Source organism: Aeromonas sp. DSM 116730 (assembly GCF_046581335.1).
Classification (GTDB): domain Bacteria; phylum Pseudomonadota; class Gammaproteobacteria; order Enterobacterales; family Aeromonadaceae; genus Aeromonas; species Aeromonas rivipollensis.
In genome coordinates this window covers 3,009,520-3,458,926 of record NZ_CP144265.1, presented here as the reverse complement: position 1 = coordinate 3,458,926, position 449,407 = coordinate 3,009,520, and the positions used below count along the sequence as shown (strand labels likewise).

At 62.6% G+C, this 449,407-nt stretch carries 420 protein-coding genes, 13 tRNA genes, 1 other RNA gene, 4 pseudogenes and 1 riboswitch (2 of these 439 running past the window's edge); of the genes and pseudogenes, 223 read left to right on the top strand and 215 right to left on the bottom strand.

Annotated elements, in window-relative coordinates:
- Both Aeroheme_RS15800 and yhbY read right to left on the bottom strand, forming a co-directional pair.
- Positions 1-439, bottom strand: the 5' portion of a protein-coding gene (locus tag Aeroheme_RS15800) for a PilZ domain-containing protein (protein ID WP_111910385.1). The gene continues 155 nt to the left of window position 1, outside the view; the window shows 439 of its 594 coding nt (coding positions 1-439); the start codon lies at positions 437-439; the stop codon falls past the left edge of the window.
- Positions 440-544: 105 nt separating this feature from the next.
- The gene (yhbY, locus tag Aeroheme_RS15795) at positions 545-841 is read right to left on the bottom strand and encodes a ribosome assembly RNA-binding protein YhbY (RefSeq protein WP_025326057.1); all 297 of its coding nucleotides are present in this window, start codon (positions 839-841) and stop codon (positions 545-547) included.
- A 97-nt stretch (positions 842-938) separates the two neighbouring features.
- On the opposite strand from yhbY, the gene rlmE reads away from it, so the two are divergent.
- From rlmE to Aeroheme_RS15710, 17 genes are all read left to right on the top strand, one after another.
- Positions 939-1,568: a 23S rRNA (uridine(2552)-2'-O)-methyltransferase RlmE gene (rlmE, locus tag Aeroheme_RS15790; RefSeq protein ID WP_005326622.1), complete on the top strand. Its 630-nt coding sequence runs from the start codon at positions 939-941 to the stop codon at positions 1,566-1,568.
- A gap of 45 nt (positions 1,569-1,613) precedes the next feature.
- Entirely contained in the window at positions 1,614-3,566 is a 1,953-nt protein-coding gene (gene ftsH / locus Aeroheme_RS15785) for an ATP-dependent zinc metalloprotease FtsH (protein ID WP_111910384.1), read from the top strand.
- Positions 3,567-3,649: 83 nt separating this feature from the next.
- Entirely contained in the window at positions 3,650-4,495 is an 846-nt protein-coding gene (gene folP / locus Aeroheme_RS15780) for a dihydropteroate synthase (protein WP_411166171.1), read from the top strand.
- A 17-nt stretch (positions 4,496-4,512) separates the two neighbouring features.
- On the top strand, positions 4,513-5,847 hold the full coding sequence (gene glmM, locus Aeroheme_RS15775; protein ID WP_106887617.1) for a phosphoglucosamine mutase: 1,335 nt from the start codon (positions 4,513-4,515) through the stop codon (positions 5,845-5,847).
- A gap of 131 nt (positions 5,848-5,978) precedes the next feature.
- Positions 5,979-6,743, top strand: coding sequence for a triose-phosphate isomerase (gene tpiA / locus Aeroheme_RS15770; RefSeq protein ID WP_163154251.1), 765 nt, complete (start codon positions 5,979-5,981; stop codon positions 6,741-6,743).
- Positions 6,744-7,070 (top strand): preprotein translocase subunit SecG, encoded by a 327-nt coding sequence (gene secG / locus Aeroheme_RS15765; protein ID WP_025326063.1) that lies wholly within the window; start codon positions 6,744-6,746, stop codon positions 7,068-7,070.
- 9 nt (positions 7,071-7,079) lie between these two features.
- A tRNA-Leu gene (locus Aeroheme_RS15760) sits at positions 7,080-7,164 on the top strand.
- A gap of 92 nt (positions 7,165-7,256) precedes the next feature.
- Positions 7,257-7,333, top strand: a tRNA-Met gene (locus Aeroheme_RS15755).
- Between the two features lie 166 nt (positions 7,334-7,499).
- Positions 7,500-7,958, top strand: coding sequence for a ribosome maturation factor RimP (gene rimP, locus Aeroheme_RS15750; protein WP_106887615.1), 459 nt, complete (start codon positions 7,500-7,502; stop codon positions 7,956-7,958).
- A gap of 14 nt (positions 7,959-7,972) precedes the next feature.
- Positions 7,973-9,475, top strand: a complete 1,503-nt coding sequence (nusA, locus tag Aeroheme_RS15745) for a transcription termination factor NusA (protein WP_106887614.1) — start codon at positions 7,973-7,975, stop codon at positions 9,473-9,475.
- A 20-nt stretch (positions 9,476-9,495) separates the two neighbouring features.
- Complete coding sequence (infB, locus tag Aeroheme_RS15740; RefSeq protein WP_106887613.1) at positions 9,496-12,192, top strand: translation initiation factor IF-2; 2,697 nt, start codon at positions 9,496-9,498, stop codon at positions 12,190-12,192.
- Positions 12,193-12,247: 55 nt separating this feature from the next.
- Positions 12,248-12,682: a 30S ribosome-binding factor RbfA gene (rbfA, locus tag Aeroheme_RS15735; protein ID WP_005326642.1), complete on the top strand. Its 435-nt coding sequence runs from the start codon at positions 12,248-12,250 to the stop codon at positions 12,680-12,682.
- Between the two features lies 1 nt (position 12,683).
- Entirely contained in the window at positions 12,684-13,643 is a 960-nt protein-coding gene (truB, locus tag Aeroheme_RS15730) for a tRNA pseudouridine(55) synthase TruB (protein ID WP_163154249.1), read from the top strand.
- Positions 13,644-13,803: 160 nt separating this feature from the next.
- Positions 13,804-14,073 carry a 30S ribosomal protein S15 gene (gene rpsO / locus Aeroheme_RS15725; protein WP_005326646.1) on the top strand — a complete coding sequence of 90 codons (270 nt, stop codon included), beginning with the start codon at positions 13,804-13,806 and terminating at the stop codon, positions 14,071-14,073.
- Positions 14,074-14,183: 110 nt separating this feature from the next.
- Positions 14,184-15,403 (top strand): IS3 family transposase gene (locus tag Aeroheme_RS15720; RefSeq protein ID WP_411166122.1). Its coding sequence is split into 2 segments (ribosomal slippage): positions 14,184-14,532 and positions 14,532-15,403, totalling 1,221 coding nucleotides; the frame shifts between segments, so codons are not numbered across the junction.
- A 175-nt stretch (positions 15,404-15,578) separates the two neighbouring features.
- A complete protein-coding gene (gene pnp / locus Aeroheme_RS15715; protein WP_163154247.1) occupies positions 15,579-17,720 on the top strand; it encodes a polyribonucleotide nucleotidyltransferase in 2,142 nt (713 codons plus the stop codon).
- 151 nt (positions 17,721-17,871) lie between these two features.
- Positions 17,872-19,083 carry an MDR family MFS transporter gene (locus tag Aeroheme_RS15710; RefSeq protein WP_411166170.1) on the top strand — a complete coding sequence of 404 codons (1,212 nt, stop codon included), beginning with the start codon at positions 17,872-17,874 and terminating at the stop codon, positions 19,081-19,083.
- 3 nt (positions 19,084-19,086) lie between these two features.
- On the opposite strand, the gene Aeroheme_RS15705 is transcribed toward Aeroheme_RS15710, so the two are convergent.
- Positions 19,087-19,440 carry a DsrE/DsrF/TusD sulfur relay family protein gene (locus Aeroheme_RS15705; RefSeq protein WP_411166169.1) on the bottom strand — a complete coding sequence of 118 codons (354 nt, stop codon included), beginning with the start codon at positions 19,438-19,440 and terminating at the stop codon, positions 19,087-19,089.
- 159 nt (positions 19,441-19,599) lie between these two features.
- On the opposite strand from Aeroheme_RS15705, the gene Aeroheme_RS15700 reads away from it, so the two are divergent.
- On the top strand, positions 19,600-19,992 hold the full coding sequence (locus tag Aeroheme_RS15700; RefSeq protein WP_411166168.1) for a DUF1090 domain-containing protein: 393 nt from the start codon (positions 19,600-19,602) through the stop codon (positions 19,990-19,992).
- 74 nt (positions 19,993-20,066) lie between these two features.
- On the opposite strand, the gene Aeroheme_RS15695 is transcribed toward Aeroheme_RS15700, so the two are convergent.
- Together Aeroheme_RS15695 and yegQ are read right to left on the bottom strand one after the other, a co-directional pair.
- Positions 20,067-20,315 (bottom strand): YfhL family 4Fe-4S dicluster ferredoxin, encoded by a 249-nt coding sequence (locus Aeroheme_RS15695; RefSeq protein WP_025326072.1) that lies wholly within the window; start codon positions 20,313-20,315, stop codon positions 20,067-20,069.
- A 1-nt stretch (position 20,316) separates the two neighbouring features.
- Positions 20,317-21,678, bottom strand: coding sequence for a tRNA 5-hydroxyuridine modification protein YegQ (gene yegQ / locus Aeroheme_RS15690; RefSeq protein WP_033130937.1), 1,362 nt, complete (start codon positions 21,676-21,678; stop codon positions 20,317-20,319).
- A gap of 455 nt (positions 21,679-22,133) precedes the next feature.
- Between yegQ and Aeroheme_RS15685 the strand changes: the two genes are divergently transcribed.
- Positions 22,134-23,060: a L,D-transpeptidase family protein gene (locus Aeroheme_RS15685; RefSeq protein WP_005326662.1), complete on the top strand. Its 927-nt coding sequence runs from the start codon at positions 22,134-22,136 to the stop codon at positions 23,058-23,060.
- Positions 23,061-23,126: 66 nt separating this feature from the next.
- Here Aeroheme_RS15685 and Aeroheme_RS15680 read toward each other — a convergent pair whose 3' ends face one another.
- The 4 genes from Aeroheme_RS15680 to fldB all read right to left on the bottom strand — a co-directional run bounded on the left by Aeroheme_RS15680 (position 23,127) and on the right by fldB (position 27,262).
- Entirely contained in the window at positions 23,127-23,522 is a 396-nt protein-coding gene (locus Aeroheme_RS15680) for a VOC family protein (RefSeq protein ID WP_162519240.1), read from the bottom strand.
- Between the two features lie 206 nt (positions 23,523-23,728).
- Positions 23,729-25,069, bottom strand: coding sequence for a TldD/PmbA family protein (locus Aeroheme_RS15675; RefSeq protein WP_411166167.1), 1,341 nt, complete (start codon positions 25,067-25,069; stop codon positions 23,729-23,731).
- Positions 25,069-26,469 carry a TldD/PmbA family protein gene (locus Aeroheme_RS15670; protein WP_289984899.1) on the bottom strand — a complete coding sequence of 467 codons (1,401 nt, stop codon included), beginning with the start codon at positions 26,467-26,469 and terminating at the stop codon, positions 25,069-25,071. Before Aeroheme_RS15670 ends, Aeroheme_RS15675 begins: the two co-directional genes overlap by 1 nt.
- A gap of 274 nt (positions 26,470-26,743) precedes the next feature.
- Complete coding sequence (fldB, locus tag Aeroheme_RS15665; protein WP_025326077.1) at positions 26,744-27,262, bottom strand: flavodoxin FldB; 519 nt, start codon at positions 27,260-27,262, stop codon at positions 26,744-26,746.
- Between the two features lie 198 nt (positions 27,263-27,460).
- On the opposite strand from fldB, the gene xerD reads away from it, so the two are divergent.
- A complete protein-coding gene (gene xerD, locus Aeroheme_RS15660) occupies positions 27,461-28,372 on the top strand; it encodes a site-specific tyrosine recombinase XerD (RefSeq protein ID WP_168234533.1) in 912 nt (303 codons plus the stop codon).
- A 69-nt stretch (positions 28,373-28,441) separates the two neighbouring features.
- On the opposite strand, the gene mscL is transcribed toward xerD, so the two are convergent.
- On the bottom strand, positions 28,442-28,852 hold the full coding sequence (mscL, locus tag Aeroheme_RS15655; protein ID WP_025326079.1) for a large-conductance mechanosensitive channel protein MscL: 411 nt from the start codon (positions 28,850-28,852) through the stop codon (positions 28,442-28,444).
- A gap of 260 nt (positions 28,853-29,112) precedes the next feature.
- Between mscL and Aeroheme_RS15650 the strand changes: the two genes are divergently transcribed.
- The 4 genes from Aeroheme_RS15650 (at position 29,113) to nqrE (ending at position 33,006) form a co-directional block, all read left to right on the top strand.
- Entirely contained in the window at positions 29,113-29,829 is a 717-nt protein-coding gene (locus Aeroheme_RS15650) for a disulfide isomerase DsbC N-terminal domain-containing protein (protein WP_163147846.1), read from the top strand.
- Positions 29,795-31,525 carry a single-stranded-DNA-specific exonuclease RecJ gene (gene recJ, locus Aeroheme_RS15645; protein ID WP_303809927.1) on the top strand — a complete coding sequence of 577 codons (1,731 nt, stop codon included), beginning with the start codon at positions 29,795-29,797 and terminating at the stop codon, positions 31,523-31,525. The genes Aeroheme_RS15650 and recJ overlap by 35 nt, the downstream gene beginning before the upstream one ends.
- A gap of 310 nt (positions 31,526-31,835) precedes the next feature.
- Positions 31,836-32,228, top strand: coding sequence for a hypothetical protein (locus Aeroheme_RS15640; RefSeq protein WP_411166166.1), 393 nt, complete (start codon positions 31,836-31,838; stop codon positions 32,226-32,228).
- A gap of 178 nt (positions 32,229-32,406) precedes the next feature.
- Positions 32,407-33,006, top strand: coding sequence for an NADH:ubiquinone reductase (Na(+)-transporting) subunit E (gene nqrE / locus Aeroheme_RS15635; protein WP_111910371.1), 600 nt, complete (start codon positions 32,407-32,409; stop codon positions 33,004-33,006).
- Positions 33,007-33,054: 48 nt separating this feature from the next.
- On the opposite strand, the gene Aeroheme_RS15630 is transcribed toward nqrE, so the two are convergent.
- From Aeroheme_RS15630 to leuS, 16 genes are all read right to left on the bottom strand, one after another.
- The gene (locus Aeroheme_RS15630; RefSeq protein ID WP_162520057.1) at positions 33,055-33,561 is read right to left on the bottom strand and encodes a GNAT family N-acetyltransferase; all 507 of its coding nucleotides are present in this window, start codon (positions 33,559-33,561) and stop codon (positions 33,055-33,057) included.
- 165 nt (positions 33,562-33,726) lie between these two features.
- The gene (gene lipA / locus Aeroheme_RS15625; protein ID WP_025326085.1) at positions 33,727-34,692 is read right to left on the bottom strand and encodes a lipoyl synthase; all 966 of its coding nucleotides are present in this window, start codon (positions 34,690-34,692) and stop codon (positions 33,727-33,729) included.
- An 85-nt stretch (positions 34,693-34,777) separates the two neighbouring features.
- Positions 34,778-35,455, bottom strand: a complete 678-nt coding sequence (lipB, locus tag Aeroheme_RS15620) for a lipoyl(octanoyl) transferase LipB (RefSeq protein ID WP_171275625.1) — start codon at positions 35,453-35,455, stop codon at positions 34,778-34,780.
- Positions 35,456-35,537: 82 nt separating this feature from the next.
- A complete protein-coding gene (gene ybeD / locus Aeroheme_RS15615) occupies positions 35,538-35,801 on the bottom strand; it encodes a DUF493 family protein YbeD (RefSeq protein ID WP_025326087.1) in 264 nt (87 codons plus the stop codon).
- A gap of 288 nt (positions 35,802-36,089) precedes the next feature.
- On the bottom strand, positions 36,090-37,319 hold the full coding sequence (locus Aeroheme_RS15610) for a D-alanyl-D-alanine carboxypeptidase family protein (RefSeq protein WP_106887597.1): 1,230 nt from the start codon (positions 37,317-37,319) through the stop codon (positions 36,090-36,092).
- A 192-nt stretch (positions 37,320-37,511) separates the two neighbouring features.
- Positions 37,512-38,444, bottom strand: a complete 933-nt coding sequence (locus Aeroheme_RS15605) for a septal ring lytic transglycosylase RlpA family protein (RefSeq protein ID WP_411166165.1) — start codon at positions 38,442-38,444, stop codon at positions 37,512-37,514.
- Complete coding sequence (gene mltB, locus Aeroheme_RS15600) at positions 38,386-39,384, bottom strand: lytic murein transglycosylase B (protein WP_411166164.1); 999 nt, start codon at positions 39,382-39,384, stop codon at positions 38,386-38,388. The genes Aeroheme_RS15605 and mltB (Aeroheme_RS15600) overlap by 59 nt, the downstream gene beginning before the upstream one ends.
- Positions 39,384-39,518, bottom strand: a complete 135-nt coding sequence (locus Aeroheme_RS15595; protein ID WP_163136354.1) for an FtsW/RodA/SpoVE family cell cycle protein — start codon at positions 39,516-39,518, stop codon at positions 39,384-39,386. Before Aeroheme_RS15595 ends, mltB (Aeroheme_RS15600) begins: the two co-directional genes overlap by 1 nt.
- Positions 39,518-40,621, bottom strand: a complete 1,104-nt coding sequence (gene rodA, locus Aeroheme_RS15590; RefSeq protein WP_025326091.1) for a rod shape-determining protein RodA — start codon at positions 40,619-40,621, stop codon at positions 39,518-39,520. Before rodA ends, Aeroheme_RS15595 begins: the two co-directional genes overlap by 1 nt.
- Positions 40,622-40,689: 68 nt before the next feature.
- The gene (mrdA, locus tag Aeroheme_RS15585) at positions 40,690-42,618 is read right to left on the bottom strand and encodes a penicillin-binding protein 2 (protein WP_111910367.1); all 1,929 of its coding nucleotides are present in this window, start codon (positions 42,616-42,618) and stop codon (positions 40,690-40,692) included.
- Positions 42,619-42,719: 101 nt separating this feature from the next.
- A complete protein-coding gene (rlmH, locus tag Aeroheme_RS15580) occupies positions 42,720-43,187 on the bottom strand; it encodes a 23S rRNA (pseudouridine(1915)-N(3))-methyltransferase RlmH (RefSeq protein WP_234569837.1) in 468 nt (155 codons plus the stop codon).
- Between the two features lie 6 nt (positions 43,188-43,193).
- A complete protein-coding gene (rsfS, locus tag Aeroheme_RS15575) occupies positions 43,194-43,529 on the bottom strand; it encodes a ribosome silencing factor (protein ID WP_025326094.1) in 336 nt (111 codons plus the stop codon).
- A 213-nt stretch (positions 43,530-43,742) separates the two neighbouring features.
- A complete protein-coding gene (gene nadD, locus Aeroheme_RS15570; RefSeq protein ID WP_411166163.1) occupies positions 43,743-44,396 on the bottom strand; it encodes a nicotinate-nucleotide adenylyltransferase in 654 nt (217 codons plus the stop codon).
- Between the two features lie 64 nt (positions 44,397-44,460).
- Positions 44,461-45,495: a DNA polymerase III subunit delta gene (holA, locus tag Aeroheme_RS15565; protein ID WP_139744187.1), complete on the bottom strand. Its 1,035-nt coding sequence runs from the start codon at positions 45,493-45,495 to the stop codon at positions 44,461-44,463.
- Positions 45,496-45,630: 135 nt separating this feature from the next.
- The gene (gene lptE / locus Aeroheme_RS15560) at positions 45,631-46,113 is read right to left on the bottom strand and encodes an LPS assembly lipoprotein LptE (RefSeq protein WP_106887591.1); all 483 of its coding nucleotides are present in this window, start codon (positions 46,111-46,113) and stop codon (positions 45,631-45,633) included.
- A 120-nt stretch (positions 46,114-46,233) separates the two neighbouring features.
- Positions 46,234-48,810, bottom strand: coding sequence for a leucine--tRNA ligase (leuS, locus tag Aeroheme_RS15555; protein WP_411166162.1), 2,577 nt, complete (start codon positions 48,808-48,810; stop codon positions 46,234-46,236).
- A gap of 234 nt (positions 48,811-49,044) precedes the next feature.
- Between leuS and Aeroheme_RS15550 the strand changes: the two genes are divergently transcribed.
- On the top strand, positions 49,045-49,527 hold the full coding sequence (locus Aeroheme_RS15550; RefSeq protein WP_043129079.1) for a zinc ribbon-containing protein: 483 nt from the start codon (positions 49,045-49,047) through the stop codon (positions 49,525-49,527).
- A 214-nt stretch (positions 49,528-49,741) separates the two neighbouring features.
- Here Aeroheme_RS15550 and lnt read toward each other — a convergent pair whose 3' ends face one another.
- The 5 genes from lnt to miaB form a co-directional block, all read right to left on the bottom strand.
- Positions 49,742-51,271, bottom strand: a complete 1,530-nt coding sequence (gene lnt, locus Aeroheme_RS15545) for an apolipoprotein N-acyltransferase (protein ID WP_234675942.1) — start codon at positions 51,269-51,271, stop codon at positions 49,742-49,744.
- Positions 51,272-51,469: 198 nt separating this feature from the next.
- Positions 51,470-52,351: a CNNM family magnesium/cobalt transport protein CorC gene (corC, locus tag Aeroheme_RS15540; protein WP_005329827.1), complete on the bottom strand. Its 882-nt coding sequence runs from the start codon at positions 52,349-52,351 to the stop codon at positions 51,470-51,472.
- A 99-nt stretch (positions 52,352-52,450) separates the two neighbouring features.
- Positions 52,451-52,921 (bottom strand): rRNA maturation RNase YbeY, encoded by a 471-nt coding sequence (ybeY, locus tag Aeroheme_RS15535; RefSeq protein WP_234675943.1) that lies wholly within the window; start codon positions 52,919-52,921, stop codon positions 52,451-52,453.
- Positions 52,918-53,976, bottom strand: a complete 1,059-nt coding sequence (locus Aeroheme_RS15530; protein WP_408846206.1) for a PhoH family protein — start codon at positions 53,974-53,976, stop codon at positions 52,918-52,920. The genes ybeY and Aeroheme_RS15530 overlap by 4 nt, the downstream gene beginning before the upstream one ends.
- A 49-nt stretch (positions 53,977-54,025) precedes the next feature.
- Entirely contained in the window at positions 54,026-55,459 is a 1,434-nt protein-coding gene (gene miaB / locus Aeroheme_RS15525) for a tRNA (N6-isopentenyl adenosine(37)-C2)-methylthiotransferase MiaB (RefSeq protein WP_106887585.1), read from the bottom strand.
- A gap of 226 nt (positions 55,460-55,685) precedes the next feature.
- Between miaB and Aeroheme_RS15520 the strand changes: the two genes are divergently transcribed.
- The gene (locus Aeroheme_RS15520) at positions 55,686-56,849 is read left to right on the top strand and encodes an FAD-dependent monooxygenase (protein ID WP_411166161.1); all 1,164 of its coding nucleotides are present in this window, start codon (positions 55,686-55,688) and stop codon (positions 56,847-56,849) included.
- A gap of 33 nt (positions 56,850-56,882) precedes the next feature.
- Positions 56,883-57,461, top strand: coding sequence for a cysteine hydrolase family protein (locus Aeroheme_RS15515; protein WP_290030054.1), 579 nt, complete (start codon positions 56,883-56,885; stop codon positions 57,459-57,461).
- A gap of 98 nt (positions 57,462-57,559) precedes the next feature.
- On the opposite strand, the gene Aeroheme_RS15510 is transcribed toward Aeroheme_RS15515, so the two are convergent.
- The gene (locus tag Aeroheme_RS15510; protein WP_163136340.1) at positions 57,560-58,450 is read right to left on the bottom strand and encodes a LysR family transcriptional regulator; all 891 of its coding nucleotides are present in this window, start codon (positions 58,448-58,450) and stop codon (positions 57,560-57,562) included.
- 113 nt (positions 58,451-58,563) lie between these two features.
- Between Aeroheme_RS15510 and Aeroheme_RS15505 the strand changes: the two genes are divergently transcribed.
- Positions 58,564-58,788 carry a hypothetical protein gene (locus Aeroheme_RS15505; RefSeq protein ID WP_025326108.1) on the top strand — a complete coding sequence of 75 codons (225 nt, stop codon included), beginning with the start codon at positions 58,564-58,566 and terminating at the stop codon, positions 58,786-58,788.
- Entirely contained in the window at positions 58,785-59,504 is a 720-nt protein-coding gene (locus Aeroheme_RS15500) for an HAD-IA family hydrolase (RefSeq protein ID WP_411166160.1), read from the top strand. Before Aeroheme_RS15505 ends, Aeroheme_RS15500 begins: the two co-directional genes overlap by 4 nt.
- On the opposite strand, the gene Aeroheme_RS15495 is transcribed toward Aeroheme_RS15500, so the two are convergent.
- A complete protein-coding gene (locus Aeroheme_RS15495) occupies positions 59,497-60,099 on the bottom strand; it encodes a nitroreductase family protein (RefSeq protein ID WP_106887579.1) in 603 nt (200 codons plus the stop codon). The two genes, Aeroheme_RS15500 and Aeroheme_RS15495, sit on opposite strands and share 8 nt — an antisense overlap.
- A gap of 281 nt (positions 60,100-60,380) precedes the next feature.
- Here Aeroheme_RS15495 and Aeroheme_RS15490 point away from each other — a divergent pair, with 281 nt between their 5' ends.
- Both Aeroheme_RS15490 and Aeroheme_RS15485 read left to right on the top strand, forming a co-directional pair.
- On the top strand, positions 60,381-61,928 hold the full coding sequence (locus Aeroheme_RS15490) for a diguanylate cyclase domain-containing protein (RefSeq protein ID WP_404835338.1): 1,548 nt from the start codon (positions 60,381-60,383) through the stop codon (positions 61,926-61,928).
- Positions 61,929-62,172: 244 nt separating this feature from the next.
- The gene (locus Aeroheme_RS15485; protein WP_111910356.1) at positions 62,173-62,667 is read left to right on the top strand and encodes a glycine zipper domain-containing protein; all 495 of its coding nucleotides are present in this window, start codon (positions 62,173-62,175) and stop codon (positions 62,665-62,667) included.
- 56 nt (positions 62,668-62,723) lie between these two features.
- Here Aeroheme_RS15485 and Aeroheme_RS15480 read toward each other — a convergent pair whose 3' ends face one another.
- The 6 genes from Aeroheme_RS15480 to Aeroheme_RS15455 form a co-directional block, all read right to left on the bottom strand.
- On the bottom strand, positions 62,724-63,680 hold the full coding sequence (locus tag Aeroheme_RS15480) for a D-2-hydroxyacid dehydrogenase (protein WP_111910355.1): 957 nt from the start codon (positions 63,678-63,680) through the stop codon (positions 62,724-62,726).
- Between the two features lie 121 nt (positions 63,681-63,801).
- Entirely contained in the window at positions 63,802-64,554 is a 753-nt protein-coding gene (locus Aeroheme_RS15475; RefSeq protein ID WP_289975981.1) for a DUF3530 family protein, read from the bottom strand.
- Positions 64,555-64,661: 107 nt separating this feature from the next.
- Positions 64,662-65,273, bottom strand: coding sequence for a DUF2238 domain-containing protein (locus tag Aeroheme_RS15470; protein WP_411166159.1), 612 nt, complete (start codon positions 65,271-65,273; stop codon positions 64,662-64,664).
- Positions 65,274-65,471: 198 nt separating this feature from the next.
- Positions 65,472-66,038 (bottom strand): elongation factor P, encoded by a 567-nt coding sequence (gene efp / locus Aeroheme_RS15465; RefSeq protein ID WP_011707002.1) that lies wholly within the window; start codon positions 66,036-66,038, stop codon positions 65,472-65,474.
- 43 nt (positions 66,039-66,081) lie between these two features.
- Positions 66,082-67,257 carry an elongation factor P maturation arginine rhamnosyltransferase EarP gene (gene earP, locus Aeroheme_RS15460; RefSeq protein WP_411166158.1) on the bottom strand — a complete coding sequence of 392 codons (1,176 nt, stop codon included), beginning with the start codon at positions 67,255-67,257 and terminating at the stop codon, positions 66,082-66,084.
- Positions 67,258-67,354: 97 nt separating this feature from the next.
- A complete protein-coding gene (locus Aeroheme_RS15455) occupies positions 67,355-68,398 on the bottom strand; it encodes a GMP reductase (protein WP_234678259.1) in 1,044 nt (347 codons plus the stop codon).
- A 398-nt stretch (positions 68,399-68,796) separates the two neighbouring features.
- Between Aeroheme_RS15455 and Aeroheme_RS15450 the strand changes: the two genes are divergently transcribed.
- A complete protein-coding gene (locus Aeroheme_RS15450; protein WP_106887571.1) occupies positions 68,797-69,297 on the top strand; it encodes an ATP-dependent zinc protease in 501 nt (166 codons plus the stop codon).
- 75 nt (positions 69,298-69,372) lie between these two features.
- Here Aeroheme_RS15450 and Aeroheme_RS15445 read toward each other — a convergent pair whose 3' ends face one another.
- The 7 genes from Aeroheme_RS15445 to Aeroheme_RS15415 form a co-directional block, all read right to left on the bottom strand.
- Positions 69,373-70,815, bottom strand: a complete 1,443-nt coding sequence (locus Aeroheme_RS15445) for an ATP-binding protein (RefSeq protein ID WP_411166157.1) — start codon at positions 70,813-70,815, stop codon at positions 69,373-69,375.
- Positions 70,812-71,504: a response regulator gene (locus Aeroheme_RS15440; RefSeq protein ID WP_139744265.1), complete on the bottom strand. Its 693-nt coding sequence runs from the start codon at positions 71,502-71,504 to the stop codon at positions 70,812-70,814. The genes Aeroheme_RS15445 and Aeroheme_RS15440 overlap by 4 nt, the downstream gene beginning before the upstream one ends.
- Positions 71,505-71,585: 81 nt before the next feature.
- Positions 71,586-72,233, bottom strand: coding sequence for a tetratricopeptide repeat protein (locus tag Aeroheme_RS15435; RefSeq protein ID WP_411166156.1), 648 nt, complete (start codon positions 72,231-72,233; stop codon positions 71,586-71,588).
- Between the two features lies 1 nt (position 72,234).
- The gene (locus tag Aeroheme_RS15430; protein WP_106887567.1) at positions 72,235-73,083 is read right to left on the bottom strand and encodes an SDR family oxidoreductase; all 849 of its coding nucleotides are present in this window, start codon (positions 73,081-73,083) and stop codon (positions 72,235-72,237) included.
- Positions 73,080-73,736: a TenA family transcriptional regulator gene (locus tag Aeroheme_RS15425; protein ID WP_139744263.1), complete on the bottom strand. Its 657-nt coding sequence runs from the start codon at positions 73,734-73,736 to the stop codon at positions 73,080-73,082. The genes Aeroheme_RS15430 and Aeroheme_RS15425 overlap by 4 nt, the downstream gene beginning before the upstream one ends.
- A complete protein-coding gene (locus Aeroheme_RS15420) occupies positions 73,733-75,238 on the bottom strand; it encodes an AMP-dependent synthetase/ligase (protein ID WP_411166155.1) in 1,506 nt (501 codons plus the stop codon). Before Aeroheme_RS15420 ends, Aeroheme_RS15425 begins: the two co-directional genes overlap by 4 nt.
- Positions 75,235-75,900: a thermostable hemolysin gene (locus Aeroheme_RS15415; protein WP_408816648.1), complete on the bottom strand. Its 666-nt coding sequence runs from the start codon at positions 75,898-75,900 to the stop codon at positions 75,235-75,237. The genes Aeroheme_RS15420 and Aeroheme_RS15415 overlap by 4 nt, the downstream gene beginning before the upstream one ends.
- Before the next feature lie 130 nt (positions 75,901-76,030).
- Here Aeroheme_RS15415 and Aeroheme_RS15410 point away from each other — a divergent pair, with 130 nt between their 5' ends.
- Positions 76,031-76,672, top strand: coding sequence for a class I SAM-dependent methyltransferase (locus tag Aeroheme_RS15410; protein ID WP_411166154.1), 642 nt, complete (start codon positions 76,031-76,033; stop codon positions 76,670-76,672).
- A gap of 74 nt (positions 76,673-76,746) precedes the next feature.
- Positions 76,747-77,973, top strand: coding sequence for a winged helix-turn-helix domain-containing protein (locus tag Aeroheme_RS15405; protein ID WP_411166153.1), 1,227 nt, complete (start codon positions 76,747-76,749; stop codon positions 77,971-77,973).
- Between the two features lie 77 nt (positions 77,974-78,050).
- On the opposite strand, the gene frdD is transcribed toward Aeroheme_RS15405, so the two are convergent.
- From frdD to mscM, 7 genes are all read right to left on the bottom strand, one after another.
- Positions 78,051-78,407, bottom strand: coding sequence for a fumarate reductase subunit FrdD (gene frdD / locus Aeroheme_RS15400; RefSeq protein ID WP_033130989.1), 357 nt, complete (start codon positions 78,405-78,407; stop codon positions 78,051-78,053).
- A gap of 11 nt (positions 78,408-78,418) precedes the next feature.
- Positions 78,419-78,817, bottom strand: a complete 399-nt coding sequence (locus Aeroheme_RS15395) for a fumarate reductase subunit C (protein ID WP_106887562.1) — start codon at positions 78,815-78,817, stop codon at positions 78,419-78,421.
- Between the two features lie 16 nt (positions 78,818-78,833).
- Complete coding sequence (locus Aeroheme_RS15390) at positions 78,834-79,568, bottom strand: succinate dehydrogenase/fumarate reductase iron-sulfur subunit (protein ID WP_059168380.1); 735 nt, start codon at positions 79,566-79,568, stop codon at positions 78,834-78,836.
- Positions 79,561-81,345, bottom strand: coding sequence for a fumarate reductase (quinol) flavoprotein subunit (frdA, locus tag Aeroheme_RS15385; RefSeq protein ID WP_025326131.1), 1,785 nt, complete (start codon positions 81,343-81,345; stop codon positions 79,561-79,563). The genes Aeroheme_RS15390 and frdA overlap by 8 nt, the downstream gene beginning before the upstream one ends.
- Positions 81,346-81,861: 516 nt before the next feature.
- Positions 81,862-83,739, bottom strand: a complete 1,878-nt coding sequence (locus Aeroheme_RS15380; RefSeq protein ID WP_392417960.1) for a methyl-accepting chemotaxis protein — start codon at positions 83,737-83,739, stop codon at positions 81,862-81,864.
- A gap of 159 nt (positions 83,740-83,898) precedes the next feature.
- Positions 83,899-84,576, bottom strand: coding sequence for a glycerophosphodiester phosphodiesterase (locus Aeroheme_RS15375; protein ID WP_411166152.1), 678 nt, complete (start codon positions 84,574-84,576; stop codon positions 83,899-83,901).
- A 235-nt stretch (positions 84,577-84,811) separates the two neighbouring features.
- A complete protein-coding gene (gene mscM, locus Aeroheme_RS15370; protein WP_408863460.1) occupies positions 84,812-88,087 on the bottom strand; it encodes a miniconductance mechanosensitive channel MscM in 3,276 nt (1,091 codons plus the stop codon).
- Positions 88,088-88,240: 153 nt separating this feature from the next.
- Here mscM and Aeroheme_RS15365 point away from each other — a divergent pair, with 153 nt between their 5' ends.
- Complete coding sequence (locus Aeroheme_RS15365) at positions 88,241-89,578, top strand: MATE family efflux transporter (RefSeq protein ID WP_289976000.1); 1,338 nt, start codon at positions 88,241-88,243, stop codon at positions 89,576-89,578.
- A 67-nt stretch (positions 89,579-89,645) separates the two neighbouring features.
- Here the strand turns inward: Aeroheme_RS15365 and Aeroheme_RS15360 are convergent, their stop codons facing one another.
- Positions 89,646-90,473, bottom strand: coding sequence for a peptidoglycan DD-metalloendopeptidase family protein (locus Aeroheme_RS15360; RefSeq protein WP_411166151.1), 828 nt, complete (start codon positions 90,471-90,473; stop codon positions 89,646-89,648).
- A gap of 248 nt (positions 90,474-90,721) precedes the next feature.
- Here Aeroheme_RS15360 and Aeroheme_RS15355 point away from each other — a divergent pair, with 248 nt between their 5' ends.
- From Aeroheme_RS15355 to Aeroheme_RS15325, 7 genes are all read left to right on the top strand, one after another.
- Positions 90,722-91,261, top strand: a complete 540-nt coding sequence (locus Aeroheme_RS15355) for a fimbrial protein (protein WP_025326137.1) — start codon at positions 90,722-90,724, stop codon at positions 91,259-91,261.
- A gap of 58 nt (positions 91,262-91,319) precedes the next feature.
- Positions 91,320-92,030: a fimbria/pilus periplasmic chaperone gene (locus Aeroheme_RS15350; RefSeq protein WP_411166150.1), complete on the top strand. Its 711-nt coding sequence runs from the start codon at positions 91,320-91,322 to the stop codon at positions 92,028-92,030.
- A gap of 77 nt (positions 92,031-92,107) precedes the next feature.
- Entirely contained in the window at positions 92,108-94,555 is a 2,448-nt protein-coding gene (locus Aeroheme_RS15345; RefSeq protein WP_411166149.1) for a fimbria/pilus outer membrane usher protein, read from the top strand.
- Positions 94,461-94,661 carry a FimD/PapC C-terminal domain-containing protein gene (locus Aeroheme_RS15340; RefSeq protein WP_411166148.1) on the top strand — a complete coding sequence of 67 codons (201 nt, stop codon included), beginning with the start codon at positions 94,461-94,463 and terminating at the stop codon, positions 94,659-94,661. Before Aeroheme_RS15345 ends, Aeroheme_RS15340 begins: the two co-directional genes overlap by 95 nt.
- Positions 94,658-95,425, top strand: coding sequence for a molecular chaperone (locus Aeroheme_RS15335; protein ID WP_411166147.1), 768 nt, complete (start codon positions 94,658-94,660; stop codon positions 95,423-95,425). The genes Aeroheme_RS15340 and Aeroheme_RS15335 overlap by 4 nt, the downstream gene beginning before the upstream one ends.
- Positions 95,418-96,452: a fimbrial protein gene (locus Aeroheme_RS15330; protein ID WP_411166146.1), complete on the top strand. Its 1,035-nt coding sequence runs from the start codon at positions 95,418-95,420 to the stop codon at positions 96,450-96,452. Before Aeroheme_RS15335 ends, Aeroheme_RS15330 begins: the two co-directional genes overlap by 8 nt.
- A gap of 39 nt (positions 96,453-96,491) precedes the next feature.
- Positions 96,492-97,274: a BPSS1780 family membrane protein gene (locus Aeroheme_RS15325; RefSeq protein ID WP_106887556.1), complete on the top strand. Its 783-nt coding sequence runs from the start codon at positions 96,492-96,494 to the stop codon at positions 97,272-97,274.
- 48 nt (positions 97,275-97,322) lie between these two features.
- On the opposite strand, the gene Aeroheme_RS15320 is transcribed toward Aeroheme_RS15325, so the two are convergent.
- Positions 97,323-98,225, bottom strand: a complete 903-nt coding sequence (locus Aeroheme_RS15320; RefSeq protein ID WP_411166145.1) for a LysR family transcriptional regulator — start codon at positions 98,223-98,225, stop codon at positions 97,323-97,325.
- Positions 98,226-98,346: 121 nt separating this feature from the next.
- Here Aeroheme_RS15320 and Aeroheme_RS15315 point away from each other — a divergent pair, with 121 nt between their 5' ends.
- The 3 genes from Aeroheme_RS15315 to oxyR all read left to right on the top strand — a co-directional run bounded on the left by Aeroheme_RS15315 (position 98,347) and on the right by oxyR (position 100,982).
- Complete coding sequence (locus Aeroheme_RS15315; protein ID WP_411166144.1) at positions 98,347-99,204, top strand: Vmh family MBL fold metallo-hydrolase; 858 nt, start codon at positions 98,347-98,349, stop codon at positions 99,202-99,204.
- Between the two features lie 79 nt (positions 99,205-99,283).
- Positions 99,284-99,919, top strand: a complete 636-nt coding sequence (locus Aeroheme_RS15310; RefSeq protein ID WP_411166143.1) for a DsbA family protein — start codon at positions 99,284-99,286, stop codon at positions 99,917-99,919.
- 166 nt (positions 99,920-100,085) lie between these two features.
- Positions 100,086-100,982 carry a DNA-binding transcriptional regulator OxyR gene (gene oxyR, locus Aeroheme_RS15305; protein WP_262108763.1) on the top strand — a complete coding sequence of 299 codons (897 nt, stop codon included), beginning with the start codon at positions 100,086-100,088 and terminating at the stop codon, positions 100,980-100,982.
- 57 nt (positions 100,983-101,039) lie between these two features.
- Here the strand turns inward: oxyR and Aeroheme_RS15300 are convergent, their stop codons facing one another.
- Positions 101,040-103,529, bottom strand: coding sequence for a penicillin-binding protein 1A (locus tag Aeroheme_RS15300; RefSeq protein WP_393937069.1), 2,490 nt, complete (start codon positions 103,527-103,529; stop codon positions 101,040-101,042).
- Positions 103,530-103,826: 297 nt separating this feature from the next.
- Between Aeroheme_RS15300 and tapM the strand changes: the two genes are divergently transcribed.
- The 18 genes from tapM to Aeroheme_RS15210 all read left to right on the top strand — a co-directional run bounded on the left by tapM (position 103,827) and on the right by Aeroheme_RS15210 (position 122,098).
- Positions 103,827-104,888: a PilM family type IVa pilus assembly protein TapM gene (tapM, locus tag Aeroheme_RS15295; RefSeq protein ID WP_353851738.1), complete on the top strand. Its 1,062-nt coding sequence runs from the start codon at positions 103,827-103,829 to the stop codon at positions 104,886-104,888.
- Complete coding sequence (gene tapN / locus Aeroheme_RS15290; protein WP_106887549.1) at positions 104,876-105,445, top strand: PilN family type IV pilus biogenesis protein TapN; 570 nt, start codon at positions 104,876-104,878, stop codon at positions 105,443-105,445. The genes tapM and tapN overlap by 13 nt, the downstream gene beginning before the upstream one ends.
- Complete coding sequence (gene tapO, locus Aeroheme_RS15285; RefSeq protein WP_234677969.1) at positions 105,442-106,041, top strand: PilO family type IV pilus biogenesis protein TapO; 600 nt, start codon at positions 105,442-105,444, stop codon at positions 106,039-106,041. Before tapN ends, tapO begins: the two co-directional genes overlap by 4 nt.
- Positions 106,042-106,043: 2 nt before the next feature.
- Complete coding sequence (locus Aeroheme_RS15280; protein ID WP_025326151.1) at positions 106,044-106,571, top strand: pilus assembly protein PilP; 528 nt, start codon at positions 106,044-106,046, stop codon at positions 106,569-106,571.
- Between the two features lie 16 nt (positions 106,572-106,587).
- The gene (locus Aeroheme_RS15275; protein WP_411166142.1) at positions 106,588-108,825 is read left to right on the top strand and encodes a type IV pilus secretin PilQ; all 2,238 of its coding nucleotides are present in this window, start codon (positions 106,588-106,590) and stop codon (positions 108,823-108,825) included.
- A 191-nt stretch (positions 108,826-109,016) separates the two neighbouring features.
- Entirely contained in the window at positions 109,017-109,535 is a 519-nt protein-coding gene (gene aroK / locus Aeroheme_RS15270; RefSeq protein ID WP_005329951.1) for a shikimate kinase AroK, read from the top strand.
- Between the two features lie 16 nt (positions 109,536-109,551).
- Positions 109,552-110,634: a 3-dehydroquinate synthase gene (gene aroB / locus Aeroheme_RS15265; protein WP_106887546.1), complete on the top strand. Its 1,083-nt coding sequence runs from the start codon at positions 109,552-109,554 to the stop codon at positions 110,632-110,634.
- The gene (locus tag Aeroheme_RS15260) at positions 110,624-112,162 is read left to right on the top strand and encodes an SPOR domain-containing protein (RefSeq protein WP_411166141.1); all 1,539 of its coding nucleotides are present in this window, start codon (positions 110,624-110,626) and stop codon (positions 112,160-112,162) included. The genes aroB and Aeroheme_RS15260 overlap by 11 nt, the downstream gene beginning before the upstream one ends.
- Before the next feature lie 70 nt (positions 112,163-112,232).
- A complete protein-coding gene (locus Aeroheme_RS15255; protein ID WP_139745818.1) occupies positions 112,233-113,105 on the top strand; it encodes a Dam family site-specific DNA-(adenine-N6)-methyltransferase in 873 nt (290 codons plus the stop codon).
- A gap of 247 nt (positions 113,106-113,352) precedes the next feature.
- Complete coding sequence (gene rpe / locus Aeroheme_RS15250; RefSeq protein ID WP_041205203.1) at positions 113,353-114,024, top strand: ribulose-phosphate 3-epimerase; 672 nt, start codon at positions 113,353-113,355, stop codon at positions 114,022-114,024.
- Positions 114,014-114,679, top strand: a complete 666-nt coding sequence (locus Aeroheme_RS15245) for a phosphoglycolate phosphatase (protein WP_163136293.1) — start codon at positions 114,014-114,016, stop codon at positions 114,677-114,679. Before rpe ends, Aeroheme_RS15245 begins: the two co-directional genes overlap by 11 nt.
- 17 nt (positions 114,680-114,696) lie before the next feature.
- On the top strand, positions 114,697-115,701 hold the full coding sequence (gene trpS, locus Aeroheme_RS15240) for a tryptophan--tRNA ligase (protein WP_025326158.1): 1,005 nt from the start codon (positions 114,697-114,699) through the stop codon (positions 115,699-115,701).
- Between the two features lie 123 nt (positions 115,702-115,824).
- Positions 115,825-116,040, top strand: coding sequence for a hypothetical protein (locus Aeroheme_RS15235; protein ID WP_106887541.1), 216 nt, complete (start codon positions 115,825-115,827; stop codon positions 116,038-116,040).
- A 353-nt stretch (positions 116,041-116,393) separates the two neighbouring features.
- Entirely contained in the window at positions 116,394-116,975 is a 582-nt protein-coding gene (locus tag Aeroheme_RS15230) for an aminodeoxychorismate synthase component II (protein ID WP_393937056.1), read from the top strand.
- Between the two features lie 278 nt (positions 116,976-117,253).
- A complete protein-coding gene (locus Aeroheme_RS15225; RefSeq protein WP_163136287.1) occupies positions 117,254-118,471 on the top strand; it encodes an aspartate aminotransferase family protein in 1,218 nt (405 codons plus the stop codon).
- Between the two features lie 75 nt (positions 118,472-118,546).
- Complete coding sequence (gene astA, locus Aeroheme_RS15220) at positions 118,547-119,566, top strand: arginine N-succinyltransferase (protein ID WP_025326162.1); 1,020 nt, start codon at positions 118,547-118,549, stop codon at positions 119,564-119,566.
- Positions 119,567-119,631: 65 nt separating this feature from the next.
- A complete protein-coding gene (gene astD, locus Aeroheme_RS15215; RefSeq protein ID WP_411166140.1) occupies positions 119,632-121,101 on the top strand; it encodes a succinylglutamate-semialdehyde dehydrogenase in 1,470 nt (489 codons plus the stop codon).
- A gap of 199 nt (positions 121,102-121,300) precedes the next feature.
- Positions 121,301-122,098 (top strand): DUF1338 domain-containing protein, encoded by a 798-nt coding sequence (locus tag Aeroheme_RS15210; RefSeq protein WP_234677980.1) that lies wholly within the window; start codon positions 121,301-121,303, stop codon positions 122,096-122,098.
- 91 nt (positions 122,099-122,189) lie between these two features.
- Here the strand turns inward: Aeroheme_RS15210 and Aeroheme_RS15205 are convergent, their stop codons facing one another.
- Entirely contained in the window at positions 122,190-122,786 is a 597-nt protein-coding gene (locus Aeroheme_RS15205; RefSeq protein WP_168234573.1) for an HAD family hydrolase, read from the bottom strand.
- Between the two features lie 171 nt (positions 122,787-122,957).
- Here Aeroheme_RS15205 and Aeroheme_RS15200 point away from each other — a divergent pair, with 171 nt between their 5' ends.
- Positions 122,958-124,322, top strand: coding sequence for an MDR family MFS transporter (locus Aeroheme_RS15200; protein WP_411166139.1), 1,365 nt, complete (start codon positions 122,958-122,960; stop codon positions 124,320-124,322).
- A gap of 70 nt (positions 124,323-124,392) precedes the next feature.
- Here the strand turns inward: Aeroheme_RS15200 and Aeroheme_RS15195 are convergent, their stop codons facing one another.
- The 6 genes from Aeroheme_RS15195 to yqfB all read right to left on the bottom strand — a co-directional run bounded on the left by Aeroheme_RS15195 (position 124,393) and on the right by yqfB (position 131,103).
- Positions 124,393-125,532 carry an MFS transporter gene (locus Aeroheme_RS15195; RefSeq protein ID WP_411166138.1) on the bottom strand — a complete coding sequence of 380 codons (1,140 nt, stop codon included), beginning with the start codon at positions 125,530-125,532 and terminating at the stop codon, positions 124,393-124,395.
- 5 nt (positions 125,533-125,537) lie between these two features.
- Positions 125,538-127,097, bottom strand: a complete 1,560-nt coding sequence (locus tag Aeroheme_RS15190; protein WP_411166137.1) for an ABC-F family ATP-binding cassette domain-containing protein — start codon at positions 127,095-127,097, stop codon at positions 125,538-125,540.
- A 340-nt stretch (positions 127,098-127,437) separates the two neighbouring features.
- On the bottom strand, positions 127,438-129,129 hold the full coding sequence (locus Aeroheme_RS15185) for an alpha-glucosidase (protein WP_411166136.1): 1,692 nt from the start codon (positions 129,127-129,129) through the stop codon (positions 127,438-127,440).
- 191 nt (positions 129,130-129,320) lie between these two features.
- Positions 129,321-129,701: a DUF1622 domain-containing protein gene (locus tag Aeroheme_RS15180; RefSeq protein WP_106887531.1), complete on the bottom strand. Its 381-nt coding sequence runs from the start codon at positions 129,699-129,701 to the stop codon at positions 129,321-129,323.
- A 61-nt stretch (positions 129,702-129,762) separates the two neighbouring features.
- Positions 129,763-130,683: an alpha/beta hydrolase gene (locus Aeroheme_RS15175; RefSeq protein WP_411166135.1), complete on the bottom strand. Its 921-nt coding sequence runs from the start codon at positions 130,681-130,683 to the stop codon at positions 129,763-129,765.
- A gap of 87 nt (positions 130,684-130,770) precedes the next feature.
- A complete protein-coding gene (gene yqfB / locus Aeroheme_RS15170; protein WP_411166134.1) occupies positions 130,771-131,103 on the bottom strand; it encodes a N(4)-acetylcytidine aminohydrolase in 333 nt (110 codons plus the stop codon).
- A 281-nt stretch (positions 131,104-131,384) separates the two neighbouring features.
- On the opposite strand from yqfB, the gene Aeroheme_RS15165 reads away from it, so the two are divergent.
- Positions 131,385-133,217, top strand: coding sequence for an SLC13 family permease (locus Aeroheme_RS15165; RefSeq protein ID WP_408856880.1), 1,833 nt, complete (start codon positions 131,385-131,387; stop codon positions 133,215-133,217).
- Between the two features lie 197 nt (positions 133,218-133,414).
- Here Aeroheme_RS15165 and Aeroheme_RS15160 read toward each other — a convergent pair.
- The 15 genes from Aeroheme_RS15160 to lolB all read right to left on the bottom strand — a co-directional run bounded on the left by Aeroheme_RS15160 (position 133,415) and on the right by lolB (position 141,281).
- Positions 133,415-133,498, bottom strand: a tRNA-Leu gene (locus Aeroheme_RS15160).
- Between the two features lie 8 nt (positions 133,499-133,506).
- Positions 133,507-133,583, bottom strand: a tRNA-Met gene (locus Aeroheme_RS15155).
- A 38-nt stretch (positions 133,584-133,621) separates the two neighbouring features.
- Positions 133,622-133,696, bottom strand: a tRNA-Gln gene (locus tag Aeroheme_RS15150).
- A gap of 139 nt (positions 133,697-133,835) precedes the next feature.
- A tRNA-Gln gene (locus Aeroheme_RS15145) sits at positions 133,836-133,910 on the bottom strand.
- Between the two features lie 17 nt (positions 133,911-133,927).
- Positions 133,928-134,004 (bottom strand) — tRNA-Met (locus Aeroheme_RS15140).
- A gap of 35 nt (positions 134,005-134,039) precedes the next feature.
- A tRNA-Gln gene (locus tag Aeroheme_RS15135) sits at positions 134,040-134,114 on the bottom strand.
- Between the two features lie 40 nt (positions 134,115-134,154).
- Positions 134,155-134,229: transfer RNA gene (locus Aeroheme_RS15130), tRNA-Gln, on the bottom strand.
- A gap of 13 nt (positions 134,230-134,242) precedes the next feature.
- Positions 134,243-134,319: transfer RNA gene (locus Aeroheme_RS15125), tRNA-Met, on the bottom strand.
- Between the two features lie 235 nt (positions 134,320-134,554).
- Positions 134,555-135,646, bottom strand: coding sequence for a redox-regulated ATPase YchF (gene ychF, locus Aeroheme_RS15120; RefSeq protein ID WP_025326174.1), 1,092 nt, complete (start codon positions 135,644-135,646; stop codon positions 134,555-134,557).
- Between the two features lie 92 nt (positions 135,647-135,738).
- The gene (gene pth / locus Aeroheme_RS15115) at positions 135,739-136,335 is read right to left on the bottom strand and encodes an aminoacyl-tRNA hydrolase (RefSeq protein ID WP_411166133.1); all 597 of its coding nucleotides are present in this window, start codon (positions 136,333-136,335) and stop codon (positions 135,739-135,741) included.
- Positions 136,336-136,532: 197 nt separating this feature from the next.
- Entirely contained in the window at positions 136,533-138,536 is a 2,004-nt protein-coding gene (locus Aeroheme_RS15110; RefSeq protein WP_411166132.1) for a bifunctional metallophosphatase/5'-nucleotidase, read from the bottom strand.
- 95 nt (positions 138,537-138,631) lie between these two features.
- Positions 138,632-139,579, bottom strand: coding sequence for a ribose-phosphate pyrophosphokinase (locus tag Aeroheme_RS15105; RefSeq protein ID WP_005330162.1), 948 nt, complete (start codon positions 139,577-139,579; stop codon positions 138,632-138,634).
- Between the two features lie 173 nt (positions 139,580-139,752).
- Positions 139,753-139,827 (bottom strand) — tRNA-Gln (locus Aeroheme_RS15100).
- Complete coding sequence (ispE, locus tag Aeroheme_RS15095; RefSeq protein WP_411167253.1) at positions 139,807-140,703, bottom strand: 4-(cytidine 5'-diphospho)-2-C-methyl-D-erythritol kinase; 897 nt, start codon at positions 140,701-140,703, stop codon at positions 139,807-139,809. Before ispE ends, Aeroheme_RS15100 begins: the two co-directional genes overlap by 21 nt.
- Positions 140,703-141,281 (bottom strand): lipoprotein insertase outer membrane protein LolB, encoded by a 579-nt coding sequence (lolB, locus tag Aeroheme_RS15090; RefSeq protein ID WP_411166131.1) that lies wholly within the window; start codon positions 141,279-141,281, stop codon positions 140,703-140,705. Before lolB ends, ispE begins: the two co-directional genes overlap by 1 nt.
- A 125-nt stretch (positions 141,282-141,406) precedes the next feature.
- Here lolB and hemA point away from each other — a divergent pair, with 125 nt between their 5' ends.
- The 7 genes from hemA (at position 141,407) to Aeroheme_RS15055 (ending at position 148,358) form a co-directional block, all read left to right on the top strand.
- On the top strand, positions 141,407-142,666 hold the full coding sequence (gene hemA, locus Aeroheme_RS15085; RefSeq protein ID WP_411166130.1) for a glutamyl-tRNA reductase: 1,260 nt from the start codon (positions 141,407-141,409) through the stop codon (positions 142,664-142,666).
- A 51-nt stretch (positions 142,667-142,717) separates the two neighbouring features.
- Complete coding sequence (gene prfA / locus Aeroheme_RS15080) at positions 142,718-143,806, top strand: peptide chain release factor 1 (protein WP_041205238.1); 1,089 nt, start codon at positions 142,718-142,720, stop codon at positions 143,804-143,806.
- Positions 143,806-144,639 (top strand): peptide chain release factor N(5)-glutamine methyltransferase, encoded by an 834-nt coding sequence (prmC, locus tag Aeroheme_RS15075; RefSeq protein ID WP_411166129.1) that lies wholly within the window; start codon positions 143,806-143,808, stop codon positions 144,637-144,639. Before prfA ends, prmC begins: the two co-directional genes overlap by 1 nt.
- Before the next feature lie 42 nt (positions 144,640-144,681).
- On the top strand, positions 144,682-145,065 hold the full coding sequence (locus Aeroheme_RS15070; protein ID WP_171275672.1) for a SirB2 family protein: 384 nt from the start codon (positions 144,682-144,684) through the stop codon (positions 145,063-145,065).
- 11 nt (positions 145,066-145,076) lie between these two features.
- Positions 145,077-145,877, top strand: coding sequence for a SirB1 family protein (locus Aeroheme_RS15065; RefSeq protein ID WP_234678165.1), 801 nt, complete (start codon positions 145,077-145,079; stop codon positions 145,875-145,877).
- A gap of 38 nt (positions 145,878-145,915) precedes the next feature.
- The gene (kdsA, locus tag Aeroheme_RS15060) at positions 145,916-146,770 is read left to right on the top strand and encodes a 3-deoxy-8-phosphooctulonate synthase (protein ID WP_106887521.1); all 855 of its coding nucleotides are present in this window, start codon (positions 145,916-145,918) and stop codon (positions 146,768-146,770) included.
- A 304-nt stretch (positions 146,771-147,074) separates the two neighbouring features.
- Complete coding sequence (locus Aeroheme_RS15055) at positions 147,075-148,358, top strand: dicarboxylate/amino acid:cation symporter (protein ID WP_163155558.1); 1,284 nt, start codon at positions 147,075-147,077, stop codon at positions 148,356-148,358.
- 106 nt (positions 148,359-148,464) lie between these two features.
- Here Aeroheme_RS15055 and grcA read toward each other — a convergent pair whose 3' ends face one another.
- Positions 148,465-148,845, bottom strand: coding sequence for an autonomous glycyl radical cofactor GrcA (gene grcA, locus Aeroheme_RS15050; protein ID WP_025326187.1), 381 nt, complete (start codon positions 148,843-148,845; stop codon positions 148,465-148,467).
- 597 nt (positions 148,846-149,442) lie between these two features.
- Between grcA and ung the strand changes: the two genes are divergently transcribed.
- Together ung and Aeroheme_RS15040 are read left to right on the top strand one after the other, a co-directional pair.
- Positions 149,443-150,129: a uracil-DNA glycosylase gene (gene ung, locus Aeroheme_RS15045; protein WP_411166128.1), complete on the top strand. Its 687-nt coding sequence runs from the start codon at positions 149,443-149,445 to the stop codon at positions 150,127-150,129.
- Positions 150,130-150,293: 164 nt separating this feature from the next.
- Positions 150,294-150,842, top strand: coding sequence for a hemerythrin domain-containing protein (locus Aeroheme_RS15040; protein ID WP_106887518.1), 549 nt, complete (start codon positions 150,294-150,296; stop codon positions 150,840-150,842).
- A 98-nt stretch (positions 150,843-150,940) separates the two neighbouring features.
- Here the strand turns inward: Aeroheme_RS15040 and Aeroheme_RS15035 are convergent, their stop codons facing one another.
- Both Aeroheme_RS15035 and tal read right to left on the bottom strand, forming a co-directional pair.
- Positions 150,941-151,120 (bottom strand): DUF3545 family protein, encoded by a 180-nt coding sequence (locus Aeroheme_RS15035; RefSeq protein ID WP_025326190.1) that lies wholly within the window; start codon positions 151,118-151,120, stop codon positions 150,941-150,943.
- 193 nt (positions 151,121-151,313) lie between these two features.
- Entirely contained in the window at positions 151,314-152,264 is a 951-nt protein-coding gene (gene tal / locus Aeroheme_RS15030; RefSeq protein WP_139745836.1) for a transaldolase, read from the bottom strand.
- 724 nt (positions 152,265-152,988) lie between these two features.
- Here tal and Aeroheme_RS15025 point away from each other — a divergent pair.
- The 4 genes from Aeroheme_RS15025 to yidZ all read left to right on the top strand — a co-directional run bounded on the left by Aeroheme_RS15025 (position 152,989) and on the right by yidZ (position 158,312).
- Positions 152,989-154,428 (top strand): alanine/glycine:cation symporter family protein, encoded by a 1,440-nt coding sequence (locus tag Aeroheme_RS15025; protein ID WP_106887516.1) that lies wholly within the window; start codon positions 152,989-152,991, stop codon positions 154,426-154,428.
- Between the two features lie 247 nt (positions 154,429-154,675).
- Positions 154,676-155,833 carry an FOX/MOX family class C beta-lactamase gene (gene ampC / locus Aeroheme_RS15020; RefSeq protein WP_411167252.1) on the top strand — a complete coding sequence of 386 codons (1,158 nt, stop codon included), beginning with the start codon at positions 154,676-154,678 and terminating at the stop codon, positions 155,831-155,833.
- 275 nt (positions 155,834-156,108) lie between these two features.
- Entirely contained in the window at positions 156,109-157,278 is a 1,170-nt protein-coding gene (locus tag Aeroheme_RS15015) for an MdtL family multidrug efflux MFS transporter (protein ID WP_411166127.1), read from the top strand.
- Positions 157,279-157,292: 14 nt separating this feature from the next.
- The gene (gene yidZ, locus Aeroheme_RS15010) at positions 157,293-158,312 is read left to right on the top strand and encodes an HTH-type transcriptional regulator YidZ (RefSeq protein ID WP_411166126.1); all 1,020 of its coding nucleotides are present in this window, start codon (positions 157,293-157,295) and stop codon (positions 158,310-158,312) included.
- Between the two features lie 30 nt (positions 158,313-158,342).
- Here yidZ and ruvX read toward each other — a convergent pair whose 3' ends face one another.
- The 7 genes from ruvX to metK all read right to left on the bottom strand — a co-directional run bounded on the left by ruvX (position 158,343) and on the right by metK (position 164,175).
- Positions 158,343-158,765 carry a Holliday junction resolvase RuvX gene (ruvX, locus tag Aeroheme_RS15005; RefSeq protein WP_025326196.1) on the bottom strand — a complete coding sequence of 141 codons (423 nt, stop codon included), beginning with the start codon at positions 158,763-158,765 and terminating at the stop codon, positions 158,343-158,345.
- 244 nt (positions 158,766-159,009) lie between these two features.
- Complete coding sequence (locus Aeroheme_RS15000) at positions 159,010-159,564, bottom strand: YqgE/AlgH family protein (RefSeq protein ID WP_163147787.1); 555 nt, start codon at positions 159,562-159,564, stop codon at positions 159,010-159,012.
- A 195-nt stretch (positions 159,565-159,759) separates the two neighbouring features.
- Positions 159,760-160,710: a glutathione synthase gene (gshB, locus tag Aeroheme_RS14995; RefSeq protein ID WP_025326198.1), complete on the bottom strand. Its 951-nt coding sequence runs from the start codon at positions 160,708-160,710 to the stop codon at positions 159,760-159,762.
- Positions 160,711-160,848: 138 nt separating this feature from the next.
- Positions 160,849-161,580, bottom strand: a complete 732-nt coding sequence (gene rsmE / locus Aeroheme_RS14990; RefSeq protein ID WP_411166125.1) for a 16S rRNA (uracil(1498)-N(3))-methyltransferase — start codon at positions 161,578-161,580, stop codon at positions 160,849-160,851.
- 63 nt (positions 161,581-161,643) lie between these two features.
- Entirely contained in the window at positions 161,644-162,342 is a 699-nt protein-coding gene (locus Aeroheme_RS14985; protein ID WP_111910305.1) for an endonuclease, read from the bottom strand.
- 73 nt (positions 162,343-162,415) lie between these two features.
- The gene (locus Aeroheme_RS14980; protein WP_411166124.1) at positions 162,416-162,955 is read right to left on the bottom strand and encodes a SprT family zinc-dependent metalloprotease; all 540 of its coding nucleotides are present in this window, start codon (positions 162,953-162,955) and stop codon (positions 162,416-162,418) included.
- A gap of 68 nt (positions 162,956-163,023) precedes the next feature.
- Positions 163,024-164,175, bottom strand: coding sequence for a methionine adenosyltransferase (metK, locus tag Aeroheme_RS14975; protein WP_025326202.1), 1,152 nt, complete (start codon positions 164,173-164,175; stop codon positions 163,024-163,026).
- A gap of 341 nt (positions 164,176-164,516) precedes the next feature.
- Between metK and tkt the strand changes: the two genes are divergently transcribed.
- The 3 genes from tkt (at position 164,517) to Aeroheme_RS14960 (ending at position 168,653) form a co-directional block, all read left to right on the top strand.
- Complete coding sequence (gene tkt, locus Aeroheme_RS14970; protein ID WP_411166123.1) at positions 164,517-166,508, top strand: transketolase; 1,992 nt, start codon at positions 164,517-164,519, stop codon at positions 166,506-166,508.
- Positions 166,509-167,089: 581 nt separating this feature from the next.
- Entirely contained in the window at positions 167,090-167,293 is a 204-nt protein-coding gene (locus Aeroheme_RS14965; RefSeq protein ID WP_234677077.1) for a hypothetical protein, read from the top strand.
- Positions 167,294-167,433: 140 nt separating this feature from the next.
- Positions 167,434-168,653, top strand: a protein-coding gene (locus Aeroheme_RS14960) for an IS3 family transposase (RefSeq protein ID WP_411166122.1) whose coding sequence is annotated in 2 segments (ribosomal slippage) — positions 167,434-167,782 and positions 167,782-168,653 — 1,221 coding nt in all. Because the reading frame shifts where the segments join, the coding sequence is not laid out codon by codon here.
- A gap of 59 nt (positions 168,654-168,712) precedes the next feature.
- On the opposite strand, the gene Aeroheme_RS14955 is transcribed toward Aeroheme_RS14960, so the two are convergent.
- Positions 168,713-169,978, bottom strand: coding sequence for a RidA family protein (locus tag Aeroheme_RS14955; protein ID WP_411166121.1), 1,266 nt, complete (start codon positions 169,976-169,978; stop codon positions 168,713-168,715).
- A gap of 504 nt (positions 169,979-170,482) precedes the next feature.
- On the opposite strand from Aeroheme_RS14955, the gene Aeroheme_RS14950 reads away from it, so the two are divergent.
- From Aeroheme_RS14950 to Aeroheme_RS14935, 4 genes are all read left to right on the top strand, one after another.
- Positions 170,483-170,683, top strand: a complete 201-nt coding sequence (locus Aeroheme_RS14950) for a hypothetical protein (RefSeq protein ID WP_411166120.1) — start codon at positions 170,483-170,485, stop codon at positions 170,681-170,683.
- A gap of 85 nt (positions 170,684-170,768) precedes the next feature.
- Complete coding sequence (locus Aeroheme_RS14945) at positions 170,769-171,248, top strand: GNAT family N-acetyltransferase (RefSeq protein WP_411166119.1); 480 nt, start codon at positions 170,769-170,771, stop codon at positions 171,246-171,248.
- 54 nt (positions 171,249-171,302) lie between these two features.
- Positions 171,303-171,734, top strand: a complete 432-nt coding sequence (locus Aeroheme_RS14940; protein ID WP_411166118.1) for a nuclear transport factor 2 family protein — start codon at positions 171,303-171,305, stop codon at positions 171,732-171,734.
- Between the two features lie 537 nt (positions 171,735-172,271).
- The gene (locus Aeroheme_RS14935; protein ID WP_411166117.1) at positions 172,272-174,302 is read left to right on the top strand and encodes an alkyl/aryl-sulfatase; all 2,031 of its coding nucleotides are present in this window, start codon (positions 172,272-172,274) and stop codon (positions 174,300-174,302) included.
- Between the two features lie 389 nt (positions 174,303-174,691).
- On the opposite strand, the gene Aeroheme_RS14930 is transcribed toward Aeroheme_RS14935, so the two are convergent.
- Both Aeroheme_RS14930 and Aeroheme_RS14925 read right to left on the bottom strand, forming a co-directional pair.
- Positions 174,692-175,801 carry an anhydro-N-acetylmuramic acid kinase gene (locus Aeroheme_RS14930; protein WP_411166116.1) on the bottom strand — a complete coding sequence of 370 codons (1,110 nt, stop codon included), beginning with the start codon at positions 175,799-175,801 and terminating at the stop codon, positions 174,692-174,694.
- A gap of 45 nt (positions 175,802-175,846) precedes the next feature.
- Complete coding sequence (locus Aeroheme_RS14925) at positions 175,847-177,166, bottom strand: peptidoglycan DD-metalloendopeptidase family protein (protein ID WP_025326208.1); 1,320 nt, start codon at positions 177,164-177,166, stop codon at positions 175,847-175,849.
- A gap of 114 nt (positions 177,167-177,280) precedes the next feature.
- On the opposite strand from Aeroheme_RS14925, the gene tyrS reads away from it, so the two are divergent.
- Positions 177,281-178,480, top strand: a complete 1,200-nt coding sequence (gene tyrS, locus Aeroheme_RS14920) for a tyrosine--tRNA ligase (RefSeq protein WP_163136109.1) — start codon at positions 177,281-177,283, stop codon at positions 178,478-178,480.
- Positions 178,481-178,554: 74 nt separating this feature from the next.
- Here tyrS and ygjK read toward each other — a convergent pair whose 3' ends face one another.
- From ygjK to Aeroheme_RS14900, 4 genes and pseudogenes are all read right to left on the bottom strand, one after another.
- The gene (ygjK, locus tag Aeroheme_RS14915) at positions 178,555-181,035 is read right to left on the bottom strand and encodes an alpha-glucosidase (protein ID WP_411166115.1); all 2,481 of its coding nucleotides are present in this window, start codon (positions 181,033-181,035) and stop codon (positions 178,555-178,557) included.
- 184 nt (positions 181,036-181,219) lie between these two features.
- A complete protein-coding gene (locus Aeroheme_RS14910) occupies positions 181,220-182,023 on the bottom strand; it encodes a helix-turn-helix transcriptional regulator (RefSeq protein WP_411166114.1) in 804 nt (267 codons plus the stop codon).
- Positions 182,024-182,034: 11 nt separating this feature from the next.
- A pseudogene (locus Aeroheme_RS14905) lies at positions 182,035-182,571 on the bottom strand (YbhB/YbcL family Raf kinase inhibitor-like protein).
- A 270-nt stretch (positions 182,572-182,841) separates the two neighbouring features.
- Positions 182,842-184,098: an adenylosuccinate synthetase gene (locus Aeroheme_RS14900; RefSeq protein ID WP_025326213.1), complete on the bottom strand. Its 1,257-nt coding sequence runs from the start codon at positions 184,096-184,098 to the stop codon at positions 182,842-182,844.
- A gap of 170 nt (positions 184,099-184,268) precedes the next feature.
- On the opposite strand from Aeroheme_RS14900, the gene Aeroheme_RS14895 reads away from it, so the two are divergent.
- A complete protein-coding gene (locus Aeroheme_RS14895) occupies positions 184,269-185,177 on the top strand; it encodes a LysR family transcriptional regulator (protein ID WP_163147847.1) in 909 nt (302 codons plus the stop codon).
- A gap of 78 nt (positions 185,178-185,255) precedes the next feature.
- On the opposite strand, the gene Aeroheme_RS14890 is transcribed toward Aeroheme_RS14895, so the two are convergent.
- Both Aeroheme_RS14890 and Aeroheme_RS14885 read right to left on the bottom strand, forming a co-directional pair.
- Positions 185,256-186,593, bottom strand: coding sequence for a TAXI family TRAP transporter solute-binding subunit (locus tag Aeroheme_RS14890; protein ID WP_411166113.1), 1,338 nt, complete (start codon positions 186,591-186,593; stop codon positions 185,256-185,258).
- Positions 186,594-186,944: 351 nt separating this feature from the next.
- Complete coding sequence (locus Aeroheme_RS14885; protein WP_411166112.1) at positions 186,945-188,087, bottom strand: MalY/PatB family protein; 1,143 nt, start codon at positions 188,085-188,087, stop codon at positions 186,945-186,947.
- A gap of 162 nt (positions 188,088-188,249) precedes the next feature.
- Here Aeroheme_RS14885 and Aeroheme_RS14880 point away from each other — a divergent pair, with 162 nt between their 5' ends.
- Positions 188,250-189,422 carry an MFS transporter gene (locus tag Aeroheme_RS14880; protein WP_111910291.1) on the top strand — a complete coding sequence of 391 codons (1,173 nt, stop codon included), beginning with the start codon at positions 188,250-188,252 and terminating at the stop codon, positions 189,420-189,422.
- 74 nt (positions 189,423-189,496) lie between these two features.
- Here the strand turns inward: Aeroheme_RS14880 and Aeroheme_RS14875 are convergent, their stop codons facing one another.
- Together Aeroheme_RS14875 and Aeroheme_RS14870 are read right to left on the bottom strand one after the other, a co-directional pair.
- Positions 189,497-190,381, bottom strand: a complete 885-nt coding sequence (locus Aeroheme_RS14875; protein ID WP_106887496.1) for a LysR family transcriptional regulator — start codon at positions 190,379-190,381, stop codon at positions 189,497-189,499.
- A gap of 87 nt (positions 190,382-190,468) precedes the next feature.
- Positions 190,469-191,224, bottom strand: coding sequence for a YciK family oxidoreductase (locus Aeroheme_RS14870; RefSeq protein ID WP_025326219.1), 756 nt, complete (start codon positions 191,222-191,224; stop codon positions 190,469-190,471).
- Positions 191,225-191,448: 224 nt separating this feature from the next.
- Between Aeroheme_RS14870 and sohB the strand changes: the two genes are divergently transcribed.
- Entirely contained in the window at positions 191,449-192,456 is a 1,008-nt protein-coding gene (sohB, locus tag Aeroheme_RS14865) for a protease SohB (protein WP_411166111.1), read from the top strand.
- Between the two features lie 89 nt (positions 192,457-192,545).
- Here sohB and astB read toward each other — a convergent pair whose 3' ends face one another.
- Positions 192,546-193,883 carry an N-succinylarginine dihydrolase gene (astB, locus tag Aeroheme_RS14860; RefSeq protein ID WP_289981654.1) on the bottom strand — a complete coding sequence of 446 codons (1,338 nt, stop codon included), beginning with the start codon at positions 193,881-193,883 and terminating at the stop codon, positions 192,546-192,548.
- A 360-nt stretch (positions 193,884-194,243) separates the two neighbouring features.
- Here astB and topA point away from each other — a divergent pair, with 360 nt between their 5' ends.
- Together topA and Aeroheme_RS14850 are read left to right on the top strand one after the other, a co-directional pair.
- The gene (gene topA / locus Aeroheme_RS14855) at positions 194,244-196,865 is read left to right on the top strand and encodes a type I DNA topoisomerase (protein ID WP_392418058.1); all 2,622 of its coding nucleotides are present in this window, start codon (positions 194,244-194,246) and stop codon (positions 196,863-196,865) included.
- Positions 196,866-196,981: 116 nt separating this feature from the next.
- Positions 196,982-197,152 carry a hypothetical protein gene (locus tag Aeroheme_RS14850; RefSeq protein WP_162852227.1) on the top strand — a complete coding sequence of 57 codons (171 nt, stop codon included), beginning with the start codon at positions 196,982-196,984 and terminating at the stop codon, positions 197,150-197,152.
- A 21-nt stretch (positions 197,153-197,173) separates the two neighbouring features.
- Here Aeroheme_RS14850 and Aeroheme_RS14845 read toward each other — a convergent pair whose 3' ends face one another.
- The 11 genes and pseudogenes from Aeroheme_RS14845 to Aeroheme_RS14795 all read right to left on the bottom strand — a co-directional run.
- A complete protein-coding gene (locus Aeroheme_RS14845; RefSeq protein WP_106887491.1) occupies positions 197,174-197,530 on the bottom strand; it encodes an MGMT family protein in 357 nt (118 codons plus the stop codon).
- A 74-nt stretch (positions 197,531-197,604) separates the two neighbouring features.
- Positions 197,605-199,158: a methyl-accepting chemotaxis protein gene (locus Aeroheme_RS14840; protein ID WP_368170655.1), complete on the bottom strand. Its 1,554-nt coding sequence runs from the start codon at positions 199,156-199,158 to the stop codon at positions 197,605-197,607.
- 200 nt (positions 199,159-199,358) lie between these two features.
- Positions 199,359-201,224 carry a beta-N-acetylhexosaminidase gene (locus tag Aeroheme_RS14835; RefSeq protein WP_411166110.1) on the bottom strand — a complete coding sequence of 622 codons (1,866 nt, stop codon included), beginning with the start codon at positions 201,222-201,224 and terminating at the stop codon, positions 199,359-199,361.
- A 67-nt stretch (positions 201,225-201,291) separates the two neighbouring features.
- Entirely contained in the window at positions 201,292-202,164 is an 873-nt protein-coding gene (locus Aeroheme_RS14830; protein WP_408836974.1) for a BadF/BadG/BcrA/BcrD ATPase family protein, read from the bottom strand.
- Between the two features lie 236 nt (positions 202,165-202,400).
- Entirely contained in the window at positions 202,401-204,116 is a 1,716-nt protein-coding gene (locus tag Aeroheme_RS14825; protein WP_411166109.1) for a glycoside hydrolase family 9 protein, read from the bottom strand.
- A 102-nt stretch (positions 204,117-204,218) separates the two neighbouring features.
- Positions 204,219-205,211: an ABC transporter ATP-binding protein gene (locus tag Aeroheme_RS14820; RefSeq protein ID WP_106887486.1), complete on the bottom strand. Its 993-nt coding sequence runs from the start codon at positions 205,209-205,211 to the stop codon at positions 204,219-204,221.
- A gap of 11 nt (positions 205,212-205,222) precedes the next feature.
- Positions 205,223-206,245 (bottom strand): ABC transporter ATP-binding protein, encoded by a 1,023-nt coding sequence (locus Aeroheme_RS14815; protein ID WP_005331243.1) that lies wholly within the window; start codon positions 206,243-206,245, stop codon positions 205,223-205,225.
- Positions 206,242-207,156, bottom strand: coding sequence for an ABC transporter permease (locus Aeroheme_RS14810; RefSeq protein ID WP_163147766.1), 915 nt, complete (start codon positions 207,154-207,156; stop codon positions 206,242-206,244). Before Aeroheme_RS14810 ends, Aeroheme_RS14815 begins: the two co-directional genes overlap by 4 nt.
- Position 207,157: 1 nt before the next feature.
- Positions 207,158-208,141 carry an ABC transporter permease gene (locus Aeroheme_RS14805; RefSeq protein ID WP_042648440.1) on the bottom strand — a complete coding sequence of 328 codons (984 nt, stop codon included), beginning with the start codon at positions 208,139-208,141 and terminating at the stop codon, positions 207,158-207,160.
- Positions 208,142-208,258: 117 nt separating this feature from the next.
- A complete protein-coding gene (locus tag Aeroheme_RS14800) occupies positions 208,259-209,941 on the bottom strand; it encodes an ABC transporter substrate-binding protein (protein ID WP_408781539.1) in 1,683 nt (560 codons plus the stop codon).
- Positions 209,942-210,573: 632 nt separating this feature from the next.
- Positions 210,574-210,753, bottom strand: a pseudogene (locus Aeroheme_RS14795) (hypothetical protein); the annotation flags it as partial.
- Between the two features lie 11 nt (positions 210,754-210,764).
- Here Aeroheme_RS14795 and Aeroheme_RS14790 point away from each other — a divergent pair.
- Complete coding sequence (locus tag Aeroheme_RS14790) at positions 210,765-211,067, top strand: hypothetical protein (protein WP_111910279.1); 303 nt, start codon at positions 210,765-210,767, stop codon at positions 211,065-211,067.
- Positions 211,068-211,213: 146 nt separating this feature from the next.
- Positions 211,214-211,681 (top strand): GNAT family N-acetyltransferase, encoded by a 468-nt coding sequence (locus tag Aeroheme_RS14785; protein WP_111910278.1) that lies wholly within the window; start codon positions 211,214-211,216, stop codon positions 211,679-211,681.
- 150 nt (positions 211,682-211,831) lie between these two features.
- On the opposite strand, the gene rimO is transcribed toward Aeroheme_RS14785, so the two are convergent.
- Positions 211,832-213,160, bottom strand: a complete 1,329-nt coding sequence (gene rimO / locus Aeroheme_RS14780; protein WP_395948788.1) for a 30S ribosomal protein S12 methylthiotransferase RimO — start codon at positions 213,158-213,160, stop codon at positions 211,832-211,834.
- A 295-nt stretch (positions 213,161-213,455) separates the two neighbouring features.
- Here rimO and befA point away from each other — a divergent pair, with 295 nt between their 5' ends.
- From befA to Aeroheme_RS14575, 41 genes are all read left to right on the top strand, one after another.
- Positions 213,456-214,232, top strand: coding sequence for a beta cell expansion factor BefA (gene befA, locus Aeroheme_RS14775; RefSeq protein ID WP_106887482.1), 777 nt, complete (start codon positions 213,456-213,458; stop codon positions 214,230-214,232).
- A 149-nt stretch (positions 214,233-214,381) separates the two neighbouring features.
- Complete coding sequence (locus tag Aeroheme_RS14770; protein WP_111912525.1) at positions 214,382-214,732, top strand: hypothetical protein; 351 nt, start codon at positions 214,382-214,384, stop codon at positions 214,730-214,732.
- Between the two features lie 126 nt (positions 214,733-214,858).
- Positions 214,859-215,176, top strand: coding sequence for a flagellar hook-basal body complex protein FliE (fliE, locus tag Aeroheme_RS14765; protein WP_106887480.1), 318 nt, complete (start codon positions 214,859-214,861; stop codon positions 215,174-215,176).
- 131 nt (positions 215,177-215,307) lie between these two features.
- A complete protein-coding gene (fliF, locus tag Aeroheme_RS14760; protein ID WP_163136079.1) occupies positions 215,308-217,014 on the top strand; it encodes a flagellar basal-body MS-ring/collar protein FliF in 1,707 nt (568 codons plus the stop codon).
- Positions 217,007-218,068, top strand: a complete 1,062-nt coding sequence (fliG, locus tag Aeroheme_RS14755; RefSeq protein ID WP_025326240.1) for a flagellar motor switch protein FliG — start codon at positions 217,007-217,009, stop codon at positions 218,066-218,068. Before fliF ends, fliG begins: the two co-directional genes overlap by 8 nt.
- Before the next feature lie 68 nt (positions 218,069-218,136).
- Positions 218,137-218,940, top strand: coding sequence for a flagellar assembly protein FliH (fliH, locus tag Aeroheme_RS14750; RefSeq protein WP_111912523.1), 804 nt, complete (start codon positions 218,137-218,139; stop codon positions 218,938-218,940).
- A 177-nt stretch (positions 218,941-219,117) separates the two neighbouring features.
- On the top strand, positions 219,118-220,449 hold the full coding sequence (gene fliI / locus Aeroheme_RS14745; RefSeq protein ID WP_025326242.1) for a flagellar protein export ATPase FliI: 1,332 nt from the start codon (positions 219,118-219,120) through the stop codon (positions 220,447-220,449).
- 16 nt (positions 220,450-220,465) lie between these two features.
- Positions 220,466-220,906: a flagellar export protein FliJ gene (fliJ, locus tag Aeroheme_RS14740; protein ID WP_106887478.1), complete on the top strand. Its 441-nt coding sequence runs from the start codon at positions 220,466-220,468 to the stop codon at positions 220,904-220,906.
- Positions 220,907-220,994: 88 nt separating this feature from the next.
- Positions 220,995-222,791 carry a flagellar hook-length control protein FliK gene (locus Aeroheme_RS14735; protein WP_411166108.1) on the top strand — a complete coding sequence of 599 codons (1,797 nt, stop codon included), beginning with the start codon at positions 220,995-220,997 and terminating at the stop codon, positions 222,789-222,791.
- Between the two features lie 57 nt (positions 222,792-222,848).
- A complete protein-coding gene (fliL, locus tag Aeroheme_RS14730; protein ID WP_111912519.1) occupies positions 222,849-223,355 on the top strand; it encodes a flagellar basal body-associated protein FliL in 507 nt (168 codons plus the stop codon).
- Positions 223,356-223,365: 10 nt separating this feature from the next.
- A complete protein-coding gene (gene fliM, locus Aeroheme_RS14725; RefSeq protein WP_042650084.1) occupies positions 223,366-224,436 on the top strand; it encodes a flagellar motor switch protein FliM in 1,071 nt (356 codons plus the stop codon).
- A gap of 50 nt (positions 224,437-224,486) precedes the next feature.
- On the top strand, positions 224,487-224,882 hold the full coding sequence (gene fliN / locus Aeroheme_RS14720; protein ID WP_042650085.1) for a flagellar motor switch protein FliN: 396 nt from the start codon (positions 224,487-224,489) through the stop codon (positions 224,880-224,882).
- Positions 224,879-225,262: a flagellar biosynthetic protein FliO gene (fliO, locus tag Aeroheme_RS14715; protein WP_106887474.1), complete on the top strand. Its 384-nt coding sequence runs from the start codon at positions 224,879-224,881 to the stop codon at positions 225,260-225,262. Before fliN ends, fliO begins: the two co-directional genes overlap by 4 nt.
- The gene (gene fliP / locus Aeroheme_RS14710) at positions 225,249-226,004 is read left to right on the top strand and encodes a flagellar type III secretion system pore protein FliP (protein ID WP_408865995.1); all 756 of its coding nucleotides are present in this window, start codon (positions 225,249-225,251) and stop codon (positions 226,002-226,004) included. Before fliO ends, fliP begins: the two co-directional genes overlap by 14 nt.
- A gap of 27 nt (positions 226,005-226,031) precedes the next feature.
- A complete protein-coding gene (fliQ, locus tag Aeroheme_RS14705; protein WP_010673927.1) occupies positions 226,032-226,301 on the top strand; it encodes a flagellar biosynthesis protein FliQ in 270 nt (89 codons plus the stop codon).
- Between the two features lie 70 nt (positions 226,302-226,371).
- Entirely contained in the window at positions 226,372-227,169 is a 798-nt protein-coding gene (gene fliR / locus Aeroheme_RS14700) for a flagellar biosynthetic protein FliR (protein WP_106887472.1), read from the top strand.
- Between the two features lie 89 nt (positions 227,170-227,258).
- The gene (flhB, locus tag Aeroheme_RS14695; RefSeq protein ID WP_106887471.1) at positions 227,259-228,389 is read left to right on the top strand and encodes a flagellar biosynthesis protein FlhB; all 1,131 of its coding nucleotides are present in this window, start codon (positions 227,259-227,261) and stop codon (positions 228,387-228,389) included.
- Between the two features lie 307 nt (positions 228,390-228,696).
- The gene (gene flhA / locus Aeroheme_RS14690) at positions 228,697-230,799 is read left to right on the top strand and encodes a flagellar biosynthesis protein FlhA (protein WP_106887470.1); all 2,103 of its coding nucleotides are present in this window, start codon (positions 228,697-228,699) and stop codon (positions 230,797-230,799) included.
- 16 nt (positions 230,800-230,815) lie between these two features.
- Complete coding sequence (gene flhF, locus Aeroheme_RS14685) at positions 230,816-232,318, top strand: flagellar biosynthesis protein FlhF (protein ID WP_139744869.1); 1,503 nt, start codon at positions 230,816-230,818, stop codon at positions 232,316-232,318.
- Between the two features lies 1 nt (position 232,319).
- Entirely contained in the window at positions 232,320-233,195 is an 876-nt protein-coding gene (locus Aeroheme_RS14680) for a MinD/ParA family protein (RefSeq protein ID WP_025326254.1), read from the top strand.
- Complete coding sequence (locus Aeroheme_RS14675; RefSeq protein ID WP_025326255.1) at positions 233,188-233,907, top strand: RNA polymerase sigma factor FliA; 720 nt, start codon at positions 233,188-233,190, stop codon at positions 233,905-233,907. The genes Aeroheme_RS14680 and Aeroheme_RS14675 overlap by 8 nt, the downstream gene beginning before the upstream one ends.
- 111 nt (positions 233,908-234,018) lie before the next feature.
- A complete protein-coding gene (gene cheY / locus Aeroheme_RS14670; RefSeq protein ID WP_025326256.1) occupies positions 234,019-234,402 on the top strand; it encodes a chemotaxis response regulator CheY in 384 nt (127 codons plus the stop codon).
- Positions 234,403-234,414: 12 nt separating this feature from the next.
- Positions 234,415-235,155, top strand: a complete 741-nt coding sequence (locus tag Aeroheme_RS14665) for a protein phosphatase CheZ (RefSeq protein WP_025326257.1) — start codon at positions 234,415-234,417, stop codon at positions 235,153-235,155.
- 11 nt (positions 235,156-235,166) lie between these two features.
- Positions 235,167-237,308 carry a chemotaxis protein CheA gene (locus tag Aeroheme_RS14660; protein WP_213345000.1) on the top strand — a complete coding sequence of 714 codons (2,142 nt, stop codon included), beginning with the start codon at positions 235,167-235,169 and terminating at the stop codon, positions 237,306-237,308.
- A 31-nt stretch (positions 237,309-237,339) separates the two neighbouring features.
- Positions 237,340-238,452, top strand: coding sequence for a chemotaxis response regulator protein-glutamate methylesterase (locus Aeroheme_RS14655; RefSeq protein ID WP_111912509.1), 1,113 nt, complete (start codon positions 237,340-237,342; stop codon positions 238,450-238,452).
- 2 nt (positions 238,453-238,454) lie between these two features.
- Positions 238,455-239,192 carry a flagellar motor protein gene (locus Aeroheme_RS14650; protein WP_411166107.1) on the top strand — a complete coding sequence of 246 codons (738 nt, stop codon included), beginning with the start codon at positions 238,455-238,457 and terminating at the stop codon, positions 239,190-239,192.
- A 2-nt stretch (positions 239,193-239,194) separates the two neighbouring features.
- The gene (locus Aeroheme_RS14645; protein WP_290030759.1) at positions 239,195-240,103 is read left to right on the top strand and encodes a flagellar motor protein MotB; all 909 of its coding nucleotides are present in this window, start codon (positions 239,195-239,197) and stop codon (positions 240,101-240,103) included.
- A gap of 4 nt (positions 240,104-240,107) precedes the next feature.
- Entirely contained in the window at positions 240,108-240,902 is a 795-nt protein-coding gene (locus Aeroheme_RS14640; protein WP_111912507.1) for a ParA family protein, read from the top strand.
- Positions 240,899-241,765, top strand: a complete 867-nt coding sequence (locus tag Aeroheme_RS14635; RefSeq protein WP_395948781.1) for a chemotaxis protein CheW — start codon at positions 240,899-240,901, stop codon at positions 241,763-241,765. Before Aeroheme_RS14640 ends, Aeroheme_RS14635 begins: the two co-directional genes overlap by 4 nt.
- Positions 241,766-241,834: 69 nt before the next feature.
- Entirely contained in the window at positions 241,835-242,323 is a 489-nt protein-coding gene (locus tag Aeroheme_RS14630) for a chemotaxis protein CheW (protein WP_005333026.1), read from the top strand.
- Between the two features lie 94 nt (positions 242,324-242,417).
- Complete coding sequence (locus Aeroheme_RS14625) at positions 242,418-242,804, top strand: DUF2802 domain-containing protein (RefSeq protein WP_025326264.1); 387 nt, start codon at positions 242,418-242,420, stop codon at positions 242,802-242,804.
- Positions 242,805-243,070: 266 nt separating this feature from the next.
- Positions 243,071-243,706 carry a cytochrome c biogenesis heme-transporting ATPase CcmA gene (gene ccmA / locus Aeroheme_RS14620; RefSeq protein ID WP_025326265.1) on the top strand — a complete coding sequence of 212 codons (636 nt, stop codon included), beginning with the start codon at positions 243,071-243,073 and terminating at the stop codon, positions 243,704-243,706.
- A gap of 2 nt (positions 243,707-243,708) precedes the next feature.
- Positions 243,709-244,377, top strand: coding sequence for a heme exporter protein CcmB (ccmB, locus tag Aeroheme_RS14615; protein WP_025326266.1), 669 nt, complete (start codon positions 243,709-243,711; stop codon positions 244,375-244,377).
- Positions 244,378-244,541: 164 nt separating this feature from the next.
- Positions 244,542-245,282, top strand: coding sequence for a heme ABC transporter permease (locus Aeroheme_RS14610; protein WP_234569916.1), 741 nt, complete (start codon positions 244,542-244,544; stop codon positions 245,280-245,282).
- A gap of 2 nt (positions 245,283-245,284) precedes the next feature.
- Positions 245,285-245,491 carry a heme exporter protein CcmD gene (gene ccmD, locus Aeroheme_RS14605; RefSeq protein ID WP_106887463.1) on the top strand — a complete coding sequence of 69 codons (207 nt, stop codon included), beginning with the start codon at positions 245,285-245,287 and terminating at the stop codon, positions 245,489-245,491.
- Positions 245,488-245,979: a cytochrome c maturation protein CcmE gene (gene ccmE / locus Aeroheme_RS14600; RefSeq protein ID WP_163156157.1), complete on the top strand. Its 492-nt coding sequence runs from the start codon at positions 245,488-245,490 to the stop codon at positions 245,977-245,979. Before ccmD ends, ccmE begins: the two co-directional genes overlap by 4 nt.
- Positions 245,980-246,061: 82 nt before the next feature.
- Positions 246,062-248,017 (top strand): heme lyase CcmF/NrfE family subunit, encoded by a 1,956-nt coding sequence (locus Aeroheme_RS14595; protein WP_408816747.1) that lies wholly within the window; start codon positions 246,062-246,064, stop codon positions 248,015-248,017.
- Entirely contained in the window at positions 248,014-248,544 is a 531-nt protein-coding gene (locus Aeroheme_RS14590; protein ID WP_139744875.1) for a DsbE family thiol:disulfide interchange protein, read from the top strand. Before Aeroheme_RS14595 ends, Aeroheme_RS14590 begins: the two co-directional genes overlap by 4 nt.
- Before the next feature lie 11 nt (positions 248,545-248,555).
- Entirely contained in the window at positions 248,556-249,035 is a 480-nt protein-coding gene (locus Aeroheme_RS14585) for a cytochrome c-type biogenesis protein (RefSeq protein WP_411166106.1), read from the top strand.
- Positions 249,032-250,300: a c-type cytochrome biogenesis protein CcmI gene (ccmI, locus tag Aeroheme_RS14580; RefSeq protein ID WP_368170666.1), complete on the top strand. Its 1,269-nt coding sequence runs from the start codon at positions 249,032-249,034 to the stop codon at positions 250,298-250,300. Before Aeroheme_RS14585 ends, ccmI begins: the two co-directional genes overlap by 4 nt.
- Before the next feature lie 80 nt (positions 250,301-250,380).
- The gene (locus tag Aeroheme_RS14575) at positions 250,381-251,190 is read left to right on the top strand and encodes a VacJ family lipoprotein (RefSeq protein ID WP_139744878.1); all 810 of its coding nucleotides are present in this window, start codon (positions 250,381-250,383) and stop codon (positions 251,188-251,190) included.
- A gap of 103 nt (positions 251,191-251,293) precedes the next feature.
- Here the strand turns inward: Aeroheme_RS14575 and sodB are convergent, their stop codons facing one another.
- Entirely contained in the window at positions 251,294-251,878 is a 585-nt protein-coding gene (sodB, locus tag Aeroheme_RS14570) for a superoxide dismutase [Fe] (protein WP_100860353.1), read from the bottom strand.
- Positions 251,879-252,165: 287 nt separating this feature from the next.
- On the opposite strand from sodB, the gene Aeroheme_RS14565 reads away from it, so the two are divergent.
- A complete protein-coding gene (locus Aeroheme_RS14565) occupies positions 252,166-252,510 on the top strand; it encodes a Grx4 family monothiol glutaredoxin (RefSeq protein ID WP_025326276.1) in 345 nt (114 codons plus the stop codon).
- A 224-nt stretch (positions 252,511-252,734) separates the two neighbouring features.
- Here Aeroheme_RS14565 and Aeroheme_RS14560 read toward each other — a convergent pair whose 3' ends face one another.
- Positions 252,735-253,946, bottom strand: coding sequence for an RsmB/NOP family class I SAM-dependent RNA methyltransferase (locus Aeroheme_RS14560; RefSeq protein ID WP_111912495.1), 1,212 nt, complete (start codon positions 253,944-253,946; stop codon positions 252,735-252,737).
- 211 nt (positions 253,947-254,157) lie between these two features.
- Between Aeroheme_RS14560 and Aeroheme_RS14555 the strand changes: the two genes are divergently transcribed.
- The 5 genes from Aeroheme_RS14555 (at position 254,158) to Aeroheme_RS14535 (ending at position 258,224) form a co-directional block, all read left to right on the top strand.
- Positions 254,158-256,134 (top strand): reprolysin-like metallopeptidase, encoded by a 1,977-nt coding sequence (locus Aeroheme_RS14555; protein ID WP_411166105.1) that lies wholly within the window; start codon positions 254,158-254,160, stop codon positions 256,132-256,134.
- Positions 256,131-256,454, top strand: coding sequence for a hypothetical protein (locus Aeroheme_RS14550; RefSeq protein WP_393938316.1), 324 nt, complete (start codon positions 256,131-256,133; stop codon positions 256,452-256,454). Before Aeroheme_RS14555 ends, Aeroheme_RS14550 begins: the two co-directional genes overlap by 4 nt.
- Positions 256,455-256,618: 164 nt before the next feature.
- Complete coding sequence (gene pdxH / locus Aeroheme_RS14545; RefSeq protein WP_106887454.1) at positions 256,619-257,257, top strand: pyridoxamine 5'-phosphate oxidase; 639 nt, start codon at positions 256,619-256,621, stop codon at positions 257,255-257,257.
- On the top strand, positions 257,257-258,057 hold the full coding sequence (locus tag Aeroheme_RS14540; protein ID WP_411166104.1) for a LysR substrate-binding domain-containing protein: 801 nt from the start codon (positions 257,257-257,259) through the stop codon (positions 258,055-258,057). The genes pdxH and Aeroheme_RS14540 overlap by 1 nt, the downstream gene beginning before the upstream one ends.
- Positions 258,058-258,068: 11 nt before the next feature.
- Complete coding sequence (locus Aeroheme_RS14535; protein WP_411166103.1) at positions 258,069-258,224, top strand: hypothetical protein; 156 nt, start codon at positions 258,069-258,071, stop codon at positions 258,222-258,224.
- 84 nt (positions 258,225-258,308) lie between these two features.
- Here the strand turns inward: Aeroheme_RS14535 and Aeroheme_RS14530 are convergent, their stop codons facing one another.
- The 3 genes from Aeroheme_RS14530 to Aeroheme_RS14520 are packed head-to-tail and all read right to left on the bottom strand — an operon-like array spanning position 258,309 to position 260,754.
- Positions 258,309-259,490 carry a M20 metallopeptidase family protein gene (locus Aeroheme_RS14530; protein ID WP_411166102.1) on the bottom strand — a complete coding sequence of 394 codons (1,182 nt, stop codon included), beginning with the start codon at positions 259,488-259,490 and terminating at the stop codon, positions 258,309-258,311.
- The gene (locus Aeroheme_RS14525) at positions 259,490-259,939 is read right to left on the bottom strand and encodes a hypothetical protein (protein WP_033130418.1); all 450 of its coding nucleotides are present in this window, start codon (positions 259,937-259,939) and stop codon (positions 259,490-259,492) included. The genes Aeroheme_RS14530 and Aeroheme_RS14525 overlap by 1 nt, the downstream gene beginning before the upstream one ends.
- Complete coding sequence (locus tag Aeroheme_RS14520) at positions 259,936-260,754, bottom strand: DUF3100 domain-containing protein (RefSeq protein WP_411166101.1); 819 nt, start codon at positions 260,752-260,754, stop codon at positions 259,936-259,938. Before Aeroheme_RS14520 ends, Aeroheme_RS14525 begins: the two co-directional genes overlap by 4 nt.
- A 219-nt stretch (positions 260,755-260,973) precedes the next feature.
- On the opposite strand from Aeroheme_RS14520, the gene Aeroheme_RS14515 reads away from it, so the two are divergent.
- Together Aeroheme_RS14515 and Aeroheme_RS14510 are read left to right on the top strand one after the other, a co-directional pair.
- Positions 260,974-262,185, top strand: a complete 1,212-nt coding sequence (locus tag Aeroheme_RS14515; RefSeq protein WP_411166100.1) for a GNAT family N-acetyltransferase — start codon at positions 260,974-260,976, stop codon at positions 262,183-262,185.
- A 161-nt stretch (positions 262,186-262,346) separates the two neighbouring features.
- Complete coding sequence (locus Aeroheme_RS14510) at positions 262,347-262,853, top strand: GNAT family N-acetyltransferase (protein WP_234678219.1); 507 nt, start codon at positions 262,347-262,349, stop codon at positions 262,851-262,853.
- 60 nt (positions 262,854-262,913) lie between these two features.
- Here Aeroheme_RS14510 and Aeroheme_RS14505 read toward each other — a convergent pair whose 3' ends face one another.
- Entirely contained in the window at positions 262,914-263,414 is a 501-nt protein-coding gene (locus Aeroheme_RS14505; protein ID WP_106887447.1) for an SRPBCC family protein, read from the bottom strand.
- Positions 263,415-263,596: 182 nt separating this feature from the next.
- On the opposite strand from Aeroheme_RS14505, the gene Aeroheme_RS14500 reads away from it, so the two are divergent.
- On the top strand, positions 263,597-264,028 hold the full coding sequence (locus tag Aeroheme_RS14500; RefSeq protein WP_139746122.1) for a GNAT family N-acetyltransferase: 432 nt from the start codon (positions 263,597-263,599) through the stop codon (positions 264,026-264,028).
- Between the two features lie 154 nt (positions 264,029-264,182).
- On the opposite strand, the gene ssrA is transcribed toward Aeroheme_RS14500, so the two are convergent.
- Both ssrA and smpB read right to left on the bottom strand, forming a co-directional pair.
- Positions 264,183-264,542, bottom strand: a transfer-messenger RNA (tmRNA) gene (gene ssrA, locus Aeroheme_RS14495).
- A gap of 122 nt (positions 264,543-264,664) precedes the next feature.
- Positions 264,665-265,153, bottom strand: a complete 489-nt coding sequence (gene smpB / locus Aeroheme_RS14490) for an SsrA-binding protein SmpB (RefSeq protein WP_025326288.1) — start codon at positions 265,151-265,153, stop codon at positions 264,665-264,667.
- A 249-nt stretch (positions 265,154-265,402) separates the two neighbouring features.
- On the opposite strand from smpB, the gene Aeroheme_RS14485 reads away from it, so the two are divergent.
- Both Aeroheme_RS14485 and Aeroheme_RS14480 read left to right on the top strand, forming a co-directional pair.
- Positions 265,403-265,837, top strand: coding sequence for an SRPBCC family protein (locus Aeroheme_RS14485; RefSeq protein ID WP_043133123.1), 435 nt, complete (start codon positions 265,403-265,405; stop codon positions 265,835-265,837).
- Complete coding sequence (locus Aeroheme_RS14480; protein ID WP_411166099.1) at positions 265,830-266,189, top strand: RnfH family protein; 360 nt, start codon at positions 265,830-265,832, stop codon at positions 266,187-266,189. Before Aeroheme_RS14485 ends, Aeroheme_RS14480 begins: the two co-directional genes overlap by 8 nt.
- Before the next feature lie 88 nt (positions 266,190-266,277).
- On the opposite strand, the gene Aeroheme_RS14475 is transcribed toward Aeroheme_RS14480, so the two are convergent.
- From Aeroheme_RS14475 to yiaY, 3 genes are all read right to left on the bottom strand, one after another.
- On the bottom strand, positions 266,278-266,913 hold the full coding sequence (locus Aeroheme_RS14475) for an NAD(P)H-binding protein (RefSeq protein WP_411166098.1): 636 nt from the start codon (positions 266,911-266,913) through the stop codon (positions 266,278-266,280).
- Between the two features lie 127 nt (positions 266,914-267,040).
- Positions 267,041-267,379, bottom strand: coding sequence for an outer membrane protein assembly factor BamE (locus Aeroheme_RS14470; protein WP_005325779.1), 339 nt, complete (start codon positions 267,377-267,379; stop codon positions 267,041-267,043).
- 133 nt (positions 267,380-267,512) lie between these two features.
- Positions 267,513-268,664 carry an L-threonine dehydrogenase gene (gene yiaY, locus Aeroheme_RS14465; protein ID WP_411166097.1) on the bottom strand — a complete coding sequence of 384 codons (1,152 nt, stop codon included), beginning with the start codon at positions 268,662-268,664 and terminating at the stop codon, positions 267,513-267,515.
- Positions 268,665-269,056: 392 nt separating this feature from the next.
- Here yiaY and udp point away from each other — a divergent pair, with 392 nt between their 5' ends.
- Positions 269,057-269,812: a uridine phosphorylase gene (gene udp, locus Aeroheme_RS14460; RefSeq protein WP_411166096.1), complete on the top strand. Its 756-nt coding sequence runs from the start codon at positions 269,057-269,059 to the stop codon at positions 269,810-269,812.
- Positions 269,813-269,909: 97 nt separating this feature from the next.
- Here the strand turns inward: udp and Aeroheme_RS14455 are convergent, their stop codons facing one another.
- Entirely contained in the window at positions 269,910-270,641 is a 732-nt protein-coding gene (locus Aeroheme_RS14455; protein ID WP_411166095.1) for an RluA family pseudouridine synthase, read from the bottom strand.
- Positions 270,642-270,849: 208 nt separating this feature from the next.
- Between Aeroheme_RS14455 and rihA the strand changes: the two genes are divergently transcribed.
- Both rihA and Aeroheme_RS14445 read left to right on the top strand, forming a co-directional pair.
- Entirely contained in the window at positions 270,850-271,785 is a 936-nt protein-coding gene (gene rihA / locus Aeroheme_RS14450) for a pyrimidine-specific ribonucleoside hydrolase RihA (protein WP_411166094.1), read from the top strand.
- Positions 271,786-271,814: 29 nt separating this feature from the next.
- Positions 271,815-272,285: a hypothetical protein gene (locus Aeroheme_RS14445; protein ID WP_111911189.1), complete on the top strand. Its 471-nt coding sequence runs from the start codon at positions 271,815-271,817 to the stop codon at positions 272,283-272,285.
- 73 nt (positions 272,286-272,358) lie between these two features.
- Here the strand turns inward: Aeroheme_RS14445 and Aeroheme_RS14440 are convergent, their stop codons facing one another.
- From Aeroheme_RS14440 to Aeroheme_RS14430, 3 genes are all read right to left on the bottom strand, one after another.
- The gene (locus Aeroheme_RS14440) at positions 272,359-272,655 is read right to left on the bottom strand and encodes a helix-turn-helix domain-containing protein (protein WP_106887438.1); all 297 of its coding nucleotides are present in this window, start codon (positions 272,653-272,655) and stop codon (positions 272,359-272,361) included.
- Positions 272,656-272,686: 31 nt separating this feature from the next.
- Entirely contained in the window at positions 272,687-273,217 is a 531-nt protein-coding gene (locus tag Aeroheme_RS14435) for a DUF1523 family protein (protein WP_106887437.1), read from the bottom strand.
- A gap of 160 nt (positions 273,218-273,377) precedes the next feature.
- Complete coding sequence (locus tag Aeroheme_RS14430) at positions 273,378-275,000, bottom strand: methyl-accepting chemotaxis protein (protein WP_411166093.1); 1,623 nt, start codon at positions 274,998-275,000, stop codon at positions 273,378-273,380.
- Positions 275,001-275,163: 163 nt separating this feature from the next.
- Here Aeroheme_RS14430 and Aeroheme_RS14425 point away from each other — a divergent pair, with 163 nt between their 5' ends.
- A complete protein-coding gene (locus tag Aeroheme_RS14425; protein ID WP_404840243.1) occupies positions 275,164-275,796 on the top strand; it encodes a LysE family translocator in 633 nt (210 codons plus the stop codon).
- A 74-nt stretch (positions 275,797-275,870) separates the two neighbouring features.
- On the opposite strand, the gene Aeroheme_RS14420 is transcribed toward Aeroheme_RS14425, so the two are convergent.
- The 7 genes from Aeroheme_RS14420 to Aeroheme_RS14390 all read right to left on the bottom strand — a co-directional run bounded on the left by Aeroheme_RS14420 (position 275,871) and on the right by Aeroheme_RS14390 (position 281,893).
- Entirely contained in the window at positions 275,871-276,974 is a 1,104-nt protein-coding gene (locus Aeroheme_RS14420; RefSeq protein ID WP_106887434.1) for a beta-N-acetylglucosaminidase domain-containing protein, read from the bottom strand.
- 89 nt (positions 276,975-277,063) lie between these two features.
- Positions 277,064-278,791 (bottom strand): potassium/proton antiporter, encoded by a 1,728-nt coding sequence (locus tag Aeroheme_RS14415; RefSeq protein ID WP_106887433.1) that lies wholly within the window; start codon positions 278,789-278,791, stop codon positions 277,064-277,066.
- A 257-nt stretch (positions 278,792-279,048) separates the two neighbouring features.
- On the bottom strand, positions 279,049-279,195 hold the full coding sequence (locus tag Aeroheme_RS14410) for a hypothetical protein (RefSeq protein ID WP_080675092.1): 147 nt from the start codon (positions 279,193-279,195) through the stop codon (positions 279,049-279,051).
- Positions 279,192-279,881 carry a M15 family metallopeptidase gene (locus Aeroheme_RS14405; protein ID WP_411166092.1) on the bottom strand — a complete coding sequence of 230 codons (690 nt, stop codon included), beginning with the start codon at positions 279,879-279,881 and terminating at the stop codon, positions 279,192-279,194. Before Aeroheme_RS14405 ends, Aeroheme_RS14410 begins: the two co-directional genes overlap by 4 nt.
- A complete protein-coding gene (dapE, locus tag Aeroheme_RS14400; RefSeq protein ID WP_111911197.1) occupies positions 279,878-281,005 on the bottom strand; it encodes a succinyl-diaminopimelate desuccinylase in 1,128 nt (375 codons plus the stop codon). The genes Aeroheme_RS14405 and dapE overlap by 4 nt, the downstream gene beginning before the upstream one ends.
- A gap of 22 nt (positions 281,006-281,027) precedes the next feature.
- Positions 281,028-281,378 carry an ArsC family reductase gene (locus tag Aeroheme_RS14395; RefSeq protein WP_111911199.1) on the bottom strand — a complete coding sequence of 117 codons (351 nt, stop codon included), beginning with the start codon at positions 281,376-281,378 and terminating at the stop codon, positions 281,028-281,030.
- Between the two features lie 200 nt (positions 281,379-281,578).
- Positions 281,579-281,893, bottom strand: coding sequence for a hypothetical protein (locus Aeroheme_RS14390; RefSeq protein WP_163136004.1), 315 nt, complete (start codon positions 281,891-281,893; stop codon positions 281,579-281,581).
- Positions 281,894-282,177: 284 nt separating this feature from the next.
- Between Aeroheme_RS14390 and dcuC the strand changes: the two genes are divergently transcribed.
- A complete protein-coding gene (gene dcuC / locus Aeroheme_RS14385) occupies positions 282,178-283,554 on the top strand; it encodes a C4-dicarboxylate transporter DcuC (RefSeq protein WP_411166091.1) in 1,377 nt (458 codons plus the stop codon).
- Positions 283,555-283,636: 82 nt separating this feature from the next.
- Positions 283,637-284,776: a M20 family metallopeptidase gene (locus tag Aeroheme_RS14380; RefSeq protein WP_408863973.1), complete on the top strand. Its 1,140-nt coding sequence runs from the start codon at positions 283,637-283,639 to the stop codon at positions 284,774-284,776.
- A gap of 142 nt (positions 284,777-284,918) precedes the next feature.
- Here the strand turns inward: Aeroheme_RS14380 and Aeroheme_RS14375 are convergent, their stop codons facing one another.
- From Aeroheme_RS14375 to asnS, 3 genes are all read right to left on the bottom strand, one after another.
- Positions 284,919-285,575, bottom strand: a complete 657-nt coding sequence (locus Aeroheme_RS14375) for a hypothetical protein (RefSeq protein WP_411166090.1) — start codon at positions 285,573-285,575, stop codon at positions 284,919-284,921.
- A 179-nt stretch (positions 285,576-285,754) separates the two neighbouring features.
- A complete protein-coding gene (locus Aeroheme_RS14370; RefSeq protein ID WP_025326310.1) occupies positions 285,755-287,098 on the bottom strand; it encodes an anaerobic C4-dicarboxylate transporter in 1,344 nt (447 codons plus the stop codon).
- 340 nt (positions 287,099-287,438) lie between these two features.
- Positions 287,439-288,839 (bottom strand): asparagine--tRNA ligase, encoded by a 1,401-nt coding sequence (gene asnS, locus Aeroheme_RS14365; RefSeq protein ID WP_106887421.1) that lies wholly within the window; start codon positions 288,837-288,839, stop codon positions 287,439-287,441.
- Between the two features lie 199 nt (positions 288,840-289,038).
- Between asnS and Aeroheme_RS14360 the strand changes: the two genes are divergently transcribed.
- Together Aeroheme_RS14360 and Aeroheme_RS14355 are read left to right on the top strand one after the other, a co-directional pair.
- Positions 289,039-289,383 carry a hypothetical protein gene (locus Aeroheme_RS14360; protein ID WP_411166089.1) on the top strand — a complete coding sequence of 115 codons (345 nt, stop codon included), beginning with the start codon at positions 289,039-289,041 and terminating at the stop codon, positions 289,381-289,383.
- A gap of 9 nt (positions 289,384-289,392) precedes the next feature.
- Positions 289,393-289,527 carry a hypothetical protein gene (locus Aeroheme_RS14355; RefSeq protein WP_411166088.1) on the top strand — a complete coding sequence of 45 codons (135 nt, stop codon included), beginning with the start codon at positions 289,393-289,395 and terminating at the stop codon, positions 289,525-289,527.
- A 121-nt stretch (positions 289,528-289,648) separates the two neighbouring features.
- Here Aeroheme_RS14355 and Aeroheme_RS14350 read toward each other — a convergent pair whose 3' ends face one another.
- Complete coding sequence (locus Aeroheme_RS14350; protein ID WP_411166087.1) at positions 289,649-290,470, bottom strand: HAMP domain-containing protein; 822 nt, start codon at positions 290,468-290,470, stop codon at positions 289,649-289,651.
- Positions 290,471-290,605: 135 nt separating this feature from the next.
- A complete protein-coding gene (gene bioA, locus Aeroheme_RS14345) occupies positions 290,606-291,880 on the bottom strand; it encodes an adenosylmethionine--8-amino-7-oxononanoate transaminase (RefSeq protein ID WP_411166086.1) in 1,275 nt (424 codons plus the stop codon).
- 192 nt (positions 291,881-292,072) lie between these two features.
- Here bioA and bioB point away from each other — a divergent pair, with 192 nt between their 5' ends.
- From bioB to htpX, 5 genes are all read left to right on the top strand, one after another.
- A complete protein-coding gene (bioB, locus tag Aeroheme_RS14340; protein ID WP_139746279.1) occupies positions 292,073-293,161 on the top strand; it encodes a biotin synthase BioB in 1,089 nt (362 codons plus the stop codon).
- On the top strand, positions 293,158-294,354 hold the full coding sequence (bioF, locus tag Aeroheme_RS14335) for an 8-amino-7-oxononanoate synthase (protein ID WP_411166085.1): 1,197 nt from the start codon (positions 293,158-293,160) through the stop codon (positions 294,352-294,354). The genes bioB and bioF overlap by 4 nt, the downstream gene beginning before the upstream one ends.
- The gene (gene bioC / locus Aeroheme_RS14330; RefSeq protein ID WP_411166084.1) at positions 294,344-295,147 is read left to right on the top strand and encodes a malonyl-ACP O-methyltransferase BioC; all 804 of its coding nucleotides are present in this window, start codon (positions 294,344-294,346) and stop codon (positions 295,145-295,147) included. The genes bioF and bioC overlap by 11 nt, the downstream gene beginning before the upstream one ends.
- Positions 295,148-295,263: 116 nt before the next feature.
- Entirely contained in the window at positions 295,264-295,944 is a 681-nt protein-coding gene (bioD, locus tag Aeroheme_RS14325) for a dethiobiotin synthase (RefSeq protein WP_411166083.1), read from the top strand.
- Positions 295,945-296,077: 133 nt separating this feature from the next.
- A complete protein-coding gene (gene htpX, locus Aeroheme_RS14320; RefSeq protein WP_106887413.1) occupies positions 296,078-296,950 on the top strand; it encodes a protease HtpX in 873 nt (290 codons plus the stop codon).
- Positions 296,951-297,036: 86 nt separating this feature from the next.
- On the opposite strand, the gene Aeroheme_RS14315 is transcribed toward htpX, so the two are convergent.
- A complete protein-coding gene (locus Aeroheme_RS14315; protein WP_411166082.1) occupies positions 297,037-298,839 on the bottom strand; it encodes an MOSC N-terminal beta barrel domain-containing protein in 1,803 nt (600 codons plus the stop codon).
- 352 nt (positions 298,840-299,191) lie between these two features.
- Here Aeroheme_RS14315 and Aeroheme_RS14310 point away from each other — a divergent pair, with 352 nt between their 5' ends.
- The 4 genes and pseudogenes from Aeroheme_RS14310 to Aeroheme_RS14295 all read left to right on the top strand — a co-directional run.
- Complete coding sequence (locus tag Aeroheme_RS14310; RefSeq protein WP_411166081.1) at positions 299,192-300,838, top strand: NAD(P)-binding protein; 1,647 nt, start codon at positions 299,192-299,194, stop codon at positions 300,836-300,838.
- Entirely contained in the window at positions 300,835-304,410 is a 3,576-nt protein-coding gene (gene nifJ, locus Aeroheme_RS14305; protein ID WP_411166080.1) for a pyruvate:ferredoxin (flavodoxin) oxidoreductase, read from the top strand. The genes Aeroheme_RS14310 and nifJ overlap by 4 nt, the downstream gene beginning before the upstream one ends.
- Positions 304,411-304,748: 338 nt before the next feature.
- On the top strand, positions 304,749-305,555 hold the full coding sequence (locus Aeroheme_RS14300; RefSeq protein ID WP_395948751.1) for a hypothetical protein: 807 nt from the start codon (positions 304,749-304,751) through the stop codon (positions 305,553-305,555).
- 247 nt (positions 305,556-305,802) lie between these two features.
- Positions 305,803-305,928, top strand: a pseudogene (locus Aeroheme_RS14295) (SDR family NAD(P)-dependent oxidoreductase); the annotation flags it as partial.
- A gap of 100 nt (positions 305,929-306,028) precedes the next feature.
- On the opposite strand, the gene Aeroheme_RS14290 reads toward Aeroheme_RS14295, so the two are convergent.
- From Aeroheme_RS14290 to Aeroheme_RS14265, 6 genes are all read right to left on the bottom strand, one after another.
- Complete coding sequence (locus tag Aeroheme_RS14290) at positions 306,029-306,244, bottom strand: YdcH family protein (RefSeq protein ID WP_005313020.1); 216 nt, start codon at positions 306,242-306,244, stop codon at positions 306,029-306,031.
- Positions 306,245-306,530: 286 nt separating this feature from the next.
- The gene (locus Aeroheme_RS14285) at positions 306,531-307,121 is read right to left on the bottom strand and encodes a hypothetical protein (RefSeq protein WP_163135976.1); all 591 of its coding nucleotides are present in this window, start codon (positions 307,119-307,121) and stop codon (positions 306,531-306,533) included.
- Between the two features lie 11 nt (positions 307,122-307,132).
- Positions 307,133-308,479: an MATE family efflux transporter gene (locus Aeroheme_RS14280; RefSeq protein ID WP_111911229.1), complete on the bottom strand. Its 1,347-nt coding sequence runs from the start codon at positions 308,477-308,479 to the stop codon at positions 307,133-307,135.
- A gap of 142 nt (positions 308,480-308,621) precedes the next feature.
- Positions 308,622-310,445: a SulP family inorganic anion transporter gene (locus Aeroheme_RS14275; RefSeq protein WP_408782046.1), complete on the bottom strand. Its 1,824-nt coding sequence runs from the start codon at positions 310,443-310,445 to the stop codon at positions 308,622-308,624.
- A 70-nt stretch (positions 310,446-310,515) separates the two neighbouring features.
- Positions 310,516-311,100 (bottom strand): nucleotidyltransferase family protein, encoded by a 585-nt coding sequence (locus Aeroheme_RS14270; protein WP_411166079.1) that lies wholly within the window; start codon positions 311,098-311,100, stop codon positions 310,516-310,518.
- Positions 311,090-311,347, bottom strand: a complete 258-nt coding sequence (locus tag Aeroheme_RS14265; protein ID WP_163155997.1) for a GNAT family N-acetyltransferase — start codon at positions 311,345-311,347, stop codon at positions 311,090-311,092. The genes Aeroheme_RS14270 and Aeroheme_RS14265 overlap by 11 nt, the downstream gene beginning before the upstream one ends.
- 146 nt (positions 311,348-311,493) lie before the next feature.
- Here Aeroheme_RS14265 and cysM point away from each other — a divergent pair, with 146 nt between their 5' ends.
- Positions 311,494-312,396 carry a cysteine synthase CysM gene (gene cysM, locus Aeroheme_RS14260; RefSeq protein WP_163155995.1) on the top strand — a complete coding sequence of 301 codons (903 nt, stop codon included), beginning with the start codon at positions 311,494-311,496 and terminating at the stop codon, positions 312,394-312,396.
- A gap of 15 nt (positions 312,397-312,411) precedes the next feature.
- Here cysM and Aeroheme_RS14255 read toward each other — a convergent pair whose 3' ends face one another.
- The 4 genes from Aeroheme_RS14255 to Aeroheme_RS14240 are packed head-to-tail and all read right to left on the bottom strand — an operon-like array spanning position 312,412 to position 316,139.
- Positions 312,412-313,596 (bottom strand): iron-containing alcohol dehydrogenase, encoded by a 1,185-nt coding sequence (locus Aeroheme_RS14255; protein WP_411166078.1) that lies wholly within the window; start codon positions 313,594-313,596, stop codon positions 312,412-312,414.
- A gap of 17 nt (positions 313,597-313,613) precedes the next feature.
- Positions 313,614-314,123 carry an SCP2 sterol-binding domain-containing protein gene (locus Aeroheme_RS14250; RefSeq protein ID WP_234678013.1) on the bottom strand — a complete coding sequence of 170 codons (510 nt, stop codon included), beginning with the start codon at positions 314,121-314,123 and terminating at the stop codon, positions 313,614-313,616.
- A complete protein-coding gene (locus Aeroheme_RS14245; RefSeq protein ID WP_411166077.1) occupies positions 314,113-314,703 on the bottom strand; it encodes a TetR/AcrR family transcriptional regulator in 591 nt (196 codons plus the stop codon). The genes Aeroheme_RS14250 and Aeroheme_RS14245 overlap by 11 nt, the downstream gene beginning before the upstream one ends.
- A gap of 8 nt (positions 314,704-314,711) precedes the next feature.
- A complete protein-coding gene (locus tag Aeroheme_RS14240; RefSeq protein ID WP_411166076.1) occupies positions 314,712-316,139 on the bottom strand; it encodes a coniferyl aldehyde dehydrogenase in 1,428 nt (475 codons plus the stop codon).
- Between the two features lie 212 nt (positions 316,140-316,351).
- On the opposite strand from Aeroheme_RS14240, the gene Aeroheme_RS14235 reads away from it, so the two are divergent.
- The gene (locus Aeroheme_RS14235; protein WP_163148587.1) at positions 316,352-316,645 is read left to right on the top strand and encodes a hypothetical protein; all 294 of its coding nucleotides are present in this window, start codon (positions 316,352-316,354) and stop codon (positions 316,643-316,645) included.
- Between the two features lie 63 nt (positions 316,646-316,708).
- Here the strand turns inward: Aeroheme_RS14235 and Aeroheme_RS14230 are convergent, their stop codons facing one another.
- The 8 genes from Aeroheme_RS14230 to Aeroheme_RS14195 form a co-directional block, all read right to left on the bottom strand.
- Positions 316,709-317,158, bottom strand: coding sequence for a C40 family peptidase (locus Aeroheme_RS14230; protein WP_025326338.1), 450 nt, complete (start codon positions 317,156-317,158; stop codon positions 316,709-316,711).
- A 117-nt stretch (positions 317,159-317,275) separates the two neighbouring features.
- The gene (locus Aeroheme_RS14225; RefSeq protein WP_411166075.1) at positions 317,276-318,190 is read right to left on the bottom strand and encodes a hydrogen peroxide-inducible genes activator; all 915 of its coding nucleotides are present in this window, start codon (positions 318,188-318,190) and stop codon (positions 317,276-317,278) included.
- A gap of 314 nt (positions 318,191-318,504) precedes the next feature.
- Positions 318,505-319,470 (bottom strand): alpha-L-glutamate ligase-like protein, encoded by a 966-nt coding sequence (locus Aeroheme_RS14220; protein ID WP_106887395.1) that lies wholly within the window; start codon positions 319,468-319,470, stop codon positions 318,505-318,507.
- A gap of 3 nt (positions 319,471-319,473) precedes the next feature.
- Positions 319,474-321,012 carry an inactive transglutaminase family protein gene (locus tag Aeroheme_RS14215; protein WP_106887394.1) on the bottom strand — a complete coding sequence of 513 codons (1,539 nt, stop codon included), beginning with the start codon at positions 321,010-321,012 and terminating at the stop codon, positions 319,474-319,476.
- Positions 321,013-321,015: 3 nt separating this feature from the next.
- Positions 321,016-321,774, bottom strand: coding sequence for an ATP-dependent zinc protease (locus Aeroheme_RS14210; protein WP_025326342.1), 759 nt, complete (start codon positions 321,772-321,774; stop codon positions 321,016-321,018).
- Between the two features lie 82 nt (positions 321,775-321,856).
- The gene (gene cmoB / locus Aeroheme_RS14205) at positions 321,857-322,834 is read right to left on the bottom strand and encodes a tRNA 5-methoxyuridine(34)/uridine 5-oxyacetic acid(34) synthase CmoB (RefSeq protein WP_162627272.1); all 978 of its coding nucleotides are present in this window, start codon (positions 322,832-322,834) and stop codon (positions 321,857-321,859) included.
- Positions 322,831-323,571, bottom strand: coding sequence for a carboxy-S-adenosyl-L-methionine synthase CmoA (cmoA, locus tag Aeroheme_RS14200; RefSeq protein ID WP_163148584.1), 741 nt, complete (start codon positions 323,569-323,571; stop codon positions 322,831-322,833). The genes cmoB and cmoA overlap by 4 nt, the downstream gene beginning before the upstream one ends.
- Positions 323,572-323,954: 383 nt before the next feature.
- Positions 323,955-324,815 (bottom strand): DUF72 domain-containing protein, encoded by an 861-nt coding sequence (locus Aeroheme_RS14195; RefSeq protein ID WP_408863956.1) that lies wholly within the window; start codon positions 324,813-324,815, stop codon positions 323,955-323,957.
- A gap of 432 nt (positions 324,816-325,247) precedes the next feature.
- On the opposite strand from Aeroheme_RS14195, the gene aspS reads away from it, so the two are divergent.
- The 3 genes from aspS to Aeroheme_RS14180 all read left to right on the top strand — a co-directional run bounded on the left by aspS (position 325,248) and on the right by Aeroheme_RS14180 (position 329,734).
- A complete protein-coding gene (gene aspS / locus Aeroheme_RS14190) occupies positions 325,248-327,026 on the top strand; it encodes an aspartate--tRNA ligase (protein WP_411166074.1) in 1,779 nt (592 codons plus the stop codon).
- Between the two features lie 69 nt (positions 327,027-327,095).
- Positions 327,096-327,836 carry a YebC/PmpR family DNA-binding transcriptional regulator gene (locus Aeroheme_RS14185; protein WP_005325689.1) on the top strand — a complete coding sequence of 247 codons (741 nt, stop codon included), beginning with the start codon at positions 327,096-327,098 and terminating at the stop codon, positions 327,834-327,836.
- Between the two features lie 272 nt (positions 327,837-328,108).
- On the top strand, positions 328,109-329,734 hold the full coding sequence (locus Aeroheme_RS14180) for a phosphoethanolamine transferase (RefSeq protein ID WP_411166073.1): 1,626 nt from the start codon (positions 328,109-328,111) through the stop codon (positions 329,732-329,734).
- A gap of 302 nt (positions 329,735-330,036) precedes the next feature.
- Here Aeroheme_RS14180 and Aeroheme_RS14175 read toward each other — a convergent pair whose 3' ends face one another.
- From Aeroheme_RS14175 to nagB, 3 genes are read right to left on the bottom strand one after another with little or no spacing between them, the layout of a single operon-like run.
- Positions 330,037-331,251: an ROK family protein gene (locus Aeroheme_RS14175; RefSeq protein ID WP_162519201.1), complete on the bottom strand. Its 1,215-nt coding sequence runs from the start codon at positions 331,249-331,251 to the stop codon at positions 330,037-330,039.
- 4 nt (positions 331,252-331,255) lie between these two features.
- Positions 331,256-332,401, bottom strand: coding sequence for an N-acetylglucosamine-6-phosphate deacetylase (gene nagA, locus Aeroheme_RS14170; protein WP_106887387.1), 1,146 nt, complete (start codon positions 332,399-332,401; stop codon positions 331,256-331,258).
- 9 nt (positions 332,402-332,410) lie between these two features.
- Positions 332,411-333,211 (bottom strand): glucosamine-6-phosphate deaminase, encoded by an 801-nt coding sequence (gene nagB, locus Aeroheme_RS14165; RefSeq protein WP_411166072.1) that lies wholly within the window; start codon positions 333,209-333,211, stop codon positions 332,411-332,413.
- 271 nt (positions 333,212-333,482) lie between these two features.
- Here nagB and nagE point away from each other — a divergent pair, with 271 nt between their 5' ends.
- Positions 333,483-334,937 carry an N-acetylglucosamine-specific PTS transporter subunit IIBC gene (gene nagE / locus Aeroheme_RS14160; RefSeq protein WP_106887386.1) on the top strand — a complete coding sequence of 485 codons (1,455 nt, stop codon included), beginning with the start codon at positions 333,483-333,485 and terminating at the stop codon, positions 334,935-334,937.
- Positions 334,938-335,060: 123 nt separating this feature from the next.
- A complete protein-coding gene (locus Aeroheme_RS14155) occupies positions 335,061-337,724 on the top strand; it encodes a beta-N-acetylhexosaminidase (RefSeq protein ID WP_163155982.1) in 2,664 nt (887 codons plus the stop codon).
- Between the two features lie 242 nt (positions 337,725-337,966).
- Here the strand turns inward: Aeroheme_RS14155 and Aeroheme_RS14150 are convergent, their stop codons facing one another.
- From Aeroheme_RS14150 to Aeroheme_RS14130, 5 genes are read right to left on the bottom strand one after another with little or no spacing between them, the layout of a single operon-like run.
- On the bottom strand, positions 337,967-338,533 hold the full coding sequence (locus Aeroheme_RS14150; protein WP_289975609.1) for a nucleotidyltransferase family protein: 567 nt from the start codon (positions 338,531-338,533) through the stop codon (positions 337,967-337,969).
- Positions 338,523-339,512, bottom strand: coding sequence for an XdhC family protein (locus Aeroheme_RS14145; RefSeq protein ID WP_411166071.1), 990 nt, complete (start codon positions 339,510-339,512; stop codon positions 338,523-338,525). Before Aeroheme_RS14145 ends, Aeroheme_RS14150 begins: the two co-directional genes overlap by 11 nt.
- Positions 339,505-340,722 (bottom strand): c-type cytochrome, encoded by a 1,218-nt coding sequence (locus Aeroheme_RS14140; RefSeq protein ID WP_411166070.1) that lies wholly within the window; start codon positions 340,720-340,722, stop codon positions 339,505-339,507. The genes Aeroheme_RS14145 and Aeroheme_RS14140 overlap by 8 nt, the downstream gene beginning before the upstream one ends.
- Positions 340,719-341,249: a (2Fe-2S)-binding protein gene (locus tag Aeroheme_RS14135; RefSeq protein WP_111911271.1), complete on the bottom strand. Its 531-nt coding sequence runs from the start codon at positions 341,247-341,249 to the stop codon at positions 340,719-340,721. The genes Aeroheme_RS14140 and Aeroheme_RS14135 overlap by 4 nt, the downstream gene beginning before the upstream one ends.
- The gene (locus Aeroheme_RS14130; RefSeq protein WP_411166069.1) at positions 341,246-344,077 is read right to left on the bottom strand and encodes a xanthine dehydrogenase family protein molybdopterin-binding subunit; all 2,832 of its coding nucleotides are present in this window, start codon (positions 344,075-344,077) and stop codon (positions 341,246-341,248) included. The genes Aeroheme_RS14135 and Aeroheme_RS14130 overlap by 4 nt, the downstream gene beginning before the upstream one ends.
- 523 nt (positions 344,078-344,600) lie before the next feature.
- Between Aeroheme_RS14130 and glnS the strand changes: the two genes are divergently transcribed.
- Positions 344,601-346,262 carry a glutamine--tRNA ligase gene (gene glnS / locus Aeroheme_RS14125; protein WP_106887379.1) on the top strand — a complete coding sequence of 554 codons (1,662 nt, stop codon included), beginning with the start codon at positions 344,601-344,603 and terminating at the stop codon, positions 346,260-346,262.
- A 117-nt stretch (positions 346,263-346,379) separates the two neighbouring features.
- On the opposite strand, the gene fur is transcribed toward glnS, so the two are convergent.
- Positions 346,380-346,808 carry a ferric iron uptake transcriptional regulator gene (gene fur, locus Aeroheme_RS14120; RefSeq protein WP_111911275.1) on the bottom strand — a complete coding sequence of 143 codons (429 nt, stop codon included), beginning with the start codon at positions 346,806-346,808 and terminating at the stop codon, positions 346,380-346,382.
- A gap of 244 nt (positions 346,809-347,052) precedes the next feature.
- Between fur and Aeroheme_RS14115 the strand changes: the two genes are divergently transcribed.
- Positions 347,053-347,553: a DUF4442 domain-containing protein gene (locus Aeroheme_RS14115; protein WP_289984319.1), complete on the top strand. Its 501-nt coding sequence runs from the start codon at positions 347,053-347,055 to the stop codon at positions 347,551-347,553.
- Positions 347,554-347,599: 46 nt separating this feature from the next.
- On the opposite strand, the gene fldA is transcribed toward Aeroheme_RS14115, so the two are convergent.
- From fldA to Aeroheme_RS14095, 4 genes are read right to left on the bottom strand one after another with little or no spacing between them, the layout of a single operon-like run.
- Positions 347,600-348,124 carry a flavodoxin FldA gene (gene fldA, locus Aeroheme_RS14110; protein ID WP_005325673.1) on the bottom strand — a complete coding sequence of 175 codons (525 nt, stop codon included), beginning with the start codon at positions 348,122-348,124 and terminating at the stop codon, positions 347,600-347,602.
- 38 nt (positions 348,125-348,162) lie between these two features.
- On the bottom strand, positions 348,163-348,459 hold the full coding sequence (gene ybfE / locus Aeroheme_RS14105; RefSeq protein WP_005325670.1) for a LexA regulated protein: 297 nt from the start codon (positions 348,457-348,459) through the stop codon (positions 348,163-348,165).
- Positions 348,460-348,479: 20 nt separating this feature from the next.
- Positions 348,480-348,701, bottom strand: a complete 222-nt coding sequence (locus Aeroheme_RS14100; protein WP_106887376.1) for a DUF2788 domain-containing protein — start codon at positions 348,699-348,701, stop codon at positions 348,480-348,482.
- Between the two features lie 55 nt (positions 348,702-348,756).
- Positions 348,757-349,521, bottom strand: coding sequence for an alpha/beta fold hydrolase (locus tag Aeroheme_RS14095; RefSeq protein ID WP_163156200.1), 765 nt, complete (start codon positions 349,519-349,521; stop codon positions 348,757-348,759).
- Between the two features lie 288 nt (positions 349,522-349,809).
- Between Aeroheme_RS14095 and seqA the strand changes: the two genes are divergently transcribed.
- Positions 349,810-350,316: a replication initiation negative regulator SeqA gene (gene seqA, locus Aeroheme_RS14090; protein ID WP_411166068.1), complete on the top strand. Its 507-nt coding sequence runs from the start codon at positions 349,810-349,812 to the stop codon at positions 350,314-350,316.
- A 54-nt stretch (positions 350,317-350,370) separates the two neighbouring features.
- Positions 350,371-352,020 (top strand): phosphoglucomutase (alpha-D-glucose-1,6-bisphosphate-dependent), encoded by a 1,650-nt coding sequence (gene pgm / locus Aeroheme_RS14085; protein ID WP_411166067.1) that lies wholly within the window; start codon positions 350,371-350,373, stop codon positions 352,018-352,020.
- 84 nt (positions 352,021-352,104) lie between these two features.
- Here pgm and Aeroheme_RS14080 read toward each other — a convergent pair whose 3' ends face one another.
- Positions 352,105-352,986: a DMT family transporter gene (locus Aeroheme_RS14080; RefSeq protein WP_411166066.1), complete on the bottom strand. Its 882-nt coding sequence runs from the start codon at positions 352,984-352,986 to the stop codon at positions 352,105-352,107.
- 94 nt (positions 352,987-353,080) lie between these two features.
- Between Aeroheme_RS14080 and Aeroheme_RS14075 the strand changes: the two genes are divergently transcribed.
- The gene (locus Aeroheme_RS14075) at positions 353,081-353,563 is read left to right on the top strand and encodes a MarR family winged helix-turn-helix transcriptional regulator (RefSeq protein ID WP_205641381.1); all 483 of its coding nucleotides are present in this window, start codon (positions 353,081-353,083) and stop codon (positions 353,561-353,563) included.
- A gap of 45 nt (positions 353,564-353,608) precedes the next feature.
- Here the strand turns inward: Aeroheme_RS14075 and mltB (Aeroheme_RS14070) are convergent, their stop codons facing one another.
- From mltB (Aeroheme_RS14070) to Aeroheme_RS14025, 10 genes are all read right to left on the bottom strand, one after another.
- Positions 353,609-354,706: a lytic murein transglycosylase B gene (gene mltB / locus Aeroheme_RS14070; RefSeq protein WP_411166065.1), complete on the bottom strand. Its 1,098-nt coding sequence runs from the start codon at positions 354,704-354,706 to the stop codon at positions 353,609-353,611.
- 128 nt (positions 354,707-354,834) lie between these two features.
- Positions 354,835-355,437, bottom strand: a complete 603-nt coding sequence (locus Aeroheme_RS14065) for a CDP-alcohol phosphatidyltransferase family protein (protein WP_234568919.1) — start codon at positions 355,435-355,437, stop codon at positions 354,835-354,837.
- Positions 355,430-356,092, bottom strand: coding sequence for an ATP-binding cassette domain-containing protein (locus tag Aeroheme_RS14060; protein ID WP_168235465.1), 663 nt, complete (start codon positions 356,090-356,092; stop codon positions 355,430-355,432). Before Aeroheme_RS14060 ends, Aeroheme_RS14065 begins: the two co-directional genes overlap by 8 nt.
- A gap of 2 nt (positions 356,093-356,094) precedes the next feature.
- Complete coding sequence (locus Aeroheme_RS14055) at positions 356,095-357,750, bottom strand: ABC transporter permease (RefSeq protein WP_411166064.1); 1,656 nt, start codon at positions 357,748-357,750, stop codon at positions 356,095-356,097.
- A 3-nt stretch (positions 357,751-357,753) separates the two neighbouring features.
- Complete coding sequence (locus Aeroheme_RS14050) at positions 357,754-358,926, bottom strand: ABC transporter substrate-binding protein (protein ID WP_411166063.1); 1,173 nt, start codon at positions 358,924-358,926, stop codon at positions 357,754-357,756.
- An 18-nt stretch (positions 358,927-358,944) separates the two neighbouring features.
- Positions 358,945-361,098, bottom strand: coding sequence for an FAD-dependent oxidoreductase (locus Aeroheme_RS14045; RefSeq protein ID WP_411166062.1), 2,154 nt, complete (start codon positions 361,096-361,098; stop codon positions 358,945-358,947).
- On the bottom strand, positions 361,095-361,676 hold the full coding sequence (locus Aeroheme_RS14040) for a carboxymuconolactone decarboxylase family protein (RefSeq protein ID WP_111911301.1): 582 nt from the start codon (positions 361,674-361,676) through the stop codon (positions 361,095-361,097). The genes Aeroheme_RS14045 and Aeroheme_RS14040 overlap by 4 nt, the downstream gene beginning before the upstream one ends.
- Positions 361,666-362,376 carry a DUF1499 domain-containing protein gene (locus Aeroheme_RS14035; RefSeq protein WP_106887363.1) on the bottom strand — a complete coding sequence of 237 codons (711 nt, stop codon included), beginning with the start codon at positions 362,374-362,376 and terminating at the stop codon, positions 361,666-361,668. The genes Aeroheme_RS14040 and Aeroheme_RS14035 overlap by 11 nt, the downstream gene beginning before the upstream one ends.
- Before the next feature lie 203 nt (positions 362,377-362,579).
- Positions 362,580-362,858 carry a peptidylprolyl isomerase gene (locus Aeroheme_RS14030; RefSeq protein WP_005325619.1) on the bottom strand — a complete coding sequence of 93 codons (279 nt, stop codon included), beginning with the start codon at positions 362,856-362,858 and terminating at the stop codon, positions 362,580-362,582.
- A 79-nt stretch (positions 362,859-362,937) separates the two neighbouring features.
- Positions 362,938-363,312 carry a hypothetical protein gene (locus Aeroheme_RS14025; RefSeq protein ID WP_025326375.1) on the bottom strand — a complete coding sequence of 125 codons (375 nt, stop codon included), beginning with the start codon at positions 363,310-363,312 and terminating at the stop codon, positions 362,938-362,940.
- A gap of 529 nt (positions 363,313-363,841) precedes the next feature.
- On the opposite strand from Aeroheme_RS14025, the gene Aeroheme_RS14020 reads away from it, so the two are divergent.
- On the top strand, positions 363,842-365,617 hold the full coding sequence (locus Aeroheme_RS14020; RefSeq protein WP_408782065.1) for an autotransporter assembly complex protein TamA: 1,776 nt from the start codon (positions 363,842-363,844) through the stop codon (positions 365,615-365,617).
- A gap of 76 nt (positions 365,618-365,693) precedes the next feature.
- Complete coding sequence (locus tag Aeroheme_RS14015; RefSeq protein WP_411166061.1) at positions 365,694-369,470, top strand: translocation/assembly module TamB domain-containing protein; 3,777 nt, start codon at positions 365,694-365,696, stop codon at positions 369,468-369,470.
- Between the two features lie 122 nt (positions 369,471-369,592).
- Here the strand turns inward: Aeroheme_RS14015 and Aeroheme_RS14010 are convergent.
- Together Aeroheme_RS14010 and Aeroheme_RS14005 are read right to left on the bottom strand one after the other, a co-directional pair.
- A tRNA-Tyr gene (locus tag Aeroheme_RS14010) sits at positions 369,593-369,677 on the bottom strand.
- A 30-nt stretch (positions 369,678-369,707) separates the two neighbouring features.
- Positions 369,708-369,792, bottom strand: a tRNA-Tyr gene (locus Aeroheme_RS14005).
- 126 nt (positions 369,793-369,918) lie between these two features.
- Here Aeroheme_RS14005 and Aeroheme_RS14000 point away from each other — a divergent pair.
- The gene (locus Aeroheme_RS14000) at positions 369,919-370,428 is read left to right on the top strand and encodes a VC2046/SO_2500 family protein (protein ID WP_262109214.1); all 510 of its coding nucleotides are present in this window, start codon (positions 369,919-369,921) and stop codon (positions 370,426-370,428) included.
- 75 nt (positions 370,429-370,503) lie between these two features.
- Here the strand turns inward: Aeroheme_RS14000 and hpf are convergent, their stop codons facing one another.
- Complete coding sequence (hpf, locus tag Aeroheme_RS13995) at positions 370,504-370,842, bottom strand: ribosome hibernation-promoting factor, HPF/YfiA family (protein WP_168235458.1); 339 nt, start codon at positions 370,840-370,842, stop codon at positions 370,504-370,506.
- Positions 370,843-371,232: 390 nt separating this feature from the next.
- On the opposite strand from hpf, the gene Aeroheme_RS13990 reads away from it, so the two are divergent.
- The 5 genes from Aeroheme_RS13990 (at position 371,233) to yciA (ending at position 378,530) form a co-directional block, all read left to right on the top strand.
- Positions 371,233-373,749: a putative bifunctional diguanylate cyclase/phosphodiesterase gene (locus Aeroheme_RS13990; protein ID WP_025326381.1), complete on the top strand. Its 2,517-nt coding sequence runs from the start codon at positions 371,233-371,235 to the stop codon at positions 373,747-373,749.
- Between the two features lie 86 nt (positions 373,750-373,835).
- Positions 373,836-375,752, top strand: coding sequence for a transglycosylase SLT domain-containing protein (locus Aeroheme_RS13985; protein ID WP_111911335.1), 1,917 nt, complete (start codon positions 373,836-373,838; stop codon positions 375,750-375,752).
- A 177-nt stretch (positions 375,753-375,929) separates the two neighbouring features.
- Positions 375,930-376,928 carry a LacI family DNA-binding transcriptional regulator gene (locus Aeroheme_RS13980; RefSeq protein ID WP_106887359.1) on the top strand — a complete coding sequence of 333 codons (999 nt, stop codon included), beginning with the start codon at positions 375,930-375,932 and terminating at the stop codon, positions 376,926-376,928.
- A 245-nt stretch (positions 376,929-377,173) separates the two neighbouring features.
- Entirely contained in the window at positions 377,174-377,989 is an 816-nt protein-coding gene (locus Aeroheme_RS13975) for an NAD-dependent epimerase/dehydratase family protein (protein ID WP_411166060.1), read from the top strand.
- A gap of 142 nt (positions 377,990-378,131) precedes the next feature.
- The gene (gene yciA / locus Aeroheme_RS13970; protein ID WP_005325590.1) at positions 378,132-378,530 is read left to right on the top strand and encodes an acyl-CoA thioester hydrolase YciA; all 399 of its coding nucleotides are present in this window, start codon (positions 378,132-378,134) and stop codon (positions 378,528-378,530) included.
- A gap of 6 nt (positions 378,531-378,536) precedes the next feature.
- On the opposite strand, the gene Aeroheme_RS13965 is transcribed toward yciA, so the two are convergent.
- Positions 378,537-378,761 (bottom strand): hypothetical protein, encoded by a 225-nt coding sequence (locus tag Aeroheme_RS13965; protein WP_025326386.1) that lies wholly within the window; start codon positions 378,759-378,761, stop codon positions 378,537-378,539.
- Positions 378,762-378,872: 111 nt separating this feature from the next.
- Here Aeroheme_RS13965 and Aeroheme_RS13960 point away from each other — a divergent pair, with 111 nt between their 5' ends.
- Positions 378,873-379,718: an endonuclease/exonuclease/phosphatase family protein gene (locus Aeroheme_RS13960; RefSeq protein ID WP_106887356.1), complete on the top strand. Its 846-nt coding sequence runs from the start codon at positions 378,873-378,875 to the stop codon at positions 379,716-379,718.
- A 69-nt stretch (positions 379,719-379,787) separates the two neighbouring features.
- Here the strand turns inward: Aeroheme_RS13960 and Aeroheme_RS13955 are convergent, their stop codons facing one another.
- Both Aeroheme_RS13955 and gloB read right to left on the bottom strand, forming a co-directional pair.
- Positions 379,788-381,329: a LysM peptidoglycan-binding domain-containing protein gene (locus Aeroheme_RS13955; protein WP_411166059.1), complete on the bottom strand. Its 1,542-nt coding sequence runs from the start codon at positions 381,327-381,329 to the stop codon at positions 379,788-379,790.
- A gap of 69 nt (positions 381,330-381,398) precedes the next feature.
- Positions 381,399-382,163: a hydroxyacylglutathione hydrolase gene (gene gloB / locus Aeroheme_RS13950; RefSeq protein ID WP_234568889.1), complete on the bottom strand. Its 765-nt coding sequence runs from the start codon at positions 382,161-382,163 to the stop codon at positions 381,399-381,401.
- An 81-nt stretch (positions 382,164-382,244) separates the two neighbouring features.
- On the opposite strand from gloB, the gene Aeroheme_RS13945 reads away from it, so the two are divergent.
- Positions 382,245-382,967, top strand: coding sequence for a class I SAM-dependent methyltransferase (locus Aeroheme_RS13945; protein WP_411166058.1), 723 nt, complete (start codon positions 382,245-382,247; stop codon positions 382,965-382,967).
- A 63-nt stretch (positions 382,968-383,030) separates the two neighbouring features.
- Here Aeroheme_RS13945 and rnhA read toward each other — a convergent pair whose 3' ends face one another.
- Positions 383,031-383,495: a ribonuclease HI gene (gene rnhA, locus Aeroheme_RS13940; protein ID WP_111911319.1), complete on the bottom strand. Its 465-nt coding sequence runs from the start codon at positions 383,493-383,495 to the stop codon at positions 383,031-383,033.
- 52 nt (positions 383,496-383,547) lie between these two features.
- On the opposite strand from rnhA, the gene dnaQ reads away from it, so the two are divergent.
- Positions 383,548-384,282: a DNA polymerase III subunit epsilon gene (dnaQ, locus tag Aeroheme_RS13935; RefSeq protein ID WP_411166057.1), complete on the top strand. Its 735-nt coding sequence runs from the start codon at positions 383,548-383,550 to the stop codon at positions 384,280-384,282.
- Complete coding sequence (locus Aeroheme_RS13930; RefSeq protein WP_411166056.1) at positions 384,279-385,538, top strand: TIGR03503 family protein; 1,260 nt, start codon at positions 384,279-384,281, stop codon at positions 385,536-385,538. The genes dnaQ and Aeroheme_RS13930 overlap by 4 nt, the downstream gene beginning before the upstream one ends.
- Positions 385,539-385,618: 80 nt before the next feature.
- Here the strand turns inward: Aeroheme_RS13930 and Aeroheme_RS13925 are convergent, their stop codons facing one another.
- Together Aeroheme_RS13925 and fadE are read right to left on the bottom strand one after the other, a co-directional pair.
- On the bottom strand, positions 385,619-387,136 hold the full coding sequence (locus Aeroheme_RS13925) for an HD domain-containing phosphohydrolase (protein WP_262109241.1): 1,518 nt from the start codon (positions 387,134-387,136) through the stop codon (positions 385,619-385,621).
- Between the two features lie 173 nt (positions 387,137-387,309).
- Positions 387,310-389,766: an acyl-CoA dehydrogenase FadE gene (fadE, locus tag Aeroheme_RS13920; RefSeq protein WP_411166055.1), complete on the bottom strand. Its 2,457-nt coding sequence runs from the start codon at positions 389,764-389,766 to the stop codon at positions 387,310-387,312.
- A 257-nt stretch (positions 389,767-390,023) separates the two neighbouring features.
- Between fadE and lpcA the strand changes: the two genes are divergently transcribed.
- The 3 genes from lpcA (at position 390,024) to Aeroheme_RS13905 (ending at position 392,155) form a co-directional block, all read left to right on the top strand.
- A complete protein-coding gene (gene lpcA, locus Aeroheme_RS13915; RefSeq protein WP_106887349.1) occupies positions 390,024-390,602 on the top strand; it encodes a D-sedoheptulose 7-phosphate isomerase in 579 nt (192 codons plus the stop codon).
- Between the two features lie 122 nt (positions 390,603-390,724).
- Positions 390,725-391,522, top strand: a complete 798-nt coding sequence (locus Aeroheme_RS13910) for a class II glutamine amidotransferase (protein ID WP_202046300.1) — start codon at positions 390,725-390,727, stop codon at positions 391,520-391,522.
- A gap of 297 nt (positions 391,523-391,819) precedes the next feature.
- Positions 391,820-392,155 (top strand): Hpt domain-containing protein, encoded by a 336-nt coding sequence (locus Aeroheme_RS13905; protein WP_106887347.1) that lies wholly within the window; start codon positions 391,820-391,822, stop codon positions 392,153-392,155.
- Between the two features lie 14 nt (positions 392,156-392,169).
- On the opposite strand, the gene Aeroheme_RS13900 is transcribed toward Aeroheme_RS13905, so the two are convergent.
- Positions 392,170-393,093, bottom strand: coding sequence for a uridine diphosphate-N-acetylglucosamine-binding protein YvcK (locus Aeroheme_RS13900; protein WP_163155930.1), 924 nt, complete (start codon positions 393,091-393,093; stop codon positions 392,170-392,172).
- Positions 393,094-393,205: 112 nt separating this feature from the next.
- Between Aeroheme_RS13900 and Aeroheme_RS13895 the strand changes: the two genes are divergently transcribed.
- Positions 393,206-394,390, top strand: coding sequence for an FIST signal transduction protein (locus Aeroheme_RS13895; RefSeq protein WP_168235449.1), 1,185 nt, complete (start codon positions 393,206-393,208; stop codon positions 394,388-394,390).
- An 18-nt stretch (positions 394,391-394,408) separates the two neighbouring features.
- Positions 394,409-396,490, top strand: a complete 2,082-nt coding sequence (locus tag Aeroheme_RS13890; protein ID WP_411166054.1) for an ATP-binding protein — start codon at positions 394,409-394,411, stop codon at positions 396,488-396,490.
- Positions 396,491-396,745: 255 nt separating this feature from the next.
- Here the strand turns inward: Aeroheme_RS13890 and Aeroheme_RS13885 are convergent, their stop codons facing one another.
- The 5 genes from Aeroheme_RS13885 to narQ all read right to left on the bottom strand — a co-directional run bounded on the left by Aeroheme_RS13885 (position 396,746) and on the right by narQ (position 400,574).
- Positions 396,746-397,321 (bottom strand): LON peptidase substrate-binding domain-containing protein, encoded by a 576-nt coding sequence (locus Aeroheme_RS13885; RefSeq protein WP_234690715.1) that lies wholly within the window; start codon positions 397,319-397,321, stop codon positions 396,746-396,748.
- A gap of 313 nt (positions 397,322-397,634) precedes the next feature.
- Positions 397,635-397,883, bottom strand: a complete 249-nt coding sequence (locus Aeroheme_RS13880; RefSeq protein WP_411166053.1) for a globin domain-containing protein — start codon at positions 397,881-397,883, stop codon at positions 397,635-397,637.
- A gap of 15 nt (positions 397,884-397,898) precedes the next feature.
- A complete protein-coding gene (locus Aeroheme_RS13875; protein ID WP_411166052.1) occupies positions 397,899-398,060 on the bottom strand; it encodes a hypothetical protein in 162 nt (53 codons plus the stop codon).
- Positions 398,061-398,223: 163 nt separating this feature from the next.
- A complete protein-coding gene (gene narL, locus Aeroheme_RS13870) occupies positions 398,224-398,862 on the bottom strand; it encodes a two-component system response regulator NarL (protein WP_005325544.1) in 639 nt (212 codons plus the stop codon).
- Positions 398,862-400,574, bottom strand: a complete 1,713-nt coding sequence (narQ, locus tag Aeroheme_RS13865) for a nitrate/nitrite two-component system sensor histidine kinase NarQ (protein WP_106887342.1) — start codon at positions 400,572-400,574, stop codon at positions 398,862-398,864. Before narQ ends, narL begins: the two co-directional genes overlap by 1 nt.
- Before the next feature lie 79 nt (positions 400,575-400,653).
- A riboswitch (molybdenum cofactor riboswitch) is annotated at positions 400,654-400,793 on the top strand.
- Between narQ and moaA the strand changes: the two genes are divergently transcribed.
- The 16 genes from moaA (at position 400,781) to Aeroheme_RS13785 (ending at position 414,030) form a co-directional block, all read left to right on the top strand.
- Positions 400,781-401,776 carry a GTP 3',8-cyclase MoaA gene (gene moaA, locus Aeroheme_RS13860; RefSeq protein ID WP_408848099.1) on the top strand — a complete coding sequence of 332 codons (996 nt, stop codon included), beginning with the start codon at positions 400,781-400,783 and terminating at the stop codon, positions 401,774-401,776. It overlaps the preceding riboswitch by 13 nt.
- A 250-nt stretch (positions 401,777-402,026) precedes the next feature.
- The gene (napF, locus tag Aeroheme_RS13855) at positions 402,027-402,536 is read left to right on the top strand and encodes a ferredoxin-type protein NapF (RefSeq protein ID WP_411166051.1); all 510 of its coding nucleotides are present in this window, start codon (positions 402,027-402,029) and stop codon (positions 402,534-402,536) included.
- Positions 402,537-402,544: 8 nt separating this feature from the next.
- Positions 402,545-402,835, top strand: coding sequence for a chaperone NapD (locus Aeroheme_RS13850; RefSeq protein WP_226989672.1), 291 nt, complete (start codon positions 402,545-402,547; stop codon positions 402,833-402,835).
- Positions 402,836-402,960: 125 nt separating this feature from the next.
- Entirely contained in the window at positions 402,961-405,450 is a 2,490-nt protein-coding gene (gene napA / locus Aeroheme_RS13845; protein WP_411166050.1) for a nitrate reductase catalytic subunit NapA, read from the top strand.
- Positions 405,451-405,465: 15 nt separating this feature from the next.
- Positions 405,466-406,200 carry a ferredoxin-type protein NapG gene (napG, locus tag Aeroheme_RS13840; protein WP_205641413.1) on the top strand — a complete coding sequence of 245 codons (735 nt, stop codon included), beginning with the start codon at positions 405,466-405,468 and terminating at the stop codon, positions 406,198-406,200.
- On the top strand, positions 406,197-407,072 hold the full coding sequence (gene napH / locus Aeroheme_RS13835) for a quinol dehydrogenase ferredoxin subunit NapH (protein ID WP_411166049.1): 876 nt from the start codon (positions 406,197-406,199) through the stop codon (positions 407,070-407,072). Before napG ends, napH begins: the two co-directional genes overlap by 4 nt.
- Positions 407,072-407,527 (top strand): nitrate reductase cytochrome c-type subunit, encoded by a 456-nt coding sequence (locus tag Aeroheme_RS13830; RefSeq protein ID WP_106887336.1) that lies wholly within the window; start codon positions 407,072-407,074, stop codon positions 407,525-407,527. Before napH ends, Aeroheme_RS13830 begins: the two co-directional genes overlap by 1 nt.
- 12 nt (positions 407,528-407,539) lie before the next feature.
- Positions 407,540-408,130, top strand: coding sequence for a cytochrome c3 family protein (locus Aeroheme_RS13825; protein ID WP_025326410.1), 591 nt, complete (start codon positions 407,540-407,542; stop codon positions 408,128-408,130).
- Positions 408,131-408,354: 224 nt separating this feature from the next.
- Positions 408,355-408,861 carry a molybdenum cofactor biosynthesis protein B gene (gene moaB, locus Aeroheme_RS13820; RefSeq protein ID WP_106887335.1) on the top strand — a complete coding sequence of 169 codons (507 nt, stop codon included), beginning with the start codon at positions 408,355-408,357 and terminating at the stop codon, positions 408,859-408,861.
- Positions 408,862-408,911: 50 nt separating this feature from the next.
- The gene (gene moaC / locus Aeroheme_RS13815; protein WP_393936314.1) at positions 408,912-409,406 is read left to right on the top strand and encodes a cyclic pyranopterin monophosphate synthase MoaC; all 495 of its coding nucleotides are present in this window, start codon (positions 408,912-408,914) and stop codon (positions 409,404-409,406) included.
- A complete protein-coding gene (gene moaD / locus Aeroheme_RS13810) occupies positions 409,403-409,648 on the top strand; it encodes a molybdopterin synthase sulfur carrier subunit (RefSeq protein ID WP_411166048.1) in 246 nt (81 codons plus the stop codon). The genes moaC and moaD overlap by 4 nt, the downstream gene beginning before the upstream one ends.
- Positions 409,649-409,944: 296 nt before the next feature.
- Positions 409,945-410,424: a molybdopterin synthase catalytic subunit MoaE gene (gene moaE / locus Aeroheme_RS13805; protein WP_411166047.1), complete on the top strand. Its 480-nt coding sequence runs from the start codon at positions 409,945-409,947 to the stop codon at positions 410,422-410,424.
- 84 nt (positions 410,425-410,508) lie between these two features.
- A complete protein-coding gene (gene modA, locus Aeroheme_RS13800) occupies positions 410,509-411,237 on the top strand; it encodes a molybdate ABC transporter substrate-binding protein (protein ID WP_411166046.1) in 729 nt (242 codons plus the stop codon).
- A gap of 210 nt (positions 411,238-411,447) precedes the next feature.
- Positions 411,448-412,128 (top strand): molybdate ABC transporter permease subunit, encoded by a 681-nt coding sequence (modB, locus tag Aeroheme_RS13795; RefSeq protein WP_290070547.1) that lies wholly within the window; start codon positions 411,448-411,450, stop codon positions 412,126-412,128.
- Entirely contained in the window at positions 412,125-413,180 is a 1,056-nt protein-coding gene (modC, locus tag Aeroheme_RS13790) for a molybdenum ABC transporter ATP-binding protein (RefSeq protein WP_411166045.1), read from the top strand. Before modB ends, modC begins: the two co-directional genes overlap by 4 nt.
- 70 nt (positions 413,181-413,250) lie before the next feature.
- Positions 413,251-414,030 carry an alpha/beta fold hydrolase gene (locus tag Aeroheme_RS13785; RefSeq protein WP_167402274.1) on the top strand — a complete coding sequence of 260 codons (780 nt, stop codon included), beginning with the start codon at positions 413,251-413,253 and terminating at the stop codon, positions 414,028-414,030.
- Positions 414,031-414,094: 64 nt separating this feature from the next.
- On the opposite strand, the gene moeB is transcribed toward Aeroheme_RS13785, so the two are convergent.
- Both moeB and moeA read right to left on the bottom strand, forming a co-directional pair.
- Complete coding sequence (gene moeB / locus Aeroheme_RS13780) at positions 414,095-414,850, bottom strand: molybdopterin-synthase adenylyltransferase MoeB (RefSeq protein ID WP_411166044.1); 756 nt, start codon at positions 414,848-414,850, stop codon at positions 414,095-414,097.
- Positions 414,847-416,073, bottom strand: a complete 1,227-nt coding sequence (gene moeA / locus Aeroheme_RS13775; RefSeq protein ID WP_411167251.1) for a molybdopterin molybdotransferase MoeA — start codon at positions 416,071-416,073, stop codon at positions 414,847-414,849. Before moeA ends, moeB begins: the two co-directional genes overlap by 4 nt.
- A gap of 356 nt (positions 416,074-416,429) precedes the next feature.
- On the opposite strand from moeA, the gene folE reads away from it, so the two are divergent.
- Together folE and Aeroheme_RS13765 are read left to right on the top strand one after the other, a co-directional pair.
- Positions 416,430-417,086, top strand: a complete 657-nt coding sequence (gene folE, locus Aeroheme_RS13770) for a GTP cyclohydrolase I FolE (protein WP_106887327.1) — start codon at positions 416,430-416,432, stop codon at positions 417,084-417,086.
- Between the two features lie 278 nt (positions 417,087-417,364).
- The gene (locus tag Aeroheme_RS13765; protein ID WP_411166043.1) at positions 417,365-419,014 is read left to right on the top strand and encodes a methyl-accepting chemotaxis protein; all 1,650 of its coding nucleotides are present in this window, start codon (positions 417,365-417,367) and stop codon (positions 419,012-419,014) included.
- Positions 419,015-419,248: 234 nt separating this feature from the next.
- Here the strand turns inward: Aeroheme_RS13765 and Aeroheme_RS13760 are convergent, their stop codons facing one another.
- On the bottom strand, positions 419,249-420,988 hold the full coding sequence (locus Aeroheme_RS13760) for a formate--tetrahydrofolate ligase (protein WP_411166042.1): 1,740 nt from the start codon (positions 420,986-420,988) through the stop codon (positions 419,249-419,251).
- 66 nt (positions 420,989-421,054) lie between these two features.
- Between Aeroheme_RS13760 and Aeroheme_RS13755 the strand changes: the two genes are divergently transcribed.
- The gene (locus Aeroheme_RS13755) at positions 421,055-421,468 is read left to right on the top strand and encodes a hypothetical protein (RefSeq protein WP_411166041.1); all 414 of its coding nucleotides are present in this window, start codon (positions 421,055-421,057) and stop codon (positions 421,466-421,468) included.
- A 1-nt stretch (position 421,469) separates the two neighbouring features.
- Here Aeroheme_RS13755 and Aeroheme_RS13750 read toward each other — a convergent pair whose 3' ends face one another.
- On the bottom strand, positions 421,470-422,372 hold the full coding sequence (locus Aeroheme_RS13750; RefSeq protein ID WP_171275794.1) for a LysR family transcriptional regulator: 903 nt from the start codon (positions 422,370-422,372) through the stop codon (positions 421,470-421,472).
- Positions 422,373-422,482: 110 nt separating this feature from the next.
- On the opposite strand from Aeroheme_RS13750, the gene Aeroheme_RS13745 reads away from it, so the two are divergent.
- The 4 genes from Aeroheme_RS13745 (at position 422,483) to Aeroheme_RS13730 (ending at position 425,395) form a co-directional block, all read left to right on the top strand.
- Positions 422,483-423,043, top strand: a complete 561-nt coding sequence (locus Aeroheme_RS13745) for a YceI family protein (protein ID WP_025326429.1) — start codon at positions 422,483-422,485, stop codon at positions 423,041-423,043.
- Positions 423,043-423,780 carry a hypothetical protein gene (locus tag Aeroheme_RS13740; RefSeq protein ID WP_408836536.1) on the top strand — a complete coding sequence of 246 codons (738 nt, stop codon included), beginning with the start codon at positions 423,043-423,045 and terminating at the stop codon, positions 423,778-423,780. The genes Aeroheme_RS13745 and Aeroheme_RS13740 overlap by 1 nt, the downstream gene beginning before the upstream one ends.
- Before the next feature lie 185 nt (positions 423,781-423,965).
- A complete protein-coding gene (locus Aeroheme_RS13735; protein WP_163138133.1) occupies positions 423,966-425,087 on the top strand; it encodes an adenosylhomocysteinase in 1,122 nt (373 codons plus the stop codon).
- Positions 425,084-425,395: a SelT/SelW/SelH family protein gene (locus tag Aeroheme_RS13730; protein ID WP_168235429.1), complete on the top strand. Its 312-nt coding sequence runs from the start codon at positions 425,084-425,086 to the stop codon at positions 425,393-425,395. The genes Aeroheme_RS13735 and Aeroheme_RS13730 overlap by 4 nt, the downstream gene beginning before the upstream one ends.
- A gap of 63 nt (positions 425,396-425,458) precedes the next feature.
- On the opposite strand, the gene Aeroheme_RS13725 is transcribed toward Aeroheme_RS13730, so the two are convergent.
- Both Aeroheme_RS13725 and pepT read right to left on the bottom strand, forming a co-directional pair.
- Complete coding sequence (locus Aeroheme_RS13725) at positions 425,459-427,186, bottom strand: lysophospholipid acyltransferase family protein (RefSeq protein ID WP_411166040.1); 1,728 nt, start codon at positions 427,184-427,186, stop codon at positions 425,459-425,461.
- A gap of 178 nt (positions 427,187-427,364) precedes the next feature.
- Positions 427,365-428,591 (bottom strand): peptidase T, encoded by a 1,227-nt coding sequence (gene pepT / locus Aeroheme_RS13720; RefSeq protein ID WP_411166039.1) that lies wholly within the window; start codon positions 428,589-428,591, stop codon positions 427,365-427,367.
- Positions 428,592-429,651: 1,060 nt separating this feature from the next.
- Between pepT and speA the strand changes: the two genes are divergently transcribed.
- Entirely contained in the window at positions 429,652-431,553 is a 1,902-nt protein-coding gene (gene speA / locus Aeroheme_RS13715) for a biosynthetic arginine decarboxylase (protein WP_111912556.1), read from the top strand.
- A 263-nt stretch (positions 431,554-431,816) separates the two neighbouring features.
- Entirely contained in the window at positions 431,817-432,005 is a 189-nt protein-coding gene (locus Aeroheme_RS13710) for a hypothetical protein (protein ID WP_411166038.1), read from the top strand.
- Between the two features lie 60 nt (positions 432,006-432,065).
- Here Aeroheme_RS13710 and Aeroheme_RS13705 read toward each other — a convergent pair.
- From Aeroheme_RS13705 to Aeroheme_RS13695, 3 genes and pseudogenes are all read right to left on the bottom strand, one after another.
- Positions 432,066-432,354, bottom strand: a pseudogene (locus Aeroheme_RS13705) (hypothetical protein).
- A gap of 229 nt (positions 432,355-432,583) precedes the next feature.
- Positions 432,584-434,665 (bottom strand): putative bifunctional diguanylate cyclase/phosphodiesterase, encoded by a 2,082-nt coding sequence (locus Aeroheme_RS13700; RefSeq protein WP_411166037.1) that lies wholly within the window; start codon positions 434,663-434,665, stop codon positions 432,584-432,586.
- Between the two features lie 298 nt (positions 434,666-434,963).
- Positions 434,964-435,641, bottom strand: a complete 678-nt coding sequence (locus Aeroheme_RS13695) for an HNH endonuclease (RefSeq protein WP_411166036.1) — start codon at positions 435,639-435,641, stop codon at positions 434,964-434,966.
- Between the two features lie 264 nt (positions 435,642-435,905).
- On the opposite strand from Aeroheme_RS13695, the gene Aeroheme_RS13690 reads away from it, so the two are divergent.
- Complete coding sequence (locus tag Aeroheme_RS13690) at positions 435,906-436,373, top strand: hypothetical protein (protein WP_163148623.1); 468 nt, start codon at positions 435,906-435,908, stop codon at positions 436,371-436,373.
- A gap of 115 nt (positions 436,374-436,488) precedes the next feature.
- On the top strand, positions 436,489-436,857 hold the full coding sequence (locus Aeroheme_RS13685) for a VOC family protein (RefSeq protein ID WP_411166035.1): 369 nt from the start codon (positions 436,489-436,491) through the stop codon (positions 436,855-436,857).
- 13 nt (positions 436,858-436,870) lie between these two features.
- Here the strand turns inward: Aeroheme_RS13685 and Aeroheme_RS13680 are convergent, their stop codons facing one another.
- Positions 436,871-437,086 carry a DUF3955 domain-containing protein gene (locus tag Aeroheme_RS13680; RefSeq protein WP_411166034.1) on the bottom strand — a complete coding sequence of 72 codons (216 nt, stop codon included), beginning with the start codon at positions 437,084-437,086 and terminating at the stop codon, positions 436,871-436,873.
- 185 nt (positions 437,087-437,271) lie between these two features.
- Positions 437,272-438,630, bottom strand: a complete 1,359-nt coding sequence (gene gdhA / locus Aeroheme_RS13675) for an NADP-specific glutamate dehydrogenase (RefSeq protein WP_411166033.1) — start codon at positions 438,628-438,630, stop codon at positions 437,272-437,274.
- Between the two features lie 647 nt (positions 438,631-439,277).
- Between gdhA and rluF the strand changes: the two genes are divergently transcribed.
- Entirely contained in the window at positions 439,278-440,288 is a 1,011-nt protein-coding gene (gene rluF, locus Aeroheme_RS13670) for a 23S rRNA pseudouridine(2604) synthase RluF (RefSeq protein WP_395948701.1), read from the top strand.
- A gap of 43 nt (positions 440,289-440,331) precedes the next feature.
- Here rluF and Aeroheme_RS13665 read toward each other — a convergent pair whose 3' ends face one another.
- Positions 440,332-441,582, bottom strand: coding sequence for a cyanate transporter (locus Aeroheme_RS13665; RefSeq protein ID WP_411166032.1), 1,251 nt, complete (start codon positions 441,580-441,582; stop codon positions 440,332-440,334).
- A complete protein-coding gene (locus tag Aeroheme_RS13660) occupies positions 441,575-442,078 on the bottom strand; it encodes a nucleoside deaminase (protein ID WP_303805263.1) in 504 nt (167 codons plus the stop codon). Before Aeroheme_RS13660 ends, Aeroheme_RS13665 begins: the two co-directional genes overlap by 8 nt.
- 123 nt (positions 442,079-442,201) lie before the next feature.
- Here Aeroheme_RS13660 and Aeroheme_RS13655 point away from each other — a divergent pair, with 123 nt between their 5' ends.
- A complete protein-coding gene (locus Aeroheme_RS13655; RefSeq protein WP_289975750.1) occupies positions 442,202-443,044 on the top strand; it encodes a LysR family transcriptional regulator in 843 nt (280 codons plus the stop codon).
- 21 nt (positions 443,045-443,065) lie between these two features.
- On the opposite strand, the gene Aeroheme_RS13650 is transcribed toward Aeroheme_RS13655, so the two are convergent.
- The 4 genes from Aeroheme_RS13650 to Aeroheme_RS13635 form a co-directional block, all read right to left on the bottom strand.
- On the bottom strand, positions 443,066-443,533 hold the full coding sequence (locus Aeroheme_RS13650; RefSeq protein WP_394293392.1) for a GyrI-like domain-containing protein: 468 nt from the start codon (positions 443,531-443,533) through the stop codon (positions 443,066-443,068).
- Positions 443,534-443,582: 49 nt separating this feature from the next.
- Positions 443,583-443,738, bottom strand: a complete 156-nt coding sequence (gene rsmS, locus Aeroheme_RS13645) for a pleiotropic regulatory protein RsmS (protein WP_080675100.1) — start codon at positions 443,736-443,738, stop codon at positions 443,583-443,585.
- An 86-nt stretch (positions 443,739-443,824) separates the two neighbouring features.
- Complete coding sequence (locus Aeroheme_RS13640; RefSeq protein ID WP_234567726.1) at positions 443,825-444,295, bottom strand: acyl-CoA thioesterase; 471 nt, start codon at positions 444,293-444,295, stop codon at positions 443,825-443,827.
- A gap of 14 nt (positions 444,296-444,309) precedes the next feature.
- Positions 444,310-444,612, bottom strand: coding sequence for a hypothetical protein (locus tag Aeroheme_RS13635; RefSeq protein ID WP_240042021.1), 303 nt, complete (start codon positions 444,610-444,612; stop codon positions 444,310-444,312).
- A gap of 217 nt (positions 444,613-444,829) precedes the next feature.
- On the opposite strand from Aeroheme_RS13635, the gene Aeroheme_RS13630 reads away from it, so the two are divergent.
- Entirely contained in the window at positions 444,830-445,483 is a 654-nt protein-coding gene (locus tag Aeroheme_RS13630) for a tellurite resistance TerB family protein (protein WP_139745907.1), read from the top strand.
- Between the two features lie 59 nt (positions 445,484-445,542).
- Here Aeroheme_RS13630 and Aeroheme_RS13625 read toward each other — a convergent pair whose 3' ends face one another.
- Complete coding sequence (locus tag Aeroheme_RS13625) at positions 445,543-446,961, bottom strand: PLP-dependent aminotransferase family protein (protein WP_234678333.1); 1,419 nt, start codon at positions 446,959-446,961, stop codon at positions 445,543-445,545.
- Positions 446,962-447,081: 120 nt separating this feature from the next.
- On the opposite strand from Aeroheme_RS13625, the gene Aeroheme_RS13620 reads away from it, so the two are divergent.
- Entirely contained in the window at positions 447,082-448,653 is a 1,572-nt protein-coding gene (locus Aeroheme_RS13620; RefSeq protein ID WP_411166031.1) for a cytochrome ubiquinol oxidase subunit I, read from the top strand.
- Positions 448,653-449,407, top strand: partial view of a cytochrome d ubiquinol oxidase subunit II gene (gene cydB / locus Aeroheme_RS13615; protein WP_411166030.1) — the 5' portion only. The gene runs 373 nt beyond the window's last position; only the first 755 of its 1,128 coding nucleotides appear in the window; the start codon lies at positions 448,653-448,655; the stop codon falls past the right edge of the window. The genes Aeroheme_RS13620 and cydB overlap by 1 nt, the downstream gene beginning before the upstream one ends.

The following is a 449,407-nucleotide window of genomic DNA, read 5'->3' as shown; positions in this document are numbered from 1 at the left end:
GTGCCAGGGGAGGCAATCCCTCGATGCCGAGGGTGCCGTGCAGCCGATCGCCCTTGGTCAGAGTCGGTGGCAAACCGGCCACGATGAGACCGCCGAGGGAGAGGCTGTGCACCTCATACTCGGCATCGCTGGTGTGCAGGACGGCTTTCTCATCGAGTCGCCAGGCGCGCAGGTGAGGGGAGCCCAGCTCTGTGATGGTGGGGGCGGCGATACGCAGCTCGGTGTGGCCTTCCGCCGCCAGGGTACAATGCAGCGGAAAACGCAGTTGATGGCCGGCGATACGGGCCTCGATCGTCAAGGGGCTGGCCCGTTGCAACAGGCTCTGTAGGGGAAGACTCAGGTTGCCTCGCAGGAACTGGCCGGCGGCCATGTCCTCTGCGTTTCCCAAGTCCTGCAGCATAGCCAGCTCCTCGTCGGTGAGAATCTGATGCTTGTCCATAGTGGGTGTCCGCAAGTATTCATCGCAGGTTAAGGGCCTGACGACTATTTTGGCAAGCGACTTGGGAAGAAGAGAAATGAAGGAAAGAGCGAACGCTCTTTCCTGTTACTTGCGGGGCAACTGGATCTTGGGTTCTGTGGCCTGACGATAGATGGTCAGTACATGGCCCATGCTCTGTACCTTGATGGCGCCTGTCTCACGGACGATGGCTTCCATCACCAGCTGTTTCATCTCACGATCTTCAGACGACACCTTAACCTTGATCAGCTCGTGGTGGTTCAGCGCCAGATCGATCTCGGCCAGCACCCCTTCGGTCAGGCCGTGTTGTCCCAGCAGGACGACCGGCTTGAGGCTGTGGGCTAGGCCCTTGAGGTACTGTTTCTGTTTATTGTTGAGAATCATGGCAATTTCTTCATAAGTCAGGGTTGAAAGGGGCGTATTCTACCCCCACTTAGCCCTTAATACTAATAACCCTTGTGGTTTTTTAAAGTCGACAATCATGACCCAGAAAAAACATTCCCCCAGTTCAACCCGCTGGTTAAAAGAACATTTTGACGATCATTACGTCAAAAAAGCCCAGAAGTTGGGACTGCGTTCCCGTGCCGTGTTCAAGATCGATGAGATCCAGGGCAAGGACAAACTGCTCAAGCCGGGCATGACGGTGGTGGATCTGGGGGCGGCCCCCGGTGGCTGGTCCCAGTTTGCCATCGATCAGGTGGGTGACAAGGGGCGAGTGATTGCTTGCGATATTCTGCCGATGGATTCCATTGCCGGTGTCGATTTCCTGCAAGGGGACTTTCGGGAGGAAACTGTGCTTGCCGCCTTGCTGGCACGAGTGGGCCCGGACAAGGTTGATGTGGTCATGTCTGACATGGCGCCCAACATGAGCGGGACCCAGCAGGTGGATCAGGCTCGCTCCATGTATCTGATCGAGCTGGCGCTGGACATGTGCAATCAGGTCCTGCGCAGTAATGGCAGTTTCGTGGTCAAGGTATTCCAGGGGGAGGGGTTTGATGCCTATCTCAATGAAATTCGTAGACTTTTCTCTGTCGTCAAGATTCGTAAACCAGACTCCTCCCGTGCCCGTTCACGAGAAGTCTACATTGTGGCTACCGGTTTTAAACTGTAGTACCCTAACCCTCATCGTTAACTGTCAGTCTGCGAGGTCATTGATTTGAGTGACATGGCGAAAAACCTAATCCTGTGGCTGGTCATCGCCGTCGTGCTGATGTCGGTATTCAATAGCTTCAGCCCCAGCGATACCACCAGTCGCCAGCTGGACTATTCCAGCTTCGTGAAAGAAGTGACCCAAGAGCAGATCCGTGAAGTGCGGATGGATGGCAAGGTCATTAATGGCGTCAAGCGCACCGGTGAACGTTTCACTACCATCATCCCTGCGCCGGATCCCCAACTGCTCAACGACATGCTCAACCACAACGTGAAGGTGATGGGTGAGAAGCCGGAAGAGCCGTCTCTGATCACGTCCATCTTCATCTCCTGGTTCCCGATGCTGTTGCTGATCGGTGTCTGGGTCTTCTTCATGCGTCAGATGCAGGGCGGCGGTGGCAAGGGTGCCATGTCGTTCGGCAAGAGCAAGGCTCGCCTGATGAGTGAAGATCAGATCAAGACCACCTTCGTCGACGTGGCGGGTTGTGACGAGGCAAAGGAAGAGGTCAAAGAGCTGGTCGACTATCTGCGTGATCCGACCAAGTTCCAGAAACTGGGCGGCAAGATCCCCACCGGCGTGCTGCTGGTCGGCCCGCCCGGTACAGGTAAGACCCTGCTGGCTAAGGCCATCGCGGGTGAGGCCAAGGTGCCCTTCTTCACCATCTCGGGTTCCGACTTCGTCGAGATGTTCGTGGGTGTCGGTGCCTCCCGGGTGCGCGACATGTTCGAGCAGGCCAAGAAGTCTTCCCCCTGCATCATCTTCATCGATGAAATCGATGCGGTCGGTCGCCAGCGTGGCGCCGGTCTGGGTGGTGGCCACGATGAGCGTGAGCAGACCCTGAACCAGATGCTGGTCGAGATGGATGGTTTCGAAGGCAATGAAGGCGTCATCGTCATCGCCGCGACCAACCGTCCAGACGTGCTGGATCCAGCTCTGCTACGTCCGGGTCGTTTCGACCGTCAGGTCGTGGTCGGTCTGCCGGATGTCCGCGGTCGTGAGCAGATCCTGAAAGTACACATGCGCAAGGTTCCGTTGGCGGATGACGTCAATGCCGCTGTGATTGCTCGTGGTACCCCGGGCTTCTCCGGCGCCGATCTCGCCAACCTGGTCAACGAAGCCGCCCTGTTCTCCGCCCGTGAGAGCCGTCGTGTGGTCTCCATGCTGGAGTTCGAGAAGGCCAAGGACAAGATCATGATGGGTGCGGAGCGTCGCTCCATGGTGATGAGAGACTCCGAGAAGGAGATGACTGCTTATCATGAAGCCGGTCATGCCATCATCGGCCGTGTCGTGCCGGATCATGATCCCGTCTACAAGGTCTCCATCATTCCCCGTGGCCGTGCCCTTGGGGTGACCATGTACCTGCCGGAGCAGGATCGCTGGAGCCACTCCAAGCAGCATCTGGAGTCCATGATCTCCAGCCTGTACGGTGGTCGTCTGGCGGAAGAGCTGATCTACGGTGCCGAGAAGGTATCGACCGGTGCTTCCAACGACATCGAGCGTGCCACCGACATCGCCCGCAAGATGGTGACCCAGTGGGGTATGTCCGAGCGTCTGGGCCCCATGCTCTATGCCGAAGAAGACGGTGAAGTATTCCTTGGTCGCAGCATGGCCAAGGCCAAGCACATGTCCGACGACACCGCGCGCGTCATCGATGCCGAGGTCAAGCAGGTCATCGATCGCAACTATGCTCGTGCCAAGCAGATCCTGCAGGACAACATGGATGTGCTGCACACCATGAAGGATGCCTTGATGAAGTACGAGACCATAGATGCCAAGCAGATCGACGATCTGATGGCCCGTCGTGAGGTCCGTGCTCCCAGCAACTGGCACGATGAGCACGGTGACACCCCGCAAGGCGGCGCCAGCGTGAGCAGCGAGCCCGAGGTCAAGGCGCAGGCCGATGACAACAGCGCACCGCGCAATGACATCGACAAGGCGAACGATGTGCCGGCCAAATAAGCTTTCATGATCCAGACCCCGGGCTTGCCCGGGGTTTTTCTTTATGCGATACCCAGATTTTCTTGTGACAGGTAGATGTAAAGATGCAACTAATCAGCAAGGGGCGCAGCCTCTCCCTGGATCGTCCCCACGTCATGGGGATCCTCAACGTGACGCCGGACTCCTTCTCCGATGGCGGCCGCTTCAAGCCGCTTGAACTGGCCCTGTCCCATGCCCGCCAGATGATGGAGGAGGGGGCCACCCTCATCGACATCGGCGGCGAGTCGACCCGCCCCGGCGCCCCCGATGTGAGCGAGCAGGAGGAGCTGGACAGGGTCATCCCCGTGGTCGAGCGGATGGTGCAGGAGCTCGATGTAATGATCTCCCTCGATACCTCCAAGGCTGCCGTGATGAGGGCGGGCTGCTCGGCAGGCGCCCACCTCATCAATGACGTGAGGGCCCTGCTCGAGCCCGGTGCTCTGGCTGCCGCGGCAGAGGCTGACGTGCCCGTGTGCCTGATGCACATGCAGGGACAGCCAAGAACCATGCAGGCCGAACCCCATTACGACGACTTACTGGGGGAGGTGAGGGCCTTCTTCGACGAGCGGATAGCCGCTTGCCTGGATGCCGGGATCCCGCGCCAGCACCTGCTGCTGGATCCGGGTTATGGCTTTGGCAAGACGGTGGCACACAACTATCAGTTGCTGGCCGAGCAGCAGAAGTTGCTGGATTACGGTCTGCCGCTCTTGGTGGGGATGTCGCGAAAGTCTATGATAGGCAATCTGCTTGGCCGCCCCGTTGATGAGCGGCTGGCCGGCAGCCTGGCCTGCGCCCTGATCGGGTTGCAACATGGCGCCAGGATCATTCGGGTGCACGACGTGCGAGCCACCATGGACGCGCTGCGCGTAGGCTGGATGACCATGACGGGACAAGATTTCGTATCCAGATAAAATAACGAGAACAGACAATGACCAGAAAGTACTTCGGCACAGACGGTGTGCGCGGCAAGGTGGGTGAATACCCGATCACCCCGGATTTCGTGATGAAGCTGGGCTGGGCCGCCGGCAAGGTGCTCTCCAAGAAGGGCACCAAGAAGGTGCTGATCGGCAAGGACACCCGGATCTCCGGCTACATGCTGGAATCGGCGCTGGAAGCGGGCCTCTCCGCTGCGGGCCTCAAGGCCATCTTGATGGGCCCCATGCCGACGCCGGCGGTGGCCTACCTGACTCGCACCTTCCGTGCCGAGGCTGGCATCGTCATCAGCGCCTCCCACAACCCCTATTACGACAACGGCATCAAGTTCTTCTCCGCCGACGGCACCAAGCTGCCCGATGAGGTGGAGCTGGCCATCGAAGCCGAACTGGATCACGAGCTCAAGTGCGTGGAGTCCGCCGAACTTGGCAAGGCGCAGCGCATCGACGATGCCGCCGGCCGTTACATCGAGTTCTGCAAGAGCACCTTCCCCACCCATCTGAGCCTGGAAGGGGTGAAGATGGTGGTGGATTGCGGCCATGGCGCGACTTATCACATAGCACCCTCAGTGTTCCGCGAGCTGGGCGCCGAGGTGATTGCCATCGGTTGCAGCCCGGATGGCCTCAACATCAACGATGGGGTGGGCTCTACCGCACCTGAGGCGCTGGCCGCCAAGGTGCTGGAGTGCAAGGCCGATCTCGGTGTCGCCTTCGACGGTGACGGCGATCGCCTGGTGATGGTAGACAGCACTGGCTACATCATCGACGGGGACGAGATCCTCTACATCATCGCCCGCGATGCCCTGCGCAACGGTCGCCTCAAGGGCGGCGTAGTCGGTACCCTGATGGCCAACATGGGCCTGGAGCTGGCATTGCAGACGCTCGGTATTCCGTTTGCCCGTGCCAAGGTGGGTGACCGCTATGTGCTCGAGATGATGAACGAGAAGGGCTGGCGCATCGGTGGCGAGAACTCGGGTCACATCATCTGCCTGGATCAGACCACCACAGGGGATGGCATAGTCGCCGCCCTGCAGGTGCTGACGGCGGTGTGCTCTGCGGAGATGCCGCTGGCCAAGCTGCGCTCCGGTATGAGCAAGTTCCCCCAGGTACTGGTGAACGTACGTTTTGCCGAGGGCAAGGATCCGCTGGCGGCCGAAGCCGTACAGCAGGAAGTGGCCAAGGTGGAACAGGAACTGGGTGGCCGTGGCCGTGTCCTGCTGCGCAAATCCGGCACCGAGCCCCTGATCCGGGTGATGGTGGAAGGGGAGCATGAGCAACAGGTGCGTGACATGGCACAACGCATCGCCCAACAGGTCGAATCGGCGTTTTAATGAGCAACCATGGAGGTTTTTTAACCGCCATGGTTGTATCTTGTTCAAACGATTCGAAAATTTGAAAATAGCACTTGTCAGCTGATCATCCTCTGGATATTATCAGCCCCGCTTTCGCAAGGGAGTTGCCGATGGGACATCGCAAGCCGTTTGTAGCAGCCAACTGGAAGTTACACGGTAGTAGGTCGCAGTTAGAGCAGTTTACGAGTCAATGCCTGAAGGGTGTTGGTGATGATGTAGATGTTGTTCTCTGTCCTTCCCATGTGCATCTCGACTTTACCGCACGACTGCTCGATGAGCAGAAGGCGATAAGGTTGGGGGCTCAGAATGTGAGCCAGCACCGACAAGGCGCTTATACGGGTGAAGTCTCGTGTGAGATGCTGGTCGAGGCTGGGTGCCGATACGTACTGGTTGGGCACTCCGAGCGCAGGCGTCTCTTTGGTGAGACCAGCTTTATCGTCGCAGAGAAGTTTGCGGCAGTCAGAGCGGCAGGTTTGATTCCCATCCTTTGTCTGGGGGAGTCAGGTGCTGCGAGGCAGGCGAGAAGAACCTTCGAGGTGATCGCCGAAGAGCTGGATATTGTCATAGAGAAAAATGGCGCGATGGCTTTCGATAATGCTATCATCGCCTACGAGCCGATTTGGGCTGTAGGTACAGGTAAATGCGCCACACCCGAGCAGGCACAAGAGGTTCATTCCTTTATTCGTGGTCGCTTGGCGGAGGATACTCCGGTAATAGGTGAGAAAGTCAGAATCATCTATGGTGGGAGCGTGACGCCGACCAACGCGAGAGATTTGTTTGCCCAGCCCGACATTGATGGCGGACTGATAGGTGGAGCAAGCCTCGATAGCGATGCGTTTTTAGGAATTGTTGAAGCGGCAAAGGGTGCAAGTTAAATGTACGAGATTCTTTTAGTCGTTTATCTGCTGGTGTCACTGGCTCTGATCGGTCTGGTGATGATTCAGCAAGGTAAAGGGGCTGATATGGGCGCCTCCTTCGGCGCAGGGGCATCGAATACTGTATTCGGCTCCGGTGGTTCAGGCAGTTTCCTGACCCGCACAACTGCAATTTTGGCCACTCTGTTCTTTTTGATCAGCCTGGTGCTTGGATCCATGTCAAGCAACAAGGTAAAACAGGGTAGCGAATGGGAAAATCTGCAACAGACTCAGCAAGTTGAGCAGACCAAAGCGCCAGTGAAGAAAGACACTGACGTTCCCGAGTAAAGAGTTTTTGCCGTGGTGGTGGAATTGGTAGACACGCTATCTTGAGGGGGTAGTGCTCTAGGGTGTGCGGGTTCGAGTCCCGCCCACGGCACCAATTAAGCAGTGAGCCCGGGTAACCGGGTGTATTATAGTCAGTCGGTCTTGTATGAAGAGAGCGAACTGGCTATAATCTCGCACGATTTCGGACGCGGGGTGGAGCAGCATGGTAGCTCGTCGGGCTCATAACCCGAAGGTCGTCGGTTCAAATCCGGCCCCCGCAACCAAATTTCACGCATTTCCTACGCTCAGGAAGGCGGTCGCTGCGAGGCGACAATCAGGGTAAAGCGCCAAGCCCCGATTTGACATCGGGGCTTTTTGTTATGTGCGATTTACTCTGAATCGATCTCTATCTGGGCTATATGCCCTTTTTTTGTTTTTCGGAGGGTGACTTTGGCTACGTTGGAACAACGTTTGACCGATCTGCTCGAGGCTCCGGTCGTTGCCTTGGGTTTTGAACTTTGGGGTGTCGAGTTTATCCGTGCGGGTAAGCACTCGACCTTGCGCGTCTTCATCGACTCAGAGCAAGGCGTGACGGTGGAAGACTGTGCCGAGGTGAGCCGCCAGGTTGGCGCCATCATGGACGTTGAAGATCCCATCACCGAGGAGTATTACCTCGAGGTTTCCTCCCCGGGCCTGGATCGTCCGCTGTTCAAGGTTGCCCAGTTCGAAAAATACGTTGGCCAAGAGGCGGCGGTTTCGCTTCGGATGGCAACAAACAACCGCCGCAAGTTCAAAGGCGTAATCAAAGCTGTGCAGGGGGACATGGTCACCCTGACAGTAGATGGTAAGGACGAGGTGTTGGCTTTCACCAATATCCAAAAAGCGAACATAGTGCCGAACTTTGGTTAACGAGGCTATCGGATATGAATAAAGAGATTTTGCTGGTCGTTGACGCAGTGTCCAACGAGAAGGCTGTCCCCCGCGAGAAGATTTTCCAGGCTCTGGAGACTGCGCTGGCGACTGCGACCAAGAAAAAATACGAAGGCGAGATTGAAGTTCGGGTCGAGATCGATCGCAAGACCGGTGACTACGACACCTATCGCCGTTGGGTCGTGGTGGCCGATCAGGCTTCCATGGAGAACCCGTACGGGGAAATCACCCTCGAAGCCGCTCAGATCGAGCAGCCGGATATCCAGATCGGCGACTATGTTGAAGACCAGATTGACTCTGTGACCTTCGACCGCATCACCACCCAGACCGCCAAGCAGGTCATCGTGCAGAAAGTGCGCGAGGCCGAGCGTTCCCAAGTCGTTGACCAGTTCAAGGACAAGGAAGGCACCATCATCAGCGGCGTGGTCAAGAAGAGCAACCGCGACAACGTGATCCTGGATCTGGGCAGCAATGCCGAGGCCGTGATCTTCCGCGACGACATGCTGCCCCGTGAGACCTTCCGTCCCGGTGACCGCATCCGTGGCCTGCTCTATGCCGTCCGCCCGGAAGCCCGTGGTTCCCAGCTGTTCGTCAGCCGCTCCAGCCCGGACTTCCTGAAAGAGCTGTTCCGCATCGAAGTGCCGGAAATCGGCGAAGAGATGATCGAAATCATGGGCGCCGCCCGTGATCCGGGTTCCCGCGCCAAGATCGCGGTCAAGACCAACGATCGTCGTATCGACCCGATCGGTGCCTGTATCGGCATGCGCGGTGCCCGCGTTCAGGCCGTCTCCGCCGAGCTGAGTGGTGAGCGTGCCGACATCGTGCTGTACGATGACAACCCGGCCCAATACGTGATCAATGCCATGGCGCCTGCCGATGTGGCCTCCATCATCGTTGATGAAGACAACCACACCATGGACATCGCCGTGGAAGCCGCCAACCTGGCCCAGGCCATCGGTCGCAACGGTCAGAACGTGCGTCTGGCCTCCCAGCTGACCGGCTGGGAGCTGAACGTCATGACCGTCGAGGACATGCGTGCCAAGCACCAGGCCGAGAACGATCGCATCCTGACCCTGTTCACCAGCGCCCTGGACATCGACGACGATTTCGCCGGTCTGCTGATGGAAGAAGGTTTCTCCACCCTGGAAGAGATCGCCTTCGTACCCGTCAATGAGCTGCTGGCCATCGACGGTCTGGACGAAGACATGGTGGAAGAGCTGCGCAAGCGTGCCAAGGATGTCCTGACCACCAAGGCCCTGGCCAAAGAAGAATCCTTCGACGGCGTAGAGCCTTCCGAAGAACTGCTCAATCTCAACGGCCTTGGCCGTGAAATGGCGTATGCCCTGGCCGCTCGCGGCGTCGGCACCCTGGAAGATTTGGCAGAGCAAGGTATCGACGACCTTGCCGACATTGAAGAGCTGACCGCTGAGAAAGCCGGTGAGCTGATTATGGCTGCTCGCAATATCTGTTGGTTCGGAGAAGAGCAGTCTGAATAAGATCAAACGGAGGAAAATGAATGGCAGAAGTATCAGTCAAACAACTTGCCACTGACATCGACACGCCGGTTGATCGTCTTCTCCAGCAGTTTGTCGATGCCGGTATCAGCAAGAGCAAGGCCGACGACCTCGTCAGCGAGTCTGAGAAACAGACTCTGCTGGCTCACTTGAAAAAACAGCATGGAGGTGACGAGATCACCGCACCAGCCCGCATGACTTTGCAGCGCAAGACCAAGAGCACCTTGAGTGTTCAAGGGACTGGCGGCAAGAACAAGGAAGTGCAGGTTGAAGTGCGCAAGACTCGCACCTATGTAAAACGCTCGGCGCTGGAAGATGAACAGCGTCAGGCGGAAGCCGAGGAAAAAGCGCGTTTGGAAGCAGAAGAAAAAGCTCGTCACGAGGCCGAAAACAAGGCCCGTCTCGATGCTGAAGAGAAGGCTCGCCGTGAGGCTGAGCAGGCTCGTCGTGAAGCTGAGGAAAAGGCGCGGATCGAGGCACAATCAAAGGCTCGACAGGCTCCACAGCCCGCCAAAGTAGCCGCTAGCACAGCTCAGCAAGAGGCAGAAAAGATGGCCAAGCGCGAAGCAGAAGAACTGAAGCGCCAACAGGAACAAACCGCTTTGCAAAAAGCAGAAGAACTCGCCGCGAAGAAAGCCGAAGAGGCTCGCGTCATGGCGGAACAGAACGGCCCTCGCTGGGCTGAAGAAGAAGCTGCTCGCGCCAAAGAGAGCAGTGATTACCATCTGACCACCAACAAGCATGCGCAAGCCGCAGAAGACGAGTTGGACCGGAAGGAAGAGACCAGTCGTCGCACTGCAGCTGCAGCTGTCAAGGCCCCGAAAAAGGCCACTCGCCGCGAAGACGACCGTGACTCCCGCAACCCCCGTGCTCGCAAAGGCAAGCGCGGCAAGGTCGCCATGCCCAACGCCATGAAGCACGGCTTCAACAAGCCGGCCGCCGTGGTGAACCGTGACGTCGTCATCGGCGAGACCATCACAGTGGCCGAGCTGGCCAACAAGATGGCCGTCAAGGGTGTCGAAGTCATCAAGGCGATGATGAAGATGGGCGCCATGGCGACCATCAACCAGGTGATCGATCAGGAGACCGCTCAGCTGGTCGCCGAGGAGATGGGTCACAAGGTATTGCTGCGTCGTGAGAACGAGCTGGAAGAGGCGGTACTGTCCGATCGTGACGAGACCTCCGAAGCCAAGCCGCGCGCGCCTGTCGTGACCATCATGGGTCACGTCGACCACGGCAAGACCTCGCTGCTGGATTACATCCGTAAAGCCAAGGTTGCCGCTGGCGAAGCCGGTGGTATTACCCAGCACATCGGTGCCTACCACGTCGAGACCGACAGTGGCATGATCACCTTCCTGGATACCCCGGGTCACGCTGCGTTTACCTCCATGCGTGCTCGTGGTGCCAAGTCGACCGATATCGTCGTTCTGGTTGTTGCTGCCGATGACGGCGTCATGCCGCAGACCATCGAAGCCATCCAGCACGCCAAGGCGGCAGAAGTGCCCATCGTGGTTGCGGTCAACAAGATCGACAAGCCCGAAGCGGATCCGGATCGCGTCAAGACCGAGCTGGCCCGTTACAACGTCATGTCCGAAGACTGGGGTGGCGACAGCCAGTTCGTTCACGTCTCCGCCAAATCCGGCGAAGGCATCGACGACCTGCTGGAAGCCATCCTGATCCAGTCCGAAGTACTGGAATTGAAAGCGGTTGTCGATGGCATGGCCAGCGGCGTCGTGATCGAATCCTTCCTGGACAAGGGTCGTGGTCCTGTTGCCACCGTGCTGGTACAAGAAGGTACCCTGCGCCAGGGCGACATCGTGCTCTGCGGTCTGGAATACGGTCGTATCCGTGCCATGCGTGACGAACTGGGTCGCGAGATCAAGGAGGCGGGCCCGTCCCTGCCGGTGGAAATCCTGGGTCTGTCCGGGGTGCCGTCTGCCGGTGATGAAGCCACCGTCGTACGTGACGAGAAGAAGGCCCGTGAAGTGGCACTCTATCGTCAGGGCAAGTTCCGCGACGTCAAGCTGGCTCGCCAGCAGAAGGCCAAGCTGGAAAACATGTTCGCCAACATGACCGAGGGCGAAGTGTCCGAAGTGAACGTGGTGATCAAGGCCGACGTACAGGGTTCGGTGCAAGCTATCTGCGATGCGCTGGTTCAGCTCTCTACCGACGAAGTCAAGGTCAAGATCGTGGGTTCAGGGGTCGGTGGTATCACCGAAACCGACGCGACCCTGGCAGCGGCTTCCAGTGCCATCCTGGTGGGCTTCAACGTCCGTGCCGATGCTTCTGCGCGCAAGGTCATCGAGTCCGAGAGCCTGGATCTGCGTTACTACTCCGTCATCTATGATTTGATCGACGAAGTGAAGCAGGCCATGAGCGGCAAGCTGGCCCCTGAGTATCGTCAGGAGATCATCGGTCTGGCTGAAGTCCGTAGCGTCTTCAAGTCACCGAAGTTCGGCGCCGTTGCCGGCTGTATGGTCACCGAAGGTGTGGTCAAGCGTTCCAACCGTATTCGCGTTCTGCGTGACAACGTGGTTATCTATGAAGGCGAGCTGGAATCCCTGCGTCGCTTCAAGGATGACGTCAACGAGGTCCGCAACGGTTACGAGTGTGGTATCGCGGTCAAGAACTACAACGACGTGCGCGAAGGCGACCAGATCGAAGTTTACGAGACCATTGAAATTCAACGGACTCTGTAAGCCGACAGTTAGACAAAATAGGGGGCTGCGGCCCCCTTTTATCGCAGGATAGAATATGGCCAGAGAATTCAGCCGGACCCGTCGGGTCGGGCAGCAGATCCAGCGTGAAATCGCGCTGATCCTGCAGCGCGAGGTGAAAGACCCGCGCATCGGCATGGTGACCGTCTCCGACGTGGAAGTGTCCAAGGACCTCAACTATGCCAAGATTTACGTCACCTTCCTGCAGCTGGAGAATGACGCCGAGCGTATCGCGGAAGGGCTCAAGGGCCTGACCGAGGCGGCCGGTTACATTCGCAGCCTGCTTGGCAGCGCCATGCGTCTGCGGGTGGTGCCGGAGCTGCGTTTCTACTACGACCAGACCCTGGTCGAGGGGATGCGCCTCTCCAACCTGGTGACCAACACTGTGCGTGAAGACAAGCGTCGCATGACCGAAGCCGGTCGTGAAGAAGACGAAGCCGCACCGGATGATACAACTGAGGATAAAGCCTGAGATGTCTCGAAGACGTCGTTTCAAGGGCCGTGACGTACACGGTATCCTGCTGCTGGACAAGCCGACCGGTCTGACTTCCAACGATGTGTTGCAGAAGGTCAAGCGGATCTACAACGCGGCCAAGGCCGGCCACACTGGCGCCCTGGATCCCCTGGCGACCGGCATGTTGCCGATCTGCCTCGGTGAGGCCACCAAGTTCTCCCAGTATCTGCTGGAGGCGGACAAGCGCTATGAGGTGACCGCCAAGCTGGGCGAGCGCACCAACACCAGCGACTCCGACGGCGAGGTGGTCTCCACCCGTCCGGTGAACGTGGCCGTGGGTACTCTGATCGAGGCGCTGGACCAGTTCCGCGGCCCCATCATGCAGGTGCCGTCCATGTACTCCGCCCTCAAGCACAACGGTCGTCCGCTCTACGAGTACGCCCGTGAAGGCATAGAGATCGAGCGGGAAGCCCGCCCCATCACCGTATTCGAGCTCAAACTGCTGAGTTTCGAAGGGGATGAGGTGCGCCTCGAGGTGCATTGCAGCAAGGGCACCTACATCCGCTCCCTGGTGGACGATCTCGGCGAAGTGCTGGGCTGTGGCGCCCACGTCACCCAGCTGCGTCGCACCCAGGTGGCCAGCTATCCCTATGACAGGATGCTGACCCTGGATCAGCTCGAGTGCATCTTCGAGCAGGCCAAGGCCGAGAGCATTCCGCCGCGGGAGCAGCTGGATCCCCTGCTGCTGCCGATGGATACCGCAGTGGCGTCTCTGCCCGAGGTGAACATGCTGACGGCCGTGGCCGCCTATGTGAACCAGGGCCAGGCCGTGCAGGTGGCAGGTGCGCCGCAAAGCGGCCAGGTCCGCATGACGGTCGGTCCTGAGCGCGAGTTTATCGGCGTCGGCGAAATCGACGACGAAGGGCGGGTCGCCCCCAAGCGACTGGTGCGTTATCACGACGATAACAACGAGGAGTGATCCTCTGGCGGTATCGCTCTGGCTCACCAACCAGGGGGAGTGCAACTCGCCCCTCTTTATCGTTGCGAAAAGGGGCGGCTGCGATTATGATACCGCCCTCATTTCACGGCTGAATTAGAGATTGGCTGTGAACCTTTAAACACTCTACTGGAGTAATACCATGTCTCTAAATGCTGAGATCAAAGCTTCCATCGTTGCTGACAACGCTCGTTGCGCCAACGACACCGGTTCCCCCGAAGTGCAGGTTGCCCTGCTGACTGCCCAGATCAACCATCTGCAAGGTCACTTCAAGGAGCACTCCAAGGATCACCACGGTCGTCGCGGTCTGCTGCGCATGGTTTCCCAGCGTCGTAAGCTGCTGGACTACCTGAAGCGTAAAGACGTTCAGCGTTACGCCGCTCTGATCGCCAAGCTGGGTCTGCGTCGTTAATCGACCATCAGATTTCGCGAAAAAGGGGAACCGTGAGGTTCCCCTTTTTTATGGATCTGTCCCGTCCTGAATATGGTTTACACCTTTCCCCCACATAAATGGAGAGCCCGATGGGACAAGGTGTGAAACGGACACAGCGCGATTACTCGCTGACTTTTAAACTGGCACTGGTCGAGCAGATTGAAAAAGGCGAGCTCACCTGCCAGCAGGCACAAGCCCGATACGGCATTCAGGGCCGCTCCACCGTTCTGGTATGGTTGCGTAAACATGGTCGGCAAGATTGGAGCCAGGGGGCTTCTGTGCGCGCCGGCAGGAGCATCACCATGCCTGACCCCGACAACCAGACACCCGAACAGCGCATCAAGGAGCTCGAACAGCAGCTGGCGCTGATGAGCCAGAAGGCCCAGTTCTTTGAGGCCGTCGTCGATGTCCTGAAGAACGACTACGGCGTCTCCATCGTAAAAAAGCGACCCGGCAAGTCCTCTCGCAGCGGCAAGTCGAGAGGCTGACCATCGTCAGGGCTTGCCTGTTTCTGGGGATAAGCCGTCAGGCTTACTACAAGCGCAATCGGGTTGCAGACGTGCGCCATGCACAGGGGTTGCAGGTGGTGCGCTTCGTGCGTCAGGTACGGTTACGCCAGCCACGGGTCGGCACCCGCAAGCTGCATTATCTGCTTCAAGGTCAGGATGATGGCGGGCTCAAGGTCGGGCGGGACAGGCTGTTTCAGATATTGGCCGAGCACCGCCTGCTGGTGCAGCCCAGGCGGGCGTATCACAAGACCACCCACAGTTTTCACCGTTTCTACCGTCATCCCAACTTGCTCAAGGCGGGGCCAGAGCAGGTCACGCCGGTGGCTCCGGAGCAGGTCTGGGTCGCCGACATCACCTATCTGCCAGCCAGGAGCGGGCCGCTGTACCTGAGCCTGGTGACGGATGCGTACTCACGCAAGATAGTGGGTCATCACGTGCACGAAGGGATGCACGCCGAGGCGGTGGCGATGGCATTCAAGAAAGCACTGAAGCAACGGCGTGGCGGCGGGGAGCTTATCCATCACTCGGACCGCGGCGTGCAGTATTGCTCTGGGCTGTATCAGTCATTACATGAACGGTACGGGGTGAAATGCTCGATGACGGATGGCTATGACTGTTACCAGAATGCGTTGGCGGAGCGGGTGAACGGGATATTGAAAGGGGAGTTGTTGTTGCAAAGCCCGCAGGACCTGGCGCAAGCGCGGGAGATGGTGCGTGAGGCAGTGGATATTTACAACCTGGAGCGACCGCATCATGCCTTGAAATACAGAACCCCCGATGCGGTGCATCGGGGGTTCTGAGTCACGTGAAGCTAGACGAAAATGTGTAAACCTATTTCAGGACTAGACAATCATTTTTATCGCGCAGCAAACCGTTGCCTGCCTCACAGAATGCGCGCCACCGCTTACCTTTTGATGCGAATCAAGTATACTTGCACGCGAATTTAAAGCGCCAAATTGTAAAAAGGAAATTCACGTGAATCCTATTGTAAAGTCATTCCAGTACGGTCAACACACCGTCACCCTGGAAACCGGTGTGATGGCCCGTCAAGCCACTGCGGCCGTCATGGTCAGCATGGACGATACCTGCGTATTTGTGACCGTCGTCGGCAAGAAAGAGGCCGATCACGGCCGTGATTTCTTCCCGCTGACCGTCAACTACCAGGAGCGTACCTATGCTGCTGGTCGTATCCCGGGTGGTTTCTTCCGTCGTGAAGGCCGTCCGAGCGAAGGTGAGACCCTCATCTCCCGCCTGATCGACCGTCCTATTCGTCCGCTGTTCCCGGAAGGCTTCCTCAATGAGGTTCAGGTGGTTGCCACCGTCATGTCCGTGAACCCGGCCGTGTCCCCCGACATCGTTGCCATGATCGGTGCCTCTGCTGCCCTGGCCATCTCAGGTATCCCGTTCGGCGGCCCGATTGCTGCTGCCCGCGTGGGTTACATGAACGGTCAGTACGTGCTGAACCCGACTACCACCGAACTGCCCCAGAGCGATCTGGATCTGGTGGTTGCCGGTACCGCCAACGCCGTGCTGATGGTGGAATCTGAAGCGGCCATCCTGTCCGAAGAAGTGATGCTGGGCGCCGTGGTCTATGGCCACGAGCAGATGCAGGTGGTGATCAACGCCATCAACGAATTCGCCGCCGACGTGGGTACCCAGCCGTGGGACTGGACCCCGCCTGCCGTCAACGAAGCGCTGAAAGCCAAGGTTGCCGAGCTGGCCACTGCCGAACTGGGTGAAGCCTACCGCATCACCGAGAAGGCCGTGCGTTACGCCGCCATCGGTGCCATCAAGTCCCGTGTGGTTGAGCAAGTGATCGCCTCCGGCGTGGAAGAAGATGCCAAGAAGATCGGCGAAGAGTTCCACAGCCTGGAAAGCCGCATCGTCCGTGGCCGTGTGGTCCGTGGCGAGCCGCGCATCGATGGTCGCGATCCGGAAATGATCCGTGCCCTGTCCGTCGGCACCGGCATCCTGCCCCGTGCTCACGGCTCCGCTTTGTTCACCCGTGGTGAGACTCAGGCGATCGTGGTTGCCACCCTGGGTACCGAGCGTGACGCCCAGAACATCGACGAGCTGGCTGGCCACCGTGCCGACCGCTTCATGCTGCACTACAACTTCCCGCCGTACTGCGTCGGCGAGACCGGCATGATGGGCAGCCCCAAGCGTCGTGAGATCGGTCACGGTCGTCTGGCCAAGCGCGGCGTTGCTGCCGTGATGCCGAGCGCCGCCGAGTTCCCGTACGTGGTGCGCGTGGTGTCTGAAATCACCGAATCCAACGGCTCCTCCTCCATGGCTTCCGTCTGTGGTTCCTCCCTGGCGCTGATGGACGCGGGTGTGCCGATCAAGGCCTCCGTTGCCGGTATCGCCATGGGTCTGGTGAAGGAAGAAGAAGGTTTCGTCGTGCTGTCCGACATCTTGGGTGACGAAGATCACCTGGGCGACATGGACTTCAAGGTGGCCGGTACTACTCAAGGTATCACCGCGCTGCAGATGGACATCAAGATCGAAGGCATCACCAAAGAGATCATGGAGATTGCCCTCAAGCAAGCCCGTGGTGCTCGCCTGCACATCCTGAAAGTGATGGACGAAGCCATCCAGGCGCCGCGTGCCGAGATCTCCGATTTCGCCCCGCGCATCCACACCATCAAGATCAATCCTGAGAAGATCAAGGATGTCATCGGCAAGGGCGGTTCCGTGATCCGTGCCCTGACCGAAGAGACAGGCACCAACATCGAGCTGGATGATGACGGTACAGTCCGCATCTCCGCCGTTGCCAACGAAGCCGCCATGGAAGCCATCCGTCGCATCGAGGCCATCACCGCCGAGATCGAAGTGAACCGCATCTATGAAGGCAAGGTTGTGCGTCTGGCCGATTTCGGCGCCTTCGTCAATATCCTGCCGGGTAAAGACGGTCTGGTACACATCTCCCAGATCACCGATGCCCGCGTGCAGAACGTGGCCGACTTCCTGAAGATCGGTGACGTTGTGAAAGTGAAGGTACTGGAAGTGGACCGTCAAGGCCGCGTGCGTCTCTCCATCAAGGAAGCGAATGCACCGACCGAAGCCGCCGCCCCGGTTGCCGACGTGGCCGTTGCCGAAGAGCCGACTGCCGAATAAGGCATCCGCTCTGTGAAAAGCCGACCTCAGGGTCGGCTTTTTTGTGCCTGTTTGCCTGCCTGAGGGGGTCAGGGAGAAGAGGTCTTGTTCCTTTTGGCTCCAGTTGCTATAAGGGACGACTCGCCGTCACGTTGTCAAAAGGAAGTGCAGCATGTCATGGGCCTATCTCAGGCAGTTTCCCCCTCTGGTCTGGATCGTCATCCTGGGCACCTTCATGGTGCGCACCACCTTCTTCATGGTCTGGCCCTTTCTCTCCATCCTGCTCTACCGCGACTATGGCCTCTCGGCGACCCTGATCGGCCTCATCCTGGGGGCCACGGCGGCCCTCTCCACCCTGGTCAGCTTCTACGGCGGCTGGCTGTCGGACAAGTGGGGGAGGCGCAACATACTGCTGTTCGGCTGCCTGGTGTCGGCCCTGAGCGTCGCCCTGCTCGGCCTCTCCCATCAGGTGATCTGGCTGGCGATGGGGGTGATCGGCAGCGGGCTCTCCTACGGGCTCATCGACTCGCCGGGCAAGGCGCTGATGGCCGATAGCCTGGCCGAGCCCAAAGCCCGCGAGTTGGCGCTGCACCTGCGCTATTTTCTGCTCAACCTGGGGGCGGCCATAGGCCCCCTGCTCGGGGTCAGCTACGGCCTGAGCGCCCGCCAGGAGACCTTCCTGCTGCTCAGTGTCAGCTATCTGCTGCTCGGCTTCATCTTCTTCGTCGGTTTTCGACTGGCCGCCTGTCAGCCAAGCCATGCCGCCGGTCCGGGCATGCGCGCCGTGCTGCGGGTGCTCTGGCAGGACAGGGGCTTCCTGCTGCTGACGATGGCCAACATGTTGCTGATGCTGGTCTATGCCCAGTTCGAGTCACCGCTCATCCAGTACCTGACCCGAGCCGGTACCCCTGAGGTGGAGCGGCTCATCGGCTGGCTGGTGAGCACCAATGCGCTGACCATAGTGATACTGCAGTTCCCGCTGCTGCACCTGACCGCCAACTGGTCTATCAAGCGCCGACTGCAGCTCGGGGTCGCCTTCTTCCTCAGCGCCCAGCTGCAGTTCGCGCTCGGGGATACCGCTATCTGGTGGCACTGGATAGTGGCGGTGATCCTGCTGAGCGTCGGCGAGTGCATCCTGTTCCCGCTGCTCAATGTGCTGGTCGATCAGATGGCGCCGGAGCACCTCAAGGGCAGCTACTTCGGGGCGGCCTCCATGTCCGGGCTCGGGATCGCCATCGGTGCCCTGCTGGGGGGCTGGATCCTGGCCAACTGGGGAGGTGGCTGGCTCTATGGCTTCATGGCGCTGCTCTGCCTGGCGATCCTGATGCTCTATGGCCTGAGTACCCGGACCTCACGCACTGCGCTGGTCCGGGCCGAGCCCTGATCCCTAGAAGGTCAGCACCTTGTCGGCCGCCAGGGTCCACTGGGCCAGCAGGGGCAGGGTGCCTATCTCTATGCCCTCGATAAGTGGCAGGGAGCTGATGCCCCGTGCGTCCGTGCAGCTCTTGCACAGCCGGATAACGGTGCCCTGTGCCAGCAGGATCTCCAGCATCTGGCGCAGGTTGTAACCCTCGGCGGGGGATTGGCCCGCCAGGGCGGCGCCGACGGCATCGGACATCAGGAATATCTTCAGGATGACGCTTTCCTGCTCGTTGAGGGCTATCCCCAGACGCAGGGCATTGAACAGGGACTCGCTGCCATAGGGGGCGCCGTTGGCGATGATGACGATCTCTTGCTTCATGGGACTCTCCGGGTTGAAAGGGGCATTGTAGCGTCGCCAGCTTGGCGGCGGCATGACCCAGTGCAAACTCTGTCGTAGCCCTTTCCCTGTGCCTTGACCTCGGGAGATGAGTCAGGTTTCATAGGCGGCCATCCAGTATGACAGAGCAAAGAGGTCGTTATGTGGAAGATTGCCGGAATAGGATTATTGCTGTTGGCCGGACAGGCTTATGGCAGTGAAAACGTCGGCTGCAAGGCCAGGCATCAGGCAGTTACCGAGCAGTTGAGCTTCGCCCGGGCGCACGATAACGCGCAGCAGGTGGCGGGCCTGGAGCAGGCCCTGCGCAACATCGAGACCCATTGCACCGATGCCGGGCTCCTCGAGGAGCAGCAAGAGAAAGTCGCCAAGCAGAAGCAAGAGGTGGAGGAGCGCCTGGCGGATCTGCAGAGCGCCCGGGTCTCGGGCAAGCCGGACAAGATCGCCAAGAAGCAGGCCAAGCTGGAGGAGTCCCAGGCCGAGCTGCTGGAGGCCCAGCGCGAGCTTGAGGCGCTGCAGAAACTGATCAAGCCCTGACCGGGCTGCAGCGCAATAGAAAAAGCCGGGCATGCCCGGCTTTTTCTATTTCTGGATGACCCGCAGGTCCGGCATTACTGCCTGTGCATCAGCACAAACTTGTCCATCAGCTGCTCTTCGGTCTCCACATGGGCGGGATCCCAGATGATGCAATCGATGGGGCAGACGCTGATGCAGGTGGGCTTCTCATAGTGGCCGACGCATTCGGTGCAGCGATCCGGGTCTATCTCGTAGATCTTGTCCCCCAGGCTGATGGCCTGGTTCGGACACTCGGGATCGCACATGTCACAGTTGATGCACTTGTCGGTGATGAGCAGCGCCATCTCAGGCCGCCGAGTGGGGCTGGCGGGTATCCTGACGATCGCCCAGGTTGCGCAGCAGTATGCCGTAGTTGATGTCGATCTCTTTCGGGACCGGCACATAGACCACGTGACCGTTGCCCGGCGCGGTGTCGATAAGCTCCCCCTTGCGGTTCTGCATCTGCTCCAGGTTGAAGCTGACGTTGCCCTGGGGCGTCATCAGCTCCAGGCTGTTGCCCACCAGGAACTTGTTCTTCACTTCCACTTCCACCATGTCGCCCTGACGGCCGGTGATCTCGCCGACGAACTGCTGGGTGTCGGAGACGGAGTAGCCGTAGTCGTAGTTCTGGTACTCGCTGTGGTTGTGACGACGCAGGAAGCCCTCGGTGTAGCCACGGTGAGCCAGGTTCTCGAGGGTGCCCATCAGGGTCGGATCGAACGGGCGACCGGCGACCGCATCGTCGATGGCTTTGCGATAGACCTGGGCGGTGCGGGCGCAGTAGTAGAAGGACTTGGTGCGGCCTTCGATTTTCAGGGAATGCACGCCCATCTTGGTCAGGCGCTCCACGTGCTCGACGGCGCGCAGGTCCTTGGAGTTCATGATGTAGGTGCCGTGCTCGTCCTCGAACGCCGTCATGTATTCGCCGGGACGGTTGGACTCTTCCAGCAGCACCAGGGCATCGCTCGGCTTGCCGAGCCCAAGGGTGTTGTCCGGGCGCACGGCGATGGGCTCCTGACGGTGGACAATCTGGCCCACGTCATCTTCCTTGCCCTCGTGCACCTTGTACTCCCAGCGGCAGGAGTTGGTGCAGGTACCCTGATTGGGGTCACGCTTGTTGATGTAACCGGAGAGCAGGCAGCGGCCCGAGTAGGCCATGCACAGCGCCCCGTGGACGAAGACTTCCAGCTCCATCTCAGGCACCTGCATGCGGATCTCTTCGATCTCGTCCAGGGACAGCTCGCGGGACAGAATGGCGCGGGTCAGGCCCATCTGATGCCAGAATTTCACCGTGGCCCAGTTGACCGCGTTGGCCTGCACCGAGAGGTGAATGGGCATATCCGGGAAGGCTTCGCGCATCATCATGATGAGACCGGGGTCTGACATGATGAGCGCATCCGGCTTCATGTCCACCACGGGGCGCATGTCGCGGATGAAGGTCTTGAGCTTGGAGTTGTGGGGCTGGATGTTGGCCACCACATAGAACTGCTTGCCCAGTGCATGGGCCTCGTTGATGCCGAGCTGCAGATTCTCGTGATCGAATTCATTGTTGCGCACCCGCAGGCTGTAGCGCGGCTGGCCCGCATAGACGGCGTCGGCGCCATAGGCATAGGCGTAACGCATATTCTTGAGGGTCCCGGCGGGGGAGAGCAATTCTGGTCTGAACATGTTGGACTCTTTCTGTCTGATTGCAAATCAGGACGGCGCCACCTGATGGCGCCGTATAGGGTCATCGGCATGGTGCGACCGTACTCGACGCACGGCCACCCGATGAGGTACACCCAGAGCACGAGATGACTCGATACTCCTGATAAAAGGGGTGCGAGATTGTACTCGTGACGGCGCCATCATGCAATTTGGCGCTAGGGTGGCGGGCCGGATGCATGTTCATTTTGCGCTCAGATTGGCGATGTTAGGCTGACAGGCACCCGATACGGTCGATTGTTGGGGGGAGAATGGATCTTTTCCGCGAAAAAGCCCCCTCTTCAAGTTGAAATTTTGTCCGACTCGGGAAAGAATGCGCGCTCGGTATTGGCCTCGGGCGAGCGCTACTCGTGACAAGGGACAGACCGAGGATGAACCGGCTTCAGGCCAACAGGTACAGGAAACCATACAGGAATTTTATGAATCCCCTTCGCATTGCCGCTTCGGCCCTTTTTTGCACTCTGACCCTGGTCAGCCAGCAGGCCGCCGCCGTTGAATACGCGCTGCCAGCCGCCAACAGCCGTCTGATCGGTGAGAACCAGGAATACGTGGTGCCCGCAGACAACCGTCCGCTGGAGCAGATCGCCGCCGACTTCCAGCTGGGCCTGACCAACATCATGGAAGCGAACCCGGGCGTCGACCCCTATCTGCCAACGCCGGGCAGCAAGCTGACCATTCCGCATCAGCTGATCCTGCCGAATGCGCCGCGCGAGGGGATCGTCATCAACGTGGCGGAGATGCGTCTCTACTACTACCCGAAAGGCAAGAACGTGGTCCAGGTGCTGCCCATCGGCATCGGCCAGCTGGGGGTCAACACCCCGGAGAACTGGATCACCAAGGTGGAGCGCAAGCGCGCCAACCCGACCTGGACCCCGACCGAGAACATCCGTCGCCGCTACGCCGCCCAGGGCAAGACACTGCCCGCAGTCTGGCCGGCCGGTCCGGATAACCCCATGGGCCTGCACGCCCTCTATATCGGCAACCTCTATGCTATCCACGGCACCAACGCCACCTTCGGCATAGGTCTGCGGGTGAGCAGCGGTTGCGTGCGTCTGCGCGCCGATGACATCAAGTACCTGTTCGACAACGTGCCGGTCGGTACCCGCGTCCAGTTCGTCAACCAGCCGGTCAAGACCACGGTCGAGCCGGATGGCGGTCGTTACATGGAAGTGCACGAGCCGCTGTCGCGCACCGAGGAGGAGTTCAACTCCACCGCCTCTGTGCCGCTCCCGATGACCCCGGCCACCACCCGCTTCATCGCCCACATGGACAGCGACTCCAATGTGGTCAAGCAGGTGCTGGAACAGCGTACCGGCATGCCGACTCGCCTCAATCCTGAAGCCTGATCGCTTCTGATAGGTGTCAGGTAACAATAACGGCGACCCCAGGGTCGCCGTTATTGTTTATGCGGCTCAAGGGGCGGGCGGCGCATAGAGGGCCAGCCAGTTGCCTTCGGTATCCTCTATGATGACCCGGGAGCCGTGACCGCTGCCGATGGAATGCAGGGGTTCGAGCACCCGCCCGCCGAGCCGGGGAACCAGCTGCTCCGCCTCCTGCAACCTGTCACCCAGGGAGAGATAGATGAGGGGACCGGCGCCACCGGGCTGGTGGTATTTGTCCATGGGGCCGAGACAGGCCGCCGCGTTGCTGCCATCGTAGCGCAGCATGGCAAAACGCATCTCCTCCTCCTGTATGGGGGTGACCTGTACATCGAGCAGGGCCGAGTAGAAGTCCATGGCGCGATCCAGATCCCGTGTCGGAATGTCGGCCCAGACCAGGGTGTTGTCCATCTTCGTATTCTCCAGCAATATCCGGCCGATGCGGTCGGTGGCTCTTTGAGGGTAGGAGTGGCCGAACAGGGGCGCCATCAATGAAAAAACGGCGCCTGATGGCGCCGCTTTTGGATGGGGAAGATAACCGCTTTTCCCACTAGATACAGTCACTTGCCTGCGACATTCAAGCCGCCGAAACGGATGGATGGAGGAGCATGGCACTCCTTGTCATTCCTTGATTGTCACTTGCCAGCGATATTCAGGCCACCGAAACGGATAAGCGGCGCATAGAAGCCCTTGCCATCGTTGTGGTGCAGCACATTGCCGACCGCTTCCAGCTCCCCGAGCAGGCGGTAGAAGTTACCCGCCACCGTGATGCCGCGCACCGGCTGGAGCCGTACCCCATCGCGGCACAGGAACCCTGACGCGCCAAACGAGAAGTCACCGCTCACCGCATCGGCACCGGAGTGCAGACCGTCCAGCTTGACCAGCTCCAGATAGTCGCCGCTCTGCACCTCGCCCTCACTGTGAGGACCTGTGCCGAACACCAGGTGGCGGGCGGTCACATCCAGCGCGCTGCGGGCGCTGCGGGCCGCCGAGCCGTTGCTGGCCAGGCCGAAGTGGTGAGCGGTGGCGCTGTTGTGGAGCAGGGTCTTGAGCTCCCCCTCGCCAATGAGCAGGAGATCCGAGGTGGCGGCCCCTTCGCCATCGAACGCCTTGATGTGCATGCCCCCCGGCATATAGGCCCGGCTCTCCAGGGTGAGCCAGCGGGACGCCACGCTCTGACCCACCTTGTCTCGCCAGGGGTTGATCCCCTGCTGGGCCCACTTGCCCGAGAGCGCTGCCTGGAAGCAGCCAAACAGGCTGGCGAAGCAGTTGGTGCTGAAGAGGACGCTGTAGCGACCGCTCGGTACCGCTTCCCCCGGCAGCAGGTCATGGGCCACGGCGTGGATCTGTTCGATAAGGGTCTGGCTATCCAGCTCGTCGAAGCGGCGGCCATACTGCCCTTGCGAGTGCATCGACTGGCGGCCATCCCGCTCCACCAGCGCCGAGGTATAGCAGCCGACGCTGAATTCACTGTGCTGGCAGAGGCTGCCCAGGCTGTTGGCGAGCCAGAGGCGGCTCTCCCCCTCGAAGAAGCTGTTGTAGGGGGCGCCTGTCACATCAGGTTGCGCCAGCATATCCGCCTCGAGGCGCAGGGCCAGGGCTATCTTCTCCTCCACCGCCGTGGTATCGGGCTGGTTTATCTCGGCGCAGTCGGTGCTGATCCGGCTGCCCGCCACCGAGATGCGCTGATCCGCGTCCACTTTGGCGAAGCGGCTGGCATCGAGTGCATCCTGCAGCATGGCATCCAGCGCCAGCTCATCGAGGGACTCCGAGTAGGCGATGCCGACCCGGCCCGCCTTGATCAGGCGAATGCCGAGCTGTTGGCTGCTGGTGACCTTGTATTCGCCGAGCTCCCCCTTATCGGCCTTGAGGGAGAAGGCCTTGTCCTGATTGGCGATGATGTCCGCCTCGGCATCGAGGTCGGCGACCTTCTCCAGCAGGCGGCTGAGCAGTTGATTCATATCGAGTGCGCTCATCAGGCGTTCCCTCCTACCAGGATCTTGTCAACTTTCAAGGCGGGTTGGCCGACAGAGGTGGGCACCGAGCCGGAGACTGAGCCGCACATACCTGCGGCCAGGGCCAGATTGCGCCCCACCATGGAGATCTCTTTGAGCACTTGCGGGCCTGTGCCGATCAGGGTCGCCGACTTGAGGGGCCGGGTTATCTTGCCATGCTCGATGAGGTAGGCCTCCTGCACGTTGAAGTTGAACTCGCCTGTGCCCGGCTGCACCGAGCCGCCCCCCATCTTCTTGGCGTAGATGCCGTGCTCGACGGTGGCCAGCATCTCGTCCAGGCTGTGGCTGCCCGGTTCGATATAGGTGTTGCGCATGCGGGAGGTGGGGGCGAACTTGTAGGACTCGCGCCTTCCTGAGCCGGTGCGGGCATGGCCGGTCTTGATGGCGCCCATTCTGTCCACCAGGAAGCCGGTCAGCACGCCGTCCTTGATGAGCTGGGTGTGCTGGGTCGCCATCCCTTCGTCATCGACGTTGATGGAGCCCCAGGCGTTGCTCTGCAAGCCTTCATCCACGGCGCTGACTGCCGGATTGGCGATGAGCTGCCCCATCTTGTCGTGGAACACCGAGGCCTTCTTGGCCACCGAGGTGGTCTCCAGCAGGTGGCCGCAGGCCTCGTGGAAGATGACGCCGCCAAAGCCGCTCTCCATGATGACCGGCAGGGTGCCGCTCGGGCAGGGGGCTGCGCCCAGCTTCACCAGCGCCTGACGGGTGGCGGTGAGGGCCAGCTCCCGCGGGTCTATGCGCTCGGCATGTTCCCAGCCCATCAGGGCGCCGGGCGCCTCGTAGCCCACGCTCTGCTCGCTCCCTTCCACCGCTATGGTCTGGGCCATGATGCGGTTGTAGTGGCGGCGATCGCTCACCTGCAGCCCTTCGCTGTTGAAGATCTCCACCTCCTGCTCCCAGCCCAGCACGTTGCCGGAGAACTGGCTCACCTTGCCGCTCTCGGCGCGGGCCACCGCATCCATGGCATGCAGGTAGGCAATCTTCTGCTCCAGCTGCTTGTCGACCGAGAGCGGCAGGGCCACCGGATTGCGGTCTGTGATGGGGGTGAAATCGAAGGCAGTGGCGGTGACCACGGGGTCACGCCTGTCCTTGGCCGCCAGCAGGCTGACGATGCGCAGCAGCTCGTCGCGGCTGGCCAGGTTGGTGTAGCCGTAGAGCACCTTGTGGCCGTAGCACAGGCGCACGCCTATGCCAAAATCGAGGCCGCCGCTGATGTTCTCTATCTGGCTGGAGAGCAGGCTGAGCTGGCTGCGGCGCTTGCGCTCCACAAACAGCTCGGCGAAGTCGGCACCCAGCCGCAGGGCGTGATCGAGCACGTCGCGGGCTATGGTGGGGGCCAACAGGGAGAATGAGGTCATAGAATTTCCTTTTCTGGTCTGTTTCCTGTTTGCTTCCGACACCCGTTCTGATTGTGTTATGGGGTGTCGGTTGCATTGTTGCAGACCAGCAGCAAAAAGTCGCTATAGCGTCAGGCGATGATACCGAACGAGAAAATCGGTGCGATAACTGCGCCCGGCAGCCTGTGTGGCCGGCTGCCGGCAGGGGAGATCAACGCCGCTTTCGAGGGGCGATGAGGGAGCCGGTCCGTCGACGCTCTGTGGCGCCGCCAGGCGGCAACGCCTTCTGGCGGGATCAGAGCAGCTCGTGGATCTCATTCAGGATCTGGTCGACCCACTGCTCGATGCGGGATTCGGTCTGGTCGTACTGGTTGGCGTCATCGAGAGCCAGGCCGACGAAGTGGCGACCATCGTCGATCAGCGCCTTGGAGGCATCGAACTCGTACCCCTCGTTGGGCCAGTAACCCACCAGCCTGACCCCCTTGGGCACCAGCTGATCGTGTAACAGGCCAAGGGCATCCTGATACCACTCGCCGTACCCCAGCTGATCGCCCATGCCGAACAGGGCTATGATGCGTCCTTCCAGAGGCACATCCTTGATGTCTTCCCAGCGGGATTCCCAATCTTCCTGCAGCTCGCCGAAGTCCCAGGTGGAGATGCCGAGGATCAGGATGTCGTACTCCTGCATGCGGGCCAGAGGCACGTCCTTGATGTTGTGGAGATCAACCAGCTCGGGGCCAATGAGGGCGCGGATCTTCTCGGCGGCCATCTCGGTGTAGCAGGTGGTTGAGCCGTAAAACAAACCTATCTTCATCGCTCTTCTCTTGATCGCAGTAGGCAAGGGGGTGTCGGGCAACCATGGGGCCGGACCGCCCGAGTGAGTGCGCCAGTCTAGCAGATTGCCCCTCGCGCTTCACCGCCTGGTATGCCTGCCGGGGAAGCGCAAGCCCCTGATGTGCGCGCCGGCCTGGCAGGCTACAATGGGCCACCGTTTGCCCAAGACCGATACCCCATGACCAAGCCAGCCCCTGCCGTGCACAACCATCCCCTGATCGAGCCCTTCCTCGATGCCCTCTGGCTGGAGCGGGGGCTGTCCGACAATACGGTCAGCTCCTATCGCACGGATCTGGAAAAGTTTGCCCTCTGGCTCGACGGCCAGGGTGGCTCTCTGCTGCTGGCGGGGATGGACGACATCCAGCACTACCTCGCCTGGCGGGTGGACAAGCAGTTTGCGGCGAGCAGCACGGCCCGCTTCCTCTCGGCCCTGCGCCGCTTCTATCAGTATCTGAATCGGGAAAAATTGCGCGGCGACGATCCGACAGTGCTGCTGGAGGGCCCCAAGCTGCCCAAGAAGCTGCCCTCGGATCTCAGCGAGGCCGAGGTGGATGCGCTGCTGACGGCGCCCCAGGTGGACGACCCGCTGGAGCTGCGGGACAAGGCGATGCTCGAGCTGCTCTATGCCACCGGACTGCGGGTCTCCGAGCTGGTGGGGCTCACCGCCGAGCATGTCAGCCTGCGCCAGGGGCTGGTGCGGGTGGTGGGCAAGGGCAACAAGGAGCGGCTGGTGCCCATGGGGGAGGAGGCGGTCCACTGGCTGGAGCGTTACTACCGGGAGGCCCGCACCCTGCTGCTGGGAGGCACCAGCTCGGATGTGGTCTTCCCCTCCAAGCAGGCCAGGATGATGACCCGCCAGACCTTCTGGCATCGCATCAAGCTCTATGCCCAGCGGGCCGGGATCCGTGGAGAGCTCTCCCCCCACACCCTGCGCCACGCCTTCGCTACCCATCTGCTCAACCACGGCGCCGATCTGCGGGTGGTGCAGATGCTGCTGGGGCACGCGGATCTCTCCACCACCCAGATCTACACCCACGTGGCCAACGAGCGTCTCAAGGCACTCCATGGGGAGCACCATCCCCGGGCCTGACCCGTGCCGCCGCCAATAAAAAACCGCCAAATGGCGGTTTTTTCATCACTGCACGACAGGAGCTGGCGTCTATTTCCCCTGCTGGGATTTCAGCAAATCGCGGATCTCGGTCAGCAGCTCCTGATCCTTGGTGGGGCCGGCCGGGGCAGGGGCTTCCTCTGCCTGCTTCTTCTGCAGGGTGTTGACTGCCTTGAGCCCCATGAAGATGGCGAAGGCGATGATCAGGAAGTCGATGATGGTCTGGATGAACTTGCCGTAGGCGATGACCACGGCAGGGATGTCACCTTCGGCGGCCTTCAGGGTGACGGCCAGATCGCTGAAGTCCACCCCCCCCAGGATGAGGCCGATGGGCGGCATGATGACGTCGCCCACGAAGGAGGAGACTATCTTGCCGAAGGCGGCACCTATGATGATACCGACCGCCATGTCGATGACGTTGCCTCTGGCCGCAAAGGCCTTGAACTCTTTAATCAGACTCATTTTTCCCCCTAAAAAATGGACAGGATGCGGTGCGACCACATCGCTGTTTGGACGATAAAACATCAATAAAACAGAGGGATGACCATGGTGTCTCCCGTCGTCCTGATTAGCTTGCTGGGCCTTAGCCCAATTGGCAACCTGTCAGATCGGGATTTTTTTGCGATCCACGCTATTAATCAATCGCTAATTAAGAGGTTGGGGCAAGGATGTGCACTGAGTTACCTTATGAATCCATTCAATCATGCCAGGTGAGTCATCAAGTGCGACATTTACTGCTGGGAATGATGCTGCTGTGCACCTTTGCTGCCAGCGCGGGGATGGATCCCCAGCTGTTGAAACAGACCATAGGGCAGCGCCTCGGGGTGCAGGTCTTCCTGGTGGACGAGACCCCGGTGCCCGGGCTCTATCTGCTGGGCACAGCCCAGGGGCTGCTCTATAGCGATGCCAGGGGAAACTATGTGCTGCAGGGCTCCATGCTGGATCTGGCCCACGACATGCAAAACCTCACCCGCCTGAGCCAGCAGCAACAACGTCGGCTGGCGCTGGCGCAGGTAGGCGAGGCGCGACTCTGGCTCAAGGCGCCGAACGAGCGCTACCGGGTTACCCTGTTTACCGATCTCGGCTGTCGCCGCTGTCACGCCGTGCTGGACGATCTGCCCCAGTTGCAGGCCAGGGGGGTGAGCGTGCAGTTGCTGCCCCTGGTGGCCCCCTTCGCCGAGCTGGCCGAAACGCAGGCGCTCTGGTGCGATCCCGCCCTGCTGGGTGAACTCAGTCTCAGTGATCGTTTGCCTGCGGCCGGATGTAATGAGATCCTTGCCCATCATATCGGCCTGAGCCAGTGGCTCGGGATCAAGGCGTCACCGAGCTGGGTCCTGCCAAACGGGGATCTGGTGCGGGGATATCAGAGCCCTGAACAACTGCTCAAGATACTGGATCACATCAATGCCCCTGCAAATCCGTCGTCGTCCGCGAGTTGATGATTCCCATCTGCCCGCCACCCTGCATCCCCTGCTTCGTCAAATCTTCGCCAGCCGCGGCGTGGAGGATCCCGCCCTGCTGGAGCGCAGCGCCAGCCAGCTGCTGCCGCCCCAGCGGCTGTTCGGCATGGAGCAGGCGGTGCCCCTGCTGGCGGATGCCCTGACGGCGCAGCAGCGCATCCTCATCGTCGGCGACTTCGACTGCGACGGCGCCACCAGCTCGGCCCTGTGCGTGCTGGCCCTGCGGGCCATGGGGGGCCATCACGTCGATTTTCTGGTGCCCAACCGCTTCGAGTTCGGCTACGGCCTCACCCCCGAAATCGTCGAGTTGGCGGTGGCCCGGGGCGCCGAGTTTCTCATCACTGTGGATAACGGCATCTCCAGCATTGCCGGGGTGGCGGCGGCCAAGGCGGCCGGGATGCGGGTACTGGTTACCGATCACCACTTGCCGGGCCAGGAGTTGCCTGATGCCGATGCGATAGTGAACCCCAACCAGCGTGGCTGCGACTTCCCCTCCAAATCCCTGGCCGGGGTCGGGGTGGCCTTCTATCTGATGGCGGCCCTCAACACCCATCTGCGCCAGAGCGGCTGGTATGAACGCCAGGGCATTCGCGCCCCCAATGTGGCGGACTATCTCGATCTGGTGGCGCTCGGCACAGTCGCCGACGTGGTGGCGCTGGATGGCAACAACCGTATCCTGGTCCATCAGGGGCTGCAGCGGATCCGGGCCGGTCGCTGCCGCCCCGGCATCCAGGCGCTGGTGGACGTATCGGGCCGCGATGGCCGCCGCCTGTGCGCCGCCGATCTCGGCTTTGCCCTGGGGCCTCGCCTCAATGCGGTGGGCCGTCTCGATGACATGTCCCTCGGGGTCGCCTGTCTGCTGAGCGATGATCTCAACCTGGCGCGCCAGCTTGCGGCGGAGATGGACAGCCTTAACCAGGAGCGCAAGGAGATAGAGCAGGGGATGCAGCAGGAGGCCCTCGCCACCCTGGAGCAGATCCGGTTTCGCGACGGCGAGGTGCCAAGCGGCATAGTGCTGCACAGGGACGAGTGGCATCAGGGGGTGGTGGGCTTGGTGGCCTCCAAGATCAAGGAGAAGTACTACAGACCGGTGATTGCGTTTGCGCAGAGCAGCGACACCGAGCTCAAGGGCTCCGGTCGCTCCATTCCCGGCGTGCACCTGCGCGATGCTCTCGAATTGCTCGATACCCGCCATCCGGGCCTGATGGGCAAGTTTGGCGGCCACGCCATGGCGGCGGGGCTGACCCTGCCCAAGGCCAATATAGAGGCGTTCGGCCGGGCGTTTGAGGCGGTCATCGCCGAGCTGGTGACCCCGGAGCTGCTGACCGGGGTGCTGCTCACCGACGGCGAGCTGCTGCCGGACGAGCTGAGTCTGGAGCTGGCGGAGCTCATCCGCGCCTCCGGCCCCTGGGGCCAGGCCTTCCCCGAGCCGCTGTTCGACGGCGAATTCGTGCTGGTGCAACAGCGGCTGGTGGGGGAGAAACACCTCAAGATGATGCTGACCACGGACTCCGGCCACGCGGTGGATGCCATCGCCTTCGGGGTGGATCTCAAGCGCTGGCCGGATGCCTCGGTGAAACGGGTGCGGCTGGTCTACCGGCTCGACGTCAACGAGTGGCGCGGCAACCGCAGCGTGCAACTGCTGGTGGAGCATCTGGAGGCCGCCGGTCTCTGAGCCGGTAGCATCGCTGCTCTATCGCCGACAACGGCCACCCTGGGGTGGCCGTTTTTGTTGCAAGAGCGGCCATCCCTCACTGAATGGGGCTCAAGGGGCGAGGATGGGAGTCGTTCTCCGCTGTTTTCATTGAGGGTGTTAAATGTCCCCTTTGTGGGGAAAACAGGTTGTTTGTATCGAATTTTTCCGGTTACTGGATGCCAAAATTCAATATAAGGAGGGATTGTGATATATTCGGCCCCGTTCAACCCCTTGCCTTTTCAAGGAGCCTGTCCCCTTGCCACCCCTTGGCCGACCATTGTGCTGGCCGATGGCGCTCGCCGTCGCCTGCCTGCTGTGGTTTGCCGCCTCTGTCGCGGCAGGGCTCGGTGCGTCCGCGCTGTCGGCCCAGGGGACATCGACATCCTCGATGCAGTTGCACGAGCCCCCCGCGCCTGGGTTGGCCGACAACCTCAGTCTGCCCCCGGCCTCCCAGTGGCGGCTCAGCTTCGAGCAGGGGCGGCGGCTGGAAGGGGCCAGGGATCCGGATCTCTACCAGATGCTGCTGGCCTGGTTTCAGCACGAGATCCTCGGTCTGCTCTGCGGCCTGCTGTTCTTCCTGCCCCTCATCTACCTCAGGCAGTGGCCAAACTGTCTCGGTCATCTGCACCAGCGGCAACTGCTCTGTCATCACCTGCAATTTCGCTTCTGCCACGGCGACTAGTGTCGCTCCCCTCGCCGGGCACACGCCGACGCCGTCTCTGCCGCTGATCCCTGTCTGTTGATCCGCCGACCCCCGTCGTCTGCGTTCGCGCCCGTGCTGACTGTCATCCGGTTCCTGCCGCTGGCCCCTGGTCAGGGGCGGACCCTCTCTTTGCACAATCAAGTGGTGAGCAGCCTTCATGGACTATTACGTCAATTTGTTTATTCAGTCGATCTTTGTGGAAAACCTGGCCCTGGCCTTCTTTCTCGGCATGTGTACCTTCCTCGCGGTGTCGAAGAACATCAACACCGCCTTCGGCCTTGGCATGACGGTGCTGGTGGTCATGGTGATCGCCATTCCCCTCAACAACCTGATCTACCGCCATATACTGCGTCCGGACAGCACCTTCCTCGGGGAGTTTGATCTCAGCTTTCTCGATTTCATCATCTACATAGGCGTGCTGGCGGCCCTGGTGCAGGTGATGGAGATGGTGCTGGACAAGCATTTCCCGGCGCTCCACCAGGCCCTGGGGATCTACCTGCCGCTGTTGACTGTGCACTGCGCCATCTTCGGCGGCGTCATGTTCATGGCCCAGCGGGATTATGACTTCATCGAATCCGTGGTCTATGGGGCGGGCTCCGGGCTTGGCTGGCTGCTGGCCATCGTCGCCATCGCCGGCCTGCGCCAGAAGATGAAGTACTCGGATGTGCCACAGGGATTGAGGGGGATCGGCATCACCTTCATAGTGGCGGGGCTGATGTCGCTCGGCTTCATGTCGTTTTCCGGCATCTCGCTCTGAGCGTCGGCTCGCCATGGCATGACGGAAGAGGGTCGATGACGGGAGCCATCAAGCCAGCGTCTTGGCCATGTTGTAGCCCGTGATGTGAAAGCCGATCTCTTCGTAGAGCGCCCTGGCTCTGGGGTTGTCATAGGCGACTCTCAGCTTGATCTGGCTGACGCCAAGGCACTTCAAGTCGGCCTCCAGCACCGCCATGGCGGCCTTGCCATAGCCCAGTCCGCGATGGGTCGGGAGTGTGTAGAAGTCATAGATAAAGGTGGTGTGGGCGGCGCTGTCGATGCTGTGCCAGAGATAGCCAGCAATGCCCGCCGTCGGTGCGACTGCGCTCCCGACATTGTCACTCACAGGGATGATGCAGAGCAGGCTCTGGCCCGGCGTGGCGGCTCCTTGAGGCAGGTGTTGCAGCAAGGAAGCCTCGGCTTGTTGGCGGGCATAGGCCAGGGTCAGCCCGTGATTGCAGGCGAGATCCTGGGCGTAGTCGTCGATGAAGTAGTCGCGATAGGCGGGGAAAGCCGCCTCATCCATGGGGATCAGACGAACGATAGGGGTTGGCATCGGAGCTTCACTCAAGGAAAGGGAGTCACCACCTTAACCCCGGAACCGGGGATTAGCCAAGGGGTTGGCCGGGAGTGTCGAGTCCGACATGTTCAACAAGAAGAGCGCCCTTGGGCGCTCTTCTTTTAGCAGCAGAGGTTATCTGACCCCTCTTTCCGGGCGAGGTTATTTGACCTCTTCGCCCTTGGCCTGCAGATCCGCGTGGTAGGAGGAGCGCACGAAGGGACCGCAGGCGGCGTGGGAGAAGCCCAGCCCCATGGCGACGTCTTTGAGCTCGTCGAACTCTGCGGGCGGCACGTAGCGCTTCACCGGCAGGTGGTGGCGGCTCGGCTGCAGATACTGACCCAGGGTCAGCATGTTGACGCCGTGCTCGCGCAGATCCTTGAGCACCTGGACTATCTCTTCGTTGGTCTCGCCAAGGCCCATCATGACGCCGGACTTGGTCGGCACATGGGGGTGCATCTCCTTGATGCGGCGCAGCAGCTCCAGGGACCACTTGTAGTCGGCACCCGGGCGGGCGACCCGGTACATGCGCGGTGCGGTTTCCAGGTTGTGGTTGAACACGTCCGGCGGGGTCTCGCGGAACACCTCCAGCGCCTGCTCCATGCGGCCGCGGAAGTCCGGGGTCAGGATCTCGATGCGGGTCTGGGGGCTGTGCTCGCGGATCTGCTTGATGCAGTCGGCGAAGTGCTGGGCACCGCCGTCGCGCAGATCGTCGCGGTCCACCGAGGTGATGACCACGTATTTCAGCCCCATCTCCTTGATGGTGAGCGCCAGCTTCTTCGGCTCTTCGGGATCCAGTGCCAGCGGGCGGCCGTGGGCCACGTCGCAGAAGGGGCAACGGCGGGTGCAGATGGCGCCCATGATCATGAAGGTGGCCGTGCCGTGGTTGAAGCACTCCGCCAGGTTGGGGCAGGAGGCCTCTTCACAGACCGAGTGCAGCTTGTTCTTGCGCAGGGTGCTCTTGATGTGCTCGATCTTCTGGCTCGACGGCGGCAGCTTGATCCGCATCCAGTCCGGCTTGCGCAGCACTTCCTCGTTGGGATCCGGCATGAATTTCACCGGGATCAGGGCCATCTTGTCGCCATCGCGCAGCTTGACGCCCGGCTCCATACGAACGGGTTTGCTCATGATTCACTCTCGGTGTTTGTTATTGTCTGATTGATAGCCATCAGGGTCCTCTCGGGGCCCTTATGGCCACGCGGCATGGGCTTGCTCATGCTGCCTCTTCGGTATTCGTGATCGTTTCATAGCCAATCAGGCTGGCCAGCTCCATCACCAGGATGGATTGCGCCTCGGCCACGCTCTGCGGGCCGCCCAGGGCGCTGGTCTGGGTCATGGCCATGCCCGCATAACCACACGGATTGATGCGCAGGAAGGGGGTCATGTCCATGTTGATATTGAGGGCCAGTCCATGGAAGGAGCAGCCCTTTCGGATCCGCAGGCCCAGGGAGGCGAGCTTGGCCTCGATGCCGAGATCGTTCTTCACGTAGACGCCAGGGGCATCGGCCTTGGCATAGGCCTCAATACCGCTCTTCGCCAGGGTATTGATGATGGCGGTTTCCAGACAGGTCACCAGCTCGCGCACCGAGAGCTTGCTGCGGCGCACGTCCACCAGCACATAGAGCACCAGCTGGCCGGGGCCGTGATAGGTCACCTGGCCGCCGCGATCGCTTTGCACCACGGGGATGTCACCGGGGGCGAGCAGATGCTCGGCCTTGCCGGCCTGGCCCTGGGTGTAGACGGGATCGTGCTCAACCACCCAGAACTCGTCAGGCGTCTCGCTGGTGCGGCTGTCGGTGAAGGCCTTCATGGCGTCCCATACCGGCTGGTAGGGGCGGCGACCCAGGTGTCTGACGAGCAGCTGTGGCTGGGCGGGGATCTGGGGTGACATCTTTTCCTCACAGGCAGGCGCTTGCGTCGGCAAAACAGAATGGCAAATAATCGCTCGCCCCGATGGCGGGGCGAGAGAGAAATTACAGTACGTATTTCACCAGCTCGATCTTGCCAAGGGCGTGGTACATCGCTTCGATGTGCTCTTTGCTCTGGGCAGTCACGGTTACGCGGACCGAGTGGTAGTTGCCCTTGGAGCTGGGCTGAACGGTCGGGCTGTAAGTACCTGGGGCATGTTGCTGCAGCACTTCAACCACTTGATCCGGCAGGGCGGGATCGGCCACCCCAAGCACCTTGAACGGGAACTTGCAGGGGAACTCCAGCAGCTCATCAAACTTGGTATTCATCTCACTCACCTTTAGCGTCGTCACGAAACGACTTCATCTTGCATCTTGTCTGGCCGAAGGACTCGGGCCGCCAGTCGCGTCAACCATGGGCACGGCTCCATCTTATATGGGCATTGCCCGGCGCGGGATCAAGGCCCGCCAGGTCGACAGGACGTGGGAATGCTGCTTTTTACCACAAATGGAGCGTCGGCGGAACCTGCAGATTGCAGGGTTATTCACTGCCCCGGCGCGGCAAAGACAGCAGCGGCGCCTGTTGGCGCCGCTGCTTGCTCGGGATTGTGCGGTAGATTACTTGAACCAGCTGGCGACCAGCATCACCAGGTAATCCCACAGACGGCTCATCAGGCCACCTTCCTGCACCTCTTCCAGGGCGACCAGCGGAACCTGCTTGATCTCCTTGTCGCCCTGCTTGAGGAACACGGTGCCGACGCGCTGACCCTTGGCCAGCGGGGCCTTCAGCTCGCTCTCGAGCTGGAAGTCCGCCTTCAGGTTGTTGCCCTGGCCACGGGTGACCAGCACGGAGACATCCTGATCGACCCCGAGCTTCACTTCGGACTTGTCGCCCATCCAGATCTTCTGGGTCACCAGCTCGGTACCCGCCTTGTAGGGGGTCAGGCTCTGGAAGAAGCGGAAACCGTAGGTGAGCAGCTTCTTGCTCTCGGCGGCGCGAGAGCCTTCGCTGCTGGCGCCCAGCACAACGGCGATCAGGCGCATGCCCTCGTTGTTGGTGGCGGAGGAGACCAGGTTGTAGCCGACCTGGCTGACGTGGCCTGTCTTGATGCCATCCACCTGCAGGGATTGATCCCACAGCAGGCGGTTACGGTTGTGCTGGGTGATGCCGTTGAACACGAAGGATTTCTGGGAGTAGATCTTGTACTCCTCAGGCTGATCGTGGATCAGGGCCTGACCCAGGCGTGCCATGTCGCGGGCGGTACTGTAGTGACCTTCCGCATCCAGACCGTGGGGGTTCTTGAACTGGGAGTCTTTCATGCCGAGCTTGGCGGCCCAGGCGTTCATCAGGCTGGCGAAGGAGTCGGTGCTGCCCGCCAGGTGTTCGGCCATGGCGACGCAGGCGTCGTTGCCGGACTGGATGATGATGCCCTTGTTGAGGTCATCGACGGAGACCTGCTTGCCCACCTCGATGAACATCTTGGAGGAGTCGGAGTAGTTCTTGGACCAGGCGTTCTGGCTGATGGTCACCATGTCGGTGCCCTTGATGTTCCCCTTGAGCAGCTCGTTGCCGACTATGTAGGAGGTCATCATCTTGGTCAGGCTGGCGGGGGGCAGGCGCTCGTCAGCGTTCTGCTCGGCCAGCACCTGACCGGAGAAGTAGTCGATCAGAATATGGGCCTTGGCGGAGATCTCCGGCGCGGCAGGCACCACCATGGGGGCGCTGTTCAGGGTGGGGACCGGCTGGGCAGTCGGCAGAGCCGAATCCGGCGTCGGTACCGGCTGGTTGGCCTGGGCGGTCGCGCTTAGCAGGGAGGCCAGAATAACGGAACGGGCAAATTTGGACATCTTGAAATTCCTGGTGCCTGGATGGGGATTACCCAAGTTGAAAAAAAGCGGGCTCCACTATACCAGATGTGCCGGGCGGTCATAGTCCGGCATGCCATCTGGTCTGGTTTTTTATCCATCGGTTGTCGGCGTTACGCCGGGAAACGACGTGACGCCGGGGGAGAGTGACGATTCACTCTGTGAACCCTGCCATCATGGAACGATGAAGGCCTGCTCCAGCCCCCCCTGCCGGATCTGTTCCAGCAGGCTTGCCTGTTGATCGGCGGCGACCGGTCCCAGCAGCACCCGGAAGATGGCGTCGTGGGCCACCACCTGGTAGGGCACGCCGTAGCGCTGGGTCATCACCTTGCCCATGGCCTCGGCCCTGGGTTGGGAGCCGCTGGCCAGCACCTGGATCATCTTGCCCTGGCCGGTGGCGGCCTTGGGGGTGGAGAGGGTGCTGGTCGCCGTGGCCGCCGCCGCGGGAGCGGCCTTGGCCGGGGTGACGGTGGCCGCTGCCGCAGGCTGGGCCTCACCCAGGAAGGCGGCCTCCTGGGCAGCTGGCTGCATGGGCGCCATCGGCGTCATGGGCACCATCTCGACCATCTGATCCGGCTGATCGGTGATGAGCTCCAGCCGCACCCTGGCCTCGCCCCCGTCGACCATATCCAGCTGCTTGGCCGCGGCATGGGAGAGATCGATCAGGCGCTCGCTGCCGAAGGGGCCGCGATCGTTGATCCGCACTATGGTCTCCAGCCCGTTGTCCAGGTTGGTGACCCGCACATAGCTTGGCAGCGGCAGGTTGCGGTGGGCGGCGCTGAACAGGGTGCTGTCCTGCACGTCGCCGTTGGCGGTCTTGTTGCCATCGAGATCCTGGGACAGCCAGCTGGCGGTGCCCTCCTCGCTGTAGTGCTTGATGTCGCGCCACACCTCGTACTTCTGTTTGCCGATCCAGTAGTCCCGGTTGCCGCTCTCGCTCATGGGCTCGGGGCGCGGTATGGCGCCTGTGGCTTGCGGTATCTCGATCACCTGGGGTTTTTCCGGCTGCACCGGGACCGGCGGCGGGGGAGCCTGCTCAGGTTGGCTGCTACAGGCGGCCAGCAACAAGGTCAGCGTGAGGGGGAGAAGTTTGTGGCTGTAATGCATAAGCGTCCTGGATTGCTTGACTGAGTTGATGCACCGCCATCGCATAGAGAGGGCTGCGGTTGTAGCGGGTGATCACATAAAAATTGTGGCGCGCGACCCAGTATTCCGGTCCATCGGCCTGCTCCAATGCCAGCAGTTTCACCGGCGTGTCCGGTGCCAGCGGGGTGGCGAGTTCAATCCCGGCGGCGGCCAGCTCGGCCCAGCGCTGCTTGAGTTCGGGCTCGGGCCCCAGCAGGGTACCTACTGGCGCCAATCCGATCAAGGCGGGTTCCACCACAGACTCCCCCCAGCGCCAGCTGTGCTCGGCAAAGTAGTTGGCCACGCTGCCGATGGCGTCCGCCGGGTTGGCAAACAGATCCCGCTTGCCATCCCCGTCAAAATCGACGGCGTAGTGGCGATAGCTGGAGGGCATGAACTGGCCCATGCCCATGGCGCCGGCATAGGAGCCCTTGAGAGAGGTGAGTGGCCACTTCTCCTCCCGGGCAAGCAGCACCAGCTGGGCGAACTCCTTGGCGAAGAACTCCTCACGGGCGGGGTAGTGGAACCCCAGGGTGTAGAGGCTGTCGAGCACCGGATGGCGGCCCATCTGGCGGCCATAGAAGGTCTCTATGCCTATGATGGCGACGATGAGGGAGGCGGGCACCCGGTAGTGCTGCTCGGCTCTGGCCAGGGTGGCGGCGTGGCGTTGCCAGAAGCCGACCCCGTCCCGGATCCGCTCCGGGGTGACGAACAGCGGTCGGTAGCTGTGCCAGGGCTTGGCCTCCCAGGGGCGGCTGATAGTGTCGAGCACCTCCTGACGCAGTCGCGCCTGGGCGGCGGCGGCCTGCAACTCGGCCAGCGGCACGGATTGCTGCTCGGCGAGCTGGGCCAGCCGATCCGGTGCCACTGCGGCGGTGGCCACCGAGGCGACGAGAGAGAGCAGCAATCCAACCCGTCTCATCAGGCGAGCAATCTTCTATGGGTCTGAATGGACATCAGGATGCCAAAGCCTGCCATCAGGGTCACCATGGAGGTGCCGCCATAGCTCACCTGCGGCAGGGGTCCTCCACGACAGGCAGAATATATCCACCTCATCAGGCCAGTAGCCTTCTGTGGGTCTGGATGGACATCAGGATGCCAAAGCCCGCCATCAGGGTCACCATGGAGGTGCCGCCATAGCTCACCAGGGGCAGGGGCACCCCCACCACAGGCAGTATGCCGCTCACCATGCCCATGTTGACGAACACATAGACGAAGAAGGTGAGGGTCAGGGCGCCGCCGAGCAGGCGTTCGAAGCTGTTCTGGGCCTGCATGGAGATAAACAGGCAGCGGCTGATGATGTAGAGATAGATCACCAGCAGCAGGGCCACCCCCACCAGGCCGAACTCCTCGCTGAACACCGCGAAGATGAAGTCGGTGTGGCGCTCCGGCAAAAACTCCAGCTGGGACTGGGTGCCCTGCAGCCAGCCCTTGCCGAACACGCCGCCGGAGCCGATGGCTATCTTGGACTGGATGATGTGGTAGCCGCGGCCGAGGGGATCCTTCTCAGGGTCGAGCAGCATCAGCACCCGCTGGCGCTGGTAGTCGTGCATCAGGAAGAACCAGAGCACCGGCATGAAGGCGCAGATCAGCAAGACCGCCAGTCCGATCAGCCACCAGCTGATCCCCGCCAGGAAGATGACGAAGAAGCCGGAGGCCGCCACCAGGATGGAGGTGCCGAGATCGGGCTGGGCGGCGATCAGCAGGGTGGGCAAGAGCACCATCACCAGGGCGATCAGCACATGGCTGAACTTGGGGGGCAGGGAGTGCCGACTGAGCCAGGCGGCCACCATGATGGGCATGGAGAGCTTCATCACCTCCGAGGGCTGGAACTTCATAAAGCCGAGGTCCAGCCAGCGCTGGGCCCCCTTGCCGATATGGCCGAACACGTCCACCGCGATGAGCAGCAGCACCACCAGGGTGAACAGGGGCACGGACCAGCGCGCATAGAGGGAGGGGGGCAGCTGGGCCAGGCCTATCATCAGGCCGAAGGCGAGGCCGCCACGCACCAGCTGGCGCACTATGGAGTCAAAGTCCTGGCCCGAGGCGGAGTAGAGCACCACCATGGAGAGGGTCATCAGCGCCAGCAGGCCGAGCAGCAGCGGCAGGTCGATATGCAGCTTGTACCAGATACTCTGCTGACGGGCGGAGTTACTCATGAGAGAAGACCTCGTTCTGCATGGATGGCCTCGGGAGGAGAGGCAAGGTGCGCAGCAGGGGTGCGGCGTTATTCATTGGGCACGGCCTCGCTCTGATCCGGGCCAGGGGTGGACGGCTTGTCGGGCGCCGGGGGCAGCTGGGGCTCTGGCGGCAGCAGGTAGGCATCCAGCATGTGGCGGGCGACCGGCGCCCCCATGGCACTGCCGCCACCGGCGTTTTCCAGCACCAGGGCCACCACGGCCTTGGGGGCCTCGAACGGCGCGAAGGCGACGAAGAGGGCGTTGTCGCGGTGCTCCACCTTGGTGGTGGCCGCGTTGTAGACCTGGTTCTCCTTGAGGCCCACCACCTGGGCGGTACCTGACTTGCCTGCCGCCTTGTAGGGAGTGCCCGCAAAGGCGCGGCGCCCCGTCCCCTCATGGCCGTTGATGACGCGCCACATGCCGTCCTTGGCCACCTGCCAGTAGGTGTCGCTCTTGGCGGCGATGGCCACGTTCGGGTTGATGGGGGCGTTGACCACGCCGTCCACCGAGGCGGTGCTCTTGAGCAGGTGCGGCGTCACGTCGTGACCGTTCTGGGTCAGTATGCTGATCGCCTTGGCGAGCTGAATGGGGGTGGAGCTCCAGTAGCCCTGGCCTATGCCGATGGAGATGGTGTCCCCCTGATACCAGGGCTGACGCCAGCGCGCCATCTTCCAGTCGCGGGACGGCATGACGCCCTTGGTCTCTTCATAGAGGTCGACGCCACTGTATTGACCGAAGCCGAACTTGGTCATGTAGGCGTGGATCTTGTCGATGCCGACCCGGTAGGCGAGATCGTAGAAGTAGGTATCGGCCGACACCTCGATGGCGCGGTAGACGTCGAGCCAGCCGTGGCCCCAACGGCGCCAGTCACGGAACTTCTTGGTGGTGCCCGGGATGGAGAAGCTGGGGCCGCCGAAGTAACGATAGTTGGGGGTGATGGCCCCCTCGTTCAGCCCCATCACCGCCATCATGGGCTTGACGGTGGAGGCGGGGGCATAGATGCCCTGGGTGGTGCGGTTCACCAGCGGGCGCGCCGGATCGTTGAGCAGCGCCGAATAGTTGGTGTTGGAGATGCCGGTCACGAACAGGTTGGGGTCGTAGCTCGGGCTCGACTCCATGGCCAGGATGGCGCCGGTATTGGGATCCATCATGACGATGGCGCCCCGGCGGCCGGCCAGCAGCTCCTGCGCCTTCAACTGCAGGCGGATGTCGATGTTGAGATAGATGTCCTTGCCCGGCTCCGGCGGCTGGAACTTGAGGGTGCGCACCACCCGGCCGCGGTTGTTGACCTCGACCTCCTGGTAGCCCGCCACGCCGTGCAGCTGATCCTCGTAGAACTTCTCCACCCCCTGCTTGCCGATGTCCTTGGTGGCGGCATAGTTGGCGAGTTTGTCCTCCTTGTCGAGGCGCTCCACGTCACGGGTGTTGATCTTGGCCACATAGCCCAGCGCATGGGTCAGGGTGTCACCAAAGGGATAGTAGCGCTTGAGATAGGCCTCTATGCTGGCGCCCGGATAGTTGTGCTGGTTGACCGAGAAGAGGGCGACCTGGTACTCGGTCAGCTTCTCGAACAGGGGCACCGGCTTGAAGCGGCGCTGGCGTTTCACCTCGGCCAGGAACCGCTCCTTGGTCCCCTCCGGCAGGGCCAGCAGGGTGATCAGCTCGTCGGCCGTCTTCTCCAGATCCTCGGTCTCTTCCGGCACTATCTCCAGGCTGTAGACGGGGCGGTTCTCCGCCAGCAGCACGCCGTTGGCGTCATAGATGAGGCCCCGTGGTGGTGCCACGGGCACCACCCGGATCCGGTTGTCGTTGGAACGGGTCTGATAGGTTTCGTAAGACTCTACCTGCAGATAGTAGAGATTACCCAGCAGCACCAGCATGAGGACGACCATGCCGATGTAGGCTACCAGGGTGCGCCGGAAGAACAGACGTCCCTCGGCACTGTGATCGCGCATTTCGATGCGATTCTTCAGCATGCCGTTACCTTATGGCTGACGGGGAGCAAGGGCGGGTACCACATGGACTATTCCCTGTGGCACTGGGTGTATGAGGGAGTGATGTTCCAAGGGGTCATGGCTCATTCCCTGTGATACGGATGATTGGTGGTAATGCTCCAGGCGCGGTAGAGGCTCTCGGCCACCAGCACCCGCACCAGCGGATGGGGCAGGGTCAGGGGTGACAGGGACCAGCTCTGTTCGGCGGCGGCCTTGCACTCGGGGGACAAGCCTTCAGGCCCGCCCACCAGCAGCGCCACATCCCGGCCATCGAGCTTCCAGGCCTCCAGCGACAAGGCGAGTTGCTCCGTGGTCCAGGGCTTGCCGGGAATGTCCAGGGTGACGATGCGCGAGCGGCCGGCGGCGGCCAGCATGGCTTCCCCCTCCTTTTGCAGGATGCGGGGAATGTCGGCATTCTTGCCCCGTTTGCCCGCGCCTATCTCGACGAGTTCGAACGGCATGTCTTTCGGGAAACGGCGACGGTACTCTTCGAAGCCATGCTCTACCCAGGCAGGCATCTTGGTGCCCACCGCAATCAACTGGATCTTCATCGTTCGTTACGCTTGCACCTGGGTGCCACCCCAGAGTTTCTCCAGTTGGTAGAAGTCGCGGTACTCATCCTGCATCACGTGGACGATGACGGAACCCATGTCCACCAGCACCCATTCACCTGTGAGCTGACCTTCCACGCTGAGCAGGTCGAGCCCCGCATGGCGGGCCTCACTGGCCAGGTTGTGGGCAATGGCGCTGACGTGGCGATTGGAGTTGCCGGAGCAGATGATCATGGTGTCCGTGATGCTGGATTTGCCGCGTACATCCAGGGTGATGATGTCGCGGCCTTTCATGTCATCGATCTTGTCGACGATAAAGGCGAGCAGTTCTTGGCCTTGCAATGTCTTCTCCTATCTTCCGGCGCCAGAGGGCGGCGGATTATATCATGGTCACTCCCGTTTCCCAGTCTGGCAAAGGGGAATGGATCCGGGGCCGCCACCCATGGGCAAGGCAGGCCCCTGTTGATCACTATAGTGCGCAACCGGGCGGGACAATAGTCAAGCCCGTGCCGGGTGCGCCTCAGGGTGTCGGCTGACAAACCCGCGTGGCGCCGCTCACCGGCTTGGCGATGGCTGATAGAGCCGGTGCCGCCGGATGTAGTCGGCAACCGGGGCCGGCAACAGGTATCTGGGATCCTGCCCCGCCGCCAGCAGGGCCCTCAGCCGGGTGGCCGACAGCTCTATGGGCAGGTTGTCGGCGATCCAGACATGGCCCTGACGGTGTCGATGAAGATCCTGCACATCCCGAGTCTGGTGGCGGGCCAGCAGGCTGGCCACCTCGGCAGGGTAATCCGGTTGCCAGCCCGGGCGCTTGCTCACCACCAGGTGGGCATGTTCGAGCAGCTCCTGCCAGCGATGCCAGCTCGGCAGGCCGAGCATGGAGTCCATGCCCATCAGGAAACAGACAGGGGTATCCGGCAGCTCCTGCTTGAGCTCGATGAGGGTGTCTATGGTCCAGGAGGGGGTGTCCCGTTGCAGCTCCCGCTCATCCACCACGAAGCCCGGGTTCTCCGCCGCCGCCAGCGCGACCATGGCGAGCCGCTGCTCGCTGGAGCAGAAGGGATTGGCGCGATGGGGCGGGATATGGTTCGGGAGCAGGCGCACCTCGGCCAGGCCCAGGGCGTCGCGGGCCTCGATGGCGGGCCTCAGATGACCTATGTGGATGGGGTCGAAGGTGCCGCCTAGGATGCCGATAGGGGCCTTCAGCATGAGGCTCCCCCTGTCAGATCATGGAGGGGGGCCAAGGGGCCGGCCTGGTGTTCGATGGGGGCGCTCAGCATGGATCCGCCTCCAGCAGGGGCAGCGGCGTGCCATCGCGAAAGCCCAGGGCTATGGTCTGCAGCATCAGCCAGGCCTGCTCGGTGTCGAACCTGCGCTGGGCGTCATCCAGCCGGGCCATCAGTTGCCACAGCTGCTGTATCTTGCCAACGGGCAGCCGGGTCAGGGCTTGCTGAATGAGCTGCTGGCGGCTCTGCCAGATGCGCAACCGGCTGAAGTGTTCCACCAGCGGCTGACCGGCGCGGGCGGCCAGGGCCAGCTCGGTGAGCTGCTCCAGCTCCCGGCACAGGGTCCAGGCCAGCATGCCGGGCTCGGTGCCCTCTGCCCGCAGCGCCAGCAGTATGCGCTGGGCCCGGTTCACCTTGCCCTCCAGCAGGGTATCGACGAGCTGGAAGGGAGTGAAGTGGGCGTGGCGTATGATGGTCTCCTGCAGATAGGCGACGCTGATGGGCTGGGGCGGGCCGAGCAGGGTCAGCTTCTCTATCTCCTGACTCGCGGCCAGCAGGTTGCCCTCGAAGGCGTGACACATGAAGTTGACCGCATCCGGCAGCGCCTTGAGGCCGAAGCGTTGAAACCTCGCACTCATCCAGCGCGGGAAGAAGCGGGGTTCGGGGTGATTGACCGGCACATAGGTGCCGCTCTGGCTCAGCTTGTCGAACCAGGCTGCCTTCATCTGGGTCTGATTGAGACGCCCCCCCGAGAGCACCAGCAGCAAGTCGGGATGAAGCTGCTTGCCGATCTCGGTGATGCGGGCGGCCAAGTCCTTGTCGACCTTGGCGGGCAGCTCCAGCTCGATGATCTGGCGGGCCGAGAAGAGACTCATGGCCTGACAGGCGTCATAGACCTGATTCCAGTCCAGCCCGGCTTCCACCACGAAGCTGTGGCGCTCATCGAACCCCTGTTTGCGGGCCACCTGACGCACGGCGTCTATGGCCTCGAGCTTGAGCAGCGGCTCGTCACCAAAAACGAGATAGCAGGGCTTGAGCCCTGCCTTGAGATGGTCCGCAAACTGCTCGGGATAGATCCGCATCAGCACTTGCCCTGGTTGAGTTGGTGTTCCGCAGACTGCTTTGGGCAGACTCGCATCAGAACTTGACCTGGCTCAGGTTGATGGATCACCAGGTCGGCGACCTGCTCGGGGTAGGTTCTCATTAGGATACCCGCATCAGAACTTGACCTGGCTCAGCTGGCGGATCACCAGGTTCGCGGCCTGCTCCTGCATCTCCTTGCCAAGCTGTTCCTGCTCGCGGGAGGAGGCCAGCGCCGCATCCGGCTTGTTCAGGAAGCTGCGGTTGAAGGTGATGGGGAAGACCTGGGTCGGTTTGCCCGGCATGGAGACGGTGAACTGGGTGCTGTAACCCAGCAGGTACTCGCGGTCCTGGCCGATGGAGTCGACGGAGGCAACCTGGCTGCTGCTGCTCACCCCGGACAGGGTCAGCACCGGAATGCCTTCCTTGTCCGCCAGAGTCACCCCCGAGGCCTTGAGACGGGTGGTGACCAGCCGATAGAAGTCGCTCTTGTTGTCACCGACCACCTTCATGGTCATCAGCTCGGGGGGAATGGCGGTTCCCCGCATCTGAAAACCGCAGGCCTGCAGCAGCAGGCCCGTCAGCATGATGGCAATCCAGCGAGTGAGGGACATGCCCATGTGAATTCCTCTTTGCATCAAGTGAAGAACGGCGGGCGCCTGCCCGCCGTCACATATAGATTCAGACCCTGCCGCCCTCCTCCCCCGACAGGGGAAGGAGGGCGGGAGTGCGGGTCAATCTCAGTTTGCGACTATGTTGAGCAGCTTGCCCGGTACATAGACGACCTTGCGCACTGTCAGGCCTTCGGTGAACTTCTGCACCGAGGCATCGGCCATGGCCAGCTTCTCGACGTCGGCCTGGCTTATTTCGGCCGGGACTGTCAGCTTGCCGCGCATCTTGCCGTTGATCTGTACCACCACCAGCTTCTCGGTCTCGACCATGGCGGCTTCATCCGCCACCGGCCAGGCCGCGACGTCTATGTCCCCTTCCTTGCCCAGCATCTTCCACAGCTCGAAGCCGATGTGCGGGGTGATGGGGTAGAGCATGACGACGACAGCTTCCAGCGCTTCCTGCATCAGGGCGCGGTCCTGCTCGTCAGAGCCCAGCTTGGCCAGGTTGTTCATCAGCTCCATGATGGCGGCGATGGCGGTGTTGAAGGTCTGACGGCGACCCACGTCATCGCTCACCTTGGCGATGGTCTTGTGCAGCTCGCGGCGCACTGCCTTCTGCTCGTTGGTGAGAGCCGCCACATCCAGCGCGGCAACGGCGCCACCGGAGACGTGCTCGAAGGTGGTGCGCCACAGGCGACGCAGGAAACGCTGGGCGCCCTCTACGCCGGAGTCGGACCACTCCAGGGTCATGTCGGCCGGGGAGGCGAACATCATGAACAGGCGGACGGTATCGGCGCCGTAACGCTCCACCATCAGCTGCGGGTCTATGCCGTTGTTCTTGGACTTGGACATCTTGGTCATGCCGGAGTGGATCACCTCGCGGCCCTCAAGATCCACGGCCTTGGTGATGCGACCCTTGTCGTCACGCTCCACCTTGACGTCGGTCGGGCTGACCCAGACGTTGCCTCCCTTCTCGTCTTTGTAGTAGAAGGCGTCGGCCAGCACCATGCCCTGGCAGAGCAGGCGCTTGAACGGCTCGTCGCTGTTCACGAGCCCTGCGTCACGCAGCAGCTTGTGGAAGAAGCGGGCGTAGAGCAGGTGCATACAGGCGTGCTCTATGCCGCCGATGTACTGATCTACCGGCAGCCAGTGGTTGGCAGCAGCCGGGTCCAGCATGCCCTTGTCGTAGTCCGGGGAGCAGTAGCGGGCGTAGTACCAGGAGGACTCCATAAAGGTGTCGAAGGTATCGGTCTCGCGGAACGCTTCCTGGCCGTTGTAAGTGGTCTTGGCCCACTCGGGGTCGGCCTTGATCGGGCTCTGGATGCCGTCCATCACCACATCTTCCGGCAACAGTACCGGCAGCTGATCTTCCGGGGTCGGCACCACAGTGCCGTCAGCCAGGGTCAACATGGGGATGGGGGCACCCCAGTAACGCTGACGGGAGACGCCCCAGTCACGCAGACGGAAGTTGACAGTACGCTTGCCGTGGCCGAGGGCTTCCAGCTTGTTGGCGATGGCGTCGAAGGCGCCCTGGAAGTCGAGACCGTCAAACTCGCCGGAGTTGAACAGTACGCCCTTCTCGGTGTAGGCGGCTTCGCTCACGTCCACTTCACCATCGGCTGGCTTGATCACCGCCTTGATGTCGAGGCCATATTTGGTGGCGAATTCGAAGTCACGCTGATCGTGACCCGGCACCGCCATCACTGCGCCGGTGCCGTAGTTCATCAGCACGAAGTTGGCGACCCAGACCGGCACCTTGCGGCCATTGAGCGGGTGAATGGCGTAGAGGCCGGTGGCCATGCCCTTCTTCTCCATGGTCGCCATGTCAGCCTCGGCGACCTTGGTGTGCTTGCACTCCTCGATAAAGGCAGCAAGCTCGGGATTGGTTGCGGCAGCCTGGGCGGCCAGCGGGTGACCGGCGGCAATGCCCACATAGGTCACGCCCATGAAGGTATCAGGACGGGTGGTGTAGACCTCCAGCTGCTCATCCTGACCGTCGATATTGAAGCTGATGTTGACCCCTTCGGAGCGACCAATCCAGTTGCGCTGCATGGTCTTGACCATCTCCGGCCAGCCTTCCAGATTGTCGATGTCGTTGAGCAGCTCTTCGGCATAGTCGGTGATCTTGATGAACCACTGGGGGATCTCTTTCTGCTCCACCGGGGTGTCACAGCGCCAGCAGCAGTTGTCGATCACCTGCTCGTTTGCCAGCACCGTCATGTCGTTCGGGCACCAGTTGACGGAGGAGGTCTTCTTGTAGACCAGACCCTTCTCGTAGAGCTTGGTGAAGAACCACTGCTCCCAGCGGTAGTAATCCGGCTTGCAGGTGGCCAGCTCTCTGTCCCAGTCATAACCCAGACCCAGCATCTTGAGCTGGTTCTTCATGTATTCGATGTTTTCGTAGGTCCAGGGGGCCGGTGCCGTGCTGTTCTTGATGGCGGCGTTTTCCGCCGGCAGACCGAAGGCATCCCAGCCGATGGGTTGCAGCACATTCTTGCCATTGAGCCGTTGATAACGGGAGATCACATCACCTATGGTGTAGTTACGCACGTGCCCCATGTGTAGACGACCAGACGGATAAGGGAACATGGAGAGGCAGTAGAACTTTTCCTTGTCTACTTTCTCCACGGCCTTGAAGGTTTTCTTGGCATCCCAGTGCTTTTGCACTGCTGGTTCTATGGATTGGGGAACGTATTGCTCTTGCATTGGTGACATCCGGATCTGTGAAATGAATAGATAAATCAGCTGGGAAATCCCGATAGAATACCCATATCCTGCGGCGGCAACAACCGCCAGCATCCGCCCAGTCTCAGGCCGACCCGGGCAGCATCGAGGTTTCGCGGAGCAGCAAGGGTGACAGAGGGCGGCAACCACCGCCAGCACGGCTCAGTCTCTGGCTCAGGCCGGGCACGATCAGGGTTCAGCAAAGGAGTAATGGCCATGGACAAACGTCGACAAGGGTATGAAGCCTTCATCGCCCAGCTCAAGAAGCAGTGGGAGGAGACCGAAGAGTTTCAGGGGGAACGCCTCAACCGGATGATCGCCAAGGTACAGGCCTATCTGGAGGCGGCCGGCGATCTGACCCAGGACGAGCTGGCGCTGATCGCAGAATACGTGAAGCGGGATCTCGGCAACTATGACGAGAGTCGCGCCGAGGTGCCCGAGTCCGCCTTTATGCTGGCATTGAAAGACACAGTGTGGTCCTGGCTGGCGGACGTGACAGACCGCGCCCAGGTGGAGTGGAGCGAGCTGGCGGACGAGCTGGAACACAAGGGGGTCTATCGGGCCGGCGACTGGGTGGGGCTGGGGGTGCTGGTGTGCGATCACTGCGAGTGGCGCCACACTGTGCTGCACCCGCAGCAGCTTGGCACCTGCCCGGAGTGCGGGGCCGACGAGTATCACCGGGAGCCGCTCTCCCCTTGAGAACCTGCCCACGATCTTACTGCGAGGCCGTGATCAAGGCTCATGTGCTGCTCAGAATCCTCATGTATTCACATACACTCCGGTTCCTGCGCTGCTCTTTACCTTGCTGACGACCTCTCGTCACAGCTCGTGAACAGATTCGGAGAGAGTGTCAGATCGCTATATTGAGAAGAGGCGCCCCATGGGGCGCCTCTTTTATATGAGCCAGGCTGGCTTAACGCTGGCGAGCCCAGGGGTGGGCGCGGGGCCGCAGCACCAGCGCCAGTCCGAGCAGCAGGGCGGCCAGCGCGTACATGGGCCAGCTGCCAAAGCGCAGATAGGGAGTAGAGCCGTGGGCCGGACGCACCTCGGCACGCAATACCCCGGCCTCGAACTGGGGGATCTGGCCTATGATGCTGCCGTCGATCTCGGTGACTATGGTGATGCCGGTATTGGTGTCACGCAGCAGCGGGCGAGCCAGCTCCAGGGCGCGCATCCGGGCAATTTCCATGTGCTGCCAGGGGCCTATACTGGTGCCGAACCAGGCGTCGTTGGAGACCGTCAGCAGGAAGTCGGTGTCCGGCTGCACGTTGCGGCGCACCTCGTCCGGGAAGATGATCTCGTAGCAGATGGCGGCGGCAAACTTGAGCCCCTTGGCGATCAGGTTCGGCTGCACCTCGTCACCCCGGCTGAAGGAGGACATGGGCAGGTTGAAGAAGGGGGCTATGGGGCGCAGCAGATCTTCAAAGGGCACGAACTCGCCGATGGGCAGCAGGTGGTACTTGTAGTAGCGGTTCTTGTGCTCGTAGTGATAGGACTCCTTGCCGTCCAGATCCTGCACCCCCATGCCGAGCACTGTGTTGTAGAAGCGCTGCTGCTTCAGATCGTAATGGATGATCCCCGCCAGCAGGCCGGTGTCGTTCACCTTCATCGCCTTGTCCAGGCTCTCCAGATAGGTGCCCATCTCCTTCTCTATGGCCGGGATCGCCGATTCCGGCCAGATGATGATGTCGGCGTCCTGGTTCTCGCGACTGAGATCCTGATAGGTGCGCACCGTGGGGATCAAGGCCTCGGGATCCCATTTGAGGGACTGGGCTATGTTGCCCTGCACCAGGGCCACCTTGACCGGCTCACCCCGGGTCACCCAGTTGAGCTGCATCAGCCCCTGGGCGGCGCCAACCAGCACGACCGGCAGCAGCAGCCAGGCCGGTTTGCGGCTCTGCCAGGTGAGCCAGAGGGCGGAGGTGGTGAGCAGCAGGGCGAGGGTGATGCCCTGCACCCCGAGGATGGGAGCGAAGCCCTTGAGCGGGCCGTCTATCTGGGTGTAGCCAAACCAGAGCCAGGGATAACCGGTCATCACCCAGCCCCGCAGCCAGTCGGCCATCAGCCAGAGTGCCGGGAAGGCGAGCAGCCAGCGGCTCCAGTGGCGACCGCCAAAGAAGCGGGCGAAGGCCCAGCAGGCCAGGGTCGGATAGAGGGAGAGATAGGCGCAGAGGCCGGCCAGCAGCACGAAGGCCGCCGGCAGCGGAATGCCGCCAAACTCCGTCATGCTGACATGGATCCACCACTGTCCGGGCAAAAACAGCCCCATGGCATAGCCGAAGCCGCGCCAGGCCGCCTGCTTGGGGTTGGCCTTCTCCAGCAGGGCATAGAGGCCGAGCAGGGAGAGGATCACCAGAGGCCAGTAGCCGAAAGGGGAGAAGGCCAGCACGGCGATGGCGCCAGAGGCCAGGGCGAACAGGCTTGTCAGAAGTTTCGATTTCACGGGGGATCGGGGCTCGAATTGGGCTGAATAAAAGTGGAATGGCCGACATCTTAACCGCAAACCGCGCCAACGGCGAGCCTCCCGGCCAGCCGGATGTCGAAGGGGCGCGCAGCAGGGGAATGGGAGGGGGTGGGGGCGGCAGAATGACAAACGCCCCTGAAAGCAGGGGCGTTGATTGACGGCGCGGGGAGCGCGGGATCAGGACTCCGGCTGGGCCGCCGCGTGATTCTCCGGGATCTTCACCTGCAACTGCTGCAGGCGGCGACGGTCCGCGTGCATCACCTTGAACAGGTAGCCGTCCAGCTCTATCTCCTCGCCCTTCTTGGGCAGGTGGCTGAAGGCATGCATCACCAGGCCGCCCACGGTGTCCACCTCTTCATCGCTGAACTGGGTGCCGAAGAAGTCGTTGAAATCTTCGATCTCGGTCAGCGCGCTGACGGAGAAGACCCGTTTGCTGATGCGGCGGATCTCTTCCGGCTCATCCTCGATGTCGTCAAACTCGTCGTCTATCTCGCCAACAATCAGTTCGAGTATGTCTTCTATGGTCACCAGACCCGAGACGCCGCCGAACTCGTCCACCACTATGGCCATGTGGTAGCGCTCTTCGCGGAACTCCTTGAGCAGGCGATCGACCCGCTTGCTCTCCGGCACTATCACTGTGGGGCGCAGGATCTTCTCGAGCTGCAGCGGCTCGCTGGCGTGATGGCCGCCGAAGCCGAACGGCAGCAGATCCTTGGCGAGCAAGATGCCCTCCACGTGATCCTTGTCTTCGTTGATCACCGGGAAGCGGGAGTGGCCGGATTCGATGATGACGGGCAGGAAGTCGTCCACAGGCTGGGACTTCTCTATGGTCACCATCTGGGAGCGGGGGATCATGATGTCACGCACGCGCAGCTCGGCAATTTCGAGCACGCCCTCGATCATGTCCTTGGTGTCCTGATCGATGAGGTCGCGTTCTTCCGCATCGGCGATGACTTCCACCAGATCATTGCGGTCTTTTGGCTCGCCCTGGAAGAGTTGGCTGAGCTTGTCGAGCCAGGTTTTCTTCGGCGAGCCGGTACTAGGGTGATCGTCGGTCATTTTCTCTCTTGGTTACTCGTGTGAACATTCGGGATGTTGTCTTGCCGATATAAGGATGGCGGCTGTCTGTTTCAAGACGGTGACCCCCTTACCGGCCTGTCACTCTTCTACGTCGTCGTCGAGGTAGGGATCCGCAAAGCCGAGCTCCTGCATGATGTCGCGTTCGAGCTGCTCCATCTCCTCGGCCTCCTCGTCCTCGATATGGTCATAACCTAGCAGATGCAGACTGCCGTGCACAACCATGTGAGCCCAGTGGGCCTCGAGGGGTTTGTTCTGCTCGAGGGCCTCGGCCTCGACCACCTGGCGACAGATCACCAGATCCCCGAGCAGGGGGAGTTCCATGCCGGGAGGAGCCTCGAACGGGAAGGATAGCACGTTGGTGGGCTTGTCCTTGCCGCGGTAGGTGAGGTTGAGCTCGCGGCTCTCCGCTTCGTCCACCAGGCGTACCGTCACCTCGGCCTCCTCCTGGAAACCCAGAATGGTGCCATCGAGCCAGCCTTGCAGCTGGGCTTCGGTCGGCAGGCCGTCGGTGCTGGCGCAGGCCAGCTGCAGATCCAGGGTCACGCTCATTGGGCACTCTCTTTGCTGGTGTTCTCGTTGCGGGTATTGGGGGCGCTCTTCTCGGTCGCCTGCCGGGCGTCGAACGCCTCGTAGGCCTGCACTATGCGGGCCACCACGGGGTGGCGCACCACGTCTTTGGATTCGAAGAAGTTGAACGACAGGCCATCGACCCCCTGCAGCACTTCCAGGGCGTGGCGCAGACCGGACTTGGTGCTGCGCGGCAAGTCCACCTGGGTGATGTCGCCGGTGACCACCGCCTTGGAGTTGAAGCCGATGCGGGTCAGGAACATCTTCATCTGCTCCGTGGTGGTGTTCTGGGCCTCATCCAGGATGATAAAGGCATCGTTCAAGGTTCTTCCGCGCATATAGGCGAGGGGCGCCACCTCGATGATGTTGCGTTCCATCAGCTTCTCGACGCGCTCGAAGCCCAGCATCTCGAACAGGGCGTCGTAGAGGGGGCGCAGGTAGGGGTCCACCTTCTGGGAGAGATCCCCGGGCAGGAAGCCGAGCTTCTCACCGGCTTCCACCGCCGGGCGGGTCAGCAGGATGCGGCGGATCTCCTGACGCTCCAGGGCATCCACGGCGGCGGCCACCGCCAGATAGGTCTTGCCGGTACCGGCCGGGCCTATGCCGAAGCTGATGTCGTGGCGCACTATGTTGCTGATGTACTGCGCCTGGTTCGGGCTGCGGGGCTTGATGAGGCCGCGCTTGGTCTTGACCGTCACCTCCTTGCCATACGGGATGCTCGGCGCCTCGTCATCGTCCTGCTCCAACACCCGGGACTCCTGCACCGTCAGGTGCACCATCTCGGGAGTGATGTCGGTCACCTTGCCCCCCTTGAGGGGCTGGGTCTCCACATAGAGGTGCTTGAGGATGACGGCGGCGGCATCCACCTGCGCCTGCTTGCCGAGCAGCTGAAAGTGGTTGTCACGGTAGCTGATCTCGATGCCGAGACGGCGCTCCAGCTGCTTGAGGTTGTCGTCAAAGGGGCCGCACAGGCTGGCGAGACGCAGGTTGTCGGCGGGTTCCAGGTGCAGGTTCAGGGTCGAGATGTGTCGGCTCAAGGTGTCCTCGTATCGGCTGTTCCCCCCGCCCTCGGGAGGGGGGAGAAAATTAATGGGGTCTGAAGGCCGCCACCCCGAGATCATCGGGGACGTTGTCCGGGCGGCGAGCCAGGATTTCGCTCGGCGCCGTGGCGATGCGCAGATTCATTTCGTCCTCGCCGCGGATGAAGCGGCCACGCAGGGAGTAGGGGCGCACGTCGGTGATCTCCACGTCGGCGAAGCCGCCGATGAGGCGGTGCGGGCCCTCGAAGTTGACCACCCGGTTGTTCTCGGTGCGGCCACTGAGCTGCATGGGATCCATCTTGGAGGGGCCTTCCACCAGGATGCGCTGCACCGAGCCCAGCATGGCGCGGCCGATGAGCATGGACTGGTGATTGATCTGGTTCTGCAGCCGGGTGAGGCGGGCCTTCTTCACCTCCATGTCGACGTCGTCCGGCAGATCGGCGGCCGGGGTGCCGGGGCGCGGGCTGTAGATGAAGCTGAAACTCATGTCGAAGTTGATCTCCTCGATGAGCTTCATGGTGGCCTCGAAATCCTCGTCCGTCTCGTTCGGGAAGCCGACGATGAAGTCGGAACTCATGGTGATGTCGGGACGGGCGGCGCGCAGGCGGCGGATCTTGGACTTGTACTCCAGCACTGTGTGAGGGCGCTTCATCATGGTCAGGATGCGATCCGAGCCGCTCTGCACCGGCAGGTGCAGGAAGCTGACCACTTCCGGCGTGTCCTTGTAGACCTCGATGATGTCGTCGGTGAACTCGATGGGATGGCTGGTGGTGTAGCGAATGCGGTCGATGCCGTCGATGGCTGCCACCAGGCGCAGCAGCTCGGCGAAGGTGCAGTCATTGCCATCGAAGGTCGGGCCGCGGTAGGCGTTGACGTTCTGACCGAGCAGGTTCACCTCGCGGACCCCCTGCTGGGCGAGCTGGGCGATTTCGTAGAGCACGTCGTCGAGCGGTCGGCTCACCTCCTCGCCGCGGGTGTAGGGCACCACGCAGAAGGAGCAGTATTTGGAGCAGCCTTCCATGATGGAGACGAAGGCGGTGACCCCCTCGGCACGGGGCTCCGGCAGGTTGTCGAATTTTTCGATCTCGGGGAAGGCGATGTCCACCTGAGCACCGCGCCCCTCCTGGACCTGCTTGATCATGGCGGGCAGGCGGTGCAGGGTCTGGGGGCCGAAGACGATGTCCACATAGGGCGCACGTTGGCGCAGGGCTTCCCCTTCCTGGGAGGCGACGCAGCCACCCACGCCTATCACCAGTCCCGGTTTTTTCAGCTTGAGCTTCTTCCAGCGACCGAGCTGGTGGAACACCTTCTCCTGGGCCTTTTCACGGATGGAGCAGGTATTGAGCAGCAGGACGTCTGCCTCCTCGGGCTCTTCGGTCAGCGTGTAGCCATTGCTGGCGTCCAACAGGTCGGCCATCTTGGACGAGTCGTACTCGTTCATCTGGCAGCCCCAGGTCTTGATATGAAGTTTCTTGCTCATTGCTACTCTTGACTGTGTTTAAGATCGGCAGGGTCAAAGGACCGGCCATTTTACTCCGCAATCCCGGTGCTGACCAGTCTGGGGCCGCGCCGCCGCCAGATGGCCTGGCCCGTCGCGGCAATTGCCCGCCTGACTCACTGTTTATCCGGTCTCCTTGCGTTATCATGCCCCATTCGGTTCGCCCCTTCTCTCCTTGTCCGGGGCGACCCCTTGCAGGAATCAAGTTATGGAACAATGTGATATCGCCATCGTCGGCGCCGGCATGGTGGGCGCCGCCACCGCCTGCCTGCTGGCGGCAGAGGGTCTCAACGTGCGGGTCATCGAGACCCGGTTGCCGGAACATTACGCCCCGGATCAGCCGCTGGATCTGCGGGTCTCCGCCATCAGCCAGGCCTCGGTGGCGCTGCTGGACAAGGCCGGCGCCTGGTCGCACCTGCAGCAGATGCGGCTGTGCCCCTACCGCCGGCTGGAGACCTGGGAGCTGGACGGCTGCGCCACCCGCTTCGACTCGGCGGATCTGGGGCTGCCCCAGCTCGGCTACATCATAGAGAACCGGCTGGTGCAGCTCGCCCTGCTGAGGCGAATGGAAGATTTTCCCAATATCCAGACCCACACCCCGGCGGCTGTGGTCCGGCTGCAGCAAAGTGCCGGGCACGCCAGCCTGCTGCTCGACGATGGCACCGAGCTGCAGGCGCGCTGGGTGCTGGCCTGCGATGGTGCCGAGTCGCTCACCCGCCGCCTCGCCGGGATAGGGGTGTCGCGCTTCGAGTACCGCCAGCACTGCATGCTGATCAACATAGATACCGAGTTCGAGCAGGAAGACATCACCTGGCAGCAGTTCACCCCGAGCGGCCCGCGCGCCTTCCTGCCGCTGCCGGGCCGGCACGGCTCCCTGGTGTGGTATGACAGCCCCGCCCGCATCCGGGCCCTGGCCGCCATGGGCAACGAGGCCCTGGCCGCCGAGGTGCGCCGTCACTTTCCGGCCCGGCTCGGCGGTTTCCAGGTGACCGGCAAGGGGAGCTTCCCCCTGGTGCGCCGTCACGCCAACCACTACCACGCCGGCCGGGTGGTGCTGCTCGGCGATGCCGCCCACACCATCAATCCGCTGGCGGGGCAGGGGGTCAACCTCGGCTTCAAGGACGTGGCCTGCTGGGCTGAGTTGCTCGGCAAGGCGGGGGCTGACTGGCACGACATCACCCTGGCCAGCCGCTACGAGCGCCGTCGCCGCCCCGACAACCTGCTGATGCAGTCGGGGATGGATCTCTTCTACGGGGTGTTCAGCAACGACATAGGGCCGCTGCGCCTGACCCGCAACCTGGCTCTGACCCTGGCGGACAAGGCGGGCCCGCTCAAGGAGATGGCGCTACGCTACGCTCTGGGGCTGGTATAAGCAGCAGGACATTGACGACGAGGAGGCAGAAGCATGAACAAGGCATTGCTGGTGATCGACTTTATCAACGACATCGCCCACCCGGACGGGCGCATCGCAGCCTCGGCGGCCCATGTGCAGGAGCAGGATGCCATCCTCCATGCCAACCAGGCGCTGGCCCATGCCCGTGCCAGGGGCTGGCTGGTGGTGCTCATCAAGGTCGGCTTCGATGGCGGCTATCTGCTGCAACCCAAGGGCTCCCCCATGTTTGGCCGGGCTCACCAGCTCGGCGCCCTCTCCCTGGACGATAGCGGCACCGACTTCCACCCCGAGCTGGATGTCGCACCCGGGGATCTGGTGCTGACCAAGCCCAGGGTCAGCCCCTTCTACGGCACGGCGCTGGAGCCTGCACTGCGGGCCAATCGGATCGATCACCTCTATCTGTGCGGGGTGAGCACCGGCTGGGCCATTCAGGCCGCCGCCCGGGATGGGCACGATCGGGACTACGCCATCACCATACTGGAAGATGCCTGCGCCGCCGCCGATGCCAATGAGCACCATGCATCCCTGCGCCAGCTCGGTCGCATCGCCGAGGTGATCAAGGTGGCCCAGCTGCTGTCAGATCCCGGCTGAGGTCTTGAGGACGCGCACATCAGATGGGTGCGTGTCCCGGCTCCCACTCTTCCTGCTAGCACGAGAGATCGTGGTCATCCCTTTGGTTTTCCGCCGTTTTATTCAGCCTCCGGGTGCATGGCCCTGACCAGGGTCAGGAAGCGATCCCGAATAGGATCCGCAAAGTCGGGGTTCCACACCAGGCTTATCTCCCACTCGGACCAGGGGCCGGACAGGGGATAGAGGGTCACGTCCTTGCCCGCGATGAAGCCGACGCTGCGGGGCAGTATGGCGTTGCCTATGCCGGCGGCCACCAGGGCCACCAGGGTCTGGATGTCTTCCGCCTCCTGGATCATGCCGGTCAGCCGGTTGGCGCCGAGGAAGCGGGCGATCTGCTGGCTGAGGCCGGGGCAGCGGTGGCCCACCATCTGCAACAGCGGCTGCGTGGTCAGCGCCCGCTCCACGTCGAACGCAGCCGGATCCGGTCCCGTCATCTGGCTCGGCACGGCCAGCACCAGCCGGTCGGTCAGCAACCTGTGCTCCCTCAGCTGTGGCGCCTCTGGCCTTCGCATAAAGCCTATCTGCAGCCGCCCCGCCAGCAGCAGATCGTGCTGGACGGCGGAGGTCATGTCCTGCAGGTGCACCATCACATCGGGGGCCTGCTGCTTGAAGCGGGCCACCAGGGAGGGGGCCAGTGCGAAGCTCGACAGCCCGAACCCTATCTTGAGGCGCCCGGCGGCGCCACTCGCCAGCGCCAGGGCGTGGTGCTCGAATCCCTTGCCGTGTTCCACCAGGGCGCGGGCCTGGGGCAGCAACTGGGTGCCGATGGCGGTCAGCTCTGCACCGTGGCGGCCCCGGTTGAACAGGGTGCTGCCGAGCGCCAGCTCCAGCCCCTGGATCTGCTTGGTCAGCGCCGGTTGCGTGATGAAGAGCCGACTGGCGGCCTCCCGGTAGTTGGCGGTCTCGGCCAGCATGACGAAGGCCTGCAGTTGCCTTAAGTCGAATTTCATTCCATTTGGTTATCCAATGTGACGATTTATTGATTATAAATTATCTAACTGCCTTGTTCTAATGGTCTCGAAACGGGCCTTTGGCCCTCTGACCAGCCACAAGGAGTCATGTCATGTCGAGCGAACGTTATCTGTTCTTGATCAAGGGAAGCCTGGTAATGGCCCAGCCACTGGCGGCGCCGGAGACGGGTGAGCTGTTGACCAGCCTGTTGCAGCAGGGATTTGCCGTCGGGCCCCTGCCGGTGTGGGCGAGCAATACCGAACAGGCGCTCGCCTGCTATGAGCAGTCGGCCCAGCGGCAGGCCTTCGTCGACGTGCTGGCGGGGAGAACCGCATGACCATGCTCACCCTGAGGGCCGAGGCCCTGCTGCTGGACATGGACGGCACCCTGGTGCACTCCACCGACGAGGTGGAGACCGTGTGGCGGCTCTGGTGCCAGGGCCATCGGCTGGATCCCGCGCCTGTGCTGGCCATGTGCCACGGGGTGCGCTCGCGGGAGGTGATCCGCGCGCTGGCGCCACAGCTGGATCTGGCCCGGGAGGTGGCGCTGCTCGACGAGCTGGAGATCCAGCATGCGGGGGTGGCCGAGCCGATCGCCGGGGCCCGCACCCTGCTGGCGGCCCTGGCGCCGGATCGCTGGGCGCTGGTGACCTCCGCGAGCCAGCGGGTGGCGCGGCACCGCCTGGCCAGTGCCGGGTTGCCGTTGCCAAAACTATTGATCGGGGCAGAGGAGGTGGAGCGGGGCAAGCCGGATCCCGAGCCTTATCTGCTCGCCGCGCGCCGGCTGGGTCTTACTCCCGCCGACTGCCTGGTGTTCGAGGATGCCCCGGCGGGGATACTCAGCGCCCTGCAGGCCGGTTGCCCCGTGGTGCAGATCGGGGGCGACAGGCGGCTCGACCCGGCGGTCGTGGCGGTGATCCCCGATTGGAGTCAGGTGACTGTGGTCGCGAAGGAAGCTGGCCCCTTGCTGGTAACGCTGCCGACCCGAGAGGCGGGCAACAAAAAGCCCCCGGCGAGCGAGGGCTTGAGCGGGCGAGACCCCGGGACTATTTGAAGACCCGGAAGCGGACCTCGTCGTCCATGAAGGTCTTGTCACCGGCCGGTTGCTCTATGCTGCCAAAGGGCATCTGGGCACGCAGCAGCCAGCTGGCGGGCAGGTCCCACTCCTGGCGAACCGCTTCGTCGATCAGCGGGTTGTAGTGCTGCAAGGAGGCGCCTATGCCTTCCTGGGCCAGGGTGGTCCAGACCGCAAACTGGGCGATCCCGGTGGCATGTTCGGACCAGATGGGGAAGTTGTCGGCATAGAGGGCGAATTTCTGCTGCAGATCCTTGATGACGGCGGTGTCCTCGAAGAACAGCACAGTCCCGAAACCGGCGCGGAAGCTGCCGTTTACCTTGGCTTCGCTCTGGGGATAGGCCTCTGGCGGCACAATCTTTTTCAATTCAGCTTTGACGATGTCCCACAGCTTGTGGTGCTGCTCGCCAAACAGGATGACGGCACGGGAGCTCTGGGAGTTGAAGGAGGAGGGGCTGTGCTTGATGGCATCCTTGATGAGGGCCGTCAGCTGGGCCTCGGAATGGGTCACCTGGTCACCCAGGGCATAGATGGTACGACGTACTTTGATCTGTTCGATAAACGGACTGCTCATAACATCTCCTTGGTTGATGAATCGTTGCTGCCAGCGTTGCCGACAAAGGTCATCTGGCTCCGATTTCTCGAGTCATGGACTATAACACCTTCTGTGCAAGAAACCGTCAACGCTGGGTGATGACTGTTTCTACTTTTTATGGATATTCAGATGACGAAACCGGGCATGGCCCCTTGATGTCTTTATTGTCATTAACCTTGGGTGTTAATGACTTCAATCAATATAACGGTGGTGTTTTCCACTATAAAATGCATCTTACGTGACATTTTATAGAGGGTGGCATGCCTGCAACTATCATCAAGGAACGCTACTACATACTGACGCCGCTGTCGTTCCTGCTCGGTGCCCTGGTGCTGATCGCCACCCTGTTGCTGGCCGCGGCCAGCTACCTGCGCAGCATAGACAAGACCCTGGCCGGCTATGACCACATGCTCACCTCCATAGACGCCACCCTGATCCACGAGATGGTGCTGGCCAATCGGCGCCAGCTTGGCGTGCTGGAGGCCTCCCTGGACAAGCAGGCCATCGCGAGGGGCGACTCGGCCATCAACGGGATCTGGGCCATAGCCCACCAGTTCAAGCACGACGCCCACTTCCTCTACTTCTACAACGCCCGCTTTGACCGTCTCGACAGCTATCCCGACTGGCCGGTACCGACCGACTATCAGGCGCAGAGGCGCCCCTGGTATCAGGCCCTGGCCAGCGACAGCGACGAGCTCATCTGGTTTGGTCCCTACCAGGAGTTCGGCAGCGACGCAGAGGTCCTGACCCTGATCAAGCGGGTCAAGGATGACGAGGGGCAACTGCTGGGCCTGCTGATGGTCGACATGTCGTTCAACTCGCTGCAGGCGGCGCTGCAACGGGCGATGGGCAGCGACCAGGCCGCCCTCTACATCACAGAGCGCAAGGATGGGCGGCTGGTGGTGGGACACAACCTGTCACTGCTGCCGGCTGTCTCCGGCGCCTCTAGCCAGGGAGCCGGGCTGAGCGTGATCCGCAAAGGCTGTCACCTGAGGTTGCCGCTGTCGGATATCGACTGGGATCTCAACATCTATCTGCCCCCCACCCACTTTCGCGGCAACCTGCAAGATACCCTGCTGATGGTGGTGCTGCCCGCACTGGCGCTGCTCGCCATCTGGCTGTGCAGCCTGCTGTTTCTGGTGCGCATCTTTCGCCAGGAGCAGACCCTGGTGCAGCGCTCCCTCTGTGGCCTCGTTCAGGATGAGGCGCTGATGGAGATCCAGCTGCGCCAGCGCACCTGGTTCGTGCACGGCAGCCTGGGGGAGATCCATCAGGTGAGAAACAGCCTGCAGCAGGGGCAGGATGCCCTGCTGCACGATCCCCTCACCGGCATCATGAACCGGCGGGCCTTCGAGCAGGACAGGGCCAGGCTGGCGCAGGAGGAGAGGCCCCACTGGCTGGTGCTGTTTGATGTGGATAGCTTCAAGCGCGTCAATGACAGCTGGGGGCACGGGGTAGGGGATGGGGTGCTGTTCCGGGTGGCCACCATAATGGCAAGAACCCTGGGAGAGGCTCAGGTCTACCGCATCGGGGGGGATGAGTTTGCGGCCCTGCTGCCCTGGGAGCAGGAAGAGGTCGAGGATCGCCTGACCCATCTGCTGGCCCGGGTGCGGGCGCTGAAGTGGCGCGAGTTTGAGGAGTGCATCACCCTGAGTGCGGGCGGGGCACGCTACCCGGATGACGCCGCTGCCCTGCTCGATCGGGCGGATGAGTGTCTGTACCAGAGCAAGCGGCAGGGACGGGACTGCTGGCATCTGTCAGCCACTTCGCCTCCCTCCAAAGGGGCTGTAGTGACAGTATCTGTCTGACCGTCATCGGGAGAAAAAGGGCCTGAATGGCCGAGAAAGGGGTCACAGTGGGGATAATTTCCCATGTGACCTTTTTTTTTAATTCATTTTCAGTCGGTTAGCCCATGTGATTGAGCCATGTCGCGAAGCAGAGACAGTCAGCCTGTCGGCGAAGACGTCGTAATCCCGGTAGCGGAGTCCGGGGCGCTTTGTATAGTGCAGGGAAAAATAATCAATCAGACATCAGGTTTGACAGGAGTACCCCATGGAGATGAACAAATACGGCATGAGCGCAGTGGCGCTGCTGGGCGCGCTGCTGTTGGGCAATGGTCAGGCGCAGGCGTCCGAGACCCTCAACACCATACTCGGTGGTGGCGTCGGCGGCGTCGCGGGCACCATGATAGGCAAGCAGCTGGGGGGCGACACCGGCGCCCTGGTGGGAGCAGCCGTCGGCGGTGCGGCAGGCGGTGCGGCCACGGCCGACAGGGGCAACAAGAATGAGGCTGCCCTAGGTGGCGCCGTCGGTGCCCTGGGTGGCGCCGCCATCGGCAAGAGCGTGGGTGGCGATACCGGTCGCCTGATCGGCGCCGGCATAGGCGGGGCCGGTGGCTCTGCCATCGGGGCCAGAACCGGCGATAGCCACGAGTCCAACAACGACTACCGGGGCGGTCACCGCTACCGGGGTGACAACGGCTATCACAATGGCCACCACAAGCATCACAAGAAGTACAAGAAGCGCAGATGGCACGACGATGACTGATGTCATCCCGAGCATAATGAAAAAGGGGCCGGTGGCCCCTTTTTCGTCTCCGTCGTTTAGACCAGGCGGTGCTGGCGCCTGCCGAGGGCGAAGGCGTTGATGTTGTCGATAAGCTGATCCGCGAGACGCTGCATCGACTCCTCGCTGGCCCAGGCCACATGGGGCGTCAGGATGAAGTTGGGGTAACGCAGCGCCTGCATCAGGGGGTGGTCGGGGGGCGGTGGCTCGACGCTTGCCACATCGAACCCGGCGCCGCCGAGGCGACCGTTGCCGAGCGCCTCCAGCAGGGCCTGCTCGTCCACCAGGCCGCCGCGGCCCACGTTGATCAGCAGGGCCCCCGGTTTCATCATGGCCAGCTCCCGCTCCCCGATGAGGTGGCGGGTGTAGGGGGTGAGCGGGCAGTGCAGGCTGATCACATCCGAGCTCTGCAGCAGGGCCTCCAGGGGCAATCTGTCTTCATCCCCGGGGGCGCCGACCTGGCTCTGGGCATAGAAGACCTCCATGCCGATGGCGCCGGCTCTCTGCCCCAGGGCCTGACCCAGGGTGCCCTTGCCTATGATGCCGAGCCGCTTGCCGTGCAGATCCATGATGGGGTGATCGAAGAAACAGAACTGGCCGCTCTGCTGCCAGCGCCCCTCCTGCAGGGACTGGCGCCAGGCGAACAGGTTGCGTGACAGGGCCAGCATCAGTGCCATGGCGTGTTCGGGAACCGAGGGGCCCGAATAGTTGCGGATGTTGCACACGGCGACATTGGCGGCGCGGCAGGCTTCCAGATCCAGGTTGTCGCTGCCGGTGGCCGCCAGGGCGATCAGGCGCAGCTCCGGCAACTGGGCCAGTTCGTCCTTGCCGATGCGGATCTTGTTGATGATGGCGATGCTGGCGCACCTGAGCCGCTCCACCACCTGTTCCGGCTTCGTCTCTGGGTAGCTTTGCCAGTGATGGGGGAAATCGGGGCGACGCAGATTGATGCCGGCGTCCAGGGTGTCACTGTCGAGAAACACGATTTGCTGCATGAAGCCTCCTGCCGTTCGCTGCCGCGTGGGAGTCGCCATGATGCCAAAGATGGAGGGGGGCTGACCAGCCCGGATGCAGACAGGCCGAATGGCCCAATTCCATACTTGCTAGTCGTTCGGGTCAGATCCAGCCCAGATGGGTTAGCCAGCCCTGGATGCGCCCCGGCGTTTCGTCCAGCTCCATCAGGGCGTAGGGGCGGTAGTTGAGCTTGTGGCTGCGGCGGCTCTCGCTGCGCCGCGCCTCGGCCGCCAGCAGGGGCCAGCGCCCCCCGTCTTCCTGATAGAGATCCAGGGTGGGAATGCTGGCCTGGGCCACCTGCTTGGCCAGGGTCTGGTTGCTCAGCTGGTTGGGAAAGAAACCGTCGAGCAGCACCAGGGCATCGGGGGCGGGCAACTGCTCGCTGGTGATGAGGTTGGCGGCCCAGGCCGCACTGGTGCCTTGCGCCAGCAGTAGCTTGAAGCCGCCCTCTTGCAGCTTGGCATCACCTAGCTTGACGATGCGCTCGGCAAATTGCTGGCGAAACGCCTCTATGGTCTCCTGCTTCTTCTCGGAGGCCGGATCCAGCTCGGTCTGTTGGGGGGAGGGGAGCAGCAGCAGGGTGTCGAAGCCGAGTCGCCCCAGCTCCCGGGTCAGCTGCCACAGCTGGCCGCTGCGCTGCCAGTCCGGCAGCAGTATGGCGAGCCCCAGGTAGCTGTCGCCGTCGTGCTTGGCGAAGAGCACCCTCTGCTTGTCGATCCGGGTGCTGTCGGGCACCCCCTTCCAGTCGCTCTCCTGCCAGTGATCCAGGGGGGCTGGGGGCGAGATCTCGTTGGCCGGCAAGGTGGTGCTCGCCAGCAGGGTCAAAAACAGCAGTGGTAAGGATAATCTGGCCATGATGCGCTCCCCGGTTGACTGGGTTAGCGGCGGCGCGCCGGATTTCTGAAGGGGGCCCGGAGGATCCAGGAGAAAGAGGGAAGGGGCAAGCCCTTCCCTCGACGGGCTCAGGGCCTGGCAAGCCTGCTGAGCTGGCGGTCGTGCAGGGGGGAGAGCAGCAACAGGGCGCTGACGGCCCCCACCAGGGCACAGAAGATGTCGGACTGGGTATCCCAGGGATCCCCCTGGGTGCCGAGGAACTCGTCGGCGCCCTGACCCAGTGCCAGTGCGGCGCCCCACTCGATGAGTTCATAGCTGGCGCTGACGGCGAGCACCACGCAGATCACCAGAAACACCAGCATCTTCTTGCCCTGCACATGGTGGCCGCGCAGCAGTATCTCGCGGCAGGCCAGGGCGGGCACGAACCCCTGGAAGAAGTGGCCAATCTTGTCATAGGGGTTGCGACCGAGATCGAACCACTGCTGCAGATCGAAACCGAGCGGTACCCGGGCATAGGTGTAAGCGCCCCCCAGCATCAGCACGGCCCCGTGCAGGAAGATGCACAAATAGAGCAGGCTGGTGAGGGGGTAGCTGCGCTGGCTCAGCAGCAGCAACGGCACGACGATCAGCACGGGGGCGACTTCCAGCAGCCAGGTGACCCTGTCATAGGGTTGCCAGCCGGAGAGCACCAGCAGTACCAGGGTGAGCAGCAACAGCAGGAGTTTTTGATGAGATGTCATAGGGAGCCTGTGAGGGAGGAGGAACCTGACTTCATGGTGTAGCCCCAATCGGCGCGAGACGAAAGGGGGCAGGGGAATTCTCCCTCAATGGACGGCCCGCTGTCACTGACCGGGGCTGAATGATCGCAGGGCGGATCCCCATAAAGAAAAAGCGAGCCTGGGGCTCGCTTTTTTCAACACGGGCGTGAAGCCGTCAAATCAGTTGACGCGACGCTTGAACTCGCCGGTGCGGGTGTCGATTTCGATCTTGTCGCCGATCTCTACGAAGGCGGCAACGGCCAGCTCGTAGGTGGTGCCCTTCAGGCGGGCCGGCTTGGTCACTTTACCGGAGGTGTCGCCACGGGCGGCCGGCTCGGTGTACTCGACTTCGCGAACTATGGTGGTCGGCAGTTCGACGGAGATGGCTTTCTCGTTGTAGAAAGTCACTTCGCAGATGTCTTCCATGCCGTCAACCATGTAGTTCAGGGCGTCACCCAGGTTGTCTTTCTCGACGTCGTACTGGTTGTACTCGGTGTCCATGAAGACATACAGGGGGTCGGAGAAGTAAGAGTAGGTGCACTCTTTACGCTCCAGCTGAACGACTTCCAGCTTGTCGTCGGCCTTGAATACGGTCTCGGTGGCGCTGCCGTTCAGCAGGCCTTTCAGCTTCATCTTGACCACGGCGGAGTTACGGCCGGATTTGTTGAATTCGGCTTTCTGGACCACCATCGGCTCGGTACCGATCATGACGACGTTACCAGCGCGGATTTCCTGTGCGGTTTTCATGTAAAAATTCCTGTTCGTATACGGGCAGATAAAAACTGCCAGATTATATACGGCTTTCTAAAAATTTCACCAGCCGAGTGACGAGATCCCCTTCCCGCAGCAACTTCTGTGACCAGCTTCGCGCATGTTGTTGCCAAAGTGTGCCGTGGATCGGCCATTGGGCCCAGAGTTCGCTGCAATCTTCCCCTCTGTTGAGGGCCAGGTTGAGCTCGCGCAGCCACTGGCCGTCATCGGCGGGCAAGGCCTCCAGATAGTGGTCGAGGAAGTGCGCCAGCTTGACGAGGTGGGCCTCCTCTTCCTGCTGATAGATGTGCCACAGGAAGGGCCTTGCCGCCCATTGGGCTCGCACGAAGGAGTCTTCGCCGCGCACCAGGTTGAGATCGCAGCTCCACAGCAGCCGATCGTAGCCCGCCTGGCTCGTCATCGGCAGCAGCTTGATGGCGAGCTGGCCCGCCTGCAGCAGATCTCCCGCCCGGGCCGTGCCTATGGCACTCTCAAGACCGGCGCCGCAGAGCACGTCGGGGAGGGCGCGCCCCATGGGCAGCAGCAGGGTGACCGGAGTAGCGCCCTGGCTCCAGCTCGCGACCAGGCTTTTCAGCGCCTCGCTCTCGTAGGTAAAGAGGCTTATCCGCAGCTCGTCTTGCGCCTTGGGCGGCAGCCCCAGGCTGGCCCAGTAGGCGGCAAGGCCAGCCTCGTCTTGCTGCCAGCGATCCCGCTCTGCCACCAGCCCCTGCTCGCACAGCAGGCCACCGGTTCTGGGGGTGAAACCCGGGAAGAAGAAGTATTTGTTGAGGCTCAGCTTGCCCACCCGCTGGGGGGAGGCGAGGCCGTGACAATCCTCGACCCAGGCTTCGGCACTGAGGTATTCCAGATTGATCCAGCAGGGGGGCGGGCTCTGCTCGACCATGCGTTCGATGAAGGGGGCGGGCAGCTCGCAGGCAAATGCCTCTATGACCACGCTAGCCGGGATGGCATCCGCTGGCAGGGGGCCCTGCCAGCGCTGGATGTGGATCCCCTCGACCCACTGGCCATCCCGCGCGGGATCCAGCCCAGGACAGATGCGGGCGAAGCTCGTCAGATCGTCCACCCAGAGCCGTACCTGACCATGCCCCTCCCGCTCCAGCTGGCGGGCCAGCCGCCAGGTGACGCCTATGTCGCCGAAGTTGTCCACCACGGTGCAGAAGATGTCCCAGTCAAAGGGGGGCAGGGGGCTTGTCATGGCTCGGGGTTCCAGATGCAAAAAAAACCGGTGCGCAGGGTAGCACACCGGTGGATTGGCTTCTAACCGTCAGCGAGTGACGGCGGTCTGCGGCGAGTTACTCCTTGCCGTAGACGTTATTCTCCTGCTCGCGAACCCGGATAAAGGTGGTGCGCTTGGTGAGCTCCTTGAGCTGGCTGGCGCCGACGTAGGTGCAGGTGGAGCGCACGCCGCCCAGGATGTCGCGCACGGCATTCTCGACCGGGCCGCGGTAGGGCAGCAGCACAGTCTTGCCTTCGGAGGCACGGTACTCGGCGACGCCGCCGGCGTGCTTGTCCATGGCGCTCGAGGAGCTCATGCCATAGAACTTCATGAAGGGGGCGCCATCGACATCCACCACCTCGCCGCCGCACTCCTCGTGGGCCGCCAGCATGCCTCCCAGCATCACGAAGTCGGCGCCGCCGCCAAACGCCTTGGCCACGTCGCCCGGGCAGGTGCAGCCGCCGTCACCGACTATCTGGCCGCCGAGGCCGTGGGCCGCATCGGCGCACTCTATGATGGCGGAGAGCTGGGGATAACCGACCCCTGTCTTGACCCGGGTGGTGCAGACCGAGCCCGGGCCTATGCCCACCTTGACGATGTCGGCGCCGGAGAGGATCAGCTCCTCCACCATCTCGCCGGTGACCACGTTGCCCGCCAGGATGACGTGGTTGGGGCAGGCTTCACGGATCTTGCGCAGGAACTCGACGAAGTGCTGGGAGTAGCCGTTGGCCACGTCCACGCAGATGAAGCGCAGGGCCTCTGACATGGCGAGGATCTGGCGGGTCTTGATGAAGTCCTCCTCCGAGGTGCCGGTGGAGACCATCACATGGCCGAGCAGGGCCGGATCTGTGTCGTTCACGAAGGCTTGCCACTGGGCGAGGCTGTAGTGCTTGTGTACCGCCGTCATCATCTCGAAGCCCGCCAGGGTACGCGCCATGGCGAAGGTGCCGACGGTGTCCATGTTGGCGGCGATGACGGGCACCCCCTGCCACTGGGTCTGGGTGTGCTTGAAGGTGAACTGACGGGTCAGGCTGACTTGGGAGCGGCTCTTGAGGGTAGAGCGCTTGGGACGAAACAGTACATCCTTGAAACCGAGCTTCAAGTCTTCTTCGATACGCATTGCAAATTCCTTATTGAGCCTTGTGAAAGTCACTGTTGCAGTGGGCAAAATTTTCGGCAGGCACAAAAAAACCGCAGGTTTTCAAGGCCTCCGGTTTACAACAGTCTAGGCAAAAATCCCGCCAGAACAAGACTGATAATTCGCTCATCATTGTGTTAGCCTTTGGCGTCACAACCTGAGGTTGGCCACCAGCTTCATCCAGCACCTCGCCACGGCCCCTCTCTTCCCTCTTTTTGCCCCTTGAATCACGGTCAACTGCTGTCGGATCCCCCATGCCGTGAACGCCAGAAACTCGGGGTCTGGGCGCCTGCGCCCCTTTTGCCAGTTGACAGTGGCCTGTGTGCTGCCCACTCTGGCGCAGAGGGCCAGCGTGGGCCCGCTTCGACGAGGAGAACACATTGTCCGTATCACACAAAGCAGGCTGGTTGTTGCTGGCCAGCCTCTGCCTCTCATCGGGCGCCTGGGCCGCCCCCACCGTCTATGGCTGGATAGAGAAGGGCGTGCTCATGCCAGGTGGGGTGGCGGTCAAGATGAAGCTGGATACCGGCGCCCTCACGTCGTCGCTCGATGCGCGAGAGCTGCACCACTTCAAGCGTGACGGCAAGCCCTGGGTGCGCTTCACCCTGGTGCTGACCGATGCCAACACCGACAAGGAGGTGCGCCAGACCCTGGAGCGCCCGGTGGAGCGCAGCGTGACGGTGCGCGGCGCCGGTGGCATGGAGGAGCGTCCCACTGTGACCATGTCTGTCTGTGTCGGTGACAAGCTCTACAAGGAGTGGTTCACCCTGCGGGATCGCAGCGACATGATCTATCCCGTGCTGCTCGGTCGTCGCCTGCTGGCGGAGCTGGGGCCGGTGGACTCTTCCCGCACCTTCACTGTGCAGCCGAGCTGTGGCTAGGAAGGCCTCTTTGGGATCACAAATGGTGCGCGGGGGCTTGGGCCCCCGCGCTTTTTTCCCTGAGGCTTGCGCCGCCTATGCCTGGCGCGGCGGGGCGGGCAGCAGCACGCTCACCTCAAGGCCCCCCTCGGGCCTGTTGTGGATGTCGAGGTCCGCGCCGTGCAACTGCACTATGCGCTGCACTATGGCCATGCCAAGGCCCACCCCGTCCCCCTGCTGGGGATTGACCCGGAAGAAGCGCTCGCACAGGCGTGACAGGGCGGCGGTGGGGATGCCGGGGCCGTTGTCCCGCACATCCACCCTGACCCTGTTGCCCTCCTGGGTGATCACCACGGCGACCTCGCCGCCCACCTGGGTGTAGCGCAGCGCGTTGTCGATGAGGTTGCCAAACATCAGATCCAGCAACATGGCCTGCCCCATCACCTGCAGATGCTCGTCTCCCTCCAGGGAGAGCTGCAGATCCTTCCTCAGGGCTATGGGGGCCAGGGTAGCCAGGGTGCCCTGCAACAGCAGGCTCAGATCCAGCTTGCCGAGTGCCGGGGCCTGCTGGTTGTCGATGCGGGCCTGGGTCAGCAGCTGGCGGATCAGCCGGTCGCTGCGATCGAGGGCCAGCAGCATCTTGCGCAGCGCCTGCTCGCGGCTGGCGTCATCCTCGGCGGCCAGGGCATTTTCACTGTGGATGCGCAGCACCGCCAGCGGGGTGCGCAGTTCGTGGGCCGCCTCGTTGGTGAACTGCTTCTCTCGCTCTATGGTGTCTGCCAGGGTGTGCATCAGGCGGTTGATCTCCGACACCAGCGGCGTCAGCTCCTCGGCCTTGATGGCCAGGTTGAGCGGGCTCAGGTTGGCGGGATGGCGCTCCCCTATGGCCTGGGTGAGTTGATTCAGCGGGGCCAGCCCCCGGGTGACCAGCCACCACAGCAGGCCGAGCAGGAAGGGCAGGGTGATGAAGAGCGGCAGCATGGTCAGGGTGGCCATCTTGCTGGCCAGCTCCCCCCGCTCGTCATCCCGCTCCGCGACTATGAGCCAGGTCTGCTCATCCTCGTTGTAGAGGGTGAAGGTGCGCCACTCGTGGTGATCCTTGGTCTCGCTGTTGAAGCCGCGCTCCAGGGTGGTCAGGGGCTGCTCCGGCGCATTGGGCGAGCGCAGCAGTATGGTGCCTTGCTCGTTGAGCAGCTGGAAGTAGAGGTTGTGCTCGAACTCGTGGCCGTAGGGGGTGAACTCGTTGTCCCGCCCCAGCTGGCTGAAGCTGTGCTTCTCCTGATGGGGGTCGGCGGGCACTGCCTGCTCCCACTCCTGGTAGACGGCCCCGTTGCTGGGCAGCTCGCCGCGCTGCTTCAGATAACGGCTGAGCAGCTGGTTGGTGATGCGGGCGGACTGGGCGAGACGGGCATCAAACAGCTCTTCCATCTCGTGATTGGCTTCCAGGTAGCCGATGAGGCCGCTGACGGCCAGGCTGAGGCTGACCAGGGCCAGGATGCCGGAGAGCAGGAAGCGGCGAATGGAGCGGACGCGACTCATCGGGCGGGCATCCCTCTGCTGCCCGGGGTATCTGGCTGCGGCACTATGTAGCCGACGCCGCGGATATTGCGGATGAGCTCGGGGAAGAACTTCTTGCGCAGGTGGTGAATGTGCACCTCCACCGCATTGCTCTCTGCCCCCTCATCCCAGCCATAGAGGCTCTGCTGCAGCTGATCGCGGCTCAGCACCCGGCCGCTCTGGCTGATGAGCTCCTGCAGCAGCTTGTACTCGTGGGGGGTCAGCTTGACCGCCTCTCCCTGATAGGTGACCTGCTGGGATTCGGGGTAGATGAGGATGTCGCCATACTCCAGCACCGCCTGGGCCTGGCCCTTGCTGCGGCGCACCAGGGCGCGCAGGCGGGCGTTGAGCTCCTGCAGGGCGAAGGGCTTGACCATGTAGTCATCGGAGCCCGCATCCAGCCCCAGCACCCGATCGTCCAGGGCATCCCGGGCGGTGAGGATGAGCACCGGCAGCGTCTGTCCCTCCCGGCGCAGCTTGCGCAGCAGGCTGATGCCGTCGATGTCCGGCAGATTGAGATCCAGGATGAGGGCGGCGAACTCCTCGCTCTTGAGCGCCGACAGGGCGGGCAACCCCTGCTGCAGCCAGTCCACTGTGTAACCGCTGCTGCGCAGGGCATCCACCATGCCATCCCCCAGCATGACGTCATCTTCTACCAACAGGACTCGCATTGTTCTCTCCCTCAAATGACGCTGCCCACCAGTATGCAAGTTGGTGGGCAGAGTTTAAATAGCGCACTGATCTGCTTGTGTTTATAGCTTGGCGAGACGTTCGCGGATTTCCGTCCTGCGTCCTTCGTCCGCCGCCTCGCGGCCCGGTCTGGCCGGGGCGGCCAGGGCCTTGTCCAGATAGATCTTCGCCTGGGCCTTGTCCCCCTGATCCAGCAGGAAGTCGCCGTAGAAGAAGTTGGGATCTATGCCGGTGGGGTTGATGGCGAGCGCCTGCTTGAGCAACTGCTCGGCCTTGTCGTCATCCCCGAAGCCGACCGGCCAGCCCGGCACCTGGTAGTAGAGGGAGCCCAGACTGGTGTAGGCGGAGCCCTCCAGTGCCTTGGGATCCTGCTTGATGGCGATCTCCAGCTTGGCCTTGGCCTCCTTCACCAGGCTGAGGGCCCCGAGGCCGCCCTTGGCGCCGGCCCAGGTGCTCTTGACGATGGCGGACCAGATCAGCAGATCGGTGCGAAAGGCCTCCTTGGCACTGGCCTGCTCCGCCTGGGCGCTCAGGGTCTCCAGGCAGCTATCCTTGGCCTTGCCAGTCTCTTGATACTGGCAGTGGGCCCACTGCTGCTGAATGGTGGGCAGGGCATCGGCGGCCTGAACCAGGCTGCTTGTCAACGTGCCTCCTAGGGCGAGCAGCAGGAGACTGTGACCAAATCGGGGGCGGAAAGTGGCGTGTTTCATCTCAATGTTCCTTCTCGTGTGTGGCACAGGCGGGGTTGTCCCCGTGATCTGTGGCCAGGGGGACAGGGTGGCGGGCATGGCGTTCTATGATGGGCAGTTGTCTGGCCAGCGCCTTGTCGACCAGGGCGGGCAGCAGGGCATTGAGCCGCACGAACAGCTTCTCCGGCCAGCCTAGCCAGCTGCGGCGCGTCTCGTTGCACAGGGCGATGACGGCCTCCTCGGCCACGTCCTGGGGGCTGTCGGTCCGGGTGCCGAGCTCGGCATTCATGGCGTAGGCCGCCTGGGAGTTGAGGTGAGTGCGGGTGGCGCGGGGGGCAAAGTGCAGCACCTTGATGCCGGTGCCCTCCAGCTCACGCCCCAGAGACTCGCTAAAGCCCCGCAGGGCGAACTTGCTGGCGCAATAGACGCTGTAACCGGCATAGCCGATGGCCCCGAGGCTGGAGCCTATGTTCATGATGACGGCGGGCTTGCGCAGCCGGGGCAGCAGGGCGCGGGTGAGCTGGATGGGCGCCTCTATGTTGAGCAGCAGCTGGCGCGTCACCTGCTCGCCGCTCTGATCCTCCAGCCAGGCAAACTGGTTGCAGCCCGCGCTGTTGATGAGCACATCCAGCCCCTGCTCCAGCGCCGGGTGTTGCAACAGCCTGGCCCGCTCCTGGGGCGAGCCCAGATCGGCGGTCACCGTCTGGTGGCGTTCGGAATGAGGCAGCTCCTTGCGCAGGCGCTCCAGGGCGCTGGCCCGGCGTCCGTGCAGCAGCAGGTGCGCCCCCTGGGCCGCCAGCTCCATGGCCAGGGCTTCCCCTATGCCGCCGCTGGCGCCGGTGAGCAGTATGCGTTTCCCTTCAAGCTTCATTGGCAGGATCCCGTGAGCTGATGGAGCATGTCGCCATAGAGGCGGTAGACCACCTTGGCCGAGTGAATGATGGCGGCCTGATCCGCCGGGTCTTCTACCCGGTTCATCAGGGACTCGAAGAACTTGAGGTGCTCCTGATCCAGGGCGCCGTGGGAGCTCAGGTAGCTCATCGCCTGGGGCGGCAGGCCCAGACCGCTCTTGAGCTGGTCCGCCACCGTCAGGGCGATGGCGACGCTGGTGCCTTCCAGCACCTGCACCATGCCGAAGAAGCCCATGGGGTTGCCGCGCTGGATCTGGTCGTAGAGGAAGGCCACCATCAGCTCTATGGGCAGACCCGGCTGGCCGTGGCGCACCGCCTCGGCGTCACCGCCGCAGGCGCGGATGTCGTTCAGGATCCACTCCTGATGACCGTACTCCTCGTCTATGTACTCCCGGATGGCGCCGCGCACCCACTCATACTCCTGTCCCAGCTTGCCGCCGGTGGCCATCAGCAGCGGCACAGTGTGGCGCACGTGGTAGTAAGCCTCTGCCAGGAAGGCGAGGTAGGTCTCCCGGCTGATGTCGCCGCGGCGGCAGGCCTCGATGATGGGGGCATTGAACAGGTGCTCGCGCTCGGAGGCGGTGGCGTGTTGCAGGGTCTGGTAGAAGCTCATGAGGTCTCTCCTGTGAGGCCTTGGGTCAGGCATTGGTCGATCTGCCGGGAAAAGTGGTGATAAATCTCGTTGCGACGGGGGCGGCCGTTGGCCGTCAGCAGGCCGGGGTGCTGATCCAGCGCCACCGGCAGCCAGTGATGGATGCGGGCGTAATCGGGCAATTGCTGGTTGAGCCGGGCAATCTGCTCGGGTAATTGGGACTGGCTGCCCGGCAGCGGCTGGATCAGGGCGACGTTGGCGGGCTGGCCGTCACCGAAGATCACGATGCGGGCGATGGCCGGACAGAGCTGGGCCTGGGCTTCCACCCACTCCGGCGAAAAGTTGCGACCAAAGGCGGTGATCTGGACGTTCTTCTTGCGCCCCGTGATGTGCAGGTAGCCCTCTGCGTCCAGGTGACCCAGATCCCCGGTGGCGATCTGCAGGTCCGCAGGCTCCCCTGCGGTGCTCTCTTCCCCCAGATAGCCGAGCATGGCGCTGCCGCTCACCATGACTTCGCCATCGGCGGCCAGGGTGACCTGGCAGTGGGGCAGGGGGCGGCCGACGCTGCCCATCAGGTCGGCGTCAGGGCCGTTGAGCGCCACGACAGAGCCGCATTCCGACAGGCCGTAGCCCTCATAGACAGGGAGCCCCAGGGCGCGGGCATGGCGGATGAGATCGGGGGCGACCTTGCCGCCACCGACGGCGACGAAGCGCAGCCCCTTGAGCCGTTCGGCCAGGGCCTGGGTGTTGGCGCACAGCGCCAGCAGCAGGCGCAACAGTTCGGGCACCAGCACCAGGCTGTGGCTGGGCCAGTGTGCCAGGGCCTGGCCCAGCACGGCCGGGTCGAGGGTGCTGGAGCCGGTGAAGCCGAGCTCGCCGAGGGAGGGGATGCGGCTGCAGGCGCCGGTGAGCAGCGGCACGTACAGACCGGTCAGATTCTCCAGCAGGGTGGCCAGGGGCAGCAGGGTCAGGTGCTGTTCGACCCCGGCCGGCGCGACCCGCAGGGCCAGGGACTCGCAGACCGCCGTCATCTGGGCAAGGGACAGGCAGACCCCCTTGGGCTGGCCCGTGGTGCCCGAGGTATAGGTGATCTTGGCGGTGCCCAGAGGCAGGGCCGGGGGGGCGACCGGGGTGCGCCGCCACAGGGGCAGCGCTTGTTCATCGGCGGCCCCCGTCATCAGGATGAGGGGGGCGGCGGCCTGCCAGCCCTCATGTTCGGGGCCCACCAGGGCATCGGCACCGCTGCTCTCCAGCAGCCAGGCCTGCTGCGCCGGGCTGAAGAAGTGGGGCACGGGAATGACCACTATCCCGGCCCGGGTGCAGGCCAGATCGATCAGCGCCCAGGGCAGGCCGTTGTCGAGCTGCAGGGCCAGGCGGCGAATGCCGGCTTGCTGCAAGCGGTCGGCCAGGCGCTGGATCTGCTGCCACAGGGTCTGGTAATCCAGCTCTCCCTGGCTGCCTTGCAGTGCCGGTTGTTGCGGCGTCAGGCTGGCATGGCGGGCGATGGCGTCGAACAGGCTCATTGGGCGCACCTCTTGTCATGGCCGGCATGGTTAAAAAGCATGGGCATGGGCCCCAGCAGGTTGAGCAGCAGGCTGCTCTGGGCGAGCACCTCGCGCCCCTGGTTGATGTCCCCGGCCATCACCTTGGGCTGGCAGCGGTAGTATTCCCCCCAGGCGCTGGCGTCTTCTCCCACCTGATGGGCCTGGGCAGGGGCCAGCTCCACCGGGTTGAGGCGCAGCCGGGCAAAACTGTTACGCAGCTTGGCGGTGCCGGTGAACACCACGTAGTCGAGGGCGTTGTCACACAGCAACCGGCACAGGGCGGCAAACATCAGGCGGGCATTGCCCGGCTCGCTGCAGGCGAGGTTGCCCACTTCGATGATGCGGTTGCGGGCCGGACGTACCCCGAGGCGGGTTTCGATGGCGGCCTCGATGGGCTGCTCCAGATACTGCTCCAGATAGAGGGGTTGCTCACGCTCCCCCGTGCTGGCGTGGTTGAGGCCACAGGCGCCGACCAGCACCCCATCGGCCCGGTAGAGCCCGAGCAGGCAGGGCAGGAAATGGGGGATGCGGGCGTTGAATTCGAGGGTGTAGGCGGCCTGGATATAGGCTTGCAGCGCCATGACCTGCTGCGGGGACTGTGCCAGCAGCAATCTGTAGGGGGCTTGGATCTCTATGGTCATGGTTGGCTCCTTCTCTTGGGATGGCTTGAGAGTAAAAGGGCAAACTTAAGAAACCCTTAAGGAGTAAAAAAAGTTGTCAGCAAGGCGGCGGGCAGGCAATCTGCGCGGCTGTCACCCAGGAGGATCCGTCATGTCATCAAGCGCCAGCTGCCCCCTCTGCTCGGCTCGCCACAGCTACCCCCTGCCGGTGGCGGGCAAGCGCTATCACCGTTGCCTGGCGTGCGAGCTGGTCTGGCTGGATGAGGCGGATCATCTGGACGATCAGGCAGAGAAGGCGGTCTATGACGGGCACGACAACCAGGTGGACGATCCCCGCTACCGCGGCTTCCTGATGCGGGCCTTCGGCGAGGTGCTCTCCCGGGTGAACCCTCCTGCCAGCGGCCTCGATTTCGGCTGCGGCCCCGGGCCTGCCCTCATCGCCATGGGGCGGGAGGCGGGCTTTGAGATGGCGGGTTACGACAAGTTCTACGCCGACCAGCCCGAACTGCTGACAAGGCGGTACGACTTCATCACCAGCACCGAGGTGATAGAGCACCTGGCCGCCCCCCGCGCCGTGCTGGACCGGCTCTGGGGCTGCCTCAACCCCGGCGGCGTCCTGGTGCTGCAGACCCAGAGGGTGCTGGGAGACGAGCGTTTCAGGCAGTGGCGCTACCGCCACGATCCGACCCACATCGTCTTCTTCGCCGAGGCCTCGTTTCGCGTCCTGGCGGCCCGCTGGCAGGCGGAGCTCTGCTTCCCCCACGCCGATGTAGCCGTGTTCACCAAACCCTGAACGGGGCGTTTTCATTTGGCGGCGGCTTGGGCATGCTGGTGGCCTGACACCCAGGAACGGATGCCCTTATCTTCATGTCGATCCCCCATTTGTCATTGCAAGACGCCCGCCACCTGCAACTCGCAGCCCAGGGGCTGCTGACTCCGCGCCGCGCCAAGGCTTCTCCCTCCGATCTGCTGGCCTGCATAAGGCGCATGGCGCTGCTGCAGATAGACACCATCTCTGTGGTGGCCCGCAGCCCCTATCTGGTGCTGTTCAGCCGGCTCGGCCACTACGATCCGCGCTGGCTGGAGCAGTTGCTGGCCGAGGGTGATCTCTTCGAATACTGGGCCCACGAGGCCTGCTTCGTCCCTCGCGAGGATTACCGGCTGCTGCGCCATCGCATGCTGGATCCCGCCGCCATGGGCTGGAAGTTCTCCGCCCAGTGGCTCAAGACCCACGGCGGCGAGATAGAGCAGATAGTCGAGCAGATTCGCCGGGATGGGCCGGTGCGGGCCGCCGACTTTGAACGCAAGGAGGGCAAGGGCAACGGCTGGTGGGACTGGAAGCCCGAGAAGCGCCACCTGGAGGTGCTGTTCACCGCAGGGCGCCTGATGGTGCGCGAGCGGCGCAACTTCCAGCGTGTCTACGATCTCGCCGAACGGGTCATGCCCGAGTGGGACGATGGGCGGCATCTACCGAGCCCTGAGCTCGCCCAACGAGACATGGTGCGCGCCAGCTGCCGGGCGCTGGGGCTGGTCAAGACCGGCTGGGTGGCGGATTACTACCGCCTGCGGCGCGGCAAATACGACGCCCTGCTCCATCAGCTGGCGGACGAGGGGGAGCTGTTGCCGGTGCGGGTGGAGGGCTGGCAGCACGGCGCCTTCGTGCACGCATCGCTCTCCGATGAGCTGGCCCGGGCCCAGGCCGGCAGCCTCAAGGCGACCCACACAGCCGTGCTCTCGCCCTTCGATCCCCTGGTGTGGGATCGCAAGCGGGCCAGCGAGCTCTTTGGCTTTGACTACCGCATCGAGTGCTACACCCCGGCTCCCAAGCGCCAGTACGGCTACTTTGTGCTGCCGTTGCTGCGCCGGGGCCAGCTGGTGGGCAGGATGGACGCCAAGGCTCATCGCAAGGAGGGGGTGTTCGAGGTCAAGAGCCTCTATCTGGAGCAGGGGGTCAGGGTGAGCGCCAGCCTGGCGCAGGATCTGGAGAAGGCGCTGCAAAAACTGGCGCAGTGGCACCAGACCCCGCTGCTTCGCCTCGGCGCCATGCCGGCGCCCCTGCGGGCCCTGTGGCCGGAGCCAGCGCTGCGTCCTTAGCCCGCAGGCTAAACGACAGCCAAACAAAAACCGGGCACTGGGCCCGGTTTTATCATCTGTTGCTGGCAACCTAAGGATTACTGGAGTACCAGCACCATCAGCAGGCCGACGGTAATGGCAGATACCAGGAAGGCGAAGCCATAGAACACATAGTGGTGCAGCTTGGTGGTGTGGATCCCAAGATCATGCAGGCCGTGGTAGATACGGTGCATGCCGTGCCAGATGGGCAGGGCTATGATCACCAGCAGTATGCAGGCACCCCACCAGGAGCTGGCGAAGGCGTGCACGCGCTCAAAGCTCATGGTCTCCACGTCCATGATGCCCATGGGCACCAGCAGACCGGTAATGAGGACAATCACCGGCAGCAGCATGGCAACCACCATGCCACCGGCACCAAAGAGTCCCCAGTAAATGGGTTCGTCAGAACGTCTCATCATTAATCTCCTCAAGCCACGATGATCAGGATCAGCAGGGATACCGCCGCCAGCGCCACATATTGAGCGATGACGATCGGCTTCTCCGGCACCAGGTCTTCGCCACGGAAGATGCGCATGGCCTTGGGAGCCAGGGCAAACCAGGTCTTGGCGTGGAACAGGCAGGCTGCCAGCGCGATGACGTGGAACAGGATGGCAACCGGGCTCTGCAGGGATTCCAGCCAGCCGTTGAACGCCTCCTGACCCTGCACCAGACGCAGCAGACCCCACATCAGCACCACGGCATAGATGGAGACGAAGATGCTGGTGCCTTCGCGGATCATGTAACCGGTGTAGAAGGCATTCTTCAGCCACCAGTCTTTCTTCATCTCGCGCACGTAGGGCTTACGTTTGCTTTGGGTGTTGTTCATGGTCTCACTCCTGGTCTCAATCCGGCTTGAACATGGCGATCATGTAGTCCTTGGCGCTCTCGACCTTGCCAAGCTGGATGGCTGCGGCCGGGTCTACGCCTTTCGGGCACACGTCAGAGCAGTAACCCACGAAGGTACAGCCCCAGACGCCTTCGTCCTGGCTGATGATCTTCATCCGCTCCTTGGACGCGCTGTCGCGGTTGTCGGCGTTGTAGCGATAAGCCAGCGCCAGGGCCGCGGGACCGGTGAACTTCTTGTTGATGCCGTACTGCGGGCAGGCGGCGTAGCAGAGGCCACAGTTGATGCACATGGAGAACTGGTGATACTTCGCCATGTCAGCCGGGGTCTGGGTGTACTCGCCGTCGCACAGGCTGCGCGGCTCGGACGGGATGATGTAGGGCTTGATGCTCTCCAGCTTCTCGATGAAATCGGACATGTCGACCACCAGGTCGCGTTCGATCGGGAAGTTGTTGAGGGGCTCTATGGTCATCTTGCCTGGCAGGTAGTCCCGCAGGAAGGTCTTGCAACCCAGCTTCGGAATGCCGTTGACCATCATGCCGCAGGAGCCGCAGATCGCCATCCGGCAGGACCAGCGGAAGCTCAGGGTGGAGTCGAGCTGATCCTTGATGTATTGCAGGGCATCCAGCAGGGACATCTCTTTCAGGTAAGGCACCTGGAAGGTCTGCATCCAGGGCTCGTTATCCTGCTCGGGACGGTAGCGCAGGATTTCAATTTCGATCATCTCAGCCATTCTTCTTAGCCTCGTCTTGTTTCTCACCCTCGGAACCGTACACACGTTTTGCCGGTTGGGATTTAGTGATCTTCACATCGGAGTAATCGATGGTCGGGGCGCCTTCCTGGTTGTAGAAGGAGAGGGAGTGCTTGAGGTAGTTCACGTCATCCCGCTCTTCGTAACCGTCCAGACGCTGGTGGGAGCCACGAGACTCTTTGCGGTTGATGGCGGAATGGGCCATGGCTTCGGCCACGTCCAGCATGTAGCCCAGTTCGATGGCGTACAGCAGGTCGGTGTTGAAGACAGAGGACTTGTCGTTGATCTTGACCTTCTTGTAACGGGCCTTCAGCTCGTTGATCTTGTCGATGGTGCCCTGCATCAGCTCTTCGGTACGGTAGATACCGACGCCGGCTTCCATGGACATGCCCAGTTCGTTGCGGATATCGGCCGGGTTTTCGGTCCCGTCGATGTCGAGCAGGGAGAGGTGCTGCTTGATGAGCGCCTCGGCCTTGGCGGCCAGTGCTTCGGTGTTGCCGTGCTGCTGGGTCGCCGCGAATTCGGCTGCCTGCTCACCGGCCACCTTGCCGAAGACCACTATCTCGGACAGGGAGTTGGAACCCAGACGGTTGGCGCCGTGCAGACCGACGGAGGCACACTCGCCAGCGGCGTAGAGGCCTGGCATGCGGGTGGCGCATTTGCCGTCAGTCTCGATGCCGCCCATGGTGTAGTGGGCAGTAGGACGGACCGGGATCGGCTCTTTCACCGGATCCACACCCACGTAGGCCTTGGCCAGTTCGCAGATGAAGGGCAGACGCTCTTTCAGGTACTTCTCGCCGAGGTGGCGCAGGTCGAGGTGAACCACATCGCCCATGGGGCCCTGGATCACGCGGCCTTTCTGCTGCTCTTGCCAGAATGCCTGGGAGAGACGGTCACGGGGACCCAGCTCCATGTGCTTGTTCTTCGGCTGGCCGACCGGGGTTTCCGGGCCCAGGCCGTAGTCTTGCAGGTAGCGGTAGCCATCCTTGTTGAGCAGGATGCCACCCTCACCACGACAACCTTCGGTCATCAGTATGCCGGTGCCCGGCAGACCGGTCGGGTGATACTGGACGAACTCCATGTCACGCAGCGGCACGCCGTGACGGTAGGCCAGCGCCATGCCGTCGCCGGTGACTATGCCGCCGTTGGTGTTGTAGCGGTAAACGCGACCGGCACCGCCGGTGGCCAGCACCACTGACTTGGCCTGGATGAAACGGGTGATGCCGTTCTGGATGTCGAAGGTCAGTACGCCCTGGACGCGGCCATCTTCCACGATCAGATCCAGACAGAAGTGCTCGTCATAGCGCTTGATGGTCGGGTACTTGATGGAGGTCTGGAACAGGGTGTGCAGAATGTGGAAACCGGACTTGTCTGCGGCGAACCAGGTACGCGGGATCTTCATCCCGCCGAAACGGCGGACGTTGGCCTTGCCATCCGGCTTGCGGCTCCAGGGGCAGCCCCAGTGTTCCAGCTGGATCATCTCGTTGGTGGCGTTGTTGACGAAGTACTCGACCACGTCCTGCTCACACAACCAGTCGCCACCGGAGACGGTGTCGTTGAAGTGGTTTTCGAGGGAGTCGTCATCACGGACGACGCCTGCGGCGCCACCTTCGGCGGCCACTGTGTGGCTGCGCATCGGATAGACCTTGGAAATCAGGGCGATTTCCAGCTCCGGGTGGGCTTCTGCAATGGCGATTGCGGCACGCAGGCCACCGCCACCGGCACCGATGATGGCAACATCGGTCTTGATAATATCCACATCTGCCTCCTTAGGGATAGATTTGCTGGGCACGATTTTGCTCTATGAAAAAAATTCAGGCTTGATGCAAGTCAAACTGCTTTGTTTTAGTGCTTGGCAACGGTGGTTTTTATTACAACCACCCCATTCCTTGGATGAAAATGCCGTCATTATCGCCATCCATCAGTGATCTGGATCAGCCGTACTCGCTACTCTGGTGATTTTAACCCCAAGATTGTACGTAGTTTTCTTTCAAAAAAATGAGAAATGCCTCTCTTTTTAGGTATTACCCCTAAAGTTTTTAAGTTTTTTATCAGAAATGTTTAGTGATAACTATTATCACCTTGGGGACTGCTGAAAAAACATCGAAAAAAGTAATGCGAATATAGTCAGGGCAGGCATCAGCTGCGTCAGAAGGATACTCGAATGGAGAGGCGGATCACAGAGTGTCCGGTGTCGAAGGGGAATTATAACCATTGAAACGAAAAGGGTTTATAGAAAAAAAGGGGCCTGGACGGCCCCTTTTCATTGGCTCGATCAGATGCGGAACATGCCGACCTGATTGTTGAGCTCACCTGAAATATTTTTAAGTTGAGCCGAGAGATTGCGGGAGCTGTCCGCATCCACCGCCAGCTCGTCCGAGACGTCCTTGACCGCCTGGATATTGCGGCTGACCTCGTCGGTCACCGCCCGCTGCTCCTCGGCGGCACTGGAGATCTGGGTCGCCATGTCGGAGATCTGGTTGATAGAGGTGGTGATCTGCTCCAGGGCCTGGGTGGCATCGTTCGCATCTTCGACGCTGTTCTGGGCCAGCAGCTGGCCCTCGTGCATGGTGCTGACGGCCCCCTGGGTGTTGCGCTGCAGCGTCTCTATCATGCTGCGGATCTCGACGGTGGAGCTGTGGGTACGTTGTGACAGCACCCGTACCTCGTCGGCGACCACGGCGAAGCCGCGACCCTGCTCACCGGCCCGGGCGGCCTCGATGGCGGCGTTGAGTGCCAGCAGGTTGGTCTGCTCGGCGATGCCCTGGATGGTGGAGAGTATGGTGTTGATCTCCTGGGCGTTCTTCTCCAGCTCCTGGATGATGCCGGAGGCCTGCTTGACCTGGGTGGCGAGATCCGTGATGGAGCGCTGGTTGCGGGCGATCACCTGCTTGCCGTGCTCGCAACTGCTGGAGGAGCTGCGGGCTGCCTCTGCGGTCTGCTCGGCATTGCTGGCGACCTCGACGGCGGTGGCGGACATCTCGTGCACCGCTGTGGCTATCTGGGAGATCTCGTTCTGCTGGCGCGCCAGACCCTGGTTGGATTTCTCCGCCATGTCGTGAGAGGACCTGGCCTGCTGGTTGAGCTGCCCGGAGGAGTTGGAGATGTCCTGCACCATGACGTGGATGCGTTCGATGAAGGTGTTGACGTGCTTGGCGACGGTACCGACCTCGTCTTCCCGCTCGATCTTGATGCGGCGGGTCAGATCGCCGTTGCCGCGGGAGAGATCCGCAATCGCCTCGCCGAGGGTCTTCAGCGGGGCCAGGGAGCTGTTGATGGCCACGTAGGAGAAGCCCGCGACTATGAGGATGGTCAGCAGACCTTGCAGCAGGGCTGAGGTGACCATGCGGGAGACGGACTGGTAGGCGACCGCCTTGTCCACCACTATGCCGAAATACCAGTTGGTGTTGGGGATCTCGGTGAGGTCGAACACGCTGGCCTTGCCGCTGATATCCATCTCGGAGATGGTGTTGTCATGGGCCAGTTCGTTGACCTTGGCCGCCGTCAGCTCGGGGGAGAGGGCGGTGGCGGGCTTGAGGGTCAGCGCCTTGTCCGGGTGGGCTATGATGGTGCCGTTGCTGTCCACCAGGATGGCGTAGGTGCCTTCCGAGTTGATGGCCAGCACGTCGCGCACCAGGCCGTCGATGGAGACGTCACCTGCGATGACGCCGTCGGTGTTGCCACGGCTGAAGGGCTCGGCGATGGTGATGATGAGGTTGCCAGACGAGGCATCGGCATAGGGGGCCGTGATGGCGAGCTTGCCGGCCGCCATGGCGTCCTTGTACCAGGGACGCTGGCGCGGATCATAGCCGGCGGGCAGGTTGGTCTGCTTGCTCTGGATCATCCGGCCATCCTTGGTGCCCACATAGACGAGGTCGAAGTTGCCTGCGTTCATGGACTGGGCCAGGTGGCTGAGGGGCTCCTCCTCCTTGGTGAAGGCTTCCTTGGTGGCGGTGACCAGGCCGATGCGCGCATCGAGCCAGCGGGAGATGCCCTTGACGTTGGCGATGGAGCTGTCGTCGATGAAGCTCCAGATCAGCCGCTGGGTTTCGCTGCGCAGCTGGGTGGTGTTGTACCAGACCTGCAGGCTGGAGATGACCAGGATAATGGCCCCGATGGCGAGGACCAGCTTGTTTTTGATGGATAGATTCATGTTTACATCCTTGTGAGCGTCAGTCTGAGATCCGTGTGGTGTTTGTAATTGTTATGAGCCAACTCTGTATCGGCTGAAAGTGGACTTTATGTATCCCGGTGCACAGGAAATTTTCGATCTTTTTTCACCTCCTGATGGGCCGCCAGGCCGCGCCGATACTCAGCTGAATCGATCTGGCCGGTTGGTAAAGATGCCATCGACACCCATGGCTTCGAGGGTATCCCCATCACTCAACTCGTCGACCGTGTAGACCAGGATCTTGAGCCCACGACTATGGGCATCCGCCACCAGCCCGGCGTCGACAAAATCCACGTCGCAATTCAGGGACCAGGCACCCAGCTCTTCGGCGAAGCGGGCACCGTGCAGCGGCAGGCTGGCGGTCAGGGCCCCGAGGCGCAGATCCGGCCGCAGCCGGGCGAAGTGCGCCAGCTCGGGATGGTGAAAGGAGGAGACGACCCAGTGGGCCGGGGTGAAGCCGAGCTCGCGCTCGGCCCGCCGGGTCAGGGCCGCCACCGGCTCGGCGGTGTGTGCCCCCTTGAGCTCTATATGCAGCTCGCAGCGCCCGGCAATCAGGCTCATTACCTGCCACAGGGTCGGGATCCGCTCCCCGTCACCCGCATCCAGGCTCGCCAGATAGTCCCGGGACTGCTCGGTCAGCACCCCGTGGCCGTCGGTGCAACGCTCCAGCCGCCGGTCGTGGAAGACCCAGAGCTCGCCGTCTGCCTGCTGCACGTCGAGCTCGATGGCGCCGACTCCGAGTGCGATGGCTATCTCCATCGCCTTGAGGGTGTTCTCCGGCGCCAGCTTGCTGGCACCGCGATGGGCAATGATCTGCATGATTGGCTCCTGTTGTTGGTGTTGGTGTTGGTGCACGGCGCTGCGCTGCGCTTGTTGCACCCTACCAGCCCCGCAGGGTGCGATGAACAACCTGAATTACACCGCTATCCATATCATCCCCGATTCATCCTGATATCGATCTGCTGGTGGGGCAGATGCATGCCGAGCTGGTTGAGTTTCTCCAGGATCAGCGAATGGACCTCGTGGGTGCATGATGGACATCCGCTCATCTCGCTCATCCCCGGCTCATCCGAATGTCGATCTGCTGGTGCGGCAGATGCATGCCGAGCTGATTGAGTTTCTCCAGGATCAGCGAATGGACTTCATGGGTGATTGGCATACGGTGATCCATGTTGTTCACATAGAGCCGGATCTCGTAGATGAGGGCCGAGTCGGTGAATTCGATCAGGAACACCTCGGGGGTGGGGGTATCCAGCACCAGGGTGGACTCCTGCACGCACTGCTCCAGCAGCTGCTGCACCCGCTTGGGCTCCTGAGTCAGGCCGATGCGGATGCGCAGCTTGACCCGGGTGATGGCATCGGACAGGGACCAGTTGATGAACTGCTCGGTGATGAAGGCCTTGTTGGGGACAATGATCTCCTTCCTGTCCCAGTCCACGATAGTGGTGGCACGGGTCTTGATCTTGGTGACTGTGCCGGTCAGATCGCGAATGGTGACGGTATCGCCGAGCCGGATCGGCTTCTCGAAAAGGATGATGAGGCCGGAGACGAAGTTCGCGAAGATCTCCTGCAGACCGAAGCCCAGGCCCACCGAGAGCGCCGCCACCAGCCACTGGGTCTTGGACCAGTCGATGCCGAGCATGGAGAAGCCGGTGAGGGCGCCGATGAGGATCACCAGATACTTGCTGACCGTGGTCAGGGCGAAGCCGGTGCCGGGGGAGAGGCTCAGGTGCTGGAGCAGGGTGAGCTCCATCAGCCCCGGCAGGTTGCGGGCGGTGACCACCGTCAGGATGAAGGCGAAGGCGGTCAGCATCAGATCCTGCAAGGTGATGGCGGAGAGCTGCTCTATGCCGGCCACCTTGCTGCTCACCTGCCACACCTCGATGCTGCTGAGGAAGCTGAAGGCCGAGTTGAGATCCGACCATTGCACCACCACCAGCATGGTGAAGCCCAGCATCAGCAGGGTACGCACCAGGCCCAGCGACTGGGCGCTGATGGTGTCCAGATCCAGCTCGGGCTCCTCCACCACGTCCGGGATCTCGGAGCTGAGATCGTCCTCGTCACGCTCCCGCTGGGCCAGGATCTCGGCCCGTTTGCTCTTGGCGCGATCGAAGGCGAGGCGGCGGCGCTGGATCAGCATCCAGCGATGGGCCAGGTAGTAGACCAGCAGGCAACCGAGCCCCGCCAGCAGGCTCAGCTCCAGCTGGCGCAGCAGGATGCGGGAGGTATAGAAGTAGCCAAACAGGGAACCCAGCACCGCCAGCAGGGGGGCCAGCATCAGGCTGTTCCAGATGAAGTGGTGCAGCAGGTGGGGCTTGGTCATGTCCGCCTGGCCCCAGGTGAGCGGCAGCTTCTCCCGGTTGAGGCGGGCGAAGAACAGCAGCAGCCAGAGGGCGCCGACGATGAAGGCGAGGCGACCCAGGGAGTCGTAGAAGGCGTGCTCCTGATAGCTGTTGGCCATGCCCTGCACGAAGAAGCTGGGGATCAGCACCAGCAGCAGGGTGCGGAACTGGCCCCAGACCCGCTGCACCGGCTCCTTCGGCCAGCGGAAATGGAGGATGAGGATCCCCTTCTCCAGGGTCAGATGGCGGGCGACCAGCAGCGCCAGCAGCAGGAACCAGATCTCGCCAAGGCCCCGGGCCACGGCCACCGCGAAGGGGTATTGCCAGGCGCCGTCCAGCAGGCCGCGCATCATCAGCACCATGGCGGGCAGCGGCAGGGCCGCGAGCAGGGAGCGCACCAGCAGCCGGCTGGTGAGGCTGAACTTGTCCTGAGTCACCTTGCCGATGCGCGGGGCTATGTAGTGGCTGTACTGCACCAGGTGGCGCCCCAGCTTGGCCCAGCACCAGGCCAGCACCAGCAGGCCGAGCCCCGCCAGGGTCAGGGTCATGGGGTTGTTCTCCACTATGGCCCTGGGCAGTTGCAGCCAGTTGACGGGATCGAGCAGCAGGCTCAGGGCGGTGGGCACGCCGAGCAGGACGGCCGGGGTGAGCGGGCGCACGTCCGGCATCCAGAACAGGTGGCTGGCGCTGATCTCGCGGATCTCGTCGATCTTGCTGTTCTGGCGGCTGTAGAGCAGCTTGAGCCGGGTCTGCTCCTGAATGAGGGTATCTGAGGCGTCGTTGAGCCGGGTCAGCAGTTGTCGTCTGGCCTTGAGCAGGTTGTCGAGCACGGCCTGCTGGGCCCTGTCCAGGGTGATCTCGTCCCCGCTGAGCAGGTTGTTGCGGATCTGCACTGTATCCTTCAAGGCATCCTGCTCTGTCTCGTACTGGTACTTCGCCATGCGCGCCTTGACGATGTCGGACTCCAGCTTCTCCAGGGGGAAGTAGTTCGGCAGATCGGCCAGCTTGCTGCGCAGGTTTTCGCCGTAGGCGTTGCTTATCTGCAGCCATTCCAGTTGCTCGCGCACCGAGTTGACCAGATCGTTCAGTCCTGACAAGGAGGTGTCGATGCCGCGCTGCTCGTCCTGTACCCGCTCTATCTGATCTTCCAGGGCGCCGAGTTGCAGGGAGAGCGCCTGGTTCTGCTGTTGCTGCTCCTGCAGCAGGGGTAGATCCGAGGTGAGCTGCCTGCGCAGCCGCTCGCTCTCCGCCAGCGCTTGCTCCGTTTTTTCCCGCCGCAGCTGGTTTTGCTGGTTGAGCAGGCTGTTCTGCCACTCATCTTCGTCTGTGATGGCGAGGTTGAGCTCCTGCAGCCTGAGTTTGCCGAGATCGTTGCGTTGCTGGGCGGAGAGCTGCTCCAGCTCCAGCATCTGGATCCGGTCAGAGAGGCTCTGCTCCTTGAGGCGGGTGGCCAGTTGCTGGGCCTCCTGCAGGCGATCCGACTCGTTGCTGAAGCTCAAGCGATCGAGCTGGGAGCGGGTCTGCAGCAACTGCTTGCGCAGCTCATCGACCCGCACATGGTACTCCTGGCCCGTGCTCTCCAGCTGGTTGAGGCTGTCGGTCACCGCCTGGCGCTCCTTGCGCAGGTTGATCTGGCGGTTGCTGCTCAGGCCAATGGCCTGGCGCAGTGCCTCTTCTTTGAGGGAGGAGAGGGGCGGGCGGGACTGGGGCTGATAGTTGTGCAGGCTCTCCTTGAGACGGGCCGACTCCTTGGGGTAGTCGATGAGGATCTGCTGATAGGCCTTGCCCTGCTCCCGATAGCGCTGGGCATCCCGGGCATACTGCAGCGCCTGCTGATAGCTCTCCCGCAGTTGCTGGTTCTCGGGGCTGTCGGTCTTGGGGACGCTTTGCAGCAACTCTTCCACCTGAGTGACGGCATCATCGGCCTGGGCAGCGGAGAAGGGGAGCAGGCTGAGACAGAGCATCAGGCAGAGCAGGCGTTGCAACATGGCGCACGTTTCCGTTCATGAGAAGTCGCCTTAGCCTAAAGCAGGGGCAGGGGTGGGTAAAGCCTTCCACATTAATGATCTGCAACATAAATAACGGGTGATCCGGGTCTTGTTTGGCTATTATTCTGGCCGTTCCCCTCCCTTGAGCAATTTATGTCCACTGTCGATCTGGGCACGGCCCCCCTCTCTCGCCTCTTCCTGCGTTACGTCACCCCGACGGTGGCCGCTATGCTGGTCACCGGCGTCTATGTCACCATAGACGGCATCTTCGTCGGCCATATCCTGGGCCAGGACGGCCTGGCCGGCATGATGCTGGCCTACCCCATCTGCGCCGTACTCTATGCGGTGGGGGCGCTGATCGGCATGGGCTCCTCGTCGCTCGCCTCGTTCTATCTGGGCAAGGGGGAGCAGGCAAAGGCGCGTCACATAGTCGGCAATGCGCTGGTGATGGTACTCATCGCCTCCGCCGTGCTCGCCTTCATCGGCATCCGGTACGGCAAGGAGATGCTGATCTGGATGGGGGCCGAGGGGGTCATCTTCGACGCCGGTTTCGCCTACCTGCAGTGGTACGCCTGGCTCGGAGTCTTTGCCGTGCTCTCCATGGCGTTCACCGCCCTGCTGCGCAACGACGGGCGACCCGGCCTCACCACCTGGATCCTGGTGGGGGGCGGCGTGCTCAACGTACTGCTCGATTACCTCTTGATGGCGGTGATCCCCTGGGGGCTGGCGGGGGCGGCCATCGCCACCATGCTCTCCCAGGCGGTGACCGGGGGCCTGTGCCTGTGGCACTTCTTCACCCCGCGCAGCCAGCTGCGCATCCGCCTGGATACCCTGGTGCCGGACTGGCGGCTGATGCGGGAGACCCTGAGACTCGGGGTGTCGAGCTTCCTGATGTACCTCTATCTGTCTGTGGTGCTGGCGCTGCACAACAAGGCGCTGCTGTCGGTCGGCAGCTCCCTGCACGTGGCCGCCTACGGGGTCATCAGCTATAGCGAGGCCTTCTTCTATCTCATCTTCGAGGGGATCGCCATGGGCATCCAGCCTATCGCCAGCTTCAACGCCGGGGCGGGCAACTGGCAGCGGGTGCTGCGGGTGCGCAACCTGGCGTTGGGGGTGACCCTGGTGGTGGCGCTGTGCGGCATGATACCGCTCTACCTCTGGCCGGAAGGGGTAGTCTATCTGTTCGCCGGGGACAACGCGGCCCTCTTGCCGGTGGCCAGCCTCGGCATCTGGCTCTACTTCTGGGGTCTGCCCATGGAGGGGCTGCTGCTGGTGGGAGCGACCTACTTCCAGGCCATCAACCGGGCCCGAATCGCCTCCCTGCTCACCGGGGGCAAGCTGGTGCTGATAGGCGGCTTCCTGTGGGGTTTCTCCTCCCTGTGGGGGGTGGCCGGGGTCTGGCTGGCGCTGCCTACTTGCAGCACCTTGCTGGTGCTGGTGATGTGGCGGGCCATGGGCAAGGAGGCCGGGCAGCATGCCGCAGCCCCGTGATTAACGCCCTCTCTCCATGAACGACAAAGGCAGCCCAGGCTGCCTTTGTCGTTTCGTGCTGCCCGGATCAGGGCTTGAAGGTGCCGATGAAGATGGCGGGGTCGACGCGGGCATCGTTGAGGCTGACGTTCCAGTGCATGTGGGGACCTGTGGCGCGGCCGGTGGCGCCGACCCGGCCGACGATGCCACCGCGGGGCAGGCTCTGGCCCAGGGTCACGTCGATCTTGGACATGTGACAGAACATGCTGATGAGCCCCTGGCCGTGGTCGACGAACACCGTATTACCGTTGAAGAAGTAGTTGCCGATCAGGATCACCTTGCCGGCGGCCGGTGCCTTGATGGGGGTGCCGGCGCCGACCGCGAAGTCGAGGCCGGAGTGGGGATTGCGCTCCTCGCCGTTGAAGAATCGGCGCAGCCCGAAGGGGCTGGAGAGGGGGCCGTTGACCGGCTTGTCGAACAGCAGGTTGCTGGGCTGAATAGGACTGAAGGTCTGGTAGGCCTTGTTTTGTTCGGCCAGCTCACGGTTGATGCGCGCCATGTCCTCGGCCAGCGGATTGACCTGGCGGCTGTTTTTCAACTTGATGTGCTGCTCGCGATAGTGCTTGCTGCCGACGGTGAAATTCAAGGTGCGGCCATCGCTCACCTGCAGCGGATGAGGGCCCGCCTGACTCTTGAGCGGAATGCCGACGATGGCAATCCAGTGCCGTCCCTCTTCGTGCACCACCAGCACAGGTTTGTCCAGATAGCGAGCGGCGGGCGCCTTGGGCCCATCCCCCAGCGGCACCACGGCCACACCCCCCGGCACCGGGTGGTTGAGCAAGCGGCTGATGAAGCCGGGTTCGGCATGAAGGGAGGCGCTGCCGAGCAGCAGAAGGAGGAAGAACCGGCGGCGCATGGTGGCTCCATCGAATAAGGCGGTGAGATCAAAAGGGGGAAAATGATGCCACATTCTTGCCCGGCTGTCCGTCACCTCGGGCCATGGCGCCGGAAAGGGAGTAGTACGGCGGCGGGATTGAGAATTCTGTGCTATTTACTAATATGTCACTAAAGGTATCTTTGAATGGCACCTATGGCGGCAGGCAGTAAGGCACTGGCAGGAGAAAAGCAGTCGCCAGCGACATCCAGGGACAGGTGGAGGTTGTGATGAAGACGAAGGCTCTCTTGATACTCGGACTCACCATGGGGATGTCGGCACCCGTTGCCGCCTTCAACGGGGTCATTACCATCAATGGCGAGGTGACCGCCGGGACCTGTGCCATCGCGGTCAATGGTGGTACGGCGTCGGCAACCGTGACCCTGCCGACCGTCAGCACCAATGCGCTCGGCAGCATAGGCCAGACCGCGGGGGCGACAGGCTTCAACCTCGCCCTCACCAGCTGCCCGACCACGGGGTCGGTGCGGGCCTACTTCGAAAACATCGGGGTGGAGCAGACCACGGGCAACCTCAGCAACAAGGCCGTCGCCTCGGGCGGCAAGAACCCGGCCCAAAACGTGGAGGTGCAGATCCTCTCGGCCAACAGCACCCCCATCGATCTGAGGACCAACACAGGCAACAACGTGCTGGTCAACTTCAGTGCCACCGGGGGGGCCACCCTCTACTACAGCGCCCAGTACATAGCCACAGGTGCCGTCGGCGCCGGTCTGGTCTCGGCGGATCTCATCTACTCCCTGGACTACCACTGAGCGCTCAGTCATGAAGGCGCTTCATATCCATAGGCTCCGCAGGGCGGGGCTGAGCCTCATGCTCTGGTGCGCGTTGCTCCTGCCCTGGCAGACCTGGGGTCATGTCCAGATCTCGGGCACCCGGGTCATCTACCCGGCCAACGCCCGTGAGGTCACCCTGGAGCTGACCAACAAGGGGAGCAGCCCCTCGCTGGTACAGGTGTGGATAGATGCGGGCGATCGCCGCATCCGGCCCGGCGCCGAGGTGCTCCCCTTCCTGGTTACGCCTCCCATCACCCGCATCGAGGCCCAGCGTGGCCAGTCCCTGCGTCTGGCCTATGTGGGGCAGGGGTTGCCCCAGGATCGCGAATCGGTGTTCTGGCTGAACGTGCTGGAGGTGCCGCCGAGCGTGAAGTCGACCCAGGCGGGTCAGAATCTGGTGCAGCTCGCCTTCCGCTCCCGGATCAAGATGTTCTACCGGCCATCCGGGCTGCCTGGCAATGTCGAGCGCTCCGCCCGGCAGTTGAGCTGGCGCCTGATCCGGCAGGGGAGCGGTTACGCACTGCGCGCCAGCAACCCCAGCCTCTATCATGTCAGCATCAGCAATCTGGAGCTGCAGGCGACGGCGTCGAAGCGCTACAGCAACTCAAGTGGCGGCATGGTGGCGCCGGGGGGCAGCTTCGATTTTCCCCTTGAGCAGCTGTCCGGGGCCGTCCATGCCAAGACCGTGACCTTCTATTGGCTCAACGACTATGGTGCCCGCGAGGTGGGCCAATTCGTCTTCAATTGATCCCGGAAGATGCCGGAGCTGGACTCAAGGTTCGGCGCTCCCGGTGCACAGGCCGGCGCTGAGGGGGGAGCTATACAGTGACAGCCAGAATGCCCCTCTCTTGCTGCCTTCATGCCACCGCCCTCTGGCACGCCGGTTGCTGTCTCTCCCTGTTGCTCTGGTGCCCCCTTGCCATGGGGGACGAGGTGGCCGGGCAAGCGATCAGTCCACCCGCCGACATCGAGTTTGACAGCCGCCTGCTCGACAGCCTGGGGGTCAACATCGACCTGGCCCGCTTCTCCCGTGCCGACTTCATCCCCCCCGGGCGCTACCAGCTCGACATCACCATCAATGGCAAGGAGAGAATAAGCCAGCAGGTGGAGGTGAGAGCGGGGCAGGATCCCGGGACGCCCCTGTTCTGCTTTCATCCGGATCAGCTGACGCAGTGGGGGCTCTTGGTCGACAAGCTGCCCGATCAAGCGTCGGTGCGGCAGCAACTCCAGGGCGACTGCATAGAGGTGGGAGCCCTGGTGCCGGGGGCCAGCTTCACCTTCGATCTGGCCAGCCTGAGCGGCGCGCTCAGCCTGCCCCAGGCTTATCTCGGTCAGATCAGACGTGACTATGTGGGGCCTGAGCAGTGGGTGCAGGGGATCAATGCGGCCTTCGTCGGCTATAACGCCAACCTCTATTACAGCGAGCAGGAGAGCATAGGGGAGCCATTGAGCAGCAGCCTCAACCTCAACACCGGCATTAACCTAGGTGCCTGGCGCCTGCGTCACAACGGCTCCTGGCAGGGCAACCAGGGGGGTGGCTATCAACCCCTCAACAGCTATGCGCAGCGGGATGTCACCTCCCGCAAAGCCCAGCTGACGCTGGGGGAGTACTTCACCCCAGGCGACAGCTTCGACAGCGTGCCCTTCACCGGCGTGCAGCTCGCCAGCGACGACGCCATGCTGCCGGATTTCGAGCGGGGCTTCGCCCCCGTGGTGCGCGGGGTGGCCCAGAGCAATGCCAGGGTCACCATACGGCAGGGCAGCGCCCTCATCTATGAGACCCAGGTCGCCCCCGGTGCCTTTGCCATCGACGATCTTTACGCCACCAGCTTTGCCGGTGATCTGGATGTGACCATCACGGAGGCGGATGGCAGCGAGCGCAGCTTCACTCTGCCCTTTTCCTCCGTGGTGCAGATGTTGCGTGACGACACTTCCCGCTTCAGCCTGACCCTGGGACGCTATCGCAATGATGCGGGGCCCGATGGCCCGGATTTTCTGCAAGGCACCTACAGGCGTGGCTTCTCGGATGCCCTGACCCTGTATGGCGGAACCATAGCCGCCGAGGATTACGGCGCACTGCTGGGGGGCGCGGCCATGGGCTCGGACTACGGCGCCCTGGCTCTGGATGTGACCGGCTCCTGGGCGAGGGCGTTGCCCGCCAGCGCGAACGTACCTGACTCCCTCGCCGGTCAGAGCTATCGCCTCACTTACAGCAAGCAGATGGAGAGGACCCAGACCTACTTCACCCTGGCCGCCTATCGCTTCTCCAGCGAAGGCTATCTCGATCTCAACGACGTGGCGGCGATACAGAGCCAGGCGCTGGACAGGTTGCAGCGGGAGCGCAATCGCTTCCAGCTCAACATCAATCAACCGGTGGGGGAGTGGGGGGATCTCTACTTCAACGGCATTCGCCGCGACTACTGGGGTGGCCAGGGGGAGAGCAGCAGCTTCCAGCTCGGCTACAACCGGGGGTTTGACTGGGGCAGTCTGACCCTGTCGGCCAGCCACTCGTTGGAGGAGGGGGTGGGGGATCAATACGTGCTGAGCCTCAGCATCCCCATCGGGGACAAACTGGGGGCGCCGCGTCTTGGCAGCACCCTCTCCTATCAGGAGGGGCAGGGGGCCAGCGCCAGGCTGGATCTCAATGGCGGCTCCCGGGATGGGCGCTTCTATTACGGTGTCTATGGCAATCAGAGTCGGGGGAGTGGCAACTCGGCCCTGAGCTATGGTGCCAACCTGCAGTATCAGACGGCGGCCACCCAGCTGGGGTTGAGCACCAGCCAGGGGGAGGGTTACGCCCAGTATGTGGCCTCGGCCAAGGGAACCCTGCTGGTCCATGAGGAGGGCTGGGTGCTGGGGCAGACGCAAGGGGAGACGATGGCGCTGGTGGAAGCCAAGGGCGCCCAGGGGGCCAGGGTCAGTCACGGGATCGGCAGCGAGGTGGATGGGGATGGCTATGCCGTGCTGGCCGGGCTCAACCCCTATCGCACCAACATCATAGGCCTGGATCCCGGCGGCTTGCCGCTGGATGTGGAGATAGATGGCAGCGCCCAGATGGTCGCCCCGCGCCGGGGGGCCATCGTCAAGCTGGCGTATGAGACCCATGTCGGCCAGCCCTTGCTGCTCAAGGCCGTGCGTCAGGATGGCAGTGCGCCGCCCTTTGGTGCCGAGGTGGTCGATGGCCGCGGCGACGCCGTGGCCGTGGTCGGCCAGGGGGGGGCTCATCTTCGTGCGTGGCGAGCAGGGAACCCTCCATGTCCAGTGGGGCAATGAGGGGGATGAGCGGTGCCGGCTCGATTATCGGGTTCCTCGGCCGGATCCTGCCATGCCCTATCAGCAGGTCGCCGCCCGCTGCCTCACTCCGGGAGCAAGTTCATGAGAGACCCCATTGGTTGGCATGGCTGGTGCCGGGCCCTGGAAGGGTACGCCGTGCTGTCATGGCTGGCGCTGGGCTCCCTGTTGTGGTGCTCAAGCAGCGAGGCCGCCCTGAACCTGATGCGTACCCGGGTGATCTATGAGGGGGGCACCGAGGCCAGGCTGATGGTACGCAACGACGGTAGCGAGCCCAGTCTGCTGCAGGCCTGGGTCGATGGCGGCAATGAGCAGCAGGGACCGGCCGATGTCTCGACCCCCTTTCTGGTGGTGCCGCCCATGATGCGGCTGGGGCCGCAGAGGGGGCAGGTGCTGCGCATCCTGGGCGCGGATCTGAGCCGGCTCCCCCGGGACAGGGAGTCCCTGTTCTGGCTCAATGTCCTTGGACTGCCCCCCAAGACGCAAGCCTCGCAGGCGGGCGTACAACTGGCTTATCGCACCCGCATCAAGCTGTTCTACCGGCCGGCCGGATTGGCGGGTTCCCCGGCCGAGGTGGTTAGCCGGCTTGGCTGGCAGGGGCAGGCGGGGGGCGGACTCAGGGTCAGCAATCCGGGCCCCTTTCACATCAGCCTGAGCGAGGTGTTGCTGAGCGGGCAGCATCTCGCCTGGCGCGAGGGCGGGGTGCTGCCGCCTTACGGTTCCCTCTCTCTTCCCATGGCGGGCGCCGTACCGGCGGGGGCCCGCGGGCGGCTGCGCTGGATAGACGACGATGGCAATTATCATGAGCAGGAATTTGTTCTGGGCAGGCATGGAGGAGAGCGGGATGAGTGACGGCGTCGGAAACCTGGGCCTGTCTTCCTTGCTGTTGGCGGCACTCCTGCTGGTGGCGGCTTCATGGCCAGGCGAGGTGCAGGCCGTCAATGGCCAGTGTACCAGTCCCTTCGTGGCGACCGGCGCCATCACCGCCGATAACGGTCTCTATCAGCCCGGGGGGACCAGCGGTCCCACCCCCTTCTCGACCACGGGCACGGCCACCTGTGATTGCACCGGGATCTCGGTGGGGCTGCTTGTGACCGTCTATTACCAGGGAACCACCAGCCTGCCGACCCTCTCCGATCCTCTGGGGACCCTCATCAAGCTCAACCCCTATTTCGGCCTCAAGGTGGAGTTCAATGCGGCAGGAAATTATCGGACTATCCCCTTCAACGCGACCAGCAGCGGGTTGCTGGCCGTCTGCATCGGTAACCTGTTGAATCTGGCCTTGGGCGGGATTGATGTTAATGGCGGCCGTTATACCCTGAAGCTGCTCAAGGGGGTCACGGGTACCCAGACCTTCAGTGGCACCGTCGCCCACCTCTTCGTGCGCCGAGCCAATGCACCGGACACCAGTCCGGTCAATGCCTTCAGCACCCTGGCGATGAACATCAGCGTCACCTCGACGCCGACCTGCCAGTTCCCCGCCGGCACCAGCATCCCTATCGATCTCGGCGCCGTGGCGCAGAGTGCCTTCGTCGAGGGGGAGATCCCGAGGGGCTATGCCCCGCGCAGCGTCAATGTGAGCGTGACCTGCAGCCAGATCCCGAGTGACTATCTGGTGCCGCTGCAATACAGCTTCGGGGGGGCGCTCAGTAGCCAGAATCGCTTCGTCACCACCAGCCTGGCCGGGGTCGGGGTAGGCATGGTCGAGCAGGATACGCTGACCCCTATTCCATTTGATACTGCCATCGCGGTACCCTACTCGGCGGCCAGCCACAACACCCAATATCAGGTGAGGCTGTATCCGACCCGGTTGCCGGGTCAGGTGGTGCGCCCCGGTGCTTACACGGGCACCATAATGGTCACGGTGAGCGTGCCCTGATGACAGGGTTTTCTGCCCCTATTTTCGACGAGGTCAATGATGAACAGTGACAGCGCCCTGCGCCGCGAACCCAGACGCCACACCATAGGGCAGGGCTGGATCTGGATCCGCACCGGGTTCGACATCTTCAACAAGGGCATGGGCGCCAGCGTGGCCATGATAGTGATCTGGTTCCTGGTGGGCATGTTGCTGGAACAGCTGCCGGCGGGGGGCTTCATCTCCCAGCTGCTCTACATGGTGTGGGGGGCCGGCTGGGTGGCGGTGGCCCGCCGGGGCTATGAGGGTCATCCCCTGCAGTTTGCCGACTTCTTCGCCGGTTTCCGTCACCGGCTGACCCCGCTGATGCTGGGGGGGCTGATGGTGCTCGCCCTGTTCATGGGGATACTGCTCATCTGCGCCTTCATGCTGCATCAGTGGGGCCTGACCGGCCTGCTCTCCCAGGATCCGGAAACCCTGACCCTGACGCCCGAACAGGCGCAGGGGTTCCTGCTCTGCCTGTTGCTTGGGCTGGCCTTGCTGGTGCCCGTGCTGATGGCCATCACCTTCGCCCCCGCCCTCATCTTCTTCCATGGCGTGGGAGCCTGGCAGGCGGCCCGGCTCAGTTTCAAGGGCTGTATGTGCAACATGTGGCCCTTCCTCTGGTGGGGGCTGCTGGGGGCAGTGCTGATTTTCTTTGGTGCGCTTTTGATGCTGGTGGGTCTGCTGGTGGTGCTGCCAGCCATCAACTACTCCATCTACGCCGCCTATCGCGACATCTATGTGGACGAGGAGGCTGCCGACGACGGCGAGTCGCCGGTCAAGGCATTTGGTTTCGAGGCATAAGCCGACACAGGGATGACAGGGGCCGACAGGCCCCTTTTTCATGGGCCTTCAGCGGGCTTGCCACAGGGGATCATCCGCCATGCGTGCGATCAGGAAGTCGAGGAAGCTGCGCAGCAGGGGGGACATCTGCTTGCGGGTGCCATAGACGGCATAGACGCCGAGCTGCTTGGGCTGCCACTGGGTCAGCAGGGGCACCAGGGCGCCGCTCTCCAGGTGGGCCTGCACCGAGTAGGCTGGCTGCAGGCTGATCCCCGCCCCATCCAGGGTCGCCGCCAGCAGCAGGTTGGAGATGTTGGCGCTGAGGTTGCCGCTCACCGGCACGGATTCGGGGCCATCGGGCCCCTGAAATTCCCACAGGCTCTTGCCGAAATAGGTGTAGGTGAGACAGTTGTGCAGGGCCAGATCCTGCACTTGCTGCGGCGGCGCATGACGGGCCAGGTAGGCGGGGCTGGCACACACCACCGAGTGGCAGGTGCCAAGGCGGCGCGCCACCAGGTTGGGATCCAGATCGTTGGTGATGCGCACCGCGAGATCGATGCGCTCCTCCACCAGGTTGACGGTTCTGTCCAGCAGCAGGATATCGATGGCCGTCCCGGGGTAGCGAGCCAGGTAGTCGTCCGCTGCCTGGACCAGCAGGGCTTCGGAGAGGGAGTAGCTGCTGGTGATGCGCAGTTGCCCCTTGGGGGCCTCGTCACTGCGAATGGCCAGGTGCTCCATCTCTTCCCCTAGCGACAGCATGGCCCTGGCCCGGTTCAGTGCCTCTTCCCCCGGCCCGGTCAGGCTCAGCCGACGGGTGGTGCGGTGCAGCAATCTGGCCCCCATCCAGCGCTCCAGCTCGGCCAGATAGCGCGAGACCATGGCGCGGGACATCTCCAGTTTCTCTCCGGCGCCGCTCAGGCTGCCCTGTTCAACCACGCAGACGAAGACCCGCAATGCGGTCAGTCGATCCATGCTCAGCACCTCTATATGCTCGATTTGTGCAACAGTGATGCGCTTATTATGCGGTATTTGCGCTGAAAAGTTTGCAATAAACTGTGTCCATTCGATGACCACTTACCCACGAGGCATACCCATGAACACAGTACTTCGCACCTTGACCCTGGCCACCACCCTGCTCGGTGGTGCCGCCCTGGCAAGCCCCCTGACAGTGACCGTTTACAACCCCGGCGACAAGGCCATCTTCCCCGTCTCCTCCGAGCTGGTGACCGGCGACAAGGAGGCCATCCTCATCGACGCCCAGTTCGGGGTCAATGACGGCCAGGCGCTGGTGGATCTGATCAAGCAGAGCGGCAAGCGACTGACCACCGTCTACATCAGCGGCGGGGATCCCGACTTCTACTTCGGGCTGGAACCCATCAAGGCGGCCTTCCCCGACGTCAAGATCCTGGCCAGCCAGCACGTGGTCGATCACATCAAGCAGACCAAGGATGCCAAGCTGGCCTACTGGGGCCCCATCCTCGCCGAGCAGGCACCCAAGACCCTGATAGTGCCGCAGGTGATGACGGCCTCCCACCTGACCCTGGATGGCGAGAAGATCGAGATCAAGGAGATGAACACGCCGAGTGCCTATCTCTGGGCTCCTTCCATCAAGACGGCGTTTGGCGGCGTGCCGGTATACAGCGGGGTGCACGTCTGGATGGCGGACAGCCAGACCAAGGCGGCGCGGGCACAGTGGATGCAGGCCCTCGACGGCATGCTGGCCCTCCAGCCTGAGCGGGTCATTCCGGGGCATTTCCTGGGGACCGAGCCCAAGGGCACCCAGGCCGTGACCTTTACCCGTGACTACGTCCAGCGCTTCGAGCAGGAGTTGGCCACCGCCAAGCACAGCGATCAGCTGATCGACGGCCTGAAGAAGGCATTCCCGTCCCTGCCGGTGGACGATGGCCTGGCCATAGGTGCCAAGGTCAACATGGGCGAGATGAAGTGGTAATGGCCTGAGTCCTTTTCCCTGTGTTTTTTGCCGGGCATTCATTGCCCGGTTTTTTGATCAATTGCCGAGGAGCACGCAGATGAACGACACCACACTGCACTATGTATATGACCCCCTCTGTGGCTGGTGCTATGGCGCCGCCCCCCTGCTCGAGGCCGCGGCCGGGATCCCGGATTTGCAGATAGCGTTGCATGCGGGTGGCCTCTGGCTGGGCCCGCGCCGCCAGCAGATGGGCCAGGCCCTGCGGGACCATGTCCGCCCCCATGACGAGCGGATCCAGGCCCTGACCGGCCAGCCTTTCGGTGAGCGCTACTTCAACGAGCTCTTGCTCAGCGACGGTCTCTTCCTCGACTCAGAGCCCCCCATCAGGGCCATCTTGGCGGTCACCGAACTGGGGGGCGATGGTTTGAGCCTGCTGCATCGCATTCAGCAGTCCCATTACCTTGACGGTCAGTGGGTCGGCGACCAGGCCCGTCTCGCGCTGCTGGCGCAGGAGCAGGGCATCACGCCGGAGGCGTTCGCCCAGAGCTGCCAGAAGGTGGATCTCGCCGGGCATCTGGCCCAAAGCCAGGGCTGGCTGCGCCGGCTCGGCGGACAGGGATTCCCGACCCTCGGGCTGATGCGGGGGGGAAGCCTCATCCCGCTACCCGTCTCCTCATTCTTGGGGGAGCCGCAAGCCTTCGCGAACCATCTCGCCGCCCTGATGGCGGCCTGATCCTGGCCATGCCCGGGTTTGCCGCATCGGCCCCTGGGGTCAGGGCAGCGGGGCAGACCGGGTTGGTGGGGCAGGGGAGACAACTCCCCGTTTCGGGCTTCCCTTGTCCCCCGCACCGTTCTTGGGCATGCTAACGGCCTCTTTAGATTGGCAGGATGCAGTACCTATGAACCTTCGCGATCTCGAGTACCTGGTAGCGCTGGAAGAGGAGAAACATTTTCGCAAGGCGGCGGAGCGCTGCTTCGTCAGCCAGCCGACCCTGAGCGGCCAGCTGCGCAAGCTGGAAGATGAGCTGGGGGTGATCCTGATCGAGCGCACCTCCCGCAAGGTGTTGTTTACCCCGGCCGGCGATGCCATGGCCCTGCAGGCCCGCAAGGTGCTCAAAGAGGTGCGCGAGCTCAAGAGCATAGGCCAGCACTTCGCCGAGCCCATGTCCGGCGAGATCCACATCGGCTTCATTCCCACAGTGGGCCCCTATCTCTTGCCCCACATCATTCAGGATCTGCGGGAGCACTTCCCCAAGCTGGAGTTCTATCTCTACGAGGAGCAGACCCAGGTGCTGCTCAAGCGGCTGGAGGAGGGGGAGCTGGATTGCCTGGTGCTCGCCGAGCTGGAGGGCATGGAGGGCTTTGGCTCCATCCCTCTCTATCAGGAGCCTATGTGGCTGGCGGTGCCCCAGCATCATCCGGAAGCCAGTGCCAGGGCGGTGCCGCTTGGCAATCTCAAGGGCAAGAAGTTGCTGATGCTGGCCGATGGTCACTGCCTGCGGGATCAGGCGATGGGCTTCTGTTTTGCCGCCGGCATAGGCGAGGATCAGCGCTTCAAGGGCACCAGTCTCGAGACCCTGCGCAACATGGTGGCGGCCGGCAGCGGCATGACGCTGGTGCCCAGGCTGGCGGTGCCCGCCAACGCCGAGGAGGGGGGCGTCAGCTATCGCCCTGTGATAGACCCTGTGCCGGGGCGCACCATCTCCCTGCTCTATCGCCACTACTCGGTGCGCCGCCCCTGCTTCAATGAACTGGCCTCCCGGATCTCTGCCCTGATGAAGGGGCTGCTCGGCTGAGGGGCAGATAAAAAAACCGGCGCCAGGGCGCCGGTTTTTTTTGCCGCAACGGGCAGCTTAGAAGATGTCGTCGGTGGAGACGGGGCCATCGCTGCTGGAGCCATCGCCGCCGTAGACCTCATTGCCATCGGAGAGCTGGCTCGCATAGCGGGTCGGTTCAGTCCCTTCCTTGAAGAACTCCTCCATGCTGGCGCCATCGGCACGGTTGGTCAGCAGACCTGTCTCCCGATCGATGCGTACCTGCATGATCCCTTCGGGGACCGGCATCTTGCGCTCGGGCACTTGCTGCAGGGCCGTCTTCATGAAGTCGATCCAGATGGGCTGGGCGGCGCCGCCACCGAATTCGGCCCGGCCGAGACCGCGCTGGTGGTTGTCAAACCCTATCCAGGAGGTGGCCACCAGATTCGGGGTGTAACCGGAGAACCAGGCATCCCTCGATTCGTTGGTGGTCCCCGTCTTGCCCGAGATGTCGTGACGCTTGAGGTCACGGGCCGCGCGCCAGCCGGTACCACGCCAGCCATTGCCACCCCAGATGGCGGTGGTCAGGGTGTCGGTGATCAGGAAGGCGCTCTGGGCACTGATGGTCTGGGGCGCCATGTTGTTGGGTACGACAGGGTCAATTGGGCACTGGGCCTTCCAGTCAGGGACAGTGTTGGCGTAGGCATCGGCGCTGTCGAGCCCGGCGGCGGCCAGTACACCGCAGTCGCGGCAGGCGGCGGCCGGATTGGCCTGATACAGGGGAGTGCCAAAGCTGTCGGTCACTTCGGTGATGAAGTAAGGGGTCACCTGGAAGCCGCCATTGGCCAGTACCGAGTAACCGCGCACCACTTCCAGCGGGGTGAACTCGGCGGCCCCCAGGGCCAGGGATTCGTTGGCAGAGATGTGCTCGCGGGCGAAGCCGAAGCGGGTCAGGCCATCGATATAGGTATCCAGCCCGATGGCGCGCATCAGCCGGACCGACATCACGTTCTTGGACTTGGCGAGGCCAAGGCGCAGTGTGGTCGGGCCCTCATAGATGGCTGGCGAGTTCTTGGGCTGCCACATGGGGCCCTTGGCGGGATCCCACTGGTTGATCGGGGCGTCGTTGATGAGGGACGCCAGGGTATAGCCCTGCTCCAGTGCGGTGGCATAGAGGAAGGGCTTGATGTTGGAGCCGACCTGGCGGCGAGCCTGATCGACCCGGTTGAACTTGGAGAGCTCGAAGCTGAAGCCGCCGACCAGGGCCTCGATGGCACCGTCCTGCGGGTTCATGGCGACCAGGGCGGCGTTGACGTCAGGGATCTGGGAGAGCAGCAGCTCTTCCCCTTTCTCCCGCACCCAGATCTGGGCGCCGACTTTGAGCACATCCCGTGCCGATTTAGGTGGATAGGTCTGGCGATCGTCGGTGATGAAGGTTCGGGCCCACTTGATGCCGTTCCAGCCGAGTTCGGCCTGCTTGCCATTCTTCAGCACCAGGGTGGCGCTCTTGTCACCGACCTTGGTGACCACGGCGGCCATCAGGGGTTGGTAGGTCGGTTGCTTGGCCAGGTGGGCCATGATCTGGTCGTAGTCCCAGGCCGTTTCCCCGGTCTTCCACAGCAGGGCGGTCGGGCCGCGATAGCCGTGGCGGGTGTCATAGTCGAAGACGCCGTCCAGCAGCGCCTGGTGGGCGGCGCGCTGGCGCTTGGCGGTGACAGTGGTGTAGACGTGCAGCCCCATGGTGTAGGCATCTTCACCAAACTGCTCCACCATCTTCTGGCGCACCATCTCGCTCAGGTAAGGGGCGTTGAGGGTCGTCTCGGCACCGTGATAACGGGCCTTGACCGGCATCTTGGAGGCCTCGTCAAACTGGGCCTGGGTGATCTTGCCGGTCTCCAGCATGCGGCCCAGCACCACGTTGCGGCGCGCAAAGGCGCGCTCCGGCGAACGTATGGGGTTCAGCATGGAAGGGGCTTTTGGCAGCCCGGCTATGATGGCGATCTCGTCCAGGGTCAGATCCTTGACGTCTTTGCCGAAGTAGACCTGGGCGGCGGCGCCGACCCCGAATGCCCGGTAACCGAGGGGGATCTTGTTGAGATAGAGGGTGAGGATCTCATCCTTGGAAAGGTTCTGCTCGATGCGCCAGGCCAGGAAGACTTCCTTTATCTTGCGCACCAGTGTCTTCTCGTTGCTCAGGAAGAAGTTGCGCGCAACCTGCTGGGTGATGGTACTGGCGCCCTGGCGGGCCTGGCCGGAGACGGCCCAGACGGTGGCGGCCCGGATGATGCCGATGGGGTCTATGCCCGGGTGCTCATAGAAGCGGGCATCTTCGGTGGCGAGCACGGCATCTATCATGGACTGGGGAATTTCATCCAGCCGCAACGGGATACGACGAATTTCGCCGAACTGGGAGATCAACTCCCCATCCCGGCTGTACACCTTCATCGGGGTGGCCAGTTTGACATCGCGCAGGGCGCTCACATCCGGCAACTGGGGCTTGATGTAGAAGTAGATGCCGATGAGGCTGGCAACACCCAGCACTGCACCCAGCATCATGACAATAAACAGGCGAACGAGCCATTTCAGCATGGAAGAACTACCAATCGTCTTAAAATTAGCCAACGGGCGCAGAGTATAGCCTTTTTACCCTCGCGGATTCGAGGTTTTCCTGTCCGGAGACATCGACCTCGAGAAGAGGCGGGAGGGTAGCATTCCAGGACGCAATTACCAAGGGGGCCGCAATCAAGGCCGAAAGGAGAGCAGCGTCAACTTTTGACATAAACTTTATGACATTGATAGATAGAGCATTATATTGAGTTAAGTCATCACCTCGTGATGCGCTGTCCTACAATAAGTCCTAAAACCCAATAACGCATGGATGTGTATATGTTTGGGCTATTAAGTAAGGGATCCCTCCTCTCCTTGGCGGGCATTGATTTTGGCAGTCAAACCATCAAGGCCGTCACCCTCAGCGGACGTCCTGGCAAGGTGCATCTCGAATCGGTTGCCGAGATACCCATGCCCAAGGGCACCCTGGTCGATTATCAACTGCAGGACATTGAACGGGTCAGCCAGTCCCTCAAGTCGCTCAAGCGGCTCATTCAAGGGGATTGTCAGCAGGTGGCCACGGCCGTGACAGGCTCCAATGTCATCACCAAGGTCATTCAGGTTGATGCCAACATCAACGAGAACGAGCTGGAGAACCAGGTTCACCTGGAGGCAGAACAGCTCATTCCCTTCCCCCTCGATGAGGTCAGCCTGGATTTCGAGATCCTCGGTCTGACGGCCGACGAGAGCCGCCAGGAGGTGCTGCTGAGCGCGGCGCGCACCGAGAGCGTCAACGGCCGGGTCAGTGCGCTGACGGAGGCTGGCATGAATACCATGGTGGTGGACGTGGGGGCCCATGCGTTGGGACGTGCCGTGCTGGCCTGTCTGCCCGAGCTGCAAACCTGGGACAAGCCGGTCGGCATCGTCGACATAGGCGCCAGTGCCATGACCTTTGCCGCCCTGCTCAGGGGGGAGGTCGTCTACTCCCGCCTGCAGAATTTCGGTGGCGATCAATACAGCCAGGCCCTGGCCTCTTTTTACAGCATGAGCCTGGAAGAGGCGGAGTTTGCCAAGGTTCAGGGCAGCTTGCCTGCCGACCATGAGGTGGATGTGTTGTTGCCCCACCTCAGCACGCTGGTGTTGCAGGTCAGGCGCAATGTGCAGCTCTTTTGCAGCTCGTCCGGCAACAAGGAGTTGTCAAAACTGGTGCTGACGGGAGGGGGCAGTCTGCTGCCGGGTCTCGTCGGGCAGCTAGGCAGCGAGCTCAACTGTGAAGTGCTGCATCCCGACCCCTTCGCCTTGTTTGGCAAGCCCAGGGGGGAAGGAGGCCTCATCCATGGGGCCAAATACATGGCGGCATTCGGTCTGGCACTGCGGAGCTTCACACCATGTCAAATATAAACCTCCTTCCCTGGCGGCTTGCCAGGGCCCAGCGCCAGAAGAAGCAGTTTGGCATCATGATCGGCCTTTTCCTAGCGGCCACCGCCTCCCTTGCCTTTGCCGTCGACTGGCTGGTGCAGCAGCAGATCGGCTATCAGCAGCAGCGCAACCAGCGTCTGCAGCAGGAGATGGCCACACTCGATACCCAGCTCGGCGAGATCCGGCTGCTCAAGGAGCGCCGCAAGGAGCTGATCGATCGGATGCAGCTTATCGAGCAGTTGCAGACAAGGCGCAACATACCGGTACGCCTGTTCAACCAGCTACCCGTGCTGGTGCCCAATGGGGTCTATCTCAATACTCTGGCCTTGCAGGCCAACAGAATCGATGTCAACGGCAAGGCCGAAGCCTATGGCCGGGTTGCCAGCATGATGAGGCGCATCGATGGGTCTGGCTGGCTGGGACAATCTCAGCTCAGCACCATCTTCACGGCAGACGTGGCGCCCGTGGCCCTCAGCCAGTTCTCCATGATGTTCCAGATTGCCGGCGTCGCTCCGGTCGCGACTAAGGGGCAACAATGAACCTGCAACAACTCAATGACCTGGATCTCAATGACATCGCGCGCTGGCCAAAAGTCGCCAAGGGGATCTTCATCCTGTTTTGCTGTGCCCTGCTGGGTGGCGCCATTTACTACTATGTGATTGCCAACTCCCTGACGGCCTTGCGGCAGGAGGCCGCTAAAGAACAGGAGCTGAAGGCCCAATTCGAGAGCAAGGCCATGCTGGCCGCCAACCTGGAGGCATACAGGAAGCAGATGGTGCAGCTTGAACATTTGGTGGATACCCAGCTCAAGCAGTTGCCCAATACCCATGAAGTGGCAGGGTTGCTGGATGACATCAGCTTTATCGCCACCGATAACGGGCTCAAATTGAACAGGATCAACTGGGAGGCAGAGGTCAAACACGAATTCTCGACCGAACTGCCCATGCGCATCGAGGTGGTGGGCACCTATCACGAGCTCGGCAAGTTCACGGCAGACATGGCCGCGTTGCCGCGCATCGTGATCCTGGATTCGTTTCAGCTCAATCAAGGCCGGGGCCAGGACGAGTTGATAGGCATGTCCATGCAGGCCAAGACCTACAAGTACAACGGTAAAACCCTGGAGCAGAAGCCATGAGCATGAGAGTGATCGGACTCCTCTTGCCGGTGCTGTTGTTGACGGCCTGTGGCGGACAGGAGGACATGGACGAGTACGTACAACAAACCAAGGCGAGGAAACCCATCCCGATCGAGCCCTTGCCGGAGATAAAACCATTCTCCCCCATGGCCTATCAGCGCAGTGATCAACGCAGCCCCTTCATTGAACCGCAACCAGAGACCAGCTCCAGGGTGGATGCCAAGACCAAGCCGGACTGCGCCCAGATAGTGGCCAGTCGGGAGAAGGAGGTGCTGGAACGCTACTCGCTGGCCAGTTTGAGCATGAAGGGATCCATCGGCAAACAGGGACAGTTGTGGGCACTGATCAGGACCCCGGACGGGCAAGCCGTTCGCGTGGGGCTCAATCAGTACATGGGACTGGATCAGGGAAGAGTCATCAAGATAACGAATACCCATGTTGACTTGATGGAAACGGTACCGGATGGCAAAGGATGCTGGGTCACCCGAGAAACTCAGCTGGCCATGGCCAATCTCGACGCAAAACTATGATCAGGGATGAGCAGAGATGAGAACAACAATAAGAAGGATGAGGGGTGTGGCGCTGCTGTGGCTGGGCGTATGCACTCAGGTGTGGGCGGTGCCGGCGTTGCAGGAGGTCAAGGTGAATCCGCTGCTGGCCGATCAACTCTTGCTGGAGCTGAGCTTCAGCGAGCCAGTGAGCGGATTTACCGACAGACTGTCGTATGAGCCCAATCAGCTCCTGCTGCACGTGCCCGGCGCCATAGGGGCGCTGACGGTCAACCCGCTGCCCATCAAGCAGCAGGGGGTGGACAACCTCAAGGTGGAGGGCAAGGGAGAGGGGCTGGATATCAAGATAGCGCTCGATCAGCTGACCCCTTATCAGGTCCATCAACAGGGCAACAAATTGCTGGTGTCATTGGGAGAGAAGGCCGGCCAGCCGGTGGCTGCGACTGCGGTCTCCCCTGCTGCCAGTCCGTCGGCGCTTGTCAGGAGCCAGCCTGTTACCCAGTCTGCACTGATTGATACCCAGCGGGTCGCCCAGAACCAGTCTCAGTACCAGCCCGCGGCTGTCTCCTCTCCCTTGGCGGCTCCCGCCCCTGTTGCTGCCAGCAAACCCGTGTTGTCCGTCTCGCAGGCGAATACAGGCGGTGCTTATTTCAACTCGGTCAAGGGTGTGGATTTTCGCCGTGGCAAGGAGGGACAGGGGGAGTTTCTGGTGACCCTGGACAACAGCTCGGCGGCAGTGGATGTGAGCAGCCGCGGCCAGAAGGTGCTCGCCAAGTTCCACGGCACCCGGATCCCGGATGATCAACTGAATCTTATCAATGTGCAGGATTTTGCGACCCCTGTCTCCCTGGTGGAGGTGTTCCGCCAGGGCAATGACACCTTGTTTGAGCTCTCGGTCAATGGTCAGTTTGATTATCGCTACGACCAGGCCGACAAGATGTTCATCATAGAGGTGAAGAAGCGGGTCGCGACCACGACAGCGAAACAATATCAGGGCAAACCAATCTCGTTGAACTTCCAGGATATTCCTGTTCGGACAGTGCTGCAGATCATCGCCGACTTCAATAATCTCAATCTGGTGACCACGGATTCCGTCTCCGGCAATATCACGCTGCGTCTCGATGGTGTGCCCTGGGAGCAGGCGCTCGACATCATCCTCAAGGTCAGAGGGCTCGACAAGCGGCTGGACAACAACATACTGCTGGTGGCCCCGGCGGACGAGATTGCCGCACGAGAGAAACAGCAGCTGGAGAGCCGCAATCAGGTAGCCGACCTCGCGCCGCTCTATACCGAGTACCTGCAGATCAACTATGCCAAGGCATCCGAAGTGGCGGCCCTGCTCTCCTCCGATAGCACCAAGCTGCTCTCTCCCAGAGGGGCGGTGAGCGTGGATGAACGCACCAACGTGCTGGTGGTCAAGGATACGGCGGATGTCATCGGCAACGTCAAGCGGATGCTGGATATCCTCGATATCCCGGTCAAGCAGGTGGTGATCGAGGCGCGCATGGTGACCATAGACGACGGCTTCGACGAGGCCCTGGGGGTGCGTTGGGGGGTGACCAAGAATGACGGTCACGGCAATGGCACCTCGGGCACCATAGAGGGCAATGATGGTTCAGGAAATGGAAATCTGAATCCGGATGGAAGTATCAATACTAATATGACTCGTCCAGATGTGGCAGATCGTCTCAACGTCAACCTGCCGGTGACCAATGCCGCCGGTACCCTGGCCTTCCAGGTCGCTCGTCTGGCCAATGGCACTCTGCTGGATCTCGAACTCTCCGCCCTTGAAAAGGAGAGCAAGGCCGAGATCATTGCGAGCCCTCGCGTCACCACGGCGAACCAGAAGCCGGCCCTGATCGAGCAGGGGACAGAGATCCCCTATGTGGAGTCTTCGTCCAGCGGGGCGACCTCGGTCACCTTCAAGAAGGCGGTGCTGAGTCTCAAGGTCACGCCACAGATCACCCCGGACAACAGGGTCATCCTGGATTTGACCGTGACCCAGGATACCAAGGGGGAGACCGTCCCGACCGGTACCGGGGATGCGGTCTCCATCAACGCCCAGTCCATCACCACCCAGGTGCTGGTCAACAACGGCGAGACCCTTGTGCTGGGCGGCATCTATCAGCAGACCATCAAGAGCGACGTCAGCAAGGTGCCGCTGCTGGGGGATATTCCCGGTCTGGGTTACCTGTTCAAGAAAACCACCAGCGAGAACAAGAAGCGTGAACTGCTGATCTTCGTGACCCCGAGGATAGTCACCGACGCCCTCTGAAAACTTTACATGTGAGGGTAAAACACATATAACCTTACGCCCCGATGAGGCTGGGGCGTAAGGGCTGCGGTTGCCAGTCCTGGTTTCTATTGAGATAATCCCCCTCCTGATCCATCGCAAGATAAGGTTCATAGGTACCCCGGTCGAGTAGTTACCGGGGCCATACAGTTTGTAATTACTAACGAAAAGACATGGCTGAGAAACGCAATATTTTCCTGATAGGTCCCATGGGTGCGGGCAAGAGCACCATAGGTAGACATCTGGCAGAACAACTGCACATGGAGTTTTTCGACTCAGATCATGAGATTGAGCGCCGCAGTGGTGCCGATATCGGCTGGGTGTTCGATGTTGAAGGCGAAGAGGGTTTCCGGATCCGCGAAGAGAAGGTGATCGGTGAACTCGCCGAGCAGCAGGGTATCGTGCTGGCAACGGGCGGCGGCGCCATCAAGAGCCGTGAAACCCGCAACAAACTCTCTGCGCGCGGCATCGTGGTCTACCTCGAAACCACCATTGAAAAGCAACTGGCGCGTACCCAGAGAGACAAGCGTCGCCCCTTGTTGCAAACCGAAGAGCCGCCCCGCGAAGTGCTGGAGCGTCTGGCCCTCGAGCGCAACGCCCTGTATGAAGAAGTCGCAGACTTTGTCATCCAGACGGATGATCAAAGTGCAAAAGTTGTAGCTAATCAAATCGTTAAGTTGATTGGTATGTAATCAATAGAGGACGTCCATGGAAAGGTTGAAGGTCGAACTGGGTGAGCGCAGCTACCCGATTGAGATAGCTGCTGGTCTGTTGCAACGCCCCGAGGTGCTGGCGCAGACGATCAAGGGCAAGCGGGTCATGATAGTGACCAACACAGTCGTCGCCCCCTTGTATCTTGAGCAGATCATTCAGTTGCTTCCCGGTTTTCAGGTTGAACACCTGATACTGCCGGATGGCGAGGCCTACAAGACCCTGGCTACCTTCGAGCGGATCATGTCTGCTCTGCTGGAAACCAGCCATGGGCGTGACACCACCCTCATCGCCCTGGGGGGCGGCGTGATAGGCGACGTTGTCGGCTTTGCTGCGGCAAGCTATCAACGAGGCATTCCGTTCATTCAGGTGCCTACCACACTGCTTTCCCAGGTTGACTCCTCCGTCGGCGGCAAGACCGCCGTCAACCACCCTCTTGGCAAAAACATGGTGGGTGCCTTCTATCAGCCCAAGCATGTGATCATCGACACCGACTGCCTCAAGACCCTGCCTGCGCGGGAATTTGCCGCCGGCATGGCCGAGGTGATCAAGTACGGCATCATCTGGGATGCGGCCTTCTTCTCCTGGCTCGAAGTCAACATGGCGCGGCTGCAACGCCTTGACGCCGAAGCCCTTTCTTACGCCATTCGCCGTTGCTGTGAAATCAAGGCCGACGTGGTCGGTCAGGACGAGACCGAGCATGGCGTGCGCGCCCTGCTGAACCTGGGTCACACCTTCGGCCATGCCATCGAGGCCGAGAAGGGCTATGGCAACTGGCTCCATGGGGAAGCGGTGGCGGCAGGCATGATGCTGGCGGCCGAAACGGCCCTGGCCCGTGGCGACATGACGGCGCAAGAGGTTGCAAGAGTCCGCGACCTGCTGCTGGCGGCGTACCTGCCGGTGCTGGCGCCGCCCGAGATGGACTTTGCCGCCTTCATTCGCCATATGCGCCGTGACAAGAAGGTGCTGGAAGGCAAGCTGCGGCTGGTGTTGCCAGCCGGGATCGGGCAGGCTCAGGTGGTGGCCGATGTGACGGATGCGCAGCTGATGGCGGTGATCGAGTCTGGTCGTGACCAATAACAAATTGCTGAAATTGCCTTCCCAGCGGCAGCTGGTTGACCGGCTGCTGCACCTGATTGAGTTCAATCACCCTTATATTTTTCTCTCAGGCAAGCCCGGCAGCGGCCGTGGCACCCTGTGTGAATCCCTGCTTGCCCAACTGCCTGACACTGTTCGGGTGGTGAGCCTCATCGGCAGCCCGGCCATGAAGATGGCGGACGTGCGCCAGTTGCTGCTTCAGCAGGTGGTGGCGCGCCCCCTGTTCAATGCGCAGGATGCGCTGGCCGACAGCTTCTTCCGCATGCTGGAGGGCAAGCCTTCCACCCTGCTGCTCATGATCGAGCGCGCCGACACCCTGCCCGCCGAACTGGTGGGGGAGCTGTGGGCGCTCTGTCGCCATAACGATACCCTGGCCTCTCCCCATAAACTGGCCATCCTGCTCTCGGGCAGTGACGTCTGGTGTCGCGATCAGAAGAGTGCCCTCAAGGGGCGGGCCATGCCCGCACTCGAGCTGGAAGTCGCGCCACTGAGGGCGCCTGAGCAACGCATCTTCCTGTATGAGAAGGCCAAGGAGCTGAAGATCCCGGCGGCCCTCTTGCCCAAGCCGAAAGTGGAAGAGATCCTGAAGGGGGCGGGGGGACACCCGTCCGCCATCATGCAGTCATTGGAGGATGTCATGACCGACAGAAGGCCCAAGAAACGTCAGGCCGAGTTGCCCGTCAAGAAGATTGCGACCGTGCTGGCCCTGGCGGCCGCCGGTTTGCTGGCCCTGAGCTATCTCCCTCTGTTCGAGGAGGCAGGCAAGGAGCAACCCCAGACCTCGTCCCAGGGGATGGCATTGCCCGACCCCGTCGCCACCGATCCGCTGAATGTCGGTGCGGCGAGCGGGGCTCAGGGGAGCCAGGCGAGCAGTGGCGCCGATGCCAGCTCTTCAAGCAACCAGGTTGCCCGGGATTGGCAACCCGATGCCAAGACCTTGCCCAAGAAGGTCGAGAGCGAGACGGTCACCACCGAGTCGAGCAATTACGAGGGGCGCCGGGTCGTCATCTCCGATGAAGTGGTTGAGAAACTGATGACACAGCCCAACGTCAGCGGTGCCCTGCCGACGGCTGTGGTGGACGAGCTGGTCGGCGGGAGTTCCCGTGCGGCCCCGACCGGGGCGGCGGCACAGACACAGAGCACGGCGCCTGTTGCCAAGGCGACGCCCACTCCTGCCGCGACTGCGCCCGCCGCGGCACCGGCGCCCAAGGTGGCCCTGACGCCGGTGGCGACCCTCAACAAGAAGGCGAGGAACCATTACAGCATCCAGCTGATGGGGGCGAGCAACACCCAGGCGGTCGACAGCTTCGTGGCCGAGCATGGGCTGGCGGGCAAGGTCTGGGTCTACAAGACCCGCTTCCGTGGCAGCCCCTGGTACGTGGTGGTGCAGGGCGACTATGCCAACAGCACCCAGGCCAAGGCGGCGATCCGCAAGCTCTCCCCCGCCTTGCTCAAGGGACAGCCCTGGCCCAAGTCGTTTGCCCAGATACAAAAAGAATTGAAGCAATAGCCAGTCGCCCGGGGAAGGGGGTAGAATCGTCCCCCTTTTTTGGGCATTGCCTTCTTAACACCGGACTTCCATGAAAAAAACACGCGCGTTTTTAAAATGGGCCGGGGGAAAATACTCCCTGGTCGAAGAGATTGCCGAGCGCTTGCCGGCCGGGCGTGTGTTGCTGGAGCCCTTCGTCGGAGCGGGCTCGGTGTTTCTCAACACGGATTACGATGCCTATGTGCTCAACGACATCAATCCGGATCTGATCGGTCTCTACAACCACCTCAAGCGGCAGCCGGACAACTTCATCCACGAGGCGCGCAAGCTGTTTGTGGCCGAGCACAACCACAAGACCGCCTATTATCGGCTGCGCACCCAGTTCAACCAGACCGAAGCCGGGTTCGAACGGGCTCAGCTGTTCCTGTTTCTGAATCGCCACGGGTTCAACGGCCTGTGCCGCTACAACAAGAAGGGCGGCTTCAACGTGCCGTTCGGTTCGTACAAGAAGCCCTATTTTCCGGAGAAAGAGCTGTGGGCCTTCGCCGAGAAGGCCCAGAAGGCCACCTTCATCTGCGAGAGTTATGCCGATGCCATGGCCAGGGCGGAGGAAGACTGGGTGATCTACTGCGATCCCCCCTATGCGCCGCTCTCCACCACGGCGAGCTTCACCAGCTATTCGGCCGGTGGCTTCACCCTGGATGATCAGGCCCTGCTGGCCAGGTTGGCGCGCCATACTGCCGCCCACAAGGGGGTGCCCGTGCTCATCAGCAATCACGACATCGAGCTGACCCGGGAACTCTATCGCGGGGCCCGGCTGGACGAGATCCTGGTCAAGCGCACCATCAGTCGCAACGGTGGCAGCCGCAACAAGGTGGCCGAGCTGCTGGCGCTCTACCCGCCTGGCATAGCCCCCGAGCAGGGCCATTACCCCGGCGAGGCCGAGCTGGTCTCTGTCGGTTGAGTCATGAACGGTCCCTGCGGGGACCGTTGTCGTTTCTGCCCGGGCAGTCACCTGTCTGGTGGGGCAAGTGCAAAGCCCGCGTCTTCTGGAGGTGCGGGTTGTTTTCATCCCGCCTTTGCGGCGAGACTCGCGGCCCGCGTCTTCTGCAACTGCGGTCCGCATTCCCTGTACGTGCGGGTCGTTTTCATCGCCCATTTGCGATAAAATTGCGCCGCTTTTTCTGCCACGCTGCCAATGGATGACGCTGATGAAAGACTTTCTGATTGCCCCCTCTATCCTCTCCGCCGACTTTGCCCGCCTGGGCGAGGATGTGGCCAAGGTGCTGGCCGCCGGGGCCGACGTGGTGCACTTCGACGTGATGGACAACCACTATGTCCCCAACCTGACCATAGGCCCCATGGTCTGTCAGGCCCTGCGTGACTACGGCATCGAGGCCCCCATCGATGTGCACCTGATGGTCAAGCCGGTGGATCGCATAGTGCCCGATTTCGCCAAGGCGGGTGCCAACCTGATCACCTTCCACCCGGAAGCCTCCGATCACGTGGACCGTACCCTGGGTCTCATCAAGGAGCAGGGGTGCCAGGCCGGTCTGGTGCTGAACCCGGCCACGCCGCTCACCTGCCTCGAGTACGTGATGGACAAGCTGGACGTGATCCTGCTGATGTCGGTCAACCCGGGCTTTGGTGGTCAGAGCTTCATCCCTGGCACCCTCGACAAGCTGCGTCAGGTGCGTCGCCTGATCGACGAGAGCGGCCGTGACATTCGCCTCGAGATCGACGGTGGCGTCAAGGTGGAGAACATCCGCGAGATCGCCGCCGCCGGGGCTGACATGTTCGTGGCGGGCTCCGCCATCTTCGGCAAGCCGGATTACAAGGCGGTGATCGATCAGATGCGGGCGGAGCTGGCTCATGTCCGTTGAACGTCCCTTCGATCTGGTGCTGTTCGATCTGGATGGCACCCTGATTGACAGCGCCTCCCAGCTGGCGCTGGCGGTCAACCGCACCCTGACCGATCTGGGGCTGCCCGAGGCCGACGAGGCCGTGGTGCGCACCTGGGTCGGCAACGGCGCCGACAAGCTGATCCAGCGCGCGCTGGACTATCGCGAGGCGCCCGAACTGTTTGCCAAGGCCCGCCCCCTGTTTGACCAGCACTATCAGGCCTGCCTGCTGCAAGGGTTGGCCATGTATGACGGGGTGGAGCAGAGCCTGCGCCGCCTGCAGGCGCTCGGTTACCGCCAAGCCGTGGTGACCAACAAGCCGAGTCACTTCGTGCAGCCCATTCTGGATGCCCTCGGCATCGGCGACTGCTTCGCGCTCTGGCTGGGGGGCAACTGCGTGCCCGTCAAGAAGCCGAGCCCGGATCCGTTGCTGCACGCCTGCCAGGAGCTGGGGGTCAGCCCGTCCCGCACCCTTATGGTGGGAGACTCCGAAAATGATGTGCTGGCCGCCCAGGCTGCCGGCATGAAGGTGGTGGGGCTCACCTACGGCTACAACTATGGCCGCCCCATCGCAGATTCCCGCCCTGACTGGGTATGCGAGCAGTTTGCAGAGCTCGATGCCCTCTTGGCTGAATAACAAGGATCAACACATTCATGGCTAAACCAATCGTATTGAGCGGGGCCCAACCCTCGGGCCAGCTGACCATAGGCAACTACATGGGCGCCTTGCGTCAGTGGGTCAACATGCAGGATGACTTCGACTGCCTCTACTGCATCGTCGATCTGCACGCCATCACCACCCGCCAGGAGCCTGCCGCCCTGCGCAAGGCCTGCCTGGATGCCGCCGCCCTCTATCTGGCGGTCGGCATAGATCCGGCCAAGAGCACCGTCTTCATCCAGTCCCACGTGCCCCAGCACGCCGAGCTCGGCTGGATCCTGAACTGCTATACCCAGATGGGCGAACTGTCGCGCATGACCCAGTTCAAGGACAAGTCCGCCCGTTTCGAGAACAACGTCAACGTCGGCCTGTTCGGCTATCCGGTGCTGATGGCGGCGGACATCCTGCTCTATCAGGCCAACCAGGTGCCGGTCGGCAACGACCAGAAGCAGCATCTGGAGCTGACCCGCGACATCTGCACCCGGTTCAACAACCTCTACGGTGAGGTCTTCACCCTGCCTGAGCCCTTCATCCCGACCGACGGTGCCCGGGTGATGAGCCTGCAGGATCCCACCAAGAAGATGTCCAAGTCCGACGACAACGAGGCGAACTTCATCGGCCTGCTGGAAGATCCCAAGCAGATCGTCAAGAAGATCAAGCGGGCGATGACCGACTCCGACGAGCCGGCGGTGGTGCGCTTCGATCCCGAGAACAAGCCGGGGGTCTCCAACCTGCTGACCCTGATGTCCGGTGTGACAGGTCGCTCCATTCCGGAGCTCGAGCAGCACTTCGAGGGCAAGATGTACGGCCACCTCAAGAGCGAGACGGCCGATGCCGTGGTCGCCCTGCTGGAGCCCATCCAGGCCCGCTTCCGCGAGTTGCGTCAGGATGAGACTCATCTGCAGGCCATTTTGGCGGCTGGCGCACAAAAGGCGCGGGAAAGGGCTGAAAAAACCCTGATCAGCGTATATGATGTCGTCGGCTTCGTTCCTCGAGCCTGACATACTGGGAAGGTGTAGTTGTAGAGAGCTGGGTATTTGCCTGGCTTTCTTTGTTTTACCCGACCCCTGGTTCGTCATCTCCTCTTCCAATGTCAAACGCGGGCGCTTGCCCCAAGAGAAAGCATGTCTGTCGAATCAAATACAGTGATTGAAGAACTGAGTGACAAGGGCCACTGGCTGCGCAAGTTTCGCAAGGCCAAGAACCTCAACACCCTGCAGCTGATGGTCTCCAATGCCATCGACAAGCACCACAAGACCCCGGCCATTGCCGCCGCCATCTATCTGGCCGAATGCCAGCGCGAGCGCGAGCTGGAGCAGGGGCGTTATCTGGATCGCTGAAGCGCTCCCGGGCTCTGCCCATCTGCCGATGGGCCGCCATTTCACACCCCGCTTTCGGCCCTTACGCCTTGCTCCGTCTTTTTCCCCTGTTCCCCTGCCCAGTCGTGGACTATCCGGCGTCTTCTGCCTGCGCTCGTCTGCTTCCCTGCTAAAGGGCATGAGTTGCATGGGGCAATGCCATCGAGCTGGCAGAGAGTTGGTCTTGCAGAAATGAGGCTGCCATCCATACCCGCGCATAGCCCCTCAGCGGTTTATTAACGGGGGCAGACATGCCAGAATGCGCGGCGTTTGTCCGTGGACGGCCGGCATGGGCAGTCCGATCACCGTCTCTGTTCTATTCCCAGGGCTTTCTCATGCTGCTACTCATCGACAACTACGACTCCTTTACCTGGAACCTGGTGCAATATTTTGGCGCCCTGGGTCAGGAGGTGCAGGTCAGGCGCAACGACGAGCTGAGCCTGGACGAGATAGTCAGGCTTGCCCCCCGCCATCTGGTGATCTCCCCCGGTCCCTGCACGCCCAATGAAGCGGGCATCTCCCTGGCTGCCATCTCCCGTTTTGCCGGCGAGATCCCCATCCTCGGCGTCTGTCTCGGTCACCAGTCCCTGGCCCAGGCGTTCGGTGCCCGTGTGGTCCGTGCCCGTCAGGTGATGCACGGCAAGACCTCCCTTATCCGCCATCGGGGGGAGGGGGTGTTCAAGGGGCTCAAGGATCCGCTGCGGGTCACCCGCTACCATTCGCTCATCGTGGAGCGTGAAACCCTGCCCGATTGCTTCGAGATCACCGCCTGGAGCGAGCACGCCGATGGCTCCATGGATGAGATCATGGGGCTGCGGCATAAAACACTGGCACTGGAGGGGGTTCAGTTCCACCCGGAAAGCATCTTGAGCGAGCAGGGGCACCAGTTGCTGGCCAACTTTTTGGCCGTTTCCTGAAAAAATCGTGATCCTCGTCTCATAATCGAAATGAGGCCAAAAAAATTTTCCCTGACACTTTATTCACCCTGCTTCCTGCCCAAATTATCTCTTGCCAACACCCCCTGAGCCGTTATGCAATGCGGTTGCCTAAAATCTCACAGGCAATCGAACATTGTTCCTCATTGGCGGTTAAGTTACAGACTTTTTACTTTTTTTCTGTGATAATTCCGCCACGTTTACACGGATTTAACTTTTGGGCGGTGGATTATTCTGCCGCGATATAGCAGGAGAGCAATATGTCAGAGTTGTTGGCAGTGACACGTGAAGTGTTTGATGAAGTGATGGTTCCCAACTATGCGCCGGCCAAGATCATTCCGGTGCGCGGTGAGGGATCACGTGTCTGGGATCAGGAAGGCCGCGAGTATGTCGACTTCGCGGGCGGGATCGCGGTCAATGGTCTGGGCCATTGCCATCCCAAGCTGGTCGAAGCCCTGAAAACCCAGGGCGAGAAGCTGTGGCACCTCTCCAACGTGATGACCAACGAGCCGGCCCTGCGCCTGGCCAAGAAGCTGGTCGCCGCCACCTTTGCCGATAAGGTCTATTTCTGCAACTCCGGCGCCGAAGCGAACGAAGCCGCCCTCAAGCTGGCCCGTCGTTACGCCATCGACAAGTTCGGTGCCCACAAGACCCAGATCATCGCCTTCCACCAGGGCTTCCACGGCCGCACCTTCTTCACCGTGAGCGTCGGCGGCCAGGCGGCCTACTCCGATGGTTTCGGTCCCAAGCCCGCCGACATCACCCACGTGACCTACAACGATCTGGCCGAGCTGGCCTCCGTCATCTCCGACAATACCTGCGCCGTGGTGATGGAGCCGCTGCAAGGTGAGGGTGGCATCATCAGCCCCACCGACGAGTTTGCCAAGGGCGTGCGTGAGCTGTGCGACAAGCACAATGCCCTGCTGGTCTATGACGAGGTGCAATCCGGGGTCGGTCGTACCGGCGAGCTGTTCGCCTACATGGGCCTTGGCGTCACGCCGGACATCCTCACCAGCGCCAAGGCGCTCGGCGGCGGCTTCCCCATCGGCGCCATGCTGACCACCACCGAGATCGCTTCCCACCTGAAAGTGGGCACTCACGGCTCCACCTACGGCGGCAACCCGCTGGCGTGCGCCGTGGCCGAAGCCGTGCTGGACGTGGTCAACACCCCACAAGTGCTGAGCGGTATCAAGCAGCGCGAGCAGCTGTTCCGCGACGGTCTCGCCGCCATCAACGCCAAGTACCACTGCTTCAGCGAAGTGCGTGGCCAGGGCCTGCTGCTGGGCGCCGTGCTGAACGATGACTTCAAGGGCCGCTCCCGCGACTTCCTGCTGGCCTCCATCGATCAGGGGCTGATGGCACTGGTGGCAGGCACCAACGTGGTGCGCTTCGCACCGTCACTGGTTATTCCGGAGGCGGACATCAAGGAAGGGTTGGCACGGTTCGAAAAAGCGGTCGCTCAGGTGGTTAACGCCTGATCCAAGTTGAGGTGGGGAGCCCTCCCGGCAGGAGCCGGGACCCCACCTGTCGTCAATGAAAGGGAGTTGTCATTTATGTTGGTTATCCGTCCTATCGAGCAGCGCGACTTCGCCGGCCTCAAGACCTGTGCCATCGAATCCGGCACCGGCATGACCTCGTTGCCGGTCAACGATGAACTGCTGCAACGCAAGATCGATGCCTCGACCCAGACCTTCCTGGACAAGCCCGCCGGCAAAGGCGATTGCCTCTACTTCTTCGTGGCCGAAGACCTGGAGACCGGCGAGATGGTCGGTACCTGCGCCATCGATGCGGCCGTCGGCCTGTCCCAGCCGTTTTACAACTACCACATCGGCAAGGTGGTGCACTCTTCCCCCAAGCTCGGCATCTACAACGTGGTCGAGACGCTCACGCTCTCCAACGACTACACAGGCAACTCCGAGCTCTGCACCCTGTTTCTGCGCGAATGTGCCCGCGAGGGGCTCAATGGCCGTCTGCTCTCCAAGCACCGCTTCCTGTTCATGGCCGAGCACCCCGAGCTGTTTGACAAGACCGTCTTCGCCGAGATGCGCGGCGTCTCCGATGAGAACGGTCACAGCCCCTTCTACGAGTGGCTGCAAAAGCATTTCTTCTCGATGGACTTTCCCACCGTCGACTACCTCACCGGCATCGGCAAGAAGCGCTTCATCGCCGAGCTGATGCCCAAGTACCCGATTTACGTCAATCTGCTGAGCAACGAGGCGCGCGCCGTCATCGGCCAGACCCACGAGAAGACCCGCCCGGCCATCAAGATGCTGCAGGACGAGGGTTTCGTGAACCGCGGTTACGTCGACATCTTCGATGCCGGCCCCACAGTCGAGTGCGACGTGAAGCACATCCGCAGCGTGCGCCGCAGCCAGAAGCTGGCGGTGCTGGTGGGTGAGCCCATCGGCGGTCACACCTACCTCGTCTGCAACGCCAGGTTCGAGCAATACCGCGCCTGCTACGGCAACATCCGGGTCGATCTGGACAAGCACGAAGCCATTATTCCGCCCAAGATGGCGGCCGCCCTCAAGGTGGAGAGTGGCGACATGGTTCGGGTCGTCGATCTGGAATAACGGGTCCATATCACCGCATTGAAGCAGGCTGCCGAGGCGGCCTGTGCACCACAGGGAGTGAATTGATGATGTCTTTAGTCCAGTTTATCGATGGCCAGTGGCTGGCCGGTGAAGGCAAGCCGTTCGAATCAAAAGATCCGGCCAGGAACGAAGTGATCTGGCAGGGGGAAGCGGCAAGCGCAGCTCAGGTGGATGCCGCCGTCAAGGCGGCCCGCGCGGCCTTCTACCATTGGTCCGACCTGGCCCTCGAGGATCGTCTGGCCATAGTGCGCCGCTATGCCGATCTGCTCGGCGAGCACAAGGAGGCGCTGGCCCTGATCATAGCCCGGGAAACCGGCAAGCCGCTGTGGGAGACCCGCACCGAAGTGGCGGCCATGCAGGGTAAGATCGCCATCTCCATTCGCGCCCATGACGAGCGCACCGGCACGGTCGAGAACCCCATGCCGGGCGCCAAGGCGTTCGTGCGCCACAAGCCCCACGGCGTGGTCGCCGTGTTCGGCCCCTACAACTTCCCGGGCCATCTGCCCAACGGTCACATAGTGCCTGCGCTTATCGCGGGTAACGCAGTGGTGTTCAAGCCTTCAGAGCTGACCCCCATGGTGGCCGAGGCCATGTTGAAGATCTGGCAGGAGGCGGGGCTGCCCAAGGGCGTGCTCAACCTGGTTCAAGGCGAAGTGGAGACCGGCAAGGCGCTGGCCGGCAATCCGGACATCGACGGCCTCTTCTTCACCGGATCGTCGCGCACCGGGCACTTCCTGCACCAGCAGTTTGCCGGTCAGCCCGGCAAGATCCTGGCCCTCGAAATGGGTGGCAACAACCCGCTGATCGTGAAAGATGTGAGCGACATCGATGGCGCGGTGCACGCGATAGTGCAATCCGCCTTTATCACCTCCGGTCAGCGCTGCACCTGCTCCCGCCGCCTGTTCGTGGAGAGCGGCACTAAGGGGGATGCCCTGGTGAAACGCCTGGTGGAGGTGGTCGGCCAGATCAGGGTCGGCCTCTATGACGCCGCCGAGCAACCCTTTATGGGCGCCATGATAAGCGAGAAGGCGGCGCTGGGCATGGTCGAGGCGCAAGCCAACCTGCAAGGGCTGGGTGGCGAGAGCCTGCTCAGCCTCAAGCACCTGGAAGCCGGCACCGGCTTCGTCTCCCCCGGCATCATAGACGTGACTGCCGTGGCGGCATTGCCGGACGAAGAGTACTTCGGCCCGCTGCTGCAACTGATCCGTTACGACGACTTCGATGCCGCCATCGATCAGGGCAATGCCACCAGCTTCGGCCTCTCGGCCGGCCTGCTCGGCGACAGCGAAGCGGACTGGCAGCACTTCTTCAAGCGCATCCGCGCCGGCATAGTCAACTGGAACAAGCCCATCACGGGTGCCTCCAGCGCCGCGCCCTTCGGCGGTATAGGTGCCTCCGGCAACCACAGGGCCAGCGCCTACTACGCCGCCGACTACTGTGCCTACCCGGTCGCCTCCGTGGAAGACAGCAAGGCCGCCATGCCGGATCAGCTGTCTCCGGGTTTGACGTTTTAATCGTTCATGGAGATATCGATGCAGAAGAGATGGCTCAAGGCCGACGACTACTGTGTCATATCTCCGGTCGCCTCGGTCGAAGACAGCAAGGCGAGCATGCCGGATCAGCTGTCGCCTGGCCTGACCTTCTGATAACAAGAAAATAAAGAGGGGCACTCAGAGGTGCCCTTGTCTGTACCCGCAATCAAAGGAAAGAGAGATGCAAAAGGATATCGAGACCCTGTTTGGCCATCTGTGGGACAACTACATTCAGGTCACCCCCAGTGCCCACAAGGTTCATCAACTGCTGGGGGGCGGCGCCCCCATCATCAACGATCACGTGGCGTTTCGGACCTACAACCTGCCCAAGCTCGGTCTCGAGAAACTGGCGGCTCACTTCCGTGCCCTGGGGTATGAGGAGAAGGGCGAGTATGTGTTCAAGGCCAAGAAGCTCTATGCCAAGCACTTCGAGCATGCCGATCCGGACGCCCCCAAGGTGTTCATCAGCGAGCTGAAGGTGGAAGAGCTCTCGGAAGGCGCCCAGGCCATCATCCACAAGCTGGTGGATCAGGTGCCCGATCACCTGACCGACACCCCGGCCTTCCTCTACACTGGCGCCCCCTGGCAGGTCTCCTGGAGCGATTACCAGACCCTGCTGGCGGAGAGCGAGTATGCGGCCTGGATGGCGGCCTGGGGCTATCGTGCCAACCACTTCACCGTCAACATCAACCGCCTTGCCGATTTTGAGACCATAGAGCAGGTCAATGCCGCGCTCAAGGCGGCGGGCTTTGTGCTCAATACCGTCGGCGGCGAGGTGAAAGGGGACCCGCAGGTGATGCTGGAGCAATCCTCCACCATGGCCGACAAGGCCGAGGTGCCTTTCAGCGACGGCGTGCGCGCCATACCGAGCTGCTTTTACGAGTTCGCCCGGCGCTACCCGCAGCCAGACGGTGTGCTCTACCCGGGCTTCGTCGAGGCGTCGGCGGACAAGATCTTCGAATCCACCAACGCCATGTGATTGCCCCGCCCGCCAAAACGCCCCAGATGGGGCGTTTTGCTTTTTAAGGGAGCAGGGTGAAGCGTAGTAGGCCCAGCGCCTTGGCCTGGCATCACACCCGCTGCAGCGTCCCCTCGGTGGCGAGCACAGTCGCCATGCCGCCAGCCTTGCCTGCCTCTATGCCGATGGGGGTGTCTTCGAACACCAGGCAGTTGGCCGGGTTGGCGCCGAGCAGCTCGGCCACTTTGAGGAAGGTGTCGGGATGGGGCTTGTGGTTGGTCACATCGTCGGCGCTTACCAGCACGGGGATGAAGGCATCGAGGCCGGTATTTCTCAGTATGTGCGTCGCATGATCCCGGGTTGAGCCCGTGCCTATGCCCATGGGCACCTTGCCGTGGCAGCGCTTGACCAGCTCCCACATGGCGGGGAAGACGCTGACGCTGTCGATCCGCTCCAGATAGAGGGCTATCTTGCGGCGGGCGAAGGCCTCCACATCGATCTCCAGCCCGTGCTGCTCGGCCAGCATGGCCACTATCTTGCGGGTGGGAATGCCGCCGTACTCATTGAGCCGCACCCGATCGAACGGCAGGCCGAATTCGGCGCTGGTGATCTCCCAGGCATCCAGGTGCAGGGGCATGGAGTCCACCAGGGTGCCGTCCATATCGAAGATCAGGGCGTCGTATTGCTCAAACTGGAACTGCTCGGACATGGGGTGCTTCCTCCTCGGCTAAAAGAGCACACTACCAGATCCGCTCCCCCTATGCCGCGACAGCCGTCATGGTGGGGGCAGGCAGCGGGTTTGACCATGGGCTGCTGATTTATGAGACAATAATGCGCTCTGCGCCTCGGGTGCCGGCATCTCACAGTAGCGAGCCTCTTTATGTCCCCAAAAACCGTCTTCTCAAGCGTGGCCCTGGTGATCGCCCTGGGCTCACTGGAAAAGAGCATAGTCACCACCCCCTTGCCCATCATAGGCGCCGAGCTGAACGCCGGCGCCGCCCTCACCTGGGTGGTCACTGCCTACCTGCTGGCAGCCACCGCCGCCCTGCCCATCTACGGCAAGCTGAGCGATCTGTTCGGCCGGGTACGGATGCTCAACATCGGCATAGGCCTGTTTCTGGCGGGATCCGTGGCCTGCGCCCTGGCCCAGGACCTGCCCACCTTGCTGGCGGCCCGCGTGCTGCAAGGACTGGGGGGCGGGGGGCTGATCGCGCTGGCCTTCACCGTCATCGCCGACTGCATTCCCCCGCGGGAGGTGGGCAAGTATCAGGGCTACATCTCGGCCGTCTATGCGGTCTCCAGCATCGCCGGGCCCCTGCTAGGGGGCTACTTCACCGAGCAGTTGAGCTGGCGCTGGATCTTCTGGATCAACCTGCCCCTCGGGGCGCTCGCGCTCTGGCTGGTGAACCGCAACCTGGGCCACCTCAATGTGCGCCGCCACAGTCGCTTCGACTGGAAGGGGGCGGGGCTGCTCATTACCGTCACCACGCTGAGCTTGCTGCTGCTCTCGCCCGAGACAGCCCTGCCTGCCATCTGGCTGGCGGCGGGGCTGGCGATTGCCCTGCTGCTGCTGATCCTGGTGGAGCGGCGGGCCCATGACCCTATTCTGCCGGCCCATCTGGCCCGCTTGCCCGGTTATCTGGTGAGTGTGCTGCTGGCGCTGGCCTCGCAACTGCTGATGTTCGCCGTGCTGGTCTACCTGCCGCTTCAGATGCAGTGGCAGAAGGGGATGGGGGCCAGCGAGAGCGGCCTCTACATGGTGATCTTCATGGTCTGCATCACGGCGGGGGCCTTCGTCGGCGGCAAGCTCATAGGTCGCACCGGTCACTACAAGCGCTTCGTGGTGGCGGGCTTCGCCCTGGCGGCGCTGGCCCTGTGGCAAATTCACTTCGATCTCTTTGCCAATCTGGGGCTGGGCTTCGCCGGTCTGGGGCTCGGACTGGTGCTGCCGGCGCTCTCAGTGGTGGTGCAAAACGCCCTGCCGCGGGAAGATCGCGGCATCGGCATGTCGCTGTTCAACTTCGGCCGCGAGCTGGGGGGCGCGGTCGGGGTGGCCATCTGCGCCGTGTTGTTCCACGGGGCCCTGCCGGCCGGGACCAGCCACAACCTGGCCAGCCTGAGCCCCGCCGAGCTGGCCCCGGGTTTCAGCGCCACCTATGTGGGCATGGCACTGATCGCGAGCGCCGCCTTCCTCATCACGCTGCTGGCATTGAAGCGCCACGAGCTGGCCAGCATCCCGGCCTGATCCGCTCCCTTGATACAAAAAAGGGCTCCCTCGGGAGCCCTTGTTGCGTGTGAGCGTGGGGATCTGCCCATCAGATCCGGAGGCTGACGGGGCGCAGGGCGGCGATAGCCCCGCCAAAGAGCGCCATGGCCAGCAGCGCCAGGGCCACAGGTCCCGCACTGTAGGCAAACCCGGCGACGGCGGACCAGAGCGCCACCCCGAGGTGCATCATGGTCATCGCCAGCGACATCAGCATGCCCCTGTGGGCCGACGAGAGCCCGGCAATGTGGCCCTGCAGGGCGGGGGATCCTATGCCGCCCGCCAGCGCCCACAGCCCTAGCGGCAGCAGCAGGACAGGCAGTGAGGCGGGAGAGAGATAGAAGCCGATGCTGGCCGGCACGCAGACCACCAGGGCCAGGCGCATCAGGACGCGCCCGCTCTCGACCCGGCCAGACAAGCGGGGCATCAGCAGGTTGCCGATGACGCTGATGATGCCGAGGGCCCCATAGAGGAGCCCCACAGAGCCCATCGACAGGCCCTGGGTGTCGCGCAGGTGCTGGCCGACCAGGTTGAAGAGGCCAATGCCGCCGCCCAGGCCCAGGCACATGGCCAGCAGGGCGCCGACCGTACCCGGGATGGCCAGCAGGCGAACACCCTTCTCCTCCTGCTGCGCCGCCGATCTGTCTGCCGAAGGCCTGCCGGCGGGCAGCAGGGCCAGGGCCGCCGCCACCCCCCAGGCACAGAGGCCGAGCAGGATAAAGGCGGCGCGCCAGGAGAGCCACTGAGCGAGCAGCGCCCCCAGCGCCGGGCTCGCTATCATGCCCAGCGTCAGGCCGGACTGCACCCAGGCAATGCGCTTCATGGCATCTTTCCCCGTGCCGTCTGCCGCCAGGGCAAAGGCGATGGGCAGCATGCCGGCACTGGCGAGACCGGTGAGCACCCGGCTTGCCAACCCCCACTCGAAGCTGTCGACCAGGCCGGTGGCTATGGAGGCGGCACCGAACAGCAGGGCGGCGGGCAGCATGATCCTCACCCTGCCGAGCCGATCCGAGAGGCTGCCGAGCAGGGGGGCGATCAGCGCCAGCGCCACGCTGTAGGCGGTGATAAACAGCGTGATCCGCTCGGGCTGGACCCCCAGCTCCCGACCTATGGGGGTCAGCAGGGGGCCCAGCATCAGCTCATCGGCACCCACCAGAAACGCAATAAAAAAGAGCAATACTTTCAATAGCATGATGTTCACCTTACGCATGTGATACCTGTGGCCGCGAGGGAGTGAATGTCCAGCACCCGATCCGGCCAGCCGGCCACGAAGGACTGCTCGTGGCAGACCACCACCACAGTCCCGGCATAGTCCTGCAAGGCCTGTTGCAGGGCCGCCTTGACGGCGGCATCCAGGTGGGTGGTCGGTTCGTCCAGGATCAGCAGGTTGCTGGGTTGCAGGGCCAGTCGGCACAGTTTCACCCTGGTCTGCTCCCCGCCACTCAGGGCGGCGATCGGTTGCAGTGCCAGTTTGCCCCTGATGCCGATCCGGGCCAGATGCAGCCTGGCGCCCTTGTCATCGAGGGCGGGGCAGGCGGCTTTCACCAGGGCCAGTGGGCTGGCATCCGGATGGGGCCAGTGCAGCGCCTGTTCGAAGTAGCCTGCCTTGACCCCGGGGGAGAGGCTGAGCCGACCGCGCAGGGGGGCCAGCTCGCCCGCCAGTGTCTTGAGCAGGGTGGACTTGCCGACGCCGTTGAAACCGGCGATCACCACCTTCTCCCCCCGGCTCAGGGTCAGGGTCAGGGGCGCCAGCAGCGCGCTATCATGGCCGATGACCAGTTCAGAGGCGGCGAGTACCTGCTGGCCGTCGCCCCCGGCGCTGCGAAACGCGAGGGAGACCCCCTTGTCCCGCTCCGGGTTGGCCAGGCGCTCGATGCGCGCCAGCTGCTTCTTGCGGCCGTTGGCTATGCTGGCGTTGACCCCGGCGCCGTTCTTGGCGATGAACAGCTCCAGCTTGTCGATCTGCCTCTGCTGCGCCTGGTATTGCCGGGCGTGAGCGGCATCATTCGCGACCTTTTGAGCCATGGCCTTGTCGAGGTTGCCCTGGTATTTGCGAAGCTGCAGGCGATCGATATCGCAGATGCCGGTGGCGATGCGGTTCACGAAATCCCTGTCGTGGGAGACCACCAGGAAGGCGCCCGTGAAGCCGTCCAGGTAGCTTGCCAGCCAGGCCACGTGGGCACTGTCCAGATAGTTGGTCGGCTCATCGAGCAGCAGCAGATCCGGCGAGCGCAGCAGCAAGCCAGCCAGCATCACCTTGTGGCGCTGGCCGCCGCTCAGATTGGCCAGCCGGGTCTGCATGCCAAGCTGGGTGAGGCCAAGGCCGGCGGCCACCTCGTCGATCCGGCTCTCTATCTGGTAGAACGACTGGCTCTCCAAGGTGGTCTGGAGACTGGCGGCCAGGGCCAGCTGATGGGGCTGGACACAGCGCGCCGGGCTGGCATAGATGGCCATCATCTCCGCCTCGGCCCGATAGAGGGGGGCAAAGGCCGTTTGCAGATATGTCCGTATCGTCAGTTGCCCGTCCAGCTCGGCATGCTGGTCGAGGTAACCCCGGTCAAGACCGGGCTGCCAGAGGATATCCCCGGCATCAGGCTGGCGCTCCCCCTGGAGCAGCTTGAGCAGGGTGCTTTTGCCGACACCGTTCCTGCCGGTGATGCAGATATGTTCGCGGGGAAGCAGGGTGAAGCTGGCGTCCTGGTACAGTGTCTTGTCACCGAGGTGGCAGGTCAGATGGTGAATGTTGAGCAGACTCATGGTGCTTTATCCATAAAAAAACGGGGGCGGTACTTGGCGTACCGGCCCCCGTTTCAAGCAATATTGAAACTTTGTCCTGAAGATCAGAAACAAAAAGGCCGGCGATGAAGCATCTCGCCGGCCTTTCTCCTGTTCTCATCAGATGCGGGGTCGCCTCCCTCTATGGAGGGCGCAAGCGCTATCTGATGAAGATTCAGAAGAGATGTGGCTCCGGGCAACACTTCATCGTGTTAGTGCACGGAGCACAGCCTCCTGACAGAGCATTTGAACAGGATGTACAACATTGCAGAGCAGTCCAACATGAAATCTGGACGCAAAATACGCAGATTCCGGGGGACAGTCAACCCGCTCGCCCCTGAACTGGCCTGCTCCGGTCGGTTCTATGCGTGTCTGGCGCGAGCGCCAGGGCGGGCTCCACAAGAAGCCAGACCGCCGTCTGGTAGGGGGCAAAGCAGGGCTCTGGCTGGTCGGGGTAGTTGCCCATCAGCAAGCTGGCGTCGCTGGCTAGCTTGTCGAAATGGGGCATGGGCAAGGGGGCTGCGGTGAGATTGGCGAGCAGCAGCAGAGTCTGCGTCTGGCCGGTGGCCGGATCCCGCCAGCGGCGGCGGTAGCTGATGCGCAGGGGATCGTTCTCATCCAGCAGTTCGAAGTCGCCATGGCGAATGACGGGGTGGGCCTTGCGCAGGGCGATGAGCTGGCGATAGCAATGAAACAGGGAGTCGGGGCGGGCCAGCTGCTCGGCGGCGTTGATCTCCATATAGTTGTCATTGAGCGCGATCCAGGGCTCTGCCGTGCTGAAACCGGCCCGGGGGCCCGAGTCCCACTGCATGGGCGTGCGGGCGTTGTCGCGGCCGATGGCATCGAGGCGGCAGGCGAGCTCGGCGGGGTCCAGTCCCGGCTGGCTGGCGCTGTAGTTGATGGCCTCCACATCGCGCAGCTCCTCTGGCTGCCAGCGGCGGTTGGTCATGCCAAGCTCCTCCCCCTGATAGATGAAGGGAGTGCCCTGCATCATGTGCAGCACCAGGGCCCACTGCTTGGCACTCAGCTCGCGCCATTCGGGGCTGTCGTCGCCGAAGCGGGAGACGGCGCGGGGCAGGTCGTGGTTACCCAGAAACAGGCTGTTCCAGCCTTGACCGTGCAGTCCGCTTTGGTGGCGGGCCATGGCGCCTTTGAAGGTGAGGGGGTCAAAGCGGGAGGTCCATTTATCGCGCCCCAGCCCCAGGTGCTCGAAGTTGAACACCATGCTGAACTCGCTGTCATCCGGGTTCGAATAGTGCCGCATCTGGGCCAGATCTGCCCCCCAGGTCTCACCGACAGTGATGATCCCCTTGCCGCCGAAGCTGGCGCCATTGAGCTCGCGGATATAGTCGTGCAGGCGGGGGCCGTTGCTCATGGCAAGCCGTGACCACTCCTTGCTCACCATGTCGATCACATCGAAGCGAAACCCCTTGATGCCCCTGGCCAGCCAGAAGTTGATCACCTCCGCCATCTCGGCCCGCACCGCCGGGTTGTCCCAGTCGAGATCGGCCTGACTTGCATCGAAGTTGTGCAGGTAGTAGCTGCCAAGCGTCGGCACGAATTCCCAGGCGCTGCCGCCGAAGATGGAGTCCAGCGGGTGGGCATCGACGAAGGCCTGGTCCCGAAAGACGTAATAGGCCTGGTAGCGGGGATCCCCGGCCAGCGCCTGCCTGAACCACGCATGTTCGGTGGAGGTGTGGTTGGCGACTATGTCCATCATGATGCCCATGCCGTGGGCGGCCGCCTCTGCTATCAGCAGGTCCATCTCGGCCAGGGTGCCGAAGGCGGGATCTATGGCGCGGTAGTCCGCCACGTCGTAGCCGTTGTCCCGTCTGGGGGAGCGGTAGACGGGGGTGAGCCAGAGCAGGTCGACCCCGAGGGTCGCCAGGTAGTCGAGACGCTGGCGGATGCCCTTGATGTCCCCCAGGCCATCGCCGTCGCTGTCCTGAAAGCTCATGGGGTAGATCTGGTAGATAACGCACTGATCGAGAGTGAGGGTGGGGTGAGGATGCATCCGCGTGGCCGGTGGTGAAGTGATCCTGCCATGTTACGCAGAGGGCGCCAGGGTCGACAGGGTGAGGTGGGCCTTGAAAAGGGTTCCATTGTTAGCCGATTGCCAAAACTGCGGGCAGGGTCACAAAGCCGCCATCCCGAACCAGGGGCGGTCGGGATGGCGGCGTACTCACATGCCCGCCAGCGTGGCCCTTATCGGGTCGCCTCGGGCTGTTCGGCGCTAGGGGCCTGCTGGCGTTCGGCCTGGGCGTCCAGCTCCTTGCCGAGGAAGTAGTTCAGGAAGGTGCGGATCACCGCGATGATGGCGAGGCGGATCAGCTCCTCCTTGCTCGGCGCGACCGTGGTGGCCAGGATATCGGCGGCGAGCTGGAACTCCAGCGCCAGGATGAGCCAGCTGCCGAAGCAGAGGCGAATGCGCGGAAAGCCGGGCTCGTGATCCCGCACCCGCGCCGCCAGCCAGAGGGTCTTGCCAAGCCCTATCACCACGCAGGCGATGGAGATGATCTCCAGCAGCAGCTGGAACAGCTCGACCCCGTGCATCATGCCCTCTTTCAGGCTCGCTATCTCAAACACTAGAATCACCTCCCTGATTCAAAAGAGACACTTTTAACACAGCATGGGGGCCGGATCCAACTCAGAGCCCCTTGAGCAGCATGGCGATCTGCGCAATGGCATGACGGGCCGCAGGGCTGATGCCCGCCAGCTGGAAGAAGCCGTGGATCACCCCGAGCTGCCGCTGACAGCTGGCGGCAACACCGGCTTGTAGCAGTTTGCCATAGAGGGCTTCTCCCTCGTCACGCAGGGGATCGTACTCGGCCGTGAGGATGTGGGTGGGCGGCAGCCCCGCAAGATCAGGATGGTGCAGCGGGCTCGCCTCGGGATGGCTGGCGGGCAGCCTGCCCAGATAGGCCTGAAACCCGCTGAGCAGCATGTCGCGGGTGATGAGGTAGTCGTCGCCAAGGTCGCCATAGCTCTGGCTCTCTCCCAGGGCATCGAGCATGGGATAGATGAGGATCTGGGCGGCGGGCAGTGCCGATCCAGCTTCCTTGAGCCGCAAGGTGGTGATCAGGGCAAGATGGCCACCGGCACTGTCGCCTGCGAGTGCAACCCGTTCGGGATCGCCGCGCCACTGCGGCAGCGCGGCCATGATGGCGAGGGTCGCTGCCAGCGCATCGTCATGGGCGGCAGGATAGGTATGCTCGGGGGCTAGGCGGGTGTGGACGGCAAACACCAGGGCATTGGCACTGTTGCACAGCATCCGCATCTGGCGATCGTGGGTCTCGAAATCCCCGCTGACGAAACAGCCGCCGTGGAAATAGATCAGCACCGGATAAGCGGGATCTGGCATGTCCACGGGTTGGTAGCGGCGGATGGCGTAGTGATCGGCCTGCCACTCTTCGATGGTGCCCACCTCTTCCCGCTCACCGCCCAGTACGGCAGAGGCAAGGTAGCCCTCCCGCCGCGCCTGCCAGCTCATCTCGCTTGCCCTGGGTCTGCCAGCGGCAACAAATTCCGCCACCATGGCGGCGATTGCGGGTTCGAGTCCTGTGTTCATGCTGCACCATTGACTGTATATAAAAACAGGCATTGTGCGCTTCTGGCCCGAGAGCGCAACCGGCGTTAGTTGAGGCAGCTCACAAAATCAGGCTTCAATCAGTTTGAATTCAATCACATAGAGCGGCGGCAGCGCGGGGTAGATGTCCCGGATGACGGCTTTGAGCTCGGCGAGGGTCATGTTCTCCTGGCGGGCGTGCTCGTCGGTCAGGTCATCGAAGGCCAGGGGGGTGACCGAGAGCACCTCCATGGCGCCGAAGGGCTGGTGCTCCGGATTTGTGAAGAGCGCGAGCCGCTGGCCGGGCTGCCAGTTGGCTTCGCTCTCGTCGCGTATTGTGATGGTCTTGCGACCGGACTGGATGTCGGCGACGAAGCGGCCGAAGAAGGTGAATTCCGGGTAGGTTGGGGTGTGAACTGACATTTTCTCTCCGAGGGACAAGGGGTGGGCAGGGGCCGGCTCAGCCAGCGGCTGGCCCATTCTAGGAGTGCCGGGGAGGGCGCGCAGCACTTTTTGCCCGGACGTGCGGGTGGAGTGGGTTGGCGCACTTGCTCTGCCCTGCAAAGTGGCCGCAAGTGAACCCGAATGTGCGATGATGTGGGCTCCCCTTTCTTGATATGTAACAAAATGGAGGGGGACTGGCTGTGGTCTGATGGCGTCTGGCGCGGTTCCCCGCCCGGCGGACATGAACGAAAGGAGCGAGTGTGAATTCCGAGTTGATCTGGGTGCTCAGCATGCTGGTGGGCGCCATCTTCCTGTTTATTACCAACAGGGTGCGCATGGATGTGGTGGCCTTGTTGATCATCATCCTGTTCGTGTTGAGCGGCACCCTGACCTTGCCGGAGGCGCTGGCGGGGTTTAGCGATCCCAACGTCATCCTGATTGCCGCCCTGTTCGTGGTGGGGGAGGGGCTGGTGCGCACCGGCATCGCCTATCAGGTGGGGGATGCCCTGGTGAAGGTGGCGGGCAGCAGCGAGACCCGGCTGCTGGTGCTGCTGATGGTGGCGGTGGCGACCCTGGGGGCCGTGATGAGCAGCACAGGGGTGGTGGCCATCTTCATCCCCGTGGTGCTGAGCGTGGCGAACCGGATGGGGATACCGGCGGGACGGCTGATGATGCCGCTGGGCTTTGCCGGTCTCATCAGCGGCATGATGACGCTGGTGGCCACGCCGCCCAACATGGTGGTGAACAGCGAGCTGATGCGCCACGGCATCCAGGGCTTCGGCTTCTTCGGCTTCACCCCCATGGGGGTCATCATTCTGGGGATGGGGATCCTCTACATGCTGCTGATGCGTCACCGTCTGGTGCGCGAGGGGGAAGAGGGCAAGGGCAAGCAGGCGGGGCGCAGCACAATGCGCGACCTCATCCGCGATTATCGCCTGGCCGGCCGGGCGCGCCGCCTGGCGATCCGACCCGATTCTCCCCTGATAGGCCAGACCCTGGACGAGCTGCAACTGCGTGCCCGCTTTGGGGCCAACGTCATCGGGTTGGAGCGGTGGCGCAAGTTTCGGCGGGTGATGGTGACCGTCTCCGGCGTCACCGAGTTCCAGGCGAAAGACGTGCTGCTCATCGACATGTCAGACCCCGAGGTGGATGTGCGTGAGTTCTGCAGCGAGGCGCGGCTCGAGCCCATGATATTGCGCGGGGAGTACTTCTCGGATCAGGCGCGGGAGGTGGGCATGGCCGAGGTGTCCCTCATTCCAGGATCCCGCCTGCTCGGCAAGAGCATCCGCGAGGTGGCGTTTCGTTCCCGATACGGCCTGAGCGTGGTCGGGATCCGCCGCAGCGGTGAGGCGCTCACCGGCAAGCTGGTGGATGAGCCGCTGCTGATGGGAGACAGCCTGCTGGTAGTGGGCAACTGGAGCCTCATTCGCCAGTTGCAGACCCACCACAGGGACTTCCTGCTGCTCGGCCTGCCCGCCGAGGTGGACGAGATGGCGCCGGCTCGCAGCCAGGCCATTCACGCCCTGATCGCCCTCGCAGTCATGATAGGGCTGATGGTGACGGAGCCCGTGCCCAACGTCATAGCGGCGCTCATCGCCTGCCTGCTGATGGGCAAGTTCCGCTGCATCGACATGGAGAGCGCCTACAAGTCCATCCACTGGCCGACCCTGATCCTGATCGTCGGCATGCTGCCCTTTGCCCTGGCATTGCAGAAGACCGGCGGGGTGGATCTCATCGTCGGCGGGCTGATCTCGGCGGTGGGGGAGATGGGGCCCCGTGTCATGCTGGCCAGCCTGTTCGTGCTCTGCGCGGCCATAGGGCTCTTTATCTCCAACACCGCCACCGCCGTGCTGATGGCACCCATTGCGCTCGGTACGGCTCAGCAGATGGGGGTCTCTCCCTATCCCTTCGCCATGACCATCGCCATCGCCGCCTCGGCGGCCTTCATGACGCCGGTCTCCTCACCGGTCAACACCCTGGTGCTCGGGCCCGGCAACTACAAGTTCATGGACTTCATCCGCGTGGGTGTGCCCTTTACCCTGTTGGTGATGGTGGTGAGCGTCATCGCCATTCCCTGGTTCTTCCCGTTCTGAGCGTGCTCGAGGGGGACAAGGAGTGCAAGCGGCCTGCGGGCCGCTTTTTATTGGCCATCCATCCCGACGCAGTGAGATGAAATATTGGGCTGACAAGCCAGTGAGCAGGGAGAGCGGCAGGGAAGGAGAGGGGACAAAGGCTGAAACTCAGGCACAAAAAAACCAGCCTGAGCTGGTCTGTTTGGTACTGCTATTAATGGTGCGGAAGGAGAGACTCGAACTCTCACGCCTAGGGCGCCAGAACCTAAATCTGGTGCGTCTACCAATTTCGCCACTTCCGCAATATTAATGGTGGCTATGACGGGATTCGAACCTGTGACCCCCGCATTATGAGTGCGATGCTCTAACCAACTGAGCTACATAGCCGTTTGTTGTCAACCACAGGGTGGAAGAGAACAGAAAAATGGCTGGGGTACTAGGATTCGAACCTAGGGATGGCGAGATCAAAACCCGCTGCCTTACCGCTTGGCGATACCCCAACAGCGATGACTGACAGAAACTGTCAAACATCTTTAAAAATGGCCGTGGTACTAGGATACGAACCTAGGAACGTTGACGAGATCAAAACCTCTTACGTTTACCACAGCTATCACCGACAAAGTCGATGAAATGCAATAATGGCTGGGGTACTAGGATTCGAACCTAGGGATGGCGAGATCAAAACCCGCTGCCTTACCGCTTGGCGATACCCCAACTGAACAACTTGTAAATGGTGGCTATGACGGGATTCGAACCTGTGACCCTCGCATTATGAGTGCGATGCTCTAACCAACTGAGCTACATAGCCGTCTTGTATCCGACATTATCGTGTACAAGTAAAAATGGCTGGGGTACTAGGATTCGAACCTAGGGATGGCGAGATCAAAACCCGCTGCCTTACCGCTTGGCGATACCCCAACAGCGATGACTGACAGAAACTGTCAAACATCTTTAAAAATGGCTGGGGTACTAGGATTCGAACCTAGGGATGGCGAGATCAAAACCCGCTGCCTTACCGCTTGGCGATACCCCAACTGAATGATTAATGGTGGCTATGACGGGATTCGAACCTGTGACCCTCGCATTATGAGTGCGATGCTCTAACCAACTGAGCTACATAGCCAACCGTGCTTCCAGTGAGTCGTTGCCTCGTCACTGTGCGGCCGGAATTATGCGTATCTGGCTCTGGGGCGTCAACCCTTTTTTTGCCAGAAAAACCGAATTTGGGTGCGTTTGGCGAGTTATTGGACGCTGTCGCGCAAAAGCCCAACAATCTGGTTTTTTTTGCGACATTTGGCAGCAGATCCGCAACCTGTGCCCATAACAAAGAGGCCAGCAAATGCTGGCCTCTCATGGGGTTAGACGTTGAACAGGAAGTTCATGATATCGCCATCCTTGACGATGTAGTCTTTCCCTTCGGCGCGCATCTTGCCCGCTTCCTTGGCGCCTTGCTCACCCTTGTAGGTGATAAAGTCGTCGAAGGCGATGGTCTGGGCGCGAATAAAGCCTTTTTCAAAGTCGGTGTGGATCTTGCCCGCCGCCTGCGGGGCGGTGGCGCCGACCGGAATGGTCCAGGCGCGCACTTCCTTCACCCCGGCGGTGAAGTAGGTCTGCAGGTTCAGCAGCTCGTAACCTGAGCGGATCACCCGGTTCAGACCCGGCTCTTCGATCCCCAGATCGGCCATGAACTCGGCGCGGTCGGCGTCGTCCAGCTCGGCGATGTCCGCCTCGATGGCGCAGCAGACCACGACCACAACGGCGTTCTCGGCGGCGGCGATTTCACGCACCTTGTCGAGGAAGGGGTTGTTGTCGAAGCCATCTTCCGCCACGTTGGCGATGTACATGGTGGGCTTCAAGGTCAGGAAGTTGAGGTGGCTGACGGCCGCCAGCTCTTCCTTGTCCAGCTTCATGCCGCGGATCATCTGGCCGTTTTCCAGGGCAACCCGAATCTTTTCCAGGGTTTCCACTTCCAGCTTGGCATCCTTGTCGCCGCCCTTGGCGCGCTTGGACTGACGGTGGATGGCGCGCTCGCAGGCGTCCAGATCCGACAGGGCCAATTCGGTATTGATCACCTCGATGTCATCGGCCGGGGAGACCTTGCCCGCCACGTGGATGATGTTCTCGTCCTCGAAGCAGCGCACCACGTGACCTATGGCTTCGGTCTCGCGGATGTTGGCCAGGAACTGGTTGCCCAGACCCTCACCCTTGGAGGCGCCCGCCACCAGGCCTGCGATGTCCACGAACTCCATGGTGGTCGGCACCACGCGCTGGGGGTTGATGATGGCCGCCAGCTGATCGAGGCGGGGATCCGGCATGGGGACCACACCCGTGTTCGGCTCAATGGTGCAGAACGGGAAGTTGGCGGCTTCGATGCCGGCCTTGGTCAGCGCATTGAACAGGGTGGATTTGCCTACATTGGGCAGGCCCACGATACCGCATTTAAAACCCATGAATTGTTACCTTACGTGATGGATGCTGTGAGGGGGCCACGCGGGCAGCCCTGTCATATTGTGCGAGCCTGACCCAGGTCAGGCATCTGTATTCAGACTTTCTCGGCCTTGAAACTGTGCAGCCGGTTCATGGCCTTGGTCATGTCCTGCTTGAACAGGATGTCGGTGGCGCGCAAGGACTCGTCCAGTGCGGCCTCGATCAGGCTCTGTTCACTGCTGGGCGCCTTGGTCAGCACGAAACCGGCGACCAGCTCCTTGGCACCGGGATGACCTATCCCGAGGCGCAGCCGGAAGAAGTTATTGTTGTTGCCCATCCTGGCGATGATGTCTTTCAGGCCATTGTGGCCGCCGTGACCGCCGCCCTGCTTGAACTTGGCGATGCCGGGGGGCAGATCCAGTTCGTCGTGGGCCACCAGTATCTCTTCGGGGACTATCTGGTAGAAGCGGGCCAGCGCCGCCACCGCCTTGCCGGAGAGGTTCATGTAGGTGTTCGGGATGAGCAGCCGCACATCCTGCCCCTCCACCAGGAAGCGGGCGGTGTGGCCGAAGAACTTGGGCTCTTCGTGCAGGCTGACATTGTGCCAGCGGGCCAACTGCTCCACATACCAGGCTCCCGCGTTGTGGCGGGTCTTGGCATATTCGGGGCCGGGATTACCCAGCCCGACAATCAGTTTGATTTGATGCGTCACGCTTGATGTCTTCACTCGCTGCTTGCCATGAGCGGATGGCCCGGGGCAATGGGACGCAATATTCTAGCCGCCGAGTGGCGATCACTCAACCAAAGCTCGGCGAGCCGGAGGAATAACCCGGGAACCGGGTGCCAACGGCCGCTAAAACGGGCCCCTTGTCGAGGCCCGTGTTGGTCTGTGTTGGCTGGGGTGGCGCCTTATTTGGATCGCAGCAGCGTGACCGTCTCTTCATCCAGTGCGGTCAGCAGGGGGCGGGCATAACGCACATAGTCTACGAACGAGGCTGCGTCTGTGCCGCAATCCACCTTGGCCGCCTTGCAGTCGAGGGCCTTGCCCGGTCCATAGACGGCGCTGAGTTGTTCGCCGCGCTGCGCCACTGCCAGCACCGGGAAGGCGGTCAGCTGACCCGCTACCCAGGCGAGATCCACGCGCTCGGCACTCTTGTTCTCTGGACTCTGGCGCTGGGCCCGTGCCAGGGCCTGCCAGCCGTCGTTGCCGTTTGCGCTGTAGGCGTTGGTCACCACCCGGTAGCGCTTTGCATCCACCAGATCCTGCCACTGACCCCCGGCCGTTTTCCACTGCAGCCGGGTCAGCTGGCCCGCCTTGCCTGCTTCGGTCTCCTTGAAGGTGTAACGCAGGTGGCCGCCATAGGGGAATTTGCCCGCATGAGCGCTGGCGGGCAGGGTGGCCGTGATGGTCTCGGTCAGCAAGGCGCGCACCTCGGCACCGGAGAGGATCAGTACGCTGAGCGGGTTCTTGAACGGCAGCAGGCTGAGGGCCGCCTCTCCCTGCCGCAGTTCACCGGCGGGCAAGTCGGCGCGCACGCCCCCCACCGCCAGCAGGGCGAAGTCGACCGGACCGCCGGTCAGGGCCTTCACCTGCGGGGTGTTGGCCCAGTGGTATTGACCTTCCGCCACCAGGGGAGCGACGTCGGAGCCGTGGCTGTCGCTGCCGTTGTCGCCGGGGCGACGGGCATTTTGCAGCGGCGCGGGAAGGGTGCCGATGACGGGGCCGTAGGCCTGCTCCAGCGCCGGCTTGTAGTGGCTGTCGATGATGCCGCGCAGACGTGGATCTTCATCCACCGTCACCAGGTTGGGCTGGGCGTCGATGAACTTGCCGGCCTGCTGACTGCGGGTCTTGCCCAGCACCTGCTGGCGGGCCGGATCGGCGAAGAAGTCGCGGCTGGCCAGCAGCTGGTTCTGGCCCTTGCAGGCGATGACCCGGCCCTGGGCGTCGAAACTTACCCGGGTCAGGCCGATGGCCTGGGCGTAGGAGCCTGCCTGCACCACGCAGGTCAGGCCGACCCCGTCCGGATTGGTGACCAACTGGGCGTATTCCCCCGTCTTGCCCCAGCCGATGTTGCGAAAGTCACCGAGCAGGCTGTGGGAGTGGCCGCCGACGATGGCATCAAGGCCGTTTACCTTGGCCGCCAACGCCAGATCCCGCGCGTTGCCGATATGGGTCAGGGCGACGATCCGCTGGATCCCCCTGGCTTGCAGCAGGTCGACCGTGGCCTGGGCCGAGGCCACCTCCTTGGCAAAGCGCAGCTTGCCGACGTTGGGGGAGATGTTGGCCATGTCCTCCAGCACCAGCCCGATGACGGCGACCAGCTGTTTGTCTGCTGGCAGATGGTCGAGATCGGTGACCGGGCTCTTCTGGTTGCCGTCGAAGGCGTAGATGACGAACGGCTTGAGGTTGCTTGCCCGACTCAGATCCGGATCGTCGCGGCTGTCCAGATTGGCTGCCAGCACCGGGAAGTTGACCCCCTCGATGAAGCGGGCCAGCTTCTGGTTGTCGAGATCGAACTCGTGGTTGCCAAGGGCCATGGCATCCAGGCCGAACTGGCTCAGCAGTTCGGCATTGGCCATCCCCTCGTTGAGCTTGAAGTAGCCGCTGCCCTGCCAAGCATCGCCGCCGTGCAGCAGCAACAGCGGCTGGTTCTTGGCGAGCGCCTCGGCCTGGTAGGCTTTCGTCATGGTGAGCAGGCGGGGATAACCGCCGAGGCGGGTGTAGAGGGTATCTGCTTCCCCCTGCTTGCCAAAGAGGGCTCCCTTCAACTCGGCGTTGACCGGGTCGAACTGGGAGTGGGTGTCGTTCATGTGTGCCAGGGTCAGGGTGAAGGGCGGATCCTGCTGGCCGGTCAGGCAGGCAGAGAGCAGGGCGCACAGCGGGAGGAGAGTGAGGAGACGCAAGCACTTCATGGGGACTTCCTTAACCTGCGGGGGCAGGGCATTGCTTTGACCGGCTTGAAAAAACAAAAACCGCCAGTTGGCGGTTTTTGTCACAACGGGGTTTATCAATGCTCAAACATGGCAGAGATGGACTCTTCGTTGCTGATACGACGAATGGCTTCCGCCAGTACGGTTGACAGGGTCAGCTGCTTGACCTTGCCGATCGCCTTCATCTCCGCGGTGAGCGGAATGGAGTCGGTGATGATCAGCTCGTCGATGACCGAGTTCTTGATGTTCTCCACGGCGGTGCCGGAGAAGACCGGGTGGGTCGCATAGGCGAACACGCGCTTGGCACCGCGCTCTTTCAGCGCTTCGGCCGCTTTGCACAGGGTGCCGCCGGTGTCGATCATGTCGTCGACGATGACGCAGTCACGGCCTGCCACGTCACCGATCAGGTGCATGACCTGGGAGACGTTCGGACGGGGACGACGCTTGTCGATGATGGCGATGTCGGTGTCGTCCAGCAGCTTGGCGATGGCACGGGCACGGACCACGCCGCCGATGTCCGGCGAGACGACCACGGGAGATTCGAGGTTCTTGGCTTTCATGTCTTCCAGCAGCACAGGGCTGCCGAACACGTTGTCGACGGGGACGTCGAAGAAGCCCTGGATCTGCTCGGCATGCAGGTCAACGGTCAACACACGGTCCACACCCACGCTGGAGAGGAAGTCGGCGACAACCTTGGCGGTGATGGGCACACGGGCGGAGCGGACGCGGCGGTCCTGACGGGCATAACCAAAGTAGGGGATAACGGCAGTGATACGGCCAGCTGAAGCACGACGCAGTGCATCCACCATGACGATCAATTCCATCAAATTGTCGTTGGTCGGGGCACAGGTGGATTGAATGATGAAGATATCGCCACCGCGTACATTCTCGTTGATCTGTACGCTGATCTCGCCGTCGCTAAAGCGACCTACGGCAGCATTGCCGAGTTTGATAAACAGGCGATCTGCGATCTTCTGGGCTAGTTCCGGCGTTGCGTTACCAGCAAACAGCTTCATGTCAGGCACGGTTTGAAACCTCGGGGTTGCATCCAGTATGTGGGGAGTCTGATTCAGACCCGTATCGTTTGGGGGCAAACGATTTATCAAGAGAACGGACAAGGTCTCTGGAAGCTCTGTGGTGGCGCCGGATTACCCGGGTGGACGGCAGAACCGTCACCTTCGGCACCATCACGTCAGATTGGCTGGGGTACTAGGATTCGAACCTAGGAATGGCGAGATCAAAACCCGCTGCCTTACCGCTTGGCGATACCCCAATCACTGACTTGTTGCAAAGTGACGAAGAGTGGTGATATGTTCTCGCCCTTGGCGACAAACCCATCCCAGCCTTCCGGCACCCTTGCCAACACCTTCCGAGCAGCCACTTCGTCTTCAAATTGAGCAAAGACGCAGGCGCCAGTGCCCGTCATTCTTGACGGCGCGTATTCTAGCAACCAGCCGAGCGCATTGGCAACCTCGGGGTGGCGCTTTTTCACCAGCAATTCGCAATCGTTTTTCCACACCCCTTCCAGCAGGTTGTGCAATGTCATCCTGGGGGTGTTGCGAGGCAGCTCGGGATCCTGAAAAACCGCCGCCGTTGCCACATGGCAATCGGGTTTGAGCACCAGATACCAGGCGCTCGGCACCTCGACCGGTTGCAGCTTCTCGCCAACCCCTTCCGCAAACGCGGCCCGGCCGCGCACGAACACAGGCACGTCGGCCCCTAGCTGCACGCCGAGCTGCGCCAGCTCGTCTTCGCCGAGCCCCGCCTGCCAGAGATGATTCAGGGCCACCAGGGTGGTGGCGGCGTCAGACGAGCCGCCGCCGATGCCGCCCCCCATGGGTAACACCTTCTCCAGCAGGATATGGGCCCCCATCGGGCTTGGCAGCCTCCCCTGCAACAGGCGGGCGGCACGGATGATGAGGTTCTGTTCATCCGGCACGCCGGGGATGGCCGGGCTCAGGGTGAGCAGGTCGGTATCGGCGAGCGGCTCGAATTCCAGCCAGTCGCCGTGATCGAGGAAGATGAACAGGGTCTGCAGCTCGTGATAGCCGTCGGGACGGCGGCCGTTGACGTGCAGGAAGAGGTTGAGCTTGGCCGGTGCCGGCCAGCGGAGCGGCGTCTTCGGCGCGCTCTGGTCTGGGAGGCTCATCATGGCGTCAGGGTCCATTGGTTGATCTGCAACTTGAGGCGGCTGCCCTGGCCGGTCATGGTCAGCAGGTGCGGCAGCCGGTAGTTGTCCTGATCCCGGTAGTCCCCATAGACGATCTGCCACTGACCGTCGCGCACCGAGGCTAGGCTGGCGTCGGGGTTGAGCTCGAATTCGGCCTGGCCCGGTAGCCCCTTGATCCACTCCGGCAGCCCGGTGACCGGAATATTCCAGCCGGTGAGCTGATAGACGAGGGCCTCGGCATCCTGGCTCTGGTGCACCTTGCCCTCGTTGTCGGTCAGGGTGATCTCACCCTTGCTGCGGGAGAGTTCCAGGATATGGGTGCCGATGAGGCTGGTGAGGTTGAGGCGATAGTCATCGCCGTTCTGCTGCCAGTTGAGGCGGGCGCTGCCCTTCTGGCGGGCCGTGATGATGGCCATCTTGCCCGACAGTTCCCAGTGGGTCAGCTGTTCGAGACGGGCCCGTTCCTGCTGCCAGTTGACCTGATCCCGCTGGGGTTGAGTGGTGGTACAGCCGGCCAGTACCAGCAGGCAGGCGAGGGAGAAGATACGCAAGAACAAGGTCGTGCTCCGGATAAGAGGTTTGCCACAGTATAAGGGGCGGCCGTATCGCTTTTAAAGACTTACCCTTTCTCGTACAATTGTCGGCCTTCATACCCTGTGCACGAAACGATCATCACCCACCCATGAGTCTGCTTGCCCTCGGAATCAACCACAACACCGCCAGTGTCGCCTTGCGGGAACGGGTCGCATTTGGCCCGGACTGCATCGATCGCGCCTTGCGTGAGCTGGTGGAGCAGCCCGGCGTCAGCGAGGCGGTGATCGTCTCCACCTGCAATCGCACCGAGCTGTACTGCAGCCTGGAACAAGGGCAGGGGGAGCAGGTGCTGAGCTGGTTGCAGCGGTTCCACGCGCTGGAGGCGAGCGAGGTGCTCTCCGCCATCTACCGACATCAGGACGAGGAGGCGGTGCGCCACCTGATGCGGGTCGCTTGCGGGCTCGACTCCCTGGTGCTGGGAGAGCCGCAGATCCTGGGGCAGATCAAGCAGTCCTACGCCCACGCCCAGCAGGCGGAAGCGGTGAAGGGCTCGCTGGAGCGTCTGTTCCAGAAATCCTTCTCGGTGGCGAAACGGGTGCGTACCGACACCGAGATCGGCGCCAGCGCGGTGTCGGTGGCCTTCGCCGCCGTCAGCCTGGGGAAACGCATCTTCTCCGATCTCTCCCAGACCAAGGTGTTGCTGGTGGGGGCGGGCGAGACCATAGAGCTGGTGGCCCGCCACCTGCGCGAGCAGAACGTCACCCAGATGATGGTGGCGAACCGCACCCTGCAGCGCGCCCAGCTGCTGGCCGAGGAGTTCGGCGCCCAGGTGATGACGCTGGAAGAGATCCCGGACTACCTGCACGAGGCGGACATCGTCATCAGCTCCACCGCCAGCCCCCTGCCCATCATCGGCAAGGGCATGGTGGAGCGCGCGTTGAAGGCCCGCCGCTTCAAACCCATGTTCCTGGTGGACATCGCCGTGCCACGGGACATCGAAGCCGAGGTGGACGAGCTCTCCGACGCCTATCTCTACACGGTGGACGATCTGCAGGGGATCATCGAGCAGAACCTCGAGACCCGCAAGCGGGCGGCCGCCGAGGCCGAGATCATCGTGCAGGAAGAGCGTGACGACTTCATGGGCTGGTATCGCAGCCAGCACTCTGTGGATCTCATTCGCGATTACCGCCACCAGGCCCAGCAGGTGGCGGATGAAGAGTTGCAGCGTGCCCTGCTGGCCCTGCAACAGGGCGAGAATGCCGAGCAGGCCCTCAAGGCCCTGGCCCATCGCCTCACCAACAAGTTGATCCACGCACCGACCCAGGCACTGCGCCAGGCCGCAGCTCAGGGGGACAGCCACAAGCTGTCCCAGCTGCGTCAGGTGCTGGGGTTGTCACAAGAGTCATAGTTTGGGGGTGGCCAGCCGGCTGCCCCTACCTCCATCGAGAACACAAGATTTATGAACCCGTCATTGATCAGAAAGCTGGAAGGCCTCATCGAGCGCCACGAAGAAGTACAGGCCCTGCTCGGCGAGCCCGGGGTCGCCTCGGATCAGGACAGATACCGTGCCCTGACCCGGGAATATGCCCAGCTCGAAGACATAGTGCACGCCTTCCAGCGCTTCCGTCAGGCCGAGGAGAACCTCGAGACCACCAAGATGATGCTGGAAGAGGATGACGCCGACCTGCGCGAGATGGCGCAGGAGGAGCTGCCGCTCGCCAAGGCGACCTTCGAGGAGCAGGAGCAGGCGCTGCAAGTGATGCTGCTGCCGCGGGACCCCAAGGATGACAACAACTGTTATCTCGAGATCCGTGCCGGCGCCGGTGGCGACGAGGCGGCCATCTTCGCGGGGGATCTGTTCCGCATGTACTCCCGTTACGCCGAACGCCAGGGCTGGCGTGTCTCCATCGTCAGCTGCAACGACGGCGAGCACGGTGGCTACAAGGAGGTGATCGCCAAGGTGGACGGCGAGCACGTCTACGGCCGCCTCAAGTTCGAGTCCGGCGGTCACCGGGTGCAGCGGGTACCCGAGACCGAATCCCAGGGCCGGGTGCATACCTCCGCCTGTACCGTGGCCGTGCTGCCGGAAGTGCCGGAAGCCGAACAGATCGAGATCAACCCCTCCGAGCTGAAGATCGACACCTTCCGCGCCTCCGGGGCCGGTGGTCAGCACGTCAACAAGACCGACTCCGCCATCCGTATCACCCACCTGCCTACCGGCCTGGTGGTGGAGTGCCAGGATGAGCGCTCCCAGCACAAGAACCGTGCCAAGGCGATGTCGGTGCTCTCCGCCCGCCTGCAGGCGGCCGAGGACGAGCGCCACCGCGCCGCCGAGCAGAGCACCCGCCGCAACCTGGTGGGCTCAGGGGATCGCTCCGAGCGTATCCGTACCTACAACTACCCCCAGGGTCGCCTCTCCGAGCACCGCATCAACCTCACCCTCTATCGTCTGGGGGAGATCCTCGAAGGGGATCTGGATTGCGTCATTACCCCCCTGGTGCAGGAGTATCAGGCGGATCAGCTGGCCTCCCTGGCCGAGAGCAATTAATGCAGATCCAGCAGGCTCGTGCCCATATCATGGCGACGTTGGCCGAGGGGGAATCCCCCCGCGCCGACGCCGATGCGCTGCTCTGCCATCTGCTGGCTTGCCGGCGCAGTTACCTGATGACCTGGCCGGAGCGCGAGCTCGATGCCGCCCAGCAGGCCACACTGCAAGCCTGGCTTGACCGCCGCCTGGCCGGTGAACCCATAGCCCACCTCATCGGCGAGCGGGAGTTCTGGTCGCTGCCCCTCAAGGTGAGCCCGGCCACCCTGATCCCGCGCCCCGACACCGAGGTGCTGGTGGAGCAGGCGCTGGCGCGCCTGCCTGCCGGCCCCTGTGCCCTGCTGGATCTGGGCACAGGCACCGGCGCCATCGCGCTGGCGCTCAAGTCCGAGCGGCCCGATGCCGATGTATGGGCGGTGGATCGGATGCCGGACGCCGCCGCCCTGGCCCGTGCCAACAGCGCCGCGCTGGGGTTGCCCATAGAAGTGCGGGACGGCAGCTGGTTCGAGCCCCTGTCGGATGCGCCACGTTTTGCGATGATCGTCTCCAATCCGCCCTATATCGATGGGGCTGATCCCCATCTGGAGGAGGGGGACGTGCGCTTCGAGCCCCGCTCCGCCCTGGTGGCGGACGAGCAGGGGCTGGCGGACATTCGCCTGATAGTCGCCGGTGCCCCCGCCCATCTGTGCCCGGGGGGCTGGCTCTTACTGGAGCACGGTTGGGAGCAGGGGGCAGTGGTGCGTCAGCTTCTGCTGCAACGGGGCTACTGCCAGGTGGAAACCGTGCGGGATTATGGGGATAACGAGCGGGTGACCCTGGGTCGTCTGGCGCCGTGATGATGACGGGCGGAACTGTCCGCCCCTGTGCAAGGAAACCATATGTATGTTGTTCTCAAACATCTGCACCTCACCCTGATTGTCGGGGCCGTGCTGATGTTCATACTGCGCTTTTACTGGGCCCAAACCGGCTCCATTCATGCCCGTAACGGCCGGGTGCTGCAGGCCAGCGGCTGGCTCAATGGCCTGGTGGTGCTCTCCGGCGTGCTGCTGTGCATGGTGCTGGATCTCAATCCCCTCAACAATGGGATCCCCTGGCTCAGCGAGAAGCTGAGCGCCGTGCTGGCGGTGGCCTTCCTCGGCATGATGGCGCTGCGCCTGGCGCGCAGCAACAGCATCCGCTGGTTTGCCTTCCTGGGGGCCCTGGGGTGGATCTTCTTTATCGCCAAGCTGGCGGTGCAAAAGCAGGCCAACCTGTTCGGTTAGGGATGACGACGATGATACGTGTGGATGAGTGGACCGACTTCGAGGCCCACGACCTGGCCGAACTGGCACTGTCGGTGAGCGATGAGATCCTGGGCCATGGCGGCGCAGGAGAGGCCGAGCTGGCCCGTCTCGATAGCTGGCTGGACGAGGCCATAGTCGAAGGGGACTGTGACGAGGTGCGCCGTCAGCTGTTGCAGGGGTTCTACCAGACCTTAGGGTTTCGGGGCGACTGGCAGGATTATTTCTCTGCCGCCAACTGCGACCTGAACCAGGTGCTGGTACAACGCAAGGGCATACCGGTGAGCCTTGGCATCCTCATCATCCAGCTGGGTCGCAAGATTGGCCTGGATGTGGAGGGGATCTGCTTCCCGGGCCATTTCCTGGTGAGCTTCGCCGGCCTGGAGGGAGAGGTTTATGTGGACCCCTTCAACGGTGACGAACTGAGCCTGCACCGCATCGAGCTGCTGCTGCGCGGTGCCCTCGGCAACCTGGCGACTTTAAGCGATGACCATCTGCAGCCCTGCGGGCAGTGGGAGATCATCGAACGCCTGCTCAACGTCAGCAAGGGGGCCCTGCTGAGGGAGGAGCGCATGACAGAAGCATTGCGCTGCAGCGAGCTGCTGCTGCGCATGAAGCCCGGAGATCCGCTGGAGACGCGGGATAGGGGCTTCATCTACGAGCAGCTCGACTGCCCCCGTTTCGCCGCCGACGATTTTGAATACTTTATTGAACAATGCCCGGACGATCCTGTGGCCGACGTGCTGAAAACCCAGCTGGCCAGTCTGGATCTTAGCCCCAAGCCCCTCCATTGAGGGGGTCTGGGGAAGCCTCTTCACTTAAGGATGCTGAGATGGAACAGAAGAATATCAAGATCAACGCGATCGACGTCGCCAACGACAAGCCCTTCGTGCTATTTGGCGGCATGAACGTGCTGGAATCCCGCGACATGGCGATGGCGGTGTGCGAGAAGTACGTGGAAGTGACCAGCAAGCTGGGCATACCATTCGTGTTCAAGGCGAGCTGGGACAAGGCGAACCGCTCCTCCATCCACTCCTACCGCGGCCCGGGCCTGGAAGAGGGGATGAAGATCTTCCAGGAGCTCAAGGCGACCTTCGGCATGCCGGTCATCTCAGATCTGCATGAAGTGCATCAGGCCAAGCCGGTTGCCGAGGTAGTGGATGTCATCCAGCTGCCCGCCTTCCTGGCGCGCCAGACCGATCTGGTGGAGGCCATGGCCCGCACCGGCAACGTCATCAACATCAAGAAGCCGCAGTTCCTGAGCCCGAGCCAGATGAAGAACATCACCGACAAGTTCGAGGAGTGCGGCAACGATCGCCTGATCCTGTGCGAGCGCGGCGCCAACTTCGGTTACGACAACCTGGTGGTGGACATGCTGGGCCTGGGGGTGATGAAGAAGAGCACCGGCGGCTATCCGGTCATCTTCGACGTGACCCACTCGCTGCAGTGTCGCGATCCCCTGGGAGCCGCCTCCGGTGGTCGTCGGGATCAGGTGACCGAGCTGGCCCGTGCCGGCATGGCGGTCGGCCTGGCGGGCCTGTTTATCGAATCCCACCCGGACCCGAAAGTGGCCCGTTGCGACGGCCCGAGTGCCCTGCCGCTGGACAAGCTGGAAGGCTTCCTCAAGCAGATGAAGGCCATCGACGATCTCATCAAGGGCTTCGAGCCACTGGATACCTCCGCCTGATCCAGCACGGCGCTTTAGTGATGCCAGGTGCCCCGCCATGCGGGGCATTTTTTTATTCGGAGAGTTTTCAATAGGGTCTCAAATATATCGTTGACCAACTATATCTCAGTTGCCGTGGTGTTAATGATGTTAAATATGTTGTGTGATTAATGTCTCTTAATTGCTTCTTATAACGTGTGAAAGTGGCGCCGTTGCGATGATGAAATAGCATGACGCCAACGAGAGAAGGATATTTTCTCGTGACGGCTCCCTGCATGCCTATTTCTGCCATATGAGATGTCAATTAATTAACAGGACGTTAATCATGCACAAGAAAGTATTCAGCAGCCTTTATTTCCAGGTGCTGCTTGCGATCACCCTGGGGGTATTTCTGGGACATGTCTATCCCGACCTCGGGGCTGATATGAAGCCATTGGGTGATGGCTTCGTGAAATTAATCAAGATGATTATTGCCCCCGTTATTTTCTGCACCGTAGTGACCGGCATCGCCGGCATGGAGAGCATGAAGGCGGTGGGGAAAACCGGTGCCATAGCGCTGCTCTACTTTGAAGTGGTGAGCACCATAGCCCTGGTCATCGGGCTGTGCGTGGTGAACCTGCTGCAACCCGGGGTCGGCATGAACGTGGATCCCGCCACGCTGGATGCCAGCGCCATCTCGGCCTATGCCGAGCAAGCCAAGTCGCAGGGCATCATCGCCTTCCTGCTTGACGTGATCCCGGGCAGCGTGATCGGCGCCTTTGCCAGCGGCAACATTCTTCAGGTGTTGCTGTTTGCGGTGCTGTTTGGCTTCTCCCTGCACCATATCGGCGAGAAGGGGAAATTAGTCTTCAATATGATCGACAGCTTCTCCCAGGTTATTTTCGGCATCATCAACATGATCATGAAATTGGCACCGGTTGGCGCCTTTGGTGCCATGGCCTTTACCATAGGGAAATATGGGATCGGCTCGCTGGTCCAGCTCGGCCAGTTAATTGCCTGCTTCTATGTGACCTGTCTGCTATTCATCTTCATGGTGCTGGGCAGCATTGCCAAGGCAAATGGCTTCAGCATAGTGCGCTTTATTTCCTACATCCGGGAAGAGCTGCTGATCGTGCTGGGTACCTCCTCTTCCGAATCCGTATTGCCGCGCATGCTGGTGAAGATGGAGGCCCTCGGCTGCAAGAAGTCGGTGGTGGGCCTGGTGATCCCGACCGGTTACTCCTTCAACCTGGATGGCACCTCCATCTACCTGACCATGGCGGCCGTCTTCATCGCCCAGGCGACCAATACGCCGCTGGATCTGTTCCAGCAGCTCACCCTGCTGGTGGTGTTGCTCATCTCCTCCAAGGGGGCGGCCGGGGTCACCGGTAGCGGCTTCATCGTGCTGGCGGCCACCATCTCGGCGGTGGGGCACCTGCCACTCGCCGGGCTGGCGCTGATCTTGGGGATAGATCGTTTCATGTCGGAGGCGCGGGCCCTGACCAACCTCATCGGCAACGGCGTGGCGACTCTGGTGGTGGCGCGTTATTGCGATCAGCTCGACGAGCAGAAGATGAACGAGGTGCTCGCCAACCCGGTCGCCGTGCAGAAGGTCGACCAGCACGGATAGCCGGCAGGCGCGGTCTGCAAGGAGAGATGGGCAGGCACTGTGGCTTGCCCATAAAAAAACGGCCCGGGTGGGCCGTTTTTCATGGTGCAGATGACCGCAGAGGGAATTACAGGCTCTGGGTGAAGGTGCGGGTGACCACATCACGCTGCTGTTCCGGGGTCAGGGCGTTGAAACGCACTGCGTAGCCAGACACACGGATGGTCAGCTGCGGGTATTTCTCCGGATTGGCGATGGCGTCTTCCAGGGTCTCGCGGCGCAGCACGTTGACGTTCAGGTGTTGACCACCCTCGACCACGGGCTCGGTCTGGACCGGCAGTTCACGGTATTCGAACTGGCCCAGATCGGACAGTGCGACTTCCTGATCGGCGACGAAGCTGTCGCCCTTGGCGCAGATGCAGCGAGCTTGCTGCTTCTCTTCATCCAGCAGCCAGAAAGAGTTCAGCAGTGCGGCGTTGGCGGACTGGGTGATTTGGATGCCCTTGATCATGGTATGACTCCTCATAGGAAAGCGGATTCAACGGTAAGCACATTACCCTGATGTTTTTAAACCACCTTGATGACGGGATGATTTAACGGGGCCTTGCCTTACACCTTTACTTCGTTGGGGTCATATATACCACGATGGTAATAATACGAAAATTGATCTAAATCAATAAAGGCGCATTTTGCGCGCGAGGAAAGGGATTAATTCATTGAGATTAATCAAAAATAGATCATTTTTATGATTTTGTAAGATATATGAATTATGCATTTTTTATTGGGTATATCTAGTAATTTAACTACATCTTTTACCGTTATTCTCTTTATAAGGTCAGGGTCGGGCGTCTTACAAGTTCAGGGCAGGACCTCGCTGGGTGGCCAGGTGCGCGGCCGCCAAGGCGCTGATGGCTGCGGCCATCGACCATCATCCCGATAGGCAGGGTGCCAGGGTTTTGGCGGGCGCAGGGGTGCAGGGGTGGTCATCCCTCAGAGCCGAGTCGCGGTTGCGTCTTGCTGCCCGGCCCCCTATCCTGAGCCCCTTGCGGCATTCATCGAGGATATTGGGGTGCCAGAGGTAGCGGATTCACAGAGAGAGGAGACTGGCGTGCTGACCTGGAAGGATGTGATCGGTTCTGAGAAAGAGCAGGACTATTTCAAGGCAACCCTGGCGACCGTCAGGGAGGAGCGGGAAGCGGGCAAGGTGATCTACCCCCCGGCCACCGAGGTGTTCAATGCCTTCAAGTTGACCGAGCTGGACAGTGTCAAGGTGGTGATCCTGGGACAAGACCCCTATCACGGGCCGGATCAGGCCCACGGCCTCTGCTTCTCCGTGCTGCCCGGGGTACGCACGCCTCCCTCCCTGGTCAACATCTACAAGGAGATGCAGCGGGATCTGCCGGATTTTGTCACACCCGGTCACGGTTTCCTGGAGTCCTGGGCCACCCAGGGGGTGCTGCTGCTCAATACGGTGCTGACGGTGCAGGCGGGCATGGCCCACTCCCATGCCCATCTTGGCTGGGAGACCTTTACCGACAGGGTCATAGAGCGAATCAACTCCCACTGCCAGGGGGTGGTCTTCCTGCTGTGGGGAGCCCATGCCCAGAAGAAGGGACGCTTCATCGACAGAGCGCGTCACCATGTGCTGACGGCTCCCCATCCCAGCCCATTGTCCGCTCACCGCGGCTTCATCGGCTGTGGCCACTTCTCGGAGGCAAACCGCCTGCTGGTGCAGCAGGGGATGAGCCCCATCGACTGGCTCTCGGTCTGCCATCACCAGCCGGTGCCGGCCTGACCCTCTTCCCGCCTCTGGGCAGGCAAGGGCGCCCAAAGTTGTCAGGTCGCTTGCGTCGCCGGGGCGGGGATTGTTGCAACTGACTTGATTGAGTGCAAAGTTCGGGTAATAAATGACCGTATACTCGAGACAGTACCTTTTTCAATTCAGCGCAAGGAGTGCTCATGTTATCCAGTCTCCATAAGGACCACCTCAACATCGCCAGGCTGCTGACGCTGCTCAAGCACAAGCTGGCAGCCATCCGCAATGAGCAGCCGGTGAGTTATTTCCTGCTCCGGGACGTGGTGGACTACTTGCGGGAGGTCTCCGACAAGTTCCATCACCCCAAGGAGGACATGATCTATGACTACTACCTGAAATACCGGGTGGTGGAGGGGGAGGTCGCCAACCGGCTGCATGAGGAGCACGCCCGCCTGCTGGTGGCCGGCACCGAGCTCAAGGAGATGGTGGAGATGATACTGATGGACGCCGTCATTCCGCTTGAGCAGTTCACCGCCAAGCTGGAGCAGTTCATCGAGCAGCAGGAGGCCCACATGAACTACGAGGAGGGGGTGATCTTCCCCCATCTGCGTGACTCCCTGACCGAAGATGACTGGCGTCAACTCGAGCAGCTCTGGCAGAACAGGGCCATCAATGATCCCCTGTTCGGGGCCGAGGTGAGCCAGCACTTCCAGGCGCTGGCCAAGCAGCTCTCGTTGCCCCCCTCATCCTGAAATGACAGGCGGGCCATAAAACGACGCCCCGGCTTGGCCGGGGCGTCTTGTTTTACTGTGTCAGTGGGTCTGTGCCGCCACGGGCGACGCCGGTGACACTACAGCTCCAGTTCTTCCGAACCTTCGTAGGCGATGTCGATGGCTTGCAGCTCCTTTTGCAGGCGGTGCTTGTCTTTAAGCGCCTCTATCTCACGCCATTTACGTTTCTTTCCCGTTGTCCCGCGGCTACGTGAACCCAGCTCAACGACCTCGTCAAAATCGAAGTTGAACATGTCCATGGCTCCCTCCTTGGTTTTATGGTTTTCACCATTCGTATAACACGACGCATTTGAAAATAAAACGTTTTTATGACCAAGTTGTGACAATCGGGAAGGTGGATAAAAAAAACCGGGCTGCCCTTGCGGGAGCCCGGTTTTATCGGCGCAACACCTCCTGTGGAGGGGGTTGGCCGAGGTGGCCTCGGCCCGTCTTTTACAGACGGCTGGCCAGCATGGTTTCCAGCTTGCCCTGATCGACGGCGAACATGCGAATGCCTTCGGCCAGCTTCTCGACCGCCATGGCGTCCTGGTTCAGCTCCCAGCGGAACTGTGCTTCTGTCATGGGGGTCGGTTTTGCCTTGCGCTCGCCGGTGTAGTTCAGCTTGCGCACCACGGCGCCTTCGGTCTTGCTCAGCTCTTCCAGCAGGGCAGGGCCTATGGTCAGGCGATCGCAACCGGCCAGCTCCAGGATCTCGCCGGTGTTGCGGAAGCTCGCACCCATCACCACTGTCTGGTAGTCGTGCTGCTTGTAGTAGTCGTAGATGGCGGTGACGGAGACCACGCCCGGATCTTCGCTCGCGGTGTAGTCACGGTTGTGCTTGGCCTTGTACCAGTCGAGGATGCGGCCCACGAACGGGGAGATCAGGAAGGCGCCGGCTTCGGCACAGGCACGGGCCTGGGCGAAGGAGAACAGCAGGGTCAGGTTGCACTGGATGCCCTCTTTCTCCAGGACTTCGGCGGCACGGATGCCTTCCCAGGTGGAGGCCAGCTTGATCAGGATGCGATCGTTGGTGATGCCGGCTTCGTTGTAGAGGCGGATCAGCTTGCGGGCCTTGGCGATGCTGGCGTCGGTGTCGAAGGAGAGACGGGCATCCACCTCGGTGGAGATGCGGCCCGGGACGATTTTCAGTACTTCCAGACCTATGTTGACCGCCAGCTTGTCGCCCGCGTCGATGATTTGCTGTGCCTTGTCCTGGCTCTGGGACTTGGCCCAGTTGATGGCGTCTTCGATCAGCGCCGCGTACTCGGGGATCTCGGATGCCTTCAACACCAGGGAGGGGTTGGTGGTGGCATCGATGGGCTGGTAGCGCTTGATGGCTTCGATGTCGCCGGTGTCGGCAACTACCGTGGTCAGGGCTTTCAGCTGGGTTAATTTATCGGCCATAGCAAATATCATCTCTATATGAGGGAGCAATCCCAGGGGTTGCGGGCGTGAGACGGCCGTTCTGAAATAAAATTACAAAATCCCGGCGACTCAGGCTCAGAAAAGCACGATGGGGGTGGCCCATCGCCACTGCCTGCCTAATTAATACGGATGTGGCGCTTCCTGCAATAGGGAGCCTTGTACGTGAATCACCCAGGTGGTGGGAGAGGGGGGAGCGACAGGAGGAAAGTATCTGATAAAAAACGACTTTTACTGATTTTTTGGCAAGGCCCTGCGACCGGCACAAAAGCAACTTTTTTAGTTGATTCTTCATTTTGTGCAGTGGGTCACACAAATACTCTTGTCAGCTACTTGAAATTTAATTACGTGTAAAACGTTTGGCGTGACAAGCCCCTGGCTGGGCGACATCAGAGGCAAACGCTTGCCTTACCGCCGCCCGTCAAGGCATCTGTTTTTACCGTCATGGGAATATCGACAAGCGAGCCCCTTTCGGGTCTTATTTGTCGGCTGTAGAATTGCGCATCAAGTTTTGTTGATTATTTGCGTGCTAAATGAAGCTTTTTTGCATCAAATCGCTCGTTTTTTGTCTTTCCAGTGAGCCTAATCACTATTCTGAATTCCCTCCCTATGCTAGATTCCGCCCCTTCGGCGCAATGCTAATTCGGAAATTGACAGAGAGCGGTCAGCGCAGACTGACCATGGATGTGATAACAACGAGAGAATTATGGACACCTTGATTGCAATGATTAACGACCTGATGTGGGGAGCCGTGCTCATTTACCTGCTGATCGGGGTCGGACTCTTCTTTACCTTCCGCCTGGGGTTTATCCAGATCCGTCACTTCGGCCACATGTTCTCGGTACTGCGCAATAGCCGCAAATCCGACAGTGCCGGCATCTCCTCCTTCCAGGCCCTGTGTACCAGCCTGGCCGCCCGTGTGGGCACCGGCAACCTGGCCGGCGTGGCCGTCGCCATCTATCTGGGGGGCCCAGGTGCCATCTTCTGGATGTGGCTGATCGCCTTCATCGGCATGGCCACCGCCTTCGTCGAGAGTACCCTGGCCCAGCTCTACAAGGTCAAGGACGAAGACGGCAACTACCGTGGTGGTCCCGCCTACTACATGGAGCGTGGGCTCGGCATGCGCTGGATGGGGGTGGTCTTCTCCCTCTGTCTGCTGCTGGCATTCGGTCTGGTGTTCAATGCGGTGCAGGCCAATTCCATCAGCCTGGCCATGAACGTCGCCTTCGGCATCCCTGACTGGGTCAGCGGCCTGGCACTGGTGGTGCTGTCCGGCCTCATCATCTTCGGCGGCATCCGTGGCATAGCCCGCTTCGCCGAGCTGGTGGTGCCCTTCATGGCGCTGGCCTACATCTTGATGGCGCTGTTCGTGGTGGCCATGAACATCAGCGAGCTGCCCGGGGTCTTTGTTCTCATCATCAAGTCGGCCTTCGGTATCGAGCAGGCGGGTTCCGGTGCCATGGGTTACGCCATCTCCCAGGCGATGATCAACGGCATCAAGCGCGGTCTCTTCTCCAACGAAGCCGGTATGGGTTCTGCCCCCAATGCCGCCGCGACCGCGACCCCCTATCCGCCGCACCCGGCGTCCCAGGGCTATGTGCAGATGCTGGGGGTCTTCCTCGACACCATAGTCATCTGTACCTGTACTGCCGCCATCATACTGATGTCCGGCCAGTTCGAGCCGGGCTCCGGCGTGACCGGGGTCGAGCTGACCCAGCGTGCGCTCTCCTCCCAGGTCGGTGGTGGTGGCAACATCTTCATCGCGGCGGCCATCTTCTTCTTCGCCTTCACCTCCATAGTGGCGAACTACTCCTACGCCGAGACCAACCTGGTGTTCCTGGAGCACAACCACAAGGGCGGCCTGATGCTGTTCCGGATGTTCGTGCTGGGCATGGTGATGTTCGGTTCAGTGGGCGAGCTGCCGACCGTGTGGGCCCTGGCGGACGTCTCCATGGGGATGATGGCCATCGTCAACCTGATCGCCATACTGCTGCTCTCGGGGGTCGCCATCAAGCTGGCCAAGGACTACAACGATCAGCTCAAGCTGGGTCGCGTCCCCACCTTCGACGCCAACAAGTACCCGGAGATCCGCAGCCAGCTGGAAGCGGGGATCTGGGACAACCCGCCCAAGAGCAAGCAGGCCTGAGTCCTGGGTTGATCCGGTCGGATAATGAAAGAGGGGAGCCATGGGCTCCCCTCTGCTATATGGGCCCATGCCCGCCCGGGGCTGTGGCATGGGATGACTGGACTCTGAGAGTGCGGGCTGAAGGCCTCCTTGGCAAAGTGACTATGCTTCACGCCACTTCACATCCAGCACACCTTGGCCCGTTATGCTGGCCCCATAGCTCGTCGCTGGTGCGGCGATCCCAAGCAACCAAGAGGATAGAATGACCATGCAACAACAGGTGCGGATGACATTGCTGACGGCGGGCACCCTGCTGTGGGCCGGCCTGACTCAGGCCGCTGCGGACAACCAGGGCGATCCCCTGCGCCCCCTGGTGGATGCCAGCATCCGGCCCGTGCTCAAGGAGTACAGGATCCCGGGCATGGCGGTGGCCGTGCTGAAAGATGGCAAGGCCCACTACTTCAACTACGGGGTGGCAAATCGGGAGAGCGGAGCCCCCGTGAGCGAGCAGACCCTGTTCGAGATTGGCTCGGTCAGCAAGACTCTTACGGCAACGCTAGGGGCCTACGCCGTGGTCAAGGGCGGCTTCCAGCCCGATGACAAGGTGAGTCAGCACGCCCTCTGGCTCAAAGGCACCGCCTTCGACGGCATCACCATGGCCGAACTCGCCACCTACAGCGCCGGGGGCCTGCCGCTGCAATTCCCCGACGAGGTGGATTCCACCGACAAGATGCGCGCCTACTATCGCCAATGGACGCCAGCCTACCCGGCGGGCACCCATCGCCAGTACTCCAACCCCAGCATCGGCCTGTTCGGCCACCTGGCGGCCCATAGCCTGGGGCAACCCTTTGAGCAGCTGATGAGCCAGACCCTGCTGCCCGGGCTCGGCCTGGCCCACACCTATCTCAAGGTGCCCGCCGCTGCCATGGGGAACTATGCCTATGGCTACTCGAAAGAGGACAAGCCCATCCGGGTCAACCCGGGGATCCTGGCGGACGAGGCCTATGGCATCAAGACCAGCTCGGCGGATCTGCTGGCCTTCGTCGGTGCCAACATGGCCGGCGGTGGCGACGAGCCGTTGCAGCAGGCGATCGCCATGACCCACACCGGTTTCTACTCGGTGGGAACCATGACCCAGGGACTAGGCTGGGAGAGCTACCCCTATCCCGTCAGTGAAGCGGCGCTGCTGGCGGGCAACTCCCCGGCGGTGACTTACAATGCCAATCCGGTCAGCCCCGTTGCCGGGTCCCGGGAGACGGGGGAGGCGCGGCTCTACAACAAGACAGGCGCGACCAACGGCTTCGGCGCCTATGTGGTCTTCGTGCCCGCGAAGGGCGTCGGCATCGTCATGCTGGCCAACCGCAACTATCCGAACGAAGCACGCGTCAAGGCGGCCCACGCCATCCTGAGCAAGCTGGCGGAGTGACAGCTCGGCCCCGTTGATTGAGGTGAGTACGCCAGGATTGCCCGGCGTACTTTTTGGTACCGCCGGCGCGGTTATGCCTCACCTGATGGCCCCAATGGCTTGCCCCCCCGCCACCAAATTTCCAAACTGGAATCTACCGTTCGCCATCTCGTCACTAGGTGCGAGCGGGCCCCTCTCCTATAGTGCTGCCCATATTCAACCTGTCCCCCCTGCTCCCGCCATCGACGCTGGTTGGCATGGTCTGCGTGGGCGGGCCCTTTCGCAATGGAGCATCCATGGGCATTTTCCTGCTGTGCACTTTCCTGATGATCATCCTCTACCCGGTCGGGATCGATCTCTATCTGGTGGCCGTGCCCCAGATTGCCGATGCCCTGCAGGCGAGCGAGGCGCAGATCCACACCGCCTTCTCCATCTACCTGTTCGGCATGGCGGCCACTGTGCTGCTGGGGGGGATCATTGCGGATCGCCATGGCCGGCGCTGGGTGGTGCTGGGGGGCACCCTGATTTTTGTCCTCGCCTCCCTGGTGGCAGCCAATGCGGCGGGGATCAGTCAGTTCTATCTCGGTCGTTTCTGGCAGGGGGTCGGGGCGGGGGCGCTCTATATCATGACCTTTACCGTGCTGCGGGATGTGCTGAGCCAGGCGCGGCTGGCGATGGCGCTCTCCATGATCAACGGGGTGATCTGCGTCATCCCGGTGCTGGCACCCGTGCTGGGTTATCTCATCCTGTCGCATTTTGATTGGCGCGGGATCTTCGTGGCGATGGCGCTGGTGGCCGCCGTCAGCGGTCTGGTCAACCTGCTGTTGCTCAGGGAGACTCGCCCGGCCCGCCAGCAGAGTGGCGCGACCCGGCCCCTTGCCCTGCTGGGCTCTCCGCACTTCATGCTGCACTCGCTTCTGACCAGCGCCAGCGTGACCGCCATCCTGGTCTATGTCAGCGTCTCGCCGCTGATCCTGATGCAGCAGTACGGCTTCACCACGGAGCAGTACGCCATAGTGATGATGGTGATGGCCGGGGTGAGCATGTCCACTTCCTTCCTGACCCCGTTGCTGCTGCGCTGGCTGGGCAAGCAGAGGGTGCTGGCGCTCTCCCATCTGGCCTATCTGCTGGCGGCCTGCCTCCTGCTCGGCAGCTGGCAGTTGGGGGGCGACATCCCCTTGCTGCTGCCGGGCTTTGCCCTGGTTTGCATCGGCTTCTCCTGCGGCTTCGGGGTGGCGATGGGGGAGGCGCTCGCAGAGTGCCAGCACCATGCGGCATTTGCCAGCGCCCTGCTCTGCATCATGCAGATCAGCCTCTCCGGTTTCTATATCTGGCTGCTGGGCCAGCTTGGCGTGGCCCCATCCTTGATGCTGATCTCTGCCCTGCTGTTGACCCTGCTCAGTTACCTGGCCGTCAAAGGGCTGTTACCATGGCTCGCGCTGCGCGAAGCGCGGTCACGGGGATAAGGGGGAGAGGAAAGATGCGCAACCTGGGTGAACTGGATTTGAACCTGCTGGTGGTCTTCAAGCACCTGATGCAGGAGCGCAGCGTGGCAGGGGCGGCCAAGAAGCTCTGCGTCACCCCCTCGGCGGTGAGCAAGGCGCTCGCCAAGCTGCGGGACTGGTTTGACGATCCCCTCCTGGTGCGGGTACGTCAAGGGCTGCAGCCGACCCAGCTCTCCCTGACCCTAGAGGAGGAGCTCAAGGCCTGGTTCCTGCTGACAGACAGCATCACCTCCCTCAATAGCGAGGCGATCCCCGAGGGGGCCCGCTTCAGCCTGGTGATGGAGTCCCCCTTCTGCACCAGCTTCCTGAGCGAGCTGCCCATGATCATCTACCAGAAGTATCCCCACTCTGTGGTCAGGATGCTGGGGTGGGATCACCACTCCCTCAACGACATAGTCAACGGGGATGCGGATCTCGGCTTCTGCGCCCGGGAGACCCACGGTCGCTCCCAGGCCAGGGTCAACCGGCTGCCCTATTACATCGATCACGAGGTACTGTTCAGCGACAGACCCGTGGTGTTCCTGCGTAAAGATCACCCCCTGCTCCAGCAGACCTGGTCCCTGGAGAACTTCCTGGCCTGTCCCCAGGTAAGCGTGGTGTGGGAGGCCAGCGACAGCTGGGCGCTGGATGATCTGCTGGAGGACGAGGGGCAGAGGCGGGAGGTACCCATCATGGTGGCGAGTTTCGAGCAGGCCCTGCATATCGCCTCCCAGTCGAGCCATGAGCTGATAGCGGTGGCGCCGTCCTATTGCGCTGGCTATGCCGCCAGGCACCACGGCAACCTGATCGCCATGCCTCTGCCGCTCCCCGAATCACTCTACAAGCAACTTGAGATAGCCTTCATCCTGCTGTGGCACAAACGCCATAACCAGGATGCCAAGGTGATGTGGCTGCGCAATGAGACGAAACGGCTCTATGGCCTGGCGGCGGAGGGACTTGCCCTGTTCCCATGGGGCGGGGGAGAGGCGGCGCTGGCGCCGGCGGGAGATGCCTGATGCAGGGGGCCAATGGCTGGCCCCCCGGGCTCAACCGTATTGCTCTTCCATCCAGGCTTCGACGATAAGCTGGGCGGAGACTCCGTCCACGCTGCCCTTGTCGAGCGCCTTGTAGCCGCCGCGCTCGAACAGGCGGGCGCGGGCATCCGTGGTGGTGAGCCGCTCGTCCTTGAACTCCACCGGCTTGCCGAAGCGGCCATGGAGGCGGTTGCCGAACTTGCGGGCCCGCACCGTGATCTCCTGATCCGTGCCATCCATGTTCAGCGGCAGGCCGACAATAAGCAGATCCGGCTGCCACTCCTTGAGCAACTTTTCAATCTCGTCCCAATTGGGAATGCCGTCGTTGGCCTTGAGGGAACGAAGGGGTTGGGCCGTGCCCGTGAGCTCCTGGCCGATGGCGACGCCTATGCTCTTGGTGCCGTAGTCAAAGCCCATGATGCTGCGTGATGACATGGATGTCCTCGAAATAGATGAATAAAAAGATGTCGTATCCCCTCACCCTAGCCCTCTCCCGAAGGGAGAGGGAACCTGCCGAGGTTATGCTCGCTCGAATTTGGCTAACTCCGTTTTAGCTGACTGGTTGCCGCAGATATATCCGAAACGTGCCGATTTACCCCCTTCTCCCCTCGCGGGAGAAGGGCTGGGGATGAGGGGCACTAAATGGGAACTGCACCAACTAAAGAGCGTGACAAGGGATCTAACTGTGCCCCACCTGGCTGGAGAGATGCAGAGGATTGACGCCTATGCTGGCGGCGGCCTGCTGCCAGCGCTGGTGAATGGGGGTGTCGAACACCAGCCTGGGGTTGGGGGGGATCACCAGCCAGGCGCCATCCACCAGCTCCTGCTCGAGCTGCCCTGCGCTCCAGCCGGCGTAACCCAGGGCCACCAGCCAGTGGTCCGGCGCCTCGGCGGTACCCAGGGTCTCGAGGATGTCCTTGGAGGTGGTGACCATCATCTCGTCGCTCACCTGCAGGGTGGAGTTGAAGCCGGGCCTGAAGCTGTGCAGCACGAAGCCGCGATCAGCATGGACCGGGCCGCCCTGCAGCACCGGCTGCTTCATCTCGGCGGTGGCAGGGGGGCTCAGCTTGAGCTTGGTCAGCATGGCGTCCAGGGACATGTCCACCGGGATGTTGACCACCAGTCCCATGGCTCCCTCGCTGCTGTGCTCGCACAGATAGACCAGGGAGCGTTCGAAGTAGACGTCCGTGAGGCTCGGCATGGCGAGCAAAAAGTGGTTTTGCAGTGTTTGCATAGATATCAAAGAGTGCAAAGGTATTTGGGGTGATTATGGCAGTTGACGGCGGCGGGCAAAACCGCTTTTTCGCGCAGAAACCCCGGAAGTCCGGGGGCTGGCTCACATCGTCGCGCAGCAGAAAAGAGCAGGGGCCGCGCTGGCCCCTGTGGTATCACTGCCTGGGTGACGGCCTCGAGGGGGCGTCACCTGGGGTTATTTTCCCAGCCGGCGTTCGATGGCATCCATCAGCATGCCGGTGATATGCACCGGGAAGGCCGCCTCGATTTCACGGATGCAGGTCGGGCTGGTGACGTTAATCTCGGTCAGCCGATCGCCTATGATGTCGAGCCCGACGAAGATGAGCCCCTTCTCTTTCAGGGTGGGGCCGACCGCACGGGCGATGGCCCAGTCTGCCTCACTCAAGGGGCGCGCCTCGCCGCGGCCGCCGGCCGCCAGGTTGCCACGAGTCTCTCCCTGGGCCGGAATGCGGGCCAGGCAGTAGGGCACGGGCTCGCCGTCCACCACCAGCACCCGCTTGTCGCCATCCTTGATGGCGGGCAGGAAGGTCTGGGCCATGCAGTACTGGCTGCCGTGGGCGGTGAGGGTCTCGATGATGACCCCCACGTTGGCGTCATCTTCCTTCATGCGGAAGATGGAGGCGCCGCCCATGCCGTCCAGGGGCTTCAGGATCACGTCCTTGTGCTCGGCGTGGAAGGCGCGCAGCTTGTCGGCGCGGCGAGTGACGAGAGTGGTCGGGGTGTGCTCGGCAAACCAGGCGGTGTAGAGCTTCTCGTTGGCGTCGCGCAGGCTCTGGGGCTTGTTGACGATGAGGCAGCCCTCGTCCTCGGCCCGCTCCAGCATATAGGTGGCGTAGATGAACTCGGTGTCGAAGGGGGGATCCTTGCGCATCAGGATCACATCCAGGCTGGAGAGCGGCTGATCGACCACCTCCCCCAGGCTGAACCAGTGGGCGTAGTCATGCTTGACGGTGAGCGGACGCATGGTGCCGAAGGCGCGCCCCGCCTGCATGTAGAGATCCTTCATCTCCAGATAGAAGAGCTCGTAGCCGCGCTTTTGCGCCTCTTCGAGCATGGCGAAGCTGGAGTCCTTCTTGATGTTGATGGCCGAGATGGGGTCCATCACTATGCCGAGTTTGATGGTCATCCGAGATTCCTTCTGGTGGCTCGATTGCGAGTGAGATTCTTAACACTTGTTCAAGGTCTGTCACTAGAGGTCGTCAGCAAGGTAAAGAGCAGCGCATGACCCTTGATCATGACCTCGCAGTAAGACATTGGACTGGTTTCAGGCCAGATCGCCGAAGCGGCACTGCAGCGCCGTAATGGCGGTCAGGGCGGCGGTTTCGGTGCGCAGCACCCGCGGCCCCAGCAGCATCTCCTTGAAATCCTCTTGCACGGTACGGGCGATCTCGTCGCTGGACAAGCCCCCTTCCGGGCCGATCAGCAGCCGCACCCCGTGTTCGGGCACCGGCAGGGTATTGATGCTGTAAGGGGCGCGCGGGTGCAGGTTGAGCTTGAGCTCTTGGGTCTCTTCGCGCAGCCAGGCGTCCAGCTCCATCGGCATACGCACCTCTGGCACCACATTGCGGCCGCACTGCTCGCAGGCGCTGATCACCACCTTCTGCCACTGCTCGCGTTTCTTCTCCAGCCTGTCCGCCGGCAGCTTGACGCCGCAGCGCTCGGAGAAGAGCGGGGTGATGCAGGTGACGCCGAGCTCCACGGATTTCTGGATGGTGAAGTCCATCTTGTCGCCACGGCTGATCACCTGGCCCAGATGGATGGCGAAGGGGGACTCCACCGAGCGGGCCTCGCAACTGTCGATGCGCACATCCACCGATTTCTTGCCGACGCCTGTGATGGTAGCGGCATATTGGTTGCCGTCGCCGTTGAACAGCTCGAGCTGCTGACCCGGCTGCATGCGCAGCACCCGGCCGATGTGGTTGGCACCGTCTTCCGACAGGGCGAGAGTCTGGCCCACCTGCAGGGCGGCCGGTTCATAGATACGTGGAATGCGCATGGCTCAGTGTCAGTCTCTGGTTCAAGAAGAGGGGTTTTAAATCCCTTGTGCCCATAGATGGGGCTATTGGCACTGCTTTTCAATGAAGGGGTTGGTATTGCCCTGCAGTTTGCCGATGCGGAGGTTGCGCTCGCACTCCCAGCGGTCGGCCGGGTACTGCCTGTCCCAGGCCTCGAACAGTTTACGCTGTTGGGCGGCCAGGCGCAGCCCATACTGCTGGCCCATGTAGAGGTAGGCGCGGGCTATCTGGCCGCGCACCGGTCCCTTGGGCGGTTGCACCCGGCGATCCTTGAAGTCCACCAGCATCTGGCACTTGCCGTACTGGTTCGGCTTGCCGTTCCAGTCGGAGAAGCGGTAGTTGGCTCGATCGCCGTTCACCTCGCCGATGGCGGGGAAGAGGTTGTGCATGTCCCCCTCCATCTTGTTGAACTCGTCGCTCTTGCCGCAGTTCTTGCGCCCGCCCTCTTGCCAGCACTGGAGCTGGTGGCCGAACTCCCAGGCGGGGACCACGTGCTCCCACTCGATGCGAGAGGCGCGATTGGCCTGCTTGCGCGGCAGGTAGCCGCAGCTCTCCCAGTCGGGGGCCATCTGCTTGCCGCTGAACTTGATGTTGCAGCCGCAATAGAAGGTGGTGGGGTGGCTCTGATAGAGCTTGTTCAGATCCTGCTTGGCGGCGCGAAAGGTCTGGGCCTGCAGGGGCGAGCTGATGAACGGCAGGCTGATGAGCAGGCCGACACTGAGGGTGAGCAGAGAGCGAAACATGAAGATCCTTGGCAATGAAACGGTTGGCTGAAGAAGCTGCGCACCCTAACACAGGGGCGCGACACGGGTTGACTCAATCCGCTGGCGAGCCCGGCTGCAACACCAGGGGCTGGCGACAGCGGCGGCAGTGATAGCGGGCCTCGCCGCGCACCACCTTGTTGTGACGACGCACCGAGAGCCGATGCTGCTGGCAGGCGCACGCATAGGCATGGGTGCGCTGGGCCAGCACCGCGAGATCGAAGCTGTGGGTGGTGTTGGGAGCGAGCGCGAACAGCTCCCGCATCACCGACTGCCACTGGCGGCCGTGGGGCAGCACCCGGGACTTGCCGCGCCCTTCTCCCCAGAGGGCATAGACCAGCAGGTGCGCCACCTCGTGGGGCACCACCTCGGCCAGAAAGGCCTGCTGGTTGGCCTCATAGAGCGCCGGGTTGAAGCGCAGCTCCCAGGTTTGCAGCCGTGCAGATCCCGCTGCCCGGCCCCGCATGTTGCAGTGGATCTGCGGGCGCGGGAAGGAACGGCCGAGGCGCGCCTCCGCCTGCACGAAGCAGGCGTCGACCCGCTGGTGCAGCAGCTGGAGCAGGGAAGCGTCGAGTTGAGCTCTGGTGGCAGACATCGAGGTCTCGTCGGGTAGCGGATAAGCAAAAGGGGAGCCAGGCTCCCCTTTTATCACAACGGCCAGCCTTACAGACCGGCTGCGTCGCGCAGCAGAGCGGCCTTGTCGGTCTTCTCCCAGGGGAACTCGTCACGGCCGAAGTGGCCGTAGGCGGCGGTCGCCTGGTAGATGGGACGCTTGAGATCCAGCATCTCGATGAGGCCGTAGGGGCGCAGCTCGAAGAACTCGCGCACCAGCTTGACCAGCAGCTCCTCGGCCACCTTGCCGGTGCCGAAGGTCTCGACGCTGATGGAGGTCGGCTCGGCCACGCCGATGGCGTAGGAGACCTGGACTTCACAGCGGGCAGCCAGACCGGCGGCGACTATGTTCTTGGCGACATAGCGGGCGGCGTAGGCGGCAGAACGGTCAACCTTGGACGGATCCTTGCCGGAGAAGGCGCCACCACCGTGACGGGCCATGCCGCCGTAGGTGTCGACGATGATCTTGCGACCGGTCAGACCGCAGTCACCCATGGGGCCGCCGATAACGAAACGGCCGGTCGGGTTGATGAAGTACTTGGTGTCCTTGGTGATCCACTCGGCCGGCAGCACCGGCTTGATGATCTCCTCGCGCACCGCTTCCACCAGATCCTTGTGGCTGATGGAGTCGCAATGCTGGGTAGAGAGCACCACGGCATCCACACCCAGGATCTTGCCTTCGTTGTCGTAGGCAAAGGTCAGCTGGCTCTTGGCATCCGGGCGCAGCCACGGCAGGGTGCCGTTCTTGCGCACTTCGGCCTGACGCTTCACCAGCAGGTGGGAGTAGGTGATGGGGGCGGGCATCAGCACGTCGGTTTCGTTGGTGGCGTAGCCGAACATCAGGCCCTGGTCACCGGCGCCCTGCTCCAGCGGATCGGTACGATCGACGCCCTGGTTGATGTCCGGGGACTGCTTGCCGATGGCGTTCAGCACGGCGCAGGAGTCGGCATCGAAGCCCATGTCGGAGTGGGTGTAACCTATCTCGCGCACTGTGTCGCGCACGATCTGCTCGATGTCGACCCAGGCAGAGGTGGTTACTTCACCGGCCACCATCACCATGCCGGTCTTGACCAGGGTCTCGCAGGCGACGCGCGCCTTGGTGTCTTGCACCAGGATGGCGTCCAGCACCGCATCGGAGATCTGGTCGGCGATTTTATCGGGATGGCCTTCGGAGACCGACTCGGAAGTAAACAGCTTTGCCATGATTGGTTCTCGATTCGTATGGGGTTATCGCCTTGGCCATAACCGGAAAATGACGGTATGTCTGTAGAGGTATCTACATCTGGACGTCTATTTTAATTAGGTCACAGGGTGATTGCCAGCACTATTTGGGGTTGGACCCGCCCGGACCAAGGCTGAGGGGGCAACCACCCCGATGGGGGTAAGGGAGGGGGCGGATTGAATCGTTTTCCCTGGCCAGAAAAGCGATTGTGCTCCCAAAGCCACTTTATTCGCCCAGATAATATTTGCACCGCGCCCGCCCTGCTGGGACAATAACGCGCCTTAATCTTGGCCATCAAATGAAGCAATCGCAGGAGATACAGATGCCTTCTCGTAAAGAGCTTGCCAATGCCATTCGCGCATTGAGTATGGATGCCGTTCAAAAAGCCAACTCCGGTCACCCGGGCGCCCCCATGGGAATGGCAGATATCGCCGAAGTGCTGTGGCGTGGCCACCTCAAGCACAACCCGAACAACCCCAAGTGGGCCGACCGTGACCGCTTCGTGCTGTCCAACGGCCACGGCTCCATGCTGCTGTACTCCCTGCTGCATCTCTCCGGTTACGACCTCTCCATCGACGATCTGAAAAACTTCCGCCAACTGCACTCTCGCACCCCAGGTCACCCGGAGTACGGTTATGCCCCTGGCATCGAAACCACCACTGGTCCGCTGGGTCAGGGCATCACCAATGCCGTGGGCATGGCGATCGCCGAGAAGGCCATGGCCGAGCAGTTCAACCAGCCGGGTCACGACATCGTCGACCACTACACCTACGCCTTCATGGGCGACGGCTGCCTGATGGAAGGTATCTCCCACGAGGCTTGCTCCCTGGCAGGTACCCTGCAGCTGGGCAAACTGATCGCCTTCTGGGATGACAACGGCATCTCCATCGACGGTCATGTGGAAGGCTGGTTCACCGACGACACCCCCAAGCGTTTCGAAGCCTACGGCTGGCACGTCATCCCGGCTGTTGACGGTCACAACCCGGAAGCCATCAACACCGCCATCGAAGCCGCCAAGGCCGAGACCGGCAAGCCGACCCTGATCTGCTGCCGCACCATCATCGGCTACGGCTCCCCGAACAAGTCCGGCTCCCACGATTGCCACGGCTCACCGCTGGGCAACGACGAGATCGCCGCCGCCCGTGCCTTCCTGAAGTGGGATCACGCGCCCTTCGTCATCCCGTCCGAGATCGCCGCCGAGTGGAATGCCCAGGAGAAAGGCACCAAGCTGGAATCCGACTGGGCTGCCAAGTTTGCCGCCTATGAAGCCGCGCACCCGACCCTGGCTGCCGAGTTCAAGCGCCGCACCGTTGGCGAGCTGCCGGCCAACTGGGCCGCTGAATCTGCCAAGATCATCGAGACCCTGCAAGCCAACCCGGCCAAGATAGCGACCCGTAAAGCATCCCAGAACGCCCTGGAAGCCTTCGGCAAGCTGCTGCCGGAATTCATGGGTGGTTCCGCCGATCTGGCCCCGTCCAACCTGACCATGTGGTCCGGCTCCAAGTCTCTGACTCCCGAGAGCGCGGCAGGCAACTACATCCACTACGGCGTGCGCGAGTTCGCCATGTCCGCCATCATGAACGGCATCGCCCTGCACGGTGGTTTCATCCCCTACGGCGCCACCTTCCTGATGTTCATGGAGTACGCCCGCAACGCCCTGCGCATGGCCGCCCTGATGAAGCAGCGCGCCATCTTCGTTTACACCCACGACTCCATCGGTCTGGGTGAAGATGGCCCGACTCACCAGCCGGTCGAGCAGATCGCCTCCCTGCGTCTGACCCCGAACATGAGCACCTGGCGCCCCTGTGACCAGGTAGAGTCTGCCATCGCCTGGAAGCACGCCATCGAGCGCAACGACGGCCCGACCTCCCTGATCTTCTCCCGTCAGAACCTGCCCCAGATGGACCGCACCGCCCAGCAACTGGCCGATGTGGCCAAGGGTGGTTATGTGCTGAAGGATTGCGCCGGTACCCCGGAACTGATCCTGATCGCCACCGGTTCCGAAGTGGAGCTGGCCGTGGCCGCCTATGAGCAGCTGACCGCCAAGGGCCGCGCCGTGCGTGTGGTCTCCCTGCCGGCCACCGACGTGTTCGACGCCCAATCCGCCGAGTACAAGGAGTCCGTCCTGCCGTCCAGCGTCACCAAGCGTGTCGCCATCGAAGCGGGTATCGCCGACTACTGGTACAAGTACGTGGGCTTCGGCGGCAAGATCATCGGCATGACCACCTTCGGTGAGTCTGCACCTGCCGAGCTGTTGTTCAAGGAATTCGGCTTTACCGTGGAAAACGTGGTAGCGACCGCCGAATCCCTGTAATAGCCCCTGTAAGCGCTGAATATTGGGTCGTCTTGGCCCAATAGCCGGAACGATAAAACGCCCTCCATCGCAAGATGGGGGGCGTTTTTTTATAAGAAAATTTTATTCTTTGGGAGACATGGTCAACCCTGAGTGAATAATTCAGTTTTACAACTTAGTATGTTGGCGACCTCCAATTTCTCGGTATGGCTGCATTTATTTGGTGCCATACGATTCCGTTCGTAATATGCTGTGCATCTGAATGGTGATTAATCCGTATTCGTTGCAGTATCGTTTCCAGTGATATAGGGCAGGCGAGTTATTTGTCGTTCGATCATGGTAGTGAGTGATTTTTAAGTAAATCAGTTGATTTACAGCATTTTAAAAAGGATGGGGTATTTACAATGGCTTGTTCTGTATTGATTGATAAGTCAGAGGGAAAGCTGAAGATAAACTCTGATTCGTATGATTTGAACAGGATCTCTGATGTACAAGTAAAAGTGCTTACATGGAAGGACAAACTAATAAACATGTTATTGTTCGGGTTAATTACATCCAGTATCCTCTTCTACTTTATACCTACTGAAGCGCAGGGTAAGGGTATGACGTTGTTTCTCCCCGCCGTCGCTTTTCTGGCAGGAATGGTGATGGCTATGGTCACCAGTGCAAAATACGTATTCAGACTGGAATTCAAACATGTCGATGAAACCGGCGTACAATGGATCACTGCCGCCAAGAGCAGAAATTCGCAGGAATATGAGGCCTTTAAATTGAAAGAGGTGGAGCTTAAACAATTTATCGGTTAACGAAGGAAAACTTGACGCACAAGGTTGTCAATGTTGACACCCGATAAAAAGACACCGGCTTATGCCGGTGTCTTTTTATCATTTAAGTGTCCCGTCCTGAATATGGTTTACACCTTTCCCCCACATAAATGGAGAGCCCGATGGGACAAGGTGTGAAACGGACACAGCGCGATTACTCGCTGACTTTTAAACTGGCACTGGTCGAGCAGATTGAAAAAGGCGAGCTCACCTGCCAGCAGGCACAAGCCCGATACGGCATTCAGGGCCGCTCCACCGTTCTGGTATGGTTGCGTAAACATGGTCGGCAAGATTGGAGCCAGGGGGCTTCTGTGCGCGCCGGCAGGAGCATCACCATGCCTGACCCCGACAACCAGACACCCGAACAGCGCATCAAGGAGCTCGAACAGCAGCTGGCGCTGATGAGCCAGAAGGCCCAGTTCTTTGAGGCCGTCGTCGATGTCCTGAAGAACGACTACGGCGTCTCCATCGTAAAAAAGCGACCCGGCAAGTCCTCTCGCAGCGGCAAGTCGAGAGGCTGACCATCGTCAGGGCTTGCCTGTTTCTGGGGATAAGCCGTCAGGCTTACTACAAGCGCAATCGGGTTGCAGACGTGCGCCATGCACAGGGGTTGCAGGTGGTGCGCTTCGTGCGTCAGGTACGGTTACGCCAGCCACGGGTCGGCACCCGCAAGCTGCATTATCTGCTTCAAGGTCAGGATGATGGCGGGCTCAAGGTCGGGCGGGACAGGCTGTTTCAGATATTGGCCGAGCACCGCCTGCTGGTGCAGCCCAGGCGGGCGTATCACAAGACCACCCACAGTTTTCACCGTTTCTACCGTCATCCCAACTTGCTCAAGGCGGGGCCAGAGCAGGTCACGCCGGTGGCTCCGGAGCAGGTCTGGGTCGCCGACATCACCTATCTGCCAGCCAGGAGCGGGCCGCTGTACCTGAGCCTGGTGACGGATGCGTACTCACGCAAGATAGTGGGTCATCACGTGCACGAAGGGATGCACGCCGAGGCGGTGGCGATGGCATTCAAGAAAGCACTGAAGCAACGGCGTGGCGGCGGGGAGCTTATCCATCACTCGGACCGCGGCGTGCAGTATTGCTCTGGGCTGTATCAGTCATTACATGAACGGTACGGGGTGAAATGCTCGATGACGGATGGCTATGACTGTTACCAGAATGCGTTGGCGGAGCGGGTGAACGGGATATTGAAAGGGGAGTTGTTGTTGCAAAGCCCGCAGGACCTGGCGCAAGCGCGGGAGATGGTGCGTGAGGCAGTGGATATTTACAACCTGGAGCGACCGCATCATGCCTTGAAATACAGAACCCCCGATGCGGTGCATCGGGGGTTCTGAGTCACGTGAAGCTAGACGAAAATGTGTAAACCTATTTCAGGACTAGACAAAGGCAAATCTTACACCTGCGGCGGGGTGCTTTCCGCATTGGACATCACCGCATCCATCTGGATCAGGGCGCCGGCGGGCAACTCGCTCACGCCGATAACGGTGCGGGCGGGCAGATAGCTCGGGAAGTATTTGGTGTAGATGGCGTTTACTGCGTCCAGATCCTCGATGTTCTTCACCTGGATATTGACCTTGACGATATCGTCCATCACATGGCCGATGCTCTCCACTATGGTCTTGATATGGCCGAGGCACTGGGCGGTCTGCTCACGGATACAGCCGGTCAGCACCTTGCCGGTGGCCATGTCGATCGGCAGCTGGCCGGCGATATGGTTGTAGTGGGAGAAGGCGACGCTCTGGCTATGGAGCGGGCTGCGTGGTGCCTGGTCGGTGTTGCGGGCACGGATCACCAGGTTGTGTCTGTCTTCCACCAGCTGGGGCGGGGTGCCGTCACCGTGGGAGATGACCGCATCCATCTGCACCCGGGCACCGAGCGGCAGGGCAGTTGCGCTGACAACGGAGCGAGCGGGCAGATAAGCCACGGCGCGGGCGATGGCGGAGTCCGGGAAGAAGGTGCGGTAGACCTCGTCGACGGCGCCCTGATCCGCGAGGCTGGTCAGGTAGACGGTCACCTTGACGATGTCGTCAAAGGGCACATCTATGCTCTCCAGCACGTTTTTGATATTGCGCAGGCATTGGGCCGCCTGCTCCTGGATGCCACCGGCAACCAGTTCGCCGGTGGCGGCATCCACCGGCAACTGGGCGCCGATGTTGTTGTAGTGGGAGAAGGCGACGCTATGGGTCGAGAGGGGATCGGCCGGTGCCCGGCAGCTGTTTCGGGCGAGCTTGATAAGGGGGCAGGGGGCTTGCGGGAAGGTGCCTTCCCCGTTGGAGAGCAGGGCGTCCATCTGAATGGCGGCGCCGAGCGGCAGACCGGCCACCGCCAGCACGGTACGGGTTGGCAGGTTGCGGGGGAAGAATTCGCGATAAACGCTGTTGACCGCCTCCAGATCCCCCATGTTCTTGAGGAAGAGGGTCACTTTCACCATGTCGTCCATGACGTGGCCGATGCTCTCGACTATGGCCTGGATATTGGTCAGGCACTGTCTGGCCTGCGCCTGGATATCGCCACTCACCAGCTTGCCTGTCCTGGGATCGACCGGCAGTTGGGCGGCAATATTGTTGTAATGGGAGAAGGCCACGCTCTGGGTGTAGGGGCCCAGATCCTGGGGGGCATGGGGGGTATTTCTTGCAGCCTTGATGATGGTGCCACTCATAGGATATTCCTCTTCTTGCTAGTCGTTGTTATCGCAGGGTATGGCCACCCCATTCGATCGCGCTCCTCCATACCCGACAAGGCAGATCATCCGGTATGGCAATCGATGGCCCGTTGCCGCATATAGAAGGGCGTCGGGTCCTCGATGATCATTGTCAATCCGCGCCCGAGAGGGAGTGGATAAAGGAGGCTGGAACAGGGTGAAATATCTCAGACAGGGGGATTCTATGAGTGGCCAAGGGGGGAGGGCAAACCGGGATCTCGTTTTTATGCGTTGGCTCAACGCACTGAAATATAGTCCCGTTGCGATTCAATTCATAGAATAAATGCCCTGCTGATGGTGCAATCAGCCCCATTTTTCGGAGGATCAGCCTGAGACGAGGGCTCACTCCCGCCAGATAGGGAGCCGGGCTGTGAACCATAGGTTAATCAGCGGTAACGCCGTGCAGTTAATTCAATTGTTCATGCATGGATATGTATTTTATGCACGGATGATGGGGCTGTTATGGCGATTGAAAATATGCTAGCCATGTTCGGCAAGAATATGAATAGCGATATGGCTGGCATATCATGCAATATATTTGCATGGGCAAGTCATGCAGGCCATGAAATAGCGCCATGGCGCTATTTCTGGGGTGATTTTTTATCTGGCCTCATAGATCCCGAAGCATGCCATGGCCGCACCGCCACTGCGCCTCTGGGCTGAGCCGGCAGATCCTGGGGCGAGACGCCCTGATTTGCGATCGGCATCTGGCTGGCGACGGGCGGCGATGAAGCAAAGGAAGATGAAGATGGAGTACGGAAATATAGCTGCGGCTGAGATCCCCCTCGCCTTGTTGCTGGAGGCGGATCCCTCAGAGAAGCGGATAAGGTCATACCTCCCAGGGGCCTGGTGTTTTGCCGCCCGGGCCCAGGGCATCCTGGTCGGGGTCTGCGTCGTCAAGGCCCTGAGCCCGGGGACGGCCGAAATTTTCAATGTCGCCGTGAGGCCGGATCACCAGCGCCAGGGCATAGGCTCCGGTCTGCTGCGCCATGGGCTGGCCGAGCTTGCGGCCCGCGGCATCAGGCGGGTGGAGCTGGGTACGGGCACCTTTGGTTATCCGCTCACCTGTTATCAGCGCCTCGGTTTTAGGGTGGATGCCGTGGTGAAGGATCACTTCCTGCACCACTACCCCGACCCCATTTTCGAGAGCGGCATCCAGCACAAGGACATGCTGCGACTCTCTCTCACCCTTGAGGCTGGCGCTCGGGAGTGGGAGAGTGAGCGCTGACCACAGGGCGAGCCGCCCGACGCTAACCACGCCCGCCAGGGCAGGATGGAATCAATGAGAGTTGAAGCAGAGCAGCTGGAAGCCAAGGATGTTGCAGCGCAGCAGACAGGACAGATAGGACAGATAGGACAGATAGAGCAGATAGTGCAGACGCAGCTGGATGCCTATAACAGCAAGGATGTGGCGGCCTGGCTGGCCACCTATGCCGATGATGCTGCCCAGTACAGCCTGGAGGGGGAGATCATCGCCCGGGACAAGGCGCAGATGGCGGCGAACATGGTCTCGCGCTTCGCAGAGCCGGATCTGCATGCGACCCTGCTCTCTCGCCACAGTTACGATAATGTGGTCATCGACCATGAGCGCGTCTCCCGCAACTTCCCGGAGGGGCCGGGCACCATAGAGATGCTCTGCATCTATCTCATAGAGCAGGGCCTGATCGCCAGAGCCAGCTTCAAGCTGTTCAACAAGCGGCTCACCCCCCGCTGACCGGCCTTTGCCACCCCAATGCACAAATGCCGCCCAGGGGCGGCATTGCTTTGCGTGCGCTCGCCTGCCTGGGACATGCCCCGCACACTTTCTGGTCATAAATTACTCGCTGCGCCAGTTTGCGGCGCGCCTGGCGCCAAAGCCCATGAGCCCGGCCAGTCAGGGGCCGTCACGGGGTCATAAGCCTGGGTGACAAGGGCTTGTGAGCCCCTGGCATGGGTCAGGCTGGTCCCCGGGCGGGATAGACCCGGGTCAATACCGGTCTGACTGTCACTTCCTCATCCATTAAGGCTCCGAAAAGAACCCAAATTTGTTGCCATAGGTAAGGCTTTCTTTACTGAAACATTGGCAAGGTTATCAAAAGGTTGCTTTTTATCGGCGGGTGAAAGGAATAGGGTGTGTAGCCATTTGGTGCTTTCTTGTGGCGCCAAGAGAGGAGCCACTGACTCCTCTTTGCGGGGTTAGCCTCCTGTGCTGGTGCGCACGTTGGTAGCCGTGATCCGGATTGATCTTTCTTGAGTGACAAGGAGTTTGCAGATGCAGCAGAAACAATACGTGGCACCAAGGTTGGTGTTTATGAGTACCCTGGTACTGGGGCTTGCCGGTCAGGTGCAGGCGCAAGACGCATACGTGTTCAGCGCCGAGCAGAAAGAGGCCACTAACTTTACCAAGGATGCCAATCAGGCGGTCTACAAGGCGCTGGATTTCGAAAACAAGGTCGCCTTTGAAGATTCCCGCAAGGGTCTGATAGCCCCCCTCATCAACAAGGGCGACATCGGCGGCGGCGTCTTCAGCGCCACCGGCCTGAACTTCATGCAGGACAAGACGGCGCCGGCATCGGTCAACCCCAGTCTGTGGCGCCACGCACAGCTTGCCAACTACGGCGGCCTGTTCAAGGTCACCGATCATATCTACCAGATCCGCGGTCAGGATCTCTCCAACCTCACCATCATCGAGACCAAAACCGGCGTGGTGTTCTTCGATGTGGAGTACTCCCCCAAGGCATTGGCAAAATCCATCGAGCTGTATGAGCAGCACAGGGGCAAGCGACCGCTCAAGGGCGTGATCATCAGCCACAGCCATGCCGACCACTTCGGCGGTTTCGAGGGGATCTATGCGGCGGGCCTGGCCAAGCCGGAAGATGTGAAGAGCGGCAACCTGCCCGTGATTGCCCCCGAAGGATTTGTCGAGGAGGCCATCTCCGAGAACGTCTCTGCCGGCAACATCATGGCGCGCCGTGCCGGCTATCAGTACGGCAACGTGCTCAAGCCCGATGCCAAGGGCATCATCACAGGCGCCCTCGGCCCTGCGCTGGCCAATGACGCCTCCGGTCTGCCCATCCCCAACCAGGTCATCACCAAGGATGGCCAGAAGGTCACTATCGATGGGGTGGAGTTCGTGTTCTATCTGGCGCCGCATTCTGAAGCGCCTGCCGAAATGATCATGTATATCCCAGAGTGGAAGGCGCTCTCCATGGCGGAAGACGTCAACCATCTGCAGCACAACATCTATACCCTGCGCGGCGCACAGACTCGTGATGCTAGCGTGTGGGCCAAGTACATCGGCGAGGCGGTGGCCCGCTGGGGCGGCGAGGTGGAGGTCAACTTCGGACCCCATACCTGGCCTGTGTGGGGCAACAACAATGTGGTGGACTACCTGAAGAACCAGCGCGACGTGTACCAGTCGCTCTACGACACCACCCTGCGCTATGCCAACTACGGCTATCGTCCCGACGACATCGCCGAGAATGCCCAGCTGCCTGCCTCTGTGTTCAACAAGTGGGATAACCGTCCTTACTATGGCAACACGCGCAACAACCTGAAATCCACCTATGTCCGCAATCTGGGCTGGTATAGCGGCAACCCGGTCGAGCTGGCCAAGTACCCGGATGCCGAACGTGGCAAGCGTTACGTGGAAGCCCTGGGTGGGGAAGCCAAGGTGCTGAGCACCGCACTGGCCAGCTTCCAGAAGGGGGATTACCGTTTTGCGGCCGATCTGCTCAACAACATAGTGGCCTATAACGGCAGCAACAAAGAGGTCAACCTGTTGCTGGCGGATACCCTGGAGCAGCTGGGTTATCAGGAAGAGAACGCCCTGTACCGCAACTGGTATCTGGCTGGGGCCGTTGAGCTTCGCCAGGGTGGCAACGTCAAGAACAACCTCAATACCAGCTCACCCGAGGTGATTGCCGCTCTGCCCCCTGAGCACTTCATGAACTTCCTGGGCATCATGGTGGATCAGATCAAGGCGGAAAAAGCCGGCAATGCGGTCATCAACCTGAAACTCAAGGAAGGTGGCGATTTTGCCATCGATCTGCATAACGGCGTGTTCAACCGCGTGGCCAATGTCCAGCACAAGCAGGCAGAAGCCACCCTTGAAATCAGCAAGCGTGATTTCCTGGCCTTCGCGGCGGGTCAAAGCAAGCTCGATGAGCTGGTCAGTGGCGGCAAGGCGAAGATCGACGGAGACAAGGCCTCAGTTGAGAAACTCAATGGCATCTTCGCGCTGGATGTGAAGAACAACATGAACCTTGTTCTGCCACTTCAGCCTGAGAACCGCGTGAAGTAACAGCCGCAATACGGCGCCGCTGCCGCCAACGGCATCGAGTGCCTGCTTGCCCAGCCCCGGATGGTTTTACCATCCGGGGCTTTTTATCTGCTGTGCCAAGGGCTGGGTGGCCTGCGGCCTCTCACTGGGCTGTGCTGGGCCAGGGGGCGGCTAAGTTCAGGCGGGGTAGAGGGCACCCAGTACGGTCGGTCGGCTGGCGCCGGTGCCCGAGTGGGGGCTGGTTGCCCTGCTTGATGGACGGGCTCGGGATGAAAGTCGGTTACTCGACTCTCTAAGGCTGGAGAGAGGGCACCCAGTACGGCCGGTCGGCTGGCGCCGGTGTCAGAATGGGCGGCAGGTTGCCCGGCTTGATGGACGGGCTCGGGATGAAAGTTGGTTACTCGACTCCCTCAGGCGGGGTAGAGGGCGCCGAGCACGGCGGGTCGGCTGGCGCCGGTCACCGCAGGCAGGTTGCCGGGCTGGCGCGTCATAAAGCGCTGTGCCAGCCAGGCAAAGGCGGCTCCTTCCACCCAGTCCGGGGCTAGCCCCAGTGCCGCTGTGCTTTCAAGGCGCCAGCTGGGCAGCAGGGCGGCGAGCTCCGCCAGCAGGGGGCCGTTGTGGGCGCCGCCGCCGCAGACGAACAGCTCTGGCCTGGTTTGTGTCTCATCCACCGCAGGCAGCTGGCGGGCTATGCTGTGGCAGCTCAGCGCCTGCAGGGTGCGCTGCACATCCACGGGGGCGTATGCCGTGCCTGTCAGCTCGCCGTCGAGCCACTCCAGGGTGAACATCTCCCGCCCCGTGCTCTTGGGATAGGGGGCGGCGAAGTAGGGGTGAGCCAGCAGTTTTTCGAGCAGCGCGGGCACAAGCTGGCCGCTGGCCGCCCATTGGCCACCGGCGTCGTAGCTGCCGCCCTGGGGGTGATGGCGGCGATACCAGCCATCGAGCAGGGTGTTGGCGGGGCCGGTATCGAAGCCATAGACGCCGTCGGCGTGGCCCGGCAGCACAGAGATATTGGCGATGCCGCCGAGGTTCAGCACCACCCGAAGGGCATGGGGTTTGGCAAATATCGCCTGATGGAAGGCGGGCACCAGGGGCGCTCCCTGACCGCCGAGGGCCATGTCCAGGGTGCGAAAGTCGGCAATTACATCGATACCCGTGAGGGCAGCCAGCAGGGCCGCATTGCCTATCTGCAGGGTAAAACCGAGCTGGGGGCGGTGGCGCACTGTCTGGCCGTGGGAGCCGATGGCGCGGATATCCTTGGGTTCAAGCCCTGCCTTGGCCAGCAGTGCCAGGGTGGCGGCGGCAAATTCCTGCGCCACTCGATTGTCGGCCACCCCCATGCGGTCTATCTCGTTCTCCCCCGGGGTGCAGAGGGCGTGGAGCTCGCGCGCCGCTGCCTCTGGCCAGGGGTGGCAGAGGGCATCCTCTACCCGAAGGGTTTCACCATCCATAGTGACCAGCACGGCATCGATCCCATCCATGCTGGTACCCGACATCAATCCGATATAGCGCTCGCTCATGGCCTCTCCTTGTTCTCTGTTCATTACCGCCAAGTGGGGCGAGCCTTAGCTGCCGTTGCTGTCCCGCTTGTTCTGGGCCAGTTGCAGATCCGTGCTGTCGAGCTTGGCCAGTTGCGGCCTGGCCTCGGCCTTGAAGCTGGCCAGCGCCCGCCCGGTGAGGGTCTCGGCCTGGGGCAGGGTGAGGGTGCGCGGGTTCTTGTGCACGCCGCCCACCACGAATTCATAGTGCAGATGCGGGCCTGTGACGCGGCCCGTGCCGCCGAGCAGGCCTATGGTCTGCCCCTGTTTCACTCGCTGGCCCTTGTTCACTGTGCGCTTGGAGAGGTGCAGGTACTTGGTCACATAGTTGCCGGCGTGCTTGATGAAGACATAGTTGCCGTTGAACTGGTTGTAACCGGCGGCCACCACGCTGCCTGAGCCCGCCGCCATGATGGGGGTGCCGACGGGGGCCACGTAGTCGATGCCGTTGTGGGGGCGCACCTTGCCGGTGACAGGGTGCAGGCGGCGCGGATTGAAGTTGGAGCTGATGTATTTGAAGTTGACCGGGGCGCGCAGGAAGCTCTTGCGCATCGCCTTGCCTTCCGGGGTGTAGTAGTTGCCATCCTGGTTCAGCACGGCGCGATAGATGGCCCCCTGGTTGATGAACTCGGCGGCCAGGATATCGCCGGAGGCTACCCGCTCGTCATCCTGATACTTGTCCTGATAGACCACCCGAAAGCTGTCCCCCGGCTGCAGGTCCTGGGCAAAATCGATGTCCCAGCCGAAGATGGCGGCCAAGTCCATGATCTGATCCTCCGTCATGCCCGCCTCGCTGGCGGCGCCCCAGAAGCTGGATCGGATCTCCCCCTTCGCCACCTGCTCGCGGGTGTCGAGCTCGAGGCGCACCGGTCTGGCCACGAAGCTGTCGTCCTTGCGGCTCACCTTGAGCGCCTGCTCCAGGCTGTGGGGGTAATAGAGGCTGTGCAGCTCGCCCTGTTCGGTGAGCTTGAAGGTGAGCTCCTGTCCCGGCTGCAGCATGCGCAGGGGATCGCTGCCGTCGAGCTGATCGATGAGGTGCAGATCCGTGGTATTGAGCCCGATGCGCTGGAAGATGACCCCCATGTTGTCGCCCCGGCGCACCTTCACCTGCTTGGTGATGTAGCGCGGCTTGGGCGGGGTGAGGGGCTGCGCGTCCTCGAGTTCATCGGTCGCGGCGGCCGCGTCGGCGGGCTGGTGCAGGGCAAGTTCGTTGCCGTTGTCATCGACCCGGGTGGCGACGGCCTGTTCGCTTGGCCAGGCTGCCAGCATCATCACCAGAATGCTCAGAATAAGCACCATCTTGCGGTGCCAGGTAGGAAGAGAGTTGAAGGCGTGCCAAATGACCATGAGAAGCTGACGAAGTTGAACCCAGAAGAAGGTCGGAGTTTACCGCCTTTCCAATTGGCCTGCCATTCCAGTAATATGTCTGGCCCTGTGGAATCGTGATTGGAGAGTCAAAAAATGTCCCAGCTCGAGGTGGCGCTAGCCGAGATCAAGCGCGGAGCGGAAGAAATTCTGGTTGAAGAAGAACTTGTCGCCAAGTTGAAGGAAGGGCGCCCGCTGCGCATCAAGCTGGGGATGGACCCGACGGCTCCGGACATTCACCTGGGTCACACAGTGATCCTCAACAAGCTGAAGACCTTCCAGGATCTGGGCCACGAGATCATCCTGCTGATCGGCGACTTCACCGCCATGGTGGGGGATCCCTCCGGCAAGAACAGCACCCGTCCGCCGCTCTCCGAAGAGGCCATCAAGCACAACGCCCTCACCTATGCGGAGCAGGCGTTCAAGATCCTGGACCCCGCCAAGACCCGCATCGAGTACAACTCCAGCTGGCTGGGTGAGCTGGGCGCGACCGGCATGATCAAGCTGGCGGCCAAGCAGACAGTGGCCCGCATGATGGAGCGCGACGACTTCAAGAAGCGCTATAGCGGCGGCCAGTCCATCGCCATTCACGAATTCCTCTATCCGCTGCTGCAAGGCTATGACTCGGTCGCGCTCAAGGCGGACGTCGAGCTCGGCGGTACCGATCAGAAGTTCAACCTGCTGATGGGCCGCGAGCTGCAAAAAGATGCCGGCATGGCCGCCCAGTGCGTGCTGATGATGCCACTGCTGGTGGGCCTGGACGGCGTCAAGAAGATGTCCAAGTCCGCCGCCAACTACATAGGCGTGCACGATGCCCCAGGGGAGATGTTCGGCAAGATCATGTCCATCACCGACACCCTGATGTGGAACTACTACGAGCTGCTATCCTCCCGCCCGCTGGCGGACATCGAAGGCTTCAAGGCCGGCATCGAAGCCGGTACCCTGAACCCGCGCGACGTGAAGATCTGGCTGGCGAAAGAGATCATCACCCGCTACCACGATGAAGCGGCGGCCGAAGCGGCCCACGAAGACTTCACCCAGCGCTTCTCCAAGAACGCCATCCCGGACGAGATGCCGGAAGTCGAACTGGCCCTGGAAGGGGACGGCCTGGCCATCGCCAACCTGCTGAAAGACGCCGGTCTGGTGGACACCACCTCCGAAGCGCTGCGGATGATCAAGCAGGGCGCGGTCAAGGTGGATGGCGACAAGCTGGACGATGGCAAGGCGCTGATCGCTGCCGGCACCGCCGTCTATCAGGTCGGCAAGCGCAAGTTTGCCCGGGTGACCGTCAAGTAAGCGCGACGCCCTGATAGAAAGAAGGCCTCCATCTGGAGGCCTTTTTGTTGCGTCATTTACCGGGTCAGCGGGGATTACTCCTCTTTTTTCAGGAAGTTGCGATAGAGCATATAGAGGTGGGCCGAGCTCCAGCTGAAGTTGCTGGCCCCCTGCATGGCGCCGGTTTCCGGGTTGTAGTTCTCGCGGATGGGGCCAGTGCCCGCCAGCCCCTCGGCATTGGCAAACAGCTTGTTGACCAGCATCTGGGCATCGTCGCGATAGCCGTAGTTCTCCAGCCCCTTCACCCCGAAGTAGAACTGATCCAGCCAGACCCGGCCACGCCAGTAGATGTTGGGGTCATAGGCCGGGTTGGTCAGTGCCGCCGTGCCGAGCGGCACCTTGGTGTTGAACTCCTGGCTGCTCAGCATCACCTCGCGCACCCGCGCCGCCTTCTCCTTGTCGGCCACCTCGGCCCAGAGCGGGCTCCAGCCTTCTGGGCCCCGGCCACGGGCGGTCAGCAACTTGCCGACGCAGCCGTTGGTGTCCGCCACATCGCCCTGGGCAATCTGGCGATCGTAATAGAAGCCGGAGGCCTCATCGAACAGGCAGCTGTTGATGTAGCCGGCGAGCTGGCTTGCCCCCTCGCGGTAGCGGCTTGCCTCGTCCGGCTTGCCGAGCAGATCTGCCATGTCCGCCAGGATGCGCTTCTCTTTCGCGAGGAAGGCGTTGAGCTCCACCGACTCCTGGTCGATGGAGAAGCCGATCAGCTCACCGCTCCCCTCGTGGTTCTCGAAGAAGGCGACGTTCCAGTCCTGACGGGCTTTGTCGATGTCGCCGCCATAGGCCTTGTCGGCGTAACGCTTGAGCTGATCCTGCTCGATGAAGCCGAAGCGGGCGGCGTTGTCCATGCCGGACTCCCAGCCGGCGCCGTGCTGGGCACCTATGTCCATCTCGTCGTAACCGCCTGTGCTCAGCACCTGCTGATAGAGCGGCATGCCGGCGCAGCCGTACCAGCCATCCCCCTCGTCGGTGCAGCGCGCGAGATCCAGCACGGCGGGCACGCCGTTCCCATATCGCACCTTGAAGGTGATGTTGCCGAACTCGTCGTTGTGCTCGACGTGGCGGGTGGCACCGTACTCTATGATGCCGTTGCGGTTGTTGTCCCGCGCCCTGTACCACCAGTCGTGATAGGCCTGGATCTTCGGATACATCTCGGCGATGAAGGCCTTGTCCTGGGTGGCACTGTAGATCTCCCAGATGGCCCAGGCGGAGAGGGGCGGCTTGGTGTCCCGCTCGTTCCAGTTGCCGCCATCGCCGCCGCGATCGGCGAGCTTGTTGTAGAAGACGGCGTCGATCACCATGCCGGCGTCTTGCGGGCGCACCGGATCATCGGGCTGGACCTGGTAGTCATACATGGCGCGCACATTGTTCTTGGCGACGTCGGGGTTGAAGTGAGCCATGGCATAGGCGTGCTTCCAGCTATCCCAGGCCCAGACGCCGTCGAACCAGCGGGCCGTGTTGGAGGGGGTCACGCCGTCGTGCTTTATGGCGCCTGCCGGCGAGCGCCAGTTGCCGTTGAGGGTCTCCATCGCCTTGACCGCGATGCGGCGCTCCGATTCGGGGATCCCCTGGTTGGAGAGGCCGCGCTCGAGGTAGCCCTCCCAGCGGCGGATGGAGGCATCGAAGGCGTCTGCCGGGTTGGCCAGCAGGGCCTGGCGGCTCTGCTGGAAGCGGCTCGCCTCATCAGAAGAGTGGACATAGCTCTGCAGGGTGTAGATATCCTGCTGACCCTTGGCGGCCAGGGTGAGGCTGGCCTCGCTCACATAGCCGAGCCCCTTCTCGTCCAGGGTGGTGCGGCTGGGCAGGGTGCGGTCGATGCGATAGCTGGCGCTGCCGCTTTGCATGATGTTCCAGGTGCTGCGCAGTTCGCCGAACTGGAATTCGATCCCCTGCTCGCTCTGGCGGAGGGTGCGGGTCCAGTCGGGATACTGCTCGGCGACCGTCTTCTTGGCATCCCACTGCTGGAGCAGCTCACCCTGCCAGTTGAGGGTCAGGGTGAGGGGCGCATCCTGATTGTTCACCAGACGGGTGCGGACAAGGGCGGTGCGGGCATCGCCGTAGCGCAGCTCCAGCTCCAGGGTGAAGGGCTCGAACTCGAAGCGCTGCACCAGGGCGCCGGGGATGGCGTAGATCTCATGCTTGCTGGCGCTGGTGAGGGGGTACTGGCGGCCGCTCTCATCGCTCAGGGTCAGCTTGTCCAATTCCCTTGCGAAGAAGAGGCTGTACTCTTCGGCGATCACCATGGGACCGGTGAAGCCTCCCCACTCGCTGTCGCTTTTGGGCAGCAGGAAACCGTGCCAGGCCCCGAGATCGAGCAGGGGGTTGTATTTGAGGTTGGAGTAGCTGTCAAAGTCACGGAACTGGAGCGGGGTACCGGTGCGATCGATCACGTTCCTGTACTGGTTCGCCAGGGTGGCGTCGGGCTGGGTCGGTGTGGTTGAGTCATTGCCGTTGCAGGCGGCCAGACCAAACAGGGCGACACCCAGGGTGACGGAAAGTAAATTTTTACGAAACATATCTCGCTCCAATGACGATCTTGTAGGTTAAGGAAGGTGATTTTTTTGTGTTTATTTTAGTAAAAACGTTTTCAAAGCCATTCTAGGGGAAAGAAAGCGGAAAGGTTGGCGCTACGTCACAGTACGGGCGGGGAGAGGTGTGATCGGGATCACCGGGTTACATGAGGTTACACAGGAGTTATTTTTAGTAACTATTTACTTGGCGTTGCGGGGCCGTTGAGGGGCAGGTGCGCAGATATTGGTGGGGGGTCAGACCGAACTCCTGCTTGAAGCGGGCGGCGAAGCGGCTGGGGGAGTCGTAACCGCAGGCGAGGGCCGCATCCAGCGGGCTCAGTCCCTGTTGCAGCAGGGTGAGGGCGTGGCTCATGCGCACCTGGGCCAGCAGCTGGCGAAAGCTGCGCCCCTCGGCGGCCAGCTTGCGCACCAAGGAGGCGCGGCTCATGGAAAAGTGGGGGGCCAGAGTCTCCAGCCGGTGATCGGCGCCGGGCTCCACGCCCAGGTAGCGAGCCAGCCGCTCCCCGATCGTCATTGTGCTGGCGGGAAACAGCAGGTCGAGGGCATGGGCGGCGTGCAGCTCGGCATAGAAAGCGTGCAGCAGCTGGATCTGGGTCGCCTCGCTCAGCGTGCGGCCGGCCATGGAGCAGACCAGCTCGAAGCAGAACGCCAGCGCCGGGCTTATCTCAAGGCGCGGCTCCCTCTGTGGGGTGGTCGGGGCGCAGGTCAACCACTCGGCGGGGGGCGGGGCCAGCAGGGTCAGGGCATGGGAGCTGAACTTGCCCTGCTCGGGCTGGTTGACGAAGGTGAGCTGGTGGCCCGCCGGGATCAGCAGCCAGCTCCCCTTGTCAAAGGACAGGCGCCTCTCCTGCCACCACAGCTGTTTGTGGCCCTGCTGCACCCAGATGAGGGTCGGCGCATAGATGAGCACCCTGTGCAGGGGCTGCTGGCGGATCCCGAAATAGTGATTCAGTTGCAGCAGGGGAGTGCTCATCCGGCGGGCTCCTAGGGGGTGACGAAGGTGGCGGTCAGGGTGGCTTTGCCCAGCGCCATGGCATTGAGCATGTAGCCTACCATGGCGGGCGGGGTATCTGCCTTCACCTCGAGATCCTGAGGCAGGGCCCAGGCGGTGAACTGGTAACGGTGCATGCCGTGCCCGGCCGGGGGGCAGGGTCCGCCGTAACCCTGGCTGCCGAAATCGGTTCTCAGCTCCAGCCCCTGCTTGAGCTTGCCGGAGACATTGCTGGCCAGCTCGCTCTGGTTGGCGGGCAGGTTCACCACCAGCCAGTGTCACCAGCCGCTGCCGCTGGGGGCATCGGGATCATAAGCGGTGATGGCGACGCTCTTGGTACCGGCCGGCAGATCCTGCCAGCTCAGCTGGGGGGAGCGGTTCTCCCCCTTGCAGCCGAAGCCGTTGAAGCTCAATGCCTTGTCCATCAGCTGGCCTTCCTGGATGTCCGTGCTCTTCAAGGTCATGGCGGCGGCGGGCAGGGCCGCCAGGCACAGCAGGGAGAGCAGGGCAGAACTCAGGGGTAATTTCATTGTGGTGCTCCTTTATGGATGAGGGGATCCCCATGGGGAGATCCTGATGACGGGATCAGTCTAGCGGCGGGGGATGAGCCAGATTCAACCTTGCTGCTCAATATCTGGTTATGAATGGTCTATTTTGAGCCGAACTGCGCTTTGTGGGGAAAGGAGAGGGGTTGAGAGAGGGTTGGGGACGCCGCAGCGGTTAGTGGTGGGCGGCCATAAAAAAAACCGGCCTCATGGAGACCGGTTTTTATCTGCCTTAGCGGCAGCGATGCGAGCGGCTTAGCGCAGTATCATCTGCTCGCGGCCCGGGCCGACGGAGACCATGGGAACCGGCACACCCAGCAGGGCTTCGATGCGCAGCACATAGTGCTGGGCAGCCTTGGGCAAGTCTTCGAACTTGCGGATGTGGGAGATGTCTTCGCTCCAGGCTTCCATGGACTCGTACACCGGCTTGAGACCAGCGGTCTGAGGCCAGATCGGGTTCTCGGTGTTGGCACCTTCGTAGGCCACGCAGATCTTCAAGTCAGGCATGCCGGAGAGGCAGTCCAGCTTGGTCAGGGCGATCTCGTTGGCGGCCTGGATCTCCAGACCCTGCTTGGTGGCGACCGCATCGAAGTAGCCGATGTCACGGGGACGGCCAGTGGTGGCGCCGAACTCGTTGGCGAACTTGCGGAACTCTTCCTGGTTCTCCATGGCGGTGATCAGGGTGCCTGTACCCACAGAGGTACTGAACGCCTTGGCCACGGCAATCACACGCTCGGGGCGCAGGGCCGGCAGGCCGCCACCGATACCGGCGTAGGCGCCGGAGACATGGGAGGAGGTCACCCAGGGGTACTCACCGTAGATGAGGTCACGGCCGGCGCCCAGCTGGGCTTCGAACAGCAGGGTGCCGTTCTGGGCCTGGATGGCCTTGAGCGGCTCGCTGACGTTGCAGACGGCGTCGATCCAGGGGGCGGACACTTCCAGCAGCCAGTCGGCCATTTCCTGGGCGGTCTGGCTGAATTCGAAGCTCGGATAGAGGGCCTTGAGCTGCGGCAGTTTCCAGTCGAGGAAGAACTGGATGCGTTCGACCAGTACTTCCGGCTGTTTCAGCCAGCCGACCAGGATCGCCTTTTTCATGACCCGATCACCGTAAGCCGGGGCAATGCCCTGACGGGTGGAGCCATAGGCTCCATCACCCAGACGGACTTCTTCCAGGGTATCTTCCAGGGCGTGGATCGGCAGGCAGAAGGTGGCGCGGTCGGAGATGGCGAGCTTCGGAGTCACGCCGGCGGCCTTCACTTCAGCCAGTTCCTTGGTCAGCGGCTCCGGGCTGATGACCATGCCAGGGCCGAGCACGACCAGGCAATCCGGGTTGAAGACGCCGCTTGGCAGCTGGTGCAGCTTGAAGGTGCCAAGATCGTTGACCACGGTGTGGCCGGCGTTGTTGCCGCCCTGGAAACGGATGCTGGCGGCGGATTGGCCTGCCAGATAATCGACGATGCGGCCTTTGCCTTCATCACCCCAGTTAGCACCTACGACTACGATAGACGACATGACTCTTTCTCCTAAGACGTTAGGCGTCCATCCTAGGAGCCCTCTGCGGATTAGAAAAATTAATTATCTTTATAATTCCGATAAGAAAACCATATAATTGTGACCAATTTATCGGCACACAACGTGCCATGGTGCGCCAAGCCGCGCCAGCGCTGGATGAGAACGTCGTCATGCTGGATATTCACTGGTTAAATACCTTCGTCACCCTGGCCCGCCTGCAGCACTTCGGCCAGACCGCCACCGAACTGCACATGACTCAGCCCAACGTCAGCCTGCACCTCAAGAACCTGGAGCAGGCCACCCGGGTCAAGCTCATCGAGCGCAGTCCGTTCCGGCTGACCCAGGCGGGGGAGCGATTGCTGCAAAGCGCCGAGCGCGCCATCAACGAGCTGCAGCTCTGCCAGTCCGATCTCAACGCCCTCAGCCAGTTGAGCCAGGGGACGCTCGCCATCGCCGCCAGCGACATCATCTCGCGGCTGCTGCTGATCCAGCCGTTCCAGCGCTTCAAGCAGGCCTTTCCCGGCATAGATCTCACCCTGTTCAACACCACCTCGGATCAGGCGGCGGATCTGGTCAGGGCGGGCAAGGCGGATCTCGGCTTCGTGATGGCGCAAAAGCGCAGCGAGCCGCTCTTCTACACAGAATTGCAGCAGGTGACCTGGTGCGCTCTGGGGCAGGGGCTCACCCGCTGGCAGGCCCGTGCCAAGGCCGGGGAGAGCGATCCCCTCGACGAGCCGACCCTGATCCTGCTTGGGCACGACACCCGCACCCGGGCGCTGATCGACCCGTCATTGCCCCTGCTCGGGCTGCCGAGCTGCCGCATCATGGAGGTGGGCAGTGTGGATGCCCAGCTCGACTGGGCGGAGGCGGGGTTCGGGGTAGCCATAGTGCCGGACTTCTCGCTCCACCCGCGCCTCAAGCTCACCGCTCCCGTGACCCGGCTGACCGACTTCCCCGGTACCAGCCTGGGGTATGTGGTGCGCCAGAACCAGGTGTTGTCGCGGGCCATCAAGCAGTTGCTGCACTGGGTGGAGGAGGAGATCCTGAGCCCGGACTCGTTGCCGCTTCCCAAGGGATAAGCCCGGTGCCGCTCGTCGGCGCACATCCGGATGACAAGAGGCCACCCTGGGGTGGCCTCTTGCATTGTACTCTGCCCGTCATTGGGCGGGGGCGGGCGTATCGCGGGTGACCGGCGAGGCGCCGCTTGGGCTGCCCGGTGCGGGCGTTGCGGTCGGCGCGGTCGGCGCTGTGCTCTTTGCTGCCGAGGGGGTGGCGACCCCGGTCGCGTCGGGTTGGCTGCCCTGCGCTGAAGCTGCTTCTGCCTGCGTCGGGAGCGTGGTCAGCGCCGGGGCTTGCTCTGTCGTCACCGCATCCGGACTGGCCGGCAGGGTGGCGCCGGCGGGCTGCTCCGGCAGCACCTCTGCCCCTTCCAGCGGGGTGGCCGCACTGGTGGGGGCGGACGGTGCCGTGGGGAGCACCCCCGAGGTGGCCTCGGCCCCGGAGGGGGCCAGGGCGTCGGGCAACAGGGTGGGCGCGGCATCCAGCATGCCGGGGTGGAGCGGGAGTATGTCCCCCGCCTGCATGGATTCCGGGGTGAGAGTGGTGAGCGCCGGGTGCAGCCGAGTGAACTGTTTGAGATTGCGGCTCAGCACGTCCCGCAGGGTCCGTACCTGATCTTCAGGCAGGCTGGCCTCGGCCACCAGCTCGGCGGTCACCGCAAAGGTGGCGACGGCGCTGGTCTGCCCCGGGTAGAGGTTGGCGCCGATGCGGCTGCGCTCATAGTAGGGATACTGCTTGAGCAGCTTGTCGACCTGCTCCCCCTCGATGGGAATGAGGCGGGCCTGGCAGCGACCGGTCAGATCGCCTATCCCCTGGTTGGGGTGGCCGGCGACCAGGAAGGCGGCATCCAGGGTGCCGTTGCAGAGTCCCTCCAGGCGGTTGCTTGCCGAGGCGACGGGAGGCACGGCGAACTGACTCTCCTGCCAGCCCATGGCGTCGAGCAGTGCCCGGCTGGTGACCCTGTCACCTGAATTGGGGGCGCCCAGATCGACCCGCTTTCCTTCGATGTCCGCCAGGGTGCTGATGTTGCTGGTGGCGCTGGCGAGCAGGGTCAGGGACTCCTTGTGGAGCCGCAGCAGGCTGCGCAGCTGATCGTTCGGGGTCTGGCCCGCGAAGGGGCCGCTGCCGTGAGCCGCATGGTACAGGACATCCGACTGCACCAGCGCCAGCTGGATGTCGCCCTTGGCCAGCGCGGCCAGGTTGGCGATGGAGCCCGAGGTGCTCTGCACCGTGCAGTGCAGCCCGTGGTTGCTGCTGTCGTCGTTGAGCAGACGGCAGATGGCGCCCCCCGTGGGGTAGTAGACGCCGTTGAGCGCCCCCGTGCCTATGGTGACATAGGCGGGGGTGGCAGAGAGGGGCTGTGCCAGCATGGCCGCCAGCCAGGGCAGGGCGGCAAGTGAGAAGCGCAACAGGGGACGCAGGGCTCGTGGGTGCATAGTGAACCGGAACAATGGCTGAAAAAAAGATGAGCCAGGCTCATCCCGTCATGTGTCACATCTTATCTATATCAGATGTGAACCTGAATGGCTTTCACCATTCCCGTCAAGGGGGCGGCGAAATGGCCGCCGCCCCCTTGCGGTCAACGGCGCGTTCCTTGTCAGGCGCTGCGCTGGAGGATTGCCTTCTCCATGCGCGACAAGGCTTGGGTGAGGCGAGCCCTGGTGCAGCCGGCGTTGGAGCGCGCGCTCCTTGTCAGGCGCTGCGCTGGAGAATGGCCTTTTCCATGCGCGCCAAGGCGTGGGTGAGACGAGCCCTGGTGCAGCCAGCGTTGGAGCGCGCGTTCCTTGTCAGGCGCTGCGCTGGAGAATGGCCTTCTCCATGCGCGACAAGGCTTGGGTGAGACGAGCCCTGGTGCAACCAAAGTTGAGGCGCACGAACTGGCCATCGCCAAACTGGGCGCCCGGGGAGAGACCGACCCCCGCCTGCTCGAAGAAGGCGACGGGATCATCCAGCCCGAGGGCACTCACATCGATCCAGGCGAGATAGGTCGCCTGATTCCTTGCCAGCTTGACGCCGGGCCAGCGTGCCACCGCCTGCTCGATCAGAGTCAGGTTGGCCCTCAGGTAGTCGAGCTGTTCCCTGAGCCACTGCTCGCCGCCCTCGTAGGCCGCCTCGGCGGCGACGAAGCCCAGCAGGTTGACGTCGGCGCTGATGCCACGCATCGCCTGTTGCAGCTTGAGCCGCAGGCGGGCGTTGGGGATCACGGCGAAGGAGCAGCACAGGCCGGCGATGTTGAAAGTCTTGCTCGGCGCCATCATGACGGCAGAGCGCTCGGCGGCCGACGGGCTCAGGGCACCGTAGGGAATGTGGCGGGCATCCTTATCCAGCAGCAGATCACAGTGGATCTCGTCCGAGCAGACAACCAGATTGTGGCGCTCGGCGATGGCGTCGATGGCGAGCAGCTCCTCGCGGGTGAAGACGGTACCCCCCGGATTCTGCGGGTTGCACAGCAGCAGCAGGTCGGCGGAGGGAGCCTGGCGCTCCAGCTCCTCGAGATCCAGCACCCAGCGTCCGGCCTCCTCCATCATGGGGACTGTCAGCAGGGGGCGATCGTTGAAGCCCGGCGCCTGCAGGAAGGGGTAATAGACCGGCTTGGGAGTGATGATGCCACGGCCGTGCTGGCTCCAGGCCTTGCAGGCGAGGTTCAGACCGGGCACCACCCCCGGCAGGAAGACCAGCCACTCAGGGGATATGGTCCAGCCATAGCGCTGCTGCAGACGGGTGATGATGAGTTCGATCAGCCGGGGGGAGGGGCGGGAATAGCCGAAGATGCCGTGGGCCACCCGCGCGGTGAGGGCCTCGATGACGGCGGGGGGCGAGGCGAAGTCGGTGTCGGCTACCCACATGGGCAGTACATCCTGACCCTTGTACTTGTCCCACTTCAGGCTCATGGTGCCGCTGCGATCTATCTCCCGATCAAAATCAAACATGTGAAATCCTTGTACTGGCCAGAGGGCTTACCAATGTACGGACTTGGACCTGGCCTCGCAAGCCTTGAGGTGGCTGTTGATAATCGCATAAAATAATCGCCGTCATACTGTACATCCGCCGGCTTCTGGCTTCCTTTTCTCTTCCATATCAATGGTATCTCTATGAGTTTGCTGAGTGCTGCCCGCAAGAGGCCGGATCCCGTCTCTCTCTCTTTCCTCGCCGTGACCTTCATGACCGGGGTGGCGGTGGCACTCCAGGTGCCCACCTTGAGCCTGTTTCTGGCCGAAGAGGTGCAGGTGCGCCCCTTCCTGGTCGGGCTCTTCTACACCGTCAACGCGGTGATCGGCATCCTCATCAGCCAGTGGCTCGGCCATCGCTCCGACAACGGGGGGGATCGCAAGCAGCTGATCCTGCGCTGCTGTCTTGCCGGCATAGTGCTCTCTCTGCTGTTTGCCTGGAACCGGCAATACTGGCTGCTGGTGAGCCTGGGGGTGGTGCTGGCGAGCCTGACCGCCACCGCCAGCCCCCAGCTGTTTGCCCTGGCGCGCGAATACGCCGACAGTCGCAACAAGCGCGCGGACATGTTCAGCTCTGTGCTGCGGGCCCAGTTCTCACTGGCCTGGGTGATAGGGCCGCCGGCCGCCTTCGCGCTCGCCATCGGCTACGGCTTCGAGGTGATGTATCTGGCTTCCGCCCTGGCTTATCTGGTCTGCGCCCTGGTGGTCTGGCGCTGGCTGCCCTCCCTGCCGCTGCCGAGCAGCCATGGCGGGGGGGAGCGGGTCAGCAGCTGGCGAGATCCTTCGGTGCGGGCGCTCTTCATCGCCTCCACCCTGATGTGGACCTGCAACAGCATGTACCTCATCAACATGCCGCTCTACATCACCCGCGAGCTGGGGCTGGAGGAGAAGCTGGCCGGTATCTTGATGGGCACGGCGGCGGCCCTGGAGATCCCCTTCATGCTGCTGGCAGGTTACTACACCCGGCGCTTCGGCAAGCGGCCCATGATGCTGCTGGCGGTGCTGGCCGGGGTCGGTTTCTACGCCGGCCTGGTGACACTGTCGAGCCAGAGTGCCCTCATCGCCCTGCAACTGCTCAACGCCATCTTCATCGGCATAGTCGCCGGCATTGGCATGTCCTATTTCCAGGATCTGATGCCGGGTCGGGCCGGGGTCGCGACCACTTTGTTTGCCAACAGCATCCGCACCGGCTCCATCATGGCGGGCGCGATCGCGGGGACTGTGGCCGAGATCTGGAGCTTCCACGGGGTCTTTATGGTGGCCACCGCATTGGCGCTGGCTGCGCTGGCCGCCTGCTGGCGGGTGCCCAATGTGTGAGGCGCCCATGGCGGGGGCCACGGCATTGACGCTGGGGGGATAGGCAGGGGCCGACCGCTGTGGTCGGCGGCGCATTACTTGCCGCTGTCGGCCTGGTATTCGTTGCGCAGGCAGCGCAGCAGCAGCTCGGCCGCCGGGCCCAGGGCATCGGTGGAGGGGGTAAGCAGGTAGGTGTAGAGGTAGCGCTCGCTGCCGCCGGCCAGATCGAGCTGCACCAGGGCGCCGCTGGCGAGCTCTTCCCGCACCAGATGGCCAGGTACCCAGGCGTAGCCAAGGCCGAGGCGCACCATGCTGAGCACCTCGTGATAGTGGGTCGCCTTCCAGCCGGTGTCATCCGCGTCGTTCCAGTCCACCGAGCGGTGGATGGGCGGGTGCAGGCTTATCTGGTTATGGCTGGCGAGCAGCTCGGCCGTGATGGGATCCTCCTGCCCGGCGAGGGGATGCTCGGCCGCGCACAGTGGCAGCAGGCAGACCTCGTCCAGCGGCAGGCCGGTGCGATCGTGGGGCAGGTGTTCTGAGAGCATCAGGTCCCCCACCTGGAGCGCATTGAAGTGGCAATGGATCCGCTCGTGCAGATTGATGCGGCAACCCCGGCTGCGGGGATGGAAGTGCGCCAGCGCCCGGTAGAGCCGCTCCCTGGGTTGCAGCGCGGAGACATAGAGGTTGATTTGCGGCTCCCACTGGCGCTCCAGATTGTTGGCCAGGTTCTCCAGCTCTTCCACCTGCTGGCTGAGCTGACGGGCCCGTTTGAGGAAGATCTCCCCCGCCGGCGTCAGCACCGCCTTGCGCCCCCTCACCTCCAGCAGGGCCAGCCCCAGGCTCTGTTGCAGCTTGGCGACCGCATGATTGAGGGAGGATTGGCTCTTGTTCAGCGCCTCTGCGGCCTGGGCGTAACCGCCACAGTCCACCACGGCCTGGAAGATCCGCCATTGCTCAAACGTGCTCTTGGGACGAAACATAGTGCAACCTGTCAGGGGCCGATGGGATTCAACAGGGCGCGACTGGCGCCCCTTTTCACTTTAACCCCATCTGGTTAGTTTGTTGATTTATTTGGGCTGGGCCACGAAGGTCTGGCCTGTCTTGCCACGGCTGTCCGGCCCCATCAGATAGAGATAGAGCGGCATCAGGTCGGCCGGGGTCTTCAGCAACTGGGGATCTTCCGCCGGGAAGGCGCTGGCCCGCATCCTGGTGCGGGTGCCGCCCGGGTTCAGGCTGTTGACCCGCACCCCGGTATTCTCCAGCTCGTCCGCCAGCACCTCCATCATGCCTTCGACGGCGAACTTGGAGATGGCATAGGTGCCCCAGTAGGCGCGCCCTTTTCGGCCCACGCTGGAGGAGGTGTAGACGATGGAGGCCTCGCCGTGTTCCTTGGCGGTCTGGCGAATGAGGGGCAGCAGGGCCTGGGTCAGCAGGAATTCGGATTTGACGTTGACCTGCATCACCTCGTCCCACTCCTTCTCCTGGATGTGCTCGAAGGGGGATAGGGTGCCGAGCAGACCGGCATTGAACAGCACGCCGTCGAGGCGGCCAAACTGCTGGGCGAAGGTCTCGGCCATGCCGCGGTAGTGAGCGGCGGTGGCCCCTTTCAGATCGACAGGGACTATGGCGGGCAGGGGGTGGCCGGCCGCCTCTATCTGGTCGTAGACCGCCTCGAGCTTGGCGCTGGTGCGACCGAGCAGCACTACTGTAGCGCCGTGGGCGGCATAGGTGAGCGCCGCTTCGCGGCCGATGCCGTCACCGGCACCCGTTACCAGAATGACCTTGTCCTTGAGCAGATCCCGGGGGGCCTGATAATCGAGCATGTGCACTCCTGTTAACAAATCCGTGACGGATGGGCGCGACCATAGAGGAGGCAAGTGTACTGATCCGGCCCTGCCGTTGACCAGTATGAGACGGCAAAAATGTGAAGAAAACAGGGCTGTAGCGTGAATTGGCGCTGTCTGCCCCTGGCCCATGGCAGAGTTTTTGCACCATACCGCCAAACTCCTTACTATGTGAAAAAACCGAACATAGCGCGGAGTATCAAGTGGCATTTTTGACCGAATACGGCCTGTTTCTGGCCAAGACCCTCACCTTACTGCTGGCCATAGGCGCCGTCGTCCTGATGGTGGTGAGCAGCCGTCAGCCCAGGGCCCGCAAGGGGGAGCTGGTGGTGACGGATCTCTCCCGGGAGCTGGAGCAGGGGCGTCATCAGCTGCAATCGGCCCTGGCCGGCAAGGCCGAGCGCAAGCAGATGGACAAGGCGCGCAAGGCCGAAGAGAAGGCGCGAGCCAAGAACGAGGACGAGCGCAGCCGGCTCTTTGTGCTCGATTTTCACGGCAGCATGGATGCCAGGGAGGTGGCCTCCCTGCGCGAAGAGGTGAGCGCCGTGATAGGGGTCGCCCGGCCCGGGGACGAGGTGCTGCTGCGCCTCGAGTCCGGCGGCGGCGTGGTGCACGGCTATGGCCTGGCGGCCTCCCAGCTGCAGCGCCTGCGTGACAAGGACATCACGCTGACGGTGGCCATCGACAAGGTGGCGGCGAGCGGCGGCTACATGATGGCCTGCGTGGCGGACAAGATACTGGCGGCCCCCTTTGCCATCGTCGGCTCCATCGGCGTCATTGCCCAGCTGCCGAACTTCAACAAACTCCTGAAAAAGCACGACATCGAGTTCGAGATGCACACCGCGGGCCAGTACAAGCGCACCATCACCATGTTCGGCGAGAACGACGATCTGGGGCGGGAGAAGTTTCGCGAGGAGCTGGGGGCCATCCACGAGCGCTTCAAGGGATTCGTGGCCGAGCACAGACCCAACCTCGACATCGACAAGGTCACCACGGGGGAGCATTGGCTGGCGAGCCAGGCCAAGCAGCTTGGTCTGGTGGATGCGCTCTGCACCAGCGATGACTACCTGCTGGCCCAGGCCAGCCAACACAAGGTGGTCGGCATCAGCTACCGCAAGCCCAAGAGCCTGACCCAGCGGCTGGGTCAACAGGGGGCCCAGGCGCTGGAAGGCGCCCTCGGCCGCCTCTGGCAGCAGAGTCCCTGGCGCTGAGTCACAGTTCAATGGGTTGAAACAAGAGAGCCGGGCATTGCCCGGCTCTCTGTTTATGCTGATGTCGCGGCTTCGCTGCGAGCGTGTGCTCAGCGCTGGAAGGGATAGACTGAGCCCAGTTTCAGGATCTGGGTCAGCTCGTCCAGGGCGGTGCGGGTCTCCAGCACCAGGGAAGGATCGCGCAGATCGTCCAGCGACAGGCTGTCGCGGTAGTGGCGCTCGACCCAGTTGTCCAGACGGGCAAACTGGCTGTCGTTGATGAGGCAGGCCGGGTTGACCGCCGCCAGCTCGGCGTCGTTCATGGCAACCCGCAGTCGCAGGCAGGCGGGGCCGCCGCCGTTGCGCATGCTCTGCTTCACATCCATGAAGTGCACCCCCTTGATGGGCGTGCCCAGGGTCACCAGCTTGGCCAGATAGGCGGCTACCGCCGGATTGTCACGGCACTCGGTGGGGGCGATGATCGCCATCTCGCCGCTCGGCAGGGTCAGGATCTGGGTGTTGAACAGATAGGATTTCACCGCATCCTGCACCGACACCTCATTGGTCGGCACCTCGATGAAGTGCAGCTCCCCCTCTCCGAACTTGGTGCGCACCTCGGCCAGGGCCGCCTCGGTATGGAGGAAGGCCTGCTGGTGGAAGAAGAGCACGTTCTGGTTGCCCACCGCTATCACGTCGTTATGGAACACCCCCTGATCGATCACGTCCGGGTTCTGCTGGATGAAGACGGCGCTCTCTTCCCCGAGTCCATGCAGGCGGGCAATGGCCTGGCTGGCCTCCAGGGTCTGGCGGGCCGGGTAGCGCTTGGGGGCGGGCCGGGAGACGTCGAAGGCGCTGCGACCATAGACGAACAGCTCGACCCCGGCCTCGCCGTAGGCGCGACACAGGCGGGTGTGGTTGGCGGCCCCCTCGTCACCGAAGTGATCGTTCTGTGGCAGGTGCTGGTGGTGGCTGAAGTGACGATCGTTGTTGAACACGGCGCGCAGGATGCGGCCAGTCACTTCGGGCTCCAGGGAGCGGTGGAACTTGTTGGTCAGGTTGGCGGGGGTGAAATGGATGCGGCCATCCTGGGTGTCGGCGCTCGGCGAGACGGTGGCGGCGTTGGCGGTCCACATGCTGGAGGCGGAGTAACAGGCGGCCAGCACGGCGGGGGCCTGTTTCGCGGCCTGGGCCAGGACGCTGGCATCGTTGCCGGTGAAGCCGAGGCGGCGCAGGGTGGCGAGATCCGGCCGCTCCTGGGGCGCCAGCACCCCTTGCGTCATGCCAAGCTCGGTCAGCGCCTTCATCTTGCGCAGCCCCTGCTTTGCGGCCTCCTTCGGATTGGACGCTTCCTTGGCGTTGCTTTGGGACGCCACATTGCCATAGGAGAGGCCGGCATAGTTGTGGGTGGGGCCGACCAGGCCGTCGAAGTTGACCTCGAAGTGCTTCATGACTACATCCTTTCGATTTTTATATGGGGAGCGGTTCCTTCCGCGCACAAAGCTGCGGCGTGCGGCCATTATAAAGAGATTTCATCCTTTGTAACAAGCTGATAACCAAGGTGGTTTTTTATGTGACGGGGGTGGCTGGATATGTCATTTCCAATCTAAAAAAGGGGGGGATATAGCATAAAAACAAAAAAGCGGTTGCTTCCCGCGCGTCCCCTTCGCATTAATAAATAAAGAAGCAAGGCGGTTCGGGCTGCATGGCAAATTTGTTCACAAGATTGCTTTTTCCCGTCAAATCTCTTATACAGCCCCACAAAACCGCACGCCAACCCCGTCGGGTGCAATGAGGATAATAGTTACAGCATGGGCAAATCACTGGTCATAGTGGAGTCTCCGGCCAAGGCCAAGACCATCAACAAATATTTGGGCAAGGACTACGTGGTGAAATCCAGCGTCGGTCACGTGCGCGATCTGCCGACCAGCGGCAGCGCCAGCACAGAGCCCAAAAAACCTGTCATTCGCGGCATCAAGCTCAGCGAATCCGAGAAGGCGGCCAAGGATCGCAACGCCCTGTTCTCCAGGATGGGGATCAACCCGACCGCAGGCTGGCAGGCCAACTACCAGATTTTGCCCGGCAAGGAGAAAGTGGTCAGCGAGTTGCAGAGTCTGGCCGAGAAGGCCGACACCATCTATCTCGCAACCGACTTGGATAGAGAAGGAGAGGCGATCGCCTGGCACCTGCGCGAGATCATCGGCGGTGACGACAGCCGCTACAAGCGGGTGGTGTTCAACGAGATCACCAAGACCGCCATCCAGGAGGCCTTTGCCCAGCCGTCCGATCTGAACATCCATCGCGTCAACGCCCAGCAGGCTCGTCGCTTCCTCGACCGCGTGGTGGGTTACATGGTCTCCCCGCTGCTGTGGAAGAAGCTGGCCCGCGGTCTCTCCGCCGGTCGGGTGCAGTCCGTCGCGGTGCGCCTCATCGTCGATAAAGAGCGCGAGATCAAGGCCTTCGTGCCGGTGGAGTTCTGGGATCTCAACGCCGACCTGCTGACCGGTGACAAGGCCGATCTGCGGATGGAAGTGGTCAGCCGCAACGGCGTCGACTTCAAGCCGGTGACCGAGATCGAGACCTTCGCCGCCGTGGCCGCCCTGGAAGGGGTCGACTACAAGGTGGTGAACCGGGAAGACAAGCCGACCGGCTCCAAGCCATCCGCCCCCTTCATCACCTCCACCCTGCAGCAGGCGGCTTCCACCCGACTGAGCTTCGGGGTCAAGAAGACCATGATGATGGCCCAGCGTCTCTACGAAGCGGGTTACATCACTTACATGCGTACCGACTCCACCAACCTCAGCAAAGAGGCGGTCGAGGCGGTGCGCGAATATATCGGCGAGCAGTATGGCGCCGCCTACCTGCCGGCCGAACCGACTCTCTATGGTTCCAAGGCTGGCGCCCAGGAGGCCCACGAGGCGATCCGTCCCTCCAACGTGCTGGTGACTGCCGAGATGCTGGAAGGGATGGAGCCGGACGCCATGCGGCTCTATGACCTCATCTGGCGCCAGTTTGTGGCGTGCCAGATGACCCCGGCCCAGTACGACTCCTCCACCCTGACCGTCAAGGCGGGCGAGTTCGAGCTCAAGGCCCGTGGCCGCACCCTGCGCTTCGCCGGTTGGACCAAGGCGCTGCCGCCTATGGGCCGCAAGGGGGAAGACAGCCAGCTGCCGGCGGTGACCGTCGGCGAGATCCTGAAGCTGGTCAAGCTGGATCCCCGTCAGCACTTCACCAAGCCGCCCGCCCGCTTCACCGAAGCGGCCCTGGTGCGCGAGCTGGAAAAACGCGGCATCGGCCGCCCGTCCACCTACGCTTCCATCATCTCCACCATCGTCGATCGCGGCTATGTGCGGGTCGAGAGTCGCCGCTTCTTCGCCGAGAAGATGGGCGAGATCGTCACCGACCGTCTGGTGGAGAACTTCGTCGAGCTGATGAACTACGAGTTCACCGCCAAGATGGAAGACAAGCTCGATGGCATCGCCGAAGGCAGCCTGGAGTGGAAGAAGGTGCTTGACGCCTTCTACGCCGAGTTTACCCAGGAGCTGGAGCAGGCCGACAAGCCGGCGGAAGAGGGAGGCATGCGTGCCAACCAGATGGTGCTGACCGATATCGACTGCCCGGACTGCGGCCGCAAGATGGGTATTCGTACCGCCACTACCGGCGTTTTCCTCGGTTGCTCCGGTTACGCCCTGCCGCCGAAAGAGCGCTGCAAGAAGACCATCAATCTGGTCAGTGCGGACGAGTTCGTCTCCGCCACCGACGGTGACGAAGCCGAGACCGAGGCGCTGCGCGCCAAGCACCGCTGCGGCGTCTGCGGCACCGCCATGGATGCCTACATCATCGACGACAGCCGCAAGCTGCACGTCTGTGGTCGCAACCCGGACTGCGACGGTTACGAAATCGAGCAGGGCCAGTTCAAGCTCAAGGGCTACGAAGGGCCTAGTATAGAGTGCGATCGCTGCGGCTCCGAGATGCAGCTCAAGAACGGCCGCTTCGGCAAGTACATGGGTTGTACCAACGAGACCTGCAAGAACACCCGCAAGATCCTGAAAAATGGTGACATAGCGCCACCGAAGGAAGATCCGGTGCCGCTGCCCGAGCTCAAGTGCACCCAGTCCGACGCTCACTTCGTGCTGCGTGACGGGGCGGCCGGTCTCTTCCTCGCCGCCAGCAACTTCCCGAAATCCCGTGAGACTCGTGCGCCACTGGTGGAGGAGCTCAAGCGCTTCCGTGACCGGCTGTCGCCCAAGCATCAGTACCTGGCCGACGCCCCGGCGTCAGATCCTGACGGTAACGCATCCGTGGTGCGCTTCAGCCGCAAGAGCAAGGAGCAGTACGTGATGACGGAGGTGAACGGCAAGGCAACAGGCTGGACCGCCCATTACGACAATGGGAAGTGGCAGGAGAGCCTGGCTAAGGCGAAGAAGTCCTGATCGCGTCACCGCTCACATCATGATGAAAGAGGCCCCTTGCGAGGGGCCTTTTTATTGGGAGATGGCGGTATACTGAGAGGGCTGCATGGATGGCAGCACAAGACAGGGAGGTTGTCATGGAGATACATGAAATCCGGCCAGGCATGACCTGCCTGACGCGGGAAGGAACGGCCTATGTGCTGGAGGTGGACAGGCAGAGTCTGCTGGTATTGCTGCAGCGGGAAGACGAGACCATACCGGTGCAGGTACGTTGCGACGACATCCTGGGCCCCCTTGCCAGCGACTAGTGACGGCGCCCCTGACAGGCGCTAGAACGGGATCAGAAAGAGCAGCTCGGCGAGGTCGGGCTGCCACTGCCACTCCCGCATCCTGACCCGCCCCTTGATCACCGGCACCCCCTCTTCCTGCAATCTTCCTATCTGTTCATCGAAACCCGCCGAGCCCTTGGGCAAGGAGATGGTACCGCCTGCGCCCAGCACACGATGCCAGGGCAGCGTCTTGTCCGTCTCCCGCAGCACTTTCCCCACCAGCCGCGCCCGCCCGGGCAGGCCCGCCAGATCGGCGACCTGGCCATAGCTCACCACGCGGCCGGCCGGGATCAGGGCCAGGATAGCCTCGATGCGTGCCACCTTGTTCAAGGGGGAAGGGGGAGGGGTCATCATCATGTGTTACTCGACGTGAAACAAAAGCGCCACCATTGTGGCGCTTCCGTGGTCTGGGGGGCAACAGGGGATCCGGCTCAGCCGAAGGTCTGGCTCAGCCCCCTGAGCTCGCTGGCGCGTTTGAGCAGCTCCTGGCTGGAGTTGTCCACCGCCTGGATCTTCTGGCTGTTGGCGCGGGAGTACTGGGAGATCTGGTGGATGTTGCGGCTGATCTCTTCCACCACCGCCTGCTGCTGTTCGGCCGCGGCGGCTATCTGGGTGGAGAACTCGGTCACCTGATCTATCTCCCCCAGCACCAGATGCAGGTTGCCGGACCCCTGGCGCGTCATCAGGGCGCATTCCCGGGTCTGGGCCAGGTTGTCCTGCATCATCCCCTGCCAGCGGCCCAGAGTCTGCTGGATCTGGCGGATGCTGCCCTGGATCTGCTCGGTCGCCTTGTGGGTGCGGGTGGACAGAGTGCGCACCTCGTCCGCCACCACCGCAAAGCCACGTCCCTGCTCACCGGCCCTGGCCGCCTCGATGGCGGCGTTGAGGGCCAGCAGGTTGGTCTGCTCGGCGATGCCCTGGATCTCGCCCATGACGCTGCCGATCCGCTCGGATTCGTTCGCCAGCTCGACGGCGGAGTGGAAGGCATGCTCCGCCTGCCTGGCCAGCAGCTCCATCTGTTGCTCGGTCTGATCCAGCTGCTGCACCGTATGCTGGCAACTGCTGCGTGCCTCTGTCACCTGGCTGTTGGTGTCCTGGATGTTGCGCGCTATCTCGTGGGCCGTGCTGGCCATCTGGGTCATGGCGGCGGCCATCTGCTGGGTCTGGGCGTCCTGCTCGTTGATGTCGAGGAAGGCTTGATGGGAAGAGTCCTGCAGGTCGGTCGCCAGGGTCTGCAAGGGATGGGTGGCGTCGTTGACCCGACCCAGCACGGTACGAATGCGGGCCTGCAGCATCTTGAGATGGAAATCGGCGATGGCGCCGGGGGCGTCCCCCGAGTAGACCAGCCGGGTCAGGCTGTCATATTGCTGGCCGAGGCGCTTGAGGTAGCGTGGCAGCGAGATGAGCTCGCGCCAGTAAGTGCCGGCGACGGCCAGCAGGGGCAGCAGCATCAGCAGCACCGTCAGAGCCCCCTGAGAGAAGGCCGCCCAGCCAAAGAGCCCCAGCATCAGCAGGCCGAGCAGCAGGGGTCTGACACTGTGCAGGGAGGGCAGCTTGCTGGCGCCACCCTGTTCGGCCTTGAGCAGGGCCTGATAGGCCTGGGCGGCGACCTGCTTGAGCTGGGGTTCGGGCTTGCAGCGCACCGACTGGTAGCCGCTTATCTTGCCGTTCTCGTAGATGGGGGTCACATAGGCGTCGACCCAGTAATAGCGGCCATCCTTGCAGCGGTTCTTGACCATGCCACGCCAGGGGTTGCCCTCCTTGAGGCGATCCCAGAGGTCGGCGAAGGCGGCCTTGGGCATGTCGGGGTGACGCACCAGGTTGTGGTTGTGTCCGACCAGTTCATCGACATGGTAGCCGGCGATGCGGCAGAAGGCGGGGTTGGCGTAGGTGATGACGCCGCGCAGATCCGTGGTGGAGACGAGTTGCACGTCGGCGGGGAACTCAACTTCACTGTCCTGGATCTGGACGTGTTTGCGGGCCATAAGGATAAGCTCCGATGCGTTGCTGGTTGTTATTGTGGTTGAACCGGATGCAGGCCCGGGCGCAGTGCGTCTTGCCCGGCCTCATCGGGGGCCTTATTTTGCCAACAAAGGCGGAGTAAAAGTAGGGGCCAGGTTGGATTTTTGTTGTTTGGTGGTAAAAAAATGGCGACCAAAAGGTCGCCAAAAAGAGAAAGATAACACTACCTCTGTGGCACCCGGTAACGCACCTGTAACTGATCGAGGATCTGCAGCTGGCCGGGCAGGCGGGCGGCGAAGTGATCCCAGGCCTTGCGGGCGGGGTCGCTCCAGGCCACCTCGGCCGTGGCGAGCATGCGCGGGAACAACATGTAGTCGAGACGATCGCGAGAGGTGATCAGTTCCGACCACAAGGGGCTCAGCACCCCCAGGATGTTATCGTTGGCATGGAAATCGGCCGGTGCAGGATCGCATAGGTAAACCTGCTCCAGATTGAGGGTCCCCGCCCAGTAGAGGCCGGGTTCATGGATGTCCGGGCTCCAGGCGAGATCCAGATAGAGGGACTGGGCCGGGGCCATCACCACGGGGTAGCCCGCGGAGGCGGCATCCAACCCCGCCTGGAAGCTGGTCCAGGCGAAGATGGTGGCATCCCGGCTCACCTTGTCCCCGTGCAGTATCTCCTCCCAGCCCAGCATCTGCTTGCCTCTGGCCGCCAGGTATTGCTGGCAGTGGCGCAGCAGGTGGCCCTGCAGCTCCCGGCAATCGGTATAGCCCTGCTCTGCCATCAACTGCTGACAGGCGGGGCTGTCGGTCCAGACCCCGGTCGGCACCTCGTCCCCCCCCATGTGCACCTGAGTGCCAGGGAAGAGCGCGCACACCTCGTCGATCACCGCCTCCAGGAAGCGATAGGTACCGGGCAGGGCCGGGTTGAGCACGTTGTCGTCAAAATATTGCACCGAGAGGTAGCGGGAGTGATCCGCCTCTTCCCGCAGCAGCTCGGGCAGCGCCTTGATGGCCGCGTGGCAGTGACCCGGGATGTCTATCTCCGGGATGATGGTGATGCCGAGCCCGGCGGCATAGGCCACCAGCTCACGCACCTCGCTCTGGGTGTAGTAGCCGCCATAAGGATCGGGGCCGCCGCTGAGCTGGGGGCCGACCGCCAGGCCATGTCCCCGCCAGGCCGCCACTTCGGTCAGCCGGGGGAAGGCCTTGATCTCGAGGCGCCAGCCCTCGTCATCGGTCAGGTGCCAGTGGAAGCGGTTGAACTTGTAGAGGCTCATCTGCTTGAGCAGGCGCTTGAGGGTGGCGATGGAGTGGAAGTGGCGGGCGCAGTCGAGGAAGATGCCGCGAAAACCGAACCTGGGCGCGTCCTCCACCTCGAGGCAGGGCAGGCTCTCCCCGTGTTGCAGGGCCCACTGGGCCAGGGTCACCAGACCGTGGCGCCAGCCCGCCTCGCCGGCGGCCAGGATGCGGATCTCCTCTGTGGTGATGACGAGCTGGTAAGCCTCCTGGGGGAGAGGGGCCTCGACCAGGTGGATCTCGGCGTCGTGATCCTGGGTCAGGGCGAGCCCCGTCAGCTCGTTGAAATGGGCCAGCAGGGGGGCCAGGGAGACAGGGCCGCTGACATGGGCCCGCTCGGCCAGGCGGAAGTTGCCCTCCGGCAGCCGCAGCTGAGCCGGCTGGGGCACTATGCCGTTGGCGGGCTCCACCTCGGGTAGATCGGGGGCCGCGGCCGGGCTCGGCGGCAGACCGAGATCCTGGCCCGCCTGCACCAGGGGTTGCAGCTGCGGCTGGGCGCCTTCGTCCGTCAGGCTGAGGAAGAAGCCCTGAGGCAGATCGGAGTAGCGCTTGATGGGAGTGTTGCGGCAGCAAAAACGCAGCTCGCTGACCCCCTCATGGGGCACCAGCACCTTGTAGCTGCCGCTCTGGCGCGCCAGGGATCCCCCCTCCACCGACTGGGGATCTATGTGGCGGGCCAGGCAGAAGTGCAGCTTCCAGGGGCTGGCCGGGAGCTGGCTCAGGGTGAAGCGGAACCAGACGTCTTCACCGTCGCGACGGTCGATCTGGGTATGGATCAGGGGTGCAGACATGGGTATTCCTCTGATTGGGTGAACAAGATGGGGTCCTCTCCCGCAGGCGGCTCAGCGTGGACAGTGCTCAGGGGTGCAGACATGGGTAGGCCTCCGACTGGGCAAACAGGATGGCGCCTTCCAGCGCATCGGCTTGCGGGGGCACCAGGTTGAGGTGTCCCAGGCGAGGGGCCAGGCGCATGCCGACGCCGCCCAGCAGGGCGATGCGGTCGGCTCCCAGCAGTCCCATGCCCTCCAGCAGGGTCTGCAACTGGGCGCAGGTTTCGTCCAGCAGCTGGTTGGCGAGCTCATCCCCGTCGCTGGCGGCGTCGAACACCCAGGGGGCGAAGCGGCCATAGTCGGCGGGAATGGCGCGGGCGGCCCAGCGCACCACCTCGGCCTGATCCCGCTTGAAGTGATCGAGCAGGCGCACGGCGAGTAGGCTGGGGGGCAGGATGCCGTCGTGGCAGAGCAGGGATTGCTGGATGGCGCGCAGCCCCAGCCAGGCGCCGCTGCCCAGATCCGAGATGGGGAAGCCGCGTCCCGAGCAGCTATGCAGCTGACCATGGCGGTAGATGAGCCCGGCGGACCCTGTGCCTGCGATGAGGATGGCCCCCTCACGGCCACCAAAGGCGCCGAGGCAGGCGCCGAAGGCGTCGGAGGTGAGCCTGACGCTCGCGAAGGGGAAGGGCATCTCGAGCAGGGCCTGGTAGCAGTTGGGCAGCTCGGCGGAGGCCAGCGCCAGCCCCACTCCCATTTGCTGCTCGCTCTCCCGGGGGAGCCCTGCCTCAAGGCGGGCCTGCTCGATGGCCGCCAGCACATTGGCGTGAGCAACCTCTATGCCGAGCTCCAGGTTGGAGCCCGCGGCGCGCCCCTCTCCCAGCACTCTGCCCCCCTTGTCCCGAATGCGGGCGCGGGTGTGAGTCCCCCCGCCATCGACCCCGACCCAGAATTCAATCATGACGAGCCTCCGGCGCACTCTGCCAACTGATGGCCAGGGCAAACCAGGCTGAATGATTGGAGGATCCACTGCTCTCTCCTGCGCCAATGATGTCCGAGCCGATCCTTGTGCGTCTCAATCATGACGAGCCTCCGGCGCACTCTGCCAGCTGATGGCCAGGGCAAACCAGGCTGAATGATTGGAGGATCCACTGCTCTCTCCTGCGCCAATGATGTCCGAGCCGATCCTTGTGCGTCTCAATCATGACGAGCCTCCGGCGTACTCTGCCAGCTGATGGCCAGGGCGAACCAGGCTGCGTGGGGGATCCACTGCTCCCCCCAGCGCCAGTTCTGATCCAGCCGATCCCTGTACTCCTCCGGGATGAAGGCCACCTCAGCCTCGTCATCGAATCCTGAGGTGATGCCGTTGCAGATGCCGCCGAGGGCATTGGGATAACCGGCGGTATAGCTCGGGTTGTTGATGCCGTGCCCCGCCAGCATGCTGGCGTTGAAGGGGTTTTGCCCGAGGATCCAGTCGAGCTGGCGCTGACCGAACGTCATCAGAAGCGGGCTCTGCTGGGGGAAGTGGCGGGCCGCGGCGAAGGCCATGGCGGCCAGGGAGGCCAGCCGGGCATTCTCCCCCTGCCACCAGTAACCGGACTCGTTGTGGTGGGGCATAAAGAAGCTGATGCGAGGGTCTTCGTCGACCCCTTTCACATATTGGCGAGCCAGGGCGAAGGGGTTGCCCGCCCGGGCGGCGAGGGCCAGCTCGGAGGCCAGCGCCTGCTGTACCACGGCGCTCACCCGGGCGCGGCGATCCTGATCCGGCTCGACCCCCAGGTACTCCAGCAGGGCCAGCACCGGCAGACCCGCCTCGGCGGCGTGGTAGTAGGGGCGCGAGCCGTCCTCATTGGCACTCCAGTAGTGGCCGAGCTCGGGGTGGGGGCGCTGGCGGGCGCAGAGCCTGCCGGCCCTCTCCCTTGCCTCCCCGAGCCAGTCGCGGCCAAGGGTCTGGGTTAGTTCCACCGCCGCCAGCAGGGCGCAATAGTCGTCGATGATGTTCTCGAGGCCGTCGTCCAGGTAGGCGAGGTTGTGCTCGCGCAGGTGCAGGTAGCCGCGCCTGGCCGCCTCGGCATAGTGGCTGGTATCGAAGTCGCCGCCGGACTGCTCGCGGGCGGCTCTGGCCAGGGCGGCGATGGCCATTCCGCCCCCCTGGCGAAAGCCCGCCTGCCAGTCGCTGGACTTGAGCCCCTGCTGGGTGGCGTAGGCGCACAGCTCGCGCTGCTCGGGATCCTTGCTCCACTTGTCGAACAGTGTCATGTAGAAGAAGCCGCTCTCATCCTGCATCCGGCAGAGAAAATCCGCCCCGTGCAGCCCCTCGTCACCGAGCCGCTTGCAGAGGTTCAGCCCGTCGATGTCGCGGCGCGTCGCCAGGAGCGCCCGGCTCTTGAGCAGGCTCCACACCACCAATGGGGTCTGCTGGGGGTTGAGGTAGTTGGCGTAGGAGAGGTGGCTCAGGTATTTGCTCATGTCGCCGCTGGCATCGAACCAGCCGCCGTGCACATCCTTGCGCTGGTCGGTGCCAAACAGGCGGGCGCTGCGGTCGGCTCTATCGAAGGCGCCGCTGGCACGCTGGCCCTTGAAGTAGTGAATGACATCTGAGAGGCAGCGGCTGGTCAGCAGATCCTGACCTATGGCGAAGCGGGTGGAGCGGACTATGCCCTGTGCTGTGATGGCTTCCAGCCGGTAGTGGCCGGGCTCCTTGAAGGCGCTGAAGTCGGCACGCCAGTAGGCGCGTCCCTGCCAGCCGGGCACCTGGCCTGCGGCCTGGAGAGGAACCTCCAGCAGCAGGCGGTCATCATGCAGGCGCCGCAGTCGCACCAGGCCGCTTATTTCCACGTTGGCGTCGGTCTGCAGCAGGGCAATCTTGTGTCCGTCACAATCGTAACCCACCTGATTGATCAAGAGTTCCATCCAGCTTTACTCCCTGGTCTGGGGCAATGAAGGGGCCTCGCGAGGAGGCCCGGGTGAAGGTGTCGCGGGCCGGTAAAGCCGCCCCCTGAGTGGGAGGCTGGCTTATTCGTGCAGGTAGCAGCGCACGAAGTGGTTGTCGGCAAGCTTGGTCACCGGCGGCAGGCTCTCCTTGCAGCGGGGCATGGCCTGATGGCAGCGCCCGGCGAAGGGGCAGCCCCGGGATTCCGGGGTCCAGAGCGGTATTTCCCCCTTGCGGCCCCCCTCCAGCTCGGCGTGTATGCTCTTCTCGGGATCCGGCACCGCCGAGATGAGCAACTGGGTATAGGGGTGCTGGGGGTGGTGCAGTATCTCGTCCACCTCGCCCCACTCCACCATGTGGCCCACGTACATGACCGCCAGATCTTCCGCCACGTAGCGGGCGGTGGCGATGTCGTGGGTGATATAGAGCATGGAGACGCCGAGCTCGTTCTTCATCTGCTCCATCAGGTTGAGGATGCCAATGCGAATGGAGACATCGAGCATGGAGGTGGGCTCATCCGCCAGCACCACTTCCGCCTCCACCGCCAGGTTGCGGGCTATGTTGACCCGCTGGCGCTGGCCGCCGGAGAGCTGGTGGGGATACTTGGCCGCCGTGGCCTTGGCCGGGGTCAGCCCCACTTTTTCCAGCAGGGCATAGACCATGTCCGGCAGATCTTTCTTGTCGAGCACCTTGCTGTGCAGCAGCAGGGGGCGGGCTATGTGGTGGTAGATGGTGTGGGTCGGATTGAGCGAACCGAACGGGTCTTGCCATACCATCTGCACGCTCTGGCGATAGTCCAGCAGGGCGGTGCCCTTGTTGAACTCCTCCAGATCCCGGCCCCGGTAGAGGATGCGGCCGTTGGAGAGCTTGTACATCTTGGCGATGATCTTGGCGATGGTGCTCTTGCCGGAGCCCGACTCCCCCACCACCGCCAGGGCGCGGCCCCGGTGCAGGTTGAAGGTGATGTCGGAGAGGGCCCGCATCTTGCCGCTCTTGATGGCATTGGAGTTGACGGCGAAGTCCTTGTAGAGATGCTGGACCTCGATGATGGGCGCGTCGGTTTGGGCGATTTGCATGACAGACATCCTTAACAGCCAGCGGCCTTGTCCAGATAGATGGGGTGGTCCAGTTGTTCCTCGGCCGAGTCATAGAGGTGGCAGGCGGCCTGCTGCCCGGGCCGGATCTCGGCGAGGGCGGTATATTCCTGACGGCAGCGATCGTGCACCTTGCCGCAGCGGGCCTGGAAGCGGCAGCCGACCGGCACCTCCAGCAGGTTGAGCGGGGTGCCGGGGATCCCCTCCAGCACGGTTTTCGGGCCGTGCAGGGGCGGGAAGGAGTTGCCAAGCCCCTTGGTATAGGGGTGCAGGGGTGCGGTCAGTATCGCCTTGGCCGGCGCCACCTCCACCAGTTCGCCCGCATACATGATGCCGATGCGATCGCAGAACTCGACCATGAGCGAGAGGTCGTGGGTGATGAAGAGAATGGAGAAGTTGAACTTCGCCTTGAGGGCGTAGACCTTCTGCAGTATCTCCCGCTGCACCACCACATCCAGCGCCGTGGTGGGCTCATCCATGATCAGGAGCTCGGGGTTGAGGGCCATGGCGATGGCGATCACCAGCCGCTGGCGCATGCCGCCGGAGAACTGGTGCGGATAGTCCTTGAGCCGGCTCGGGTGGATGTCGACTATCTCCAGCAGCTCCTGGGCGCGCTTGATCGCCTCATAGCGGGTCATGCCGGGGTTGTGGGCCAGCAGCACGTCGCAGAACTGCTCCTCCATCCGCAGCACCGGGTTCAAGGCATTCATGGCGGACTGGAACACCACGCTCGCCTGGCGCCAGCGGTAGCTGCGCAGCCGCTCGTCGTCGAAGCCGAGGATGTTCTCCCCCTTGAACAGGATCTCGCCGCCGCTGATGTAGGCGGGCGGCTTGTGCAGCCGGGCCACCGAGAAGGCGACCGTGGACTTGCCGCAGCCGGACTCGCCGGCGAGGCCGAAGACTTCGCCTGGGGCTATGTCAAAGCTGACCGAGTTGACGGCGCGCACGTCGCCGCTCTCTGTGATGTAGTCGACGCAGAGCTGGCGCACCGACAGCAGGGGTTGTTGCGAGCTCATGCTGTCTTCTCCTGGGCTGCTATGGGGGTGACGGGGGTGGCGAGCTGTTTCCAGCGGCGCAGACCCTTGTGAGAGCGCAGTTGCGGGTTGGCTATCTCGTCGATGGCGAAGTTGAGCATGGCCAGACCCGCCCCCAGGGTGGCGATGGCGAAGCAGGGGGCCAGGATTTCCCACCAGGCGCCTACCAGGATGGCGCTGGAGGTCTGGGCGTTGTAGAGCATGATGCCCCAGCTGACCACTGTGGGGTCGCCGAGTCCCAGGAACTCCAGGGTCGCCTCGGTGACGATGGCGTAGATGATGGAGCCGATGAAGCTCACCCCTATGATGGAGATGAGATTGGGCAGTATCTCCACCAGTATGATGCGCCAGGCCGGCTCCCCCAGCACTTCGGCGGCGATGACGAACTCTTTCTCCCGCAGCGCCAGGGTCTGGGCACGGATGACGCGCGCGCCATAGGCCCAGGAGGTAAAGCCTATGATGAGCGCAATCACCGTCGGTGACGCCTCCCCGATAAAGCTTGCCAATACCAGCAGCAGAGGGAGGTTGGGGATCACCAGCACCACGTTCATCAGGAAGGTGAGGCACTCATCCACCACGCCGCCGAAGTAACCGGCTGTGATGCCTATGCCGATTGCGAGGGCGCACACCAGCAGGCCTGCCCCGAAGCCCACCATGAGGGAGATGCGGGCGCCACTGGTGAACTGGGCCCAGAGATCGTGGCCCATGCGGTTGGAGCCCATCACCAGCTCCACGCTGGGGGGCTGGTGCGGGCGGGCGACCCGCTTGGTGGGCTCGTTGCTGGCGAGCAGCGGGGCAAACAGGGCCATCAGCACGAAGGTGACCACGATGGCGAGGCCGAAGGCGGCCTTCTTGTTGCCCAGCAGGATTTTTAAAATAGTCGGCATACGCATCTTATTTGCCTCCTGTACGCAGACGGGGATCCAGGAAGACATAGAGCACGTCCGCCAGGAAATTGAAGCTGAGCATGGTGATGGTCATGATGAGCAGTTGCCCCTGAATGAGCGGGTAGTCGCGGGCCAGTATGCCCTGGTAGAGAGTGAGCCCCAGGCCCGGGTAGTTGAAGATCACCTCGGTAATGAGGGAGCCGCCGATGACGAAGCCGAGTGCCATTGAGAGGGCGGTGACGCTGGGCAGCACGGCGTTGCGGGCGCCGTAGTTGAAGATGACCCTGTTGCTGGAGAGCCCCTTGGCCTTGGCCATGGTGATGTAGTCCTCCCCCAAGAGGTTGATCATGTTGTTGCGCATGGTGATGAGGAAGCCCCCCACCTGCACCATGGCCAGGGTGCCCACCGGCATGATGGCGTGCAGCATGATGCTCTTGATGTGTTCCCAGCCGAAATCGGCGGGGATCTCCGGGCTGTAGGCGTAGCCGATGGGCAGCCAGCCGAGACTGACCCCGAACAGGAAGAGGGCGAGCAGGGAGACCACCACGGGTGGAATGGCCTGCATCACCAGGGTGAGCGGGGAGAGGATGCTGTCCATGCGCCCCCCCCGGTACCAGGCGGCGAAGATGCCGACGATGGAGCCGATGGAGAAGCTCAGTATGGTGGAGGTGCCCACCAGGAACAGGGTCCAGCCGATGGCGCGGCCGAGCACGTCGGCGACCGGTTGCGGGTAGTAGCGCACCGAGGTGCCGAGATCCCAGGTGAAGACACTCTTCACATAGGCGAGAAACTGGGTGGTGATGGGACCGTCAACGAACCCGAAGGTGGCCTTGAGGGCTTCGAGGGCGGCAGGTTCCATCATGGCGCCGGCCCGGGCGAACATGACGGAGACGGGATCTCCGGGCATGGCTCTGGGCAGCAGGAAGTTGATGGTGGCGGCCACCAGGAAGGCGACCAGATAGAAGGAGAAGCGTCTTAGTATAAATCCCATGGTGATACCTTTTACTGCAAGCCTGCCCCGCGCCGGGCAAAGCTCCCCCAACCCCGGCAAAGACGGGGGATGGAAGACATGGCGGGGAAAAAGGCCCCCCGCAGGGGGCCGAGGTGGTTAGCTGTTTGGCTTGAGTGACAACACGTGCAGCAGACGTTCCGGGGTGTCCGGGTGTACCTGCGGCTTGGCGACCGGGTTGTCGGCACTGAACCAGCCATTGAAGCGCTTGGTGCTGTATTCGTACCAGGTCGGGTTGTTGAACACCGGGATTATGGTCTGGTTGGCACCGACGCGGTCCTGGATGGCAAACATGATCTCCTTCTGCTTGGCCGCATCGGCGGTCTGGGTGAAGTCATCGATCAGCTTGTCGAGCTCGGGATCCTTGTAACGGGGCGCGGCGAAGCGGTTGCCGCGCTCACCCATGTTGCGGGAGTGGAAGGCGGTCTCGAAGTACTTGTGCGGGTTGGCACCGGCAAAGTAACCCTGCAGGGCGACGTCGAAGTCACCTGTGATCAGGTTCTCGGTCCAGACGGTGGCTTCCGGGGTGGAGGTCTTGGCGTTCAGGCCCAGGGCCTGCAGCCCTTCCACACCGATCTGGACTGTGTTGACCCAGTCGGTCCAGCCGTTCGGTACCAGCACCTTGAACTCGATCTTCTTGCAGCTCGGGGTGTCGAGGAACTTGTCGCCGTCACAGTCCTTGTAGCCCGCTTCCTTCAGCAGAGCCTTGGCACCTTCCAGGTCGAACTTGTTGTATTTGCCGTATTTCTTCTCGACATCCGGGTTGTCCCAGGAGGCGAATGCCTTGCCCAGACCAGAGGGGTATTCGTTGACGGTCGGGTAGCCGTAGCCCGCGATGTCCACCATGGACTGGCGGTCCATCGCCATGGAGAAGGCGCGGCGGAAGTTGATGTCGTTGAAGGCTTCGTTATTGCCCGGGTTCTTGCTCTGGAAGTTGACGTTGAACGCCACTGTGCCGGAGGCGGGGAACCAGTACTTGTTGTTCTTGGGATCGTTGCCGACGTAGAGGCGCTCGATGTCCGGCACGAAGGAGCCGAACCAGTCCACGTCACCCTTCATCACAGCAGCCAGTACCTGGTCGTTGGTGGCCATCTGCGGCATGCGCAGGCAGTCGATGGCGAGGTTGGCGTTGTCCCAGTAGTGCGGGTTGCGGCACTGGGTATAGAGCTGGGCGGAGAAGTTGTCCACTTCGGTGAAGGGACCTGTGCCGACCGGCTTGTCGTTGGTGAAGGCAACCGGGTCTTTTACCGACTTCCACTGATGCTCGGGGACTATGGGCACCAGCACCAGGTCGTTCACCACGTTGGTGTTGACCTCGGCCAGGTCGAATTTGACCTTGTGCTCACCCAGCTTCTCGACACCCTTGATCTGAGTCCAGATGGAGCGCTCATCCAGCGCCTTGTTGGCCTTGACCAGGTTGAAGGAGAAGAGGATGTCGTCGGCGGTGAAGGCTTCACCATCGGACCACTTGACCCCTTCGCGCAGGTCAAAGGTGACCGACTTCAGGTCATCGCTGAAGGCGTAGTGGGTGGCCAGACGATAGACGGGTTTGCCACCCTGCATATCGTTGAAGATCACCAGCGGCTCGTAGATGAAGTGACGGGTGGTGTGCAGCAGACCGGCCTGCAGGAAGGGGTTGAAGTTCTTGACCCATGCGGTCTCCTGTTGCGCGACCAGGGTCAGCACCGTCTTGTTCTCGGCGGCCATGGCGGTGCCGGCGGCACCGAGCATCAGGGTTCCCAGCATGACTGAGGTAGCGATTTTGGATACTTTGGCAAGCATATTTTTTCCTTTCTTATTGGTCTTCCATGGTTTTGGAATGGAGCACCGAATCCCATGCTTGGATACCGGCCCTCAATGTTGGTCAGGTTTTGCACCCTTGTAGTTGTGTCATCCAACGCCCTTAGAAAAGCAGAGTTAACAGGAAAACAACAACTCTTCATTTCGTCGATATCGTAAAAACTCGAGCTCTCTCGTCATTATCGTCAAACTCTATTTTTAATCCTTTTAAATTATACACTTGCATTAATTTTCACAAAGTACCAAGTCACCCTTTATGACAATTCAAAGACGATAATGTGAAGTGGATCGTGCTCATTTTTTCTCCCCCTCAGTGGCTTTTTTTTGAGCTTGAAACAAGCGCCCCTGAGGGCGGGGTAGAACTGTGCGCTGGCTCACTAAGGAGGAATCTCCCGGCGGGTCGGATGATGACGGGTGGCTCCCCTGTTGCGGAAGGACCCGGTGCCGGGTGCCTGTGCTGTTTCGGGGCAGGCTGGCCGCGGGCAACAAAAAAGCCAGTCAGTATTCACTGACTGGCTTCTGACTGGCTTTTGGCGGACGCCACATCCGTTAGCGGATTACTTGACCAGGCTGGCCCACAGATCGTACTCGTCCGCCTCGTCGATGCGGACCTCGTCCACGCCGTAGGCGGAGGTGTCCTGGGAGATGACCAGGATCTCCTTCACGCCGGCCTCTTTCAGGCGCTTGGCCTCGGCCAGTACCTCGCCGATGGCTTCCAGCGACTCCTGTACCGCACTGTCGATGAAGCCGCAGGTGTTGACCACCACCAGCTCCGCATCGTCATAGCTGGGTACCTCTGAGCCGGGTGGGCCAGGCCAACGAGAAGCTGGTCTTCAGCTTTGCCGTGGTCGGTCAGGGGTCCGACATCCATGTCACCACGGGCAACTGGAATTTCGTGTTCGGTGACAATATCCAGGCGATCCTGGACACCAATCTGGGCTCCCTATTCGGGATCCTGACCCAGGAGTTCACCTCGACCGGGCAGGCCAAGACCGCCTTTACCTTCACCCCGGCCGATCTGCCGCGCCAGTTGCAGAACCGGTTGCTGGGTCATGGCGGGAAAGTACGCCTTGGCTCCCGATCCCTTCCACTCCCCGGCTGGTTATGATATCCATTCGATAACCTTGTCTAGAGCATGCCGGTCTCGGAGCCTCGCTGCTGGCGAGGCCGCCGCTCGCGGGTGCGACCCTGGGTTTCGCCTCGCCGTGTTCATCCTTCCCCAGCCGGTCAGGGGTTATACGAAAAAGAGGCTTTATGGAGTTGTTGTTACTGGCGGATGCGCCATCTGCCGCAGTCGTGGTTGCCTCATGGTATTTTGACGAATGGTGCCGCGACAGTGGTCGCTTTACTCAAGATCAGGTGCTGGCCAAGGTCATGGCGGCCACCCAGGTTGACCGGGCTCCGCTGATCGTACTGGCGCGCCAGGCTGGTGAATGGGTGGGGGCTGCCGAGCTCAAGATCCGTGAAATGGCGATATTTCCCGAGTACGAATATTGGTTAGGTGGGGTATATGTCGTTGAAAAAGCGCGCGGGCAGGGGGTCGCCTCCTTGCTGGTAACAGAGATCCTCAGCCGCGCTCGCAGGGCGGGGATCAGCAAGCTGTACTTGCAAACCGAAAACCTGACCGGTGGCGTTTATTGCCGTCATGGTTTCAAGGCCGTTGAGGAGGTCAATGATAAAGGCGTTCATGTTCTGGTGATGGTGGCGGATACCGGCATCTAGCCCTCGTCAGAAGCGTTGACCCGGTGACGCCTGGCGCCCCGCTTCAGCGCGCATAACCATTTTGTGCGGCCAATAAAAAAAGCCAGTCAGGGTCACTGACTGGCTTTTTTATTGGCGCCTGCCGGGCAGGTGCCGTCATGGACTGCGGACTTAGCCTATCAGGCTGGCCCAGAGGTCGTATTCGTCGGCTTCATCGATGCGGACCTTGACGAGATCGCCGGGTTTGAGGCCGGTTTCGCCGTTCAGGTAGACCAGGCCGTCGATCTCGGGGGCGTCGGCGAAGGAGCGGCCGGTGGCGCCCTCTTCGTCCACTTCGTCGATCAGCACTGTCATCTCCTGGCCGACCTTGCGGGCCAGCTTGCGAACTGAGACCTGCTGTTGCAGCTCCATGAAGCGCTGGAAGCGCTCTTCCTGTACTTCTTCCGGCACCGGATCCGGCAGCTCGTTGGCCTTGGCACCCTCGACTGGGCTGTATTTGAAGCAGCCGACCCTGTCCAGCTCCGCCTTGTCGATGAAGTCCAGCAGCATCTGGAACTCTTCCTCGGTCTCGCCGGGGAAGCCGACGATGAAGGTGGAACGCAGGGTGATCTCGGGACAGATCTCGCGCCACTTCTGGATCCGCTCCAGGGTGCGCTCGACGGTACCCGGGCGCTTCATCAGCTTCAGGATGCGCGGGCTGGCGTGTTGCAACGGTATGTCCAGGTAGGGCAGTACCTTGCCGTCGCGCATCAGCGGTATGACGTCATCCACGTGCGGGTAGGGGTAGACGTAGTGCAGGCGTACCCAGATGTCGAGCTTGGCCAGCTCCTCGCACAGGGCGACCATGCTGGTCTTGACCGGCATGCCGTCGTAGAAACCGGTGCGGTGCTTGACGTCCACGCCGTAGGCGGAGGTGTCCTGGGAGATGACCAGGATCTCCTTCACGCCGGCTTCTTTCAGGCGCTTGGCCTCGGCCAGTACCTCGCCGATGGGACGGCTCACCAGATCCCCGCGCATGGAGGGGATGATGCAGAAGGTGCAGCGGTGGTTGCAGCCCTCGGAGATCTTGAGGTAGGCGTAGTGACGGGGGGTCAGCTTGACGCCGTGGGCCGGCACCAGGCTGGTGAAGGGGTTGTGGGTCGGCTTCGCCACGTATTTGTGGACGTGACCCAGCACCTCTTCATAGGCGTGGGGGCCGGTGATCTCGAGCACCTTGGGGTGGATCTCGCGGATCTGGTTCTCTTTGGCGCCGAGGCAGCCGGTGACTATCACCTTGCCGTTTTCGGCCAGGGCCTCGCCGATGGCTTCCAGCGACTCCTGAACCGCGCTGTCGATGAAGCCGCAGGTGTTGACCACCACCAGCTCCGCATCGTCATAGCTGGGCACCACATCGTACCCTTCGGTACGCAGCTGGGTCAGGATACGCTCGGAATCGACCAGATTTTTGGGGCAACCCAAGGAGACGAATCCTACTTTGGGGGCCTGTTTTGTGTTGGACATCGCTCAATCACTCTTAGGTGGCTCTTATTCAAGGGCGCGGATTTTACCGGAATGGCTAACCAAAAACTATACAACCGAGGTTGTCAGGCCGAACAATATTTACGGTCAGCTTCTGTCCCTTGTCGTCAGGGAGGCTGTGCCCGCTCATGAGGGCGGTGGCCGCCGCCCCCTCGCCGCCGGGGAAGCCTGGCCCTGATTGACCCGGGTGGAGGGGACAAGCACACAGGACTTCTTTGAGTTGGCTTAAATCTGATAGGGTGGCATGTCCGCTGATGGGATATTCAAGGAGCACACAATGAAGAGCCGATCCTGGTTGATTGCCGCCATCCTGGCACTTGCATCTGGCCCCAGCCATGCCGACTGGGCGAAATTGAAGGAGGCGGCCTCCGAGCTTGGCACCGCGGTGAGCGACACCAGCAAGGAAGCCTGGCAGGGGATCACCGACTTCTCCAAGGCGACCTGGGAGTCTGTCTCCAGCTGGGGAGCCGATGCCTACAACAAGGCGGGTGCCTGGTCGGAAGAGAGCGCCGCCACCGGCAAGGAGTGGTTGACGGCCGCCGACAAGAAGCTCGACACCATGCTCGAACCCAAGACCCCCGCTGAGGCCAGAACCGCCCTGGATACCATGGCCGATACCGCCCTGGTGCGGCTGTTCAACGAGCAACCCTCCGCCAAGCTGCTGTTTGACCAGGCCTACGGCTATGCGGTGTTCGACTCGCGCAAGTTCTCCCTGATGGTGCACACCAACCAGGGATCCGGGGTTGCCATCAATCGCAAGACGGGCAAACACACCTATATGAAGATGTTTGGCGCCGGGCTGGCCGCCGGCATGGGGGGCAAGTTCTACCAGCAGGTGGTGCTGTTTGAAGACAAGGCCAGGTTCGATGCCTTCGTCAACAAGGGCTGGGAGGCCACCTCCGAAGTGGGGGCCGTGGCCGGCAAGGAGAGCGCCGAGCTGACCGCCAAGTACAATGGCGGCATGGCCATCTACCAGATAGGGGAGAAGGGACTGCTGCTCGATGCCAATATCTCGGGTTCCAAATACTGGCTGGATGACGATCTGAACAAGTGACGGTGGTCGTTGGCAGCGATCCGGTATTTTTCTTTTATCATGTTGAAATACTGCCTGTTTAAATGACGTGACTTGCAGTAAAAAGGGGGCCTTCGGCCCTCTTTTTCATGGGCGAAAGCAAGACACAGTCGTTAAACAAGGAGAGTGGTATGACCCAGGCATCTGAATCTGCCGTGGACTGGCGCCGGGAGTGGGAGCGGCAGAGCATCTATCTGCGGCTGCAGGAGGGGAGCCCCATGGTCCTCTGGGTCAATGGCGATGAGGTCGAGCCCCTGACGGAAGGGGCGGCAAAGGGGGTCACCTTCGGCTGGGGACGGGCGGACGAGGGGACCATGGCGCTGGCGCTGGCCATCGTCGCCAAGCTGGTGGCGGTGGGCCTGGTGGACCCTGGGCAGGCCACCGAGAAGGCGCACTTCCTGCACGACGAGGTACTGGTCAAGCTGCCAGCGGACGAGCACTACGATTTGCATCTCGGTTATCTGAAGCTGGTGCTGGGGTGACATGAGCCGGGACTAGGGCGCCCGCTTGTGGCTGCCCCTTGGCACCGGCGGCCTGCCCCCTCTTCCCGGTTGGCACTCTAATTGCTTAAGGCTTGCCAGTGTCAATGATTTGTCTGGGAAGGGAAGATGGAAATAAGCGCAAGCAGCCTGATGCAAGAGATGCAGGCACTCAAGGTAGAAGCCGGTGCCACGCCGCTGACCCAGCCCGGTCGTCCGGTCAACTCGGATTTCGGTCAGATGCTGCAGCAGGCCCTCGACAACGTCAACGAATTGCAGGGCAGCGCCAACGATCTGCGCACCCGGTTCGATATGGGCGACAAGTCGGTGGACCTGTCCGAGGTGATGATCGCCGGGCAGAAATCCTCCATCGCCTTCGAGGCGACGGTGCAGGTGCGTAACAAGATGGTCGATGCCTACAAGACCATCATGAACATGCCGGTATAAGCGATCTCAATCAATCACGGCGACTGAACATCGTGAAGATGTCGGCAATAAGAGATCTTAATAAATTTTGACGACAGATCATCATGAAGATGTCAGCAATGATGAGCATGTCAGCAATAAGGACCTGAAGAGTGGCTAACGATCCAAACGGCGATCTGCTGATGAACAACGAGGGGGCTGCCGCCCTCGATGAGCACGAGCAGAAGAGCTCGGCCCTGGGCTTCTTGTCCAACACCGATGTGTTGCGGCAGATCACCCTGATCCTGGGGTTGACCATCTGTCTGGCCATCGCCGTCTTCATCCTGCTGTGGGGCAAGGAGCCGGAGATGCGTCCCCTCGGCACCTTCAACACCCAGGAGCTGGTCTCCACCCTGGATTACCTGGATCAGCAGAAGATCCCCTATCAGGTCGATGGCAAGAGCGTGCTGGTCAGCGCCGAGAATTATGCGGACATCCGGCTGCGCCTGACCCGCGCCGGCCTTGCCAGCAGCAGCGAGGCCAGCAACGATGGCGAAGCCATACTGCTCAAGGACTCCAGCTTCGGGGTCAGCCAGCGAATGGAGAGCGAGCGTCTGAAACTGAGCCGCGAGCGCCAGCTGGCGAGCGCCATCGAGCAGTTCCAGAACGTCGCCAAGGCCCAGGTGCTGCTGGCCATTCCCAAGGACAACGTGTTCGCCCGCAACGAACGCAAGCCGAGCGCCACAGTCGTGCTGAGCCTGAAAGGGGCTGCGCTGGGTCAGGGAGAGGTGGACTCCATCGTCGACATGGTCGCCTCCGCCGTGCACGGCCTGGAGCCGACCCGCGTCACTGTGACCGATCAGAACGGTCGCCTGCTCAACTCCGGCTCCCAAGACCCGCTCTCTGCCCAGACTCGCAAGGAGTTTGCGATGCAGCAGAAGCAGGAGCTCGAATACAAACAAAAAATTGACGCCATCCTGATCCCGGTGCTGGGGGCCGACAACTATACGGCGGAGGTGGATCTCTCCCTCGACTTCTCCCAGCAGGAGCAGACCCGCAAGACCTACAATCCGGACTTGCCGGCTGTGCGCTCCGAGATGACGGTGGAAGAGAACAGCGCCAATGGCAACAATGGCGGTGTGCCAGGCGCGCTCACCAATCAGCCGCCCGCCGCCTCCAGCATTCCCGAGCAGGCCGCCGGCGCGGAAGGGGGAACCAGCTCTTCCGGCCGCTCCCGCAAGGAGGCGACCCGCAACTTCGAACTGGACACCACGGTCAGCCACATCCGGCGCCAGCAGGGCGGCATCCGCCGCATGACGGTGTCGGTGGCGGTGGATTTCAAGGCCACTCCCGGCGCCGACGGTGCCGTCACCCGGGAAGCCCGCAGCCAGGCCGAGCTCGATACCCTGCGCCGTCTGCTCAGCGGCGGCCTCGGCTTTGACGTGACCCGGGGAGACACCCTGGAGGTGGTCGCCATTCCGTTCAACCGCCCCGAGCTGGAAGCCGTGGCCGATATGCCCATCTACGAGCAGCCCTGGTTCTGGCGCGCGGTGCGCATCGCCGCCTCGGTGCTGGTCATCATAGTGCTCATCGTCACAGTGGTGCGGCCCATGCTCAAGCGCCTGCTCTACCCGGATGCCAAGCCGGAAGGGGAGCTGGACTTCGACAACCACACAGTGCTGGGTGGTGATGACGAGCTGAGCCTGCTGGCAGCCCAGGCCGAGGCCGAGCCGGTGTTCGGCCTGCGGGATGGCCAGCTCAAGCTGCCTGACCTGCACCGTGACGAGGACCTGCTCAAGGCCGTGCGTGCCTTGGTAGCGAATGAACCAGACCTGGCCGCTCAGGTCATCAAAGAATGGGTAACGAACCGAGATGCCTGAAGAGAAGAAAAACCAAGTCACCGGTAACGAGATTACCGATAACCAGCGCCAGATCCTCGACCAGATGGCCGGGATGGAGATGGCGGCGGTCTTGATGCTGAGCCTCAACGAGGAGGACGCCGCCCAGATCTTCCGTCATCTCGAGCCCAAGCAGGTGCAGCGGCTCGGCATGTCCATGGCCTCCATGTCGGATTTCAGTCACGACCGGGTGGCGGCGGTGCATCGTCAATTTATCGACGACATCCAGAAATACACCAACATCGGCATCGGCAGCGAAGACTTCGTGCGCAAGGCCCTGGTGGCGGCGCTCGGGGAGGACAAGGCCAGCAACCTGGTGGATCAGATCATCCTGGGATCCGGCGCCCGTGGCCTCGACTCCCTCAAGTGGATGGATGCCCGCCAGGTGGCCAGCATCATCCAGAACGAGCACCCGCAGATCCAGACCATAGTGCTCTCCTATCTGGAGCCGGAGCAGTCCGCCGAGATACTGAGCCAGTTCCCGGAGCAGGTGCGCCTGGATCTGGTGATGCGTATCGCCAACCTCGAAGAGGTGCAACCGGCGGCGCTGCAAGAGCTCAACGACATCATGGAGAAGCAGTTCGCCGGTGCGGCGGGGGCCCAGGCGGCCAAGATGGGTGGCCTCAAGGCCGCCGCCAACATAATGAACTACCTGGACACCAACATCGAAGGCCAGCTGATGGACTCCATCCGCGAGTCGGACGAGGAGATGAGCCAGCAGATCCAGGACTTGATGTTCGTGTTCGAGAACCTCATCGACGTGGACGATCGGGGCATCCAGACCCTGCTGCGGGAAGTGCCGGGGGATCTGCTGCAACGGGCCCTCAAGGGCTCGGACGACCAGATGCGCGAGAAGGTCTTCAAGAACATGTCCAAGCGGGCCGCCGAGATGCTGGCGGACGATCTCGAAGCCATGGGGCCGATCCGGGTCTCAGAGGTGGAGGCCGCCCAGAAGGAGATCCTCTCCACCGCCCGCCGTCTGGCGGACGCGGGCGAGATCATGCTGGGGGCTGGCGGTGGCGAAGAGTTCCTCTAAGCCATGGGCAATGGAATGTGCGATGATGTCGCCCCCTTCGTCCTGCACCCTAGGAGTGTCTTTCGCACATGAATAACAAGAACAGCAAGCTGCGGGGCTATGTCAGACCCGAGGCGGACGAGACCCGGGTGGAAGCCTGGGGTTGGCCCGAGATGGAGGTCGAATCCGAGATCCAGAGCAATGCCCTGGGGCTCGGCCCTGACTGGTATCGCCAGGAGCAGGCGGACGAGATGCCGCCACAAGAGCAGCCGGAGGAGCCGACCCCCAGCATCACCGCCGAAGAGGTGGAAGCAATCCGCCAGGCCGCCTGGGAAGAGGGGCTGGCCGAGGGGCGAGAGGCCGGCTTTGCCAAGGGGCTGGAGGAGGGCAAGCTGGAAGGCTTGCAGCAGGGTCATCAGGCGGGTCTGGAGCAGGGCCGCGAAGAGGGGCTGGCCCTGGGCCGCGACCAGGTGGAGCAGGAGATTGCCCACTGGCAGGGGCTAGTCTCCCGCCTCGCCAATCCCCTGAGCGAGCAGGACAGCGCCGTGGAGCAGCAGCTCATCGCCCTGGTCCAGCAGCTCGCCCGCGCCCTCATCCGCCACGAGGCCGAGACCTCCCCAAAACTGTTGCTCGAGGCCCTCAAGCAGGGTCTTGCCCTGCTGCCCGCCGCCGAGCAGGGGGTCACCCTGATGCTGCACCCGGATGACGTGGCCCGGGTCGAGCAGGCCTTCGGCGCCGAGGAGTGTGCCCGGCGTCACTGGCGGCTGCAAAGCGATCCCACCCTATCCCCGGGGGATCTGCAGCTGGCCACCGAACTTTCCAGCATCGATCTGACCCTCTCGGGGCGCATCGATCAACTGCTTCGCAACTTCCTTCGTGACAATGCCGACTGACACCCTGTTCCGCTCTGGCACAGGGAAGCCAGGCTGCTGCGCATCATTTCCCTTCGTGACAATGCCGACTGACATCTCTTCCCGGTCGGGCATAGGCTGCGCACTGTCTCCCGGCTTAGTGACAATGGCGGCAGGCTCCTTGTCTCGGCCTCTTTCCCCTTTCTCACTGGAGGCGCGATGACAGCATCCCTGCTCAGTCGACTGCAAGGCTACCGGGTCCGCGATCTCGCGCCCATTCCGCCGGTGGCGGGCAAACTCACCCGGGTGGTGGGGCTGACCCTGGAAGCCATCGGCTGCCGCGCCGCCATCGGGGCCCTCTGCCGCATCGACACCCAGGATGGCATGCTGGAGGCCGAAGTGGTGGGCTTCTCCGGCGATCGGCTGTTTCTGATGCCGAGCGAGCAGCTCAAGGGGATCATTCCAGGTGCCCGTGTGGTGCCCATCACCGAGGATCACGGCATCCCCGTGGGCATGAACCTGCTCGGCCGGGTCATAGACGGCATAGGCCAGCCCCTGGACGGGCTGGGCCCTATCATCTCCTCCCAGACGGTGCAGTTCGCCCAGCATCGCATCAACCCGCTTGCCCGTCGTCCCATCCATGAGCCCATGGACGTGGGGGTGCGCGCCATCAACGCCGTGCTCACCGTGGGGCGGGGCCAGCGCATGGGGCTGTTCGCCGGCTCCGGGGTCGGCAAGTCGGTGCTGCTCGGCATGATGACCCGCGGCTCGGTGGCGGATGTGGTGGTGGTGGGCCTCATCGGCGAGCGGGGCCGGGAGGTGAAGGAGTTCATCGAGGAGATCCTCGGTGCCGAGGGGCGCGAGCGCGCCGTGGTGGTGGCGGCGCCGGCCGATGCCTCGCCGCTGATGCGCCTCAAGGGGTGCGAGACGGCGCTCGCCATCGCCGAGTATTTCCGCGAGCAGGGGCTCAACGTGCTGCTGCTGATGGACTCCCTCACCCGCTACGCCCAGGCCCAGCGCGAGATCGCCCTGGCGGTGGGGGAGCCGCCGGCCACCAAGGGCTATCCGCCCTCGGTGTTTGCCAAATTGCCGGCGCTGGTGGAGCGGGCCGGCAACGGCAGCGACGGCCAGGGCTCCATCACGGCCTTTTTCACCGTGCTGACGGAGGGGGACGATCTGCAGGATCCCATCGCCGATGCGGCGCGGGCCATCCTGGATGGCCACATAGTGCTGGCGCGGGAGCTGGCGGATGCGGGTCATTACCCGGCCATCGACATCGAAAAATCCATCAGCCGGGTCATGCCCATGGTGACCTCCCCGGAGCACATGGAGCTGGCGCGCGCCTTCAAGCAGTTCTACTCCCTCTATCAGCAGAACCGGGATCTCATCACCATAGGCGCCTACAGCCAGGGATCGGATCCGCGCATCGACAGGGCCATCATCCAGAAACCCTATCTGGATCAGTTCTTGCAGCAGAAAATGCGCGAGGTGGTTCCCTACGACGAGGGTCTGCAATCCCTGCACATGGTGGCCATGCCGCTGATGCGTTAACCGGTGGAGTGTCGTGATGAGTAAAGGATTGACGTTGCTGGCGGGCCGACTGCTGGAGGCCGAGCAGCAGGCCGCCATGGCGCTGGCCAAGGCCCAGCAGGATCTCAAGCTGTTCATGGATCAGCAGAATGCACTTAACCAGTACCGCCAGATCTATCACCAGCAGTGGACGGATCGCGGCCTGCAGGGGATAACGCCCCAGCAGAACAGCCAGTATCACGCCTTCATCAACAAGCTGGAAAATGCGGCGACCCAGCAGTATGAAGGGGTATTGCAGGTGCGCGAGGCGCTGGCCCAGTGCCGTACCCAGTGGCTCGAAGCCCAGCAGCGGCGCAAGGCCGTCGAGCTGCTGCTCGAGAAGCAGGCTGGACGAGCGCAGCTGAAGGCCCAGCGTCAGGAGCAGAAGATGCTGGACGATTACGCCATACTGCGACGCTATCACCATTCTGGCCTGTAACTTGCTTTCTATTGCCAACACAGGCTAAGACGCCGCCTCCGCCCCCCGGATGTGCGGTCATCACCGGATTGTCGTCAGGGATCCCAGCATGATAGAGACCAAGTTGAACCTAGCGCCCAGCCAGGCAATCCCTGCCGACGGCGTCCTGTCGCCCTCGCTCCTCGCCGGGGGGGAAGGAAAGGATCTGTCGCTGGCGGACGGCAAGGCCGCATTTGCCGATGCCATGGCCAGAGCCCAGCTGCTGGGCCAGGAGCCATCGGCCAGTCAAGGGGGTGACGAGGCCCAGGCTGCGGCCACTTTGGATGCCAAATCTTTGGCGTCTGCCGAGGCAACTGGCGATCAGGAGGTGCCCACCAAGACGCCATCTGAGGAGACCGAGCTTCCCCCCGAGGATTTTCTGCAGCAGCTGCAGGCCTCCCTCAGGCAGGATGTCAGCCTGGTGGTGCCCCCTGCCTTGCCCCCCCAGGAGGTGACGGCGACCGTCGACGGCAATGACTTGCCGCCCGAGTCGCATCCTGTGTCACAGGCCGCAGGGCCTGTGACGGCGGGGGCTGCACCAGCCTCGCCAGTGGTCGCCGATGGGCAGGGTGCAGAGGCGCTCCCCCTTGAAAATGAAGAGAACGGGCTCGCCGCTGGCAAGGTGCCCGTCGCCGCAGGCAAGGGCCAGCCCTCGGAGCCGCAGCAGAGCGAGCAGGCCACTGCCGAAAACAGCACGGCGGCGCCCAAGGCCGGTCAGCCGGCAGATGCGGTGGCGACTGAACCCTTGTCCGGCGAGGCGCGGGCGGCCCGGCTGGCCAAGGTGGTGGCCGGTGAGGCCGCCCCTGCGCCGGCGAGCCAGGGGCCTGTGGCGGGCGCGAAGCCGTCCGAGCCAGTTTCCCATGACGAACAGATCAGCGCGGCCTTTGCGACCACAACCAGGGCCTTCGACGCCGGCGTGGTCAGGGTGGAGCCCCAGGGCGGGGCCCAGGCCAAACCAGAACCTGACACTGCCGGTGGCGAGGGCGACAAGGCGAGCCCGGCAGGTGACGCCCGGGAGGCCAAGCCAAGCTCGGCCCCCAGAGCCGAGACGACGGCCAGTGGCACCACTCCCCAGCCCGCCCCATCCAGCCCGGATCCCGTGCTGACGGCGCCCCAGCAGACGCTGGCGCGTCACGAGTCCCAGGGGCCGCAAGCCTCGCTGACGGCGCTCTCGGCCGGCATCCAGCAGATGGAGGCCGAACCCGCGGTGGCCGTCGGAGCCGCCGCGGAACTCAAGCCGGCGGCGCAGAGATCCAGGCTCGATGAGCTGGGCAAGCAGCTCGGGATCGAGGTCAAGGGCAACGAACCTAGCGAGGGAAGCCAGCCGCTGCAGCATGCCCAGAGCAGCGATGGCAAACCGGCCGCCGAGGTGAGTGCGCGGCGGGAGCCCCAGAGCCTGCCGCATCTCAAGCTGGCCACCCCGGAGGCGCCGGCCCAGTTGCACCAGAAGGTGAACCTGATGCTGGCGGACAAGCTGCAGCAGGCGGAGATCCAGCTAGACCCCCTCGGTCTTGGCAAGATGAAGATCCAAATCCAGATGGATGCCTCCAGCCAGGCCAACGTCCACTTCGTGGTGCAGCATGGCCAGACCCGGGAGATGCTGGAGCAGGCCATGCCCAGGCTGCGGGACATGCTGGCGGGGCAGGGGATCCAGCTCGGTCAGACAGTGGTGCAACAACAGGCGCAGCAGCAGGGGCAACAGCAGCAGGGACAGCCGCCATCGCAGGGCCAGTCTGGCTTCGGCGGTCAGGGTCAGCAAGGGGGAGGCTTTGCCGGTGGCGACCAGCCGGAGGGGGAGGGCAGGGCCCGCACCCTGAGTCTGCTGGTGGAATCGACAAACGATGCCGGAATTGATTTCTATGCTTGATGCCTGCCCGAGTAAGTTTATGATACCGAACAAGTTTGAGACTAGGGTGGACAAGGGATGGCAGACGATAACGAACTGACGCTGAAGGACCCGGCGGCGGCCAAGAAAAAGAAGCTGATCATGATAGTCGCCCTGGTCGTCATCCTTCTGGGTGGCGGTGGGGCCGGTGCCTGGTTCATGTTTGCCGGTTCGGACGAACCGGCGGCCGAGACGGCCGAGACCAAGCCCGAAGCCAGTGCGCCCCAGCCCTCCCTCTATGTGGGCATGCCGCGCCCCTTCGTGTTCAATGTGGCGGGCGGGCAGCGGGATCGGCTGGTGCAGATCAAAATCCAGCTGATGGTGCGCGGGGCCGCTGACGAGACCCTGGCCAAACAGAATATTCCCCTGATCGAAGGGACCCTGCTGCGGGTCTTCAGCGCGGCCACCGCCGAGCAGCTGATGACCTTCGAGGGCAAGGAGAAGCTGCGTCAGGATTCATTGGAAGAGTGTCGCCGGGTCCTCAAGGATCTGGTCTCTTCCCCCGTAATAGAACAAGTGCTGTTTACCGGCTTTGTCATGCAATGAAAGGTGAAGCGTGAGCGATCTGTTAAGTCAGGACGAAATTGATGCCCTGCTGCACGGTGTCGATGATGTCGAAGAGGAAGAGCTAGGGGCGGCCGGAGATCCCGGTATCGCCCAGTTTGACTTCTCCTCCCAGGACCGCATCGTCCGTGGCCGCATGCCGACCCTGGAGCTGGTGAACGAGCGGTTCGCCCGTCACATGCGCATCAGCCTGTTCAACATGATGCGGCGCACCGCCGAGGTGTCGATCAACGGCGTGCAGATGCTCAAGTTCGGCGAATACGTGCACACCCTGTTCGTGCCGACCAGCCTGAACATGGTGCGCTTCCGCCCGCTCAAGGGGACGGCACTCATCACCATGGAGGCGCGTCTCGTCTTCATCCTGGTGGAGAACTTCTTCGGCGGCGACGGCCGCTATCACGCCAAGATCGAGGGGCGCGAGTTCACCCCCACCGAGCGGCGCATCATCCAGATGCTGCTCAAGCTGGTGTTCGAGGACTACAAGGATGCCTGGGCGCCCGTGATGGACGTCGGCTTCGAATACCTCGACTCGGAAGTGAACCCGGCCATGGCGAACATCGTCAGCCCCACCGAGGTGATAGTGGTGAGCTCCTTCCACATCGAGCTGGATGGCGGCGGCGGCGACTTCCACGTGGCCATGCCCTACTCCATGCTCGAACCCATCCGCGAGCTGCTGGATGCCGGGGTGCAGAGTGACAAGGGCGACACAGATGTGCGCTGGAGCAAGGCCCTGCGCGACGAGATCATGGACGTCAAGGTGGAGCTCAAGGCCAAGCTGCTGGAGACAGAGCTGACCCTGCGCGAGCTGATGGAGCTGCAACCCGGCGACATCATACCGGTGGAGATGCCGGAGAACCTGCTGGTCTTCGTGGAGGACCTGCCCACCTTCCACGCCAAGATGGGGCGCACCAAGGAGAACGTGGCGCTCAAGATAGTGGACAAAATCAAGCGCCCTGACGGAGTCAAGACAGAGATGCATCTGGTGACCCGGGGGGGCGTGCGCATCGATGGCGAGGCCGAGCTGGAAGAGCTCGAACGCAGCATCGCCGATAAACAGCCCTAATAGACCCGTCGCCTGCGACCTGGGTCACGAAGCAGCATGAGGAATTGAAGATGAGCGGAACCGATGACGAGCAGGATCTGATGGCTGACGCCTGGGCTGCCGCGCTGGAAGAGCAGGTAACGGCCGAGGCCAAGCCCGCCCCCCTGGAGGAGCTGAGAGACGACGCCCCCATCAGTGCCGAGGAGCGGCGCAAGCTGGACACCATTCTGGATATTCCGGTGACCATCGCCATGGAAGTGGGCCGCAGCCAGATCAGCATTCGCAACCTGCTGCAGCTGAATCAGGGCTCTGTCGTGGAGCTGGATCGGGTGGCGGGCGAGCCCCTGGATGTGCTGGTCAACGGCACCCTGATTGCCCACGGCGAGGTGGTGGTGGTGAACGACAAGTTCGGCATCCGTTTGACCGATGTCATCAGCCAGATAGAACGGATCAAGAAGCTCAAATGATCCGTGCCATCGCCCTGTTGTTGTTCGCCGTCCCCGCACTGGCCAACCCGGGGGCTGGCGTTACTCCCCCCAGCATCACCTCCTGGCTGCTCTCCAGCCTGATGGTGATCGGCCTCATCCTGGTGCTGGGCTTCCTGCTCAAGAAGAGCAAGCTCACCCAGGTGATGGGGGGCGGCCAGATGAAGGTCATCGCCACCCTGCCGCTCGGGTACAAGGAGAAGCTGATGGTGGTCAAGGTGGGCGAGCAACAGCTGCTCATCGGGGTGACGCCGCAGCAGGTCAACTTCCTCTATCGCCTGGAAGAGCCCCTGGACGAGCGTCAGCCCCAGGCCTTCTCCCAGCAGCTTGGCAAATTGATGGGCAAGCATGAAAAAAGTTAACTGGATCGGGTTGCTGGGCCTGTTGTCCGTGCTGCTGTCGCCCCTGGTGATGGCCCAGGACGGCATGTCGGCGCTGACCGTCAAGACCATGGCGGATGGCAGTCAGGAGTACAGCCTGACCCTGCAGGTGCTGGCGCTGATGACCGCGCTCTCCTTCCTGCCGGCCATTGTCATCATGATGACCTCCTTCACCCGGATCATAGTGGTGCTCGGGATCCTCAGACAGGCCATAGGCCTGCAGCAGAGCCCGTCCAACCAGGTGCTGATCGGCATCGCCCTCTTCATGTCCTTCTTCATCATGTCCCCGGTGCTGGATCGCATCAACGAGGAGGCGCTGCAGCCCTATCTGGCGGAGACCATAGGGCCCAAGGAGGCGCTGGAGAAGGCCGAGCTGCCCATCCACCAGTTCATGCTGGCCCAGACCCGGATCAAGGATCTCAACACCTTCATGGAGATAGCGAACGTGCAGGTGGCCGAGCCGGCGGATGTGCCGCTGCGGGTGCTGATCCCGGCCTTCGTCACCAGCGAGCTCAAGACCGCCTTCCAGATAGGCTTCATGCTGTTTCTGCCCTTCCTGGTCATAGATCTGGTGGTGGCGAGCATACTGATGGCCATGGGGATGATGATGCTCTCCCCCATGCTGGTCTCCCTGCCGTTCAAGCTGATGCTGTTCGTCATGGTGGATGGCTGGAACCTGATCCTGGGGTCGCTTGCGACCAGCTTCGGGCTGGGGGCGGGGTAAGCAGGTCAATGGAAAGGAGCCGATAAGATGAGTCCGGAAACCTTTGTCGACGTATTCCGTGAGGCGCTCTGGCTGGTGACCATAATGGTGTGCGCCGTGATCCTGCCGAGCCTGATGGTGGGGCTGGTCGTCGCCATCTTCCAGGCCGCCACCTCCATCAACGAACAGACCCTGAGCTTCCTGCCCCGTCTCGTGGTCACCCTGCTGGCCCTGGGGGCCGGCGCCCACTGGGGCTTGCAGAGCCTGATGGACTTCTTCCAGCTGATGGTGAGCCAGATCCCCGAGGTGGTCGGCTGATGCCCGTGTCGGCATTAGCGACCATCAGGCTGCCGATGACCACCAGTTCCACGGCTCCGGGAGCGGCGGCATGAGCTATACCACAGCGGTGATCATGGAGTGGCTGGCGTCCGTGCTCTGGCCCCTTGCCCGGGTGAGCAGCCTGCTGATGGTGATGGCGGTGTTCGGCAGCCGGCTGGCTCCTGCGAACGTTCGCATGGGGCTGGCGCTCGCCATTACCTTCATCATCGCCCCCCTGCTGCCCCCCATGCCCAAGGTGGAACTGTTCTCCGTCGGCAGCTTCCTGGTGCTGGGGCAGCAGCTGCTCATCGGCATAGCGCTCGGCCTCATGACCCAGTTTCTGCTGGAAAGCTTCGTGATGGCGGGCCAGATCATCGCCATGCAAACCAGCCTGGGCTTCGCCACCCTGGTGGATCCCATGAACGGCCAGTCGGCCCCCGTGGTGGGTCAGTTCTACCTGATGCTGGCGACCCTGGTGTTTCTGGCGGTGGACGGCCACCTCCTGATGATCAGGATGGTGGTGCTGAGCTTCGAGACCCTGCCGGTCTCGGACAGCGGGCTCAGCCTGCCCGCCATCCGCAGCCTGGTGAGTTTCCTCGGGGTCATGTACCAGGCCTCCCTGGTGATGGCGCTGTCGGCCATCATTGCCCTGCTGCTCATCAACTTCGCGTTCGGGGTCATGACCCGGGCGGCCCCCCAGCTCAACATCTTCAGCATCGGCTTTGCGGTCAGCATGATGTCGGGCCTGTTCATCCTCTGGCTCACCATAGGCGGCTTCATGGGGCACTTCGACTCCCTCTGGGAGCGGGTGCAGGAGACCAGCTGCGAGCTTATCCAGGTCCAGTGCCTGGGGGGCCAGAATGGTTGATACCGGGCTGAAAAGTACCGATTATCTCCCCGCCTGCTGCGCGTGGGGGTTAGCTCGCCATGGCGACTTGATGTGCCTGAGAGGCCAGCATGGCTGATACCGATCAGGAACGCACAGAACAACCCACGGGCAAACGGCTGCAGCAGGCCCGGGAAAAAGGGCAGATTGCACGTTCCAAGGAGCTGGGTACCGCCAGCGTCCTGCTGGCGACCGTGTTTGGCTTGCTGATGATCAAGGAGAGCCTGGCTGGCGCCATGGTCAAGGTGCTCACCATGGGCTTTACCCTGGACCGGGATCAGGCTTTCGATCCCAACGCCATGGGGGTCATGTTGCCCACCCTGCTGTGGGAGTTGCTGCAACCCCTCGGCCTGCTGTTCCTGCTGGTGACCATAGCCGCCTTCGTCGGCAACACCCTGCTGGGGGGGATGAACTTCTCCTCCGAGGCCATGCTGCCCAAGTGGAGCAAGCTGAGCCCCTTGAGTGGGTTGAAGAGGATGTTCGGGGTGCAGTCCCTGGTGGAGCTCGTCAAGTCCATCGCCAAGGTGGTGTTCATCAGCCTGTTCGCCTGGTGGATGCTGTCGAGCCAGTTCAATCACCTGCTCAATCTCTCCCTCGAGGGCTTCCCCGGCGGCATCATAGATGCCCTGGACCTGCTGCTGTGGATGCTGATCATCCTCTGCTGCGCCCTGATCCCCATAGTCGCCATAGACGTGCCCTTCCAGACCTGGAACCACAATCGCCAGCTCAAGATGACCAAGCAGGAGATCAAGGACGAGTTCAGGGACAGCGAGGGTAAGCCCGAGGTAAAGGGCAAGATCCGCCAGTTGCAGATGCAGATGGCGATGCGCCGCATGATGGGGGATGTGCCCAAGGCGGACGTCATCATCACCAACCCGACCCACTACTCCGTGGCCCTGAAGTACGACGCGGGCAAGCCAGGCGCCGCTCCCAAGGTGCTGGCCAAGGGGGTGGACGAGGTGGCGATGAAGATCAGGGAGATAGCGCGGGAATACGACATCCCGGTGATGTCCTCGCCGCCCCTGACCCGGGCCATCTACCACGCCACCGAGATTGGTCAGGAGATCCCCGAGGGGCTCTTTGCCGCCGTGGCCCAGGTGTTGGCCTATGTCTATCAGCTCAAGAAGTTCCGCCGTGGCCGTGGCCGCCGCCCGACCCCGGTCGCCAGGGATCTGCCCATTCCACCGGAATATCGCAAGTAGCCCGGTGTTTTGGGAGAGGTTGGCCGTCTCCGCCGCCAAGGTCTGTCCACTATGCCGCCGGACTATTGCAAGTAATCTGTGCTCTGAGGCGTTGGCCGTCTCCACCGCCAGAGAGCTGTCCACCATGTTCCGTCGGAATATCCTAAGTACCCCCGCACTCCGCCCTGTTTGCCATCAAGTTACCCGAACGTGTCCTCCGACGGACTTCTGACAGCATCAAAATAAAATCCCAATAGATCAATGTGTTGAGTAATTGGCTTGATATTTGCTTTCATTCGGCATCGGCAGTTGTAAATCGAGAAGAACGATGGGATTCAAGGCTGGAGTGAGCCGTTTCAAAGAGTACAGATGGTTGCTCAGCAAGGGGATTGGGACCCCGCTGCTGGTGCTCGCCTCCCTCGGCATGGTGGTACTCCCCATACCGCCCCTGATGCTGGATATCCTCTTCTCCTTCAACATCGCCCTCTCCATAGTGGTGCTGCTGGTGGCCGTCTATACCCGTCGGCCGCTGGAGTTTGCCGCCTTCCCCACAGTCCTGCTGATAGCGACCCTGCTGCGGCTCGCGCTCAACGTCGCCTCCACCCGGGTGGTGCTGCTGGAAGGCCACAACGGCAGCGCGGCGGCGGGCCATGTGATCGAGGCCTTCGGCAACGTGGTGATCGGCGGCAACTATGCGGTGGGCATCATCGTCTTCATGATCCTGGTGATCATCAACTTCGTGGTGGTCACCAAGGGTGCGGGCCGGATCTCCGAGGTGAGCGCCCGCTTCACCCTGGATGCCATGCCCGGCAAGCAGATGGCCATAGATGCGGACCTGAACGCCGGTCTCATCAACCAGGAAGAGGCCAAGAAGCGCCGTCAGGACGTGACCCAGGAAGCCGACTTCTACGGCTCCATGGACGGTGCCTCCAAATTCGTGAAGGGGGATGCCGTCGCCGGCATCATGATCCTCTTCATCAACATCATCGGTGGCTTCATCATCGGCATGATGCAGCACCAGCTCAGCTTCGGCGAAGCGGCCGAGATCTACACCCTGCTCGCCATAGGTGACGGCCTGGTGGCCCAGATACCCTCACTGCTGCTCTCCATCGCCGCCGCCATCATAGTCACCCGTCAAAATACCGATCAGGACATGGGCACGGCCGTGCTCGGCCAGCTGTTCGAGAACCCCAAGGCGCTGGTGATTTCCGCCGGCATACTGCTGATGATGGGCAGTGTGCCCGGCATGCCGCACCTGGCCTTCCTGAGTCTGGGGGCCGTGGCGGCGGTGGGGGCCTGGTGGCTGCTGCGCCGGGAGAAACTGAACAAGGCCAGGGTGGCGAGCGGTGAACTCTTGCCGGCCCAGGGCGATGCCCCGGTGGAGCAGAAGGACCTGAGCTGGGACGACGTCATGCCGGTGGACATCATCGGTCTGGAGGTGGGCTATCAGCTCATCCCGCTGGTGGACAAGAACCAGGGTGGCGAGCTGCTCAACCGGATCAAGGGGGTGCGCAAGAAGCTCTCTCAGGAGTTCGGCTTCCTGGTGCCCGCCGTGCACATCCGCGACAACCTGGATCTCGCCCCCAATCAGTACCGCATCACCCTGATGGGGGTGAGCACCGGCGAGGCCACCGTCTATCACGACAAGGAGATGGCCATCAATCCGGGTCAGGTGTTCGGCCAGATCCAGGGCATAGCGACCCAGGATCCCGCGTTCGGACTGGAAGCTGTCTGGGTCGCCAAGGAGCAGGTCTCCCAGGCCCAGACCCTCGGCTATACAGTGGTGGACGCGGCCACCGTTGTAGCTACCCACCTGAGCCAGATCCTCTCCAACCATGCCGCCCTGCTGCTGGGTCACGACGAGGTGCAGCAACTGCTGGACATGATAGGGAAGCATCAGAGCAAGCTGGTGGAAGGGTTGGTTCCCGAGGTGATCAGCATGGGCAACCTGGTCAAGGTATTGCAAAATCTCCTCAATGAAGGCGTGCCAATTCGCGATATGCGCACTATCCTGCAGACCCTCGTGGAATATGCGCCACGCAGCCCGGACCCGGAAGTGCTGACCGCCGCCTGCCGTATCGCCCTGCGCAGGCTGATAGTGCAGGAGATTGCCGGCCCCGAGCCCGAGCTGCCGGTGATCACCCTTTCACCAGAACTGGAACGCATATTGCATCAATCCCTGCAAGCAGGTGGGGGAGATGGCGCCGGTATAGAACCGGGACTGGCGGAGCGGATGCAGCGCTCCCTGGTGGAAGCCACTCAACGACAAGAACTGGAAGGCCAGCCGGCCGTGCTTCTGACATCGGGGATATTGCGCAATACCCTGGCGAAATTTGTCAAGAATGCCATTCCTGGATTACGCGTCCTGTCTTATCAGGAAGTGCCTGATGACAAGCAAATCCGCATCGTCAGTGCGGTGGGACAGGGCTAGTTAGCGGAGATGACGGGTGAAGATTAAGCGGTTTTTTGCCAAAGACATGCGAACGGCGCTGGCCGAGGTCAAGGAGACGCTCGGGCCGGATGCCGTCATCATGTCCAACAAAAAGGTCACCGGTGGGGTGGAGATAGTCGCGGCCGTCGATTATCAGTCCCAGGTGCCTGGACCTAAAGATGCGCCGGTTCGCCGTCAGTTGAACGATGAGAGCGTCAATATCTCGTCTGCGGGCAAGCAGATGACGCGCTCGGCTCCCCCCAAGGAGCAGAACGAATACTATGCCGATACCCTGGCGGCCCTGCTGGCGCGCCAGCAGAAGCTCAACCCTGCCAATCCGGCGGGCGGCAACGCCGCTCAGGGTTCATGGCCTGCGAATGGGGCGGGCAACGGTACCCCATCTCCTGCATCATGGTCCGGGAATGGGGCCGCTGGCGGCAATCAGTCCGCGGGACTGGCGTCCGCCAACGGCGCACCCAGAACGCTGGCCGAACAGGGCCAGTGGGGCGCGGCCCCCGAGCCTGCCAAGCCGAAGGCACGTCCTGCTCCCGGCCCCCGTGCAGCGCAACCTGCCCCGCGGGATCAGGAGATGGAGGGGATGCGCAAGGAGATGGCCAGCATCCGCAAGCTGCTGGAGCACCAGATCTCCGGTCTGATGTGGCAGGAGGTGGAGCGCCGCGAGCCGATGCGGGCGCTGCTCATCAAGGAACTCAAGAAGATGGGGTTCGATGATGCCTTCGCCGATCAGCTGGCCGGGCTTATCCCGGAAGACATGCCCATCCATCAGGCCATGGCCCAGTTGGCCGAGGTACTGACGGCCCAGCTCAAGATCAGCGAAGACGACATCTTGCGCCAGGGCGGTGCCGTGGCGCTGCTCGGCCCGACCGGGGTGGGCAAGACCACCACCATCGCCAAGCTGGCGGCCCGTTTTGCCATGAAGTATGGCGCCGAGCAGGTGGCCCTCATCACCACGGACAACTACAGGATCGGGGCCCACGAACAGCTGCAGACCTATGGTCGCATCATGGGTTGCCCGGTGCGTCAGGTACGGGATGCCGAGGAGCTGGCCAACGCGCTCTATCAGTTCCGTCACCGCCGGCTGGTGCTCATCGATACCGCCGGGGTAGGGCAGCGGGATATCCGTCTGACCGAGCAGCTCGACACCCTGGTCAAGAATGCCAAGGTGCGCATTCGCAGCTATCTGGTCATGTCAGCCACCTCCCAGCGCCGGGTGATGCAGGAGGCGGTGGATCACTTCCGGCGCATTCCGCTCTCCGGCTGCATCCTGACCAAGCTCGACGAGAGCCTGAATCTGGGTGAGGTGATTAACGTATGCATTCAGAACGCCCTGCCCATCAGCTACATCACAGATGGACAGCGGGTGCCGGAAGATATTCAAGTTGCCAATGCGGCGCTGCTGGTCGGCGCGGCCATGGGCTCGCTGGAGCGGGAAACAGAAGACCCTTACTTCTGGGGTTCAGGCTTTGGCGAGGCCGAAGATTCGGAGTTTTATGAGTAACATGTATATGGATCAGGCGAGTGGTCTGCGCAAAATGCGTCAAAACAATCGAGTAAAAGTGATCGCCGTGTCCGGAGGCAAGGGGGGCGTTGGCAAGACCAACGTGACCCTGAACGTGGCGGGAGCCATGGCCGCCCAGGGCAAGCGGGTGTTGGTGCTGGATGCCGACCTTGGTCTGGCCAACGTCGACGTCATGCTGGGGCTGCGGGTGCACCGCAACCTCTCCCATGTGCTGGCGGGGGAGTGCACCATAGACGACATCATAGTCGAGGGGCCCTACGGCATGATGATAGTGCCGGCCACCTCGGGCACCCAGTCCATGGTCGAGCTGTCGCCGGTGCAACATGCCGAGCTCATCCGCGCCTTCAGCGAGATGAAGACCCAGGTGGATGTGCTGCTGGTGGACACGGCGGCAGGGATCTCCGACATGGTGCTGAGCTTCACCCGTGCGGCCCAGGACATCATGGTGGTGGTGTGCGATGAGCCCACCTCCATCACCGATGCCTATGCCCTCATCAAGATCCTCTCCAAGGATCACGGGGTGTTCCGCTTCAAGGTGGTGGCCAACATGGTTCGCTCCCTGCGCGAGGGGCAGGAGCTCTTCGCCAAGCTGACCCGGGTCACCGACCGTTTCCTCGACACCTCCCTGGAGCTGGTGGCCTGCGTGCCTTACGACACCAACCTGCGGGCCGCGGTGCGCAAGCAGAAGCTGATCGTCGAGGCGTTTCCCAAGTCACCCGCCTCCCTGGCATTCCGTGCCCTGGCGAACAAGGCGGCGAGCTGGCCCATCCCGAACCAGCCGGGGGGACACCTCGAATTTTTCCTGGAAAATTTATTGCAAAAGCCGGTCATAGCACAGGAAGACTCCCGTGAATAAAGCCCAAGCATACTTGCGTCATCAGGATTCCTACGTGCTGGTCGAGCGTCATGCTCCGCTGGTCAAGCGGATTGCCCAGCATTTATTGGCTCGCCTGCCAAGCAGTGTCTTGCTGGATGACCTGATCCAGGCAGGTATGATTGGGCTGCTCGAAGCCTCCCGCAACTTTGACGGCAGCAAGGGCGCCAGCTTTGAAACCTATGCCGGCATCCGCATCCGCGGCGCCATGCTCGACGAGATCCGCCGCGGGGACTGGGTGCCCCGTTCGGTGCACCGCAACAGCCGTGCCATCGCAGAGGCGATCGAGAACGTGGAGCAGGCCCATGGCCGGGATGCCAGAGACACCGAGGTAGCCGCCAACATGGGGGTCTCCCTTGGCGAATACCATGCCATGCTGCAGGATGTCTCCTGCGGCAAGATCATCGGCATCGAGGATCTCGGGGTCAGCGAGGATGTGATAGGGCATCCCGATGACGCCAGCGGTCACGGCGGCTTTGACGATCTGGCGGCCGAGCGCTTTCAGGGCGCCCTGGCCGAACACATCGCCCGCCTGCCCGAACGGGAAGCCCTGGTGCTGTCGCTGTATTACGACGAAGAGCTGAACTTGCGTGAAATCGGGGAAGTCCTGAGCGTGAGCGAGTCTCGGGTGAGCCAGATCCACAGCCAGGCCATGCACAGGCTGCGGGCCCGTTTGAGAGATTGGAATTTATAAGTGGTTGTACTGGCTACACTGGAACGCAACTCTAAGGCATAATCCGCACCATAAAACCTGCGATCTGCATCATGTAAGTGAGCCGTTTTGGCGGCTATTTAGGAGGGAATTTTGGACAAGAACATGAAAATCCTCATCGTCGACGATTTTTCAACGATGCGCCGGATTATCAAGAACTTGCTGCGTGACCTGGGATATAACAATACCCATGAAGCAGACGATGGCAACACGGCCCTGCCGATGTTGAAAAACGGCGATTATCAGTTCGTGGTCACCGACTGGAACATGCCCGGCATGCAGGGCATAGACCTGCTCAAGGCGATCCGTCTCGATGACAAACTCAAGCACCTGCCGGTACTGATGGTGACTGCGGAAGCCAAGCGCGAGCAGATCATCGAAGCCGCCCAGGCCGGGGTCAATGGCTATATCGTCAAGCCGTTCACTGCCGCCACCCTCAAAGAGAAGCTCGACAAAATCTTTGAACGAATCGGCTAAGGAGCGGCAGGGATGAAGGCCAAAACGAGTGCCATGATCTCGCTTGAACAGGCAAGGATGCTGGTTGCCCACCTGGAGCGAGAAGAGTTTGAACAGGCCGATACCATCCTCGCCGATGTGTGCGCCCCCAATGCGGCGGCCCTGTTTGACAAGGTGGGGCAGTTGACCCGCCAGTTGCACAACTCACTGCAAGATTTTCGCCTGGATCCCAGGATCCCCGACCTGGCCACCCATGAGATCCCGGATGCCCGGGAGCGGCTCAGCTATGTCATCGACATGACTGACAAGGCGGCCAATCGCACCATGGATGCGGTCGAGGCCAGTCTTCCCATCGCCGATCGGCTCAATGACAACATTCAGCTGGTGATGCCCAATTGGAATGCCCTGATGAGCCGGGATCTTGAACTGGGTCAGTTCAAGGCACTCTGCCATCAACTGAATGATTTTATTAAGGCTTCGGAGACGGATGCCGATAAGTTACGACAACTGCTGACTGAAATCCTGATGGCTCAGGATTTCCAGGACTTGACCGGTCAGATGATCCGCAAGGTGATCAAGCTGGTGCAGGAAGTTGAAACAAAGTTGATAGAGATGCTGACCATGTTTGGTGAGGCCGTCATCGAGAATTCGGCGCGCAGCCTGCCGGCGAGCGGCATCGAGGCAGAAGGCCCCATCATGAACCCGCAGACAAGGTCCGATGTGGTCAATGGTCAAGATGATGTGGACGATCTGCTGTCTAGCCTGGGATTCTAATGGAGTGACGCATGGCCTTCGAAGTTGATGAAGACATACTGCAAGACTTTTTGGTCGAAGCATCAGAAATATTGGAACAGTTGTCTGAACAACTGGTCGACTTGGAAAAGCGGCCCGATGACAAGAATCTGTTGAATGCCATCTTTCGCGGCTTCCATACCGTCAAGGGGGGAGCGGGTTTCCTCTCCCTGACCGAGCTGGTGGACGTCTGCCACGGTGCCGAGAACCTGTTCGACATGCTGCGCAACGGCAAGCGAACCCTCAGTGCCGAGCTGATGGATGTCATTTTGCAGGCCCTTGATGCCATCAACGTCATGTTTGCCCAGGTGCAGAATCGGGAGCCGACCAGCCCGGCCTCTGCCGATCTGCTGCACGATCTGCACGAACTGTGCAAACCCGAAGGGCAGGAGCAGTTGCGTACCGCCAGTGTTGCCGCTCCGCAGCAGCCCGAGCCTGAACCCGAACCCGTCATCGTCGCCGAGAGCGCGCCTGTGGCCGTCAACGGTGGCGGCTCCATCGACGAGATCTCTGCCGACGAATTCGAGCGCCTGCTGGATGAACTGCACGGTGCTGGCAAGGCGCCGACAGTGTCTGCCGCCCCGGTATTGAGCGGCTCGGGCGACATCACGGACGACGAGTTCGAGGCCTTGCTCGATCAACTGCACGGCCAGGGCCAGCATGGCGGCGCTCCGGATCTCTCCCCGCTGCAATCGGTACAAAAAGAGGTGGACGAGCTCATCGACGACGACGAGTTCGAACGCCTGCTGGATGAATTGCATGGCCGTGGCCAGGCGCCGCAGCACAGCATGGCGGCGGCTGCTCCGGCTCCCGAGCCCAAGGCTCCCGCCGCGCCTGTGACCCCGCCCAAGGCGCCGGTCGCGGCCAGCGCCGCCCCCGCCAAACCCGCTTCTGCACCGGCCAAGCCGGCCCCGGCTCCCGCTCCTGCCAAGCAGGCGGCCCCCGCCGAAAGCAGTGCGGTGCAAAACGACACTACTGTGCGGGTGGATACCAAGACCCTGGACGTCATCATGAACATGGTGGGGGAACTGGTGCTGGTGCGAAACCGCCTGGTGAGCCTCGGCATCGCCAGCAACGACGAAGAGATGTCAAAGGCGGTGGCCAACCTGGATGTGGTGACCGCCGATCTGCAGGGCGCGGTCATGAAGACCCGCATGCAACCTATCAAGAAAGTCTTCGGCCGCTTCCCGCGCGTTGTGCGCGATCTCGCCCGCACCCTCAAGAAAGATATTGAGCTGGTGATGGTGGGTGAAGAGACGGATCTCGACAAGAACCTGGTGGAGGCCCTGGCCGATCCCCTGGTTCACCTGGTGCGCAACTCCTGCGACCACGGCGTCGAGATGCCGGACGTGCGGGAGAAGGCGGGCAAGCCCCGTCAGGGCACCATCACCCTGAGCGCCTCCCAGCAGGGTGACCATATCCTGCTCTGCATCGAGGATGACGGCGCCGGCATGGATCCGGAGAAGCTCAAAGCCATCGCCATCAGCCGTGGCGTGCTCGATGCAGACAGCGCGGCGCGCATGAGCGACAACGATGCCTACAACCTGATCTTCGCCCCCGGTTTCTCGACCAAGTCCGAGATCTCCGACATCTCGGGCCGTGGCGTCGGCATGGATGTGGTGAAGACCAGCATCGTCAGCCTCAATGGCTCTGTGCACATCGATTCGACCTGGGGCAAGGGCACCCGCCTTGAGATCAAGGTCCCCCTGACCCTGGCCATACTGCCGACCCTGATGGTGGAGGTGGGTGAACAGACCTTCGCCCTGCCGCTTGGCTGTGTGAACGAAATTTTCCACCTGGATCTGAAGAAGGCCAACGTGGTGGATGGCCAGCTCACCATCATAGTCCGTGACAAGGCGATCCCGCTGTTCTACCTGCACAAGTGGCTGGTCCGCGGTGCCGGCAGGACGGCACGCCAGGACACCGGCCACGTGGTCATAGTCCAGATCGGCACCCAGCAGGTGGGCTTCGTCGTGGACAACCTCATCGGTCAGGAAGAGGTGGTGATCAAACCTCTGGACAATCTGCTGCAAGGGACCCCCGGCATGGCCGGCGCCACCATCACCAGCGACGGCGGCATCGCCCTCATCCTGGACGTGCCCAGCCTGCTCAAGGCCTATGCCCGCCGCCACTGAGCGTCTGGCTCAAGGAGTTAAAAGAATAACAATGGCAGTCAAGGTATTAGTGGTCGACGATTCGAGTTTCTTCCGTCGCCGGGTCAGCGAGATCATCAATCAGGACCCCCTGATGACGGTGATCGACACGGCCCAGAACGGTCGGGAGGCGGTAGACAAGGCGCTGCAGTTGCGGCCTGACGTCATCACCATGGACATCGAAATGCCGGTGCTCGATGGCATCAGCGCCGTGCGCGAGATCATGGCCAAGTGTCCGACCCCCATACTGATGTTCTCCTCGCTGACCCACGAGGGGGCCAAGGCGACCCTGGATGCACTGGATGCCGGTGCCCTGGATTTCCTGCCCAAGAAGTTCGAAGACATAGCCCGCGACAAGGATGAGGCCGTCAAGCTGCTGCAACAACGCGTCAGGGAGATCGCCCGCAAGCGCTTCCTGATGGCGGCCGCCAGACCCCGGGCGCCGGAGCCTCTGGTGCGCCCCGCCCTCGGCGCTGCCTTGACGCGTCCTCTTGATCGTCAGCCCGAGCCGGTCCGCGCCGCAGCGCCCGCCAGCTTCAAGCGCAGCGGCAAGAGCTATCAGCTGGTGGCCATCGGCACCTCCACCGGTGGCCCTGTGGCGCTGCAGAACGTGCTGACCAAGCTGCCCGGTGACTTCCCTCACCCCATATTGCTGATCCAGCATATGCCCGCCACCTTCACCGCCGCCTTCGCCGCCCGTCTCAACGGTCTGTGCCAGATCGGGGTCAAGGAGGCGGAGGACGGTGACGTGCTCAAGCCGGGTCACGCCTACCTGGCCCCCGGTGGCAAGCAGATGCTGCTGGAAGGGCGCGGGCCCGGGGCTCGCCTTCGCATCATAGAGGGCAATGACAAGGTCAACTACAAGCCCTGCGTCGATATCACCTTCGCCTCGGCCGCCAAGATCTACGGCGACAAGGTGCTCGCCATAGTGCTGACCGGCATGGGAGCCGATGGCCGGGACGGGGCGCGTCTGCTCAAGGAGCAGGGCGCCACCATCTGGGCGCAGGATGAAGCCTCCTGCGTGGTCTACGGCATGCCCCAGGCGGTTGCCAAGGCGGGCATAGCAAGCGAATCCCTGCCGCTGGACAGGGTTGCCCAGCGCATCCTGGTCGAGTTGGGTCGCTGACCATGGGCATGTTCGGCCTGGTGCTGGCGCTGCTCGCCGTGGCCGTCGCCCAATGGTGGCACGGGGGCAGCCTGCAGACCCTGCTGGATGGCCCGGCCTTCGTCATCGTGGTCGGGGGCACCTGGGGTGCCGTCATCCTGCAGACGCCCCGCAAGTACATGCTGGCCGCGCTCGCCCAGGCCCGCTGGATGCTGTTCCCGCCGCAACTGGATCTGGTGCAGCAGGCCGAACGCCTGCAGGCCTGGGCCCAGTTTGCGCGCCAGCAGGGGTTGCTGGCGCTGGAGAACCAGGCCGAAGGGGAGCCTGATCCCTTCACCCGCCAGGGGCTCACCATGATAGTGGACGGTGTCTCCATCGAGGATATCCGCCGCCTGCTGGAGGCGGACATCGACATCGAGCAGGAGCGCAACGAGCACGCCGCCAGGGTGTTCGAGGCCATGGGGGGCTACAGCCCGACCATAGGCATCATAGGGGCCGTGATAGGCCTCATCCAGGCCATGTTTCACCTGGAGGAGCCGGGCACCCTGGGCGCAGGCATCGCCATCGCCTTTGTCGCGACCATCTACGGGGTGGGCTTTGCCAACCTCCTCTATCTGCCGATAGCGAATCGCCTGCGGGCATTCCACTACCACTACGGTCTCTATCAGGAGATGACGCTGGAAGGGTTGCTGGCCATCGCCCACGGGGAGAATGGCCAGCAGGTTGAACGGCGGCTACGGGCTTATCTGAAAGGGGAATAGCCATGCGCAAGCGCTATCGTTTGCACCTGCAAGGGCGAGAACATCTCGATCGCTGGCTGGTCTCCTATGCCGATTACATGACGCTCATCTTCGCCCTCTTCGTGGTGCTCTACTCCGTGGCCATCGTCAACAAGGAGCAGTACCGCGCCGTCATCGAGGGCATGACCCAGGCCTTCAACCAGGTACCGCGCAGCGATGGCTTGCTGGAAGGGCAGGGCAACTCCCTGCTGAACCACCCGGTGTCGGCCGCGCCTTCCCTGCTGGAGAGCCAGGCCTCCCCGTCGCCTTCGCGCGCCCCCATCACGGGCACCCCGATCCAGCAAGATGGCACGGCCCTTGCGACCATAGACCTGCAGTTGCAGGAGGCCATGGGCGCCCTGGTGGATGCCGGCGTGGTCAAGCTGGCGAAGGATGACAACTGGCTGACGGTGGAGCTGAGTTCCGGCCTGCTGTTTCGCAGCGGGAGCGCCTTTCTGGGGAGCAATGCGGCCCCTGTGCTCGATACGCTTTCAGGTATTCTGAAACCGGTCGATAACTATGTCAGGGTGCGGGGTTACACGGATAACCAGCCGATCAACAACGAAATGTTTCGCTCCAACTGGACCCTGTCTGCCGCCCGCGCCGAAGCTGTGCTCGGTGCCCTGGTGGCCAAGGGGATAGCCCCCGAGCGGCTCGCCTACGAGGCCTATGGGGAGTTCTCCCCCTTCGCCGACAACGGCAGCGAGCAGGGGCGGTTACAGAATCGCAAGGTCGTGGTCGCCATATCCAGATTCGCCTGGGTGCCGCGAACCTCCGTCAACTCCCTGACGGTGACGCCGGCCCCGGCCGCGCCACAGAGCGTCGACAGCGAGGACGTCAGAGTGGTGACGCTGCCCGGTGGTGGCATACGCATAACAACAAGGCAGGATTGATACAGTGATTGTTTGGACGGTTGCCAATCAGAAGGGTGGAGTCGGTAAAACCACCACGGTCGTCTCCCTGGCGGGCATTCTGGCCCAGCGTGGCCAGCGGGTACTGCTGATCGACACCGATCCCCATGCCTCCCTGACCTCTTATTTCGATTTTGACTCGGACCGGCTGGAAGGCACCCTCTACGAGCTGTTCCAGGCGGCCAAGCCGAGCAGCGAGCTGGTCAACCGCATGACCCTGAAGACCAAGTTCGAGAATATCCACCTGCTGCCCGCCTCCATCACGCTGGCGACCCTGGACAGGGTCATGGGCAACCGGGAAGGCATGGGGCTGGTACTCAAGCGTGCCCTGTTGCGGGTGCAGGACCAGTATGACTATGTGCTCATCGACTGCCCGCCCGTGCTGGGGGTGATGATGGTCAATGCGCTGGCGGCCTGCGATCGCATCCTGGTGCCGGTGCAGACCGAATTTTTGGCCTTGAAGGGGCTGGAGCGGATGATGAAGACCTTCGAGATCATGCAGCGATCCAAGCGGGACAAGTTCCGCTATACGGTGATCCCGACCATGTTCGACAAGCGTACCCGGGCCTCCTTGATGACGCTGCAGTCCATCAAGGAGCAGTATGGGGAGGCGGTGTGGAATGCGGTCATTCCCATCGACACCAAATTCCGGGATGCCAGCCTGCTGCACATACCCCCGTCCATCTATGCACCGGGCAGCCGTGGCACCTATGCCTACGAGACACTGCTCAACTTTATTGATGCGCTGGAGCGTCAACGAACCCAGGAGGTGAAGCCATGAGAGAGACCACCCAGGTTCGGGCCATGGATGACTATTTCCACTCCCTGCTGCTCGATGATGTCCTGCTGCGGGACGATCCGGACGACGAGGCACCGGCCTCTGCGCCGCAGTTGCAGCCTCAGCCCGCCCCCTTGCCCGAGGTGGTTGCAGCCCCCTATCTCGAAGCCGACAGCCGACTGGCGCAACTGAGCGAGCTGCTCGCCCAGGTGAGCCAGGTGCAGGATGAGATGGATGTCCTGAGCCATGAAGAGCTGCATGTCGAGCCCTTCCAGCTCGAGGTCGAGGTCGAGCCCGAACCGGTCGAGGTGGCCCTGGCGACGCCCGAGGTGATCCCGGTGATCGCCGAGCCCGTCGCCCTGACACTGGCCGAACCCGCGCTGGCGGCGGAACCTGAGCCGGCCCCTGCTGCCTGGGAAAACCTGGATACCGGCAACGAGTTTCAGGCGCTCTTCTTCGATGTGGCCGGGGTGACCTTCGCTGTGCCCCTGACCGAGCTTGGCGGCATCCACCAGCTGGGGGAGGTGAGCTCCCTCTTCGGCCAGCCGGGCTGGTACAAGGGGATCATGACCTCCCGGGAGCAGAAGATGAACGTGGTCGACACGGCCCAGTGGGTCATGCCGGGCCAGCATCTGGAGATCGACGAGTACAAATATCTGATCATGCTGGGGGAATCACCCTGGGGGCTGGCCTGTCATCAGTTGAAGGGCACCGAACTGCTGCATCGGGATCAGGTGAAGTGGCGCCATCAGGAGGGGAAACGCCCCTGGCTGGCGGGCATGGTCAAGGAGAAGATGTGTGCCCTGCTGCACGTCAGGGAGCTGCTGGTGCTCCTTGGCCGAGGCGTGAACATTGAAGGCCGCTGACAACATCGGCACTGCCATGGTTTTATTGCTAATTTTACCCGTTGACGGGTTCATACAAGGATCAAGAAGATGACAGAGAAGCGCAATATTGCACAAAATCTGGCCGAGGACGAAGTGCTGCAGTGGGTGACCTTCCAGTTGGAAAACGAGACCTATGGCATCAACGTGATGCAGGTCCAGGAGGTGTTGCGCTACACCGAGATAGCCCCGGTACCGGGTGCGCCCGACTATGTACTGGGCATCATCAACCTGCGTGGCAACGTGGTGACCGTCATCGACACCCGCTCCCGTTTCGGCCTGCCGGCCGGTGATGTGAGCGAGAATTCCCGCATCGTCATCATAGAGGCGGAGAAGCAGGTGATCGGCATCATGGTGGACAGCGTGGCCGAGGTGGTCTATCTGCGCTCCTCCGAGATCGACGCTGCCCCGGCGGTGGGCACCGAGGAGAGTGCCAAGTTCATCCAGGGTGTCAGCAACCGCGACGGTCAGTTGCTGATCCTGGTGGATCTCAACAAGCTGCTCTCCGACGAAGAGTGGGACGATATTGGCTCCCTGTAACGGCGGGTCAAAAAGTGATACAACAGCGGTCCCGGATCTGCCCCCGGCACCTTGATGCCGAGCGGGACCCTGTGATGAGGAAGGTGACAGTTTGATGATTGAATTCGCAGCCTTGGGGTTGTCCTTGTTGGCACTGGTGCTGGCCCTCTACGGTCTATTGGGTCACCGCCGCCGTCAGCGAGAGTCCGAGGCCAGGATGGAGACGCTGCAGGGGCAGCTCGAGAGTCTGCGCAAGCAGATGATGGAGCTGCATACCGGTGCCATCGGCATGGGTCAGCGCCTGCAATCCGCCGAAGGAGCCATGCAGAAGATCCAGGATAGCCAGCAGGAGTTGACCCTGCAGGATCCGGAACGCCGCCTCTACAGCCGCGCCGCCAAGATGGTGGAGCTCGGCGCCGATCTCGACGAGGTGATGAGCGAGTGCGAGTTGCCCCAGGCCGAAGCCGAGTTGCTGATCTCCCTGCGCAAGGGTCGCAGCTGACCCCTGCTTCTGACTGAGAGGGGAGGCTCAGGCCGCCCCTCTTTTCCCTGCCACATCTTCCCCTGTCCATGCGCGATCTCCCCACTTTTCCCCTGCCACCCCTTCCTCCGCCAGTGCCCGGTCACTCCAGTTTCCCCTTGCCACATATTCTCCTGTCCGTGCGCGATCTCCCCCACAAATCCTGTTGATTATTGGCATCTTTGAAAAGACGCCTCCGGATCCTGTGTTAAGATGCAGGCCGCCTCATTTTCAACGATTACACCCTCATGCTGCTTCAAGCCAACAATCTGAGCTGCGTGCGTGAAGATCGCACCCTGTTTGAACATCTCTCCTTCGCGGTGCGTTCGGGCGATCTGATGCAGATTGAAGGCCCCAACGGGGTGGGCAAGACCAGCCTGCTCCGGTTGCTGACCGGCCTCTCCCAACCCTTCGCGGGGGAGGTGTGCTGGAACGGGGAGAACATCCGCCACTGCCGGGATGAGTACCATGCCAGCCTGCTCTACCTGGGCCATCAGCCCGGTGTCAAGGCGACCCTGACCCCCCTCGAGAACCTCTCCTTCTACCAGAAGCTGCACGGCACGGCCGAGGCTTCCGTGGATCTCTGGCAGGTGCTGGCCCAGGTCGGACTCGCCGGCTTCGAGGACTATCCCGCGGGCCAGCTCTCGGCAGGGCAGCAGCGGCGGGTGGCGCTGGCCAGGCTCTGGTTGTCGGAGCGCCCGGCGCTCTGGATCCTCGATGAACCCTTTACCGCCATCGACAAGCAGGGGGTCAGGGTGCTGGAGCGGTTGTTCCTGACCCATGCGGATCGGGGGGGCATGGTGGTGCTCACCACCCATCAGGACCTGACCCTGATGCAGGGGCGCCTGAAGACACTGTCGCTGACCTCGTTGTTGCAGGAGTAGCCATGCTGCGCGCCGTCATACACCTTATTCACCGCGAGTTGCTGATGGCCCTGCGCCAGCGCGCCGACATCTTCAACCCGCTCTGGTTCTTCCTCATCGTCATCACCCTCTTTCCCCTCGGCATCGGGCCCGAGCCCCAGCTGCTGGCCCGCATCGCCCCCGGCATCATCTGGGTGGCGGCCCTGCTGGCGGCCATGCTCTCCCTGGAGCGGCTGTTTCGCGATGACTTCAGCGACGGCGCCCTGGAGCAGATGATGCTGATGCCTCATCCACTCGGGCTGCTGGCGCTGGCCAAAGTGATCGCTCACTGGTTGCTGACCGGCCTGCCGCTGCTGCTGGTCTCCCCGCTGCTCGCCATCCTGCTCTCCCTGGACATGAAGAGCTATCTGGCCGTGGTGGCCACCCTGGCGCTCGGCACCCCTGTGCTGAGCCTGCTCGGGGCTGTCGGGGTGGCGCTGACGGCGGGCCTGCGCAAGGGGGGCGTGCTGCTCAGCCTGCTGCTGCTGCCGCTCTATATACCTGTGCTGATCTTCGCCACCTCCGCCATCGATGCGGCCAGCATGGGGTTGCCCTATGGGGGGCAGCTCGCGATCCTGGGGGCCATGCTGGTGGGGGCCCTGACCCTGACGCCCCTGGCCATCTCGGCGGCACTGCGGGTCAGCGTCAACTGATTAATTATCAAAAAAGCCTCTTTTGAGGCTGTTTTATGAAAAATATAATTGAGATAGATCAAGGGGATGGCTGCTTATTGCTTTGGAGGGATATGATGTTTCCCGCCGGTGGGTATGGTAGGCCTCGCCACTTAAAAATTAATAACTGAAAGGTTCTGTGAGCTATGTGGAAATGGTTGCACCCTTATGCCAAACCCGAGCGCGCCTATGGGCTGGCCGGCACCCTGCTGCCCTGGTTTGTCGTGACAAGCCTGCTCGCCTTCATCATAGGCACCGTCTGGGGGCTGGCCTTTGCCCCCGCCGATTATCAGCAGGGAGACTCTTTCAGGATCATCTACATCCATGTGCCTGCCGCCATCCTCTCCATGGGAGCCTACTCCACCATGGCGGTGGCGGCCTTCATCGGCCTGGTGTGGCAACTGCGGATGGCCGACATGACGGTGGCGGCCATAGCCCCGGTGGGCGCCGTCTTCACCTTCATCGCCCTCTTCACCGGTGCCGCCTGGGGCAAGCCCATGTGGGGCACCTGGTGGGTCTGGGATGCGCGCCTCACCTCCGAGCTTATCCTGCTGTTTCTCTATCTTGGGGTCATCGCCCTCTACAACGCCTTCAGTGACAAGGTGGTGGCGGGGCGCGCCGCCGGCATACTGGCGCTGGTGGGGGTGATCAACCTGCCCATCATTCACTACTCGGTGGAGTGGTGGAACACCCTGCACCAGGGCGCCTCCATCACCAAGTTTGACAAACCCTCCATCTCCCCCGAGATGCTGTGGCCGCTGCTCATCATGATACTGGCGTTTGCCACCTTCCTCGGGGCCCTGACCCTGATGCGGTTCCGCAACGAGCTGCTGATGCGGGAGTGGCACCGCCCCTGGGTTGCCGACATCGCCAGAGAGGAGAAGTAAGCATGCACTTTGCCTCATTCAGCGACTTCATGGCCATGGGCGGTTACGCCTTCTACGTCTGGCTCTCCTTCGGTCTGACCGCGCTCTGCCTGGTCGGCATCGTCATTTCCACCCGGTTGAAAACCCGCAGCCTGCTCGGCGAATTGCGCAACAAGCAGGCCCGCGAGGCCCGTCGCAAGGCGGCCCAGCAGATGGAGAACACCCTATGACCCCGAGACGCAAGAAACGCCTCACCATCATTCTGGCCATCAGCCTGGGCCTCGCCAGCGTGACTGGCCTGGTGCTCTATGCCCTCAGCCAGAACATCGATCTCTTCTATACCCCGAGCGAGCTGGTGGAGGGCAAGGGGCCGGAGAAGGTCAAGCCGGAAGAGGGCCAGCGCCTGCGCATCGGCGGCCTGGTGGTGCCGGGCTCGGTGCAGCGGGATCCCCAGAGCCTCAAGGTGGCCTTCAAGCTGGTGGACAACGGCGGCCATCTGGTGACGGTGGAATTTGACGGCATACTGCCGGACCTGTTCCGGGAGGGGCAGGGCATAGTCGCCCAGGGCACCCTCAAGGACGCGACCACTGTGGCCGCCTTCGAGGTGCTGGCCAAGCACGACGAGAACTACATGCCGCCGGAGGTGGCGGACGCCACCAATGGCATGCACTTCAAGCCCGAATATACCGAGGCGCAGTTGAAAGGAGCCAAACAATGAGTCTGGCTACCCGCTCACCGTTTTCATCGTTTCTCACCCGCGCACAGGTGTGTGCTGTAACTCAACCTGAAGGAACTCTGAAATGATCCCGGAATTAGGGCAGTTTTCACTGATCCTGGCCTTTGCCACCGCCCTGCTGCTGGGGAGCTATCCGCTGATCGGCGCCAAATTGGGGCGCCTCGGCATGATGTCGGCGGCCCGTCCGCTCGCCTACAGCCAGTTCCTGCTGCTGCTGCTCTCCTTCCTCTGCCTGACCTGGGCCTTCGTCGACAACGACTTCACCGTGCAGTACGTGGCCACCAACTCCAACAGCCTGCTGCCGCTGCAGTACCGCATCTCGGCGGTGTGGGGGGCCCACGAGGGTTCCCTGCTGCTCTGGGTGCTGACCCTGGGGGGCTGGACCGCGGCCGTGGCCCTGTTCAGCCGTCGCCTGCCGCTGGATGCGGTGGCGCGGGTGCTGGGGGTGCTCGGGCTCATCTCGGTGGGCTTTACCGCCTTCGTGCTGTTCACCTCGGATCCCTTCACCCGCACCCTGCCGTACTTCCCGGTGGATGGGCGCGACCTCAACCCCCTGCTGCAGGATCCTGGTCTCATCTTCCACCCGCCCATGCTCTACATGGGCTACGTGGGCTTCTCGGTGGCCTTCGCTTTTGCCATCGCCTCCCTGATGACAGGCAGGCTCGATGCCACCTGGGCGCGCTGGTCCCGCCCCTGGACCATGGCAGCCTGGGTCTTCCTGACCCTTGGCATAGTGCTCGGCTCCTGGTGGGCCTATTACGAGCTCGGCTGGGGCGGCTGGTGGTTCTGGGATCCGGTGGAAAACGCCTCCTTCATGCCCTGGCTGGCGGGCACGGCCCTGCTGCATTCGCTGGCGGTGAGCGAGAAGCGCGCCACCTTCAAGGCCTGGACAGTGCTGCTGGCGCTCTCGGCCTTCTCCCTGAGCCTGCTGGGGACCTTCCTGGTGCGCTCCGGCGTGCTGGTGTCGGTCCATGCCTTTGCCTCAGACCCGACCCGTGGCCTCTTCATTCTGGGCTTCCTGCTGGCGGTGATAGGCAGCTCCTTGCTGCTGTTCGCCTTCAAGGGCTCCCAGGTCAAGAGCCACGGCAAGCATGAGCTGTGGAGCCGCGAGACCCTGCTGCTTGGCAACAACATACTGCTGGTGGCGGGCCTGCTGACAGTGCTGCTCGGCACCCTCTTGCCCCTGGTGCACAAGGAGCTGGGGCTTGGCAGCATCTCCATCGGCACCCCCTTCTTCAACCACATCTACAGCTGGCTCATCATCCCGTTCGCCTTGCTGCTGGGGGTCGGGCCGCTGTTCCGCTGGCGCCGTCAGGAGCTCGGTGAGCTCAAGGGCAAGGTGGTGCTGGCCCTGGGGCTGAGTCTGGCCGCCGCCCTGCTGCTGCCGCAGCTCTTCGCCGGTGAGTTCAAGCCCTGGGCAGCGCTCGGCATAGGCCTGGGTACCTGGATCATCATCACCAGCATCCAGGAGACCTGGGTGCGCGCCACCCACAAGCACAGCTTTGCCACCGGCGTGCGCCGCCTCGGCAACAGCCACTGGGCCATGATCCTGGGCCACGTGGGGCTGGCGGTCAGCATCATAGGCATCGCCTGCACCCAGAACTACAGCATCGAGAAGGACTTGCGGATGCAGGCCGGTGACAGGGTGCACTTCGCCGACTACGAATTCGTGTTCACCGGTATCAGCGAAAAGAACGGCCCCAACTACGACGGCTTCAAGGGGGTGCTGGAGGTGCACAGGAACGGCAAGCAGGTGGCCCTGCTCAAGCCCGAGAAGCGGATGTACAAGGTCAGTCGCATGCCGATGACCGAAGCCGCCATCGATGCCGGCTTCACCCGGGATCTCTATGCGGCGCTGGGCGAGCAGCTCGACAACGGCGCCTGGGCGGTGCGTATCTACTACAAGCCCTTTGTGCGCTGGATCTGGTTCGGTGGCGTCTTCATGGCCATCGGCGGCGTGCTGGCCATGCTGGACAAGCGCTACAGGTTCGGCCGTCGTGACGAGGAGACCAAGGCATGAGCAAGAAGACCTGGCTGTTTCTGCTGCCCTTCATCATCTTCCTGATGGGGGCCGTGTTCCTGTTCAAGGGGCTCTACTCGGACCCCACCAAGCTGGAATCCGTGATGGTGGACAAGGAGGTGCCCGTGTTCACCCTGCAGGACATCTACGACCTGGGCAAGCAGCATGACAGGAGCATCTTCAAGGGGCGCCCCATGCTGCTCAACGTCTGGGCCACCTGGTGCCCGACCTGCTATGGGGAGCACACCTACCTCAAGCAGCTGGCGGGGCAGGGTATTCCCATCGTCGGCATGAACTACAAGGATGAGCGGGACAAGGCCATCAAGTGGCTGGCTGAGCTCGGCAATCCCTATGAGGTCAACCTCTATGATCCGGATGGCATGCTGGGGCTGGATCTGGGGGTCTACGGCGCCCCCGAGACCTTCTTCATCGACAGCCAGGGCATCATCCGTTATCGCCACGTGGGGGACGTCAATCCCGAAGTCTGGGCCTCGACCCTCAAACCCATCTTCGATGCCATGAAGTGAGGGCCGCTCCGATGAAAACGCTTATTGCATCCCTGTTGCTGCTGGGGGGCCTGCTGGGTGCCAGCCAGGCCAGTGCCGCCATCGACGTCTACACCTTCGACAGCGATGCCCAGGAGCAGACCTTCCGCGAGCTGACCAAGGAGCTGCGCTGCCCCAAGTGTCAGAACCAGGACATCGCCGACTCCAATGCGGGGCTCGCCAAGGATCTGAGGGACAAGACCTACCAGATGGTGCGGGACGGTAAAAACAAGGAGGAGGTAGTGGATTACATGGTGGCCCGTTACGGCAACTTCATCCTCTATGATCCGCCCCTGATGGCCTCCACCCTGATCCTCTGGCTTGGCCCCCTGCTGGTCATCGTCATCGGTGCCGCCACTGTGGTGGTGCGCAGCCGCCGTGCCCCGGCGGCGACAAAACGAATGAATAACGCCCTGAGCGAAGAAGAGCGGCGCCGTCTGGCCGAGCTGCTCAAAGAGGAAGAGAAACAATGACCGCATTTTGGATAGTGATCGCGGCCCTGCTGGTGCTGGCGAGCCTGGCGCTGATCCTGCCGCTGTGGCGCGGCGAGGGTCGCCAGAGCATAAGCCGTTCGGCCCTCAACAAGCAGCTCTATCGCCAGCGTCTGCTGGAGATAGGCGAGGAGCGTGAGCAGGGAATACTGGCCGAGGAGTCCGAGTCCCTGGTGGAGCTGCAACGCAGCCTGCTGGACGACATCCCCGACGTGGAGCAGAGCGCCCGCAGCGGCAAGAGCCTGATCTGGATCCCGGGTGTGCTGGTGCTGGTGGTGGTGAGCCTGGGGCTCTACTACCAGCTGGGGGCCTGGCAGGAGGTGAGCCGCTGGCAGGATGCCAGCAGCCGGCTGGGGGAGCTGAGCAACCGCATCCTGGTGGAGCGGGATAGCGAGGTCACCGAACAGGATCTGCTGGACTTCACCCTGGGGCTGCGCACCCGGCTGAAAGAAGAACCGAACGACTACCGTGGCTGGCTGCTGCTGGGGCGTCTGACCCTGGATGGCAATGACCCCGAGATGGCCCGCGAGGCGCTGGAGCGGGCCTACTCCCTGGCGCCGCAGAAGGCCATGGTGGCGGTACCCTATGCCCAGGCCCTGATGATGACGGGGGAGGAGGCCCGGGCGGATCAGCTGCTGCAGGCGGCCATCGCCCAGGATCCGGCCAACATAGAGGCGCGCTCGGTCCATGCCTTCATGGCGCTGCAGAAAGAGGACTTCCAGACAGCGCTGGTGCGCTGGCGAGCCATGTTGCCGCTGCTGGAGAAGGGATCGACCCGCCACGCCATGGTGGAGCGCTCCATCGAGTATGCCGAGCAGCAACTGCGTCAGCGCGGCATCGCCGTGACAGCCGCACCCGCCGCTCAGGCCGGGCAGGGCAGTGCCCAGATAGTGGCGGTGAAGGAGGGAGAGTATCCCCTGCACATCACCCTGGCACCTGGCATCCAGCTGCCGGAGGATGCCCACCTGTTCGTCTTTGCGGTGATCCCCAATGGTCCGCCCATGCCCATCGCGGTCAAGCGCATCCCGGGTCCGCAGTTGCCCCTCACCCTGTCACTGGGGGATGGGGATGCCATGATGGAGGGGAGCAAGCTGGCGGCCTATCCCGAGCTGCAGTTCAAGGCTCGCCTCTCCCGGGGCGGCAACGTCATGAACAAGGAAGGCGCCTTCGAGGGGGTCTCGGTCACAGTGCCGACCACCAGCATCCCTACAGCGCCGATTGACATCCGCATCGATCACGCACTCTAATACCCTCTTGGCCCGACCCCGGGATGGGGCGGGCCTACCTATAATCCATAAAGATTCCCAAAAAAGCTTAGGACTTTCATATGTATCTGCGTTCAGGAGCATTGGCAGTGGCACTGCTGTTGGGGGGCTGTGCGGGTGGCCCTCCCAAGCCGGGCCCAGAGAGCCTGGATCTCAACGAAACCCCCAGCCGCCCCGGGGCGTCCAGCACGGCCAGCGATCCCCGTGACCCCTTCCAGGGGGCGAACCGGGCCATGTGGGCCATCAACTACGACGTGCTGGAACCCTATGTGGCTCGCCCCGTGGTCCATGGCTATGCCCGCTATGTGCCGCAGGGGATGAAGGACGGCATCGACAACCTGGTGGAGAACTTCGACGAGCCGAGCAGCATGGTCAACCATCTGCTGGTCGGTGATCTGAAGGGGGCGGGGACCAACCTGGGCCGCTTCACCCTCAACACCACCATAGGTCTGCTGGGGATCTTCGACGTGGCCAAGCATGCCGGCCTCGAGCGCAACATGCTGGAGATGGATACTGTGCTAGGCAGGGCGGACATCGGGGATGGCGCCTACATCATGGTGCCCGTCTACGGCCCGACCACCACCCGCGAACTGGTGGGGGATACCATTGATACCATCTACTTCCCCTATGCCCTGCTGACCTTCCCGATGAAGTTCGTGCACTGGGCGCTGGATGGTCTGGGCACGCGCTCCAAGCTGATCGATCAGGAGCGGATCATCGACAATGCGCTCGATCCTTATGCCCTGACCAAGGACTTCTACCTGCAGTACAACGACGGCAAGGTGACGGGTCGCCAGCCTGAGCTCAAGCAACAGGGCCAGCAGGAGGATGACAGCAACCTGGACGAGTATCTGGACGAGATAGACCAGTAACGACCCATGGTTATCGAAAAGGCGCCCATGGCGCCTTTTTCGTTGCTTGTTCTCCATAAAAAAACGCCCCGCAGTGCGGGGCGTTTTGGCAAGAAAGGGGCTATCAGGCAGCCAGGTTCTTGGCCACGAATTCCCAGTTGACCAGGGTCCAGAAGGTTTCCATGTACTTCGGACGCAGGTTGCGGAAATCGATGTAGTAGGCGTGCTCCCACAGGTCGACGGTCAGCAGCGGGGTGGTCCCGGCTTCGGTCAGCGGGCAGCCGGCGTTGGAGGTGTTGACGATGGCCAGGGAGCCGTCGGCTTTCTTCACCAGCCAGGTCCAGCTGGAGCCGAAGTTGCCGATAGCGGACTTGGTGAACGCATCCTTGAACTCGGCGAAGGAGCCGAACGCCTTGTTGATGGCATCGGCCAGGGCGCCGGTGGGCTCGCCACCGCCGTTCGGGGAGAGGCAGTGCCAGTAGAAGGTGTGGTTCCAGATCTGGGCGGCGTTGTTGAAGACACCGCCAGTGGAGGTCTTGATGATCTCTTCCAGAGACTTGCCTTCAAACTCGGTACCCGGCACCAGGTTGTTCAGGTTGACCACGTAGGTGTTGTGGTGCTTGCCGTGGTGATATTCCAGGGTTTCCTGGGAGATGTGCGGTTCCAGAGCATTGATTGCATAGGGCAGAGCGGGAAGTTCGAAAGCCATTTTCTACTCTCCATTGGCTGGGCCGTGCGAAGGCGACGGTTGCAAGACATTGCGTACTCTTTTCTATGTTGAAAAGAATTGTTCTTGAAATGATGGGGCCAGACGGCCCAAAGCCCGTCGATTGTAGCAGCATCAAAGATGGGCGAACAACTCTTGATTCTCGCCATGATCCGGATCAAGCTGCGGCGTATTGATTCATCACTTCTTGCATTCGGGACGGTTTGCCAGTTTGTGGTCTGCCCGGTTTGCAGTAGAATGGCCGCCGAAATCGCTCTAGTGAGGCATTTATGGAAACTATTGAAAAGATCAAACAGCAGCTGGCTGAGAATCCCATCATCCTGTACATGAAGGGATCCCCCAAGCTACCCAGCTGCGGTTTCTCTGCCCAGGCCTCCCAGGCCCTGATGTCCTGTGGCGAGCCCTTTGCTTACGTCGACATCCTGCAAAACCCGGACATCCGTGCCGAGCTGCCGAAATTTGCCAACTGGCCGACCTTCCCGCAACTCTGGGTGGAAGGTGAGCTGGTCGGTGGTTGCGACATCATGATCGAGATGTTCCAGGCTGGCGAGCTGCAGACCCTGATCAAGGAAGCTGCCGCCAAGCACAAGCAGGATGATGCCGCCGCCGAATAAGGTCGCATCCGCATCATGCAAAAAGGGGAGCCATTGGCTCCCCTTTTCTATGCGTGTGCTGACAGCCCAGAACCTGTTCACGATGTGTTACGAGAGGCTGTCAGCAAGGTGAAGAGCCGCGCAGGAACCGGAGTGTGTAAATACACATGAGCCCCTTGGTTTCACATAAGCGAGCAGCACATGAGCCTTGATCACGGCCTCGCAGTCAGATCGTGAGCGGGTTCTCAGCCGATGCGCTCGATCCGCGCCATATAGAAACCGTCGAAGCCGGTCTCGGAGGGGCTGACGGTGTGGTCATCCCGCAGGCGATAGTTCTCGTTGGCCGCGAGGAACTTGTCCACCTGCTGGCGGTTCTCCTGAGGCAGGATGGAGCAGGTTGCATAGACCAGCAGGCCGCCCACCTTCACCATCTGGCTGTAGCGCTGCAGTATCTCTTCTTGCAGGGCGACCAGCACCGGCAGGCGCTCGGCGGTGTCACGCCACTTGGCATCCGGATTGCGCTTGAGCACGCCAAGACCGGAGCAGGGCACGTCCAGCAGCACGCGATCGGCGCTCTCCTTGAGGCGCTTGACAGTCTTGCTGCTGGTGATGACCCGGGTCTCCACGTTGTGGGCACCGGCGCGGCGGGCGCGCTGCTTGAGGTTCTCCAGCTTCCACTCTTCCACGTCCATCGCCAGCAGGCGGCCCTTGCCTTCCATCATGGCGGCGATGTGCAGTGTCTTGCCACCGGCACCGGCGCAGGCGTCGATGACGCGCATGCCCGGGGTCACTTCCAGGGCGGCGGCGACCAGTTGGGAGCCGGCATCCTGCTGCTCGAAGCAGCCATCGGCAAAGGCCTTGGTGCGGAACAGGGCGGCGTCCGAGGTGACCTGCAGGGCAGTCTCAACACCATCAACGGGAATGGTGGTGACATGCTCTTTGGCCAGAATGGCCTGCAGCTCTTCCCGGGTGCACTTGAGGGTGTTGACCCTCAGGTAGCGCTTGGGCATCCAGGCCAGGGCGGCACGCTCGGCAGGCCAGGCCTCACCGAGCTGCTCGTTGCCCAGCTTCTCCAGCCAGGCAGGGCAACCATCCATCAGCACCGGGTTCTTCTTCGCCTCGGTCAGACGGCGACGGAATGCCTCTTCATTGAAGCGATCCAGGGTCGGGTTGTTGGGCTGGGCAATCTTGTGGAAGGCGTGCCAGCTGTGCAGCAGCGGCCAGACATTCTTTTCGGCCTGACGGACCTGGATGCCGGTCAGGAAGCAATAGAGGCTGAGACGACGCAGCAGGTCGCCGGTGACCAGGGCAATCCTTGCCTGTTCTTGCGGTTTGAGTTCGATGCCGGAGAAGTGACGGGCATAAGCGCGGTCCAGGGTGAGGCCCTGACCGAGTACATCGTCAACAATGGCAACGACCAGATCCCCGAAACGGGGCAACAGTGGGGATTTGAGCATGAGATTAACCTTGGCCAAAAAAGGATGAACCGGCCCGTGACACAGGAGGGTTCTGAAACGGACAAATCCGCGCCATGATAGGGGCTAGACTGCATTGGTGCAACCGTCCCCATTCGGGGAATGTACAGAGGATGGGACTGGACTTCTCACCCGGGCAGGAAAATGATGCTGAGGCAGTTCAGGCGAACGCATGGAAAAAGGGATAATAAAGATGCAGTTGATGAAATACTCTCCGCTGGCGTTGCTGGTGGCCGGTCTGATGAACGCCACCGGCCTGGCCGCCAGTGAGTGGAATACGGTGGCGGCGCGGGCCACCGCTGCCGATGGCTATGAGGTGCGGGCCAGCCAATATCGCATTGCCACTGTGCCGGCCGATTACTTCGCCGGTTTGCAGGGAGGGGATCCTCGACTGACCCTGCCGCTGCCGGATGGCAAGGAGGTGACCTTCAACCTGCAGCCCTATGATCTGCTGCCATCGGATCTCGCCGCCAGGTATCCCGGCATTCTGGCATTCAAGGGATATGACGAGTCCAACCCGGTGGAGACGGGGCGCTTCGATCTCGGTCCCCAGGGTTTCCACGCCATGTTCAGCCACCAGGGCCGCATGGTGTTCGTGGATCCGCTCCGAAACGGTGAAGGCTACGCCATCTATTACCAGCAGGATGCCCACAGCCGGCTGGAGGAAGAGGCGGACAAGGTCATCGGTTCCCAGGCCAAGGCACTGGCCCGTCAGGTACTGGTGGATGGCAACGAGCGCAAGCGCTACGTCATCGCCATCTCGGCGGCGGGGGAGTACACCCAGTATCACGGTGGCACCGTCGAGGCGGGTCTCGGCGCCATCGCCACCCTGCTCAACCGGGTCAACGAGGTGTACCAGCGTGACGTCGCCGCCGAGTTCCAGCTCGCCAGCGGCAACGACACCATCATCTTCACCGACACCGCCACCGATCCTTTCAACAACGATGACGGTGACATAGATGCCAACGTCACAGTGCAGCAGAATGCACAGACCCAGGCTGGCACCAAGCTCGGCCCCTTCGACATAGGTCACGTGGTCAACACAGGGGGCGGCGGTCTGGCGGGGCTGGGAGTGCTCTGCACCGCTGAGAAGTCGGCGGGCATGACGGGCTCCCCCAATCCGGTGGGGGATGCCTTCTTCATCGACTACGTGGCCCACGAGATTGGCCACCAGTTCGGCGCCGATCACACCTTCAACGGCACCACCGGCAGCTGTGGCGGTGGCAACCGGGAGGCCAGCCAGGCCTGGGAGCCCGGCAGCGGCAGCTCCATCATGGCCTATGCAGGGATCTGCGGGGAGGAGAACCTGCAGGTCAACAGCCTGCCCTACTTCCACAGCAAGTCCATCGAACAGATGCGGGCCCACATGGCCAGGGTCGCGAGCTGTGGCAGCTCCCAGAGCCTGACCAACAACGCGCCCCAGGTCGCCGCCGGCAACGACTATGTGATCCCGGCCAACACCCCCTTCGTGCTCAAGGGCGCCGGGGCGGATCTGGATCAGGATCCCCTGAGTTACACCTGGGAGCAGATCGATCTCGGCACCGAGTCCTTCAGCGTCGCCAGCATGGTGGACGACGGCAGTCGCCCGCTGTTTCGCTTCGTGGCGCCGACCGGGTTGCCGGAGCGCACCCTGCCAAGCCTGCCCTCCCTGCTCTCCAATACCCTGGCGAAGGGGGAGGCCTGGCCTGCCACCAACCGGGCTCTCAACTTCCGCCTCACGGCGCGGGATGGCAAGGGCGGTGTCGCCAGTGACGACATGAAGATCCAGGTGGTCAACACCGGCAGCGCCTTCCGCCTGACCAGCCCGCTGGTGACCCCGCTGGGAGCCGGCGCCAACCAGACCATAGGCTGGGATGTGGCCGGCACCAACGCGGCCCCCATCAATTGCAGCAAGGTGGATCTCTCCCTGACCCGGGACGAGGGGGTGAGCTGGACCCTGCTCGCCAGCGGCCAGCCCAACTCGGGCTCGGCCAGCGTCACCATACCCGCCGGTAACGACGGCACCGCCAGGCTGAAGGTGGCCTGCAGTGACAACATCTTCTTCGCCATCAGCCCGCTCAAGCTGTCGGTGACCCAGCGTGGGGATGAGGGCGGCGGCGGTGGCGGTGGCGCCCTCGGCTTCTGGACCCTGGCCCTGGCACTGCTGGGCTGGCAACGGAGGCGGGCATGAGGCTGGCCGGCGTGCTGCTGCTCGCCCTGCTCGGCGGCTGTCAGGCCGATGCCGACACCCTGGATCAGGCAGTCAGTGACAGCCTGGCCCAGCAGGATTACCGGCTGATAGTACGGGCCAGCCGTGGCGAGGTGGCGCCCGGCATAGCGGCGGATCAGCAGGCGGCGGCCAAGGCTCGCTGTGGCGTGCGCTATCTGGAGGGGCTCGGCGATGTCATCAAGCCGGATCAGAAGGAGGCCCACGCCAGGCTGAGCGCCTATGCGGCGGAATATAACCAGCGCATGCTGGCCCATTGCCCGCCTATTGACGGCAAACCATAGGCAGGTGGCAAGCTGCCGGCAGAAAAAGGGAGGCACAGGCCTCCCTTTCTGTTTTTGGTGCCAGCATTTGGCCGCCCCCAGGCTTGTACCCATGCCGTGCTCGTCGCACAATGCCCCCATCCACAGCCGCAGGGGCGGCAAAGAAAGAGAGAAGGAAAATCAAGATGATGGATGTGGCTGATCTGCGTCGTGAATACACCAGGGGCGGACTGCACCGGGCCGATCTGCCGGCCGAGCCTCTCGCCCTGTTCGAGAAGTGGCTGGCCCAGGCGTGCGAGGCCAGGCTGACCGACCCCACCGCCATGGTGGTGGGCACAGTGGATGCCGACGGCCAGCCCTGGCAGCGCACAGTGCTGCTCAAGCACTACGATGCCCTGGGCATGGTGTTCTACACCAACATGGGCAGCCGCAAGGCGCACCAGCTGGAGGGCAACCCCCGCATCAGCCTGCTCTTCCCCTGGCACACCCTGGACCGCCAGGTGCACGTGACAGGCCGGGTGGAGAAGATGAGCACCTTCGAGGTGATGAAGTACTTCCACAGCCGCCCCAAGGATAGCCAGATAGCCGCCTGGGTCTCTAAGCAGTCGACCCGCATCTCGGCCCGCGGCGTACTGGAGGCCAAGTTCCTCGAGCTCAAGCAGAAGTTTGCCAATGGCGAGGTGCCGCTGCCGAGCTTCTGGGGCGGTTTCCGGGTGGTCATCGAGACGGTGGAGTTTTGGCAGGGGGGCGAGCATCGCCTGCACGATCGCTTCTACTACAGCCGCGAGGGGGATGGCTGGCACATAGAGCGACTGGCCCCCTGATGAACATCGCCAGGCTCAAGAATTTCACCGAGATAGTGAAGAACAACTTCAACATCTCGGCGACGGCGGAGAAGCTCTACACCTCCCAGCCGACCCTCAGCAAGCAGATGAAGATGCTGGAAGACGAGCTGGGGCTGGCGCTGTTCACCCGCAAGGGCAAGAACCTGGTGGGCCTGACCCCCATGGGGGAGCAGGTGATGGAGCTGGCCAAGGGGGTGGTGGCCCAGGTGGAGCAGATTGGCCAGCTTTCCCTTGGGGATCAGCTGGCCACCAGCGGGGTGCTGCGCATCGCCACCACTCACACCATGGCCCGCTACAGGCTGCCATCGGTGATCACCGCCTTCTCCCGCCGCTACCCCGAGGTCAGCATCCAGCTGCATCAGGGGGCGCCGGCCCAGCTGGCGCAGATGGTGCAAAACGGGGATGTGGAGATGGCCATCGCCACCGAGTCCATGCATCTGTTCGACGAGCTGGCGACCATTCCCTGCTATCGCTGGGGGCGCGGCGTTGTGGTGCCCCACGGCCATCCGCTGCTGGACTGCCAGCCGCTCTCCATGGCGGATCTGGCCCGTTATCCCCTCATCACCTATGTGTTCGGCTTCACCGGTCGCTCCAAGATGGACAAGGCGTTCGGTCGCCATGGCCTCAGCCCCCGCATAGTGCTGACCGCCACCGACAGCGACATCATCAAGCACTATGTGCGCCTCGGCATGGGGGTGGGGGTGATCGCCACCTCGGCGTTCGACGAGGGGGACAGGGAGAGCCTGGTCTGCCTCAACATCGATCACCTGATCACCTGATCGCCTCGAGCGTGGCCCATGTCTGCCTGCGCAGGCACGCTCACCTGCGGGATTACATGTATGACTTCATCCACCTCTACGCCCCCCACGTGAGTCGGGAGACGGTGCAACTGTCGCTGCTCAACCAGTCGACCCCCGCCAGTGCGGCGACCCTGCCCTGGTTGTAGCGCCGGATCTGTGGTGCGGCCCTGAATGGCAGAGGCAAAAAAAGAGAGGCCATTGGCCTCTCTTTTGTTTATCGGTATGCGGGATTAATCGCGTCTGGTTGCCAGATTGACAAAGATCTGGGCACCGATCAGCAGGCAGTCATCGTCCAGATAATAGGGATTGGCGTGCAGGTAGTTGCAGATCCCCTTGGCCTGGCAGCCGCTGCCGAGGAAGAACATGGCCCCCTTGCGACCCGGGGTGGCGTTGATCATATAGCTGAAGTCTTCGCTGCCTGTCATGGGCTGGCCCCGGGGGTTGATGCCCTCGGCCGGCAGCACGTCGGCGGCGGCTTGCAGCAGGCGCTCGCAGGCCTCGCCATGGTTCTCCACCGCCGGGTAGCCAGCATGGACCATGGTGGTCTTGAAGCCGCGCAGCTCGCTCTGGGCGACCATGTCCTTGAAGCTGTTTTTCAGGATCTGGTCGGTCTCGGCGTCCATGGCACGTATGGTGCCACGGGCCTGCACGTGATCGGCCACCGCATTGGGGATGGTGCCGCCGTTGATCATGCCGCAGCCAAACACAGCCGGGCTGAATGGGCTGGTGCGCTTGGCGACTATGTAGTCCATGTCCTCTATGATGCGCACCGCCTCGCGGATGGCGTCCAGCCCCTTGTGGGGGGTCGAGCCGTGGGCGGAGATGCCGTGCACCTCCAGGGTCCAGGCTGAGCCCCAGGAGGACATGACGCCGCGGTTGAACTTGATGGTCCCCGTCTCCATGGCGCCGTCGTTGTGCAGCGCATAGACCTCGTCCACCCCCTCCATGCAGCCGAGCTCCACCAGCTTGCCGGCGCCCGGTACCCGCATGTCCTCTTCCGCCATCTGGAAGATGATGCGCACATTGTATTGCAGCCGTTCCCTGTGCCCTGCCAGGAACCGGGCCGTGGTCAGGGCGATCGCCATATGGGAGTCGTGGCCGCAGTTGTGGGCCATCCCCTCGTGGGTGGACTTGAACGCCACCTCGCTCATGTCGTGCATCTCCAGGCCGTCCATGTCGGCCCGAAATGCGATGGTGGGCAGGCTGGGGTCGACGTTCAGGTCGCCATGAAAACCGGTGAAGCCGGGGTAGTCGGTGATCTTGTAGCCGAACTCTTCCATCAGGGCGCGGCAGTAGGCCGAGGTCTTGAACTCGGCCCCCGAGTATTCCGGGATGCGGTGCAGGTGGTGGCGCACCTCGCGGCTGAAGTCACGCAGGGCGAGCAGATCCGGTTCGATGTGGTAGTGGTGCATCAGATGATCCCTTGAATGGAGAAGCCGAGTTGGGCAACCAGCGAGGCGCCGAAGAAGCAACAGGTGGAGACGATCATGAAGATGAGGATCACCTTCCAGGACATCTTCTTGAGCTCCTCGAGCTGACCGCCGACGGAGAGGCCGGCGAAGGCCAGCAGCGGCACGCAGCAGGAGAGGAAGGAGATCTTCGCCACCGCGTCGATGAAGAGGCCGCGCACCGGGGTCTGTGGCAGGCAGATAAGGATGCCGATGATGGTGGCATAGGCAAAGGCCGGCAGGGAGGAGGGCAGGTAGCGCTTGGCCACCAGGGAGGCGAACACCACCAGCGCCATGGCGACGAAGCTGTCCCCCATCTGCCATAGCGGCAGGCCGGTGGTCAGGGTCTGGGTAAACATGGCCAGCAGGATCGCCAGGAAGACGAACCGCATATCCATCACGATGCTCTTCATGCTTGTTCTCCTTTGGACGACATGGCGAAGATTTTCTCGGCGAGCGGCAGCCCCAGGTAGGTGAGGGAGAGGGCGCCGAGGGCGGAGGAGAGCAGATTCGAGGCGGCGGCGATACTCAGCACCTGCTGGGCCATCGCCTCGTCGAGGCCGTTGATGAGGGCGCCGGAGGCGGCACTCAGCATGGAGCCGGAGCCGACGCCAGAGCCGGCGGCCAGGGCCAGCGGGTGCAGACCGGTGAGCGGGGCTATGCTGCCGAGCACGCTGAACCAGAGGGTACCGATGACGGAGCCGCACAGGTAGATGGCGAGCACGCCTATGTACTCCTGGGAGCCGGTGCCGAATTTGCCCTGGATCACCGCGACCGAGGGTTCACGGCTGATGGAGGAGCAGGCCCCGATGGCGCGGCGACCGAAGCCGAACTTCACCGCCAGCGGGATGGCGATGAGGATGGGCAGCAGGTTGCCGATCTCCTGCAGGAAGAGGGGCACCCCGACGCTCAGGATCAGCTTGAGATTGGGAATGATCATGCCGGCATACTGGGTGCCGAGGATCAGCAGGCTGAAGCCCACCATCTTGCCGCAGAAGCCCTCTTCCTTGTCGCTGAAGAGGCGCTTCCAGCCGGGGATACGATCCTTGACGGGTTTGGCGGAGACGATCATGCCGATGATGACGGCGAACAGCATGGGCAGAATGGGGATGATGGCGATGCCTATCCTGATCTCCTGTTTCCCGATCAGGTATTGGGCCACGAAGATCAGCAGGGCGGTGGCCAGGGTACTGACTAACACCGTTTTGAAGGGGTTGGATTGCTGCATAGTGTGTTCTCTTGTTATGCGTTGTCATTCATGACCGGCGCTGGCCGGTGCACGATGGGGGCATGATAGGAAGGGCGGGACCCCATTAATGTGACGTTCATCAAGCCTGGCATATGGCATTTTTTCATGGGGTATGCCGTTTAACCATGCTAAAGATATGGGTTAACAAACCATTAGCAGCCGGTTATGCTGCGCCGTTCGGCGGTCGCAGGGGGAAGGATGGAACTGTTGATAGAAGAGGCGCTCTGGCGGCCTCGCTGGCAGGGGGCGTTGCAGGTGTGGCAGGGGCAGGGCAACCGCTGGCAGTTGCTGCACGGCAGGCGCTGCGAGCAAGGGGCAGTGACCCCTGCGCCCTGGGCCCGCTGCCCGCCCGACGGCATCCTCTCGGCCAGCGGCTTGCTCGCCGCCTGGTTGGGGGAGGGTGAGTCACCCCTCATGACGGCGGACCCGAGTCGCCAGATCCTGGTTTCTGCCTCCAGCGTCCTCCTGACCCTGGCCAAGGAGAGCGGCCTGCTCACCCTGGGGCCCAATGGGGCGGATATGCTCCTCGGCACCGATGGGGATCTGGCCGCCGCGCTGCAACGCCTGCTGGCCCGGCGCCTGACCACGCCCCTGCTGCGTGAACCCGGGGGCGCTGCCTCTCCGGCCCTGGTGCTGCGGTCGCTGCAAGCCGCCGACGAGCCGGCCGTCCTGCGCTATTGCTCGGATGAGGCGCTCGCCCGCTACACCCTCAACATCCCCCACCCCTATCCGCCAGAGAGTGCCCGCGACTGGCTCGCCATGAGCGGGCGCAAGGCCGCCCTCGGGCTGGGGCGGACCTGGGCCCTGACATTGCCCATGGGTGATGAGCCGGCCTCCCTGCTCGGGGTCATCTCCCTGCACTGGCACGGCGAGCTGGCCTGGTGGGTGGGGGTCCCTTGGCAAAACCGCGGGCTGGCCACCCGGGCGGCGCGGCTGGTCAGGGCCTTTGCCTTCGAGCAGTTGCGCCTGCCCGCCCTGACCGCTCGCCACATGCCGGGCAACCTGGCCTCAGGCCGGGTGATGGCCAAGCTCGGCATGCACCATTGCGGGCGGCGGCCCGGGTCGGCGCGCCAATCCGCTGAACTGGATCATTGGCGGCTGGATCGCCCGCCGTGCCTGCCGGACGACCTCAAGGAGGCGCTGGCCCCCTGGCTCGAGGACAAGCGGGTGGCGGTGGCCATCCTTCATGAGGACGAAGTCGGGGGGCAGGAGGTGGCGCTCTTCATGGAAGGGGCCGGGACGGGCGGTGAGCGGCGCCTCCCCGCAGGGCTGACGGTCAGATGCTATCCACTCGCCTGGCTGGGGCCTGAGGCCCCCGGGGTGCAGGCCCATGGTGGTGGCGTCCTGCTCAAGGACAGGGGCGAGCTTGGCCTCGGGTACCTGCTGCGATTGCTGGAGCCTGGTGCTTGATGCTGGCAACGTCGGCGGGAAGAGGGGGTATTGCGACGCTTGGCGCATGGATTGCCATTCGTTTTCCTGAGTCAGCCCTCCCATTTTCGGATAAAGGCGCTCAAGTCAGGAGCCACTTCTGTGAAATAATGGCCGTCCTGCTGTACGAGGAGTAACGCTGTATGTTGAGAACCGAGCGTCCCGGCGACATGCTGCCAGTCTTTGAGCTGGTGAGCGCCGCCTTTGGTCGTCCCGACGAGGCCGAACTGGTCAATCGCCTGCGCGAGTGTGGGGCCGCCGTGGTCACCATGGTCGATGAGGAAGAGTACGAGTTCATGGGGCACCTGATGCTGAGCCCGATCACCATTGACGGCCAGGAAGGTCCCTGGCTTGGGCTGGCGCCGGTGGCCGTCCATCCGGACTGGCAGGGGCAGGGCATAGGCTCGGATCTGGTGCGGGAAGGGCTGGACACGGCCCTCGAGATGGACTGGAAGGCGGTAGTGGTGCTCGGCGATCCGGCTTACTATGGCCGCTTCGGCTTCAGGCCCGCCAGCGACTTCGGCCTGCACTGCATCTACGAGGTACCCGCCGACTGCTTCATGGCGATGGAGCTGCAGCCCGGGGGGCTGGCCGGCCTGCAGGGCGAGGTGCTCTACCACCCCCTGTTCGATGAAGAGCCGGTGGAATAACCGCCTGAACACCATGAAAGAAGGACCCGTTAAGGGTCCTTCTTTATTTCAATCGCTCCCTCACTGGGCCAGGGATTTCAACTGCTGCCTGCCCGGTGGGTTGTTCCAGTCGATGGGGCCGTGGGTGAAGCGATACTGCAACCTTGGCAGGCAGAGCTCCAGCCACTCCTCCCTGAAGTAGGCATAGCCCTGGTCCCAATCCGGGTCATTGGCCCAGCCGGTTTGCAGGAAATGGAGCCGGGTGCCCTGACCTTCGGGCACGAAGCGCAGGCTGACCTGGGTCTTCTGCTGGCGGATATGGGGAAACTGGGGCGGGAAATTCCAGCTGAAGCTGAGCAAGTCATGGGGCATGACCGCCATCACCCGGCACCCTTCACTGCCGCGCTCCCCCAGCGGGGCTTCTGGCCTGAAATAGATTTCGAAAGGACCGTTGGGTTCCGGCACCATCAGACATTCCGGCGCCAGGAAGCTGCGCAGACCGCTCTCCGTGGTCCAGGCCCGCCAGACATCGTCGATGTGGGCGGGTACCAGAATGCTGCCTTCTATTTGCTTGTTATCCATAAATCAGTGAACCTCAAACCAGTCATGGACGGGACCCAGGCAGTATAGCCCTTAAGGCGATAAAATAGGCAGCCCTGCGTCACAGCATCACGTATTCAAGAGGGTCCAGCTTGCCGATTTGACACGGCGGCGGGATCCATCGAAAGTGGGAGGCAGTGAGCAGGCAAATCAAGGATGTCTTCATGATCAGAATGATGCGAGATGCAGATGAACCCATGCTGGCGCAGCTGTTCCTCAAGGGGAGGCGGCAGGCCTTCCATTGGGTCGAGCCCTCCCTGTTTAGGCTGGAGGATTTTGCCGAGCAGACCCGGGGGGAGCAGATCTGGGTGGCGGAGAAGGGCGGTACCCCCTGCGGATTCGTCTCCATCTGGGGTCAAGACAGTTTCGTGCATCACCTCTATGTGGTGGCCGACTGGCATGGGCAGGGAATGGGGCGGGCCTTGCTGGCCGCCGGGCTTGCCGGACACAAGCCCCCGGCATCCCTCAAGGTGGCCACCCGCAACACCACGGCGCTGGCGTTTTATCACCGCCTGGGCTGGCAAAACACGGACGAAACCGGCCACTGCGAGATAACGGGCCCCTGGCGCCGGCTGGTCCTGACCTCCGGCGACTAGTCTCCCTCTCGAGGCATGCCCTCTGCCCCGGCAGAGGGCGGCAAGGGCCATCTCGCCCGCCACAGCGCCCCAGACAGACCACCAGAGCCGGCTCAGGCATGACACGGCACACAAAAAAAGGCCACTTCCTGCGAAGTGGCCTTTTCCAAACGTTTGGTGGAGCTGGGGGGATTTGAACCCCCGTCCAAAATTACTACATCCTCGGTACTACATGCTTAGTCACTCTTTACATTCGCCAACACGCTGCGGAGAGACACGCCACGCATTGACTAGCTCGATTGGTTTTAATGCTTCCGCCCCGAGCAGGACTTCCACACGATCCTGTGAAGGATGACCTTCCAATTCCCTAGGACACAGGCAAGCTAGGGGAGAAGGGCTCAGCGCAGGTTATTAAGCTGCGAGTGCGTAGTTTTCGTCGTTTGCGACTATTTTTTTGCGGTTTGTTAACGAGGCCTACCGCACCTCGGCATGCACCTTGGGTTTCGTGAATCTTGTCGAATCCAGAATCAGCCCCAAGTTGTCAAAAGCGATTGTACGCAAAAATCCTGCCATGGCAAGGCGTTGATGGCAATCGACCGGCAGGGGCCGGTCGATTGCTGGTTTATTGGTCGCCCCACGGGAGCTGGCGGCGCACAATCAACCGCGGTTCTTGTTCTTCATGATGCGGGCCTTCTCCCGGTCCCATTCCCGGGCCTTGGTGTCTTCCCGTTTGTCGTGTTCTTTCTTGCCCTTCACCAGGCCGATCTCGACCTTGACCCAGCACTCTTTCCAGTAGAGCGCCAGCGGCACTATGGTATAGCCCTGGCGGGCGGTCAGGCTCTCGAGCTTGTCGAGTTCACGGCGGCTCAGCAGCAGTTTGCGGGTGCGGGTCGGGTCACATACCACGTGGCTGGAGGCGGCGTTCAGCGGCAGGAAGCTGGAGCCGAACAGGAAGGCTTCGCCCTGCAAGAAGATGACATAGGCTTCGCTGATGTTGGCCTTGCCCGCCCGCAGGGATTTGACTTCCCACCCTTGCAGGGACAGACCGGCTTCCACGCGCTCTTCGATGAAGTACTCGTGACGGGCGGTTCTGTTGAGTGCAATGGTGCTGGACCCGGCTTTGTTTTTACTGTTCTTTTTGCTCATGACGGGGGCCTTCGGCAATGTTTAGGAAGGCGCATTATACGTGGGTGGCGGCGGCTGTAAAACGCGCAACCACTCGAGTGGCGGCTTTGTGAGCAGTTCGGTGATGTTTTTGGCCGGCAAGGTGATCTCAAGCTGGTCATCAGGGGCTGTAAAGGGGGCAATTGCACGCGTGGCGGCCCGCTGCGCAGTTTCGGCGGTGATTTTGGCTGGCAAGGTGATAAAATCGGCCCGATTGGATGAGGAAAGCCCATGCCCCGTATTACTCGCAGTGCCCTGGTGATGTTCAGCGCGGAACAAATGTTCCGTCTGGTCAATGATGTTCACGCTTATCCCGAGTTTCTGCCCGGTTGTGTCGGCAGCCGCGTTCACGAGACGGGTGAGGACTACATGATGGCCTCGGTGGATGTGGCCAAGGCAGGCATCGCCAAGACCTTTACCACCCGCAACCTGCTCGATGCCAACCGCGCCATCAAGATGGAGCTGGTGGAGGGCCCATTCAGCAAACTGGCGGGCTGGTGGACCTTCACGCCACTGGACGTGGATGCCTGCAAGGTGGAGTTCGATCTCGACTTTGAATTTACCTCCAAGCTGATCGAGCTGGCCTTTGGCCAGATCTTCCGCGACCTGGTGGGCTCCATGGTGCTTGCCTTCTCCAACCGCGCCAAGGTGGTCTACGGTGTCTGATCTGCTCAATGTCGAAGTGGCCTATGCCCTGCCCGAGCGGCAAACCATGTTGTGCATCCGGGTGGCCCCGGGCACCAGCGTGCTGGCTGCCATCGAGCAGTCCGGCATAGTGCAGAAGCACCCGGAGATCGATCTCTCGGTCAACAAGTTCGGCATCTACAGCCGTCCGGTCAAGGGGAGCGAGCCGGTGCAGGATGGGGATCGCATCGAGATCTACCGCCCGCTCATCGCCGATCCCAAGGAGATGCGCAAGAAGCGGGCGGAGAAGGCCAAGGAAGAGGGACGGGCCGACGTGGTCACCGGCGGGCGCCCCGATGTGCACCGCAAGCGGGACGACGGCGAATCGACCTGATGCGGGGATGACCGAGCAATGAAAAGAGGCGCCATGGCGCCTCTTTGCTATTGGATGTTTTACCATAGGGGCTGCACTGGCCCGGGCCTTACAGGGTGAGCAATCGCTCGTTCTGCACTATCTCGACCCCCTGAGCCTGGTCGGCGAGCACCGTCATGGCGTGGGCCACCTGGCTCGCCTCTATGGCCCGCCAGCGCCTGAGGGGCCCCTGCAGCAGGGGTTTTATCCAGGGATAGATGGCCTGAACTATCTGCTCGGATCTGCGCGGGGGTTGGCGATGGCCGAGCAGCATGGCGGGGCGCAGTATGACGAGCCGCTGCCACGCCTGCGCCAGCAGGGCCTGCTCCATCTCGCCCTTGGTGCGGGGATAGAGGGCGGGGGAGGCGGGGTTGGCTCCCAGGCTGGAGACGACCAGCAGGCGCCGGCAGCCGTGGCGGCGGGCGAGGGCGGCAAAGGCCAGCACATAGTCGTGATCGACCCGGCGAAACGCCCCATCGGAGCCGGCGTCCTTGCGGGTGGTGCCGAGGCAGCAGAAGGCCATGTCGACGGCGTTGGGCAGCGCCACCTCGTCGAGGCGTTCGAAGTTCACCGGCAGCCAGTGCCGATTGGGGGCAGCCTCGCCCGGCTGGCGGCAGAGCAGGGTCAGCTGGTGCTCGGGGCCGAGCTGACGGATGAGGGCCTGGCCGACCAGACCGGTTGCCCCGGCGATCAGGATCTGGCTCATGTGATCTCCTTGAGGGGATGACGAGGGGTGTTGACCTCCTTGATCATGGTTCAGGGAGTGCGCTCCTGTGAAACCCGATCGGAGGCCAGACAAGAGAAAACCGGCCTTGGCCGGTTTTGTGATGCTATCAGAGCGGGGTCGTGAAGGCGGCGGGGAGGGGGAAGTCACCCGTGGCGGTGGCGAGTCTGTCTCCCACGAAGTTCAGGGTCAGCTCCTTGCGCTCCTTGTCACCACGACCTGGCTGGAACTCATAGAGATAGTACCAGGTGTTGGGGTCAAAGCCGTCGCGCAGCATGGGAGAACCCAGCACGAACTCGACCTGCTCGCGGGTCATGCCCTGGCGCAGCTTGTCGACCTGCTTTTGTTCCACATAGTTGCCCTGAGGAATATCGATGCGATAGACCAGGCTGCAACCGGACAGGGTGAGGGCGGTCAGGGCCGCGGCAATCAGGTGTTTCATCCGCATATCGGGTTCAGATCATCCATACAGTCTTTTTAGCTCGGCAAATCATACCCACTCCCCGTGCGGAAGTAAAAAGCCATTGATCCTCCTGCCAATAAAAAGGGCCGCGTGGCGGCCCTGACACACAACGGCGCTCTTACATAGCGGCGCGGAAGATGGCGACTATCTCTTCGTGGCTTGCCTGCTTGGGGTTGGTGAAGCCGCAGGCATCTTTCAGGGCGTTGCTGGCCAGCAGGTCGAAATCATCGGCCTTGACGCCGAGCTGCTCCAGCCCGGCCGGGATCTTCACATCCAGCGCCAGCTGCTTGATGGCGGCGATGGCCGCCTCGGCACCTTGCACATCGCTCATGGCGCTCACATCCACCCCCATGTGGCGGGCCACCTCCTTCAGACGGGCGGCGCTCACCTGGGCGTTGTAGGCCTGCACGTGGGGCAGCAGCACGGCGTTGCAGACCCCGTGGGGCAGGTCATAGAAACCGCCGAGCTGATGGGCCATGGCGTGCACATAACCGAGGCTGGCGTTGTTGAAGGCCATGCCGGCCAGGAACTGGGCATAGGCCATCTGCTCGCGGGCGTGCAGGTCGTCCCCCAGGTTGACGGCGGTGCGCAGGTGTTTGGCGATGAGCTGAATTGCCATCACGGCACTGGCATCGGTGACCGGGGTGGCGGCGGTGGAGACATAGGCCTCGATGGCGTGGGTCAGGGCGTCCATGCCGGTGGTGGCGGTGAGACCGGCCGGCTTGGCCAGCATCAGCTCGGGATCGTTGACCGACATCAGCGGGGTGACATGCTTGTCGATGATGGCCATTTTCACCTGGCGCGCCTCGTCGGTGATGATGCAAAAACGGGTCATCTCGGAGGCGGTGCCGGCCGTGGTGTTGATGGCAATGAGCGGCAGCTGCGGCCTGGCGGAGCAGTCCACCCCTTCATAATCCTGGATGCAGCCCCCGTTGGTGGCCACCAGGGCGATGCCCTTGGCGCAATCATGGGGGGAGCCGCCCCCCAGCGAGATGACGCAGTCGCAGCCATGGGCCTTGATCATGGCCAGACCGGATTCGACGTTGGCCATGGTGGGGTTTGGCTTGGTTTCGTCGAAAATCACGCTTTCAATGCCATGTTCTGCCAGCAGGGCGGTGAGCCTGGCGACCACGCCTATCTGGTTGAGGATCTTGTCGGTGACGATCAGCGCCTTGCGAAAGCCATGACCCTGGATGTCGGCCGCCGCCTCTTGCAGGCAGCCCGCCCCCATCAGGTTGACCGCGGGAATGTAGAACTTGAATGTCGCCATGGTGGACTCCGTATGATTAGCCATTAAGTGGTATGCGGGCCTCAACATAACAGCGTCAGAGGGGATGAAAAGGGGTCAATGGTATCTGATTGGCAACTTTATGGACTCGATCACGTACCGAAAAACCGGGGCCAGGCGGGGATTGACAAGGGCCCTTGCCTCTTGTTCGATATAAAAACGTTTTTCAAGAAATTCATCAGGTTAGCAAACGTTTTGCCGGTTTTTTAGCGCCGCGGATGCGCGGAAGTGTGAAGCGCGTCAAGGAATTGGAAAGCGCTTTCGACCATAGTTGGCGCCTTCCCCAATGGAGGGAAACAGGCTCGAAAATACCATAAAGAATCACCTTAACTGCGCTCGGCTGCGAGGCGGCGGGATGCAACCAGGAGTCCACTATGTCTGATGTATTTCACTTGGGTTTGAAGAAAGCGGATCTGCAAGGCGCCACCCTGGCGATCGTTCCCGGTGACCCCGAGCGCGTGAAGCGCATCGCAGAGCTGTTGGACAACCCTGTGCACCTGGCCAGCCATCGTGAGTTCACTACCTGGCGCGGCGAGATGGACGGCAAGGCCGTGATCATCTGCTCCACCGGCATCGGCGGCCCGTCCACCTCCATCGCGGTAGAAGAGCTGGCCCAGCTGGGTATCAATACCTTCCTGCGCATCGGCACCACGGGCGCCATCCAGCCGCACCTGAACGTGGGCGACGTCATCGTCACCACCGGCTCTGTGCGCCTCGACGGTGCCAGCCTGCACTTCGCACCCATGGAGTACCCGGCCGTGGCCGACTTCGACTGCACCACTGCGCTGGTCAACACCGCCAAGGAGATGGGTTCCAAGCTGCACGTAGGTGTGACTGCCTCTTCCGACACCTTCTACCCGGGTCAGGAGCGTTATGACACCGTATCCGGCCGCGTAGTGAGCCGTTTCCAGGGTTCCATGAAAGAGTGGCAAGCCATGGGCGTGCTGAACTACGAGATGGAATCTGCCACCCTGCTGACCATGTGCACCAGCCAGGGCCTGCGCGCCGGCATGGTGGCCGGTGTCATCGTGAACCGTACCCAGCAGGAAATCCCGAACGCCGAAACCATGGCGAGAACCGAATCTGATGCCATCAAGATCGTGCTGGGCGCCGCCCGCAAGCTGATCTGATAGCACCACCACGAGTGGGGGGTGGGGGCCGTTGCGAAAGCGCGGCCCCTATCTTTATCCGCCGTTTGCCGCTGTTCTCACTTTCCCCTTCTCCGCGTTACGCTTTTTGCCCCGTCATTGCCTCAAGCACCTCCTCAAAGGGCGCCTCACATCTGATTTGCATCGGCTCCCCACTCACCGGATGCACGAAATCCAGCGCGCTGGCGTGCAGCATCAGTCGCGGTGTTTGCTCACAGCCCGGCAACAGCAGACCGCCGTAGAGATCGCAGCCGAGTATGGGGTGACCCAGCAGCTGGCTGTGGATGCGCAGCTGATGGGTGCGGCCCGTCTCCGGCACCAGGCTGACCCGGGTCAATGGCAAGGGCTCGCCCCCAGCGCCCTCGCGCACCAGTCGCTCCACCACCCGATAGCGGGAGCGGGCGGGCTTGCCGCTGGCGCAGATCTTCATCAGGGGGAAGATCGCCGGGTCCTTGGCGATGGGGGCGTCGATCACCCCCTCATCGTCCGCCAGATGGCCGCACAGCAGGGCCTCATAGGCCTTGCTCACCGCCCGCTGGCTGAACTGCTGGCACAGCATCCCGTTGATGCCCTTGTCTCTGGCCACCACCATGATCCCCGAGGTGCCAAAGTCGAGGCGGTGCACCAGGGTACAGCCTGGGTAATCCTGCACCAGCCGATGGTGGACAGAGTCGAGGTTCTGCGGGTTCTTGCCCGAGAGGCTCAGCAGGCCGCTCGGCTTGTTGATGAGCAGCAGGTGTTCATCCTCGAACAGGATCTCGATGGTGGCACTGCAAGGGGGGGCGATAAAGGTATCGACGATGGCGGACATGGGCGGCTGCGGGCTGGAAACGGGGGGCGATCATACCCGAACCGGCGGCGCGGGGCGAATCGGGACGAACTGGCCAGTGCCTGCCCGGCGGGTCTGGTGGCAAGTGATTGATAATGCAGGAAGGCCCCGTTTTGTGACCCCTTCCCGAGTTCATTCTGCGCTGGCTTGTTAAGGTATGGCTCCCTGTCATGTCGTAAGGAGCCTCTCCATGGCGTTGCCCGTTATTCTCGATTGCGATCCCGGCCACGATGATGCCATCGCCCTCATACTGGCGCTGGCGAGCCCAGAGCTCAAGGTGCTGGCGGTCACCACCAGCGCGGGCAACCAGACCCCGGACAAGACCCTCAACAACGCCCTGCGCATCCTCACCCTGCTCGGTCGCCACGACATTCCGGTGGCGGCGGGGGCGCCCAAACCCCTGATGCGCGAGCTCATTATCGCCGACAACGTTCACGGCGAATCGGGTCTCGATGGCCCCACATTGCCGGATCCCGCCTTTGCGCCCCAGGCCATGACGGGCCTCGAATTGATGGCCAAGTGCCTATGCGAGAGCCCGGAGCCGGTCACCCTGGTGCCGACCGGCCCCCTAACCAATATCGCCCTGCTGCTGGCGGCCCACCCCGAGCTCAAGCCCAAGATTGCTCGCATCGTCTTGATGGGCGGTGCGGCAGGGGCGGGCAACTGGACCCCGGCGGCGGAATTCAATATTTATGTGGACCCGGAAGCGGCCGATATGGTGTTCAACGCCGGTATTCCCATCACAATGTGCGGGCTGGATCTGACTCACGAGGCCCAGGTGATGGACGAGGATATAGCACGGGTGCGCGCCATCCCCAACCCTGTGGCCCAGTGCGTGGCGGACCTGCTCGATTTCTTCATGATTTACCACAGGGATCCCAAGTGGGGATTTGCTGGCGCGCCGCTCCATGACCCCTGTACCATCGCCTGGTTGCTGGCACCGACGCTGTTCCATGGGGTAGAGTGCCGGGTCGATATCGAAACCGGAGGCACCCATACTACCGGCATGACGGTAGTTGATCGCTACGGGCTCACCGGCAGACCGGCCAATGCGCGGGTGTTGCTGGGGCTGGAGAGGGTCGGCTTCATCGATCTGCTGGTGGGGCGTCTAAGGGCATTTGACTAAGAACTCGGACATCGAATAAGGGGTTGGGCATGTGGAAAGGGACGTTGGCACTGCTGACATGTATGCAATTGACGGCCTGTGCCACCCCCTTCGAGAGGATGTGGCAGGGGCTGGCGACCTGCGATCTGGACGATCTCTACCTGGACAGCGAGAGCGGTGAGCCGTCCCACCCGCTGCTCAAGACCTTCACCCCCGACAAGACGTCAGACGGCTTCGCCTGGTACAAGACCCACCAGGAGCTTCATGGCCTGCCCATCACGGGATTTCTGATCCCGGCCTCGACCTTCGAGGTGCACGCCCTGTTTGTGGATACCCCCATCGCCAATGCGCGCAGGCTGACCCACAACGCCTACGGCAGCGAGTTTGCCGACGAGCAGAAGCACGACAGGGGGGAGGCCCCCCTGTTGCTGCGTGACCCGGGCAACCCCAAGCGCTCCATCATCGACTGCACCAAGGGGGAGTCGGCGGATCCGCTGCCGGAGGAGCCCTTCCCGGAATAGGGGGCGCATCCTGCAGATAAATAGAGAGGGGAGCCTGGGCTCCCCTCTCTATTTATCGATTGCCAGCTCGCCCTCAGGGATAACCCAGGGTCTGCTTGATGACCGGCAGTTGAGCCTTGATCCAGTCAGGATTGATGGGGCCCCAGTCGCTGATGCGATAGTGGCCCTGCAGGTGGCGGGCTCCCTCGGTCTGCTCGAAGGCGCAACTGATATCGAGTTCGGCCAGGGCACTCAGGGTGTCCTGGGCGGTGCGGCGCGGCATGCCGGTGGCGGCCATGATGGCGGGCACAGTGTCCGTGCCCTGGCTTATCAGATGGGCCACGTAGAGCCGCCGGTAGAAGCTGGTGCGGGTCTTGCTCGGTTCCGTCATTGCCCGTCTCCGCCTGATGCCGGTGTGCCCCTCATATCTCGTCCTCGAGACGGTCGAAGTAGCGCCAGGTCGCGATGGCGGCCTTGCCCATTACCAGCGCCCAGACACCGAACCAGAACCAGCGGAAGAAGCTCCAGGTGGAGGCATCGGGCTGGGTGCTCTCTATCTTGGTGACGTTGGGGAAGAGGGAGAACATGTTCACCCGCCAGCCGTAGGAGGTGATGATGGCCAGGCGCTTCTCGAACTCCATGGACTTGGCCTTGGCCTGGACGTCGGCGGCATTGAACTTGAAGTAGAAGGGCCAGCCCCAGCCGGTATCTTCATTGCGGAACACCCGGATCTTCTCGCCGGGACGCTCGGTGTAGATGTAATAGACGTCGGTGATGGGGCCGTCGGCCGGGTTCTTCTGGCTGATGGGACCATCCTTGTCGGTGCGCTTCACCTCGACCCCTGTGATGGTGGCAATGGTGTGTTCCGGCAGATAGAAATCGAGCCAGGTGGCGGACACGAGGGCGATGAGCCCCAAAGCGATAAAGGCGGGTTTCTTGAACTTCAGGCTCATGGTGTTCTCTGGGTGAGGGGGAATGACGTGCCTCTACCATACCCATATTTGTGGATGCAGCCCAGCCCCTAATGGCGCCTTGTGGACAAAAAGCCGTTTTAAACGGGAGGGGACTGACCCCGGTACCGGGCCCGGGGTCTGCCAAAGAGAAGGGGGGGGATTACAGCTGGAACTGGGCAAGCTGCCTGCGCTGCTGCTCGGCGAGCTGTGACAGTTCGTGACTGGCGGCGGCGCTCTGGGTGATGCCGGCCACGTTCTGGTTCACTATCTCGTGGATATTGGTGATGTTGCGGCTGATGTCGGCGGTGACGCAGGACTGCTCCTCGGCGGCGGTGGCCACCTGGGCATTGGCGCCATTGATCTGGTTGACCGCCTCCGTGATGCCCCCCAGCAGGTCTTGCACCTCGGCGGAGAGACGCTGGTTGTGGCCGAGGATCTCCAGGGTCTCCTGTACGCCGCTGTTGGCCGACAGGGACTGGCTCTGCAACTGCTCTATGATGGCCTGGATCTCCTTGGTGGAGTCCTGGGTCCGTGCCGCCAGCAGGCGTACCTCATCGGCCACCACCGCAAAGCCACGGCCGGTTTCGCCGGCGCGGGCGGCCTCGATGGCAGCGTTGAGCGCCAGCAGGTTGGTTTGCTCCGAGATGCTCTGAATCACCTCTATCACCTTGCCGATCTGCTCGGACTGGGACTTGAGCCGCGCCACCACAGTAGCGGCGTTCTCCAGGCTGCCCGCCATGCGGCCGTTGGCCTGGATGCTCTCGGCAAACAGGGCCAGCCCCTGCTCGACCCGGCTGTTGGCCTCTCGCGCCAGCTCATCGGCCAGGGCGGCATTGTGGTTGACGTTGTCGGCTGTGCTGGCCAGCTCGGTGACGGCGGAGGCCACCTGCTCGGTCTCGCTGCGCTGCTGCTGGGCATTGGCCTCGGACTGGGTCATGACGGCGGCCAGTTCGGTGGCGGCGGAGGCCACGTTGCCGCTGATGCCGGTCAGGGCCTGGATAGTGCTGCCAAGCTGGCTCAGGGTCTGGTTGATGTCCTTGGCCAGCTGGCCCAGCTCGTTGTTGCCTTCGGCTTTGGCGCGCACATTGAAGCGACCGAGGGCGACGGCGTGCATCACCTCCTGCAACTGGCCAATGGGCTGGACGATGCGACCGGATAGCCACCAGCCGCCGCAGAGCGCCGCGATCAGGGTGGCGGCCATCAGCAGCAGGGTCTGCAGCAGGGTGGCCTGGTAGTGGGCCTGCTCCAGGGCTATCTCCTGCTGGATCAGCTGATTGATGTGGGCAGAGAGGGTGTCAATCTGCTTGATCAACTGCTCCCCCAGCTCGCGAAAACGCAGCCTGGATTGCTCATAGCCGGCAGGCTTGGTCCCGTCTCTGTACTGCTGGCTCAGCAGTGGCAACATGTTGCTGCGGGTGTGGCCGAGATAGGCCTGCAGGGCCGCCGCCACCTGGCTGTTGTCCTGCTCGGCCCCGGTGATCACCAGCCGGGACAAAAGGCCATTTATCTCCTGCTCGGCGGCATTGAGCGTGCCGGGCAGCTCGGCGAAGCGGGCCTGATCGTAGAGGCCGTAGATGGCATTGGTGCGCAGCCGGTAGGTGGCGTGGATCAGGGCGGCGATGTCATCCTTGTGGCGGGTGACGCTGGTGGTGGTGTCGTTCATGTCCTTGATGGCACCGTCTATCTCCTGCTTGCTGATCACGGCCATGAGCAGCATCAGCAGGCTGGCGAGCAGTAGTGGAATGAGAACTTGCAGACGAATGGACAGATTATTCAAAGACATGAAAGATCCTAACCCAAAAGAGGAGTGAGGCGGCATCTTACACAGGCGCGACAACTATTGTCACAGGGTTTTTAAGGTGAAATCCGTGCCGAATGAAAAGGTTTTTCTTGTGTTAAAAGAGTGTGATAGGCAAGATCGACTGCTTGTTATCTGGAGGTGTAGTGTGTCCGACTGGATTGATCCCGCCATCTTGGCGCTCTTTATTCCCACGTTTTTCTTTGTCTCCGTGACCCCCGGCATGTGCATGACACTGGCGATGACCCTGGGCATGAGCCTTGGGGTGCGCCGCACCCTGCACATGATGTGGGGAGAGCTCATCGGGGTCGGCTTGGTCTCTGTGCTCTCCGTGGTCGGGGTGGCGGCCGTCATGCTCAACTATCCGGCCCTGTTCTCGGCCTTCAAGTACGTGGGCGGAGCCTATCTGGTCTGGCTCGGCATCCAGATGTGGCAAGCCAAGGGCAAGATGGCGATTCCGGCGGATCTCTCGGCCAGCCAGGAGACCAAGCCGCTCGGGCTGGCGCTGCAGGGCTTCGTCACCGCCATCGCCAATCCCAAGGGGTGGGCCTTCATGGTCTCCCTGCTGCCGCCCTTCATCAATGCGGCCAAGCCGATGGCACCCCAGATCAGCGCCCTGGTGGTGCTCATCCTGGTCATAGAATTCTCCTGCCTGCTGCTCTACGCGAGCGGTGGCCGCACCCTGCGCCACTTCCTCGCCAAGAGCGGCAACGTCACCCTGATGAACCGCATCGCCGGCTCGCTCATGCTGTTTGTCGGCGTCTGGCTGGCCTTCGGCTGAGGCGATCGGAATGAAAAATGCCACCTCCCCCGGTGAAGGGGAGGTGGCATTTTTATTGGGCGTCCGGCGAGGTGTCAGTCGGTGAGGCAGTCCGGATCGAACACATATTCCCCCGCCAGCCAGCGCAGGATCTCGTTCACGCAGCTCTGATCCTGGAACGGCAGGTAGCGGTGCTTGAGGTGGGTGAGTTGCTCGGGGGTTAGCTGGGCCAGGCCTATGTCCTGAAACAGCGGCAGATCCGCCTCTATCATGGCGGAGATCTGCGGCCCGCAGGTGGCGTTGAGGGAGGTGTGCAGCGCCTGATCCGGATCGTACTGGTGGCCGAGTCGGTAACTCATGGGCAGGGTGGCGAGCGGCAGCACGGAGAGCGCCGCCTGCTTCATGGGATTGACCGCGTGGCCGGCGGTCAGCTCCGCCAGCTCGGCGGGGCGGTTCTCGAAGGCACGCAGGTGCAGGAAGCTGCTCGCCTTGCTGCCGTCGTTGACCGGGTAGTTGTCCCACAGGAAGGGCTTGCGGTGCAGCCAGTCGGCGGCCTGCTTGAGGTGCGCGGCCGGGTAGTCGGTGGAGCAGACTCTGGGGCCTGTCCAGAAGATGTCAAAACCCTTGTCCAGCCCCTGGCCCAGATCCGTCAGATAGTGGGGGGGCATGGCGCCGAACACCTTCTCCAGCACAGGATCCGTCGAGTAGTAGCTGGGGCAGAAGATGAGACGGCTGGCGCCGGTGTGGGCCGCGATGTCGTGGGCTATGGTGAGCTGCCAGTGGGCGAGATCCGGGGTGTCCCCCTTCATGTCGTCAAACAGCACCGCCAGTATGTCGGGCTTGAGCGCCTCCTCGATGAGGCGAACCTTCTCGAGCAGGGCCGGGCGCTTGTGCGCGTAGTCGTGATGGGCGCCCATGGGGCTCAACCCCACACCGAAGGCGAGGCCGTTGTCCCGGCACTGCTGGGCCAGCTGGCGCAGGTGGTCGAGCTGCTCCCTCGGCCAGGGCTCGGCCCAGTGCTTGCGCAGATAGCCGTCTTCCTTGGGGGCGTAGAGGTAGAAGCCATAGCCATGGCGGGGCAGCCACTGGGCATAGCGGGCACGGGCCTCCCAGCTCCAGCCCTTGCCGAAGAAGCCCTCGATCAGCCCCAGTCGGGGGGAGGGAGGATACAGACCAGACAACAGGGTTTGATAAGGCATGGGTCACTCCCTTCTCGCCGGGCGCCGGTTCACCGTCCTGGCGGGAACGGGCGCCGAGTATGTGTATTGAACAGGGTCCGGCTTGCGCCCTAGACCGGATCTTCTTCCAGGAAGCGTACCCCTATCTTGCGAGGCTCACCCTCTTCCATCTCCGCCACCGTCCAGAGCAGGCCCTGCCAGGCGACGTGGTCACCCACTACCAGATTATCGCCCAACTGATGGGCAATGAAATCGCCCAGGGTCTGATCCGCCACCTCGCTCACATCCAGCCCGTACAGCGGGGCGAGATCCACCAGCCTGGCGGTCGCCTCCAGCAGGAAGTCACCGAAGAAGCGCGGGCCCAGATCTTGCTCCGGCGCCTGGCTGAACAGCTGGCCGAGGGCGGGCAGATCGCGCTCGTGGCCGATGACGCAGAGGATGTCGTCCGACTGCAGGCAGGTACTGCCCGAGGGGTGCAGCAGCTCCTGGCCGCGGAACAGGGCGCAGATGCGGGTACCCTCCGGCATGCGCAACTCCCGCAGGGGCGAGCCTATGCACCACTTCTCGGCGCTCAGGCGATAGACGAAGGTCTCCCACTGGCTGTCGAGATCGATCTCGAGCCCGGAGCGGTTGATGGGGGACGGCGGCGCCGGCACCTCGACCCGCGCCAGCCTGGAGGCCAGCGGCAGCGAGCTGCCCTGCAGGATGAGGGAGACCAGCACCACGAAGAAGGCGACATTGAAGTAGAGCTGGGCATTGGGCAGCCCCGCCATCATGGGGAAGACCGCCAGTATGATGGGCACGGCGCCGCGCAGGCCGACCCAGGATATGAACCAGCGCTCCCGGGGGGCGAAGTTCTTGAACGGCAGCAGGCCTATCCAGACCGACACCGGGCGGGCAAAGAGGATCATCCACATGGCCAGGGCCAGCGCCGGCACTGCGATGGGCAGCAGATTGCTCGGGGTGGCGAGCAGCCCCAGCACCAGGAACATGCCGATCTGGCTGAGCCAGGTCAGGCCGTCCAGCACCGACAAGGTGGTGCTGCGGCTGCGCAGGGAGAGGTTGCCGAGCAACAGGCCGGTGAGGTAGATGGCGAGGATGCCGCTGCCCCCCACCGCCGTGGTGAGGGCGAAGATGAGCAGGCCGCCGCTCACCGTGAGCAGCGGATATAGCCCGGGGGCCAGGCGGGCCGTGTTGATGAGCCGCCACAGCAGCCAGCCCCCCGCGAGGCCTATGCCGGCGCCGAGGCCAAACTGCTTGATGAGTTGCAGCAGCAGGAAGCCGGCGTCCAGCCCCTGCTGGGCGCTGGCCAGCACCTCTATCAGGGTGACGGTGAGAAAGACCGCCATGGGATCGTTGCTGCCGGACTCTATTTCCAGGGTGGCGCTGACCCGTTCGTTGAGGCTGCGTCCGCCGAGCAGGGAGAAGACAGCCGCCGCATCGGTGGAGCCGACGATGGCCCCGATCAGCATCCCCTGCATCAGGTTGAGGTCAAACAGCCAGGCGGCGGCCAGACCGGTCAGGCCTGTGGTGATGGCCACCCCGACGGTGGCCAGCGACAGGGCGGGCCAGAGTGCGACCCGAAAGGAGGAGACCCGGGTGCGCATGCCGCCGTCGAGCAAAATGATGGCCAGTGCTAGGTTGCCCACCAGGTAGGCGACAGAGTAGTCGGCGAAGTGGATGCCGCCGGGGCCATCTTCACCGGCCAGCATGCCGACGGCGAGGAAGATGACCAGGATGGGGATGCCGACCCGGGACGAGAGCGCACTTAACAGGACACTGGCTCCCACCAACAAGGCACCGATAAAAAAGAAACTGTTGATGGTGGTGGCATCCAATGGCGAACTCCTTATGGCGGGCGGCAAAACAGGCACATTATATGCAGATTGCACCCCTTTGTGTGGCTTAATTGTGCATCGATTTGCAGTTTTTTACGGTTGTTGTGCTGTTTTTAAGCAGTAGGCGCGGGGCCTGAGGGGGACGAGAAAGAGGGGGGAGGAGTGGCGATTGGTGCCCATTTTCAGGGGGCGGGTGCAGGGTTGTCAGCAGGCCGGGGTGGGGGCGCAGGAGCGCCATCGGGCTCCTGCGGGGGAGGTCAGTCGTCCTCGTCGTCCTTGACTTCCCGGATCTTGTCCTTGTATTTCGGCAACTGCTTTTCGAGCTGTTTCATGTCCTTGATGGCATTGAGAAACAGGCCGAGCAAAAACAGCAGCGGCAGGCCTATCCATAACCACACGCTCATCGGATTCTCCTTTCGGTGTGACCGGCAGTGACATAACGGGCCAGGATCTCGTCGAGATGGGACAGTATGCACGCCTTGCCTTCAATATCCGCCTGTTGCAGGCAAAGCGCCAGCGCATCCGGATCCAGCCGCTGTTCAGCGGACTCCAGGGCGAAGCTGATGTGCCAGGGCTCGTAGGCGACCCCCTGAGCCGCGTCCAGTGGCTTGGCATAGGGCAGGAAGAAGCCGAAGTCGCTCATGTGATCCCCGAGCCACTCGCCGAGATCGGCAAACCAGCCTCCCGCCTCATACTCCCAGGGCTCCAGCGCCAGCCTGGTACCGGCGGGCAGGCAGTCCGGATCATAGATGTCGAGATCCGTGCCCCAGTGATGGCGACTGGTGCCCGGCAGGGCGCTCCAGCGCAAGATGGCGTGCAGCCGCTCTGTCTCTCCGAGCTGCAGCGCATCCAGTGGCCGGTTGTCGGCGTCCAGCAGGGGCCGCTCCCCGCGCCACTTGCCATTCCAGATGGCGAGCTGGCGCTCGAAGCTGCGCCAGCTGGAGGCGGCCTGCAGGTTGAACCCTTCATAGGCGGCCGCCACCTGCATGTCGTTGAAGGCCGCCGCGGTGGCGGCGGTCAGGCGGTGAGGCCCGCGCCCCACCAGGATGAGGTGGCTCCCGTCGAGCCCAAGCAGTTGATCCTGGGTCATGCCAGCAAGTGCTCCAGCACCCCTTGGTACATGTCCGCCAGCAGATCCAGATCGTCCGCCTTCACGCACTCGTTCACCTTGTGGATGGTGGCGTTGACCGGGCCCAGTTCGATGACCTCAGCCCCGGTGGGGGCGATAAAGCGTCCATCGGACGTTCCGCCCGTGGTGAGCAGGGCAGGTTGCTGACCGTTGACCGCGGCCACGGCGGCGACTGTGGCCTCCAGCAGGGCGCCGGTGTCGGTCAGGAAGGGCTGGCCAGAGAGGGTCCACTTCAGCTCAAAGTCCAGACCGTGACGGGTCAGCAGTGCCTCGACCCGCTCGCGGATATCCATGTCGGTCAGTTGGGTGCTGAAACGGAAGTTGAACTGCACCTGCAATTCGCCGGGAATGACGTTGGAGGCGCCGGTCCCGGCCTGGATGTTGGCTATCTGGAAGCTGGTGGGGGGGAAGTAGGCGTTGCCCTCATCCCAGACGGTGGCGGCGAGCTCCGCCAGGGCAGGCGCCGCCTTGTGGATGGGGTTGTCTGCCAGATGAGGATAAGCCACGTGGCCCTGTACTCCGCGCACCAGCAGATCGCCGGTGATGGAGCCGCGGCGGCCGTTCTTCACCACGTCCCCTACCACTGCGGTGGAGGAGGGCTCGCCGACGATGCACCAGCGGATCTTCTCGTTGCGCGCCTCCAGGGTGTCGATGACGCGCACCGTGCCGTTGATAAAGGGGCCCTCTTCATCGGAGGTGATGAGAAAGGCGATGGAGCCCTGGTGATCCGGGTGGGCCGCGACGAAGCGCTCGGTGGCCACCACCATGGCGGCCAGCGACCCCTTCATGTCGGCGGCGCCCCGGCCATAGAGCATGCCATCCATGATGGTCGGCTCGAATGGCGGCGTATGCCATTTGTCCAGCGGCCCGGCGGGCACCACGTCGGTGTGGCCGGCGAAGCAGAACAGCGGCCCCTCGCTGCCACGGCGGGCCCAGAGATTGGTAGTGTCTTCAAACACCATGGGCTCGATGACGAACCCGAGGCGCTCGAGGCGCTCCGCCATCAGGGTCTGGCACCCTTCATCCAGGGGGGTAACTGAGGGGCGGCGGATAAGATCCTTGGCCAGTGCGATGACATCCGACATCGGCGTTCCTTAACAGAAAAGTTTAACGAGAGAAGAGGGATTGGTAGTGGTCTGCCTTGAACCCCAGGGTGAGCTCGCCATCGCGATCCAGCAGCGGGCGCTTGATCATGGCGGGGTGTTCCAGCAGCAGGGCACGGGCTTTTGCGGTGTCCAGCCCTTGCTTGGCCTCCTCCGGCAGGGCGCGGAAGCTGGTGCCTCGGGTGTTGAGCAGGGCTTCCCAGCCCAGCTGGTTCAGCCAGCCGTCCAGCCGGGCAGGCTCGAGGCCGTCGGCCCTGTGGTCGTGAAAGCGATAGTCGATGCCAGCCTCGTCCAGCCACTTGCGGGCCTTCTTGATGGTGTCGCAGTTCTTGATGCCATAGAGGGTGGTGGCCATGGGAGATCCTATATCTGCGGGCCCGGGGCCCTGAAATCCGAACGTGAAATCATGCAAGGGCCCGATTCTGGCATTGTGGCCCAGCCATGGCAACGCTCATGGCCGGGCTGGCTGGTTTTACCAGCGGGGAGGGGGGAGAAATCGCGAGGGGCCAGATAGCCAAAACGCGCCTGGGGGCGCGTTTTGTGGGAAGGGGGCTATCAGTGCAGGGTGGTCCACTGGTGGTCGAAGACCCGGGCCCGCTCCCAGGGCGCATCCGGCAGGCTGGAGGAGAGGCCTGTGTATTTGCCCACGTCGTCCACCACTATGGCGGAGAGGATCGGCAGGTTGTTTTCGGTGCAGTACATGCGGATGCGTTGCAGCAGGGTGCGCAGCTCATCCTGGCACTGTTCCAGCCCGGCCTGCCTGGCCAGCTTGGAATAACGAATGGTGGTGCGTTCCTTTGCAGACTCGACGAGGATGTCCCACAGCTTGTAGTCGCAGGTCGAAGTCCCTGCGGTGGCTTGGCTTGTCATAACTCTCTCCGGTGCGAAATGGTCGCTCTGTATCGACGGGCATCTTGGCCAGTTCACCTCTGACGGGCGTTGATCCAACGCAAAAAAAGTGGAGGTTGTTGGTCAGGATCTGATGCAGGGCATTCTAGTGCGTCGGCACTGGATTGATGTACCAATTTTATTTGATATATCAAAATTTGATGCTGCTTTTTGTCATTCAAGCCACTTTTATTGATAGGGATCAAGGGGAAAGGAGGGGCTCGCCACTAGATTTCGAACCTCGATAATCTTATCAGGAGCGCACTTTGGAACTCTTATTCGTCTTGCTCGTGCTGATGGCCGTGGTCTACGGCATCGTCAAGGATTACAACCCGCAGGCGGTGCTGGCGCTGGCAGGCATGGCCATCTTCGCGGTGGCCTACTGGCTGGGGTTGCACCCCATACTGCCTGCCGACAAGAGCACGGGGTTCGCCCTGTTCGACCTGTTCGAGGTGTTCAAGGGGATCTTCTCCTACCGGGCGGCGGGGCTTGGCCTCACCATAATGGCGGTGGCGGGCTTTGCCACCTACATGTCCCACATAGGCGCCTCCCAGTCCCTGGTGCGGGTGGCGGTCAAGCCGGTGGCGGGCATCCGGTCCAGCTACCTGATGCTGGCCATCTGCTATCTGGTGGCGGTCTTCGTGTCGCTGTTTGTCACTTCCGCCACCGGCCTCGGCCTCTTGCTGATGGTCACCATGTACCCCGTGATGCGCAACCTCGGTATCAGCCCGGCGTCGGCCTGTGGCGTCATCGCCACCTCCCAGGCGTTCGAGATTGGCCCGACCCAGACCAATGCCATCTTCTCCGCCGGCCAGTCCGGCATGGATCCGACCAGCTACTTCGTCGACTACCAGATTTGGCTGGTGGCCCCCATGCTGCTGGTGACCATGGTGCTGCACTTCTTCTGGCAGCGTCACTGCGATCGCCTGGATGGCTGGGATCCCGCCCAGCATCGCGGCGATCCGGCCGAGCTGGACGAGCAGGGGAAAGAGGAGGTGCCGGCACCGACCTGGTATGCCCTGCTGCCCATCATCCCCTTCGTGCTGATGATGACCTTCTCCAAGCTGCTGGTGACCAGCATCAGCGTCAGCGTGGAGGTGGCCATGCTGCTGTCGGTCTTTATCGGCATGCTGTGCGAGCTGCTGCGCACCCGCTCGGTGCGCACCGCCATGGCCGGGCTCTCCAGCTTCCTCGACGGCATGGGCAAGGTGTTTGGTCCTGTAGTGGCGCTCATCGTCTGTGCCGAGCTGTTTGCCGAATCCCTCAAGGCCATAGGCGCCATCGACACTCTGCTGCACTCCGCCAGCAATGCCGGGATCGGCAGCGGCCTGATGACGCTGGTGATGGTGGGACTCATCATGGTGGCGGCCGTCATCATGGGCTCCGGCAACGCGGCCTTCCTGAGCTTCTCCACCCTGGCACCGGCGGTAGCGGCCAAGTTCGGGGTGCCGGCGGTGACCATGCTGCTGCCGATGCAGCTCGCCTCCAGCATAGGCCGCACCGTCTCCCCAATCGCGGCTGTGCTGATCGCCTGCGCGGGGATCGCCAAGGTCTCCCCCTTCGTGGTGGTCAAGCGCACCTGCGTGCCCATGGCCGGCGCCCTGGTGACGGCGCTGGCGCTCAACTATCTGCTGTTTATGTAATGGCGGGGCGGGTGGCCAGGCTGCCCGCTCCATTCACTCTGCGCAAGGGCGAGGCCCGACCTTTTGCCCTTTGGAGACGATGATGACAGATCCTCGCAACGCTTTTTCCCTGGACGCCTATCTGGCGGATCTGGCCCCGCTCATCAATCTCGATTGCGGCACCCGCACCCCGGCCGGGGTGGCTCGGGTGGCCGACATCCTGACCGAAAAATATGAGGCTATCGGTTGGCAGGTGACCCGCCACCAGTTTGCCCCCGAGTGCGGCCCCTGCCTCGAGGCAACCAATGCCCCGGGGGCGGCTCACTATGATGTCATGCTGGTGGGCCACATGGATACCGTCTTCCCCGAGGGGACGGCGGCCAAACGCCCGCTGAAAGTCGAAGGCAATCAGGCCTTCGGCCCCGGAGTGTCGGATATGAAGAGCGGCCTGCTCTCCACCTGGTATGCCTTGAAGGGGATGGATCCGGCGCTGCTGGCCAAACTCAAGGTGCTGGTCTGCTGCAACTGCGACGAGGAGATTGGCTCCCCCTGGTCCAGGGATTGGCTGGTAGCCAAGGCCAAACAGAGCGGCTGCGTGCTGGTGGCCGAGGCGGCCCGTCCGAGCGGGGATCTCATCAGCGCCCGCAAGGGCAATGCCAAGTACCGCATCCGCTTCCACGGCAAGGCCTCCCACGCGGGATCTGCCCTGGCGGAGGGGGTCTCCGCCATCACAGAGCTCGCCCATTGGGTACTGGCCATCAACGAACAGGTCAACATGGAGACGGGCACCACCATGAACGTGGGTGTGGTACAGGGCGGCACCGGCGTCAACGTGGTGCCGGACTTCGCCGAGGCCATAGTCGACCTGCGCTTCTGGAGCAACGACGAGGCTGCCGCCGTGCACGAGCGGCTCGGCTTTATGGCCAACAACCCCTTCCTGCGCGGTTGCCGGGTCGAGGTGGATCGCCAGAGCTTCAAGCCGGCAATGCGCCCGAGTGGCGACACCGAGGCGTTGATGGCGCTGGTGGAGGCTGCCGCAGCGGATGAGGGGATCTCCTTCAACTGGCTGGAGGCGGGGGGCGGCTCGGACGCCAACTTCACCGCCGCCGCCGGGGTGCCGTCCCTGGATGGCTTGGGCCCCATGGGGGGCGGTTTCCACTCGGAGGCCGAGTTCTTGCTGCTGGAGAGCATAGAGCCGCGCATCCGCCTGTTGCAGCGGGTGCTGGGCAAGCTGGCGAAATAAGCCGGTTTATCCCTTGTTCGGGTCGTTATTGGCCCGCTCAAACTTGGTCCGCTTAAACCCAAGCGGGAGGCTATTGCCTCCCGTTTTTTTATATCGATTTTTCGCGCGTCCTTGAGCGCGCGGGCCAGATGGCTTGAGGCCGTTACCCCTGCGGCTCGGCCAGATAGGCCAGATGATCCTGGCGCGCCAGCTGCCAGCCATCGAGGCGCAGCGGGGCGGCAAAGCCCGGGCCGTCGGTCACCATGCTGTGGTACTCCCCCTGCTCGCCACAGGCATCGAATCCCTCGTGCTCGGCCAGTTGTTGCAGATCGCTGAGGGTGGTGGCATCGAGCGTTCGTCCCACCCATTCGGCGCCCAGTACCCGAGTATCGACGCAGGAGAGGTGGGCGACTATGCCGCGCGCCAGCATATCTGCCAGCAAGGCTTGGCGAGATTGCTGCCAGAGCGGGGTATGGACGATGAGCCCCAGCGGCTGGCAGCGTTCGCGGATCCAGTTTGGTGCGCCCCCCACGCTGTCGATGTCGCCGGTCACCACCCCATCGAGGGCCCACTCCTGCTGCAGGCGGCTCAGCGCCGTCTCATAACTCTGCTCGAAGGGTGCTTCTATGGTGACCAGCAGATGGGGCAGACCCAGGGCCGCCGCCTGACGGCGCACCAGTGGCAAGGGGTGAGCGAGAAAGCGGGGCTCTAGCGGTGCAAAGGTGGCCAGGGCCACCACCTGATGACCCGCATCGCGGGCATGGCAGAGGGCCAGCATGGCATCTTTGCCACCGCTCCAGAGCAGGATGACGCGAGACATGGGGGGAGATTCCGATGGTGAAAGAGGGAGCACATGCTACCCAGTGGCGGGGGCGCAGGTAAAGCCGTCGTGGCTGGAAATAGCAGTGGGAAAATTGTTGGAGAGCAGAGAGGGGGAGAAAAGAGCAGGCCCCCAAAGCGGGGGCCTGTCTGGCAATGGCGTGCTAAACGCGACTGCGATTACAGCAGAATGGTGGTCAGCACATAACCCAGGGCGCAGGAGCTGCTGACCCCGATCAGCCCCGGAATGATGAAGCTGTGGTTGATGATGAACTTGCCGATGCGGGTGGTGCCGGAGCGGTCGAAACCGATACAGGCCAGATCGCTCGGGTAGGTCGGCAGCACGAAGTAGCCGTAGCTGGCCGGCAGGAAGGCGATCAGCAGTTTCGGCTCAACGCCCAGTGCCAGCCCCATGGGGGCGATGGCGGTCAGGGCGGCGGCCTGGCTGTTCACCAGCTTGGAGATGAGGAAGAGCACCAGGGCGTAGGTCCAGGGCTGGGCCTGTACCACGTGGGCCAGGGTCTCTTTGAGCAGCGGCATGTGGGCCTGGAAGAAGGTTTCGCTCATCCAGGCAACCCCGAACACGGAGAAGATGGCGACCATGCCCGCCTTGAAGACGGCGCCGTTGGAGATATCACCCGGCTTGACCTTGCAGCGCATCAAAATGATGGCGCCGGCGATCAGCATCATCATCTGGATCACCAGGTTCATGGAGAGGGGGCCTGTCTTGTCCTTGATGGTAAAGACCGGACGCAAACCTTCGTTGGCACCGAGCAAGACCACGGCGGCGATGGCGGCGAAGAAGATCCAGGTTGACCAGTAGGCCTCTTTCGGGAACTTGGTGTTGAGCAGGGTTTCACCGCCGCCATAGACGAAGGCGCGCTGCTCCGGATCCTGGATCTTGGCCTGGAACTCCTCGTCCTTGTCCAGATCCTTGCCACGGCGCAGGCTCCACAGGGCCGCCATGACCACACCGGTCAGGGAGGAGGGGATGGCGATCATCAGGATGTCGAGCAGGCCGTAAGCCTGCCCTATGCCGTGACCGGCCGCCAGAATGGAGACCATGGAGACCACGGCAACGGAGACCGGGGAGGCGCAGATCGCCATCTGGGACGCAACGGAGGCGACCGCCATAGGGCGCTCGGGACGGATGTTCTTCTGCAGCGCTATGTCGGCGATGATGGGGAACATGGTGTAGACCACGTGGCCGGTACCGCACAGGAAGGTGAGGGTCCAGGTAGTGAGCGGCGCCAGTATGGTGATGTACTGGGGGTGACGGCGCAGCAGGCGCTCGGCCACCTGCATCATCAGGTTGAGGCCACCGGCGGTCTGCAGGGTGGCGGCGCAGCCGATCACCGCCAGTATGGTCAGCATCACCTGCACCGGCGGCTCGCCCGGCACCAGGCCGAACACGAAGGTCAGCAGGAAGAGACCTATGCCACTGATGAGACCCAGTCCCATGCCCCCAAAGCGGGTACCCAGCAGCAAGCAGCCGAGCACCACCAAAAATTCCATCAAGATCATTCCATTACCTCGTGTGATTGAATCCATGTCCGCATCGGCCCTGGGGCCCGGGAGCATCTGTCGTTATTTGCCCCTAAAGGGTTGGTGGGTATTCTGGCACCCCTAAAGGGGTAAAAAATTGAGGTGGTTCAATAACAGACTCTTTTCCGATTTAAGTGCATAAAAACTATGGATATGCCCTTGAACAGGGGCGATCGGGAGGGTGGCAGGCAGGGGAAGAGGGTGGTGGGATTTATTCGAGGATCAGGATGAGAGGCGGGGGGCAACAGCCGGGAGAGCAGGAAAAAAAAGCCGACCCAAGGGTCGGCTTTTGCACGGTGCGAGTCTGGCTCGGCGCGTCTTAGAACTCGGCGGTGCGAGGGGTACGCGGGAAGGGGATGACATCGCGCACGTTGCCCATGCCGGTCACATAGACCACCAGACGCTCGAAGCCCAGGCCGAAACCTGAGTGCGGCACTGTGCCGTAGCGACGCAGGTCGCGATACCACCAGTAATCTTCCTTGTTCAGGCCCATTTCGGCCAGACGGGCATCCAGCACCTCGAGACGCTCCTCACGCTGGGAGCCACCGATGATCTCGCCGATCCCCGGGGCCAGCACGTCCATGGCGGCGACGGTCTTGCCGTCGTCGTTGAGGCGCATGTAGAAGGCCTTGATGTCTTTCGGGTAGTTCTTCACCACCACAGGAGACTTGAAGTGCTCCTCGGCCAGGTAGCGCTCGTGCTCGGAGGAGAGATCGATGCCCCAGGAGACAGGGAACTCGAAGCTCTTGCCGCAGTTCTTCAGCACTTCGATGGCGTCGGTGTAGTCAATCTGGGCGAAGTCGGAGGCGACGAAACGTTCCAGACGGTCGATGGCGTCCTTGTCGATGTGCTGGGTGAAGAACTCCAGATCGTCACGGCGCTCACGCAGCACGGCATTGAAGACGTATTTGAGCATGGCTTCGGCCAGGGCGGCGTTGTCTTCCAGGTCCGCGAAGGCGATTTCCGGCTCCACCATCCAGAACTCGGCCAGATGGCGGCTGGTGTTGGAGTTTTCGGCGCGGAAGGTCGGGCCGAAGGTGTAGACCTTGGACAGGGCGCAGGCATAGGTCTCGACGTTGAGCTGACCGGAGACGGTCAGGAAGGTCTCCTTGCCGAAGAAGTCCTTGTCGTAATCCACCTTGCCTTCAGGGGTGCGCGGCAGGTTTTCCATGTCCAGGGTGGAGACGCGGAACATCTCGCCGGCACCTTCGGTGTCGGAGGCGGTGATGAGGGGGGCGGCGATCCACAGGTAGCCTTCTTCGTGGAAGAAGCGGTGAATGGCCTGGGCCAGGCAGTTGCGCACCCGGGTCACGGCGCCGACCACGTTGGTACGGGCACGCAGGTGACCCTGCTCGCGCAGGTATTCGATGCTGTGGCGCTTGGCAGACATGGGGTAGGTGTCCGGGTCTTCGACCCAGCCTACTACCTTGACGTCGGAGGCTTGCAGCTCGAAGGCCTGGCCGCTGCCCTGGGAAGCCACGACCACACCGGTCACTTCCACTGAGCAGGCGGTGGTCAGACGCAGCACTTCATTCTCGTAATTGGCCAGGGTATTGGGAACGACGGCCTGTACCGGATGGAAACAGGAGCCATCGGATATGGCCAAAAATGAGATCCCCGCCTTGGAATCGCGGCGGGTCCGGATCCACCCTTTCACTGTCTGGGTGGTGCCAACCGCATACTTACCGGTCAGCACATCTACTACGGATGCGTGCGTCATCGAAATATTGTCTCCAGCTTGTTCTTGCAGCGCTATTTGCAACACTAGGGGTCTGGCCCGGGCGTGAGTGGCCCACCATGGCAGACTAAGCCGTTAATCTTACCCGCGCGGGTTTGATAAACAAGCAAAAATGTTGGACCCTTGCGGGGTTTCCCCCATGAATCTTGCATGGATCCGGTCGGTTGGGCAGGGGGTGAGAGTGAAAGAACGCAGGCGGGGGCCGGATGGCTGGATACGGGTACTCCAGGGGCTGGTGATCCTCTGCTGGGGGGGCTTTATCGTCCTGCTCGGCCTCTATCACCATGCCCGCCCCGATATTGCCTACGGCTTTCTGGTCTATGGCGGGGTCAAGGTGCGCCAAGGCTGGGATCCCGCCCTCACCCCCTGGCTGGTGCACGGGCTCTGGGGCTGCTGCCTGCTGACCCTGGGGGTCTTGGCGCTGGAGCGCAGGCGCAGCCGACGGCAAGAGGATGCGCTGCACGTCAACCTCTTCATCCTGCTGTTGATCCTGATCGCCAGCCTGCTGTTTTACTATCTGGCGTGATCCGCCGGCTTGTCGTCCTGTGACGAGGGGTCTTGGCGCTGGAGCGCAGACGCAGTCGACGGCAAGAGGATGCGCTGCACCTCAATTCTGTTCATCCTGCTGCTGATCCTGGTCGCCAGCCTGCTGTTTTACTATCTGGCGTGATCCGCCGGCTTGTCGTCCTGGGACGAGAGGTCTTGGCGCTGGAGCACCGACGGCAAGAGGATGCACTGCACGTCAACCTCTTCATCCTGCTGCTGATCCTGATCGCCAGCCTGCTGTTCTACTATCTGGCGTGATCCGCCGGCTTCTTGTCCTGGGATGAGGGGGCGGGGCGCTTGCCGAGCTGGCGCTCCACGCTGTCAAGCATCTGGTTGTAGGCGAGCGCCACCCGGCCTATCTCGTCCCCTTCATCCCCCTCCAGCCGGTGGCCGAAGTCGTGCAGGTCGGTGGCCTCTTCCATGGAGCGGGTCAGCTGGTTGAGGGGGCGGACTATCCAGGTGCGGATGACCCAGAGGGTCAACAACAGCCCCAGCCCGAAGATACCGGTGAGAATAAGTGCCGAAGTGAGAATGTTCTGCTCGACCCGGGTAAAGAGGGTATCGAGGGAGTAGTCAAAGCGCACAGCCCCCAGCACGGTATTCTCCGGCACCTGGTGACAGCTGGTGCAGTCGGTGCCGCGAAAATCCGTCTTGGCCAGCAGGGGGCGGGTCACCACCAGCTTGCTGTGGGTGCCGTCGTGCACCACCTCCAGGCTCCCCTTGCCCGCCAGGGCCAGGGCATCGAATCTGTCCTTGGGGGCCTCGGTCTCGCGACCCGCCCCGTACTGCTTGTTGATCGCCGCTCCGCGCACTATGCGGGCATCTTCCACGTGGGCGTGATCGAGGAACTTGGCGCGCAGGGTGTCGCGGGCCTCCATCTTGCCGGTCAGCATCAGCATGTTGAGGCCGTCGAAATAGGCCTCGGTCTGCTCGCGGCTCTGCTCCTTGATGAGGGTCAGGATGAGGTCGCGCTCGCGCACCGCCTGATAGGCCGCGGAAAACACCAATACCATGGAGAAGATGAAGAGCAGGAAGAAATTGATCTTGGCAGTGATGGAGAGGCGCATGGGAAAGGTACATCTGTTGGGTAAAACCCGCGCAGTCTACTCCCCTCGCCAGCCGGGTTCTGGTGTCTCGCTCACATTCTGATGAAAAAGAGCCAAAAGGCCCTGCATTCTCATGCAGGGCCTATTCATCCAGACTCAGAATTCGCCGCTGGCGATGGCCTCATGGATGGCGCGGGTCAATACCCGCAGCTCCTCGGGGCTGATGACGAAGGGGGGCATCAGGTAGATGAGCTTGCCGAACGGGCGGATCCAGGCCCCAAGCGACACGAACTTGCGCTGGATACGCGCCACGTCAACCCGCTCCTTCATCTCCACCACGCCGATGGCGCCGAGTACCCGCACGTCGGCCACCGCCGGGTTGAGGGTCAGCTGCACCAGCTCGGTGCGCAGCTGATGCTCGATGGCGGTTACCCTTTCCTGCCACGGGGAGGCTAGCAGCAGATCGATGGAGGCGTTGGCCACCGCGCAGGCGAGTGGATTGCCCATAAAGGTGGGGCCGTGCATAAAGACCCCGGCCTTGCCGTCACAGATGGTGCGGGCGACATGTTCGGTAGTCAGGGTGGCCGACAGCGTCAGGTAGCCGCCGGTGAGCGCCTTGCCCAGACACATGATGTCGGGGCTGATGCCCGCCCAGTCGCAGGCAAACAGCTGGCCGGTACGGCCAAAACCGGTGGCGATTTCGTCGGCAATCAAGAGCAGGCCGAACTCGTCGCACAGGGCGCGCACCCACTGCAGGTAGCGGGGATGATAGAAGCGCATGCCGCCGGCTCCCTGGACTATGGGCTCCAGCACTATGGCGGCTATCTCTTCGTGGCGATCGGCAACCAGCTCCGCCAGCTCCACCACGCAGCTCTCGTCCCACTGGGCATGAAAGCGGCAGCTCGGGGCGGCCACAAAATGGTGCTCCGGCAGGAAGCCCTTGTAGAGCTCGTGCATGCCGCCATCCGGGTCGCAGACGCTCATGGCGCCGAAGGTGTCGCCGTGATAGCCGCCCCGCAGGGAGACAAATTTGGCCCTTGGCGTCCCCTTGGCGTGCCAGTACTGCTGGGCCATCTTGAGTGCCACCTCCACCGCCACCGACCCCGAATCCGCCAGAAACACCCGATCCAGCCCTTTTGGTGTGATCTCCACCAGCTTGCGGCACAGCTCCACCGCAGGGGCATGGGTCAGGCCGCCAAACATCACGTGGGACATCTTGCCGAGCTGGGCAGTGGCGGCGGCGTCCAGTTCCGGTACCTGATAGCCGTGGACGCAGGCCCACCAGGAGCTCATGCCATCCACCAGTTCACGGCCGTCGCTGAGGGTGATTTTTACCCCCTTGGCGCTGGCCACTTCATAGCAGGGCAGGGGATGGGTGAGGGAGGTATAGGGGTGCCAGACGTGGTGCAGGTCGAATTCTTGATTGGTCATTTTGTGTTCTGTTGTCAATTGGTTTGATCTGGTCGGTGTTGACAGTCTACGCGCGCTCTCTACACTAGCCAACAATTTCAGCCACTTGGCGCCAGGCCTCACAACGAGGAGGTCGGCGCTGTGGCGGCTTTTGCGGTCCTTCATCCCAGGATGGCGGCGCAGGATCCCACTTATAACAACTGGAAGCCATGTATGAATGCTCTCACCCTGGGCGGTCACGCCCTTCGTCACGACTGGACCCTCGCCGAGGTTCAGGCCCTGTTTGCCCTGCCATTCAACGATCTGCTGTTCCAGGCCCAGACGGTGCACCGCGCCCATTTCGACCCGAACGAGGTGCAGGTGAGCACCTTGCTCTCCATCAAGACCGGCGCCTGCCCGGAGGATTGCAAATATTGCCCCCAGAGTGCTCGCTACCACACCGGGCTCGAGACCGAGCGGCTGATGGAGGTGGAAAAAGTGCTGGAGCGGGCCCGCGAGGCCAAGGCCAACGGCTCGTCGCGCTTCTGCATGGGGGCCGCCTGGCGCAACCCGAAGGAGAGGGACATGCCCTATATCCTCCGCATGGTCGAGGAGGTGCGCGGGCTGGGGATGGAGACCTGCATGACGCTGGGGATGCTGACCGCGGATCAGGCCGCCCGCCTCGGCGCCGCCGGCCTTGACTACTACAACCACAATCTCGATACCTCGCCGGAGTTCTACGGTGACATCATCACCACCCGCACCTATCAGGACAGGCTGGATACCCTGGAGCACGTGCGCGGCGCCGGCATGAAGGTGTGCTCCGGCGGCATCGTCGGCATGGGGGAGCAGGCCAAAGATAGGGCTGGCCTCTTGATGGCGCTGGCCAATTTGCCGCGCCACCCTGAGAGTGTGCCCATCAACATGCTGGTCAAGGTGAAGGGCACGCCCCTGGAGAACGAGGAGAACCTGGATCCGTTCGAATTTATCCGCACCATAGCGGTGGCGCGCATCATGATGCCCGCCTCCCACGTGCGCCTCTCCGCCGGGCGGGAGAAGATGAACGAGCAGATGCAGGCCATGTGTTTTATGGCGGGCGCCAACTCCATCTTCTATGGCTGCAAGCTGCTGACCACCCCCAACCCCGACGAGAACAGCGACATGCAGCTGTTCAAGCGGCTCGGCATCCGTCCCGCCCAGCGGGCCCAGAAGCCGGATCAGGTTCAGGAAGAGGAGCTGCTGGCCGAGGTGAGCCGCCAGAGCGAGCCGACCGAGATCTTCTACGATGCCACCCGCCCCCGCGCAGGTGCCGTCCGTTCATGACTTCCCCTGTTGTCACAGGCCCCTTTGCGCTGGGGGAGGCCCTGGCCGAACGCGAGCAGGCGGCCCTGCTGCGCCGCCGCATCGCTACCGATGGCCCCACTGGCGCCAGGCTGGTGGTCGATGGGCGCGACTACCTCAACTTCTCTGCCAACGATTACCTGGGGCTCGCCGATCACTCCGCCATCAAGGCCGCCTTCAAGGAGGGGATCGAGCGCCATGGTGCGGGCGCCGGCGCCTCTCCTCTGGTGACAGGCTACAGCCGTGCCCACCAGCAGCTGGAAGAGACGCTTGCCGACTGGATCGGGGTGGAGGCGGTGCTGCTGTTCAACTGCGGTTTTTCCGCCAATCAGGCGGTGCTCAAGGCCCTGCTCGGCAAGGAGCACCTGCTGTGGCAGGACAGGCTCAACCACGCCTCCTTGCAGGAGATGGGCAGCCAGCTCCCCTGCAAGATGAAGCGCTTCGGCCACAACGACATGGCGGCCCTTGAGCGTCAACTCGAACCAAACCGTGGCTTGATCGTCTCGGAAGGGGTCTTCAGCATGGACGGGGATCAGGGCCCCTGGCGCGAGCTCGCAACGCTCGCAGCTCAAAGCGGCAACTGGTTGATGATCGACGATGCCCACGGCCTCGGCGTGCTGGGGCCAGAGGGGTGCGGCACACTGGCGGCGCAAGGGGTTGATCCTGGCAGCGTGCACATCCAGATGGGCACCTTTGGCAAGGCGCTTGGGGTCGCCGGTGCCTTCGTGGGGGGTAGCCGCGAGCTGGTAGAGTACCTGGTCAACTTTGCCCGCCACTATGTCTACAGCACCCATATGCCGGCCGCCCAGGCCTGTGCGGTCAGCAAGAGTATCGGATTGGTACGCGCTGCTGATGATGCCCGCGCTCATCTTGGCCAGTTGATCGCCCGCTTCCGGCAGGGGGCCGAGGCGCTGGGCTGGCAGCTTGGTGCGAGCGAGACCCCGATCCAGCCCCTGCTGGTGGGGGAGAGCGCGGCTGCCCTGCAACTGGCCCAGCGGCTGCGGGATCGCGGCGTCTGGGTCAGCGCCATCCGCCCACCCACTGTGCCAGTCGGCACGGCGCGCCTTCGCATCACCCTGAGTGCCGCGCACCGCGAGCAGGATGTGGACAGCCTGCTCGACGCCTTGGGCCCTTGCCCATCCAGTGATCAGAGAGGAGGCGCCCATGCTACATGAGCGTTTCCAGCAGGTCGACAAGGCCCAGCTCGCCCGCCGCTTCGGGGCGGCCGCCCGTCATTATGACGCTCACGCTCGTTTCCAGCAGGAGGTGGGGCAGGCGCTGCTTGACCTGATGCCGGACGGGCCGGTCGGTTCTGAACTGACGGTTTGCGGGCTGGATCTTGGCTGCGGCACAGGTTTCTTCCTGCCCGCGCTGGCGGGTCGTTGTCAACAGTTGCACGGGCTGGATCTCGCCCCCGGCATGCTGGCCCAGGCCGCCCTGCGTGGCAGCGGCGCCCGGCTGGTGTGCGGTGATGCGGAGGCGCTGCCCTTCGCGGATCAGAGCCTGGACTGGGTCTTCTCCAGCCTGGCCCTGCAGTGGTGCGAGCGCCCGGCCCAGGCCTTTGCCGAGATCCACCGGGTGCTCAAGCCCGGTGGCCAGATCTTCTTCTCGACCCTGCTGGCGGGGTCCCTGTGGCAGTTGCGCGAAGCCTGGAGTGCTGTCGACGGGCACGCCCACGTCAACCGCTTCCTCGCCCTGCCCCAGTTGCAGCAGGCCATTGGAGCCGCGGGTTTTCAGGTGCCTGAGCTGACCTGTCTCACCTGGTCCCTCGCCTATCTGGAGCTCAATGACTTGCTGCGGGATCTCAAGGGCATAGGGGCCAGCCAGGTCAATGACGACAGGGCCGCGGGGCTTGGCAACCGCCAGCGCCTGACGCGTCTCGGGGAAGCCTATGAACGCCACCGCCAGCCCGACGGCCTGCTGGCCGCCAGCTATGAGGTCTGCCTCGGGCGCCTGGTTCGGCGCTGAGACAGAGGGACCCGCCGCGCTTGGGCAGCCATCCATTCAAGGGCTGGGGCAACCCTGCCACTCACCATTGACACCGGGGCGCAACCGGCGCCCCTGCATTGCATCGAGGAATCATCATGGTCAGATCCTATTTCATCACGGGCACCGACACCGACGTGGGCAAGACCCTGGTCGCCCGCACCCTGCTGCAAGCCTTCGCCGCCCAAGGCATAGCCTGTGCCGGCTACAAGCCGATTTCCGCCGGCTGTGCCCGCACCCCCGAGGGGCTTCGCAACCTCGATGCCCAGCAGTTGCAAGCGGCCGCCAGCCTCCCGCTGCCCATCGACTCGGTCAACCCCTATGCCTTCGAGCCCCCCATAGCCCCCCACATAGCCGCCCGGGAGGTGGGGGCGAGCATTCCTCTGGCGGGCCTGTCGGCTGGATTGCGGGAGATTGAGCGGGCTGGGGCCGAACTGGTGATAGTCGAGGGGGCGGGAGGCTGGTTTTTGCCGCTGGATCACCAGCATCTGCTGTCGGACTGGGTCGCCCTGGAGCGCCTGCCGGTGATCCTGGTAGTGGGGGCCAAGCTGGGTTGCCTCAATCATGCCCTGCTCACCTGCGCCGCCATCAGCCATCAGGGGCTGACCCTGGCTGGCTGGGTGGTCAATCGGGTGGATCCGCACATGAGTCGCTACCCGGAGAACCTGGCCACCTTGAAAGCCTTGTTGCCGGCCCCATTTCTGGGTGAGATCCCCTTCGTAGACCAGCCGCTCGAGGCGGATCTGCGCGATTGTCTCGACATCTCGCCCCTGGGCTGACCCCTCGGCAGCTTAGCTGGGCCCGACATTCAGCAAACATTCATCGAGTCTGTCTATGATCGGGAGCAGGTGTGGTATCAGGTCGATTGTGAACTGGCCCGAACCATGCATCTATATCTCACAAGGAGTCAATATGAAGCGAATTATGCTATTCCTGGTGACCAACCTGGCCGTCATGCTGGTGCTGGGGGTGGTACTCAATATCCTGTTCTCGGTTCTGGGGATCAACAAGTCCAGCATTTCCGGTCTGTTGGTGTTCTGTGCCGTGTTCGGTTTTGGGGGTTCCTTTATCTCCTTGCTGATGTCCAAGTGGATGGCCAAGCGCAGCTATGGCGTCCAGGTCATCGAGCAACCCCGCAACGAGACAGAACACTGGCTGGTGAGCACTGTTGCCCGTCAAGCCCGTGAGGCTGGCATCAAGATGCCGGAAGTGGGGATCTACGACTCTCCCGAGATGAACGCCTTTGCCACCGGCGCCCGTCGTGACGACTCCCTCGTCGCCGTCTCCTCCGGCCTGCTCTACAGCATGAGCCGTGACGAGGCGGAAGCCGTGCTGGCCCACGAGGTGAGCCACGTGGCCAACGGCGACATGGTGACCCTGACCCTGATCCAGGGGGTGGTGAACACCTTCGTGATGTTCTTCGCCCGCATAGTGGCCGGGGTCATCAGCAACTTCTTCAGCTCCAACAACAGTGAAGAGAGCAGCAGCTCCGGTGGCTTTGCCTACATGATCACCGTCTTCGTGCTGGAGATGCTGTTTGGCGTGCTGGCCTCCATGATCGTCATGTGGTTCAGCCGTCAGCGTGAGTTCCGCGCCGACGCCGGTGCCGCCAAGCTGGCCGGTCGCGACAAGATGATTGCCGCGCTGCAGCGCCTCTCCCGTGGTGCCGAGCCGCAGATGGAAGGGGCCATGATGGCCTTCGGCATCAACGGCAAGCGCTCCATGAGCGAGCTGTTCATGAGCCACCCGCCCATAGAGCAGCGCATCGCCGCCCTGCGTGGCTGATTGCCAGACGCCATAAGAAAACGGCTGCCTCAGGGCAGCCGTTTTGCTTTGTGGTGATGGCACCGCCCCGTGGCGGCGCCATCCTCTTATTTGATCACCAGATCGGTCAGCGGCACGGCGCAGCAGGTGAGGATCTTGCCAGCGGCCCGCTCGGCGGCTGTGATGGCCGGGGCGTCCGGGTGATCCACCTCCCCTTCGAGCAGGGTCTGCTTGCAACTGCCGCAGATGCCGGCGCGGCAGCTCCAGGGCAGCTCCACCCCCTGCTTGTGGGCCTGATCCAGTATGGTGCCCTGGTTGTTGCCAGCGAAGGTCTGCTCGCCGATGCGCAGCTGCACCGCCTTGTGGGGACGGGCCACCGAGAGGATGGCCCCGCCAAAACTCTCCTGCCGGATGCGCTCGGCAGCGACCCCTTGCTCCTGCAGCAGCTTGACCGCCTCGCTCATAAAGCCGTGGGGGCCGCACAGGAAGATCTCCCGCGCCAGCAGATCCCTGACCTGCGCGAGGTGCCCCTTGCCAAGGCGACCGCTCATGCCCTGCCAGTGCGCATCGGGCTGGCTCAGGATCAGGGTCAGCTGCATGCCAGCCTGACTCATGGCGTGCAGCTCGGCGGCGGCCGGAATGTCGGCCTCGCTGCGGCACAGGTGCATAAAGTGCACGTCGCCGAGTTCGTGTCTGAGATGCAGGGTGCGGGCGATGGAGAGCATGGGGGTGACGCCTGAGCCCGCCGAGAGCAGCAGCAGCTTGCGCTCGGTGCCGAGGTGAAACTCCCCGGCCGGGGGGGCGGCCAGCAGGTGATCGCCCACCCGCAGTTCATGGTGCAGCCAGGGGGAGATACGGCCATCGGCCAGCTTCTTGACGCTGATGCTGTAACGCTCGGGCCTCTCCGGGGTGGAGCTCAGGGTATAGCGGCGCTGTTGCCTTTCCCCCTTGATGTCGAGGCTGATGGGCAGGTGCTGGCCCGGCAGATAGTCGGGCAGGGGCTCGCCGTCGGCCGCCTCGAACCAGAAGGTCTCCAGATCCCGGGCCAGGGGCTCGCGGGCCACGCAGACCAGCTCCCGCTTCTTCGGCGCCGCATTGGGGTAGACATGGGGGCGGGTGCTTTCCAGCACCTCGATCTCGCTGCCCGCCTCAATCCAGCCCTCGTTCAGCGCCACCAGATTCTGGCCGAAATAGACATCCCCATCCTCGCCACGGCGGTAGCGGGTCAGGGTGGCCAGCGGCTCCTTCAGGGCGTTGAAGCGATCCGTGCCTGCCTCCACAGTGGTCATGATGCAGCGGCTGCAGGGCTTGGCCACCAGAAACTCCACCTCGCCGATGCGGATCCGCTTCCAGCCATCCTCCTCGAAGGGGCGGGTGCCGCTCGCCACCAGGTTGGTCCTAAACTGGCTCATCTGGTGCAGGGCATCGGATCTCAGGTTGAGGTCATCCAGCGAACTCTGGCTGATCAGCAGCAGGGGATAGCCGTCGGCAAAGCTGACCCGGGTACCGGTTTTCTCCCGAAAGCGGTCGGAGGTTTCGCCGAGCCAGAGCAGGCGAACCGGCTCACCCGCCACCTGGCTCAGCCACTCATCGGCCTGGGACTGGGTGTGCAGGGCATGGAAGCTGTCGCCCCAGACCCCGGTGGCCTGGGGGGCGCGGCTGAAGTCGGCTTCCTGCAGCCTGAGCTGCGCCATCCCCGGGTAACGCAGTTGCAGGCCGCCTTCCACCGGGGTGGCCGTCACCAGTTGCAACTGGGGATGGGTGCGGGCCGTGATGAAGCTGCCGTCCGGCTTGACCACCATGTAGCGGCGATCCCCCAGCAGCCCCTCCTCGGTCACCAGGGCACGGGTCAGCGGCATGCCCGCCGTCGATTTGATGGGGTAGAGATGTATGCTGGCGAGGCTGGGCATGTCAGGGTCCTTGTGCTGTGGCGATTCCAGTGAAGAGGGCAAGATAACGATTCCTGCCCCGTGCGGCAATCCTCTCTTGCCCCCCATCATGGGGGGCAGGTGAGGCGGCTCCTGGCCGGTGCCAGCCCGCGGCGCCATGTGATCGAGGTCGGATCCCGGGGAAAACTCCTCATAAAGTGCAACATTTATTGATCCTGATCCCCAGGTGCGTACAAAAAACGGCCCATCATCGAGCCAGCTTCCAGTTTCTGACGCTTTCGCTTCTTCCCTCTCCGGCCACCGTCTGCCCAGGCTACACGGTATCAAGTGCATTCGGATGGGGCCTGTTACCCAACAAAGAAGAAAGCAATGTATGAGCAAACAACTGGATATGACCCCACAGCCGGATCTCTCCCAGAAAACGGGAACGGGCCCGGTCCGCACCCAGCTGCCCGTCTGGCAACCGGCCCTGCCACCCTGCAATCACGCCTGTCCGGCCGGTGAGAATATCCAGGCCTGGCTTGCCCTGGCCGAAGCGGGCCGCTTCGAGGCGGCCTGGCAGACGCTTGTCGAAGAGAACCCCTTGCCCGCCGTCCATGGCCGGGTCTGTTATCACCCCTGCGAGAGCGCCTGCAATCGCGCCCAGGTAGACGATGCCGTCTCCATCCACGCCATCGAGCGTTTCCTCGGTGACGAGGCGCTGGCCCGTGGCTGGCTGCCTGCAACCCCCGCTCCTGCCAGCGGCAAGAAGGTGCTGGTGATAGGCGCCGGGCCCTCCGGTCTCTCCTGCGCCTGGCACCTCAACCGGCTCGGCCATCGGGTGGAGATCCGCGAAGCGGGGCCGCAGGCCGGCGGCATGCTGCGCTTTGGTATTCCCGCTTACCGCTTGCCCCGCGATGTGCTGGATCGGGAGGTGGCCCGTATCCTGGCCGCCGGGGTGATCCTCACCCTCAACCACAAGGTGGAGGATGTGCTGCGCGAGCGCGATGAGGGGGGCTTTGACGCCGTCTTTATGGCCATAGGCGCCCATCTGGCCAAGCGGGTCGATATTCCGGCCCGGGAGGCGGGCAAGATCCTCGATGCGGTGAGTTTCCTCGAGCAGGCGAGTCTGGCCGAGGAGCAGGGCTTGCCGCCCCCCAAACTGGGGCGGCGGGTGGCTATCTACGGCGGCGGCAACACCGCCATGGATGCGGCCCGCACCGCCCGTCGCCTCGGGGTAGAGGAGGCGATGATCATCTACCGCCGCGACCGGGACCATATGCCCGCCCACGCCTTCGAGGCCCTTGAGGCCGAGGAGGAGGGGATCAAGATCAACTGGCTGCGCAGCATACGCCAGCTCGACAACACCAGCATCGAGGTGGAGGTGATGGCGCTGGACGGGCAGGGCAAGCCGGTGCCCACAGGCAAGTTTGAAACCCTGGAGGCGGACTCCCTCATTCTGGCCCTCGGTCAGGAGGTGGACTTGAGCGTGCTGGAGAGCATTCCCGGCGTGCGGATCAACAAGGAGGGAGTGGTGCAGGTGGCAGGCAACCTGATGACGGATGTGCCGGGTCTCTTTGCCGGTGGCGACATGGTGCCCTCCGAGCGCACCGTCACCATAGCCACCGGCCACGGCAAGAAGGCGGCGCGCCACATGGATGCCTGGCTGCGCGGCCGTTACTACCACAAACCGCTTTCATTCCCGCTGGTGGGGCCGGAGCAGTTGCAACTCTGGTTCCAGACCCAGGCGCCCGCCAGCAGTCAGCCGGTCAAACCGGCGTGGGCGCGGGACGACTTTGGCGAGATCATAGGTGGGCTGGACGAGACGGCGGCCCGCTACGAGGCGGCGCGCTGCTACTCCTGCGGCAACTGCTTCGAGTGCGACGGCTGCTACGGCAGCTGCCCCGAGCAGGCCATCGCCAAGCTGGGGCCGGGCAAGGGTTATCAGGTGGATGAGGCGCGCTGCACCGGCTGCGGTGCCTGTCACGATCAATGCCCTTGTCACACCATAGCGCTGCGCCAACCACAGGAGTCCCAATGAAACATGAACTGATCATGGTCGATGGCAACGAAGCCGCGGCCCGGGTGGCGTACCAGCTGAGCGAAGTCTGTGCCATCTACCCCATCACCCCGAGCTCGACCATGGCCGAGCTGGCTGACGCCTGGGCGGACGAGGGGCAGACCAACCTCTGGGGCAACATCCCCACAGTCGTGGAGATGCAGAGCGAAGGAGGAGCAGCCGGCACTGTACACGGCGCCCTGCAGGCGGGGGCGCTGGCCACCACCTTCACCGCCAGTCAGGGGCTGATGCTGATGCTGCCCAACATGTACAAGATCGCCGGTGAATTGACCGCTGCCGTGTTCCATGTGGCGGCCCGATCGCTCGCGGCGCAGGGGCTCTCGATTTTTGGCGATCATCAGGATGTGATGGCGGCGCGCAGCACCGGCTTTGCCATGCTCGCCTCCGGCTCGGTGCAGGAGGCGCAGGACTTGGCCTTGGTTGCCCACAGCGTCACCCTGCAGTGCCGGGTGCCCTTCATCCACTTCTTCGACGGCTTTCGCACCTCCCACGAGGTGAACAAGATCACCGCCCTGCATAGGGACGAGATCCGTGCCCTTATCGACAACGACTGGGTGCGGGCCCACCGCGCCCGGGCGCTCAACCCGGATCATCCGGTGATGCGCGGCACGGCCCAGAACCCGGATACCTACTTCCAGTCCCGCGAGAGCGTCAACCCCTTCTACGAGGCGGTGCCGGCGCGGGTGCAGCAGTGCATGGACAAGCTGGGATCCCTCACCGGCCGCCACTACCGGCTGGTGGAGTATCATGGCGCAACCGATGCCACCGACGTCATAGTGCTGATGGGCTCGGGGGCGGCCACCGCCCGCACCACGGTCGACTGGCTCAATCGGCAGGATCGCAAGACCGGGGTGTTGGTCATGCGCCTCTATCGTCCCTTCCCGGTACAGGCGCTGCTCGATGCGCTGCCTGCCAGCGTGCGCCGGCTGGCGGTGCTGGATCGCACCAAGGAGCCGGGGGCTGGTGGCGAGCCGCTGCTGCTGGATGTGCAGAGTGCCCTCATCGACGGTTTGCAGCGCGGCCTTATCAAGCGGCTGCCCTGGCTCAGTGGCGGCCGCTACGGCCTCTCTTCCAAGGAGTTCACCCCCGCCATGTGCGCGGCGGTATTCGAGGAGCTGGCATCCGATGCGCCGCGCCCGCGCTTTACCGTGGGGATCGTCGATGACGTGTCGGGCCTCAGTCTGGCCTGGCACCCCATCGGCGATCTGGAGCCCGCCAGCCGGGTGCGGGCGCTATTCTTTGGTCTCGGTGCCGACGGCACAGTCGGCGCCAACAAGAACAGCATCAAGATCATCGGCGAGCTGGAGGGCTTCCACGCCCAGGGTTATTTCGTCTACGACTCCAAGAAGTCGGGCTCGCGCACCGTCTCCCACCTGCGCTTCGGCCCCGAGCCTATAGACGCGCCCTGGCTTATCGAGCAGGCGGGCTTTATCGGCTGCCACCAGTGGGGCTTTGCCGAGTCGGTGGATCTGCTGGAGCACGCCGCCGAAGGGGCGACCCTGCTGCTCAATGCCCCCTATGAGGCAGACAAGGTGTGGGGCCAGCTGCCCGAGCGGCTGCGCGCCCGCATCCGCGCCCTCAATATCCAGCTCTACTGCATCGACGGCGATCGGGTGGCCGAGCAAAACGGCATGGGCAATCGCATCAACACCATAATGCAGACCTGCTTCTTCGCCCTGGCCGGGGTCTTGCCACGGGACGAGGCCATTGCGCTGATCAAGGAGAGCATAGAGAAGAGCTATGCCCGCAAGGGGCCCGAAGTGGTCGAGCGCAACTTTGCGGCGGTGGACGATACCCTGGCTCACTTAAGCAAGGTGGCGATCCCGGCCGGTGATGAGCAGATCAGCGACTACCCGCTGCCACTGGCGCCCGGTGGCAGCGAGTTCGTCCAGCGGGTCACAGGCGAGATGCTGGCGGGGCGCGGCGATCTCATCCCCGTCTCCATGCTGCCGGTGGACGGCACTTACCCCACCGCCACCAGCCGCTTCGAGAAGCGGGATATCGCCCGCGAGATCCCCATCTGGCACTCCGATATCTGCATCCAGTGCGGCAACTGCGTCTTTGTCTGCCCCCATGGGGCGCTGCGGGCCAAGTTCTACCATCAGGACTGGCTGGCAAATGCCCCCGAGGCGGCCCAGTCGGTGCCCGTCACCGCCAAGGGCTTCCCCGACAGCCGCTACAGCCTGCAGCTCTATCCGGAGGATTGCACCGGCTGCGGCCAGTGCGTGCAGGCCTGTCCGGTGCGGGCCGGGGCTGATGAGGAACACGAGGGCGAACGCGCCATCACCATGCTGGACAAGGCGCCGCACCTCGCTGGCCAGAAACAGGCGCTGCGCTGGTTCGAGGGCCTGCCCTGGCCTGCCCGCGAGCGGGTGGATTTCTCCACGGTGCGCGGTGCCCAGTTCCTCGAACCCCTGTTCGAGTTCTCTGGTGCCTGTGCCGGTTGTGGCGAGACCCCTTACCTCAAGCTGCTGACCCAGCTGTTTGGTGACCGCATGCTGGTGGCCAACGCCACCGGTTGCTCCTCCATCTACGGCGGCAACCTGCCGACCACCCCCTGGGCCAAGAACTCGGAAGGGAAGGGGCCTGCCTGGTCCAACTCATTGTTCGAGGACAACGCCGAGTTCGGCTTTGGTTTTCGTCTCACCGCCGATCAGCATCAGGGTCAGGCGGTGGCGGCCTTGCAGGGGATGAAGGGGGAGCTGGGGGAGGCATTGGTCGAGTCGCTTATCAAGGCACCGCAGCGGCTGGAGTCGGAGATCCGCGCGCAACGCAATCGGGTCGCGCAGGTGCGCGAGCGGCTGGAAGAGGTGAAATCCGGCAAGGCCCGCGAGTTGCTGTCACTCATCGATCAGCTGGTGCGCCGCTCGGTCTGGATAGTCGGTGGCGATGGCTGGGCCTATGACATCGGCTCGGCGGGGCTCGATCATGTGCTCGCCTCCGGGCGCGATGTGAACGTGCTGGTGATGGATACCGAGGTCTACTCCAACACCGGCGGTCAGATGTCGAAATCGACCCCGCTCGGTGCCGTCGCCAAGTTCGCGGCGGGGGGCAAGACGCTCGCCAAGAAGGATGTAGCGCTGCAGGCCATCTCCTACGGCAACGTCTATGTTGCCCGCATCGCCTTTGGTGCCAACCCGCAGCAGACACTGCAAGCGCTGCGCGAAGCAGAGGCCTATCCTGGCCCGTCGCTTATCATCGCCTACAGCCACTGCATCGCCCACGGCATCGATATGGAGCAGGGGTTGGCCCAACAGAAGCGGGCGGTGGATTCGGGCCATTGGCCTCTGATGCGCTACAACCCTGTATTGCGCAGTTTGGGGCAGAACCCCTTCAGCCTCGACAGCCTGCGCCCCTCCATTCCCCTCGCCGAGTACAGGGCGGAGGAGAATCGCTACCGGGTACTGGCCCAGAGCCATCCAGAAGAGGCCGAGCGGCTGATGCAGGTGGCGCAGCAGGTGGTCTGGCAGAGGTGGGCCACCTACGAGGAGATGGCCACCCGCGAGGCCAGTCATTTCCATCCGCCGGTGTGAGGATTGGATGAGTGAAATATAACCAAGCGGGCCATTGGCCCGCTTTTTTGTATCGGGAGACTATTGGATGTCTCTTCTCACTATCTGATAGCAACTACAGGCGTTGTAGTAGTGATACCCTGAAAATCAAAATGATGTGTTGATATGTTAGAGGAAGCTGGGCAGGATATATGCAGGAAAACAGACCATTACATTAATTTCTTAAGTTTATTAAATAATCCGACAAGGATTTCAGGTATGGAACTTCATAATTTAGATGCTTTGTTTTGTCTAGTGTAGGAACAATTGCTTTTTTAACTTAAAATCGGAAAGACTTAACACTATCACGTAAGGTAAAAATGGAGCATCTATTAGAAGATAAGAATATATCATTGGCACATGACGTGATATTACCCAATGGGCAGTTGGCTGAAGGGGGAAGTAAGATTACAATTCTATCTTCTCAAGGTTGCTTTAATGGCTACAATATGCGAGTTCCACCTCCAGAGTTTGAAGCTCTTATGTTTTTCAATTCTCTTGATGCGGCTGTAAAAGCAGAAATATTAAAGAAAAGTATTAAAGTACAAGAATCAATTTTTGACAAAATTCCTGAAGTAGATTCTTCGGGAGAAAATATGAAACTATTTTTCGCAATGTGTCAGCAAGCAATGGCTGCTATCACATTTTCCATCGGCGCTATAGAATCATGGGTTAACAAGTCATTTATTTTATACGGAACAGAAAATGGCAAGGTTTCACAACTGAAACTAGAGCGACCTGGCAAGCCGGATAGAATTATTGCAGCTGACAAAATTGCATCAGATCCTTCAATACCTATTAGGCCAAAGATTTTCCAACTTGCTCCACAAATCTTCAATGTCCAGCCTCTTAAAACTCATAGCACTTTAAGAAATGCTGTTGCCGATATTGTAGATGAGAGAAATATTGTAATGCATATGCAATCTAGCTTGTCCATAAATAATATGGAGTTAGATAGGGTTAGTTATGCCGTAAAATTATACAAGATTAGTGCTTTAAATGGGCCGGAGCAGGTTTTAAAATACTTAAACTATATCTATCAAAATTCAGCCATATCTTCACCATCTTGGTTGGAAATTGCAAACAATGAATTAAAAGTGGTTAGAAAAAAGCTTAAATCATTATGACAAAACATCACAATCGTACTTGGATAACTTAGCAGTTTTTATTGTTAAGTGGTTATGATGGAATGATAGAACTGTAAATATATATTTTGTCAGTTCTACTTAATTTTACGTTATGTGTTTTTACATTGCAGTTTCATTCTCATAGGTGCCACATATTCTGTCAGTATTTCGTACCTATTGTGTTTTTCTTTTTATGTAACGGCAGGTAAGCTGCGGGGCAAATAGCATCAAGCAGGAGAAGGGGACGATGACAGAACAATATATAGCCGGGACGATCGGTATTCTGGGGGCGGGCTGGCTCGGGCTGCCACTGGCGCGGGCCCTGCTGGCGGCAGGCAAGCTGGTAGCGGTCAGCAACGCCGACAAGGCCGCCTGATATGGCCTGCTCAGCGTTGTCGTGAGTGGCCAACAAAAAGCCCGGCTTTAAGCCGGGCTGGGGGATAAGTTGCTTATCCGGGTATTCGTCGAGGCGTCTAGTGTGGATGTTGTTTGAGGATGTCGTATATCTCCTCTTTCAGTTTAAGTTTCTGTTTTTTCAGATCCTTCACCTCGGAGCTGTAATCGCTGGCGTGATGTTTTTCCAGCTTCCTGATCTCCGCATCCAGGTCGTTGTGCAAGTCAAACTTCTTTTGGAAATGGACATCACTGCTCTTCAGTTTCGAGATGAGATCTCTGTACTCAGGGAACATGTAATGAAGCCTCCTTGGTGTCGTTTGATTGTGCCTTGACCTTCAAACTACCCCTTCCCCCGGGAGATAAATGTGATCCCGATCCAATTTGGGGCAACGGATTTGCTGCATCTGGTGGATGATTTTTAACTGATTGAATCACAAGCAGATAAGTGATTTATGAGGAGGGCAGAGAGGAGGGAACTGGGAGCTTGTTCACAGTTGTGACGCTTTGATGACGACAGGCGCGCGCCAGGCGGGCAGCAAGAAGGGGCGCAAGGCCCCTTCTTCAAAAGCAGTGCCGTCTTTACTCTTTTTTCTTTTTCTTCTCGGGCAGCGGCTGACCGCCTCGGGCAATCACCTTGCCCACCTCGAAGCCTATCTGGGCCGCCAGCTCTTCCAGATCCGGGGCCTTGGCCTCGTTGCCGATGGCGTACTGGTAGTTGGCTATGGTGATCTTCTCGGCCACCGGGGTGCCGGGAACTATGGGCTCACGCCAGCCCTGGCCAACATGGGCCACCAGGGTGCCGTTCATGATGAGCTCGCCGACTATCTCCTGGGTGGGGATGCCCTTGCCGTAGGTCAGGCCCTGGGGGTGTTTCTTGCCCACCAGGGGTTCGGTGCTTGCGGGCATCAGCTTGGTGCGGATCAGCCACTTGGGATCCTTGTGCTTGCCCACCGCCTTGCCGGTCTGGTACTCGTTGATCTTGATGGTCTTGATCATCTGGGCCATGAAGTCCTTGGTCAGGGCCTTCTGCGCCTCGCTGGTCTGGTCGATGACGATGGGGGCCACGTACCAGGTCTGGGGGGCTTGCGCCTTGGGGGCCGCCGGGGCGGTTTGTGCCATGGCGAGCGGGCTGAGCAGGATGGCCGCCAACAAGAGTCCGATTTTCTTCATTGTGATTCCGCTTATGTTTCGACAAGAATTTTGTTTTGCCAGCGACGACTGCGCCAGCGCCAGAACATGGCCAGACCGCGAACCCACTCGTCGCAGGCCAGCGCCAACCAGATGCCTACCAGGCCATAGCCCTGCATGATACCAAGGAAATAGGCCAGGGGAACGGCAATGCCCCACATGGAGACGAGCGCCATGTAGAGCGGAAAACGGGCATCCCCGGTGGCACGCAGGGCGTTGATCACCACCAGGTTGAAGGTGCGGCCGGGTTCGAGGATGAGGCTGATGAGGAAGAGCTGCGCCACCTGGGTGATGATGTCGGGGTCGTCGGTGAACAGGCTGATGATGGCGCGTCCGTTCAGGGCCGCGGCTATGGCAATCAGGCTGGTGACGATGAGGCCGAGCTTGAGGCTCTTGATGAGCTGGCGATAGGCCTGCTCGAAGCGACGGGCCCCCGCCAGGTGGCCGATGATGATCTCGTTGCCAAGGCCGATGGAGAGGCCGAACAGCAGGATGAACAGGCAGATCTGGAAGAAGTAGGACTGGGTCGCCAGCGCCTTGTCGCCGAGCAGGCCGACGAAGGCCGTTACCACCATGAACTGCAGCATCCAGGAGAGGTTCTCCCCGGCCGCCGGCAGGCCTATGTGCAGCACCTTGTCCAGCATGACCTTGCTTGGCCGAAGGATCTCCGGCAGCCGCAGCCGTATGCCGGTCTTGCGCGCCACTAGCCACACCAGCAGCACCACGCCGACGATGCGCCCCACTACTGTGCTGATGGCGACCCCGGCGACCCCGAGCTGGGGCAGGCCGAACCAGCCGTAGAGCAGCAGCAGGTTGCCGACGAAGGTGATGAGGTTGACGATCAGGGTCACGTACATGGCCTGACGGGTGTGGCCATGGGCGCGCAGGGTGGCGGCCAGGCAGAGCGCCGCCGCCTCCGGTAGCAGGCAGAGGCCGATGATCTGCAGATAAAGGGTGGCATCCCCCATCAGGTGGGCGGGCAGGTTCATCAGCGCCAGCATGGTGCTGGCACCGGCCATGACCCCGACCGCGGCCACCAGCCCCACCAGCAGGTTGAAGCCGATGGCGGTGTGGATGACCACGCGCGCCTTCTCTCTATCCCCCGCCCCCAGGTACTGGGTGATCACCACGCTGGTGCCTATGCTGACGAAGCTGAACAATGTGATGGCGAGATCGAACACCTGGTTGCCGACTGCCAGTGCCGCCACCCCCTGATAGGAGACGTGGCCCACCATGAAGGTGTTGAGGGCCCCGGTCAGGAAGTGCAGGGCGAGATCGATGAACAGTGGCCAGGTCAGGGCGAAGAGGGTGCCCGGGCCCGCGTGGGATTGAGTCTGCATGGGATGTCCAAATACTGGGGATGGCCCTCGTCAGCGCCATCTGGACGGGCATTTAACACCAAGCGGGTGCGGGGTGCAATCCTGCCCTGAGCAAAGAGGGTGCTGGCCCGGCACCCTCTCGCAGTCTGGTGGCGCGCCGCCGTCAGACCGGGGTGGCGCCCGCTTCCTGCTCGCAGGGCCGGGTGAGGCGTGCCGAGTCCGGTAGCGTCTCATCCTGGGGCCAGCGGGAGAGCAGGGTATCAGTGGTGCTCTCCACTACCTCGTCATCCTTGAACACAGGCTCCCGGTAGCAGCGGGTCAGGCGCAGGGCCTGATACATGTCGGGACTGAGGATGACCCCCTCGTCCCCGATCCGGATCCCCGCCTGCTTGAGCCACTGGGTCATCTGGCCGTGGCGACCGGCCATCACCATGTGGATGCCGCGGCGCCTGAGCTCCTTGTGCAGCTCTCCCACCATGCTCATCACGCTGATGTCCTGATGGGTGAAGCAGGCCACGGCATCCACGATGAGGCACTTGGGATTGTGGGGATCCTGCACCAGTAGCGCCAGCACCCGCCGCTTGAAGTAGGGGGCGTTGAAGTAGGTCAGCGGCGAGTTGAAGCGATAGACCAGGATGCCGGGGATGGCCTTGGCCTGCTCGTTGTCCCCCAGGGTGCGCACCACCCCTTCATCGTCCATGCCCAGCAACTGATCGGTGGGGCGCATCACGTTGCGCAGGAACTGGAACAGCCCCAGCAGCACCGCGAGGGTGATCCCCGGGATCACCCCCATGGTGAGCACGCTGATAAAGGTGATCAGCGCCAGCCAGAAGGCGGCGCGGTCCGAGTCGCGCAGGGCCCAGAGGCCGCGAAAATCGGTGAGCGACAGGGAGGCCATCACCAGCACCACCCCGAGGGCGGCGGTGGGAATGAATTGCAGCGGCGCCGTCAGGTAGAAGGTGATGAGGGCGATCACAGCCGCGGCTATGATGGAGACCAGCTGGCTCTTGCCGCCGTTGGCGTCGTTGACCGCGGTGCGTGAATCGGCGCCGCTGATGGCAAAGCCCTGGGAGACAGCCGAGGCGAGGTTTGCCATGCCAAGGGCCCGAAACTCCTTGTCCGCATCGATTTCGTAACCGTTCTTGGCGGCGAAGCTGCGGGCGGTGAGCATCATGGAGACGAAGCTCACCATGGCGAGGTTGAGCGCCGGCAGCACCAGCTCGCGCATCAGGCCGGGGGGGAACTCCGGCATCTGGAAGGCGGGCAGGCCCGAGCCCACGGCCCCCAGGGTGGCGATCTCGAACTGGCCGAGATTGAGGGCCCACACCAGGGCCGCCGTCACCACCATGGCCACCATGGAGGAGGGCCAGGATGGCCTGTAGCGCTTGGCCAGCAGCAGGGTGAGCAGGGCGGTCAGACTCATGGCCAGGGTCGGCAGATGGGTCTGGGTAAGGTAGTCGGTGCCATTCAAGATCCGCTCGATGAGATAGCGCTCGCTGAAGGTGAAGCCGAAGATCTTGGAGAGCTGGCTCACCATTATGGTGATGGCCACACCATTGAGCAGGCCCATCAGTATGGGGCGGGAGAGAAAGTCCGCCAGCACCCCCAGCTTGAAGCGACTGGCGATCAGGCACCAGAAGCCGGTCATGGCGGTCATGGTCATCACCAGTTGCCACTGGCGGGTGGGATCCCCGGCGGCGAGCGGTGTCACCACGGCGGCAATGACGGCGCAGGTGGCGGCGTCCGGGCCGACGATGAGCTGGCGGGAGGTGCCAAAGAGGGCGTAGACCACCATGGGCAGTATGCAGGAGTAGAGGCCGACGATGGCGCCGACTCCGGCGAGCTCCGCATAGGCGATGGCCACGGGCAAGGCCACGGCCGCCACCGAGAGGCCAGCGCGAAGATCCGGCATCAGCCAGGCCCGCTGATATTGCAGCAGGGCGGCGAGGCCCGGCAGCCAGCGTTCGAGAGAGAAGAAGTCGCGCATTATTTAACCCATTGAGTTATAAACAGCTTTTTCTTAGTGTGCCCAAGGTTGTCGGCCCATTGCAATCCGGTTATGGCCAGTTCACCACCAGATCAGGCCAGATGCGCTGCCACTGTTTGTCCCTGATCCTGTCGATGAAGATCCGGCTCTCCTGCCGGCAGCGCGGATTGGCACTCACCTGCAGGGACCAGTTGTGGCCAAAGCCATGGGGGGCCAGCCACTGGAACTCGTCGTCCGCCCCCAGACGCACCCCTATGCAGGTGGGGACCTCCACCCAGTGACTGAGCGCTTCCAGAGAGCTGGCGAAGGGGGGCACTTGCTGGCGCACATGCATGCGCGCCTGGTTGCGCACCTCCCAGCGTTGATCAGGCAAGCGAATTCTGAGCCAGGCTTCGTACTCCCGTTCGTCCGCACCTTCCGGGTCGCTGGGATCCAGATAGATAAGATCTATGTCGTTGAGGGGAGTGGGCTCGGCTTTTTGGTGCAGGTGATCCCAGATGAGGTTGCGCACAAAGCCCGCCCCCAGCGCCCAGTCCGGCAGGGCCAGCTCCCGCGCCGCCCAGAGGCAGGCCATGCGCAGGGGATCGGCCCGCAGCAGGGCCTCGGTGTGGGCTTGCAGCTGTGCCTCCCGGGCCGCTTGTGCCTCAACCCCCATGACGGCGCAACCAGACGTCTATGTAGCTGCAGCTCGGCACTATGGTGAGCCCCTGTGCCTGGCACCAGTCGTAGAAGCTGCGCGCCAGTTTGTCGGCAATGCCCTGTCCCCTCAGCTCGGATGGCACCTGGGTGCTGCAGGCATCGACAGTGCCCGCATCCAGCCAGCGGTAGCTGAGGCGAGAGGTCTTGCCGTCCACCACGCAGATGAACTGCTGCTGGTCGGCCTGATGAAGAATGTCGCTCATGGAGGCTCCTCAAAGGGTGGGGAAGGGGTATCAGAGCATGCTGGCCGGACTTTGCCAACCGTGCTCTTTGCGGGCCGAGGAGGCTCGCTTACACTGACCGGCCTGCGAGCGGCTCGTCAGGCAAGGTATAGAACAGTTAGCAGAGGATGGATCCCGTTATGGCCTTCGCCACCCTGGAAGATCTGATTGGCAATACCCCGTTGCTGCGCCTGCGCCGCATCAACCCCTATCCCGATGTGACCCTGCTGGTGAAGCTGGAGGGCAACAACCCCGCCGGCTCGGTCAAGGACAGGCCGGCCCTGAACCTCATCCGGGCGGCGGAGGCGAGTGGTCACTTAGGGCCAGGCGCGCGGCTTATCGAGGCCACCTCCGGCAACACCGGCATAGCGCTGGCCATGGTGGCGGCGGCCCGGGGGTACAGGATGCGCCTCATCATGCCGAGCAACATGAGCCAGGAGCGGCGCGATGCCATGCAGGCCTATGGCGCCGAGCTGGTGCTGGTGGAAGAGGGCATGGAAGCCGCGCGTGACCTCGCCCTCGCCATGCAGGCTCGAGGCGAGGGGCTGGTACTCGATCAGTTCAACAACCCGGCCAACCCGGATGCCCACTACCTCTCCACCGGTCCCGAGATCTGGCGCCAGAGCGAGGGGGCAATCACTCACTTCGTCTCGGCCATGGGCACCACGGGCACCATAATGGGGGTCTCCCGCTACCTCAAGGAGCAGAATCCGGCGGTGCAGGTGATAGGCCTGCAACCGGCAGAGGGGAGCCAGATCCCGGGCATTCGCCGCTGGCCCGCCGCCTATATGCCCGCCATCTTCGAGCCACAAAGGGTCGATCGGGTGCTGGATGTGACCCAGGAGGAGGCGCTCGCCACCATGCGCCGGCTGGCGCGGGAGGAGGGGATCTGCTGCGGGGTCAGCTCGGGGGGCGCCGTGGCCGGTGCCCTGCGGGTGGCGGCCGAGCTGAGCCAAGGGGTGGTGGTGGCCATCATCTGCGATCGGGGGGATCGCTATCTCTCCACCGGGGTCTTCACTCCACCCATCTGATCCTGCGCCCCGGGGTCATTCCCATACCTGCTCCAGCAGCGTCAGCAGCTGTTCCCTGTCCGCATCCTTGCGGTTGTAGAGCAGGGCACCGTCGTTGATGGCGAGATCCCGGATATCCTTGAGCACGGCTCTGTCCGTCACCCCGGCTTCCGCCAGGGTACGCGGCAGCCCCACCGCCTGCCAGAGACTGTCCCTCAGGGCGCAGAGTGCATCCAGGGCCGCCTGGGGGCGCAGGGCCTGTGGGGTGGCCGCGAAGCGCTCCGGCCCCGCCAGCGGCAGCAGCAGGCGGGCCAGCTCGGTGTCTATCTGGGGCCTGTTGTAGTCGAGCACCGTGGGCAGGAAGAGGTTCATGCACAGGCCGTGGGGCAGGTGACAGCGGGCCCCCAGGCTGTGGCCGAGGGCGTGCACCAGCCCCACCATGGAGTTGGAAAACGCCATGCCCGCCAGGGTGGATCCCTCCGCCAGTTGCAGCCGCAGGTGCTTGTCTTCGGGGGCCAGCAGCACCCTGGGCAGGGCATCGGCTATCTTCTCCACCGCCATCAGGGCCAGGGCGTCGCTGACCGGGTTCTTGCCGTTGCCGATGAAGGCCTCGATGGCGTGGGTCATGGCGTCCATGGCGGTGGCGGCCGTGATGGGCAGCGGCAAGCCCTGGGTGAGGCGCGGGTCCAGCACCGCCAGCTGGGGCAGCAGGAAGGGGGAGGTGAAGGGTACCTTGCGCCCGCTCCCCTCGTCCCGGATCACCGCCACCAGTGTCACCTCCGATCCGGTGCCCGCCGTGGTGGGCACCACAGCCAGCGGCTTGAGGGGCCGGGTCAGGCAACCTGCCCCCGCGTGATCCAGCAGCCGCTCCCCGCCCAGGGTGACCAGGATGTTGACCGCTTTGGCGGTGTCGATGACGGAGCCGCCCCCCAGGGCCACCAGGCTGTCACAGCCGAGCTCCCGCCAGCGGGTGGCGATGCGCTCCACCACGGCGGTGGAGGAGTCGGCGGGGATCTGGTCCCAGATGGCGGCCACCGGCAGGCCCCCCTCCGCCAGCACATTGGCCAGCAGGTTGGCGAGCCCGCTGCCGCCGACCCCCTTGTCGGTGAGCAGCAGCGGACGGCGCGCCCCCAGTGCCATCAGCTCGTCCGGGAGCTGCTCCAGTGCCTGCTCCCCCGCCATCAATCTGACCGGGCAGAAGAAATCGTAATAACGGCTCATGGTGTTCATCCTTCTCTTCAACCGGTCAGCAGACCCAGGTAGATGTGGCAGGCTCGCGTCAGCTTGTGGCGCGGGCTAGGGTAGTGGCGCAGCAGGGGCCTCGCGATGAAGGCCGGCAGGATCAGGGCTTGCAGCTGCTCCAGCGCCCGCACCAGATGCATGGCCGCACTGAGATCCCCCTCCACCAGCAGCCGGTTCTCGCAGAAGGCCTGATTGATGCCGAGGCGAAAGCTGAGGGCGCGAAAGGCGATGGCGGGGTGCTTGAAGCAGACGCGCAGTAGATGAGGGCTTGTTGCCCCCCGGGGCGCGGGGCCGCAGCGCCAGCGCCCGGCCCTCTTGTGCAGGGTCAGCCCATGAGGCAGCCCGTGAACCTCCAGCCGGATGCAGAGCCCCTCCGGCAGGGGGGCCAGTTCCCGGCGCACCGCCTCGTCGACCCGTGCGGCGCGGCACAGGGTGCGGCCGATGATCCAGAGCAGGCTCCCTATCCAGAGGCGCCTGCCGGTGGCGAGCAAGGGATCAAGCGTCATGAGGGGCTCCTGCGATGGCGGACCAGAAGAGGGCGAAGGCGCTGGCCTGCCAGTGGGGATCCTCCCCGAGCTCGGGTTGGTCCACAAAGAGGGAGGCGCAGGCCAGAAACTGGCTCTGGCACACCTCCAGCATCAGGACGGGGGGGGCCTGCATCAGCTCGCCGCTGGCCTGGCCCTGGCTCAGCAGGCGCGGCAGGAAGCGCAGTGTCTCCCCCAGGATCTGGCTGCGCAGGGATCTGGCCAGCAAGGGGGAGTAGAAGAACCCCAGCACGAACTTGAGTTCGTGGGGATGGGCCTGCATCCAGCTGATCGCCTGATGCCAGTAGTGGCGCGCCTGCTCCCTGAGGGGCAGGGCCGGATCCGCCTCGCTGATGGCGGCGCCAAGGCGCAGCTTGACGTCCTGATAGAGGCATTGGATCAACAACTCCTTGCTGGGAAAGTGGTGAAACAGGGTGCCGTTGGCCACCCCGGCCGCCCGGGCGATGCGGGCGGTGGCGGCCCCCTGCAGGCCATCCTCGGCGCAGAGGGCAAGGGCGGCATCCAGGATCTGGCGGCGTTTGTCTGTCATGGGTTCGCTCATGCAGCCTCCTAGCGCAGGAACAGGGCCATCATCAGCCGCTGGTACCAGCGCCGATAAGGGGGGTGGATCAGGGTTCCGGCGCTGAAACGGCCACGGCGCAGCACGGTTTTCGCCTTGGAGAAGGTGAGAAAGCCCTCGTGGCCGTGGTAGTGACCCATGCCGGAGGGGCCTATGCCGCCGAAGGGGGCGTCGTCCGCCGCCACCTGGAACAGGCACTCGTTGATGGCCATGCCACCGGCGTGGGTCTCCCGGATGAGGCGGCTCTGCAGCGCCGGATCCAGGCTCATCAGGTAGCAGGCGAGGGGGCGCGGGCGCGCCGCTATGTAGGCGAGGGCCTCGTCGATGCTGTCATAGGGCACCAGGGGCAGCAATGGGCCGAAGATCTCCTGCTGCATCAGCTGGCAGTGGCCGGGCACCTCGGTCAGCAGGTGGGGCACCAGGCGGCGGGCGCCGTCATTCCGGGCCGGCGAGGCGCAAGGGTGCACCTGGGCGCCCGCCTGCTTCGCCTCTGCCAGCCAGGCGGTGAGCCGCTCGTACTGGGCCCCGTTGATGATGGAGCCGTAATCCGGGCTATCCAGCCCCTTGGGATAGAGGCGGCGAAAGTGCGCCTGATAGGCCTCGATAAAGGCCTGCTCCTGCCCCCGTGGCAGCAGCACATAGTCCGGGGCCACGCAGATCTGGCCGGCGTTCAGGCTCTTGCCGAAGATCATCCGCTCCACCGCCAGGGCCAGCGGCATGTCGGGGGCGATGAGGCAGGGGCTCTTGCCACCGAGCTCCAGGGTGAGGGGGGTGAGCTGGGGGGCGGCGGCGGCCATCACCAGCCTGCCCACCGCAGTGGAGCCGGTGAACAGCAGATGATCGAAGGGGAGGGTGCTGAAGGCGGCCGCGAGTCCCGCGTCCCCCTCGATGACCACCACCTCGTCATCCCCAAACACCTGGGCCAGCAGGGTGCGCAACAGGGCATTGGTATGGGGGGTGAACTCGGAGAGCTTGATCATGGCTCTGTTGCCGGCGGCGATGGCGCCGATGAGGGGCCCCAGGCTCAGCATCACAGGGAAGTTCCAGGGCACCATGATGCCGATGACGCCCAGCGGCTGATAGTGCACCTCGACCCTGGCGGGGGCCAGCAGCAGGCCGGGGTGGCGCCGCGCTGGTCTCATCCAGCCCTTGAGCCGTTTCAGGCTGTAGTTGATCTGCATGACGCAGGGCAGTATGTCGGCGACCAGACTGTCGTAGTCGCTGCGCTGGCCATAGTCCAGGGCCAGGGCGTCGCACAGGGGTTGCTTGTGGGCGAGCAGGGCGCCCTTGAGTGCGCTCAGCCGGTTGCGGCGTTGCTCCAGGCTCGGCATGGGATGGGCCTGACAGGCCTGCTTGAGGCGGTTCACCTGCTCGGGCAGGGAGAACTTGTCTGGGGACTCTGTTCGTATGGCTTCCATGGCATGCTCCGCACAAAAACTGACCGACTGATTAGTCGGTCTAAGCCTACCGGCTTGTTGCCAGCTTGTAAACAAGGGCGTGCCAGAGCAAGGGCGGATGAGTGGGTTCTCCGATGGAACTGTGCTCGGCCACACAGTTTGGGGGTATCTCGATTGGTGGATTATCCAATAAGAGGTAGTTTTCAATCATCAACTCAAATGGAGAGCAGCACATGACCAGGGAATTGCACAGCCTGCTGGCCCGGCTGGACGATGTGATCGAGCGCATGCCGGACAGTTTCAACACCTATGAATTTGCCCAGAAGCTGGCGCTGCAACATCAGCGCGAGTATTTCGCCGCGGGTCACTCCCTGGCGGAGCAGGACAAAAACCTGCTGCGGCTGCTCCACGAGAAGATTGCCGAGGCGCTGGCAGCAAGCGAGCGGCTGATCGAAGGGGCCCTGCTGCCCTGCGTGACCCCCTGGGGGGAGCGAGCCACCTCGCCCCGCTGGCACCGCAAGCACTGAGCCTCTGCGCGGCACATAAAGAAGAAGGCCCCTCGGGGCCTTTTTGGTGTTCGTTGGTGGCGGCTACTGGGTCAGGCGGCGGGCCTGCCAGTAGCGGCTGTTCCAGTAGACGTTGTCGAGGCGCGAGCGGATCACCCCCTTGCTGGTGGAGGCGTGAATGAACTCCCCGGCACCGGTGTAGACGCCGACGTGGTACTGCTGCCAGCCGGTCTTGAAGAACACCAGATCCCCGTGCTGCAGACGGTATCTGTCCACCGGCCTGCCGAGACTGGCCTGGGATTCAGTGGTTCTGGGCAGGGTGAAACCCAGCACCTGCTGGTAGGCAAGCTGGGTGAAGGCGGAGCAGTCGAGGCCGGCGCGATTGGTGCCGCCCATGCGATAGGGGACGCCGCGCCACTGCTGATAGAAGCCGTCGAAGGCACTGGCCTGGCGGGCAGGAGGGGGCGGCTCCGGGGTACTGGAGCAGGCGACGACAAGCAGGGCCAGCAGGGGCGGAAGCAAGGTGCGAAACATCTCAACTCCTTGATAGGGCACGGGATTCATCATAGACGATGTTCCTGCCTGGAACCTGAACAGCGATAGCATAAAAACTTGCCGAGGGCAGAGAAAGGGCCCCCGGCGAGCCAGGCGTCAGTCCGCCGCCTTGGGACTTATCAGCGGCGTGAGCAGCTCGGCAATCTTGTAGAAGGTCTGCACCCGGGTGGTGCTGGGGCGCCACACCAGACCAATCTCGCGATAGGGCTTCTCCCCGGGCAGGGGGATGGCCACCAGATCCGAGTTGTCGAGGATGCCCGCATCTATGGCCATCTGGGGCAGGAAGGTGGTGCCAAGGCCGGCGCCCACCATCTGCACCAGGGTGTGCAAACTGGTGGCGGCGAAGGGGTTGATCTTGCTCTTGTCCCGCAGCCGGCAGGCACTCACCGCGTGCTCGGTCAGGCAGTGCTCCCGCTCCAGCAGGAAGATGCTCTGATTGGGCAGCTCTTTGTAGTCGAATGGCATGTGCAAAGTGGCAGCCATATCTGACGGCATCACCATATGGAAGGGATCCAGCCCCACCGTCTTGCTGTGAAAACCGCCTATCTCCACCGGCAGCGCCAGGATCAGCAAGTCGAGCTGCCCCTGCTCCAGCTGCTTGAGCAGATTGGTGGTGGTGTCTTCCCGCAGCAGCAGCTCCAGATCCGGATAGGCCTTGCCGCACACCTGCAGCAGCTTGCTGAGCAGGAAGGGGGCTATGGTGGGGATGCAACCCAGGCGGACGGTGCCGTGCATGACGCCCCCCTGCTGCTGGCCGAGCTCCATCAGATCCCGGGCGTCGGAGAGCAGGTTGCGCGCCCGCGCCACTATCTCCATGCCGACCGGCGTCATGATGAAGCTCTTGTGGTCACGCTCCACCAGTTGCAGGTTCATCATGTCCTCCAGGGTCTGGATCCCGGTACTCAGGGTGGACTGGCTGACATGACAGGCCTTGGCGGCGCGATTGAAATTCTTGTGCTCGTCCAGAGCGACCAGATACTGCAGCTGTTTCAGGCTGGGCCAACGTTGCATAGGGGAAACCCGATCGATGCTATCTATTTGATTTGATTAATCTACCATCGAGAGACTGCTTTGTCGCCGAGATTAGGCGCCCTCCTGGCAGGGTCTGTGCATTGCGGGGCAAGCGGATGGGGATAAGCCCGCCATCCACCTGCCCGTCGCGGCAACTGCTGCCATGGGAGCTTATCCCCTTGTGCCAGCCCGTTGAAGGGGGGTTGCCATGGGATGTGACGGGGATCGGCCTTCCCCGGCGTCTTGCGGGGCCGCCCATGGCCGGCCATAAAAAAACGCGCCTGTTGGCGCGTTTTTGCAGGTGTGAGGGCAGGCTATTCGTCGAAGATACCGAAGTGATCCTTGGCGAAGTTGACCCGCTGCTCCACGTTCATCTTGACCTGACCCAGCTTCTCTATGGTCTTGAGATTGGGCACCAGGCCGCGACCGTTGGCGATCTGGATGGCGAGACCGGGACGGGCGTTGAGCTCCAGCAGCATGGGGCCGCGGAACTTGTCGAGCACCATGTCGGTGCCGATGTAGCCCAGACCCGACATCTCGTAGCAGGAGGCGGCCAGGGTCAGCAGGGTATCCCAGTGGGGCACCTTGAGATCGTAGAGATCCAGACCTGTGTCCGGGTGGTGGCGCAGCGGGTTGCCAAACTGCACCGCCCTCAGGGCGCGACCGGTGCGCAGGCACAGACCCACCCCCACGGCGCCCTGGTGCAGGTTCGCCTTGCCGTCGGAGGCGGCGGTGGAGAGGCGCATCATGGCCATCACGGGGAAGCCCTTGAAGATGATCACCCGGGCATCGGGGACCCCTTCGAAGGAGTAGCCGTCGAACACGTCATCGAAGTTGATGAGGCCTTCCACCAGCGCCACGTCGGGCTTGCCCCCCAGGGAATAGAGGCCCGCCAGTATGTTGGAGACATGGCGCTCCAGATCCTGACCGGTGGAGGCGCTGCCGTTGGGCTTGTAGAAGCTGCCCTCTTGCTGGCGCAGGATCACCAGTATCCCCTTGCCCCCCGAGCCGCGGGCCGGCTTGATGCAGAAGCCCGGCCAATCCTTCACCAGCTCGGTGATGCGGGTCACGTCGTGCTGCTCGCGTATGGTGCCGATGAGTTCAGGCACAGTCACCCCCGCATCCAGCGCTATGCGCTTGGTCTTGAGCTTGTCATCCACCAGCGGGTAGAGACGACGCGGGTTGTAGCGGCTGATGTAGGAGTGGTTGCGTTTGTTCATGCCGAGGATGCCTGCCTGGGACAGGCTCCACGGACTGGTGTATTTCTGCCAGAACCACATCTGTTACTTGTCCTTACCCGGGGTGGCACCGGACTTCATCTCGTCCACCAGCGGCTTGAAGCGCTTGAGCTCGCTCAGCTTGTAGCCGGTGTAGTTACCCATCACCAGCACGGTCGCCATCAGCACCAGTTGCAGGCCGAGGAAGTTGAAGGTGAGGTGACGAATGAGCTCGTTGTCCATGGCCAGGTAGGCGATGACCGCCACCAGCAGGGAGCCGCCACCCTGACGGAACACCTCTTTGGGGCCCTCTTCTTCCCACAGGATGGACATCCGCTCTATGGTCCAGGAGAGGATGATCATCGGGAAGAAGGTGATCTTCATGCCGTCGGTCAGTCCCAGCTTGAAGGCAAAGGCCGAGAAGATGCCGATCATCGAGATCACCATGATGATGATCGCCGATATTCGGGCCACCAGCAGCAGGTTGAGCCTTGAGAGGTAGGAGCGGATCACCAGGCCGGTGCCGACGATCAGCAGGAAGCCGATGAGACCGGTGACAAGGGAAGTCTGGATGAAGGCGACCGCGATCAGCACCGGCATGAAGGTGCCCGAGGTCTTGATCCCCACCAGAACCCGCAGGAACACCACCATGAGCACGCCTATGGGGATCAGCAGCAGCCCCTTGAACAGGGCCTGTTCTTCCAGCGGCAGGCTGTGAATGGAGAAGTTCATCATCTCTGATTTTTCGAACTTCTGCGCCAGGGCCACGTTCACCGGTTGCTCCTGCTCGATCATCGAGAAGGTGACGCGGGAGTTGTGTCCGCCGGTGACGTCCAGCAGGGCACCTGAGTTGTATTCCCACAGCAGCAGGTTGCCCGGTTGTCCCTGTTCGCCGGTTTGCGGGTTGAACAGCTTGTAGTCGGTCGGGCTGTTGAACACCTGCAGGTAGTCCACCAGCTCCTGACGACGGCGACCGTCTTCCAGGCTCAGGGCGTGCACCACCCGCGCCGGCACCTCGGCGTTGTTGAGCAGCTCGGCGATCAGGCTGGCGCGGCTCTTGTGAGACTTGAGCAGCTCGGCGTTCTGTTCCTGCTTCTCGATCTCCTTGATGATCTCGCGGGTCAGGGTGTAGCCGTCGGCGGAACGCTCCTGGGCGCGCTCGAGGATCTGCTTCATCGCGGTGGCGTAGGGCTCACTCTCGATCTGCTTCTCGATGGCGGGCGGCAGGGGGTTGGCGGCGGGCTTGGCATGGGCATCCGCCATCATGTCGACCCGGTAGTAGAGCTCCTGGCGGCCGGAGGCGCTGCGGATGGACCACTCGGCGCGGGCATCCCCGTCTTTTTCCACGAACGACAGGCCGTAGCCCGGGCTCGCGGCATTCTCGTTCATCAGGGTGAAGCCGGGCTGGGTGCCCGGAATGGCCAGGGAGGCGATCACCGGCTCGCCGGTCGCCTCGAACTCGAGCTTGGCTTCGATAGACCAGATCTGACGTTTTTCACCGGGCGTGAGGGGCACGTCCAGGGCGACATGGTGATAAAACGTCATTCCCAGGCCGACAATGAACAGCAGGGCGACCAGCAGATAGAACGGCTTACGGGAAACCATGGATTATTTTACATCCTTGAGCTTGGGTTTTGGTTGGATATACTCGCGGGCCACGTCGACCACGGCGATGTCTTTCAAGAATTCACGGCCCAGCAGCACGGGGAAGGTCATGTCGCTGCGATCTTTGAGGGTAAACTCGGCCTTCTCGGTCATGTCGCCGATACGCACAGTGAGGCGCACCACGGGACGGCGGTCGAGGTCGTCGGCAGAAGCCTGACGCACCCGCACGTGACGCACCAGGGGCGCCTCGATCTGGATCTTGTCGTCCATCTCCTGGTGGCTCAGGAAGAAGCGCACCCAGTTCTTGCCGTTGCGCTCGAAGATGGTGATCTCCTGGGCGCTGATGGAGGAGGTGGTGGCGCCGGTATCGACCCGTGCCTGGAAGGCATCGTTGGCGGCATCAACCCAGATCCACTCGGCTTCACCCACCAGCAGCTTGCCGTCGACCGTGTGGCCCTGGCTCGGGGCCGGGCACTTCTCGGTCGGGATGGCCATGGGTTTGGGGGGCTCGGGTGGCAGGGTAGCCAGCTTGCTGTCGACTTTCTTCACGGACTCTTTCATGTTGGTGACATCGGTGTTGAGCTGAACCAGCAGGTGCTGTTGCTGCACATACTGCTTCTGTTGCTGTTCCATGGATGTTTGCAGGCGTTGCTCGCTCAAGCTTATCTCGTTGCGAAGCTCCGCCAGCGTCAGGGTCGGGACAGGGGGCGCTTTTTCCATACTGACACACCCGCCGAGACTGAGCAGGGAGAGCAGGGTCATTCCTTTTAATTTGCTTTTCATGTCATTCATTTAACTGTGCTTCCTGGAATTGGGTCAGTGTAACTTCCACAGCCGCCATCGGCTAGTCTTTGGCCTTTCTGGCGATCAGTACGGCACGCTTGGGTGCCGGGTATCCTTCGACCGTGAGTGCGGGATCATCGGGATCCAGATAGTCACTCAGGGACTCGTTAATCATCCAGTCGGTACGACGCTGTTCGTCGGTGCTGGTCATATTCTCGTCCACTATCCGCACGTCGCTGAAGCCGCAGCGCTCGACCCAGAGTTTGAGGGCCGCGCTGGAGGGGATGAACCAGACGTTGCGCATCTTGCCGTAGCGATCGGTGGGCACCAGCACTTCCCGCTCGTCGCCATCTATCACCAGGGTCTCCAGCACCAGCTCCCCATCGTCTTTCAACTGGTTGCGCAGCTGTTCGATGTGCTCGATGGGGGACTTGCGATGATAGAGCACTCCCATGGAGAAGACGGTGTCAAAGGCACGCAGCTCCGGCAGCTCCTGGATGCCGAGCGGCAACAAGTGCGCCCGTTGATCGTTGCCGGCGAAGTGGCGAATGGCCTCGAACTGGCAGAGGAAGAGCGGGCTTGGGTCTATGCCGACCGCGAGCCTGGCCCCTTCCCCCACCATGCGCCAGAGGTGGTAGCCGCTGCCGCAGCCCACATCCAGCACGTAACGCCCTTCGAGGGGGCTGATGTGGGGCAGCACCCGATCCCACTTCCAGTCGGAGCGCCACTCGGTGTCGATGTGGATGCCGTGTACGGTAAAAGGCCCCTTGCGCCAGGGCATGAAGTGGCGCAGCAGGCTCTCGGTCTTCTTGCGCTCCCCCTCGTTCATGCTCTCAAGGCTGCCGATCTCGACCCGGCTTTTCAGCTCGATCTCGCCGGGGGACACCTGCGGCAGCTTGTTGAGGGCCCGGTTCCAGCGCGGCAGATCCCCGTGCAGGTTGTCGTGCTGCCAGGCGTGCAGCTGGGCGGGCAGGGTGTGCAGCCAGTGGCTCAGCCGGTTCTTGGCGATCAGTTGATAAAAGTTGGCGAAATCGATCATGGCTGGGCGTCGCTTGATTTGATGGCAATCATGGAGCCGAAGTTGAAGCACTGGAACCAGAGATCCTGATGGGTGAAACCGGCGTCCCGCAGGCGGGCACGGTGGGTCTCCAGGCTGTCGGTACGCATCACGTTTTCCAGCGCCGTGCGCTTCTGGCTGATCTCCAGCTCGCTGTAGCCGTTGGCCCGCTTGAAGTCCAGATGCAAGTCGATGAGCAGCTCGTTGACCTGCTCGTCCTCGAAGCGGAACTTCTCGCTCAGGATCAGGATGCCACCTGGGCGCAGACCGTCATGGATGCGCTGGATGAGGGCGGCCCGCTTCTCGGGGGCGACGAACTGCAGGGTGAAGTTGAGCACCACCACTGAGGCGTTCTCGATGGCGATGTCGCAGATGTCCGCCTCCACCAGCGCCACCGGCACCTCGGACTTGAAGCCCGAAAGGTGGGCGCGGGCGCGCTCTATCATGGGGTGGGAGAGATCCACCGCCGTGATCTGGCAGCCGGGCTGGTTGACATGGCGGCGCATCGCCTGGGTCGCGGCGCCAAGGGAGCAGCCGAGATCGTACAGGCGGCTCTGGGGCTGGGCGTAGCGGGCGGCCATCATGCCGATGGCGGAGATGATGTTGCTGTAACCCGGCACAGAGCGCTGGATCATGTCGGGGAAGACATCGACGACCTGTTCGTCAAAGCAAAAATCCCCCAATTGGGCGATGGGGGCGGCAAAAATCTGATCGTGCATGCTGGCGCAACCTGACAGCCGGTGCGCGAACCGACTGTGTGTTCAATGGAGTCGTTGGGTGACGCCCGTCCGGGTCGTCACCGGTTTACGAACGGGGTGGCTGGCCTTGAGATCCTTCGGGCCCGCCCTGCTCGCAATGGACCATCATCCTGGTCCTTTATGGGGATGAGCCGTCTGCGGCAGGTGTTGCCATGGACAGCGGTCAGAGCCCTTTACCGGGAGCCGGACGGTCGCCTGCAACACTATGCAATGGCGGGCGTCCGGGTCCTTACTTGGGGCGGTAGTGTAGAGGAAAGGTGGGCGTTTGTCTTGACGCCGAGCCCCGTGGGGCCACAAAAAAACGGCTTTTTTTAGCGGTGAAACAGGGGCGGGGAAGGGAGCGGCTAAAAGGGCAGCAGGCCCTGGCGCGCGCGATCGTTTTCCCCCGGCCAGGGAGCCATCTCCTGACCGAGCAGCCGACTGACCTGACGGGCCAATTCGGGGGCACGGGCATTGTCGGCGGTATGGATAAAGAGGTAGAGATCCTTCCCCTCTGCCAACCATTGTTTCCAATGGGGCAACCAGGAAGGCAAAAAGGGGTGATTGTCCTCGGGATGAGGAAGGCCGATGAGGCGTACCACAGGGCTGTTGGCCGTGGCGAGCAGGTGCACCGGCAGGCGCGGCTTCTTGCCCTGGGCATCGACGAGGGCCGCATTTTTTGCGGCGAGGCTGGCGGGCACCGAGAAGAGCGGCCGGCTGTCGAGCATGATGCGGTTGATGCCCTTGTCCATCAGCAGACGGTTCAGGGTGCGCTCCGCCTCCCCCTTGGCGAAGAAGTCGGGGTGGCGCACCTCGAGGGCATAGGTGAAATCCGGCGGCAAGCCCTCGAAGAAGGCGGCGAGGCGCGGCAGGCCGGCGGGGCCGAAGCGGGCGGGCAGTTGCAGCTTGAGCAGCCCCAGCTTGTCGTGCAGGGGCGCCAGCAGCTGAATGAAGTCCGTCACCTGTTTGTCGGCGCTCACCAGATCGCTCTGGTGGCTGATGGCCTGCGGGAACTTGAAGCTGAAGCGAAACTGGGGCGGCACCGCATCGGCCCAGCGGCGCACCGTTTCCGGGGTGGGGGAGGCGTAGAAGGTGGTGTTTCCCTCCACCGTATTGAACACCCGGGCATAGTGGGCGAGGTGCTCGGCAGGCTTGGCGCCCACCCCCAGCAGCTGGCCGGGCCAGGCCGGGTGTGACCACTGGGGCAGACCCAAATAGAGGCTCATGTTGGTTCCTGTCTGCGGATTTATGCTGTTTTGCTCCCCTTTTTGCGCCAGGACAACAAAAAACAGGGCAAAGGAGGCTGCGGGCCATTTTACCCAAATGGGGGTTTTCCTCTATAATGCCAGCCCTTTTGTTTGCCAAATCGTTGTGACTCACGGGGTTGTGCGCCTAAGGTGGCGATGACCGGGGTCACAAGGTTGCCAGACAACGACGCTTGCCGATGTTCTCGCCTCGCGCGTCGACCCCTCAAGGGGCCACTCGGCGCGAGCCGGCATTGGCGGCAAGTATCCGGCTCGGGGAGCCGGATGATATGAGACTGATTTCAAACCGGGTAAGAACCAGGATCTGGCCAGCTGTGAGACAGACGGTGCTTGCCAGTCGTGCCCGGCGACCCAAGGTGAACCGTCTCTCTACCATTTCGAAGGAAGAAGTCCATGCGCTCTATCTATTGCGGACAGGTCAATGAGGCCCATGCCGGGCAGACCATTACATTGTGCGGTTGGGTCCACCGTCGTCGCGATCTCGGCGGCCTCATCTTTATCGACATGCGCGACCGGGAAGGGATCGTGCAAGTCTTCTTCGACCCGGACAAGCCGGACGCCTTCGCCCTGGCCTCCGAGCTGCGCGGCGAGTTCTGCATCCAGGTGACCGGCGTGGTGCGTACCCGTCCGGACTCCCAGCGCAACAGCGACATGGCCACAGGTGCCATCGAAGTGTTCGCCCACGAGCTCACCATCATCAACCGTGCCGAGCCGCTGCCGCTGGACTTCAACCAGGTCAACAGCGAAGAGGTCAGCCTCAAGTATCGCTACCTGGACCTGCGTCGCCCCGAGATGGCCAAGTACCTGAAGACCCGTGCCAAGGCCAGCGCCTTCGTGCGTCGCTTCATGGACGAGCAGGGCTTCCTCGACATCGAGACCCCCATGCTGACCAAGGCGACTCCGGAAGGGGCCCGTGACTACCTGGTGCCGAGCCGGGTGCACAAGGGCAAGTTCTACGCCCTGCCGCAGTCCCCGCAGCTGTTCAAGCAGTTGCTGATGATGTCCGGCTTCGATCGCTACTACCAGATCGTCAAGTGCTTCCGCGACGAGGACCTGCGTGCCGACCGCCAGCCGGAATTCACCCAGATTGACGTGGAAACCTCCTTCATGACTGCGCCACAAGTGCGCGAAATCATGGAAGAGATGATCCGCAAGCTGTGGATGCACATCCTGAACGTGGATCTCGGCGACTTCCCCATCATGACCTTCGACGAGGCCATGCGCCGCTTCGGCTCCGACAAGCCGGACCTGCGCCTGCCCATGGAGCTGGTGGATGTGGCAGACCTGCTGACCGCCGTTGAGTTTGCCGTGTTCGCCGGCCCCGCCAACGACCCCAAAGGCCGCGTGGCTGCCTTGAAAGTCCCGGGCGGCGCCGAGCTGTCTCGCAAGCAGATCGACGAATACACCAAGTTCGTCGGCATCTACGGTGCCAAGGGTCTGGCCTGGATGAAGGTCAACGCCGCCGCCAACGGCCTCGAGGGCGTCCAGTCCCCGGTGGCCAAGTTCCTGTCCGACGACATAGTGCGCGAGATCCTGGCCCGTACCGGTGCCGCCGACGGCGACATCCTGTTCTTCGGCGCCGACAGCAAGAAGGTGGTGTGCGACGCCATGGGCGCCCTGCGCCTGAAGGTGGGCCGCGATCTGGGTCTGGTGGAGAACGTCTGGAAGCCGCTCTGGGTCATCGACTTCCCCATGTTCGAGGAAGATGGCGAAGGTGGCCTGGCTGCCATGCACCACCCCTTCACCGCCCCGAGCAACCTGGGCCCGGCCGAGCTGAAAGCCAACCCGGTGAGTGCTTATGCCAACGCCTACGACATGGTGATCAACGGCTACGAAGTGGGCGGCGGTTCTGTGCGTATCCACAACAGCGAGATGCAGTCCACCGTGTTCGACATCCTGGGCATCACCCCGGACGAGCAGCGCCTGAAGTTCGGCTTCCTGCTGGATGCCCTGAAATACGGCACCCCGCCCCACGCCGGTCTGGCCTTCGGTCTGGACCGCCTCAGCATGCTGCTGACCGGTACCGACAACATCCGGGACGTGATCGCCTTCCCGAAAACCACGGCAGCGGCCTGCCTGATGACGGATGCTCCCAGCTTCGCCAACCAGGCCCAGCTGACCGAGCTGGCCATCGCCACCGTTGCCAAGGCCGATGCCAAGGCTGACGCCTGAGAAGATTGAAGAACGGGTCGCCATGCGACCCGTATCCCATTGATTTCAAAATTATAACGGAGAGTTTTTATGGCAGGTCACAGCAAATGGGCCAACATCAAACACCGCAAGGCGGCGCAAGACGCCAAGCGTGGCAAGATCTTCACCAAGCTGATCCGCGAAATCACCACCTCGGCTCGCCTCGGTGATGCTGATCCCGCCAACAACCCGCGCCTGCGCGCGGCGGTAGCGGCTGCCCTGACCGGCAACATGACCCGTGACACCATCAACCGTGCCATCCAGCGCGGCGCCGGTGGTGGCGATGGCGAGCAGCTCGAGACCATCGTTTATGAAGGTTACGGCCCGGCGGGCTCCGCCGTCATGGTGGAGTGCCTGACCGACAACCGTAACCGCACCGTGGCCGAAGTGCGTCACGCCTTCAGCAAGTGCGGCGGCAACCTGGGCACCGACGGCTCGGTGGCCTACCTGTTCAGCAAGAAGGGTCTGCTGACCTTCGTGGGCGTGGACGAAGATGCCCTGATGGACGCGGCCCTGGAAGCGGGCGCCGATGATGTTGTCACCGAAGAGGATGGCTCCATCGAGGTCTACACCACCCCGAACGATTTCGGCACAGTGCTCGATGGCCTGGAAGCCGCCGGCTTCAAGCCCCAGAGCGCCGAAGTGACCATGATCGCCTCCACCGAAGCCGAGCTGGACGCCGACACAGCCCCCAAGCTGATGCGTCTGATCGACATGCTGGAAGACCTGGACGACGTTCAGGAGGTCTACCACAACGGCTCCATCTCTGACGAAGTGGCCGCGCTGCTCTGATCGCACAGCTTCTAGCCCCTGACTGGGGATAAATACCAGACGGCAGCCTCAGGCTGCCGTTTTTTTATCTTACTGACTCTCCTCTGGCCCCATTTCCTTCGCTGTGCCTCCCTTAATGCCCGCTTAAGTTTGCCTTCTTACTCTCTACTTGCATCCGGGCCGCTGTGCCCATCACCGCGTTGTCTGCTCGGGAAGAGAGACGGGTGACAGGGATGCTCACAACGGAGCCCCCATGCAGGGTCTCCAGATCACTGGTTTGTCGGAGTCTTCTTATGCGCCTCACTCTGGGAGTGATGAAGGTCAATCTGTTGCTGGTGCTGCTGTTTGCACTGGTGTTCAACTGGCCCATTTTCCTGCACTTTTACCGTATTCTCAGCGCCCTCGAGCACGTCAAGGCGGGGTTTGCCCTCTCTATTCCCCTGGTGCTGGTCGCCGCCCTCAATGCGGTCTTCCTGCCGTTCACTTTCCGCTATCTGCTCAAGCCCTTCTTCACTTTCCTGATCGTCACCGCCTCCCTGGTCAGCTACGCCATGCTCAAATACGGCATCATCTTCGATGTGGGCATGGTGCAGAACATACTCGAAACCAACAGCGGGGAGGCAAGCTCCTACCTCAATGGTTCAGTGGTGCTCTGGTTCCTGCTGACTGCCGTGCTGCCGGTGCTTGGCCTCTTGTGGCTGAAGATCGAATACCCAACCCCCTGGTACAAGGGGCTGGGCATGCGCCTGGCGGGGATCGCCCTCTCCCTGGTGTTCCTGGTCGGCGTCGCCGCCCTCTATTACCAGGATTACGCCTCGGTCGGGCGCAACAACCATACCATCGTCAAAGAGATAGTCCCCTCCAACTACGTGCGCGGTCTCTATCGCTACGCCAGGGATATTCTCTTCGCCACCCCTGTCCCTTATCAGCCGATAGGCACAGATGCCAGGGTGGTGGACAAGGGCGGCAAGCCGACCCTGATGTTCCTGGTGGTGGGGGAGACGGCCCGCAGCCAGAACTACTCCCTCAACGGCTACCAGAAGCAGACCAACGGCTTCACCATGAAGGAGCCGGATCTCGTCTCCTTCAGGGACGTGCGCTCCTGTGGCACCGCCACCGCGGTCTCGGTGCCCTGCATGTTCTCCAACCTCACGCGCCGTGGTTATGACGAGACCCTGGCCAAGTCCAGGGACGGCCTGCTGGACGTGCTGCAACACGCCGGTGTCTCTGTGCTGTGGAAGGAGAACGACGGCGGCTGCAAGGGGGTGTGCAATAACGTGCCCACCCTGGAGATCGAGCCCAAGGCCTTCCCCCAATACTGTGAAGGGGACTCTTGCTATGACGAGGTCTTGCTGCAGGGGCTGGATCGGCAGATCGCCGGGATGAAGGGCAAGCAGGGCAGCAAGCTGGTGGCCTTCCACCTGATGGGCAGCCATGGCCCGACCTACTATCGCCGCTACCCGGCCGGGGATCGCGTCTTCCTGCCGGACTGCCCGCGCAGCGACATCGAGAACTGCAGCAACGAGGAGCTGGTCAACACCTATGACAACACCATCCGCTACACCGACAAGGTGCTGTCCCAGCTTATTGCCAAGCTCAAGACCCTGGAGAGCCAGTACAACGTGGGGTTGGTCTACCTGTCGGATCACGGGGAATCCCTGGGGGCGCTGGGGCTCTATCTGCACGGCACCCCCTACAAATTCGCCCCGGACGATCAGACCCGGGTGCCCCTGCTGACCTGGCTCTCTCCCCAGTTGCAGCGGGATCGCGGGCTCAATCAGGATTGCCTGCGCCAGGAGGCGGGCAGCAAGCGCTTCTCCCACGACAACTTGTTCCACTCGATGCTCGGCATCATGGACGTGCAGACCCAGGTCTATGACGGCAAGCTTGATCTGTTCAAGCCCTGTAGGGCGGGATGAGTCAGGCTAACCGAACGCGACAACCTGTTGCCCCGCACCATGCTCGGCATCATGGACGTGCAGACCCAGGTCTATGACGGCAAGCTTGACCTGTTCAAGCCCTGTAGGGCGGGGTGAGTCAGGCTAACCGAACGCGACAACCTGTTGCCCCGCACCATGCTCGGCATCATGGACGTGCAGACCCCGGTCTATGACGGTAAGCTTGATCTGTTCAAGCCCTGTAGGGCGGGGTAAACCGGCGAAAACAGACCAATAAAAACGGCAGCCACTGGCTGCCGTTTTTGTTTCTCAAGGCTTGGGCCTTACTTCTGCTCCATGATGATTTGCAGCAGATCCCCCTCCAGCAGGGAGCGCTTCACCAGGGCGAAGCCGCCTATGGTGGGCTGGTTCTGGAAGCGGGCCTTTACGATGGGCAGGCCACGGTGGAAGCTTGGCAGGGACTGGTGCTCGACGCAGCGACGGATGGCCGGGATCAGGATCTCTTCGGCTGCGGTGATTTCGCCGGCGATCAGCACCTTCTGGGGGTTGAACAGGTTGACCGTGATGGCGATGGCCCGGCCCAGGTGTTCTCCCACGTTCTCGATCACGCTGCGGGCCAGTTCATCCCCCGCCACGGCAGCCTTGCACACCTCCTGGATGGTGATGTGCTTCTCCTGCAGCGAGCTCAGGTGGCCACGGCTGATGAGCTCCTTCACCTTGTCGACGATGGCCTCGTTGGAGGCTATGGTCTCGAGGCAGCCGAAGTTGCCGCAGTGGCAGCGCTTGCCGAGGGGTTCGACCTGGATGTGGCCTATCTCGCCGACGTTGCGGTTATGACCGAGGAACACCTGCCCCTTGGTGATGATGCCGGAGCCGGTGCCCTGGTGCACGCTCACCAGGATGGAGTCCATGCAGTCGCGGGACTCGCCGAAGAAGTGCTCAGCGAGCGCCAGGGAACGGGTGTCGTTGCCCACGTAGCAGGGGAGGTTGAAATGGTGCTCCAGCAGCTTGGCGAGCCCCAGGTTGCGGATCTGGTAGGTGGGGGTATAGATGACCATGCCGGATTCCGGGTTGACCAGACCCGGCATGGTGAGCGCTATGCTGATGAGGTTGCGGCTGCGCTCGGTATTGGCGTCGATGAAGGCGCCAATTTCCCGCAGCAGCATGTCGACCACGGGCTGTTGCTCTATCTCTGTCACCTGGGTGATGTGCTGATCGAGCTCCTTGCCGTCGAGATCATACAGGGAGAGCTGCAGATAGCCGCGGCCAAGCTTGGCGGAGACAAACTGAAAGCGATGCTTGATGGTGGTCAGGGAGATGGCGCGTCGTCCGCCGGTTGACGCCTGGGGCGACGTCTCCCTGATCAGCCCATGCTCGATCAGTTGCCGGGTTATCTTGGTCACGCTGGCCGGGGCCAGCTGACTCAACTCGGCAATTTTGACCCGCGAGATGGGCCCCTGCAGGTCAATGAGTCGATAGACGACGGCACTGTTCACCTGCTTGATAAGATCTACGTTTGCTATTTGTCCGCCAGTCATAGTGTCACTGTGTTGTGTAGTGTCCGTTAACCACGGTCCCGCAGACCGTGAAGGCCTGATCAAAGACGGTGAGGTTGGCAATTTTTCCGACCTGGATACTACCGAGACGTGAGTCCCATCCAATGGCGCGAGCGGGGTAAAGGGTGGCCATTCTCAGTGCTTCATCGAGCGGTAATCCGACCTGTTTGACCAGATTCTCCACCCCTTCAATCATGGTGAGGGCGGAGCCGCCGAGTGTACCATTCTCATCGACGCACTGACCATCGCGGAAATAGACGGTTGCGCCACAAAAATCAAACTGCTCAAAGCCTTCCGGTGCACCGGCCGCGGCGGTGGCATCGGTGACCAGCACCAGTTTCTCGCCGAGGATCCTGTGTGCCAGGCGCACGTTGGCCCAGTGCACGTGGTGACCGTCGACGATGACACCGGCATAGACATCCTTGCGATCATAGATGGCGCCCACCACGCCAGGCTCGCGACCGTTCAGGGTCGGGGTCATGGCGTTGTAGAGGTGGGTGGCAAAGCGCATGCCGTTGTCAAACCCGGCCATGGCCTGGTCATAGCTGGCTGCGGTGTGACCGGCGGAGACCAGGATGCCGGCCTCCACCAGGCGACGGATGTGCTCCGGCTTGTTGCGCTCCGGCGCCAGGGTGATCTTGGCGATGGCGTCGCTGTTGGCGCAGAAGAAATCGATCATCTCGTCGACGGGCTGACGGATCTGCTCGGCCGGGTGTATGCCCTTGCGCTTGAGGTTGGTGTAGGGCCCTTCCAGATGGACCCCCAGCACCTCGTTCGGACGGGCGGCCATGTAGTCGCGGGTCACCGCCACCGCCAGCTTCATGTCGGCATCCGGACTGGTGATCAGGGTCGGCAGGAAGCTGGTGGTACCGGACTTGAGATTGGCCGCCTGCATGGTGGCCAGGGTCTGGGTGGTGATGTGACCGTTGAACATGACGCCACCGCAGCCGTTGAGCTGGACATCGATGAAGCCGGCGCTGAGGTTGGCGCCCTTGAGATCAATCTGCTCAATGCCCGCTGGCAGTTCGGCCAGGTGGGAGATGGCGACAATCTTGTCGCCTTCGATCAGTACGCCGTGGCCGGTCAGCACGCAGCTGCCGGTATAGAGGGTGCAATTAGTCAGTGCGTACATGACGGCTCCTTACAGGCGGTCGATGTTGGCGGCTTCCAGCTGCTGGAAGTAACGGACCGTCTTGACTTTCAGCTCCATGGTGGAGGGTTCGTCGCACACCATCATGCCCTTGGGATGCAGTTGCAGGGTGGAGATGGTCCACATGTGGTTGACGCAGCCTTCCACCGCGGCCTGCAGGGCCAGGGCCTTGGCGTGGCCTGTCACCAGGATCATGATCTCCTCGGCATCCATCAGGGTGCCCACGCCCACGGTCAGCGCCAGCTTGGGCACCTGCTCCATGTCGCCACCGAAGAAGCGGGAGTTGGCGATGCGGGTGTCCTCGGTCAGGGTCTTGACCCGGGTACGGGAGGCCAGGGAAGAGGCCGGCTCGTTGAACGCGATGTGGCCGTCGTTGCCGACGCCGCCCATGAAGAGGTTGATCCTGCCGTAGGACTTGATCTTGTCTTCGTAGCGCTTGCACTCGGCCACCAGATCCTCGGCATTGCCGTTGAGGATGTTGATGTTTTCCGGGCGAATGTCGACGTGATTGAAGAAGTTGTTGTACATGAAGCTGTGGTAGCTCTCCGGGTGCTCGGCCGGCAGACCCACGTACTCATCCATGTTGAAGGTCACCACGTGCTGGAAGCTCACCTCGCCGGCCTTGTGCAGCTCGATCAGGCGCTTGTAGGTCGTCAGCGGCGTGCCGCCGGTGGGCAGGCCCAGCACGAAGGGGCGGTCGGCTGTCGGTTTGAACGCATTGATGCGGTCAACGATGTAACGGGCAGACCAGAGACCCACCTGGCTGGCAGACTTCAACGGGATCAGGCGCATTTTATATACCTCAGTACGGTTGCCGCACAGGATTGACGGCAAGGGACCAAACACGGATTCAAGTTGTTTTATAGCGTAAATAAAGATTGCGAACTAAGCCACATCTATCCGCTACCTTTATCTCTGTTGAGTGATAATGATCACGAAAGCTGGTTTATTAATTTGCGCAGCGAAATAAAACACATAGACTGCCAATCAAGCCTTGATGGCTTATGCGTCGAACGTGATAAGCACTTAATTTCTAGAAAAACATCAACTAAGGAGAGGAACCGTGAACATTCTCGGTTATTTGCAAAAGATCGGCCGTGCCCTGATGGTGCCGGTAGCGGTATTGCCTGCCGCAGCGATCCTGATGGGGATTGGCTATTGGATTGACCCGAACGGCTGGGGTGGTGGAAGTCCGGTCGCAGCTTTCCTGATCAAGGCGGGTGCCGCCATCATCGACAGCATGCCCGTGCTGTTTGCCGTGGGTGTTGCTTATGGCATGTCCAAGGATAAAGACGGTTCCGCCGCGCTGGCCGGTCTGGTCGGCTTCCTGGTGGTCACCACTCTGCTGAGCCCGGGCGCCGTTGCCCAGATCAAGGGTATCCCGGCCGACCAGGTGCCGGCAGCCTTTGCCAAGATCAGCAACCAGTTCGTCGGCATCCTCTGTGGTGTCATCGCGGCTGAGCTGTACAACCGCTTCAGCAGCGTCGAGCTGCACAAGGCGCTGGCCTTCTTCTCCGGCCGTCGTCTGGTGCCGATCGTGACCTCCGTTGTCATGATCGTTGTCTCCTTCATCCTGATGGCCGTCTGGCCGGTTATCTATGGTGGCCTGGTGAACTTCGGTGAATCCATCGTCAGCATGGGCTCCACCGGTGCCGGCATCTACGCCTTCTTCAACCGTCTGCTGATCCCGGTCGGTCTGCACCACGCCCTGAACTCGGTGTTCTGGTTCGACGTGGCCGGCATCAACGACATCCCGAACTTCCTGGGTGGTCAATCCTCCATCGACGCCGGCAAGGCTGTCGTGGGCGTGACCGGCATGTACCAGGCTGGCTTCTTCCCCATCATGATGTTCGGTCTGCCGGGTGCAGCACTGGCCATCTACCACAGCGCGAAGAAAGAGCACAAAGAGAAAGTTGCCTCCATCATGATCGCAGCCGCCTTTGCCGCCTTCTTCACCGGGGTGACCGAGCCGCTCGAGTTCTCCTTCATGTTCGTGGCGCCGGTACTGTACGTCATCCACGCCCTGCTGACCGGCCTGTCCGTGTTCATCGCCTCCAGCATGCACTGGATCGCCGGTTTCGGTTTCAGTGCCGGTCTGGTGGATATGGTGCTCTCCAGCCGCAACCCGCTGGCGACCCAGTGGTACATGCTGCTGGTACAAGGCCTGGTGTTCTTCGGTCTCTACTACGCCATCTTCCGTGCCGTTATTGTCAAGTTCAACCTGAAAACCCCGGGTCGTGAAGATGACGAAGCCGTGCCGGTACAGGCCCAGACCACCGACCGCACCGAGCTGGCTCGCCAGTATCTGGAAGTGCTGGGTGGCCAGGACAACCTGGTGACCATAGATGCCTGCATCACCCGTCTGCGTCTGACCCTGAAAGATCGCAGCATCGTCGATGAGCGCAAGCTCAAAGCCCTGGGCGCGGCCGGTGTGGTCAAGCTCGGTGAGCAGAACCTGCAGGTGATTCTGGGCCCCTTGGCCGAAATCATCGCCGGTGAGATGAAAGCCCTGCGTTAATCGAGCGACTCGCTCACCTCAAGTCTAAGTCCATTGTTGACATAACTAAGGGCCCCGTTCCCGGGGCCCCATATAAAAAAAGCCAAGAAAATCCAACCTTTACTTCAAATGAGAGCAGCAGTTATGAACTTGAAACATTCTCTGTTAGCCATTGCCATGTCTACCGTTTTCGTCAGCCAAGTGCAGGCAGCCGATGCCGCCAAGCAAGCCGTGGTCGATTCCCTCGCCAGCAACCTGGTCGTCAAGTACGAAGTCGTCACCAATGACGGTGCCGGCGCCGGCCTCGACTGCCAGGCCCTGGGTTCCGAGTGGGCGAGCTGTGGTGTTGCCAAGCTGCACCTGACCAATACCGGTGCCGACGTCACCTCCAAGGACTGGAGCATCTATGTCTCCTCCATCCGCCGCATCCAGCGGGTGGACAACGACCAGTTCACCATCACCCACCTGACCGGCGACCTCTATCGTTTGACGCCAACCGAGAAGTTCCAGGGCTTTGCCAAGGACGCCACGGTCGAAGTGCCCCTGGTGGTGGAGTACTGGGTATTGTTCGAATCTGACATCATGCCGAACTGGTACGTCGCCAGTGAAGGGGCCGAGCCGAAAGTGCTGGCCAGCATGAGCAACATCGACGATGCCACCACCTATGAGAAGCCGATGCCAGCCGACGGCTGGAAGCGCACCAAGGATGACAACAACATCCTGATGAACAGCGAGACCCGTTTTGCCGCCAACCAGACCAGCACATTGCTGCCTGCCGGCAAGATTGACGACCAGATACTGCCGACCCCGATGAAGCAGGTGGTCAAGGCCGGTCCCCAGGTCGATTTCTCCACCATCAAGCTCAATGCCCTGGACCTGCCAAGCGATCGCGCCGAGGCCATCAAGGCTCAACTGACCAAGCTGGGTGTTACCCTCTCCGACACCGGCTACCCGGTCACCATCAAGCTCGGCAGCAAGCTCAAGCAGGCCGAAGGTTATGACATGACCATAGGTGCCAAAGGCACAGTGGTGCAGGGTCATGACATCGACGGGGCCTTCTGGGGCGCCCAGTCCCTGATCTCCCTCTTGGGGGTTGACGACAAGCTGGTGAGCCAGATGAGCGTCGAGGATGCACCGCGCTTCGAATACCGCGGCATGCAGACCGACGTGGCCCGCCACTTCAGAAGCACTGAGACCATGAAGAAGCTGGTTGACCAGATGTCTGCCATGAAGCTCAACGTGCTGCACCTTGGCCTGACCAACGATGAAGGCTGGCGCATCGAGATCCCGGGCCTGCCGGAGCTGACCGACGTCGGCAGCCAGCGTTGCCACGATCTCTCCGAGACCCAGTGCCTGATGCCGCAGCTCGGCTCAGGCCCCACCAGCGACAACATGGGCTCCGGCTTCTACAGCAAGTCCGACTACATCGACCTGGTGCGTTACGCCAAGGCCCGTGGCGTGACCGTGATCCCCGAGATCAACATGCCGGCTCACGCCCGTGCCGCCGTGGTCTCCATGGAGGCGCGCTACAAGCGTCTGCTGGCGGAAGGCAAGGAAGCGGAAGCGAACCAGTTCCGTCTGACTGACCCGGATGACACCTCCAACGTCACCTCTGTGCAGTTCTACGACAAGATGTCCTTCATCAACCCCTGCCAGCCGGGTGCTGCCACCTTCGTGGCCAAGGTGATGGATGAAGTGGCCCAGATGCACCAGGCCGCCGGTCAGCCCCTGACCGCCTGGCACTACGGTGGTGACGAGGCGAAGAACATCATGCAGGGCGGCGGCTATCAGGATCCGGCCGTCACCCAGAAAGCCGATCTGGTCGCCTGGAAGGGCAACGTCGACTCCAGCAAGCAGGACAAGCCGTTCGGCAAGTCCCCGATGTGCCAGAAGATGATCGACGATGGCAAGATCAAGGACGTGGCCGAGCTGCCTGTTCATTTCGCCAAGGAAGTGAGCGAGATGGTCAAGGGCCACGGCTTCTCCACCCTGCAGGCGTGGGAAGATGGTCTGAAGTACGCCACGGACGCCAGCGTGTTCGCCACCGACAAGACCCGGGTCAACTTCTGGGAAACCCTTTACTGGGGTGGCTTCAACGAGGCGATGAAGTGGGCGCACAAGGGCTATGACGTGGTGCTCTCCAACCCCGACTACCTCTACTTCGACTTCCCGAACGAGGTACACCCGGCCGAGCGTGGCTACTACTGGGCGACCCGCTTCAACGACACCCGCAAGGTGTTCGCCTTCGCCCCGGAAAACCTGCCGCAGAACGCCGAGACCTCGGTTGACCGCGACGGCAACGCCTTCGTGGCCAAGGGTGACCAGGATCCGGTCAAGTTCAAGGGGATCTCCGGTCAGCAGTGGAGCGAAACCGTGCGCACCGACGCCCAGTACGAGTACATGGTCTACCCGCGGATCTTCTCCGTGGCCGAGCGTGCCTGGCACAAGGGCGGCTTCGAGCTGGATTACGTGAAGGGCCGCGAGTTCTCCGGTACCAGCAAGCACGTCAACAAGGCCACCCTGAACAAGGAGTGGAACCAGTTCGCCAACCTGCTGGGTCAGCGCGTGCTGCCGAAGCTGGATCAGGCCGGTGTCGAATACCGCCTCTCCGTGCCGGGCGCCAAGGTGGTGAACGGCAAGCTGGAAGCAAACGTGGATCTGCCGGGTCTGCCCATCCAGTACAGCCTGGACGGCACCACCTGGACCGCCTATGACGCCGCGGCCAAGCCGACCGTCAATGGCAAGGTCTGGCTGCGTACCACCAGCTTCGATGGCAAGCGCGCCAGCCGCGTCACCGAGCTGAACTGATAACGTATCGTCACTGACACAGGGCGGGTCGCAAGACCCGCCTTTCCCAAAGCCGATATGTCATCGGATTTGGGAAAGGTTGACTGTGCGTGTGAACCTTTGTTGTGTGTGTATTGTCTGTTTTTCATCACTTGTGACCCCGCTTCGTGCGGGGCTTTTTTTGTCCGGCGATCAGGCCGGCCGCAGGCGTCATAGGGTGGGGAGGCAGGAGCGGGAAGAGGCAGGTCTGACGGGCTGGCGGCTCAGAGCGGATCCTCTGGCCAGTCGATGTCTTGCACGCAGCCAGGATCGTCCAGTGGCAGGGTGCGCAGGCGCCCCTGATGGCGCAGCAATACGCCTTGCGCTCCCTGTTCCCCCTCCAGGCTCGCCAGCTCGGGGAGCAGATCGGCGGGGAAGCTGACGGGATGGCCCGGCTGCCCCTGATGGAGGGGGCGCACTATCTCCCTGCCAGTCTGGGCGGCTTGCAGCGCCCGCAGGCTGGCGGGGGAGAGGTGGGGCATGTCGGCCAGGGTGATGAGCAGGCTGTGGATGGGGCGGCCGCTCGCCAGCAGAGTGCGCACCCCGTGAGCCAGGCTGTCCCCCAGGCCGCCATCCCGTGGCACCTGGGTCAGCTCGGCCCCGGAGTCCGCCAGCAGGCGGCGCAGTGTCTCGTCGCGCTGCCTGAGCACCACCAGCACGCTGTCATGACAGGGGAGCAGGGTGGCCAGGGTGCGCAGGATCAGGGGCGGGGAGCCCGCGAGGCGCTTGTCGCTGCCGTAGCGACGGGAGAAGCCGGCCGCCAGCAGCAGGGCGACGCGCTCAGGCTGCATCTGTGGCGTCTCGCAATCGGATGCCCTGGCGCACGGCGATCACCTCGGCCAGCACGGCGATGGCGATCTCTATGGGGGTCTTGCTGCCGATGGGCAGCCCTATGGGGGCGTGGATCCGCGCAAGCTGGGTCTGACTCGCCTCGGCAATTCGCTGCAGCCGCTCCAGCCGACGGGCGCTGGTGCGCACCGAGCCCATGGCGCCGAGGTAGAAGGCGTCGGATTCGAGCCCCGCCATCAGCCCGGCATCGTCGATCCTGGGGTCGTGGGCCAGTGCCAGCACGGCGCTCCGGGCCGTGGCATGGCGCTCGACGAAGCGCTCGGGATCGCACCACTCCACCGCTATTCCTCCTTGCTCCGGCCCCCAGTGCCAGTCGCGGCGGTACGGCTCACGGGTATCGCATAGCCGCACCTCGAAACCGGCGGCCTGACCGAGCCGCGCTACCTGCTCGCTCACCTGGCTGATGCCGAGCAGCAGCAGGCGCCAGCGCTGGGCATAGCTCAGGCGTACCCGGCCTGGCGCCTCTTGCTCGCCGGGATCCGTCGTCTCTTCGTCCAGATAGCGGCGTTTCCCCTGCTCGAGCAGCACCTCCCGTACGAAGGGGTGGCCCCCTTGCAGTCTGGTGAGCCACTCATCGAGATCCGCGCTGGCCGCGTCCCCTTCGAGGTGCTCCACCAGCAGCCGGATGCGACCCCCACACGGCAGCTCGAACGCACTGCCATCGGGGGCCAGGTGGGAGCCATAGTCCAGCAGGCTCAGGGGGGCGTCATGCTCCCCCCTGGCCAGCATGTCGACGAAGGCATCCTCGATGCAGCCGCCGGAGATGGAGCCGCTGCGGTGGATGCCATCGGTGGCGAACAGGGCACCCTTGGGGCGGGGGGCCGAGCCGTAGGTCGCGACTATGCTGCACAGCCAGATGCCTTTCCCCTGGGCCAGCCAGACGAGACTCTGACGCAGCACCTCCAGCTGAGCGTCACTCATCGTGCGCCTCGACGATCTCCTTCTTGAGCGTCTTGATGTCGTCGGCACTCAGGGCGGAGGGCTGATGGGCCCAGGTCTGGCGCAGGAAGTTCACCAGATCCGCCAGTTGCTGGTCGTTGAGCTCTTTGGCGTAGCTGGGCATGGGGGCGAAGCGCTCGGTCTGGCTGTAGCTCTGGGCCGGGATCCCGCGCAGCAGCACCGCCAGGGTATTGGTCGCGCTCGCCTGATCCAGGGTGGCGTTGGTATACATGGAGGGCGTCACGTTCGGCTTGCCCTGGCCCTCCTGGCCGTGACAACCGGCGCAGTAGTCCCGGTAGAGCCCGTAACCAGGGTGCGATGCGTCCATAGTGACCGGCTTGGGCGCAGGCTCCGGCAACGGGGTGTCGCTGCCGAGCAGGTAGCTGGTGACGGCATGCATGTCCTCGTCGGTCAGGTAGGCGAAGCTCTTCTCGACCACGGGATACATGCCGGCGAAGACGCCGCCCTTGACCGAGTAGCCCTTGCGCAGTAGCCGGGTCAGGGAGTCATGGGTCCAGCCCTGGCGCCTGAGCTCGGTGGCGGTGATCTCCGGGGCCATCACCCCCTCTATCATGGCCCCTTTCAGGTAGCGGGAGCCGTCCATCGCCATGAAGGTATCCCGCGGCGTGTGGCACTCGCCGCAGTGTCCCAGCCCATCCACCAGGTAGCGGCCACGGTTCCAGTTGTTGCTCTTGGCCGGATCCGGTTGGAAGGGGCTGTCCTCGTGGGCCACCAGGTTCCAGAACACCAGGCCGGTGCGCACGTTGAAGGGGAAGCCGACCTCGTTGTCGCGGTTCGGGGTGGCGGCCGGCTTGGTCTGCATGAAGTAGGCGTAGAGCGCCTTCATGTCCTCATCCGTGACCATGTGATAGGAGGTGTAGGGCATGGCGGGATAGAGGCGTCCCTTGGGGGCGTTGCCGTTGTGCATCACCTCATAGAAATCCTCATAGCTGTAGCTGCCTATCCCCTGGTTTTTGTCGGAGCTGATGTTGGTGGAGTAGATGACGCCAAAAGGTGTCTTGAACGCCAGCCCACCGGCGTATTTCTGGCCCCCCTCGGCGGTGTGGCAGGCGGCGCAGTCACCGACCTTGGAGAGGTATGCCCCCTGTGCCACCAGTGGATCCTGGGTGTCGGCCGCAGAGACGGCGCCAGCGCCCAGCAAGAGCGCGAATGTGAGTCTGGAGAGCATCATGTGCGTACTACCCCCTCCGAGATCAGCATAGCCTTGACCCCCTCGTAGTACTTCTTGTAACCGGTGCAGCGGCAGACGTGATCTTTAAGCGCACCCTCTATGGTGGATTCAAGATCGGCCATGGCCACAGGCTCTTTGCGCAGCCGCTCCAGCAGCACAGTGGTCTCGTTGACAAAACCCGAGGTACACCAGCCGCACTGGAAGGAGAAGTGATCCAGGAAGGTCTTCTGCACCGGGCTCAGGGCGATGATCTTGCCCAGGTTGTTGCGCTTGGCATGGCCTTCCACAGTGCGGATGCGCTGGCCGTTGAAGCGGCCCACCCCGTTGATGCAGGTGCGCACGCTCTCGCTGCTGCCATCCGCCCCGTCGACCACTATGGTGCAGGCATGGCAGACGCCGACGCCGCAGCCGAACTTGGTTCCGGTCAGGTTCACATACTCGTGCAGGAAGTCGATCATCATGGTGTTGTCATCCACTTCGATCGGGCCAATGAGACGGTCGTTGATGGTCATGTTTACGGTGATCATTGGATGGCCTTCTGAATGTCGGTTGCAGTGACGGGAAGATGATAGAAACGGGTGCCGGTCGCCTGATAGATGGCTTCGACCAGGGCGGCGACCACGGGGATCATCACCACTTCGCCTATGCCCTTGGTGGCATCGGTCGGCGAGAGGGGATCGAGCAGGGTGTGGGTCAGATTCCAGACCGGCAGCTGGTGCGCCAGGGGGACCTGATAGCGGTTCAGGTTCCAGGTGCCGTTGCCCGGCCCGTCCTGCCCGGCGGGCAGGTATTCATAGAGGGCGTGACCTACCCCCATGGCCAGGCCGCCCTGGATCTGCCCTTCCACCAGTTCGGGGACTATGACCCGGCCGGCGTCCAGCCAGCTGTGGGCAGACAGTATGTGCACCTTGCCGGAACCCTTCTCCAGCGCTATCTCGACCAGGGTGGCGCAGGGGGCGTAGTAGGTCACCATGGCGTTGTTCAGGCTGGTGCTGGGGTAGTGGGCCTGGGTGCGATCGAGCAGCTGGTAGCCGTTGGCATCCGCCTGTGCACGTTTCTCGCTGCTGGCGCCGTCGCCGTAGCGCAACGCCAGCGCATCTATGGGCAGGCGCTGGCTCTGACCCTCTATGGTGAAGTCGCACTCGGCCCAGGCCCAGCGGTTGAAGCTGTGGACCATGGCGCCGGTAATCAGGCCGTTGGCGTGAGCGTGGGCCGCCAGCAGGGCGAGCGGCAGCGGCGGCATGCCACGGGTCGTCAGCCCCGCCGGGGTCCAGCTCGCCTCGCTGGCGGGGCCCAGATCCAGGCCTGCCTGACCGACGAAGTACTGCTTGCGCCAGATGGCGGTTGCCGCCGGCCAGAGCGTCTGCTCGAACAGAATGCGGGCCGCGGTGACGGTGGCATGGCTCTGGAAGTAGGAGGAGATGGAGGCCGATGAGGCCTGCGGAATGGCCAGGGTCCAGCGCGGGTTCTTCTGCATCTCGTCCTGACGTTCCTGCGAGATGGTGTAGGGGTTGTCGGTCGAGACCAGCTTGAAGCTATCCCAGAGGGCGATTTCGGCGAGCGCTATGGTGTCGGCCGGTTGGCCCAGGTAGCGGCTGACGATCTCGGCCTGGGAGGTCTGGATCCCGGTGCCCATCTCCATGCCGCTGATCTTGAGGAGTATCTCCCCCTTGCTTGTCAGCTCGACGCAGGCGGAGGGGGCCACGGCGCCGGTGCCATAGTCCTTGGTGGTGATGCCAAAGCCAGTGCCGTGCAGGCGATCCGGATGCTGGGCCTCGTAAGCCTGCTTCCTGGCCTGGCGCTGGGCCCAGATCTCGTGCTGCTCGGCCATCGCCAGGATCTCGGGGTAACGGTTGTTGCCCTCGGGAATGGCCCCCTGGGTATTGGGCTGGCCGGGCTTGATCAGGTTGCGGCGCCGCAGCTCCAGCGGATCCATCTTCAGCAGTGCGGCGGCCTCGTTGACCATCATCTCCATGGCCGCCATGGTTTGCAGGGATCCATACCCTCGCATGGAGCCGCAATCCGGGTTCTCGGAGGGCAGGGCGACCGCGGTGATGTCGTTCCTGGGCAGGTAGTAGACCCCCTGGATGGCGCTGGCCCCCACGCTGGCCACCGAGCCGGTGAAGTTCAGGCGGCCGCCGCCGTCCACTGTCATGGCGCTGATCAGGGCGCGGAACTGGCCGCTCTGCTTGTCGATCACCAGCTTGTTGTGCATGTTGAACGGATGACGCTTGAGGCCACCCTGGAACTGTTCGAAGCGATCGTTGGCCAGGCGCACCGGGCCCTCGCCATAAAGGGTCGCGAGCAGGCCATAGAAGGGGAATATGGTGTGATCCTTGGCCCCGAAGCCACCCCCGATGAAGGGGGAGTGCACCACCAGCTTGTCGACCTTGCCGGCCAGCGGCCCCTTGGCCAGCATCTCGGCGGCTTCGTAGTAGAAGTCGTGAGGGGACTGGGTGCTCACCACCAGGTGCATGGTGCGCGCCTTGGCGTCGAACCAGCCGTTGAAGTTTTCCGGCTCCATCATCATGGGCTCGATGAACTGGGTCTGGTAGCTGCGATCCAGCACCAGGGCGTCCTCGGCCTCCAGCTCCTTGTGCACCTGCTCGGCCTGATACATCCCCTGCTCACCGGCGTTGCCATCGGCTCTGGCCGTCGGCCATACCGGCTGGTGGCTGACGATGGCCGGGAAGAAGAGGCCGTTCTTCAAGGTACTGTATTGATCTTCCCTGCCGAGCTTGCCCTCAATCCGGATGATGCGCCAGCAGGCCCAGGGATCCCGGGTGGTGGCGACCAGGGGGGTCACATCACCGTAGCGCACCACCTTGTTGTTGAACTGCAGGATCTGCTTGGCCCGGTTGAAGGTGGCGAAGTCCGCGAAGATAAGCATGGCGGCCGTATGACCCAGATAGTCCGGGGTGGCCCCTTCGCTGACCATCATGTTGATGCCGTAGAAAGAGGGCAGCTCTACACCGTCGCGCACCAGGTCGGTGGCCGTGATCACCCGGCGGGGCTGGGCATTGGCGGGCAGCATGGAGAGATCCAGCCCCAGATAGACGCGATCCGCCTTGTCGAGCCGGATCAGCAGCGCATGTTGCTGCTGGGACGGCCAGCCAGCCAGATCCTGCGCACGATAGTCCCGGCTGTAGATCTTCTGGCCTGTGACCTTGGCCAGGCCATCGCTGCGAAACTTGACCTTGCCGCCCTGCTTCCACTGGCCGAGCAAGGCGGGATCGAAGACCTCGTCTTCCATGCCGGACAGGGAGAGGTTGGCGAGGAGGGGGGCGCTGTAGACGGCGATGCCGGCGATGACGCACTGCTTGATGAAATCACGTCTTGATACGGAGTAGGACATGGCTCAGCTACCTGTGTGAGGATGAGGCGAGTGGCTCGGGGGGAGGGAGGGGACAGGTGTTGTCGACCATCTTCCCTGATGTCGCAGCAAAAATGACAAAGTTGTAAATAGGATACTAGGATGATGCAGTTTGGAAAATGCTTGGTTTCTGTTGGTTCCAATCCTGTTCAGCTTGGCGAGGTGATTCGCCAAATGTTACAAGCTTGTTTCAAAACATTGAAGTGTGATCTCGCCGCAATATCAAGCAGCCATGTGTTTGTACTCACAGGAAGCCCTTTATGCCAGCCTCGTTTAGCCCGCTCTCTATGGGGAAGTGGCTTGCTCGAGAGCCGATGGCGGCGACATAAAGGAAGTCTGTGGCCGGGAAGCGACCCCGCGTCGAGGCAAATGGCGTCTGGCGTGACGTCAGCCAGGGCGCGGCGGCAAATTCCTGTTGAGCCTCATGGATGAATAGTGGATCATTGTCGGTTTCTAAGCGGGGGCGCGCGGTTGCCCCATGAGCTGAGACATTCGAGGTGAATTCATGAGCGAGGCGAGCAGCCCAACCAACTTTATCCGTCAGATCATCGATGAAGATCTGGCCAGCGGTAAGCACAACCACGTGCATACCCGTTTCCCGCCGGAGCCGAACGGTTATCTCCATATCGGCCACGCCAAGTCCATCTGCCTGAACTTCGGCATCGCCCGTGACTATCAGGGCCAGTGCAATCTGCGCTTCGATGACACCAACCCGGCGAAGGAAGACATCGAGTTCGTGGAGTCCATCAAGCAGGACGTACAGTGGCTCGGCTTCCAGTGGAGCGGCGAGATCTGCTACTCCTCCGACTATTTCGACAAGCTGCACGGCTATGCCATCGAGCTCATCGAGAAGGGTCTGGCCTATGTGGACGAGCTCTCCCCCGAGCAGATGCGCGAATACCGCGGCACCCTGACCGCTCCTGGCAAGAACAGCCCGTTCCGCGATCGCAGCGTGGAAGAGAACCTGGCGCTGTTTGCCAAGATGAAGAGCGGCGAGCTGGCCGAGGGCAGCGCCTGCCTGCGCGCCAAGATCGACATGGCATCCCCCTTCATGGTGATGCGCGATCCCGTCATCTATCGCATCAAGTTTGCCCACCACCACCAGACAGGTGACAAGTGGTGCATCTATCCGATGTACGACTTCACCCACTGCATCTCGGACGCCCTGGAGGGGATCACCCACTCCCTGTGCACCCTGGAGTTCCAGGACAACCGCCGCCTGTATGACTGGGTGCTGGACAACATCAGCATCGACTGCCACCCCCGTCAGTACGAGTTCTCCCGTCTGAACCTCGAATACACCGTCATGTCCAAGCGCAAGCTGAACCTGCTGGTGACCGAGGGGCACGTCAGTGGTTGGGACGATCCGCGCATGCTGACCGTCTCCGGGCTGCGTCGCCGTGGTTACACCCCGGCCTCCATCCGCGAGTTCTGCCAGCGCATCGGCGTGACCAAGCAGGACAACATAGTCGAGATGAGCATGCTGGAAGCCTGCATCCGTGACGATCTCAACGAGAACGCCCCCCGTGCCATGGCGGTGCTGCACCCGGTGAAGGTGGTCATCGAGAACCTGGCCGGCGACGAGGTGCTGACCGCACCGGCTCACCCGAACAAGCCGGAGATGGGCAGCCGTACACTGCCCTTCACCCGCGAGATCTTCATCGACGAGGCGGACTTCAAAGAGGAAGCCAACAAGCAGTTCAAGCGTCTGGTGCTGGGCAAGGAAGTGCGCCTGCGCAATGCCTACGTCATCAAGGCCGAGCGGGTCGAGAAGGACGCGGACGGCAAGGTCACCTGCATCTACTGCTCCTACGATCCCGAGACCCTGGGCAAGGATCCGGCCGATGGTCGCAAGGTGAAGGGGGTGATCCACTGGGTCAGCGCCACTCAGTCTCTGCCTGCCGAGATCCGTCTCTACGATCGTCTGTTCAAGATGCCAAACCCCGGTGCCGAGGACGACTTCGAAGGGGCGCTCAACCCGGATTCCCTGGTGATCATCAAGGGTGCCCGGGTCGAGGCTTCCCTCAAGGACGCCAAGCCGGAGTTTGCCTACCAGTTCGAGCGTGAAGGGTATTTTTGCGCCGACAACAAGCTCTCCAGCCCGGAGCAGCTGGTGTTCAACCGCACCGTGGCCCTGCGCGACGTCTGGGGCAAGGCCGAGGCCTGATCGCTACCGTCTGACAAGAAGAGGGCAGGGGAGACCCTGCCACTCTGGTCCGGAATGCGGACACAAAAAAAGCCAGCGTGATGCTGGCTTTTTCATGGCTGCTCGCGGCCGACGGCGTTATTCGTCGTGCTTGCAGTCACCGTTCGCGCAGTGACCATACAGATAGAGGCTGTGGTTGGTCAGGCGGATGTTGTGGTGCTTGGCGATATCGCGCTGACGCTGCTCGATCACCTCGTCGGAGAACTCGATCACCTTGCCACAATCGAGGCAGACCAGGTGGTCGTGATGTTCCTGGGTCGCCAGCTCGAACACCGACTTGCCCCCTTCGAAGTGGTGACGGGTGACGATACCGGCATCATCAAACTGGTTGAGAACGCGATAGACGGTAGCGAGACCAATCTCCTCACCCTGGTCGATCAGCCGTTTGTACAGATCTTCCGCACTGGTGTGCTGGCAGTCCGGCTGTTGCAGGATTTCCAGGATCTTGACGCGGGGCAAGGTGATCTTGAGCCCGGCCTTTTTTAACGCTTGGTTGTTGTCTGCCATATTCTATTTATTCGCATTCTCGAAGGTGTGGTTATTCTGATTGACTGCCGAAGGAATGGCAACCACGAACTCGTATGGCCTGACATTATAGGTCGTAGCCAAGCCAAAAATAAACCCAGTAATTCAAGGGGTTTAGCACATTTCTCCCCTGTGGAAGATTAATCTGGCCGACCCGGACCGGGCTTGCTCCGCGAGGGAATGTTGATACTATGTCACTTCTCTATAGTCTGGTCGGATGAGATCCATGGATTGGCTTTTTGGCAACGCGGCCTGGGTGCGCCACGCCCTCAACGCCTGGCCCCCCTTCTGGGGAGCCGGCATCAAGATAGAAACATTGAGCCCGGATTTTCGCTTCTGTCGGGTCACCCTCAAGTCCCGCTGGTGGAACAAGAATGCCAACCGGACCCAGTTCGGCGGCAGCATGTTTGCCATGACGGATCCCATCTATCCGCTGATGCTGATGGGCCATTTCAAGAACCGCTATTACGTCTGGGACAAGGCGGGCAGCATCAATTTCATCAAGCCTGGCAAGGGGATGCTGGTGGCGGAGTTCAACCTGACCGACGCCAAGCTGGCATCCATAGTGGCGGCGACCGAGGGGGGCAACAAGCATTTCCCCGAGTTCGAGGTGCAGGTGCAGGACAAGCGGGGCGAGCTGGTGGCCCAGGTCAGGCGCATCCTGTATGTGAAACCCAAGCCGGAACACAGAACGCCGGGCCAGGCAGCGCCAGCCAGGAAGGAGTAGAAACAACAAGGGCCCCAGCGGGGCCCTTGTTGTCAGAGGAGGGAGATCACTCCAGCTCGCTCAGACACATCTCTTCGTGCAACTGCTTGCACCAGCCCTTGACGCGCTCGGCGGTCAGCTCCGGCTGGCGATCCTCATCGATCCCCAGACCGACGAAGTGCTTGTCATCCACCAGTGCCTTGGAGGCCTCGAACTCATAGCTCGCGGTTGGCCAGTGGCCGATGATGATGGCACCCTTGGCTTCGACTATGTCACGCAGGGTGCCCATGGCGTCGAGGAAATATTCGGAATAGTCTTCCTGATCGCCGCAGCCGAAGATGGCGACCAGCTTGTTGTTGAAGTCGATCTCTTCGAGCTCTGGGAAGAAGTCATCCCAATCGGCCTGGGCTTCGCCGTAGTACCAAGTCGGGATACCGAACATCAGCAGATCGAAGCTGTCGATGTCGGCCTTGCTGCTCTTGGCAATGTCACGGACTTCAATCAGTTGTTTGCCCAGTTCTTTCTGGATCATCTTGGCGACAGCTTCGGTATTACCGGTATCGCTGCCGAAAAACAGACCTACACTAGCCATAGTGTTTAGTTACCCGTATCTGGTTAATGCTTAACGGTTCAGATTGCGATGCCTGCTGCATGCGCAGACTCAATCTGTTGCTTCAGGATAGATTGGATCAGCTCGGCTCGGCTGACGTTCTGTTGTAGCGCAAGTTGGTTCAGGCGCTCCAGCAATTCGGCCTCCACCTTTAACTCGACCCGCTTCAGGCCGTTCTCCCGATCGCGCTTGAGCTGGTTGCGCTTGTTGATCTTGAGTTGGGTCTCACGGGGGAGTGGATTGGTCTTTGGCCTGCCGGGGCGCTTCTCAGTTGCGAACAGATCCAGTGTTGTTCGATCAGTTTGCTGTTTGGCCATACATCACAGATGAAAAGTAGTTAGCCGATCCCAGAGCCTTCCCAGCCCATTTCGATCAGCCCCTTGGCGACAAAACCCGCGCAACCCAGAAACAGAACCAGCCAGACGATAAAGCGGCCGAAACGGGGCACGTTGCCGCGTTTGAGCACGTCGTGAATGGCCAGACCAATCAGCAGGAAGATGGCCACGAAGAACAGCTTCAGGCCCAGACTCTCGATCAGATCGATATGTTCATACAGCATGGATTGCGCACACTCCTTATGACGGGCGCACTATATCACAAAGGATTTGAAACTGTTAACCGCCTGTCGACAGGAAATCCACAACCAGTTTATTGAACAAAACCGGCTTTTCGGCGTGCAGCCAGTGGCCGGTTCCGGCGATGACACGGGCCTTGGCGGCCGGGAATTGTGCCATCACAGTCTCTGTATATTGAGGCTGCACATAGTCGGAATCGCCCCCCTTGATGAACAGGGTCGGCCCCTCGAAGCGGGTCTGGTCGTCGGGCCAGCCCATGATGTTGGCGTAGTTGCGCTCAAGGGCCGGCACATTGAAGCGCCAGGCCCAGCCCGCCTCGGTTTTGGCGAAGGACTTGAGCAGGAACTGGCGCACCCCGGGGATCTCGACGTACTGGGCCAGCAGGGCCTCGGCCTCGGCACGGCTCTGGGGGGGATTGGCCAGCGTGGCGTTGAGTCCGGCAAACACATTCTGGTGGCGGGCATGGGGGTAGGCCACCGGGGCTATGTCGGCCACCACCAGCCGGTCGACCCGGGCAGGGGCCAGCTTGGCGACCTGCATGGCGACCTTGCCCCCCATGGAGTGACCGACCAGGGATACCTTGTCCAGCGCCAGGTGATCCAGCAGGGCGATCACATCCGCTCCCTGCTGCGGGTAGCTCATCTCATCCGAGTGAAAGGAGGCACCGTGGTTGCGCAGATCGACGCTGATGACCCTGCAGTGTTCGCTCAAGGGGCGGGCCAGCAGGCCGAGGTTGTCCAGGCTGCCGAACAGGCCGTGGATCAGCACAACGACAGGGCCTTGTCCCTGATCCTTGAAATTCAATAATGAGTTTTGTTGCAAAATGACACCTTGTCGGTCGTGGGCTGTTTCGCCTGATTTTTAACACACTGAAAGAAAAGGATTTCATTCCTCGCAGGGCATTTTTTTGTGGTTTTTTTCCAAAAAAATGGCCCGGGATCGGCTATCAGTGCGGGGGATCACACACTTGGCCCGCCATTATGCCGTATTCTCACCGAGATTCATGCACATCTGCCAGCCCCTCCCTTGGGCTGCCGGGTCTGCCTATGTATAATCGCCGCATCCGAATTTCGACGAGTCCAGCGCATCCCTATGAAAACCATCGAGCTTGATGACGATCTCTACTTCTTTATCGCCAGCCAGACCCGGCACATCGGCGAGAGTGCTTCCGATATCCTGCGCCGTCTGCTGGAACAACCCGTCAAGGCGGCGACGACAGTGCCGGCCGCGCCTGTGGCCCAGCCTCAACCCCTGGCCGATGCCATGGGACTGGAAGCCCTGCTCGATTCCGGCGAGCTGCAAAAAGAAGAGAAGTCCATCAACCGCTTCATGCTGGTGCTCAGCACCTTGTACCGGGACAACCCGGAGAGCTTCACTCAGGCGACCGAAATAAAGGGGCGCAAGCGCGTCTATTTCTCCCAGGATCCCGAGGCGCTGCGTGCCAGTGGCAGCACCACCAAGCCCAAGCAGGTGCCGGATACCCCGTTCTGGGTCATCACCAACACCAACACCAGCCGCAAGCAGAACATGGTGGCCCAGCTGATGACCAGCATGGGTTATGACGAGGATTTGACCGCTCGGGTGTGCGGCACCGTTTAACGCATCAACGACTCAAGGCCTTGCCGGGCAAGGCTTCTGCTCAAGGAAAACGCCATGGCACAGCATCCCCACGCCGGTCAGCCGGCCCGTTTAAGCGACTTGACCAACATTCCCCGTCTGGTCAGCGCCTACTACCTCAACAAGCCGGACATGAGCCGCCCCGAGCAGCGGGTCGCCTTCGGCACCTCCGGCCATCGGGGCAGCGCCCTGCACAACGCTTTCACCGAATCTCATATTCTGGCGGTGACCCAGGCGCTGGTGGAGTATCGCCAGCAGGCCGGCATCACGGGCCCGCTGTTTGTGGGCATGGACACTCACGCCCTCTCTGAATCCGCCTTCTCCAGCGCGGTGGAAGTGCTGGCGGCCAACGGCGTCGAGACCCGCATCCAGGCGGGCCTCGGCTTCACGCCGACCCCGGTCATCTCCCACGCCATTTTGCGCCACAACGCCAGCAAACCCGCTGCGCGCGCTGACGGCGTGGTGATCACCCCGTCCCACAACCCGCCGGAAGATGGTGGCTTCAAGTACAACCCCCCCCACGGCGGTCCTGCCGAAGGGGAGATCACCAAGTGGGTGGAAGACAGAGCCAACGCCATTCTGGAAGCCGGTCTGGCCGGCGTGAAGCGGATGCCGTTCGCCGAGGCCCTGGCCAGTGAGTTCGTGGTCGAACACGACTATGTCACCCCCTATGTGGATGATCTCGAGAACGTGCTGGATCTGGCCGCCATCAAGCGGGCCGGCATCAAGATAGGGGTGGACCCCCTAGGCGGCTCCGGCGTGGCCTATTGGGACGTGATCGCCAAGCGCTACGATCTCGACATCGAGGTGGTCAACTATCGCGTCGATCCGACCTTCTCCTTCATGACCCTGGATAAAGACGGCAAGATCCGGATGGACTGCTCCAGCCCCTTCGCCATGGCGGGCCTGATTGCCCTGAAAGACAAGTTCGACATCGCCCTTGGCAACGACCCTGACTACGACCGTCACGGCATAGTCACCAAGGCGGGTCTGATGAACCCGAACCACTACCTGGCGGTGGCCATCCAGTATCTGTTCACCCACAGAACCGGCTGGCCCAAGGCGGCGGCCGTCGGCAAGACGCTGGTCTCCTCTTCCATGATCGACCGGGTTGCCGGCGAGATAGGCCGCACCCTGAAAGAGGTGCCGGTCGGCTTCAAGTGGTTCGTGGATGGTCTCTACAGCGGCGAGTTTGGCTTTGGCGGTGAGGAGAGCGCGGGCGCCTCCTTCCTGCGCAAGGACGGCACCGTCTGGACCACCGACAAGGATGGCTTCATCCTGGCGCTGCTGGCCGCCGAGATCCTGGCCGTGACCGGCAAGGATCCCCAGGCCCACTACGACGCCCTGGAAGCCAAGTTCGGTCGCTCCAGCTACCGCCGCATCGACGCTCCCGCCAACAGCGCCCAGAAGGCGGTGCTCTCCAAGCTGGATCCGGCGCTGGTTGAAGCCTCGACCCTGGCCGGTGAGCCCATCATCGCCAAGTTGACCAAGGCGCCCGGCAACAACGCCGCCATCGGTGGCCTGAAAGTGGTGACCGAGAACGGCTGGTTCGCGGCGCGCCCCTCGGGCACCGAGTCCATCTACAAGATCTACATGGAGAGCTTCAAGGGTGAGGCGCACCTGGATCTCCTTCAGCAGGAGGCCCAGCAGATAGTCTCCGCGGCCCTGGCCAAGGCTGGCGTCTGAGTCTGAGGTAAGTTTTTGAAGCGCATAAAAAGGAGCCTACTTGGCTCCTTTTTGCTGGGTGTCTGGTGAGCTTCTGGTGCCCGATCAGCCATTTCCCGGCTGGTCGGGGCAAGCCTTGGCAGCCTGCCTGCCCTTGAAGAGAGGCCGGGTCGGCAGCTTCATCAGGAACAGAGAGAGCAGGATCACCGCTATGCCGAGCCACTGGCGAGCGTCCAGGGTCTCTCCCACCAGCAGCACGCCGAAGGAGACCGCCACCATGGGATTGGTGAGGGCCAGCATGCCCATCACCTCGGGGCCGTGGCGCTTGAGCCCCCACAGCCAGGCCCAGTAGGCTAGCGCCGTGTTGAGCAGGATCAGCCAGAGCAGGCCGGGGGCACTCGCCGGTTGCGGCAGCGGCATGGGACCCGCCAGCCACCAGGCGAGCGGGATCAGCATCAGGCCCCCGAGCAGCAGTTGCCAAGCGGTCAGAGCCAACAGATCGCTCACCGGCCAGCGCTGCATCCAGCGGCTGGACTGGCCGATGAGCAGGGTGGCCAGCAGGGCGCACGCCACGCCGACGGGATCCAGGTTGGCGGAGGGGTTGAGCAGCAGGAGCACACCCGCGAGCCCCATCAGACCCAGCAGCAGCCACTTCAGGCTGGGTCGCTTGCCATCCTGCCACCAGGCAAGTCCCATCAGGATGAGGGGCAGGGTGGCGCCCAGGGTGCCTGCCACCGCCCCCGGCAGGCGATAAGCCGCCACGAACAGCAGGGCAAAGAAGGCGGTGATATTGCAAAACGCCAGCAGGAACTGCCGGCTCCAGGTGAGCGGTGGTCGACGGGGATGGAGCAGCAACAGCAGTATACCGGCCGGCAGTGCCCGCCACACGGCCACCCAGTAGGGGGAGTAGTCGGTCAGGTAGAGGCTGACGACGGCATAGGTACTGCCCCAGAGCAGGGGGGCGAGCAGGGCAATCAGCAGTGGCATGGTTGTCTCGCAATAAAGTATCTTGAAGTAAAGATAAATTAGCCGCGAGTTAGTTTATTATCAAGTATCTTTTTGAAAAGATAATGGAGCCGGAATGGATAGTGATCATGTAGACCTGTTGCTGGCCCAGTGGGCGCGGCAGCGACCGGATCTCGACTGCTCCCCCATGGGGGTGCTGGGGCGGGTGGCGCGGATGGCGGCCATCGCCGGGCGCGAGGTGAGTGAAGAGCTCAAGGGGTGCGGCCTGCTGGGCTCGGACTTCGACATACTGGCGACCCTGCGCCGGGCCGGTGAGCCGCTGACCCCGACCGCCCTCTACCAGTCCGCCATGCTGAGCTCGGGGGCCATGACGGCCAGGCTCGACAAGCTGGAGCAGCGCGGCCTCATAGTGCGTCAGGCGGCCCCCGATGACAGGCGAAGCCTCTTGGTCTGCCTGACGGAGCCGGGGCGGGAGCTGGTCGACCATGCGGTGGAGCGCCACGTGGCGAACGAGCGGCGTCTGCTGGCCCCGCTGACGGACGAGGAGCAGGGGCAGCTGGCCGCTCTGCTCAAGCGCTGGCTGCTGGAAAACGAATAGCAAAACGGGCCCCTGGGGCCCGTTTTGCATTGGCAAGGCGCGGTTTCAATAACCGCCTCTGGCATCCTTGACCGCCAGACCCAGCTGCCACACCGCCATGGCGTAGTGGGTGCTGTGGTTGTAGCGGGTGATGGCGTAGAAGTTCGGCAGGCCGTACCAGTACTGATAGCCGGTGCCCACATCCAGGCGCAGCAGGCTCGCCTCCTTGTGGTTGCCGAGCGAACCTGTGGGGGCAAGCCCGGCCCCGCGCAGGGTGGCGACCGGGTAGCGGGTCTGGAAGCCGTGCTCATAGCCGGGCAGCTGGCCCTGACCGCGCACCGCCACCGGTTGACCCTTCTCCCAGCCATGGGCCTTGAAGTAGTTAGCCACGCTGCCGATGGCATCCACCGGATCCCACAGGTTGGTGTGGCCATTACCGTTGAAGTCCACCGCATAGCTGCGGAAGCTCGACGGCATGAACTGGCCATAGCCCATGGCGCCCGCGTAGGAGCCCTTGGGTTCGGTGGGATCCATGCCCTCATCCCGGGTCATCACCAGGAAGGCCTCCAGCTCGCCGGTGAAGAAGGTCGCCCGGCGCGGGTAGTCGAACGCCAGGGTCGCCAGGGCATCCAGGATGCGGGTCTTGCCCATCACCCGGCCCCAGCGGGTCTCCACCCCTATGATGCCGACGATGATCTCGGGGGGCACCCCGTAGATCTGCTGCGCCCGATTGAGTTCGCTCTCGTACTCACGCCAGAAGCTGACGCCGTTTTGCACATTGTCCTGGGTGATGAACTTGGCGCGGTAGCGATTCCAGGCGCCGGTCGGCCCTGTGGGCGGCGTGGTGGTGGGCGCCTGGGCGTCCATCAGCCGGATGATCCAGTCGTAGCGCTCCGCCTGGGCCAGCACCCGGTGCAGCTCGGCGCCGTTGAAGCCGTGCTTGTCGACCATGCGCTGCACGAAGTTGTCCACGTTGGTGCGGTTGGCGAAGTCTCCCTTGCTGACTCCCTGGCCGCTCCCCTGCTGGTAGAAGGGTTTGCTCGGCGGCGTCTGATTGATGAAGGCGCTCTGGGGCTGCGGCTTGACCACGGGCTTGGGGGCCGGTGTGCTGCTGCAGCCATACAGCAGGGGGAACAGGGAGAGGGTGAGGAGAAGGCGACGCATACGGTTCTCGTGAGCCTGAAAAAGAGTGTCGTCATGGTAAAACATTGGCGTCCATGCGCAAGTGCTCAGTGCAGGGCCGGGGGCCCATATTCATCAGCCGCTGAATTCGCCGACAGGTCCGCCCCCTCTCAACGCAGGGTGTGGTAGCCGCTCCAGAGCCGGGTCAGGGTGGTGATGGCGCAGAGCAGGGCAAAGCCGTAGGCCAGCGGGGCAAAGGCGGCGGGCCAGAGGCACATCAGCACGAACAGGGCTATGGTCTCGCTCCCCTCGGTCAGGCCGCCCAGATAGTAGAGTGACTTGTGGTGGTAGACGGGATTCTCGATGCCGCGCTTGCCCGCCATGATGGCAAAGGCGAGGAAGCTCGAGCCAGTGCCCATGAAGGCGAACAGCAGGGTGGCGGCGGGCAGGGCGTTGGTGGGGTCGCTCAAGGCAAAGCCCAGCACCACGGCGGCATAGAAGATGAAGTCGAGGCTGATGTCGAGGAAGCCGCCGCAGTCGGTGATCCCCGTCTGGCGCGCCACTGCCCCATCCAGGCCGTCCAGCAGCCGGTTGAACAGGATGGCGAGCAGCGCCCAGCCGTGCCATCCCAGCGCCAGCAGCGGCAAGGCCAGCATGCCGATGGCAAAGCCGGTGAGGCTTATCTGGTTGGCGCTGATCCCGGCCCGGCACAGGGGGGCAGCCAGCAGCTGGAGGGGGCGGCGAATGAGGGGGATCAGATGGCGGTCAAACAAGGTCGGAGTCCTCTTTGGTCAAGCAGGGAGTGGTCAGGGTGAGGATAGCCCCCGGGGCATCCTCCTCGTCGTGGCTGACCAGCAGGGCGGGTATCCCCAGCGCCTTGAGCCGCTCGAACACCAGGGTTCTGAAGGCCGCGCGCAGCGGCTTGTCCAGCCGGGAGAAGGGCTCGTCCAGCAGCAGGGCCTCTGGCTCTGCCAGCAGGGCCCGCAACAGGCTGACGCGCGCCTTCTGACCGCCGGAGAGCTGGCCCGGCAGCTTGTCCGCCTGTCCTTCCAGCCCCACCTCTGCCAGCGCCTCCAGGGCGCAGGCCCGCCTCGCCGCCATCCCCCTGAGATGAGCCGGCATGCCGAACATCAGGTTCTCAGCCACCGTCAGATGGGCAAACAGCAGGTCGTCCTGAAACAGCATGCCGATGCGCCGCGCCTGGGGTGCCAAGGGGGTGAGCAGCCGCTCGCCGAGCCGTATCTCCCCCGCCAGCCGGATAGGCCCCCCCGGGGGCAACACCCCCGCCAGGGCCGCCAGCAGGGAGCTCTTGCCGCAGCCGCTCGGGCCCATCAGGGTCAGTACCTCGCCGGGGGCCACCGTCAGGGGGGGCAGCGTCAGCAGGGGCTGCTCATCCAGATAGAGGGTGAGCGCGGTGGTATGCAGCATGATCAAGGCCTCAGTGCGGGATTGATACGGCGGGGCAGCCAGAGCACCAGGCCGTAGATGAAGAGTGGCAACAGCAGTTGCAGCAGGCCATAGAGGCCAGCAAGTCGCCGGTTGAGGCCGCTGCCTATGGCCACCGCCTCTGTGGTGATGGTGATCACGCGGCCAGCGCCAAACAGCAGGGTGGGCAGGTATTGGGCCAGGCTCACCGCCGCCCCGACCCCGAAGGCGAACAGCAGCGGCCGCGCCAGCAGCGGTCCCTTCACCCGCCACCAGGCGCGCCAGGGACTGGCCCCGAGGGAGAGTGCCGCCCGGGTGAGGCGATCGTCGAACTGGCGATAGGGGCCGTGCAGGCAGAGATAGACATAAGGGAAGACGAACAGCAGCTGGCTCCAGAGCACCCAGCCCGGCCCTATGCCGTCGACGGCGCCGAGCCAGTCGATCTGCAGGCGCAGCCCGAACAGCAGGCTGGCCTGGGGCAACAGCAGCGGCAGGCAGATGAGCCAGAGCGGCCACTGGCGGTCAGGGGGGCGGCGGCCCTGCTGCGCCTCCAGGGCGAGTACCGCCAGCAGCAATGAGAGGGCGGCGCAGAGCAGGGCTAGCCACAGGCTCTGCCACAGCAGGGGGCCCAGGGTGGGCAGCAGCTCCAGCCAGTGACGGCCGCTCCATTCGCTGGGCCAGAGCGCGGGGAAGGACCAGCGCCGGGCCAGGGACCAGAGCAGCAGGGAGGCCAGCACCAGCAGATTGGTGAGGATCAGCCCCCACACGGCGGTGCGGGCGACTAGCGCAGGCCAGGGTGCGGCGGGGGCGCGTCGCCCATCCAGCCAGCGGGCCTTGCCAAGCGCCCCCTGGCCCCACTCCAGCAGCCGCAAGGCGGCGAGCAGCAAGAGGTTGAGCGCCAGCAGCAGCAGGGCACCGCTGGCGCTGGCCCCGCGCCACTGGAGGTCCGGGTCCTGATACCAGAGCCAGAGCCGCACCGCCAGGGGGGCAGGGGCATCGGGCCCCAGCAGCAGGGCGAGATCCACCACCCCCAGGCCATAGGCCGCCACCGCATAGAGGGGCAGGCGCAGGGCGGGCCAGAGGGCGGGCAGCAGCAGGCGCCACCAGATCTGCGGCCCGCTGAAGCCCATGGTTTGCCCCAGCCACTGCTGGCGGCTGACTCTGGCGGGGTCGAGGGCCGAGAGCGCCATCAGCAGCAGAAAGGGGGTCTCTTTCAAGATGAGCGCCAGGATGAGGCCTAGCCCCCAGGGATCTTTCAGGGTCTGCCAGTCGGGCGGCAACTCAAAGCCGGTGAGGGCTGGGGAGATCAGGCGCAGCAGCCAGCCGGAGGGGGCGAGCAGGAAGGCCACGCCGATGGCGAAGGCGACGTGGGGCAGGGCCAGCAGGGGGGAGAGCAGGCGGCGAAGCCAGCGCATCCAGGGCCGCCCCTCCCCCTGGGCGAGCAGCAGGTCGGTGAAGATCAGGGCCCCCAGGGTGGAGGCGCCCGCCACCCAGAGGCTCAGGCCCGCCGAGTGCCAGAGCCCTGGCTGGGCGAGCAGCAGGCTGACATGGCCCCTGGCCAGCCCCTCGAGCAGCAGGAGCAGCAGGCCGCCGGCGATAGGGGCGGCCAGCAACAGGGCACACAGCAGGAGAAAGAGGAGGCGCCAGGGCCGGATGCTCATGGTTTAGTGGCCGTAGCGTTCGGCCCAGGCCGCTTCCAGCCGGGTCTGCCAGCTGGGGTGGGGTTCGGCCACCGCCTTGAAGCGCAGGGCCGGCTGACTGTTCCCGGGCAGGGCATCCTGGCGCAGCACGCTGGGGTCGCCCCAGAAGGCGGGATCCGCCTTGCGGGCCTGGGCGGCGGGGCTCAGCAGGAAGTTGGCCACCACCTTGGCACCGGCCCGGGCGCTGGCGTTGAAGGGGATGGCGAGGAAGTGGCTGTTGGTCAGGGCCCCCTTGCTCATGGCAACGGCCCTCACCGCAGGGGGCAGGGTGCCGTTTTGCACCGAACTTTGGGCCTCGCCCGGGTTGAAGCTGATGGCCATGGCCAGCTCGCCATCATCGAGCAGCTGTTTGGTCTCGGCGGCGCTGGTGGGGAACAGCCTGCCCTTTCGCCAGAGCGCGGGGTGAAGCGCATCGAGCCAGGCCCAGAGCGGGGCAGTGAGGCGGGCAAAGTCGGCGTCGTTCGCCTCCCGATACAGTGGCGCTGGATCATCGGTCAGCTCCAGCAAGATCTGCTTGAGAAAGCTGGAACCATGGAACTGGGGCGGCTTGGGGTAGGTGAAGCGCCCGGGATGGGCCTTTGCCCAGGCCAGCAGTTCGGTCGCCGAGGTGGGGGGGTTGGTGACCTCTTCGGTATCGACCATCAGGTTGAGCTGGCCTATGCCCCAGGGGGCCTCGAGCCCGGCGACCGGCAGGGTGAAGTCCTCGTGCACCGGCAGCTTGGTGTCCACCAGGGCCATGTTCGGCAGCTCGTCGGTGAAGGGGGCCCCCAGCAGCCCCTGCTCCTTGAGCGCCTTGAAGTTCTCCCCGTTGACCCAGAGCAGGTCTATGGGGCCGCCCGACGTCTTGCCCGCCTGCTTGCTGGCCAGCAGCTGGCTGACGCTCTGGGCTATGTCATCCACCTTCACCTGCACCAGGGTGACCCCGTACTGGCGTTCCAGCTCCTGCCCCGCCCATACCAGATAGGCGTTGATCTCCGGGCTGCCGCCCCAGGCATTGAAATAGACGCGCTGGCCCTTCGCCTCGGCGAGGGTCTGCTGCCAGGCCGTCTCGGCAGCGTGGAGCTGGGTCGCCAGCAGCAGGGGGAGGGCTGCGACGAGCAGGGGGTGGAGCAGGGAGCTTAGCCGGGTCTTGAACATGATGAGGGTCTCGTGGGCTCAGGCGCCGCGGCGCCAACTGTGATAACGGGCCAGCAGGGCCAACAGGCGGGTGGGCTGGTGGGCCCGCTTCCACTCGCCGGCCAGGTACTTGTTCCCCTCCATCAGGGTGGGATAGGCGTGTATGGTGCCCAGGATCTTGCCGAGCCCCAGACGGTGGCGCATGGCGAGCACAAACTCGGCGATCCGCTCGCCGGCGTGAGCGCCCACTATGGTGGCGCCGAGGATCCTGTCCTTGCCCGGCACCGTCAGCACCTCGATAAAACCGTGGCGCTCGCCGTCGGCGATGGCGCGATCCAGCTCGGCCAGATTGAAGCGGGTCGCCTCGAAGGGAATGCCTTGCGCCTCGGCCTCCTTGCGATTGAGACCGACCCGGGCAATCTCGGGGCTGGTGTAGGTGGCCGCCGGGATCACGCGATAGTCCGCCTTGAAGCGCCTGAACTGGCCAAAGAGGGCGTTGACGGCGGCATACCAGGCCTGATGGGCGGCGAAGTGGGTGAACTGATAGGGGCCCGCTACGTCCCCCACCGCCAGTATGCTGGGGTAGTTGGTAGCCAGAAAACCGTCGACCTTGACGGTGCCACGGGGGGCCAGTTCCACCCCCAGCTCTTCGAGCCCGAAGCCGCTCACGTTGGCCACCCGGCCAAGGGCCAGCAGCAGCTGATCCCCCTCAACCACTTGCATCTCATCGCCCCGGCGCAGTTGCAGCCGGATAGGCAGAGTGCCCTCGGCCGCGGGCTCATAGTCGGCGCGCTCTGCCTGCCAGCCGGTGAGTAGCCGCACGCCGTCGCGGGCCATTTGATCTGCCAGCGCCTCGGCCACCTCCCGCTCTTCCCGGGGCAGCAGCTGATCGACGAGTTCCACCAGGGTGACGGGAATGCCGAGCAGGGCAAGGCTCTGAGCCAGCTCGCAGCCGATGGGGCCGCCGCCGAGCACCAGCAGATGGCGGGGAGGTTCGCGCAGTTGCCAGAGGCTGTCCGAGGTGAGGTAGGGCACCTGCTCAAGACCCGGCAGCTTGGGCACCAGGGGCCTGGCGCCGGTGGCAAGCACAATATGGCGGCTGCTAAGGCGCCTGCCGTCCACCTCCAGCTCCCAGGGGGAGACGAAGCGGGCCCGGCCCTGAATGCACTCCACCCCCAGCCCCTGATAGCGCTCAACCGAGTCGTGGGGCTCGACCTCCTTGATCACCGTCGCCACCCGCTCCATCACGGCGGCAAAATCGGCCCGGGACTGGCTGGGGCTGAAGCCGAGTTCGCTAGCCTTGCGCTGATCAAAGGCGAAGCGGGCGCTTCGGATCAGCGCCTTGGAGGGGACGCAGCCGGTGTTGAGGCAATCTCCCCCCATCTTGTGCTGCTCGATCAGGGCCACCCTGGCCTTGACCGCGGCGGCTATGTAGCTGGTGACCAGGCCCCCGGCACCGGCGCCTATCACCAGCAGGTTGTAGTCGAAGCGAGCCGGTTTGCGATAGGGGGCGTGCAACCGGCGCAGGGCGAGCCTGCGTTGCAGTCCTCGCATCAGCCAGGGCATCAGGCCGAGCAGGGTCAGGGCCGCCACCAGGCCGGGGGAGAGGATATTGCCCGTGCTGGTGAGGGTGGCGAGCTCGCTGCCCGCCAGCACATAGACGAAGGTGCCCGGCAGCATGCCGAGCTGGCTGACCCAGTAGTAGGTACTGACTCTGATGGGGGTGAGCCCCATCAGCAGGTTGATTAGAAAGAAGGGGAAGAGGGGGATGAGGCGCAGGCTCAGCAGGTAGAAGGCCCCATCCTTCGCCATGCCGGCCTCAAGGGTGGCCAGCTTGTCCCCAAAGCGGCGGCTCACCCAGTCGCGCAGCAGGAAGCGGGCGCTGAGAAAGGCCAGGGTGGCGCCCAGGGTGCTGGCAAAGGAGACCAGCAGTAGCCCCCAACCGACGCCAAACAGGGCGCTGCCCCCCAGGGTCAGCAGGCTGGCGCCGGGCAGGGAGAGGGCAGTGGTGACCACGTAGAGGAGGGTGAACAGCAGGGCCGCCTGGCCGAAGTGGGCCTGCACCCAGGCCGAGGCTTGATCCTGGTGTGCCTGCAACCGGGAGAGGCTGAGGTAAGCATCGAGATCCAGGACGAAGAAGGCGCCGACCAGGCACCCCATCACCAGCAACAGCAGCAGGCGGGCCCGGCTCATTGGTGCTCCCTGTCGGAGGGCGCCGGGCGCTCGGGCTGTACCGGCAGCTGGCAGAAGCCCTGGGGGGCTATGTCGAGGGCGGCATTGAACTTGGCCGACATGTTCTGGAAGGCGATGAGGCCGGTCAGCTCCACCAGGGCATCGTCATCGAACCAGGGCTTGAGGCGCGCGGCCTGCTCGTCGCTCACCCCATCCAGCCCCGTCATGGCCTCGGTGTAGTCGAGCACTGCTTTCTCCCGCTCGTCAAACAAGGGGCTGGTGCGCCACTGGGCCAGCGCCTCCACCTTCTCGCTGGAGCCCGCCCGCTTGATGAGGGTCATGGCGTTGATGTCGACGCAAAAGCGGCACCAGTTGAGCTGGGAGACCCGTACCGTCACCAGGGAGCGCAGCACGGGGTCTATGGGGGAACGCTTGCGGTTGATGACACCGTAGAGGGTGGCGACGGCGGCAAAGAGGCGCGGCGAGCGGCCCCAGCACTTGCCCGGGATCAGCACCTGACCGTAGTTGCGTTGCTGCAGCCAGAAAAAGGGGCGGATAAACCAGGCATATTCCCGATCCGGCTTGACCTCAATGCGCATGTTGTTCCTCGTCGAGTCTCTGCATCTTGGGTTTGTAGGCACCTCCCAGCCGTTCGTTGAGCCGGTTCAGGAAGTTCAGGATCCGCCCCCGGTTGACCCCCAGATCGCTGCGCCCCTGGCGTGAGGCTGAGCGCATGTCGACCCGGGTCTCCTTGGGGCCCGTAAAGACCCGCAGCGCCACGTCATCCTCAAAGCCGAACCAGCCGGTGGTGACCACGGCATCGAGGCCGTCCGGGCCCGGACGTACCCGCCAGCCGAGCTCCGTCATCAGCTCCTCCGCCTCGGCGAGCACCTCGGCCGGGGAGGCGTGGGTATAGAGAGGACCGGGGTTGCCGGGAAAAACTTGCAAGGGGGGGACATTGACGGGGAGATCCTGCGCCGTCCTCAGCTGCTCGGCCCACAGCAGACGGGGCGGATGATGGGGATCCGTGCTGACGTCGTTGGTGAGGGGCGAGCGCAGCGCCTGAATGACAAACAGCAGGGGCAGCAGCAGGGGGGCTATGCCCCAGGCATCGGCCCACAGACAGGGGGAGCTGCGGTAGCGCCAGGGCAGGCGCAGCAGGAGCCAGAGACTTATCAGGGCGCTCGCGAGGCAGAGGGCGAAACCGACCCACCAGGGCCAGAGATGAGCCCGGCTGCCGAGGGCGCCCCCCAGGGGCAGCAACCAGGCCAGCAGGGGCCACCACAAATAGCTGTGCATATGCAGGATCCACTGGTTATGATGGAGCAATGCCCAGAAGGATAAACTTAATTACCTGATAACGTTAGTAAATTATCTTTATCTTGGTACTTTTTGCCGCCCTGCACGCAGGGGCTGCAGGGCGGTGGCCAGGGCCCGGCCGGGCAGGGAGCCGGCGGGCGCCCTTGTCAGGGCAGAGGGGACACGGGTAAGGGCGCCTGCCCTCAGTTGCGGTAGAGCACCTTGATGAGGTGGAAGCCGAACTTGGTGCGCACCGGCCCCAGCACGGTCAGGAGTTCCCCCTTGAAGACGGCATCGTCGAAGGACTTGACCATGTCCCCCTTGGAGAACTCCCCCAGATCGCCGCTGCGCTTGGCGGAGGCGCAGGTGGAGAAGCGCTTGGCCATCTGGCCGAAGTCGGCACCCTTGGCGAGTTTTTCCTTGATCTCGAGACACTCTTTCTCGGTCTTGACCAGGATGTGCTGGGCACAGGCTTTTTTCATCGGAACGCTCCTCGGCGAGGGTAAAGGGGGCGCAAGCGTACTCCAATTCGGCGCGCGCGTCAGCCCCGCCGGCGGCACATCAGCCGCGGGTATGGGTCGCCAGACGCGCCCTGGGGCGAGACTGCCACAGTATCTCCAGTCCCAGCAGGGCGTAGAGGCTCCAGATCGCCAGGGGATTGAGCCAGTCGCCACCGAGCTGCAGGGTGAGCAGGGCGCCGCCGACCAGCAGCAGGGCTATCCCGGGCAGGCGCCAGTGGGCCGGCAGCGGCGCCAGTATGGCCAGCCCCAGCAGCAGGGCGAGACCGAAGGGCAGGTTGAGGGCGGTGAAGGCCAGGGCCTGCTGGCCGTTCATGCCGGTCAACAGGGCCAGCAGGGCACTGCAACAGGCCAGGAAGGTGACGAATTCGAGTCTGTCGGCTATGTAGTCAGCCAGTTGTTCGCTACGTAAGGGCATGGGATCTCTCCTGCGATTGATGACATCAGTGTGGGGCAGGGAAGGAGGCAGTGGCAGCGGGATAAATCGATTGGATTGAACGAAGCTTTAGTGCCACCTATTCAAGTTGTTGATTTAAACTTATTTTCCTGTTCAATAGCAGGATATGGCAATGGGGGCCCCAGACGATGATGTCAAGCCTGCCAGGGCATCCGGGGTCTCAAGGTCCGGGGCCGTCCGACAGGGGCTGTCGCGTCGCGAGCACTGCAGCGCCGCGGGCGGCGACGGGAAGGAGCTGCCGGCATAGGTCCTGAGTGCCGTTTTTTTGTACGCCCCTTGCCGGGAGAGTGCGCACTTTCCCCCGCTGGCGGGCTGTTTTCCCTGTCAGACCCCAGTGAAAGCCGGCCCCGGAAGAGGACGCCAGCCCCGGGGGAGAGGGGGATTTCGCGACTGCGGTTATGCTAGGATGAGCCGCGCTCGCCTGGGGTGAGCCCCATTATCATTCTAAATCGAACAGTTTTTTACTTATGTTATTCGGGGAAATTGACGTTTGACAGGATGCCATCCTATTTTGCCTGCCGGGTTCAGCTCACCCGGGCGAACCGGTCGCCGTGGGCTCGGTACCTTGCTGCTCGCCCTCTGTCTGTGGCTGCTGGTGACCCCCGCCATGGCGGCCAAGCTGACCTATCAGGTCAAGGGCATCAAGGGGGAGCAGAAGGATAACGTCGAGGCCTACCTCAATGCCCTGCCGGTCTACCAGGAGCGCCAGTATCGTCCCGCCCGCGCCAAGATCACCGAGAGCGTGCAAAAAGCCCTGCAGGTCTATGGCTACTACCAGCCGAAGGTAACCCTCAAGCGCGACAAGAAATCCCCCGCCAAGGTGGTGATCGAGATAGCGCGGGGGGAGCCAGTGCTCATCTCGCGCCTCGATATTCTGCTGGAAGGGGAGGCGGGCAGCGACGAGGTCTACAGCGAGCTGCTGGACAAGCTGCCCCTGAAGGAGGGGGATCCCCTCAACCACGGCAAGTACGAGTCCATCAAGGCGGATCTCGGCAGCCTGGGGCTGGCGCGGGGCTACTTTGACGCCAAGATCAGCAAGAGCCAGGTGAAGGTCTTCCCGGATCAGGGCAAGGCCGAGATCTATATCCTGTTCCGCTCCGGTCCCCGCTATCACTTCGGCGAGATCCACTACGATGCGACGCCGGAGGCCCTGCGCCTCATCCGGCCGCTCATCAACATCAAGAGTGGCGACCCCTATCTGGCGATCCGGCTGGCCGAGATGTCCCAGGACGTCTCCTCCACCAAGCTGTTCAAGCAGGTGGACATCAAACCCATGATCAGCCAGGCCGAGGGCAATCGGGTGCCGGTGCAGGTGACCCTCTCGAACCGGGTCGACCACGAGATCGAAACCGGTATCGGCTATGCCACCGACGTGGGGCCGCGCCTGAGTGCCACCTGGGAGAAGCCCTGGGTCAACCGCTATGGCCACAGCCTCTCCAGCACCGCCAAGGTCTCGGCCCCGGAGGCGGAGCTCAGTTTCGATTACCAGATCCCGGTCGGCAACCCGCTGCGGGACTACTACTCCCTGCAGGCCGGCTACCAGTACACAGACAACAACGATACCCGCTCCGATCTGGCCACCTTGGGGGTGCACCGCTGGAAGCGGCGGCCGGAGAGCTGGGACAGGGACGTCTTCATCCGGCTGGAGAACGAGCGCTACGTGCAGGGTAACGACGAGGGGAACAGTCTGCTGCTGATCCCCGGGGTCTCCTGGTCGCGGTTGCGGGTGCGCGGCGGCCTGGTGCCGGACTGGGGGGATCGTCAGCAACTGACGACGGAATTCTCCAGCCCTTACTGGGGCTCGGACATCAACTTCATGCGGGTGTGGGGGCGCAGCAAGTGGCTGCGCACCCTGGGGCAGGATCACCGCTTCCTGATGCGGGTCGAGCAGGGGGCCATCATAGGGGATGACTTCTCGCTGGTGCCCCCCTCCCTGCGTTTCTTCACCGGTGGCGATCAGACCATACGTGGCTACGGCTATGAGACGGTCTCGCCGAAGGACGAGGATGGCAAGCTCACCGGCGGGCGCTACACCAGCGTGGGCAGCCTGGAGTACAACTACCGCTTCAGCGACAAGTGGCTCGGCGCCCTGTTCGTGGATGGCGGCACCGCCACAGTCGACTACAGCGAGGCCTGGAAGATAGGCACCGGGGTCGGGGTGCGCTGGGTGACGCCCATAGGTCAGGTCAGGCTGGATCTGGCGGTGGCCATCTCCGAGGAGGACAAGCCGTTGCGGCTGCATTTCGCGCTGGGGCCTGAATTATGATCCGGTTTGAACCCACTCATCCTCTTTGTTCTCTCTCCTGGCCGCTGCGGCTGCCTCTTTCTCGGGGGTCTGCGCTGTGATCTGGGTAAAGCGTATTTTCTTGTGGCTCATGGGGCTCTTCTTCCTGCTGCTCATCGGTGTCAGCCTGCTGGGCTTTACCCATCAGGGCAACAAGTGGCTGTGGCAGCAGGCCAGGGGGGCGCTGCCTTCCCTCAAGGGGGAACTGGTGGCGGGCCAGCTCGGCTATGGCTGGACCCTGGAAGGGGTCGGCTGGCAGGACGAGCTGGTGGATGTCACCGTCGAGCGGGCCGTGCTGGACTGGGATCTCGGCAAGCTGCTGCAGGGCAAGCTCTGGATCAAATCCCTGACGGTCACCCACCCTGTGGTGAAGGTCGCCGACGCTGAGCCTGTGCCAGAAGAACCCACCGAGCCCTTCGTCTGGCGCCCGTTGCCACTGCGCATCCAGGTGGACAGCCTCAAGGTGACGGATCTGGATCTGGCCGTCCCCGGGGTGGGGGTGACCCTCAAGGATCTGGAGATAGGCGCCACCCTGGATCGCAAGGGGCTCATAGTGCGCGGGCCCGTGCTCGATGGCCTGAACGTGACCCTGGCCGAGGCCCCTCCTGCCGACGAGGCAGCCAAGCCGGCCGCCAGCAAGACGGCAAAGGCGCAGGGCGCAGCCAAGGCCAAAGCCGACCCCAAGGAGAGCGAGACCGCCAAGGCGAAGCCAGAGGCGGCCGCCCCCATAGCGCTGCCCGAGATCCGTCTGCCATTCCCCATCCAGCTGGAAGGCCTGGCGGCGACCCGGGTGCGCTATCAGCAGGGGGAGCTCATCGAGGGGCTCGACAAGTTGCTGCTGTCGGCCCGCGCCCAGGATGCGCGCATCGACGTGCGGGAGCTCTCCTTGCGCCACGCCATGGCGGATCTGGCGCTCAAGGGCCATGTCACTCTGACCTCGGATTATCCCCTCGCCCTGACCCTGGAGGCCAAGGCGCGCAAGGGGTTGCTGGACGGTGAGCTCAAGGGGCAGCAGGCGAATCTGACCCTGGATGGCTCCGTGGGCAAACTGGGGCTGTTGCTCAAGGCCAAGGGGCCGGTGAGCGCCAACCTCAAGGGGACGCTGGCGACGCTGGATCCCGACTTGCCCTTCGATCTGGCACTGGACTGGAAGAGCCTCGGCTGGCCGCTGCACAAACCAGCCAAGGACGAACCCAGCTATCGGCTGGACAAGGGCAGCCTGAGCGCCAAGGGCAAGCTCTCGGGCTATCAGTTTGCACTCAAGACCGCCGGCAAGGGCACGGATCTGCCCCCCTTCAAGCTGGCGCTCTCGGGCAAGGGGGATCTCGGCCAGCTGAGCCGTGTCGAGCTGCTGCTGGGTGCCCTGAAGGGGGAGCTCAAGCTCGATGGCAAGCTGGCTTGGCGCAAGGGCGTCCAGTGGCAGGGGACCACAGAGTTCAAGGAGATCAACCCGGCCGAGCTGGTGCCCGAGATCAAGGGCAAGCTGGCGGGCAAGATAACCAGCCGCTTCGAGCTTGACGAGGCAGGTCATTGGCAGCTGGCGTTGCCGGAGCTCAGGGTGGAGGGCAAGCTCAACCAATATCCCTTGGCGCTCAAAGGCGCCCTCAGCGGCAACGACAAGATGGAGTGGACCATCCCGGCCCTGGCGCTGCAAAGCGGCCCCAACCAGTTGCAGGCCAAGGGGGCGCTCACCGCCCAGGCCTGGAAGCTGGATGCGCAGATAGATGCCCCCAAGCTTGGCGGCATCTACCCCGGCCTTGGCGGCGACCTTAAAGGGCAGGTGCGCCTTAGCGGCAGCCAGCAGGCGCCGAGGGTGAATGCGGATCTGGTCTCGAGCCGCCTCTCCTATGCCGGAACCGTGCTGAAAGAGACTGTCATCAAGGGCAACGCCCTGGTGGGGGACAAGCCGGCCGGCGAGCTGGCCCTGACGGTGGCGAGCCTGGTGCAAGGGACGACGACGCTCTCCCAGATAGCCCTGAACCTGAGCGGCGATCTCGACCGCCACGGGCTCACCTTGACCATGAAGGGGGATCCGGTGGCCGCCGATCTGAGCCTGAATGGCAGCCTGCGCGGGGATCGCTGGCGCGGCGCCCTCTCTGAGCTCAAGGTGAAGACCCCGTTCAAACGCTGGACGCTGGCCGCCCCCTGGTCCCTGGATCTGGACTTGCCCAGACAGCAGCTGACCATGGGGGATCTCTGCCTGGGTTCCCAGGGGGCCAGCCTCTGCGTCAAGGGCAGCCAGGTCTCCGCCGCCCAGGGTAGCCTGGAGTTTGCCCTGAACGAATTCGATCTCAAGCGGCTGCGCCCCTGGCTGCCGGACAACTTCCGCTGGCAGGCGGTGCTGTCGGCCGACGGCCGTGCCAGCTGGCGCGGCAATCAGCCGACCCTGCATGCCAGGGTGAGCACCACGCCGGGTACTTTGGTGGCCGACGAGATCAAGACCGAGTACCAGCGCCTGGAGCTCGGGGTCGATTTCGAACGCCAGCAGGCCGCCATCCGGCTCGATTTCGCCTCCAGGCAGATAGGCAACATAGACACAGATCTGCTGATAAAGGAGCCTGCGGGCCCTGGCCTGCTGTCGGGGCAGCTCAAGTTTGACGACCTCAAGCTGGCGACCTTTGCCCCTCTGATCCCGGAGGTGCGCTCCCTGCAGGGCTTCATCTCGGCGGATGCCCGCTTCGATGGCACCCTGGCCGCGCCCCTGCTGTACGGTGAGCTGAACCTGCTGGAGGGGGAGGTGCAGACCCACTCCGACATGGTGACGCTCTCCAAGCTGGTGACCCGCCTCAAGATAAACGGCAACCGGGCCGAACTCGACGGCTCCATGCTGGTGGGCAAGGGGCCGCTCGCGCTGGGGGGATGGCTGAGCTGGGCCAAGCTGCCGGTGACCGGCAGCCTCACCATCCAGGGCAAGGATCTGGAAGCCCAGTACCCGGGCATGGGTCGGGTCAGGGTGACACCTGACATCGCCATCTCCCTGGGGGAGGAGACCAGGGTGAGCGGTCAGGTGGACATCCCCTGGTCGCGGATCCTGGTCAAGACATTGCCGGAGAGTGCGGTGGCGGTCTCCGATGACGTGACCGTCATTTATGACGATCTGCCGCCCGTGCCCAAGACGGCGCCCCTGCCGATGGAGATCAAGCTCGCCATCCGGCTCGGTGACGATGTCCGGCTGGAGGCCATGGGGCTCAAGACCAAGGTGACGGGGGCGCTCGGCATTCGCCAGGAGCCCTCCAAGCCGCTGTCGGGCAATGGTCAGCTGGAGCTCAAGGATGGGCGCTTCAAGGCCTACGGTCAGAACCTCATCATCAAGGAGGGGCGGATCCTCTTCTCCGGCCCCATCGACCAGCCCTATCTCAACATAGAAACCTACCGGGATCCTGACACCATAGAGGACAACGTCACCGTCGGGGTCCGGGTGACGGGGCCGGCGGCCAAGCCGAAGATCACCGTCTATTCCGAGCCGCAGATGGCGCAGTCCGAGCAGCTCTCTTATCTGCTGCGTGGCAAGGGGTTGCAGACCAGTGGCGAGGATGGCGGCTTCAACGGCCTGCTGGTGGCGGGGGCGGTGAGTCAGGCGAGTGGCGTGGTCTCCAGTATCGGGGAGTCCCTTGGCATGAGCGATGTGGCACTCGACACCGCAGGGAGCGGCGACGACACCCAGGTGACCCTGTCGGCCTATCTGCTGCCCGGCCTGCAGTTCCAGTACGGCGTCGGGGTGTTCAGCCCCATCGCCGAGTTCAAGCTGCGCTACGAGCTGATGCCCAGACTCTATCTGCAGGCCATGAGCGGGGTGGCCCAGGCGGTAGACATCTTCTATCGCTTCACCCTGTGAAGGGGATGAGCACGAAAACGGGAGGTCTTGGCCTCCCGTTTTTCATGGTGCTGTCTGGCGGGTGGAGAGCGAGATGGCCCGGAAAAGCAAAAACCCGGCGCCAGGCCGGGTTTTCTGAATGATGGTGGAGGGAGAAGGATTCGAACCTTCGAAGGCAGAGCCGTCAGATTTACAGTCTGATCCCTTTGGCCGCTCGGGAACCCCTCCACGGGGTATGACCTGATTGTTGCACTTGAATGGTGGAGGGAGAAGGATTCGAACCTTCGAAGGCAGAGCCGTCAGATTTACAGTCTGATCCCTTTGGCCGCTCGGGAACCCCTCCCCAAGTGCGAGCCGCATACTAACAGATCTGTCGCGCTTGTGAACCCCTTGGCAGGGATTTTTAATGCTTAAAGGATTGGGTTGACGGCCGATAAACAATGAAACCCTCATTTCCAAGATTTATCCCATGCTGCCCAGTGCCATTCGTGATCGCCTGCTCGTCGATGAAGCCCAGTTGGGCCAGCGGCTCAACCAGGATCTCCGCCAGGGGGACAGGGCCGACTTCAGGCTGCACCTGGCGCTGCTGACCGACGCGGTCGAGGAACAACCCTGGTTTGGGGCCGCCCCGGCGGCGGCACCGCAAGCGCAGGCATGGCGCACCCGTTTCGGTTTGATGCCCCAAGCCGATTTGCAGGGCGAGCCGGGGGACGCCGACGCCTGGGCACTCAACGAGCGGCTGCAACAGGGGGGCTGCATGGCCGATGTGCGGCTCTGGCTGGCGCTGCGATCTCCTGCGCTGGTCAACCGGACACCGGCGCTGGATCCCGCCGTGTATGACAACCTGTCGGCGCTCGGGCGGGAACGCTGGCAGGGCAAGCTGGCCTCCCAGCCCAGAGGGGAGGATCCCTTGCTCATGCTGCCGTTGCTGGAGGATCTGACGCGGGGGGTGGATGCTCGCTTGCGCTGGCTGGCCTGATGCCAGAGGCGCAGGGAGAAGATGCAAAAAGGCGGGATGACCCGCCTTTTTGAGCAATGGATGGGATAACCGGGATCAGGCGTCGGCTTCGTCCACCTCGGGAACGTCCTTGCCTATGACAGCCGCGCGGCGGGCGAGGGGTTTCTCGATATGGCGATTGAGCTGACGCTCCAGCTTCTGGCCCAGATCCGTGATGGCGGCATACAGATCCTCGTGCTCTGCCTGCGCAAACAACTTGCCGTTGGGAATGCCGGCGGTGGCTTCGACGATATACATCAAACGCTCTTTGGAGATGATCACATGGGGTGTGATAAGAGGCACCTGAAGACGCTCGAGCTTTTCAAAACGGGATTCAATGCGCTCGCGGATGGCTGGGGTAATGTCGATGATTTTACTGGTCATTTCGATTTTCATATTGGCCCCCTTCGGGTCGTCTTGCTTGTGTCTTCACCCTCAGATTACCCATGTGGTTGGATAGAAATGTGACCTGGATCACAAAATGTCCCCTTGGTGATCCGGCAATCCCTAAATTGTGAGCTTTTCCCGTTTCATGCCAAAAACCGCTTGAGCTCAGCGAAACGGGCAGGCAGTATGCGCGAATAGGATCGTTTCTGTCCCCCCTTGGCAGCGCCTTGTGTCGACCCGATGTCTGGTTTTCACCGCTCAGTCTCGCATTTTCTCTACCCATATCGTTTATCGCATCGCAAAAGGATTGCCATGCGCCGGTGGAGATATGCGCACAAACGGATATGCTTTTCTGCATGTGTCGGGGTGGATAACGTGGTTGTAGTGTTGGAGTCGTAAATGAAGCAACAAGCCACCCAGATGATGTGGTTTTATGATCGGCAGCATGAGCAGTGGAGTCTGTCTGATCATCTCTCTTGCCAGCCCTGGCAAGGAGAAGGGGCTCATCCCTGGGCCAGCCAACTGGCGCCAGAAGATGAGTCCGGTTTCGCCGATTTTCTCGCAAGACTCCACCATTCGGGCCAGCCCGGCCAGTTCATCGGTCACCTCTGCGATGAGGCAGGCACAGTGCATCACGTGCTCTGGTACGGCCAATATGTGCCGGCCCAGCAGCTCTGCTGCGGCTGGCTGGCGCCCCTGGAGATGGCTCACAACGCCGCGAGCCGCGTCGAGCCGCCCGCCAGTCTGGCCCCGCCGCTTCCCCTGCTGCAAGCCCCCTTGCTGGCCCAGCTGGCGCAGGCGCTCTCCGCGAGGACGGGTCTCGATTTCTGCCATACCCTGGTCAACGAGCTGGCCCATATCCTCGGGGCCAACGCTGTCTGGCTGACGGAGCGGGTGGGCCTTGACCGGCTCAGGGTGCTGGCGAGCCACGGCATCGACTTCAAGGAGTACGCCCTGGCAGACATGCCTTGCCAGCAGCTCTATCGGGGCGCCGCCAGTGCGACCCCCATCAGCGAACCCCTGACCGGCTGTACCTGCCTGCCCCCGGGCCAGCACTACTACGCCCAGCCCCTGCTGGATCGCAGTGGCCAGATCCTGGGCCATCTCGCCCTGCTGTTCCCGAACCAGACCCAGACTGCCGATCTGGGATCCGTGCTGACCATCTTCTCGGTGCGCATGGTGGCCGAGCTGGAGCGCCTGCAGAGCGACGCTCTGATGCGCCTGTCTGCGGTGGCGTTCGAGACGCACGAAGGCATCATCATCACGGATCCGGACTTCAAGATCCTGAGGGTCAACTACGCCTTCAGCCAGATCACCGGCTTCGACAGCCAGGGGGTGATAGGCCTGCACCTTGGCAACGACCTCTGGTCCGGGCTCGGGGGGCTCGGCTATGAGCTCAACGCCCTGGATCGCTGGCAGGGGGAGACCCTGCGCCTGCACGCCGACGGTCATGTCTATCCCCAGTGGGAAATCGTCACGCCGGTGCAGGATGACAAGGGGGGGATCAGCCACTACGTCATCTTCTTCGAGGATATCTCCGAGCGTAAGGCGGCGGAGCGCCGCATCCAGGATCTCGCCTATTACGACGAGCTGACCGGTTTGCCCAATCGCCGCCAGCTCCACGAGACCCTGGCCCAGGCATTCAGCGAGGCGAGCCGCGAGCACCTGATCGGCGCTTTGCTGTTCATCGACCTCGATCACTTCAAGACCATCAACGACTCCCTCGGCCATGCCACCGGCGACTGGCTGCTCAAGGAGGTAGCGAATCGCCTCAAGCGGCTGGTGCGGCAGGGGGATTGTCTGGCCCGGCTCGGCGGCGACGAGTTCGTGTTGCTGCTGCCCGGCCTCTCCATCAGCCCGCCCCAGGCGGAGATGCAGGCCGATCTCATCGCCGAGCGGCTCATCGGCGAGATTGCCGCCCCTTACAGTCACGGGGGCCAGGTGCTGCACATCGGTGCCAGCGTCGGCATCACGCTCTTCCCCGGAAGGGAGCAGGAGGCCGGGGATCTGCTCAAGCAGGCCGACACCGCCATGTATCAGGCCAAGTCGGCGGGCCGCAAGACCCGGCGTTTCTTCGATGCCTCCATGCAGTTGCAGGCGGACAGGCGTCTGCTCATCCACAACGAGCTGCGCAGCGCCCTCAACAATCAGGAGCTGACCCTCCACTATCAGCCCCAGCACATGGTAGAGGGGGGGGACATCATAGGGGTGGAGGCGCTGATCCGCTGGCAGCCTCCGGGCCGTGCCCTGGTCTCTCCCGCCGAGTTCATCCCCATCGCCGAGGAGACGGATCTCATCGTCGACATCGGCAACTGGGTGTTGCATGAGGCCTGTACCCAATATGTCTCCTGGGAGGAGAACGGGATCCACGTGCCCCAGCTGTCGGTCAACGTCAGTGCCAAGCAGTTCCATGCCCACGATTTCGTCGATCGCATTCACGATGTGCTGGCCGCCACCGGCATGGATCCCTCCTGCCTGAACCTGGAGATCACCGAGTCAGTGGTGCTCGGTCATGCGGAGGACACCATCAGCAAGATGGCCGAGCTCAAGACCCTTGGCATCAGCTTCGCCATCGACGATTTCGGCGCAGGCTACTCCTCCCTGAGCTACCTCAAGCGGCTGCCCGCCGATGAACTCAAGATCGACAGATCCTTCATCCAGGACATCCCCAAGGATGGCGACAACATGGCCATAGTGGAGGCGGTGATCGCCATGGCCCGTCACATGGGATTCAACGTGACGGCCGAGGGGGTGGAGTCCCGCCAGCAGCTGGAATTCCTGCAGGCGCAGGGCTGTCATTTCTTCCAGGGCTATCTCGCCTCCAAGCCGCTGCCCGTGCCCTATCTGGAGCGCTACATCAGCCGCCTGACCCGCCATGATCGCGCCGCCCCTGCCGACAAAAATAGTGTGGCGTAGCGCCCATCTTTAACGGGTAGAATGAAGGTATCTCACCACCGCCAGCGGGCGGTGGTTATGCCTCTTCTTAAGGGAGAATGCCTTTCGTGAAAGCCGTGCAGGGAATCATCTTTTCGGCGTTGTGCGTGCCAGGGCTTGTGGCACCCGTCTTTGCGCAAACCATGGAGCAGTCCCTCTATCGCGAGGGTTATGACGCCGTGCGTGCCAATGATCAGGAGCGTTTCCAGCAGATCCGCGCCCGCCTCAACCATTATCCGCTGCTGCCCTATCTGGATTACTACCAGCTGGCGTTCCGGCCCGGGGCGGCAGATTACAACGACGTGACCCGCTTCATCCGCCAGCACGGGGATACCCCCCAGTCCAACCGTCTGGAGCGCAGCTACCTCACCTACCTGGCCCAGAGCCAGCAGTGGTCCCAGTTCCTGCGCTTCTACCCGGCCAAGCCGAACTCCACCGACCTGCTCTGCATGCACTACCAGGCCCGCTATTACACCGGGCACAAGAGCGAGGCCCTGCAGGAAGCGGGCAAGCTCTGGCTGACTGGCCAGTCCAGGCCAGATGCCTGCGATCCCCTGTTCCAGCTCTGGCAGCAGGCGGGCCTGCGCACCCAGGATAAGATCTGGCAGCGGATGAACCTGGCCTTCGAGGCGCAGAACCCCAATCTCATCCGCCACCTCGGCGCCCAGCTGGGGGGCAGTCTGAAACCCTATGGGGATCAGATGATAGCCCTGTTTGATCAACCGGCCAGGGCGATGAACCCGGCCTCCTTCTCGACGGCGCCGCAGTCAAGGCAACTGCTTTCCCTCGGGCTGGCCCGTTATGCCAACGAGCAACCCGAGCCCGCCCTGCGTCAGCTGGGGGAGATGAAGCGCCGCTTCGGCCTGAACCAGGCCGAGGTCGCTCGGGTGGAGCGTGCCGCCGCCCGCCGCCTGCTGCTTGACAGATCCCTCGCCCAGCGCAACTGGCTGGATGCGACCCTGGTGCGGATGAAGGATGCCGAGCTGGTGGAGCTGCGGGCACGCCTCGCCATCTGGGAGCAGGATTGGCGCGGCCTCGAAGGCTGGGTCAAGCGGATGCCCATGGCACTGCAGAAGGAGGATCGCTGGCGCTACTGGCTGGCGCGTTCCCTGGAGGTGCAGGGCCGGCAAAAACCGGCGCGAGAGCTCTATCTCGAGACCGCCAACCTGCGCGGCTTCTATGGCTTCATGGCGGCGCAGCGCACCGGGGTTCCCTATCGCATCAAAAACCAGAGCGTGGGGCACAAGGTGCCGGACTGGCGCACCGCCAGCAGCCGCTGGCCTTTCCTGGTGCGGGTACGCGAGCTGCTGGCGATGAACGAGATCACGGCGGCGCGCTCTGAGTGGATCCACAACATGGATCGCAATCCTGTGGCCCAGCGCCTGGAATTCGGTCATATCGCCCTCAACCAGGGCTGGCACGAGCTGGCGATCCTCTCCAGCATCCGGGCCGAGGCCTGGGATGCGATCGACTTGCGCTTCCCCTTGCCCCTCAAGCGCACCTTCTCCCAGATGGCGCAGGAGCGCACCATGAACACCAGCCTGCTCTACGCCATCTCCCGTCAGGAGAGCGCCCTCTATCCGCTGGCCCAGTCGCCGGTCGGGGCGCGTGGCCTGATGCAGCTGATGCCGGCGACTGCCAAGGAGACGGCCGCCAAGCTGGGTGTACCCTATCGCAATGAGCAGCAGCTGTTCGATCCCACCATGAACATCCGCCTCGGCAGCGCCTACCTCAAGCGGCTGCTGGACGTCTATGACGGCAACCGGATCCTGGCGGCGGCGGCCTACAATGCGGGCCCTGGCAGGGTCAAGCGCTGGCGGGATCAGAGCACCAACAAGCCGATGGATGTCTGGGTGGAGAGCATCCCCTATAGAGAGACGCGCAACTACGTCCAGAACGTGCTCTCCTTCGATCTCATCTACCAGCACAAGCTGCAGCAGCCTCTGCGTTTCATGTCGGAACGCGAGCTCAATCACGCCTATTGAGGACAGAGGCAGTCGCGTCAGCGACTGCCTCCCATTCTTGCCTCAGAATGGTTATCATCCCTTAAGCTTTGTTACAAAAGGAAACCTGTCAGGTGATCGGGCGCCGCGTCTTGGTCTGACTGGTTCGATATAATGCCCGATCAACACAGACAGGCTTCCCCAACAAAGGAATTGAGAGTGGCAACGATCAAAGACGTATCTCAGCTGGCGAATGTGTCCATTTCGACGGTGTCGCGAGTCATCAATAACACGGCGCAGGTTGCACCCGAGAAGCGCGAGGCCGTGCTCGCGGCCATGAAGGAGCTGAGTTTTCGTCCAAACAGCTTCGCCCAGGCCCTGGTCAGCAAACGTTCCAACTGCATCGGTGTCCTGGTTGGGGATCTCTGTGGTGGCCCCTTCTTCGCCCAGATGATGCGTGGCATCGAGAGCATGGTCGACAAGGCGAACAAGTTCACCATAGTGGTCTCCGGCAACCACGACGCGGCCCGGGAGCGTCACGCCATCCAGGCGCTGCTGCAACGCCAGTGTGACGCCCTGATCCTGCACAGCAAGGCGCTGCCGGACGAGGAGCTGAGCGAGCTGGCGTCGGGGTCCACCCCCATTGTCTTCATCAATCGTCAGGTGCCGGGCTGCGAGGAGCGCTGCGTCTGGCTCGACAACCAGGCGGGCATCACCACGGCCTGTCAGCACCTGCTGGACGCAGGGCACAGCCGGATCGCCTTCATCACCTCGGATGACGAGGAGTTCGTCGATGGCCAGCAGCGGATGGCTGGTTATCGCTTCGCCCTGCAACGGGCCGGCATCGAGCTGGATCCCGCCCTCATCGGTCGCGCCTTTGCCGACGAGAAGGGGGGCTATGTGGCCATGAGCGAGCTGCTGGAGCGCGGCGTTCCCTTCACGGCCGTGCTGGGCTTCAACGATGCCATGGTGGCGGGGGCCATCTCCTGCCTGCTGGAGCGGGGCTACAAGATACCGCAACAGGTTTCGGTGGTCGGTTTCGATGACATACCCTATGCCCGTTACATCTATCCCAAGCTCACCACTGTGCGTTATCCCATCGAGGAGATGGGGGAGCGGGCCGCCGAGCTCGCCTTGCGACTGCTGGATCACAAGCCGGTAGAGGGCCTTGCGCTCAAGTTTGAAGCTGAACTGGTGCGTCGGGAGTCCGTGGCCTGAGCCATGAGGTTGGCCCCAAGCGGGCCAGCTTTTTTGTCAAACATTGAAAGCGCTTTCAGAAATCCTTTTCAACTGTGATCCGCTTCAAAGCTTTTTGACCGCGCTGCCACTAGGATAGGCCCACGAATTAGGAGCGTGCGCTCCCGATTTTCCCGCTGTGGGAGGTAACCGGTTCATCCGGCTATTTCCTTCGTTACTTTCGACGGTCATCATGGATGGCCGTTTTTTTTGTCAGGATTTTGCCAATGACGACCGAAAATGAATATCAGACGGGAATAGTGGGAGCAGGTTGGCTGGGGTTGCCCCTGGCCAGAGCGTTGCAGGCGCAGGGTCAATCCGTCGCCGTGACGGTCAGCTCCCTTGAGAAGGCCACCCGGTTGCGTGACGAGGGTATAGCTGCCTGGCCGCTCCTGCTGGCCCCGGACATGGCGGGCCCGCTGCCCTTTCGCAGCCGCGATCTGGTGATCTGTGTGCCCCCCAGCAAGACCGAGGACTACCCGGCGTCGGTGGCACGGCTGTGCCAGCTGGCCAGGGAGGCAGGGGTTGGCAAGGTGCTATTTATCAGCGCGACCTCGGTGTGGGCGCCAGGGCAGGGGGAGGATGAGATCCCGCGCCCGGCCAGCGCCAGGGGAGAGCGGATGCGAGCAGCCGAGCGGGCTGTCCAGGAGGGCGGCTTCGCCTGCGCCATGGTGCTGCGCCCGGCCGGCCTCTACGGTCCGGACAGGCACCCCGGGCGCTTCCTCGCGGGCAAGATGCTGGCGGGGGGAGGGCAGGCGGTGAACCTGGTGCATCTGGACGACGTGGTGGCAGCTTGCCAGCTGATGCTGGACCTGGGGCAGGAGGGAGACGCCTACAACCTGAGCGCCCCGGTACATCCGTGCCGGGAGCAGCTCTATCCCTTCGCGAGCCGTCTGCTCGGGCTGGCGCCCCCGCAGTTCATCGAGCCCGCCGGCGTCTTTGCGCCCATAGAGGGGCAGCGCATCTGCCAGCGACTGGGTTTCGTCTACCGCTGGCCAGATCCGGCCCACTGGTTTGCCGAGCAGGCCACCTTGCAAGGGTGAGTCCGGATGGGCTTCAACCTGGTCTTTTTTGCATGGGGTTGGGCACGGGAGCCCCGTGCGGCGCGGGTTCGCTCGGCAATTGAGGTTTGCCAAGGGCGGGATCGCCCCCTATCATGCCGCCATCCATATAGAGAGAGCGGTAATGATGGAAGAGACAAAGCGTCATCCCGATGGGGAGCTGTTGCTGAGAACCCTGGCGATGCCAGCCGATACCAACCCCAATGGCGATATCTTCGGGGGGTGGATCATGTCCCAGATGGATATAGGTGGGGGCATCATGGCCAAGGAGCTGGCAAAAGGACGCATCTGCACCGTCTCGGTGGAGGGCATGACCTTCCACAGTCCGGTCAAGGTGGGCGACGTGGTGTGTTGCTATGGTCGCTGCCTGAAGGTCGGGCGCAGCTCCATGCGCCTCAAGCTGGAGGTCTGGGTCAAGCCGGTGCTGCGGGAGAATGAAGCCCAGCGTTACTGCGTGACGGAAGGGGTCTTTACCTACGTGGCCATCGACGATCAGGGCAAATCCCGTCCCGTTCCGGTCTGAATCTGCTTAGATAAGCCGGGCGTTGATGATGGATATTTCCTGCTCAAGCCCGGTTTTTTGCCGTATCATGCGTTCCAGCATCTCTTCCGAACCGACGCACTGATCCGTGTCGAACAGGCAGAGATCGCACTGGGGATCCCGTCTGATCTGATAGACGGTGGAAAGCTCCACTTGATGACAGGTTCCTTGTTGATCATAAAATGTCACGCGGTACTGGTGCTGTCTCGCCATTGCGGGATCCCTCATGGATGAGTCGGGCCGGACACGAATAATGAGACTAGTCGGCGTCCATGACCTCTGTGAGGATCATGGCGCCTTGCAGAGGCAGGTGATTGTTAGCCAATGAAAAATAGTTATCGGATTCTGGGGACTTCCCTGCTGACGCTGGGACTGGTTGGCTGTTTCGAGGTGCCGGATCAGGATCACCTGGTCACGGCGGCGGGTATAGTGCCCGGCGTCGATTGCCAGAAGCCCCCCCTGGTGGCGCTGGCCACCACCGCCTTGCCCCGCGAGTTTGGCATCACCGTCTGGAATCTCTACAAGGGGCAGCGCAAGAACTGGCGCGAAGGGCTGGACGAATATGCCAAGTCCCAGGATCTGGTGCTGCTGCAGGAGTCGGCGACCCGGCCCGAGATGCTGCAATGGCTGCGTGCCGGCGACTTCCAGTGGCAGCAGTTGCAGGCGTTCACCCAGGGCGGTGTCTCCTTCGGTGTCATGACGGTGGCCAAGACGCCGCAGGCCTTCGTCTGTGGCGTGCGCTCCCCCGAGCCGCTGCTGCGCATCCCCAAGTCCGGTCTGGTGAGCCTCTACCCCTTGCAGGGGGATCCTGACGGCGTGCTGGTGGTCAACCTGCATGCGGTCAACTTCGAGCTGGGGATGGCCACCTTCCGCGAGCAGCTCAACGATCTGACCGCGTTGATCCATCGTCATCAGGGCCCTGTCATCCTGGGGGGAGACTTCAACACCTGGAGCGACAAGCGCGAGTTCTGGTTGAACAAGCTGGTCGGCGAGCTTGGCCTGCAGGAGGCCATCCCAGTGCCCGACTTGCGCCGTACCGCCTTCGGCCGTCCGCTGGATCACCTCTACTACCGCAACCTGGACCTGGTGGAGGTGAGCTCACCGGCTACCGATGCCTCGGATCACAATCCCATCATGGCGCGGTTCGCGGCCCAGGCCATCACCCCCTGAGGTTTGATGGATGGCAGGTAAAAAAATACCCCGCATTGGCGGGGTATTTTTTTATGCGGTGATAAGCAATCAGCTGTTGTTCTTCACGAACAGGGTCAGCTCCTGCCCCGGCTTGAGGTAGTCGCTCTTGCCGAGCTGGTTCCAGCGCATCACGTCGTTGACGGCGACCTGGAAGCGGGCGGCGATGGAGGAGAGGGAATCCCCGCGACGCACCTGATAGACCATGGACTTGTTGCTGCCCTTGCCCTGCTTGGGCCAGACCACCAGCTTCATGCCCGGTTTCAGGGCTGACTTGGCGCTCAATCCGTTCCACTTGGCCAGATCGGCGTGGGTCACCCCATGGGCCTGGCTGATGCTCCACAGATTGTCACCGGAGCGCACCTGATACTGGATCTTGCTGCCACTGCGGCTGGCCAGCTGCTGGGGCTTGCTGCGGGTGACCTGGCTCGCGGTGCCGCCGTTGGGGATCACCAGGCTCTGGCCACGGCGCAGATTGTTGCCGCGCAAATTGTTGGCCAGCTTGAGCTGCTGCACGCTCACCCCGTGATTCTGGGCGATGCGGGAGAGGGTATCGCCGCTGGTGACCTGATAGGAGCGCACACCACGGCTACGTTCACGCTGGGGCAGATCGGCCAGGGCCAGCTCCAGGGTGTCGGCGTACTCGATGGGTACCAACAGGTTGTAGGGGCCCCGCGGCGAGGTCATGCCACGCTTGAGTGCCGGATTGAGGGCCTTGAGCTGGGAAGCTGAGACGCCTGCCAGCTGCGCCGCCACGTTCAGATCGATCTGGCCACCTGTGTTGATGGTCCGCAACTGCGGCTTGTTGGCCAGCACCGGCAGGGTGACATTGTATTTGTCCGCATTGCGGATCATGTCGGCCATGGCCAGGATCTTGGGCACATACATCCGGGTTTCACGGGGCAGGTCCAGCGACCAGTAATCGGTCGGCCGACCGGCCTTCTGATTGCGGATGATGGCGTTGCGTACCCGGCCTTCACCGGCATTGTAAGCGGCCAGCGTCTGCAGCCAGTCACCGTCGAAGAAACGGTTCAGGTACTCCAGGTAGTCCAGTGCGGCATTGGTGGACGCCAATACATCGCGGCGGCCGTCATACCAGTTGTCGTGGCGCAGGCCGAAGTTCTTGCCGGTAGCCGGAACGAACTGCCAAAGACCCACCGCATTGCTGCGGGAGCGGGCATTGGGATCGAACATGCTCTCGATCATGGGAATGGTAATAAGCTCCATTGGCAGCTCACGCCGTTCGATTTCCTCTACCATCAGATACAGGTAGGGCTCAGCCCGGCTGGCAATGGTCGCCATATGCTTATCATTACGCAGTAACCAATCACGCTGCTGGCGGACACGGGCATTTTCGTACGAGTCCAGCTGCATATCATCGCTGATACGCACCCACAGGTTATCCGTGTCATCCAGCTCTTCAATCTGTTCATCGCCGAACAGGAAGCGCGCTGAATGTTTTTTGTATGTTTTCTTGCTGACTTGGGGGGATTTGATCGGCTCGATTGCCGTTACCGCCCGGTCATCCTGATGGTTCAGGTTTTGACAGCCGCTGAGAAACAGCGCCGCCAATAAGGCCGTTCGTAGCTTCATCTCGCTCAGGTCATCTCTTGAAAAACAGCTCGCATCATAAGGGGCAATGGCCCCCTGATCAAGGTTTGTTCAAAAAACGTCCTTCCAGCCCCTCAGTACGGTGAAGGTATCCTCTGGATTTTCCAAGCATTTAAGGGCGTATTTCTCAGCAGAAAATTTCACTGAGTCCTCATTGCAGCGCAGAAAAACATTGAAATGCCGCTCATCCCCCAGGCGTGAGGGGAGACTCGGCAAGCCCTGCTGACGCAGCTTGCTGATCACCCCGATCCGCCGCTGGATCGCCAGGTTGTCCGGCTCGACCGCGTGGGCGAAACGCAGGTTGGAGAGGGTGTATTCATGGGCACAATAGAGGAGGGTGTCATCGGGCAGGGCCGCGAGCCGCTGCAGGGATCCGTACATCTGGGCGGGGCTGCCCTCGAACAGGCGACCACAGCCTGCACTGAAGAGGGTATCACCACAGAACAGCATGCCATTGCCGTGATAGGCGATGTGGCCCAGGGTATGACCGGGGATGTGGAGGACATCCAGGCTCAGTCCGTGCCAGTTGATCTGATCGCCGTCATCGAGCCACTGGCCGTGATGATCCGGCATGGGGTCATGTTTGGGGCCATAGAGGCGGGCATGAGGAAAATGATGAAGCAGATCCGTGACGCCACCCACATGGTCGCGATGATGGTGGGTCAGCAGGATGGCGTCGAGCTCAAGCCCGAGCGTCTCGAGCCGCTCCAGCACGGGTGCCGCCTCGCCCGGATCCACGACCAGGCAGTGATTTTCGTGTCGGATCAACCAGATGTAGTTGTCGCTGAAGGCGGGAACTGTGATGACGGTATACATGGGTCGGCTTCTCTTTGTGTTCTCTTTGTGGAAGGGATCTTATATAACAAGATGGCATTCGCACCCCGGATTGGTCCCATTATGCAGCTGGCACGTACCGAACAACAGATCGCGATCCCGACCAACTGGTCGGCACTGCCCATGGGTGACTGGGTGGCGGCCGAGATCCAGGAGCGGCTCGACAACTGGTGCCCCCATCTGTTTGGCTACCATCTGCTGAAAATTGGCGCCCTGAGCGCCGAGCTCTCCTGCGGCAGTTCCACCATTCGCCACCAGTTGGGTGTCGCCCCCGGCGGGCGTCTGCTGGATATCAAGGGCGATCCCCTTGCCTTGCCGATCCGCACCGCCAGCGTGGATGCCTGCCTGCTCGCCCACTGCCTCGACTTTTCACCGGATCCCCACCAGGTGCTGCGTGAAGCCGAGCGGGTGCTGACCGATGACGGCTGGCTCATCGTCAGTGGCTACAACCCCACCAGCCTGGTCGGTTTGGGTCATTACCTGCCTTTCATGCGACAACACCTGCCCTGGTCGGCGCGCATGTTCACCCCGGCCCGGGTGACCGACTGGTTGCAACTGCTGGGGTGCGAGGTGATGTTTGACGATCGCTTCGGCTTCTCCTTCATGGGGAAGCAGAGCCGGATCGGCTGGTGGCGGGAGAGCCTGGGGCGGGATTACTGCAGAGCCTTTGCCTCTGTCTATGTGATAGCCGCCCGCAAGCGGCGTTTCCCCGTCACTCCGGTGCGCCGCCGCTGGCGCCTGCCGGAGTCGATGGCGGCGCCTGGCATGGCGCGTCAGGGCTGGTGACTGTCCCGGCAGACCGCTTGCCGTTCCCTTCATTAATAGAGAAGCATCGGCCTGCATGGCATATCAGGGTTGGTAACCCGTGTCTTCGGCGAGCTGCTTGCCGCTGGCGGCATCCCGGGCCAGCACGTCGCAGCGTTCGTTTTCCGGGTGACCTGAGTGACCCTTGACCCAGAGCCATTCGATCTGGTGGCGTGCCACTTCCGCGTCCAGCGCCTGCCAGAGATCGACGTTCTTGACCGGTTGGCGACTGGCGGTCATCCAGCCTTTCTTCTTCCAGCCGATGATCCACTGGGTGATCCCCTGGCGCACATACTGGCTGTCGGTGGTCAGGCGAACCTGGCAGGGTTCGTTCAGGGTGCGCAGCCCCATGATGGCGGCCATCAGCTCCATCCGGTTGTTGGTGGTCAGCCGATAGCCCCCTGCCAACTCCTTGCGGTGCTTGCCATAGACCATGACGGCGCCATAGCCGCCGGGGCCCGGATTGCCGAGGCAGGAACCATCCGTATACAAATCAATCTTTTTTAGCATGTGTCTTGGGGTAAACTAGCGAATAAAACCGAAGTTTGACATGGATTCGATCATGAGCACACCCCAACTGAATCGCCAGATCATTCTGGATACTGAAACCACAGGTATGAACACGGCAGGCGGCCCCATCTATCAGGGTCACCGCATCATCGAGATCGGCTGTGTGGAGGTGATCAACCGCAAGCTGACGGGCAATCATTTCCATGTCTACATCAAGCCGGATCGGTTGGTGGACCCCGAGGCCATCGCCGTGCACGGCATCACCGACGCCTTCCTGGCGGACAAGCCTTCCTTTAGCCAGATAGCCGACGACTTCATCGCCTTCATCCGCGGCGCCGAGCTCATCGCCCACAACGCCCCCTTCGACGTGAGCTTCATGGACTATGAGTTCAGCAAGCTCGGCCTCGGTTTCAAGACGGCGGACATCTGCGGCATCACGGATACCCTGGCGATGGCGCGGGATCTTTTCCCCGGCAAGCGCAACAACCTGGATGTGCTGTGCGATCGCTACGGCATCGACAACTCCCACCGTACCCTGCACGGAGCCTTGCTCGATGCGGAGATCCTGGCGGACGTCTACCTGCTGATGACGGGTGGCCAGACCAAGCTCAATCTGGCCAGCGAGAGCAACGAGAATGACAGCAACCAGGACACCGGGATCCGCCGGCTGGAGAGCAACCGCGCCCCCCTCAGGGTAGTGCGCGCCAGCGACGAGGTGGTCGCCGTCCATGAGGCCAGGCTGGATCTGGTGCAGAAGAAAGGGGGAGCCTGCCTGTGGCGGCAATGAGTTCGCTCTGGGGGGGCCTGCTGCTGCTGACCTCCCTCTCCGGCATGGCCAACGAGGTGTTTGCCCCCTCCGACATTCCGCTGCTCGACAACCGCTTTCGCATCGATTATGGGGTCAAGGAGATCACCTTCATCATCAAGCGCAAGCCGGGCACGCCGTCGGTGATCCTGGTGCGGCCGGATGGCAGCAAGCTCTATGTGGGCAAGGTCACGCCGCCGGATGTGGGCTGGCTGACGCAGCAGGATCAGGATCTCATCACTGTGCGCAACCCCATGCCGGGCCCCTGGCAGGCCATCGGCGAGGTGGACCCCGACAACAGGGTGCGCCTGCTCACCGACATCCGGCTCGAGAGCGAGCCGCTGCTGGCCCGCCTCTATCAGGGAGAGCGGGTCAAGCTGCAGTCCAGGTTGCTGATCGATGGAGCGGCGCCGGGGGCGGGCTACTACCTCTCTGATCTCGGCATGACGGTGAAGCTGCAACAGTTCAACGACGCCGCCCAGAGCGGGGAGCCCATCGTCGAGGAGACCCTCGGACACTACCTGGATGATGGCAAGGGGCTCGACGAGGTGCCCGGGGATGGCATCCTGACCGCCGAGGCGGTGCTGGACGTACCGGCAGGCAAGTATCGCGCCCTCTACAGCAGCGGCAATCAGGTGTTCTCCCGTGCCCAGTCCCAGCAGGTGCTGCTCTTCCCCTGGCCACTGAGCTACACCCTGGATGCCCCTTCCGGCGACACCGGGGCCAGGCTCTCCTTGCTCATCGATGCCGACGAGCTGGATCCGGCCTCCGTAGTGATCCAGGGCAAGGCCATCGACAGCGCAGGGGTCAGCATGGCCTTCAATGCAGTGGCAACCGAGCCCCGCCTTGGGGTCGATCTCTCCGCCCTCAAGGCGGCGGGGCAGTACAGGGTGGAGGCGACCCTGTTTGGCACCACCCGGCTCGGCCGCGAGGTGCAACTGCAACTGCCGGTCAAGTCGTTCACCATAATGCCGCCACCGGCGCCCACCCCGTCAGCGGCATCTCCCACTTCGGCGGCGGTACCGACCAAGGCCAAGTTTGAGGAGCGGGAGAGCCCGGTCTGGTTGCCCTGGGCCCTGGGAGGCGGCGGCCTGCTGCTGCTCCTGCTGGGGGCGGGTGGCTTCATCCTGCTGCAAAAACGCCGCACCCTGCACAAGGCGATGGCGGCCCAGAAGGCGCAAAGCGAGGCTGCGGCCCCGGCGGCGCCCAAGCTGGATCTCAATCTGCCGGAGCAGTAGCCCGCGCTCAATGCTAAGAAGCCGCCCGATGGGCGGCTTCTTCGTGATGGCGAGTCGGCGGCTCGCTGGGCACTCTTATCTCAGTGGGCGCCGATATAGATGTCCTTGTACTGCTCGCGGATCTCGAGGAACTTCTCCAGGTTGGCCAGCATCAGATCCACCAGCAGGGGATCGAAGTGCTCTCCCTTCTCTGCTCTTATCAGCGCCAGCACCTGCTCCAGTGGCCAGGCCTGCTTGTAGCAGCGATCCGACCCCAGGGCATCGAACACATCCGCCAGCGCGACTATGCGCCCCTCCAATGGGATGGCATCCCCTTTAAGTCCGCGGGGGTAGCCGGTGCCGTTCCACTTCTCGTGATGGTTGCCAGCTATGGTGGCCCCTATCTGGAACAGCGCGAGATCGCTGCCGGAGAGCATGTCTTGCCCCAGCTGGGCGTGGGTCTTCATGATCTCCCACTCATCCGGGGTGAGCTTGCCCGGCTTGTGCAGTATGGCGTCCGGGATCCCCACCTTGCCGATGTCGTGCAGAGGAGAGGCGCGCTTGATGAGCTCGCACCTGTCTTCGTTCATGTCGAGCAACTGGCAGAACAGCTCGGTGTAGAGCGCCACCCGCTTGACGTGCAGGCCGGACTCCTTGGAGCGACTCTCCACCAGTTCGCCGATGCGGTAGATGATCTCGCGCTGGTTGTCGCCGATGACCTCGTTGAGCCGGATGTTCTCCAGCGCCACTATGATGTTCTCGGTGAACAGGCTCAGCAGGCCGGTATCCATCTGGCTGAGGGGGCGAGTGGTCTCGATGTGGAACAGCAGGTGGTGACGGGGGTTCTGGCAATAGAGCACCATCTGGTTGCCATCGTAGACGTTGGCGCCCTTGTCCATGGCGCAGCGCAGTATGGCTGGCGCTTCACTGAGGCGCAGGGCCGGGCCCTCGCTGAGCAGGGGTTCCAGCACCTGGTCCCGCACCTCGTAGGCCAGATGCTTCACATCATAGATCTGGGACTCTTCGAGGTTGAGCAGGGCGCTGAGCTGGGTCTGGGCCCCTTCGACGAACTGGCGCAGGGCCCGTTGCTCGAAGATCCCCTTGGAGGCCTCGATGACCTTTTCCAGCCCCTGGCGATTGCTCTCCAGGGTGCGAATGTCCCGGTAGGAGCGCAGGCTGGCGCGCAGCAGGGTGCGCAGCTTCTGGGAGGTGAGCTCCGTCTTGTCCTTGTAGTCGTTGATGTCGTAGTTGGTGACGACGTCATCTTCCGGGGCCTGACCGGGTTGGCCGGTCCGCAGCACTATGCGCACCATCTTGTTTTGCAGCTCGTCGCGCACGAACTTGACCACCTCCAGACCGGCGTGATCGGCTTCCATGACCACATCGAGCAGCAGCAGGGCGACATCCGGGGTGACGGCGAGCAGGGCCTTGGCTTCGGCGGCGGAATAGGCGTGCAGAAAATCGATGGGCTTGCCGTCGAATTCAAACTTGCTCAGGGTAATCTTGGTGATGCGATGCACCTCGGGTTCATCGTCCACTATCATCACCTTCCAGCCGGCGGGTCGCGGTGCTGTTTGGGGCAGGTCTTCATCGTCAATTATCAGGATTTGATCATCCATTACGCAATCCTGTGTGTGATCCTGTGCTTACCTTAACCGCTTCATTCAAGTTAGGAAACGGATTGATATCCAAAATATGATCCAGCTGGTTGCTCTTTCTCCATCCGGGGTTGCCGGGCAGATGCCAGCATGAAAAACGCCTCCACGAGGGAGGCGTTTTGGCATTCATGGCATCAGGCTGCCCTGTGATAGGCGGACGCTTCAAACAGCGCCTTGTTGGCCACCAGATCGATGGGGTCGAAGTCATCGACGTTGATGGTGCGCAGGCGGCTCTCTTCGGCACGGCGCAGCAAGTCGGCCTCGGTCTGGTTGATGACGCCAAGGGCCAGGCCGGCGTCTGCCACCTTGTCCAGCTGGGTGAAGGGACGCTTGCGGCCCTCTGCCTTGCACACCTTGTCAAACAGCGGCTCGGCGGTCAGCACATCATCGAGGGCCTGCTCCAGCAGCCCGAAGGGGTTGCCCTCTTCGCGGGTCAGGTACTGTCCTTCGGCCAGACGGTCGCGGGTGGCACTCGGGGTCTGCAGCAGACGGGCAACCTGGCTGTCCAGCTTGTCGGAGGGACGCTTCATGTCGCGACCCAGCGGCAACACTATGACGCGCAGGGCCAGGCCAATCCAGCGATTCGGGAAGTTGCGCAGCAACTCGTCGATGGCTTCTTGTGCCTTGAACATGGCGTCTTGCAGCGCCCAGTGCAGCAGCGGCAGGTCGGCTTGCTGGCGTCCCTCATCCTGATAGCGCTTGAGGGCGCTGGAGGCAAGATAGAGCTGGCTCAGCACGTCGCCTAGGCGGGCGGAGACCCGCTCCTTGCGCTTGAGCTCGCCACCCAGGGTGCCCATGGCCATGTCGGACAGGAAGGCCAGGTTGGCACTGAGGCGCGAGAGCTGCTGGTAGTAGCCCTTGGTCTGATCCTTGTAGGGGGCGGACGCGAAGCGGGCACCGGTCAGGCCCAACCAGAAGCTGCGCACCAGGTTGCTGATGGCGAAGCCGACGTGGCTGAACACCGCCTTGTCGAACTGCTTGAGGGCCACTTCCTGATCCGGATGGCTGGCGGCCAGCATCTCCGGCAGCACGTAGGGATGGCAGCGGATGGCACCCTGACCGTAGATGATCATGCTGCGGGTCAGTATATTGGCACCCTCAACGGTGACCGCGATGGGGGCACCCTGATAGCCACGGGCCAGGTAGTTGTTCGGCCCCATGCAGATGGCCTTGCCGCCGTGGATGTCCATGGCATCTATGATGCACTTCTGGGCACGGTCGGTGAGGTGGTACTTGACGATGGCGGAGATGACGGACGGCTTCTCCCCCAGATCGATGCCGGTCACCGTCAGCTTGGCGGCGGCACCCATGATGTAGGCGTTGCCGCCGAGGCGCGCCAGCGGCTCTTCGATGCCTTCCATCTTGCCGATAGGCAACTTGAACTGGCGACGGATGCGGCTGTAGGCGCCGGTGGCCAGGGCCAGCATCTTGACGCCGCCCGTGCTGTTGGAGGGCAGGGTGATGCCGCGACCGACCGACAGGCACTCCACCAGCATGCGCCAGCCCTGACCGGCCATGGCCGGGCCGCCGATGATGAAGTCCAGCGGCACGAACACATCGTTACCCTTGGTCGGCCCGTTCTGGAACGGCACGTTGAGGGGGAAGTGACGGCGGCCTATCTCGACGTCCTGGATGTCGGTGGGGATCAGGGCACAGGTGATGCCAAGCTCCTCTTCCTCACCCAGCAGGTGATCCGGGTCGCGCAGCTTGAAGGCCAGCCCCAGCACAGTCGCGATAGGGGCCAAGGTGATGTAGCGCTTGTTCCAGGTCAGGCGCATGCCGAGCACCTCTTCCCCTTCCCATTCACCTTTGCAGACAATGCCGAAGTCGGGGATGGAGCCGGCATCCGAGCCCGCTTCCGGGCTGGTCAGGGCGAAGCAGGGGATCTCCTTGCCGACGGCCAGGCGCGGCAGGTAGTGGTCTTTCTGCTCTTCGGTGCCGTAGTGTTGCAGCAGCTCACCCGGGCCCAAGGAGTTGGGCACGCCGACGGTGGAGGCGAGCACGGCGCTGGCGCCGCACAGTTTTTGCAGCACGCAGGACTGGGCGTAGGCGGAGAACTCCAGGCCACCGTACTTCTTCTTGATGATCATGGCGAAGAACTTGTGGTCTTTCAGGTACTGCCACACCTCGGGGGAGAGGTCGGCCCGCTCATGGGTCACTTCCCAGTCGTTGACCATGCGGCACACGTCTTCAACCGGGCCGTCCATGAAGGCCTGCTCTTCGGCTGACAGAACGCTGACCGGAATGGTGTGCAGTTTCTTCCAGTTCGGGTTGCCGGCAAAGAGATCCGCTTCCCACCAGGTGGTACCCGCCTCTATGGCTTCCTTCTCGGTGCGGGACATCTCCGGCATGATGGACTTGTAGATCTTGAACAGGGGTTTGGTCAGCTGGTTGCGACGAAACTCCACCAGGTTGAGCGGGATGGCGATCACCGCGAACAGCACCCACACCAGCAGGGGCACATGGCCATAGAGGGCGCCGGCGACCAGGGCGGCGGCCGTGGCAAGCGTGGAGGTGAACAGTGACGCCCGGCGGTAAGCCATGGCGCCGATCACCAGGATCACCCCGAACAGAGTGAGGGTCGTCGTCATTTTTCGCTCCTTGCATGAGTTGCCGAAGTTGGGGAAACGTGGGTTAACTGATCCAGAGGTCTGACCTGTTGGATGTGGCCCCTGTTGTAATTCATACGCACAAAATTATCAAGATGTTTACAAGCTTGTTACCTTGACACCGTGATCGGCCTAACGTACCGGGGCCGCATCTTGGCGGGCGGGGGGGCGACGATTGGATTGGCTTGTGCGACAATGCAAAACCCTATGTTGGACGATACAAAGAGACATCAGACGCCATGTACCAAGAACTTATCCGCAATGAATTGACCGAAGCTGCCGGCGTGCTCCAGGCCTTTCTGGCCGATGAGCAAAATCTGAAGAACATAGAGGCGGCCGCCAAACTGCTGGCTGACTCTTTCAAGGAAGAGGGCAAGGTGCTCTCCTGCGGCAACGGCGGCTCCCACTGCGACGCCATGCACTTTGCCGAAGAGCTGACCGGCCGCTATCGCGAGAACCGCCCTGGCTATGCCGGCATCGCCATCTCCGATCCCAGCCACCTCTCCTGCGTCTCCAACGACTTTGGCTATGACTATGTCTTCTCCCGCTACGTGGAAGCGGTGGGTCGTCGTGGTGACGTGCTGCTCGGTATCTCCACCAGCGGCAATTCCGGCAACATCCTCAAAGCCATCGAGGCTGCCCGCGCCAAGGGCATGAAGGTCATCGCCCTGACCGGCAAGGACGGTGGCAAGATGGCGGGTCTGGCCGATGTCGAGATCCGGGTGCCGCACTTCGGCTATGCCGACCGCATCCAGGAAGTGCACATCAAGATCATTCACATCCTGATCCAGCTGGTCGAAAAAGAGATGGCCAAGTAATCAGAGAAAGAGGGCAGGTGGGGCTGCCGGGGGCTCTAATGACCGCTCCTGGCGCCTCGCATCCAGCTTAAGTTCGCTGATTGACGCAGAGATGATCAATTAATTCAGGGAGTGGACTGGACATGTGCGAACTGCTCGGCATGAGCGCCAATGTGCCGACCGACATCTGCTTCAGCTTTACCGGGCTGATGCTGCGGGGCGGCAAGACAGGCCCCCATAAGGATGGCTGGGGGATCACCTTCTACGAGGGGCGAGGTTTTCGCACCTTCAAGGATCCCGAACCCAGTGCCCAGTCACCCATCGCCAAGCTGGTGCAGGCGCTGCCCATCAAGAGCCGCGCCGTGGTCAGCCATATCCGGCAGGCCAACCGGGGATGCGTGTCGCTGGAGAACACCCACCCCTTTACCCGCGAGCTGTGGGGACGCTACTGGACCTTTGCCCACAACGGCCAGCTGACCGGCTACAAGGGGTTGCGGACCGGGCGCCACCGTCCTGTGGGGGACACCGACAGCGAGCACGCCTTCTGCTGGCTGCTCGACAGGCTGGAGCAGAAATACCCCAAGCGTCCGGCCAATTTCCCCGCCATGTTCCGCTACCTTGCGACCCTGTGCGACGAGCTGCGCGGACTCGGGGTATTCAACATGTTGCTGTCGGATGGGGAGTTCGTGATGACCTATTGCAGCAACAACCTCTACTGGTTGACCCGCAGGGCCCCCTTTGGCGAGGCCCGTCTGCTGGATGAAGATGTGGCCATCGACTTCCAGAGCGAGACCACCCCGAATGACGTGGTGACCCTGATAGCCACCCGCCCGCTCACCGGCAATGAGAGCTGGGTGAAGATGGCGCCCGGGGAGTTCTGCCTGTTCAGGCTGGGTGAGCTGGAATACGGCAATGCAGCCAGGCTGCTGACCCGCCAATAAAAAAATACCAGGGTAGAATCCTACCCTGGTTCTTCGCAGCAGCCATACAGGCAAAAAGGGATGAGAGAGGTGTTGCTGAGCCGCATCATTCTCATGGTCTGCATTGTTATGTCATTGTTAATTTTGTGACAACATTTATCTCTTTCCTGCTTGGAACTGCGTGTTGATAACTTGAACTGGCTCACATTCTGATGGCGGCACGCCGCTTCAACCGACTCTCGCCGCAGAGCGGGTGACAGCCGGTGTGCGGGTCGGCTATATTGTGGTCTGTTTGAATACCATCATAGGGAAGAGAAGATGGAGTGGCTGGATCAGAAAGTGCTGAGACAACTGGCAGATGACATAGGTCACGACATGATGCCGGTCGTCATCTCGGTGTTTGTCGAGGAGGTGGGCGGGCAACTTGCCCAGCTCAGGCCGCTCTTTGATCAGCGGGACTGGACTGCCCTGGCCCGCCTCGCCCACAGCATGAAGTCCTCTTGTGGCAGTTACGGTGCCGAGCCCAGCTATCGGCAGGTGATGGCGCTGGAGCTCGCCTGTCGCCGGGAGGATGCGGAGGAGGCCGGTCGCCTGCTCGAGCAGCTCGAGCACTCCCTGCCTCAGGTGTTCTCCCATCTGGCCAAGTATCACTAGATCGCACTGGCGGATTAGCCCGCCTTGTCACGCTCTGCGTACCAGCTCAGTATCACCGCATCCAGCGCCTGTCGAAGTTTGAGGCGATCGTGGCGATGGGGCAGGGCTGCCTCACCCAGACTGGCCTGAATCAGGCAATGCTGCAGCTCCGGGGCCCCATGGCCTTCGGGGGCCAGGATGGCATCGATCCGCCCTTGGCCGATCCGCTCTTCCAGCCAGCGATGCTGGTGGGACAGGGTCAGCTTGCCAGCCGGCCCGTTTTCGGCCACCAGATTGCTGATGAAGACGACGATGGCGCCGCTGCTGCGGATCGCTTCTGCGATCTCGCTCAGCAACAGGGGCGGCATGATGGAGGTGAGGAAGCTGCCGGGCCCCAGAATGATCATGTCGGCCTGGCTCAGGGCGTCGATTGCCTCGTGGGTGGCGGGCACGATCGGGTTCAGGCTCAGGGCCCGTGGCGGCGTGGTGAGCTGATCGATGGAGACTTCCCCCAGGATCTGATCGCCACAGACGGTGTGGGCACACAGATCCGTGGGGTGCTCGGACATGGGCAGCAGGCTGGGCGCTATGTGCAACATGTCGCTGATGAGCCGGATGGCATCCAGGGGACGGACACAGAGGTTGTCAAGGGCCAGCAGCATCAGGTTGCCGAGGTTGTGACCCGCCAGCTCGCCGCGACCCGTGAAGCGGTATTCGAACAGCTGGCTGCCGATGCTGGGCTCGGTCACCAGCTGATTGAGGCAGTTGCGCAGATCGCCCCAGGCGATGCACTCCTGGCTCTTGCGCAGGCGTCCGGTGGAGCCGCCATCATCCGTGGTGGTGACTATGCCCGTCAGCCGAGTGCCTAAAAAAGAGAGGGAAGAGAGCACCCGACCCATGCCGTGACCACCGCCGATGGCGACGACCCGGTCGAAGTCATTGATATTTTTCTGCCACATGCAGTCATCCTGTGGGAGGCCAGTGCGCATCAGTTTAGCCCGCCTGGCCAGGTAATTGTTTGATAAAGGTATGATTTTTGCTTGATGCCCCGGCATCACATACCACTAGGAGATGGTGTTGAACTTCCTGACGGCTCACTCTCTTGCCGAGACGACCCCGCTGGCCGCCCAACAGATAGCTGAACGGTTGCTCGCTCAATCACCTCATTCCCCGTCGTTGTTGCTGGTCTATTTTACCCAAGCACACGATGCCGCGGTACTGCGCCGTGCGCTCAAGGCCCGTTTCCCCCATACCCGGCTCATCGGCTGCAGCTCTTGTGGCGGTATCCTGACCCAGGCTGGCCATCATGGCCGGCTGGGCTGGAGTCTGGCAGTGGCGGCCCTCTATGACGACAAGGGGGCCTACGGCGTGGCCGGTCAGGCAGGGGACGAGCTGGATGTGCGCCAGTTGCTGCGCCGTGCCATCGCCGATGGCGGGCGTCCCGGCGAGTTGCCGCAACTCATACTGCTGCACACCAGCCCTGGGCAGGAGGAGGCGGTGCTGGCGGGCATAGATGCCGAGTTCGGGGCGACGGTTCCCGTCGTCGGCGGGTCGGCGGCGGACGACAGTGTCAGCGGCGAGTGGCAGCTGTGCTGGGATGAGGGGGAGGGTCGCCAGGGCTGCGTGGTGGCTGTGCTCTATCCCGATTGCCAGCTGGCCTTCCAGTTCCACTCCGGCTATGTGCCCACCGAGCGTCATGGCACCATTACCGCGCTGGATGGCCGCGAGGTGCTGACCATAGACAATGAACCTGCGGCCCGGGTCTATGCCCGCTGGACAGAGCGCCAGCTCCCCTGGCCTGTGGGCCCCATTTTGCGGGAGACGACCCTCTCCCCGCTGGCCCGCCAGGTCGGTACCCTGGATGAGATGCCCTACTACAAGCTCTCTCACCCCGAAGCGGTGACGGAGCGGGAAGGGTTGCGCCTCTTTACCGAAACCCGGCTGGGGGAGCGGCTGCAACTCATGTACAGCAGTCAGGAGGGCCTGCTTCAGCGCAGCCTGAATGCGGTGCGCATCGAACCCGAATATGGGATGGCGGGGAACCTGCAGCCCATAGGCGCTCTGGTGGTGTTCTGCGCAGGCTGCCGTCTGGCGCTGGGAGATTCGCTCAGCGATGTCGTCGGCCATTTCAGCCAACGGCTGGGGGAGATCCCCTTTATCACGCCATTCACCTTCGGCGAGCAGGGGCGATTGCCCCACGGTGAGCTGGCGCATGGCAACCTCATGGTATCGAGCGTAATCTTCCTCGAGAGCTGACAAGGTGCTGGACACAAGATGATAGGCAATAGCGAACTCGAAACCCTGGGCGACAAGCTGCAAACCACGCTGGTGGAGCTGATGCGTTGCCGGGAGCGGGAGGCCAGATACCGCCAGGAGTCACAGGCCCTGCTGTGCGGGGTGGCGACGTTGGCACAGGCCAAGAGCCTGGAGCAGGTGCTGGACAGCCTCATTCTGGCGCTCAAGCCCTTCATCGGCTTCGAACAGGCTGATGTGGTCGCCTGGGAGAGCACGCGCGGCACCACCCATCTGAGCACCCAACCCGGGGAGGTCGGCCGCACCTGGCCGCTGACGCCGCTCTTCTCCCGCGCCATCGCAGGTGAAACCCTGGTCATCTATGATCCGGCCCAGTTGCCCGAGCTGGCCTCCCTAGCGGGGGCGGCGGGCTGGGCCAGCGTCATGATGACGGGCTTGCAGGCGCCGGGCTTCTCCGGGGTGCTCATCTGCCGGCACAGTGCCGCGGGCACCTTCGATCTCCAGAGCAAGGCGGCGATGCAGCGGTGCCGCCCGCTCATCTCCCAGGCGCTGGTCAACATTGCCTATAGAGCCCGCCTGCAGGAGCAGGTCGACCTCAAGACCCTCGCCTTGCAGGCTAGCGAGCAACGCTTTCGCAGCTTTGCCGCCATGGCGTCCGACTGGTTCTGGGAGACGGATCCCGAGCACAGGCTGAGCTATGTCTCTGCCCCTGGCTATCAGGGGGAGGCGCTTGTCCGCCAGGCGGGGCGCAGCCTCTATGACTTTGCCCACGACAAGGAGGATCCCGCCTGGTGCAGGTATCAGCACCAGATAGCGCGCCATCTGCCGGTGCGGGCGATGCGCGCCCAGGTGACGCTGGCGAGCGGCCCCTGCTGGATGGAGATCAATGCCGAGCCCTGCCATGACGGCAGTGGCGCCTTCATCGGTTATCGGGGCACGGCGCGGGAGATCGGCAGTCAGATCCGCCGCGAGCAGGAGCTGGCGCGGGCGCGGGATGAGGCCGAGAGTGCCAACCGCGCCAAGTCCCAGTTCCTGGCCATGATGACCCACGAGATCCGCTCCCCCATGAATGCGGTGCTGGGGATGCTGGATCTGCTGCAACATGGCCGGCTCGAGACCCCGCAGCAGACCCTGCTCGGCCACGCCACCCACTCTGCCCATCTGCTGCAGACCATCATCGACGATGTGCTCGACTTCTCGAAGATTGAATCCCATACCCTGGCCCTGCACTGCGAGCCCTTTCAACCCGCCGAGCTGTGCCGGGCCCTGGTGGAGCCGCTGCAGGCGCAGGCCAGCGCCAAGGGCATAGCGCTGCACTGGCAGCTGGATGAGGAGGTGCCGTCCCAGCTGCAGGGGGACGCCGTCCGCCTGTCCCAGGTGATCGGCAACCTGCTCGGCAACGCGGTGAAATTTACCGCCGCCGGTAGCGTGCGGCTCGCGCTGGCGTGGCAGGATGAACGGCTGAGGGTGTCGGTCAGCGACACCGGGATTGGCATCTCTCCCGAGGATCAGGCGCTGCTGTTCGAGCCGTTCTATCAGGTCGACAGCTCGGCCACCCGTCGCTTCTCCGGCTCCGGGCTTGGGCTGGCCATCTGCCGGCGGCTGGTGCAACTCATGGGCGGCGACATCCGCCTGCAGAGCGCCCCTGGGCAGGGCAGCTGTTTCTGGTTCGAGCTGCCCGGGATGGCCTCACCTTGCGTCGCGTCGACCAACCCCGCCATCGAGGGGGTCTCCATGCTGGATCTGGATGTGCTGGTGGTGGAGGACAGCCCGGTCAATCAGCTGGTGGTGTCGCTCATGCTGCAAAAGCTGGTGTGCCGGGTGAGGCTGGCAAGCAATGGCCTGGAGGCGCTGGCACAGGTCGGCGAGCGGCGACCGGATCTCATCCTGATGGATATGCGGATGCCGCAGATGGATGGGCTGGAGGCCACCCGTCGTCTGCGAGCCATGGGATGCGAGGTTCCCATAGTGGCGCTGACGGCCAATGCCATGACGGAGGATAGGGCCCGTTGTCTGGCCCAGGGGATGAACGATTTTCTGGCCAAGCCCATCAGCCTGGCCCGGCTGCGCAGCTGTTTGCTGCGCCATTGCCGGCTCCCCTAGCCCGATTTTGGGTAAAAAAAATGGTCAACCTGGTGGTTGACCAATTCTTCAGCAAATACTGAAGAGAGCACGGGATAAATCGGGTTGTACGGTCTTATATGAAAAAGTCGTGCCAACTTTTCATGACCTGTTATTGCGGCTTGCAGCCGTGTTATCTGTTTTATATGGTGGCTGCTGGTTGCAAAATGCAAATGTCTTGTTTCATTGTAAGAATTGTCAGTCGTTATTTTCGCATTTTGCAAACCACTTCTTGACTCACTGTGCGATCAGTCGGCGCAGGAACTGACGCGCCGCTTCACTGTTTTGTTTGGCAATCAACATCTGTTTTTCATAGATCGGCATGGGCAGGATCTCGAGCCAGCGCTGGCAGAGCCAGGCCGCGTCGTCGAACTGCTTGTCCGGGTAGAGCTCATCCAGTTCCGGATATTGTTCAAAGACCTCCTGCAATCTGCTGACCAGCTGCTTGTCGCTGAAGTCCGAGTGCGCGCTCGGCCAGTTGGGCAGGGTTTCCACCTGAGCGTGACGCAATCCGGAGCCATCCGTTTCCATTTCATGGATGCAGAAACGTTCCAGACCGAGCACTGTGACCCCGAGCAGGCCATCGTTGAGCGTATAGAAATCAGTCACTTTGACACGAGTGCCGACCGGCAGTATGCGTCCGCAGGTGCCCGTGCTGGTGGTCTCTTCCATCACGATGCCAAAGCCCCGATCATCGATGAAGGACTCCTTGAGCATCTGCAGGTGGCGAGGCTCGAACAGGCGCAAGGGGAGTTTCCCGCCCGGCAATATGTGTGAGGGCAAGGGGAACAGTGCCAGGTGTTGAAGTTTCATGTTCCATCCTCCGATAAGTTGCATCTGGATATGACAATGCAGTGACTGTGCCAGAGCTCGGGGAAAATGGAGAAACGGCAGGAAAATGAGGCCGATAATTTAAATATTCATTAGTAATCAAGCAATTATAATTTTACTCAATGGCAGGGACGGGACAGCTCAGGAAGGGATTCAGGTGGCCTTGTAGGGGCTCGTACATGCCCCACCTGCAGAATGGGGCAGAGTTCGCATATTGCAAATGATTCCCCTGCAAAATGCGTATCTGCCGTCCATCTTAAGCGGCAGGATCTCGCGGGCGTGATGGCAGAGGCGGCTAGGCGACGGATTCGGTGGGCTGACTGAGCCCTTCCAGCATCAGGGCGGCTATCTCGTCGTACATCTGTGACCAGGCATCAGAGAGCGCTGGTGTGAAATGCTCCCCCAACCGACGTGCCAGCACCAGGGTCAATGCCTGTTCCAACAGGGCGAACTGGTGTGACTGCACCTTGAACTTTTGATGCCGCCTGCCGAGATCCCGGATGATGAAGCTCAAGGCATCCAGTTGCTCCAGGCTGGTGATCACCGTATTCAGGGTATCCTACACCTTGGCGACCGGCATTCCCGCAGGATCGGGAAAGAGGTTGATCAATTCCGGCGAGAGTCGGAACAGCTCCGCATATACCTCCTGGACATAGGTGTTGTTCAGTGCGGTGACCTTGCCCCAGGCCCTTTGTACCAGCTCGATCTGTTCGGATGTCATGTCGTGCGCCCTCCATGTGCTGTCTCCTGAACATAATAATTCATTTGCTCAATAAGATGCGGGGGACGGTGACGTTTTGTGAGGCGGGGGAGGGAGGCAGCCAGCAAAAGACCCCGGGATGGCGGGGCCTTGACTGGCATGAGATGGGGCGCGTAACGGGAGCTTAGTTGCGCTGCTCCAGGTACATGACGGCGGCTTCCACCCGGCTCTGGGCCTCGAGCTTTTTCAGCAGGCTCTTGACGTGTACCTTGACGGTACCTTCCGAGATGTGGAGCACGGAGGCGACCTGCTTGTTGGAGAGACCCTTGGCAATCTCGCGCATGATCTGCATCTCGCGGCGGGTCAGGCTTTCCAGCTTCTGCTGCAGGTGATCCAGCTCGTAGATGTTCTCGAGGTAGGGGCGCAGCGGCTCGCTCAGGATCTGCTTGCCGGTCATGACATCGGCCAGCTGGCCCAACAGCATGTCGGGCTCGGTGTCCTTGAGCAGGTAGCCATCGGCACCGGCCTTGAGCAGGGCAACCACGTCCTGGCGGGCGTCGGAGACGGTCAGGATCACGACCCGGGAGGTGACCTCTTCGGCGCGCAGGGCCTTGAGGGTATCGAGGCCGGACAAACCCTTCATGTTGAGATCGAGCAGGATGAGGTCCGGCTCCGACTCCTTGGCCATGGCCACGGCGTCAGTGCCGTTAGAAGCCTCACCTATCACTTCGATGTTATCTTCCAGCTCCAGCAGTTGCACAATGCCTTTGCGCATCAGGGGATGGTCATCTACGACCAGAACACTATATTTCATCTCGTCCATCAGGCGTCTCTTGTTAGGCTGGTGGGAAAGGTCAGGTGTACACGGGTGCCCCCGGAGGGCGGTTCACTGATGGTCAACTGACCGTGCAACTTGCTGGCACGCTCGTTCATGATGCTGAGACCGTAGTGATTCACCGCCGAGCTTGCGCCCCCTATTCCGACACCATCATCTGCAATCTGAACCTGGATGTTACCATCAGCCAGGGTCTCACAGCTAACGTCAATGCGCTGGGCGCAGGCATGTTTGATGGCATTGAGCACTGCCTCACGGATCAACTGCAGGATGTGAATGTGTTGCCCTGCCTCGAGATCCGTATCGGTCAGCCCGTATTGGAGCCTGATCTCGGCCCGGGTCTGGGGCTTGAGCTGCTCCAGCATGACGCCTATGGCTTCGCCGAGGTTGGCATCGCCGATGCTGAGGCGGAAGGTGCCGAGCAACTCGCGCAACTGGGTATAGGCATTGCTGAGCCCTTCGTCGATCTGCTGCATGGCGGCCTCGGCCTTGCCATTATCCCCCTTGGCGACGGAGCGCTTGAGCAGGGTGGACTGGATCTTGAGGTAGGAGAGCGCCTGCGCCAGCGAGTCGTGCAGCTCGCGGGCGATGACGGCCCGCTCCTCCATCAAGAGCAGGCGCTGGTGTTGCAGCAGGGTCTGATCCTTGTGCAGCACCTGGGCCAGCAACATGGAGAAGTTCTTCATCAGCCGCTCGTCTATGGGGTGTTCGCTTATCATGTCGAGCCGGCCGTACTCCTCATCATCCATCTGCAGATAGAAGCTCACCACGGCCTCCAGATCGCCGGGCCAGCCCTTGCGCCCCGTGATGTAGACCGGCATGGCATTGTGCTCGAAGCGGGTCAGCCGGATATGGTCGATGTGCTGGTGGGCGGCGGCCCGCTCCAGCAATTTCTGCAGGGTACGCCGGCTCAGCGGCGCCGCGTGCAGCTTCTGGGCGGTGGAATAGAGGAAGGAGAGGGTGTCGTTGGCCTGCTGCAGCTTGGCGGTTTTCTCTTCCACCTTGCTCTCCAGCTCCCGATAGAGCTTGCCGAGCTCGTCCGCCATGGTGGCGAAGGCGCCGGACAGTTCCCCCAACTCGTTTTCGCAGTGGGGGGGCAGGGTCAGGTCGAACTCCTGGCGCTGGATCTGGCGGGCGCAATGGACCAGCTGATTGAGGGGGGCCACCACCTGCTGGCGGGTGAAACGCACCGTGAACCAGGCGATGGTGATGATGGAGAGCAAGCCCAGTCCCTCCGCCAGGGCCAGCATGCGCACCTTGAACTCCACGTGATACTGCATCTGGTTGACGAAGTCATCGATGGCGGCGACGAACTGCTCGGTGTTGTCGGTGTAGCGGCTGGGGGTGGCGTTCTCGATGTGCTCGCGCATCATCTGCCATTGCAGCAGCACCTCGCCATAGGTGCGGCGCAGGGAGGCAGGGGTGATCCAGCGCTGGGTCTCCTGCAACTCGGAGGCGTGCAGTGTCTGCTCGAACTGGTCGAGTCGGCCGAGGACGGCCTGATCCTTTTCGATTTCGTAGGCCATGCGATAGGCCTGCATCCGCAATGATCCCGACAGGTTGATCGCCTTGGCATCGGGTACCGAGTAGAAGAGGGTGACCATGGCCACCACGGCGATCAGGCTGGCCATGAACAGGATCAGCACCATGGAGCGGCCGATGGCGCTGCTGACCGAGTGTACTTTGAACCACTTTCCCATGCCGATTGGCTTCCTTCAGATCAGACAAAGACCCCACAAAGTAGCATGGGAGTGTACTCCAACTTGTGCTAGCATCGAAAAACTAGATGAACTCCGAGCGTTTTTGCCTAAGTCATTGAGATAGGGGGAAAACGCCGTCAGCCGTCGTTCGAGCTGAAAGGGTCAGGAAAGAAATGCCCTGGCCTCCCGTATTTGGAAAGGTGTTTATGTTGCCACTTGAAGATGGTTTTTCCCGTCGCTTTTACTATTTGCGCCTGTCGATTACCGACGTGTGCAATTTTCGTTGTACCTACTGTTTGCCGGACGGTTATCGCCCCCCGGATGGGAACAAGGAGGGGCGCAAGTCGTTTCTCTCCCTGGAGGAGATACGCCGCATCGTCTCGGGCTTCGCCGCCATGGGCACCCGCAAGGTGCGCCTGACCGGGGGGGAACCCTCCCTGCGCCGTGACTTCACCGCCATCATAGAGACGGTGGCCAATACCCCCGGCATCGAGAAGGTGGCCATGACCACCAATGGCTATCGCTTGAAGGAGCGGGCCCAGGAGTGGTTCGATGCAGGACTCAATGCCCTCAATGTCAGTGTCGACAGCCTGGATCCGCGCCAGTTTCACCAGATCACCGGCGAGAACAAGCTGGCGGAGGTGATGGAGGGGATAGAGGCGGCACTGGCCGCCGGCTTCAAGTCGGTGAAGATCAATGCGGTGTTGCTCAAGGGGCTCAACGACCAGCAACTGGATCAGTTTCTGGCCTGGATCAGGCACAAGCCCATAGAGCTGCGCTTCATCGAGCTGATGCAGACTGGGGAGATGGACAGCCTGTTTCGCGATCACCACACCAGCGGCGAGCTCATCAAGGAGCAACTGCTTGGCAATGGCTGGATCCAGCAATTGCGTGCCGTGGACGACGGCCCGGCCCAGGTGTTCATGCATCCTGAGTCAATGGGGGGAGTGGGGCTCATCATGCCCTACAGCAAGGACTTCTGCGCCGGTTGCAATCGGCTGCGGGTCTCCTCCGTGGGCAAGTTGCACCTCTGTCTGTTCGGTGACAACGGGGTGGAGTTGCGGGATCTGCTCGGTGACGACAGCCAGCAGGAGGCCCTGCAACAGCGGATCCGCCAGGCGCTCACCGGCAAGGCCGCCACCCATCGTCTGCACGAGGGCAATGCCGGCATGACCCCTCATCTCGCCTCCATCGGCGGCTGATAACTGGCCGTCAGAGCAAAATAGCCATCGATTAATAAGCAATCCTCACATAGGGGTAATTTACCTTGCCCCTCTGCTGCCTTATTGCGCCAAGGGTTTGATCCAGCGCAATAATCCCCCCTGTTTATCTCCCTGGTGGTATATCCCTGACCTTGTCAGGGCCGCAATATACACCCACGCTTATAATTGGTATTGAAAATGCCAGTCACTGGCTCCGCACTCGAATTCTGTCCTGTGAAGAGGAATTGATATGCCTGATGGGGTCAATCTGTCACGCCGCAGCCTGTTTCGAGGACGACTGAGTGCGCCCAGACCCGAGGAACAGCTGCCCTGGTCTGTCTCCTGGACCGACTTCGTGGCCGATTGCACCCGGTGTGGCGACTGCCTGACGGCTTGCCCGGAACAGATCCTGGTCAAGGGGGACGGTGGCTTCCCGACGGTGGATTTCCAGCGTGGCGAGTGCACCTTCTGCGGCGAGTGCGTCAGCGCCTGCCAGGCGCCGGTGTTCAGGCCGACGACGCAGACGCCCTGGGACTATGTGGCCCACATCGAAGCGGGATGCCTGGCCAGTGCCCAGGTCTTCTGCCAGCGCTGTCAGGACAGTTGCGAGCAGCAGGCCATCCGTTTTTCTCCTCAGCTGGGGCGAGTCCCCACCCCCAGCATCCATACCGAGTCGTGCAATGGCTGTGGTGCCTGCGTGGCGGATTGTCCGGTCGGCAGTATCAGGGTGGGAGCCCCCCATCAGGGGGCGTCCACATGAAGCAAGGGATGAGCAAGTTGGAAAACAACCATATGACCCGAGAAGAGTTCCATGTATCCAGCCTGGTGGTACTGACCCAGCCCCCCTTGCGTCACCGGCTCGCAGAGCAGATTGCGGCTCTGGACGGGGCCGAGATCCATGCCGTCAGCGACGAAGGCAAGCTGGTGGTGACCCTGGAAGGGCCCAGCCAGCGCCCCATCATGGCGGCCATCGATGCGATCAATGCCATGCCGGGCGTGCTCTCTGCCGCCCTGATCTACCACCAGTTTGATGAAGTCGAAGCCGAGGGCAGGGAATAGCGCCATGAGGCTGGGCCGCGAGGTTCGCGATGCCCGAAGAAAGCAATAAAGCGCCATGACGCTGAGCCAGCGCGGCTCGTGACAATGGCTGTCATTGATGTGATTAAGCAATGCGAGGATATGTCATGAAGCTGAGTCGACGCGACTTTATGAAGGCCAATGCGGTGGCGGCAGCCGCTGCCGTGGCCGGAGTCAGTGCCCCCACCCTGGCGGCGAACCTTATTACCAGCACCGACAAGACGGCCATCACCTGGGACAAGGCGCCCTGCCGCTTCTGCGGCACCGGCTGTTCCGTGCTGGTGGGCTCCCAGGCCGGCCGTGTCGTGGCGACCCAGGGTGATCCCGATGCGCCGGTCAACCGTGGCCTCAACTGCATCAAGGGCTACTTCCTCTCCAAGATCATGTACGGCGAGGATCGCCTGACCCAGCCCATGCTGCGCATGACCAATGGCAAGTTCGACAAGAATGGCGACTTCGCCCCCATCAGCTGGGATCAGGCGTTCGACATCATGGCCGAAAAGTTCAAGGCCACCCTCAAGGAGAAGGGCCCGACCGCGGTCGGCATGTTCGGCTCCGGCCAGTGGACGGTGTGGGAAGGCTACGCCGCCGCCAAGCTGATGAAGGCGGGCCTGCGTACCAACAACCTGGATCCCAACGCCCGTCACTGCATGGCCTCCGCCGTGGTCGGTTTCATGCGCACTTTCGGCATGGATGAGCCCATGGGCTGCTACGACGACATCGAGCAGGCCGACGCCTTCGTGCTCTGGGGCTCCAACATGGCCGAGATGCACCCCATCCTCTGGTCGCGGATGTCCGATCGCCGCCTCTCCAACCCGGATGTGCAGGTGCACGTGCTCTCCACCTTCGAGCACCGCAGCTTCGAGCTGGCGGACAACGGCATGGTGTTCACGCCCCAGACCGACTTGGCGATCCTCAACTACGTCGCCAACTACATCATCCAGAACGACAAGGTGAACTGGGACTTCGTCAACAAGCACACCCAGTTCCGCAAGGGGGTCACCGACATCGGCTACGGCCTGCGTCCGACCAATCCGCTGCAGCAGAAGGCCAAGAACCCGGACAGCGGTGACTCCACCCCCATGAGCTTCGAGGACTTCGCGAAATTCGTGGCGGATTACGACGTCGACTCTGTGTCCAAGCTCTCCGGTGTCTCCAAGGAGAAGCTGGAAAAACTGGCCCAGCTTTACGCCGATCCGGACAAGAAGGTGGTCTCCTACTGGACCATGGGCTTCAACCAGCACACCCGTGGCGTCTGGGCCAACAACCTCTGCTACAACATCCACCTGCTGACCGGCAAGATCTCCACCCCGGGCAGCGGTCCCTTCTCCCTGACCGGCCAGCCCTCTGCCTGCGGCACGGCGCGGGAAGTGGGCACCTTCGCCCACCGTTTGCCCGCCGACATGGTGGTCACCGATCCCAAGCACCGCGCCATCGCCGAGAAGATCTGGAAGCTGCCGGAAGGCACCATTCCCGAGCAGGTGGGTTATCACGCCGTGCTGCAAAACCGCATGCTCAAAGACGGCAAGCTCAACGCCTACTGGGTGATGTGCAACAACAACATGCAGGCCGGCCCCAACATGAACGAGGAGGGGCTGCCCGGTTATCGCAACCCGGCCAACTTCATCGTGGTCTCCGACCCTTACCCGACCGTCACGGCGCAAGCGGCTGACCTCATCCTGCCCACCGCCATGTGGGTGGAAAAAGAGGGGGCCTATGGCAACGCCGAGCGCCGCACCCAGTTCTGGCACCAGCAAGTCAAGGCGCCGGAAGGGGCCAAGTCCGACTTGTGGCAGCTGATGGAGTTCGCCAAGCGCTTCACCGTGGAAGAGGTGTGGCCGGCGGAGCTTATTGCCAAGATGCCGGAAGTGAAGGGCAAGACCCTGTTCGAGGTGCTCTATGCCAACGGTCAGGTCAACCAGTTCCCGAAAGAGCAGAGCAAGGGGGCGCTGAACGACGAGACCGAACACTTCGGCTTCTACGTGCAGAAGGGGCTGTTCGAGGAGTACGCCTCCTTCGGTCGCGGTCACGGTCACGATCTGGCTCCCTTCGATCAGTACCATGAGGCCCGCGGCCTGCGCTGGCCCGTGGTGGACGGCAAGGAGACCCTGTGGCGCTATCGCGAAGGGTTTGACCCTTATGTGAAGGCGGGGGAGGGGGTGCGTTTCTACGGCAAGCCCGATGGCAAGGCGGTCATCTTCGCGCTGCCTTACGAGCCGGCCGCCGAGGCACCGGATCAGGAGTACGACATGTGGCTCTCCACCGGCCGCGTGCTGGAGCACTGGCACACCGGCACCATGACCCGCCGGGTGCCCGAGCTCTATCGCGCCTTCCCGGATGCGGTGCTCTTCATGCACCCGGAAGATGCCAAGGCCCGTGGCGTGCGCCGTGGCGAAGAGGTGATAGTCGCCTCCCGCCGTGGCGAGGTGAAGACCCGGGTCGAGACCCGTGGTCGCAACCGTCCGCCCAAAGGCCTGGTGTTCATGCCCTTCTTCGATGCCAGCCAGCTGGTCAACAAGCTGACCCTGGACGCCACGGATCCGCTCTCGAAAGAGACGGATTACAAGAAGTGCGCCGTCAAGGTCATGAAGGCGTAAGGCGGGGCCGGGGGGATGAGTCGCAGCCGTCGCCAGTTCCTGGCAGACCTCGCCAAGGGGGCCTGCTCCGTGGGCCTGCTTGGGGCAGGGCTCGGTACTGTGGCCCGCCAGCAGGCGCAGGCGGTGCCCGCCCAGGCTCTGCGGCCGCCTGCGGCACTGGGGGAGGCTGACTTCCTCGGTGCCTGCGTGCGCTGCGGGCTCTGCGTCGAAGCCTGTCCCTACGACACCCTCAAGCTCGCCCGGCTGCTGGATCCCGTGACCACGGGCACCCCCTATTTCGAGGCGCGCGCCGTCCCCTGCGAGATGTGTGACGACATCCCTTGCGTGGTGGCCTGCCCGAGCGGTGCCCTGGATCAGGGGATGACCGACATCGATCAGGCGCGCATGGGGGTGGCGGTGCTCATCGATCACGAGACCTGCCTCAACTATCTGGGCCTGCGCTGCGATGTCTGTTATCGGGTCTGCCCCTTGATAGACAAGGCGATCACCCTAGAGCTGCAACGCAATCCGCGCACCGGCAAGCACGCCATGTTTCTGCCCACGGTGCACAGCGACATCTGTACTGGCTGCGGCAAGTGCGAGCACGCCTGCGTGCTGGAGACGGCGGCCATCAAGGTGGTGCCCCATGGGCTCGCCAAGGGTGAGCTCGGTCATCACTACCGGCTCGGCTGGGAAGAGAAGGCCAAGGCGGGCAAGTCCCTCATCGGTGAGCGACTCACCCTGCCGACCCGCAAACCGGAGGGGCTATGAGTCGTTATCCGGGGGCCGAGGCCAGCGCCAGGCTGGGCTGGTGGCGCGCCCACCGCTTCCTGCTGCTGCGCCGCCTCAGCCAGTTTGGCGTGCTGGGGCTCTTCCTGCTGGGGCCGCTGGCGGGGGTCTGGATCCTCAAGGGCAACCTCTCCAGCTCGCAGTTGCTGGAGACGGTGCCGCTGAGCGATCCCCTGACCCTGCTACAGTCGGTCGCGGCGGGCCATTGGCCCATCACCACCCTCTGGCTCGGGGCGGCAATAGTGCTCTTGGGGTACTGGCTGGTCGGGGGGCGGGTGTTCTGCTCCTGGGTCTGCCCGGTCAACCTCATTACGGACGCCGCCGCCTGGGTCAGGGCCCGGCTTGGGCTCAAGGGCAACGGCCAGTTCAACCGCAACACCCGCTACTGGCTGCTGGCCATGGTGCTGGTGGCGCCCGCCATCACGGGCGTGCTGGTGTGGGAGCTGGTCAATCCGGTCTCTTTGGCCATGCGCGGCCTGCTGTTTGGCATGGGGGCGGGCTGGGGTCTGCTGGTGGCCCTATTCCTGTTCGACCTCTTGGTGGTGGAGCGGGGCTGGTGTGGTCATCTCTGTCCGGTGGGGGCCTTCTATGCCCTGGTCAACCGGGTCGGGTTTATCAAGATTTCTGCCAGGGGGCGTGAGCGGTGCAGCAACTGCATGGATTGTTATGCGGTCTGCCCGGAGCGTCCCATCCTGCGCGGCCCGGTTCACGGGGCCAGGCGCGGTCACGGGCCCTTGATTGTGGCTCAGGAGTGTACCAACTGCGGCCGTTGCATCGATGTCTGCGCGGAGCAAGTTTTCGAAATCACTACAGGTTTTGCCGTCAAGGCAGAGAAAACGTCGGAGAACAAATAATGAAAAAGCTGATTGGAGCAATGCTGGCCTGCCTGATGGCGGGCTCCTTGATGGCAGCCACCCCCGAGATCACCAACAGCACGGGGGGGATCAAGTCGGAGCGGGGGAGTACGGATCTGGTCACGGAGGCAGATGCGGCCCCCATGAAGAACTATCGCAAGGATGGGGATCTCTACGATCGTCAGTACATGCATCAACCGCCGCTGATCCCCCACGATACTCGCAACTACGAGGTGGACAACAAGGTCAACAAGTGCCTGGCCTGCCACAGCTTCAAGAACGCCAGCAAGATGAAGGCCCCCAAGATCAGCCCGACGCACTTCGAGACCCGCGACGGCATGACCCTTGGCGAAGTGTCACCCCGCCGCTACTTCTGCCTGCAGTGCCACGTGCCGCAAGCGGATGCCAAGCCGCTGGTGGAAAATACGTTTAAACCAGTTGAAGCGCTGAACTGAGGAGCCAACTAGATGAAATTACCCGGCTTTATCCAGCGTCTGTGGACCACCTTCAAGTCCCCGTCGAAGGCGGCCCTCTGGGTGCTGCTGCTGATGGGCTTCTTCGGCGGCGTCATCTTCTGGGGCGGTTTCAACACCGCCATGGAAGCTTCCAACACCGAGAAGTTCTGTACCGGCTGCCACGAGATGAAGGACAACGTCTTCGTGGAGTACCGCGACACCATCCACTATGCGAACCGCTCAGGGGTGCGCGCCAGCTGCCCGGACTGCCACGTGCCCCACGAATGGACCTACAAGATCATTCGCAAGGTGCAGGCCTCCAAGGAGCTGTGGGGCATGCTGACCGGCAAGGTGGATACCCGCGAGAAGTTTGAATCGCATCGGCGCGAGATGGCCGAGCGGGAGTGGCAACGGATGAAGGACACGGATTCGCGCGAGTGCCGCAACTGCCACAACTTCGAGTACATGGACTTCTCCCTGCAAGGGCGGCGGGCGGCCCAGATGCACTCCACCAACCTGGCAAGCGGTCAGAATACCTGCATCGATTGTCACAAGGGGATAGCGCATCAGCTGCCTGACATGAAGGGCGTGGAAGGGTTCTAAGGTGCCGGGCCATCGAAGCGCATAGCGCCGCTTCGATGGCCTTTGATTTTTATGGGCCTTTTAACCCCCTCAGCCAGACATCTTTTGATAGAATCCCTCCCCGGCAACGCGGCGCCCCTGTCGGCGCGCATTCACCGACCGGCATGGCCGGGTGACGCGTCCCCCTCTTCTCCTCTCGTGGTCAATGAATGATTGACAGGATTTGTCCTATGGCATCCAGAAACATGGCACCCAAAAACAGCGAATTCATCCCTCTCAAGATCGCCGTGCTGACGGTCTCCGACAGCCGCACCGCCGCCGACGACAGCTCGGGGGATTATCTGGTATCGGCTTTGACCCAGGCGGGTCATCAGCTCGCGGATCGGGCCCTGTGCGCCGACAACCTGTTCAGGATCCGGGCCCAGGTGAGCCAGTGGATCGTCGACGAGGCGGTGCAGGTGGTGCTGATCAACGGCGGCACCGGCTTCAATGAACAGAACCGGGTGCCGGAGGCTGTGGGGGTGCTGTTCGAGCGCACCGTACAGGGCTTTGGCGAGATGTTCCGCCAGCTCTCCTTCGCCGAGATAAAAGGCTCGGCCATGCAGAGCCGCGCCCTGGCGGGGCTCGCCAATCGCACCCTGATCTGCTGCCTGCCGGGCTCCACCGGCGCCTGCCAGCTCGGCTGGGAGCAGCTCATTCGGGATCAGCTGGACGCCCGCACCAGGCCGTGCAACTTCGTGTCCCATCTGTGATCTCGGGAGTTTTCCCGGATCATCCATCTTATTTTTCGATAGGGGAATAGATGAACCTGACCCATCTCAACCAGAGCGGCGAAGCCCACATGGTAGATGTGACCGACAAGCAGGTCACAGAACGTGAAGCCCGCGCAGAGGCCTTCGTGACCATGGCCCCCGCGACCCTGGCCCTGATCCTCGGCGGTCAGCACCACAAGGGGGACGTGTTCGCCACCGCCCGCATCGCTGGCATCATGGCGGCCAAGAAGACCGCCGATCTCATCCCCCTCTGCCATCCCCTGGCACTGACCCGGGTGGAGGTAGAGATCGAGGCCCAGCCCGAGCACAATAGGGTCCATATCCGTACCCTCTGCAAGCTTTCGGGCAAGACAGGGGTGGAGATGGAGGCGCTCACCGCTGCGTCCGTGGCGGCCCTGACCATCTACGACATGTGCAAGGCGGTGCAGAAGGACATGGTGATCGAACAGCTGCGGTTGGTGGAGAAGAAGGGCGGCAAGTCCGGCCACTTCCAGCTGGGCCCCCAGGCAGGAGAGAAGGCATGATCAAGGTACTGTTTTTTGCGCAAGTGCGTGAGCTGGTGGGCTGCGACGAGCTCAGCTTGCCTTGCGACCATGGCACGGCCGAAGCGCTGCGCGCGGCCTTGTGCGAGCGCGGCGACAAGTGGGCCCTGGCGCTGGAATCCGGCAAGCTGCTGGTGGCGGTCAACCAGACCCTGGTGCCGCTCGAGACGCCGCTCAATGATGGCGATGAAGTCGCCTTCTTCCCCCCCGTGACCGGAGGCTGAGGATGAGCGAGATAACGACAGTGGATCGCACCACTGAGCTGTGCGGTGGCGATGAAGTGGCCTTCTTCCCTCTCCTTCCAGTAACGACTGGAGGCTGAGGATGAGCGAGATAACGACCGTGGATCGCACCACTGAGCTGTGCGGTGGCGATGAAGTCGCCTTCTTCCCTCTCCTTCCAGTAACGACTGGAGGCTGAGGATGAGCGAGATAACGACCGTGGATCGCACCACTGAGCTGTGGGACGGGGATGAAGCCGCCTTCTTCCCTCTCCTTCCAGTAACGACCGGAGGCTGAGGATGAGCGAGATAACGACAGTGGATCGCATCCTGGTGCAGCGGGCCGACTTCTCCCTGGGAGAGGAGTATGAGCGCCTCGCTGCCCGCCATGACAGCGGCGCCATCGTCACCTTCGTCGGCAAGGTGCGTGACTTCAATCAGGGGGAGCAGGTCTTGGGACTCTCCCTCGAGCACTACCCCGGCATGACCGAAAAGGCGCTGGCGGACATAGTCACAGAGGCCCGTGGCCGCTGGCCGCTGCAGGAGTGCACCCTCATTCACCGCATCGGCGATCTGCTGCTCGGGGATCAAATAGTGCTGGTGGCGGTGAGCAGCGCCCACAGGGACGCCGCGTTCGAGGCCTGCCACTTCATCATGGATTTTTTGAAGACCCGGGCGCCCTTCTGGAAAAAAGAGCTGACCGCCGAGGGCGTTCAACGCTGGGTCGAGGCGAAGCAGAGCGATGACGCCGCCGCCGCCCGCTGGCGGCAAGAGTCCTAGCCGATCCGCTCGATGACAGGCGAGTGCCCGCGGGCGCTTGCCACCACTAGCTTCGGGTATGCCGGAGCCTCAAGGAGACAGGGAATGAAGAAACAGTTGTCCGTGGTGTTGCTCGGTCTCGTCGCAGGCGCCTTGCACAGCTGGGCCGCTCGGGCCGATGACGTCAGGGTGGCCGTGGCCGCCAACTTCAAGGGCACCATAGAGCGCATCGGCAAGGAGTTCACCGCCAAGACCGGCCACAGCGTCGTCATCAGCTCGGCGGCCACTGGTGTGCTCTACACCCAGATCACCCACGGCGCCCCCTTCGATCTCTTCCTCTCCGCCGACGTGGCCACCCCTCAAAAACTGGAGGCGGAGGGCAAGGGGAGCGGTCGCTTCACCTACGCCATCGGCCAGCTCGGCCTGTGGAAGAAGGGGGGACCTGCCCCCAATGAGGCAAGCCTGCGCAGCTGGAAGGGCAACCTCGCCATCGCCAACCCCAAGACCGCGCCCTATGGCACCGCCGCCATGGCAACCCTGACCCACCTCAAGATAGATCCCAAGCAGTATCGCCTGCTGACCGGCACCAATATCAGTCAGACCTGGCAGTTCGTGGACACGGGCAACGCGAAGCTCGGCTTCGTCGCCTGGGCCAACCTGGTGGAGGCGGGCAAGACAGGCGAAGCCTGGGCCGTGCCGGCCAGCTTCTACCCCCCCATAGAGCAGCAGGGGCTGGTGCTGAAGAAAGGGGAGGCGGTGGATGCGCTGGTGGCCTGGCTCAAGGGCCCGGGCCAGGAGCAGATAAAGGCTGCGGGCTATGCCTTGCCGCAATGATGGCATGAATGCCAATCTCCCATGACCACTGGCCGGCCTCAGCGCCGGCCACGCTTTGCAATGAGGATGTATAACATGTTGCTGCTCGAACCAGGGAGGGATATGCCCCATGAGTGAAGGGGATCTGCTGGCGGCGTTTAGCTCGACCCTGAAGCCACGTCCTCGCCCCCATGGCTTCGCATTTCTCATTCAAACCCGAGAGGTGCCGCTATGAGTGAAGGGGATCTGCTGGCCGTCTGGCTCACCCTGAAGCTGGCGGCCAGCACCACCGTCATACTGCTGCTGCTGTCGCCGCCGCTTGCCTGGTGGCTCTCCCGCAGCCAGCACCGGCTGCGGCCGCTGGTGGAGGCCCTGGTGGCGCTGCCCCTGGTGTTGCCGCCGACAGTGCTCGGCTTCTATCTGCTGCTCGCCTTCTCGCCGGAGTACGGCCTCGGCGCCTGGTGGCGGGAGACCTTCGGGACAACCCTGGCCTTCAGCTTCCTCGGCCTGCTGTTTGCCTCCATCCTCTATTCGCTCCCCTTCGTGGTGCAGCCTCTCACCTCCGCCTTCGTCAACATGGGTAACAAGGAGCTCGAGGCCGCCGCCACCCTGGGGCTGGGGCCCCTCGAGCGCTTCTTTCAGATCATCTTGCCGATGACGCTGCCGAGCTTCGTGATGGCGGCGGCGCTGGGCTTTGCCCATACCCTGGGGGAGTTTGGCGTGGTGCTGATGATAGGGGGCAATATCCCGGGGGAGACCCAGGTGCTCTCCATCGCCCTCTTTGATCACGTGGAAGCCATGGATTATCAACATGCCCACACTCTGGCAGGGGGCCTGATGGGCTTCTCCCTGGTGATGCTGGTGCTGGTCTATGGGGTCTTGCAGCGCCGGCAGCGGAGGTTGTTCGGATGAGCCTGCACCTCAAGACCAGCCGTGCGTTTGGCTCCTTCACCCTGGCATGCGATCTGGCGCTGCCCCTCGGCGGCATTCTCGGCCTCTTTGGCCCCTCAGGCTGTGGCAAGAGCACCTTGCTGCGCATCATCGCCGGGCTGGACCGCGCGCCCTCGGACGTCTTGCACTGGCAGGGGCGGGATCTGGCGGCCCTGATGCCGGAGGCGCGCCGCATCGGGCTGGTGTTCCAGGACTCCCGCCTCTTCCCCCATCTGAGCGTGCTCGGCAACCTGCAGCTGGCGGCGGGCAAGGGGCGAGGGCGCTGGCAGCCCGAGGCGCTGGCGCTGCGGCTCGGCTTTGCCGATCTGCTGGAACAGCCGGCTCACGGGCTTTCCGGCGGCCAGCGCCAGCGGGTGGCCCTGGGGCGGGCCCTGCTGGCGGAGCCCGATCTGCTGCTGCTCGATGAGCCCTTCTCGGCGCTGGACAGCCGCAGCCGCATCCATCAGGCCCATGTGCTCAAGGGATTGCAGCGTGAAAGCGGCATCCCCATGATCTTCGTGAGCCACGCCATGGAGGAGGTGAGCCTGCTGTGCGATCAGCTGGTGCTGCTGGCTGACGGCAGGCTGGAGGCGCAGGGCAGGCCGAGCGAGATCTTCGCCCGCACCGACCTCTCCTTGGCCAGTCGCGACGACGTCGGCGTCATGCTGACGGCGACCCTGGCCCACTACGACGACGATGAACAGATGGCGACCCTGCAACTCGGGGATCAGAGCCTGATGGTCACCATGGAGCATGCCCCCGACGAGACAGGGGAGTTGCAGATCAAGGTGGCGGGGCGGGATCTGGTGATCGCCACCGCCCCCATAGCGCACTCCAGCCTCTCCAACTGCCTCGCGACCCGACTGCTCGAGGTGAGGGAGGTGAGGCCGGGGCAAACCCTGTTGCAGTTGGCGCTGGGGCAGCAGATACTGCTGGCCCGGATCACCAGCCGCTCCGCGAAACGGCTGGCGCTGGTGCCCGGGCAGCGCCTCTACGCCTACATCAAGGCGGTGAGCCTGGTGGGAGAGGGCTGAGGGGCGTGTCGCCACAGCATGGGCAGCAAGGCCGTCGGTGGCCGCTATCGAGTCGAGAGGGAGAGCGCGGGTGCGTCGCAACCAGGTAATGAAATCCCATGGATTGGCCTTGCGCAGCGCAGGGGAGGGCCCCTTGCTGCTGTTGCTGCACGGCCTTGGCTCCTCCAGCCTCGACTGGCAGGCCCAGATCGAGCACTTCTCCCAGCACTACCGGGTGGTGGCGCTGGATCTGCGCGGCCACGGCCAGAGCATGCAGGAGGGCCCCTTCGATGTGCCCACCCTGGCGGCGGACGTGGCCCGCTGGCTCGAGGAGCAGCCGGAACCCGCCTGGGTGGTGGGGCTCTCCTTGGGCGCCATGGTGGCGCTGGAGCTGGCGCTGCGACTGCCCCACAAGGTGCGGGGGCTGGTGCTGGTCAACGGCTTCAGCGAGTTTCTGCTGGAGACGCCGAAAGAGCAGGAGCGCCATGCCATGCGCCTCAAGTGGCTGCGCTGGTTTGGCATGCGGCCGCTGGCCTGGTGGCTGGGGCGCGAGCTCTTCCCCGGCCCCGAGCTCGCTCCGGTGCGCCACACCTTCCGGCTGCGCTTCGTGCGCAGCAACAAAAAAAAGACTTATCGTGCGCTGCTGGAGGCGCTGCCCGGCTGGTCGGTGCGTGCCCGACTCGGCAGCCTTTGGCAGCCGGTGGCTATCATCTCCACCAGTCACGACTACCTGCCGCTCGCCAAACGGGTGGAGCAGTTCGCCTCCCTGCCCAACGCCAGCATCCATACCCCGGAGGGCCATCACGCCTGGCCCGCGGAAGATCCCGCCGGGTTCAATCATCTGTTGCAACGGATCCTGGCGACTCACTGAGCCTGCATGGGCACAACAAAGCCGAACCCCTGGGTTCGGCTTTGTTGTGGGTGCGTTTTACCACTCAGGGCTGGGAGCAGACCGGGCAGTCCGGGCGCTTGGGCAGCTTCATCTCGCGAAAGCTGCCACCCAGGCCGTCGATCATCAGCAGGCGGCCGCTGTGGTTTTTGCCCATGCCCGCCAGCAGCTTGATGGCTTCCAGCGCCTGCAGGCTACCCACCAGTCCGACCACGGGGGCGAGTACGCCCGCCTCGACACAGGTCAGGGACTGCTCGCCAAAGAGGGCGCTGAGGCAGGCGTAGCAGGGCTCGTCCGCCTGCCAGGTGAAGCTGCACAACTGCCCCTCCAGCCGGATGGCGGCGCCGGATACCAGGGGCACCCGATGCTGGCGGGCGCGCTGGTTGAGCAGGTTGCGGATGGCGACGTTGTCGGTGCAGTCGAGCACCAGCTGGTGGTTGGGCAGCAGGGCATCGAGCAGCACCTCGTCTGCGAGGAGGGCGTGAGTCTCGACCTCGAGCCAGGGATTGAGGGCCCGCAGCGCCAGGGCGGCGGAGTCCACCTTGTACATGCCGATGCGCTCGTCGCTGTGCAGCACCTGGCGCTGCAAATTGGAGAGCTCCACCCGATCGAAATCCACCAGGGTGAGGTGGCCGACCCCGGCCACCGCCAGGTACTGGCTGGCGGCGCAGCCCAGGCCCCCGGCGCCTATCACCAGCACCCGCGCCTGCTTGAGCGCCTCCTGCCCCTCGAAATCGAAAGATTTGAGCACTATCTGACGGTTGTAGCGAAGGAGCTCGGCATCGCTCAGGATCTCGCTCACAGCAGCAGCCCCGAGAAGGGCTCGACGGTCACCGTCTCACCGGCGGCCACCTTGCCCCGCGCCTGCTCGAGGACTATGTAGCAGTTGGCCCGGGACAGGGAGCTGAAGACGCCGGAGTCCTGGGAGCCGGTGCTGCGCACCTCGAGGCCGTTCGGGCCAAGGCTCAGGATGCCGCGCTGGAAGTCCAGACGCCCCGGCGCCTTCTTGAGGGGCTCGGCAGCCATGGCCTGCAACGGCAGGGGGCGCGCGAAGTGGTGGCCGGCCAGCTTGGCCAGCGCCGGTTGCACCAGCTGATCGAAGGTGACCATGGCGGAGACGGGGTTGCCCGGCAGGCCGAAGAACCAGGCGTTTGGCAGGCGGCCGAAGGCAAAGGGCTTGCCCGGCTTGATGGCGAGCTTCCAGAAGCCGATTTCGCCAAGCTCCTCCAGCAACTGCTTGGTGAAGTCCGCCTCGCCGACCGAGACGCCCCCCGTGGTGATCAGGGCATCGGCCTCGCGGTCGGCCTGGATGAAGGCGGCGCGAAGCTGAGCAGGGTCGTCGGGGATGATGCCAAGATCCAGGCACTCTATGCCCATGCGGGTCAGCATGGCATTGACTGCGTAACGGTTGGAGTCATAGATGTCGCCGTGGGCGAGGGGGGTTCCTAGGGGTTTGAGCTCGTCCCCCGTGCTGAAGATGGCGACCTTGAGGGGGCGGCGCACCGTCACCGTGGCGATGCCCAAGGAGGCCAGCAGCGGCAGCTCCCGGGGGCTGAGGCGCAGGCCGCTGGCCAGCACCCGGGACCCTTCGGCAAGGTCCTCGCCACGGCGGCGGATGTTCTGGCCAAGGAAGGGGGTCGTCAGAAAAGTGATCCCGTTGGCGCCTTCCTGCGTTTCTTCCTGCATCACCACCGCCTCCGTGCCCGCGGGCACAGGGGCACCTGTCATGATGCGGATGCAGTGACCGGACGGCCATTCGCCCTCATAGGGCTGACCGGCGAAGGCCTTGCCCGCCACGGGGAGCGGAGTGCCGGCGGCGAGATCGGCCAGGCGCAGGGCATAGCCGTCCATGGCGGCGTTGTCGAAGGGGGGCACCGACAGGGGGGAGCTTATCTCCTCGGCCAGTATCCGATCCAGCGCCTGGGGCAGCGGCAACTGCTCCGTCTCGCAGCGGCAGCTGAGTTGTTCCAGCATCCCTTGCAGGGCCTTGTCCAAGGGGAGGAGTGCACCGGTATCGAATCCCATCATCATGACCTCTCTGGTGTATAGGGGGCGGATTATCCCAAAAATCTGCCCCCATGGGCAGGCGGATCGCGCAGGAAGGGGGAGAAAGCCGCTTTTGCCGCGATGAGAGGGGCTGTCATTCCCTTGAGTTACCTCCTTGTGGGTGGCATGGCAGGGGGGCATGGGGAGTTGCCGGACCATTGACCCTATGCCCCCCCGAACGGGGAGGGGGGGAGAGGGTAAAACGGGGCGGTTTGGCATAAAGTCGGGTAGCGGGCTTGAGTTAGTTTGAATTATGACAATAATCGCCCTGTAACATTGCGCCACGGCACCACGTCGATGGCCAGCACAGTCCCTGAGCGTGGGAGAGAAACAAGATGACGAGCTTTAGCCAGGAAGCCCTGTTGGTCAGGGCAGCGCTCGAGGCCGAGGGCCTGGAGACACCACTGGTGGCCAATGGGTTGAACGGCCAGCAGAAGAAGGAAAACATCGAAGGCCATATGCGCGCCATCATGGAGACGCTTGGGCTGGATCTGGCCGATGACAGTCTGGCCGAGACGCCGCACCGCATCGCCAAGATGTACGTGAACGAGATCTTTTCCGGCCTCGACTACGCCACCTTCCCCAAGGTGACGGTGATCGAGAACAAGATGAAGGTGGACGAGATGATCATGGTGCGAGACATCAGTCTCACCAGCACCTGTGAGCACCACTTCGTCACCATAGACGGGCTGGCCCACGTGGCCTACATCCCCCGTGGCAAGGTGATCGGGCTGTCGAAGATCAACCGCATAGTGCAGTTCTTCGCCCGCCGTCCCCAGGTGCAGGAGCGGCTCACCCAGCAGATACTGCTGGCGCTGCAGACCCTGCTCGGCACTAGGGACGTGGCCATCAGCATCAAGGCGACCCACTTCTGCGTGAAGGCCCGTGGGGTGATGGATTCGACCTCCTATACCACCACCACCTCCCTCGGCGGCGTCTTCAAGACCCAGCCAGACACCCGTGCCGAGTTTCTCGGTGGCCTGAAAGGCTAGTCACCCAGGGGCATGTCCCACCGACATGCCCCGACTTCTTCTGTCCTCCCGTCTGCCCACCCCGGTTTATTTTCTGAAAAAATCCTAAAGGGATGCCCGCGTGCGCCGATACAGCTCACCGTGCCGCGAGATGGTCTGTTTGACACCCGTTTGGCCCCCTCGTCCGTGCCGATACGGATGAGATTTGAATGACTGCTATGGATGGCAGCTAGCGTGCTCGCGCCTCAAAGGGCCAGCGCCGACGAATGCCACTTGATGACCCATATGCAGGACATGCCATGAACACCATGACGATAGGCAAGAAACTCACCGCCGGCTTTGCCGTACTCGGCCTGATGATGGCCTTTATCGGCGGTTTTTCACTGTTTGAATTCAGCACCATGAACCGGGCCGCCACCGGGTTCACCGACAGCATACTGCCCGCCGTGGTGCGCACCAGCACCCTGGGGGAGACCATCAATGCGGTGCGCCGCTATGAGCTGGATGTCTTTCTGGTGGCGGACGATCCCCAGCAGCATGCCCATTACCGCAATGAGAGCGAGAAGAGCCTGAGGGAGGCCGGGCAGCAGATAGCAGCCCACGATGCCACCATCTGGGCGGAGGATGTGGAGGAGCGCCGCACCTTCGACATCGTCAAGGCGGACTGGGAGAAATACCTCGGCCTGCACCAGCGCATCAGGCAGATGCAGGACTCAGGGCAGATGATCGAGGCCCAGCACCTCTTCATGGGGGAGGGGATCACCCTCTACACCAACCTGGCCAAGTCGGTTGGTGATCTGGTACGCATCAACCATGGCTATGCCGACGCCTCCCGCAAGGTGGTGGTGGGGGCGTATGACTCCGCCAAGCTGAGCGTCACCCTGGCCCTGCTGGTCGGTCTGGCGCTGGTGATCGCGCTCTCTGTGGTGCTGACCCGCCAGATCCGCGACCCGCTCATCATGCTGGCCCGTCAGGCCCAGCGCATCGCGGGCGGCGATCTCGGCAAGGGGGAGCTGCAGGAGTGGATCCGTGGCAGTCGCTTCAACCGCGACGAGCTGGGTCAGCTCGGCTCGGCCATCGACCGCATGCAGGGGGCGCTGGCGGACCTGGTGAGCGAGATAGCCGGCTCGGTGAGCCAGCTCAGCAGCGCTGTGGAGGAGGTGAGCGCCATCTCCGAGCAGTCCGCCAAGGGCATGGCCAGCCAGCAGAGCGAGGTGTCCCAGGTGGCCACCGCCATGAACGAGATGCAGTCCACCGTCAATGAGGTGGCCCGCAACACCACGGATGCCATGAGCGCGGCCAAGGATGCCTCCCGCACCTCGACCCAGGGCAACCAGGTGGTGCGCAGCGCCATCGGCAGCATAGAGCAGGTGTCCCAGCAGATAGAGCAGGCGGGCACAGTGGTGTCGCAACTGGAAGCGGACAGCGCCAGCATCAGCATGGTGCTGGATGTCATTCGCGGCATCGCCGAGCAGACCAACCTGCTGGCACTCAACGCGGCCATAGAGGCGGCCCGGGCCGGCGAGCAGGGGCGTGGTTTTGCGGTCGTCGCGGACGAAGTGCGCTCCCTGGCCCAGCGTACCCAGGCCTCCACCGCCGAGATTAGCAAGATGATAGCGCTGCTGCAGGAGCGCACCGCCGAAGCGGGCAACGCCATGCAGCTGAGCCGTCAGCAGATGCAGGAGAGTGTCGGACTGGCACGGGAAGCGGGGGGCAGCATCGACAGCATCAACGGCGCCGTCACCCAGATCAGCGACATGAACACCCTGATCGCCACCGCTACCGAAGAGCAGAACGCGGTGACCGAGGAGCTCAACCGCAGCATAGTGAACATCCACAATGCCGCCGACGAGAACGCCCAGGGGGCGCAGCAGACCGCCCAGGCCTGTGTCGAGCTGAGCAAGCTGGCCAACAACCTGCACCATATGACCCAGCGCTTCACCCTCTAAGCCCATGGTCCAGAAACAACAAGGCCCCGCCAATTGGTGGGGCCTTGTTGTTTCTGGCGTATTGCTTGGGGCTGACTATGTCGCCGTCAGCTCAGGCCCACTATCTCGCCGTCGTCGTCGATATGACGCTTAGGGAAGGCAGGCTGCCAACAGGGTTCTTAGCTCAGTCCCACTATCTCGCCGTCGTCATCGATGTCGATATGGCGATAAGCCGGCAGACTGCCAACAGGGTTCTTAGCTCAGTCCAATAATCTCGCCGTCGTCGTCGATATCGATATGGCGATAGGCCGGCAGGCTGCCAAGGCCAGGCATTGTCATGATGGGGCCCGCCAGGGCATAGACGAAACCGGCACCGGCGCAGAGCCTCACCTCCTCGATGGGCACCTCGAAGTCCGTCGGTACTCCCTTGATGGCAGGATCATGGCTGATGGAGAGCGGCGTCTTGGCCACGCAGATGGGCAGGTGATCCCAGCCCTCGGCCGATAGCCGCGCCAACTGCTGGCGCGCCTTGTCCGAGAGCCGCACCCCGCGCCCGCCGTAGCCGCACTCCACCAGGGTGGCGAGCTTGGCGCCGAGGCTCATCTCGTTTGGGTAGAGCAGCTTGACGTCCCTTGGCAGCGCACAGGCGGCGACCACGGCCCGGGCCAGCTCGCTGGCGCCCGCGCCCCCCTCGGTGAAGGCGTGGGAGATGGCGGCGTCACAGGCGCCGGCGGCCAGCGCCTCGCGGGCCAGCAGATCCAGCTCGGCCTGGCTGTCGCTCGGGAAGCGGTTGATGGCGACCACCACGGGCACCCCATAACGGCGGGCGTTGCGGATATGCCAGGCGAGGTTGGCGCAGCCCTGCTTGAGGGTCGGCAAATCTTCCCCCTGGAGGCTGGCCGGCAGCGGCTGGCCCGGGCGGATGTCGAGCAGGCCGCTGTTGGCCTTGAGACCGCGCACCGTGGCCACCAGCACCACGCAGGCGGGGGTGATGCCGGACTGGCGGCTCTTGATGTTGAAGAACTTCTCCAGCCCCATATCGGAGCCAAAGCCCGCCTCGGTCACCACGTAATCGGTGAGCCCGAGCGCCATGCGGTCGGCGATGACCGAGGAGTTGCCGTGGGCTATGTTGGCGAAGGGGCCGGCGTGCACCAGCACCGGGGTCTGCTCCGTGGTCTGCATCAGGGTCGGTTGCAGGGCGTCTTTGAGCAGCACCGTCATGGCGCCCGCCACCTCCAACTGCTCGGCGGTGATGGGGTTGCCGCGGCTGTCCAGCGCCAGCTGGATGCAGCCGATGCGCGCGCGCAAGTCTTTCAGATCGCTGGCCAGCGCCAGAATGGCCATCAGCTCGGAGGCGGCCGTGATGACGAAGCGATCGGAGCGCTCCACCCCGTCGGCGGGGCCGCCCTGGCCTAGGGTGAGGTGGCGCAGGGCGCGGTCATTCATGTCCAGGGTGCGCGGCCAGAGGATGTTGGCCGGGTCTATCTCGAGGCGCGAGAGGCCTGTCCTGGCGCTGAACTGCTCGCCCAGTTTCTGCTCGTGGAACAGACGGGCATCCAGGGCCGCCGCCGCCAGATTGTGGGCGGCGCTCAGGGCATGAAAGTCCCCGGTCAGGTGCAGGTTCATCTCCTCCATGGGCACCACCTGGGCCAGGCCGCCCCCGGCGGCGCCCCCCTTGACCCCGAACACCGGGCCCAGGCTCGGCTGGCGGATGGTGGCGATGCTGGCCTTGCCTATGTGGTTGAGCCCCATGGAGAGGCCGAGGGTGGTGACCGTCTTGCCCTCACCGAGCGGGGTGGGGGTGATGGCGCTCACCAGCACCAGCTTGCCCGGCCGTTTGGCCGGCGCGGCGGGCTGCTTGAGCAACGCGAGACTCAGCTTGCCCTTGTGGTGGCCATAGGGGTAGAGCAGATGGGGTGGGATGGCGAGGCGCTTGGCCAGCTCTTGGATCGAAAGACGGGGGGACTGGCGGGAGATCTCGATATCGCTTAGCATCAGCACCTCGTTGGCATGTCAGGTCAAATATGCGGCGCAGTCTAGTGGAATCAACAGGGTTATCCAATGAGTAATAACATTTTGTCCGGCAGTCGTGAGCTGCATCTAACTCCTATCCTGCTGGATCTCAATGCGCTCTACCATCCGCCCAAGCGGCCATTCACCGCGCTCGGCATCGTCAGTTCCTTCATCCCGCTGTTTGGCTACGGCTGGCAGGCGATGACCCAGGATCCCGAGACCCACTTTCGCCACGAGATCGGCAAGCGCATCAACAAGCACAAGACCGACGAGGCCAACCTCACCCTGATCCTGCAACTGGCGGCCATGCTCGACTGTCATTGCCTGCATATCACCCTGCCCTATGAGCCGAGCGAGGAGCAGCTTGCCACCCTGCACCGACGCCTGCCGCGCTGGCAGCTGACGCTGAGCGGGCCACTGCTGGTGGCCGAGCTGCCACTGTCGACCGGCCCAGCGCGCTAGTTCACACCTCCCTGTCCCAGTAGTGGGGGGCCAGGTAGCGCTCCTGCACGAACTCGATGAAGCAGCGCACCTTGGCCGAGACGAAACGGCGGTGCGGATAGAGGGCATAGAGCCCCACCTGTCCCTTCTCCCATTCCGGCAACAGGGGCACCAAGGCGCCTGAGCGCAGCGCATCCCCGACGATGAAGGTGGGCTGCAATATGATGCCCTGGTGGTCGCAGGCGGCCCGGGTCAGCGCCACCCCGTTGTTGGCGCGAAGGGGCCCTTGCGGGCGCACGCTTAGCTGCTCCCCATCCCGTTTGAAGACCCAGTCCGGCTGGGTCAGGGTATAGATGAGGCAGTCGTGCTGCTTGAGATCCTCCGGGGTCTTTGGGGTGCCCCTGCGGGCCAGGTAGTCGGGGCTGGCGCACACCACCAGCTTCATGGTGGCCAGCGGCTTGGCCACCAGGGAGGAGTCCGGCAGGTTGCCGATGCGCAGCGCCAGATCGAATCCCTCCTCCACCAGGGCCACCCGCCGGTCGCTGTACTCTATCTCCAGTTTGAGCTCGGGAAACCGCGTCCGAAACAGTGGCAGGGCGGGGGAGAGGTGCAGGTAGCCAAAGTCCATGGGCACCGAGAGCTTGAGGGTACCCTGGGGCTGCTGGTTGTTGTGGGTGAGCTGGCTGTGGGTCTCTTCCAGCTCCGCCAGCAGGGCCAGGGAGCGTTGGTAGTAGAACTGGCCCGCCTCTGTGGGGTTGACCTGGCGGGTGGTGCGTGACAGCAGCCGGGTCGACAATGACTCCTCGAGCTGCTGCATCAGCTTGGAGGTCATGGCGACCGAGATGCCGAGCTGATGGGCGGCCTTGGTAAAGCTCTGGCACTCCACCACCTTGATGAAGGTGCGCATGGCGGCTATCTGATCCATATTCCACTCTCGGTTGATAATTATTTTAATAAATCGATGATTATCCATTCCTGCTCGGAGGTTAGCATGTCGGGTATCGATGTGAACCCCCCAATGAAGGAACGATCGGAATGAAAATGACCAAGGCCCTGCTGGCTTCCTGCCTGTTTATGGCGGCTCCCCTGATGGCGGCCGACTACGATGTCGATGCGGCTCACACCACAGTCCAGTTCAAGGTAGGCCACCTCGGCTTCTCCGAGCTGGTCGGCCGGTTCAACACCTTCAGCGGCACCTTCAGCATGGATGATGCCAATCCGACCGCCGCCAAGGCGAGCTTCGAAATCGACGCCGCCAGCGTGGACTCCAACCACGAGGCCCGCGACAAGCACCTGCGCAGCCCCGACTTCCTGGACGTCAAGCAGTACCCCAAGATGACCTTCGTCAGCTCCGGCTATGAAGGCACCAAGGACAAGGGCGTGCTCAAGGGCACCCTGACCCTGCACGGCGTCTCCAAGGACGTGGCCTTCGACATGGTCCACATCGGCGAAGGCAAGGATCCCTGGGGCGGCTACCGCAGCGGCTTCAACGCCACCACCACCATCAAGCGCAGCGACTTTGGCGTGAACTACATGCTGCCGGGCATTCCGGATGAGATGAGCATCAACCTGTTCGTCGAAGGTGTGCGCAAGTAATGGGCGCAGCACTCTTGCTACAAACCCTGGCGGCTCCTTTAGGGGCCGCTTTGCTGTCATGGCGCTGGCCGCGACTGGGGTATCTGTGGGGGGCGCTCGCGCTCTGGCTGGTGGGCTGCCTGCTGGGCGGCGCCTATGGCCTGCCGGTCAAGGCGTGGCAGTGGCTGCCGCTGTGCCTGCTGGTGCCCGCCGTGGCGCTGCAACTGGCAGACAAGGGCATAGCCCTGGCACTGTTCGCCGTGGTCGGTGCCCTGGTGTGGTGGCAGGGGCTGGCCTCGGTGCTCGACATCGAGCCGCGCATCTGGCTGGCACTCTTGCCCGCCATCGCCTGGTTCGGCTGGACGGGCTGGCGCGGTGACAGCGAGGAGGGGCTGGGCTTTGCCCTGGGCTTCATCTGGTTGGCGCTGGTCATCGGCATCGATGGCAGCCTGCTGATCGCCCAGCTGGCGGGCGCCCTGGCCGCCTTCGCCGGTTTCCGTGCCTTGCTCGGTGCCTTTGCGGGCATCAAGGTGACTCCGGCCGCCCTGGCGCTGGCGCTGGCCTTCGTGCAGATGCTGGCCTGGCAATATGTGGAAGTGCCGCTGCTGGTGCTGCTGCCGGTCTGGTTGCTGCCGCTCTTGGAGTGGGCCCTGCGCAAGCGCCCGGGGTTGTCTCGTTGGGGTCTGCTGATCCTGGTAGGGGCAATTGGTGCTGGTTTGAGTCTGTGGTGGGTCTGGCCAGAGGCATCACTTTATTAATTTCTGCATGAAAAACAGACTATTACCTTATAAATTGATGGGTTAGTCAAAGTCTGCACAGATAAAGATTGAGCCCCATGGTGCTTTCAGATAAAAAGGATTTTCAATTATCTGGACACACACAGAACCCGGCTATGCCGGGTTCTGTTTGCCTGCTTTCTCGCGGCACGCTAAGGAGGCCACAGTTGCGCAGTCAGGGATCTGAGCATCTGTTTTTTCGCCATTTCACCGAGCAGGGACGCCTCGGGGATCTCTGCATTCTGCTGGTGACCCACCTGCTCCCCGACCGACCCCATTTCATCCAGGTGCTCGACCGGGTGGGGCGGGTCGGCGCCATACTGCCCAAACCCAAGTCCGTGCACGGACCTACCCTGGCCTGGGCTCAGCAGCACTACCCAGTGCTGCCCCTCAATCGTCACTGGACCTCGGATCCCGAGGGCGTCATTGCCCAGATTGCCCCCCTGGTGCGGGAGCATGAGCGGCTCATCATCCTGGACATAGGCGGCTACTTCGCCAAGACCCAGGCGGTACTCTCTGAACACTTCGGCGAGCGCTTTCTCGGGGTGGTGGAGATGACAGAGAACGGCCATCAGCGCTACGAACAGGAGCTGCTGGCCGCCCCCGTCATCTCGGTGGCGCGCAGCCCCCTCAAGCAGGCGGAAGACATCCAGATCGGCCTGAGCGTGGTCTACTCCGCCGAGTCCCTGGCGCGCACCCTGAGGCGTACCTTCAACGTCTGCCAGGCAGCCTTGTTTGGCTATGGCAAGGTGGGGCGCAGCATCGCCCGCGAGCTGCGCTGCCGCAACCTGCACCTGGAGCTGGTGGAGACGGATGCCCTGCGCCAGGTGGAGGCGCTCTCCCACGGCTTCAAGCTGGTGAACAAGGCCGAAGCCCTCGGCCGCGCCGAGCTGGTGATCTGCTGCACCGGCAACGGGGCCCTGGACATCGCCGACTTGCAGGCGCTGCGCCCCGGCGCCATGGTGGCCTCTGTCACCTCGGCGGACGACGAGTTCGCCTTCTGCCTCTCCCAACTGCCCTGGCCGAGCGAGGAGGTGTGCCCCCATGTGCTGGCGCTCACGCGCCCGGATGGCAGCACCATCTTCCTGCTCAATCGCGGCGAGGCGGTGAACTTCGTCCACGGCGCCGTCATCGGCGAGTACGTCTATCTGGTGCTGGCGGAGATCATCGAAGGGGTGCACCAGCTGGCCGGGCAGCGGCCGGCACCCGGCCTGCTCGAGCTGCCCCAGGCCACCATGCAGACCATAGCCCGCCACTGGTTAACCGATTTTCATGGAGTCATCGCATGACAGAACGACAGACCCCGGTCAGCAAGCCGCGCATCGAGATCCGCTACTGCACCCTCTGCCGCTGGATGCTGCGCGCCGCCTGGCTGGCCCAGGAGCTGCTCTCCACCTTCGACAGCGATCTCGGCGAGGTGGCGCTGGTGCCCGCCAGCAAGGGGGAGTTCCGCATCCTGGTCAACGGGATACAGGTGTGGGACAGGGTGGCCGACGAGGGCTTCCCCGAGGCCAAAGAGATCAAGCAGCGGGTGCGCGACATCATAGCCCCGGAGCGCGATCTCGGCCACGCCGATCGCAAGCCTGCCAGCGAGTAGGTCAGGGACAAGGGGTTGAATGAGAGGGGGAGGCGCAGGCCTCCCTCTCTTTTTTGCCCGGGGTCAGGCGGCGGCAGGCGACGGGGCGTCGGTCCCGCTCGCGGGAGAACCTATGTAGCGGGCCCGCTTGTGGGGCTTGATGCGGCTCACGTCCACCCACACCAGGCCGTCGATGCAGTGGTTGAAGTCAGGGTCTATGCCAAAGTCCATGAACTGCACGCCCCCCGGCTCGCACAGCTCGGAATACTGCTTGTAGAGGGTGGGGATGGCGCAGCCCAGGTGGTCGAGGCGGGCCTTGAGCGCCTTGAGATCGGCGCCGTAATCGGCCCCCTCGAACAGGGGCGCCGTCTCGGGATAGGGGCGGCGCGAGGGGGCAAGGGCAAGCTCGGGGGCGAAGTGCTGGCGGTAGAAGCCCACCAGCAGATCCTTGGCCGCGGGCGGCAGGCTACCGGAGAGGGTTACGGGCCCGAACAGATACCGATACTGGGGGTAGCGGGCCAGGTAGGCCCCGATGCCGAACCAGAGATAGTCGAGCCCCCGCTTGCCCCAGTAGGCGGGCTGGATGAAGCTGCGGCCAAGCTCGATGGCCTGCTCCAGCCGGGGCAGCAGCCTCTCTTCAAACCCGAACAGGGTGTGGCTGTAGAGGCCGCTCAGGCCTTTGCGCGCCAGCAGCTCGGCCACGGGGGCGAAGCGGTAGGCTCCTATGATGTCGAGGCGGGCCGGATCCCAGAGGATGAGGTGGTGGTAGTCATCGTCGAAGGCGTCGAGATCCCGCCGCCTGCCCGAGCCTTCCCCCACGGCGCGAAAGGCGATCTCCCGCAGCCGCCCCAGCTCGCGCAGTATCACAGAGTGGCCCTGCTCGTGGCGACGATAGAGCAGGATGCGCTGGCCGTCCGGGGTCTGTCCGAGCAGCTCGCAGCCGTCTATGGCCTGCTTGAGCTGACGGCGCTCCTCCGGCAGGGCTATGGGGGCCTCGGTCGCCAGGGGGCCCTTCTTCCCCTTGCCGAGGCGATAGAGGTGGCGGCGCACCAGGGCGGCCGCTGTCTTGGGGGCTAGCTCCCCGAGGCTTTGGGGCGGGATGCGCTCCCCCAGGGTGAGGGAGATGCGCCGCCCCTGCTGGCGAAACAGCTGGCGCACCAGCAGCAGGGCGGAGGCGGGCTTGTGGAGCCAGGAGGCGAGATAGAAGGGGAGGCCGTTGCGCCCGTCCAGATGGATGGGCACCAGCGGGGTGCGGGTGCGTCTGGCGAGCTTGATGAAGCCCCCCTGCCAGGGGCCGTCTTTCACCCCCTTGGGGCCGAGGCGCGACACTTCGCCGGCGGGAAAGATGATGAGGGCGCCTTCTTGTGCCAGGTGTTCCCCCATGGCCAGGATGGCGCGCCTGTCTGTCTTGCCCCCCAGGTTGTCCACCGGCAGCAGCAGGGGGCGCAGGGGACGGATCTCCGCCAGCAACTGGTTGGCCACTATCTTGACGTCGGGGCGGATGCGGCCGAGCAGGCGCAGCAGGGCCAGCCCGTCCAGGGATCCTATGGGGTGGTTCGCGACTATCATGACCCGGCCGCTGGCGGGGATGTTCTCGAGTTCGGCCTCGCTCACCCAGTAGTCAAAATCGAGGGCGCCTAGGGCCTGCTCGACGAAGTCGAGGCCGCGCAGGTGAGGATGGCGCTCGGCAAACTCGGTGAAGGCCTCCTCGTGCAGCAGCCAGCGCAGCCCCTGCCGGAGCAGGGGACGGATCAGGGGTTGGGTGGCGAGGCGGGGCAGATGCTGCCCCAGCAGGGTATCGACGTTGAACATGGGCAAGGCTCCGCTGGAGGTTGCCCCAGCCTGCCGCCCCCCGGTTTCCCCTTTGTGGCAGCGCCGTGACGGTTTGATGACCGGGGCGCAGGGCCCCGCTCAGACCGCCGTTATTGCTCCCACCCGGCCCCGCTCATAACACCGTTATTGCTCCCACCAGGCCCCGCTCAGGACTGCGTCACTGCTCCCGCCAGGCCGAGGTGAGCCGCACCAGGGCCACCAGGGTGGCGACCGCCTTCTCCATGGATTGCAGCGGGATGAACTCGTGCTTGCCGTGGAAGTTGTGACCGCCGGTGAAGAGGTTGGGGCAGGGCAGCCCCATAAAGGAGAGGCGGGCGCCGTCGGTGCCACCGCGGATGGGCTTGATCTTGGGGACCAAGTCGGCGGCCTCCATGGCGGCCCTGGCAAGCGTGATGATGTGCATGTGCGGCGCTATCTGGCTGCGCATGTTGCGGTAGTTGTCCTCTATCGTCAGCTCGATGCGCGCCTTGGGGCAGTCGAGCTGCAAGGAGGCGACCCGCTCCTTGAGCTGGGCCTTGCGGGCGGCGAAGTGGTCGTCGTCGAAGTCGCGAATGAGGTAGTGCAGTGTGCTCTGCTCCACAGTGCCCTCCATCCGGGCCAGGTGGAAGAAGCCTTCATACCCTGCCGTGCACTCCGGGGTCTGCTCGGGGGGCATCTCGGCGTGGAAGCGGGCGGCCAGGGTCTGGCTGTTGATCATGCTGCCCTTGGCGGTGCCGGGGTGCACGTTGTTGCCTGTGATGCGCACAGTGGCGCTGGCGGCGTTGAAGTTTTCATACTCCAGCTCGCCCAGTTCACCGCCATCGACGGTATAGGCCCATTTGGCCGGGAATCTGTCCAAGGGGAACAGATCGGCGCCGCGGCCTATCTCCTCGTCCGGAGTGAAGCCTATCCAGAGATCCCCGCGGGGGATGTCGGGGTTGGCCCGCAGATACTGGGCGGCGGTGAGGATCTCGGCGATGCCCGCCTTGTCGTCGGCCCCAAGCAGGGTGGTGCCGTCCGTGGTGATGAGATCCTGCCCCAGGTAGTTTTTCAGGCAGCGGTACTGGCGAATGGCCAGCACCTCGTCCCCCTTGCCCAGACAAATGTCGCCCCCCTGATAATTCTCGACTATCTGGGGCACCACCTGCGCGGCCTCGTAATCGGCGGTGTCCATGTGGGCGATGAGCCCGATGGCCGGTGCCTGTGGCTGATTGCCCGGCAGGCAGGCGGTGAGATAGCCGTGCTCGTCCAGGGTGACCTGGGTCAGCCCCAGCTGGATCATCTCCTCGAAGAGGGCGCGGGCGAAGACGAGCTGGCCCTCGCTGCTGGGGCAGGCAGGATTGGTCGCATCGGAGCGGGTATGAAAAGTCAGGTAACGCAGAAAACGCTCAAGCAGGGTATCCATTGGCAGGCCTCAAACCACAAAAGAGGGACCATTGTGGACAAGACGGCCAGCCTGATTATTGCGTCAGCGCATTTTTTGATGAATTTCTTGGGCAGGGATCCCGTGGGGGGCGCTGGGGGCGGTGGCTCAGTCCGAAGGTGCTTTGAATAAAAATTCCGAATTTAAAGTTGGTCATGCATATGCGAAAGGACTGAATTTCCCCTCGGCCCAGCACTGGCAAGGGGTGGGGGAAAATGGCCGGTTCCCCTGTTATTTTCAGGGCCAATCCCGAACGGGCTCATCCCTCGCCATCCCAGAGCCAGCCTTGCTGGCAGCAAGATTTGACCCTTCGATCAAAACCCGTTTTTTAACACGATTTTTTATTGTCAGTGGCGCCGGTAAGTGTGTACACTCCGCGCCGATCCGAGGGTAACCCTGAGCAGGCAGAGGCCGCCAGACACCGACAGGATCAGACGCCTATAGGGCGAGGCACGCAGAAACGACAGACACTGCTGGGGAATGGTTTCTTTAATACCGGTTAGGCTCCGGTATCAGGGAGAACAACAGACTCTCATCACCTACTGACCGAGTGGGCCAACGGCTCATCATCTTCCCTTGTCATGGGCGGTCACTGGCGTTGAGCTGGCTGTGGTGGTTGTCGTTTATCAACACGCGTGCGTGCTGACGTCTACCCTTCTCTTCCTTGAACCTCTCTCCTTCTGTCGGGATGGCTGCCGAATGATGAACGAACGGCGTGGCTGATGCCGGTTGTCATCAAAGTACCGCGGCGCCCCATTAGAGTGGCACCGCATACCGTTGAGCTTGATGTAAAGCCACCAGCCCCACATCAAGACTCGTTACTTCCCAAGATCCACCAGGCAGCCTTGGCTTGCCGCGATGTGCAATAGAGGATCTGGCTGTGACAAGGCCCAGGGTCAGGCGACAACGCCTCCCCCGCTGGCAGTGACGCACCGGGTGCCCGCAGGCAGCCTTTGCTCGCCGCATGTTGCAATCGATGGTCTGGATGTGATTGAGGGTAACGAAGGCGGCCTTCTGGCCGCTCATTTGCGAGGCATAGCCCATGACTAACTGGTCCAGCAAGGACTCCTTGAAGGTCTACAACGTTCCCTACTGGGGTGCGGGTTTTTTCAATATCAATGACGCCGGTCATGTGACCGTCTCCCCCGACAAGTCTCGTCCCGGGGCGCATATAGTGCTGTCCGAGGCCATCGAACAGCTGCGCCAGTCCGGACTGACTACCCCGGTATTGCTGCGTTTCCCCGACATCCTCAAGAGCCGGGTCGATGCGTTGTTCAACGCCTTCGGTCAGGCCATCGAGAAGTCAGGCTATGAAGGGGACTACCTGTGCGTTTACCCGATCAAGGTAAACCAGCAGCGTCGCGTCATCGAGACCATCAGTCAGTCCTACAGCGACAAGCCGCGGCTTGGGCTGGAGGCCGGCTCCAAACCGGAGCTGCTGGCCGTGCTGTCCCATCATCATGAGCAAGGCTCCGTGATCGTCTGCAACGGTTACAAGGACCGCGAATACATCCGCCACGCCCTCTTGGGCAACCTGATGGGCCACAAGGTCTACATAGTGGTGGAGAAACCCTCCGAGCTGGAAATGGTGCTGGACGAGTCAGTTCGCCTCAACATCAAGCCCAATATCGGGGTGCGTGCCAAGCTTGCCTCCACCGGCTCCGGCATGTGGGAATCGAGCGGTGGCTCCATGTCCAAGTTCGGCCTCTCCGCCTCCCAGATCCTGGCGCTGGTGGAGCGTCTGCGCAGCCTCGGTAAGCTCGATTGCCTGCAACTGCTGCACTTCCACCTGGGCTCCCAGATCGCCAACATCCGCGACATCCAGGGCGGCATCCGTGAGTGCGGCCGCTTCTATGCCGAACTGCGTCGCTTAGGGGTGCCCATCGACGTGGTCGATGTGGGCGGAGGCCTGGGTGTGGACTATGAGGGCACTCGCTCCCAGAGCCACTGCTCCGCCAACTACAGCCTGTCCGAATACGCCAACAACGTGGTGTGGGGCATAGGCGATGTGTGCCGCGAGTTCGACCTGCCGCACCCGACCATCATCAGCGAGTCCGGCCGTGCCCTGACCGCCCACCACGCCGTGCTGGTCACCAATCTGATTGGTGCCGAAGGGGTGGAAGTGAACGACATCCACGCGCCGGATGAAGACGCCCCGACCATCTTGCAGAACATGTGGAAAGGCTGGCTGGACCTGCGCAGTGAAGATCCCTCCCTGCTGGAGATCTTCCACGACTCCGTGGCCGACCTTGGGGATGTGAACGCCCAGTTCACCATGGGTCTCTTGAACCTCGAGCAGCGCGCCTGGGCCGAGATGCTGCACCAGAACACCTGCCTGGCGCTCAAGGAGCTGCTCAACCCGGTCAACCGCAACCACCGCGCCCTGGCCGACGAGCTCTCCGAGAAGCTGGCAGACAAGTGCTTCGCGAATTTCTCCCTGTTCCAGTCCCTGCCGGATGCCTGGGGCATAGGTCAGGTGTTCCCGGTGATGCCGCTCACCGGCCTCGAGCGTCCGCTCACCCGCCGCGGCATCCTGATGGACATCACCTGTGACTCCGACGGTCAGGTAGAGCACTACGTCGACGGTCTGGGCGTCGAGAGCACACTGCCGATGCCGGAGTACGGCGAGAACGAAGAGTGCCACGTCGGCTTCTTCCTGGTGGGTGCCTACCAGGAGATCCTGGGGGATCTGCACAACCTGTTCGGTGACACCCACTGCGCGGAAGTGTGGCTGGACGAGGAAGGCAAGATGGACATCCGCAACGTGGTGCGCGGCGACACCGTCGACCAGCTGCTGCGTTACGTCAACATCGACCCGTCAGTTATCCGCGAGAACTACCAGCGGATCGTCTCCCACCCGGCGCTGGACGACGCGACCCGCAAGGCCCTGCTCGACGAGCTGGAGCTGGGTCTGCAAGGCTACGCCTACCTGGAAGACGAATAAGCCACAGGCTGGTTCGCCCCGTCGCTGCAAAGACGGGAATGAAAAACGGCGCCTTCGGGCGCCGTTTTTGTTGCCAGGATCCGCCCATCCGGTGATGTAGCGAGGCGAATCCCCCTCTTCATTTGGAGAGCAGGAGCAGGCCACAGATCCGGCAGATATCTGCGCCTGCCTGCCGCTTCCCTTGATCCACATCAAATGGGACTCGGACCGGTTATTTTACGGTCAGGAGTGATGTTGATGGGATGTAACAAAAGGATGCGCATATGGAACTGAAAAGGGACCCGAGATGCTATACCGACCTCTGTATCGACGGTAAGTGGTATCACTACGATCATTGCAGCACCCAGGTCTACATGCTGATGGGGGGCGCGGCGCCCAGCCTGAAACTGGCCTATGAGCCCGGCAGCGAAGAGGAGCTGATCGCCATGCTCCAGCAACTGGCCCGCTGCTGAGCAGGACTGTCTCATGGCCATCGGGCAATGTGCCGCGATGGCCACCTTCTGTTTTTCCTGTCAGCCGTTTGTCTTGCGGCCAAACAGTCTCTTGTCCATCTCCATCAGGGCGCTCGCTGCGGCATAGCTGCTGTCTGACTTGCCCACCTCGTCTGCCACATAGAGAAAGTCGGACTTGTGCTTCTCCACCGCCTCCTGCGGGCTGGCGGCATAGATAAAACCCTCCTGCACCGCGAACCCCTGCACCAGCGGCGCCGCCTTCTCCGTCAGACAGCTAAGAGGCCATGTCGATAAAGGTGTACTGCTGCCGGTTGGATGCTGGAATGGAGAAAAACGGGTATCTGGCCATCTGTGCTCCTCGCCTGCACGGCGTTGCCTTGATGTGATTGCCACTCGTCGAACGGCCTCCCTGTTTGCCGCCTGTGCAGGGGACGGAAAGCAATATTCGACTCTTTGTTGGGGCGGCTTATCCCGACTCAGCGAGAGGCGCAATGGGAAGGCGTACGAGGCAGGGGAGCAGGCCGAGCGCGGCAAGGCGTTGCCCTGTGCCCGGGCGGTTCTGCCTCTGCGAGGCAGGATCAGGCTGGCTCGGCGAGCACGCCGTCCGGGTGCCGTTCGCCGCAGTGGGCCAGCAGCTGCTCCCCCGGCATGGGGCGCCCCAGCAGATAGCCCTGCAGGGTGTCGCAGCCGAGCTGAGTCAGCAGGGTGCGCTGCTCCGGGGTCTCCACCCCTTCGGCCACTATGCGCATCCCCAGGGCCTGGCCCAGGGCTATGATGGCGCCGATGATGGTTGCATCGTCCCCCTCGTGCGCCAGGGTGGCGACGAAGCCCCTGTCTATCTTGAGCTCGTTGGCGGGGAAGCGCTTGAGGTAGAGCAGGCTGGAGTAGCCGGTGCCGAAGTCATCGATGGAGATGCCAAGCCCGAGCTCTGCCAGGCGATTGAGGATGGCCAGGCTCTCCTCGGCGTTCTCCATGGCGGTGGATTCGGTGATCTCCAGGGTGAGGTGACGGGCCTCGAGCCGGTGGCGGGCGAGGGCGGCCTCCACCACCTCCAGCAAGCCGGGGCTGGCCAGCTGTATGGTGGAGAGGTTCACCGCCACGCTCCAGTCGTAATGACCCGCCTCCCGCCAGCGGCTCATCTGACGGCAGGCCTCATCCAGTACCCAGTTGCCGATGGGGATGATGAGCCGGGTCTTCTCCGCCAGGGGCAGGAAGCTCGCCGGGGAGATGGCGCCATGGTGCGGATGCTGCCAACGCAACAGCGCCTCGGCACCGACCACCTCGCCGCTGCGGGCGCCGTATTTGGGCTGATAGTGCAGGGCCAGCTCCCCCCGCTCCAGGGCATGGCGCAGCTCCTTTTGCAGCAAGAACTGCTGGTGGGCGTTGGCGTTCATGGCGCTGTCGAAGTAGTAGTAGTCGTTGCGCCCCCGCTGCTTGGCGTAGTACATGGCGGCATCGGCGTTGAGGGTCAGCTCGTGCAGGCTGGTGCCATCCTGGGGATAGACGGCGATGCCGATGCTGGCGGTGATGTGCAGGCTGTGATGCTCCCAGGGATAGGGCTGGGCCAGAGTCGCCAGCAGCCGCTCGGCGAAGGCCGTGGTCTGGGTGATATCCCCCGGCGCCAGGGCTAGCACGAATTCGTCGCCGCCAAAGCGCGAGGCGGTGTCGCTGGCGCCGAGCAGCCCGGTGATCCTGGTCGCCACCTCGGCCAGCAGCAGATCCCCGGTGTGGTGACCGTGGGCATCGTTGATGATCTTGAAGCCGTCGAGATCGAGAAACAGCAAGGAGAAGCTGCGCTGATTGTGCTGGCACTCCTGGATGCGCTGCTCCAGCCGGTCGGCAAACAGCAGCCGGTTCGGCAGCCGGGTCAGGCTGTCATGGAGCGCCAGCTTGAGCAGCTCGTCGTGGGCCAGGTGCAAGGAGGTCGAGAGGCGAGCGGCGTGGGCATCCAGCAGGGAGAGGACCAGGGCGATGGCGAACACCGCCAGGGTCACTATGATGATGACGGTCGCGAGCCACTGGGTATTGAGGCCGGTGTAGAGGGCGCCGCACAGGCTCCCTTCCGGGAACTGGGCCGCCGCCATGCCGGTGTAGTGCATGCCGATGATGGCGGCCCCCATGACCAGGGAGGCGAGGGCCTTGCGAAAGAAGGCGCGCGGTGTGCTGTTTCGCAGGCGAAACGCAATCCAGAGCGCGGCGCCGGAGGCGAGCACGGCGATGAGGATGGAGAGGACGAAGAGCCCGCGGTCGTAATGAATGCCGGGATTTATCTTCATGGCCGCCATGCCGATGTAGTGCATGGCGGCGATGCCGGCCCCCATCAGCAGGGCGCCCCCCGCGATCTGGCGCCAGGGTAGCTCGGGGCGGCTCACCAGCCAGAGCGCAAAGGTCGAGGAGCCGATGGCCGCCACCAGGGAGAGGCCGGTGAGGGTCAGATCGTAGCCCAGCGCTATGGGCAGGTTGAAGGCGAGCATGCCGATGAAGTGCATGGACCAGATGCCAAGCCCCATGGCGAAGGCGCCCCCCGCGAGCCAGAGGGCGGCGGCCCGTCCCCGGCTCTGGCTTACCCGGCTCGTCATATTCAGCGCCGTGTAAGAGGCGAGCACCGCCACCAGGATGGAGAAAAACACCAGATCCTGGCTGTAATAACTGTCGAGCATGGGGTGGGTCGCGGTCACTTGATTCACTCTGGGATGGATAACGGCCTGAGCCATGGCCGGGCTGGGAAATCGGGTGGCAGATTGTACACCAGAGGTGCCCCATACCGGCCAGCTATACGCACCAAAATGGGCCCAGGATCAGAGTAAAAACACTGAATTTACCCCTTGATGGCAATGCCCTCCCGCCCCTTGTCCCAGGGTGGGTTCCAAATTTTCCCGCTTGAAAATGAGGGGTATAGACAGGAGGGGATCACTGCCACAGCCCCGTATACCTTGGGGAGTAAGCTGTCAGGTACCTTTACTCTCTGATGAGTCTTGGGAGCTTTTGGTAAAGTGCGTCTCGGTGCGCCTCTTTGTTGGCACCATAGTGCAGCTCGCGGTGGCAGTTGGGACAGAGGGCGACAGTGTTGCCGACGGTATCCGAGCCACCTTCTGCCAAGGTGCGCAGGTGATGAACCTCGAGAAAGGGTTCCCCGGTCGCCGTGATAAAGGGAGCTTGCTCATCACAACACTCACATTTAGCGGCTGCGGTCACGAGTACCCAGGCTTTGACCTGCGGATCCCTCACATAACTCATAGTGCTGGCATAGCGCTGGGCTGGCTCCTGCGTCCCAAGAGGAAGAGGGAGCACGGGCTTTGTCTTATATTGGATGACCTGATGCTCGAACTCGGCCTGCCCGGTATAAGGTTGGCCATCAAGCTCGCAGATCAGGCGCTCTATGATAGGCGCATGCTGTGGGCCAACATGTTTGGCGGGTTTTAATCCAGAGACCCAAGCCCTGCCCATCAAGACGCAGACGTAAGAGATATTTTGCATCCGATATTCAAATGATTTCTCGGACCGTGCGAAGCGTGTCGCCAGCTCAGCGTAATAGTGCTTTTTGACAAAGGGGATGCCATCCAACGCCTTGCTGTGCATATCCAGATAGGCGGCCACCGTTGCCCTTAACTCTTCTTCCGTCCATGTCTTGCGCAAAGCCGACTCCTAGCGTCCGATACCCCCCTATGCCGCTTCAGGCATAAGGATGGTTTCATCCGAGTTGCATTTGATGGTGCGCATCTTAATCCAATCGGCACCATCCTTCAGCCGAAAAGTCGAAAAACGAGTTTCTTATCAATGGATTTATGTAGATAAATCAGTAGGCTGGTTTTTACACCGCCTGATGGGGGTCATTGGGGCCCAATAATGAGGTGTGGGTGTTGATTGAGTTCCACCAAAGCCAACCACAGGGAGGTGGTGATGGATCCGGTTTCTTACCTTTTTTCGGCTTATCTCAACTTGGTGCAGCAGCAGGTGACGGACATCTATGGCACCGAGGTCAAGGCACTGGTGGTGCAGTATGAGGGGGAGCAAGTCCCCTTCTCTTATCAGCTCTGGCAGATCAAACAGAACAGCGTCTGCCGTCCCTATGAGCAGGATGTGCGGCGCTTTAGTCAGTGTACGGTCAAGGCAAGGGCACTGTTTGGCAAGCTGTGCGATGAGTTATCGCGCCAGGATGACAGTAGCTGGCAGCTCCCTAAGTACCGCACCATGTACTGCTCGGCCGCCATCGGCTATCGCCCCATGATTGCGGAGATCGCCGATGCCAAGCAGAGCCCGGCGAAGCTCGCGGAGCGGGCCTGCAATCAGGCCATTCTGGCGGCCATGGAGAGCGAGGACGAAGCCCTGCTTGCCCAGCGCGACAAGGCCTGTGCCGCCGTGCGATAAGGCGTATTCCCCTGATAAAAGAAATGGTTAGGGATAATGGGTGTGCGCCAAGGCACAGTCTTTGCCAAGGGGACTGGCTATGATGGGGCGCTAATCACCACCACAGGGAGCAAGCATGATTAGCCATATCGACCATCTGGTATTGACGGTGAGCGACATAGAGCGGGCGGTGGGATTCTACAGCCGCGCCTTCAAGATGGAGCCCATCACCTTCGGGGCCGGGCGCCGGGCCCTGCGCTTTGGCAACCAGAAGATCAATCTGCAACTGCTGGGGGAGGAGCCGCGCAACCGGGCGCAGGTAGGTTCGGGGGATCTCTGCCTCATCACCCGCTGGCCCCTGGATCAGGTGATGGCCCAGCTCGAGAGCCAGGGGGTCGAGATAGTGGAGGGGCCCGTGATGAAGAGCGGCGCCTGCGGCCCCATCGAATCTGTCTATTGCCTGGATCCGGATCAGAACCTCGTCGAGATAAGCCGCTATCGCTGAGTCCCCCGACGCATCATGGCCGGTTTTTTTCCCCTTTGGCGAGGGCCCTGCGCAGTAGCGGGAGCAAGCTGAGCACCATGCCGGTGAAGAGCAGCAGATAGCCCAGGGGCAGCAGGGCAAAGGGCTCGTGCAAGAATCCCTGGGCATCCACTGTGGTGCCAAGCAGGTTGAAGGCCACATAGCAGCCGAGCCCGGCCAGGATCAGCAGGGCGCCTATGGTCGTTATCATCTCGTTCTCCTCGTTCGCGTATGGAAGAGGGGTGAGGGTGTCATGGCTGGGTGAAGCGAGCGTGAAGTGGCGCCGGGCACACTACCTGCGATCGCCCAGATTAAAGCAACCGCTATGCAGATAACACAACAGGGCAGCCATGGGCTGCCCTGTTGCTTTGGGGGATGTCACGGGGAGCTGCGTGACTAGCAGACCCCTTGCGCCAGCATGGCGTCGGCCACCTTGACGAAGCCGGCGATGTTGGCGCCGCTTTCGTAGTTCACATGGTCGTCATCCTGGCCCTGATCCACCTGGCCGTAGCGTACACAGGTGGCGTGGATGCTGGTCATGATCCCCTTGAGGCGGGCATCCACCTCTTCCCGGGTCCAGGAGAGGCGTTGGGCATTCTGGCTCATCTCCAGGCCCGAGGTGGCGACCCCACCGGCGTTGGCGGCCTTGCCCGGGGCAAACAGCACCCGCGCCTCGTGGAATACCTTGATGGCGGCGGCGCTGGAGGGCATGTTGGCCCCCTCGGCCACCAGTTGCACCCCATTGGCAACCAAGGCTGCGGCATCCTCTGCATCCAGCTCGTTTTGGGTGGCGCAGGGCAGGGCGACGTCGGCTTGCAGGTGCCAGGGAGTGCGACCGGTGAAGAACTCCAGCCCCAGCTCATGGGCGTAATCCGCCACCCGCTTGCGCTGCTCGTTTTTAAGTTCCATCAAGCGGGCCAGCTTCTCTGGAGTGAACCCGTCCGGATCGTAGACGGTGCCGCCGGAGTCGGAGGCGCTGATGACACAGGCGCCCAGCGTCATCGCCTTCTCGATGGCGTATTGGGCGACGTTGCCCGAGCCCGACACCGAGACCCGCATGCCGGCCAGGGACTGGCCACGGTGGGCCAGCATGGCCTCGACAAAATAGAGCAGGCCGTAACCTGTGGCTTCCGGGCGGATCAGGCTGCCGCCAAAGGAGAGGCCCTTGCCGGTGAAGACGCACTCGGCGCTGTTGGTGAGCTTCTTCATCATGCCCGCCATGTAGCTCACCTCGCGCCCGCCCACCCCGATGTCACCGGCCGGCACGTCGGTATTGGCACCCAGGTGGCGATAGAGCTCCAGCATCAGCGCCTGGCAGAAGCGCATCACTTCCCCCTCGCTCTTGCCCTTGGGATCAAAATCGCTGCCCCCCTTGCCGCCCCCCATGGGCAGGGTGGTGAGGGCGTTCTTGAAGGTCTGCTCGAAGGCGAGGAACTTGAGCACCGAGAGATCCACCGAGGGGTGGAAGCGCATGCCCCCCTTGAAGGGGCCTATGGCGCTGTTGTGCTGGATGCGGTAGCCGCGGTTGACCCGCACCTGACCCTGGTCATCCACCCAGCTCACCCGAAACTGGATGAGGCGCTCGGGCTCCACCAGCCGCTCCAGCAGGCCGTGTTGCAGGTAGCGGGGGTGACGTTCCACATAGGGCCAGATGGAGGCGACCACCTCGCTCACGGCCTGGATGAACTCGGGTTGGTGGGGGTTGCGGCTGGCCACCTGGGCCAGGAATGCCTCCTGAGAGAGGGAATGACTCATCTGTAACTCCTGTAATAAAGGGAAATTGGCCTCTTGCCAGAGAAGGGTCGGCGCCGCCCCCCGCTTTATATTCGACGTTGAAAGTGAATACGGATAAAAATTTGTTTCGTGGCGGAAATTGCCGACAATGATGGCGGTTACGCCGCTACATAGCCGACACCAGGGTGATAATTCGCGCTGACGAAAATCTTTTTATGCATTTTTAGTCAATAAATAGCAAGTTTTAGTTCATCCCTCTCTATGGGTATCCTTCGGCGCTCTCTGCGGCCCTTGGCCTGTCGCCTCAGGCGAGGCGAGGCTGAGCGGGGCAGGGGAGAGGAGGGCGGGAGCATGGGCAAGATGAAGGGGCGAATGGGCAAGGGGAAGCTGGCCTGCGAGGCGGCATCCGCCGGGCGGCGGTTCTCTTCGGGGCGGATTGCAGGATCCGGTGCACGGGGCGGGGCAAGGGATGGCGCAATATGCTACTGTAGCGGCGTTTTTTGATGGGTTTATTGATGAAAGGGCAGTCTTGCCCTTTTGAAGAGACTTTTTGCAGGTGCTTTTTGTAGATTCTTTTTGTAGATGGAACCGTATGCAGACTAACCCGACCATGACCTGGCTGACTCAGCCGACACTTCTTCTGAACTCCACGATCTGGCAGGTGACCCATGCTGGCCGATGAATCCATGCGCCTGAACAAATACATCAGCGAGAGCGGCATCTGCTCCCGTCGCGAGGCCGACCGCTTCATCGAGCAGGGCCATGTCTACATCAACGGCAAGCGGGCCGGGATCGGCGATCAGGTGTTTGCCGGGGATCTGGTCAAGGTCAACGGTCAGGTGATAGAGGCGCGCGAAGCGGACAGCCTGGTCTTCATCGTGCTGAACAAGCCGGTGGGCATAGTCTCCACCACAGAGGCGGGGGAAAAGGACAACATAGTCGACTTCGTCAACCACAGCACCCGCATCTTCCCCATAGGGCGCCTCGACAAGGACTCCCAGGGGCTCATCTTCCTCACCAACCACGGGGATCTGGTGAACAAGATACTGCGGGCGGGCAACGATCACGAGAAAGAGTATCTGGTGACCGTTGACAAGCCGGTGACCGATGAGTTTATCCGGGGCATGGGGGCCGGGGTGCCCATCCTCGGCGCCGTCACCAAGAAGTGCAAGGTGAAGCGAGAGGCTCCCTTCGTGTTCCGCATCACGCTAGTGCAGGGGCTGAACCGCCAGATCCGCCGCATGTGCGAGCACTTCGGCTTCGAGGTGACCAAGCTCGAGCGTATCCGCATCATGAACGTCAGCCTCAAGGGGCTGCCGGTGGGGGAGTGGCGCGATCTCACCGACGACGAGCTGATCGAGCTGTTCAAGCTCATTGAAGACTCCTCCTCCGAGGTGAAACCGGCCAAGGGGGAGAAACCCAAGACCCCGGCGGCGCAAAGCGCCAAACCGGCCCAGGGCAAGAAGCCGCGCCGGGACGACGATCACGAGATTGGCGGCCGCCCCAATGTGCCGGGCCCGGAAGCCTTCGAGAAGAAGAGCCCTGCCGGCAAGGGGACTGTTGGCAAAGGTGGCGCAGGCAAAGCCGCCGCAGCTAAAGGTGCCCCCAGCAAGGGCGGCAAAGCCACCCCGGGCAAGCCGCGATCCAGCCAGGCCGGGCGGCAGAAGAAGGGGCGCTAGTGCGCCCCTCATCGTCCTCTGATGTGCTCCCGATACACCGGCCCTAGGCCGGTGTATCGCTTTGTGCCGTCTGGCCCCTTTGGGTGAGGGGGGCGGGCTGCCCCATCACCCTGGCCCCCATCACGCGAGCGTAGTGGCGCGGGTTCAGGCGCAGCACCAGCAGGCTCATCAGCACCAAACCGCCGAGCTGCCACTGCCAGGCGCTGGCGAAGTCACCGCTCAGGTGGTGGAGGCGCGCTGCCACCCAGGGGCCGGTTGCCGCCAGGATGAAGCCAAATCCCTGCATCAGGGCGCTCAGGCTACCGGCGCGTCTGGGGTCTGGCAGGTGATCCAGCGCCATCACCATGATGAGGGAGAAGCTGCCGCCAAGGCCTGCGCCGCACAGCAGGCACCAGAGGATGGGGGCTACTTCCGGGGCGAGCCAGAGGCCGCCAAAGCCCGCCACCTGCATCACTATGGCCAGCCCCATCCAGGGGCGCCTGTCCTCCTTGCGCGCCGCCAGCAGCGGCAGACCCAGGCCGCTGGCGGTCTGGGCCAGGGCCAGCCAGGCCACCAGCTCGCCCCCCTGCTGGGGGCTCCATCCCAGCGCCAGGTAGGCGGGGGCCAGCCAGGCCACGACTATGCCGTAGCCGCTGTTGATGATGCCGAAGCAGGCGATCAGCAGCCAGGCGCGGGGCAGCGCGATCAGCCGCGGCTCCCCTGATGGGGCGGAGTGCAGCGCGGCGGCGGGCAGGCGCACCCGCCAGCCGAGCCAGAGCAGGGCCAGCAGCACCGGCAGGCTCCAGAGGGCCAGCGCCCGGGACCAGTCGAGGTGCAGGGCGACCCTGGGGGTGAGCACGGCGCCGAGCGCCCCGCCCCCCATCATGCAGGCCGAGAAGATCCCCATCACCAGGGGCACCTTGCCCGCAAAAGTCCCCTTGATGAGGCCGGGCAGTGTCCCCTGCACCAGGGCCGACCCCAGCCCGCACAGGGCGGCGCTGGCGATGAGCAGGGTGCCGCTGGACAGGTCGAGGCGCAGGGCGCTGCCCAGCGTCAGCAGCAACAGGGCCGCCCCGAGCAAGGGGCGCGGCCCGGCCTTGTCGAGCAGGGCCGGGGTGAGCAGGACACCGACTCCGATCAGCAGCAGCGGCAGCAGGGTGACCCAGGCCAACCTGTCCATGCCGAGGCCCAACTGGGCGTCTATCTGCCCCGCCAGGGGGCCTATGGCGGTGAGGAAGGGGCGCAGGTTGATGCCAATCAGCACCACCAGCACCAGCAGGGCGCCGCTGCCGGAGGGGAGATGGCGCTTAACCATGGGACTGGGGGCCGTAGAGGGCGGCGGCCGGTATGGAGCTTGGCAACTTGATGAGGGGCAGGGGCGGCGGGTTGAGGGGCAGTCGCAGCCTGTCGTAACTGGCGCTGCTGTCAAAGCCGAAGGGGGCCGCGTCTTCGTTGTCGAAGGCGTAGTAGACGGCGCTGATGCCGTTCATCACCAGGGCGCAGAGGCACATGGGGCAGGGGTGGCCGCTGGCATAGACGATGGCACCCGCAAGCGGGCCCTTGCGGCTCCCCTCCCGCAGCGCCTCCAGCTCGGCGTGACGGCTGGGATCCCCCGCCTCCAGCATGCGGTTGACGGCGCTCGCCACCAGCTGGTTGTCTCGCACCAAGAGGGCTGCGAAGGGGCGGCCCCCTTGCTGGCGGTGGGTCAGGGCCAGCTGCAGGGTCTGCTCCAGCCATGCCTGATGGCTGGGGGCCGAGACGGCACTGAGGGAGTTCACTGGGCGGGCACCGGACTGGGGAGGCTGTGACATGGGATCATCCTGGCAAAAGAGGGGGTGACGGCAGCCTAACGGGCCCGCAAGTCATTTGGAAATTAAATGATAAAATGACTTTCAGTGATTTTATAAATGGAGAATCCCCCCATGGAGCGACCCTTGCTGGATCCCCACCTGCTGCAGAGCTTTGTTGCCATCGTCGAGACCGGCAGTTTCACCCGTGCCGGCGAGCGGATGCACCTGACCCAGTCCACCATCAGCCAGCAGATGCGCCGCCTCGAGCAGCAGCTCGGTTGTCCGCTGCTCGACAGGTCCGGCCGCCAGGTGGTGACCACGGCCCAGGGGGAAACACTGCTGGGGCTGGCGCGCCGCATCCTGGGGCTGCTGGCCCGGGCGGGGGAGCGGGTGAGCGAGGCCAGTCACCCCCTGCGTCTCGGGGTGCCCGAGGATTTCGCCGCCGGCGCCATGACGGCGGTGCTGGCGGCTTTCGCCCGGCAATACCCCGAGGTGAGGCTGGAGGTGCAAAGCGGTCTTAGCCACGTGCTGTGGCAGGCCTTCGAGGGGGGGGAGCTGGATCTGGCGCTGATCAAGCAGGGGCGGGGGCAGGGGGAGCCCATCGCCCGCTGGCGCGAGCCGCTGGCCTGGGTCGACAGCCGCGACTGGCCTGCCTGCGAGCGGGAGCCTGTTCCCCTGGTGGTGTTTCCGAGTGAAGGCCTCTATCGGCGCCAGATCACCGAGGCCCTGGATGCCAGGGGGATCCCCTGGCGCATCGCCTACGTGAGTGCCAGCCTCGCCAGCCTGCAGGGGGCGGTGAGCGCGGGCATAGGGGTGAGCCTGCTGCCCGCCCGGCTGCTGCAGCCCGATCAGGTGGCGCTGGTGGACTGGCCGGCGGTGCGCTCGGTGGAGCTGGCCCTGCACCTGGGAGCCGGAGACAGTGAGCCCCTCAGCCGGCTCTGCGAGGCGCTGATCGCGCTCTGTGACGAGGTGATGGGGCCCAGGTAGGAACAAGCCAGGCCCAGGGCCTCAGGCCAGGGATTGTCTGGGCACCACGGCGAGCCAGACTTCCACCTCGCCGCTGCCGCTATCCGGGTCAAAGGCGTCGCCGTAGCGCTCAAAATCCGGCTTGTGGGCGGATTCCCAGCTGGACCGAGCCAGCCAGTCGAGGGCGGCCTGCCAGGTTTGGGGCAGGGCATCGACATGACCCCGGTGCAGGAAGACCGCATAGGTCTGGGGGGCGATGCGCATCCGGCCTATCCCGGGGGGCAGCACCTCCAGGGCGGCTACTTCCACCGCGCACATATATTCGCACTCGGTGGCGGTGGCGGCGCAGATGACGCCGTAGGCGTGCTCCCCCAGCTGACCCGGCAGGGGGCCAAGGGCGCTGAAGTCGCGCCACTGGCCACCGAAGTCGCCGTGCTGGAAACTGTGATGGCGGCGCAGACCGCCAAGCAGCATGGCCTTGCCGGTTTCGAAGCGAACGGGGTCTGACATGGGGCCTCCTGGGTTGGAAGGGTGAAGGGACAGCGTCTAGGTGAACGCGTCAGTGCGCCCGGCCTTCCTCAAGTTTGCGCTCATAGTCCCGGCGGACGATGGCGAGCGCCGCCAGGACAAGATCCGGGGCAATCTGGTTGGTTTCCAGCAGTTCTATCAGATCCACCGCGAGTTTGACCTCGGGCGGTGCATTTTCCAGTGACATCTTGGTTTCTCATGGGGCAGAGTGGGCGCCATTATAGCGCCGCGGGCCGTGAAGACACGCCCCGGTTGCCCGGGGCTTGAAGGGCTTCACATGTGCTGGCGCATCTCCTTGTCGAGCTCCTCGCGCAGGGCCATCAGTTTCCTGGCGTACTGCTGCAAGCTCAGATCCTGCTCGCTCACCGGCTGCCATTGGGGCACAGGGCTCGGCTTGCCGTGCTCGTCCATGGCCACGAAGATGATGATGCAGTGGGTGGTCTTGTGGCGCGCAGGGTCAGTGGGGTGGCGGCTGTAGACATCCACCGCCAGGTGCATGCTGGTGGTGCCCGTGTGGATCACCTTGGCGTGCACCTCCACCAGCTGGCCTATCTGGATGGGGCGCAAAAAGCGGATGCCCCCCACATAGACGGTGACGGCATAGCCGCCACACCAGCCGGCGGCGCAGGCGTAGCCGGCCTGATCGATCCACTTCATCACCATGCCGCCATGGACCTTGCCACCGAAGTTGACGTCGGCGGGTTCGGCGAGAAATTGCAGGGTCAGCTCGTGGGGTGGGGTCATATCGTCTCCTCGGTTCATTGCCGGTCACTCTTGCGGTAGGCCTCTGCCTGCTGGCAGGGAGGCAGGGATGACACATAGGGGCGTTCATTGCCGGTGCGCTGGCCGAGGCTGGCGTACTCCTGCTGGCAGCGGGTCGTCTTGCCCCCGGCCCTGACGCAGGCATCTATGCGCTGCTGCCTCTCTTGTATCGTCTGTTGTTGCCGGGCGTTGTCACAGGCTCTGTCCAGCCCGGCCTGATGGGTTCCCCGATCCTGTTCTATGGCGAGCAGGCCGCCCGAGAGGGTGCCACCGAGCAGCAGTATGACCAGCTTCATCATGGGTTGTCTCCTTGCGAAGGGCGCCTCGCCATGCCCAGGGCTATGCCCCCGAAATGGCCAGTGATGACAATAACAACCGCAGCGACCAGGACTCATCCAACCAGATGATCCCGGCCACAAACAGGGTCAGCTGCGACAGACGGGGCAGGGACATCCATTCACCTTGAGTTCAGCGGCGGCGGCCCAGCATGGCAGCTCATGCAAATGAGGAGGCCCCATGAAACAGATGCTGGAGCAATTGATGGGAGCTGGCAAGGGCTGGCTCAACGATGGCGGTGACACGCGCAAGGCCCAGATGAAGGGTATGGCCCAGGGGGGGCTGGCCGCCGGGGCCATGGCGCTGCTGCTTGGCAACAAGAATATGCGCAAGTACGGCACCAAGGTGGCGGCGGTGGGCGGGGCGGCCGCCCTCGGCGGGCTGGCCTACAAGCTCTATCAGGACTGGCAGCAGAACCAGAGTGCGCCAGCGGCCGGCACGCCCCATCCCCTCAACGAGCTGGCGGGCGCCGAACTGGATGCCCGCGCCAGCTTGCTGGTGCGCGCCATGGTGGCGGCGGCCCGGGCCGACGGCCACATCGACGGCAACGAGCGTCAGAAGATCCAGCAGTACCTGACCGAGCAGGGCCAACCCGATGCCGCCCGCTGGATTGATGCCGAGCTGGCCCGCCCGCTGGACCCGCAAGCCCTGGCCCGGGAAGTGACCGACATGGAGCAGGCCACCGAGGTCTATCTCGCCTCCCTGCTCGCCGTCGAGGTGGATCACTTCATGGAGCGCGGCTATCTCGACGAGCTGGCCCGCGCTCTCAAGCTCGATGACAACCTGAAAGCCAGCATAGAGCGCCAGGTGGCCCAGCTGGGCGCGCCGGGTTGAGCCCAGGCAGCCATAAGATTGTCCACAAGGCCCCGTCATGGGGCCTTGTCGTTGGTGGTCTATTGATGGGGCGCGAGCTGCTGGTGGACCAGGGCCGCCAGCCGGGTGAGGGCGGCCTCCAGTGCCGGGCTCCAGGGATGGGCGCTGTTGAGGCGCAGGCAATGGTTGTGCTGGCCCTGGCTCGAGAACAGGGCCCCGGGGGCCAGTGAGAAACCGCTGGCCAGCGCCTGGGCATAGAGTGCCCGGCTGTCGAGGCGCTCGTCGAATGTCAGCCAGAGGAAGTAGCCGCCATTCGGGGTCGAGATGCGCACCTCGTCCTGGAAGAGGCGCAGCAGGGCCGCCCGCATCTGCTGCTGGCGCTGGGCCAGGGTGTGGCGCAGGCGGCGAAAGTGGGCATCCACCCCGCCCTGGCGCAGCATGTCGGCGAGTGCCAGCTGGCTCGGCACATTGGTGGAGAGGGTGGACATCAGTTGCAGCCGCTGGATGCGCTCGGCATGGGGTCCCGCCACCACCCAGCCGACCCGAAAGCCCGGCGCCAGGCACTTGGTCCAGGAGCCGCACAACAGGCTGTCGCCCCGGGCGTCCCAGCGTTTGATGGGGCTGGGGCGCTCGCGGCCAAAGTAGAGCTCGGCGTAGACGTCGTCCTCCACCAGGGGCACCTCATGGGCGTTGAGCAGCGCCATCAGCCCCTGCTTGTGGCCATCCGGCATGGTGTGGCCCAGGGGATGCTGGACGTTGCCCATCAGCCAGCACGCCTTGATGGGGCGCTGTGCCAGGGCCTCGGTGAGCAGGGCGAGATCTATGCCCACCCCGGGGATCACAGGAATTTCCACCACCTTGAGCTGCAAGCGCTCTATGGCCTGCAGGGCGCCGTAGAAGGTGGGGGACTCCACCACCACCCAGTCCCCGGGCTCGGTCAACACCTGCAGGCTGAGGGAGAGGGCCTCCATGGCCCCTGTGGTGATGATGATCTCCTGGGGATCCACCGCCAGGCCGTCGCTGGCGTAACGCTGGGCGATGGCGCGGCGCAGCGCCTCGTTGCCGGGGGGCAGATCTGCCACAGTGCTGAAGGGATCGAGGCGGCGCATGCAGCTCGCCAGTGCCCGGCCGAGCTGGGGATGGGGGAAGAGGGCGGGATCGGCCACCGCGAGCCCCAGCGGCACCAGCTCCCGGGACTTGCTCGCCTGCAACACCTCGAACACCAGATCGTTGATGTCCACCGAGCCGCTGTAGTGGGCCTGCTGGGCGGCGCTCGCCTGCAGCGGGGAGGTGGCAGCCTTGACGTAGTAGCCGGACTGGGGCCTGGCCAGGATAAGGCCGCGGCTCTCGAGCAACTGGTAGGCCTGCAGCACCGTCATGGGGCTGAGACCGTGGGTCTTGCAGCTCTGGCGGATGGAGGGGATGCGCTCCCCCGGCTGCCAGAGGCCGCTCTCTATCTGCTGTTGCAACAAGGCAGCCAGCTGACCGTAACGGGACATGGTGTGTCCTAACTGTTATAGGTGGATTTCACTATAACTGCATCTGTTATAGGTGTCATGGCGCGTGTTGTACTTAACGGGCGAAAACCTGTCTGTTAAATGCAACATAGAGAGTCATGCATGATAAGCCTGGATGATGTGGTCAGCCTCTCCCGAATACAGTTCGGCGCGACGGCGATGTTCCACTTTCTGTTTGTGCCCCTCACCCTGGGGCTGTCCTGGATCCTGGTGATCGCCGAGTCCGCCTACGTGATGACCGGCAAGGTGATCTACAAGGACATCACCCGCTTCTGGGGCAAGCTGTTTGGCATCAACTTCGTCATGGGGGTCACTACGGGGATCACCCTGGAGTTCCAGTTCGGTACCAACTGGGCCTACTACTCCCACTACGTCGGCGACATCTTCGGCACCCCGCTGGCGGTGGAGGGGCTGATGGCCTTCTTCCTGGAATCCACCCTGGTGGGCCTCTTCTTCTTCGGCTGGGACAAGCTCTCCCGGGGCCAGCATCTGCTGGTGACGGCGCTGGTGGCGCTCGGCTCCAACCTCTCCGCCCTCTGGATCCTCATCGCCAACGGCTGGATGCAGAACCCGGTCGGCGCCGAGTTCAACCCCATGACAATGCGCATGGAGCTGGTGGACGTGGCGGCGGTGATCTTCAACCCCGTGGCCCAGGTCAAGTTCGTCCACACTGTGGCGGCGGGTTATGTGGCGGCCTCCCTGTTCGTGATGGGGGTGAGCAGCTGGTATCTGCTGCGCCGCATGGAGGTGCGCTTCGCCCTGCGATCCTTCGCCATCGCCTCGGGCTTTGGCCTCGCCGCCATCCTCTCGGTCATCGTCCTCGGGGACGAGTCGGGCTATCGCTCCGGGGAGGTGCAGAAGGTCAAACTCGCCGCCATAGAGGCGGAGTGGGAGACCGAACCCGCCCCTGCCTCCTTCACCCTGTTCGGCCTGCCGGATCAGAGTGCCGAGACCACTCACGCGGCCATCAAGATCCCCTATCTGATGGGCATCATAGCCACCCGCTCCCTGGATGAGCAGGTGACAGGCCTTAAAGATCTGAAGGCGCAGCACGAGGTGCGCATCCGCAGCGGCATGCTGGCCCACGAGGCCCTGGAAGCCCTGCGAGCGGATGGTAGCAATGCCGAGGCCAGGGCCACCTTCGAGCGCCACCGCACCGATCTCGGTTACGGCCTGCTGCTGACCCCCTACGCCAAGGAGATTGGCAAGGCGGACGAAGGGGCCATTGCCAAGGCCGTCTCCGACTCCATCCCTCAGGTGGCGCCGCTTTTCTGGAGTTTTCGGCTGATGGTGGGCATAGGGGTGGTGTTGCTGCTGCTCTTTGGCGCCGCCTTCCTGCAACTGTGCCGGGGCAAGCTGGTGCAATCGCCCCGCCTGCTCAGGGCGCTGCTTTGGAGCATACCCCTGCCCTGGGTCGCCATAGAGGCGGGCTGGTTCGTGGCCGAGTTCGGCCGCCAGCCCTGGACCATCAGCGACGTGCTGCCGGTGTCGGCGTCGGTCTCCTTGCTGCAACCGGGTCAACTCTGGTTCAGCCTCATCGCCATCTTCCTCATTTACAGCACGTTGCTGGTGGTGGAGCTGTTCTTGTTGCGTCATGTGATCCGCAAAGGGCCCGCCAGCCTGCAGACGGGTCGTTATCAAGGTGAAGTGTTGAAAAACGGGAGTCCTGTCTGATGGATTACGAAACCCTGAAACTCATCTGGTGGGGGCTGGTGCTCTTCCTGCTCATCGGCTTCGTGGTGATGGACGGCTTCGATCTCGGGGTCGGCATGCTGTTGCCCGTGGTGGGCAAGAGCGATGAGGAGCGGCGGGTGCTGCTCAACAGCGTGGGGCCCGTGTGGGAGGGTAACCAGGTGTGGCTCATCGCCGGTGCCGGCACCCTGTTCGCCGCCTGGCCCCTGGTCTATGCCGCCTCCTTCTCGGCCCTCTATGTGCCCTTCATGTTCCTGCTGTTCGGCCTCTTCCTGCGCCCGGTCGGCTTTGACTATCGCAGCAAGCTGCCGGATCCGCTCTGGCGCCGCTGGTGGGACAGGGCCCTGGTGATGGGGGCCCTGCTGCCGACCCTGGTGTTTGGCGCGACCATCGGCTTTCTGTTGCAAGGTTTGCCGTTTCGCTTCGACTCGGCCCTTCGCATCCACTACGGCGCCTTCGATTTCAACTGGCCGCTGCTGTTGACCTGCATGGGGACGGCGCTGGCCCTGCTGATGCTGCATGGCGCCAGCTTCCTGCAGTGCAAGACCCAAGGGGTGATAGCCGAGCGCTGCGCCCGCCAGAGCCGCTGGCTCGGGCCCCTGGCGAGCGCCCTGTTTGCCCTCGGCGGCCTCTGGCTCAGCCAGATGCGGGGATACCAGATTGCGGAAATAGGGGATCTCAACAGCGCTCTGACGCCGCTGATGAAAGAGGTGACGACGGCGCCGGATGGCTGGTT

Bases quoted from the DNA above. Each gene is read 5' to 3' on its own strand.
- Aeroheme_RS15500 (WP_411166160.1), top strand. From the start codon at position 58,785: ATGACCATGCTCACCCTGAGGGCCGAGGCCCTGCTGCTGGACATGGAC.
- Aeroheme_RS14530 (WP_411166102.1), bottom strand. From the start codon at position 259,490: ATGCACCACTACCACATCGAACCGGATCTGCTCGCCCTGCGTGACTTC.
- ybeY (WP_234675943.1), bottom strand. From the start codon at position 52,921: ATGAGCGTGACCCTGGATCTGCAGCTGGCCTGCGCCAGCACCGACGGC.
- Aeroheme_RS15410 (WP_411166154.1), top strand. From the start codon at position 76,031: ATGTCATCAAGCGCCAGCTGCCCCCTCTGCTCGGCTCGCCACAGCTAC.
- Aeroheme_RS14850 (WP_162852227.1), top strand. From the start codon at position 196,982: ATGGAGATACATGAAATCCGGCCAGGCATGACCTGCCTGACGCGGGAA.
- Aeroheme_RS13890 (WP_411166054.1), top strand. From the start codon at position 394,409: ATGATAGGCAATAGCGAACTCGAAACCCTGGGCGACAAGCTGCAAACC.
- moaD (WP_411166048.1), top strand. From the start codon at position 409,403: ATGATCAAGGTACTGTTTTTTGCGCAAGTGCGTGAGCTGGTGGGCTGC.
- Aeroheme_RS15360 (WP_411166151.1), bottom strand. From the start codon at position 90,473: ATGCGCCGCCGGTTCTTCCTCCTTCTGCTGCTCGGCAGCGCCTCCCTT.
- Aeroheme_RS14630 (WP_005333026.1), top strand. From the start codon at position 241,835: ATGACAGAGAAGCGCAATATTGCACAAAATCTGGCCGAGGACGAAGTG.
- flhB (WP_106887471.1), top strand. From the start codon at position 227,259: ATGGCTGATACCGATCAGGAACGCACAGAACAACCCACGGGCAAACGG.
- Aeroheme_RS15445 (WP_411166157.1), bottom strand. From the start codon at position 70,815: ATGAGTCGCGTCCGCTCCATTCGCCGCTTCCTGCTCTCCGGCATCCTG.
- Aeroheme_RS14225 (WP_411166075.1), bottom strand. From the start codon at position 318,190: ATGCAACGTTGGCCCAGCCTGAAACAGCTGCAGTATCTGGTCGCTCTG.
- Aeroheme_RS14270 (WP_411166079.1), bottom strand. From the start codon at position 311,100: ATGGGGGTTGAGGCACAAGCGGCCCGGGAGGCACAGCTGCAAGCCCAC.
- Aeroheme_RS15415 (WP_408816648.1), bottom strand. From the start codon at position 75,900: ATGACCATAGAGATCCAAGCCCCCTACAGATTGCTGCTGGCACAGTCC.
- recJ (WP_303809927.1), top strand. From the start codon at position 29,795: ATGCCCCTGCAAATCCGTCGTCGTCCGCGAGTTGATGATTCCCATCTG.
- Aeroheme_RS13895 (WP_168235449.1), top strand. From the start codon at position 393,206: ATGGTGTTGAACTTCCTGACGGCTCACTCTCTTGCCGAGACGACCCCG.
- leuS (WP_411166162.1), bottom strand. From the start codon at position 48,810: ATGCAAGAGCAATACGTTCCCCAATCCATAGAACCAGCAGTGCAAAAG.
- narL (WP_005325544.1), bottom strand. From the start codon at position 398,862: ATGGACGAGATGAAATATAGTGTTCTGGTCGTAGATGACCATCCCCTG.
- Aeroheme_RS14375 (WP_411166090.1), bottom strand. From the start codon at position 285,575: ATGTCTCGCGTCATCCTGCTCTGGAGCGGTGGCAAAGATGCCATGCTG.
- Aeroheme_RS15440 (WP_139744265.1), bottom strand. From the start codon at position 71,504: ATGCGAGTCCTGTTGGTAGAAGATGACGTCATGCTGGGGGATGGCATG.
- fliO (WP_106887474.1), top strand. From the start codon at position 224,879: ATGATCCGTGCCATCGCCCTGTTGTTGTTCGCCGTCCCCGCACTGGCC.
- Aeroheme_RS14830 (WP_408836974.1), bottom strand. From the start codon at position 202,164: ATGATTGAATTCTGGGTCGGGGTCGATGGCGGGGGGACTCACACCCGC.
- moeA (WP_411167251.1), bottom strand. From the start codon at position 416,073: ATGGGATTCGATACCGGTGCACTCCTCCCCTTGGACAAGGCCCTGCAA.
- Aeroheme_RS14140 (WP_411166070.1), bottom strand. From the start codon at position 340,722: ATGATGCTCTCCAGACTCACATTCGCGCTCTTGCTGGGCGCTGGCGCC.
- Aeroheme_RS15255 (WP_139745818.1), top strand. From the start codon at position 112,233: ATGAAAAAAACACGCGCGTTTTTAAAATGGGCCGGGGGAAAATACTCC.
- bioC (WP_411166084.1), top strand. From the start codon at position 294,344: ATGCTACATGAGCGTTTCCAGCAGGTCGACAAGGCCCAGCTCGCCCGC.
- Aeroheme_RS15380 (WP_392417960.1), bottom strand. From the start codon at position 83,739: ATGAATCTATCCATCAAAAACAAGCTGGTCCTCGCCATCGGGGCCATT.
- fadE (WP_411166055.1), bottom strand. From the start codon at position 389,766: ATGACGACGACCCTCACTCTGTTCGGGGTGATCCTGGTGATCGGCGCC.
- Aeroheme_RS14660 (WP_213345000.1), top strand. From the start codon at position 235,167: ATGGCCTTCGAAGTTGATGAAGACATACTGCAAGACTTTTTGGTCGAA.
- Aeroheme_RS14475 (WP_411166098.1), bottom strand. From the start codon at position 266,913: ATGAGCCAGATCCTGATCGCCGGGGCAACCGGTCTGGTCGGCCAGGCC.
- Aeroheme_RS14370 (WP_025326310.1), bottom strand. From the start codon at position 287,098: ATGATCTTGATGGAATTTTTGGTGGTGCTCGGCTGCTTGCTGCTGGGT.
- Aeroheme_RS14985 (WP_111910305.1), bottom strand. From the start codon at position 162,342: ATGTTTCGCTCTCTGCTCACCCTCAGTGTCGGCCTGCTCATCAGCCTG.
- sodB (WP_100860353.1), bottom strand. From the start codon at position 251,878: ATGGCTTTCGAACTTCCCGCTCTGCCCTATGCAATCAATGCTCTGGAA.
- ybeD (WP_025326087.1), bottom strand. From the start codon at position 35,801: ATGAATACCAAGTTTGATGAGCTGCTGGAGTTCCCCTGCAAGTTCCCG.
- hpf (WP_168235458.1), bottom strand. From the start codon at position 370,842: ATGAAAATCGAAATGACCAGTAAAATCATCGACATTACCCCAGCCATC.
- fliL (WP_111912519.1), top strand. From the start codon at position 222,849: ATGGCAGACGATAACGAACTGACGCTGAAGGACCCGGCGGCGGCCAAG.
- Aeroheme_RS13885 (WP_234690715.1), bottom strand. From the start codon at position 397,321: ATGAAACTTCAACACCTGGCACTGTTCCCCTTGCCCTCACACATATTG.
- Aeroheme_RS13750 (WP_171275794.1), bottom strand. From the start codon at position 422,372: ATGGATCAGATAGCCGCCATGCGCACCTTCATCAAGGTGGTGGAGTGC.
- Aeroheme_RS15605 (WP_411166165.1), bottom strand. From the start codon at position 38,444: ATGCATTACAGCCACAAACTTCTCCCCCTCACGCTGACCTTGTTGCTG.
- Aeroheme_RS14550 (WP_393938316.1), top strand. From the start codon at position 256,131: ATGAGGCTGGCCGGCGTGCTGCTGCTCGCCCTGCTCGGCGGCTGTCAG.
- Aeroheme_RS13990 (WP_025326381.1), top strand. From the start codon at position 371,233: ATGAAGCAACAAGCCACCCAGATGATGTGGTTTTATGATCGGCAGCAT.
- Aeroheme_RS15470 (WP_411166159.1), bottom strand. From the start codon at position 65,273: ATGACATCTCATCAAAAACTCCTGCTGTTGCTGCTCACCCTGGTACTG.
- Aeroheme_RS14235 (WP_163148587.1), top strand. From the start codon at position 316,352: ATGACCAGGGAATTGCACAGCCTGCTGGCCCGGCTGGACGATGTGATC.
- Aeroheme_RS14455 (WP_411166095.1), bottom strand. From the start codon at position 270,641: ATGTCCGCCATCGTCGATACCTTTATCGCCCCCCCTTGCAGTGCCACC.
- Aeroheme_RS15390 (WP_059168380.1), bottom strand. From the start codon at position 79,568: ATGGCTGAGATGATCGAAATTGAAATCCTGCGCTACCGTCCCGAGCAG.
- yidZ (WP_411166126.1), top strand. From the start codon at position 157,293: ATGCGCAACCTGGGTGAACTGGATTTGAACCTGCTGGTGGTCTTCAAG.
- Aeroheme_RS14950 (WP_411166120.1), top strand. From the start codon at position 170,483: ATGGCGATTGAAAATATGCTAGCCATGTTCGGCAAGAATATGAATAGC.
- Aeroheme_RS14380 (WP_408863973.1), top strand. From the start codon at position 283,637: ATGACAGATCCTCGCAACGCTTTTTCCCTGGACGCCTATCTGGCGGAT.
- smpB (WP_025326288.1), bottom strand. From the start codon at position 265,153: ATGAGCAAAAAGAACAGTAAAAACAAAGCCGGGTCCAGCACCATTGCA.
- dapE (WP_111911197.1), bottom strand. From the start codon at position 281,005: ATGTCGGATGTCATCGCACTGGCCAAGGATCTTATCCGCCGCCCCTCA.
- gdhA (WP_411166033.1), bottom strand. From the start codon at position 438,630: ATGAGTCATTCCCTCTCTCAGGAGGCATTCCTGGCCCAGGTGGCCAGC.
- Aeroheme_RS15325 (WP_106887556.1), top strand. From the start codon at position 96,492: ATGAACAGTGACAGCGCCCTGCGCCGCGAACCCAGACGCCACACCATA.
- Aeroheme_RS14315 (WP_411166082.1), bottom strand. From the start codon at position 298,839: ATGCCCAGCCTCGCCAGCATACATCTCTACCCCATCAAATCGACGGCG.
- Aeroheme_RS15340 (WP_411166148.1), top strand. From the start codon at position 94,461: ATGGCCGCGGCGACGCCGTGGCCGTGGTCGGCCAGGGGGGGGCTCATC.
- Aeroheme_RS14220 (WP_106887395.1), bottom strand. From the start codon at position 319,470: ATGTGGTTCTGGCAGAAATACACCAGTCCGTGGAGCCTGTCCCAGGCA.
- Aeroheme_RS14115 (WP_289984319.1), top strand. From the start codon at position 347,053: ATGGATTGGCTTTTTGGCAACGCGGCCTGGGTGCGCCACGCCCTCAAC.
- Aeroheme_RS13910 (WP_202046300.1), top strand. From the start codon at position 390,725: ATGTGCGAACTGCTCGGCATGAGCGCCAATGTGCCGACCGACATCTGC.
- Aeroheme_RS14045 (WP_411166062.1), bottom strand. From the start codon at position 361,098: ATGAGCCGGGCCCGCCTGCTGCTGTTGCTGGTGATGGGGTGCCTGGTC.
- Aeroheme_RS14350 (WP_411166087.1), bottom strand. From the start codon at position 290,470: ATGCGCCTCTCCATCACTGCCAAGATCAATTTCTTCCTGCTCTTCATC.
- moaB (WP_106887335.1), top strand. From the start codon at position 408,355: ATGGCACCCAAAAACAGCGAATTCATCCCTCTCAAGATCGCCGTGCTG.
- Aeroheme_RS13975 (WP_411166060.1), top strand. From the start codon at position 377,174: ATGACGACCGAAAATGAATATCAGACGGGAATAGTGGGAGCAGGTTGG.
- Aeroheme_RS15000 (WP_163147787.1), bottom strand. From the start codon at position 159,564: ATGCAAACACTGCAAAACCACTTTTTGCTCGCCATGCCGAGCCTCACG.
- Aeroheme_RS14555 (WP_411166105.1), top strand. From the start codon at position 254,158: ATGCAGTTGATGAAATACTCTCCGCTGGCGTTGCTGGTGGCCGGTCTG.
- Aeroheme_RS14785 (WP_111910278.1), top strand. From the start codon at position 211,214: ATGGAGTTGTTGTTACTGGCGGATGCGCCATCTGCCGCAGTCGTGGTT.
- mltB (WP_411166164.1), bottom strand. From the start codon at position 39,384: ATGAGACGGGTTGGATTGCTGCTCTCTCTCGTCGCCTCGGTGGCCACC.
- Aeroheme_RS14540 (WP_411166104.1), top strand. From the start codon at position 257,257: ATGAACATCGCCAGGCTCAAGAATTTCACCGAGATAGTGAAGAACAAC.
- Aeroheme_RS15175 (WP_411166135.1), bottom strand. From the start codon at position 130,683: ATGAACACAGGACTCGAACCCGCAATCGCCGCCATGGTGGCGGAATTT.
- Aeroheme_RS15245 (WP_163136293.1), top strand. From the start codon at position 114,014: ATGTCCGTTGAACGTCCCTTCGATCTGGTGCTGTTCGATCTGGATGGC.
- Aeroheme_RS13620 (WP_411166031.1), top strand. From the start codon at position 447,082: ATGATAAGCCTGGATGATGTGGTCAGCCTCTCCCGAATACAGTTCGGC.
- Aeroheme_RS14610 (WP_234569916.1), top strand. From the start codon at position 244,542: ATGTGGAAATGGTTGCACCCTTATGCCAAACCCGAGCGCGCCTATGGG.
- Aeroheme_RS15480 (WP_111910355.1), bottom strand. From the start codon at position 63,680: ATGCAGCAAATCGTGTTTCTCGACAGTGACACCCTGGACGCCGGCATC.
- Aeroheme_RS13625 (WP_234678333.1), bottom strand. From the start codon at position 446,961: ATGTCCCGTTACGGTCAGCTGGCTGCCTTGTTGCAACAGCAGATAGAG.
- Aeroheme_RS14645 (WP_290030759.1), top strand. From the start codon at position 239,195: ATGCGCAAGCGCTATCGTTTGCACCTGCAAGGGCGAGAACATCTCGAT.
- cysM (WP_163155995.1), top strand. From the start codon at position 311,494: ATGGATCCCGTTATGGCCTTCGCCACCCTGGAAGATCTGATTGGCAAT.
- Aeroheme_RS14080 (WP_411166066.1), bottom strand. From the start codon at position 352,986: ATGCCACTGCTGATTGCCCTGCTCGCCCCCCTGCTCTGGGGCAGTACC.
- Aeroheme_RS14800 (WP_408781539.1), bottom strand. From the start codon at position 209,941: ATGCTTGCCAAAGTATCCAAAATCGCTACCTCAGTCATGCTGGGAACC.
- rsmE (WP_411166125.1), bottom strand. From the start codon at position 161,580: ATGCGCATTCCACGTATCTATGAACCGGCCGCCCTGCAGGTGGGCCAG.
- yqfB (WP_411166134.1), bottom strand. From the start codon at position 131,103: ATGTCAGTTCACACCCCAACCTACCCGGAATTCACCTTCTTCGGCCGC.
- fliN (WP_042650085.1), top strand. From the start codon at position 224,487: ATGAGCGGAACCGATGACGAGCAGGATCTGATGGCTGACGCCTGGGCT.
- Aeroheme_RS15630 (WP_162520057.1), bottom strand. From the start codon at position 33,561: ATGCCAACCCCTATCGTTCGTCTGATCCCCATGGATGAGGCGGCTTTC.
- bioF (WP_411166085.1), top strand. From the start codon at position 293,158: ATGACTTCCCCTGTTGTCACAGGCCCCTTTGCGCTGGGGGAGGCCCTG.
- Aeroheme_RS15420 (WP_411166155.1), bottom strand. From the start codon at position 75,238: ATGAGCCTGTTCGACGCCATCGCCCGCCATGCCAGCCTGACGCCGCAA.
- bioD (WP_411166083.1), top strand. From the start codon at position 295,264: ATGGTCAGATCCTATTTCATCACGGGCACCGACACCGACGTGGGCAAG.
- bioB (WP_139746279.1), top strand. From the start codon at position 292,073: ATGAATGCTCTCACCCTGGGCGGTCACGCCCTTCGTCACGACTGGACC.
- Aeroheme_RS13740 (WP_408836536.1), top strand. From the start codon at position 423,043: ATGGGCGCAGCACTCTTGCTACAAACCCTGGCGGCTCCTTTAGGGGCC.
- rbfA (WP_005326642.1), top strand. From the start codon at position 12,248: ATGGCCAGAGAATTCAGCCGGACCCGTCGGGTCGGGCAGCAGATCCAG.
- gshB (WP_025326198.1), bottom strand. From the start codon at position 160,710: ATGACCATCAAACTCGGCATAGTGATGGACCCCATCTCGGCCATCAAC.
- Aeroheme_RS14655 (WP_111912509.1), top strand. From the start codon at position 237,340: ATGGCAGTCAAGGTATTAGTGGTCGACGATTCGAGTTTCTTCCGTCGC.
- Aeroheme_RS13925 (WP_262109241.1), bottom strand. From the start codon at position 387,136: ATGGATGATCAAATCCTGATAATTGACGATGAAGACCTGCCCCAAACA.
- Aeroheme_RS14575 (WP_139744878.1), top strand. From the start codon at position 250,381: ATGTATCTGCGTTCAGGAGCATTGGCAGTGGCACTGCTGTTGGGGGGC.
- Aeroheme_RS14635 (WP_395948781.1), top strand. From the start codon at position 240,899: ATGAGAGAGACCACCCAGGTTCGGGCCATGGATGACTATTTCCACTCC.
- lptE (WP_106887591.1), bottom strand. From the start codon at position 46,113: ATGGGCATGTCCCTCACTCGCTGGATTGCCATCATGCTGACGGGCCTG.
- Aeroheme_RS15675 (WP_411166167.1), bottom strand. From the start codon at position 25,069: ATGAGCGCACTCGATATGAATCAACTGCTCAGCCGCCTGCTGGAGAAG.
- dnaQ (WP_411166057.1), top strand. From the start codon at position 383,548: ATGAGCACACCCCAACTGAATCGCCAGATCATTCTGGATACTGAAACC.
- Aeroheme_RS13760 (WP_411166042.1), bottom strand. From the start codon at position 420,988: ATGCTAAGCGATATCGAGATCTCCCGCCAGTCCCCCCGTCTTTCGATC.
- hemA (WP_411166130.1), top strand. From the start codon at position 141,407: ATGAGTCTGCTTGCCCTCGGAATCAACCACAACACCGCCAGTGTCGCC.
- Aeroheme_RS14275 (WP_408782046.1), bottom strand. From the start codon at position 310,445: ATGCGCGACTTCTTCTCTCTCGAACGCTGGCTGCCGGGCCTCGCCGCC.
- aroB (WP_106887546.1), top strand. From the start codon at position 109,552: ATGGAAAGGTTGAAGGTCGAACTGGGTGAGCGCAGCTACCCGATTGAG.
- nagB (WP_411166072.1), bottom strand. From the start codon at position 333,211: ATGCGCCTGATCCCGTTGAAGTCTGCCAGCCAGGTGGGTCTCTGGTCT.
- holA (WP_139744187.1), bottom strand. From the start codon at position 45,495: ATGCGGATCTATCCCGAGCAGTTTGCGGACCATCTCAAGGCAGGGCTC.
- Aeroheme_RS13700 (WP_411166037.1), bottom strand. From the start codon at position 434,665: ATGCTCGACAGTTATTACAGCCAGGATCTGGTGTTTTTCTCCATCCTG.
- modC (WP_411166045.1), top strand. From the start codon at position 412,125: ATGAGCCTGCACCTCAAGACCAGCCGTGCGTTTGGCTCCTTCACCCTG.
- rsmS (WP_080675100.1), bottom strand. From the start codon at position 443,738: ATGTCACTGGAAAATGCACCGCCCGAGGTCAAACTCGCGGTGGATCTG.
- Aeroheme_RS15455 (WP_234678259.1), bottom strand. From the start codon at position 68,398: ATGCGTATCGAAGAAGACTTGAAGCTCGGTTTCAAGGATGTACTGTTT.
- fliQ (WP_010673927.1), top strand. From the start codon at position 226,032: ATGAGTCCGGAAACCTTTGTCGACGTATTCCGTGAGGCGCTCTGGCTG.
- Aeroheme_RS15365 (WP_289976000.1), top strand. From the start codon at position 88,241: ATGTCCACTGTCGATCTGGGCACGGCCCCCCTCTCTCGCCTCTTCCTG.
- Aeroheme_RS14175 (WP_162519201.1), bottom strand. From the start codon at position 331,251: ATGACTGGCGGACAAATAGCAAACGTAGATCTTATCAAGCAGGTGAAC.
- rpsO (WP_005326646.1), top strand. From the start codon at position 13,804: ATGTCTCTAAATGCTGAGATCAAAGCTTCCATCGTTGCTGACAACGCT.
- mltB (WP_411166065.1), bottom strand. From the start codon at position 354,706: ATGCGTCGCCTTCTCCTCACCCTCTCCCTGTTCCCCCTGCTGTATGGC.
- Aeroheme_RS14240 (WP_411166076.1), bottom strand. From the start codon at position 316,139: ATGGAAGCCATACGAACAGAGTCCCCAGACAAGTTCTCCCTGCCCGAG.
- Aeroheme_RS13765 (WP_411166043.1), top strand. From the start codon at position 417,365: ATGAACACCATGACGATAGGCAAGAAACTCACCGCCGGCTTTGCCGTA.
- Aeroheme_RS14885 (WP_411166112.1), bottom strand. From the start codon at position 188,087: ATGTTTGATTTTGATCGGGAGATAGATCGCAGCGGCACCATGAGCCTG.
- Aeroheme_RS15190 (WP_411166137.1), bottom strand. From the start codon at position 127,097: ATGAGTCTGCTCAACATTCACCATCTGACCTGCCACCTCGGTGACAAG.
- Aeroheme_RS13905 (WP_106887347.1), top strand. From the start codon at position 391,820: ATGGAGTGGCTGGATCAGAAAGTGCTGAGACAACTGGCAGATGACATA.
- Aeroheme_RS15315 (WP_411166144.1), top strand. From the start codon at position 98,347: ATGAACACAGTACTTCGCACCTTGACCCTGGCCACCACCCTGCTCGGT.
- Aeroheme_RS14895 (WP_163147847.1), top strand. From the start codon at position 184,269: ATGCTGGATATTCACTGGTTAAATACCTTCGTCACCCTGGCCCGCCTG.
- fliP (WP_408865995.1), top strand. From the start codon at position 225,249: ATGAAAAAAGTTAACTGGATCGGGTTGCTGGGCCTGTTGTCCGTGCTG.
- Aeroheme_RS13665 (WP_411166032.1), bottom strand. From the start codon at position 441,582: ATGGTTAAGCGCCATCTCCCCTCCGGCAGCGGCGCCCTGCTGGTGCTG.
- Aeroheme_RS14035 (WP_106887363.1), bottom strand. From the start codon at position 362,376: ATGCACAGCTATTTGTGGTGGCCCCTGCTGGCCTGGTTGCTGCCCCTG.
- metK (WP_025326202.1), bottom strand. From the start codon at position 164,175: ATGGCAAAGCTGTTTACTTCCGAGTCGGTCTCCGAAGGCCATCCCGAT.
- Aeroheme_RS14625 (WP_025326264.1), top strand. From the start codon at position 242,418: ATGATTGAATTCGCAGCCTTGGGGTTGTCCTTGTTGGCACTGGTGCTG.
- Aeroheme_RS13690 (WP_163148623.1), top strand. From the start codon at position 435,906: ATGGATCCGGTTTCTTACCTTTTTTCGGCTTATCTCAACTTGGTGCAG.
- Aeroheme_RS15435 (WP_411166156.1), bottom strand. From the start codon at position 72,233: ATGAAACACGCCACTTTCCGCCCCCGATTTGGTCACAGTCTCCTGCTG.
- Aeroheme_RS15705 (WP_411166169.1), bottom strand. From the start codon at position 19,440: ATGAAGCAAGAGATCGTCATCATCGCCAACGGCGCCCCCTATGGCAGC.
- yhbY (WP_025326057.1), bottom strand. From the start codon at position 841: ATGATTCTCAACAATAAACAGAAACAGTACCTCAAGGGCCTAGCCCAC.
- Aeroheme_RS14650 (WP_411166107.1), top strand. From the start codon at position 238,455: ATGGGCATGTTCGGCCTGGTGCTGGCGCTGCTCGCCGTGGCCGTCGCC.
- rodA (WP_025326091.1), bottom strand. From the start codon at position 40,621: ATGAGTAACTCCGCCCGTCAGCAGAGTATCTGGTACAAGCTGCATATC.
- nqrE (WP_111910371.1), top strand. From the start codon at position 32,407: ATGGACTATTACGTCAATTTGTTTATTCAGTCGATCTTTGTGGAAAAC.
- Aeroheme_RS15485 (WP_111910356.1), top strand. From the start codon at position 62,173: ATGGAGATGAACAAATACGGCATGAGCGCAGTGGCGCTGCTGGGCGCG.
- Aeroheme_RS14590 (WP_139744875.1), top strand. From the start codon at position 248,014: ATGAGCAAGAAGACCTGGCTGTTTCTGCTGCCCTTCATCATCTTCCTG.
- napF (WP_411166051.1), top strand. From the start codon at position 402,027: ATGCCTGATGGGGTCAATCTGTCACGCCGCAGCCTGTTTCGAGGACGA.
- mscM (WP_408863460.1), bottom strand. From the start codon at position 88,087: ATGTTGCAACGCCTGCTCTGCCTGATGCTCTGTCTCAGCCTGCTCCCC.
- Aeroheme_RS14060 (WP_168235465.1), bottom strand. From the start codon at position 356,092: ATGCTGCATACCACCGCGCTCACCCTCTATCTGGATGAGCAGCCCCTG.
- Aeroheme_RS14735 (WP_411166108.1), top strand. From the start codon at position 220,995: ATGATAGAGACCAAGTTGAACCTAGCGCCCAGCCAGGCAATCCCTGCC.
- rimO (WP_395948788.1), bottom strand. From the start codon at position 213,160: ATGTCCAACACAAAACAGGCCCCCAAAGTAGGATTCGTCTCCTTGGGT.
- tal (WP_139745836.1), bottom strand. From the start codon at position 152,264: ATGGCCGATAAATTAACCCAGCTGAAAGCCCTGACCACGGTAGTTGCC.
- Aeroheme_RS15205 (WP_168234573.1), bottom strand. From the start codon at position 122,786: ATGTCCGAGCAGTTCCAGTTTGAGCAATACGACGCCCTGATCTTCGAT.
- Aeroheme_RS15275 (WP_411166142.1), top strand. From the start codon at position 106,588: ATGAGAACAACAATAAGAAGGATGAGGGGTGTGGCGCTGCTGTGGCTG.
- Aeroheme_RS14405 (WP_411166092.1), bottom strand. From the start codon at position 279,881: ATGACCCAGGATCAACTGCTTGGGCTCGACGGGAGCCACCTCATCCTG.
- rnhA (WP_111911319.1), bottom strand. From the start codon at position 383,495: ATGCTAAAAAAGATTGATTTGTATACGGATGGTTCCTGCCTCGGCAAT.
- Aeroheme_RS15515 (WP_290030054.1), top strand. From the start codon at position 56,883: ATGAACAAGGCATTGCTGGTGATCGACTTTATCAACGACATCGCCCAC.
- Aeroheme_RS13710 (WP_411166038.1), top strand. From the start codon at position 431,817: ATGGAACTGAAAAGGGACCCGAGATGCTATACCGACCTCTGTATCGAC.
- glmM (WP_106887617.1), top strand. From the start codon at position 4,513: ATGACCAGAAAGTACTTCGGCACAGACGGTGTGCGCGGCAAGGTGGGT.
- lipB (WP_171275625.1), bottom strand. From the start codon at position 35,455: ATGTCACCCCAGATCCCCGCCCAGCCACAGCTGCTCGTCAGACACCTG.
- gloB (WP_234568889.1), bottom strand. From the start codon at position 382,163: ATGTATACCGTCATCACAGTTCCCGCCTTCAGCGACAACTACATCTGG.
- Aeroheme_RS14820 (WP_106887486.1), bottom strand. From the start codon at position 205,211: ATGCAAATCGCCCAAACCGACGCGCCCATCATCGAGGTCCAGCATCTC.
- asnS (WP_106887421.1), bottom strand. From the start codon at position 288,839: ATGACGCACGCATCCGTAGTAGATGTGCTGACCGGTAAGTATGCGGTT.
- tapO (WP_234677969.1), top strand. From the start codon at position 105,442: ATGAACCTGCAACAACTCAATGACCTGGATCTCAATGACATCGCGCGC.
- Aeroheme_RS15185 (WP_411166136.1), bottom strand. From the start codon at position 129,129: ATGCATCCTCACCCCACCCTCACTCTCGATCAGTGCGTTATCTACCAG.
- Aeroheme_RS13640 (WP_234567726.1), bottom strand. From the start codon at position 444,295: ATGACCCCACCCCACGAGCTGACCCTGCAATTTCTCGCCGAACCCGCC.
- Aeroheme_RS14925 (WP_025326208.1), bottom strand. From the start codon at position 177,166: ATGGTCATTTGGCACGCCTTCAACTCTCTTCCTACCTGGCACCGCAAG.
- Aeroheme_RS14145 (WP_411166071.1), bottom strand. From the start codon at position 339,512: ATGAGTGACGCTCAGCTGGAGGTGCTGCGTCAGAGTCTCGTCTGGCTG.
- Aeroheme_RS14230 (WP_025326338.1), bottom strand. From the start codon at position 317,158: ATGTTTCGCACCTTGCTTCCGCCCCTGCTGGCCCTGCTTGTCGTCGCC.
- lpcA (WP_106887349.1), top strand. From the start codon at position 390,024: ATGTACCAAGAACTTATCCGCAATGAATTGACCGAAGCTGCCGGCGTG.
- corC (WP_005329827.1), bottom strand. From the start codon at position 52,351: ATGACCGACGATCACCCTAGTACCGGCTCGCCGAAGAAAACCTGGCTC.
- seqA (WP_411166068.1), top strand. From the start codon at position 349,810: ATGAAAACCATCGAGCTTGATGACGATCTCTACTTCTTTATCGCCAGC.
- Aeroheme_RS14980 (WP_411166124.1), bottom strand. From the start codon at position 162,955: ATGTCTGCCACCAGAGCTCAACTCGACGCTTCCCTGCTCCAGCTGCTG.
- Aeroheme_RS14890 (WP_411166113.1), bottom strand. From the start codon at position 186,593: ATGCACCCACGAGCCCTGCGTCCCCTGTTGCGCTTCTCACTTGCCGCC.
- Aeroheme_RS15200 (WP_411166139.1), top strand. From the start codon at position 122,958: ATGTCCCCAAAAACCGTCTTCTCAAGCGTGGCCCTGGTGATCGCCCTG.
- Aeroheme_RS13850 (WP_226989672.1), top strand. From the start codon at position 402,545: ATGAGCAAGTTGGAAAACAACCATATGACCCGAGAAGAGTTCCATGTA.
- Aeroheme_RS15640 (WP_411166166.1), top strand. From the start codon at position 31,836: ATGGCGCTCGCCGTCGCCTGCCTGCTGTGGTTTGCCGCCTCTGTCGCG.
- pepT (WP_411166039.1), bottom strand. From the start codon at position 428,591: ATGGATACCCTGCTTGAGCGTTTTCTGCGTTACCTGACTTTTCATACC.
- Aeroheme_RS14030 (WP_005325619.1), bottom strand. From the start codon at position 362,858: ATGAAAAAAGCCTGTGCCCAGCACATCCTGGTCAAGACCGAGAAAGAG.
- Aeroheme_RS15595 (WP_163136354.1), bottom strand. From the start codon at position 39,518: ATGAGGTGGATATATTCTGCCTGTCGTGGAGGACCCCTGCCGCAGGTG.
- fldA (WP_005325673.1), bottom strand. From the start codon at position 348,124: ATGGCTAGTGTAGGTCTGTTTTTCGGCAGCGATACCGGTAATACCGAA.
- Aeroheme_RS14930 (WP_411166116.1), bottom strand. From the start codon at position 175,801: ATGAGCGAGCGCTATATCGGATTGATGTCGGGTACCAGCATGGATGGG.
- Aeroheme_RS13955 (WP_411166059.1), bottom strand. From the start codon at position 381,329: ATGAAGCTACGAACGGCCTTATTGGCGGCGCTGTTTCTCAGCGGCTGT.
- Aeroheme_RS14485 (WP_043133123.1), top strand. From the start codon at position 265,403: ATGCCCCGTATTACTCGCAGTGCCCTGGTGATGTTCAGCGCGGAACAA.
- Aeroheme_RS13960 (WP_106887356.1), top strand. From the start codon at position 378,873: ATGAAAAATAGTTATCGGATTCTGGGGACTTCCCTGCTGACGCTGGGA.
- Aeroheme_RS15355 (WP_025326137.1), top strand. From the start codon at position 90,722: ATGAAGACGAAGGCTCTCTTGATACTCGGACTCACCATGGGGATGTCG.
- Aeroheme_RS15025 (WP_106887516.1), top strand. From the start codon at position 152,989: ATGGACACCTTGATTGCAATGATTAACGACCTGATGTGGGGAGCCGTG.
- Aeroheme_RS13945 (WP_411166058.1), top strand. From the start codon at position 382,245: ATGCAGCTGGCACGTACCGAACAACAGATCGCGATCCCGACCAACTGG.
- Aeroheme_RS15405 (WP_411166153.1), top strand. From the start codon at position 76,747: ATGTCGATCCCCCATTTGTCATTGCAAGACGCCCGCCACCTGCAACTC.
- folE (WP_106887327.1), top strand. From the start codon at position 416,430: ATGACGAGCTTTAGCCAGGAAGCCCTGTTGGTCAGGGCAGCGCTCGAG.
- fliG (WP_025326240.1), top strand. From the start codon at position 217,007: ATGCCTGAAGAGAAGAAAAACCAAGTCACCGGTAACGAGATTACCGAT.
- Aeroheme_RS13830 (WP_106887336.1), top strand. From the start codon at position 407,072: ATGAAAAAGCTGATTGGAGCAATGCTGGCCTGCCTGATGGCGGGCTCC.
- frdD (WP_033130989.1), bottom strand. From the start codon at position 78,407: ATGAGACGTTCTGACGAACCCATTTACTGGGGACTCTTTGGTGCCGGT.
- mscL (WP_025326079.1), bottom strand. From the start codon at position 28,852: ATGAGTCTGATTAAAGAGTTCAAGGCCTTTGCGGCCAGAGGCAACGTC.
- fliI (WP_025326242.1), top strand. From the start codon at position 219,118: ATGACAGCATCCCTGCTCAGTCGACTGCAAGGCTACCGGGTCCGCGAT.
- rlmE (WP_005326622.1), top strand. From the start codon at position 939: ATGACCCAGAAAAAACATTCCCCCAGTTCAACCCGCTGGTTAAAAGAA.
- Aeroheme_RS14395 (WP_111911199.1), bottom strand. From the start codon at position 281,378: ATGGCCACCACCCTCTATGGCATCAAGAACTGCGACACCATCAAGAAG.
- Aeroheme_RS14445 (WP_111911189.1), top strand. From the start codon at position 271,815: ATGTGGAAAGGGACGTTGGCACTGCTGACATGTATGCAATTGACGGCC.
- Aeroheme_RS14910 (WP_411166114.1), bottom strand. From the start codon at position 182,023: ATGAGCACTCCCCTGCTGCAACTGAATCACTATTTCGGGATCCGCCAG.
- flhA (WP_106887470.1), top strand. From the start codon at position 228,697: ATGGGATTCAAGGCTGGAGTGAGCCGTTTCAAAGAGTACAGATGGTTG.
- Aeroheme_RS14560 (WP_111912495.1), bottom strand. From the start codon at position 253,946: ATGCTCAAATCCCCACTGTTGCCCCGTTTCGGGGATCTGGTCGTTGCC.
- Aeroheme_RS15475 (WP_289975981.1), bottom strand. From the start codon at position 64,554: ATGGCCAGATTATCCTTACCACTGCTGTTTTTGACCCTGCTGGCGAGC.
- ccmD (WP_106887463.1), top strand. From the start codon at position 245,285: ATGCACTTTGCCTCATTCAGCGACTTCATGGCCATGGGCGGTTACGCC.
- Aeroheme_RS15280 (WP_025326151.1), top strand. From the start codon at position 106,044: ATGAGAGTGATCGGACTCCTCTTGCCGGTGCTGTTGTTGACGGCCTGT.
- tapM (WP_353851738.1), top strand. From the start codon at position 103,827: ATGTTTGGGCTATTAAGTAAGGGATCCCTCCTCTCCTTGGCGGGCATT.
- Aeroheme_RS14210 (WP_025326342.1), bottom strand. From the start codon at position 321,774: ATGACCCTGCTCTCCCTGCTCAGTCTCGGCGGGTGTGTCAGTATGGAA.
- Aeroheme_RS15055 (WP_163155558.1), top strand. From the start codon at position 147,075: ATGCACAAGAAAGTATTCAGCAGCCTTTATTTCCAGGTGCTGCTTGCG.
- prmC (WP_411166129.1), top strand. From the start codon at position 143,806: ATGCAGATCCAGCAGGCTCGTGCCCATATCATGGCGACGTTGGCCGAG.
- Aeroheme_RS14290 (WP_005313020.1), bottom strand. From the start codon at position 306,244: ATGTTCCCTGAGTACAGAGATCTCATCTCGAAACTGAAGAGCAGTGAT.
- rpe (WP_041205203.1), top strand. From the start codon at position 113,353: ATGAAAGACTTTCTGATTGCCCCCTCTATCCTCTCCGCCGACTTTGCC.
- Aeroheme_RS15040 (WP_106887518.1), top strand. From the start codon at position 150,294: ATGTTATCCAGTCTCCATAAGGACCACCTCAACATCGCCAGGCTGCTG.
- Aeroheme_RS14100 (WP_106887376.1), bottom strand. From the start codon at position 348,701: ATGCTGTATGAACATATCGATCTGATCGAGAGTCTGGGCCTGAAGCTG.
- fliH (WP_111912523.1), top strand. From the start codon at position 218,137: ATGAATAACAAGAACAGCAAGCTGCGGGGCTATGTCAGACCCGAGGCG.
- Aeroheme_RS14845 (WP_106887491.1), bottom strand. From the start codon at position 197,530: ATGATGATGACCCCTCCCCCTTCCCCCTTGAACAAGGTGGCACGCATC.
- grcA (WP_025326187.1), bottom strand. From the start codon at position 148,845: ATGATCAAGGGCATCCAAATCACCCAGTCCGCCAACGCCGCACTGCTG.
- rluF (WP_395948701.1), top strand. From the start codon at position 439,278: ATGCTGGCCGATGAATCCATGCGCCTGAACAAATACATCAGCGAGAGC.
- Aeroheme_RS14420 (WP_106887434.1), bottom strand. From the start codon at position 276,974: ATGCCTTATCAAACCCTGTTGTCTGGTCTGTATCCTCCCTCCCCCCGA.
- ccmE (WP_163156157.1), top strand. From the start codon at position 245,488: ATGACCCCGAGACGCAAGAAACGCCTCACCATCATTCTGGCCATCAGC.
- Aeroheme_RS15035 (WP_025326190.1), bottom strand. From the start codon at position 151,120: ATGGACATGTTCAACTTCGATTTTGACGAGGTCGTTGAGCTGGGTTCA.
- Aeroheme_RS14870 (WP_025326219.1), bottom strand. From the start codon at position 191,224: ATGCTCGATTATCAGGCCCCCCGGGATCTGCTCAAGGACAAGGTCATT.
- Aeroheme_RS14880 (WP_111910291.1), top strand. From the start codon at position 188,250: ATGAGTTTGCTGAGTGCTGCCCGCAAGAGGCCGGATCCCGTCTCTCTC.
- Aeroheme_RS15310 (WP_411166143.1), top strand. From the start codon at position 99,284: ATGAACGACACCACACTGCACTATGTATATGACCCCCTCTGTGGCTGG.
- fliR (WP_106887472.1), top strand. From the start codon at position 226,372: ATGAGCTATACCACAGCGGTGATCATGGAGTGGCTGGCGTCCGTGCTC.
- Aeroheme_RS14055 (WP_411166064.1), bottom strand. From the start codon at position 357,750: ATGAGCATCCGGCCCTGGCGCCTCCTCTTTCTCCTGCTGTGTGCCCTG.
- Aeroheme_RS15350 (WP_411166150.1), top strand. From the start codon at position 91,320: ATGCTCTGGTGCGCGTTGCTCCTGCCCTGGCAGACCTGGGGTCATGTC.
- astA (WP_025326162.1), top strand. From the start codon at position 118,547: ATGTTGGTTATCCGTCCTATCGAGCAGCGCGACTTCGCCGGCCTCAAG.
- Aeroheme_RS14935 (WP_411166117.1), top strand. From the start codon at position 172,272: ATGCAGCAGAAACAATACGTGGCACCAAGGTTGGTGTTTATGAGTACC.
- fur (WP_111911275.1), bottom strand. From the start codon at position 346,808: ATGGCAGACAACAACCAAGCGTTAAAAAAGGCCGGGCTCAAGATCACC.
- Aeroheme_RS14245 (WP_411166077.1), bottom strand. From the start codon at position 314,703: ATGAGCGAACCCATGACAGACAAACGCCGCCAGATCCTGGATGCCGCC.
- rihA (WP_411166094.1), top strand. From the start codon at position 270,850: ATGGCGTTGCCCGTTATTCTCGATTGCGATCCCGGCCACGATGATGCC.
- nusA (WP_106887614.1), top strand. From the start codon at position 7,973: ATGAATAAAGAGATTTTGCTGGTCGTTGACGCAGTGTCCAACGAGAAG.
- Aeroheme_RS14435 (WP_106887437.1), bottom strand. From the start codon at position 273,217: ATGAGCCTGAAGTTCAAGAAACCCGCCTTTATCGCTTTGGGGCTCATC.
- folP (WP_411166171.1), top strand. From the start codon at position 3,650: ATGCAACTAATCAGCAAGGGGCGCAGCCTCTCCCTGGATCGTCCCCAC.
- Aeroheme_RS14520 (WP_411166101.1), bottom strand. From the start codon at position 260,754: ATGCAGCAATCCAACCCCTTCAAAACGGTGTTAGTCAGTACCCTGGCC.
- Aeroheme_RS14815 (WP_005331243.1), bottom strand. From the start codon at position 206,245: ATGAGCTCGCAACAACCCCTGCTGTCGGTGCGCCAGCTCTGCGTCGAC.
- Aeroheme_RS14050 (WP_411166063.1), bottom strand. From the start codon at position 358,926: ATGTTCAAGACCCGGCTAAGCTCCCTGCTCCACCCCCTGCTCGTCGCA.
- astB (WP_289981654.1), bottom strand. From the start codon at position 193,883: ATGAAGCACTTCGAGGTCAACTTCGACGGCCTGGTCGGCCCCACCCAC.
- Aeroheme_RS15550 (WP_043129079.1), top strand. From the start codon at position 49,045: ATGGACAAACGTCGACAAGGGTATGAAGCCTTCATCGCCCAGCTCAAG.
- aroK (WP_005329951.1), top strand. From the start codon at position 109,017: ATGGCTGAGAAACGCAATATTTTCCTGATAGGTCCCATGGGTGCGGGC.
- Aeroheme_RS14565 (WP_025326276.1), top strand. From the start codon at position 252,166: ATGGAAACTATTGAAAAGATCAAACAGCAGCTGGCTGAGAATCCCATC.
- Aeroheme_RS14000 (WP_262109214.1), top strand. From the start codon at position 369,919: ATGCTGCCCAGTGCCATTCGTGATCGCCTGCTCGTCGATGAAGCCCAG.
- Aeroheme_RS14135 (WP_111911271.1), bottom strand. From the start codon at position 341,249: ATGATCACCGTAAACATGACCATCAACGACCGTCTCATTGGCCCGATC.
- Aeroheme_RS14965 (WP_234677077.1), top strand. From the start codon at position 167,090: ATGACGTTGTTTCTCCCCGCCGTCGCTTTTCTGGCAGGAATGGTGATG.
- Aeroheme_RS15710 (WP_411166170.1), top strand. From the start codon at position 17,872: ATGTCATGGGCCTATCTCAGGCAGTTTCCCCCTCTGGTCTGGATCGTC.
- Aeroheme_RS14440 (WP_106887438.1), bottom strand. From the start codon at position 272,655: ATGACGGAACCGAGCAAGACCCGCACCAGCTTCTACCGGCGGCTCTAC.
- napH (WP_411166049.1), top strand. From the start codon at position 406,197: ATGAGTCGTTATCCGGGGGCCGAGGCCAGCGCCAGGCTGGGCTGGTGG.
- Aeroheme_RS15495 (WP_106887579.1), bottom strand. From the start codon at position 60,099: ATGAGCAGTCCGTTTATCGAACAGATCAAAGTACGTCGTACCATCTAT.
- htpX (WP_106887413.1), top strand. From the start codon at position 296,078: ATGAAGCGAATTATGCTATTCCTGGTGACCAACCTGGCCGTCATGCTG.
- Aeroheme_RS13875 (WP_411166052.1), bottom strand. From the start codon at position 398,060: ATGACATCCGAACAGATCGAGCTGGTACAAAGGGCCTGGGGCAAGGTC.
- Aeroheme_RS15235 (WP_106887541.1), top strand. From the start codon at position 115,825: ATGTCTGTCGAATCAAATACAGTGATTGAAGAACTGAGTGACAAGGGC.
- Aeroheme_RS14280 (WP_111911229.1), bottom strand. From the start codon at position 308,479: ATGCAGACTCAATCCCACGCGGGCCCGGGCACCCTCTTCGCCCTGACC.
- Aeroheme_RS14825 (WP_411166109.1), bottom strand. From the start codon at position 204,116: ATGGAACTCTTGATCAATCAGGTGGGTTACGATTGTGACGGACACAAG.
- Aeroheme_RS14505 (WP_106887447.1), bottom strand. From the start codon at position 263,414: ATGGATAACAAGCAAATAGAAGGCAGCATTCTGGTACCCGCCCACATC.
- Aeroheme_RS13650 (WP_394293392.1), bottom strand. From the start codon at position 443,533: ATGTCAGACCCCGTTCGCTTCGAAACCGGCAAGGCCATGCTGCTTGGC.
- miaB (WP_106887585.1), bottom strand. From the start codon at position 55,459: ATGAGCAAGAAACTTCATATCAAGACCTGGGGCTGCCAGATGAACGAG.
- yiaY (WP_411166097.1), bottom strand. From the start codon at position 268,664: ATGGCGACATTCAAGTTCTACATTCCCGCGGTCAACCTGATGGGGGCG.
- nifJ (WP_411166080.1), top strand. From the start codon at position 300,835: ATGAAACATGAACTGATCATGGTCGATGGCAACGAAGCCGCGGCCCGG.
- Aeroheme_RS13825 (WP_025326410.1), top strand. From the start codon at position 407,540: ATGAAATTACCCGGCTTTATCCAGCGTCTGTGGACCACCTTCAAGTCC.
- Aeroheme_RS14390 (WP_163136004.1), bottom strand. From the start codon at position 281,893: ATGACAAGCCAAGCCACCGCAGGGACTTCGACCTGCGACTACAAGCTG.
- pgm (WP_411166067.1), top strand. From the start codon at position 350,371: ATGGCACAGCATCCCCACGCCGGTCAGCCGGCCCGTTTAAGCGACTTG.
- earP (WP_411166158.1), bottom strand. From the start codon at position 67,257: ATGACAAGCCCCCTGCCCCCCTTTGACTGGGACATCTTCTGCACCGTG.
- astD (WP_411166140.1), top strand. From the start codon at position 119,632: ATGATGTCTTTAGTCCAGTTTATCGATGGCCAGTGGCTGGCCGGTGAA.
- tapN (WP_106887549.1), top strand. From the start codon at position 104,876: ATGTCAAATATAAACCTCCTTCCCTGGCGGCTTGCCAGGGCCCAGCGC.
- Aeroheme_RS15070 (WP_171275672.1), top strand. From the start codon at position 144,682: ATGTATGTTGTTCTCAAACATCTGCACCTCACCCTGATTGTCGGGGCC.
- cmoA (WP_163148584.1), bottom strand. From the start codon at position 323,571: ATGCACGATCAGATTTTTGCCGCCCCCATCGCCCAATTGGGGGATTTT.
- Aeroheme_RS14250 (WP_234678013.1), bottom strand. From the start codon at position 314,123: ATGACGCTTGATCCCTTGCTCGCCACCGGCAGGCGCCTCTGGATAGGG.
- ccmB (WP_025326266.1), top strand. From the start codon at position 243,709: ATGCTGCGCGCCGTCATACACCTTATTCACCGCGAGTTGCTGATGGCC.
- Aeroheme_RS15670 (WP_289984899.1), bottom strand. From the start codon at position 26,469: ATGACCTCATTCTCCCTGTTGGCCCCCACCATAGCCCGCGACGTGCTC.
- moaC (WP_393936314.1), top strand. From the start codon at position 408,912: ATGAACCTGACCCATCTCAACCAGAGCGGCGAAGCCCACATGGTAGAT.
- Aeroheme_RS13635 (WP_240042021.1), bottom strand. From the start codon at position 444,612: ATGATGAAGCTGGTCATACTGCTGCTCGGTGGCACCCTCTCGGGCGGC.
- Aeroheme_RS14525 (WP_033130418.1), bottom strand. From the start codon at position 259,939: ATGAAGAGCATCGTGATGGATATGCGGTTCGTCTTCCTGGCGATCCTG.
- moaE (WP_411166047.1), top strand. From the start codon at position 409,945: ATGAGCGAGATAACGACAGTGGATCGCATCCTGGTGCAGCGGGCCGAC.
- bioA (WP_411166086.1), bottom strand. From the start codon at position 291,880: ATGACCAATCAAGAATTCGACCTGCACCACGTCTGGCACCCCTATACC.
- Aeroheme_RS15520 (WP_411166161.1), top strand. From the start codon at position 55,686: ATGGAACAATGTGATATCGCCATCGTCGGCGCCGGCATGGTGGGCGCC.
- Aeroheme_RS13745 (WP_025326429.1), top strand. From the start codon at position 422,483: ATGAAAATGACCAAGGCCCTGCTGGCTTCCTGCCTGTTTATGGCGGCT.
- Aeroheme_RS14515 (WP_411166100.1), top strand. From the start codon at position 260,974: ATGGAACTGTTGATAGAAGAGGCGCTCTGGCGGCCTCGCTGGCAGGGG.
- Aeroheme_RS15430 (WP_106887567.1), bottom strand. From the start codon at position 73,083: ATGAAGCTTGAAGGGAAACGCATACTGCTCACCGGCGCCAGCGGCGGC.
- Aeroheme_RS14595 (WP_408816747.1), top strand. From the start codon at position 246,062: ATGATCCCGGAATTAGGGCAGTTTTCACTGATCCTGGCCTTTGCCACC.
- fliE (WP_106887480.1), top strand. From the start codon at position 214,859: ATGGAAATAAGCGCAAGCAGCCTGATGCAAGAGATGCAGGCACTCAAG.
- ybfE (WP_005325670.1), bottom strand. From the start codon at position 348,459: ATGGCCAAACAGCAAACTGATCGAACAACACTGGATCTGTTCGCAACT.
- tyrS (WP_163136109.1), top strand. From the start codon at position 177,281: ATGTCCCAGCTCGAGGTGGCGCTAGCCGAGATCAAGCGCGGAGCGGAA.
- Aeroheme_RS13930 (WP_411166056.1), top strand. From the start codon at position 384,279: ATGAGTTCGCTCTGGGGGGGCCTGCTGCTGCTGACCTCCCTCTCCGGC.
- Aeroheme_RS14500 (WP_139746122.1), top strand. From the start codon at position 263,597: ATGATCAGAATGATGCGAGATGCAGATGAACCCATGCTGGCGCAGCTG.
- tpiA (WP_163154251.1), top strand. From the start codon at position 5,979: ATGGGACATCGCAAGCCGTTTGTAGCAGCCAACTGGAAGTTACACGGT.
- Aeroheme_RS15610 (WP_106887597.1), bottom strand. From the start codon at position 37,319: ATGTCCAAATTTGCCCGTTCCGTTATTCTGGCCTCCCTGCTAAGCGCG.
- Aeroheme_RS15375 (WP_411166152.1), bottom strand. From the start codon at position 84,576: ATGCAGATCATTGCCCATCGCGGTGCCAGCAAGCTGGCGCCGGAGAAC.
- fliJ (WP_106887478.1), top strand. From the start codon at position 220,466: ATGAGTAAAGGATTGACGTTGCTGGCGGGCCGACTGCTGGAGGCCGAG.
- Aeroheme_RS14665 (WP_025326257.1), top strand. From the start codon at position 234,415: ATGAAGGCCAAAACGAGTGCCATGATCTCGCTTGAACAGGCAAGGATG.
- Aeroheme_RS15015 (WP_411166127.1), top strand. From the start codon at position 156,109: ATGGGCATTTTCCTGCTGTGCACTTTCCTGATGATCATCCTCTACCCG.
- Aeroheme_RS14955 (WP_411166121.1), bottom strand. From the start codon at position 169,978: ATGAGTGGCACCATCATCAAGGCTGCAAGAAATACCCCCCATGCCCCC.
- Aeroheme_RS13965 (WP_025326386.1), bottom strand. From the start codon at position 378,761: ATGGCGAGACAGCACCAGTACCGCGTGACATTTTATGATCAACAAGGA.
- Aeroheme_RS14265 (WP_163155997.1), bottom strand. From the start codon at position 311,347: ATGAGCGACATTCTTCATCAGGCCGACCAGCAGCAGTTCATCTGCGTG.
- Aeroheme_RS14300 (WP_395948751.1), top strand. From the start codon at position 304,749: ATGGAGCATCTATTAGAAGATAAGAATATATCATTGGCACATGACGTG.
- Aeroheme_RS14840 (WP_368170655.1), bottom strand. From the start codon at position 199,158: ATGGCCCGCAAACACGTCCAGATCCAGGACAGTGAAGTTGAGTTCCCC.
- fldB (WP_025326077.1), bottom strand. From the start codon at position 27,262: ATGAAGATAGGTTTGTTTTACGGCTCAACCACCTGCTACACCGAGATG.
- ccmA (WP_025326265.1), top strand. From the start codon at position 243,071: ATGCTGCTTCAAGCCAACAATCTGAGCTGCGTGCGTGAAGATCGCACC.
- Aeroheme_RS14025 (WP_025326375.1), bottom strand. From the start codon at position 363,312: ATGCCCTTACGTAGCGAACAACTGGCTGACTACATAGCCGACAGACTC.
- Aeroheme_RS14510 (WP_234678219.1), top strand. From the start codon at position 262,347: ATGTTGAGAACCGAGCGTCCCGGCGACATGCTGCCAGTCTTTGAGCTG.
- Aeroheme_RS15225 (WP_163136287.1), top strand. From the start codon at position 117,254: ATGTCAGAGTTGTTGGCAGTGACACGTGAAGTGTTTGATGAAGTGATG.
- yegQ (WP_033130937.1), bottom strand. From the start codon at position 21,678: ATGTTCAGACCAGAATTGCTCTCCCCCGCCGGGACCCTCAAGAATATG.
- pdxH (WP_106887454.1), top strand. From the start codon at position 256,619: ATGATGGATGTGGCTGATCTGCGTCGTGAATACACCAGGGGCGGACTG.
- Aeroheme_RS14180 (WP_411166073.1), top strand. From the start codon at position 328,109: ATGCGCCTCACTCTGGGAGTGATGAAGGTCAATCTGTTGCTGGTGCTG.
- Aeroheme_RS14900 (WP_025326213.1), bottom strand. From the start codon at position 184,098: ATGTCGTCTATCGTAGTCGTAGGTGCTAACTGGGGTGATGAAGGCAAA.
- Aeroheme_RS15490 (WP_404835338.1), top strand. From the start codon at position 60,381: ATGCCTGCAACTATCATCAAGGAACGCTACTACATACTGACGCCGCTG.
- Aeroheme_RS15395 (WP_106887562.1), bottom strand. From the start codon at position 78,817: ATGAACAACACCCAAAGCAAACGTAAGCCCTACGTGCGCGAGATGAAG.
- Aeroheme_RS15510 (WP_163136340.1), bottom strand. From the start codon at position 58,450: ATGAAATTCGACTTAAGGCAACTGCAGGCCTTCGTCATGCTGGCCGAG.
- Aeroheme_RS15695 (WP_025326072.1), bottom strand. From the start codon at position 20,315: ATGGCGCTGCTCATCACCGACAAGTGCATCAACTGTGACATGTGCGAT.
- Aeroheme_RS14040 (WP_111911301.1), bottom strand. From the start codon at position 361,676: ATGCGCATTGAGGTCAAGCCGGATCGGGAATATGCCTGGTTTATCCGC.
- mrdA (WP_111910367.1), bottom strand. From the start codon at position 42,618: ATGCTGAAGAATCGCATCGAAATGCGCGATCACAGTGCCGAGGGACGT.
- ispE (WP_411167253.1), bottom strand. From the start codon at position 140,703: ATGAGCCTCCCAGACCAGAGCGCGCCGAAGACGCCGCTCCGCTGGCCG.
- Aeroheme_RS15335 (WP_411166147.1), top strand. From the start codon at position 94,658: ATGAGAGACCCCATTGGTTGGCATGGCTGGTGCCGGGCCCTGGAAGGG.
- nagA (WP_106887387.1), bottom strand. From the start codon at position 332,401: ATGTACGCACTGACTAATTGCACCCTCTATACCGGCAGCTGCGTGCTG.
- Aeroheme_RS15065 (WP_234678165.1), top strand. From the start codon at position 145,077: ATGATACGTGTGGATGAGTGGACCGACTTCGAGGCCCACGACCTGGCC.
- Aeroheme_RS14215 (WP_106887394.1), bottom strand. From the start codon at position 321,012: ATGGTTTCCCGTAAGCCGTTCTATCTGCTGGTCGCCCTGCTGTTCATT.
- Aeroheme_RS14150 (WP_289975609.1), bottom strand. From the start codon at position 338,533: ATGCAGCCTGAGCGCGTCGCCCTGCTGCTGGCGGCCGGCTTCTCCCGT.
- kdsA (WP_106887521.1), top strand. From the start codon at position 145,916: ATGGAACAGAAGAATATCAAGATCAACGCGATCGACGTCGCCAACGAC.
- yciA (WP_005325590.1), top strand. From the start codon at position 378,132: ATGATGGAAGAGACAAAGCGTCATCCCGATGGGGAGCTGTTGCTGAGA.
- topA (WP_392418058.1), top strand. From the start codon at position 194,244: ATGGGCAAATCACTGGTCATAGTGGAGTCTCCGGCCAAGGCCAAGACC.
- Aeroheme_RS14945 (WP_411166119.1), top strand. From the start codon at position 170,769: ATGGAGTACGGAAATATAGCTGCGGCTGAGATCCCCCTCGCCTTGTTG.
- udp (WP_411166096.1), top strand. From the start codon at position 269,057: ATGTCTGATGTATTTCACTTGGGTTTGAAGAAAGCGGATCTGCAAGGC.
- Aeroheme_RS13725 (WP_411166040.1), bottom strand. From the start codon at position 427,186: ATGTTCAACGTCGATACCCTGCTGGGGCAGCATCTGCCCCGCCTCGCC.
- moaA (WP_408848099.1), top strand. From the start codon at position 400,781: ATGTTGCCACTTGAAGATGGTTTTTCCCGTCGCTTTTACTATTTGCGC.
- Aeroheme_RS14770 (WP_111912525.1), top strand. From the start codon at position 214,382: ATGACCCAGGCATCTGAATCTGCCGTGGACTGGCGCCGGGAGTGGGAG.
- Aeroheme_RS15230 (WP_393937056.1), top strand. From the start codon at position 116,394: ATGCTGCTACTCATCGACAACTACGACTCCTTTACCTGGAACCTGGTG.
- truB (WP_163154249.1), top strand. From the start codon at position 12,684: ATGTCTCGAAGACGTCGTTTCAAGGGCCGTGACGTACACGGTATCCTG.
- befA (WP_106887482.1), top strand. From the start codon at position 213,456: ATGAAGAGCCGATCCTGGTTGATTGCCGCCATCCTGGCACTTGCATCT.
- napA (WP_411166050.1), top strand. From the start codon at position 402,961: ATGAAGCTGAGTCGACGCGACTTTATGAAGGCCAATGCGGTGGCGGCA.
- Aeroheme_RS14805 (WP_042648440.1), bottom strand. From the start codon at position 208,141: ATGGGATTTATACTAAGACGCTTCTCCTTCTATCTGGTCGCCTTCCTG.
- Aeroheme_RS13900 (WP_163155930.1), bottom strand. From the start codon at position 393,093: ATGTGGCAGAAAAATATCAATGACTTCGACCGGGTCGTCGCCATCGGC.
- Aeroheme_RS13680 (WP_411166034.1), bottom strand. From the start codon at position 437,086: ATGATAACGACCATAGGCGCCCTGCTGATCCTGGCCGGGCTCGGCTGC.
- nadD (WP_411166163.1), bottom strand. From the start codon at position 44,396: ATGCTGAAGGCCCCTATCGGCATCCTAGGCGGCACCTTCGACCCCATC.
- modB (WP_290070547.1), top strand. From the start codon at position 411,448: ATGAGTGAAGGGGATCTGCTGGCCGTCTGGCTCACCCTGAAGCTGGCG.
- Aeroheme_RS15700 (WP_411166168.1), top strand. From the start codon at position 19,600: ATGTGGAAGATTGCCGGAATAGGATTATTGCTGTTGGCCGGACAGGCT.
- Aeroheme_RS15505 (WP_025326108.1), top strand. From the start codon at position 58,564: ATGTCGAGCGAACGTTATCTGTTCTTGATCAAGGGAAGCCTGGTAATG.
- ampC (WP_411167252.1), top strand. From the start codon at position 154,676: ATGCAACAACAGGTGCGGATGACATTGCTGACGGCGGGCACCCTGCTG.
- secG (WP_025326063.1), top strand. From the start codon at position 6,744: ATGTACGAGATTCTTTTAGTCGTTTATCTGCTGGTGTCACTGGCTCTG.
- Aeroheme_RS14875 (WP_106887496.1), bottom strand. From the start codon at position 190,381: ATGTTTCGTCCCAAGAGCACGTTTGAGCAATGGCGGATCTTCCAGGCC.
- Aeroheme_RS13630 (WP_139745907.1), top strand. From the start codon at position 444,830: ATGAAACAGATGCTGGAGCAATTGATGGGAGCTGGCAAGGGCTGGCTC.
- Aeroheme_RS15210 (WP_234677980.1), top strand. From the start codon at position 121,301: ATGCAAAAGGATATCGAGACCCTGTTTGGCCATCTGTGGGACAACTAC.
- Aeroheme_RS14680 (WP_025326254.1), top strand. From the start codon at position 232,320: ATGTATATGGATCAGGCGAGTGGTCTGCGCAAAATGCGTCAAAACAAT.
- Aeroheme_RS13755 (WP_411166041.1), top strand. From the start codon at position 421,055: ATGAGTAATAACATTTTGTCCGGCAGTCGTGAGCTGCATCTAACTCCT.
- cmoB (WP_162627272.1), bottom strand. From the start codon at position 322,834: ATGATCGATTTCGCCAACTTTTATCAACTGATCGCCAAGAACCGGCTG.
- Aeroheme_RS14075 (WP_205641381.1), top strand. From the start codon at position 353,081: ATGGATAGTGATCATGTAGACCTGTTGCTGGCCCAGTGGGCGCGGCAG.
- Aeroheme_RS13660 (WP_303805263.1), bottom strand. From the start codon at position 442,078: ATGTCACAGCCTCCCCAGTCCGGTGCCCGCCCAGTGAACTCCCTCAGT.
- Aeroheme_RS13685 (WP_411166035.1), top strand. From the start codon at position 436,489: ATGATTAGCCATATCGACCATCTGGTATTGACGGTGAGCGACATAGAG.
- speA (WP_111912556.1), top strand. From the start codon at position 429,652: ATGACTAACTGGTCCAGCAAGGACTCCTTGAAGGTCTACAACGTTCCC.
- lipA (WP_025326085.1), bottom strand. From the start codon at position 34,692: ATGAGCAAACCCGTTCGTATGGAGCCGGGCGTCAAGCTGCGCGATGGC.
- Aeroheme_RS14940 (WP_411166118.1), top strand. From the start codon at position 171,303: ATGAGAGTTGAAGCAGAGCAGCTGGAAGCCAAGGATGTTGCAGCGCAG.
- ychF (WP_025326174.1), bottom strand. From the start codon at position 135,646: ATGGGTTTTAAATGCGGTATCGTGGGCCTGCCCAATGTAGGCAAATCC.
- Aeroheme_RS15195 (WP_411166138.1), bottom strand. From the start codon at position 125,532: ATGCTATTGAAAGTATTGCTCTTTTTTATTGCGTTTCTGGTGGGTGCC.
- narQ (WP_106887342.1), bottom strand. From the start codon at position 400,574: ATGGGAAAGTGGTTCAAAGTACACTCGGTCAGCAGCGCCATCGGCCGC.
- Aeroheme_RS15425 (WP_139744263.1), bottom strand. From the start codon at position 73,736: ATGAGCTTCTACCAGACCCTGCAACACGCCACCGCCTCCGAGCGCGAG.
- ccmI (WP_368170666.1), top strand. From the start codon at position 249,032: ATGACCGCATTTTGGATAGTGATCGCGGCCCTGCTGGTGCTGGCGAGC.
- infB (WP_106887613.1), top strand. From the start codon at position 9,496: ATGGCAGAAGTATCAGTCAAACAACTTGCCACTGACATCGACACGCCG.
- rlmH (WP_234569837.1), bottom strand. From the start codon at position 43,187: ATGAAGATCCAGTTGATTGCGGTGGGCACCAAGATGCCTGCCTGGGTA.
- glnS (WP_106887379.1), top strand. From the start codon at position 344,601: ATGAGCGAGGCGAGCAGCCCAACCAACTTTATCCGTCAGATCATCGAT.
- Aeroheme_RS13730 (WP_168235429.1), top strand. From the start codon at position 425,084: ATGACAGAACGACAGACCCCGGTCAGCAAGCCGCGCATCGAGATCCGC.
- ruvX (WP_025326196.1), bottom strand. From the start codon at position 158,765: ATGTCATCACGCAGCATCATGGGCTTTGACTACGGCACCAAGAGCATA.
- prfA (WP_041205238.1), top strand. From the start codon at position 142,718: ATGAACCCGTCATTGATCAGAAAGCTGGAAGGCCTCATCGAGCGCCAC.
- tkt (WP_411166123.1), top strand. From the start codon at position 164,517: ATGCCTTCTCGTAAAGAGCTTGCCAATGCCATTCGCGCATTGAGTATG.
- modA (WP_411166046.1), top strand. From the start codon at position 410,509: ATGAAGAAACAGTTGTCCGTGGTGTTGCTCGGTCTCGTCGCAGGCGCC.
- Aeroheme_RS15685 (WP_005326662.1), top strand. From the start codon at position 22,134: ATGAATCCCCTTCGCATTGCCGCTTCGGCCCTTTTTTGCACTCTGACC.
- oxyR (WP_262108763.1), top strand. From the start codon at position 100,086: ATGAACCTTCGCGATCTCGAGTACCTGGTAGCGCTGGAAGAGGAGAAA.
- ygjK (WP_411166115.1), bottom strand. From the start codon at position 181,035: ATGTTTCGTAAAAATTTACTTTCCGTCACCCTGGGTGTCGCCCTGTTT.
- Aeroheme_RS15330 (WP_411166146.1), top strand. From the start codon at position 95,418: ATGAGTGACGGCGTCGGAAACCTGGGCCTGTCTTCCTTGCTGTTGGCG.
- Aeroheme_RS14585 (WP_411166106.1), top strand. From the start codon at position 248,556: ATGAAAACGCTTATTGCATCCCTGTTGCTGCTGGGGGGCCTGCTGGGT.
- Aeroheme_RS14810 (WP_163147766.1), bottom strand. From the start codon at position 207,156: ATGCGTATGCCGACTATTTTAAAAATCCTGCTGGGCAACAAGAAGGCC.
- Aeroheme_RS14470 (WP_005325779.1), bottom strand. From the start codon at position 267,379: ATGCGGATGAAACACCTGATTGCCGCGGCCCTGACCGCCCTCACCCTG.
- Aeroheme_RS14285 (WP_163135976.1), bottom strand. From the start codon at position 307,121: ATGAAGAAAATCGGACTCTTGTTGGCGGCCATCCTGCTCAGCCCGCTC.
- Aeroheme_RS15300 (WP_393937069.1), bottom strand. From the start codon at position 103,529: ATGCTGAAATGGCTCGTTCGCCTGTTTATTGTCATGATGCTGGGTGCA.
- aspS (WP_411166074.1), top strand. From the start codon at position 325,248: ATGCGCTCTATCTATTGCGGACAGGTCAATGAGGCCCATGCCGGGCAG.
- Aeroheme_RS15320 (WP_411166145.1), bottom strand. From the start codon at position 98,225: ATGGATCGACTGACCGCATTGCGGGTCTTCGTCTGCGTGGTTGAACAG.
- Aeroheme_RS14155 (WP_163155982.1), top strand. From the start codon at position 335,061: ATGAACTTGAAACATTCTCTGTTAGCCATTGCCATGTCTACCGTTTTC.
- Aeroheme_RS14310 (WP_411166081.1), top strand. From the start codon at position 299,192: ATGAGCAAACAACTGGATATGACCCCACAGCCGGATCTCTCCCAGAAA.
- Aeroheme_RS14195 (WP_408863956.1), bottom strand. From the start codon at position 324,815: ATGAGCCTCTATTTGGGTCTGCCCCAGTGGTCACACCCGGCCTGGCCC.
- Aeroheme_RS14835 (WP_411166110.1), bottom strand. From the start codon at position 201,224: ATGTCTGCACCCCTGATCCATACCCAGATCGACCGTCGCGACGGTGAA.
- napG (WP_205641413.1), top strand. From the start codon at position 405,466: ATGAGTCGCAGCCGTCGCCAGTTCCTGGCAGACCTCGCCAAGGGGGCC.
- Aeroheme_RS14185 (WP_005325689.1), top strand. From the start codon at position 327,096: ATGGCAGGTCACAGCAAATGGGCCAACATCAAACACCGCAAGGCGGCG.
- Aeroheme_RS15110 (WP_411166132.1), bottom strand. From the start codon at position 138,536: ATGAAGTGCTTGCGTCTCCTCACTCTCCTCCCGCTGTGCGCCCTGCTC.
- Aeroheme_RS14430 (WP_411166093.1), bottom strand. From the start codon at position 275,000: ATGTCTTTGAATAATCTGTCCATTCGTCTGCAAGTTCTCATTCCACTA.
- Aeroheme_RS14410 (WP_080675092.1), bottom strand. From the start codon at position 279,195: ATGAGCGTGTGGTTATGGATAGGCCTGCCGCTGCTGTTTTTGCTCGGC.
- Aeroheme_RS14255 (WP_411166078.1), bottom strand. From the start codon at position 313,596: ATGAGCCGTTATTACGATTTCTTCTGCCCGGTCAGATTGATGGCGGGG.
- efp (WP_011707002.1), bottom strand. From the start codon at position 66,038: ATGAAAACCGCACAGGAAATCCGCGCTGGTAACGTCGTCATGATCGGT.
- trpS (WP_025326158.1), top strand. From the start codon at position 114,697: ATGGCTAAACCAATCGTATTGAGCGGGGCCCAACCCTCGGGCCAGCTG.
- xerD (WP_168234533.1), top strand. From the start codon at position 27,461: ATGACCAAGCCAGCCCCTGCCGTGCACAACCATCCCCTGATCGAGCCC.
- Aeroheme_RS14130 (WP_411166069.1), bottom strand. From the start codon at position 344,077: ATGTCCTACTCCGTATCAAGACGTGATTTCATCAAGCAGTGCGTCATC.